This window comes from Ruminococcus gauvreauii (assembly GCF_025151995.1).
GTDB lineage: Bacteria > Bacillota > Clostridia > Lachnospirales > Lachnospiraceae > Ruminococcus_G > Ruminococcus_G gauvreauii.
In genome coordinates this window covers 3,229,000-3,690,372 of the sequence record NZ_CP102290.1, presented here as the reverse complement: position 1 = coordinate 3,690,372, position 461,373 = coordinate 3,229,000, and the positions used below count along the sequence as shown (strand labels likewise).

Genomic DNA, 461,373 nt, shown 5'->3' with positions numbered 1-461,373 from the left:
TCAAACATTTTCACCTGAATATCATTCTGATGGATTCTGACACTTCCTCCGCCGATCTCCGTGCCGTTCAGCACGATATCATATGCTTTGGCGCGCACAGCGCCCGGGTCGCTTTCCAGCAGATGCAGATCTTCATCCATCGGCATGGTGAACGGATGGTGCATTGCCATATAGCGGTTCTGTTCCTCCGACCATTCCAGCAACGGAAACTCCGTGATCCATACGAAACGGTATTCCTCTTTGTCAAGCAGATCCATCTGTTTCGCCAGCTCCAGGCGCAGTGCACCCAGCACATCCCAGACTACCTTATTCTTATCCGCGGCAAACAAAAGCAGGTCGCCCGGCTCCGCCTGCATGGCATCACACAGGGCCTTCAGCTCTTCCTCCCTCATAAATTTCGCAAAAGAAGATTTGTAGCTTCCGTCTTCGCCTATCGCCAGATAAGCCAGTCCCCGGGCGCCGTAATCTTTCGCAAAATCGACGAGTTTGTCAATTTTCTTTCTCGGCATCGCACCCTGTCCTTTGGCATTGATGCCGCGCACGCTTCCGCCGGCATCCAGTGCATTTTTAAATACCACGAATTCACAGTCTTTGACGGTCGTAGAGACGTCGTGTAATTCCATTCCGAAACGCAGATCCGGTTTGTCGGAACCGAAACGGTCCATGGCTTCCTGCCATGTCATCCTCTGAATCGGCAGCTGTACCTCGACTCCAAGCACCTCCTGAAACAGATGGGCAAGCAGCCGCTCATTGACGTCGATTACCTCATCGACATCTACGAATGCAAGCTCCATATCGATCTGCGTAAATTCCGGCTGACGGTCTGCACGCAGGTCCTCGTCGCGGAAACATTTCACGATCTGGATGTAACGGTCATAGCCCGAGCACATCAGCAGCTGTTTGAACAGCTGCGGAGACTGCGGCAGGGCGTAGAAGCTGCCCGGATGCACACGGCTCGGCACGAGGTAATCACGCGCGCCTTCCGGCGTACTCTTTGTGAGCATCGGCGTCTCGATCTCCAGAAAACCTTCCTTTTCCAGAAACACTCTGGTCAGCATCGCGACTTTAGATCGCATCATCAGATTCCTCTGAATATCAGGTCTGCGAAGATCCAGTGAACGGTATTTCAGCCGGAGCTCCTCCTTCGTTTTGCTGTTCTCCTCGATCGGGAACGGCGGTGTCTCTGATTCCGAAAGAATCCTGAGTGTATTCACGCGGATTTCGATATCACCCGTCTTCAGGTTCTCATTGACGGCTCCGGAACGCGCTTCCACTTTACCGACAACCGCAATGACAAATTCACTTCGCAGCCGTCCCGCTTTCTCAAATCCTTCCTCATCAATACTTCCATTTTCAAAAATCAGCTGAATCATGCCGCTTCTGTCGCGCAGATCGACAAATACGATACCGCCTTTATTTCTTCCCTTTTGTACCCAGCCCATCAGAGTGACTGTCTCTCCGATATTGGCACTCGTAATTTCCGTACAGCGATGGGACCGCTTCAGTCCCTTCATTGACTCTGCCATTTCATAATCCTCCGTCTGCTCTACATTTTATCGATAAAAAATTCCTGGAATGTCTCATATCCTTCTTCTGTCAGCTGTTCTTTCTGGAACTTTTTATTTTTTTTCATCACTGCGATCGTCACCTGTGTTCCGGCGCTCCTCAGCTTATCCGCCTCGTTCAGAACGACCAGCAGTTTATCGGCCGGCATCCCTTTTTCGATCAGCAGCGCTGTCTTCCCTGCAGTCCCGGGCACCTGGTATCCGCGTTCCAGCAGCAGCATGACAATACGCTCAAACCCGATAGAGAATCCGCAGGCGCTCGTGTCATTTCCCGTAAACTTACCGATCATCTCATCGTAACGGCCGCCGCCGCCGACAGACCCTCCGAACTCATCCATGGAAATCTCAAAGATCGGACCGGTATAATAAGACATGCCGCGCACCAGAGTCGGATCAAATGCAATCTTAAAGTCCGCATTTTTCACCGCATCCACACTCTTCATGATCATCTCAAGGTCGTCCGCATACTGCGCGTCCAGCACACCATCCAGTCTGTCCCTCAGATAACGCACACCTTCGATTCCTTCCGTGACCTCACGGAACATCGAAAGATATCTGTCGATGGATTCCTGTGCAAAGCCTTCCTTCGCAAGCTCCTGCGCGACACCGTCCATCCCGATCTTGTCCATCTTATCCAGAATGATAAATACCGTGTCAAATGTCTCGGGCGCAAATCCGCTGTACGCCGCCATCGCCTTTAAGATCCTTCGGTCATTGATGCGGATCGTAAAGTTTTTGAAATCCAGTTTCCCGAGCAGTGTCGTCGTTGCGAGGATCAGCTCGATCTCCGCCAGAATCGTCGGCTCTCCCAGAATATCGATATCGCACTGCATAAACTGACGGAAACGTCCGCGCTGCGGGCGGTCCGCCCTCCACACATTTCCCATCTGAAGCGCCTTGAACGGGCTGGGCAGCTCATTTGCATGATTCGCATAATAGCGGGACAGCGGAACGGTCAGATCATAACGCAGACCACCGTCCACAAGATCATTTTCTGTCCTTGCCTCATGGATTTTCAGCTTTTCTCCTCTCTTCAGGATCTTGAAGATCAGCTTTTCATTTTCCCCTCCCTGTTTGCTGCAGAGATTCTCAATATGTTCCACGCACGGCGTCTCCATTGACGAAAATCCAAATGTCGCATACGTCTCCTTGATCAGGCGGATCACATAATCGCGGATCGCCATCTCTGCCGGCAGGATATCCTTCATGCCCGTGACCGGTTTCTTCTTCAATGCCATAATGTTTCTCTCCTTTTATTCTACTAATGCCAGATCCTGGTAGTTTTTCTGATGAATGACACGCTGGAATGCCAGGAACACCTTGATATCAAAGTTCTTCACTTCCTCAATCATCAGTTCCAGCGCAGTATCCTGGTCAAATGATTTCCGATACGGACGGTCCGAGATCAATGCCGCAAATACATCGCAGACGCGGATGATACGTGCGCCGTACGGAATCTCCTCCCCGCGGAGGTTATCCGGGTAACCGCTCCCATCCATATTCTCATGGTGATGGAGCACTGACTGCAGAATGATATCCGGATAGCCGCGCTCCTTCAGTATCTCATACCCGAGTGTCGAATGCATACGCACGTATTTCATTTCTTCTACGATCAGCGGATTGCTCTCTTCCTCATAAATGTAGGCCCCGAGCTTTTCCTTTCCGATATCATGCAGGATGCCCGCATCAAAGAGGTACTGGCAGGTCTCTTCCGGAAGTCCCAGCTCCCTTGCCACCGAATACGAAAGGTTACTGACCAGCATGGCGTGCACGACCTGATCATCCAGTGTATATGTCAGAAGATGTTTTTCATTGATATACTTTTTCGTCTTATCTATTTCAACCACTTTTCTATCCCTGTTTTCTTTCGTTCAATCATCTCATCGATACGTGAAATATAATGGGTGACATCTTTCACATTTTCCACGCGTTCAATCCTGCGGCCGTGGTCAAAGACCAGTTTCGTTGAAGCTCCCGCTCCCACAGCCAGGATTGATTGTTTCTCTTCCATAATCAGTATATTGTAAATTCCCGCTTTGTCAACCTTTGCGTACCCTACATTTTCAAAATTTCCGGCAATATTCTTCTGACGGTACAGATAATAGGGATACATATCAAGGCTTCCTGCAGATTTTTCCGCCATTTCCATAATTTCCTGGCTGTTCTCGAAAGATATCTCCTCGTATTGATCCTTAAACAAATGCAGCCTGGTCGCCCTCTTCAGCGAGAGGGAATGTACGGTGATGCTGTCCGGATGCAGTGATTCGATCTCACGGAGCGTCTCCTTTACCTCAGCCTTCCCCTCACCCGGCAGCCCGATAATCAGATCCATATTGATATTGTCGAAGGACAGTTTCCTCGCGAGTACGAACGCGTCTCTGACCTGTTCCACCGTATGGCCTCTCCCGATAAGATCAAGCGTCTTTTGATGCATCGTCTGAGGATTGATGGAAATGCGGTTCACCGGAAACTCCCGAAGCACCATCAGTTTTTCCTCCGTGATACTGTCCGGACGCCCTGCCTCGACAGTAAACTCCTGCAGATCCTGAAGATCAAAACATTCTGTGATATGACGCAGCAGTCTTCTCATCTGTTCTGGTTCCAGCGTCGTCGGTGTTCCTCCCCCGATATATACGGTATTCAGCTTTTTATCGCAGAATTCCCGGCCCACAAAAGAGATCTCTCTCAACAGCGCATCCAGGTATTCCTCCATCCTGTCTCTCCATTTTGCAAGCGGATGGGAACCGAAGGAACAATACAGACAGATGCTCGGACAGAACGGAATTCCTACATACAGACTGTATCCATTCTCATAGTCAATATCCTTTAGAATCGCCCGTTCCCTGTTTGCGATCGCGATCGCCAGCGCCGTTTTTTCATTACCTGAGTAATACGTACTGCGCATGTATTCTGCGATCTGCGGATTTTTCCATCCTTCTTCCAGTAGATGCATGGGAATTTTCGTAGGCCGTATTCCCGTAAGCGTCCCCCAGGGGAGCGTCCGATTACTCACCTCTGATAACCCGCGGTAGACCAGCTGTTTCAGGCGGTTCTTTGTCTCAGGGCGGTTCTCATAAAAATCGACGTCTGTCTTACCGCAAAACTTTTCCTCTCCGCTCACGGAAATCCTGCAGTCAATCCCGTCGATGCGGTACCCAAGTGCAATCAGACATTCAAATTCCCCGGCCGGTTCCTCTTCTCCCGGCACGTACATCTGTACATTGCCCGCCGGGTAAAAGGCGCGGACCAGGGAATACACATCGTATTCAAAATTTCTTTCCGAGAATTGTATACCTATGTTAAGCAAAGGGATTATACCTCTTTTCGTGTCCGATCGTTGTGCTCTGCTCGTGTCCCGGCCAGACCTCAACATCTTCCGGGAGCTTCAGAAGCCGTTTGATGCTGGCGTTCATATCCGCCGCGCAGGACGTCGGAAAATCCATCCTTCCGACAGAGCCTGCAAACAGTGTGTCTCCGCTCACCAGTATCTTTTCTTCCTCCAGATAATAGCAGCAGCTGCCATGCGTATGCCCGGGCGTATAGAACACCGTGATCTCAAATCCCGCCAATGTAAGCTTCTCATTATCCTTCACGTATACATCTGCCTTCGTCGTAAACGCATGATCCCAGGCGGCTGAGAGATTCAGAAGCGAGTCCTCCAGTACATCCTGCTCCTTTTCATAAGCATAGACAGGTATTTCATAGAGATCCCGAAGATCATCCACCGCCAGAATATGGTCAAAATGTCCGTGCGTCAGCAGCACTGCTGCAGGATTACCGTTTAGTTTTGTCACCGCCTGGGAAATCGTGCCGGCACTGTCCGCGGGATCTACGATCAGCATCTCCCCGGTCTCACTGTTTTTTATCAGCAGGCAGTTCGTTCCTACCTGGCCCAGAATCAGATTCTGTATGACTGCTTTGTTCATGGTTTTTCCTCCACTAAGTTTCTTTAATATAGGTATCATCCCTCAACTAAGCTCACGCTTCGCCTGTGGCTCGCGTTCACTAAGTTGCATGAAATCGGATTCATCCCTCAACTAAGTTCGCGCTTACTGCGCTCTCTAAGGTTCGGGATGGGCCTCGCACTAAGTTCACGCTTCACCTGTGGCTCGCGTTCACTAAGTTGCTTTCGGCCTCATCCGGTTGTTCGTTCTATGTCAAGTACGCTTTCTACCTGCTGCAGTTTATTCACGAGCTGGTTCAGTTCCTCGATACTGTGTACGTCAAACGACATGGAAATAGTGGCAGTCCCCTGCTTGCTGGTCCTCACATTGATTGATGCAATATCGATCTTCCGCTCCGTGAACAGTTTCGAGATATCCACCAGAAGTCCCGTTCTGTTATTTGCATAGACATTGATCTCCGCCGTAAATAACTGATCCGGAATTTCACTGCCCTGCCACTCCGCATCGATCAGACGGATCCTCTCAGTCTCATCCATATGGATAATATTGACACAGTCTGTGCGGTGTACGGTAACGCCGCGGCCCCGCGTCACATAGCCGACGATCTCATCTCCCGGGATCGGATTACAGCACTTGGCGAAACGGACTGCCACATCGTGAATTCCCTTGACGATAATGCTGCCCTGCGGGGATTTTCCCACATGAAGCTTATCCTTTGCCTCCGCTTTTGCCTCAAGTATCGTCTTATCTGTAATCTCCGATTTATGTGCCTTGTCATAACTTTCTACCAGTTTATTCAGTACCTGGCCTTCTTTGAGGCCGCCGTGACCGATTGCTGCCAGTACAGAGTCCCAGTCGCGGAAACCGTACTTTCGCATCACCGGCTCCTGATACTCCATCTTCAGATAGCTGGACAGCGCCTTGTTCTTCTCCTTCGCATACTGCGCCAGCATTTCTTTTCCCTTGAGAATATTATCTTCCTTCAGTTCCTGGCGGAACCACTGATTGATCTTATTCTTCGCCTGTGTACTCTTGACAATCTTCAGCCAGTCGCGGCTGGGACCCTTTGAATTCTGTGAGGTGATGATCTCCACACGATCCCCGTTCTGGATCACATACTCGATCGGCATCAGCTTTCCGTTTACCCTTGCACCGACCATCTTATTGCCGACGGCGCTGTGCACACTGTATGCAAAATCAATTGGCGTGGAACCGGCGGGAAGCGTCTTGACATCACCGGCCGGACTGAAGCAGTAGACATTGTCCGCAAACAGATCCAAGTCACTCTTTAAAAGACTCAGAAACTCTTTATTATCCGACATATCCCGCTGCCACTCCAGGATCTGGCGCAGCCAGCTCAGCTTTTCTTCCTCTTTCTGAGCATCCGTCTTCTTGCCGTCAGACGCCTCTTTATATTTCCAGTGAGCGGCAATCCCGTATTCCGCCGTCTTATGCATCTCGAATGTACGGATCTGAATCTCGAACGGCTGTCCCTGAGGTCCGATCAGCGTCGTATGCAGAGACTGGTACATATTCGGCTTCGGCATTGCGATGTAATCCTTGAAACGCCCCGGAATCGGCTTATACATCTCGTGAATGATTCCGAGTGCCGCGTAGCAGTCTTTCACCGTATCTACGATGATACGGACCGCAAACAGATCGTATATCTGATCCAGCGTTTTCCCTTGATTGACCATTTTCTTGTAGATGCTGAAGAAATGCTTCACCCTTCCGTCCACTTCAGCCGTAATCTTTGCCTTTTCCATGTGGGACTGCACTTCCGATACGATCTTAGACACAAATGCCTCCCGCTCACTCTTGCGGACTGCAATCTTGTCAACGAGATCATAATAAACCTCCGGCTGGAGATACTTCAGCGACAGGTCATCCAGTTCTATTTTAATCTTTGATATACCCAGGCGCTGAGCGATGGGAGCATAGATATCCATCGTCTCCCGCGCCTTATCCTTCTGTTTCTTCTCCGGCATGTATTTCAGTGTCCGCATGTTGTGCAGCCGGTCAGCCAGTTTGATCAGTATCACACGAATATCCTTCGCCATGGCCAGAAACATTTTTCTGAGATTCTCCGCCTGTACCTCCAGCTTATCTTTTGAATAATTCAGCTGACCCAGCTTTGTAACGCCGTCTACGAGAAGTGCTACCTCCGAACCGAAGATTTCTTCCAGTTCTTTGTAAGTCATCACCGTATCTTCCAGCACGTCATGCAGGATCCCTGAAATGATTGTCTCCTTGTCAAGCTCCAGATCGGCCAGTATGATTGCAACACACAGCGGATGGATAATATAAGGTTCGCCTGATTTCCGGACCTGCCCGTCATGTGCCTTATCAGCGATCTGATAAGCTTTTTCAATCATGTGAACGCTGTCAGACGGATGATATTTTTTCACACTCGAAATAAGCTCTTCATAAAGTATTGAAGGGCTCGTAAAATCATCCATGGCTTTCACACTTTTTTCAACCTCACGGATGTTCTGTATGTTTGCATGTTCATCCTGAACCTGTGCGTTTTCTCCACCCATATCTATCCCTCTTTGCCTGTTATTTTCCATCATAGCAGATTATGGATTCCACATCGTATTCCTTCAGCCGTTCTCTGCCTTTTAACCCGGCCAGTTCCATCAGAAATACGATCTTTTCCACATGTCCGCCCAGCGATTCGATCATCCTGGCGCAAGCCTCCACCGTACCGCCCGTTGCGATCAGATCATCGATGATCACGACACGCTGTCCCGGCAGAATGGAATCCCTGTGCATCTCAATCACTGCGCTTCCATACTCCAGGTCATAGCTCTGCTCAATTGTTTCACATGGGAGCTTTCCCTTTTTCCGGATCGGAATGAACGGTTTATGCAGATTATACGCAATCGGCACTCCAAAGATAAAACCCCTGGACTCTGTGCCCGCTACAATATCAAAGTCAAGTCCGCTGATGCAATCCTGCATGGAATCGATCGCCAGGTGCAGTCCGTCAGCGTCCTGCAGTATGCTGGTGACATCCCGGAAAATGATTCCCGGTTCAGGAAAATCAGGTATATTTCGGACATAATCTTCTATTTTCTTCATTCTTGCGTTCCTCCATCCGCTATTTCTCGACATTTATGACAATAAGTATATCACCATTCCAATGCATTTGTAAATATATTCCGATGCATTCACTGGTAATGTGTGATCACAATCTGCAGGTTTTCCCTTCCGCGGTAAGAATTGACGGATGGATAATAAACGACGTTCAGTCTTCCTTTGTTCCTGACATCATTTACGAAGCCGTCTCCATCACCAAAATATACGCCGTCTATGGAATATCCCTGGTCATCCATCACCTTCATTTTGACCACATTTCTATTCTTGCCAAAAATCCGGCATTCCAACATCCTGACCTGTCTCAGTGCAAACAATGGCCTGGTATTTCCTTTCCCGAAAGGCTCCAGAAGCTCAAATTCCCGCACCAGGTCTTTGCGTATGTATCCGATCGGCATCGCGGCATCTATGACCACCTTTTCTGCCAGGTCTTCTTCCTGCAGGGTACAGAGCTCATTCAGCCGTTTCCGAAATTCCGGCACGTCTGCTTCCCCGAGCGAAAGACCGGCTGCCATCGGATGTCCTCCGAATTTCGTCAGCAGATCTTTTACCCTGACCAGTTCATCATACATGGAGTATGCCTCAATCGAGCGCCCGGAGCCCTTGACTCCCTCCTGAGTCCTTGTCAGCACGATCGAGGGCTTGTGGTACCGCTCACGCAGCCTCCCCGCAATGATGCCCGCCAGACTCTCATGGCATTCCGGCAGATAGATCACCAGTACCCGGTCCCTGCACAGCGAACTGTGCTCTACCATTTCGACTGCCCGGGCAACGCCCTGTTCCGTCATATCTTTTCGCTCATCATTGAGCGCCTTCAGATCTGCCGCCAGCCTCTCTGCCTCTTCCACGGTTTTGGCATTGAGAAGTGCCAGGGAGCGCCTGGCGGTGTCCAGTCTTCCACCCGCATTCAGACATGGTCCGATGACAAATCCGATATGATAAGGCGACAGCTGCTGCTGATCCAGCCCGTTTGCCGCAATCAGTGCCTGCAGGCCCCTGTTCATCGTGTGCCTCAGCCGCTCCATTCCTTCTTTTACCAGAATCCTGTTGTCCCCTGTCAGATCCATCACATCTCCGATCGTTGCGATCGCAGCAAACTCCAGGAATTCTTCCATCTCCCTCTCATCGATCCCGAAACTGTCGTACAGCCCGGACACCAGCTGCATCCCGACACAGGCTCCGCACAGCTGTTTGAACGGATAGTCACACCCTTCCTGCCGGGGATTGATGACCACATCGGCGGGCGGCAGGAGGAACACCTTTCCGTCCCCCTGTTCCATATACGGCACCTCATGATGGTCTGTGACAATCACTGTCAGTCCAAGTTCCTTCGCCGTCTGAATCTGCGCCGCAGCCGCGATGCCGTTGTCACATGTCACGATTGTATCAATACCGTCCTGAGCAGCGGCTGCGATCAGTGACTCATTAATGCCGTATCCGTCTGTGATCCGGTCCGGGATCATCACGTCCACGCGTGCTCCGACTCTCTCCAGTCCCTTCTGAAGAATGTAGGAGGCCGTCACGCCGTCGATATCATAGTCACCGATAATGCGCACCGGCCGCCGCATCCGGATCTTGTCCCTCAGGATATCGACCGCCTCCGCGACTCCCTTCATCGCCTTCCATGAGGGCAGTTCACTAAGGTCTCCGTGGAGATAGCGCCGGATCGCCTCGTCACCGGTCACATCCCGGTTTCTGATCAGCCTGGCAGTCACCTGATCGATATGAAATAATTCAGCTGTTCTCTTAAAATCTGCTTTCTTTGCAGCAATTACCCATCTTTCCATAAAAATCTCAAAAGGGACGCCGTACGGCATCCCCTTCACTCCTCTTGGTTTTATTGTTTTGATTTTCTGACACGTGATTTCATCACATACCACAGGGAACCTGTGATACATACGGAGGAATATGCTCCGCAGACGATGCCGACCATGATCGGAAGTGCAAAATCACGGATCGACGAAACTCCGAGGATGTAGAGTACTGCAACCATGATAAAGGTCGTCAGTGATGTATAGATACTCCTCGTCAACGTCTGTGTGATACTGCGGTTTACCACCTCTGCGAGCTCCTCATTCTTCTTCACACCCCGCATATTCTCACGGATACGGTCGAAGATAACGATCGTCGCATTGATCGAGTAACCCACAATCGTCAGCATGCATGCGATAAATGTGCTTCCCACCGATACACGGAACAGCGCATAGAATGCCAGAACCACCAGAACATCATGAATCAGTGCAAGCACCGCACTGGAAGCAAAACGGATATCCTTAAATCTCAGCCAGATATAGATCAGCATGAAGAACGTCGCAACCACAACGGCTATAAATGCATCCATACGCATCTCTTTGCTGACCGTCGATGAGATGGTCTCCGCGGAGATATGATTCTCCTCCACTCCGAATTCCTCATTCATCTTCTGATTGAAAGTCTCACGTTCATCGACATTCAGGCTGCGTGTCTTGATGATGACCTGGCTGCTGCCTACCACCTGCTGGAACTGAACGTTGCTGTCCCCTGTTACCTCTTCGATGACCGGTCTTATATTTTCTTCCAGTTCATTCAGTGTATATTCCTCATTGAACGTAACAGTCGTGGACGTACCTCCGATGAATTCAAGGCTGTAGTTCAGCGCTTTGCCGTCTTTGGCAGAGAAGATCCCCATACCGATCGGCGCCAGAAGCACCAGCACAATGGAGATCGCAAAAAACACTTTTTTCTTTCCCACAAAGTTGATGACCCTGCGCTCTTTCTGCTGGCCGTAAAGTTTTGGATTCTGAAGCCCTACCGAATACATCGCATTGATCAGCAGCCGCGAGATCACGAGTGCCGTGAACATGGACAGAACGATACCGAGTGCCAGCGTCATTGCGAATCCTTTGACGCTTCCGCTCCCCAGCAGTCCGAGAACCGCAGCAGCAATCAGTGTCGTGATATTACCGTCAAGGATTGCCGACAGTGCCTTCTGAAAACCGGATTTGATTGCATTCCTGACGCTTTTCCCTATCGCAATTTCCTCTCTGATACGGGCATAAATAATAACATTGGCGTCGACCGCCATACCGATGGAGAGTACAATACCGGCAATTCCCGGAAGTGTCAGAGTCAGGTCAAATGCATTGAGCATAACGAGCATCAGACCGGTGTAGATCAGCAGTGACAGCGCTGCAACCACACCCGGAAGCAGATACACGACGATCATGAACACCATGACGATCACCATGCCGATTGCCGCCGCTGTCAGACTCGTCTTGATTGCCTCCTGTCCAAGCTGTGCCCCAACCACGTTGGAACGCATTTCCTCAAGCTCCAGTGACAGGGATCCGATACGGATCGTCGATGCCAGCTCCCTCGCATCTTCAATAGAACTCATTCCTGTGATCTGAGCTTTTCCGTCTGATATCACAGACTGGACGGTCGGTGCGCTGATCGTCTCGCCGTCATAGACGATGGCGATCTGTTTTCCCAGGTTTGCCTCTGTCGCTTCTGCAAACTTCTTCGACCCTTCTGTTGTCAGCTGAAGGGATACCACATACTGGTTATTTCCCGTTTCGTCCTGAGTGATCCCGCCCTCAGCAGTTTCCACATCAGTACCGTCGAGTACGGTATTTCCCTCAGCATCTGTAAATTCCAGAGAACCCGGTTTACCCAGCTCTTCCAGAATCGCATTCGCATCCGACACACCCGGTATCTCTATGTTGATCCGGTTGCTGCCTTCCTGATACACCTGCGCTTCCTCGCTGTAGTTCTCCACACGTTTCTGAAGCTTGTAAATCGTATCCGACATATCCTCCGATGAAGGATTATCGTCCTTCGCCTGATACGTGATACTGACACCTCCTGCCAGATCCAGGCCTGTCTTGATGTTTTTAGCCGATCCTGTTCCCGTTGGTCCGAACCCGACCGCCGTTGTGAATATCAGCAGTCCGATCAGGACGGCCGCCAGGATAATGACGACAACGCCTTGCTTTTTCTTCATGTTTTTGTCCCCTTTGCAGTTTTTCGCTATTTTATTCTTCCGCCTGCGCCGCTTTGATCATCAGCGCGCATTCGACACGTTTTCTCTGCAGTTCGCAGCCAATCTCGTAGACGTCATCGATCCTGCCCGTGAAATTGAACGAATTCGCCGCACAGCCGCCGCTGCAGTAGAACCTTGCAAAACAATCCCGGCATTTCTCTTTTGCGTAGACGTTGCAGCCTTTGAATTCACTGCAGATCTCCTGCCGGGTAATCCCCTCATCCACATTTCCCATCAGGAATCTGTCTTCACCGACAAACTGATGGCATGGATAGAGATCTCCCCATGGCGTCACAGCCAGGTACTCCGTACCCGAACCGCAGCCAGAGAGTCTTTTATATACACAGGGACCGCCTGTCAGGTCGATCATAAAATGAAAGAAATTAAATCCCCGTCCCTCTTTTTCCCGTTTTATCATCTCTTTCGCCAGGATATCATACTGTTCGCATATCGTCGGGATATCCTCACTGCGCAGTGCATAATCCTCTCCGGGATCAGCGACCACCGGTTCCACGGAAATCTGTTTAAAGCCCAGATCAGCCAGATGCAGTACATCTGCGGCGAAATCCAGATTATGCCGGGTAAATGTTCCCCTGACGTAATACTTGTCCTGATTTCGGCTTTCAGCAAATTTCTGGAATTTCGGCACGATCAGGTCATAACTGCCCGCCCCTTTGCGGAACGGTCTCATGTGGTCATGCACCTCTTTCCTGCCGTCTATGCTCAGCACTACATTTCCCATCTCACGATTCGCAAACTCCATCACCTCATCGTCCAGGAGTACGCCGTTCGTCGTGAGTGTAAACCGGAAATTCTTATCGTGAATTTTCTCCTGCTCTCTGCCGTATGCCACCAGGTCTTTCACCACCTGCCAGTTCATCAGAGGCTCTCCTCCGAAGAAATCCACCTCCAGGTTTCTCCTGCTTCCTGAATTTGCAATCAGAAAGTCCAGCGCCTTTTTCCCCACCTCAAAGGACATCAGCGCCCTGCGCCCATGATATTCTCCCTCCTCCGCAAAGCAGTACCGACAGGCCAGATTGCAGTCATGGGCAATGTGCAGACATAGTGCTTTCACTACTGTCTGGCGGTCCTTAAAATGCTCAATGGCATCACGATAGATATCTTCGGTAAAAAGCATCCCCTGCTCTTCCAACTGTCTGCATTCCATAAGCGCTGACTCGATATCCTCCTGGACATACGTTTTGCCAAGCTCACGTTTGATGACCCCGGCATCCTTTTTTTCTGACAGCAGACTGATACAGTCATAGACGACGTCATCCACGACATGAACGGAACCGCTGTTGATATCCAGAACAATATTATATCCATTGTTCCTGTACTGATGTATCACTGATATTCTCCCTTCCGCCTTCTCTCTTTTGTGCTCATAGAGGGGCTGCTGCAAAGTAATCACTCACCTTGCAACAGCCCCTTCTACCTTGTACAGCTACCTCAAAAGGTAATTATTTTTCATTTTCACAGCTCTGATTTCCAACTGTACAGGAAGTCTTACAAGCTGACTGGCAGGAAGTCTGGCATTCACCACATCCGCCTTTTTTCATGGTGTTCTGAAGTCCTTTTGTATTTAAAGTTTTGATATGCTTCATGGTACTGTCCTCCTCTTTTATCACTATGCCACATTATAGCATAGAATCTGCAGTTTTTAAAGAGTTTTTTTCAGGACAGCATCCCGCCCAGCATTCCGCCTCCGACACAGAGCAGGACAGTCGTTACGATATAGTCGCCTCCTGTCATCGCGCCCGGTGACAGAATCGCCGATACTCCGAGCAGCATCAGAAAATAACAGGCCCCCACACAGAGACCCCACAGGAATTTTCTCTCCCTGATGCTTTTTCCAGCTGAAAAACCCCCTGCAAAACAGGAGATTATGTAGATAGCTGCGATGCCCGCCGTTACCATCCCCTCCTTCAGTTCCAGCTTATAGAGAAGCAGCGCCAGAAGAAGCAGCAGCAGTGCAGTGACTACAAATGAAATAATAAGTGCCTTCAGCATGGACATTATCTTCGGTGAGGATACTTCCGTCTTAACCATAAAACAACCCTCCCATATATTACTATATGGAAGGGTTGTACGTCCTATCACTTTTTACCGTTGTTTTTTTTGTTTTTTATTCTCCCTGCGATGATCAGTATGATGATCAGTACCGCAGCCACACCTGCCACTACAAAATAAGGAATCAGGTTCGTCGTATCACCCGTATTCACAGCTTTTTTCACCATGATCCTGCTGCTGTTCTGACTGGCCGCGGAAGAAGTTACTTTCTGTGAAGAACCTTCCTGTGAATAACTGCCGGAAGTTCCCAAGGAGCTGTTCCCGCTTCCCGAACTGCTGTCCGAGCCGCCGGAAGAATTATTTCCAGCAGCGCTTCCGCCTGACGCTGTATTATGATTGTAAACCGCATCCCCCGGGCCTACGATCACCTGACTTCCGGCTATATATCCTACAGCCTGTCCTGAGATAGTATAAGGGCTGAAGGATGAGGTCGTAAACCGGATGGCATTTCCCAGAATCTCCGGATATAACTCTTCATAAGATCCATCGCTGAAATAATGAAGGACAGAAACCTTTTCATAGTCCGCAGCATTTTTCACCGGGACTGTGACTGTTACACTTCTGCCATTCAGACTGTAAGGTGAATCATCCAGAAGGTTCCACAGCGACATCTCATAGGATCCCAAAAGTTCCCCAAGATCGAAGTTGGCAGCATCCGCAATGCTTCCTTTGGATACTCTGAACTGTACGTACCATGGAATATCGCCTTCCACTGTGATACCGCTGCTCGTGTGATTATAAAGCTTACATACGGTCTGCGCTTTTTTCAGACGGATCACGAGTTCACCCGGAACATTCATTTTCTCTTCTTCCGTACAGCCCTCGTACCAGCGGAATGCATCGATCACTGCATCCACATCAGCCTGATTCTCCACAGTCACTTTCAGATTCTGCAGTTTCGTCAGCATATCCTGATCTTTATCTGTACCGGTTATGTTTTCCGGTATATCTTTATCCGGCGTTTCCGGTTCTTTCGTAGGCTTTGCTTCTTCCGTCAGTTCCGGCTCCTTCGTCGGCTCCGGTGTCTCCGTCTCTTCCGGCTCCTTCGTCGGCTCCGGTGTCTCCGTCTCTTCCGGTTCCTTCGTCGGTTCCGGTGTAGCTGTCACTTCCGGCTCCTTCGTCGGTTCCGGTGTCTCTGTCACTTCCGGCTCCTTCGTCGGTTCCGGTGTAGCTGTCACTTCCGGCTCCTTCGTCGGTTCCGGTGTGGCTGTCACTTCCGGCTCCTTCGTCGGTTCCGGTGTCTCTGTTACTTCCGGTTCCTTTGTCGGTTCCGGTGTAGCTGTCACTTCCGGCTCCTTCGTCGGTTCCGGTGTCTCTGTTACTTCCGGTTCCTTTGTCGGCTCCGGTGTCTCTGTTGTTTCCGGTTCCTTCGTCGGCTCCGGTGTTGCCGTCTCTTCCGGCTCCTTCGTCGGTTCCGGATCTTTTTTATCGTTTTCTTTTCCGGCTATGGTGCCAGACCCGCTGATGTCAGAAGCAGATAAAGAAATATTATGCAGCGTCAGCGTACCGGAAATATTTACGATGGCTCCGGAAAATCCGGAAGCCCGCTTCAGGCTCACTCCGCCGGGCAGTGACCATGTCGTATCGCCTGACACGGAAACGGTTCCGCATACCAGGATTTCTCCGTCATTTCCCGCAAGTTCCTTTGCCTTTCCGAACGAACCAACTGCATCAGACTGGCTGGTGCCCCCCGCAGAATCACTTCCGCCGCTTCCGTTCAGATAAACACTCCTGCCGCCCGCTTCCGCATCCAGCGGCGGCTGTATTACCGCAGCCGATATTGCCAGTGTTGCCACGATCAAAAGGCTCAGCGCTTTAAAAAAACCATGTTTGATACGTTCGTTTTTTCTCTTTACTGCTCTCATAAATAAATCTCCTGTCTATGTAAAGCGGATCTACTTGTCCACCAGTTTACTACGGGTGTTATTATATCATAAGTCTTCTTTTTTCGACACCCCTAAACGCAGTTTTTTTACATTTTTTGTAATACTTGCATTTCTGCTCAAAATCATGTATATTTCATAGTAAAAATATACTGTTAAAACAAGAAGGAGTTGACTGTACTTGGATTCAAGTGACGCCATACAATTCGCAGTTCTGTTTATACTGCTCGGACTCTCCGCATTTTTTTCATCTGCTGAGACTGCCCTCACCACAGTGAACAAACTGCGCATCAAAACTTTACACGACGAAGGAAACCGAAGGGCCGGCAAGCTGCTGAAGGTGGTTGAAAACCCCGGTAAGCTGCTGAGTACTATATTAATTGGTAATAACATTGTAAATATATCCGCCTCCTCACTGGCAACCTCTCTTGCCATTCGCCTGTTTGGCAGTGCAGGCGTCGGAATCGCGACCGGAGCCATTACGCTGCTCGTACTGATCTTCGGAGAAATCACGCCAAAGACCATGGCCGCCCTGTATGCAGAGAAGCTGTCACTGTCCTATGCACCGATTATCTATCTGCTGATGATATTGCTGACACCTGTTATTTTCATTATAAACAAACTGTCTTACGGCATTCTGCTGCTGCTCCGCGTAGACCCGAACGGAAAGGCTCAGCCGATGACTGAGAATGAACTGCGCACCATCGTAGATGTCAGCCATGAGGACGGCGTCATCGAGACGGAGGAGCGTCAGATGATCTATAACGTATTTGATTTCGGTGATTCCGAGGCAAAGGATATTATGGTTCCCCGAATCGATATGACTTTTGTCCACGTGGACACTTCCTATGAAGATTTAATTCAGCTGTTTAAAGAAGAGACTTATACCCGGTACCCTGTATATGAAGAGACCACGGATTCTATTCTCGGAACCATCAACGTCAAGGATCTGATCGGCCTGGAAGACACAGAACATTTTTCCATCCGCAGCATTCTCAGGGAACCTTATTTCACGTACGAGCACAAGAGTACTTCTTCCCTGCTGCTGGAAATGCGCGAACAGTCGATCAACTTTGCAATCGTTCTGGACGAGTACGGAGCTACGGCAGGACTGATCACACTGGAAGATTTGCTGGAGGAGATCGTCGGAGAAATCCGCGATGAATACGACGAGGGCGAAGAAGAAATGCTGACCGCCATTATTCCCGATCAGGAATATACAGTGCTGGGTTCCGCCAAACTCGAGGATCTGGACGAGGCTCTCGGCCTTGACCTGGAGTCTGAAGAGTATGACTCCATCGGCGGATATATCATCGAACAGCTGGACCGAATCCCGGAACCGGGCGAAAGCATTCAGCTGGAAAACGGTATTCGCATGGTCGTCGATCAGCTGCAGAAAAACCGGATCGAACTGGTACACCTCTATCTGCCGGAGAAAGATATCACAGCATAACCATGTGGAATTTATCATCAGATACGGGCGGGACAGACTGATTTCAGTTCTGTCCCGCCCGCTTTTGACGCCGTCATGTTTTAATCGGCATCATCTCACGCAAAATTTCATGAAACTGGCTGCCGCAGCGCTCCATTTCTCCCAGCACCAGTCCTATGCCTGCCTCCGACAAATACCAGTTGTCCCTGCGGATCCCCTGAATCTCCACAGCACATATCTGAAAATCGGTCTCCGGGTACATCAGCTGATAATACATCAGACATCTCCTTGCATGGTAAGATTTGCAGCAGACGATGGCACTGCGCACATCAATCCCGGCGGCATCCGTGACCCTGCGCGAGAAAATGGCATTCTCGTAAGTAAACGTGGCCTGATCTTCCCTGAGGATTGCCCGCTCCGGCACCGCACATTTGCGCAGCACGTCATGCAGAAACTCCCATTCCGTATCGTATGCTTCGTCATACAATTCCCGCTTATCCTGTACGCCCTCGAAGATTCCGCTCAGCCTTCCATACTTTCCGGAAGGCAGGATCATCGGTGCATGTCCCTCATGGTACAGCTGTGCCGCCCGCTCTGCCATCTGCGGAAATCCATTTCCCGGGACCATGATCATGTCCGCCCTGCCCGGTATGTCATTCACAAAAATAAAATCCGTGATCTGATCCAGAAATCTCTGATTCATGTTATCCTCCGTAATTCTTTTCATCATCATACCACAAATCAGCGGCATTGCAAGCACCGTACCCTGCCCGGGGGCAGAATCATGGGCGCACATTCTTTTTTTCAAAGCTGTGTGCCCGCTCTGCCATCTGCGGTGCGTTTTCTACGTCGTGATCATCGTACTGTACCCGTCTTCGCGCAGCCTGCGCTCCATCGTGACCGCGTTGCCGAGCTGCTGATACGCTCCCACCTGCACTTTGAACAGTCCATCCTGATTCAGAATAAACGCCGGATATCCCTTATCCAAAAGTTCATACAGCTGATTATCCGCGTATTGACGCACACGGTATGCACCCACCTGCACACGGTAATATGTCGGGTCCGTCACAGTCTCCTCATTCAGCGTACCGAGGATCGCATCCGCGATCGCCTGCGCAATCTCATCAAACTTCGAGTCAAACAGCTCGTTGTCTGCATCGCTGTTGATGAATCCGACTTCCACCAGGACCGCCGGCATATTTGTCCTTCTAAGTACCACAAGCCCCGGCCGCTCTTTCACACCAAGGTCCTTGAATCCCACTTCACCGAGCGCCCCGTTGATATTTTCCGCCATCTGAAGTTTAATCCCGGACTTATCATAGATCAGACTTTCGACCCCTGAATACTGATTCGGCCGCGGACTGGAATTGCGGTGTATGGAGATAAAGAAATCCGCACCCGACTGGTTCGCGATCTGCGCCTTCTCAAAAGGCGTCTGATAGACGTCCGTCGTCCTCGTGTACTCAACGTCTACCCCATTATTCTCCAGAATCTGTCCGATTGCCAGTACGAGGCGGAGCGTGTCGTCCTTTTCGTTTCGTCCCTGGTAGGTGGCTCCCGGGTCTCCCCCGCCGTGCCCTGCATCCAGCATGATTTTATACGGCAAAAAAAACACCTCTTTTACATATCTTTCATAATTAAGATATGCAAAGAGGTGTCTCCCTGCCCCATGATTTTATGGTAAATGCCGTTCCTACAGTTTCCTCATCAGATAGACGATTCCTCCCAGGAGTCCGATAAATGCTCCGGAATATCCGGCAGCGCAGACCATCAGCACATTTCTTTCCTCACCGCCAAGACCCAGGGCCAGACAGATCAGAAAACCAATCATCCCCGCAAACAGCGTCCAGAAAATGGTGTTAATAAGCAAAAACAGATGTCCTCGGTTTCCCCTGCTCTGCTTTGTCAGCCGATTCGTAAAATTCCAGATCCACGTCATATCCATCGCCTCCTGTTCCATTTCTATTTCTTTATAAACAGAATAGTACAGCGATGTAAAATTGGTAACCGTATCCCTGTAAAACTTAGGTAAAATTATCCCGCTATTTCGTGAGCGGCTTGATATCCGCCGGGCTTCCCATCACCATCAGACTCTCGCCCTCCGAAAACACGTGGTCCGGATGCGGCAACGGATAAATCTTACCATTGCGTTTGGTCGCCAGGATACTGACATGGTATCTCGTCCGCACCGATTTCTCAACAATGCTCTTGCCCAGCCATGAATGCGGAACCTCAATCTCATAGATCGCATACTCGGGTGTCAGCTCAATATAGTCAAAGATATGCGGTGAACCGTATTTGATGGCGAGACGCTCTGCCATCTCGCGCTCCGCATACACCACATGGTCCGCCCCGTTTCTGAGCAGCAGCTTCTTATGGACATCCCGCGTCGCACGCGCCAGAACATATTTTGCCCCCATGTCTTTGAGCAGCACCGTCACTTCCAGCGCCGTCTGAAAATTATCGCCGATCGCAACCACGCAGAGATCAAAATTGGCGATTCCGAGGGACGAGATAAAATCTTCATTCGCAGCGTCTCCGATGCGGATATTCTGCACCAGATTCACCACGCTGTCCGCGCGCTCCTCACTTTTTTCTATCGCCAGCACACTGTTCCCGCACTCGATGAATTTCCTCGCGATGTGCCTTCCAAACCTTCCCAGTCCAACCACCAATATTGATTTTGCAGCCATTAGTAATCTCCTTTTCTCCTTCATTTATCCTATTTGTATCTCTTCCTTCGCCAGCTTCGATGCAATCGGCGTTCTGCCGGATGCAAACGCCAGCAGGATTGTGATGGATCCCACACGTCCGAACAACATCAGCAGTGTCAGCAGTATCTCAGAAACGACACCGAGTCCCGGCGTGACGCCGAATGACAGTCCGACGGTCGCGATCGCAGACACACTCTCAAAGAGGGCTGTCAGAATCGGAATGCTTTCCACACTCGATATCACCATTGCCACCGTGACCGACAGCAGCAGGTACAGCATGAACACACAGCTTGCCCTGCGCACCACGCCGTCCTCCAGCCTGCGTCCGAACACCTCAATGGATTTTCTTCTCCTGAACGTCGTAAAAATACTGATACACAGTACGGCAAATGTGGTCGTCTTGATGCCTCCTGCCGTAGAACCGGTCGAACCGCCGATCAGCATCAGGCAGACCATCAAAAACTGGCTCGGCTGTGTCATCGCTCCGATATCCACCGTGTTAAATCCTGCGGTCCTCACCGTCACCGACTGAAACATGGACGCGAGCACCTGGTCAGGCAGCGACTTCCCGCTGTACGCCTGTCCTCCCTGTTCAAACAGGAAAATAGCCGCTGTGCCAGCCAGGATCAAAGTCATGCTGATCGCGATCACAAGCTTGGAATGCACTCTCAGTTTTTTAAAATGAAATCTGTTGCGGAAAATATCGCTCCACACAAAGAAACCGAAACCGCCCACTACGATCAATGTCATAATAATGAAATTTACATACCAGTTTCCGGCAGCGCCTGTCAGCGATGAAAATTCTGCCTCCATCCCCATCAGGTCAAACCCTGCATTGCAAAAAGCGGAGACAGAATGAAATACGGAGTAGTAGATTCCCTTTCCCAGGCCCAGCTTCGGACAGAAATAAAATGCCAGCAGCAGAGCACCGGCGGTCTCCGTGAGTGCTGTTCCTATCAGGATTCCCCTCGTCATACGCACGATTCCGCCCATCTGCGGCGCCGCAATAGACTCCTGCATGATCATACGGCTTGCCAGTCCGATCTTACGTTTCGTCAGGCTGATCCCGTAGATGGCCACCGTCATAAATCCCATTCCGCCGATCTGTATCAGAGCCAGGATCACAATCTGGCCGAACGTCGACCAGTACGTATAAGTGTCGTACCGCACCAGCCCGGTCACGCAGGTGGCAGAGGTCGCTGTAAACAGTGCATCCAGAAACGGAGTCACTTTTCCCTCGCCTGTGGATGCAGGGAGCATGAGCAGCGCGCTGCCAGCCAGAATGATCAGACAGTATCCCCAAAATATGATCTTCATCGGTGAAAGCTGCAGCAGCTTTCGTTTTATCTCTTCAATCTCCATATTACTCCTATTATGAACTGCATGCCGACTCCTCATTCCTGGCTTCCTGCAGTGTTTTTTTCTTTTTTTCCGGTATCTGCGCCAGAATGATCGCACCGAACATCAGAACGCACCCGGACAGTTCACGCGCCGAGAGTTTCTCTCCGAGGATTATGAAGCCCGCCAGCACCGATATGCATGATTCCAGGCTCAGAATCAGCGAAGCGATCGTCGGACTGACATTTTTCTGTCCCAGGATCTGCAGCGTGTATGCGACCCCGCACGACAGCACACCGGCATACAGGATCGGCGCCCATGCCTGTAAGATATCGGAAACTTTCGGCGTTTCCAGCAGGAACATGGGAACGGATGACAGCAGTCCGCAGGTAAAGAACTGAATGCATGCCATACGGACACCATCCGCGCGCGGTGAAAAATGGTCAATCACCAGAATGTGCAGGGCAAAAAGTACCGCGCCCAGGAACAGATACACGTCCCCTTTTCCCACAGTGAATCTCTCCGTCATACACAGAAAGTAAAGTCCCGCAAGAGCAATCACGACAGCCGCCCAGACTCTCAGGCCGGTCTTCTTTTTCAGCAGAATACCGAGTACCGGAACGAGCACGATATAACACGCCGTGATAAATCCCGCCTTGCCCGCAGTTGTATACTGAATCCCGATCTGCTGCAGACTGCTGGCTGCAAACAGAAGTATTCCGCAGCACAGGCCGCCGAGCCACAGCGTCCGGCTTCGCGGCGCCTTTTTTCCATCTTCTTTTCTCACGGACAGCGCAATAAACGGCAGCAGCGTGATCCCTCCGATCAGACTGCGGACGGCATTAAACGTAAACGGACCCAGATAATCCATCCCGACACTCTGCGCCACAAAGGCAAATCCCCAGATCGCGGCTGTCAAAAGAAGCATACAAGCATTTTTCGTTTTCATATCACTTTTTCTCCCAGTCTCCCCTCATCAGTATCCACTATTGTACTCCCATACACGCCTGCGGGCAAGTAAAATTTTGCTGAATTCTGCCCTGTTTTTTATGGTATACTGATAAACAAAAACGACAGTGAGGTAATCCTATGAAAAGTTCTGAACAGTTAAAGCAGCTTTTGCTCTCCATCAACCACAGAAGCTATCCTGCCTATAAGGATACCAGAGGCAGCTACCGGTTTGACGGCTACCAGCTGAACATCGACCACGTGCAGGGTGACCCTTTTGCAGCCCCATCAAAAGTCAGTATCCTCGTGTCGGGCAGGCAGGCCGCCTTTCCGGAAAATTATTACGATCTGACTCATAAGCGCACAGCGCTTGAAGACCATCTGATACGGTTGTTTGCCCGTGAAGCGGAACAGTTCCAGTTCAAAGCCAGAGGTTCCGGAAAGAGCGGACTGCTCTCCGTCAGCCGCTGCGGCCAGGAGATCCTTTCGCGCACCGCCTGCACGATTTCTCCTGAATCAGGGGATGTCACCGTACGGATGGAAATCGGATTTCCCGCGAACGGACGCAGCATCAATTCCCCGGAACTCATCAAGATCCTCTTTGATTTTCTTCCGCTCTGCGTCAGGCGCACTCTTTACTGTAAATCCCTGGACGCCGGGAAGCTGGCATCCGTGATCGAACTTGCCGAAGATCAGCATGCAATCCGTAAACTGCTGCCTAAACTGGAACTTGTCGCCTTCATCGCGAACGGTTCCATTCTCCCGAGAGAAAGCGGAGTCTCCCAGAGACCGATGCGTGGCGCCACCCCGTTTCACTCGCCGGCTTCGATGGAAGTCACGCTCTCGCTTCCCAACAGGGGAAACATCACCGGCATGGGAATCCGCCGCGGCATAACACTGATCATCGGCGGCGGATATCACGGAAAATCCACACTCCTGAAAGCGCTGGAGCTCGGAGTATATAACCATATCGCCGGTGACGGCAGGGAATTTGTTATCACAGATGAAGCTGCGGTCAAAATCCGTGCCGAGGACGGAAGAAGTATCCGCAGCACAGATATCTCCATGTTCATCAATAACCTGCCAAATAAAAAGGACACCCGCCGTTTTAGTACAGAGGATGCCAGCGGCAGTACCTCGCAGGCTGCAGGCGTCATCGAAGCAATCGAGGCGGGTACTTCTCTGCTGCTCATCGACGAGGACACGTGTGCAACTAACTTCATGATCCGGGACGAGCTGATGCAGCGCGTCGTGCACAGGGACCAGGAACCCATCACACCGTTCATTGACCGGGTGCGGGATCTCTACGAACAGAGCGGGATCTCCTCTGTCATGGTAGCGGGAAGCTCCGGGTCTTATTTCCACGTGGCAGACCGGATCATCCAGATGGACTGCTATGTGCCGGCTGATATCACAGACTTTGCCCGGGAGCAGGCGGCAAAATTCCCAATCCAGGAGAATATGGCAGCATCTGCTTCGCTCCCGGATTTTTCACGTGTGCCGAAACCATCCCGGGATTTCCGGGCAGACGCCCGGATCAAGATGAAGACGCTCGGCCGCGATGCGTTCTCCATCAACCGTGAGACCGTTGACCTGCGCTACGTGGAGCAGCTGGCCGACATTGAGCAGACGACAGCGCTCTCCTATCTGCTCAGATACGCGATGACTCACCTTTGCGACGGAAAGAAGGATCTGCGCACCATCGTGAATGAACTCGTCTCACTGACAGAAAAACAGGGCCTCGCCGCTGCCTGCGACAGCTCATGGCTGCCCGCCGGTCTGGCGATGCCCCGTCCTCAGGAAATCTATGCGTGTTTCAACCGCTTCCGCGGGCTGACTCTGCAGTAATAATCTTCTTGCTGCCGGTGCGCGCTGTCTTCACTCGCCGGCAGTAAAGATCATCACACTTCGTCCGCCGATCGTGACCGCATCCGCCTTATTTAGAATTACCTCCCGGATACTGTCCTCACTCCCGGTATCGACATTCAGTTTCCAGCGAAATCTTCCAGCCGCCGGATACGGCAGCCAAAACTCAAGCGGCTCCCAGTAGGCATTGACCGCGACAAACACGAGATCATCCCTGCTGTCCGACTCGTCTCGTCCCGCATACAGCACACCCAGCAGCCTTGTATTGCCGTCAAACTGATCGTTCCACGGAATGCCCGAGTGAAAACTGACATCCGGAAGTCCGCACAGCGCACATTTCGTCTTCCTGCGCAGCACCGGGTGACGCATCCGAAACGCATTCATCCATGAGCAGAAGGTGAACATCTCCCGCTCGGTTTTCAGATTATTCCAGTCCAGCCAGGATATCTCGTTGTCCTGGCAGTACGCATTGTTGTTTCCGTACTGCGTATTCCCGAATTCATCCCCCGCACGCACCATCACAGCTCCCCTGCTGCACATCAGAACGGCGTACGCGTTTTTCCGCAGCCGTTTTCTCAGCCTGAGGATTTCCGGATCATCTGTCTCACCCTCAGCTCCGCAGTTCCAGCTGCGGTTATCCGCGTCACCGTCCGTATTATTCCAGCCGTTCTTCTCATTATGTTTTTCATTATATGCATAGAGATCATACAGCGTAAATCCGTCATGGCAGGTGATGAAATTGACCGAGGCCTGGTCTTCGCGCTCCAAAGAGCGGTAGAGGTCCGGGGAACCGATCATCCGCTGTGCCGCATTTGCAGCCATTCCCCCGTCTCCCTTTAAGAAGGAGCGAATATCATCCCTGTATTTTCCGTTCCACTCTGCCCAACGCCCGAATGACGGAAAGCTTCCGACCTGGTAAAGTCCCGCCGCATCCCAAGCCTCAGCGATCAGCTTCACCCTGCTCAGAATGGGATCGGCACTCAGGCTCTCCAGGAGGGGCGGCCGGCGAAGCGGTGTCCCGTCTTCGCTGCGGCCCAGAATGGAAGCCAGATCAAACCGGAATCCCGACACATGATATTCGATCACCCAGTACCGCAGACAGTCCAGGATCATCTGCTGCACCACCGGATGGTTGCAGTTGAGCGTATTGCCGCAGCCGCTGAAATTATAGTAATCCCCATCCGGCGTCAGCATGTAGTACACGTTATTATCGATGCCCTTCAGTGAGAAGCACGGTCCATCCTGGTTTCCCTCCGCCGTGTGATTGAACACAACATCCAGTATGACCTCGATGCCGTTCTCATTCAGTTCTCGGATCAGTGTTTTCAGTTCACTGCCTTCCCGGTTATATTCAACAGCCGAAGCATAGCTGGTGTTCGGCGCAAAGAAACAGACCGGATTATACCCCCAGTAATTATAAAGTATCTCCCCATCCACGACCCGCATTTCTTCCATCTCATCAAACTCAAAGACCGGCATCAGCTCCACGGCATTGACGCCGAGTTCCTTCAGATACGGAATCTTCTCCCGCAGCCCCTCAAAGGTACCGGGACATTTCACGCCGGATGAGGGATGTTTCGTAAATCCCCGCACATGCAGCTCATAGATGATCAGATCCGTAAACGGAATGTCCGGACTGGTCGATTTTCCCCACGAAAATCGTTCCTCCACGACACGTGCCCGGTACGTCAGATAGTTTTCCGTCTTCTCTCCCCATTTACTCTGTCCGACAACAGCCCGCGCATACGGATCGAGCAGATACCGCTCTTTATCAAACAGCAGTCCCTTCCCGGGATCGTACGGACCGTCAAAACGAAACGCATATTCGTTTTCCTCTATGTCCAGCCCGAACACGATCATAGAATATGTATCTCCGATACGGTACTCCTCAGGAAATGGTATGACCGTATACGGTTCCTTCTGTCCCCTGTGAAACAGCGCAAGTTCACACGAATATGCCCCCAGTGAGTGAATCGTGAAACTCACTCCGCCCGGCAGAGCCAGCGCCCCCTGAACCAGGTACATTCCGGGGCGGATACCGTATCCGCCCACATGATCAAGCGGTTTCAAAAGCCTTCTTATGCCCTCAACGCGTTTGTCAACCAGCTTCTCAACCATAATCTACTCCCCTTCCATTCTGTGTTCCCGCCTCAGTACATCATTTTTCAAAAATATATAAAGGACGGTCGTGACCGGCACACCGATCAGCATTCCGACAATGCCAAACATCCCGCCGCCCACCGTGATTCCAAGCAATACCCAAAGACCCGACAGGCCGATTTTATTTCCCACAACCCTGGGGTAGATCGCGCTGTTCTCGACCTGCTGAAGAATCACCAGAAAAACGAGAAAAACAAGCGCCTGTTTCGGCTCGACGAACAGCAGCAGCAATACTGCGACACCGCCTCCGATATAAGCCCCCCAGATGGGTACCAGAGCCGTTACGGCGATGATGATACTGATCAGGCCTGCATAATCAATCCTCAGGACAATCATCCCGATAAAACACAGGCTGCCCAGAATGAGCGCCTCTGTCAGCTGTCCCACAACATAGTTGTCAAAGACAACATTGATCGTACTGAAAACATTTTTGATTTTACGGCAGGTTTTATCCGGACAGTACGTCTGCAGCACTCTTTTACACTGGTCAAGCAGCTTTTCCTTTCCGCTCATCACATAGATGGAAAGCACCAGAGAAATGATAAGCTCTGCCAGACCGGAGATGGCGCTCGATGTGATTCTCCAGATCTGCGGCAGTGTCCCCTCAAGAACCTGATCCAGTTTTCCCAGATAGGCGTTGATGGAGGCGATCACTTCCGATATATCGATCTGACTGATCCCCATTCTGTCCATCACCTGGTTCAGATCTCTCTGGATCGCCGCGACATACTGGTCGGCGCTGCTCACAAATGTCGATATATTCTCCGCAATCTGCGGGAGCATAAAGCGCAGCAGCAGCACGATGCCGCCGATAACCGCCAGATAAACGGTCAGGATCGCAAGTGCCTTCGCCGCACCCGGACGGTTTCCCATCTTTTTTCCATAAAGTTCACGTAATTTTTCATATGGCCTGTTCAGCACAAACGCAATCGCGATGCCTGCAAACAATGGTTTCAGATAGCCGACGAACGTCCAGATACCCCTTAGGATATCACGAAAGTTGATCACAACCAGAACCAGTATCACTGCATACGTAATGACTAACATCCACTGCTTTACACGGGAATCTTCCAAATTCAGAAACACACTCCTTACATTTACTTACTGTATTATCAAGAGTATTCCTGTCACTGCACAGTTTATACAATAAAACCCGCAAATAAACTTATAAAGCAAGAAAAGATCCGGACTCTTTCGAATCCGAACCTTCCCGTATGTAATCATCTGTTAATTAAGCTGCTTTTCTTTTTTTGTAGTAAGTAACACCCATACCAAGAGCTGCAACTACAGCGATCAGACCAGCATATGCTGCTGTTGCTGTCTCACCGGTTTTCGGTGATGTGCTTGTTGTAACAGTTTTTGCTGCATCGCCATCCACTACGAATGCTACCGGTGACAGAGAGTCAAATGTTGCTTCAATTGTACCTGAACCAGCTTTAGATGTAACAACTTCCCATGCTTTCTTCTCTGTGTCATAGTGAAGAACAGCTACCTTAGAGTCGGCTTTTACACCAGATACGTTGAACGTAATCTTCAGCGGGAATTTTGCGCCTTCCGGAGCAACTACGTCTTTCACGTCTACAACCTGCATGCCTTCTACAAAAGCATCTCCCAGCAGTTCTTTGACTTTATCAATATTCTTGATCTCATCTGCTGCTGCCTTGTACTCTGCCGGAATGTCTTTGATCGTTACCTCAACTGCATTTCCGTCAGCGTCAGTTGCACTGTTTACCTTGGTCACAACGCCTGTCACGGACGGGCTTGGTGCTGCGAGTACGGTAGCCGCTGTTCCCAAAGTCATCAGCGCTGCACATACTACTGCAATTACTTTTTTCATCATAAAAAAGTCCTCCTGTTTCTTATTCTTTTTCAAGAATAGTTGTTATTTCATTTTCTCTTATTCTACCATTAATTCTTAAGTTTGTAAAATGTTTTTAACAGTAAATCGTATAAATTTTCCTCATCCACGTAAAATTCGTCATGTTCAGCGCCCTGACGGACCTCTCCCGGCAGATATTGCGTCTCCTCAGAGTTAAATTCATACGTTGCAAAGCTGTCAATCTGCTGTGCATTCATGTCAGTCACCATATAAGGTTTCAGGAACGATGAGAAGCGTTCGTAATAACTGCCCTCTGCACCGGCAGTACTCTTCAGTGCCTGTACCAGCGCCGTGATATACTGAACCTGGCGCTGCATCCTGCCGTTGTTGCTTCCGGTCACATTCGTGTCACGATAGCGGACATACTTCTCTGCCTGCTCACCGGTCATCGTGACCACAGCTCCCTGTACAAATGCAGGGTCAACCTCCGTATAATCCTCCGGTATCGTGAGCGTGACCCCTCCGACAGCATCATTCAGGATACTGATTGATTCAATATTCAGGGAAATATACGCATCGATGGGCAATTCATACAACAGCTCCGATACGGTCTTTTCCATCGCCCAGCAGCTGCTCTTCTCACCGTTTCCATACGCGTACTGTGTCGCGATCTGTGCCTCGACACTCGTATAGAAATTGCCGTTCACATCGTAGATGTCCACATCCGTCATGGTATCCCTGGAGATCTGCAGTATTTTTCCTGTCTGCGTCTTTTCATCCAGCGAAAGGATCATGATGCAGTCAGCCTGTCCCGCAGTACCGGGAGTGTCCTGGAGCGTGACCTCCTCTTTCTTGTCCACCCCCATAAACAGGATATTCGTCAGCTCTCTGTTGTATTCATATGTCTGTCCCTGGTAAGTCACCGTCTGTGCGGTGCTGCTCTGGGTGACCTGTTCTTCCTGTGCCTTGGCTTCCGCCACTTCCTGCCGGTGCTCCAGCAGCAGTTTGCCCGCCAGGACGCCAAGTACCGCGATGATCACCACGACACACAGTACGAGTATCATGCTGCTGATGCCTATCGCATGGCTTCGGTGCTTCTGTTTTTTTTCATTCTTCATCGATCAATACCGCCTCTACCAGAAAACGCTGTTCGCTGTTTCCGTTACATGTTGACAACGTGATGATACGGTCATCCACCGTTGCAGTTGTTTCCGAGCTGAAATGGCTGGCAATATTCCGCACCGACATCACAGAATCCAGAAATGCCTGAAACTGCGGTTCTTCGTTACAGTCATACTGCCCCAGAATATGCCGGTTGTCGTACGTGACAGCCGCAAATACTCGGTACGTATAAATGTGTTCCGGCGTATAAATGCGGATATCCGGATGCGCCTCCATGTACGCCGGGTCCACATACTGATGCAGCCCGCCGAACATCGATCCGTCATTCATGTTGTGTCCGTAGATCACTGTGTTTTTATCCGTAAAGTCGATACGGTTGAGATTTTCTGTGTAGATTGATCCCGGCAGTCCCTCGGCGCCGTCCACCGTATGATTCAGATAATACAGATTGTCTTCCGCGCTCTGCAGAATCGGATAGTCGACAACCGTATCCGGTATCTGGATCCACGCGTAAATGTCCGCATTTCTCTGCTGAAGTTTGTCAAAATCAATCGGAATCACGACTTCAGGCGTCGGTTCCGGTGTTGGTTCTTCCGTCGCTTCCGGCGTTTTCGCCGGTTCTGCTGAAGGCGTCTGTTCCGGTGTCGCCTTTACTTCCTCCGCCAGTTCCTCATACACCTGTTCCTTTTGCTTCTGCGTCGCATAATAGTAAACACAGAACCCTGCGGCGGCCAGAAAGACAATCAGAAATGCACCAAATAAAATTCGATATTTATTGTTTTTCATGATCTTTCTTCATCTCTTTGAGTTCTTTTCTCTTGTCCGGTTTTCCTTTTTCCAGCGGGATCACAGCGAGAGTGCTCAGTCCCAGATACTTCTCTACGTCTTCCTGCGTCTTGATGTTGTCGTTGCGGATAAACTGGATCACCAGGTACAGGCCAACCAGCAGGATACCCGCCAGGATACCGACCGCCGTATTCTTCGTAACACTCGGGCTGATCGGCTCCACTGCAACTTCAGCTTCCTCAACCGTAGTCGGAGGATCTGATTTCATAATATATGCCATCTGATCAGCCGTTTCCGAGGCCACTGCGTTCGCAACGATGCAGGCGCGCGTCGGGTCCGCATCCTGGGCTGTGATCACAAGGATTCGCGTATCAGATGTGTTCGAAACGGAAATCATCTCCTGAATCTCTTTTCGTGTCAGCGTGATTCCGTCCTCCTCCTGAATCTTTTCGATCGCACCGTCGATCACCGGCATACTCGTGGCAATCACCTCAAAATCGGCAGTCAGCCCTGAACTGAGCTGCAGATCTGCAAATGATGTAACACTTGTCGTCTTGGACAGGATGTACAGCATGGATTTCGACTCATACTGCGGCGTCAGCAGCACCAGCGTGACAATAATCGCGATCAGTCCTGCGATAATCCCGCCTGCAGCGAACATCCACCATTTGCGCAGCAGGGCCTGTATCAGGCTGCCCAGGTCTATTTCAATTTCATCGTTTTCATATCTTTCCATCGTTCACTCCTCTTTCACTTCCCTGTATGATTCTGAATCTGCTTACGCATCATAGCTGTAATAGCTGTCGTATCCGCCGTACCGTCTTCCATAGTAACTGCCGCGGCGGACATCAACTTTATTCAACACGACGCCCAGCAGATTGCTGTTGGCAGAACGGAGCTGTTCTGCTACCGTTTTCGCTACTCCGCGTGATGAATTGTCTGCCGCCAGAACCAAAAGCGAAGCGTCACACTCCTTTGCCACGACTGCCGCGTCGATCACGTTGGAGAGCGGCGGTGTATCGATCAGTACGTAATCAAACGTCTTCTTCAGAATCGGAAGCATCTGCGCAAAACGCTCATTGCCCAGGAGCTCTGTAGGATTCGTCGGAAACAGCCCGGATGGAAGCAGGAAAAGGTTCTTTCTGTTCGTCGAGCAGATCACGTCCCCGATGTTCTCCTGTCCCGACAGGTAATGGCTCAGTCCCTTAACCGAATCCTGAACCTGAAGCCGGTGAAACAGTACGGATTTTCTCAGATCCGCATCCACCAGCAGTGTTTTCTTTCCGCCATCCGCAAAAGCACATGCCAGATTATAAGAAACTGTCGTTTTTCCGTCATTCGGAGTACAGCTCGTGATCGCGATCGCCCGGTTTTCCACACCTGTGAACTCGATATTCGTCCGCAGTGTCCGGTAGACCTCCTTCTCACGGTTTGTCCGGCTGGACTCTTCCCCGATGGTTATTCTATTCATCTATGTATTCCCTCCTGATAATTTTCCTTGCGTTCTCCAGGCATACCTGCCTTCTATATGTTTTATCTGTTTTTTTCTCAATATATGCCGCGCACTTCTTCATCAATGGCCGCCTGTGTGCGCTGCCGTGCGCATCCGTTCCGATGAAATGGATGTACCGTTTCTTCAGCAGCTGCAGCAGGTATTTCTTGATATCCCGTCCGTCTCTTCCGATCACGCTCCCGGCGTTCACCTGAATATAGGCACCCATCCTGACCAGCTCTTCCACATTTTCTTCAATCAAAAGGGCGTCATACCGTTCGATATGAGCCAGGATCGGGAGATACCCGTTATACTGCAGCGTCTGCACTGCCTGCCGGATATACGTGAATTCCACATAGGTCGCAAACTCGATCAGCACATATTTACTGGCATTCAGGGTCCACACATCCCCCATCATCAGGTCTTCCACCGCCTCCTGGCTGTAATAAATCTCCGCTCCGGAGATAATATGCAAATCCGGTGAAATCTCTTTCGCCATCGCGACCGTGGATGCCAGTGCGGCTCTTCTTTTTTTCCAGACCTCCGGCTTCATACCGCCGTGATAGTGAGGCGTCGCAATGATGCAGCGAATCCCCTCATTATAGGCGATCCGCAGCATCTTCTCTGTCTCCTGTGTATCCTTTGCCCCGTCGTCCACACCGGGCAGTATATGGCAATGTATATCAATCAATTTTTTCTCTCCATTTCGACAAAACCTGTTCATGCCATACGACTGTTGCTAACCTCACCTTCGCCGTTTACGGCTCGGTTCGCTAAGCAACGCTGCATAGGTTCCAACTACGGTTCATCTGCGCCCTGCGGGCTTGATTCGCCTAGTTTCCACCCATATTCTACACGATATTTGTCCATTTGAAAAGTGTTAATTAACGGTAACCGTCAGAATCTCACGGTTCGAGCGGTTGCCGTCACTGTCCGCCGCATAATATGCAAGCTCGTACGTTCCCGGTTCATTTCTGTTCACATCGCCTTCCACGCGGATGTCACGGAACAGACGGGATCTGTCATCCTTGTCATCCGTAATGTCCTCCACCCAGGAAAGCTTGTTGAACTCTTCCCCCGCGCTGATCGTCACATAGTGCTGCTTCAGATAAAAGCGCGGTGCACCCGGGGACAGTGCCGCAATCGCCGCATCCCGCTGTGCCTGTGCCTGCTGCTCCAGCTCCTCCGGAGTCTGTGCCGCGGCGTCTGTCTCTGCAGCCTGTCCTTGTGCAGTATCTCCGTTCTCCGCACCTTCCTGCGTCTGATCTGCCGCTTCCGGCTGCTCTTCAGCCTGCGGTTCTGCTCCGCCGGAAGTATCCTCATCTGAGGCGGAGTACGTGACTTTCCTGGTCGCTTTCGTTACATTATGGCTGCTGTCCTTTGCCACATACGTCACCACCGCCTCGTCTCCAGTCGGCTGAGGCTTAATGGACTCTACGATCAGGGTATCCGTCACATCGCCGTCTTTATCGTCTACCGCAGTCACTCCCTGCAGCAGCTTGGTCTTCTCCATATCCGCCTGCCAGGTAATCTGCTGCGTCTCATCTATAGTAATCACCGGTCCCTCGCGGTCCTGTGTAACAACTACCCATACGGCTCCCGCAGCCAGCAGTATCCCGACGACTGCAACGCCTACAAGGTAAAGTTTTCTCATGGAATCTCCTCCTCTTTCTCGAAAAATCATATACATCTCATAATAGCACAATCTCCCCCCGCTGTTCAATCCTATAATTGGATATAATATGAAATAAATTTTTGTCACTTCCATATCATCAAAAAAAACCGGCGGTCATTGGCCGCCGGCTCGCAATTAGCAGAAGATTCACGCAACTTATGTTTCATTTCCCAATCAGTTCTGTACTGGATTAAAACTCAATTTCTTTCAGATACCGCGCCACCGCATCCTGCCACGCCGGCAGTCTCTCAAATCCGTTCTCCGTCAGTTTCTCTTTGCTCATCCGGCTGTTGGAAGGCCGTTTCGCCTTAGAAGGGTAATGATCGGCAGTGACCGGCTCCACCGTCAGATGTTCGGCGTCATACTCACTGCGCCCCATCGCTGCCGCCTGGCGGAAGATCTCACAGGCAAATTCATACCAGGAGCAGATTCCCTCGTTTGTCGCATGATAACGCCCGTACTTCTCTGTTTCGATCATATCGACCAGCAGCCGCGCGAGGTCATACGTATAGGTGGGGCTTCCGATCTGATCACAGACAACCGTCAGTTTATCGTGATTTTTTCCCAGATTCAGCATCGTCTTGATAAAATTCTTACCGTTTACACCGAATACCCAGGCGATGCGGACGATAAAATACTTGTCCAGCAGGTGTTCAATCGCGATCTCACCCTCATATTTCGTCTGTCCGTACACGTTGAGCGGCTGACGGTCCAGGTCGTCCGGCTCCCAGAAATCCGTTCCCGTTCCGCTGAATACATAGTCCGTACTGATATACATCATCTTAATATCCAGCTCCCGGCACAGCTTTGCCACATTCTCCGTGCCGACCGTATTCACCAGCCGCACTTGATCGATGCAGTCCTCCGCCGCATCGACTGCCGTCCACGCCGCACAGTGGACGACCGCATCCGGATTCACACTCTTTATCGTCTTCTCTACGGAAGCCAGATCGGTGATATCCATTTCTTCGATATCCACACCGACAGCCTCGTGCTGCCGTTTTGTGAGTTCGTCTACCACATCATGACCAAGCTGTCCCTTAACACCGGTTACTAATACTTTCATTCTAACTCCTTTCCGTCAGATACTAAAGCTGTCAGACCTATCGGTTCCCGTACATTGTCTCATAGTAATTCTGGTATTCCCCGGATATGATCGTCTCCCACCATTCCCTGTGTTCCAGATACCACCGGATCGTCTTTTTGATACCGTCTGCAAACATGGTTTCCGGCAGCCAGCCGAGTTCCGCATGAATCTTGGCCGGATCGATCGCATAGCGCATATCATGGCCCTTTCGGTCCGTCACATACGTGATCAGGCTTTCCGGTTTTCCAAGTTCTTTACAGATCATCTTCACGATATCAATATTTTTCATCTCATTGTGTCCGCCGATATTATAGACTTCGCCGATACGCCCTCTGTGGATGATCTGATCGATCGCCCTGCAGTGATCCTCGACATACAGCCAGTCGCGCACATTCTCGCCTTTGCCGTACACCGGCAGCGGACGGTCGTTCAGCGCGTTGGCAATCATCAGTGGGATCAGCTTTTCCGGGAAATGATACGGCCCGTAATTGTTGGAGCAGCGGCTGATGGTCACCGGCAGTCCATATGTGCGGTGATAGGCAAGCACCAGCAGATCCGCACCCGCCTTCGAGGAGCTGTACGGGCTGCTCGTGTGAATCGGCGTCTCCTCCGTAAAGAACAGATCCGGCCTGTCCAGGGGCAGATCACCGTACACTTCATCCGTGGAAACCTGATGATATCTCTGGATTCCGTATTTCCGGCATGCATCCATGAGCACCGCCGTTCCCTTGATATTGGTATCCAGAAACACTTCCGGGTTCTCGATCGAGCGGTCGACATGACTCTCTGCTGCAAAATTCACCACCATATCCGGGTGCTCTTCCTCAAACAGCCGATCTACCGCCTCCCTGTCCGTAATGCTCTCTTTCACAAAGCGGAAATTCGGATTTTCCATCACCGGAGCGAGAGTCGAGAGATTCCCGGCGTAAGTCAGGCAGTCCAGACATATGATCCGGTAATCAGGATACTTTGCGAGCATATGAAAAATAAAGTTACTTCCGATAAAACCGGCGCCGCCGGTCACGATAATCGTCATCATGATTTTCTTCCTTTTCTTAATATTATGCAGATACCAGGGTCAAAAGGTCGTGCGTTTCATGTTTGCATAAAAAAGCATGACTTTGGGACCCGCAAAACATGAGAAAGTAGCCCGAACAGGGCGGATTTCGAATGTTTTTAGGGTGCTGAGTGCCAGTGGCACTCGTTTAGCACCGACCGAAGCGAAGCGGAGATGTGGGAGCACATAGTGCGGAACAATCCGTGGTATCATGGGGCAAAAAAGCTTTTGCCTCAACATCATTATGCATTATGCGGGATCAGTTAATGCAGCACATCCAGATATTTTCCATCCAGAACGTCTTTCAGATACTGCCCATACTGATTTTTCTTCAGGACTTCGTAGACCTTCCAGACTTCTTCCTTCGTAATCCAGCCGTTCAGATAAGCGATCTCTTCCAGGCAGGCGACCTTGCGGTGCTGATGCTGTTCCACCGTCTTGACGAAATTCGTAGCCTCCACAAGACTCTCATGGGTACCCGTATCCAGCCAGGTAAAGCCCTGCCCGAGCAGTTCCACATTCAGGTTCCCGTTATCCAGATAGATACGGTTCAGATCCGTGATCTCCAGCTCTCCCCGGGCACTCGGCTTCAGCTCCTTCGCATATTTTACGACGTCGTTGTCATAGAAATACAGGCCGGTCACACAGTAGTTGCTTTTCGGATGTTCCGGCTTCTCTTCGATCGACACCGCTTTCCCCTCGCTGTTAAATTCCACGATCCCGAAACGCTCCGGGTCGTCCACGTAATATCCGAAAACGGTCGCCCCTTTCCCCTGTTCAGCGTTCTCCACCGCCGCGGTCAGCCGTTCTTTCAGGCCGTGCCCTGCGAAAATATTATCTCCCAGAACCATCGCCGCCGTATCATTTCCAATAAATTCACTTCCAATGATAAAAGCCTGCGCCAGTCCGTCCGGGCTGGGCTGAACAGCATAGGAGAGACTGACCCCGAACTGGTGTCCGTCGCCTAAGAGCCTCTCGAACTGCGGAGTATCCTGCGGAGTCGAAATAATCAGTATGTCACGGATTCCGGCATTCATCAACACGGACATGGGATAATAGATCATTGGCTTGTCGTAAATGGGCAACAGCTGTTTCGAAGTTACCATCGTCAGCGGATAAAGCCGTGTTCCGGAACCGCCTGCTAAAATAATTCCCTTCAAATGTAATGCCTCCTGTCTTTTGTTCTCATCAATATCAATGGTATCTATGGACATTATAAAAGGTGACCTAAGGTCACCTTCAAGTGTTTTTTGCTATTTCTTTATTTTGTAAAGAGCTTTGTGTAGTCACTCTGTGTATCTGCAATATGATAAATATAAACAATTTCACCGATCATCCTGTATATGGCAACATGCTTTTGACAGATGACCATGCGATATCCTCTTTTATTTAACCACTCATCGGGAGTCAATGATCCAGAATCAGGAAAGTCTTCCAGGCGTTCAAGGCTGTCAAGAATATGATCACCTACTTTAAATGCAGTGTCCACATCAAATGTGACCGCATAATGATCCTCAATTTTCTTTAAATCCTCCCATGCTGTAGGAAGTATTTCAATCTTATATTTCATTTAACCGTTCTCTCAATCCTTTTCGGGCATCTGCAATACTCATAGTTTTAATGCCGCTTAAACGCTCTTCCTCCGCCTGCAGTACTTTAGCCCGAAGTTCAAGTACCTGTTCTCTGCGTTCAAATGCCTCAATACTCATAAACACCGCATCACCTTCACCATTTTTTGTAATATATATAGGTTCTTCCATGTTTTTCGCAAGTTCTGAAATCAATGCATATTCATTTCTTAAGCTGGTAGACGCTTTAATAATCATTGTTTGGCCTCCTCTTTTATATCAATTTTATATCATAATTCTATCATATTATTACTATGTTTACAAGTCAATCCTGCACGAATAGTATCATAGATCTGTAAATCCAGTATCTCACGTAACACAGATAAAAATTCCCGCCTCTTTCGTGATATGAAAGCCCTTTCTTGTTTTTTTCTCCACAAACTGACGAAATTCCTTATAACGGTCCAGAATGTACTGATTCTGATTTCCATGGCAGGAAAGAATATACTCGATCAGCGGTTCCGGCACATCTACCAGCAGAGAGTCTTCATATATCACGGTCTGAACATCATCAAAATATGGCCGAAGCAGTTCCCCGCCGTTTTCCAGCCCGAACCGTTCATACAGCCTGTCTGCAGACAGCGTAATCCGGTCATCAAATGTGCGCACCAGTTCATTGATCTCTCTCATATGATTCGCGCTGTAAGTACTGCAGATCAGCCTGCCCCCCGGTTTCAGCACGCGCGCAATGCCGGCGCACACGTTTGGCACGTCATCGCAGTAGAAAAGCAGATGATTGGCGATGACCACGTCGAAACACGCGTCAGGATAAGGAATCTGCCGGCAGTCAACCACCTCGAAGGAAAAGCGTCCGTCCTCCGGACCAATCGCCCGCCTCGCGTCACGGATCATCCCCTCCGAGATGTCAGACATGATCACCCGGATGCCGTCCGGTATGGACGCCAGGTTCTCCGTCCACAGCGCTCCGTTCCCGCATCCGAGCTCGAGCACACGCATCCCCGAACGCAGACCGCACTGCTGATAGATCCAGGGGAACCACCCCTGCGTGTTCTGTGCGTACAGTGTATGCAGGTTGATCCTGGCAGATATATTTGTAGCGTTCTGATACTGGCTTTTCAGGCTTTTTTCCATGTTGGTCAGATGAATCAGTTCCAGCATCCGGCTCCAGTCGATGCAGTGATCCGTCTCGATCACAGAAGTCGTATCCTGTATCGCCTTTTCCACCATCTGCAGCTGCTCGATCCGGTCACGGATCAGTTTGAGCTGCAGGTTCAGGGAATTGATGAGCATATGAGTATCTGAATCATTGATCGTCATATTCCGGATATCGTCCAGTGAAAATCCAAGATATTTGAGCAGAAGGATCTGCTGAAGCCGCGCAAGATCCGAATCTGTATAGAAACGCTTTCCGTAATCATTGACGTACGAAGGCCTGAGTATGTTCTGCTTGTCATAAAAACGGATCGTCCGCACGGACACCCTCGCCATACGGGCGAACTCACCGGACGTATAGTATTTTGTTTGTTCCATATCCCGCCTTCCTCCTAATTCTTCCTGCACATCACGAAGCGGTATACTTTCCTGGCTATCACGTAACCGGCCACGCATCCCAGCGTATTGTGTATGATATCATCCCACTCAAACAGTCCCCGGTGAAACACAAGCTGGCATACTTCGATACACGAGGAGACCAGCAGTCCTGCCAGAACCGCAATCCATGCTCGCATCGGCCTGTGCAGCGCAAACGGCAGCAGCACCCCGAGCGGCAGCAGCAGTATACAATTGAGCAGAATCTCTTCCAGCATTCCCGCACTGCGGTTTTCGATCACATAGCGGTACGACCAGAACAGCTGCAGCTCGTAGTTCGGCTCCGGAGTCGGCACCCTGGTAAATACCGTCGACGCGAATACGACAAACAGAAAGATATAAATCAGTAAAACCGCTGCTCCCTGCACGGCCTTGATCTTCTTCTTTCTGACCAGTACAGTCACACTCATGAAGAACAGGCACAGGAAGACAGCAAAACAGACCGTCTCCCCGGATGACCATGGCGGATTCTGGTGTATAAAAATTTCATATAAATCCATACACATCTCCATACATTAAAGAGCAGACCCGATCGCGCTCACATCATCAAGTCTGCTCTCCTTTTTATTATTCCACCGTCACCGATTTTGCCAGGTTCCGTGGTTTATCCACATCCAGTCCCTTCGCCAGTGACACGTAATATGCCAGCAGCTGCAGCGGGATCACCGCCAGACTGTTTGCAAAACATTCGGCCGTCTTCGGCACGTAGATGGTAAAGTCTGCCGTATCTTCAATCGAATAATTCCCATAAGAAGTCAGCCCCATCACATAGGCACCGCGGCTCTTCACCTCGACCATGTTGCTGATTACCTTTTCAAATAATTCCGACTGGGTCGCAACGCCGACGACAAGCGTTCCGTTCTCGATCAGTGAGATCGTGCCGTGTTTCAGCTCGCCCGCCGCATAGGCCTCGGAGTGGATATAGGAAATCTCCTTCAGCTTCAAAGATCCCTCCATCGAGATCGCATAGTCCAGTCCGCGGCCAATGAAGAAAATATCATGGCTGTGGGAGAATTTATTCGCAAACCACTGAATCCGCTCCTTCTCATCCAGTATTCTTTTAATCTTATCCGGGAGTTTCTGAAGCTCTTTCAGATAAGCTGCATACTCATCCTCCGATACCACCCCGCGGACCTTTCCGAAATGAATGCCGATCAGGTACATGGCAGCCAGCTGCGTACTGTACGCCTTGGTCGTGGCCACCGATATCTCCGGGCCCGCCCATGTATAGAATACACTGTCCGCCTCCCTCGCGATGGAGCTGCCGACTACATTTACGATTCCCAGCACCTGAAACCCGCGTTTGCGGGCTTCCCGCAGCGCTGCCAGGGAATCTGCGGTCTCACCGGACTGGCTGACCACGATGACAAGCGTGTGTTCCTCCATCACCGGCTTGCGGTAGCGGAATTCACTTGCCAGATCCACATCCACTGCGATCTGCGTCATCTGCTCCAGAACGTATTTGGCGCTCATGCAGACGTGGTATGCCGATCCGCAGGCTACCATCTGAATCCGGCGGATATTTCTGATCTCCTCGTCCGTCATCTTCAGTTCCTCGATGACGATCTCGTTATCCTTAATCCTCGGGCTGATGGTGTCTGCGACGGCTTTCGGCTGCTCGTAGATCTCTTTGAGCATAAAATGCGCAAATCCGCCTTTTTCTGCGGCTTCCGCGTCCCATTCGATCCTGCTGAACTCTTTGCTGATCTCTTCCTGGTCAATATCGTAGAATTTCACGCCGTCCGCGGTCAGCTTTGCGATCTCCATGTTCTGGATAAAGCATACATCCTTCGTATATTTTAAGATCGCCGGCACATCAGAGGCGATAAAGTTCCCCTCCGCGCTGCTGCCGATGATCATCGGGCTGTCTTTTCTGACGGCATAGATCGTTCCCGGACAGTCCTGGAACAGGATGCCCAGTGCATAGGAGCCGCGGATACGTACCATCACCTTGGCGATCGCCTCCAGCGGATTTCCATCATAATAGTGATCCAGCAGATGGGCGAGAACCTCGGTATCTGTCTGGGAGATAAACTCATATCCCTTTTTCTCCAGACTTTCTCTCAGCTCCTGGTAGTTTTCGATAATCCCGTTATGCACGATAACGATCCGCTTATCTTTCGTAAAATGCGGATGCGCATTCACGACGGAAGGTTCCCCGTGTGTCGCCCATCTGGTATGCCCGATTCCGCAGGTTCCCTTTACCGCCTTGCCGTTGTCGGTCATTTCACACAGCGCCATCAGCGGACCCTTTGCCTTGATCACATCGATCACATGCTGATCCTGCTTCACACCGTCCACTGCGATTCCCGAGGAATCATAGCCGCGGTACTCCAGTTTCGACAGGCCATCCAACAGAATGGGAGCTGCCGCCTCGTTTCCCGTATATCCTACAATACCGCACATAGATTAATCCTCCCTGTAGCCGTTCATGATAATAACATCCAGCACCTGGTCTACAAGTCTCTCACACTGCTCATATTCCGGCGCCTCCACCATCACGCGGACTACCGGCTCTGTTCCGCTCTCGCGCACGAGGATGCGGCCGTCATCGCCGAGCTCATCAGCCGCACGCTTCACTGCAGCCTGCACCGCCATATCTCCCTGTGCCTTCGCCTTATCTGTCACCCGGATATTCTTCAGGACCTGAGGATAAATCGTAACCGGGGATGCCAGAACACTGAGCGGTTTTTTCTTCTCCAGAATCACTTCCATCATCTTGAGTGCCGTCAGGATGCCGTCACCCGTCGTCGCATATTTCCGGAAGATAATATGCCCGGACTGCTCTCCGCCGATACGGTATCCGTTTTCCGCCATATTCTCATATACGTATTTATCACCGACAGCCGTCTTTTCATATTCAATCCCAGCCTCATCAAGCGCCTTATAGAGTCCGAAGTTTGACATTACCGTTGTCACGACCTTGTTGCCCACCAGTTTTCCGCGTTCCTTCATATAACAGCCGTAGATATAGATGATCAGATCCCCGTCGACCACCTCACCGTTTTCATCCACGCAGAGGCAGCGGTCGGCATCCCCGTCGAATGCAAAGCCCACGTCCAGCTTCTTCTCTCTCACGAGCTGCTGCAGTCCTTCCATATGAGTCGATCCGCAGCCCATATTGATGTTGGTGCCGTCAGGTTCATTGTTGATCACATAAGTCTTGGCTCCAAGCGCATCAAAGACGCTCTTGGCGATCATCCACGCACTGCCGTTCGCACAGTCGAGTCCGACCCGCATGTTCTTATAGGAACGTGTCGCCAGAGAGATCAGATATCCTACATAACGGTTCCTGCCCGCGGAATAGTCCACGGTGCGTCCGATCTTCTCCTTCGTAGCCAGCGGAATCTCTCCCGCAATGCCGTCTATGTAAGCCTCGACTTTCAGTATGGTCCCCTCATCCATCTTCTCGCCGTTGCTGTTGATCAGCTTGATTCCATTGTCATAGTATGGGTTGTGGCTCGCCGAAATCATGATCCCGCAGTCAAAGTCTTCCGTCCGCGCCACATAAGAAACACTCGGCGTCGTCGTCACATGCAGCAGATACGCATCCGCGCCGGAAGCTGTCAGACCTGCCGCCAACGCATATTCAAACATATATGAGGATCTTCTTGTGTCCTTGCCGATCACCGCCTTGCAGCGCTCATCTTTTTTATTTCTGCCGTAGTACCAGCCGAGAAACCGGCCGATCTTGTATGCGTGCTCTACTGTCAAATTTACATTGGCCTCACCGCGGAAACCGTCTGTTCCGAAATATTTTCCCATCGTTATCCCCTTCTTTCAGTGTAAATAACCCTTGTCTCAAAGGTTTCTGACTTAGATTCGCGGATATATTCTTTCATTTTATCCACGTTACACTATAGTAGAAAATCCGCGGCATGTCAAGAAATGGGCGGATATTTTTGCAGATTGGGGTTTAATTATGCAGTATAAAATGTATGGTTACATTAATTAACTCTCACATAAATATTTCTCTGCTCTCAATTGCATTCGCCACCACCGGCATCTCCGGATAAAGCCAGATCACATTCAACCCGGCGTTCATAATCTCAAATGCAATCTCATCCGGATTACAGAGCTGGATTTTGTGAAGAAAATGGTTTCCCTTGTACATATATTCCATAGCGTCTAAAGGTAGATTCCTTTTTTCCTACATGATTCGGCTGAAAGCAGATTCTGCGAATCAGTGTAGAAATGTCATATGCATCATGAATGCGGCTGCTGCGCACAACCACGGCAAAGTCACCAGCAGTCAACAGGCGGTACATCTTCCATTGAATGTCTTTATTCCGTGCAAAATTCTCTGTGATGCAATCCTGCACCTTTTCCATACAACCGCTGCAGGAAATAACTGTGCTTTGGTCATCCATAAAATAATCCGCCTGATAAATATCCGGATTCATAAACACCTGAATCACCGTCAGCACAGGATACTGCTCGCTGGTTTCGAATATATCTTCCGTTCCATAATTTTTTTCTTCAAACAGACAATAACGCTGATGAGAAATGCCTGCCTTCTGACTGTTTGCACCAAATTTAATTCCCATGCATTCCGCTAATGTGATCTTTTCACTGTCCAGATCTTCTATTTTAATTCCGTCAAAATAATCCGTAACAAAATAATGAATATCCTGTTCTGTAATTTTATTAGTCGCCGAACTGCAGCGATATAAATTCAGCATCTTAATTTTTCCCACGTGTATCCTCCTTATTTAACCTTTGACAAAAAAAGAATCAGTTCTGCCAGGCAGAACTGATTCTATCATTTTTAATAAGGTAATTCCTTCATCTTATCTAAATGTTCAGGGGACAACAGGTAGGGGCGCTGATTCGATTTGGGATCGTAGTAATTTCTTCTGTCTATATATGATATTCTCATTTCTCTTCCAGGCAATGTGTCTATCACAACCGGCAGTACTACTCCTCCTAGCTTAGCCTTCTTTTGCATCTCAAATGCCTCCTATTGATTATTGGTATTTATTTTATAACATATTTTGAATAATTGCAATATTTTTGTTAACCATTTTAAGATTTAATCAATTACCGCTGTCAAAGCAGACGAATCATCTGCCGGAACAATGGCTCCCCTTTTATGTTCTAAAACAGAAACACGGGCGCTTATCCTTTTGGAGGTTATTGATTTTGTCCTTTATTTTAAACTGTCATCTCTGATACGCCTGACACTCCCGGCTATCCGCCGTCTTGCAAACAGAGCAAGAAATATCATATAGATTATCACGCAGACGATGACGGCAATCATGTCGCCCAGTGTCCCCTTCAGGAACCGCCTCATGAAAACAGCACCTGCGGCCATACAGCCTGTTGTCAGGCACGGTATCGGAAATGTCGCAAAAAATCTGCCGGGCGCTATCCCGATATACCGTTTCATAAAGATCACACTGATCACCATCTGCCACAGCACACACAGACACCTTGCATAAACCATGATCCAAAAACCATACCCGGCACTGACGATGCAGACGGGTATCAGTACGGCCAGGTAAAGCATTTGAAACAAAAATAATATCCGGGGTATTCCCCTGGATTTGTACAGCTCAGCCGGAAGACTGTAGAACGTCACACTGCACAGCATCATCAGCCCCCATGCACCCACGATATTGGCCGCCTCCGACCACTGGTTTCCGAACAGAAGAAGGGTCGCGGTCTCCCTGTATAAGAAAAGGCCCGCCCCCATCGGCAGCACAAGATAGAGTATCAGATGATAAATACTGAGAAACGCGTCGCAGTATTCTTTTTTTGAATTCTTCAGACGCGATAAAGCGGACAGCAGGACCGGACTCATGGACGCGGACAGCATTCCCATAATGGACTGTACCATATTCGTGGAATTCTTATAGAGCCCGAGCTGATATTCCGAAAACATACTCCCGACGATAAACGTATCCACCCAGAAGATCGCCCAATTCGCAAGCGCCTCACATAAGGACCAGAAACTGTAGTTAAACATCCTTTTCAGAATCCTGACTTCATAAAAAAACCCCGGTCTCCACTTCGAAAATGCTGTCAGCACGATCGCATTCACCAGTGCGCCGGAAATATTCCCGATGATCAATGCCCAGAAGGAGCGCAGCGCCAGTGCCAGCGGTACTGTAATCATTAAGGGGGCTGCCGCAGCCGAGATCCTAGCGGCAAATAATTTTTTAAACTCAAACTGTCTCCTGAAAAGCGCCGTTTGAATGCTGGAGACGGACGTGATCATCAATTGTACGCTGGCGATTGCTATCACATTGCCGTAATCTCTGTGCCCCAGAAATGAAGCGATCGGAAACCGAAACAGGATAATCAGCGCCGTCATCAGGGCAGAGATACCCAGATTGGTCCAAAATGACACGTCGGCATACCGTTCCTTCTCTTCTTCACTCTCAAAATCATGCTGTACCAGATACTTGCCGAAGCCGGCATCTGTGATTAAATCGACAAAACTGACGAGCATATTGCAGACTGCTACCACACCGAACGCGTCCGGTGTGAGCACCCTCGCCAGAATCATGTTCGTTATCGGGACCACAAACTTAACAGCCACCTCTGAAAAAAGAGACCACCCCATTGACTCTTGAATCGTTTTATCTTTTGCCATTCATGATACTCCTCGCCCCAGGTGCCAAACCGCCTGCTTTTTTACTGAACAGCAGCTGTGCCAGAACAAACACGAACACGACGGTAATTACTGTTGTCGGAGCGAAAAGCTGTGTGATAAATCCGGTGTAGCTGCCGCGAATCGCCCACAGCAGCTGTGTTATGATTATGAAACGAACTGCAGTGGTTAACACCCTCTCGTCTTTTTTCCTGTTTGCAATCCCCGCAATCAGAAGAGCATAGAGTACATTGCCCAGTACGATGCCCGCATAGCCGAAATCCTGATACAATTCCGCAATATAACAGCTTCCCGTCCCCCTTCCGGACAGATACGCATCTCCCATCACGGTGTAACCCAGCGCATGTGTAAAGCTCCCCCCGTGCAATGCATGTTCAACAGTGTTTCCATGATACACCCTGATTCCAAACAGCCGCGCAAAGATTCCGCTGTGCAAAAACTCCAGAATATATGTCTGATCCGACGGGATTTTATCCCTGTACATATAGGCTCTCTTCATAACATTGCTGGTAACACCCTGGTCATAAAAGAAGTTGATAAATCCATCCATAAATCTGATGCCGGATATCTCCCCTCCCTCACGCCAGATGCTATAACCTGACGCGAACACCGCCAGCAGCGGAACAGCCAGTACTCCGATTATCACCATCTTCCTCGTGATCCAGGCCTCGTCCGGATTCAGTCCCTCGCGATATACGAAATACACAAACAAAAACAGGATTCCCAGCATCGCCGTAGAACGCTGCCCGCTGCCCAATGATATCACGAGATAGCATACATAGAGGATGAGCGGCCGCCTGATCTGCTTTTTATCCGGGCGTGCTGCGAGATAGATATTCCATGCGACAGGCATAATCAGCTCTATTTTACTGATGACATATAATATGGTGTTTCCTGCCAGATACTCGGAGAAATCCGTATAATAGCCCGTAACCCCTCTTGCCGCTACAAAGCTTCCGGCGGCAATCTCGGAGACGACGGCAAAGACCCACGAAACATAATAAACATACAGGCTTATTCTTTTAATCAATGCAACCTTCCCGGCATGATTCACATAGTCTGAGTTTCTCCTTCTGCGTCTGTTTCCATATTTCGTGAACAGATGATAACATAACCCAAGCGTCAGTAACGATACAAAGTAAGATATGTATGCATGTGCCTGCACATCCCCCGGGAAACTCTCGGTTTTATAATTTACGAATTGCTGCAGAAAATCTCTCCCCAGCAGGAAGACAAAAAAAGCAATTAAAAAAGCAAACAGCATACTCCGGTCTTTGATATTATGACAGGCATAGAGCAGTAAATACAGCCATGCCGACAACACAAGCAGAAACCAGCCCCCGACACCTGTCAGCAAACCGGCTGTCAGCAGCACGGCTATTGCCAGCAATCCATATAACGATTTGATCTTCACACGCAAACCTTTCACCTCTTACTATCAATCTGTTACTCCCCTACCGGAATAATTCGCTGGTAAAACTCAAATAATTTTTTTCTGCGTTATACTTATCATCCCAAATCCGTCTCGCCTCTTTGCGGAATCTCAGATAGCGCTCCCTGTCCAGCCCGCAGAACCACGTGATCCGGTCCGCCAGTTCCCGGTCCGAGACATCCGCGCACAGGAGGAGGCCATTGACGCCATCAGAAATTATTTCTCCGGTCCCGCCGACATCCGTGGCGAGACACGGTATGCCCACGGAAGACGCTTCCATGATCGAGACAGGAATGCCCTCCGATGAACTGACGTTTACAAACAAATAATAATTTTCTGTGATGTAATCTTCAAGCAGCGCCGCATTATCAACATTTCCCTTAAAGACATATGTGACATTCCCGCCAAGCATCTTTTCCGCCAGCGCTTTGATATCCTCCATCAGCAGTCCGTCCCCGTAATGCGTCCATTTGATGTTCACATCCCTGATCAAAGACATCGCGCGGATTAACTTATCCAGCCGTTTTACTTTCACCACGTTGGAGCATGTCACAATCTCATACGGAGCATCCTTCCACTCGTACGCTTTCACGCCGCGGTCCAATGTCCCCAGTAATTTTGTGGCCACCTTGTTTTTATACTCCGGATAACCTTTTGTCAGATAAGCCGTACCGTCGTCCGAACAGGGATAAACGAAGTCAATTTCGTCGAGGATGCCTTTCCGCATCGGGATGTATGAGCCGCGGTGTTCTTCCTCATACAGATCATATCTGTGTGCCCTGGCAACAATCCTGCAGTCCAGGTTCCACTTTTTTCTCAGTATCACTGCCACGTAGGGCTGATACTCAAACCTGTAGGAATAGAAGACGACGTCTCCCTCCGGCTTTTGATTTTTCATTTTCTTTCTGATGATTCCCACTTCATAATGCGCCCGGCTGAAGAAAACAAACAGATTGATTACATTCGTTTTACTGAAACGCCTGCTTTTCACAAGCCGCAGGAATTCCTGATAAAAGTTGGGATCAAATACTGCCCGCACCGCGTTTATCAGATATGTGCATCTGGAGGCATACCATACCGGGATCACGCTCACATTTTTCCCCACAGCTCTCCTGACTTTTTGATGTTCACCGCGAGTCTGCAGCGCAAAGATCCATACTTGATCAAACGCATCATAAAATTTTATCTCTGTTTCCAGATAGGGTTCCCAGTTTCCATATGGAAAGGCATTCGTAAACAGGCATAATGTTTTCAATGATTTCTCTCCCTGAGACCGAACTCTGAACTCTGAATTCAGACATCGATCCTTATCTCTTCTGTCATCTCTTCTAACTTTCTTCTGCAGTCATCCAGTGTCCTGCCTTTCACGATCATCTGCCCTATGCAATCATTGGAATTTTCAAACACCCGGATTTCATCCCCCGGCTTCCTGAAAAAAGTAATCTCCACAATATCGCCGCTCATCCGTCCCGTGTAACGGATGTCCTTCAAAATCCCCTTCTGCTCAGTCGAGAACAGCATTTTTGCATATCCTGCGGTCCGCACAGGGGGTCTCATTTTCCAGTATTCCAGAGGGTCTGCTCCAACAGCCATCGCGGCAATCATCTTATAGTATTCAACACCGTAATTAATCTCGACAAGCTCCGGCAGACAGTTCGCACCCACACGTCCCGTAATCTCGATCACATATACTTTATTGTCCCTCAGGATCAGATCCGCGTTGACTGCACAGTTGTTCAGCCCGATTGCCCTTATCGCCTTCCTGAGCACCTCCTCTGTCTGCCGCTGTACATCCCGGCTGCACTCCAGCGGAACGTAGTGCCCGACCGGAACAGCCGTATGGCTCATGAACGTCTCATCCCCGTGCGGCATCACAAACAGCACTTCGCCCCGGTAAACAAATGCCTGTGCGCCAAATTCCCAGCCTTCTATGAATTCCTCGACGATACAGCAGGAACGTTTCGTCAGCTGCATCGCCATACGGAATCCCTCAAAAGCCGCTTCTTTTGTCCTGGCAATATAGATACCGCTGCTCCCCTGAAGATCTGTCGCCTTGATAATAACAGGAAGCGGAATGTTACCAAGAGCTTCCTCAAGTTCCTGTTCACTGGAGATTTCAAAATACTGCGCCGTGCTGACGCCGTGCTCCATAAAAGCCTTCTTCATCCTGGATTTATCATTGCACATGATCGCGGCATCTTCCCCGATTCCTGTCAGTTTTAAGGCATCACATATCCTTCCCAGGGCAGAGATACCGGTATCGAGACAGCAGGTCGCTGCTCCGTCCAACTCAAGATTCGCCGCTTTTTCTGCAACCTCATCCGGATCAGCGATATTCATATACCTGATTTCGTCAGCCAGAGAGATACCCGGCAGATTATCGCCCGGCATGGTTCCTGCTATGGCTCTGATTCCCATTTCCCGCGCCGCTTTATAAAGTCCCGCCTGACCGCGGCCTGCGCCCAGGATCAGCAGCCTCTTACCCGCTACATTCATACTCTTCTCCTTACATTCTCCGGTTCTTCATTTCATCCGCATTCGTATAAATATTTTTTCTAAGTAAAACCGTCCCGACCGTTTTGATTAGTATTTTCACATCTCCCCAAAACGTAACATGACCGGCATAGTCGGCGTCTTTTTGCAGCTTCTCTTCCTGAGAAACAGAATTTCTATAGTATGCCTGCGTATACCCCGTGATCCCCGGCCTGACGGTAAGTCTCACCCGTCTCTTCTCATCATAATCCGAAAGCGGTCTGTCCGTAGTCACCGGGCGCGGTCCGACAAGGCTCATATCGCCTTTCAGGACATTGAAAAACTGCGGTATCTCATCGATGGAAGTCTGCCGCAGAAATCTTCCTACTCTTGTTATTCGCGGGTCCTCCGGCGAATTGTAAGTGGAATTGTCCCTGTTTCGTATGTCCGGTGCGTTCATTTTCATAGACCTGAATTTATACATTACAAATATTCTGCCATTGAGCCCTCTTCTTCTTGCCCTGTAAAACACGCTTCCTCCGTCTTCCAGACAGATCAGCGGCGCCACGATAACCGTAATCCCACACACAATCGGAAACGCAGCGATGCCAATGACGACGTCAAACAGCCGCTTCAGATAACGCTGGTACACGTCAGCCTTCCTCCCTCACAATAAACCTGATTTTTTTCATCGCCTGATCACACAGAGATACCGCCTGTTCCGGGCCGTCCGCCTGAGCGATCACATAACCCGCCCGATCCAGACTGCTGGTCAGAGGAGGTATCCTGTCGCCAATAGTCTTCAGGCATTCAGCCTTCACGATGCCTGGAATCTTCAAGGCTTCGTCCATACCCTCGATGCCCCTGATGATTCCCTCCCCGGCAGGAATGAACCGAATCGCACTTGCCCTGCGGAATCTGGGCGTCACATCGGGTCTCTCCCCGCAGGCCGCCTGAATCACCGCCTTCACAAAATCAACTCCCGTAGCCAGGGGAACCAGGTCCGTGGTAATAAAGTCTCCGCCGAGCCGTGCTCCCAGCTCCACCACCTTTGGCCCCTTCGAGGTCACGATGATCTCGACATGTCCCGGCCCTTCTGCTGCCCCAACGGCAAGCATTGCCTGTTCTGCCAGTCTTTTGATCTTCTCTGTGACCTCAGCGCCGAGCCGTGACTGTTCGCTGTGTCCCATCTCAATAAAATGCGGCGCGCCTGTCGTCAGCTTATCCGTTACAGCCAGCACCTTTGCCTCCCCCGAAAGCATCATCACCTCGACGCTCACTTCAGGCCCCGTCATATATTCCTCGACGATGATCCTTCCGTTCCGGGAGTGGCTGCGCGCATACGCAATCGCCCCCGGAGCGTCTTCACCGTTCTCAGCAAGCGATACCCCTCTGCTCCCGGAATTGTCCGCCGGCTTCACGACACACGGATACGGTATCTTTTCCACTATGGATGCAGCCGTATCCTCGGGGGCAAACGCACAGAACCACGGGCTGCTCACGCCGGCCCTTTTGAACGCCTCCATCATCTTTTCCTTATCCGTTGCGTTCATTGCCGCCTGAGGGGATATTCCGGGTAAATGGAGTTCTCTGCAGGCCTCTGCCACAGCCCGCATTGGCATATCCGTCTGAACCGTGGTAATACCGTCCGGTTTATAATCTTTTGCCGCTCTCACGACCGCAGCCGCATCAATCGTACTTGCGCGGTAGAATTTATCTGCATAAGGAATACCGACGGCCCTGTCGTTGTAATCTACGACCGCCAGCTCATATCCCAGCTCCTTCACTTTTCTGATCATCGGCATCTGCCCCGCAGAAGCTCCGAGTATCATGATTCTCTTCATAGCGCCTTCACCTCTTAACACTTCTCACCGTCATAAACGCCTCAGCCGCTTCCATGGAGCACTGGTTCCCCCAAAAGTGTGCCGCATGCTCCAACGCTTTCGCAGACCTGGGATGCGGGTACGCTCTCACCTCGCTGTGATAACTCAGGAATGCCTCGATCTTTTTCTCCAGTGTATCCGTGATGTCAATCCAGGTGTCCGGCGTAAAGGTCCTGGGGAATCCCCACTCTGTGCTGCTCGCCGTATAAAAGGCGTAAACGTCCTCGATCCAGCCGTCCAGAGGCCGAAAGGCCACATTGGCCGCCTGAAAGAGCAGCTGATGATCCATATTAATGTCTCCGCCATACTGGCAATACACAATATTCGGCTTGAACTCATCGGAGATCTTTTCCAGCGGGGTAATGATCTCAGTCAGCGTAACGGTATCCAACCGCTGGTCGGGAAACCCGATCTGCCGTATCTCTTTGACGCCAAGGATCTCTCCCGCCTGGCTGATCGCCGTCTTCTGTCCCATGTCTTTTTTGTAGCGCAGGGACTCCCCCTCGCACATGATGACTGACATGACCTCGTCCCCCTGGCTGGCGTGCCTCGCAGCCGTCCCGCCGACTCCAAGCAGTTCATCGTCAGGATGAGCCGCAACCACTAAAACCCTTTTCATACCAGTATCCTCCAGTCCGCTCATCTCGCGGGATTGCCCTTGACAACGGCACCGTCCGGGACTGGTTTCACAACTACCGCGCCCATGCCCACCAGCGCTTTTTCTCCTACGCTTACACCGTCGCGCACACAGCAATTGCCGGAGATATATGCCTGTTTCCCCGTGGTGGCGCTTCCGAACACGATACTTTCCCCCACGACAAACGTGTCTTCACCCAGCATCACGTTATGAGAAATGAAACAACTGTTATCTATTTTGCTGCCTCTTTTGATCACGGTATCATCGATTGCACCTCTCGCAACCACTGTCAGCGCGCCGATCTGCACGTCATCCTCGATAACCACGCCGCCAAACTGCGGCATCGTAACTGCCCGTCCCTCTTCGTCCCGGTTCGTCGATAATCCGTCTGCGCCGATAACGGCATTTTCGCGAATGACAACTTTATTTCCCACTTTTATCCTGCCGACTAATTTTGCTCCGCTTCCCACATAAACGTCATTTCCTAATTGAACCTCACCGCCGATATAAGCCCCCGGAAAGATCCTGCACCCCGATCCGATCACGGCTTTTGGGGAAATACAGGCCCCATTCACCAGATTGTATTCTTCGGTTTCCGGATAATATGTAATTCCGTTGTCCCGGAAAAACCTGCAGTATTCGGTTCTCGGATCAGCACACGCTGCCACGGCATGTCTCTCACTTATCTTTACGGGTACCTCGGCTTCTTCCGGCCAGAAAACCAAGCAGTTCGTGCAGACTTCCAGCGCGTTTACATATCCCATGTATTCTCTCGTTACGAACATAACCGCATGGTCTTTCGGAAAATACAAAGACGCGGGCCGGAAAACGTCAAATGATCTGCCGGGAGCATATTTCTTTACATTTATCTCAAAATACTTCATTCCATTTCTCTCATTTCTTCTGTGCAAAACATGTTCATCTTCTACAGTAACTCCGCGGCAGCTCTCTTCACTGCCCATGCCAGATAGTCTATATCCTCATCGCTCAGGCGCGTATGCATCGGCAGCGTGATCTCATTCCTGAACTGCTCATACGCATTGGGGTAATCCCTGATATCGAATCCAAGCGCCTGATATCCCGTATGCATCGGCAGCGGTTTGTAATGAACATTCGCCGCCACACCCAGCTGCGCCATCCTGACGATAAAATCATTGCGGATTTCCGGTTCTATGGCAGCCTGCCCCTTAAAGAGACGCAGGACATAGAGATGCCCGGACGACTGCCATTCTTCCGTATAATGTTTCACAGGTTCTGCACCGATATCACAAAACGCTCTATCCAGTCTTTCGATCATGATCTTCCTCCGGTTCAGCATACTGTCATAGCGTTTCATCTGACCGAGGCCGATTCCGGCATGCACATCCGTCATATTACACTTAAACCAGAGTCCTGCGATGTCGTATTCCCATGAGCCCGGTTTCGTCTTTGCCAGCGCGTCTCTGCTTTGTCCGTGAAGGCTCATCAGCATATAGGTGTGATAGAGCTCCTCATGATCAATTCCCGGAATGTCTCTCCACACAACTGCACCGCCTTCCGCAGTCGTCAGATTTTTTACGGCATGGAATGAAAAGCAGGTGAAGTCTGCAAGACTTCCCGCAGGCCTTCCTTTGTATGCCGCACCAAAAGAATGGGCCGCATCCGCCATCACAACGATGCGTCCAACCGCCTGCTGGATCCTGTTGTCGGACGGTCGAAATAAGCGTCTCTTCCGCTCCACAATCTCACCGATCCTGTCATAGTCACAGGGAATCCCGAAGAGATCCACGGGGATAATCATTTTTGTCTTTTCCGTAATTGCATCCTCGAGCTTTTCATAATCCATCGTGAATTTTCCGGGTTCGCAGTCGATCATCACGATACTGGCTCCCACGTGATCCACCACAGATGCAGTAGCCGTGTACGTATAAGCCGGGACGATCACTTCGTCTCCCGGGCCAATGCCCAGGATACGAAGCGTCATCTCAGCGCAGGCCGTATTCGAATTCAGGCAGACCGCCCTGGATGTACCGCATCGTTTTGCCGTCAGTCTTTCTAATTCTTTCGTCTTCGGTCCTGTAGTTATCCACCCGGAACGAAGCGTATCCACCACCTCATTTATCTCATCCTCCGTAATATCCGGAGGACTAAACGGGATATCACGCTTTACAAACTCGTCTTTCATCGCAGTACTTTCCATTTTCTCGTCTTCTTGCTGTTTCTTTTTATCGCCTTAACTTTTATGGATGATTTCCAGACCTGCCCGCATCGTATTATTCACATAGTGCAGCGGAACTTCCAGCCGCGCCATCCGTTTATGGCGGTCGATTTTTCTGATATAACACTCCAATCCCCGAAGCGGTCCCTCATCGATATGTGTGATTCCATCACAAATATGTCCTCTGGATAACTTAAGGTGATGGGAAGCGCCGCACAGCGAACGCAAAAACCGCTCTTCCTCCGGCAGCACTCGGAACAGTGCATGTGCGCCGTCCTCAGTGTCTGCAAATTCCAGGCAGCTTTTCAATTCTTCAGACAGGAGGCTGTCGTCGTTTGCCTCCAGAAATATGTAATTGGGAAACATGAGTGCATTTTCTGTATGCCACTGTCCCTGATAACGCTTCATGCAGTCAAATGTGAAGGTAAATACGTCCTGTATCCTACCATTCGTTATGTACGTTTGACCGGACTGCAACATATCGGACACTTCGCCTTGGGAACACCTGAGCGCATACCACATGAACAACACCTCCGTTTTCGCAGAATACCGAATTCTATGAAATCTAAATCATTATACCTCAGATAAATTAAGAATGCAACAGTAATATTGCAAATGCCAAATTGTTAAATCATCACAAAATTTCTGAATTATTCCCTATATTTTTGCAAAAATGTATAATAATAAGAATAAAGCAGTAATATAACTGCCAAACGAATCAAAAACGAAAGGGGCATACAACTAGTTATGACGACAGAAGAAATTTATTTTAATGATGTGGTTCTTTACTGGCTTCAGAGCGTAAAGGACAGGAATGCTTTGTCCACATACGTGAAGTACAGGCAGCTGAGCCAGAATCACATTTTCCCGTTTTTTTCAGAGATCGGGATTACACACATGACACCCCGGATGTTGGAACGCTTTCGCCTTCATTTATTAAATGACGGATATACGCAGGGCCCGGCAGTTTCCCCGGGAAACCTCAGGTGCATCATTATGATCATGAATCATACGCTGCAGCTGGCGCACAGCAAGAATCTGATCCCCGTGCCGCTCACGCTGTCCCTGAGACTGGGAAAGGCAAAGAATGTAGCCAGGGTATTTCTTCAGGAGGAACAGGTCAAACTGGAGAGTTATATCAAACAAAACATGAATTTGTCGACGTTTGGCATCTATCTGTGCCTGTATACGGGGCTTCGGCTGGGGGAACTGTGTTCTCTGCGCTGGTGTGATATTGACCTCGAAGGCAGTTACATTCATATCCGGCACACGGTTCAGCGGCTGCCTCTGGAGAATCTGAGTTCCGAAAAGAAGACAAATCTGATCATCTCAGAGCCGAAGAGTGTGTTTTCCATAAGGATGATTCCCATACCGGAGTTTTTGTACGGATCTATACAGACGCTGGCGGAAAATTATACGGGACTCGATTACGTCCTCACCGGCAGCCAGTGTCCCATGGAACCGCGCACGATGCAGTACCGCTATAAAAAATGTCTGCAGGAGGCAGACATCAGATACCTGAATTTCCATACGCTGCGCCATACGTTCGCCACACGGTGCATCATGGCGGGGATGGATCCCAAAACATTGAGTGAGATTCTGGGGCATTCCGATATCAAAATAACGTTGGAATATTATTTTCATTCCTCGCTGGAATTTAAGAAAAAACAGATGAACCTACTGACTGCGCTTTCATAGAATTCGGTATTCTGCGAAAAAAATACTATTGGCGGAAAATAGATATGAGAATTGACAGAAAAACAAAAAAGGTCATAGAAACCAGCGGCGTAATGACGTGGTTTCTATGACCTCTTTGTTTTATTTGCATTTTCATGATATTGGAGTCAAGCGGTATTTTGCCCCAGTATAAATCCCAAGAGCTGCCCCAGTATCATGGGAATTTCAGAAAGAATAAGTTTTTCAACCGTCATTTCCCCTTCTGTGGCAAACGTATGACTTAGCAAATACCACAGCAGCACGCTTACTAATATTCCGAGGACCGCACAGGTCGCGTAGACAATCCACCTTTTGCGCACAAACATGATCAGGCGCATTCTCTTACTGATACGATACCCGGCTATCTTTTTCTCCAGCGCATCCGTATAATACTTCCAGCGAATATTTTTATTCTCCACCCTGCAGCCGCCGATCAGCACCTGGACACTGAAGTATAATCGTTCCATATTCTCCTGAGAAGCCTCCTCCTCAGCCCTGGCTGCGTTTTCCCTGACCTGCTGAATCTGAGTAGCAAAAACGTATGAGGCGTTATGTATCACATCCTGGAATCCATAATTCAGGCACTTCATATCGCTCAGCAGTCCCTGGTTATCCTCCGATTGCTCGTATTTATGCAGCGCATCCCTGAGAAAATCCTGTAGTCTTTCATTGACTTCCGTGGATACATCCTGAATCGGCTTTTCGGGTGACATTTCTCTCGTGGATTCTATGATGTCATTAAGAATCCGGAAACTTTTATTATAAGTTCGTTTCATATAGCTTGATGTATTATAATACTGTCCGAGGATATCGACGCGGAATGCCCTGTTGTCATGCTCAATCTGCGCAAGTTCTGTGGCAAGATACTGAAAAATCACCGTCACAAAGCCCACGTCCTTCAGCCCTTTTCCTCCGTCGCTCTGAAGAACAAATTTCTTCTTTTTCGACGACGTATTGCTGACGGCAAACAGCAGAGAACCCTTCCAGCCAGGATCCAATGTTGTCGATACGTGCCCAAAACCCTGGGATACGGTTCGGACTCTTGAGTGAAAGGTTCCCATGATCCGCTTGCTGATGGATACATACTCTTTGCTCAGAACCAATACCGTGTCGTTCGGCGGAACCATGACATACTTCTCACTGTTTGTCGTCATCACTTCCAGCAGGATTTTCTTCCCAGTTGAAAATATAAAGTCGCTGGGTGTCAGATTATATCCCAGATCTGTCAGATTTTCTTTCCGGAAAGGAAGAATCTGAATCTCATTATTGATCACCTCACGTTTGATGTCTATGCTGGAGAGACAGCCGTACAGTCGTTCATCACACATAATTTCTTCCCCCTTTTCTCAACCCGCTCCGTTAAATGCCTGTTTTTGTTTCCTGCCTTTCCTCCGGTCAGGCTGATCATGATGTTTTTGCTTTTTCGGTTTTTTAAATGATACATTTCTCATCTCCAACTCGTCCTTGATCGGAAAGATGGGTGAGTAAAGCTGTGTATACGCGCGATGGCACGCGCCGGTAAAGAGTTCAACCTCCATCTGACCCTCGTCTGGACTGTCTGCATCCGGAAATCCCAGCACATGCTTCTCCGTAATACCGAAATAAGGCTCAACGTACACCATTCTCTTTATTCCGTAGTGCAGCGCTTTCTTGGCGCACAACTCGCAGGAACAGGACGTGGTGTAAAGCGTCCCACCCTCTGTCAGTCTCTGGTTACTGCTTTCCAGGGCGATCTCCTCCGCATGCTGGGACCTGGTATGTACCTGGTTTCTCGAACCAATAAAATCACAGTACAGGTCTTTAAAACAATATGTCATCGGCAACCCCTGAAGCCGCTTCCTGTATTCTTTTATCACGTCTTTATAGACATCCTTCCCGTCAACGCTGAAACAGCTGCTCAGATATCCTCGAAATTCTTCGTCCTCTCTTTCCAGTTCGCTGTATGCCATCTGATCATTTTTATTATAACAATCCTCAAAATTGCGGTATAAACAGGGAACGACCTCATTACACCTGTTGGCGGAAGGCTGGTTCCATCCTATCGATAAGATGTTTGACCTGTCGTCACACACCACCGCCCCAACCTGTCTCGAAACACATCCGGAATTTACTTTGGCCGTCTGCGCAATCTGCATGCACCGCTCGTCATCCGTCGGCTGAACCAGTCCTGGATGCATCATCAGGCAAACGTATTTGACAATGTTTTTTGTCAGTTCTTCTTTATTTTTGTTATTATTGATAAAAATATCCGCATTCTGAATACATGCCTCCACATCCTGCATATTAAACGTGTAGGTGGCGTTATCATACGCGTCTTTCCAGACGCCGTAAGGATAACTGCCGCAGGTGATGTCCTCGAAAAAACTGTACAGAGCATCTCCTGCAGAGGTCTTAGGAGTCCTTCCTCTCAGTTTGCAGTGCTCCTGATAAGCTTTTCTTGCCTCACTCGGCCGCTCACAGTAATCGATGATCCGCAGCTCTGGTTTTTCCAGATCAAAGTCCTTTGCCTGGAGAAACTCCTGGCGCTTATTCTCACTGACAGAGATGGCAAACAGATAGAATGCTGAATACCTGTCCCGCAGATAAATCGCTTCAAACAGGTTTTTGATACTGTCGATCACGATCCTGACAGGAGACGAATGTATTTCCTGTTTCTTTTGTTCCTCCTCACTTAATAAGAACCAGTCCTTTTTCCGATACATCTTGATAATATAGTTGATGCGCCTGGCAACACAAAAAATGGCTCCGGGCTCCTGTATATCCCTGTTCCCCGATGTGTCCAGCTCTCCAAAAGTTCTCACTATGTTTCCCACATTCTGATATGTCCGCGTATACAAAAAGTTGTCTTCGGAAATCAACAGCCTGCGGATCATATTGCTGATTTCCGGCAATACCATCGCGACAAAGCAAAAATGCCTGCTTGTGATATTGCTGGTTTTTATAATGTGATGATTGTCCTCCATCTTCCTCCAGAGGTCAATGTTCAGTTCTATCATTTTTTCAAAAGAATATCCTTTTTGAAATACCTTTTTCACTCTGCGGGAATTATCGCTGTCCAGCCATTTGCAATACTCACTTTTCAGCTTTTGAATCAGGTCCCCCTGCCTTCCTCCCGTCAATCTGGCTACCAGATTTGCAAATCCACCCAGATTTTCCAGCACGAACGAAGTCAGAACATCTCTGACCTTCACAATATCAAATGCCTGCCAATGCCCGGCCATTGCATAACGCTCAATGATCCTCTCCTGCCTCTGCTGATTCTGAAACCCCCTGTCCTTCATATGAGGCACAGGTGCAGCATGCGGTAAATTCAGCGAACGCGCATCCTTTGCAAAAATTTCGCTGGCCGATGTACAGCCTGACCCGATTCGACCGGTGAGTCCCACCACCAGAAAACTCTCGCGTTCTCTGAAAACTTCTTCGATCGCCTGTTCGCTGTATGCCCTTTTTCCTTTTTTCATCGTTGATCTTCCTCTCACATTTCTGTGCCGTTTTAACATAAAACAGATTCCGCAGAAATTTCCTGTGTAATAAAAGAAGCCCGTTCCGGCGCCGCACCACCAGAAAACAGGCTTGTAATTAATACTATGATTGGTTGTCTCACTGCTTATGCCACTTCTCTCTCATGCTACAAACCACACGAATCATAAAACGGCTTTGTTAATATAAGGATAACTGTTTTTTTGCAAAATTTCAACTGCTATTTGTATATTTAAACAATTTATTGTAACAGTTCAGGACGGCGGGGAAATTGGTACAAAAGTAGCGTCAAGCTTGCTTGTAAGCCGCTTTTGGCACCAATTTCCACATCGGATGAACATCCGATGCTTCTTGACCGGTTTTCCGGTCAAGAAGATGCGCCACTCCTGAACAGTTACAATTTAGTATTCTTCATATTTTTCATCACCCAGTCATCCCAGAGTCAATTATCGTTCAATCTTATTTTGCGGATAAATTTTATAGATTTCCGTTCATGTTTTTGACAAATTTCTATTATTTCATGTGATATATTTTAATTATCAGATTTTTATGTTTTATGAAACCCACAAACACTATACAAAAATGAAAGAAGGGAAGCTTATGTTACATAATGGATTATCTCAGGAGGAGAGGGTACGTTTTATCGAAAATCTGGAGCTTTGTGACACGCCGGAAGCTCTGCGCTCTGTCTGTGAGGGCGCCGGTGATTCCTCCGCCAGCGTGGATGCCGGAACTGTCGCCTCCTTTGTCAACAACGTGAGCGGTCAGTCTAAATCTGACGTACTCAATTCCATGCTGCTGGCACAGTTGGCAGCCACCAAACAGCATGACCCCGAAAATGACCCTGTCAACTGGTATGCGTTCTACAAAACAGTGCTGGGCAATATCGGATGGGTCATTGAAAGCTTCGGTTTTAACAAATTTGAGGCAAGCTCTGCCACGATCGATCTCGGTGATGTCATCATCAACCTGGTGGCTGCCATCGCCACAGACAATGAACTGAAGGCAATCATGGCCGCCATCAAGGCGCTCCGCGCGCTCGCGCGCACATCCAGCCCCGGCAGGATCTTTGATACCTCCTCCCACTCCTCCTCCGCCGGAAATTTCCGCATAGCGGCATGTGCGGAGCATGCGGGCGGCGTGTCTACCACTATTTCCAGTTCCTATTTTTCATCCACGGAGACTGTGACCAGCATTTTCTGGTCAAAATTCAGCTCAAGTGACATGCAATTGTATTATTCCACGCAGACGATTCACCTGAACCAGGATATTTATAAGACGGTAAGGCAGCAGGTCATCAACAAATTGGGGGATCGTGCTTCTCAATACATTGCTGAACTGGAGATTTAAACTCTGTCTCAAAAGGAGCGTGATACCATGGAGCCATACCAATACCCAATCGTTCCCGGAAGCAGCCGCTGGAACCTTCTGAACACGCAGGAGGAGAAACTGCAGGCCTGCCAGATCCCACGGGAACAATTCACAGCATTTACTACTGAGGAACTGCTGGAAGCCGTGCTGGACTATCCGATGCTCCCCATTCTCTACGCGTACTCCAGCATCGGGGAAGGCATCTCCTATCTGCGAAAGAATTTTGATGCCCTGGAAGAGTTCTATCAGAGACCGGATGCCCCTTCAGCAGCTCTGGACAGATACCTGAAGCAGACGGAAACAAAAGCCGATCCACCCGACAGTGACACAGGGTGGAAGCGCAAAAGCCTTCTGGTCCTGCTCACCCACAGAGAACTTGCATCCCGTCTGACTCAGAAAGAACGCTCGATGCTTGCATCTGTGCTGGATGAAAAGCCTTCTGAGGCAGCTGTACCAAAGCTGTACACTCCGGGCGGCAACCTGGTCTATGACGTTTTCCAGCTTGGCGAAAGGCTTAGCCCACAGGAAAAAATCCAGTATAGATCTGACTATCAACGGATATATTCCAAGGCTATCTACCAATCCGAGGCAACCACGAATTATAACTGCCACTCCTATGGCTGGTATCGTCAGAATACCCAGATGAATCTATTCTGGCTGAATGAAGCAGACGAATATCTGGCGGATTTCGACGCCTATCAATCCGTTTCCAAAGCGAATCTGAGGGCAGGAGACATCGTGTATTACCATGACCCGCCGGACGGTCACCATACAGCACTTGTGGTATCAGCAGGTCCGCCCTTGATGCTCATCTCCAAATGGGGAAGGGCGCCGCTTTTTGAACATAGGTTGGAGGATTCTCCCTACAGCACCAGAGATCTGGAATACTACCGCCTGAAGCTGAAAACAGGAAGCTTCTGTTTTCGGAACCTCTGGGGCAGCCAGCTTGACAGCGTCACCCTCCGTCACCGGCGCGGAAACGAAGAAAAACTGACAAGCACGGTAAGCCTTACGGACGTCCCTGACACCTTTTCCATGAAGCATCTGGGAAACTTTTACTATCAGAATGGCCTGGGAGCAAGATGGGATTACTGGTGGGTGGAATTTACCTCCGGTGGCCGGCGCTACACTGTGAAAAATAATTTTTACTGCAACATTACCGACGAGGATGACGGCGATGTGTTTATCACTATTGACGGCACGGATCAGAAACTGCACGTCAGCTTCTCGCGCTCCAGCGGCGACAGCACCAGGATAACAGCGCAGACCACCGAAGAATCAAGTTGACATTTGCCGAATGCCGCATGTAAATCTGTGTTAAACAACACCTCTCTATTTCGTGTTAATCTAATCATTTTAATTTTACAGGCAGCATGATGTAAAAGCCTCATGCTGCCTGATCTATTTAATCCTTCCGCCACACCATCTTATTTACAACCCCAGTATAGCTCTGGATGAGAATCTTCAGGATGTGGCACCGAGAACGGAATACGTTTAGAAAATCCTGTACTTTGCGCACATAGGTACCGCGATATTGAGATGGCGTCTTGGAAAATCTGGCACTTACCTAATGTGGCTGTATATTAATTTTTCTATTTACACAAAACTTGAACTTCACTTATACTACTCAGAAACAATCTAAGTATAAAACAATTTAACTATTGCATTATTTTGGCTCTCATTGTTTTGAAAATTTTCCAAACAATTTCTTTATTATTAAAATATCCCCAAACACAGACCAAGATTAACACAAACAACATCAATATATGATTGTTAACAAAATAAACCACTCCAACGATAGCAAACATAACCAGTAATTGAAGTGTGAACCTTAATGGCAATCTGATTTTGATCATTCGTTCTGATACTTTCATTCGTGCGAAGAGTATTACCAAATATGATATAAGTGTGGAAACAGATGCCGCATATAAACCAATAACATTGATTAAACATAAATTTACAATTAAATTTACAACTGCTCCCAGAATTGTAGTAATACCCGTCGTTTTTGAATCCTTGAATCCAATAAACATTCCTCCATACATTGAGCACATAGAATTAACAAATACTGCAAGCAACAGGATAAAAATATGAGGATAGGCACCCCTGTAATTTATACCTATTAAAATTTCAAACAGTAATGACGAACAACAAATTATTCCCAATACAAGAAAAGAAAACAATCTGTATGATGATTCCATCATTCTATTTAAATAGCCATCTCTATCTTTATCTTTCATTGAAATAGTAACATTTTCTGTCCATGCCAAGTTGAAAATCGTATAAATAGTTGTATAAATTGCAGGCAACTTATTTGCAGCAGCATAAATACCATTAAATGTATTGCCAAGAAACACTAGTATTAAAACCCTGTCAGACATATTAGCAACCCACCATGAAACAGCAGTAGGTACAAGCGGAATTGAATAAGAAAGCATCTCCTTTAATTTGCAGATATCAACGGAGTTAAGCTGAATTTTTTTCCAGAGTTTCTCATATAAAAATACACTGATGCCACCAAAAAGATTCGAAACAAACAGCGCAATAAGGATAGCTTCTCCACCAAAATGAAATACTAAAATAAGCAAGATATTCGTAATTAATGCAACCACTGTTATTGCCGTGCTTACTACTGAATACATGCCGTTATGACCATATCCCCTAAGTACGTTAAGCATAATATTGGCAAACGAATTCACCCAATATGCGGCAATGAGCAATAAAACATGTGGTATTGGCCAAAATATATTTAAAATAACAATAGCAATAGTAAAAACTACAGATCCTGCCAAATAAACTAACATACCGGAGGACAAATATTCAATCTGTTTATTTTCAGAATTTCTATATTCAATTAAATACCGAAATATTGCAGCATCAATTTGCAATGTGACAATATATAGCGATAATGAAATTACTGTTTGTAAGACATCTATCGTTCCGTAGTCCTCGGGAAGCAAAACAGATGTATACAAAGGCAACAATAAAAATGTAAATAATTTAGCACTTAGTTTACCTATTGCCAATATACCCGTGTTTTTTACAAGTTCTTTTTCTCTACTCATTATATTAAAAATCTTTCTTCTTTTTGAAATAACAATACATTTTACGTAATTACCATTACCTATCTATGACGTAGTTTCCAAATTAAATTGTAAATAGGTATATATATTCCCAATTTGTAAAGTAAGCGTCTGATTTCGCCATGTGAAATCTCTGGCATATTTTCCGACAAATTTTCTGAAATATTCAAAGTGTACAAGGAGCTAAAAAAAAATTCACTTTTATTATTTCTTGAATGTTTTTCGACTAAAGGTGGATTCACTTTGATTACATTATCTAAATTCTCCAACTCCACCTTCAACAATGATTTTATATCCGAGAATATTTTTTCCCCCTTTATAGTCAATGGAATAATCACAGACGAACCCATGTTTTTACATTCCTTTATCATTTTTTTATTAATCCCCCAATGGTCTCCTATAATGATATCCGTATCTAAAGAATTAATTTTAAATGAGCATTCAAAACACGCCTCGCAAATTGTCAAACCCTTTACGTAATTTGCTCCATAAATATTTTGCATAAGAACTTCATGTATATTATTTCCATTTTGGAAATTATACTGCATATTAGCTACAAGCCAGCCCTTAGACTTACTACGATGATTAACATGTATTAGTTTACTTTTTTCTTTTTTTTCTAAATCCTCTTTATATAAACGCCAAACCTCCGGTGAAGGACATCCCCCGCATATTAGGGAAACGCTTAAAATATTATCTGTGTCTTTTATACATCTTTTCAATGCCGTAACCTGACAAGGCAGACCACAAAACAATACTTTTCTTGTTTTTGAAATCTTTTTAATTTCTTTAAAGCAATCTCCAAGATCACTTTGAACATATTTTGAGCCACGCATTTTCTCAACCATAGTTAGATCATCTGTACATATATGCCTTGCAACAAATTCATTGTCCCAAATACATCCGCAAACCACGCCGCCATTATGTATGATATTTTTTGCCAGCTCATAAAAAACACCGCCCGAGGTACTTTTTATCCTATTTGACTCTTCTAAAACATAGGTTGCATAGCATTTTAACTCAGATAATTCTCTCTCCATTGTCGGTTTATTTACAACTGGGCATACTTTTTCGCATAATCCACATTCTATACATTTTTCAGTGTCAATATATGAAATATAAAATCCTTTTTCAGATTGTTTCATTTGTACGGCTTCATGTGAACATGTTGAATAACATGCCGTACACCCCATACACAAGTTCTTATCAAAATCAAGCATAATCGTACTCCTACATTTTTATATTGCCATCACCCTATAATTGCATTTTTTAGCCACTGATACGATTTATCTCTAAGCTGCCGCATTCTGAAATTGACTTGATCATAATCTATCATATGCATTACCTCTTTCGGCTCAGCATCTATTAGTTGTTCCAACTCCATATTATTTAAAAGATTCTTTACTCTTTCTGGATTTTTCATATTAAGAATAGGGATAAAGTTTTTATTTAAATTCAAAGAAAAAGCAACTCCATGAAAAGAATTTGTAATAATAAGTTCTGCATTATCTATAAGCCTAAGAAACTCTCCAACTGTAGGGGCTTGAATTACTTGATCAACACCTTTTATCTTCTTAGAGTGAGCCTGAATATTCCAAATGGGCAAATTAAGTTCTTTTGCATATTTTTTAACATCCTCCATATACTTTGAAATGCCATTCCAAACAAAGAAACATAAAATATATTTCGGACCATCCTTTTTCTTACAACTAAGCTCATCAGGAAAACATGCTTCCCAATCAGCCCGGCTCAACAGTAATGTTGGATCACTGACAACTTGGATCTTTTTGTTCGTTAAACCTTGCAATTGCTTTTTAGCATGTTCCTCTCGAACACTAATTGCGGTAAAATTTTTTAAATAACCAGAGAAAAGAACCTTCTCTCTATCATTTATTTCATAGCTTCCCATGCTCGCGGCGTAGGATACTCTTCTTTTAGCCTTGCCGAAATCCAACAAGAAAAATGGATCTATTTCTCCCATAATTTCCGGATTCCAAATTTGATCGCTTCCGCATACCAAAACATCATAACGTAAGTCCCTCAATTCGAAAACAGAATAATACTTTTTTGTAACGCATCCGTATAAAGAATCTAATTTTGTCGAATCCCGATACGGATTTTTTTTCATGTTATATAGATACATTCTCGTATAAAAATTAGTATACTGCTTTATTTTTTTCAAAAATGAAACATTTTTTGTTTTCAATTCTGTTTGCTCATAAATGTTTTCATAATTTATTATTTTAACATCGTTACTAAAGTTTCGGCACAGCTTAACCATAGCCATCGCCTGAAGATATGCGCCATAACTGAATTTAGCATGATGAATCGTTGCTATACCTATCTTCATAATACATCTTCCTCCCACGTTTATCTTGCTTATATAACAACGTCAGTATGTCATTTGTCTCTCTGCATTTTTTATAAATATATCTACAAATTATCATTGGCATCCAAAATGTGGCACACTCATAACCATTAACAAAAATCAATGGCACAAAAAAGCAAATCATAAATCCGGCCATAAACACACCATTCCCCCTGTTCACTTTTCTGTGTTCCAAAAAAATCCACAGAACAATAAAAGCTCCGATCAAGCCCTGTCCAACTAAAATATCAATAAAACAGTTATGTGTTTTCCATCGAGTATCCAGCAGAGAATAATAAGACCCCGATTCAACCCCACTTCCAATGACCGGTTTTGCAAAAAATCCATTCATTGCATATGTCCATATCGTAACTCTGGAATTACTTGTATAATTATCAAAATCCATAGTTCTTGCAAAAATGGCACTTTTTGACACTATTACATAGAGAACTATCCCACCAATGATCAGCGCAGTAATAATTAATGGTTTGTTCATTTTATGCTCAGAATCAAAAACCATTTTAATAAATATAATACTCATGGTAAGCATCATTGCCATGAAACATGCTCGTGAACCAGCAATAAACATAGCAACAAAAATAATTGCTGCCTTCATTAATAAATTTCTGCGTCTTGCAAATAGTCCTACATACAAATGATAAGCGAATGTCGGGAGTATAAATGCAGATAAATAATTTACATCTTTTGCAATTCCAAAATACTGAATAGTAACTCTTATATTACTGGCATTAAACACCTGTATTCCTACAGAAAATATGTAATTAAAGATAAGTATCACGCATAATAAAAAACCGAAATTCACATAAAACTTCAGAATTGCATTAAACATGTCATGCGACAAAACAACACTAGAAATAATCACATAGGAAAGTATACAAAACTCTAAATTTATAAATGTTGATTGATTTAATTCAATTTTAGAAAGATATGTGGATAACGCAGCTGAAATCCCAAGAAAAACCACTAATAAATTTAGCTTTCCTTGCAAGTGCTTTTTCATAAAAAGACTTGCACCAAGCAAAAGGAAACTTGGAAACCAAACAAAGGAAAGTCCGGCTAAATATGTATTTCCATTAAATACCGTCATGATAATCATCAAATAAATACTTGCCAGAAACAATGTTTCATTTGCTTTTCTTCTTTTAATTGTTAACCATGCATGATTCATCCCCGTACTCCTAAACATTCATTTAAAACATTCTCATTGTGCATATAAATTATTTCAAACTTTCCAATTGCTTCTTAATCTGTGATGAGCAAATTCCTGGTGTTCTGGGCAGCCGAACAACTCCTTTTCCATTTTCCTCACACCATTTTACTGCGCGCTGGAATCCTGCATGGTTCTGATCTCCCCCAATCGCAAATATATCAAAGTCAGTCTCTGGTAATGTTTTATCAACTTCTTCATAAATCATTACCTCGTCCACTACTTTTAAAGCACTGACCATATGTAATCTCTGTTCCGTAGTATACAAAACATTAGCATCCGGTTTTGTCTTTAAAATACAACCTCCGTCCTGAACGGCAACAATCAGATAATCGCCAAGTTTTTTAGCATTCTCAAACACTCTGAGATGTCCAAGGTGAAAATAATCAAACACTCCCACGGTAATAACTTTTTTCATATTATTTTATTTCCTCTCACACATTTTTTTCCCGTGCTTCCTGTTATATATATTTCTGGAGAAGTTCATAAGACCATATAGTTTAAATTTCAACAGCCAAAATTTAATCTTACTATTTCTGTTTAAATCGCTGGATTTAATGTGCCTGTAAATATCTTTATATGGTGATTTTCCAAAGAAATCTATACTATCTTTCCAGCGTTTAAATAACCCATCCGGATTTTTGTCATTAAAGAATTTCTGGCTTACACATCTCTGCATTGCTATAAACACCCTTAAATACAGAGTATCTACAAATGATTCTTGCTTTTGATATTTTTTAGCAAACTGAAATATCTTTTTAACATATATATCCTGTTCTTGGTCAGCATTTTTTCTAAACCCGTTAACCATGCCTCCTTCTGTATCGCGGTAATGATATACTGACTGAGAAACATATTCAACTAAGTCAGCTTGTTCTACTGCGTATAGAAAATAAATACTGTCTTCACCATATGGAACAATAGTAAAATATAGATCATTTAAACGTATAAAATCTATATTAAATACCTTTGCCCATCCGGAACCAATAAAAAGTTGATCTCCATTGTTACGAGTTGGTACAAGACAGCACTCTTTCTGCAATTCTTCACGTTCACTATAGGAAACAAATCTTTTTCCGTCCTCATAATAGGGGGTACAGGCAACCTGTTGCTGCGCATAATTTCTATAGCCATTATAAATATAGAAATCCGCTAGCTCTTTCTGACTTTTAATTCTTCTCAAAAAAGATTCTACAAAGTTTTTATCAACCCAATCATCACCGTCTACATAAGTAATCCATTTAGACTGGCATGCTTTCGTTCCCGCATTTCTGGCATCAGATAAACCACCGTTCTTTTTGTGAATCACTTTTATTCGTTCATCCTTTAGAGCATTTTCATCGCACAGTTTCCCACAATCATCAGGTGAACCATCATCAACAAGAATAAGTTCAATATTTTTATGCGTCTGTCCGATAATACTGTCTATACAATTTTGAAGCAAATCATATGGTACCTTATATACCGGCACAACAAAGCAGAAATCCATCATTTTAATCTCCTCTTACTCACATTTAAATATCAACGATACCTTAATTTGATATACACTTTTATAAATATTCTTTTAAGATAAGACATTATATAAAGTGGATACTGGTATATAATCCTGGCACCATCATACCTCTGGGCAATAATGTTGACACTCACACCTGCTCTTTTCAGCCTCATATCAAGTGTGTTATCTTTTGTCCTTGAGAAAACTGTTATTCCATTTTTCGAAAAATTTACTATTTCCCCGGGATGCTTTAATGTACAGTACCAAGGATACGAAATAAATCGAATATTTTTTGACAACAGCTCCTGAGGTGTTACTGTAGTCTTATCATCCTCATTCTTTTCAAATCGCACACATGCTATGATATTGGCCCTCGCTGTTACATTTCGAATGCCCGTAACCATTTCCTTATTATACGATTCAATCAAAAGTCTATCCCAGATTTCCACATTATTTCCAATATAATGCGATAAATTTTCTACAAACATAGCTGTCTCTTCACTCGTAAAGAGTCCAAACAAATCCAGCATCACGACCATATCGTTATATTTAATTAGCAGTTCAATAATTAGTCTCAAAGATAATGGCTTTAATCCTTTTGTAGATATTGAAAATAACTTGTGTCCCATAAACCATTTAGAAGTACACTTCTCTGGCAAATCAAAAATTTCCAACCTTCGCAAATCTTTTCTGTTAAGGTGGTGGGCCAGAGCTACATACTCACTATCAGACGTCTTAGCCATATCAATCTCAAAAATACGGACACCTTTTCGGTACCAATAAATCAAGGCATCTTCTGTATTCGTCTGCCGAAGTCCTTTATATGCACCATTTCCGTGCATAGCATACTGATATGTATCTTTTATCTTTAATAAATTCATAGTCTAGTCTCTCTAGTTGTACCACTTTATACAACTATCAGGAGAATCCATCATATTAACAGGATGCTCCGGCTTTCTTTTTTCCTCTGGCAATAACTTAGTGTAGTCTCCATACATTTCTTTTAGAAATGTATCGGCATTCTTAATTGCCATTAACCTTTCACCACGAAAAAGTACATCTACATATCCGGAGTTATAACTTTCAATATTAAATCTTCTACTTGTTTCATACATCCTCGATGTATATCTAGTATACAATCCTGATGATTGATGATCCTTGATGGCTACAGTCCTATCATTTAATTCAAAAATATCTCGCTTTCCAATTACAAGTATTGCAATCACTCTTAAAACTGATTCCACAATTTGGCGTAATATTTTATAGAATCCGTTTAACTTATCATGCCTGACATTTCTAACATTACTATTATTAAAGTATGTACGTAGAAATTGCGTCTTAAACTTTTTCCACATAAATACAATAGAACTTTTAGGCATATCTTCATTGATGAACAAATCAATGTACACCTTTTTAATATCAAATCCTGGTGCGGTAATCCGATCTAAAAAATGAATCTTTAATAAGCGTACTGAGGAATCTTTTTGTATCGCTTTACGAATTTTATCATATTCCCCTCGAGTTACCATTACATCTGCATCGTCATCCCAAGGAATAAAATCTCCATGTCTGAAAGCTCCTAACAGAGTCCCATCAGCAAGAGAATAATAAATTTTATTTTTTCTGCAAAATGTATCAAAGATAAGCAATAATTCTAGCATTTCATCATGCGTTTCTTTTAACCTAAATTTTTCCTCATAATACCTCATTTCACTATAAGGGTGAGGAATATTTATATTAGCCACCGCAGACATTTCGTATTCTCCTCATTAATAAATTTAGTTCATATACTTTTTCTGAAATTCTTCCCATGCCTTTTCACAAGATGTGTATTTTCTGACCTTTTTCCGTTTTGCAACTAAATCATCAAAAGTTCCTATCATTTTTGCCGGACTTCCTGCAAAAACAGTTCCTCCCGGAATGTCCTTGGTAACCAGACTATTAGCCCCTATCACAACATTTGAACCTATTTTGACATTTCCAAGTATAATTGTTCCTGTGCCAATAAACACATTGTCCATAATCTCAATACAACCAAAATGTTCCGTGTACTCTTTACTCTCCTTAATTCCATGATATTTAAAATTCAATACCCCGTGAATGGCATCATGCACTACGAATTTAACACCGGATGCAACTTCAATATTATTATGAAACGAAATCAATTCTGCATGTAACGGTACAAGCATTGCAGGCAAACGTACATTTTTTCCCATATGATGAAATATTTTCTTTTTTCTGGCATAATTAGCTCTTTTCATTTGATCAAAAAACATAAAAAAACGTATTGATCTGACCATTCTGCTTATGTTCATTATATATACTCTCCCGCTGTTACCCTAAATGTACTTCCGGTCATCATTGCACTCGCATCACTTAACATATAAATAATGGCTTCTACATAATCATTTCTTTCACACATACGTCCCAATGGGAGGATAGCAGCTGCTCTTTTTCGCAGTTCTGCTTCACTTTCACCCAGTCTTTTTCGTAGCTCCACCTCCCCTTCTGTAGGCGTCCATCCCAACGTCAGGTAATTACACCTTATCTGCTCTACCGCATAATTATGAGCAATGTGTTCCATCAGTGTACGTAACACACCCTTCGAGCACGCATATGCCGCTCTGTCTTTTTGTCCTCCCCATGCATGCGCGGAACCGGTAAGAACGATGCTACCACCGCCAGTCTTTCTCATATATTTGATTGCCTGCTGACAACAGAAGAAACATGATTTAAAATTCACATCCATAATCCAGTCAAATGTTTCCTCACTGCAGGAATCCAAAGGACTAACTGGAGTTACCCCTGCATAGTTAAAAAAACCATCAATTTTCCCATATGTTTCATATGCTTTATCAAATAGCTTCATGCAATCTTCAACCTTCAATAAATCTGTATGTACAAAAATCCCTTCCGAACCGAAAATTTTTACATTTCTTAATGCCTCTTTTGCTGCCTTTTCGTCTCTTCCTCCTATAACAACCTTTGCGCCTTCTCTTCCACAAACCTCCGCCATTGTTTTTCCGACACCTTTTGTTCCGCCTGAGATCACAATAACCTTGTCCTTTAATCTATGCAATTCCATGATTTCTCCCTATGAATTATGCTTACTTCAATTCCAACGCAATATCTACATCAAAGCCATTAAGGACCATGTTGTTTCCGTTGACATCATAAACTTTCACTTTGTCCTGATACTCTTTTAAGCATTCTGCCAATTCTTCTTTCGTATCGCATACCAAATACATCCTGGTCAATACCTGCTTCTCGTTTCCAATCCATTCTGGGACAACGACATCTCCTGCGTGAAGTCTTTGAATATTTGCTACAACTCTCTTGTCACCCTTAATATTATCCAGACCTTCAATCTTTTCTATCTTTCCCTGCCTTAGCAGAAACCATAACGTGCCTGCCCATTTACCACGAAGTCTGGCCATATCATCTGTTTCCAGATCAATATTGCCTTCCGATCCGGTCAATGCAAAACGAATCAACATTTCTCTCTGGTCAAATCCATGAATTGCTTTCATGAGAAGATGCGGTGCTTCCCCCTGCAAACGAAATCCTGTATCATATACGTAAAACTCTCCGTTTTCATAAAATCCGGAAAGCATTAATACACCATTTTTAATTCCAATTTCTTTAAACATTCGAACTGCATTTTCATGCATACGTAAAAAATATTTTTCAAGATGTTTAGATGGATATGTACCTCCCAGGCACACACGACTCAATCCCGGCTGCTCATCTGTTGTGTATCGGTCATAAATACAGGAAGCACTGCAGTAACCGTCCTTAAACGTATAATACATTCCCATATCATCACAAAGCATATACTTTTCAACAATAAAACGCTTTTTGTTAGAGGCATCCAGAGCCTTTTTTACACCCTCTTTAAGTTCAGCTTCATTATATGCAACTGTCATCCCGACGCCCCCACCATTATCAACCGGCTTTATCATGACCGGATATCTGATTTTATCCAAATCCTCCCTTTTCATCTCTGCATCCAGATAATATTCCGGAATACCATGCACTCCATATCTTTCACAGGTTGTTTTAAATACATCTTTAAATGCAAACACATCCACAATTTGCTGTGTTGCATAGCATGGAAGTTCCAACGCATTACATACTTTGCAATAAGAAGGGACAAGCACGTCGGCAACACCTACAAGCACCCCATCTATCTGTTCATCTCTTGCCAGTGCAATCAGTCCCGGAACATCCATTCCATCCACATCATAGGATTTCCATGCTGCTTTTTTTGCCGGATCGGTATGTCTTCCACTAGATACGATTGTTTTGATTCCCATACTATTCGCTATTTCCACAAGAGGAGTTGTCTCCGGATTTCCTCCAAGAATTAATAGTTTTTTTCCTTCAAATGCTTTATCCATACCTCTCTTCTCCTTTAAATCTATATTTTCTAATTTTACGGCTTATATTTCAACGCATTCTCCTTGCATCATAATCAGAAATTTGTTTAGTGTATATTCTTCCTTCATAATGTTAAAAAACATTCCGGGATTCCCTCCGTGTGATGCAAACATTCCATAATGGCACGGAACCAAAAACTTCGGCTTTAAAATATCCGCAAGTTGAGCACATTCCCGCTCATTTAAGTTTCCAAAAGTACCGTTGATTGGAGCTATCATTACATCAAACGGCCCCTCACTAAGATACTCATCTTTTCTGTCAAGCCGCAAACAAGTATCTCCCACTTCCAGGATTTTTTTTCCATCAACCGAAACAACAACACCAACTGCATCCGGTACATCGACTCCGTGATCGCAATTTATAAAATGCAAAGAAAAATCTCCATTCACATAACTTTCACCCGATACCACGTACTGAATTCTTTCATCACTCATTTCTAATCTTCGGATATCTTTTTTACAATCTGCCGCTGCGTATAACTGTGTCCTTCTGTTTGCCATTAATAGTGGAATTGCATCAGAATCAAAATGATCTCTATGTGAATGCGTTGTGATAATAACATCAAACTCCAATTCTGATGGGAATAAAATCTTAGGAAGCATTCTTTTATACCCCATATGGCCTTCTACTCTTTCTACACAGTCTGTTAAGTACATATCAATTCCCAAAAGCTGCCCGCTACTGCTTTTCACAATATATCCTGCCTGTCCTACAGAAAAAAGCCATGTTTTTCCCAAAGCTGCTGCAGATATCCTTCCTGCAAATTCATTCATCTCTCTCACCATCAATCCTTTAAATACTGTTTTATCAGCTCTTCTCTCTCATTTTCAGGACATTCCACAGTGAGAATCCTTTTTCTGGAAATACCATAATCAAGCAATCGTTTTGCTATTTTTTCTCCAACAATGTTATCTACCGTTGCAATCAAAACATAATCAAACGACCTCTGCGTGATGCTCTCTACTGAATCCACATCCATACAGCAACGCCGGTATTCCCGGTAATCATCATCTATCCAACCGATGACATTACAGTGTTTACTCTCCTTAAAACGATTTACAAGCTGCTGTCCAAATGTACCTGCACTGTAAACAACAACATTTTTACCATAGTAAGTATTGTCATATGTAGAGAAAGCATCAATGCATCTTTCGACAGGAAGACCTCCGCCAGACCTCATAATACAGATTCCTAATACATAATCATTAATCTGTTCCTGTAATCTATAAACTTTATCATACTGGGCTGCAAAAGAACTCATAAATGCATATAAATGTTTCAGTTTCCGAGCCTCTGTCTCAAATCCCGCATTTTGTTTCAGCATGGAATCTTCTCTCTGACGGTAATGATACGCTACATTATCTGTGATACAGAGTCTTTCACATTTCATAAGAGCCGGATATGTCACTGCCGCGTCTTCACCTATTGATATTCTGTCGTCTACTTTCATCTGTACATCACATAAAATGTTTCGTTTGAATAGCTTGTTCCACACATATGTCATAATACCCGGTCTATAAAAATCACCATATGAAATCATTGTGTTTCTTACATCATCTAATCGGCTTCCTTCATAGACTCCAGCAGGAATACAATTATAAAAATGTTCGCTTTTTTCAAATAAATCCCTACTATGCCCCGCAGCTGTCAGATCCGCTTCTGATGCTATCATTTCCGTATATAGCATCTCATAAAAACCGGGACCTACCCAGTCATCTCCATCCACATAACCTATATATTCTCCAGTTGATGCTTCCAAACCAGCTTTTCTGGCAGATACTAAACCACCGTTCTCTTTGTGAACAACCTTTATACGCGAATCTTTTTTAGCATACAAATCGCATATTTCCGGACACCTGTCGCGCGAACCGTCATCCACCAAAATAATTTCGAGATTTTCATATGTTTGATCAATCAAGCTCTCTATACATCTGCCAATATATCTATCAATTTTGTATATTGGAACAATTACACTAATCAAGGATTCTTCTTTGTGCATTTTTACTCCTTACACCTCCACATTATTCTTCATGTGCTTTATCTTTACATAATCTGCAAAATCTTCCATGGTAGCTGAAGTAGCCGATGAAATTCCTTCGCGCTTCAACACAGTTTTCACTGTCTGAAAGATAATTTTCCAATCTCCTAAAAAAGAAATATTGTCAACATAATGTACATCCATATCAAATTTTTCTTCCCATGTAACCGCATTTCTACCATGCACCTGTGCATATCCAGTAAATCCAGGTTTTACTTCATGCCTTCTTGCCTGTAATGAATTATAATAAGGAAGATATTTTATCAAGAGTGGCCTCGGACCAACAACCGCCATGTCACCCTTGAGGATATTGATCAGTTCCGGCAGCTCATCAAGAGATGTGGAACGGAGCCATTTTCCAAAAGAAGTGAGTCTGACTTCGTCCGATCGCAGTTCGCCGCTTTCATCTCTATCATCCGTCATGGTACGGAACTTATATAAGGTAAAAATTTCTCCTTGCAGCCCCGGACGCTTTTGTCTGAAGATCACCGGAGACCCTAATTTAATGCGGACCAGCATTGCGGTAACTGCCATTACCGGTGACAGAATAAGTACAGCAAGTAATGCGCAGTAAAAATCCTGCGGCCGTTTTATGTGTTTTTCATAAAAGCTCTTTTTATGTGAGATCTCCTGCTCTTTCTTCTGTTTGTTTTTTGCGTTCTTTCTAATGAGATAAGCAACGCTTCCGACACCCGATCCAATAACAACAGCGATTGCTGCGCTTTTCTTATTCATATCATTACTCCAACACGGATTTTACTCAAAACAGCTCTTAACAATCTCAATCACCACATCCTGCTGCTCCGCCGTCATCTTATTATCACTCGGCAGACACAATCCCCTGTGGAAAATATCCATCCCCACATCCAGTGGCAAACCGTCACTTCCAACACTCCCACCACAGATATAGGCATTCGTTTTTGCCCGCCCGTCACCTTCCCGAGTTACAAATCCGTTGCTTCTGTAAATCGGCTGCATATGCATCGGTTTCCATACAGGCCTTCCCTCCGCGTTATATTTTGCCAGAGTCTCCAGAATCTCCGTTGGACAGCTCTTTCCCGGTTCGCTCACATAGAGTACCTCCTGTTCTCCACGCACCTGCTTACACATCGCTTCCGGGCTAATTAACAGACAGGACAGCCAATAATTAGGCTCCGAATTTTCATCATCAAATGGATTCATCATCACCGGTAAATCTCTGAATCCTTCCTTATATCGCTCATAAATCGCCTTTTTCTGCGCGATGTGTTCATCCAGATAAGGAAACTGTCCCCTCACCACCCCTGCGATCACATTGCTCATGCGGTAGTTATAACCCAGCTCCTCATGCTGGTACCACGGCGCCTGTTCCCTCGCCTGAGTGGACCATTTTCTGACCTTGTCCGCCGCCTCCTGATCATCGGTAAGCAGCATACCGCCGGCCGATCCCGTGATGATTTTATTTCCATTAAAAGAGATCGCGTTATAAGAGCCAAATGTCCCCGTCTGCACGCCTTTATAAGTAGCTCCCAGAGATTCCGCCGCATCTTCGATGATCACTGCATTATGTTTTGCACAAATGCCTCTGATCTCATCAACCTTGCCGGGCGTTCCATACAGATGGGCAAATACCACAACTTGCACATCCGGATAAAGTTCAAATGCCTTCTCCAAAGCATTCGGATCCATGTTCCAGGTATCATACTCAGTATCGATAAACACCGGAACCCCGCCCTCATACACCACCGGATTGACCGTGGCGTCAAACGTCATATCCGAGCAGAACACCATATCTCCCGGCTTCACGCCCACCAGCTTCACAGCCATATGCAGCGCAGCAGTTCCTGAAGATAACGCAACACTGTATTTACATCCTGTTTTTTCGCAGGCAATCCGTTCCAGTTCATTGATATTCGCGCCCACCGTAGACATCCAGTTCGTCTCATATGCCTCCGTAACATATTTGAGTTCCGGTCCATGCATAGTGGGTGAGCTGAGCCAAACTTTTTCCGAAAATCCAGCAAATTTCATCTGTTTATCCCCTTGTACTTATCACTTTATTTGTTAATGGCATATTCCGTTATCCCTTAACTTTTCAAAATAATCTCCAGGCCAGCCTTAATTTCCTTCTCATGATTGGACACTCCCGCACCCAGCCTGGCAATTCTCTTATGTCGGTCTATTTTCCGAATCATGTTTTCCCTGCCCATCAGAGGACCCTCCGTCACATAGGTGATGCCTTCCCTAATGACCCCTCTCGACATCGCAAGATGATGTTCCGGACCACACAACTGCTTCAGCAACTCTTCTTCCTCCGGTTTTAACACCATAAGCTCCGTTTCACTATCCAATCCTGCACATATATATGGATGATTTTCCATACATGAGATCAATTTTTTAGGCATATTGCTTTCCAGAAATACATATCCTGGAAATAGAGGCAGTCGTTCTATATGCCATTGTCCTTCATACTTTTTCAGACATTCATAAGAAAACACGAATACATCCTGTAAAATCGATTGATCGATATTTTTTCTGAGAAGACAGATGACTTCCTTCTGATCTTTCTCTGAACATAAAATACCTAGCCAGATAATGCCACCTTCTTTCTTAGAGTAGAGTACTCAAAGAAAAAGGGCCGGAAATACTGATTATCTCAGCACTTCCGGCCCTGTTCTGACCATTTTCCTGACGGAAAACAAAAATTTATAAATTTAGTTTTTTCATGTTTCTGCGTTTCTGTTCTAAAGATGTGTGTACATAACGGTTCAGCGTAATATTTACGCTTGAATGCCCCAGAATTTCACTCAAAGCTTTTATATCAAAGTTATTTTCAATGCACCTAGTCGCAAAAGTATGCCGAAGAACATGAAAATTCACATCGGGAATGTTTAAAATTTTCAATATATTTTTTAATTGATTACTCATGCAACGCGGCTCTACGTATTGTTCACTGCCTGTTAGAAAAAAGCAGCTCGGTGCGGGACCTGAAATATCTTTTATGTGTTTTTTCAAAAAATCGGGCAGCGGAATATCTCTGTTTGAACATTTGCTCTTAGGCGTAGAAATCAGAATTTTCGTTCTGGGCCCATCAGATTCCTTCTTATCCAAAGATTGTATCCTCTGCATCGTACAGCGTATTTGAATGATACCATCTTCACAGAGAATATTTCCCCATCTAAGAGCACACAGCTCCCCGATTCGTATGCCAGAATACAGGCTTAGTAAAATCCCATCACAAACACGGTTGTCCTGGCTCAAAAGATACCGTTCCAAGCGTTTTTGATCAGCCAAATTTAATATGGTAATATCCTTTACTTCGGACTTTATCCTGATATTCTGCACCTGGCACGGCAGATGACAGTTTCTTCTTATTCCAAACTCCTGCACCAGCTTCATCACCGCCAATATATCTTTTACAGATTTCGGAGCCATATTACCATGTCCGTTCTTTTTTCCATATTCAAACAGATATCTCACATAGTCTTCCAGTTTAGAATTTGTGATTTCTGTAACAGCGAGATCTCCCAAATCAGGACGTATGTGGTTTTTTATAATGTTGTAGTATTTAATATAAGAAGAGTCTTTTATCTGAGGCTTTATATTCAGCAACCACTGATCTAGCATTTCGCTGAAACGTATCTCTGTTATCATGTCCTCGTATTTGTTTTTTTCAGATATCACCGTATGTAACTTACTTTTTACTTCCATATAGGTTTTAGCATAAAGATACCCGTATCGTGCTTTTCCAGATAAATCATAATTTCTAATATATCTCCCTTCCCATCTCCCATCTTTGCGTTTGTAAATGTTTTCTCCTCTTCTCGGCATATGATTCTCCTTCTCTTTGACTAGGATTTGACGATGAATACAACTATTTTGTTCATCATAATTGAGAATATCATAATATAAAAATAAGTTTTTAGATAAATCGATCTGTTTTTGTTTGGATTTGCAAAAACCAAGATAGCAATTATATGAAATTAGTATTGAAATCTATTGAAAATAAGTTATAATAGATGAGTAGTATATATTAATCGACACTATTTTCATGTTTAGAGTACTCTACTCTAAGAATTATTTATATCATTAACGAAAAAAAAGACATTTATTTTGTACACCCGGCATCAGAGCCTGAGTTTTAAAATAAATGTCTTTTTGTAATGTAAACGCAAAATAGCAAGTACCTTTTCAAAATCATCATATGTGAGTACACGGTAAACCATAAGTACCAACTCATTTTATGACCGCCGTTTCCGGCGGCCGGTTTACACATTCGTTGTTTTTGTTTTGCTTCGGCAGATTTCCGGCAGCTGCTCAGACCAGGGAAGCAGTTCTTCCATAAAACGATAATCCGTATTCTCCTGATGATCTTTCATCACATTCAGGACGTGCTCCAGATAACGGAAGGGATTCAGGTTATTCGCCTTTGCTGTTTCCGTAATGCTGTAGATGACCGCACTGGATTTTGCTCCATCGATACTGTCCATCAACTTCCATGCATGTTTGTGCAGACAGAAGCTGCGCAGCGCCCCTTCCGTTGCGTTGTTATCAAGTGGAACTTCACCGTCATCCAGGAACACTTTTAATGCCTTTTCCTGGTTGATGCAGTAATTGAGCCCTTCCAGTGTTTTCCCTTTGGTAAGGCGGCCAGAAGTCTGGATCTCTTTTGCCCACGCAAAGAAAGCCTCCACCAGCGGTTTGAGGTTGATCTGACGCTGTTTTCTGCGCTCATCCGGTTTCAGATCAGCCAGCTGGTTATCCAGATGGCTGATCGCGCTGATCCGCTTGACTGCTTCACAGGCGGCCGTGGCTTTGGCTGCTGGATTCTCCTTTTTCAGCAGTGCCTTCAGAGCATCGGCCAAATATCTTCTCGCATGGGTCCAGCACCCGGCGAAAACAATCGACTCCGTTTCCCGGTCCAGCTTCCGGTAAGCGGAAAACCGTCACAGACAACGATGCCTTTGAAGCCTTTTAGGAATTCCCGCGGATGGTCCGCTTTCCGGGTCTTCTGGTATTCATACAGGATGATGGGGGTATCCCCATACCCCTTTCCAGTCCGGTAAACCCACATGTAACTTTACTGTTTTCCGGACGCCCATCCTTCGATACCCTGACCGGGGTTTCATCTGCCTGAAGCACATGGAAACGGTACATCCTGTTATGAAGGTAATCGTAAAGCGGCCCCAGATACCGGTCCGCACACTGGATCATCCAGTTCGCCATCACCTGCCGGGAGATGTGGATGTTATTTCTCAGAAATTCCTGGCTGATCCGGTATAAGGGAAGGCCGTTTACGTACTTGGCATTCATAATGCTTGCAGCAAGAGAAGGGGTCAGGATACTGTTACGGAGCAGTTCCTTTGGCCGGTCCGCTTTAACGATCGTCTGATTTTCCCTGCCGGCATACACGGCCACATGGTGTTCTTCGACCGTGTAGACTGCCGGCTGTACCCGGACTCTTTTATAGACTTCATCCGGGAGCTGTCTCCAGCCGGCACAGCCAAAGATTTCCTGCAGCTTTTCTTCCGGAAGAGTATGGGCGGTCACTTCCACGGGAAGATCCTTAAGATCCGCCTCGCGTTTTCCGTTCTTCTTCCAGCGCGTGACTTGGATCACATCCTCTTCTGCAGGCTCAACAACATAAAGCGTCTCGGTCAGGGCTTCCGCTTCGTTAAAGATGAGCTCCAGTTCCAACTGTCCGGCGATAACGTCCAGCTTTTCAGAAGAGCGCCCATAGCGTTGATTATTCGCAGATGTGAGCTGTTCGATCAGGCGTTCCATGTTTGTATTCAGCTGGGCGAGCTGATCCTGCATGGACAGGACCACTGCTGTGAGTGTTTCCTTGCTGAAACTGTTCAGTTCTTCCGGTGAGTAGATCTTCTGCATGTTCGGCGCTCCTTTGTTTTACTGGAACTATTGTACCGCAAATCAAAAGAAAAAGCGAACCGGGCAAAAAGAGAGTTCATCATTCCCACCAAAGGATAAACACTCTGAAAAGCCGAAAAAACTATTAGTTTTTCAGAGTACTTATCCACACAGCAGCCTGTGGTTGTAACATACGCTTAATTGAATGAATGGTATGAGACCCGGCTGTGGATATCTTCCGTCACGTCTGCAGCAGTGGATACGGAAAGGTTTTTTATTTTCTCCGTTTTGCACAATGCTTCACAGAAGATCACTGCGCTTAACTTCCTGGATCGGGTGTCTGGATACGATCTCCAGTCCCTGCATCAGCGCCCGGTATTGCTCCGGGGTGATCTCCAGTGCCTCTTCCTTTGTGCGGGCCAACTGAAACCGCCAAGTTCCAGCCTTTTGTAAAGGAGAAGGAATCCATCCCCTTCCCATAGGAGCCCCTTGATGCGATCGCTGCGACTGCCACATAACAGGAAGAGGGTATCCTTTTCGTATGGATCCAACTGGAAGTTAAATTTCACAATGGATGCCAACCCGTCAATCCCGCGCCGCAGATCCGTATAACCGGCGGCAATGTAAACCTTCTGAAAGCCGGATGCGTTATTCAGCATGAAGGATCCCTCCTACCCGGGAGAGTAATTCTGACGAGGCTGAATTCGAGATCTCCAGGACAAGATTCCCTTTCCGGATCACCAGATCCAGCCGGAAAACGGAAGACGCATCTGGTGACGCGGCAGGAAGCTTGATCTCAGCAAAAGAGACCGTCCTCTGAGCGGCAGACAACTGTTCCGTCTCTGCAACTACAGGTAATGATGGATTCTGAGAGGCATCACAGGCTTCCCTTCGCAGGATGCGCTGCCAGTAAAAGAACTGCTTCTCAGAGATCCCATTTGCCCGGCACCATACGGTTTTGGACATCCCACTGTTCCTACATTCATTCAGGATCCTGGTCAAGTGCTCTGCACAGACCTGATGTGTGATTTTATCCATGGCGATAACTCCTTAAAAAAACTTGTAGTTTTCTGGAGTCATTATCTCATGGAGCAAGGAAACTAGCACGGTACTAGTGATTTACCGTGTACTAAAAATCCATTGATGGTCCCGACAAAAGTCATTACATCACAATCTAGACTATCACACTGGTATTCATGGGTATTTACCAGGAGCCAGGTGGATTTTCCGAGGATTGGGAGATCCTGGACCTTTCTTTCGTAAGTTCCATGTGGATGCTTCGAATCTTTTCCGCATTTGGGACATGTACAGCTTTTAGAGCGGGCAAACATTATAATCCAAATTTCGTTATCCGTCTGATAGATATTTGCGGAAAAACCCAGTTTGAACGTGCAAGGTGTATTAGCTGACCGTTATATACAGGTTGTATAGGAAAATGATTTCTATACTCTTATCGCTTTAAAAATCGGTTGATTTTGCTCTTATTTTTCAATATTAAACACAACGCAAGAATGCAATACAATGTAATAGCTATGCAATGAATAATGACATTGTTATAACTCATGGTAATTATTATCATTGTAACAAATGCACCAACAAACGAACAGGCAACAAATCGATAGCTATAGACAATGCTTAGTTTCAACCTATAAACCAAGAACATGTGGATACAAAGCAAGTGCAGATATCCTACTAATGTCGTATATGCTGCTGCCAAATATCCATATCTAGGAATAAAAATCCAGTTCAATAATAAATTCACAGAAGCTGCAATTGCGCTCGCAATGGCCATTCCTATGGTTTTCTTTTTAAATTGTTCAACATTTACAAACAAAGTATATAGAAACTGACAAATACACCCCATAGACACCGGTGCCATAACATATATCGCCTCTAAATAGCTCTTTCCACCTAGTATTAACAATATCTCTGGCGCAATAATCATTACACCAATTGCCAGAAATAAAAATGCACAAATATATTTTTTCGAGAATTCACGGACTTCACTATATTTTTTTTCAGAAAGTTTTTCTCCCAACCAAGGAGAAAAGGCACTATTTAAGGATGTAAGAAACATGGTAACTAATGTTCCACAGTTGTACGCTAAACTATATAAAGCAGTTGCCTCGTCTCCGCACCAATGCTTTATCATTATTCGATCTGTTGAATTTAATAACGTCATTGATAATAGATGCGGAATATATGGGAGGCAAATTGGCAGAGCATATCTCCAATATTCAATTTTAATCTTTTTTCCTTTTCTAATGAAATAAAGATAAAATATTAGACCAATAATCACAGTTGGAATGACAGAGCCAATTATTCTTCCTGTTAACTTATCATCCATTGTAATTACAAGCAATACAGAAATAAAAGCTGTTCCAACAGCAAGAATCAAACTTGTAATAACAGTTTTCTTATACTCATAATAGTATCTTTCTCTTGCTTGAAATAGATTAATTGCAGGCAAAAACATCAAGTACAGCAACATCGCGTTTATATATGTTCTTTCTAACCCCAGAAAACTCTCTGTCTGATTAGAAAAAATATTCAAAAGAATAAACCAAGAGAAAGCTGACAAACAGCTTAATGCTAACACCGAAAGAATGTACTCATCAAACTTATCTTTATAGTCAAATCTAGCACTAATTAATGTGGATTCCAAATTTAAAGTAACAAATATTGTAATTATTGCTAACCAGGATGTGTAATTGTTATATGCTCCATACTCAGAATGAGTTAGTAATCTAGTGAAAATTGGTGTAGTTAAAAAACCAATGCTTCGAACAAAAAAGTTGGAAACAGTGTACCATAGACCAGATTTAAGTGCTTTTTTATTAGTTGATTCCATTTTATCACCCTGACTTTTTTGTCTTATATATCTAAAAAAAGCGACACGGAGATAAGCGACTATTGTTAAGCAACACTTATCTCCATAGTCTATTTTTATATCATATCCCAAGTAAGGATTGTATCCTCTTCTAAATCTCTAACCACTTTTCTGCCGACAACAATCTCGGCAAATTTAGGTGAAATGCCGGTGCCAGGACGTTTAGGAATCAAGTCTTCTTCTTTAATAACTTCGCCTGCCTTCATATCCCTGGTTAGAACAAGAGACCTCCTAGCTTCTCTTCTAGGAGTCAATTCACAATTAAGAACTGTCCTTTCAGGAGAACCTAATACCTGGTCAATCCATCTGAAGTTTGCAATAGCTTTCTTGAAATCCTCTGGGTCTCCTGAATGATAATGGTCGTTACCTGAAAGAGTCTTGTCCAAAGTAAAGTGCTTTTCAATTACTTCTGCACCAAGCATATAAGCCACAGCAAGAGTCATCATCGTATCATCCGGTGCAACATGGTCTGAGAAACCTACTTTCACATCAGGGAAATCTTTCTTCAATGTTTCAATAATTTTCAAATTTGCATCTTTTGGATCAGTAGGATAAGAAAGAACGCAATGAAGGATGGTAATATCGTTATTGCCCTCTCCCTGGATTGCTCTTATAGCTTCATCAACTTCTGAAAGATAAGCTGCACCCACAGATACAATCATCTTCTTGCCTTTTCTTGCAATATGGCGAATGAAAGGCAAATTAGACAAATCGGAGGAAGAAATCTTATAGAAATCAACCATATCCTCAAGATAATCAGCAGATGCATAATCAAATGGTGTGGATGTGAAATCTAATCCCTTTGTATGTGTATAATTACAAAGCTCTCTATAGTCTTCTTCATTAAATCCATCGTGTTTTTGGAAAAGAGCGTGCTGTGTCTTTGTAGGTTCCTTAGAGAGGTCCCAGTAAGCTGGGGAGTTCTTGGATACAATTGTATCTGCTTTATATGACTGGAATTTCGCACAATCACATCCAGCTTCAGCAGCTCCAACAATGTACATTTTAGCTGCTTCGAGTGGCGTAATATTTAACGCCTTTGCGGTATCATAAAAGTTAACACCCATTTCTGCAATAATGTAAGGTCTATTCATTTTTCTACTCCTTTTTTTTATAATTTTTTGATAACTGAATGCGCGGGGACTCCGACAACCGTATCATTTAAACCAACATCATGTAATACGATAGCGCCAGCTCCAATTTTTGCATTATCTCCAATAGATATAGATCCTAGAATAATTGCCTCGGCTCCTATGAAAACATTTTTTCCAATAATAGGTGCCCCTCCCCCTGGACTTAATTCGCCTATTATAACCCGATGCTGAATTATTCTATCTGAACCTATAATTTCTTTTGGATTTATCACAGTTCCAAATCAGCCATGACAAAAATACACATTATCAGATATATCTGCTTCAAACGAAATATCGCATTGATAGTAAATACGCATGAATCGTTTTAGCATTTTGGACATAATCCTATTTCCACATCTGGTATATTTTCTTCCTTTTACCAGTAGTTTCTGAAACTTTGTCATATTTTATTTCATCCATTAAAGGCCATTAATAAGTCCCATAACACGTTTTCTTCCACCACGAAGATCGTGGCTCAGTAGCATGTCCTGGTAATGCTGCCTTCCTTTCTGAGACATCTTCAAATACATATCGAGAGTTGCTTTAATAACTTCATCTTCTGGGTTTAGACCAATGTAGCTAAATCCATTTTCGTTACAAACAAATCCGTGTTTTTCTTCTCTATGATTTTGCGCCATCGATATCGACGGAATTCCAAGGATTGCAAGCTCATAACCTGTTCTTCCTCTTGATGTAACACCAATATCGCAGGAGCTCATAATTTCAGGCATGTTCGATACATCATATAGGACTTCAATGTTGTCATATTTGTTGTACTCCAATAAGGCATCCACATTGTACTTTGCCCTGCCAAGGACAACAACAAACTGATAATCCTTATATTCCTCCTTATAGATTATATCCAAGAGCCTATCAGAGTAATTTTGTGGGTCTGCACCACCAAAAGAAATAAATACTTTCTTTACTTTTTCCTTAATCTTTATTGGCTCATAGAACATAAATGTCTTGCCTGATATGTAGTATTTCTCTCCTGCTTTTACCTGTGGCAAATTGTTCTGATGATAAAGAGCATTAAATACTAAATCCGCTTTCAGGATCCCCTCACCATCATCTTCAAAGTTTACGATTTTAGCCTTTGGAAGAACGCTTCTAAGACCAATCATATAATCCAGCGATGTGGTGAGTATATCGTTAATGAAAACAGTGTATTCTTCTTTTTGACATCTATTGAACAAATCGTGAATGCCATTAACAGGAATCAGTGTATGAGTTGTAACGCCAAAAACCTTAGGATCTGTCTGGTTAATGTCATAATAAATATCCGGTTTAGAATAGAACTCATCCGCAAGCTCAAGGGCACGATAGATGTGTCCGATTCCCCTTTTGTTATTACCATTTACATAGATTGCAACTTTTTCTCTTTCAAGAGTTGCTGCTACACTTCTTAAATCTTCAAAGGTATCAACATCCTGCGATTCATCTTCCGGTATTTCGTATACATCAACTTTTTCGCCAATTCTTGTCTTCGGCGTTACAACCGATGCTTTTGAAATTACAAACGCACCAGTTTCCATATAACAAGGAGGTAAGTACTGCCTATTCAACCTTTCAACATAATTAGGTACTTTCTTACCATCTTTCTCTCCCCAGGATAAATGAGGAGCATTTATAGCGGATATCAGTGTGTCTAAATCATTATCAGTCGCATACTTGATTGCAGCATCTAATGTTTCCACTCTTAATGTTGGAGATGTTGGCTGCATTGTAATGATGTAGTCCCATTCACCTTCAGGTACTGCATCAGCAATAACTGCATCAAGAGTAACGGCATCACCGCAAAGTGAACTGTCTCTCCATTTCACTTTAGCACCCATTTGTTCACCAATGATTCTCACATGCTCAGAATCCGTGGAAATAATTACATCTGTAATGTAATGGGACGAAAGAGCATTTTTTATCGAATAATAGATAAGTGAATGCCCACTAATTATTCTAATATTCTTATTCGGAATTCCCTTTGAACCGGCACGGGCTGGAATAATTGCTAAAATTTTCATACAGTTCCTCCAAAATCATTTTTAGATTGTGCATAACATGTATAATGGCTGTCCTTTAAAGAATAGCTTTCAAAACTCTTATATTTGCTTGAATAATACAGCTCAAGTACGATAATAGAAAACCATAATTCCCATCTAACCATAGAAACAAACTGGTAAGCTACCCACATAGTTACAACTAATGCTGCAATGAATTTTCCGCCTAAATCATCAGTTTTTAAAATCTCAATTGATTTCTTAATGCTATTTACAAACAATGATATAAGGCAAATACACCCTATAATACCATTTTGAATTAAATGCCCGAAAAATATATTATGAGCGCTTATATAGTAACCAGATATACTTCCTACAATATTCGGATAATTTGAACCGTATCCTAAAAACAAATTTTTTAAACCTGAGTTCGACATAATAGTAACTATTGATTTCCACTGGATAATTCTTGCTTCTAAGCTACCATGCGTCTTTTTTTCTAATAAATTCCGAACATCGAATGAATTGACAAACTTTTCAGCATGCGAATATAGAACAACTATAGCTATTAAAGAGGCAATAACAAATACTATTTTCCCTAGCGTTATCTCTTTAAATATTTCCTTATTATATTTTGAAAGACTATATATCAATACTAATAATGCTATTGCTGCACCAAGTATTGCCCCTCGTGAAAATGTAAGTAGCAAGCAAACAAATGAAACAAGCGCAGAAATAACCAGAAAAATCTTTACAGTTTGTTTTTTGCTTTGAGAAAACAAATATAAAGAGAGAAAGACAGGAATTATCATGGTTAGTGCACTATAATTTTCATTGCTTTGCTGAGAATTGAAAATCTTATAATTATAGTAAACCGATGCTTCTGTTTCTGGAAAAATAAAGCCTCCTGTAACCATTTGATAAATACCAATAATCGGACCCGCAATCAAAAAAACAAAAAAAACAATTCTAATAACCGTGTAGGTATCGGATTTATTAAAAATATATTGTACAAATGTAACGATTAGGGCTATACATATTACAAGATTAACTATATCTGATGAACTTGATATTCCATTACTTACATCAGACAAAAAATACAAAAAATACAATAATGGAATTGTGTATAAGCTGTTTATTTGAAGTTTTCCCTTAAAAGCAATTAAGCTTATGCCCACCAGGCAGAGAAGGAGTAGAAGCATAATATTTATTCTTCCATTCGGATAGTTACCAGTAAAAGCCAAAAAAAGTATCAAGAATGCACACAATAAAAAATTTTTAATTGTTCTAATGCTAATCTTCATATTTACACCCACTCCCCAAGATTTGTTCAATTTTTTGAGGGAATCGAACAAAATAACTATATCGCCTCTTAAACTTGATTGCAGCTTTCAAATAACTGCTATCCGATTCCTTTTTAATTAAATCAACCACGGATATAGCAACGACCTTGTTTAATGCATTTGCTGTAATAAGCGCCGTACTTACTGCTCCTATAACAGCAATCGGCTTTTTAGGTAACATTTCCAAAAACGTTTCAATGGGTATGTTTGACTGCAGAATATTAAATCCCCTGTTCCTATAATTATCAATTGTTTCCTCAGTCTCACGTGGATGGGATTTTATATATACATCTACACCTTTTTGTGAAAGATATTCTTTAACCAAGTCAAACTCTCTATTGATTATATCCTTGCATACCACATCTTGTTTTATCTCAAATGGCTGAGTTAGAATTATTACATAATCCCTTGTCGTATCAATGCACGAATTATATTTTATATTTCTTCGATTTACTGCTCTTTGTATTGATTCTAAATACATATTTGCAATTTCGTTATTTAAAGAGAGTGAATCCTTTTCTTTTTTTAATAACGTAAAACTGCTAATATTTAATTTATATTTTGTTTTCAAATAAGAATTAAAACAACATGTAAGGGCAAAAAGTGCTCCGGCCTTTAAACTTCCTTTGGTTTTTTCCTGAAATAATTCATAATTCGATTTATATGTTCCGACGCCTTCTTCTAAGCAAACTAACACACATTTTCTTCCAGTTTCAATTTGATACTCAGCCCCAAATTTATAATCTGGTCTAAATGGCCTCAACATATAAATATTGTTATCGTTAGTTAATACAACCTGGTTTTTTGAAAAGAGCAATTTCTTTAAGTAATTTTTTTTATCCTCTCTATATGCGTCAATATTTTTAAAATATAGAACATCTACATTACTTTTGAAACTAAAGTCTTCCGGATGAACTATTGTATCTCTCCCAGGCTGGTTAGCCAAAAAAACTATTCCAGAAAGCTTTTGTTTTTTTTCTGACAAATTATTTACAAAAGACTGGATACCTATCGCATGCCACGGGGTATTACAGTATGCATAAAAATCCAACTCCCCATATTTATTTGAAAAAATATTCTTTTCCAGTTCGTGTCTTGTAATCTCAACTAATGTCATATCAAACCTTCTTTTCTTCACTTATAAAAGTGTCTATAAAAAAGTCTTCGTATTGCTTGATTAAAATATTCCAGTGATACTTTTGTGCAAGTTTACTTGCATGTTGGGAGCAGAACATATACATATCATTATTGTTAGCTAACAGATCAATCACCCTAATCATTGAATTAATATCAGATACCTCATAGCCATTTATTCCATTTTCAATATAGTCGATTTTGTAGTATTCATTAATATATACAGATGGAACGCCTTTAGAAGCTGCCTCAAGAACAACTTTTGGCAAACCCTCTCTCTCAGAAGTCATAACAAGCAGATCAGATTTCTTAAGCCACTCCAAAACACTGGAATTATCAATTTTTCCTGTAAAAAAAATATTAGTCATTTCTTTTGTCTTGCTTTTTATTTCTTCGAGCAGTTCCCCATCACCAACCAAAATAAAATTCAGATTACGAAAATGTTCTGCCAATTGAATCAATAGTTCTGGCCGTTTTCTTTGTACAACACTGCCTATCCAAATTATATTCTTCAATAATTTGCGATGAATATTTTCGTACTCTGCCGATACTCCTAGATACAATACTGGAACGGATTTTCCCCATTTATCGATGTTCAAATCATTTAAAAACCCGCTTATACAGAAATACCCAGAAATATATTCATTAAAAAACCTTTTATAGATTTCATCGGCATATACGGTCTGAATTTCCACTGATGAAGTAATGGTTTTTTTGCTTCGTTTAGCAAATAATATGTCCACCTTTTCCACACGCGGCAGGTAATACACATCAGCGTCAATCTTTTTCATGGTTAGGTATTTTTCGATATTCTTAAATACCCTTCCGTTACTGATAGAGTGGCATATTACGCTTGGTATGTTAACATTACCGCCATGCGTTAAAACATGTACTTCAAACTTATCTTTATCTATATATTTTGCAATATTGTAGCAGTTTATATCCTGGGCGTTCACTGAATCTATATAGGCACCCAACAGTAATTTTATTTTTTTCAAAACAATTCTCCTATCAGAGCTTTGCAATATCCGTCACCAAACAAATTTTTCTTTGCTCAAAAACGTAATCGGGAATCGATTCCTCCAGATTAAAAGCTTTATAAAGTACAATTCCATTTATATTTGGCAATCGACATAAATTCAAAACCGCAGATGAGTAATATGTATAAACAATTGTCTGATTGGTAGTATCTATTAATAGCTCAATTGGAATCTCAAAATTATTAATAACCCTTAATCCAAGATTACAATACTTTTCAATCTTTTCTCGTGGATGTGGCTTTATAACTATTTCTCTGCCCTTTTTCTGACTTATTGAAATAAGCTGTTGAATTCCATTCAAGTATTCCTTCTCTGACATAACACCATCTTCAACTAGTGGTTGCCCAATAAACCAATCCGTACCGCAGATTAGCTCTATTCCAATAGTTTTAGTAATCTTGTTATAATCAATCGAAGGCATCAGATTAATAGTTTTGGTCTTTTGAATATCTGACAGTTTTTCTGGCGAACTGCACATTATTGTTTTAACACAAGAACTCTCTCCAATCCGACGAACATTTTCAAAGGTTCCACCAAATAATATTTTCCCAGCAATCTTGAAAAGAGTCTCATATCTCTTTGTAGTGTTTCTGTAAAGACCAATTCCCTCTTCGATTAGGGAAACACCATTTTTATTAGAAGTGTTTTTAAGTATCCACTGAGTTACTGGGTCAACATCATTGAATGTATATATGGACAAGAAAGAATATTGATCGAGTTCAGTTTTCAAACAATGAACATTCTTCCTAAAACCAACCAAATTAATAGCGTTTTGTCTGTAGTAATAGAAGTTGTATGTTCTAAAAGTTCTATGTGCAAAAGTCTCATTTATTAGGTTTTGTAAAACATTACTAATCTTAAAGTCACCAACGCAGACCAGCACATCTCCCTTTTTCCATAGACTACAGGCTATAATCAAATGATAAGGAGTATTTACCACAAATAAATCAGCAGTCTTATTGTCTTCCTTGACTGATATACTCGTTCTGTATAGTTTTTTATAAATTGTTTTCCCAATTGATTTAGGAAAAAATCTTCCTGCTATTTGAACTGCAGCTACATACAGATAATCAGCTAAACCTATATATCCGATTTTATAATTGTTCTTTATAACTCTTATTACAGCATCTGAATCAGTTTTTGAAGTTCGCCTATCAAATTGGTCTGCCGCCGCTCTATATTTCAATAACGGTTCATCAATGTTGGCACATACACATCCTTCAAATACCATCTTTGTAAATAGTGCTATGTCCTCGCCTCTTTGACCTTCCTGATATACACCGTACTTCAAAACAGATGATCTTTTGTACATCACAGTAGGATGATTGAATGGATTTCTTCTCCTCGCATACTTGTTAATGTCTTCCTGAGATGCAGGCATTTTCTTTAATCCAGTGATATTATTTTCGTCATCTGAGAACTCATAGATATTAGTTCCAACGATTTCCAATTTCTGATTCTCATTGAAGAGATTAACTTCTTTCTCACAACGCTCTGGCAATGAAATGTCATCAGAATCCATGCGTGCAACAAGTTCATTGATACACCGTTTTAACCCATAGTTTAACGCAAATCCTAGCCCTCTGTTTTTTTCATACCCACAAATGTGTATAAAATCATATTTAGATGCATATTCTTCAAGTACTTTATCAAGTACTGCTGTAATCGGGCCATCTTTCACTATTACAAAATCATTTGTACAGATCGTTTGGTTTAAAATGCTTTCTATGCTACGTTTAAGATACTCTGGTTTTTCTTTTATATAAACAGACATCAAAACGCTATAATTCTCATAAACCATCATCTTCCCTCCATAGCAAAAACTCTATTAACCAATGTGTTCAATAATTTGCTCCACAATGCTCTTTGCATCAATACCATACTGCTGTCTTAAATACTTCTGATTACCAACTCTAACGCTATATTCATCGTTCAGTCCAATTCGAAGTAGCAAAGTCTTTTTATCTCTCATCTCGGCCATTACTTCTGCGACTGCACTCCCGAAACCACCGACAATATTGTGTTCCTCACAAGTAACTACCAGCTCAAATTCCCTACTCACCTTTTCTATTGTTTCTTTATCGATTGGCTTTACAGTCGGAAATGTATACACAGCAGGGTTATAACCTTTTTCTTTTAACTCCTCACATGCAGCGGTCACTTCTTCAAAGATTGCACCGGTTGAGAAGATAGCGACTTTCTCTCCATCATAAACCTTAATGGCCTTACCAATCTGGAAATTTTCAATCTTGTCATGGATTCTCTTCTCTCCACCTCTTCCTAATCTCAAATAAGCCGTTCCAGGGTACTTAGCCAAAGCTCTGGTACATTCTTCAGCTTCCACTAAGTCAGCAGGTGCCATGACAACAACATCCGGCAAAGCTCTAAGAATAGCTAAGTCCTCTGTAGCCTGGTGACTCATACCAAGAGAGCCATAAACAAATCCACCACCAACACAAACAACCTTCACATTTGCATTATGATATGCGCAATCGTTACGGATCTGCTCTAAACAACGAAGAGTTGGGAAGTTACCGATGCTATATGTAAAAACTGTCTTTCCTTCCAGCGCCATACCAGCCGCTACGGTTGTCATATTCTGCTCGGCAATACCTGCATTTGTAAACTGATCCGGCATCGTTTCATAGTAAGGTTTTAATACTCCGAATCCTAAGTCACCGGTAATCAACTCAATATTCTTATCCTGCTTTGCCAGTTCTACTAAAGTTCTAACAAATGTATCTCTCATCTATTTCACTCCTATCATAGTATTGCCCATCCAAGGTGCGTAATTAATGTGTAGTGGATGCGAATGACCGAAAATCACAAGCACAGTTGCCAAACCCTATAATATAGTTATAAAGTTCAATTCCTTCCGATTTCTCATATCCTCTCACCCCTCAAACCTTATGTTCTCTTTCACCACTACCAGATTGTGCATCTACACGACGCATTTGCTCTGGATATGTCGGGTTCCAGGTATAAGAAAAAGTATGGTCATTATTGATATCATCCTGATGAGTTGGCAGCACCGGATTCTCAATACCGTCTGGTGTGTACGGATCATCCACCCCTTCAGGCTTACTCTGATGTAATTCATTCACAGCACAGTCATATTCCCAGCCATCATGCGGGAAACGATAATGCCAAAGGATGTCATTTCTCATAAAGGAAACGCCATAACCTTTAATTGTATTCGCAATAATTACGGTCGGCTTATGACTTGGTTCCATGCTATTTTCTTCTGTTTTTTTGAATGCATCCTTTAGTTCCTGATGGTTATTTCCATTGATTCCAGTCACATTCCAGCCAAATGCCCTCCACTTGCTACCGAAGTCTTCAATCTCCAGGGTATTCTCCTGAAAGTCCATACTCTGCATATGGTTATGATCAACAATAGCTACAAGGTTATTCAAACGGAAATGGTTAGCAAAAAGGACTGCTTCCCATACAGAGCCCTCATCACACTCACCATCGCCAAGAACGACATATACCTTATGATTTTTGCCGTCTTTCTTTGCTGCATAAGCCATTCCTACTCCAGCAGAAAGACCATGACCAAGAGAGCCCGTAGAAAAATCAACTCCAGGAAGATGATGAGACACATGGCCAGACAAACGGCTTCCATTCTGGTAGTGAGTCTTCAATTCTTCAACCTCAAAGAATCCATTCTCGGCAAGAGCAGCATAAATAGCAGCTCCGGCATGGCCCTTACTAAGAATAAATCTATCCCTATCTTTCCACTTAGGTTCCTCTGATCTATAATTCAAAACATCTGTATATAAAACCGCAACAATATCCGCTACGGACATAATGGCACCAATATGGCTACCACCTGAAAGATGCGTCATTTCAACACCATGGCGGCGAATTTTCCACGCCAACTGTTCACTAGTCCATTTCGACATTTCACTTTACTCCTTGCTTATTTGCTCTGCTTCTTTTTCTACCTTATAATCGTCTACAATCTTCTGTATCTCGGTAGGAAGTTTTTGTGAATGAGTAACCACTTTATAAACAGTCCAAAGTATACATTTTATGTCAGAGAAAAAGCCGTGATGATACCTGTAATAAAGCTGCAGTCTTAATTTTAAAGGACGCACTTGTTCAAGATAAAACATGTCAGGATCGGCTGCCGCCGTAAAGCCTTTAAACTGTTCAAAATTTGTCATGGATGCCCAATCGGTAATACCTGGCTTCAAATCTAGAATCGCCTTTTCTTCTTCTGTATACATGTCTGTATAGTATTTAAGCTCAGGTCTGGGTCCTACTAACGACATATCGCCCTTCACCACATTAATTAGCTGTGGCAATTCATCCAATTTTGATTTTCTAAGAAAGTGTCCAACCTTGGTGATACGATTATCTTTATCACCCACATTCCATTTGCCTTTTCCTTCACATTCGGGAATCATACTCCTGAACTTAAAAATTCTAAACTCTTTCCCATGAAGCCCTACACGTGGCCCACGGAAAAACACCCCTCCCGGTGAGTCCCAGACAATCAAAATAGATAGTACCAAAAATACAGGCGACAAAATTATCAGGCCTAATAAGCTACACACTAAGTCAAATGCTCTCTTCATCCTCTTCTCCTATCACATGTTAGCGCCATCTACAGGAATGTTTGTTGCATGCATAAACGATGACTTTTCGCTTGCCATGAACAAAACTGTATTTGCAATTTCCTCTGGCGTTCCAAATCTATTTGCTGCCTGATGATGTCTAAGGAAATCATCTACACGTGGGTTTCCCTCTTTTACAAACTTGTCCCAGTAACTACCAGGGAAAGCAACAGCTCCAGGCATAACGGAACAAAGGAGAACACCTGTTGATGCTAATTGTCTGCCAACCGTAGTTACGTAAGCGTTAAGAAAAGCCTTCGCAGATGCGTACAGAGGGTTACCACGAAGCATAACAGCCGAAATAGAAGAAATATGAATTACTCTACCATTTCCCCGCTCAATCATTGTTGGGATAAGCACACTGTTCATATCAATAGCGGCTATGGCGTTAAACTTTAGAGCATAATTCCAATCCTCAGCACCTGCTAAATGGTTTCTACTAATTAACGAGCCACCAACATTATGAACAACAACATCAAACAAACCATATGTATCGATTAAATGCTGAGCATATTCTTTTGTATCGCAATCCATAATGTCGGCCACTTCATAATCAAAAGATTCTGCACCCTTTTCAATACATTCTTCTTTTACCTCTTTAAGAAGGTCTTCAGAACGTGCAATAGCCAAGATGCGACATCCTTCTGTAGCAAATCCTACTGCAATCCCACGGCCAATTCCTTTGCTTGCTCCTACAATGAGCACAAGTTTATTTTTCAATCCCAGATCCATGGTAATACTCCCTTTCTTTTATTACGGATGTTTGTCAAGAGCGCCAACCCCAAGAGCCGGTTTTCCATATACCTTTTCCCCTGCCAGTTTTGTTGCCAGATGAAGCGCTGCGGTCCCGACGCTTAATGCCACTGCATATTTCACACCGATAAATTCTGCAATCTGTTTTTCAATTTCATCCAGATTTTTACCAACGGTACTCATCCAGTTGGTGTTGTAAACCTCCATTATGTATTTGGCTTCATTGCCATGCATATTGGTGAACTAAGCCATATTTTTTCAGAGAAAGGCTTAATATCCGATGTATGATGAAACGCCATGTTCTTATCCTCCCATTTAAATAGTCCGCAGTCTCGTACTACTGCTCATATATTTAATCGAAGCTTTTTACTGATACGTTTCCTATTCATGAAACATACTGATTCACAATATCCTCCAACTCGTCAATACAGTTACGAATCTCCTGATCAGCATCATTCTCTTCCGGATACTCAAAAATGGCTTCATATTTGCAAAGAAATTCATCATATTGTGTAGAAGATGCTTCCAATCCTTTGGCATGAATATAGTCAACTACAAGAACAGCCGCCTGTATCGGATGACTCTCAAAATAATCTGCGTCTGCCATACCGGAAATCACGCCCCGATCACACTTATAGAGTCTTCTAACCTTGTCTTCCAATTCAATTGCTTCATTATGATTAATTCTAAACATGAATTTCTTGTTCTCTCTATCAACTTATTTCTCAATTCACTGATCTATCTTTTTATATGATCCTTCTAATCTATTCTCCTTTTATAACAGCAAAAGCTCACCATCTTCCAATCGAAATCTGGTGAGCCAAGCCCTAACCTCCTATTGAATGATTTCTACTCTGTATTGTGGGTCAATCCAAGAGTATCCAAGAAGCCATCTCAACCTCTTTGGGTACTCCAAATTTTCTCCAATCCTGAGAAATCTTCAATTCCGGAACTTGGCCATAACTCGTGAAACCCTTGGAAAATCAAGGTTTTTTCTTGGTTGTCCCTATTCTACAGCCAGCACCTTATCGCCCTGTTTAATACCTACAAGTTTCATCGAAAGGTGCAGTGCAGCCGTTCCACTAGAAAGAGCCACTGCATACTTTCGACCAATCATTTCTGCCGCTATCCGTTCCACTTCATTGATGTTCTTGCCGACTGTGGACATCCAATTGGTTTCAAAAGCTTCGGTCATATATTTCAATTCATCCCCATGCATAGTGGGAGAGCTGAGTCATACTTTGTTTTGAAATGCTGTAAACTCTCTTGTGATCATCGTCTGTTCCTCTCTCTAATGCTCCATAAATTTGAAACTACAGCTGCTTACTAATTCAAGTTCTGGCCCATGCATCGTAGGCGAACTGAGCCAGACTTTTGTTTTAAAAGGCTCAAACTTTCCACAATCCTGATAATTATTCATTTACCTGCTCCTTCTTCTCCACAATCTCCAACCCAACCTGAGTCTCCACCAGTCGTCCCATCATCTCAATCCCCAGATATGCGACTCGCTTATGCCGATCTATCTTTCTAATACATCCTTCCAGCCCCTGCAGCGGTCCCCTGGTAACCACCACGTTCCCGCCCTCGATCACGCCTTCCGATACCTCCACAACCTGCTCTTCGCAACCCAGTTGTTTCAGGAACTCAACTTCTTCCTGATTCAGCGGAACCACTTCACTTCCGGCGCCGATTATCTTCGTCAGACCGATTACATTTTTCAGTTCAAAATAAAGCTCCTCAATTTCGTCACTCACCATGAACACATATCCCGGAAATAAAATTTTCTTTTCTTTGTTCCATTTCCCCTGATACCGTTTCATCTGTTCGTAATAAGGAATAAAACACTTCTCAAGCACTGGAGGTGAAATCGTATTCTGGCACTGCTGCCTGATATTTTCTTCCGTACCGCCCCTGACCTGAATCACATACCACATAGTCCGGCACCTCCTGTCAATAAACATAATTACTTCTATATTAATTTTCTGCACGAAAAAAAGAGCCTGACCACTCAGACTCTTTTAAGCATTCCATATAACGTTCTTAAATAATATCTGCTTTATGCCGGATTTTATGCATTCTCGACTCAAATTTCCCGGCATAACCGCAAAAGGGTATGCTTCGCCATTTCACCCATATTTCGACCGCATATGACATCTCATATCCGGCGAAACTGCGTAAACAGCAACACAATATGACCTCCTGCATTTTTAAACGCGGCAATGCGACGATTTAAGCCTGCAATCGTTTTACTTCATTGATTTTAACACTAAATGTCTAATCTGTCTATTTTGTATTATAATTAATACGTAACGGTTTCTGACAGCGTCAGGTTTGACTGTAAGCAGACCTGAATCACACACTTTCAAACTTATAACTACGCTTCCCGATGATAAGTCGGCACAATCTCCGCCACGATCTCTTTCATATTATCGGCTTCCCGATAACTCGCTTCATCCAGCTGGCGCAGCTTTGTCCTGAACCACTCGTCATCCATATCGATTGGCTGGCCGATATGGATCAGCTTGTTTTCTGTCTCCTGAAGACCTTCTTCATCCATCAAAAGCTCCTCATAGAGCTTTTCGCCCGGCCGAAGGCCGGTATATTCAATCTTGATATCCACATCGGGAACGTATCCCGACAGGCGGATCAGATTCTTCGCCATATCATCGATTTTCACAGGGTCTCCCATGTCCAGAACGAAGATTTCTCCGCCTTTTGCGTAATAGGATGCCTGCAGCACCAGAGACACAGCCTCCGGTATTGTCATAAAGTACCGGATGATCCGTGGATCGGTGACGGTCACCGGACCGCCGTCGGCGATCTGCTTTTTGAACAGCGGAATCACGCTTCCGTTGCTGCCCAGCACGTTGCCGAAGCGAACCGCCACGAAGTCGGTCTGTTCAGTCTTCCGGTTCATCATCTGTACGACCATCTCGCACAGGCGCTTCGATGCCCCCATGATGTTCGTGGGGTTCACCGCCTTGTCTGTGGAAATCAGTACGAATTTCTTCACCCCGTAACGGGCGGCGGCGGTCGCCGTCTTGTATGTACCCAGCACATTGTTTTTGATCGCCTCGTTCGGACTGTCTTCCATCAGCGGCACGTGTTTGTGGGCTGCGGCGTGAAAGACGACATCCGGCCGGTATTTTTCCATCACGCTGTTGATCCGGTTGGAGTTTCTCACGGAACCGATCAGTGTGACCAGATGCAGCTGCGGATAGGTGCGCAGAAGCTCCTGCTGAATGTCGTAGGCGTTGTTCTCATAGATTTCGAAGATGATCAGCTGTTTTGGGTCCGCGGATGCGATCTGCCGGCATAATTCACTGCCGATGGAACCGCCTCCTCCCGTGACCAGGACGGTCCTGCCCCCGATGACATTCAGAATCTCATCGTTGTTGACTTTCAGCTGTTCTCTTCCGAGCAGGTCTGTGATCTCCACATTCCGCAGCTTGCTGACACTCACTTCCTCATTGACCAGCTGGTAGATGCCCGGCACCGTCTGCAGCTTGCAGCTGCACTCTTTACAGATATTCAGGATTTCTTTTCTGTCCTGAATACTGGCCGTCGGTATCGCGAAGATGATCCGGTCGATCTCGTGCTTTTTCACCAGATATGGGATATCCTGCCGGTCTCCCTCGATCAGGATGCCGTCGAGAATCTTTCCTCTCTTGTAAGGATTATCATCCACCACACAGCAGACTTTGGAGTGCAGCTGACTGCTGCTCTGCAGTTCCCGGATCAGAATCTGACCGGCAGCGCCGGCGCCGATGATCATGATGTGTTCCATACGGATGCCTTCGACCCTCTGTTTGTGTCTGCTGGTATAGCTTCTCAGAAAGCGGTAAGAAAATCGGATGCAGGTTGTCAGTCCATAGCTCAGCACACAGCCAATGAAGTAGTAAGACCGGGGCATGTGCAGGTTCATGATCAGCGACCCGATGACATAAAGCGGTATCAGGACCAGGTATGCCATCGTCATCCGGATCAGCTCCGAGATGCCTGCAAAGCTCCAGACGCTGTGATACAGCCGAAATGCATAGTAGATCACAACGGTAATGATAATCCAGTATGGCAGAGACCACACATAACCCTGGATATATTGTGCCGGTATATGAGAATATGAAAAGTCAAAGCGCAGCAGAAGGGCCATGAAATATGAGCCCGCTATCAGGATGACATCCAGAAGCGCCAGAATCAATGCCCTGGCCCACCACTGTGCCGCGATTTCTCTTTTTCTGGGTTTATGTTTTTCCATGTTTCGTTCCTTATCCTAGAAGTAGTCCCGGACGGTCGTCATGGCATGGGCAGATTTGCCTGCAGCTTCACATGGACCCCGGACGGGCAATGCAATCGTCTTTCATTTAAAGCGGTGACGCCGAAGGGCGTCAGATCCGTTTCGTTATGTATTCAAGATATCCGAATATGTTTTCCTGCCTTCCAGTTGCGCACCGCATACACCAGGATACCTGCCAGTGCGGCCGAAAGTGCCGCTGCGGCTGCCATCATCGGATTGACACTGTCAGCCGTCCTTGTCAGGCCGCTCGTCTGTTCAGCCATGAAAATTACAGCTGTGCAGGCTGCTGCACTCAAAAATGCCACTGTTATCAATGCTCGTTTTACTTGTTTTCTCATCTCTTTTTCCTCCCCGCACCTTTTGGAACATATCTCCATATTATAAGAAGTTTCTCTGTTGCCTTAAGCGTATAAAAAGACCAGCATTTGTTTCTTTACACGCCAGTCATTCTCCTTATCAGTTTACGATATGCAGTTTATATAATGTTAATTTGATCTTCTTCACTTTTTGCCCCTCTTAGTTCCTTATCTATGATACCATATTATCAGGTTATGTCAACACGATGCATCTCAAAAAGATGATTTTACAACATTTCCACAGTATTATGACATAATTTTCCAGTATAACAATGTTCATGAAATATCACAATTAATATAAGAACATTTTTGTTTATTTTCAGAACTTTTATTTCATCTTCTGACCCCTGTCAGTTCATTTCGACTTTTTCCGATACTTTGTATCATGTAGAATGGAGGTGTTATATAATGATAGACTTGGTTGAACTTGGAAATCGTATAAAGAAACAACGTGAATTGCTTGGTTACACGCGGGAGCATCTTGCCGAATTAGTAAATGTTACACCTCGGTTCTGCTATGACCTCGAACTCGGACTAAAAGGAATGTCACTGGAAACTTTATGCAACCTGAGCAGCGCTTTAAATATCTCGACCGATTACCTGCTCTTCGGTCCAAAAAAGGACGAAAATCTTACTTCGATCAATGCGTTGATTGCAACGTGTCCCCCTGATAAACGCTCGTTGCTGGACGGTATTGTCAGCAACTTCATTCAGGCAGTGCGATAAACTACAGGTTTGCACGTGTATATTTATACCATATTTTCGACACAAAAGCAACATCCAACAGGCAGCATTCACTACTTTAAATGCTGTCCTTTTGTTGTGAATGTATTTTTCTTTTCAAAAAAATACATATTCTGCAGTAAATCTGACATATCATGCCGTCTGTCTCACGACTTCAGACGGCATGTCGTCTTTCCGCGGATCGTTTCCGTCACCAGAATCTGTTCTTCGCACAGTTCCTGGATCAGCTGCAGGGCGCCGTCGGCCCTTATCATAAGCAGCTCTGCGATATCATCGGCAGTGGCCGTGACATGACGCGTTACGTAGTCGATGATCGCGTCTTTTCGCATCTTGCGCAGCGTCATTCTGCGTCTCCGGTCCCATTTCGGGGGATCAGGCTTCATATTCAGATTTTCCTCATCAAACGTAAGAATCAGCGTGATACGATCCGGATGGAAACTCTCGCGGATCACAGGCTGCGGCCATTCCTTCTTCTGCCACGTGCTGAAGATCCTGATCAGTCCGCCCCCGAGTCCCTCACACAGACCGATCAGTTTGAACATACGGTTCATGATCGTATTTCTCGGATCCGAGACCCCTGCCCCTCTGGCTTTCTCCACATCCATCCGAAAGCTGCCCGGATTGGAGAAAATGAATGCCGTCGGCCTCTTCATCACGACAATCCCGCCCTGACCGTTATAGTCGGCATTGACGATGCAGTTGGCGAGCGCTTCTTTCAGCGCCATTGCAACTTCCGCCTCCTCCGGTGTATGCCGAAACTGATACGTGAAATACTCCGACAGCCGGTAACAGACTTTAAAGTAAAAATCATAAATATTCCCGCTCCAGCTGCTATCCTCTGATGTGAAACGATAGGAAACCTCGTGCTCGTAATCCAGCTCCCGGTATTCCAGATGATAATCGGGAAACACGCTGCGGATCGCCTGTTCATTCCCGAACATTAACAGACCTGCCTCCGTGGGGTGCAGTTCTCCGTCCTCACCTGATTTCAGTGCGCCGGCCCTTGTCAGAAATTCATCGTCCTCCAGCTTTTCCCAGAGATGATTCGGGCGGCTGCACATCATCACAAACCGAAAGTGGTCGACGGAATCGCGTTCCATGACACTCGCCGGAAGGCTTTTGATGACCCGGCTGTCCGTATCCGTCTTTCCGGCGTCGCGCAGCATCCGCTCGATCTCTTCCCTCGTACAGTGATAGTCCCCTTCGCCGTCCCTGCGGTATGTACCCGTATACATATCCCCGTCTATGAATACCGGACGATCCCGGCGGTCCGCCCGGGGCACATCGATGGAAATGATTCGTTTGCCTTCTAACTTATGTATTACAATGTCTCTTCTTGACAGCACGTTGACACTCGCTTTGTTTCCATCGTTCACAAGTTTCCAGAACTCATGAATCAGCCTGTCGGGGTCCGGCAGGTCGATCGCCTTCAGACTTTTATCCGGCATCTCTTCCACGCCGAGCAGTATCATCCCGCCGATCGTATTGGCAAACGCAGAATACGTCTCCCAAATACTCTTCGGCAGGCCGCCCAGGGCGCGCTTGGCCTCTATTCTGTTGTTTTCCTGGTAATTTCCGAGATTTTTCAGGTCTATCATAGCTTTTCTTTCTCCACTTATCATTGACGACGCATGGTTGATATAAGCTTATCATATCACCAGACGGAAAATTATGCTATGTTTTCCTGTTGATAAAATTCTCTTCCATAATATACCATGTCATTTTCCTGCTTTTTTTCTTACAATATGAATGGTACCTGGGTCAAAAGGCAGGTATCATATGCAAATAAAATATCAGGAGGATCTGCTTATGACTTATGGATATATCCGTGTTTCCTCAAAAGACCAGAATGAAGAGCGGCAGCTGATTGCAATGCGGGAATTTGGCGTCCCTCCGGAGAATATTTTTCTGGACAAGCAATCCGGCAAAGACTTTAACCGTCCGCAGTATCAGCGTCTGCTGAATACTCTGGAGGCAGACGATCTTCTTGTGGTCAAGAGTATCGACCGTCTCGGCCGCAACTACGATGAAATCCTGCTGCAGTGGCGCATGATCACCAAAGAGAAAATGGTGTCGGTCGTCGTCCTCGATATGCCTCTTCTGGATACCAGAAGAGGACGTGATCTCACAGGCACACTGATCGCGGACATTGTGCTTCAGCTCCTCAGCTACATTGCCGAAACGGAGCGCGACAACATCCGCCAGCGCCAGGCCGAGGGCATTGCCGCCGCAAGGGCCAGGGGTGTTCACCTGGGGCGTCCGCGCATCGCAGTTCCGGACTCTTTTGGCATGGTAAAGCACGACTATCTCGCAGGAAAGATCACCTGCCGTCACGCCGCCAGACTGCTTGACACGTCACCTTCCACCTTTTTGCGCTGGCTGAAGAGATCTCTCTAGCCGGTTTCCATTTTGTTCCAGAACGTACACTTAAAAAAACAACTGCATATTGCTTAAAAGGCAAAAAAAATCCGCCTGAAGGCAGATTTTTGCTCGTATTTTGCTTGTACCAAAAGGTGTACCTTTTGGTACAACATAAAATTCTTTTTTATTATATACCATTTTCTGGTAAAATGCAAATTGTTATTCTTTCCTATTATAATAGGAAGAAAGACCTTTTACAGGTCAAATATCGACAGCTGTATCCCCGAATGTTTTTCCTCAAAGGTGTTCAGATATGTAAAGATCTGATCATTGTCATGAAGCATACCATTCTGCCGGCATGTCTCGTGATACAGGGCCATCAGCTTCCGGCTGTCCGGGCTCTCGGCCATATACCGGCCGCCGTATTTCTGAATATATCTTTCCTTCATCCCCGGGAAGCTCTTATCCAGTTGTCTGTAGAAATATTCTCTGTTTCCATCGCGCAGCGTCAGCCCCATGCCGAAGCAAATGACGCCGTATACCTCTGCCCTGGCACAGTAATCTAAGATCCCCAGAATATTTTCCTCCGTATCGTTGATAAACGGCAGGATGGGACTGAGCCACACAACCGCAGGTATCCCGGCATCCCTCAGCTCCTTCAGGACTTCAAAACGCTCCCGTGTCGTACTCACATTGGGCTCGATCTTCCGGCACAGCTCTTCGTCACAGGTCGTCATCGTCATCTGGACCACGCATTTGGTGGTGTCATTTATTTTCTTCAGCAGATCGATGTCCCTCAGAATACGGCTGGACTTTGTGATCACCGTAAGTCCATGGCCGTACTCATAGATCAGCGACATCGCCTTTCTGACATTTCCAAGTTCCATCTCCAGCGGAATATAGGGGTCTGTCATGGACCCCGTGCCGATCATACATTTCTTTCTTTTATGTCTCAGGGCAGCCTCCAGCAGTTCAACGGCGTTTTCCTTAATCTCAATATCCTCAAACTCGTGTTCCATATGGTAGCATTTACTTCTGGAATCACAGTAAACGCACCCGTGGGTACAGCCGCGGTAGAGGTTCATTCCATTTTTTGCCGACAGGATTCCTTTTGCTTTCACGTAATGCATGTTCTGTCTCCTCTCATTTTTATGAATGACACCATATGAACAAACAATTTTAAACATGCCAAACTTATAAATATTTTAACCAATAGAAAAAGCGGCATCAGCTTCACGCCAATGCCTCTCTTGACCTAATTGTTCTGTTATAAAACCCCTGCTTTTTTGAGGTGACCCACTGTGTCTTAGCAGACCGTTGTTCTCTCGTTCCCACCTCATGGCAATTATTCGAATACTCTATGCCATCCTGCAATATCTGATATTAAAAATAAAATGTATACCCCAAAAAATCAAGTAACGCTTTAGGCACTTTGCTTGTCTCCTTTTTCGCTTGCAATCTCCCAAATAAGGAAGCTGTTATTTTTTAAATATTCCTGCATCTGCATCAGCTCATCTTCGGAAAATCCATAAGTTTTATAAATCTGGTTTTCCGGCAAAACCCCCTCAGCAAAGTCAAAGCCATTATCATTAGTACGTTCAAAGCGAAATGTGATAGAGTCAAATCCATTTTTATCTTCTTCTACATCTGAAAATGTAAGTACAATATTGTCAATCGTGCTATAATAATTTTTCATATCATCTCACCGCCTTCTAAAAAGTATAATTACTATTTTATGAATATATTATATCATCAATTATTATGGTTGTCATGCAGTTTCTTTAGGGCAGCATTCCTATACAAAAGTGCAGGAAAGACCTCAAGCCAAAAGATATTTCTAATGACTCAAGGTCTGTCTCTTATTTACTCAATCTGCTCTGTTTGCTTCAAAATCACACAAAGGTTCGGCTACCTCTGTTTGATCGCAGCCTGCGCTGCCGCAAGCCGTGCGATCGGCACACGGTACGGGCTGCAGGACACGTAGTCCAGCCCTACCTTCTGGCAGAACTCCACCGAGCTCGGGTCCCCGCCGTGTTCCCCGCAGATGCCAAGCTTGATGCCCGGGCGCATCTTCCGCCCCTTCTCAGCCGCCATCTCCACCAGCTGGCCCACCCCGTTTAAGTCCAGGCGGGCGAACGGGTCAGACTCGTAGATCTTCGCCTTATAGTAGGCGTCCAGGAACTTCCCGGCGTCATCCCGCGAGAACCCGAACGTCATCTGCGTCAGGTCGTTCGTGCCGAACGAGAAGAACTCCGCTTCCTCCGCGATCTCGTCCGCCAGCAGCGCCGCACGCGGGATCTCGATCATCGTCCCGATATGGTACGCGATGTCCGAGCCCTTCTCCTCCTTTACTTTCTCCGCCGTCTCCACCACGATGTCCTTGACGAACTTCAGCTCTTTCTTCTCACCCACCAGCGGGATCATGATCTCCGGCACGATGTCATAGCCCTGTTCCGCCTTCACCTCGATGGCAGCCTCCATCACCGCGCGGGTCTGCATCCGTGCGATCTCCGGGTATGTCACCGGCAGGCGGCAGCCGCGGTGCCCCATCATCGGGTTGAACTCGTGCAGGTCGTCGCATTTCTCACGCACCTCATCTGCACTCAGGCCCATTTCTGCCGCCAGGGCCTCGATGTCCTCCGGCGATGTCGGCACAAACTCATGCAGCGGCGGGTCCAGGTAGCGCACCGTCATCGGGCGGCCCTCCAGCGCCTCGTACATCGCCTTGAAGTCGCCTTTCTGGAACGGGATCAGCTCCGAGAGCGCCGCTTCCCTCGCCTCCGGGGTGTCGGACAGGATCATCTTGCGGATCTTCGGGATCCGCTCCGGCTCGAAGAACATATGCTCCGTCCGGCACAGGCCGATCCCCTCCGCGCCCAGCTCCACGGCTTTTTTCGTATCCGCCGGGGTGTCCGCGTTCGTGCGCACCTGCATCCGGCGGTATTTGTCCGCCCAGTCCATGATCCGCTGGAAGTTCCCGCCGATCTCGGCCTCCTTCGTCCGGATATCGCCCAGGTAGATCCTGCCGGTCGTCCCGTCCAGGGAAATGTAATCGCCTTCTTTTACCGTCTCGCCGCCCAGCTCGAAGTACCGCTCGTCTTCATTCATCTTGATCTCCCCGCAGCCGGAGACACAGCAGGTGCCCATGCCCCTTGCAACCACCGCCGCGTGGGAGGTCATGCCGCCGCGTGCCGTCAGGATGCCTTCCGCCGCGTGCATCCCCTCGATGTCTTCCGGGGATGTCTCCAGGCGCACCAGGACCACGCGCTCGCCGCGCTCATGCGCCAGCTTCGCCTCATCCGCAGTGAAATATACTTTCCCCGCGGCCGCACCCGGGGATGCCGGCAGCGCGCTTCCGATCACCTTCCCGGCTTTCAGCGCCCCCGCGTCAAATGTCGGGTGCAGCAGCTGGTCGAGGGACTTCGCCTCGATGCGCAGCACCGCTTCCTCCTCCGTGATCTTCCCTTCGTCCACCAGCTCGCAGGCGATCCGCAGCGCCGCCGGCGCGGTCCGCTTCCCGTTCCTCGTCTGCAGGAAGTACAGCTTCCCTTCCTGGATCGTGAACTCCATATCCTGCATGTCACGGTAGTGCTCCTCCAGCTTCATCGCAAGCTCCATAAACTCGGCATAGCACTCCGGCATGTCTTCTTCCAGTTTCGTGATCGGCTGCGGCGTGCGCACCCCGGCCACCACGTCCTCTCCCTGTGCGTTGATCAGGTATTCCCCGTAGATGCCTTTTTCCCCCGTCGACGGGTTCCGCGTAAACGCCACGCCCGTGCCGGAGGTGTCGCCCATGTTTCCGAACACCATCGCCTGCACGTTCACCGCGGTCCCCCAGTCCCCCGGGATGTCGTTCATCCGGCGGTACACGATCGCACGCGGGTTGTCCCAGGAGCGGAACACCGCCTGCACCGCGCCCATCAGCTGCTCGCGCGGCTCCTGCGGGAACTCTTCCCCGCCCATCGCCTCTTTGTAGACCGCCTTGAACCTGCCGACCAGCACCTTCAGGTCCTCCACCGTCAGTTCCGTATCGTAATGGACGCCTTTTTCCTCCTTGACCTCGTCGATGATCTTCTCGAAGAAGGATTTCGGCACCTCCATCACCACGTCTGAATACATCTGGATGAACCGGCGGTAGGAATCGTAGGCAAAACGGGGGTTGCCCGTCTTCCTGGCGAATCCTTCCACCGCCTCATCATTCAGTCCCAGGTTCAGGATCGTGTCCATCATGCCCGGCATGGATGCGCGCGCGCCGGAGCGCACCGACACCAGCAGCGGGTCGCCGACGTCGCCGAAGGTCTTCCCCTGGAGCTGTTCCAGCTTTCCGAGCGCCGCAAAGATCTGCTGCCGGATCTCGTCCGAGACCTGCTCCCCGTTCTCATAGTAGTTGGTGCACGCTTCCGTCGTCACCGTGAACCCCTGCGGGATGGGAAGGCCGAGGTTCGTCATCTCCGCCAGGTTGGCACCCTTGCCGCCCAGCAGGTTCCTCATATCCGCATTTCCCTCCCTGAACATATAAACCCATTTTGCCATCGTATTACCTCCTACTACCTTTTTGGTGGTATTTCATATTCTAATCTTAACATATATGCCACTCGAGTCAAGAATATTTTTGGATTATTTGTGCAATATACACAATTTTTCCCATGCAGAAAAAAAACGCTTTCCGGCAATATCTGCCGAAAAGCGTCGGTATAACGAGTCTTATGCGTTTTTATGATGCACAGGCATCTGAAACAACATTATTTTCTGTAAGTAGATTTGTTTAACACAAGGTGTCTCGGAAGACCTTCCACCATCATCGGTGTCAGTTCGCCCATGATCAGAGGACGTGCATATTTCACGTATTCTTCGCTCACATCCGTGCCGTTGTTCACAATCCACTCAGCCGGTACCGGTCTCTCCACGTTTGCGATCGCATGAATGTCGTAGATGTTATAAGCAACCTCATACGGGTCACGGTTTACGACTTCGATCGTCACCATCATGCCTGTCTTGCCTTCATCAGCCGCCTTACATGCCAGGTATCCAACGGTGAATGCTTCGTTGATGTCTGTCAGGGAAGCCAGATGAGTAGCCGCTCTCTGCAGTGTGGAGTACTCGATCGCACGGGATTTCAGGCCCAGTTCGGACTGAATCTTATTGGTCAGCACGACTGCACATCCGGACAGCTGTTTGTGACCAAACGCATCCACGTAGTCGGAAGCGGAACCGAGTTCGCATACGAAACGTCCGTCAGCCAGCTTGATACCCTCGGATACAGCGATCACAACAGAACTCTTCTCTTCGGAGAGTTTTTTCACTCTTGCCATGAAATCGTCCATGTCAAAATCTGCTTCCGGAAGGTAGATCATATCAGGTCCTTCACAGTCCTCTCCTCTTGAAAGAGCAGCGGCTGCTGTCAGCCATCCTGCATGGCGTCCCATGATCTCAACTACAACTACGGTTGGTTTTTCGATACCGAAGCTGGAGTTGTCACGGATCACTTCTTTTAAGGACGCAGCGATATATTTTGCCGCGGAACCGTATCCCGGTGTATGGTCAGTGATCGGCAGATCGTTGTCGATCGTCTTCGGAACACCCATGAATCTCTGTTTTTTGCCTTTCAATTCCGCATAGTCGGACAGCATCTTGATCGTATCCATGGAATCATTTCCGCCAATGTAAAACAGACATTCAATCTCGTTCTTTTCCATGATCTCGAAGATCTTGTCATAGATCTCTTCGTTTCCTTCGATCTTCGGAAGTTTGAAACGGCAGGATCCGAGGAATGCGGAAGGTGTTCTCTTCAAAAGTTCAATGTCATTTTTATCTTTTACATATTCAGAGATATCAACCAGATCTTCGTTCAGGAACCCCTGGATTCCGTGATGCATACCATAGATTTTGTCATAGCCAAGATCTTTGGCAGCTGCAACTACACCTGCAAGACTGGAATTGATAACAGCAGTCGGTCCGCCGGACTGACCTACAACGATATTTCTCTGTGCCATAATAATTTCCTCCTAATTGTTAAAATCATCTATTTTCGATTATAGCAAAAACATTCGCCTTCGACAACTGTTTTTCGGCATTTCGCGAAAAGGCAGTATTAAAAACGGAACTTCTCCGCCATGTAGCGTTCCAGATCCTCGATCTTCACGCGTTCCTGCTCCATCGTATCACGGTCACGGACGGTTACCGCTCCGTCTTCTTCGGAGTCGAAATCGTACGTCACGCAGAACGGAGTTCCGATCTCATCCTGGCGGCGGTAGCGTTTTCCGATATTTCCGCGGTCATCGAATTCACAGTTATATTCTCTCGACAGCATCTCAAATACCTTCAGTGCGCCGTCATTTAACTTTTTGGACAGCGGGAGCACACCGATCTTCACAGGCGCCAGCGCCGGGTGGAAATGAAGCACCGTGCGCACGTCGTTTTTCTCAGCATCCAGAACTTCCTCATCGTACGCGCTGCAGAGGAAGGCCAGTACCATGCGGTCCGCGCCGAGCGACGGCTCGATCACGTACGGGACGTATTTGATCTTCTTCTCATCATCAAAGTACGTCATATCCTGTCCGGACGTGTTCTGATGCTGTGTCAGGTCATAGTCGGTACGGTCTGCGATTCCCCACAGTTCGCCCCAGCCGAACGGGAACATAAACTCCACGTCCGTCGTCGCCTTGCTGTAGAAGCTGAGCTCTTCCTTGTCATGGTCTCTGACGCGGATCTCCTCTTCTTTCAGCCCCAGCTCTTTCAGCCAGTCGAGGCAGAACTGTTTCCAGTAGGCGAACCATTCCAGATCGGTATCCGGCTCGCAGAAGAATTCCAGCTCCATCTGTTCAAACTCGCGGGTACGGAAGGTAAAGTTGCCCGGTGTGATCTCATTTCGGAAGGATTTTCCGATCTGGCCGATTCCGAACGGAATCTTCTTTCTCGAGGTGCGCTGTACATTTTTAAAGTTTACAAAGATGCCCTGCGCCGTCTCGGGTCTCAGATAAACGGTATTCTTGGCATCCTCCGTCACACCCTGAAACGTCTTGAACATCAGGTTGAACTGGCGGATGTCTGTGAAATTGTGCTTGCCGCATGTCGGGCATGGAATCTGGTGCTCGTCGATGAATGTGCGCATCTCCTCCTGTGACCACGCGTCAACGGAAGTCTTCAGCTCGATTCCGTGTTCGGCGCTGAAGTTCTCGATGATCTGGTCTGCACGGAAACGCTCGTGGCATTCACGGCAGTCCATCAGCGGATCAGAGAATCCGCCCAGATGTCCTGATGCCACCCATGTCTGCGGATTCATCAGGATCGCACAGTCAACACCGACATTGTATGGGTTTTCCATGATGAATTTTTTCCACCACGCCCGCTTCACATTGTTTTTCAGTTCCACACCGAGATTTCCATAATCCCAGGTATTGGCAAGTCCTCCATAGATCTCGGATCCCGGATAGACGAATCCTCTCGACTTTGCCAGAGCAACGATTTTGTCCATTGTTTTTTCCATCACATTTCTCCTCTTTATATTCATCATGTTTTGCGGGTCCCAAAGTCATGCTTTTTCATGCAAGCATGAAACGCACGACCTTTTGACCCTGGTATCTATTCATTGATAGATGATATAAGCATAGCCCGCTATACTGGTCTGTGCATTTTCATTATCCTGGTTTTCCCCAGCTTCAACCCGGGCTTTTTTCTCACCCAGAATCTTTACATTCTCACTGACGCACAGAATCTTCCCGCGTGTCACCACATCCACAGGCTCATTTGTCACGGTCACACGCGCATCGGGGTACCGGGCGCTGACTGCAGCGACCTCGTTTCCTCCCGCATCCAGGAACGTACCCTCAAAATCATATGTCTCCCCGGCCTGCGCCATCGTCCCGTCAAACAGTGTCACCTGGTTGAATGCCTCATAGTCGCCGCAGGAAGCGTACTCCATCTCCAGACGGATCTCCTGCTGCTTTTTGTCATACCTGCACTGTTTCATGGACACCTTCTTTGCATCCTGCCCTTTGTTGTAAGCGGCGGCGGCTTTTTCCACCGCGCTTTCCAGCTTCTCTGCATCGTAATAAGTCTTGTCAAAGCTGTCCACGATCACAGACGTCACTCTTCCCTTTTTGTCGATCGCGACCGTGCTGTTGTCTGCCGCAGCTCCGCAGCCAGTGAGCAATATGAACAGTACACCGGCCAAAAGCACTATGTATTTTTTCAACGTTTCTGCCTCCTGTGCCAGTTTTACTTCAAGTTTCAATTATAACCTCTGGTGCCCATATTTTCAACACATCATTTTCAGTATTTCAAGACTTTTAAACTTTTTATCCGTGTAGAGGCCGACATACCGGTCCATCAGCCGCTCGAACTCCCGCAGGACCTCATCCGTCACGGTAAAACTGTACATTTTCCCGATGGGCGAGGAGATCACATACTGCATCGTGTACAGGAGTGATGCGCTCACCGGTACGCCTGCCTTGTCTTCCCTGCAGCACTCCGTACAGAGCACGCCGCTCCTCCCCAGGCTGAATGTCACAAGTTCTTCCTTCCTGCCGCAGCGGACACACTCGAAGACCTGCGGATACTCGCCATTCAGAGTCATCAGCTTCAGCTCAAAGACCCGCCTAACCAGCGGGTTCGGTATCTTCGGATTTTCAATGCCGCGCAGCGCGGCGTACAGCAGATTCACCATATCGGAGGCGTCTACGCCCTCCCGGCCATAATAATCCAGAAATTCCAGAAAATAAAATCCGTAGTACACACCCGGCTGTTCCCTGGCCAGCTCCGTGAAATGGTGCGAAACCTCAGCCGCAACCAGGCTGTATGCACTGCGCCCCTCATATACGCGGAACGCGGCAAATACAAATGGATTGGCTGCTGCCAGAAGTGCACTGGTACTTTTCCGTGCCCCGCGTGCAAATGCCGTGATCTTTCCGCGTTCCCTGGTCAGCAGCACAACTCGCTTGTCATATTCCCCCACCGGCGCCGCCAGAAGGACAACGCCGTTCACAGTTACCGGTCCGCTCATGTCTGTTTATACTTCTTTCTATAATTCTTTTTTATCGTATCCGAAATTCTTCATCAGAAAATCGCTGTCGCGCCAGTCTTTTTTCACTTTCACCCACAGCTTCAGGTTGACTTTCCCTTCGAGCATCTGCTCGATCTCGTACCGTGCATTCGTACCGATCTTCTTGAGCATCGCCCCCTGCTTCCCGATGATGATCCCCTTGTGCGATTCACGTTCGCAGACGATCGTCGCCTCAATGTCCGTGATATTCCCTTTTCTGCGTTCTTTCATCAGATCGATGGAAACTGCGATTCCGTGCGGTATCTCCTCATCCAGCGCATGCAGCGCCTTCTCGCGGATGACTTCCGCCACAATCTGGCGCATCGGCTGGTCTGTCACCACGTCCTCGTCAAAATACTGCGGTCCATACGGCAGATATTTAAAGATACTGTCGATAATATCATCCGTGTTCTGTCCACGCAGCGCGGAAGCCGGTATGATCTCATCAAATTCATACAGCTTCCGGTAAGCATCGATGAACAGCAGCACCTCTTCCTTCGGCACCGTGTCCACCTTATTGATCACCAGGATCACCGGAAGGTTCAGACCCTCCAGCTGCCCGGCGATATGCTTTTCCCCTGCCCCGATGAACGTGGACGGCTCCACGAGCCAGAGGATCACATCCACCTCCTTCAGCGTGCGCTGTGCCACATTGACCATATATTCACCCAGTCTGTTCTTCGCCTTATGGATCCCCGGCGTGTCCAGAAACACGATCTGTCCCTGCTCGCAGCTGTAGACCGTCTGGATGCGGTTGCGGGTGGTCTGCGGCTTCTTGGACGTGATGGCGATCTTCTGTCCGATCAGCTGATTCATCAGCGTCGATTTGCCGACGTTCGGCCGCCCGATGATTGCGGCAAAGCCGGATTTATAGTTTTCGTTCATATACCCTCCCGTTTTTTCTCTTATCTCTCTTTAAGCCGTCTCCGGCGTATTATCCCCGATCAGATGCCTCGTCACAAAAAATTTGTCTTCATTTTCATCGATCGCGGCTTCGCTCCCGATCACACAGATATTGTTCTGTGAAACCACCGACTCTACGATATCCGCCAGATTCCGGATATCGCACGCTTCGGCACCCAGGATCTCATCTCTTTCTTTCTGCAGAGCTTCCTCTGTGATCCCGGAGAAGAACGCATTGAAGGACAGCATTCCCTTCCCCTGCGGAGTGAGCGGCGTATCCAGTCCGCTGATCGTTCCGATGATATATTTTGTCATCTCGTGTTCATCGGCGCTGAAATTCCTCAGGTACTCCGGCGTCCCGTCAAAGACGGCGAGCGTCTTGTCGAGATTCGGATCCCGGTAGGATACAAGGTAGCTTTCCCCCGTCCGCTTGAAAGCGCTCATACAGCCGTATGCCCCGCCTTTCACACGGATATTCGTCCAGAGGTAGTCATAGCTCAGGATCAGTTTCAGGATCTGCAGCGCACCCGTATAGGAGTACCCGTCTTTCCTGAAATTTCCACCCTTTGCCACATACTGCACCTGTCCGGAAGTCTTAAACCCTTCGTTGTTCCGGTGCGGGGTAAATACAGACGGATCTTCAGCGACCGGCTCCGTACACAGTATCTGCGCAAAGTCCGGTACGGACTGTTCGAGCATCCGATACCCCTCTTCATCCGCCGTATAATTGATCATCAGATTCTCCGGTCGGAACAGAAACTTCATCAGCTCCTTCAGGTTCGCGATAATGGCAGCTTTCTGCGTCTCGAACTGCTCTTCCAGTCCTTCGATAAATTTATAATATCCGATGCCGCTGATCTCCTCCTGCATGCAGCCGCTCGCCGAGTAATAGGAAGTCACTCTCGATACCGCTGATGCATGTCCGGAACTCGGAATCGACATCTGCATCCGCGATTTCTGCTGAGCGATGATCTCGTAAAGCCGTTTCTCATCATCCAGTTTCGACGAGGTCAGAATCTCCGCGATCATATCAAACACGAACCCCAGCTGTGAATAGAGGCATTTTGCCTTGACGCCGAACAGTCCGATGCAGGACTGTATATCATCCGCCTTTGTCAGGATATGAATTCCGCACATGATCCCGCCGGAGTTCGCGTTGATCTCATTGAATAATTCCGCATAGGAAAACCGCTTCGTATCGACATATCCCAGCACGGACTTCAGCAGCCCCATATAGGGAACGAGCCTGCGCGGAACGCTTTTTGTATCAAACAGCAGAGTAAGATAACCGATCTGGTTCGTCGGAAGATTATGAAACAGCACCGGCATATCGGAAAGGGTCCGCAGTTCATTATACAGCTTCGCCGCCTCACGCCCGATATCACCGCGTGTAAGCATCGGGATCGCAGCAAGCGCCTCCGGCGTCTCCTCCGCCGTCTGGTATTCCTCCAGCGCTTCTGTACGGCTGATCAGCTCCTGTATCTCCTGGGCGGACAGCGATGCCTTATGGGCAGCCAGCCTCTCAATCGTCCGCTGCTCCATCTCCTTCGCCAGTCCCTTTTTCGGCTCAACGACAACGATGGCAGTATGCGGATTCTCCAGAAGATATTCCTTCAGAAGACCTTCGAAATAACCGGTCTCTATCTTTTCCTTCAGAGATGCAAAGACGCTTAGCTGATGCAGATAGGCAAACGGTTTTTCATCATCATACAGCCAGCTGTCGAACACATCGAGGCCATACATCAGGCCTTTCGGATAGGACGCGTAGTCCGCCTCGCGAAAACGGAATTCAAAATAGTTGATCCCCGCCTCCAGCGCCCTGCGGTTGATCCCCTCATCCGCCAGCTGCCGAAGCGTCTCGTGGATGAGCTCAAGAAAACGATCGCGGTCTTTTGCTCTGGCGTTCTTCGCAACGACAGAGAAAAACGGCTGCAGGATCCCGTCCTCATAGGAGCCCATGATATCCTTCCCGATCTTCGCATCCAGCAGTGCCTGCCGAAGCGGCGCTCCCGGCGCCGAGAGCAGTGCATATTCAAGGATTTGAAACGCCATGTTCAGCTCCACATCCAGACTGTCACCAACCACGACATTCCATGTCAGGTAGGCATTCTCCTCCTCCGGTTCATGATCTGCGATCGGATAGTAAAGCCTGCGCTCCACGGGGGCGTCAAACGCCTTCTGGTACCGGACTTCCGAGTCCGGCACGGACGCCTCGAAACCGCTCAGATACTCCTTATCAAGCCATTCCAGGCGTTCTTTCATATCCATATTTCCGTACAGATAGATGTAGCTGTTTGACGGATGATAGTATTTTCTGTGGAAATCCAGAAACGCTTCATACGTCAGCTCCGGAATGTGTTCGGGATCCCCGCCGGATTCCACGCCGTAAGCCGTATCCGGAAACAGCGTGTTGAAGATCTCGCGGTCCATCATCTCCTCCGGAGAGGAAAACGCACCTTTCATCTCATTGTATACGACACCGTTATAGCACAGCGGGCTTTCTTCATCCCGCAGCTCATAGTGCCAGCCCTCCTGGCGAAAAATCTCTTCCTTCTTGTAAATGTTCGGATAAAAAACGGCATCCAGATACACGTGCATCAGGTTTTTGAAATCCTGATCATTGCAGCTGGCTACCGGGTACATCGTTTTGTCCGGATATGTCATGGCATTCAGAAAGGTATTCAAAGAGCCCTTGACCAGTTCGACAAACGGATCCTTCAGCGGAAACTGTCTCGATCCGCACAGTACGCTGTGTTCCAGAATGTGTGCCACGCCGGTGCTGTCTGCGGGAGGTGTGCGGAATGCAATATTAAATACTTTGTTCTCGTCGTCATTTTCAAGAAGCATCACCCGGGCACGGCTTTTCTTATGCAACAGCAGATAGCCCCTGGAGCCTATATCCTGAATGTCTTCCTCAGACAATACGGTATATGCCTTCAAATCCTCAAATTTCATATATGTCCTCCAATTCGTTCATGCGTATAAACGTAGTATATCACATTTTGTTTATTTTTTTCACAATTTCTTTAGTTGTACTGCGGATTTATATCTGCTACAATAAATAAAACGGATATTAGGGAATCCGGGGAAGGATGTAGAGAATGATGAGGAGAAAAAAATTATTATTGACCGTTTCACTCGCCGGTCTTCTGATGTTCGCAGCGTATGGCTGCAGTTCGGGAGAAAATGCGGACAAGGCGAAAGAACATACACCGACAGCAGAGGCAACCGGTGAAGCTGATAAGACAAAATCCCCCGAAAAAGAGGAAAAGGACGATGCTGCTGACCTGAAGGATACCGACAGCAGCTCCGATGCGGCGGACGCTCCCGGCGGGGATGATGTCGATCAGACGCCCGTCGAAGAAATACAGGGCGAGGGAATGACCGATACGACCGTTCCCGATCTGGATTCCATAGAATCCGCGCCGGCCGACAAGGAGTATGTCATTACCGGTCAGTCCGGTGCCGAACAGTACACACTGAAGATCGACGGTATCGTGGCAACTGACGAACGTGACTCCAACAACCCGAGCAATCCGGAAAACGTTGTCGTCATCGATTATACTTATAAAAACAACGCGCAGGAAGCCCTTCTGGTCGACGATATGAGTTTTAAATTAGTGGTCGGCGATACCGTATGTACCCCGTACTATTCCGGCTCGCTTGACTCCGCAGAGCTGATCAATGAAGGAGAATCCTGTTCGGCTCAGATGGCCTTCGAGGTCGGAAAAGATTTCAGGGAAGGTTCTCTGGTGTACACGGATGCTCAGACGCAGGAAGAGATACAGTTTGACGTTAAATTAAAATAGGGAAACACAGGACAGTGGAACGCAGACGAAATCAATCGTCCGCGTTCCACTGCTTCATTTTACATTCTCTGCCGGTCCGGCAGTCTCTCTGTGGATCAACTTTGTCCCCACTGTCACTTTCAATATCTCCTGCCGGTCCTGTCCCAGCATCATCTGCAGCCGCTCGACGGCCAGCTCGCCCATCCGTTCCAGATCCGCATGGATCGTCGTCAGGCCCGGGACGATCATATCGCAGATCCCGGAATTGTCGAATCCGATCACCGAGATATCCTGGGGAACGCGGTATCCGAAACGCTGAAAGATCCCGATCGCGGCGATCGCCATCACATCGTTGCAGGCCAAAAATGCCGTCGGCAGTTCCGACTGATTTTTGATATAGGATTCCAGGCTTTTTTCCGCCTCCTCCCGCAGCATGTTCAGATACACCACATACTCCGGTCTTACTTCCAGCCCCATCCGCTCCATGGCCTCGAAAAAGCTTCGCTTTCTGTGCTCCAGCGCTCCGGATTCCAGATCGCTTGTCAGGTATCCAATCCTTCGGTGTCCCAGCTGCATCAGGTAGCGGATCGCGGCGTGCAGGCTTCCAAGGTTGTCGATATTGACCGTATTGATCGGCTCCTCCTCGAAATAGCGGTCAATGCACACAAAGGGTACGTCTTTTGGAACCATGATCTTATCCGCACGGTGCGCGAACTCGGTTCCCAGGAAGATGATCCCGTCCGACTGCTCCCTTTTGATCTCCCCCAGCACCCTGCTCACATTGTCATAATTAGCGTTGATGATGGATATGGAACAATTGTATCTGGAGCATGCCCGCTCAACGCCGTCCAGGACTCTGATCAGAAAGTTATCTTTCCGGTTTGCGATCCAGTTTGTACTTTTGTAATAGACAAAACATATATTTCTCTTATCCAAAGAACGCTCCGGCTGATTCTTCAGTGTATATCCGTTTTCCAGCAGCAGATGTTCGATCTGTTTCCGCATTTCCATACGCACTCCCGGTTTACTGTTCAGTACCAGGGAGACGGATGACGGGGATGTGCCTGCCATTTTTGCAATGTCTCTTATCGTGACCTTCATCTTCTTCACCTCAGCAGTTATGATATGATGCCAGGGTCAAAAGGTCAAATACCGTTCATGCTTGCATGATAAGGCATTTGATCTTGGGACCCGCCAAACATGAGGAAGAAGCGATTTACGCAGTAAATCAGCGGATTCCGAATGTTTACAGGATTGCGGGAGCACGAAGTGCGGAGCAAGCCGTAGGCATCAGTTGGGGGCAAAAGACCTTTTGACCCCAACATCATGATATAAGAATAAATGATTTTCACTGCAATTGCAAGCGCCCCATACATCCAAAATCAATTTATACGATACCGTTCGGATAAATGATCACCCGGCACGCCTTCTGTTCGCGCAGAAGCTGTATGCCCGTCAGAATATCCTTTAACTCCAGCTTATGGCTTACGATCTCCTCCAGCCCCAGCCTATCGTCCTGAAGCAGATCGATCGCATACGGAAACGTATTGTGTGCACAGTACGTTCCCATCACGGTCAGCTCATTGCGCGTGATCACCGCGGGCGGCACCTGTGAGACCGCGTTCGCGTTCTGACCGAAGATCAGCATTTTTCCTCCGGCATTCAGAAGATTGACCGCCTCGCCGAAGACCGCACCGGCGCCCACCGCGTCGATCACGATGTCAAACATGCCGCCCCATTTCTTCATCACCGTCTCGCCGACCGGTTCCCCGGACGGGTCGATCACCAGATCGGCTCCGCATTTTTTTGCCCACGCCCTCCGGTCTTCTGCCATTTCGCAGACTGCCAGCTGTTTTACACCGTACAATTTCAATACTTTGATAAACGTCAGGCCGATCGGTCCCGCGCCGTACAGCAGCACGCGCTGCGACGGCATGGGATTTATTTTTCTCATGCCGTTCATGACACACGACAGCGGTTCGGTCTGCGCCGCCAGCTCCGGCCGCACCGATGCCGGCATGTGAAACAACTGAGCCTGTGGAATGACAGCATACTGCGCGAATCCTCCCGGCTTCGTCTGACCGTAAATCTCGGCATCCGGACACAGGTTGTCCATTCCCCGCCTGCAGTACTCACAGACATGACATTTCTCAATATTATCGACCACCACCGTGTCGCCCGCCGCAAACTGCGTGACTTCATCGCCGATGGCGTCCACGACTCCATAGAATTCATGCCCCATCACAGTCCCGGGCTTCGCGTACTGTGCCGGCGGAACATGCAGCACGTGCAGATCACTGCCGCAGATTCCGGCCGCCGTCACTTTCACTCGCACATCCGTGGGCCTTTCGATCTTTGGCACCTCACGTTTCTCCAGCTCAAGCACACCGTTCCCTTTAAATACCGCCGCCAACATTTTATCCATAGAGTCCTCCTTCATCACAATTCAAATATTCGTTTTACTATCTCCACATCTTTTTTTACAATCTCAAACTGATCCGCATCCAGCCGGCTCAAAGGCTCCTGGTTGTAGTAATTCTCCAGAAGCAGCCATTCGCTGCACGCCGTCTCCCGGATCACCTGTGCTGTTTCCATAAATCCGCTCTCACCGGTCCCGAGAAGCGCGCTGCTCAGCTTACGGTGGTACCCGTCTTTTAAGTGGATCTGCACCACATGGGGCGCCAGTTCCCTCAGATACTGTGCCGTGTCGGATGCCCCCGCGAGGAAATAATTCTGTGTGTCAAACATCAGCCCAAACCGGCCGCTGTTCACTTCCTCCATCATCCGAAGGCTGTCACCGATGGAGAGCGCGTTTTCTGTGGCAAGGACAACCCCCGCATCCTCAGCATATTCGCACAGCAGCCGGATCTTTTCGCACGTGTTCAGAAATCCCTCCTCGTCCAGGATCGCCCCGTCGTTGAAGCTGGGGAGCTGGACCACAGGAACCTCCATCTGTGCCGCCGCATCGATCGCGCGCCGGCACCCCTCCATGGCGATCATTCCCTTTCTGGTGTCCAGCGGATTGGTGAGTCCGTAGCGGTTCAGAAGCTCGACTGCGATCGACGTGATCGCAATCCCAAAATCCCGGCTCACCCTCCGATATTCATTCTGAATCCGTGAATTCGACAGCGGGTATCCGTTCTCATACGGCCCCAGATCGATCTCCGCGCCCGCAAATCCCATTTCCGCCGCCATCCGCACTCCGGTCGGTCCCTGCATAGGAAATCCCCACATGCAGATTCCCAGTTGAAATCCTCTCATCCTGCACACTCCTGTCACTGATCGCAGCCGGCGGCGGCCTACTGCCGCCGTCGCTTATTCGTATTCAGCCGCATTGTCTTTGTCAATGATCCACTGATCCGTATAGATAATCTTCGTTGCCTCATCATCATACTCCGGGGCCTCTCCGTCCAGATTTTTCAGGAACACCTCCACGGACCCCGAACCCATGCCGTACGGATCCTGTGCAACCGTGCCCAGCACCGTACCGTTCTTGATCGGCTCGAATACGTTGGTCTGCGCGTCATACCCGATGATATGTACATCATCCCCCGGTACGAGGCCTGCATCGGCGACCGCCTGCGATGCCGAGATCGCCATCGGGTCATTGCTGCAGAATACGACCTCCACATCCGGGTTTGCCGTGATGATGTCCTGCATGCAGGAGTATGCGATATCCGGTTCCGACTGTCCGGACAGCTCTGCCACTACCTGCCATCCTGCCGCTTCCACGGTGTCTTTGAATCCGTCACTCCGCACAATATTCGTGTTGGACGGGTCCACGGTGATCATCGCGGCTTTCTTAGAACCATCCGTATCCGCCAGTTTTTCCGCCGCATACTTTCCAGCCAGTACGCCTCCGTCATAATTGTCCGATTTCAGGCATGCCAGGTATCCCTGCGCCTCGGTACTGATATCCGCCAGCACGACAGGAATTCCCTTTTCCTCAGCGATCTTGTAAATATTTGCAGCCGCCTCGGGTTTGCAGGGAGTCAGCACAAGACATGCGATGTTCTGATTGAGAAGGTCCGTGCATCCCTGGATCATAATGCTCTGGTCACTCTGCTGGTCGTGCTCCACGTATTCATACCCGGCTGCCTCCGCCGCCTCCTTTACGCCCTTTGCCAGCGTCACGTAATATTCCCAGCTCATGTTGTAGCAGGAATACGCAATCACTCCCTTGGAATCCCCGGACGGTTTTTCTGCATCTTTTCCTGTATCTTCACCGTCCTCACCTTCATCCGTCTTTGCCGTATCAGCCGCCGCGCCGCCCGTCTGTTCCTCCTGTTTTGACGGGGAACCGCATCCGATGAGCCAAATCGCCAGGATCGTTATCAGGATTACCGCCAGCATTTTTTTAATTTTTTTCATATTCTTCTCCTTTGCTTGTCTTTCACTATGTTTTTGTCTCCATTTGTGTCATGCACTCTGTGCTGCCTTTTTCTGAGAGTTTTCCCGCAGTCTGCCGACCGTACGCTGGATGAAATCAAACGAGAATGCCAGCAGCAGGATGATTCCCATGCAGATTCTCTGCCATTTTGCATCCACGTGATACAGATTCAGGCAATTAGCCACACTCGCATACAGGATCGCTGCGATCACTGTGTTAAAAATACTACCCTCCCCTCCTGTCAGTTTCGTTCCTCCCAGTACCACAACAGTTATCGCATCAAAATGAAAATTGGTCGCCACATCCGGGCTGGCGCACGCCTGTCTCGCCGTCACGATCATCGTGGCCGCCGCTGTACAGAATCCCATCAGCATGAACGCCAGTGTCTTTACCCGCTTCGTGTTGATCCCGCTGATGCTGCACGCCTTCATCGAATTTCCCAGAGCACGGACATTTCTGCCGTATACCGTCCGGTTTAAGATCACCGCCCCGATCACCGCCAGCACCAGCAGCATGATAAACGGGATCGGTATGATACCTATGCTTCCGTTCCCGATCTGAAGAAACGCGGGTTCTGTGCACATGATGGTATTGGCATCATTCAGGATGTACGCCAGCGCACGGAAACTGTAGTACGTTCCCAGCGTCGTGATAAATGCCGGCACATTAAAATATGAGACGATCACTCCGTTGAGCAGCCCGCATATCACCCCGGCGATACAGACAAGAATGAGAGACGGGACCATCCCGGCAGAATTCATGGCGCCCGCCATCACGATGCCGAGAAAAGCCAGCATGGAACCGATGGACAGGTCAAAATCCCCCATGATAATGATAAATGTCATTCCAAGCGCCGCGATTCCCGTGGAAGACGCCTCCCTGAGAATACTTGCGAGATTATCGCCCATGCGGAAGTTCCCGTTCAGTGCAAACATGATGATCCAGAAAGCCGCCAGGATCAGCACTACGACGTGTTTTCCGACACTCACTTTTTTCATATCCTAACCCTCCCTCCTGATCTGTTTTTCGTTCTTCATTGTCTTGATCCCGTTTACCACCAGCGCAAAGATCAGGATGACGCCGATCACAAGCTGCTGATAATAGGAATTCACATTATTGATGTTCAGTCCGTTCTTGATCACCGCGATCAGTATCGAGGCGATCAGAGTCCCCGTCAGATTTCCTTTCCCGCCCGTGATGAGCGTCCCGCCGAGAATAACGGTCGTCATGACATCCAGTGCGAAATCTTCCCCGATCGTCGCCTTGCCGAACATGACCTGCGCGGTCTTTATGAGGCTCGAGAAGACAGCCGTCACTGCCGTCAGCACGAATGCCGCGACGATCATCCTGTTTGTCTTGATGCCTGAAATACGCGACGCGTCGGCGTTGGAACCGACACTGCGTATCTTCATCCCAAATGCCGTCGCATGGTAGATGAAGTAGGCACATGCATAGACGAGTATGGTCAGCAGTATCGGAAACGGAATTCCTGCGACACTTCCGGATGAGATGAATTTGACGCTCGTCATGGAATAGAGTGGAACATCCGCGCCGTTTGCCAGGAGCACCGCGATGCCCCTGATCAGGATCATCGTCACGAGCGTCGCCGCAAACGCCTGAATCTGCAGCTTCGTCACGATCAGGCCATTGATGATTCCGACCATCACGGCGATCGCAAATGCCGCCAGAATCGCCGGAAACAGTCCTGCCGCCGTGGCAACTCTGGCTACCACCACGCTCACCAGTGCCAGGATCGATCCGATGGACATATCAAATACGCCCGCCGTGTAGGCAAACGTCATGCCCGCAGCGGCAATAGCCGTCAGCGAGACCTGAACCAGAATATTTTTAATATTGAACGCCGTCATCATGTTCGGCTGCATCACGGAAAATACGGCGAACAGCACGATGATCACAGCTCCCAGGCTGATGTTTTCGCTATGTCTGGATATGATTTTTTTCATCTTCCCGCTCACGCCTCCTTTCCTGACGCAAACGTCAGAATCCGTTCTTTGTTAAATTCGTCTCTCGTCAGGCCTCCCGTCACCCGCCCGTCACAGAATACAATCACGCGGTCACAGACCTTGATGAGCTCATTCATATCAGAAAACACTGCGATGATCCCCATTCCGTTTCGTGCAAGCTCGGACAGCAGGTTGTAGATCTCTTCTTTAGCCCCGACGTCGATACCGCGGGTCGGCTCCAGCATGATGAAGACTCTGTTGTCCAGCAGCAGGTCTCGTCCCAGCAGCGCCTTCTGCTGATTGCCTCCGCTCAGATATGAGATCTTTTGCTTTGGATTCGCGTACTTGATCGCCATAAAGTCCGTCATTTTCTGAAGCTGCTCCTGCTCGCCTTTCGGGTCGATATAGAAGCCGAATTTCTTCTTCAGGCTGCGTATGGAGATCAGGGTCACATTCTCCTCGACCGACATCATCGGCAGGATTCCCTTGTCCTTGCGGTCGTCCGTCAGGAAACAGACGCCGTGTTCGATGGCATCCTGAGGATTCTTAAATCGCACTTCTCTCCCGTCCAGGAACACCTGCCCGCTGTCATACTGGAACAGTCCGTAAATCGCAGACAGTACTTCTTCCCTTCCGCACCCCATCAGGCCGGCTGCACCCAGTATTTCACCCTGATGGAGACAAAACGAGACGTCTTCAAATACATTTTTAAGAGTCAGTCCCCTGACTTCCATCAGTACATGATCCGTTGCATGGCAGGGGCGCACCGCACCATGATCGATCTCATGGCCTACCATCAGTTTGATGATGGCCGCCTCCGTCAGCTCGCTGATCGGTTTCGTATCCACATACTCGCCGTTTCGCAGCACAGTGACGGTATCCGCCATGTCAAACACCTCTTTCAGCCTGTGTGATATGTACAGGATCGTCTTGCCCTCATTCCTGAGCATACGCACGACCTCTTCCAGCTTTTCGACTTCCTCCTCATTCAGGGCTGCCGTCGGCTCGTCCATGATGATGATATCCGAATTCCTTGACAGCGATTTTGCAATCTCCACCATCTGCTTCTCCGACACCGAAAGGTCTTTCACGTATTCATCAGGGTCCACATTGATTTCCAGGAAATCCAGCAGCTCCTTTGCCTTTGCTGATCGCTTTTTCTTTTCCACAATCCCAAGAAAAGTCTTTTTCGGTATATCCGAGATAAAGATATTCTCCGCAACCGTCAGTTCAGGCACCAGATTAAATTCCTGGTAAATAACGCTGATTCCGCACTCATCCGCGTCCCTGACGTTTTTGATGTTCCGCTCTCTGCCGTCAATACTGATCGAACCGCCGTCCGCCTGGTATGCGCCGCCCAGAATCTTCATCAGCGTACTTTTCCCCGCGCCGTTCTCACCCATGATGGCGTGGACACTGCCCTGTTCAATATCAAAGCTGATATCCCTCAGTGCGTACACACCGTAAAACTGTTTGCAGACATTGCGGATCTGAATATATGCCCCCACGCTTCCCCCTCCTTTTGTTTTACATTTGTTTTATATTTTAATATTTGTTTTACTTTTTACATTATGCATTATTTTGCTTTTTCTGTCAATATTATCGGATTAATTTTTTATTTAACGTCATTTTCACTATATTTTAATTGTATTTTATATATATTTTTACTTTTCCCCAGATTTTATTTCAAAATTTTAACTAATTTTGTTTTATATTTAATAAAATATTTTTACTTGCACACAAAAAAATCCCGTCTATGATACGTAGTTCATACCATAGACGGGATTTTCTTATCATTTAAACGAAATTTCTGTTATCAGCAATTTTCACAGCGAAAGCTTCCGCACTCTGTCTCTTCACAGGAACAGGCGTTGGAGCCTTCGATTCCGATTTCTCTTGCTGTACATTTTTCATGGTCATTAAATGTACATTTACATGCCTCACAGCGGATATCGATGGTTGTACATCCGCAGCCCTCGTCCGCGCTGTTGCTCATGGAATCACTGCGCTCCACAAAGCTTGCACAGCAGGTGTCGTCCGGATGACGTGCGTCGTCACCTGCGACCTTGATTTCTCCTCTTGAGCAGAGTTCGTCTTTGTTGTAAATGCATGTTGTCGCTGCACAACTTAATACTGGCATACATACTACCTCCTTTTCATTTTGGGATAGTATGTGCGCTTCCTGGCTTTTTATACATGGTTAAACACCGTGTTTTTTTAATTTTCAACTTCAATTCTGCGGATTTCCTTTGTGCGGATTTCGCGGCAGATACCGTCAATAAAGGAATCCAAAGTCTTCTGCCCTTCATCCCCGAGATAGCGGCTCCTGACTGAGACTACCCCTTCTTCCTCTTCCTGTGCGCCCACGACCAGCATATAAGGAATCTTCTGAAGCCTGGCTTCCCGTATCTTATAACCGATCTTTTCACTTCGGTTGTCCGCGGAGCAGCGGATGCCGTTCTCTTTCAGCTGTGCCTCCACTTTTGCCGCATAATCCTGATACTTTTCAGAAATCGGAAGCACGCGCACCTGTTCCGGACATAACCACGTCGGGAACAGTCCGGCATATTTCTCGATCAGCCATGCCAGCGTTCTCTCATAGCATCCCATCGCTGTGCGGTGAATGATATACGGACGCTTCTTCTCTCCGTCCCGGTCAACAAAACTCATGTCAAAGCGTTCTGCCAGGAACATATCCAGCTGGATCGTGATCATGGTATCTTCTTTGCCGTATACGTTCTTCGCCTGAATATCCAGTTTCGGTCCGTAGAATGCCGCTTCCCCTTCTGCCTCCGTGAAATCAATGCCGATATGACCCAGGATCTGGCGCATCGTATCCTGCACTTCATTCCACATCTCTTCCGTTCCGAGATATTTCTCCTGATTACTGGGATCCCAGAGTGAGAGACGGTATGTCACATCGTCCTGGAGACCGAGCGTCGTCATGCAGTATTTTGCCAGATCCACGCAGCCTTTGAATTCTTCCTCGACCTGGTCGGGACGTATAATCAGATGGCCTTCTGAGATCGTAAACTGCCGGACACGCGTCAGGCCGTGCATCTCCCCGGAATCTTCATTTCGAAAGAGTGTGGATGTCTCACCGTAGCGCAGCGGCAGCTCACGGTAACTGTGCTGTTTTGCCTTGTATACATAGTACTGGAACGGGCATGTCATGGGACGGAGTGCATAGACTTCCTCATCCTTCTCTTCATCCCCCAGCACAAACATCCCTTCTTTATAGTGATTCCAGTGATCAGAAATCACATACAGGTCTTTTTTTGCCATCAGCGGAGTCTTCGTTCGGATATAGCCGCGTTTTTCTTCCTCGTCCTCGACCCAGCGCTGCAGCGTCTGAATGATCGTTACACCGTTCGGCATGATCAGCGGCAGCCCCTGTCCAACCACGTCAACTGTCGTAAAGATCTCCATCTCACGCCCCAGTTTGTTGTGATCTCGTTTTTTCGCCTCCTCCAGCTGCTCAAGATATACTTTCAGTTCATCCTTTTTCGCAAATGCCGTTCCATAGATACGGGTCAGCATCTTATTCTTCTCACTGCCTCTCCAGTACGCCCCTGATGAGGAGATCAGTTTGAACGCCCTGATGGATTTCGTGCTCATCAGGTGCGGTCCTGCACAGAGGTCGACAAAGTCTCCCTGTGAATAGAATGAGATCACCGCGTCCTCCGGGAGATCTTCGATCAGCTCGACTTTATACGGCTCATCCTTCTCCCGCATAAAAGCGATCGCTTCCGCTCTCGGCAGTGTGAAGCGCTCCAGCCTGGCTCCCTCTTTTATGATCTTCTTCATTTCCTTTTCGATTGCATCCAGATCTTCTCTGGTAAAAGACTGGCTGTCAAAATCATAGTAAAATCCGGTATCGATGGACGGTCCGATCGCCAGCTTCGCTTCCGGATACAGGCGCTTCACCGCTTCCGCCAGTACATGGGACGTCGTATGGCGAAGTGCCGCAAGACCTTCCGGGTCATTCGCCGTCAGGATGCTTAGCGTACAGTCCGAATCCACGACCGTCCTCAGGTCCACAACCTCACCATTCACAGCACCGGCCGTCGCCGCCCGTGCCAGACCCTCGCTGATATCAAGGGCTATGTCATAGACCGACAGCGCCTGCTCATATTCCTTCACCGTTCCATCTTTCAATGTAATCTGCATGATCATTCTCCTTTTTTTCATTGACTTTATTTCTGTTTCATAACATGGAATCCCGCATGCGGGATCCTCGCAGAGCATTTTTGCTTTACAGGACATATTTGCCTGTGAAAAAAGATTGCGCTCTCGCGCAATCTCCGCGCGCGAGCGGACTGCAAAGCAGTAGTTTCCTTTCCGCGAGCTGCGCATCTATGCACGAAGTGCATTTTGTTACATAGGAGATTCCGGAGGAATTTCCTATGTAACAAAAAAATCGTCCCGGTCTGCTCTCACAGACAGGGACGACGTATGCGCGGTTCCACCCTGATTGTACCGACTCTGCGGTCAGTACCACTCAGCTGATGATAACGGAATCACCGGACCGGATCAGGGTCACTCAGAGTTAGTTTTCGAATGCTTCCCCATAAGATGCTTCCAGCCTCTCACATCTCTCTCTGGATGGTTGCCACATTTTACTCTTCTCTTCAACGTGATGTTCATAATAGTAGTACTATTATAGCATCCTGCATGTTTTTGTCAACCTTTACTGGGCGATTTTTCTATTTCTTCCGCCACCCTTTCGAATGCCTCCGTCACACAGTCAGGGACCATGCCTTTCCTGAACGTATAATATGATGATTCCTTGTTTTTGCCGGCAACTGTCCGTTCTGTAACCACACTGATGTTATATCCCATCTCTTCGTATAAAGTGCTGTTTCTGTTCAGGATCGCACTCTCCATAATGTCCCGGATATCCTCCGCATCAGTGAACGTCAGCGAACCGTCCTCATTTACCGAACTGAATGCAGAGTAATCGGCCGTCCGCATTGAATAATCTTCCGTATAATTGTAAATGGTGATCTGCTCCACCTCCGACAATTCCGGTTTCCCCTGCATCTCGTATCCCAGTTGGCCAAGCAGACTGCGTGTCTCTGTAAAGTTTTCATATACACAGTATGCTGTGGCAAGCTCCTCATAGGAATCCTTATAAAAATCCAAAACCCCGATCACAGCTTCCGGCTTCAAGTCCTCAGAAGACGCCTCTTTGAGCTCATGCTGATACACCGACAGGAGTTTCTGTGCATCCTCCTTTGTGATATTCATGATCTCACTTGCATGATATCCATCGCTCAGCTCTACCTGTTTGATCGCCGGATTCTGGATATTCATATTCATGAGCGGATATTCGCCCTCTTTGAATCCCGGGGTATCGTACAGCGACGGGATCAGAGTTTCCAGCTCCTCGTCCTCAATATGGTAGCTGCGGTACTTCACGCCGCCTCCCTTCAGTACAAACTGTACGTTTACAAATGACCAGTTACTATCCTTGGAATCTTTATAACTCTGTGACTTCTCATTTTCAACACCCAGCTCGGCAAGCTTGTATGCCGTCTCGATATCTTTCATCTTTCCGTATTTAAACCGGTACTGATCCATCGTATAGGAATGAAGCTGACCATCCGTCTGTTCATAATAGTTCATGTAATCGTCCAGCCCGTTTACAGACACCGCCATCGACTCAATCTTATTCTCCCCGGGTATCCTCGTATCATAGCCAAAAATGTCAAAACGGAATACTGCCGCAAACAACAGCACGATGCCAAGCGAGATGAAAAATGTCATCTTCTGAGACAGGACTTTTTTAAATTCATAGGAATAGATCACTTCCACAATACAATGGAGAATGACGGTTCCGAATACGATGCCAAACGCCACCCAGAAATCCACCGCCTCCATTGCCATGCTCGCAAAAAACAGGCCGCATGCCGCAGAGAGAACCGTCAGCAGCAATACTTTGATCACCGGTTTTGACTTCGGGAATACCATGGAGTGAAGTGCCGCTTCCGACGGGCGCTTCTTGTACAGCCAAAGCGCGGCAGCCAGAAGAACCGCAGCAATCACAATGACGGCAGCCAGCATGAACCAGTTCTCCAGCAGAACAGAGATACTGTTCTGCTCATTTTCATAGAAGACTGTCATGTGGTTGATGTACATGGTAACCGGCGACAGATATCCCAGTATTTTGTGAAACAGGCTGTCACCGGACATATAAAACGTATCAAAATACATCTGATAATACCCGCATACGACTGCCTGCAGCGCAGGAGCATAGCCGAAGAATACGATAGTCCCGAACACGCCGACCAGAATTCTCCCGGTCATCACAATCGCAATAATCACCACATGATAAAACAGCAGAAAATAGAACAGCTGAATGAAAATACCGACAATGAAACTGTTCATCACTGCAGCTGTGCAGACCGTGCGTGTGATACATACGATCAGCATTAGCAGGATATTGACTCCGTACGGAATCAGAAAGATGAACAGTCCGCTGATATACTGTATCCCGAACAGAGTCTCCCGCTTCACGGGCATGCTGTGGAACAGGTCCAGTTTATTTTTCGACTGCAGGTAGGAAAAGCCTGTAAATGCAGCCAGCACAGCGCTCACTATGATTCCCGCCGCAACCAGATAGTTATCCGCACTGACATAGCGCGCCGTCATCTCAAACAGATCCGCAGCTTTGATCCCGCCGTCGGCCAGCATTCTCTGGTAATTTCCGACTTTCAGCATGCAGCCGAGAGGCAGTACGATAAAGAAGCCCAGAAACAGAAGCGCCATGACCCATATCCTTCGCTTCATATCACTGCGTACCATTTTAAAAAATGAGATTTTTGATGTCATATCCTGCCACCTCCGTTTCACTGATAAAGATTTCTTCCAACGTCAGAGGAAGTATCTCGCAGAACAGTGGATTTTTGGATTCCACCCGCTCCAGAATCTCACTTTTTGACCCTCTGGCAGTAATAGTCAACAGAGAACCGCTCCTTACGCACTGCAGCACCTCCAGTTCCTTGAGCAGCATCTCCTCGTCAGCCGTCACCGGAACGACGCACTGCACTTTATGGATCATGCATTTCATCTCTTCCAGGTCTCTAGAAAACAGGATTCCTCCCTGGTGAAGAAGCCCGACATGGTCACAGATATCTTCCAGCTCCCGAAGATTGTGGGACGCGATCACCGGTGTAAAATCCCTGCCCATGATCTCCGACACAAACATGCTTTTGACCGCCTGGCGCATGACCGGATCAAGTCCGTCAAACGTCTCGTCACACAGCAGATACTTCGTGTTGGCACATACCCCGAGCAGTACCGATACCTGCCGTTTCATCCCCTTCGAAAACGTATTGATCTTTCTTTCCATATCCAGCCCGAATTTTTCCAGATATTCTTTGAACTTCCTCCTGTCAAAGTCCTGATAGATCATCGCATAATAATCCATCATATCTTTCGCAGAAGCGTTCGGAAAATAATACTGATCGTCCGAGATGAAGAACAGCTTTTCTTTCGCAGCCGTGTTCTCATATACGGGCGTTCCATCGATCAGCACTTCTCCGGTATCCGGTTTTAAAATACCGCTGACAATTCTCAGAAATGTACTTTTCCCGGCACCGTTCGTTCCGACCAGTCCAAAAACTGCCCCCTCGCGAATGTCTGCGCTCATATCATGTATCGCCTGTACATCGCCGAACTGTTTGCGGATATTCTTAATTTCAATCATCGTCTCCCCTCCTTATAGATTGTATCTACATGAGAATACATGTCTGTCTTCTCAATTCCCAAATCATATCCCTGCTCAAGCAGCATATCCAGGTCATCAAAGAAGCAGCGTCTTCTCTCGGTAATAAAATTCTTCCTGGAAGAGACAAAGTTTCCCCGTCCTTTAATGGGATAGATATATCCCTGCTGCTCAAGAAGCCCATACGCCCTCTGGATAGTGTTCGGATTGATTGACAATTCCATGGCCAGATTTCTGACAGACGGCATCTGCTCGTTTTCCTTTAAAACCCCTTTAATAATCAACATCTGCAGTTTCTCGGTAATCTGTTCGTAAAGCGGCCTGCGATCCTGATAATCCAACACAATCATGAATGCCTCCTTCCACCACTTGTGTATCAAGTGTACTAATGGTATTAATACACTTATACTATATAAAAACCCTGACACGTTCGTCAAGGCTTTTATGCTTTTTTTATATTTACTTACCGCAGCATTTTTTGTATTTTTTACCGCTGCCGCACGGACATGGATCGTTTCTTCCGACTTTGTGTCCTTTTACGATCGTACCGGATTTCTTCTGTTCCAGGTACAGCTCTTTTAAATGCTCTTCCGTGAAGATTTCCTTCCATGCCGGGAGTTCATACAGCCAGTCAGCTTTCGCATCAACCATGTTTTTATACAGCAGTTCTTTATCAAATCCCAGATTGACGGTGGTATCCTCATCCATCTCTTCGATTGGATTCGCTTCCTTCAGGCTGTCATTGATACCGTCCAGGAAACCGACCATCGTCATCACATCGATCTCATATTTCTCCGCCAGCTCTTTTACTGTTCCGGTCACAACCTCGTCCGGCTCCGCAAGAAGCTGTTCGTAAATTCCTTTTTCAACCAGGAAATATTCTGCCCAGAATTTCTGGAGTTTCCCCTTATCTGCGTTCTGATCATACGCAATTTTTCTCCACTGTTCTAATAAACTCATTTATACGTCCCTTCTTTCACATCGTACTTCCATCACACCCGTGATGCTAACAGATATAGTATATATGATACAGACTTTTTTTTCAACTGCTTTTATTTTATCTGATTTTCATTATAATAAAGTATAGACACCCGACAGTACAGGAGGAAAATGATCATGAGAGACGTATTAGACGCACATACACACACCATCGTAAGCGGACACGCATACAACACCATGACAGAGATGATGCAGGCTGCAGCCGAAAAGAAGCTGGAACTGCTTGCGATCACCGACCACGCCCCGGCAATGCCCGGCAGCACCCATCCGTATTATTTCAGCAATTCCGATATGATCGACCGGGAATATTACCGGGAGAAATTCGGCGGCACCACCCGCTACCTGATCGGTGTTGAACTGAACATCCTGCCGGGCGGCGATATCGACCTCGGTCCGAAAGACCTGGCGAAAATGGACGTCGCCATCGCCAGCATCCACCCGCCGTGCTACCCGTGCCGTGATGCAGACGAGAATACACGCGTCTATCTGCGCGTCATGGAAAACCCCTGTATCCATATCATCGGTCATCCGGATGACGGCCGTTTTCCTGTGCACATGGAAGCACTGGTGGAGGGAGCAAAAAAAGCCGGCAAGGTTCTGGAGCTGAACAATCACTCTCTCGATCCGAGAACCACACGCCGCGGTGCCCGCGATATCGACCGCAGGATGCTGCAGCTCTGCAAGGAATACGGCCAGCCGGTCATCGTCAGCAGCGATGCCCATACGAATACCGAGATCGGCAATCACGCAGCCGCTTATCAGTTGCTTGAAGAAACCGGTTTTCCGGAAAATCTTGTATTAAACACCTCCGTCAGCCTTTTTCTGAAATACACCAATCTTCCGAACAAGGACGCATAACGCGATGATGACCAGCATGACGGGCAATGTCTGACCGACCGGCGTGTCAATTCTCATGAACATCCGGTAGATGAGAAACCCGATACCCCAGAGAACCAGGTTCACCCAGTCCGCACTGCAGGCATCACTTCTGCGTTTCAGGATGAAATAATCCGCGATCTGAATGGCGATCATCGGTGCAAAGACAGACCCGATCAGATAGAGGAAACCTTCAAAGCTCTGAATCGGGGTAAAGATGGACAGTAAAATACCGACAACCGCCACACCGATCGCCATCGGCTTTTCCTTCAGCCTCCGCGATATGCTCTCTGCGCTCACACCCGCTGAAAATGCATCAAGAAACGTTGTTGTCACCGTGGATACCACCAGGATGAGAACACCGGCGATTCCGAGCCCTGCCTGAAGCATGATGTTCGAGATCTGTGTTTCTCCGGTAAAGACGGCTGCTCCCATTCCAATGGCATACATCCAGCAGCTGCCCGCAAAATACACGAGCGTACTGACCACGGTGGCCTGGCACGGTTTCTTCGCATCCCGCGTGTAGTCCGAGATCAGCGGCAGCCAGGACAGCGGCATCGCCGCACTCAGTTCAACGGCCGCACCAAAACTGAGACTATTCTCCACGGACGCCGCAGGTGTGCCTTTGAATACGACCGTGCTTAAAATAATCGTCAGTATAAACAACGCACCCATAGCGATATAATTCAGTTTACCGATATTTTTAATGCCGATGGTGACCCATAAGATGATCAGCGCTCCGATCGCCAGACACCAGATCCATGTCTGGTCAATCCCCCACAGTTTTCCCGTTATCACAGTCGTCGCCTGTGCTCCGTTGATGATCATGATGGCAGTCCATCCCACCAGCTGCAGCACATTCAGAACAGCAAACAGCAGTGCGCCTTTGCTTCCGAATGACATTTTAACGGTCTCCATCGCGCTTTTCCCCGTCTGGCCTCCGATCAGCCCGGCCAGGCAGAACAGCAGGCATCCGATCAGATGCCCGAGCAGGATGGCAGCCATCCCTTTCTGCATGCCAAGCGGTGCAATATAGGTACCCGTCAGTATCTCAGCGATCGACACGGCGGCTCCGAACCAGATCAGTCCATTGCCCAGCGTCGATGTCTTCTTTGCTTCCACTTCACAATTCCCCCTTTCTGTCAGATCATAAACATGTGATTGAGCGGTCCGCTGCCATGCCCCAGATTGAGGTTAGCGCGCAGTGCCCCCGATATGTATGCTTTTGCAGATGTTACACTGTCCGTCAGCGTGTCACCCTTTGCCAGGCCGCACGCGATCGCAGAGGACAGCGTGCACCCGGTTCCGTGAGTGTTTGGATTGCTGATACGCTCACCGTTCAGCCAATTGAAACTGCCGTTTGCATACAGCAGGTCATTGGCATCATTCAGGTCATGGCCGCCCTTTATCAATACCGCTCCATTTGTGAAATCTGCGATCTTCACAGCCGCCTTCTCCATATCCGCCGCTGTTTTTATTTCCATCCCGCATAGCACCTCCGCCTCCGGTATATTCGGCGTGATCACCTCCGCGAGCGGGATCAGCGTATGAACGAGAGTCTCAGCGGCATCCTCGGCCAGCAGCCGGCTTCCGCTCGTCGATACCATCACGGGATCCGTCACGATATGCTGCGCCCCGTATTCTTTTAATTTATCAGCGATCACCTCAATCAGCGCCGCCGAAGATACCATTCCGATCTTTACAGCGTCCGGATATATATCTTTAAAAATGCAGTCGAGCTGGTTTGCCAGAAATTCCGGCGTCACCTCCATGATCCCATAGACTCCCGTGGTATTCTGTGCCGTCAGTGCCGTAACCGCACTCATCGCATACAGCCCGTGTGCCGTGACTGTCTTGATATCCGCCTGAATGCCGGCTCCTCCGCTCGAATCACTGCCCGCAATCGTCAATACTGTCTTCATCAGATATTATATTCTCCTTCCATCAATTCACCAAAGTCGTAGATATAGCGGTCGGCAAGTGCGATCATGGCTTCCTTTTCGTATTCTGAATACCGGTCGTAGACGCCGACCGCAAGAAAGCCGCCTGCCCTGGCTCCCTCGATTCCTTTTAAAATATCCTCAAATACCGCGCTCTCCTTTGGTTTCACCTGCATTCTGGCAGCTGCCTCCTCATAGATATCCGGATACCCTTTACCGCGTGTTACATCGCGGACTGTGACGATGTGTTCAAAGTACCCGTCAATACCATTATTGACAAGCGCCGGTTTAAACAGTTCCTCATCCGACGAGGTAGCCGCCGCAATCCGAACGCCTCTTTCCTTCAGCAGTCCGAGATATTCCCGGACATTCGGTTTCAGTGCAACGGTATTTCGATAGGCATCTTTCGCCATGGAATACCATTCCTGTATGATCGCTTCCGGATCTTCCTTCAGTCCAAAGCGCTTCACTGTATAGTCTGCCGCCGCCTCAAATCCCATCGGTGTGACCGCCTCAAGATAGTCTTCGGGCAGGTCAAGGTTCCGTTTCCCTAAAAATTCGATATCGACCGTTTCCCAGACTCCCATCGAATCCAGAAGTGTGCCGTCCAGGTCAAAGATTGCCGCTTTAAATTCTCTCATTCTCTACTCCCTGAATTTTGATACCATCTCTCTTGCCGCCTGTTCGATGTCCTCTGCTGCAATAACAGCGGATACGACCGCCAGGCCGTCGATTCCGGTATCCTTAAAATGATGCACTGTTTTCTGATTAATCCCCCCGATGACAACGATCGGTACGTCTGCGGCACTGCGGATCGCCCTCAGTTCTTCCATCGTAACGGGGCGCGCATCTGTCTTGGTATCCGTCGGAAACATCGCCCCGACTCCCAGATAGTCTGCACCGTCTTTCACCGCCTGCTCTGCCTCGGAGACCTTCGCGGCAGACACCCCTACGATCTTATCCTCTCCAATGATACTGCGCACCACACTGGCCGGAAGATCACTCTGTCCCACATGGACACCGTCCGCATCGATTGCAAGCGCGATATCCACGCGATCATTGATAATCAGCGGCACCTGGTATTTTCTTGTGATCTCACGGATGTTCACCGCCGCCTGATAAAATTCTCTCGAAGAACAATGCTTCTCCCTGAGCTGGACAACCGTACATCCGCCTTTGATCGCCTTCTCAACCGCCTCCTCCAGCGTTTCCGTACTCATCAGTTCCCTGTCCGTGCACAGGTACAACGTATAATCAATGTTTTGCTTCTTCAATTTTTCCCATCTCCTCTATCATCTGTTCATTCAGCATGGACAATGCATCCATCAGTGCCACGCGAAAACTGCCGGTTCCCATGTGTCCCGCCTTTTCATACGCAATTTCGCCGGCAATACCCATGGACATCACACCCGCGGCCGCCGCCGTGAATGCGTCCTGTTTCATTCCCGCATAGCCGCCCGTAACTGCGCTTGCCATGCATCCGGTTCCTGTAATCTTCGAGAGCATTGGATGTCCGTTGAATATCCTGACGGCACGGGCGCCGTCCGAGACCACATCGACAGCTCCTGTGACGGCGACTGTGCAGGAGAGCTTCTCCGCCGCCGTTTTTGCCACCGCAAGTGCATCTTTGTCACTGTCCTCCTCCGAGGTATCTACCCCCTTGGTGGACGCGGACAGGCCTGCCACATAAGACACCTCCGAGAGATTTCCCCGAAGAATGCTGATCTCAACCTGCTCCAGAATCCTCTGCGTAGTCTCGTTCCGGAGCTTTGACGCTCCCGCGCCCACCGGGTCAAAGACGACGGGAATCCCCAGCTCATTTGCTCTCTTCCCCGCCAGGATCATGGATTCTATGGTTCTCTGGTTTAACGTCCCGATATTGATGACCAGCGCAGAGGATATGGCAGTGATATCTGCCGCTTCCAACATGTCATCCGCCATGATAGGTGAAGCTCCGATCGCAAGTAGGGCGTTCGCACAGTCATTGACTGTCACGTAATTTGTTATGTTATGGACAAGAGGGACTGTATTTCTCATCCCGGTATTCAGTTTCGCTGCTTCCTGTTTTACACTCATACTTTTCTCTCCTTTTTCTTTAGAATTATAATTGCAAACGAAAAAAATGCCCGGGTGCAAATCCCCAGACATTCTACTTCCAACTGTGTTTGTTTGCTCCCTACGACGGTATTAACCGACAGGTTCAAAGGGTCAGGTGCGCCACGTGACGTGCGCCGCCTTCTCAACTGCATCAGTTCCCCTGCAATTATAAAATTGTAATAGTATTATAGCAACATTGACTTCTGTTTGCAAGCTTTGCAGAGCAGCCCTGTTAAATATTGCTGAAACACTTGATTTTTCATGAAAAACTGCTATAATAAAATACATGCAGATATAGTTTATCGGTAGAATGCTAGCTTCCCAAGCTGGAGAGGGGGGTTCGATTCCCCTTATCTGCTGTCGGTTTGAAAGCGGAATAGCTTTCCTTTTTGGAGGGCTATTCTTTTTTATGTTACGAATACGCAGACATCCAAAGAATCATAAGGAGGGAAGAATGGCAAAAGAAAAAAGCAGCAAAATCACATTTACGGAGGGCTCTGTTTTTCAGGCTATTGTACGGTTTGCCCTGCCTGTGCTGGGCGCCCTGGTGCTTCAGGCAGCATACGGAGCAGTCGATCTGCTGGTAGTCGGCCAGTTCGGTGATGCCAGCAGCATATCAGCGGTTGGAACCGGAAGCGCGTTTATGCAGATGGTAACTTTCATTATAACCAGCCTTGCCATGGGCGCAACGGTCGTCATAGGGCAGCATATCGGTGAAAAAAAGCCGGAGGAATCCGGTAATACGGTCGGCACCTCCATCGTACTGTTTGTAATCATCGGGATCATAGTGACGATACTGCTGGAGGTGTTTGCAGGAAACATCGCACATCTTCTGCAGGTACCGGCGGAATCTTTTGACAAGGCAGTCACTTATATCCGTATCTGTTCCGGCGGTATTCTGATCATCATCGCGTATAATGTAATCAGCAGTATCCTCCGCGGTGTCGGCAACGCCAATCTTCCGTTCCTGTTCGTCGGAATCGCATGCATTGTCAATATTGTCGGAGACCTGCTGCTTGTCGGGGTCTTTAAAATGGACGTAACCGGAGCCGCAATCGCTACCATCGCGGCACAGGGGGTGTCGGTGATCGCCTCTCTGCTGGTTCTGAGACGTCAGAATCTCCCCATCTCCTTTTCCCTTCAGCAATGCAGGATATTCGTCAGAGAACTGCGGCTGATCCTGAAAATAGGCGTACCGATCGCCCTGCAGGAGACCACGGTACAAATCTCCTTCCTGGTGATCAACTCCATCATCAACGGTATGGGCCTTCAGCCATCGGCGGGATACGGCGTTGCCCAAAAAATCGTCTCCTTTATCATGCTGGTGCCGGCCTCCGTCATGCAGAGTGTCTCAGCCTTCGTCGCACAGAATGTGGGGGCAGGCAAAATGGACCGCGCCAAAAAAGGATTCTACACTGCAATGTTCTCCGGCATAGCAGTCGGAATCGTGATGTTTGTGGCCGGCTTCTTCGGGGGTGCCGGGCTGTCCGCTGCATTCACGTCCGATCAGGCGGTGATCACGCAGAGTGCCAGCTATCTGAGGGGCTTTTCGGCAGACTGTATCCTCACCTGTGTATTATTCAGCAGCATCGGATATTTTAATGGCTGCGGCAAAAGCATTCCCGTCATGCTGCAGGGAATCACATCCGCATTCTGCATCCGTATCCCGGTATCAATACTGATGTCCCGGCTTCCTGGTGCATCTCTGATGCTGGTCGGTCTTGCCACGCCGATCACGACGGTATACGGCATTGTCTTTTTCCTGATTTGTTTCAGGCGGCTGAAACAAAAGTAGCTGTACATATCTGATAGTGCTGAAATAGAAAGTCCGATTTCCCCAGGGTGAGAATCCCTGTATCCGGAAATCGGACTTTTTTCAAAAAACTTATGACGCTTTCAGGAATATTACATCTGCGCTGCTCAGGCAACTCTGCACTTTAGCATTCTCATCTCATGCTCCAATACATTCAGCCTGATGTTCTGAAGTTCTTCTGTTGCCCTGATGTCATTTGAGACCCTGATCGTCTCATTCAGATTCCGGTACAGATCCAGGTGTCCCTCTGCAATGATTTTAATATTTCTGCAGATCTCATTCTCCAGCTTCAGCTCCATTCGATCCATCCGTCTCTCTATCCCCTCCAGCCGGCTATTGATCGGATCCAGCTTTGCGTCAAACTTTGTCTCAAGTCTCTCAAGTTTCTCGTCGAACTTCACATCCAGTCCCTCGAGTTTCTCGTCAAACTTCGCATCCAGTCTCTCAAGTTTCTCGTCGAACTTCGCATCCAGTCTCTCAAGTTTCTCGTCAAACTTCGCATCCAGTCTCTCAAGTTTCTCGTCAAACTTCGCATCCAGTCTCTCAAGTTTCTCGTCGAACTTCGCATCCAGTCCCTCAAGTTTTTCATCCAGCTTCACATTCAGTTTCTCGTCTAATTTTTCCTCCAGTGCCGAATCAACAATCTGTGCGATTGCCTGCAGATCTTCTTTTGTCAGTGACATGTGCATTCTCCTTTTGTTTGATATATGCACATTATATCATTGCATTTGAAATCTGTATAGTTTCATTTCGTTGCATCACTCGATCACCTTTCTCATGATCGCTGACCACTCGGTCAGCCGCTCCGGATGATAACAGACGGTGGAAATATCTTTCAACGTAAATTCGACAGGGCAATGATATTTTTCGGCCGCTTTCAGGCGGATTCTCAAATCCGCCTCCACTGTTTCCGGATTCCAGCCCGGCGCTCCCACAAAGGCGGGCGCCGGCTTGTTCGAGAATACGTATCTCCCTTCCATCGCCTCTGCCATGCGCTCGAAGTCCTTCACCCATGCGCTGACAGAGATCTTATGGATTCCCTTTATCTTTTTCACGTATTCCATCCGGTCATCCAGGGGTTCGCAGCATCCGTAATATCCCATTCCGAATTTGTCATACCATTCGCCTGCATACTGAAATTCGAACTCATTGTGCATCTCTGGTGACACGGTATAAAGGATCTGCGCCATCCCGTAAGTCCAGACATCTTTGAAGTCCGGGCTTTCCGGATTTTCCGGCAGAAGATCCGTCCACGCACCGGTGCAGTGAACCACCTGCTGCTGACGGTTCAGGCAGTCCAGCTCCCGGAGTCTGCCGATGATTCCCAGATGCACATCGAGGGTTCTTCGCATCAGCGCATGCACCCAGTCCTCATCGTAGAGCATCTTATCATAGAGCGTGTCGAGGTCAGACCACATCATAAAATAATCCCACGGGCTGTAACAAAATGCCGGACCGTCCATGACGACTTTCAGGATATCCCCCACCGCCTCTTTCGCCATATCCTCTCTGCGGTCAGTTTCCCTCTCATCCAGCCACAGATCCGGCACCTGAATCTTCTCAATATCCTCCCATTCCTGCAGCTGGCTCGTATAGGAATGAGCCTCCACCGCATTTCCATCGTCGCGGGTCAGTTTCTCCTCAACGACCTCCAGGCCGTAGTGAAACCCGTGAACCGCCTTTGGAATATAGAGGAACGGTTCATACACCCAGTCGTCCTGAATATGTTTATTTCTGTACAGGAGTCTTCTCAGAGCTGTCTCAATTTCCCGGTAAAACGAATCCTCACAGCGCAGTGTCAGTTCGTCGTCGATGTTCATCTCATTCCATGGAAATTCGCCCATCAAGAACATGGGCTTATCCGCCTTGCGGGCGTTCAGGCGATACCACTGTTGTTTTCTCTCCTGTTGAACCGGAAGCGCGGACAGCTGTGCCAGCTGATTTGCCAGGCCGCGCAGCACTTCGATATCCTTTTTCAGCATTTGTCTTCTCCATCTTTCATGTGCTGTTGATTCACTACATTGACAGGGGTTCCCTTCAGAAACTGCGCCAGATTATCGGCTGCGATGTCCATCAGCCTCTGGCGGCTTTCCCTCGGCGCCCACGATATATGCGGGGTAATCAGGCAGTTCTTTGCCTTCAGAAGCGGATTGTCACCGCGTATAGGTTCTGTGCTCACGACATCCAGACCCGCCGCATATACTTTTCCACAGTTCAGTGCATCGGCCAGATCCTGTTCGGCGATCAGCGGACCACGGCTGTTGTTCAGGATGATCACCCCATCCTTCATCCGTGCAATCGTATCTCTGTTGATGATCTCTCTCGTCTCCGGGAACAGCGGACAGTGAAGCGATATCACATCGGATGATTCCAGGAGCATATCAAATCCCGCATACGTTCCGATCTGCCGCCCGGTCTCATTCTCAAAACTGTCACAGGCAAGCACCTTCATCCCCAGCGCCCTGGCGATCCTTCCCGTCACCTGTCCGATCCGCCCAAAGCCTATGATGCCCATGGTCTTCCCGGCCAGCTCAATCAGCGGGTAATCCCAGAAACAAAAATCAGGGCAGCTCTCCCACCTTCCCTCCCGTACCGCCTGGCTGTGATGTCCGATATGATGGCAGATTTCCAGCAGCATCGAGATGGCAAACTGTCCTACCGCATCCGTGCCGTACGTCGGAATGTTCGTAACCGGTATGCCTCTTTCACCGGCATACTCATAATCAACCACATTATATCCCGTCGCCAGAACGCCGATATAACGGATCCCCGGACAGGCATCCAGAGTCTCCCGGGTGATGGGCGTCTTATTCGTATAGACGATCTGTGCATCACCGATTCGCTCCGCCTCCATCCCTGATGGCGTGCGTTCATACACTGTCAGGTCCCCGAGGGCAGTAAACCCTTCCCAGGACAGATCACCCGGGTTTTCTGTATAACCGTCAAGAACTACAATTTTCATATGCAAACTCCTCACTTACCTCACAAGATCGCTGACTTCCCTGTATGCAGCGGCGGCTCCCGACATCGCATAGGACACATCAGAGCCCACGAAGATATAATCAGCTCCCCGGTCAACCCACTGTTTCAGGCTCCCGCCTCCGGAACCGACATTGTATCCGGTGGATACGCCAAAGGGAACGCCCGCTTTCTTCGCAGCCTTCGCAACAGTATCAAAGCACTTCACAACCTCCGGATGATCTGTCTGTCCCAGAACTCCAAGAGACCCGGACAGATCGTTCGGACCCAGGACAATTCCGCTTAAATACTTTACCTTCAGAATCTCATCGATACAGCTGACGGCATCCACATGCTCAATCTGAACGACCCTGAATGTGTCTTCGATATAGCTGTCAAAATATTCCCGGTTTCCCATCATACCGTACCGGTTGGCGCGGACCGGACCGAATCCGCGGCATCCGCCGGGCGGATAAATGCAGCTTTCCATCGCCCGCTGCACATCCTCCGCGGAACGGACATACGGAAAAATGATGCCGTCCGCCCCCATCTCCAGTACCGGTTTTGCCAGCACCGGATCATTCCACGGGATTCTGACAATGGCAGCTGTGCCGTAACCATTCAGTGCGATGATACAGTTCAGAAGATCCTGTTTGTCGATCGCCGTGTGCTCCGTATCAATCCATACGGCGTCAAATCCCGCGATACCGAACATTTCCATAATCGGCTGGCTGCCCAACTGCGCATGTGTTCCGACAGCCATTTTTCCGCCTCTGATTTTCTCAAAAAATTTATTCATGTTATCCTCCATTCTGTCACGGCTTCACAAGAATCTTTACCACATCCTGATCACGCGCCTGCAGCATTTCGAAGCCTTTTTCTATATCTGCAAGCGCCATGGTATGCGTCACAAAACGCAAAGGATCAAGGTACCCGTTTTCCACCAGGCTGATGACTCTGCGGAACTGTTCAGATGTGACGCCGGCGACTCCCCGGATCGTCAGAACTTTTGTTACAAAATCGTTAAAATTAACCGGTACCGGTGTCTCTCCCGGTACTCCCTCCACAATGATGCGGCAGTTCTGGCCTGCAATCTCAAGCGCCAGCTCACACGCAGATACCGTAGTCGCACACATCAGCACCACCTGTGCACCCTTGCCGCCCGTCAGCTCCATAATGCGCGCTTTGGCATCCTCCTCACGGATATTGACAAGTGCATCCGCCGCGCCTTGTGCATATTTGAGTCTCTCCCGGCGCGTCCCCACCATGATGATCTGCCCTGGATTTTTAAGCCTGGCACACAGCATGGCATTCAGTCCGATCGGTCCCGGACCGATGATGACCACAGTGTCTGTCGGCCTTATTTGTGCCGCCTCCACGATCGCAAGACCGTTTCCCATCGGCTCTGTAAGCGCGGCCTGCTCCATCGTCATTTTTGTAAATCTGTGACAGTTTCGCGCCGGTACGGCACAGTATTCGGCAAATCCTCCGCCCTGCATAAAACCGAGTTCACTGTAGTTTTCACAGGACACATATCCCATGTCACACTCCGGACACTGGCGGCAGAGAATCATGCATTCACAGGCAACCGTATCCCCTTCCCGAAATCCCAGTACCCTGGACCCTGTTTTTACAACCGTTCCGGCAAATTCATGACCGGCAATATTCGGATATCTGACCAGATGCTTCCTGTTTCCCGTCAGCATATCGATGTCAGAATGGCAGATTGCCGCATATCCTACTTTAACAAGGACTTCCTCCTCGGAGATATCCGGCACGTCTGTTTCGATGATCCCATAGTCCCCCGGTTTTCTGATCTCAAATGCTTTCATTTTCGTTCACCCCCGTTCGCTTTCAGGCTGTCTCTTCCCTGTATATTTCCCAGCGTTCCTTGACCATATCGTAATTCCTTTGGCGGATCATGGGATCGTCATCCCACCAGAGACTGAAGATCATCCTCGCATCCGAGCGGATCAGCATGTCAATGGCCTCGATATCCGCCACGTCAGCGCGACAGTGAACGGGAAGGTCCGTTCCCCCGAAGGCTTCCGCGATTTTTTCAGGAATATTGGGGCTGGGATCCCATGGCAGGCTGATGGCAAGATCAATGATGGAACAGTATTTCATACTTTTAACCATCTCAAAATTAAAATGCCATTTTCCGCAGGAATGCATGCCGGCGCCGCCCAGCTCCCTGCCGATCTTTTCGTCATACGGTTTGGAGAATTCCTCATAGAAGTCCCTGCCGCACATCGCCATCATATCCGCCGAAAGGCTGATGCCGCTGACCGGAGAAGCCGACCACAGGGTATGTCCCGGTGTAGCCGGCCTGTCACAGAGGGCACGCTGTTTTTTTGTGAATTCTATAATCAGATCTGTGATCATGCCCATCACCCTGTGAAATTCCTCCGGATAATCCGTCGCCGCGAGAAGCAGCCAGTCCACATCGCAGATCAGGCTCATGGTATTGAGCGGTGACTGGGTATCTGTGGCAGCGATCGCAATCTGGCCTTTGGTCTGTTCATTAAAATATTCTGTCGTCTCCAGAACCATCTGCAGCATCCGTGAGTTTGCGATATCCGGCATTTCCAGACGCTTTAAATCTTCGATATCCCTGACGATCGTCCTCGTCCAGGGGGCATCGGTGTCATTAAACTCAAACGGACAGCCAAAAGCCTCTGCGAATACACCGATTCCATGCCACGGCTCCAGGTAAGGAAGGTGATCCGTCTTCGCCTCCATCGTTCTCGTGATGCCGTCCAGCTGTGCTTTCAGCATCCGCTCCCTGTCACGGCTGTTCACACCATAGATACCCTCACCCAGTGTCCAGCAGGTAACCGGGAGAAATTCTCCCCGCCTGAAACCCTTTGCGCGTTCCTCCACTTCCTCACATACCTTCAGATACTCGTCGTAATTAAATTGGTCTGCTCTCATATCGCTCCCTCAATCATCCTGTAATGTGTACGCTTCGCCGACAGCCAGAACCACCGGTTTTAAAGGCGGTTCCTTTTCAAGACACGCCGTGACAAAAGTCTGTGGATCGCCCCCGTGTTCCCGGAACATCCAGTAATGACACGGTATCACCAGCTTCGCTTCCAGCATGGACGCAATGTCCGCAGCCTGACTGGAATCCGGATTGCCGTATCTCCCGTTGATCGCCACAAGCAGCACGTCAAATCCCGTCTCGCCCATCGTCAGCTCCCGGTAATGATCGTGCCAGGTACCGTCGCCTGCAAAAAAGATACGTTTTCCTCCCATTTTAATGATAACGCCTATGGCATCCGGGGTCTCCTCCCCATGATCTGCCGTAACTGCCTGCAGGGAAAACGTTTCCTCCTGAAACATCTTTCCCCGGTCAAGCCTGATAAAGCGGCTTGTGTCAAGCCCCATATTCCCGGCAAATGTTATGACGGAAGAAGGACATATGACTTTCATCCTCCCGTTCATGTTCAGCATCTCAGGCACTGAGATCACATCAAAATGATCGCCGTGGTCATGTGTGCTGATCAGATAGTCAAGGTCAAGCTCCTGTGCCCTGCATGGCGCCAAAGTCAGCCGTTTAAAGGAACCGTCCGCTCCGTGGCAGGCATCTGACAGGTAGATATCGATTCCGATCCGCAGCCCGCCAAAGGTAATCAGGAATCCGGCTCCTCCCATCCAGGTAAGCCTGATCCGCTCATCAGCGGATCTTCTGTAAACATCCATCATTTACACCCTCCGTTTTTGTCTCCGCTGCATGGTGACCGGACATTGCCGGCCACCACAAAAAGGAGAAAGGTTATGGCTGTCAGTTGCTTTCAATCGCCTCCATGACAATGTCATTGACAGCCCTCCATGCATCGTAGTTGTCCATATTCACAATATCATTGGCCGTGATCTCAACATAATCCAGTGTGTCGAGCTTTCCGTCAAGCAGATAGTCGACCGCCTGATATGCCGCCACGTAGCCGGCTGAGTAGACTCCCTGTTCCAGAAGACATACGTTCGTGCCTTCTTCCAGACAGTCAAGATGTGTGCTGGTAGCGTCGATACCTGCGACAAACATATCATCCGTCACGCCGAATTCTTTAAATACAGTCGCTGCTGAAACACCCGCTTCCCCCGTGTAGGCGAGCCAGATATTCCATGACGGATCCGCCTGATATGCGTTGGAGATCGCCTCAATCTGAGTTGCGCTGTCTGTCGTCACGATAACCGTCTTTGCGTCTACTCCCATCTCATCACAGATCTTCGTCGTAGCGTCCACAATGATCGTCTCCACATCGGTGCTTCCCTGGGACATGATCACAACTTTCGGTTCTGCACCCTGTTCTTTCGCATGATTAATCATATATTCTGTGATTTTCGTACACTGCTGTACGGTATCATTGACACACCAGGCAGCGATCAGATCATCGTACTCTTCCAGATGGTCGCCCCACCACGCAAACATCGGCACATCCTTCGAGGCGGCGTACTCCCACGCACTCTTGACGGAAGATGCATTGTATCCCGGAGTCATGATTGCGTCATACCCCTCATTCACGCCCTGTTCGAGGATTCCATTCAGTTCCGCCGCATCTGTAACGGTCCCGGAGCCTGCCTTAAAGTCGATCGCAACATCGATGCCGTATTTCTCTTTGATCTCTTTCGCAGCGTAAAGCGCTCCCTGATAAAAAGTCACATGGAACTCGCCGAAGTTATCCTGAGCGGACAGAATCTTAAAGGACTGTCCGCCGCCTTTTACATCGCCCAGATTCTTCAGTCCGGCGAGCGGATTTTCAGAGGATGCTACGTCAGCTGTGGAGCCGCCGCTATTCCCGGTATCATCTGCCGCATCCTCCCGGACCTCGTCTTTGTCTTCCCCGCCAGCGGATTCTTTTTCCGCGGTGTCCTCCGCCTTGCTCTCAGAGGATGATTCTCCCCCGGATGAGCCGCCGCAGCCTGTGATGACCATCGATGCAATCACAAATACACTGATCATAGCTAGAAATCTTTTCTTCATACTTGTTCCTCCTTGTTTTTAAGGTGTTATATTGATACCTGCTGTATAATGCCTGCAGCAGATACAGTTCCCACATCTGCGCGTTTGGTCACCTGACCTGTGTCATGGTCACTCTGGTCCGCCAGTAGTCAAACACGATCGCAAAGATCATGCTGATTCCCATCCCCACATACTGCCAGTCACCGGCGAGTCCCAGCATAATCAGCACATTCAGCAGAATTCGCATATAGATGATCCCGAGCATCGCACCGACGATGGAACCGCGTCCGCCGTAATTGCTGGTGCCGCCGATCATGGCGGCTATCATCAGCTGCATGTCCCACTCACCTCCGGTACCGCTGGTCGCCTGCCCCGTTCTCGCCGAGAACAGCACCGCCGTCAGCGCAGCAAGCGTGGAGGTGAGAATGTGAGCAGTCCTGCGTATCTTTTTTACCTTCATTCCACAGAGCTCGGCAGTCCTGTCGTTCGTACCGATCATCAGCAGCTGATGTCCGGACACCGTCTTAGCCAGAAAGATGCAGCCGATAACGCCAACCGCCAAAAATACCATCATTTCAACCGTGATGAAATCGAAAAGTTTCCATGAGCCAATTCTTTGAAACCATTCCGGGAAACCGGTGATGGATACGCCCTCGACCAGCTGGGTGGCAATGCCCAGCAGTACAAACTGCATGCTCAGTGTCACAAGAAACGAGGGAATTCCGACATCCACGATCAAGAAACCATTGATCAATCCGATCAGCGCACCGTAGAGCATGATGATGACAAATGCCAGCGGCACAGGGATGTTCATTTTGCAGCACATGATGGCAAAAATAACGGAACTCGAGGCCACCACCTGGCCGACTGACAGATCCATACTTTTTGTCATCAGCAGGAATGCCACAGGTACAGCGACGATTCCCATAAAGCTGGCTGTCCTTAACAGCGCCCACCAGTTTGCCTTATTCATAAAGTTAGGATTGATCGCAATCCCGATGATCAGCAGTACGATAATCGGCACAACGGCGCTCATTTCCTTGAAATTCAGCAGCTTATACGCCAGCGAATCCCTGCTTAACACTCTGTTCTTCACTTTTCCTGACATGTTTCACCCTCCCTTCTCACTGCACCGCATACTGCATGATCGCCTCTTCCGAAGCTTCCTCGCGATTCATCTCTCCCTTGATCGTTCCCTCCGCGATAACCAGGAACCGGTCACAGATATTTAAGAGCTCCGGCAGCTCCGAGGATATCACGATGATGGAAATACCGGCGTCCGCCAGCTGATAGATCAGATGGTAGATCTGATTCTTGGTACCTACGTCAACACCGCGTGTCGGCTCATCCAGCAGCAGGATATCCGGTTCTGCCAGCAGCGATCTCCCGAGGGACACTTTCTGCTGATTTCCTCCGGAGAGGGAGGTGATACGGCTGTCCATGCTCTCCGCCTTGATCTGCAGCTCCGTCATCATTTTGCCGGAAGCTGCCGTTACTTTGGGTCCGGACAGAAATATGCCCTGCCTCAGCCGCGGCAGAATAGATGCCGTCAGATTATTCTTCACCGTCTTATCCTGCAGGAATAGTCCGCTCTCATGCCGGTCCTCGGAAAGCAGAGAGATGCCGTTTCTCATAGCGTCTCTTACGCTGTTGATAACCACCTCTTTTCCGTCGATAAAAAACGTTCCGGAGGTGCGTTTTAACGCCCCGTAGATTCCGTTGCAGATTTCACTTCTCCCTGCGCCCACCATTCCGGCGAGACCGAGAATCTCTCCCTTATTCAGCCTGAAAGATACGTTGTCGACCACATTTCTTCCCTTCACCCGCTTATGCGGAATGGTCAGATTCTCAATCCTCAGTTTTTCTCCTCCGATCTTCGGTGTCCGCTTCGGATACACGTCGCCGATATCCCTGCCCACCATCATGGAGATGATGGTGCCGAGACTGAATTCTTCTCTGGCCATGGTGCCGATACTTTTGCCGTCGCGAATCACGGTACATCTGTCTGCCAGCGCAAAGATCTCGTCCATCTTATGACTGATGTACAGGAAGGTGATGCCGTCTTTCTGGAGACTGCGCACCACTTCCATCATATGGTCTACTTCCATCTTGGTGATGGAAGATGTCGGTTCGTCCAGGATGATCAGCCGGGCGTTCTCCCTGACGGCCTTGGCAAACATCACAAGCTGCTGCTGGCTTGTATTCAGTTTTCCCATAAGCGTCCTCGGGTCAATGTCCAGACCGACAGCCTGAAACACCTTCTCACATTCCTTATGCATTGCCTTGTAATCCACAAGCCCCAGTTTGTTGTACATCATCTTTGAGGAGAAAATATTCTCCGAGACCGTCAGCGTGCCGAGGCAGTTGATCTCCTGATAAACCATGGCGATACCCGCCCTCTGTGAATCCGTAGTGTTGGCGGAACACAAAAGCTGTCCATCCATGCGGATCTCGCCCTCGTATGTACCATAGGGGTAATAGCCATGGAGAACCTTCATGAGAGTCGATTTTCCTGCCCCGTTTTCTCCGCATATGGCATGTATTTCTCCGCGTTTTACAGAAATGTTCATATCCTCAAGGGCGGTAAAATTGCCGAACCTCTTGGTAATATGCTTCATTTCCAGAATATAATCTTCTTTCATATGACTGCCTCCCCCGCTTACATCTTTTTCTTTTCTTTCACAGTATCGATCAGGATAACCAGGAGCAGTATGGCTCCCAGCACCGTATTCTGATAACCCGGCGCGACGCCGAGAGAACGCAGTGAAAACTGAACGATCGTCATCACCGCCGTACCGATCAGGGATCCGACGATCGATCCTTTTCCGCCGTAGACGCTGCATCCGCCGATGACTGTTCCGGCATTTACGTAAAACTCATATTTAGCGCCGGTGCTTGGCGGAATGGAACCGTATGTCAGCATAAAGCATACGGCACAGAGTCCGGCTACAAAGCCGAGGCAGGCAAACAAAATCACTTTTATCTTTGTATCGCTGATACCAACCTCTCTGGCAACCTCCAGATTGTTTCCGATTATGTAAGTGGATCGTCCGAATTTCGTATATTTCAGTACAATATGCCCGATGACCGCAAGAATGATCAGCACCCAGACGGAGGTCGGCAGACCCAGGACAGACCCCGGGATACCGGACGCCTTCACGGCTTCCCCGCATTCTACGGATGCCTGTTTTGACAGTACCCAGAATATACCTCTGTATACGTAACACGTTCCGAGAGTTGCCATAAACGCCTGTATCTTCAGGACCCCATGAAGAAAACCATTGATCAGACCCAGAAGCGTCCCCACTGCCAGTGCCACCAGTGCTCCGAGCCAGAAGGATACTCCAAAATCACGCATCAGGATCGCTGCGATGCAGCCCGACAGCGCCACTGTGTTTCCGAGTGACATATCGAATGCAAGGGACACCATCAGAAAAGTCAGCATGACGCCGCAGATGCCGTAGAAGGAATACTGTTTTAAAATAGAAATAAAGTTTCCCACCTGCAAAAAATCAGGACTCAGGACAGAGGTGACTGCAACCAGCACAACCATCACATACACGGTGATCATCTCTGACCGTAGAAGAAATTCCTTTACCGTGTCCTGCGACCTCCTGTGGACAGTTTTACTATCTACTCCACTCATATATTATTCTCCTTTCACTCGTTCCCAGCCAAACCGCCGGCTACCCCACATGCTTCTGCCCACTGATATGGCTGGCGTAATCAGGATTCAAGATATTTCTCGGCCTCCTCCCCTCAAACAGATCGATGATATTCTCAAGCGCCCTTCCTCCGGTCACAAGTTCGGACTGGTCATTCCATCCGGCATTATGAGGAATCAATATCACGTTGTCCATTTTCAGAAGAGGGCTGTCCTTGGGCAGCGGTTCTTCCTCAAACACATCCAGCCCTGCCCCGCAGATCACTCTGTTTTCCAGTGCCCAGATCAGGTCCCTTTCATTTACGATATCTCCGCGGCTGGTATTGATCAGAAAGGCGGTCGGCTTCATCATTGCTAACAGACGTTTATTCCACATCCCAACGGTCTCGGGCGTTTTTGGCGTGTGCAGACTGACAAAGTCTGATTCTGCTGCAATCTCCTCTATCGTCGCCTGCTCGACACCCAGCTTCCCTGCCGCCTCCCTGTCAAAACAAATGTCATACGCCAGGATACGGCAATGAAACCCCGAGAGATATTCCGCCAGTTTCTTCGCAATAGCTCCGAACCCTACCAACCCTACCGTTTTTCCATCGAGGCTGCCTTTCGCAGGTCCTGTAAACCATCCGTCTTCCCGCAGCTTTCTGTCGCAGAAGGCTATGCTTCTGGCTGTCGACAGAATCAGAGTCATCGTCAGTTCCGCTACCGGCATGGACATCGTTCCAGCCGTGTTCGTAACGGCGATCCCGAATTCACTTGCAGCTTCCAGGTCCACCTTGTCAAACCCGACACCAAACCTGGCGATAATCTTCAGTCTCCCGGCCTTTGCCAGTTCACTCAGAACATGCCGGTTATATTCGTCTCCTCCGGCAATCACTGCATCACAGTCTTTCAGCTTTTCAATCACCTCCCCGTCTGTCGAAAGGTGGTCATAAAAAACAGGCTCAAACCCGTGGTCACGAATCAGCTGTTGAAGTCTCAGCATCTCATAGCCCTCTCTCGCTTCCAGTGTCATCGCAATTTTGCGGCTCATACTTTTCCTCCTTCTTTCATTAAATCGTTTTTCTTACAAAGATAATACCTCTTAGGCACACCAAAGTCAACGTTAAATCGTTTTTCTTAATGTTTTTCTACAATTTGTTGAATTATTTTTATATTTTTTTGTTAAATACGACGGCTTTTTCCCTTGTTTTCTCCGAAAAAACACACTGTAATCGGAATCTCCTCATGGAATTGACGGTTTTTCTACAAAATGCAGAAGAATTAAATCGTTTCTCTTTTCGCACCAAAAGAAACGGCAGGTCCTGTGAAGGACTTGCCGCTACTTCTGTGATTACTGTTTTATTTTCTGACTCTCCCCGTGCTCTCACGCACGACAAAACGCGGTTCAATCTTAATATCACATTCAGGCTCACCGCGTTCACCGGCGTTTTCTTTCCCCTCAATGGCATCAATCAGCATCTTTGCCGCCAGTTCCCCCATATCCTTCATCCGGCTGTCGACCGTCGTCAGCCTCGGATATGTGTGTTCGGAAAGAATGGTATTGTCATGTCCTACCACTGATATATCGTCCGGTATGCGAAGACCCTTGTCCCGTATGGCACTCATGGCTCCGAAGGCCACGGTATCATTGAACGCGAACACTGCGGTAGGCGGATCTTCAAGCTCCAGCAGACGCATCATCGCATCATAACTGCCCTTCTCTGTCTGATCGGACTCCTGTACGTATTCCACCCGGTATGGGATTCCATTCTCATACAGGGCTTTTCGGTAACCTTCAAACCGCTTGAGTCCCGAACGCGAAAACAACTCGCCGGAGATGTGCGCAATCTTCTGATGACCCAATCCGATCAGATGCTCCATCACCATGGACACACCGGCCAGTTCATCCGCCAGCATCCCCATCACTCCGAATTCCCTGGAGCTTCTGCGCAGCATAACCATCGGCACACTGGAGTACCTGAGCTGCTGCAGAGTTTTTTCCTCGACATAAGAGGAAGCCAGAATCGCACCATCCATGCCGTATTCATACACGGTTTCGATACATTTGCTGCCTTTCTTTCTGTCTTCTTCCGTTGAAAAAACGGAGATGATATAACCTCTCTCCTCTGCAACCCATACGATTCCTTCCAGTATGGCGGTAAAGTAAAGGTCACTGAATTTTGATATCAGCACAGCGATCATCTTCGACTTCTTTGTGCGCAGCATCTTTGCCATCCTGTTCGGACGGTAATTCAGCTTGGCCGCCGCTTCCCATACCCGTTCTCTCGTCTCCTCGCGGACTTTCAGCGTCGAATCTTTATTGAGCACCCGTGAGACAACGGATGGATTCACATCCGCTTCCCGGGCGACATCCTTTATCGTTACTTTCGTCTTTGGCATACACCTAATTCCTTTTTTAATTTTACTCTGTATAATACCTGATCAGCGCCTGCGTACCCAGATCGCCAAGTCCATCCTCCTGCAGCTTCTCATAGCTGGCAAGTACCGTGCCAAGCATTTGCAGGTGCAGCCCCTTCTCCTCGGCCTGCTCCAGCGCGATCCTCATATCCTTGATAAAATGCTTCATATAAAATCCCGGCTGATAATCCTCCGCAAGAATCTTCTCGCCAAAGGCATTCAGCTGACTGCTTCCCGCCGCACCGGAGGACACCGATCTCAGCACGGTCTTCAGATCCAGGTCTCTGCTTTCGGCATACGCGAATGCCTCACAGATACCCGACATGGTTCCCGCGATCATAATCTGATTCACCATCTTCGCATGCTGTCCGCTCCCTGCCGGTCCGTGATAGTTGATATTCGTTCCCATCGCCTCGAAGACGGGACGACAGGTCTCGTAGTCCTCCTTATCGCCGCCCACGAGGATTGACAGTGTGCCGTTCTTCGCGCCGCTGTCACCTCCCGTGACCGGAGCATCCAGCACATGCAGACCCCTCATCTTTCCCTCACGGTAAATCTTCTCTGACAGCTGCGGACTCGTCGTTGTCATATCGATCAGATACATGTCCCTGACCGCACTGTCCATGATATTTCCCTGTTTGAAATAAACCTCTTCCACATCTGCCGGAAATCCAACCATCGTGATCAGAACCTCACCGGCAGCCACGCAGTCCGCTATTGATTCATGGAACACCGCCCCTTCCCGGATCACATCATCAGCCTTTGCTCTCACCCTTGCATAGACATGAAGCTCATATCCTGCTTTCATCAGATTTCTCACCATCGATTTTCCCATAATGCCAACACCGATAAAACTAATTCTTTTCATCATGCCACTTATTTCCTTTCCAGCTGTTATCCCCATTATAATGGATATTCCAGAAAAATTCCAGAAGAAAATCGATTTAATTTGGAAGAATCATTTTCCTGATAAATTAAAAAATGCCCTCATCTCATGGAAGACCAGCTGTTAAAAGAACTGGTACCCTGAGAATCGGGCTCTCTTTACACGATATAAAAAATAATTAATCCAATGACACTTCAGGGGGCGGTCCGGCAGAATCACGAATCACCAACTCCGGCTCAACAGAATAACGGGAAAGATCAACGCTTTCCTGCGAATAAATCATCTGCAGCAATGCATCCGCCGCCATTTTTCCATATTCCGTTCCCGGATGTGTCACCGTAGTAATGGCAACGCCAAGCTGAGAATATAGACTGTTGTCATAACCGACAACCGAGATATCTTCCGGTACACGAACCTGTTTTTTTCCAAGGTAACCAATCAGTTTACTTGCCACACGATCATCGTGACACATGATTGCGGTCACCTCTTTACGCATACGTTCCAGCGCAATGCATCCGTCCGCTTTAAAAAGATCGTTCATCCGCTCATGGAACATCCACACATTATCTCCCGGTATATGACGCATCCCATGTTCCCGCAGCGCATCCAGAAATCCTCTGTATCGGTTCTGTCCCGTGTATTCATCAAACGCATACACCGTTCCGATTCGTTTATGTCCCAGCGAAATCAAATAATTGGCAAGCATTCTGGACCCCTGCCGATCATTTAGTGCTATAAACGGGAAATGCGGTACGGAATCCATATGAATCATAAGTGCCGGAATCCTGGAAAATACTTCCCTGCAGAGCGAATCATTAACAGAAAGGAGTCCCGAACACACCGGTTCGAACAGCAGTCCTGCCGGAGGATTCTGCAGCATATTTTCCAGGATCATCCGTTCCTTATCATAGTCACCATCCGTGATCACGATATTCAGAATATAGCCGTTCGCCGTCAGAACCTCCGATATTCCCTGCATGATATCCAAAAAGACATAACTCTTCCCGTTCATCATCACCAGGGTAATCGTACGATTCTCCCCTTCTTCCGCCGGAACTCTCATCACATATTCCGGTGCATCTCTCCGAGGCTCGCCACCGTGGTTTTCTTCCCGTTCACAGACATACGTACCGCTTCCCTGAACCCGCCTCAGATATCCGGCCTCTTCCATCAGCGCTACCGCCTTGCGGAGCGTCTGTCTCCCCACATGGAACCGCTCACAGAGCTCAGGTTCTGTAGGAATTCGCTCACCGGGCTTAAATGTGCCTTCCCCAATGCAGACCCTCAGGTTATCTGCCACCTGTTTATATTTAAAATCAGCCATCCCGCTCCCTGCCCTTAGTTTTTTATTTATGCCGCCTGTCCGGCGTCCAAACTGCTACGTTAAATGTAACTGTTCAGGATGGCGCATCTTCTTGACCGGAAAATCCGGTCAAGAAGCATCGGATGTTCATCCGATGTGGTAATTAGTACAGAAAGCAACTTACAAGCAAGCTTGACGCTGCTTTCTGTACTAATTTCCCCGCCGTCCTGAACTGTTACCGTTAAATAATAAATGAAACCGTATCAAAAGTCAAGAAACCCGGGTGCAGCCAGATAACGGCAGCGATTAGTCGTAAAGATTAGGCGCAATCAGCGGATCGTCCATGTTCTCTGCGTTATACCAGTACGCGGGAATGGGCAGGTCGCCCGTCTCATCACCATTATTATTTGCTACCAGTGTTGCGATGGAGTAATATCCCATTGCATACGGCATCTGCGTCACACATCCGTACAGTGTACCATTGGCAACGTTCTCTTTGATCGTAGCGCCTGCGTCAAATCCCGTTCCGATGATGGATGTATCCGGGTCAGATCCCAACACCTGCAGGTTGTTGTTTGCCATGATGATTCCTTCTGTGACTGTCTGGTTCGTTCCGAATACTGCAGCCGTGTCTGTTTTGTTACAGACCGCAGACACTTCACTTGCACAAAAATCTACCAATGCCGTAGCAGGTACCCTGCACTCTACGATGATATCAGCCGTGCTCTCATCACCGACGTCAGAGCAATTCTTTGTAAACCATTCGTTTCCGATCACCGCGACACTGTATCCATCCGCTTTGCCAAGCTCAATGATACCGTCTACAAATCCCAGGCCCCGCAGCGTATTGCTTGCAGATGTACTGTCATTTGCCACCATACCGATACGGATCGGGCCATCGCTTACTTTATAAGAAACTGCGTTGTAGACGTTTTCTGCTCCGATTCGGCCTGCTGCCACACTGTCTGTTGCCACTGTTCCCAGAACAGACCCTTCCGGTGCATTTTCTACACCGCTGTCAAATAACACGACCGGAACACCTTTTTCTTTTGCCGTTTTCAGGGAGTCGAGAACCGCCGAGGCATCTGACGGTGCAATTGCAACACCATCCAGTCCGTTCAGGATTGCCGTGTTAAACATATTCACCTGATCCGCGATATCTGACTCTGTATTCGGTCCGTTGCAGGTCAGTTCAACACCCAGCTCTTCGGCCGCCGCTTCGGCTCCTTCTGCAACCGCCGTGAAAAAGCTCGCTGAAAAAGACTTTACAATCAGCTGATAACTGTATGCTTCATTTGCTGTCAATCCTTCAAACGGGGAACCCGCCAGCATATCGTCCATGTTCATTACCCAGGCCTCGGAGTCACCTACCGTGGTCACTTCGGACCCTGCCGTCTCATCCCTGCCTTCTTTTGTTGTTTCTTTTTCTGTTTCATCTGTTTTTTCTGCCGCGGCTATGTCTGTCGAAGCTGCTCCTTCTTCTTTTCCCCCGCATCCGAAAAGCGACAATGTCATAGCGAAGATAAGTCCCAGTGCCAATACTTTTTTTCTCATAAGATTTTTCCTCTCTCTTACCTGTTCCTCAGTGTCTTACGACTTTAAATGGTTTCTAAACGCTTCTGCCGCTGCTCCTTTGCTTTGCAATCTGTTCTTCCTGCTTCTCATCAAGTTCATCTATATACTTTCGCATAAAGTCGAGAAGCTCTTGCTTTTGCGGCTGCAAATCCACAAAAAAGGAAAAGGGCGTTGTGTTCGGTGCCGCAAAAATTGCGATCTCATGTTCCAGGCGTTCCAGCATCGTGATGAATTCCAATACGAGCTCCCGCTCTCCCGCTTCCTGGAAAATGCCGCTTTCACGGTCTTCGTACAATTTTGTCCCCCGCAGTATCGATACGGAATTCAAATACATCAGATACGGATTCAGCTGATTCAGCAGATGTGCCGTCTTTTTTGCAGATTCTTCACATTTTCCTCTGCCCGCCAGACCGCCCAGAAAAATCAGCCGATAATCAATCCCCGCTTCCTCTAATTTTTTACAGCCTGACAGGACATCCGCTGATGTGTATCCTTTATTTACGTATGCAAGCGCCTCATCATCGCCCGTCTCAAAGCCTACAACCAAATCCTCGAATCCACACGTTCTCAGCAGTCTCATCTCTTCCACACTCTTTCGTGTAAGATCCGTGACTCTGGCGTAAGCAGATATGCGGCTTTCCGGAAAATATGTTTTGATCAGCCTGCCGATTGTGGCCAGTCTTTCTGTGCCGAGCGCATATGGATTGCCTCCGTTGGCCCAGATTTTTTTCGCCGCGGGGTATCTTCGGCTCGCCTCGATCAAATCCTCTTCAATCTGCTGCATTGATGCGACAGAAAAGGGATATCCTTCATAAAAATTACAAAAACTGCATTGATTGTGAGTACAGCCTACGGTCACTTCAATAAAAATACTGTCTGCATCTGTCTGCGGCCGTACGATCGGTCCATTGTAATGCATAGCGTCTCCTCTTAGTTATAAAATTCCGGTTTTTCCGGAAGGACGATTTCCTTTGATGTTCCGCCTTCCTCGCGGCACTGTCCCAATATATTGGATGTCACACAGGCCACATAGCCGTCCCATGCGGAGGCGCCGACGAGCGGCTGCGCATTTTTCACGCGGTCAACCCAGTCCTGCATCTCAATGTTGTATGCCTCAACAAACCGTGTTTCCCATCCCGGCATGATGCCTGTCACGCGGCTGCAATCCGTCTTCGTGATCACTCCTGGCGGATCCGGCAGCTTTGCCGTCCCCAGATCACCCACAACTTCACACTGAATATCATATCCGTATCCGGAACTCTGACTGATCTCCACGTCAATACAGATCCCTTGCTTCGTTCTCAGCATCATGATCTGCGGATCCTGCAGTCCCTCTTTGGCCGAAATGCGGCTCTGCCGCGGAAGAACGACCTGCCCTGATACATACTCGTCATCCAGAAGCCAGCGCAGAACATCGATTTCATGAACGCCGGAGTTTTTGATGGACATCTCCGATGTCATCGTCGCCGCATGGGTCATATTTCTGTGACACGCATGGACGATCAGGGGCTGACCGATTTTTCCTTCCTCGATCGTTTTCTTCAGTTCCGTATAGCCCGGATCATAGCGGCGCATAAACCCGACCTGAACGATTTTTCTGCCGAATGCCTGCTCCGCCGCAAGAATCTTCTCACACTCTGCAGCCTCCGTTGCCAGCGGCTTCTCGCAGAACACATATTTGCCGGCCTTGATACTTGCCAGTACATACTGCGCATGAGCCGGATCCCATGTAGTGACCACCACCGCCTGAACTTCGGGGCTGTTGATCAGTTCTTCGCCGTCCGCATAAAATTTTGCGCCGTACTGCTCGGCAACCCTGCGTCCGACTTCCTGATTTACTTCGGAAACAGCAACCACTTTACAGCCGGTGATCCGTTCATGAAAACGTTTGACATGATCTCTGCCGATCGCGCCGAGTCCCACTACTCCAATTGCTAATTCCATATCTTCTCCTTTCCTGCTGTCCGTTACGATTCCCCGGGGAGTCCCCATGGATACAGTATGACTTCCAGCGCCGTTCCGTTTCGCATCGCTTCCAGTCCCTCGTCAAACTGATCAAATGTCAGTTTATGGGTAATCATATATTCGAAATCCAGCATTCCGCTGTTCAGTCCGTTGGCAACCGCCTGAAGAACGTTATTTCCGATGAAGCTGCCGATCACATTCACTCCCTTACGCGCGATGATGTGCTGGCTGATGCTCTGATACTCATTCTCGCTCAATCCTTCCACGAGCACCGTTCCTCCCGGCCTGCAGCAATCAACACACGGACCGATCATGGTGCCGACACACTCAATCACCAGGTCTGCACCGAGCGGCATCTCCTCATGCACCGCTGTCAGCAGGTCTTCTTCCCGTGTATTGATGATGCGGTGTGCACCGCTCATTTCCAGATACTTTCTGCGGGACGGGGATCTTCCGGTCACAAGAACCTTACCGGCTCCCATCTGCTTGCATAGCTTTACAAAATACATTCCGATCGGACCGCCGCCGACGATCACCACATTGTCCCCCGGCATCATCCTTACTTTCTTCAATCCGCCGAATGCCACATTCAGCGGCTCTGCAAAGATTGCCCGCTCAATGGGCACATCTTTGCTGATCTTTGCCAGGTTACTGTCCGGCGCCACACAGTACTGTGCGAACGTTCCGTCAATCTCCATACCGATAGACTTCATATTCGGACAGACATTGTAGTCTCCGAGCCTGCAGATCTCACACGTCCCACAGGCGATATTGTTGTCCATGATCACGCGGTCGCCAGCCCCAAATTCTGTCACTTCACTGCCGCATTCCACGACCTCGCCCACCATCTCGTGACCGATAATAGTTCCCAGCGTCGCCGGATACAGCGGCGGTGTTGCCAGAATATGTACGTCTGTACCGCAGATGCTTGTGGCAAGTATCCTGATCAGCACATCGTGATTCTTTTCAATTTTCGGAATCGGTCTTTCCACATGCGCATATTTGCCGGTGCCGATAAAAGCAATCCCTTTCATCATTCCTTCTTTCATGGTCATCTTCCTCTCCGATCAGTCATTCCCGGGCAGCCCGTTAGGATAGATCAATACACGGCACGCCTTCTTGTTCCTCATCAGCTCGATTCCTTTATGAATGTCTTCCAGTGTAAACCTGTGGGTGATAAATTTCTCAAGCCCGAGTTCTTCATTTTGAAGCAGTTCCAGAGCTCCCGGGAAATCCTTGCCCAGTGCACCGACGATCATGATCTCATCCAGTACGACTGCGCCCGGTGCGATTTCAGAACGGGCGTTGTTGTCCAGTCCAAAGAGAAGGATACGTCCCTGCGGGTTGATCAGTTTCATTGCCTCCGGAAGAACAGCGCCTCTCCCCACCGCATCGATAATCACGTCTGCCTTGAACGGCCAGTTTGCCTTTACAACATCCTCAATATTTTCTTTTTCTACATCCACAACGATATCGGCGCCGCATGCTTTTGCCTCAGCCACACGATCTTCACCTTTTGCCGTCATGATGAGATTTTTTACGCCGAATGCTTTCAGTGTGCGCAGGAATGTCAGGCCAATGGGACCCGCACCGTAGAGAATCACATAATCCATCGGTATCGGATTTACTTTTCTGAGCGAACTGACAACACATGCCAGCGGTTCTGTCTGTGCCGCAAGATCCGGGCTGACGCCGTCTGCCACATGATAGAGCTGCTTGGCGCTTGTCCGCGCATATTCTGCAAATCCGCCGTCCGCGAGCTGTCCGTAATGGTCTGAGTTGGAACAGAGATCACCTCTTCCATGGGTGCACTCATAGCAGCTCCCGCAGCGGACACGCGGGTTGACAGCCACTCTGTCGCCAACCGCAAACCCTGTTACCTCATCACCGACTTCGGCGACCACGCCGCTGAACTCATGTCCGTAAATGATGCCGGGCTTCATATACTGTCCCGGAGGCACTGCCAGTCCATGGATATCGCTGCCGCAGATGCTGGCCGCCTCCACTTTAATAATCACATCGTCCGGCTTTACGATCTTCGGCGCCGGAATATCCTTCACGGTAAGGACACCTTCGCCCTCAAATATTGCTGCTTTCATATCATATCCTCCTTAATATTCAAAAATTTCTGCCAGCTGATCAACGTAGCGGACGTCTTCTTCCTCTCCGCCCTTGATGCCGGTAACATCAATGAACTCAAAGTCAGCGCCCATGCAGCCGCCAAGCGTCCTGGTGATCAATCCGGTATCTCCCATCGCACAGATAATGATCGGCATATCCAGTTCCTCTTCTCTGAGCTTTTTCGTCACGACAGATGTCCGGACTGCATCGTCGTAATTCGTCGCCATCAAATAGAATTTCGGAAGATCTGCGCCTTTTTCCACACATTCTCTGAAAGTTGCCGCAATCTCCTCATTGCCCGGCGTCTCTGTCCATTTATGCTGCGATACAACAAATTTTGTATCTGATTTCACGCAGGCATCTTTGAGTGTGTTGATATAATCGATGTCATTGTCGATCTCACAGTCACAGTATTCAACCAATCCTGTACCTACCAGTGCGCAGGCCATTTTTAAACGAAGCGCATCCGGATACCATGTTTTTCCACCCTCTTTCTTGACACGGAATGTCATGAGCATCGGAACATCCGGCAGGATTTCTTTGATCTCTTTCAGAGTATTTTTCCAGTAGTCTTCTGTAAATTTGCTGCTGTCCATCGGCAGACAGTAATCCACGCGCCATTCGACCATCTCCGGGTTGTAACGCGCCACATTTCTTGCCGCTTCCAGAATATCGTTCTTCGTCCTCTCTTTCAGCATGAAACAACGGATGAAACGTTTGCCTCCCATGACGTGTTTCTCACCCATGTTGAACTGAACTTTGCTCTGTATTTTCTCGCAGCCGCCGTAAATCTCATGCATCGCCTGATACTGTGCATAGCTTTCGAACAGGCCGCTTTCCGGTTCGGCGAGATGATAGAAACCGAAGTTATTTCCGCATCGCTCCGACAAGATACGTGTCTGGAATCCGACTTCTCCCATCGGAAATATACAAGCCGGCACGCTGATAAGATTGTCCGCCGCGATTTTCTTTGCCGCATAGCCCAGCACGATCACATCGGGGTCATTTTTCGTCATATACGCAAGGTAAACCATGTCTGCACCTTTCGTCTCTGCTGCTTTTGCCGTATGTATGATCTCATCTTCCGACGCAATTCCGTCAAAATTGATATAAGAAAGCATCAATTTCACGCCGCTTTCAACCGTAATCTTCTTCATTGCCGCAACATATGTCTCAGATGCGAATGCCTCCGCACCGATGATATCAACGATACCTGCCTTTGCGGCTTCTTCTGCCGCTTTCAACTTCTCATCATCCGATGCTGCCGCGTCGCAGCCTGTTGTATCCAGGTTAAGGATCACCGCCTGCCCTGCCATGTCATCTTTACATTCTTTCAAAACAACAAGCGCGTCACTGATGTTTGCAAGATTTCCGACTTGAATCTCAATACCGGCTTCTCCCAACGCCGCCGCCTCTTTCATCTGACATCTCATGTCTTCAGCACTTGACGGTGCGATTGCTATAAATCTTGTGTAGTCACTACCACCTACCACTGCGTTTTTTACCCGTACCGTTTTCTTTGTCAAAATCATTTTTATGCTCCTTTCTGTTCGATTCATTCGGTAATCAAAATTTGATATCCGGATGAATTCATCCGAGAAATACATTATTCATTCTTATGTATTTCTCCATTTGTTTGGTTATAGTATGAATATACACCAATTCATTCTATTTTTCAAGTACATTTTTTACTTTCATGCGCTTTTTGTATTTTATACGCCGAAAATGATTCTATTTTGTGCAAAAGATTCTATTTTTACGTGAACGAATACCATGAAAACTAATATGCCTTTGCTGCTCTTCTCTGTTTCACGATATCGATCAATACCGCCGCCAGCAATACAAGCCCCGTAATGATCTGCTGCCAGTTTGCATTCAGACCGACAAATGGCAGACCTACCTTCAGCACCAGAATAACGCAGGTGCCGACGAATATACCGGGAATCGTCCCGTATCCGCCTGCCGCCGATACGCCGCCGACAATCGCGCCGCCGATGGCATCCATCTCCATACCGGCTCCCTGTCCCGGCTGAATGGTAGGCGTGGCAGCCGCGTACGCCAGAGCAGCAACACCGGTGAATAATCCGCAGACTGTATAGACCAATACATGGTAGAGCCTGACATTGACACCGGACAGCAGCGTTGCTTCCCGGTTGGATCCGATGGCAATCACATAACGTCCGAATTTTGTACTGTTCAGCACGTAGCGCAGAACAAGCACCAGAATCAAAATCCAGATAAACCCGATCGGAATCAGTGTACCGGCTTCTGTTTTGATTTTGAACATATTATGAAACCATCCGCCCGGCTGAGAAATCATCGGCCACGGAATCGCATAGTTGTTTGCAACAAGAGATCCTGCCCCGCGGGCAATCATGCTGGTACACAGCGTTACCAGAAACGGCGGCAGATTCATAACACCCACCATAATGCCATTGGCAAGACCGAAAATTCCCGCCGCAAGAAGCGTTACCAGCATCCCCTCGATCACCGGCGCCTCAAGAAACTTAATGACAGCGCCGCCGATCGCCGCGTATGCAACCAATCCGGTACCGATGGAAAGATCAACACCGCCTGTGATCAGCGTAAGGCCCACACCGAATGCCATCAGCATATAGAAACTCGCATAGTCAGACATGGTAACCAGCGTTGTATACCGTGCAAACTGCGGATTCAGGGCACTGAATCCCACATACAGCAAAATCAGTATGATAAATACGATAAATTCCTGGCTCGCCGCCAGTTTTTGAAATCTGCTTTTTTTGTTCATAACGCCCCTCCTAAGAAATATTTCTCGTCGCTTTGTCCATGATATTCTCCTGGGTAGCTTCAGAAATATCAATCTCTCCCTTGATCTCACCCTCACACATCACGACAATCCGGTCACTCATACGGAGAATCTCCGTCATTTCCGAGGAAATCATGATAATGGATTTCCCTTCCGCAGCCAGCTGATTCATCAGTTTATAGATCTCATTTTTTGCTCCTACGTCAATCCCCCTCGTCGGCTCGTCGAAAATAAGAATATCGCAGTCACGGGCCAGCCATTTCGCGATAACGACTTTCTGCTGATTGCCTCCGGAGAGATTCACGACCAGTTCCTCTGAATTCGGCGTTTTCGTCGCCAGTCTCTCAATATAATCATCGGAAGCTCTGTTTTCCGCTTTTTTATTAATCAAAAAACCATTCAGGTAGTTTTCAAGACATGCCATCGTTGTATTTTCCGCAACAGATCTTCCTACGACGACGCCGTAGCGCTTTCTGTCTTCCGAAAGATAACCGATTCCATGTCTGACGGCATCCTGCGGAGATTTAATCTCCACTTTTTCACCGCCTATATAAATGCTGCCGCTCTGTTTCGGATCTGCACCGAACAATGCCCGCGCCATCTCCGTGCGGCCCGCACCCATCAGCCCGGAAAATCCCAGTATTTCACCTTGATGCAGCTCAAAATTCACATTTTTTACCATCTTCCCGGCATTCAGATTCTCAACTTTCAGGACCACCGGTGCATCCGCCGGGCAGGCACTCTGCTGTTTCGGGTCTTCATAGATGATGCGCCCCACCATCATGTTGATGATGTCATCCTTCGTACTCTCCTTCGTAATCAGTGTTCCGACATATGTACCGTCACGCATCACCGTCACTCTGTCCGTAATGACCTTAATCTCATCCATGCGATGGGAGATATAGACGATGCCGAGCTGGTCCTTACGCAGATCACGAATAATAGCAAACAAATCTTCAATCTCTTTTTCCGTGAGCGCCGCAGACGGTTCATCAAAAATAATCACCTTCGCTTTATGGGAAATCGCCTTTGCAATTTCACACATCTGCTGTTTTCCCACGGTAAGATCACTCATTTTCGCCGCCGGATCAATGTCGATTTTCAAGCGTTCAAAAAGTTCTCTTGAGTCTTTAATCATCTTTCTGTCATCGACGCCGAATCCTTTTCTCGGTTCGCGGCCAAGAAAAATATTCTGAGCAACCGTCAGATCACCCACCATGTTAAGCTCCTGATGCACGATAATGACGCCTGCATTCTGTGCTTCTCTCGCGCTGCGAAATTCAATCTCTTTTCCTTCATACACGATAGAACCGGAATCTTTCGTATAAATTCCTGTCAGAACTTTCATCAGTGTTGATTTACCGGCTCCGTTTTCTCCCATCAGCGCATGCACCTCACCTCGTCTCACGTCGAAGTCAACATGATCCAGGGCATGAACACCGGGAAACGATTTGTCAATTTGTTTCATTTCCAAAATAATTTCGCCCATTCTCTTCTCCTTTACAGTTATCGGTCAATCAGTTCTTTCTGCGCCTTGCGGTAACATCAACGTAAACAGCCGTAATCACGATAATCGCCGTAATGATCAGCTGAATATCCTTGGTAAATTTCATTGCCAGAATGCCTTCCTGAATCAGTGCAATGATCAGCGCCCCGATGACCGTGCCTCCGATGGATGCCAGACCTCCGATCATGGATGTGCCGCCCATCACACATGCGGCAATTGCTTCGTTGTTATACTGGTCGCCGTATCCCGGCTGAACCGTCGAATACGCTGCCGCAAAGAAAATAGCTGCAATGCCTGCCAAAGTACCGCAGATAATAAATGCGATCATCTCCCATTTCTTTGTATTAACGCCCGAAAGGCGGACCGCTTCACGGTTGCTCCCCAGCCCGAGAATGTATCGCCCCGGTCTTGTGTTGTTCAGGATAACCGAACAAATCACCGCTGCAATCAGAAAGATCAGCAGTCCCACCGGGATATCTCCCACCTTCAAAAGGCTGCGGAACCATCCGCCCGGATCCGTACTCTGCGGCCAGCTCACAGTCGTTGTTTTTGTACAGACCGATGCAAGTCCTTTTGCAATGTTCATGGATGCCATAGAAATGATGAACGGGGGCACATCCCAATAAGCAACCATATAACCGTTAAATACACCAAACAGCATTCCTACGAGAATACACATGACCAACGCCCCCGCCATCGGCAGGCCATACTGATTCATCGCATAGCCGGAAACCAGTGCACAGCAGAACATCACGGGTCCGATGCTGAAATCAATACCTCCCGTTGCAATTACGAATGTGACACCCAATGCCAGAAACCCCAGAAAGCACGCATAATTAAGCATACTCATCACATGGGACGGGCCGAAGAAATTAGGAATCAATACACAAAAAACTGCGTATATCAAGACCATAACCAGAAATAACATGATTCTGTTGAACCCCAGCTTCTTAACAATTGGACTTTGTTTCATTTTCCCCATCGTTTAACCTCCTTGTACAATGCTTTTTAGAATGAATAAGAGTACTTTTTATTTTATATTCATTCTATATTTCCCCCGTTTTCAATATCTTCATAGCATGAATATATAACTATTCATACTTATTTTCAAGCAAACTTTGCACTTTTCATACCATTTCTACAAATCACACAATTAAATCCCATCTTTATTGTGCAAATGGTATGCTTTTGTTCATGTTGTATATTGCATCATATCATTTATTTATGGTATGATTTGCAATAATCATATGAGGAGGAATGTGCGAATGCAGAAAAAAACCTGGGAAACGGCATATTATCACGAAACAAGGCGCGTGAGCCGAAAAGAACTGTTAGATATCTGACAGCAGTTTGACAACACTTTGACAACACTTTTTCGGTACTTATTTTCTCAAAAACATTAAGAAACCCCCGAAAACTGCGGGTTTCCGCAGCCACGGGGGTTAAAGGGGAGGATAAGTATTTCTTTTTGTCTTTCGTCACTCACCATTGGAGGGGGATTCCAATGTGATTCCTGGTAATCTGCAAAGAAACGTCACGCCGTTGTGATCATCCCTCTGTAGATATTTATAGTATGACCGCAACGGCGTTTCTTATACACTTTATTTTCTTTTTTTTAAATTCTTTCTTTTTTGCCGGTATTTTGCCTTCGTATAGCGTACAGCCTCTTTCTCTTCCTGCTGCTGTACTCTTCTGGCACGCTTTCTTTTTTCGCGGATGTCCTGCCAGAATGTGAACAGAACGTAGAGCAAAACCAGGACTGCCTGCACGGCAAACACAATTTTCCCCGTCCATTTTTCAGGAATTCTCATATACTCATCCCTCTTTCATTCGCCGGCCATCAGCATGGGCGGCCGCAGCAGCAGTTGCAGAACAGATTGACGGCAAGACACTGCCAGCAGCAGTTACCCATTCCCGCCTGAGGGCGCTCATATCCGTAACCGGTGCCCATGTTCTCATACCACTGACTTCCGGACTGCAACTGATTGACCAGCATCTGATATTTCATGTTGTCAGGATCCCTGCGCAGGGCTTCCCTTGCATCTTCCAGCGCGCTCACGTTGTTTCCGAGCCCGGCGTTCGCAACGGCATGAAGGTAATACCAGTCGCCGCTGCGTCCCGCGATACCGTTCAGTACATTCATGGCTTCGCGAAAATGCTGGCTGTTGATGTAATTGGCCGCCGCCTGCATCTTGAGCGTCTCCTCATCGCTGCCATACGATGTCTTCTGCGTATCCCTGCCGTACCACGAGTCATAACCGCTGCTGCCTCGTTCCCGCTCATTAAGAATCTGATTGTACGCTTCCTGTACCTGTTTAAATTTTTCTTCCGCCTGTTCCTTGTTCGGATTATTTACATTGGCATCCGGATGATACATGCGGCTTAATTTTCGGTACGCTTTCTTTATATCATCCATGCTGGCATTCGACGGAACTCCCAGCACGCTATATGGATCTAACATCAATGATTCTCCTTGGCTTTTTTCTTCAACATATCATATTTTGTCCAAATACCAGAATACAGGATATTTCGTAAAATGTCCACATTTTCTACAATCGGAAGTTTTTCAAATTCTCTGGCGCATCCGCTCATCATCATGGTCAGGATCTGTTCACTCTCTGCGAGGAAGTCTTCTCGTTCACTCAGCCTGAACCACGGGTTATAATTTCCTGTCTTCTTATCCCTCTCCAAATCATCGTACGCATCCATGAGGTAAATAAACTTGCCCAGATAGAACCCGAGCCTGCGCAGTATCGGCGACCATATATCCTCTTCATATACCAGAATCTCACCGAATAACTCTCCGGTAAGTCCCGCCCCCAGATCCAGATTCTGACTGTTTTTCCGTTCGCATTCTCCCAGACACTTCATATAGCGGCGGACTGCCCGTGCCTGACGCGGATATTCGCTGCAGACTTTCCTGAATTCAGAACGTACCAGTTTTGCTACCGTATATGGAATCAGTTTTTTTTCATCCAGCCAGTCATCCATCAGATTATAATAGCAAAGCAGCAGATTCATATCCGCTGCATAGCTTGTATAGGCGCTGCGAAGACACCAGTGTCTTTTCACCGGATGCACGATACACCTGCACTGTTCATCTTTCATCGGCCCTTCATACAGCCCGGCGAGAAGCACTGACAGAAATGTCATATCATACGTCAGCGTAGACTGCGCCGCCATGCCGTGCCGGTCCTTCAGGTCCTGACAGACTCCGCAGTAGTACGCCTGGTATCTCTTCACATCTTTGATTTTCAATTCGTCTTTATTGATCGTGACATATCCAAACATCGTTTTCTTTTAATTTCCATTCTGTACTATGTACGTTTGATGAATTCCGCATGGCATTTCGGACAGCGGATGGAAATCTTTCCTTTCCCCTTCGGAACCCGGACTTTCTGTTTACAGGCCGGACATTTAAAATACCGGTGGTCCTTATCCTGACCCTGACTTTTAAATGCCGTGAACCTGCCGAGTATCTTATGCTGTAAATTCAGAAATTTTCGGTCTTCCTCATAACGTCTGGAAACATTTTTTGAAAATATCCGGAAGTACGCATAGATCAGAGCAGCGATAGCCAGAATGTATACAATCCGATACCGTATGAACATGGATAAGATCAGCAGGATCAGTGATGCATAGACCAACACCCTTCCCAGATGATCCACCCCATACCGTCCGACCATAAAGCGTGCAAATTTGTCTCGTAATTTTCCCATTCTTTCCTCCCATAATGCACTTACTTCATTCTAAATCAGGGATGGGTGAAAGCTTTCTCTCGATCCTTCACTCTTATCCTCCTAATATAGAATACTACTACTGTATTCCTTTTTATGTGTAATATCAACCGGATATTCTATAAATTTTTTATAAAAATCATGAACTTTTGGTGTTCTTTTCGTTTACGGTGATCACTGCCAGGATGACTGCCAGGCAGATCACTCCTACAGCAAGCCCTGCCCACCCGTTTCCTGCGATCCCGGCTGTCAGATAGCCTGCAAAGCAGCACGCTGCTACCAGAAGCGCGTACGGTATCTGCGTGGAAACGTGGTTGATGTGATTGCACTGAGCCCCCGCCGAGGCGAGTATCGTGGTATCTGAGATCGGCGAGATGTGGTCTCCGCAGACTGCCCCTGCCAGAATCGCTGCAACCGTGACAGACAGTGATGAGACATCACCTGTTCCCAGTATCGCAAGTGCGATCGGAATCAGAATACCAAAAGTCCCCCAGGAAGTTCCTGTGGAGAACGCAAGTCCCGTCGCGATCAGGAAGAACAGACACGGAAGCAGAATACCCACCAGCGAACTTCCCGCTACCAGATTCCCTACATATCCGCCGATATTCATGTAATCCGCACTGCAGACTCCCGACAGTGTCCACGCCAGACATAGGATCATGATCGGCGGCGTCATCGAACGGAACCCCTGGACGAAGCTCTCGCAGAATGCTTCAAATGTCAGGATTTTCCTTCCCAGATACAGGACAAAAGTAAAGACCAGTGCAAAGAAAGATCCCAGCACCAGGCTCAGTGATGAGTCACAGTTGGCGAAAGCTGTAACGACATCTGCCCCTTCCAGAATGCCGCCCGTGTAGAGCATCGCGCAGATGCACAGAACGACCAGTACCACGATCGGAAGGATCAGATCTTTCACCTTTCCTCTTCCCATTATCGGCAGCTCATCAGATCCGACTGTCGTCTCCTCTCCGTCAGTCAGTACCTTTTCGTTATATCTCTTCATCGCTGCAAAATCAACCTTCCGAATGATCAGAAACAGCATGAAGATGATCGTGAGCAGTGCATACAGGTTAAACGGTATCGTGCGCAGGAACAGGTTAAACCCGTCAATCCCGCTGTTTTCAGGAAGTGATGAACCTACCGCTGCCGCCCAGCTGGAGATCGGTGCGATGATGCAGATCGGTGCTGCGGTGGCATCGATGATATACGCAAGTTTTGCCCGGCTGATCTTGTATTTATCCGTCACCGGACGCATTACGGTACCAACTGTGAGGCAGTTAAAATAGTCATCCACAAAGATAAGCATCCCGAGAGCCGTAGTTGCAAGAAGCGCTCCGCGCTCTCCTTTTATCCTTGCAGTCGCCCATTCTCCATATGCTTTCGATGCACCTGATTTCGTGATCAATGCGACCAGGATCCCCAGAAGCACAAGGAATATCAGGATGTTGACATTGTCTCCGATCTTCATTCCCATGATTTCGACTGTTGTCTCCACCGCTGTCAGCACATGAAACTGTGTGAAAAGCAGTGAACCTGTCAGAATTCCAACCAGTAGCGAGAGGTAGACCTCTTTTGTGATAAGTGCGAGTGCTATTGCCACGATCGGCGGCAATAATGACCATATTGTTGCTGACATTTGTATCCCCCTTCATTTTTCTTATGTATCGTTCAGACGGCGCATGTTCCTGTCGTCCTAACTGTTGCTTTTTATTATAGCATACCCTGAAATGACTATGCAATTACATAAGAAAGATGTATAATAAGAATTATTGTAATAGTTCAGGACGGCGAGGAAATTGGTGCAAAAAGCTGCGTCAAGCTTGCTTGTAAGTCGCTTTTACGCACCAATTTCCACATCGGATGAACATCCGATGCTTCTTGACCGGATTTTTCGGTCAAGAAGATGCGCCGTCCTGAACAGTTACGAATTATTGTATTTTCTGAAGGAGGATAATCTGTATGAAACGAATTCTCGCGGTTATCGGAGTCGTCCTGATTCTGTCCATGTACGGGGCTACCATGTTCTTTGCAGTCACAGACAGTCCGGACTCTGCCGGATGGTTTAAGGCTTCTGTCTTCTGTACGGTCGCCGTTCCGGTACTGCTGTATGCGTATACCCTGGTCTACCGCTATCTGAAAAACAACAGAGACAGCTCTGATAAAAAGGAACACGGCGAATAACTGCTACCCGACGGCGGGGGTGAGGCTTCCGCCGCCTGGCAGCGTGATTGTACTGCCGTCCAGCCATTCATTTCCATCTGCCGACGCATCATAGTAAATCGTATGTCCGTTTGACTCAATATTGGATAATGACGTGTCGCCGTCTGTGATGACCGTCACATACGAATCACCCGCTACATTCCAGGTGCTTCCCGTATCCATGGAAATCTGTACATTCCCCGTATGATCAGCATCGATGCTTCCGGCGAATCTTGTACTGCCACTGAGTTTCATGCTGACCGTACTGATTTCATCACATAATACGCTCCCGTTCAGGACCTGATTCGCCGCCGTAAATGTCAGATTTCCGCCGTTGTTTCCCGGCGTTCCCCAGTTATTGGTCTCATTTCCGGACGCGCTGATCAATACACCTGAGCTGTAATTCAGACTCACATTGTTCAGGTCAACCCGCGCCTCGGTGTTAGTCACATAAAACATCGGACCGTCAGAGGTTGTCGTGATCGCACTGTCTTTTGCAGACAGCACACTGGTCCCCTCTGCCGCGTCTCCGGAAGTACTCTGGTAAAGCATCACGCCGTTCTCCCCTGCCCCGCTCAGATCACACCCCTCGATCGTTATGGAATTCTTTCCCTCGATCACCATCGTCTGCGCTCCGGCTGCCTTCCCGGTAATATTCTCTGCACTGATATCGCCCGTGGAATAGATACACGGAGAGCCCTCCCCTGATGTACTGACGGTTCCATTACTCGCCTTTATCGTTCCCTCACCCCGGTCTGTTGCCAGCGCTGCAGAGTGAGCGCCCTCCGTTGTGATATCGATATTCTCAGCAGTTACCGATCCTCCATATGTCGCATCCAGTCCCCTAGATGAATCCGCCGTTGTATGGATCGTTATGTGGTCGGCCCTGACCACCGCATTGCTGCCGGTCGCAAATACTGCATTGGCACCCTTCGCATCGGACGTGATCTCAGTATCACTGAGGGCGATCGCGCTGTCTGCCGTCGCCGCTGCCACAGCGTTGACGGCATAAAAATTGCTCTCATCCTCGCTTGTCGTATCTCCGGTTTTACCGAGCTTTGCTCCGCTCATCGTCAGGTTTCCGCCATTTGTCACAAGCACGGTGTTTTCGTTCGCATCTTCAGAGTCATACGTCTGATCCTCTGAGGACGCATCCTCACCGTCGACAGTATAGACGCCTGCCAGCGGAATGCTTCCCGTCGATGAACTGTTCAGCGCCTGGCCCATTCCCTGACCCAGATCATCTGAACGAACCGTGACCTTAACCGCATTGCCATCCGCGTCCAGAGTAATGGCAACCGTATCGCCCTCCCTGATATCCTCCCATGTAATTTCATCTTCGGGTTTTTCTCCTGCCGGGGGTTCTCCCGGAACTTCCCCATCGTTCGGTTTTTCTCCTGCATCATCCGGCATCCCATCTCCTTCTGGTTTTTCAGGTGCTGTTTTCTCATCCGCTTTGCCAGGTCCCTGGCTTCTCACGACCTGTGTATCTTCTGTGATCAAAACGGTCTTCTCTTCTCCGGAACCTTTTTCTTCTCCTGCAGACGATGGGTTCGTCAGTATAACCGTTATACTCTTTTCATCTGTCGATTTGACTTCACCCGTGATGCTCTCTTCCTGTGCATGTTCTTCCGTCTGAGCCGTCTGTTTTCCCTCTTCTGTATTATTTGAACATCCTGTCACTGCAATTCCCAGCATCATGCCGAGAATGAGCGCCGCATATTTTTTCTTCATCTTCCAATATCCTTTCCACATGATTCTATTCCTGATTATGGCAGGATATTGTGTTATTTATATGAATTTTCCATGGTAAATTTGTCAAATATCACTAACGTAAAACAGGGCCGACGCCGCACATCGAGTGATGTACAGCAGCAGCCCTGTAAAATTCAATTATTATTTTAACGGTAAATGATATCATTTCTTCCCGGTCCGTTGGAGATCATGGTAATCGGAAATTCGATTTTTTCTTCGACAAACTCAATATATTTCCGGCAGTTTTCCGGAAGATCCTCATATTTTCTGATGCCGCGGATATCACAGTTCCATCCCGGAAGTACTTCCATCACCGGTTTTGCCTTCTGAAGCTTAGAGGTCGTCGGGAAATCCATCGTTACTTCCCCGTCTATCTCATAGCCGACACATACCGGGATCTCCTCCAGGTATCCGAGAACATCAAGCACTGTGAAAGCCACATCCGTGGTACCCTGGATCCTGCAGCCATATTTGGATGCAACGCAGTCAAACCAGCCCATACGCCTCGGACGCCCTGTCGTAGCGCCGTACTCTCCGCCGTCGCCTCCCCGTCTTCTGAGTTCATCCGCCTCTTCCCCGAATATCTCGGAGACAAACGCACCTGCGCCTACAGCGCTTGAATATGCCTTGCAAACGGTAATAATCTTTTTGATCTCATAGGGGGGAATCCCTGCGCCGATCGCGCCGTACGCCGCGAGTGTGGAGGAAGATGTCACCATCGGATAGATGCCGTGGTCCGGATCTTTCAGTGAACCGAGCTGTCCTTCCAGCAGAATCTCTTTTCCCTCTTTGATCGCATTCCACAAAAATGCCGACACATCACAGACATACGGTGCGATCATCTCTTTATAGTTCATGAGCTCCTCAAAAATATCCTCCGGCCTGATCGGGTCCTTATGATACAGATGTTCCAGAACGACATTCTTGGTCTCGCAGATACGCTCCACCTTTTCCCGGAGTGCATTCTCGTCAAACAGTTCACTCACCTGAAACCCGATCTTCGCATATTTATCCGAATAGAACGGTGCGATCCCCGATTTCGTGGATCCGAAAGATTTCCCCGCCAGACGCTCTTCTTCGTACTGGTCAAACAGAATATGGTAGGACATCACCATCTGCACACGGTCAGAAACTTTGATTTTCGGCATCGGAACCCCCTGGTCCACAATCCCCTTGATCTCCTCCATCAATGTCGGAATATTCAATGCCACGCCGTTTCCGATGACGCTCGTTGTGTGATCATAGAATACCCCGGATGGCAAAGTATGCAGTGCAAATTTGCCGTAATCATTTACAATCGTATGACCTGCATTGGCTCCGCCCTGGAATCTTACGATAATATCAGCTTCTTTCCCCAGCATATCGGTGATCTTGCCTTTTCCCTCGTCACCCCAGTTTGCTCCAACGACAGCTTTAACCATATTCGTTCCCTCCTGAATCATTTCCATAGCTCGTATTTTAATCATTATATTTCCGCGGCAAACAACCGCTACCTTATTGAGTATACTACATTCTTTTTCATAAGTAAAACCTATATTTCTCTTAATTAGAAGAAATTTTTACATCCGTCTCCCTTTTTCGGAATAAAATGAAGAGCAGCGCGCTGACGGCCATCAGCACAGGGTAAAACATATAGGGAAGTATATCAAACGGCGTCAGCTGCGTGAGTGCGGCAGCCGACAAAAGCTGTGCCCCGTATGGGATCAGCCCCTGACCGACCGAAGCAAAGATATCCAGCAGCGATGCGCTTCTTCTCGGCGAGATTTGGTATTCCTGGCTGATTTCTTTGGCAATGGGACCCGTCATCACGATCGCCACCGTATTGTTGGCTGTACAGCAGTCCACCAGCAGCACCAGCAGTGCGATCCCGAGCTCCGCGCCCCGCTTGCCCCGTACACGCCGCCTGATCTTTGACAGGATGAATGTAATTCCGCCATTCGCCCTCACAAGCGCGACAATAAACGCGACGACAAGAGAGATCACGGTGATGTCATACATGGACGTCACTCCATCGCCCAGCACCTGAAAGATCGCAGAAAGCTCTATGGAGCCGGTCGTCACGCCGACGATCAGAGACAGCAGAATCCCTGTCAACAGCACCAGAAATACATTAAATCCTATGATCGCACCGATCAGAACCACAAGATAGGGCACCACTTTCAGCAGATTATAGTCCAGATTATCAAATGACGGAGCGGCGCCCCTGCCCGATACAAAAAAGAAAAGAACCGCGGTGATGATCGCCGCCGGAAGCACGATCAGGAAGTTTTCCCGAAACTTGTCTTTCATCTCACATCCCTGCGTGCGCACAGCAGCGATCGTCGTATCGGAGATCATCGACAGATTATCCCCGAACATGGCACCGCACATGACTGCGCCTACGCAGACCGGCAGCGCGATACCTGCCTTGGTACTGATCCCTGTTGCAATCGGCGCCATCGCCGCGATCGTCCCCATCGATGTTCCCATCGACACGGAGATGAAGCAGCTGATCACAAACAGTCCGACGACTGCCACATTCGCCGGCATGATGGATAGTCCGAGATGAACCGCACTCTCGGCGCCTCCCGCCATATCAACTGCCTTAGAAAACGCACCTGCGACGAGAAAGATCAGACACATCGTGACGATATTCTCATCCGCGATTCCGTCAGTGATCAGTTTGATCTTTTTCTGAAAATCCACCTTCCTGTTCTGAAGAAAGCCAACCAGCAGCGCAATCAGAAATCCCACGATTGCCGGCGTGCTGTAAAAATCCCCTGTGATACACCCGAAGCCCAGAAATATCAGCAAAAAAACTCCGATGGGCAGCAGCGCCCATACATTTCCCTGTTCCGTTTTCCTTTCCATCCCAAAAACCCCTCTCTTATACTGTAAAAGGGGATGAAGCGGCACCGCTCATCCCCTTTCTAACTGCATCATTCCCTGATTTCCGCCGTCTATTCCAAACTCAGACATGAATGTCTGCTTTTACGCCCAGCAGTTCTTCATTCTGCTCCAGTATCGGTCTGACAACCTTTGTAAGGAACGTGTCAACCTGCTCTTTTGCCCTCCCGGTATATTTGGCCGGATCCATCGTCTTCTGAAGATCTTCTAGCGACAGATTGAATGCCGGATCGGCTGCGATCAGTTCCAGCAGATTATTGTCTTTTCCTTCCACCTTCACATTCTTCCCTGCCTCCATGGAAAGCTCACGGATCCTCTCGTGAAGTTCCTGGCGGTCACCGCCGGCTTTCACTGCGTCCATCATAATGTTTTCAGTGGCCATGAACGGAAGTTCCGACATCAGACGCTTCTCGATGACTTTCGGATATACGACGAGTCCGTCTACAACGTTCAGGCAGAGGTCCAGAATGCCGTCGATGGAGAGAAAACCTTCCGGAATGCTCAGCCTCTTGTTAGCTGAATCGTCCAGCGTTCTCTCGAACCACTGCGTCGCGGATGTGATCGCCGGGTTGAGCGCGTCTGCCATGACAAATCTGGCGAGTGACGCGATACGTTCGCTTCTCATGGGATTTCTCTTATAAGCCATCGCAGAGGAACCGATCTGGCTCTTCTCAAACGGCTCTTCCACTTCCTTCAGATGCTGAAGCAGACGGATATCGTTAGAAAATTTATGCGCGCTCGCTGCAATCCCTGCCAGTACGTTGACGACTCTGGTGTCCACTTTACGCGAATATGTCTGTCCCGACACCGGATAACAGTCTTTGAAGCCCATTTTCTTCGCGATCATGGGATCGATCCGGTCGATTTTTTCATGGTCTCCGTCAAACAGCTCCAGAAAACTTGCCTGCGTGCCTGTCGTTCCTTTGGAACCGAGTAGCTTCATGCCGTTCAGCACGTAGTCAACATCTTCCAGATCCAGCAGGAATTCCTGCATCCACAGTGTTGCGCGTTTGCCGACCGTCGTCGGCTGTGCCGGCTGAAAATGTGTAAAAGCCAGCGTCGGCTGTGCTTTATATTCGTCCGCGAATTTTGCAAGCTCAGCGATCACATTCACCAGTTTTTTCTTTACCAGCTTCAGCCCCTCTGTCATCACGATAATATCCGTATTATCGCCCACATAGCAGGAAGTTGCACCCAGATGGATGATTCCCTTTGCCTTCGGGCACTGCACACCGTACGCATAGACGTGTGACATGACATCATGGCGGACTTCTTTCTCTCTCGCCCTGGCAACATCATAATTGATGTCCTCCGCATATTCTTTCAGCTCATCTATCTGTTCCTGCGTAATATTAAGACCAAGCTCTTTCTCCGTCTCAGCCAGTGCAATCCAGAGTTTTCTCCAGGTACGGAATTTCATGTCCGGTGAGAAGATATACTGCATTTCCTTGCTTGCATATCGTTCCGACAGCGGACTTTGGTATCTGTTTGTACTCATAAATTATAATCCTTTCTTGGCAGCACATGTTATCAGCGCTCGTATTCCCCGCGGATATCCTCCGCCGGAGGGTCCATCGGATATCTTCCGTTAAAACATCCCGTACAGATCGGCAGTCCTTCGGCGATTCCACTCAGTCGGTCCAGGCCGAGATATGCCAGGGAATCAGCCCCGATGATCTGACGGATTTCATCAATCGAACGGTTACAGGCGATCAGCTGTTCACGTGCCGGAACGTCTGTCCCAAAATAGCACGGCCATAAAAATGGCGGCGAACTGACCCTCATATGGACTTCCGTCGCCCCCGCCTCCTTCAGCATGCTGACGATACGGCCGCTCGTTGTTCCCCGCACGATCGAGTCATCGATCATGACCACGCGTTTTCCGCACACAGCTTCCTTCAGCACATTCAGCTTCACCCGGACGCTGGATTCCCTGCTGCTCTGCTTCGGCTTGATGAAGGTCCTTCCCACATATCCGTTCTTAACAAATGCAGTCCCGTATGGAATACCGGATTCCATGGAAAATCCGAGCGCAGCTGCATTTCCGGATTCCGGAACGCCAACCACCAGGTCGGCTTTGACCGGTGAATCCATCGCCAGAAACCTTCCGGCTTTAATGCGTGATCCATAGACGCTGACACCGTCAATATGACTGTCAGGCCTCGAAAAATATATATACTCAAAAACACATCTTGCCTGTTCATCTCTGGACAGGCACATGCTGGTATCAGACGTAATTCCGTCTTTTGTAATTGTAACGATTTCTCCCGGCTCCACATCCCGGACAAACTCCGCTCCTAAAGTCTCAAGCGCACATGTCTCAGAAGTGATCATATACGCATTGTCACGCCTGCCGATGCACAGCGGTTTGAATCCGTACGGATCTCTGGCCCCTATCAGCTTGCGCGGAGACATGACGATCAGTGAGTATGCGCCCTTCATTTTCTTCATCGCGTTGCCGACAGCCTCCTGAACAGTTGCTGTATTGACACGTTCCCGTGCAATATGGTAGGCGATGACTTCCGAGTCTATGGTCGTCTGAAAGATAGCTCCTGTGTATTCCAGTTCTTTTCTCAGCTCCAGCGCATTGATCAGGTTTCCGTTATGTGCGAGAGCCAGTGTTCCCTTGATGTAGTTTAATACGAGCGGCTGCGCATTCTCGCGCGTGCTCGCTCCGGCCGTCGAATAACGCACATGGCCGACCCCAATATCCCCATGCAGGTCATCCAGTGAACCGGGCAGAAAAACCTCATTGACAAGTCCCATCCCCTTGCAGGAGCTCACCTTGCCTTTCGGTCCGTTTGTATCGCTGACTGCAATACCGCAGCTCTCCTGGCCGCGGTGTTGCAGTGCAAATAACCCGTAATAAATAGAAGAGGCAACGTCACTGCCACTCAAGTCATAGATGCCAAATACCCCACATTCTTCCCTAAGCTTATCTGTTACTTCCGTCTGTTCGTGTATCATGCCTCGCATCATGAGCTTCGCCTCTTTCACTGACTAAAGTCCGAGACGGTTGAACACTTCGTTGTATGCTTCCTCTACATTTCCAAGATCCCTGCGGAAACGGTCTTTGTCCAGTTTTTCGTTGGTGTTGACATCCCACAGACGGCAGGTATCCGGTGACACCTCGTCAGCCAGAATGATCGTTCCGTCCGGAAGCTTACCGAATTCAATCTTGAAGTCGATCAGTTTCATCCCCGCATTCAGGAAATACTTTTTCATGATCTCATTGATCTTACGTGTGTATCCTTTGATCGTATCAATCTCTTCCTGTGTTGCCAGTCCCAGTGCCAGTGCATAGTCATCATTGATGAACGGGTCTCCCAGATCGTCATCTTTATAGCTGAATTCGATGATCGGGCAGAGCAGTTCCCTGCCTTCTTCAATACCCATTCTCTTTGAAAAGCTTCCCGCTGCCACGTTGCGCACGATAACCTCAAGCGGAACGATCTCAACTTTCTTTACTGCTGTCTCACGGTCGCTTAATTCTTCAACCAGATGTGTCGGAACCCCTTCCTCCTCCATCAGTTTAAACACTCGATTCGTCATGCGGTTATTGATCACGCCTTTTCCAACGATTGTTCCCTTTTTTTCGCCGTTGAACGCTGTCGCATCATCTTTATAGTCCACGATAACGATTCCATCAACATCCGTTGCAAAAACCTTCTTCGCTTTTCCTTCGTATAACTGTTCTAACTTTTTCATGAGTCTGACGCCTTTCCTTATCCACATAGTATTTTGCAAAGTTATCTGTGTAATCGGTTCAGACGGCTATGCTTCTCTCTGTATTTTTCCGCCGTCTGAACTGTTACGTCTAATTATATCTTACATGTTTTCCAAAAGCAATACCTTATCTCTGGTTGAATTTCCCCAGAAACTCTTTCATTCTCGTGTTCTCAGAGGAAAAAACATCCGCAGGAGTACCCTCGAGTGCGATCACGCCTTTATCCATAAACACGATGCGGTCTGAAATGTCCCTTGCGAACGCCATCTCGTGCGTGACGATTACCATCGTGATATCGAGATCTGCCAGTGAACGGATGACTTTTAATACCTCACCGGTCAGTTCCGGGTCCAGTGCGGAGGTCGGCTCATCGAAAAACAGAATTTTGGGATTCAGTGCGAGTGCCCTCGCAATTGCCACACGCTGGCACTGCCCGCCTGAGAGCTGGCAGGGATACGCATCCTCTTTATCGGACAGCCCCATTTTCGCGAGCAGCTCTCTCGCTTCCCGGCATACTTCGTCTTTATTCCGTTTCTGATTATTGATCGGAGCCTCCGTCAGATTCTTCATCACCGAATAATGCGGAAACAGATTAAAATTCTGAAACACAAGCCCAAAATAAGAGTGGATCCGCTTCATATCCTCTTTCTTCGGATGACATGCCTCTCCGGAGCTTCCAATCCAGGCAGCTTTCTCGCCGAGATAGGATATCTCCCCGCCATTGATCTCCTCCAGCATCGTCGCACACCTGAGCAGCGTCGATTTTCCGGAGCCGGAAGGTCCGATGATCGAAAGAATCTCCCCCTCCTTCACAGACAGGGAGATATCTTTAATCACCTCGAGATCATCAAATTTCTTATTAATATGGTTCATTTCCAACAGGTTCATTAAAAATCCTCCCTAGTGATAATAATTCAGCTTTTTCTCAAGACCTTCCATCACAACTGCCACCACCAGATTAAACACATAGTAGAAGACTGCCGCTACAATAAACGGAACAAACGTGGTGTTCGCCGCCGCTATCTGCTTTGCAATGGTAAACATCTCCATATAGGCAAGTGCAAATGCCAGGGAAGTATCCTTAACCAGCGTGATCACTTCGTTGGTAACCGCCGGCAGAATCCGCTTGATCACCTGCGGAAGAATAATCTTAACGAACGTCTGCTGTTTGCTGTATCCCAGCACCTTTGCCGCCTCGTACTGTCCCTTTGGCATCGATTCGATACCGGAGCGGTAAATCTCCGCAAAGTAGGCGGCATAGTTCAGTGAAAACCCGATGATGATCGCGATAAACCGATACGCCCCCCCAATCGACATCTGGAACAGGTAGAACGGTCCGAAATAAACCACCAGAAGCTGCAGCATCAGAGGCGTTCCGCGCATGAGTGAAATATATACCTTAAAAATTGTGCTGACCACTTTATTGCGTGACATTCTCCCAAAACAGATCAAAAGTCCCAGCGGCAGCGAAAACAACAGCGTCAGCACGAAAATCCCGATGGATTTGACCATTCCTCCGGCCAACTGTTGCAGCATCATTGAAAACTCCATATTTTTCTCTTCCTCCTGTAGTAAAAGCCAGGGAACCCCCGTGACCAGCCGCAAAAGCAGCAGATCCGGGGGTTATACGCTCCTGACTATTTTGCCTGCAGGCATACCATTTCTGACAGTTCGTATTTTTCTGCCAGTTCATCAAATGTACCGTCTGCCAGCAGTTTCTGAAGATCTGCGTTTACTTTATCTCTCAGCTCTTCGTTGCCTTTTTTGAATCCGATCGCATACTGCTCGGTATTCAGTTTTTCGTCCATGATCATGAAGCCTTCGCCTCTGGACTTGATCTGGTACTGAGCCACACCGATATCCATAGCGATCGCATCGATGGAACCTGCCTGCAGCTCAACGAATGCACTGTTGTAGTCCGCAAATTCCTGCAGCTGCCCAAATGTATCGGCCAGCTCCTTCTGTCCTTCCTCATCCTGGAGAAGCGTCAGCGCTGCGGATGCTGCCTGCACCCCGACGATTTTACCAGACAGGTCTGAGAGTGAGGCAATCCCTGCGCTCTCGGATACAACCATAACCTGGCTGTTGTCTACGTATGGATCGGACCAGGTATAATCGTCCTCGCGTCCGTTCATGGTAAAGCCATTCCAGATACAGTCGATAGATCCGGAATTCAGTTCCATGTCCTTGGAATCCCATGCGATCGGTGTCTTAACAAGTTCCCAGCCCTCCAGATCACAGACAGCCTGTGCGAGTTCCAGGTCAAATCCCGTATATTCACCGTTTTCATCCATATATCCGTACGGCGGGTATTCCGCGTCAAATCCTACCGTAAATGTCGTTTTATCACCGGATGCAGCCTTATCTTCCGCCGCGTCCCCGGCAGGTTCTTCTGCTGCATCTTTTGCAGCGCCGTCCTCCGCCGCATCCTCTGTCTTCGGCTCCTGGCTTTCCTGTGCTGCATCTTTCTTCGACCCGCAGCCTGCCAGCAATGTCACAGCCATTGCACAGGACAGCATCGTACATAACACTTTCTTTTTCACTTTTTCAATCCTCCTGATCTTTTTCGTTCATTAGCTCTGGTACACTGGCACTGTGTCAGTGTAATAACGCTCTACCATGCTAAAACCATACGCATAATACTAGCATATCTGCCAATCTGTGTCAACTGATTCGGCAGTTTCTAGAAACCGGTATTTTTATGATATTCCTCCGTCATCTCCTCCAGTATCTCATCCATTGTTCTGAGATAGGTTTCCATATCCAGGGAGTCCCTGCTTTCCATTGCTCTCGTAAAAGCTTCCTGCTTCCGGCCTTCTTTCGTTTTCTCCTCAGTGATCTCTGATTCAAACTCTTTTAAGGTCGCACTGTCCGCTCCGAGCGCTGCCCCTTTCTGCAAAAAGGCTTCTCTGGATTCACCGAGATAGACACAGCTGAGATAGCTTTTCAGTACTGCCTTCGTATGCATCATGGAGTATGCTTTTTCAAAACACTCCGACGCTTCATCCAGCTGAAACATCCTGGCATACGCACAGCCCAGATTATGCCACACACTGCCAGGGAACTGCTCCCCAAGCGATTTGTCCGGTTTCCCCGTCAACACTTTTTCATACACTTTGATCGCATTCCCATATTTTCCGTATGCGACCAGCGCATCCCCCTTTTTTTTCGCCAGCACCAATAACGGCTGCTCCTCCATGCGTTTCACCTGAACCAGAAGCTCCCTGCTCTCCGCCTGTGACAGGTAATGAATCTCTCTGAATACCGGCATAATCAGCTCACTGACAGGAGACTCATCCTGAAGCATTTTCAGAAACCGCTGCCCAAGCGCAGCAAGTCCCAGCTCTTTCACGAACCATTCCCCCAGCTCTTTATTCAAAATTGTCTCGTCCAGCAAATACAGATTATTGCTCATATAATAGCAGAGTTCTTCCATGGAGAAGACGCCGGTGCTGATGTTTTCAATATAGTACGGATGTTTTGCTTTTTTCAGCTGGCACAATCGATATCCCGCCATTTGTTTGCCTCCTTTATCCTGTCACCACTTCGTTCCATTCCAGTCCGCTTGCCGGAAACAGTTCGCCCAGTCCCAGGTCTGTCACTCGGATCGTGCACTGTTTTGGCGACTCATACTCCAGATGAAGCTGCAGCCTGGTTGCCTTTCTCGGCCTGTCCGGCAAGCCCGGAAGCTTCATACAGTAGCGCTTCATTTCATTAGTCTTCATCTTACCGACCAGAAAAATCAGCTCCCTGGCATCCTCCAGAAGAATCTCACAGTCCTTCACCGCTTCGTACCAGTGAATCCCCGGTTCCACAAGCGGATAATACGACTGCACTCCGGACACCAGTAGCTCCATTCCTATCCCGGTCAGCACGAGGTCCTCGCCCAGATAGAGATAATCCCTGAGTCTGCGCTCCTCCACCTTCTCCAGAGCCGCATAGCAGGCGCCCTTGCTGTACAGATTATTTCCATAGAACACATGCCGCTGGTTTTTGCAGAGCAGAGGGATCGACCGCACCGCCCAGTTCTTGTCAAATCCATTTCCGATCAGAAAGATACTGGAATAGATATCATTTCCAAGAGAATCCTGAATCAGTTCATAAAACTGCAGATCCCTCTGTTCAGGCACGGTATCGAGCTCGATCCGTTTTCCCCTCTGTATGGATGCCAGCGCCGGCTTCGGCTGCCTGTCGATGGACAGAGATTGAAAGTCAACCTCCTCCCTGTCGAAAGAAAACAGTCCCACCTTACGGCTCCAGAAATCCGGCTTCTGTGACAGCGCATAGTAATAAAAGCTCTCATCATAATCCTGAAGAAAGCAGCGCCCTTCCGGAAACCCCAGCATGGAGAAAGCAGTCCTCATGTTGTCAACAAATGCCTTGTTGAGCCGCGGAACAGTGACCATGATCCCGGAAATGTTCTTTACGGGATTGTTGATTCCCAGCATCGACAGCGCCTGCCTGAAAAATTCGGTCAGCAGGTTTGCCGGCTTCACCATCTGGTCGTCTACCTCAATCTCTTTCGTCAGAAGGCAGCACTCATACAGGTTTTGAATCAGTATCTCATCCTGATGCGAGGCAAAATACTCTGCCTCCATCCCATAATGATAACTCTCTTCCCCCGGTTTCTTGCTCAAATACGTCGGAAATGTATGCTGGCTGGTCCCCGCTTTTACGGCAAGTGACACCGGCTCTTTCTCACTCCGGTCATAATAGCAGAGCTGCGAAGCCGTTTCTCCAAGCTCAAATCCTACGATAATATTTCTGACTTCATTCATATATCCATGCCTCCACTCATTCCCCGGGGAATCATTCTATAATCGTAAACAGCTGACTGGTCTTTTGTTCCATCCGGAGATAATCCCTCATCACCCGTACCAGATCCTGATCCTTGCCGAGCTTTTTGTCTGCCAGCATCTGATTGATGCGTTCATACTTCGTCGCGCCATCGGTCGCAGGCGCTTCCGGCATCACGGTAACCGGTTCTGTCTGCCAGCTGTTTGGTCCCTCCTCAACCGTCAGATAATACGTCAGCCGTTCCCCGTAGAACAGCAGAAATTCTCTTGAAAAAACCCCGTGAAACCTGTTCTTCATCGGCTCGCTGTGGAACACAGGCTCTTCCTCATTCGCATTTTGAAGTGCGTAATACAATGTCACCTGTGCATCTGGCGATACCTGCGTTTCGACAAAGATCTTATCCTCCAGCTGATAACCCCTGATCAGTTCCGGCGGCAGCTCTTGAAAGAAGGCGAACCGCAGGCCTTTCTCCCGGCAGTGTTTCAGGATGCTGCGCACATTTTTCTGCTGATATCCGGTCAGCTTCTTACAGAAGCGGTAACGCTTCAGGAGTGCAAGTTCGCAGATGATGTCCAGTTCCCATCCTCTCTCATAGACACTCTCCAGTCCTTTGAATACGAACATATCAATTCTGTAATCCTGAAGAAAATATCCGTAAGACAGAAATGTAAACACCGCGGCTATCACAACTTCTTTCCCGTGACTGCGGATATAACTCTCCAGAACCTTTGACAGTTTCGGAATATTCGTCCGGGTATACATCGCGATGAGCAGGATTTCCTCCTCCAGTGTATAGGAATCCATCTGGAAACCGCGCAGCTTCTCCCATAGCTGAATCATCTCCGCTGCCGGTCCCATATAATTGTCTCTCAGGTATCCGAGAAGCACTTCATCGTATTTTCCCTGCTCTACCACGTACCAGGAGAGATAGATCAGTTCTTCATGCTCCGTAAATTCCATATCCAGGATCATGCGCCTGCAGAGTTTGAACAGGTTTGCCGTGCCAATCCCCTCATAGCCGTACTGGAGGATCAGCTCAAATGCCTCTTTATAGAATCCATGGCGGATCAGCACATCCTGCAGCAGCAGGTAATCCACTTTGTAAAACTCTTGATAATCCAGTCTGCCCAGATATTCGTTCAGGGTATCATCCCCTGCGTTCTGATCATAGTATTCCAACAGCCTGCGCCGGATCATGCACCGGTACGAATCCTCAAATGCATCGGAATCAGCAGCCAGCTGAAAACAGCCGAGATTTTTCACCGTCACACGTGAATTCAGCGGATCATCCCCGCACACATGCAAAAGCAGCCCCGGGTGCGCAATATTCATCGTCATACACTGGTACGCCAGCCCTTTTCCGTCAAGCAGTTTCTGCAGGTTATAATCGACGGTAGACAGATACCTTCTGCGTTTTGCATCCTCGAAAATGATCTGGGATTCCTTCGAATACAGGTTGATGTATGCCACCCCGTCGATACAGGGATAGACTTCTTCCTGTTTCAATGCACTGTGGCATACAACGACATTGCGTACTTTCGGATCGTCGCTGTAAAGCCGGTGTGTAAAAATCACATGAGCCGCAGCGTCTCCCTGTTTTTCATCTCTGATCTCCTCGATGAATTCCTGATACAGCACCGCATAGTCTTCGTTATTTTTTCCATCCATAAGACTTTGCTCCGCAAAGTCACGCATTGCATCCAGATACAGCCGGTAAGTGTCCGGATCCTGTTCCTTGTTATGGATAACCCTGGCATATATAAATGCTTTCCGGCTGTTGCTCAGTGTATTATTATAAGAAAAATACAGACGGACAGCTTTTGGAAGCATTTCCTGATAATTACGGCTCATCGTCTCTATATAAAATTCATACAGCCTGGTAATGCGGATATCCTGTTCTACTGCCAGCGCATACCATTTGAAATACTCTTTTCTGCCCGGCTGTCCCAGCATGATCATTTTGCAGACAGCCTCAAGCGCATCTTTTCCCGGATACACCTCATAGGCATCGCAGAGAAGCCGGTATACGCTGTTTCTGAACTCTTTCTCATGCCGCGCCAGATAAGCGATCCGCATCCCCAGCTCTTTTGTCAAAAGCTTTCGTTTTCCGGCAAATGCCAGCACCTGAATCATAAACGGAGACAGCTTTTTGAACTGATTCTCATCTTTCCGTATGATCTCATACGCCTCCAGATACAAAAACGGGCTTCTGCAGCCAAGTTCATACTGCTGTTCCATCAGATGCAGCTGCTTCACCGGAGAATTTTTGATCTCTTCATCCTCGTGCAGCAGAATTGTGAGAAGTACGAGGCTTTCCGGATTTCGGCGGTATAGTGACCGGATCCGTTCACTGATATTACTGAGTGCATCCGGGAGTAATCCCGTCTTCTTCATCAGATAGAGATGCATTCCCTCTTCCTGCGTCTCCTCAGCAGAAAACTTCCGGTCTTCCAGCACCTTAAGCGCCGCCCGTGCATGTCCGATATCGTCATCTTCCAGATAGATGCCCGCCTCAAATAACTGCATCATCGCATCATAATCACCGGCGTTCTTCAGTTCCTGCAGACTGCCGGCCGCCTTTTCCTTCCAGATCCGGTAATCCCAGACTCCGGTCCTTAAGTTCAGATACCCCTCCGCCAGATCCCGTTTCATCCGGCTCTCAAACGCGTGCATGCTGATCTGATAATCCCGTTCGGCTGATGCCAGAATTTCAAAGTTCAGTGTCCCGTATACGCTTTTGATCCGGATACGGCCTCTGTGCCTTCCGCTCCCAAGCCTGTCTCTCAGGATAATATATTCCAGCCCGTAAACACTGCCGATAAAGTCTTCTGAGGTGATGATCTTTTTGTCAACCTCCAGAAAGTCGCCTTCGACTTCCACCTCCATCCGGGTATATCCCCAGGTACTCCTGTAAATATAGACAGAATCTTTCATGGAGCCGCCCAGACGGAAGGCCTCTTTTCTCTCTTTATCGAGCGAGAGCTCCACGGGCTCCTTCTTGCCGGCTCCGATCAGGAATTCTTCCATGTTCTGATACGTCACCGGATTATGCGCCATGCCTTTGTATAACCCGATATATGCCTGTTTATCCTCTCCAAGGAAATCCAGGAATTTTTCACTCGTAAACATTCGGAATGCTTCCCGGTAGTCCGCTTTTGCAAGAGCTGCGAAATCTTCCAGATTGTGAAGTTCGCCAAGCGACGATTTCACCTGGCCTCTTTGTACCGCAAACTGAATCCTGATCCGGTATTCCCCCAGATTGCTCAGGATCATGATCTCGGCCGTCTCCTCATTTCCCGCCTTCAGGCCATTGGTATCAATCCCGTATGCGATATGTATGGTATCCCCCGCAAACCTGTCTTCCGATAACAGGACCCTGCGGTTGGAGGCCGTCAGCATGCCTTTGATTCTGCTGTTATCCTCCGCCGCGAAAAAGAACTCTCCGCGGTAAGCTTCACCCTCCTGCAGCTTAAGACTGACAGCAGTCTCAGACAGGATAAGTTTCGGTGCCTTATATTCAAATGTTCCGCTGACTAACTCTTCTACTCTTTTCTTCATTCTATCTACCTGTACTATTTCCTTGACTATTCTTTTGCAAACGCTATAATAAATATACGTAAACTGTTCAGTAGGGCGGGGTCAAAAAGTATTTTGACCTTTTGACCCTGCATCTTACAATTATACACTACCAGACAATCTGATGCAAGAAAGGCCGAAAAGAAACTGATATTCCGGCAGAAAGGAAACATATGTTAAAACACAAAGACCACTTTCACGGAAGTGACCTGGAAAAAATCGAGTCCATTTACCATATAAAAAGAGAGGATATCATAAGCTTCAGTGCCAATGTCAATCCTCTCGGAATCTCCTATCATCTGAAGAACACGCTCGCCAATCAGCTGGATGCTATCACGAGCTATCCCGACCGTGAGTATACACAGCTGCGCCGCTGTATCGCCGATTATGCAGACAGTCAGATGGAAAACATCATTGTCGGCAACGGTTCTACCGAACTGATTTCTCTGTTTATCCAGACTCAGCATCCAAAAAAAGCTATGATCCTGGGTCCTACTTATTCAGAATACGAACGTGAGATCACCCTCGGCGGCGGCACTACAAATTACTATCCGCTCAGAGAGAGCGACGGTTTCCGCCTGGACGCGGACGACTTCTGCTGTCACCTGAATGATTCCATCGACCTTCTGGTGCTGTGCAATCCCAACAATCCGACCTCCACCTCCATCAACAGAGACGAGATGCGCCTGATCCTGGACACCTGCCTCCAGTACGGAATTTTTGTAATGGTGGATGAGACGTATGTGGAATTTGCACCGAAAGAAGCACGCGTGACTGCAGTCCCGCTGACTAATTATTATAACAACCTGATCATTCTGCGGGGGACATCCAAATTTTTCGCGGCACCCGGACTGCGCCTCGGCTACGCCGTCACAGGCAATCAGGACGTCTGCAAAGCAATCAATACCAGAAAGAATCCCTGGACCATCAACTCGCTGGCTGAGATCGCCGGACGTCTGATGTTCTGTGATCACGAATATGTCCTCAAGACTCAACAGCTGATTTCATCTGAGCGTACGCGGCTGTTTCAGGAGCTGTCCTCCTGGGATACGGTAAAAGTCTATCGGCCATCAGCCAATTTCATGCTCATGCAGATTTTAAAGGATGATGTGACTTCCGATGAGCTATTTGACCACTGTATCCGCAAATGTATGATGATCCGGGACTGCTCCACTTTTCCGTTCCTGAATGACAAATATATCCGGTTCTGCATTATGCATCCCGAACAGAATGACCGTCTGCTCGATGCCTTCCGCGAAATTTTACAGTAATGAATTGCCGCACATTCCTCATTGCGAAAAATGTGCGGCAATTTTTATCAGCCCGTCTTAAAATCAAAAATGGATATCTGATTGGAATCCGGAATATCACCAAACAGGTTTAAGTCATCCATCAGGTCGATGACCGTCTTACTGACTTTCGTCCGGTTGCGGAAGTCATCCTTTGACAGGAACTTTCCGTCTCTCGCAGCCAGAACCACGGCATCTGCCGCCTTATCCCCCAGACCTTCGATCGTATCAAGTGCCGGCATCAGTCTGCCCTCCACGATCTGGAAACGGTGTGCCTGTGCCGTGTACAGATCAACCGGAATGAATTCAAATCCCCGTGCATACATTTCCTGCACGATCTTCATGTCCTTCACCGTATCCTGCTCTTTGTTGGACAGCGTATCGCTGCGTTTCTTATAGTCCGTCATATGGTATTCCAGCCGTTCCCTTCCCAGACACATCAGTTCATATGAAAATGCGGAAGCGCGGATGCTGAAGTATGCCGCATAATACGCGAGTGGATGGAAGATCTTATAGTACGCAATGCGGTAAGCCATCATAACATAAGCAGCGGCATGTGCCTTCGGGAACATATACTTGATCTTCTTGCAGGACCAGATATACCAGTCAGGCACATCATGTGCTTTCATATCCTCTTCCCACTCCGGCTTCAGGCCCTTTCCCTTACGCACGCTCTCCATGATCGTGAACGCCTGCTCACTCTCAACCCCCTGATGGATCAGATATGTCATGATATCATCCCGCGTACAGATGGCCGTTGAGATCGTCGCTTTACCCTCTTCGATCAGCGTCTGTGCATTTCCAAGCCATACGTCGGTGCCGTGTGACAAGCCCGAGATTCGGACCAGGTCGGAAAATGACTGCGGCTTCGTATCCTGAAGCATCTGGATGACGAACTCCGTTCCGAATTCCGGTATTCCAAGACACCCAAGCGGGCACCCTCCGATATCCTCCGGCGTGATACCAAGTTCCTGTGTTCCTTTAAACAGGCTCATGACCTCTTGATTATCCAGAGGGATCTCCTGCGCATCCAGTCCCGTCAGGTCTTCCAGCATCCGGATCATGGTCGGATCATCGTGTCCCAGTATATCGAGCTTCAGCAGGTTCTCATCGATGGAATGGTAGTCAAAATGTGTCGTCACAATGTCCGTCGTCATATCGTTCGCCGGATGCTGAACCGGCGTAAACGCATTGATGTCCTCCCCGATCGGAAGGACGATGATGCCCCCCGGATGCTGTCCCGTCGTTCTTCGGATTCCCGTACAGCCTTCCACAATACGCTCAATCTCACAGTTGCGTTTGTGAACGCCGTGCTCCTCATAATACTTCTTCACATATCCAAACGCCGTCTTTGCCGCCAGCGTACCGATCGTTCCGGCACGGAACGTCTGCCCCGCGCCGAAGATAACCTCTGTGTACTTATGCGCCTTTCCCTGATAATCCCCGGAAAAATTCAGGTCGATATCCGGCTCCTTGTTTCCCTTGAATCCAAGGAATGTTTCAAACGGAATATCAAATCCTTCTTTCCTGAGCGGGGCGCCGCATTTCGGACACACCGCATCCGGCATATCACATCCGGCCTTTCCGGCGTAGGCCCGCACGGCGTCGGAATCAAAATCGTAATAGTGACACTTTTCGCAGTAATAGTGCGGGCTTAACGGATTCACCTCCGTGATCCCCGCCATCGTCGCAACAAAGGACGAACCGACCGAACCGCGGGAACCCACGAGGTAGCCGTCCTCATTTGACTTCCATACCAGTTTCTGTGCGATGATATACATGACGGCATAACCGTTGGAAATAATAGAATTCAGCTCTCGTTCCAACCGTTCTTCAACGATCTTCGGAAGATTCTCTCCGTATATCTCGTGGGCGCGGTTATAACAGATCTGGCGCAGCGTCTCGTCAGATTTCTCAATGATCGGCGGAAATTTTCCGGCACGTATCGGCGAGATCTTTTCACACATATCGCAGATGAGCTGCGTATTCCTGATCACGACTTCCTCCGCCTTCTCACTGCCAAGATACGCGAATTCCGCGAGCATCTCCTCCGTTGTCCGCAGATAAAGCGGCGCCTGGTCATCCGCATCTGAGAATCCCTTCCCTGTCATGATGATCCGCCGGTATACCTCATCCTGAGGATCGATAAAATGTACGTCACACGTCGCCACGACAGGCTTTCTGAACTGTTCTCCCAGCTTTACGATCTTCCGGTTGATATTTTTCAGATCCTCCTCTGACCGTATGTCGTCACGGTCTTCCCTGAGCATAAATGCATTATTCCCGAGCGGCTGTATCTCCAGATAATCATAGAAGTTCACCAGACGGGCAATCTCATGTTCCGGGGCGCCTCCGAGCAGCGCCTGATAGAGCTCCCCTGCTTCACAGGCGGAACCGATGATCAGCCCCTCCTGATACTTCAGATAGAGACTCTTTGGCAGGCGCGGTCTCCTGTTGTAATACTCCAGGTGCGACTGAGAGATCAGGCGGTACAGGTTGACACGTCCGGTCTCATTTTTCGCCAGCACGATCGCATGGTATGTCGGCAGTTTCTTTAATGTATTCGGCGAGAGCTGCCCGCTCTCGTTCAGTGTGTTTAAGTCTCTGATCTCCTTCTCTTCCAGCATATCAAGAAACTTCAGAAAAATCTCGGCCGTACAGGCTGCGTCGTCCACTGCGCGGTGATGGTTCAGAAGCGGCACATGCAGTGCCTTCGCCACCGTGTCCAGCTTGAACCGGTTCAGTCCGGGCAGCAGAAAGCGTGCCATGCCAACCGTATCCACTGACGTGAATTCCCGCAAGATCCCCAGATTCTCACAGTTTTTTTCGATAAAACTCATGTCAAATCCGGCGTTATGCGCCACCATAACAGCCCCCTGGCAGAACTCCATGAATTCCGGGAGTACCGTTTCAATCGTCGGTGCATCGAAGACCATATTATCGCTTATTCCCGTCAGATTCTCGATGCGGAATGAGATCGGCACCTGCGGATTGACAAAGCTTGAAAAGCGTCCGGTTATCTTTCCATGTTCCACACGGACGGCTCCGATCTCAATGATCTTATTCGTGAGCGGACTGAAGCCGGTGGTCTCAAGGTCAAATACCACAAAATCTCCGTCCAGGCTCTGTCCCCCTGGGTTTGTGACCATTCCCTTCAGATCATCCACCAGATATGCCTCGACCCCGTAGATCACTTTGAAGGGGCTTACTATTTTTTTCAGATCCTGCTTTGACACATCCGGATGCTCTTTCGCATACTGGTCCCGGTAAGCCCTGTCAATGTCCTCCATGGCATGATTCGCCTCGGGAAACGCCTGCACCACACCGTGGTCTGTGATAGCGATCGCAGGATGCCCCCATGCATGCGCCCGTTTGACCAGCACTGCGGCATCCGTCACGCCGTCCATATCACTCATTTTCGTGTGGCAGTGCAGTTCCACCCGTTTCTCGGGGCTGGTGTCCATTCTCGAGGACGTGAAATCGGCGGTCTTTTTCACCCCGATTACAGAACCGATCGTCAGTTCATGGTCGAATTTGTCAACGATAGTGACTCCTTTGATCTTGATAAACGCGCCCTTTTTAATGTTCTGCATCACATCAGGCACCTGCTCGTTGTGAAGAAACATCTTAACCGTGATCGTATCCGTAAAGTCAGTTACATTGAACATGAGAATCGTCTTCTCATTCCGGATCTCCCGGGAATCCAGCGACAAAATCTTTCCGCGGATCACAACATCTCCCATCTCACCGGCTATGCCGTCGATGGTTACGGCATCCTCATCAAAATCCTTTCCATACAGTACGTCCGGATTATCCGACTTTTTAATTCCCGGCCGGTATTCCCGTTTCTGGAACTCCCGCTTCATCCGTCTGCCGTTTTCCTGTCGGGTATGCCTGCTGTCACCGGACGTTTTTTCTTTTCCGGAAGCACCGGGTTCTGCCGTTTCCTGAGCAGGTTCTTCGTGGTCAGGCTTTCCGGTATGCGCCAGCGCGGAGCGTTCCAATACATAACGGGCCTCTTCCTGTATCTTCTGCTCGCTGTTCCTGCGCGCCTTGCTCTCCCCCACCTCCACATAATCCGGTATGATCTGAAGGCGCAGTCCGCTGCGTTCACAGAAAATCTTGTCCAGGATATCCAGAAGCTCCGTGCCGCGTTCCTTTGAGATCACGTTGTCCGGCATTGTGATCTTAAGCACATCCTCCTGCGGAAAAACAAGTTTTGCGCTGACAAACAGGTTATACGTAAGCGCACTGTAGTTTTTTAATTCCAGCATGATACTCTCACGATAGACATCCAGAAATTTTTCCGGCGTATACTGCCGGGACAGTTCGAATTTTTCTATGATCTTTATCTCCATTGGCATCCCCGCAAAAAACTGCTCCTGGATGGCCTGTTCCAGAAAATAGATATGTTTTTTATGTATCCACTGTTCGCTGCGCAGATAGACGCGCAGCCTTGTCTTCTCAGGATTGGAAGACACCCGCATCACCCTGGCATCCTCGATGAGTTCCCGCAGCTCTTCCTCTATGAAAAGTTTTGGAAAGACTTCAAAAAACTTTTTTTCCATATTATGACTTCCAATTCTCCAATTCTTCCCTCAGACATGCCAGCAGCTCTGTCTCCGGTACTTTTCTTATGATCTCGCCCTTTCTGATCAGAAGGCCTTCCCCTTTTCCGCCGGCAATCCCGATATCCGCCTCTTTCGCCTCACCCGGACCGTTCACGACACATCCCATCACCGCTACTTTAATGTCCAGCGGAATATCCTGAACCATGTTCTCGACGTCGTTGGCAAGTCCGATCAGATCGATCTGCGTCCTTCCGCAGGTCGGACACGACACGACTTCGATCCCGCCTTTTCGAAGACCCAGCGTCTTGAGAATGCATTTTGCCGATTTAATCTCCTCCAGAGGGTCTCCTGTCAGTGAGACACGGACTGTATCCCCGATTCCCTTCGACAGGATGATCGCAAGCCCGGCTGCCGACTTGATATTGCCGGAAAACAGCGTGCCGGCCTCCGTGATCCCCACATGCAGCGGGTATCTCATCTTCTGGACGATCTGTTCATGGGCTCTTGCACACATCATCACATCGGACGATTTAATGCTCACCACAAGATTATCATATCCGAGGTCCTCTATCATATAAATCTTGTCAAGCGCACTCTCCACCAGTCCTTCAGCCGTCACGCCCTGATATTTGTCGACCAGCTCCTTTTCCAGGGAACCGCTGTTCACTCCCACTCTGATAGGGATACTGCGCTCTCTGGCGGCGTTCACGACTTCACGAATCTTATTTCTTCCTCCGATATTTCCCGGATTGATCCGGATCTTATCGGCACCGTTTTCTATCGCAGCGACCGCCAGTTTGTAATCGAAATGTATGTCCGCCACAAGTGGAATCTCGATTTCTTTTTTTATTTCCGCAAGGGCTTTTGCCGCCTCCATCGTCGGTACAGCACTGCGGATAATCTCACAGCCCGCCGCCGTCAGTGCCCGGATCTGTTCCACCGTCGCCTTCACATCCTCGGTCTTTGTGTTTGTCATGGACTGTATCAGGACCGTGTTTCCGCCGCCGATAAAACGGTTTCCGATCTGTATTATCTTCGTTCTCTGCCGATACATGTTCTTTACCTCCCGCTAAAACAAGAGGATGCCGCATCTACTGACAACATCCTCTTTTGTCCCCTACTGCCTGATTTCCAGCAGTTTGCTCTTCAACTGGTTTTCCATACTCTGGAGCTCGGCTTCCGCTGCTCTCCGTTTTTCTCTTCCCTCTGTCTGGATCTTCATCACCTCGTCCAGCGTCGAGATCAGAGATTCATTCGTATGTTTTAAAGTTTCGATATCCACGATGCCGCGCTCAGCCGCTTTTGCACTCTCGATCGTCGCCGTCTTCAGCGTATCTGCGTTCCGTCTCAGGAGTTCGTTCGTCATATCGGTCACTTCCTGCTGCGCTTTCGCCGCCTGTGTCGAGTGTGCCACACCGAGTGCGATCACCATCTGGCTTTTCCAAAGCGGGATCGTATTTACCACGGTCGACTGGATCTTCTCCACCATCACCGTATCGCTGCTCTGCACGAGCCGGATCTGGGGTGCTGTCTGAATGGATATCATACGTGTCAGCTCCAGATCGTGAATCTTTTTCTCAAAACGGCTGCACAGGGATTCCATATCCTTTGCCGCCTGTGCATCCTCCGGCAGCCCGCTCTGTTTTGCCTTCGCCATCAGCAGCGGCAGTTCTTCCCGCTGTACTTTCTGCAGCTTCTTTTTACCTGCCAGAATATACATGGAGAGTTCTTTAAAATATGTCAGATTAAGATCGTACATTTTGTCCAGGATCGCAATATCTTTCATCAGCTGAATCTGATGATCTTCCAGCACCTGGCAGATCTTATTGACATTGACCTCAGCCCTGTCATACTTCACCTTCATCGCAGAAATTTTATTGGAAGTCTTTTTGAACAGTCCCAGAAAGCCTTTTTCCTCCTCCTGCACATCAAAGCTCTTAAGCTCTGTCACAACATTGGTGAGAAGATCTCCCACATCACCCAGGTCCTTGGTCTTTACATTTTCCAGCGCCGTCTCAGAAAAATCCGCCATTTTCTTCTGGGTGGCCGCACCGTACTGGAGGACCGCGTTGGAATTATTCAGGTCGATCTTTTCTGAAAATTCCTCTACCATCTTCCGCTCTTCCTCTGTCAGAACACTGTCATCGAGCGGCTTCTCCTCCTGCGGCTGTACTGCCTGCACAGCAGGTTCCTGCTGATTCTCCGGCACGTCAAAAGTGAGTGTCGGCGTTGTTGTAAATTCTTTAAATTCATCACTCATCGCTGTTATTATTTCCTATCCTTTCGTCGAAGTCGGCATTTTCAGCCCCTCGTCAACCAGTCCTTCCTGTGCCAGCATGGACTTCATCACAGTGATATCCGATGAGATATCCCAGGCCGTATCCTGGAAAAAACGGTCGAGCAGTCTTTCAAATGCCTCGTTGATGGTGTCGAGTGTATCTTCAATTTCTTTTTTGGTCCCGGCAATATTGGCCCCTTCTACAGGCTGTTCATCCAGTTCCTGATAAGCATCGATCAGCTTTGTCGTCGTCGGGAGGTAATAGTTCATAAATTTATGCATCTCCGGCGCGATATCGGGGTCTTTCTCCACCTGCGAAAAGATTTTCGTCATGATCAGTTCCAGCCTTGACAGCTTTTCCGACATCATATCATCCAGGATCGCGTCATTTGCCTGATGGATACGCCGGATATACCGCTGTCCTTCTTCCAGGATCGTGTCACACTCTTCGGAGAGCTTCCTGTTTTCCGGTACCGACCTGCGCTCGGCGGCCGCCGTCTGGCGGCGCTCCAGCTCCTGCTGAGTCGCCAGATACTGCTCATAGTCCTGCTGTGTTACAATCAGGCATGTCTGCTGTTTATCAATGTGTCCCTGCAGGAACATCCCCCTCTGAATCATTGCCCTCACATCTTTTTTGACAAATTCCTTTGATTTTCCAACCGCAGAACTCAGCTCCTGGAAAGAACAGTATCCCCGGTCTCCCAGCTGACGGATATATTTCTTGAACCGCCGGACTCTTCCGTAAGCAGAAGCTCCCACGCTTCCGACGATCATTCCGGCAATCCCGAGTACCGTAAAGATGCCTCCGGTGAGTGTGATCCCAAACGCACCTGTAACGAGTCCCGTTGCCAGAAATGCGAGTGCCATCACGATAAAGATCCCGCCCAGTGAAAATCCCGTCGCCGCCATGACCGGCCCTGAGATCCGGCCCCTTGGTGAGCGCGTAAACAAAGCTGTATTGTAGGGTACGCCGCGTAAAAGCTGCGTACTGTAATTCGCATTTCGGAAGTTCCCCTTGATTTCTTTATTCGGATACCGCTCATAATTCCGGGAATTCTGCGCCTCGTACGCATCCGATGCCTTTCTCATTCCCTGTCTGACACCGTCAACCGCAGAATCCACCGCTTTGTTGATTGTGCTGCTGACTGTCTTATTCAGCTGGCTGAAGTCCTTGGAATCCACAGCAGACTGTACCATATCACGGATCTGCTCCCCCAGTTCTAACCATTCGTTGCTTTTCATGTCTTAGCCTCTCATCGTCTGTGCCTCAGACGGTTTCCTTTTTCCGTTCATATTTTACAAATGTAAATTCCAGATCAAAATACGTCTGTTCATCACTTGTAGCCGTAACTTCCCATTCCGGCATGTCATCCAGATTCGGAAAATGTGTGTCCGCCTCATATGCGAAATTGATTTTGGTCACATGCACGGTATCACAGTACGGAAGCATCATCCGGTAGATACTCTCTCCCCCGATCACATAAATCTCATCATCGCGGTATTGTTTCAGTTCCTCCATCAGTTCTTCATGACTGCGGACAACGACGGCTCCTTTCACCTGAAAATCCGGATTCTGTGTCAGCACAATATTCGTACGGTTCGCAAGCGGCATACCGTTCGGAAAGCTCTCCAGCGTCTTTCTGCCCATCACGACTACTTTTCCGGTCGTCTCCTCACGAAAAAACTTCATGTCAGAGGGAATCGAAACAAGAAGCTTATTGTTGCACCCGATTCCCCAGTTTAAGTCTGCCGACAATATCATATTCATAAGATTTCCCGTCCCTTTCTTTTTCTACACCGCTATCGGAATATTCTTTATCTGCGGTCCCGCTTCATAACCTTCCACGTGAAGATCTGCCACGGTAAAATCATAAAAGTCAGTAATTTCAGGATTCAGCCATACCTTCGGAGCCTCGTAAGCCGGACGTGCGATCAATTCCTTTACAAGCGGTATGTGGCGGTCATATATGTGTGCGTCCGCGATCACATGCAGCAGTTCCCCCGCTTTCATGCCGCAGACCTGTGCGATCATCATAAGAAGCAGTGAATACTGGCATACATTCCAGTTGTTGGCAGCCAGCACATCCTGTGAACGTTGGTTCAGGACTGCGTTCAGCGTCAGCCTGCTGCTCTCTTTTTCCTGCGTCACATTGAACGTCATCGAATATGCGCACGGATAGAGGTTCATCTCATGCAGATCCTGATGCACATAGATATTCGTCATAATGCGCCGGCTGAACGGATTGCTTTTCAGGTCGAACAGGACACGATCCACCTGATCCATCCAGCCTTCTTTATATTCATGCTTTACGCCGAGCTGATATCCGTACGCTTTCCCGATGGAACCGTCTTCATCCGCCCAGCTGTCCCAGATATGACTGTTCAGATCTCTGATATTGTTTGATTTTTTCTGCCAGATCCACAGAATCTCATCAAACGCACTCTTCAATGCCGTCTTCCGCAGCGTGAGCGCCGGAAACTCTTTCGACAAATCGTACCTGTTCACCACGCCAAATCGTTTGATGGTGTATGCCGAAGTTCCGTCCTCCCAGACGGGGCGCACTTTTTCCCCCTCTGTACTGAAACCATTCTCTATAATATCCGTACACATGTCTGTGAATAAATGATCTGCTAAACTCATCATACCGTCCTTTCTGTGTTCCAACTCTTCTTTGATTATAATATACCCCCTGCCCGAATTCAAGTAAAAGGAATCTAAATGAATTTTTGACAGATTTTTGACATCCGGCCGCAGTCGTGCTATAGTGAATGGCATAATTTTGGAGGAATGGAATTTATGAAACGTTTTATAATATTTTTATTGAAGCCCCTTTCTTTTCTCCCCGCCATTATCATGATGTATATCATTTTTACTTTTTCTGCAATGCCGGGGGAAGAGTCCAGCCAGCTCAGCTATAAAGTGAGCTATCAGATCGTAACAGTCGGGGCAAAGATTCTGGATAAGGACCTTTCTGTCAATGGTGTGGACTATTATATTGATAAGATTCACGTTTATGTTCGAAAGCTCGCACATATGGCAGTTTATTTCTGTCTGGCTGTCGCGATTTCCTTTCCGCTGTACGTGTATGGACTGCGGGGATTTCCGCTGCTTATTGTGGCAGGCCTTATCTGTTTCGGCTTCGCATGCACCGACGAGTATCACCAGAGCCTGGTAGCGGGCAGAGGTCCGTCAAAACGGGATGTCGCCATCGACTGTGTCGGCGCATTCTTCGGAATCACGCTGGTCCGTATCGTCTGTTACACTGCGCTGCTGGGCAGCAGTGACGGCAAAAAGAAAAAACACCGGAAAAAGAAGAAGCGCTGACCGATTTACTCTTGACGTTCCTTTTATTCTCTGTCAAAATGTTACTAGTACATATATTTAGTACCAATCATATTTTAAGGAAAGGGAGGTATACATAATGTATATTTCAAAAGATCCTGTACGTGGTTATAATGAATATCTGCGTCTCGACGAAGGCGAAGGAATCAAGGCAATGATGGATGTAGCTCTCCTGCTTATGGAAGAGGGCGATACCTACACATTCCAGGAAACAGAAAAGGAAATGGCATGGATTATGTTTGAGGGAAAAGCCAAAGTTGAATTTGGCGGCAAGACGGTAGAGATGGACCGTCCGAACCCATTCGATTACAATCCTTACTGCCTGCATCTCTGCAAAGGCGATACCTGTACGATCACTGCTCATGCCAGCAGCGTATTCTATGTACAGAAAACATTAAATGACCGCACATTCGAAGCTAAAATGTACATGCCGGAAGATACGGACACCTGGGCACGCGGTGTGGATGAACTCCAGGGAACAACAAGAAGAAATGTAAGAACCTGCTTTGACTATGAAAACGCTCCGTACTCCAACATGGTGCTCGGAGAAGTTGTGAACCTGCCCGGACGCTGGTCAAGCTATCCGCCTCACTGGCATCCGCAACCGGAAGTATACTTCTTCCGTTTCGACAAACCGCAGGGCTACGGCGCCGGATGGGTAAACGGCGATGTTGTGGAGATCGGCCACAACGGACTTGCTGTCATCACAGAAAAACCGCATCCAATGGTTGCATGCCCCGGCTATGCACTGTGCTACACATGGGGAATCCGCCATATCGACGGCGATCCGTGGGTAAAAACACGTATCGACGACGAGACACATGCATGGATGCTCGACCCGAATGCCGAGATCTGGGACGGATCTAATATGTAATTCGATGGTTAAAACGGCTTTTTCGGACAGGAAGATGCACAGTAAATAATACAGCCGCAGCACATAACTGTTCCCGGTTATGCCGCTGCGGCTCTTTTATTACAAAAACACATAAATGATTATTCGGTTTTTTCTCCGTCCTGTGCCGTCTGCTCTTCCTGGTTTTCAGCTGCCGAATCTTCCAGCGCTTCTGCCGTCTGCTCCTCAAGAGTTTCCACAGTCTCTTCTTCCTGGACTTCTTCTGCCTGGGCAGCCTCTTCGGCCTGCTGCTTACTGACCATCTTCATGCCGCGGACACCCCACACCATCAGGATTACACCAATTATGATAAAAGCGACTGCGCAAACTGACACCAGTACGCTGTGCCCCCCTGTTTCTCCATTCATTACGGCGCGCAGAATGCTGTAAGACAGGTAACACAGATATGCCCCCGCCACCGTACGCAGAATGTACGAAAACTTTTCATTTCCACCTTGCATAATGTACCTTCCTTTGTAATTAGTCGATGGTAATCATTATACCTGTTTTTCTGAAGTTTGTAAATCTCTATTTGCGCAGGTGTGACATGTTTAAATCTGTCTAAATCAGATCCAGAAGTTCTTCCAGATGCAGGATCACCTGATCGGCACCGGCCGCCAGAAATGTCTCTCTGACTTTGTCTTCGCGCTGCCTGCGCTCCTCTGAATCCAACGTCTCATACTCCTGCCGTGTAAGCCCCATCTCAGAACTGCCGCTGATTACGCCAACCGTCCAAACGCCGGCATGCTTTCCCTCTCTGATATCGGATACCGTATCTCCGGCCTTTACGACATTTCTGACGTCTGTGAGACCGAGCGCCTCCATATTTCGAAAGATCATATAGGGGTATGGCCGTCCTTTCTGACCTGTGGAATCCGGAGTAAACCACACATCCGGCTCGTATCCCCTGCTCTTGGCAGCCGGTGCGACCACCCTCATCATCTCATCCGTGTAGCCTGTGGTAGAACCGATGGCGATCCCTCTCGCACGCAGCTCCTCCGTCAGCTGTGTGACGCCCGGTTTCGGCACTGCAAAATCCTGCAGGATTCCAAACAGTTTTTCCTCAAACAGCCCATACATGGCCTGTGCATGCTCATCACCGGGAGCGTCCCCGTGCTTCAAAACCCACTCCTGTCTGATCCTCGGCATCGCGAGCATCGTGCGTATATGATCGATCTTCAGCATGCCCATTGGCTGACGTACCTCATCCATTGTCGGATCTACTCCGTAATGCCTGAACACTTCCACGAATGCCTGGACAGGTGCAAAACACCCGTAGTCAACCGTCGTTCCAGCCCAGTCAAAAATTATCCCTTCCAGTCTACCGTTCATTCTCTTTCACCTCCAGAAATTCTCTTATAATGCTGCACAGGCTGTCGATATCAGCTCTGTAAATCTCGCCGATATTTCCGATCCGGAATGTATCCGCCTCTGTCACCTTGCCCGGGTAAATGGCATACCCCCGTTCTTTTACGTACTGATACATTTCTGAGAAAGAAAAGTTACAGTCTTCAGGATAGAGAAATGTGGTGATGATTGGTCCCTGATACTTGTTTCTGATATACGGTTCGAATCCCATCTCCTCCATTTTTTCAATGAGCAGCCGGTTATTGTCTGCATACCGCCTGCTTCTGGCGGGTATTCCGCCTTCCGCTTCCAGCTCTTCCATCGCCTTCGCAAAAGCCAGCACCGTATGTGTCGGTGAAGTAAATCTCCATTTCCCGTCCACATTCATTGTCTTCCACTGGTCATACAGATCAAGTGAAAGACTCCTGGCCTTTCCTGCACTTTCTTCCAGCAGGTCCTTCCTTGCTATGATAAATGAAAATCCCGGCACGCCCTGGATACATTTATTCGCGCTGCTGATCAAAAAGTCGATTCCCCAGTCTTCCACCGGAATATCCACTCCGCCGAAGCTGCTCATGGCGTCTGCGATCATGACTTTTCCCGCGTCTTTTACGACTTTTGCGACCTCCTCGATATCATTCAGGATCCCTGACGTCGTCTCACTGTGCACCATGGCCACGTGCGTCAGCTCAGGATGATCCGCTAGGATCTTTCTGACTTTGCCTGCATCCGGAATACGGTTATAATCTTCCATATAGACTTCATGCCGGATGCCTGCGTGTGATGCAATCTCTATCATGCGTTCCCCGTATGCACCGTTGGTCACAATCAGCAGTTCTTCGTCTGCTCCAATGACACTTGTAAGCACAGATTCCACGCCAAAACTTCCGCTTCCCTGCATCAGCACCGCCGTATACGTCTCCGGCGAAACGTGGGCCAGCCTTAACAGTCCGCTTCTGATCTTCTGTGTAATCTGTTTATAGTCGTCATCCCAGGTACAATGATCAAACATCATTTCTTTTTTTACGGTCTCCGTTGTTGTCAGCGGTCCCGGTGTCAGTAACTTGTAATTTTTCATCATTTTTCTCCCCGTATTGTCTATTTGCAGCTCTCGGACAATTCCTGATGCTCTTTCAGCAGATCAACTGTCAGCGTTTCGTCAAATACTTTCGGATTGCCGGATTTATTCCGGCTGTCTGTCGTCTCACCTTCATAAATAGCGATCGGATAATATGTGAGCAGTTCTTCTCTGGCATTTTTAATGATGCACTCCGCCATCTCCATCGCTTTTGGATTCGTCTTATCGCCTTTGTCCACGACAGCCACCGACTCTGTCAGTGAAAAGTTTCCTTCTTTGGGGTCTGCAAAATCGATCGGAAGCCCTTCTTCTTTGTCGGCAACCGCCTGCTGTCTCAGACCGAAACCAATCGCCACTTCCCCCGCACGTACTTTTTTCAGCGGTCCTGACCCGGATTCCTCGATATGCGGACCGGCGTTGTCGTAAATTCCTGTCAGCACCTCTTTTGCTCCGTCCTCCCCGTACTCCGATACCAGTGCCTGGATCAGCAGCCAGGCTGTCGATGATGATGAAATATCTGTTACAGAGATCATATCCTTATATTCCGGGTTGGCAAGGTCCCTGATCGACTCCGGCGCCGCAAGGTTATTCTCCTCCATCATCTCCGTGTTGAGAATGATCGTGCCCTCCTGCGCAGTGATCGGAGCACAGTATGCCGGATATTCCTCCAGTGTCTCCACATCAAAGGCCAGGTCCATAAACATCTGATTCTGCTCACTTGCACTGTCAACGTAAAATGTACTCATGGTCACGAGATCAGACTCGATGTCTGTCCCCTCCGCCAGCAGTTTTCCGCCCAGCTCTGAGGTCCCGAATGTCTGCAGGATGTACTGTCCCTCATAACCATTTTCATCCAGCGCGTGTTTCATACACTCTACTGCTTCATCGTCTGCATTGGAATAGATGACTACCTGATCGTCCGCGGACTTCCCGCAGCCCGTCATAGAAAGTACCGATACGCCAAGTGTCAGTGTGAGCATTCCCGTCATAACCTTTTTCGGTTTCGTGAATTTAAACATTCTCAGATTCTCCTTGTTTTCTGTTAATTTTGCAAGTCTGCCGAACAGCCATTTGCCGACGGCATTTGTCACCAGTATCAGCAGCGACAGCACAAATATCTCGTTAAATTTGTTATAATACTGCAGTTCTTTGATTTTCGTTGTGATGACCATGGTTCTGGCTCCCGCGATAAAGATTACGGCACTGATCGTCACCATGGCATTGACAAAGTAATAACTGAAGACTTCCAGCAGCGTAGACAGGGCATTCGGCGTCACCACTCTCACGACTGTTTTGGTCCAGCTGTCCCCCATCAGCATCGCTGTCGTCTCCCAGGATGCATTCATTTTGACCAGGGAATTCTTCATCATCAGGTACGGCGTCGAGAAAAAATGTACGACGTTGCAGACAACGATAATTCCGAACGTATTCTGTATAAAGCTTCCTGAAAAGCTGAACAGATAGGCGAGGCCGAGCACCATGCCCGGAATGGTGTTTGTCACCAGTGCGATACCCTCTATGATGCTTTTCATCCTTTTCCCCAGCGTACTTCTGGCCGTGATAAGCGCCGCTCCGTAAGCGATCAGTGTCCCCGCTGCCGCAGTGACCAAAGCCACCGCGACGGAGTTCGTATAAACACCGGACAGCGCACTGTCGGAGAATACCGCCTTAAAGTGTTCCAGCGTAAAGTTCGTATCATACGGCCAGTCTCCCACGAACGGTATCACAAAGATAACCGCAAAGATTGACATGACACTGAGCATGATAACCCCACTTACAACTGCGAAGAACGTATCTCTGCTCCTGTTTCGTTTCAGTTCGACTTCGGATATCCTGTTATAACGGATATTATACTTTTCAAGGAAACGAAGCACCGCAATGCTCACGGCGGAAGGTATCAGCATCACCAGTGCAACCACGGCACCTCTGCCAAAATCCGGCACGCTTCCCAGCATCTCACTGTACAGCACACTTGAAATTACCTGGAATTCGCCGCCGACCGACGCTGGTATTCCGAAATCCGTAAAGCACAGGAAAAAAGTCTGAATAAAGGATGCCGCCAGTGTCCCGAGCAAGGGCCGAAGGACGGTTACACGAAACATCCGAAACGCAGAGTCGTTCATGATCCTGGAAACGACCATAAATTTTTTATCGATATAGCCCATCGTATTGTTCAGAAGCATGAAGGAAATCGGCAGCGTATAGATAACGTAACCGAGGAGCAGTCCGTTGAACCCGTATATCTCGAACAGCTGTCTTCCGAACAGGCGGCTTAACAGCCCCTGCCTGCCGAAAGAATAAATGATGGCAAAACCATACGTGATGGTCGGCAGCAGCATCGGAAGCACCGCAGTCCGCTCGATCAGTTTCTTGTAACGCCTGCCCAGGTTGGTATAATGCACGGTGTAAGCAAGGATAAATGCCAGACACGTTGTCAGCACCGCACTCACAGAAGATACCAGAAAACTGTTTCCGAGCGCAGTCATAAAACCTTTCTTCATCAATACCGACTGATAATTGCTGACCCCGGCTCCCGCATCCGTCAGAAATGATTTCAGCAGCAGCCTTGCGATCGGCACTGCCAGAAAGATCAGAAAGATCACAGTCAGCACCGTAAAAATAATTTTCAGTTCCCGTCTCTTTGTTTTCTGCATGACGTTCCCCCGCTAAAAAGCCTGCGCAGGATTACTCCGGACAGAAAACAGGGAATAGATATTATTTTTTTTGATCTCCAGCTGATTCAGGATAAACGTCTTTACAAAACTGTTCTTCGGCTCTGCGATGATTTCTTCCGGTTTTCCGTACTGGGAGATAGCCCCGTCATTGACGATCATCACACGGTCGGACAGTGTCAGAGCTTCCTCCGGGTCATGAGTCACGATAATAGTCGTCAAGTCAAATTCCCTGGCAATCATCCTGATCCTGTCCTTGATTGACTCCTTGATCACACCGTCCAGTGCGCTCAAGGGTTCATCCATCAGCAGAATCTTCGGCTTCATCACCATCGTCCGGGCGAGTGCCACCCTCTGCTTCTGTCCGCCCGACAGCTGATCAATCCGTTTTTCCAGATGTCCCCCAAGCTCCAGCAGGGAAATCAGTTCATCTACCTCCTCCTTCGTAGAAACGTTCGGTTTGTTTCTCAGTCCGTATGTAATGTTTTTGTATACATTGTAATTCGGAAACAATGCATAATCCTGAAATACAATATTGAATCCGCGCTGCTCCATGGGAACATCCGTGATATCCTCTCCGTTAAACAGAATCGTTCCTTCATCTGCATCCGTGATCCCTAGAATCAGATTTAACAGTGTCGTCTTTCCGCACCCTGAAGGTCCCAGAATTGACACGATCTCACCGTCTGCGACCTCCATGCTGATATCTTCCAATATGGTAACCTTATCATAAGATTTTTTTACATGTTTTAATTCAAGCATACCTGATCCATTCTCCTTTTCTTTCCAATCGTTTTTCAACTGCAATGCCGTCATTATATCAGCCTGAATTTTTGCAGGCTATCAAGTACAGCTCAATTCTTTGTAAAAAAAATGTAAACAAAAAAAGCTGTGCAGTATTTTAAAAGTCACTGCACAGCTTTTTATCGTTTCAGGAGACCGCGAACTGACTCCTGTACAGTTTCGCGTAACTCCCGTCCTTCTCCAGCAGAGTCTCATGATCTCCCGTCTCGATGATCTTACCATCTTTCATCACGAGTATCATGTCTGCCGTCCTGATCGTGGACAGCCTGTGTGCCACGATAAAACTAGTACGTCCCTTCATCAGCTCCTCAAACGCCTTCTGGATTCGGATCTCCGTCATGGTATCAATCGATGAAGTCGCCTCATCCAGAATCAGCATGGTCGGATCCATCAGCATGACCCGCGCGATACAAAGCAGCTGCTTCTGCCCCTGTGAGATACTGCCGCCCTCCTCCGTCACATACGTCTCATACCCGTCTTTCATCCTTTTGATGAAGCTGTGGGCATGCGCCCGTTTCGCAGCCGCAATCACCTCATCCCTCGTCGCCTCGGGTTTTCCGTATGCGATATTTTCCAGAATCGTACCGGACTTCAGCCAGGTATCCTGAAGCACCATTCCAAAGTTGCTGCGCAGGCTGCTGCGGGTGATCTTATCGATCGGATAACCGCTGACTCTGATCTCCCCGCTCTGAATATCATAAAAGCGCATCAGCAGATTAATCAGTGTCGTCTTTCCGCATCCAGTCGGACCGACGATGGCGATCCGCTGCCCCGGACGTACAGACAGGTTCAAGTCCGTGATCAGAGGCACATCCGGCCGGTAAGAGAAAGCCGCATGTTCGAATGCAACCGTACCGTCTGCCGGATCAAGCACCGCGGCGTCCGGCGCATCCGGCTTCTCGGATGACTCATCCAGCAGTTCAAAGATCCGCCGCGCCGATGCGAGTGCGTTCTGAAGCTCTGTGATCACACCGGAAATCTCATTGAACGGCTTCGTATACTGGTTGGCATAGTTCAGAAAACAGGACAGCTGTCCGACGGACAGATTTCCTTTGATCGCAGAGAGCGCGCCGAAGATACCAACTCCCGTATAGACAAGGCTGTTGATAAATCTGGTGGAAGGATTCGTGATGGATGAAAAAAAGGTAGCTCTCACGCCGCACCGGTTCAGATGCTGATTAATCTCGTCAAATCGTTCCCCCGCGCGTTCTTCATAGGAAAACGCCTTAACAACCTTCTGATTGCCGACCATCTCTTCCACGAGTGACGTGAGTGTTCCCCGCGCCTCTGACTGTTCTCGGAACATTGCAAATGTCCGTTTTGCGATGAAATTCGCCACAAAAATGGAGAGCGGCGTGATCACAACGACAACGAATGTTATCTTAACATTGATCGAGAGCATAAAGCCAAAAGTCGCGACGATCGTCATAATCCCAGTGAACAGCTGTGTAAATCCCATCAGGAGTCCGTCTGCAAACTGGTCTACATCTGTGGAGATACGGCTGATCATATCTCCGGGCTGATTCCGGTCGAGATATGCCAGCGGGAGTTTCTGCATATGGTCGAATGCATTATCGCGGAGACTCTGGACGATCTCATACGTAATATGATTCGTCACCAGTCCCATCAGCCACTGAGACAGTGCCGTCACTCCCACGATGACGGCCAGTTTCACCACGATGGCTGTCAGCCCGGAAAACACCACATTTTCCTTTCCGATCAGATAATCCACACCATTTCCGATCAGCACAGGCGCATAGAGCGTTGTCATAACCGTCACGGTAGCCAGGGTCAGGGTCAGGAGTATCCAGGCGCCATACGGCCGGATCAGTCTCAGGACCCTTTTCGCTGTTTCTCTGCTCGTCATAACCCCGCCACCTCCTCTTTCGAAAACTGGGACAGGCAGATCTCCCGGTAAACCTCACACGTCTTCAGCAGCTCCTGGTGTGTCCCTTTTCCAACCATTCTCCCGTCATCCAACACGAGAATACAGTCCGCGTTTTTAACGGTGGCAGCTCTCTGCGATACCAAAAAAACGGTGGCATCCCCCGTATCCCGGCGGATAGCCGCCCGAAGCGCTGCATCCGTAGCAAAGTCAAGTGCCGATGCGCTGTCATCCAGTATCAGAATGTCCGGCTTTCCGACGAATGCCCTTGCAATCGTAAGCCGCTGCCTCTGACCGCCGGAAAAATTTTTGCCCCCCGCTGCCACCACAGTATCGAGTCCCTCCGGCTTTTCGCTGACAAATTCTTTTGCCTGTGCCGTCGTCAGGGCCTCATCCATCTCCTGCTGTGTGGCATCATCTTTTCCCCATCTCAGATTCTCCCGGATCGTCCCTGCAAACAGCATGGTTTTCTGGGGTACGATACCGATTTTTTTGCGGAGCTGTGAAAACGGATACCGCTTCACATCGACACCGTCCACCAGAACTCTTCCTTCTCCACAGTCATAAAATCTCGGAATCAGCTGAACCAGCGTCGATTTCCCGGAGCCCGTTCCTCCGATGATACCGATAGTCTCGCCCCGCCCCGCTGCAAATGAGATATCTGTAAGCGACGGCTCTTTCGCGTGATGATACGTAAAAGTCACGTGATCAAAGACGACCCGCGGGCTGTCCTTTTTTCCGGTCTGTTCTTCATTCCCCGTATCCGTCATGGTCGTCCTGCAGGCAAACACCTCATTCACGCGTACAGCGCTCGCAGTTGCCCTCATCACGGTTACAATCAGGTTTGCCAGTGCCACAAGAGCCAGCAGGATCTGCATCATATAATTCACCAGTGCGATCACTTCGCCCTGTGTGATAACTCCCTCGTACACCTGGCGGCTTCCGGCGAGCAGAATACAGATGATCGCAAGATTGACCAGCACATACGTGGCAGGGTTCATCATTGCCGAGATGCGCCCTGCCGCAAGCTGGGTTTTTTTCAGGTACTCTGTCGTCTCCTGAAACTGCCGGATTTCCTCATCCTGTCTTGAAAACGCCCGCACCACACGTGAACCCACATAGTTTTCCCGCGTCAGGAGCACAACACGATCCAGTATATTCTGTGCCTTTCGGTATATCGGAACCGTCAGCCTGACCGCCAGAAAAATGGCCAGTCCGATCAGAGGAATCGCCGCCAGAAAAATCAGAGTCAGGCGCGGGCTGATCGTAAATGCCATAACGACCGCGCCGATCACAATAAACGGTGCACGTGAAAACAGACGCAGAAGCAGGTTTACCCCATTCTGCACCTGATTCACATCACTCGTCATCCTGGTGATCAGAGTCGAGGTTCCGATCGTATCCAGTTCCTGATAGGAAAAGCGGTTGATATGAGCATACAGATCTGTGCGCAGTTCTGTTGCAAATCCAAGCGCCGCCTTCGCCGCAAAATACTGTGCCGTCAGGGAACAGGTCAGTCCCAGCACTCCCAGCCCTACCAGCACCAGACACATCTTCCAGATATATCCCTGATCTCCGGTTTTGATGCCGATGTCAATGATATTTGCCATCACAATCGGCACGATCAGCTCAAAACTGGCCTCCAGCATCTTAAAAAGCGGGCCTACGATCGCCTGCAGTTTATAATGCCTCAGGTATTTTACTAACTTTCCCATAGCTTTTTCCCTATTCTTTAAAGTCTACCGTATACGGCACTGATGCCGCGGATCCTGTCAGCCAGTTCATCTGTGAACTGCCCTTTCTGCAGTCTCCACTTCCAGTTGTTTCCAAGCGTGGACGGCACATTAATCCGTGCCTCTGTTCCCAGGCAGAGATAATCCTGCATCGGAATGACTGCTCTTTCGGCAACACTGCCGAGTGCCAGACGAATCAGTGCCCAGACCATCTTTTCCATATCATCTTCTTCCAGATCGAGATACGCCTTCGTATAATTTCTGGTATGCTCTCCCATGGACTCGATCCATCCAACAAGCGTGTCATTATCATGTGTTCCCGTATACACGATGCTATTCTGTACAAAATTATGCGGCAGATAAAGACAGTCTGCTCCGTCATCAAATGCAAACTCCAGCACCTTCATTCCGGGGTATCCGGTATCCTTGACAAGCTGAAGGACACTGTCTGTCAGAAAACCCAGGTCTTCAGCGATGACGCTCAGATTGTCCACTTTTTCTTTGAGTGCATGAAACAGTTCCAGACCCGGTCCTTTTTCCCAGTGTCCGAATTCCGCAGTCTCGTTTCCGAAGGGTACCGAATAGTACTCGTCAAATCCACGGAAATGGTCGACGCGGACCACATCGTACAGGCGCAGACTGTGCTGCATCCTCTGTACCCACCAGCTGTATCCGGTTTCCCTGTGATACTCCCAGCTATACAGCGGATTACCCCAGAGCTGTCCCTTTGGCGCAAAATAGTCCGGCGGACAGCCCGCCACGGCAACCGGCTGATTGTGTTCATCAAACTGGAACAGCAGGGGATTGGCCCATGCGTCTGAGCTGTCAAAGGCCACATAGATCGGCATATCCCCAATGATCTGAATGCCTTTATCGTTCGCATATCGTTTTAGCTTATCCCATTGAGTATAGAATTTATACTGTTTAAACCTGTAATACTGTATTTCAGATGCAAGCTCTTCACGAATCGCCTGAACCGCGCTTGGCTGCCGGTCTCTCAGTTCTTCCTCCCACTCTGTCCAGCTCCTGCCTTCGCGGCTGTCCTTGATCGCCATGTACAGTGCATAATCCTCCAGCCAATATCCGTTGCTTCGCGTAAATTCCCCAAAATCATCGTCCGGAACAAACCTCTCGTACGCTTTTCTCAGCAGAACATTGCGCGCATCAAACACCTTGTCATAGTCTATATATGCGGGATGGGTTCCATACGTAAACGCATCACACTCCGCTTCCGTCAGAAGCCCCTCCTCGATCAGTGTCTCGAGGTTGATGAAATACGGGTTGCCGGCATACGTGGAAAAAGACTGGTACGGAGAATCGCCGTACCCGGTCGGGCCCAGCGGCAGGATCTGCCAGATTTTCTGTCCCGCCCTATCAAGCTGATCTACGAATTCATACGCTTCCTTTGAAAAACTGCCGATACCGTATTTCGACGGCAGCGATGCAACCGGCAGCAAAATACCACTACTTCTCATCTGTTCTCTCCATTTTCCAACTGTTTTTTCATATATTTGCAGACGTCCGAAAAGACTTTCCGCTTATCTCTCTCATTTAAAATTTCATGGCGCATCCCCGGATATAATTTTCCCTTTACGTTCCGGTAACCCGCCAGCCGCATCGATATCAGCGCTTTCTTAAATTTCCTGACACTCCCGATACACGGATCGTCTCCTCCTCCGATAAATAATACGGGCAGATCGGGCCTGCTGCACTTCCAGCCCTTTTCAGAATATACTTCGCTCATCAGTTCAAACAGCGCAAGGTACGCGTCATCCGTAAATACAAATCCACATTCCGGTGAACGTTCATATTCCAGATAAACATCCCTGTCAGAACAGATCCAGGCATACCGGTTCTTTTCCCCGGCAAACCGTCCGGCAAATCCCCCGAAGGAAAGAAATTCGATCAGACGGCTTTTGTGGCGGTCCCCAAATATAAATTTTTCCAAATGAGCCACACATTTTCCCAGTCCCAGCATCGGATTTTCTGAAGGTGATCCTGAGAGGATCAGCATATCCAGTCCGCTGTCATACTGTTTGGTGTATGCGCGTGCAATCAGTGAACCCATGCTGTGGCCAAACAGAATAAACGGAAGATCCGGGAATCGTTTTTTGCAGAGCATCGTGATCTGATACGTATCTTCAACCAGCGCCCGGCCTCCGCCTCCATACATATAGCCGAGGTCCCCTTTCTTCTTCACGCTGTTTCCGTGTCCGCGATGGTCATGTATCACCGCAGCAAATCCCTGAAGATTCAGATATTCCATAAAAGGCAGATACCGCTCCTTGTGTTCACTCATTCCATGGCATATCTGCACGACCCCGCGCGGTATCCCCGCCGGCACCCCGATTATCACATCCAGCAGCAGCCCGTCTGTCCCGGACCGCACTTTCTGTACTTCCATTCCCATGAGTCATTCCCCTTTCGTTATCTTCATCATCCCAGACGCTCCAGCACTGTGCGTACCAGCTTCTGAAAGGTATCGGTAACACGCGCTGATACTTCCTGTACCTCCTCGTGTGAAAGAGGTCTGTCTGTCATGCCGCACGCCAGATTCGTGATGCAGGAAATTCCGCAGATTTTCATGCCCATATGGTTGGCCGCGACAGCCTCGCATGCCGTACTCATTCCGACTGCATCAGCGCCCAGTATCCGGCACATCTTCACCTCGTGAGGTGACTCGTAATTCGGTCCGGGGAGCTGAATGTAAACCCCTTCCTTCAATGCGATCCCCAGTTCATCTGCACATGCTTTCACCAGATTTCTAAGCGTACGGTCATATATTTCACTCATATCCGGAAAACGTTCTCCGAGTTCTTCCATGTTTTCTCCACGCAGCACAGACGGCACAAAGGATGCGATCTGATCCGTGATCAGCATCAGGTTTCCACCCGCAAACTCCGTATTCAGACCGCCCGCCGCATTCGTGAGCAGCAGCGTATCCGCACCGAGAAGTTTCATCACACGGATGGGTAATACCACATCCTGAATCGTATACCCTTCATAATAGTGTACCCGGCCCTGCATCACGACCACCGGAAGGCTTCCCACATATCCGAACACAAACTGTCCCGCATGTCCCGGCACGCTGGAAATCGGAAAACCGGGAATCTCCCGGTACGGCAAAACTGCCTTTACATCGATGTTCCGCGCGAAATCACCGAGGCCGCTCCCCAGCACAACCGCTGCTCTCGGTATGAAATCCACCCGTCTCTGAATTACATCCACACATCGTCTGATACGTTCAAATTCCTTCTGCATAGTTTCGTTTCCTCCTGTTTACATTGATTCCCACAGGCTGCGGGACTTTGACTTACGGAGATAAAATCAGGGACAGAGGAAATTTACTTTCCTTCCATCCCCAGATTCTATTATCCATTATTCTTAAAAAATTTAACCAGAATGATCATAGAAATTACGATAACTACGATATAAATGATGCCGGCAATCGCTGAATTGCCGAAAAACAACAGCAGGAATTCCGCCAGAAGCCAGATTCCGGTCACATAACTGAGCTGTCTGCCCAGCTTTTTCTCTTCCTCCGGAGTCCTGGTTTTCGTTGAGTTCTTGGACTTCAGCATAAAAGATCCATTTCCTGTAAACAGCAAAACCGTGATCACTGCAAGTGCCACTATCAGGAAGATCTCAAAAGACCTGCTGAATAATATTGAAGTTGCTACCATCGTACGTCTCCTTTGTAATGAATACTATATTTTTTGATACCAGGGTCAAAAAGCATGACTTGGGGACCCGCAAAACATGAGAAAGTAGCCCGAGCAGGGCGGATTTCGAATGTTTTCAGAATTGTGGCAGCACATTGTGCGGAACAATCCGTGGTATCATGGGGTCAAAGAAACTTTTGACCCCAACATTATTATTTTTTAAATATAGCACAATTTCATTTTTCTGTCTACTGCATATAATCCTTGCAGATGTATGCCGTTGAGCCCTGATAAGAGATCTGATACCAGTTTCTGATCTCTCCTGTAATAGTTACGGTGTCACCCTGCTCCAGGCTGCCCAGAATCGAGCTTGCTGTATTCGGACCGCTTCTCACATATGCGGGTGAACTGCACACACCGTCCCTGTTCAGCGATGTCACATCCTCCGGTGCGACAGGTGCCGGTTCCGGGGTGGCTTCCGGTGTCGGTTCAGGCGTGGCTTCCGGTGTCGGCTCAGGCGTTGCTTCCGGTGTCGGCTCAGGCGTTGCCTCGGGCGTCAGCTCAGGCGTGGCTTCCGGTGTTGGAAAAGAGGTCACCTCCGGTGTCACAATCTCATCATCTGCCGCTTTTGTCTCCTCAGGCTGCAGCACTTCATCCGGTGTCCACTCGAAACCGTATACCGACTTTTTGATTCCCTCAAGCGTCTGCTGATCGTCACTGAGCACCATCGCACTCGCAAGATAAACATCATCGCCCAGTATCGTTCCGTATAACACGCCGTACGTATACGTAGATTTCTTATCCGTATAACGGATGACCGCCTTATATGATTTCATGGAAGAGATCTGATTTTTTTCAAATTCCTCCACCTCGTATCCTTCACTTATATACCCTTCCGCATCCAGGATTTTTTCCAGGTCCTTTTCCTCCTCCGGGAACATCTCCTCCCCCGCGTTTGCCGTATGTGAAATCATGATCAGCCCGTCCACGGAAGTAAAAATATGCAGGTCATTGCTCTCCTCGTCTGTCGACCAGGTATCATCCGGCAGATAGATCACCATATTTTCATCTTTGGATACGTACTTCTGGGGTTCAGCCGCTGAAACGGATGCTGTCCCTTCCCCTTTATCCTTACATCCGGTAACGATTGCTGCCATGCAACCAACCATCAGAGCAGCCAACACAACCTTCCTGCTTCGTCTCATCATAAATACTCTCCTCTCCACTGCTGTAATCAGGAAACACTGTTCCCGTATCATAAAAACAAAAAGCCCTGAAATCCGCAACCTGCGTATTCCAAGACTCTCAAACGTAAGAGCGCGAGACGGGACTCGAACCCGCGGCCTCGACCTTGGCAAGGTCGCGCTCCACCAACTGAGCCACTCGCGCCTGTCATTTACTGACCGATTTATAATATACTATAAATCCCATCACTTGTCAACACCTTTATGCCCTTAAAATTACGCTTAATACGTACTGACTGTTCGGAAATGTTTTCTGGCTGATCCCTTCCAGTCGGATCAGATCGACATCGAGCCACAGCTCCTCCGCCACCGCCATCATGTTGCTGAACAGAATGCCAAAATTAAGCTCCGTATATTTTCCCAGCTGATTGGACTTATGCCGTTTGGAGAAGACGTGAATTCTGTTGTCATACACAACAAACCTCCACGGCTGGGAATTCATACTGGACGGTGCCAGCCTCCCCGCCTCCAGGAGCTGGTTCATCCAAAGCCTCGGCTTCTCCTTATACACACAGAGTTCTTTCAGGTCCATTCTTTTCGCCTCTGATATTTTACGTGTATATCCCCCTTTGCTTTTGCCGAATGCCACAAGACATACAAGCGTCTTGTCATTTCTCTTTCTCATGGACGGCTTCATCACTTTCATGCCGACGTAGCAGCTTCCCAGCCCATGGCTGCAGAGATAGAGGACCATCTGCTGCATGATATATCCGGCATTCATCATGCATTTCTCCTGCTCAGTTGTATATAAAGCAAGATAGTAGGGGGCCCTGACACTCGCCAGGCCGATACCGCATTTGTTGTCTTTCCGCTTATCTACGATAACCAGATCGGTCTCGATACCGGTGAATAAACCCTCTACTTCCTGATAAAACTTTTTGATTCCATCAAGCACTTTCACGCTGACTACATCCTGTGCGAAGCTGCGCACAGATTTCCTGGCATACACTGCCTCATATAAATTCATAATATCACCCTTATTTTTTTGTAATATTATTGTAACATATCTTTCATTTATTTCAAGATGATAATTATGAATTTTTTCACAACAAACAATAAAATTTATGATTCAACACGGATGACCATACTGAACTCCTGGTCTCCCAGACAGCCATTTTCCCTCAAAACTCTTTTTATCTTCTGGTATAGCTCTCTGTTTTTCTCATCTGTTTCCCCATGATTAAATATAATGGAAACAGATTCCTTCTCCTCCTCCACCATCTGATAGCTTCTCCGGTCGACTGCACCGATCTCTTCCAACACATTCAGCATCCTGTAAACAGTCGCCATGCCAATGTTCTGTCCCTGTCGAACGGCCTCATAGTAAATTTCCTTGCTGGAAGTCCAGTCTGTTTCCAGAATAATCTCAATCAGTTCCCGCCGCTGCTGTGTTACCCGTTTACCTCTTCTACGCAGTTCCTGAATGATTTCCTCCTGTGTCCACATCGTCTTCCCGCCTTTCCGCCTTACCTGACTTTTTTATCCGAATGACATATCGATGCGCCCGAGCACCCTCCGCAGCCGCCCCCGCAGCTGCCGCAGGATTTCCCTGCTTTTTTATCTCTGCGCATACTGCGCACCACCAGCAGGATAATGCCCAATAAGATAAGTCCGATGATTATCGTTGCCAGGTTGTCAGTAATCAATCCGAGCATAATACCCCTTCCTTCTTATATTCAGGCTTTTGCCTTCTTCATGCCTTTCACTGATACATTTAATGTCTTACTCTCTTTATACGGTCTGAAAAGCAGATAGATGAATCCGATCACGAGCAGGAGCGCGACTGCCGTCCCGATGGTAAATCCTCCTCCTGCAATACAGTTCCAGATCTGGTATACGCACAGGGATACCGCATAGGCGAAGACCGTCTGGTAGCCGATCGCAAACCAGGTCCATTTCATACTGTTCATCTCCCGTTTGATCGCTCCGATCGCCGCAAAACAGGGTGCACACAGAAGATTGAACACCAGGAAAGAGTACGCTGCCGCTGCAGTAAAGCTTGCTGAGAGTGTCCCCCAGACTTCCGCACCGTCCTCGGCAACCTCTGCAAAACCGTACAGAATGCCAAACGTACCGACAACATTCTCCTTGGCAACAAGACCCGTGATTGCTGCTACAGCTGCCTGCCAGTTCCCCCAGCCCAGAGGTTTGAACAGCCATGCGAGTGCAGATCCGATCGCAGCCAGAAGACCGTCACTTAAATCTTCTACCATTCCGAATTTTCCATCCACAAATCCAAAATTCGATGTAAACCAGATAAAGATGGTCGATAACAGAATGATTGTACCCGCCTTTTTAATGAAGGACCATCCGCGCTCCCACATGCTGCGCAGTACATTTCCGACAGTCGGCAGGTGATATGCAGGAAGCTCCATAACGAACGGTGCCGGATCGCCCACAAACATCTTCGTCTTTTTTAAAATAATTCCTGAACAGATAATCGCCGCGATTCCGACAAAGTAAGCACTCGGCGCCACCCAGGAAGCTCCTCCGAATAATGCACCCGCGATCAATGCGATAATCGGCAGCTTCGCGCCGCACGGGATAAATGTCGTCGTCATGATCGTCATCTTTCTGTCGCGGTCATTTTCAATCGTTCTGGAAGCCATGACTCCGGGAACCCCGCAGCCGGTGCCGATGAGCATCGGAATAAATGACTTTCCGGAAAGTCCGAATCTGCGGAAAATCCGGTCCATGATAAATGCAATACGCGCCATGTAACCGCATGCCTCCAGAAATGCCAGAAAGATAAACAGCACCAGCATCTGAGGAACAAACCCAAGCACAGCCCCGACGCCTCCGATGATTCCATCCACAATCAGTCCCTGCAGCCAGTCCGCGCAGCCAATGGAAGTCAGCAGATCACTCACAACTCCGGGAATGCCCGGAATCTGAAGTCCAAACAGGCTCCATCCTTCACCAAATACGCCGTCATTTGCCCAGTCAGTCGCCCAGGTTCCAACCGTCGTAACAGACACAAAGTAAACGAGATACATGACCACCGCAAAAATCGGAATCGCCAGGAAACGATTTGTCACAATACGGTCGATCTTATCCGACATCGTAAGCTTCTCTCTGTTCTTTTTCACATAGCATTTTTTTATGACGGATGCAATATATATGTAGCGTTCATTCGTAATAATGCTCTCCGCATCGTCCTCCATCACGCGTTCCGTATCAAGGATAATGTTCTCGACGTCCGGCACATTTGACATCTGTTCCGTAATCTTATCATCCCGTTCAAACAGCTTTACTGCGTAAAACCGTTTCTGTTCCGCAGGAATCTCAGCGCCGATCCGGGTCTGAATCTCTTCCAGCGCCGTCTCTGTTTCTTCTCCAAACGTATGAACGGGCGGCCTGGCGCTTTTATTCTGTGCAATGCGCACTGCCTTTTCCGCCGCATTTTTCACACCGTCACCTTTCAGCGCAGAGATCTCTACGACCTCACATCCCAGTTCTTTCGAAAGTTTCCGGATATCGATCTGATCTCCCTTTTTTCGCACCAGATCGATCATATTGATCGCCATGATTACCGGTATTCCCAGTTCCATCAGCTGTGTTGTGAGATAGAGATTTCTCTCCAGATTCGTTCCATCCACAATATTCAATATTGCATCCGGACGCTCCCCGATCAGATAGTTTCTTGCAACCACTTCTTCCAGCGTATACGGCGACAGGGAGTAGATTCCCGGAAGGTCCATGATCACAACATCTTTCTGACCTTTTAATTTTCCTTCCTTTTTCTCTACTGTTACGCCAGGCCAGTTTCCTACGAATTGATTCGATCCGGTCAACGCATTAAACAGTGTTGTCTTACCGCTGTTTGGGTTTCCCGCAAGCGCTATTTTAACTGACATATGCTGTTCTCCTCCTTAATATTTATTAGTCTTCCCTAACTGTTCACTGCACTTCAATCATCTGTGCATCCGCTTTCCGCAATGACAGCTCATAACCGCGCACATTTACTTCCACCGGGTCACCCAGCGGCGCAACTTTACGAACAAACACCTCTGTTCCTTTTGTAATACCCATATCCATGATCCGGCGTTTGACAGCGCCTTCACCATGAAGCTTCACAACAGAAACTGTCTGCCCGCACTTTACATCTTTTAACGTGTTCATAACTTATGATGTCTCCTTTCCCCTCGTTTTATATCATAATCTTATTTGCCATTTCCCGGCTGATCGCGACACGGGACTCTTTCACATTAACAATCACATTCCCGTTATTCTCCGACACAACAGTTACAGAACTGCCTGCTACGAATCCCAGATTCTCAAGAAAACGTCTTACCTCGTCTTTTCCGCCAATCCGCTTGATGGAATTAATTTCACCTGTTCTCGCCAATGTTAAAGGCATCATCTTCACTCCTTTTCCTAACGTTATTACGATTCATGCATGTCAGGAAAGCTTCTCAGTAAGCCGAGAAACTTTCTTGATAGTTAGCTTTTTCTAACCACTTAAAGATTAGCATCAACTAACCGGAATGTCAATACCTTATTTCCAACTTTTTCTTTTTTTAAAGGGCAATCACCTGCTTATCCTTTGATATTTTTTTATTTCTATGTTATGCTGTATACATCTGTAATGAAAGACCATAATTCAATTATTAGTAAGCCAGCAAGGAGAGATTGAAGTGAAAATACAGGAATCTGCAGAGAATTATCTGGAAACAATTTATATGCTTAGCAGACAGAAACCGGAAGTGCGTTCGATCGACATCGTAAATGAGCTTCATTATTCAAAACCCAGCATCAGTGTCGCCATGAAAAACCTGCGGGAAAATGGCTATATTGAAATGGATAAGGATGGTTTTATCACACTGACTGATGCCGGACGTGAAATTGCCACCACAATGTATGAACGACATACCATGCTGTCAGACTGGCTGGTACACCTTGGCGTAAATAAAGAGACCGCAATCGATGATGCCTGCCGTATCGAGCATGTGATCAGCGCAGAGAGTTTTGAAGCTATCAAGACTCATGCGATACACGGTTTAAAAAAAGGGGACTGATCCCCTTTTTTCTTTTTTATACGCACTGTTTTTCCAGAATGTCTGTCAGTGCTGCTTTACTGCTTGTGTGACAGCGAACGACCGGAATTTCATTTCTTTTCGCCTCCTCCATCGCACACTTCACCATCTTATGCGATACCGTATTCGTAAACAGTACCAGCAGATCCGGTGTACCGATCTTTTTATTCAGATCTGCCGGCATCTGCGTAAATACTTTTGCTTTGCACCGATACTGTTTACAGATTTTTTTATAATAGCAGACCATGCGGTCATGGCCGCCCACGATCACAACACTCATAGTAATTCCCCCTGTTTTATGCCGCCTTTCCCACGAGACCGGCGAGCTGTCTTCCCAAATTCAGGCACATCTCTTTTGCCTGGTCATCCGGCGCCTCCACACAGATTGCATTTTCTCCTCCGAATACCGATGCTCCTGCATTCTCCATCCGTGTTACCCAATTGCGCATCCATTCGCCATCGCCCCATCCGTAAGAACCAAACAGTGCAATTTTTTTGCCTCCCGCAAATCTTTCTACTTCCTCTACAAAAGGTTCCATGATGGTTTCTTCCAGTTCCTCTGCGCCCATCGACGGGCAGCCAAGTGCAAAGGCCTGGTATTCTTTCAAATCCGCGGCCTTCATCTCATCCACCGGTATCACGCTCACGGACTGTCCTGCATCCCGCACGCCCTGTCCGATCAGCTCTGCCATCTCCTGTGTGTTCCCCGAACCGCTCCAATACGTTACAACTACCTGATTCATAATCTGATTCCTCCTTATTTTTCTCAAACTTATACTGCTATTACGGCATGATTCGGTATCATTTGCCATACATGTTTTCCCTGATACAGTTCCTTCAGCATCTGCTGTTTTACACTCGTATATACAGAAAACAGTTTACGTGCCTCTGCTTCATTTTCGTAGACCTTCCAGTACCCGCAGTACAGAAAATCCCTGCCGCGATGCCGGATAAAACCTTTGACATCACCAAGCGGATATCCCAGGAAGATTCCCATCTCATGCGGAAATTCCATGCTTTTTTGTTTGTAGGACTGAAACCGGCGCCCGAGCAGCCAAAGCGCTTCCTCTACATCCCGGTATCGATATCCGAAGCACCTCAGAAATTCCATCTTTGGTTTATCTGACAATATCTTCTCCAGACTTTCTCTCCGATACAAAAGCCATACAGAATTTCCTGCACCGTCTGACAACAGTCGGCAGCCAACCGGTGTTCCTTCCAGCATGCGGGCGATCTCTGCAATATTTCCATCTTTCAGAATCAAAATATTGGATGGTTTCACCCCTGCCAGAACCGGAGCACACTGCCTGGCAATCTGAATCTCAATACTCTCCTGCATCCAGTTATGCATGTTATGTTACCTCCTGGCAATTCCAATAGTTAGTTCCAACTAACTTACAGTTATCATAACCGCTTATGTAACATATGTCAATATTTCTTATTGATAAAAAACACCGCATAGCGATTGCCAGTCCGAGCAAAGTGTGCTATGTTAATCCTTAGATGTCAGAATTGCACAGGATGCGAAGCAGAGGAGCAATCCGAGGCATCATCCCTTTAGTAAAAACTGCAGCACTAATATTATGGAGGAATCAATGAAATCTTTAGTCATAGCTGAAAAACCTTCGGTAGCAAGAGACATCGCACATGTCCTTCACTGCCAGAAAAAGTTAAATGGAGCGCTGGAAGGCCCGCAGTATATCGTCACCTGGGCTCTCGGGCATCTGGTCACGCTCGCTGACCCGGAGGATTATGATAAGAAATATAAGGAATGGAAGCTGGACGTGCTTCCCATGATGCCGGATAAAATGGAACTGGTTGTCATCAGACAGACTGCCAAACAGTACAACGCCGTGAAATCCCAGCTGTTCCGCCAGGATGTGAATGATATTATCATCGCCACGGACGCCGGGAGGGAGGGGGAACTTGTCGCCAGATGGATTCTGGAAAAATCCGGATGCCGCAAGCCCATCAGGCGGCTCTGGATTTCCTCAGTCACCGACAAGGCGATCAGAGACGGATTCGCTCACTTAAAAGACGGGCGGGAGTATGACAACCTGTACGCTGCTGCTGTCAGCCGTGCAGAGGCCGACTGGCTCGTAGGGATCAACGCCACCAGGGCACTTACCTGCAAGTATAACGCCCAGCTCTCCTGCGGCCGTGTCCAGACCCCTACCCTCGCAATGATCGCAAAGCGTGAGGAGGAAATACGCAGCTTCAGGCCTGAGGAGTACTATGGTCTCAGCCTGCTGTCCGGCAAGGTGAAATGGGCCTGGCAGGATATAAAGAGCGGAAGTTTCCGTACTTTCTCAAGAGAGCATATTGATATGATAGCCAGAAAAATGGATTCGGGAAGCCTGACCGTGACTTCCGTTGAAAAATCCGCCAAAAAAACGTATGCCCCTGGTCTGTATGATCTGACAGAACTGCAGCGGGACGCCAACCGGCAGTTCGGCTTCTCCGCCAAAGAGACTCTGAACATCATGCAGCGCCTGTATGAAAACCATAAGGTACTGACATATCCCCGGACTGATTCCCGCTATATCGGCAGCGATGTTGTCGGTACCCTGAAAGACCGCCTGCGCGCATGTTCTGTAGGACCGTACAAAAAACTCGCCGGCAGTCTGATCATGAAACCCCTCGCCGCGAATGCCTCCTTTGTCAACGACAAGAAGGTCAGCGACCATCACGCCATCATACCGACGGAACAGTTTGTTCAGATGGAGCACATGACGAATGAAGAAAAGAAAATCTATAACCTTGTAGTGCGCCGCTTCCTGGCAGTACTATACCCGCCCTTTGAATACGAACAGACAACGCTGCACGCCGAGGCATGCGGGGAACATTTCACAGCAAAAGGAAAAGTCGTAACGTCATCCGGATGGAAGGAAGTCTACGAAAATCAGCTGCATGAGGATGACGAGGATGAGATAGCAGAATCCGCTTTAAAAGATCAGACGCTCCCCTGTCTTTCCAAAGGGGAAACGTATCCCATCCAGAATGTTTCTGTGACTTCCGGAAAGACGAAGCCCCCTGCGCCGTTCAATGAAGCCACTCTGCTTTCCGCAATGGAAAACCCGGTGAAATATATGGAGAGCAGGGATGCAAAAGCGGCCAGAACACTCGGAGAGACAGGAGGGCTCGGCACAGTAGCCACCCGTGCCGACATCATCGACAAACTGTTCAACAGTTTCCTGATGGAAAAGAGAGGTAAAGATATCTTTGTCACCTCCAAGGCGAGACAGCTGCTGAAACTGGTACCGGAAGATCTGAAAAAGCCTGAACTGACAGCTGACTGGGAGATGCGCCTCTCCCAAATCGCCAAAGGCACTCTGAAGAAAGAAACATTTCTGAAAGACATCAGTACTTACACGACAGATATCATTCAGGAAATCAAAACTGCCGATGGAACTTTCCGGCATGACAACCTGACGAACACGAAATGCCCTGAATGCGGAAAACGCATGCTGTCCGTCAACGGCAAGAACAGCCGGATGCTGGTCTGTCAGGACAGGGAATGCGGTCACCGTGAAACGATTTCACGCACCAGCAATGCCCGCTGTCCCAAATGCCATAAGAAGATGGAGCTCTACGTAAAGGGCGGTGAGGACACCTTCATCTGCCCGTGCGGCTACAGGGAAAAGCTTTCCGCCTTCAAAAAACGCAGGGAAAAAGAAGGCGCCGGCGTCAACAAAAAAGACGTCCAGCGCTATCTGAAACAACAGCAAAAGGAAGCGGAAACTCCGATCAACAATCCGTTCGCATCCGCTTTTGCTAACCTGAAGATTGATAAGTAATAATTATGCCTTCGTGATTTTAGTCGGGAACTCTTTGTTCCCGACTTTTCTTCTTTCCGGCAGCTTTATACCAGTTCAGAAAATTCGTTCAGATATCTTTCAAACACCTTCAACGCCTCTTCCACCGGCTGCGGGCTGGTCATATCTACACCGCAGATCTTCAGCAGATCGATCGGGTCTTTTGAGCTGCCGCCGCTTAAAAACTCCTTATATTTTTCCACAATACCGGGTTCACCGTTTAAGATCCTGCTGCTGATGGCGATGGCGGCTGAAAATCCCGTCGCATACTGATAGACATAAAACGGTGTATAGAAATGTGGAATTCTCGCCCATTCCATGGCAATCTCCGGATCGACCACCATCTCCTCCCCAAAATACCGGCGGTTCAGACCGAGATAAATTTCACACAGCACATCTGCTGTCAGGCTCTGACCCTCCTGTCCCATCTGATGAACCTTCTGCTCGAATTCTGCAAACATGGTCTGGCGGTAAAGAGTACTCTTAAACTGATCCAGAAAATAGTTGATCAGATATCTCTTCTCCTGTACATCAGCAGCATGCTCCAGCAGATCATGAATCAACAGGGCTTCGTTGCAGGTGGAAGCCACTTCCGCGACAAAAATACGGTATCCGGCATATGGGTACGGCTGTACCTGATCGGAGTAATGGCTGTGGATCGCGTGACCCATCTCATGCGCCAGCGTAAACACATGATTCAGGCTGCCGTTGTAATTCAGCAGCACATACGGGTGTGTTCCGTACGCGCCCCAGGAATACGCACCGCTCCTCTTTCCCTGATTTTCGTACACATCAATCCAGCCCTGTCCGAATCCTTCATCCAAAAGCCTCAGATAATCTTCTCCGAGCGGCGCAAGTCCCCTGCGCACGATCTGTTTTGCCTCCTCAAAAGAGTAACGGTTATCCTTCTGCATCACCAGCGGTACATGAAGATCATACATATGCAGCTCATCCACACCCAGCACCCGTCTGCGCAGTGCCACATACCGATGCATAAGATCCATGTGGCTGTGTACCGCCTCGATCAGCCTCTGATACACAGAAACCGGGATATTGCCCCCGTCGAGTTCCATTTCCATTGAGGAACCGTAATTTCGCATTTCAGCAAAAAAGCGTTCCTGCTGTACGTTTGCATCAAATGCTGCGGCCAGTGTGTTTTTAAACTGTTTATAAGCCGCATACACTTTCTCAAATGCCTCTCTTCTCACGCGCACATTCTGACTTTCCAGAAACGGTATATAACGACCGTGTGTCAGCTGAACCGTCTTCCCGTCCTCATCTGTCACAGTACCAAAATCCAGATCAGCATTGTTGAATACCTGAAAAATATTCTGAGGGGCATTTCCCATATTTGCCGCCTTCGCAAGTACGCTTTCCATCTCCTTTGAGAGAATATGCTCCCGCATCCTGCGCTTTTCCTGCAGGTATCGCCTGTAAAGGTTCAGCGGTTCATACCCGGCAAGATAACGCTCCATCACCTCATCCGAAATCCCCAGAATCTCCGGTTCCATAAATGAAAGTGCTTCCCCGACGCGGCTCATTAGTACCTGTGCACGCATCACAAGCTGCTGATACCTGCTGTCTCCCATATCCTCATGATTCTTCTGCCCGGCATAGACGTAGACTCTCTCCATAAGCATGGAAATCTCGTCCTGCTCCCTGAGCGCCGTGTACAGCTGCTGTGCACTCCCGGCAAGTGTTCCCGCAAATCTTCCAAACTCAGAAGCCAGTCTTTCCAGTTTTGAAAAATCTGCCTCCCAGTCATCATCTGACGCATACAGATCCTCTATCCTCCACTTATCCTGCAAAGCAACTTCATCACGCTTCGGCAGCCGTTTTGTTTCCGGCATATTATCTTCCTCTCTTTCCTTTTAATCAGATCAGAGAGCCGTTGTAGATACAACAGCTCTCTGATAGTTTGCTCCTATTAGTGGTGGAATAAACGGATTCCGGTAAATGCCATCACCATCTGATATTTGTTGCAGCACTCGATCACCAGATCGTCCCTCACAGAGCCTCCCGGCTGTGCCACGTATTTTACCCCGCTCTTTTTCGCGCGTTCAATATTATCTGCGAACGGGAAGAACGCATCTGAACCGAGTGTTACCCCGTTCATCTGATCCAGCCATGCACGCTTCTCTTCACGTGTGAATACCTCGGGTTTTACTTTGAAGATCTTCTCCCATGTGCCGTCCGCCAGCACATCCATATATTCATCGCCAATATAGACATCGATCGCATTGTCGCGTTCCGGTCGGCTGATCGTTTCTACAAACTGAAGATTCAAAACATTCGGACTCTGACGAAGCAGCCAGTTATCCGCCTTCTGGCCGGCAAGCCGTGTGCAGTGCACGCGTGACTGCTGTCCCGCACCGATCCCGATCGCCTGTCCGCCTTTCACGTAACACACGGAATTAGACTGTGTATACTTAAGCGTAATCAGAGCAATCTTCATGTCCCTCAGTGCATCTTCCGGTATCTCTTTGTTTTCCGTTACAATGTTGGAGAGAAGTTTATCATCGATCGGAAGTTCCTGACGTCCCTGTTCAAACGTAATGCCGTACACTTCTTTATGTTCCAGCGGAGCCGGACAGTAATCTGTATCGATCTGGATGACATTGTAATTTCCTTTTTTCTTTTCTTTCAGGATAGACAGCGCCTCGTCCGTATACCCGGGTGCAATCACACCGTCAGAGACTTCATGACGGATCAGTCCCGCCGTCTCTTTGTCACAGATATCAGACAATGCGATAAAATCGCCGAATGAGGACATTCTGTCTGCACCCCTGGCTCTCGCATAGGCACACGCAAGCGGTGTGAGCTCGTCTTTGTTTTCAACCCAGTAAATCGCCGCCATCGTATCGTCCAGCGGGAGACCGACCGCTGCACCTGCCGGTGATACGTGTTTAAAGGAGGTTGCCGCCGGAAGTCCTGTCGCTTCCTTCAGCTCTTTTACCAGCTGCCATCCGTTAAACGCATCCAGAAAGTTAATATATCCCGGTTTGCCGTTCAGCACGGTGATCGGAAGCTCGGAACCATCTGCCATATAGATTTTAGACGGTTTCTGATTCGGGTTACATCCATATTTTAATTCTAATTCTTTCATCTTCCACTCTCTCCTGTATCGACTACTGATTCTTATTCATGATTTTCGTTTCATACGTTCCCGCTGCGATATCAATATAGCGCACAAACAGCGATACCTTGTTGTCCTCGTTCAGGCTGTTCCAGAGCATGTCAGTAAACGCATCCATATCATCCTGGATCTCTACAGTCTTTGGCTCCCCTTCAAAACTCGGGAGAGGATCACCGTCACACATGTAAGTGTGAATAAAATGCCCTTCGCCGGCTGCCGGATTTTCATATGAAAAAGTAAATCTGCTGCAGCTGTCCGGACATCCGTTATTGCTTTTCAGGATCGACATTTCATAGCTGTAGTTTCCGTCTTTTACATACATCACACCGGAAATACGAGGGGTATAGTTCGGCGCATCCGGTTCAAACTCCCTGCATCTTAAGGACTGTTCGAATGTCAGTCCCCTTTCCATTCCCTCATAGACTGTATCCGTCTGATCTCCGTTAGTCACGATCGTCTTGTCGTCCAGCACGCGTACCGGTGCATAAATGATCAGACTCGGATCAGTCAGTTTTGACGGGTCAAATGCCTGCGTCCGGATCCCTTTTCCCTCTTCAGCAAAGATACGGTTCCTGCTGTTTTCACTTCTTCCCATGATAAAATAAGCCGTGACAGCTTTCGTTCCGTCTTTTGATCTTCCGATGACAATTCCCCTGCCGGGATATGCATTTCCTTTTAATTCCTTCTCCAAAGATATCGTCTGCATGTTTTTATCCTTTCTCCCTTGTGATCAATGCTCTGTAATATTCAAGTACGCTCTGGCGGACCTCAGATAACTTTTCTGCATAATTCACCATTTTTCAACTAATAATCTTATGTTACAGCAAAAATAGCCTTTTTGCAATCATATTACTCAAAAACAGAATTCATTACCTATTTTCTTAACCCTCTACAATTTTCACATAGAATTTGCGGTATCTGGGACCATCGTACTCACAGAAATAGATATCCTGCCATGTACCGAGTATCAGTTTTCCTTCTTCCACAATGACCGTGGCAGACGCTCCCATTGCAGATGATTTCATATGAGCATGGCTGTTTCCTTCAAAGTGACGGTAATTTCCATCCTGTGTCGGGAAAACTTTTTCGTACCCATACAGCAGATCTCTCTGGACATCGGGATCTGCGTTTTCATTGATCGTGATTCCCGCGGTCGTATGAGGACAAAAAATCACTGCGATGCCCGATGCCACGCCCGATTTTTTGAGATCCTCACGCACATATTTTGTGATCTTCACCATCGTCTGCGGTGAGGCCACGTTAATCTCATGTTTAAACAGATTCATGTTTCCTGCTCTCCTCCACATCTTTTTGGAATTGTTTCCACGCATCTTCATTTTCAACAAAGTATTTCGGACAGTCTTTGCCCGTCACATCATAGTGACGAATGACCTCATCCGCCGGCACATCAAAGCGGCTGCACAGCCAGGCAGTCAGCTTCACCAGAGAATCATACGTTTTGTCTGTAAATTTTCCGGTCTCGTCCGGATGGCAGCACTCGATAGACAGTGTGTCACCATTGCGGTCATTTGATGCATAAGATATCTCCGTACTCGGAATACACTGGATGATCTCCCCATCCAGTCCTATGACAAAATGGCTGCTGGCCTTTGTCGTGTGCTCATCCTTCAGACCCTCAAAGTAATTGCGGTTGGCCTGCGCCGTACTGCCGGGATTTGCCGTATAGTGAATCACAATCCCCTTCACCTTTTCAAGAGGTATCCCGGGTCTTGAGTATTCATTGACGGTGAGGAGCTGCACATCCAGAGGAGGTGCACCCTCCCAGTCTTCCCCGCCAAGAACATCAGCCGATGCCCCACGTGTGTCACTTTTCTTTGAAAATAGCAGCCGATAGCCTGCCGCAACCACAATAATGACCGCCAGCGCTGAAAGAATCAGCAGTAAGATTGCTCTGTTCCTCTGCCGTATTCTCTGCTGTCTCGTCATTCTCCGCCCCTGATTTGTATACCCTCGTCCTTTGCCCATGCGCTTTCCTCTTAATGTCTGTCAAGTAAAATGGCGACAACAATCTTTTCTTCAGATTCCCGTCGCCATTTTTATTCCGTAATTGAAACTGTTCAGTACGGCTCGCCGTCCTGAACTGTTACCCTTAATTATTCATCTACACTGTAGTTCGGAGCCTCTTTCGTAATATGAATATCATGCGGATGAGATTCTTTCAATGAAGCTGCTGAAATCTTAATAAATTTGCCTGTCTCGATCATTGCCTGAATGGTCGGAGCTCCGCAGTAGCCCATACCGGAGCGCAGTCCGCCGATCAGCTGGAACACGGTATCTTCCACATGTCCTTTATAGGCAACTCTTCCCTCGACACCTTCCGGTACCAGTTTCTTTGCGTCTGTCTGGAAATAGCGGTCTTTGCTTCCGTTTTCCATCGCCGCAATCGATCCCATGCCGCGGTATACTTTATATTTTCTTCCCTGATAAAGTTCAAATTCTCCGGGGCTTTCATCACAGCCTGCAAAAATACTTCCCATCATACAGACGTTCGCACCTGCCGCAATCGCTTTTGTAATGTCACCTGAGTACTTGATACCTCCGTCAGCGATGATCGGAATCCCGAACTCAGAGGCAGCTTTGTAACAATCCATCACAGCTGTGATCTGAGGAACACCGATTCCTGCAACCACACGAGTCGTACAGATGGATCCCGGTCCGATTCCCACTTTCACACCGTCGACGCCAGCCTTGATCAGATCTCTTGTCGCCTCTTCCGTAGCTACATTTCCTGCAATCACCTGAAGCTCCGGATATTTTTCCTTGATCTCGCGCACCGTCTTCAGAATATTCGCAGAATGCCCGTGCGCAGAATCGATCACGATCACATCAACTCTGGCATTCACCAGTGCATCCACCCGGTCCATAAAGTTGGATGTGATCCCGACTGCCGCTCCGCACAGAAGACGTCCCTGCTCATCTTTGGCTGACAGCGGATATTTGATCTGTTTTTCAATGTCCTTGATCGTAATAAGGCCTTTCAGGTTGAAATCTTTATCTACGATCGGAAGTTTCTCTTTTCTCGCTTTGGCAAGAATTCTCTTTGCCTCATCCAGCGTGATGCCTTCCGGAGCTGTAATCAGCCCGTCAGATGTCATGGATTCTTTGATCTTCTTTGAAAAATCTTCTTCAAATTTAAGATCACGGTTCGTAATAATTCCAACAAGTTTGCGGCCTTCCGTGATCGGAACACCGGAAATTCTGAATTTCGCCATCAGATTGTTGGCATCCTCCAGTGTATGTTCGGGTGAAAGGAAAAATGGGTCTGTGATTACTCCGTTCTCAGAACGTTTTACTTTGTCTACCTCGTCTGCCTGCTGCTCTATGGACATATTCTTATGAATAATTCCAATACCGCCCTGCCGCGCCATTGCGATCGCCATACGATGCTCGGTAACGGTGTCCATACCCGCACTCATCATCGGAATATTCAGCTTTACTTTTTTTGTCAGCCAGGTTGATAAATCTACCAGATTAGGAGTCACTTCTGAATATGCCGGCACCAGCAGCACGTCATCAAAAGTAATTCCTTCCCCAATAATCTTTCCCATTTTTCATTCCTCCGTTTCTTACTTGTTCACTCGTGTTTTTACTGATTGTTCCTTAGTGTAACAAAAATCGAGTCCTGTGTCAATTGCCTTTCTATGCAGTATACCACAAAAAGCGCAAAGAATAAACCAGGACTCAAAAATCCTGTACCGGAACGCCAAACATGGCTGATTCCAGTACAGGATTCTATTATAAGACTTCTTTTGCTGCGTCAGGGATTACATCATACCCATTCCCTGTCCGCCGCCTGCCGGCATCGGAGGAACATCCTCTTTAATGATCGATACCACAGATTCTGTTGTCAGCAGAGTAGCTGCAACGCTCGTTGCATTCTGCAGGGCACTTCTTGTAACTTTTACAGGATCCAGGATTCCGGCTTTCACCATATCCACATACTCTTCGTTGTATGCGTCAAAACCGATACCTGCTTCTGCCTCTTTTACCTTGTTAACGATGACAGATCCATCAAGTCCTGCATTTGCCGCAATGTGATACAGCGGAGATGTCAGTGCTTTTACGATGATCATAGCACCAGTCTTCTCGTCTCCATCCAGCTCTTCCGCCAGTTTTGTAACTTCAGCTGTTGCGTGTACATAAGCAGAACCGCCGCCTGCGATGATACCTTCCTCTACAGCTGCTCTTGTAGCTGCCAGAGCATCTTCCATGCGCAGTTTCGCTTCTTTCATCTCTGTCTCGGTAGCAGCTCCTACGCGGATTACCGCAACACCGCCTGCCAGTTTCGCAAGACGTTCCTGTAATTTCTCTTTATCAAAGGAAGAAGTTGTTGTCTCGATCTCGCTCTTGATCTGATTAACTCTTGCCTTGATCGCATCTTTATCGCCGGCACCGTCAACGATAATGGTGCTTTCTTTCTTAACTTTCACAGATTTTGCCTGTCCCAGATCATCCATGGTGATTTCTTTCAGATCCAGTCCGAGTTCTTCAGAGATCACTTTACCGCCTGTCAGAATCGCAATATCTTCAAGCATTGCTTTTCTTCTGTCACCGTAACCCGGAGCTTTCACTGCAGCCACTGCGAAAGTACCTCTCAGTTTGTTGACGATCAGAGTTGTCAGAGCCTCGCCTTCCACGTCTTCTGCGATAATCAGCAGTTTGTTTCCGGATTTAACGATCTGTTCCAGAATCGGAAGCAGGTCCTGAATGTTGGAGATTTTCTTATCTGTAATCAGGATGTATGGATTATCCAGTACAGCTTCCATCTTATCCATATCTGTTGACATATATGCGGACAGATAACCTCTGTCAAACTGCATACCTTCTACGAGATCCAGCTCTGTCTGCATGGTTTTGGATTCTTCGATCGTGATAACACCGTCGTTTGATACTTTTTCCATTGCATCAGATACAAGTTCTCCAACCTGGTCATCGCCGGAAGAAACAGCTGCTACTCTTGCGATCTGTTTTTTACCGTCAACTTTTTTACCCATGGCAGCGATCACTTCCACTGCCTTATCTGTTGCTTTTTTCATACCTTTTCTCAAAACGATCGGGTTTGCGCCTGCTGCCAGGTTTTTGATTCCCTCGTTGATCATCGCCTGTGCGAGTACAGTTGCAGTTGTTGTACCATCACCTGCTACATCGTTTGTTTTCGATGCAACTTCGCGGATGAGCTGTGCACCCATGTTTTCAAAGCCGTCTTCCAGTTCGATTTCTTTTGCGATCGTAACACCGTCGTTTGTGATCAGCGGATTGCCATAGGATTTATCAAGTACTACATTTCTTCCTTTCGGTCCCAGTGTCACCCTTACTGTATTTGCTAACTGGTTAACACCGCTTTCCAGTGCCGCTCTCGCTTCTGCTCCGAATTTAATTGCTTTTGCCATAATTCTCTGTTCCTCCAGTCTTCTTATTTAACTACAGCCAGGATATCCTGCTGTTTAATGATAATCAGTTCTTCTCCGTCGATTTTCACTTCAGTTCCTGCATATTTAGAAAATACAACCTGGTCGTCAACGGCAACTTCCATTTTCACATCTTCAGTTCCAGGTCCCACTGCTATCACAGATGCCATCTGCGGTTTTTCCTGTGCCTGTCCCGGAAGTACAATTCCTGATGCTGTGGTCTCTTCTGCTACTAACTGTTTTAATACAACTCTGTCTCCTAATGGTACTAATTTCATTCTATATTGCCTCCTTTTTTAAATCTTTTCATTTTATTAGCACTCACTTGATTTGAGTGCTACTTGATAAATCATATATTAGTGAACCTGCGGAATTTTAGCAACTTTGTCTTTTGTCATTAATCAGGTATTATTCTTTAATTAGCTCTTATATACTCTTTTTTTCTTACGTTTTCTCACTTTTACATTTTTTACGTTTTTTTCGGGAACATTCTATAGTATGAGCACTTTTTCTAAAAAAGAATACCGCCTCCGTAAAACTTTGTTACGGAGGCGGTATTCTGCCGGTTAATCTCAGATCGTTTTTTCTCCCTGTTTTCCGTTTTTGCTGTTCTTAAGTTCTTCCAGCTCATCGAAAATCACGTCGTTCAGGACCTTAATGTAAGTACCCTTCATTCCGCTGGACCTGGACTCAATCACACCGGCACTTTCGAATTTGCGAAGTGCATTGACGATGACAGACCGGGTGATCCCAACCCTGTCGGCAATCTTGCTTGCGACCAGAATTCCCTCATTTCCATCCAGCTCATCAAAGATATGGATAATTGCTTCCATCTCGGAAAAGGACAGTGTGTTAAACGCTGATTTGACAACCTGTACTTTTCTGGCTTCCTCAGCATTCTCTTCGTTGACAGAACGCATCATCTCCAGACCCACGACAGTTGTGCCGTATTCACTTACGATAATGTCTTCAATATCATAAGGTGCGTTGCTGCGGTACATAAACACAGTTCCCAGGCGTTCGCCTGCGATATCGATCGGCGTGATGATCGCCTGATAGCGGCTGACATTGTTGCTGATAAATCCAAGTGTCTCGAGATTGACATTCTCCTTGGTCGACAGAACACTTAAAAATCTGTCATTCAGCAGCGAGTCGACATACCCGCCCACACTGTCATCGATCAGCTCCGTAATCTCCTCCACTCCAGGGCAAAGGCTGACCCCCAGCACCTTTCCTTTCCGGCTGATAACCAGAATATTGGAATCCAGGGTTTCCATCATCACCTTACAGATATCGTTAAAGACTACTTTAGTAGAGTTGTTATTGTGTAATAGCTTATTAATTTTTCGAGTTTTATCTAGTAATTGTACACTCATTAGCGCTCCTTTCCTGCACCAGCATCTTATATTATTTATACTTTATCACATATTAAATGTAAAATCAATAATATTTCTTATATATTTTCATATTATTAAGTAATTTCTGACAATTGATATTGCATGTATGATATCGGCTGTTTTTAGACAAATCGGCAGTCTCCATCGCAGAAAGAGCCGCCAGGCGACAGCTCTGACGGCTCTTTTTTATTTTTTCGTCACATAGCCACACTGTTCATTATGGCACACCAGCTTATTGCCCTTTTCAACCATATAACCGCCGCATTCCGGACACGGCTGATCGGACGGCTTCTGCCAGGACATGAATTCACATTCCGGATTATCCTCACAACCGTAATACTTTCTTCCTTTTTTTGTTTTGCGCAGAACTACTTCCTTACCGCAGACCGGACATTTTACGCCGATCTTTTCCAGATACGGCTTCGTATTGCGGCATTCCGGAAATCCCGGACATGCCAGAAATCTTCCGTGAGGACCGTACTTGATCACCATGTTGCGTCCGCACTCCTCGCAGATGACATCCGTCACCTCGTCCTCTATTTTATATTCCTCCAGCTCCTTTTCCGCCTCGGCAACCGCCTGTGCAAGGTCCGGATAAAAATTCCTGACAATTGTCTTCCAGAAGATGCTCCCATCCTCTACCCCGTCAAGAAGAGCTTCCATATTTGCTGTAAAGTTAACGTCCACAATACTCGGGAACGCTTCCTTCATCATATTGTTGACCACTTCTCCGAGCTCTGTCATATAGAGGTTCTTATTCTCTTTGACCAGATATCTCCTGCCCAGCAGTGTCGTGATCGTCGGTGCGTACGTACTTGGCCTTCCGATACCAAGTTCCTCCATCACCTTGACAAGCGACGCCTCCGTGTAGTGGGCCGGGGGCTGAGTAAAATGCTGCTGGCTTATGAATTCTTCGAATTTCAACTCTGTATTTTCTTCAATACTGCGCACCAGAGCATTGTTCTCTTCTTTTTCTTCATCACTCTGTACGTAGACGGACATAAAACCATCAAATTTAATTCTGGATGCGGCAACCGTAAAATAATACTCACCGCCTGCAATCTTAACAGAAACCGTCTCGTAGACTGCCGGGGTCATCCGGCTGGCGGTAAAACGTTTCCATATTAGCTGATAGAGGCGAAACTGGTCTCTTGTAAGAGACTCTTTCAGCATGGCGGGAAGTCTTGTGACATCTGTCGGCCTGATCGCCTCATGTGCATCCTGCACATTGCTCTTTTCCTTCTGTGCCTGCTGACCGGCATCCGCCGCGTATTCTTCCCCGTACTGTTCCCTGATATACTCATAAGCCGTGACCTTCGCCTCCTCAGAAACCCTTGTGGAATCGGTACGCAGATAGGAGATGACGCCGACGGTTCCGTTCCCCTTGATGTCAATCCCTTCATATAACTGCTGTGCAAGCCTCATCGTCTTCTGAGTAGAGAAATTAAGCGTTTTTGCCGCTTCCTGCTGCAGTGTACTCGTGGTAAACGGCAGCGGAGCCTTTTTGACGCGCTCGCCCTTTTTAACCTCGGCCACACGATACGATACATCTTTGAGCTGTCTCTGGATCTCTTCCAGTTCCTCTTTCGAGTTAATCGCAATTTTCTCTTTTTCTTTTCCATAAAACCTGGCTGTCAATGGTTTTTTAGCGCCGGCGACCTGAAACTGGGCGTCCATGCTCCAGTACTCCTGAGGGATGAACACATTGATCTCATCTTCACGGTCCCCGATAATACGCAGTGCAACAGACTGGACACGGCCCGCACTCAGTCCGCGTTTGATCTTTGCCCAGAGCAGCGGACTGATACGATACCCCACCATGCGGTCGAGCACACGTCTCGCCTGCTGCGCATCCACAAGTTTCATATCGATATCTCTCGCATGTTTGATGGACTCTTTAACAGCTGACTTTGTTATCTCATTAAAAGTGATCCTGCGCATTTTCTGATCTTCCAGCTTCAATGCCTTGGACAGATGCCAGGAGATAGCTTCCCCCTCGCGGTCGGGGTCAGTCGCCAGATATACTTTATCGGCTTTTTTCGCTGCCTTGCGAAGACCGGCAAGAAGCTCCCCTTTTCCTCTGATCGTAATATATTTCGGTTCGTAATCATTTTCTATATCAATACCGAGCTGACTCTTCGGTAAATCTCTTACATGTCCAAATGAAGCAGCGACTTCATAATTCTGTCCCAGGAACTTCTTCACTGTTTTTACTTTCGCTGGTGATTCTACAATCACAAGATATTTTGCCACAACAGCCTCCTATATCATATATTTACTGTGAAAGTCCCGCCAAGCGGCGATTGCGGTAGTCCGAAGGACGGAGCAATCGACTTTCATTTATGGTGATGACGCCGTCAGCGGACATCACCGTTTACTTTGACATACCAATTTCGGAATGGCTCGGATATTCTCCCCGCGAGCTGCAGTTCCAACAAAATTCCCATCGTTTTTTCTGCTGAAAACGGCACTTCCTCTAAAATTGTATGCAAATCTTTCGGTTGTAAATCTACACAACTATACACCAAATCCAAATCTCTTGCAAGTCCTAATACTGTATTTTTCTCAGTACGCATGCGGTTTTCCTGCAAAACTCCAAATTGCTCAAGCAGCGTCCAGGGGCTGCAGGCAATGCCCGCTCCCTGTGCGATCAGTCTGTTACATCCGGCGCTTAAGGCGTCTGTGACTCTTCCGGGAACCGCGAATACATCCTTGCCCTGTTCCAGTGCAAAATCAGCCGTGATAAGGGAACCGCTCTTTTCCTTTGCCTCTATCACCAGTACAATATCCGCCAGGGCGCTGATAATCCGGTTTCTCATGGGGAAGTGTCTCCGAAGGGGTTTTGTACCCTGCGGGAATTCCGATATCAGTCCCCCTGTCTTCGGTATCGTTTCATATATGTGCCGATTGCAGGCCGGATAACAGATATCGATTCCGCATCCAAGCACGGCGTAAGTTGGTCCGCCCGCTTCCAGCGCTCCGCCGTGTGCACTCCCGTCCACCCCCTGCGCCATTCCGCTGATAACAGACACTCCATGAGCGGACAGCACACGCGCGAACTCCTGTGCCTGAATCCTACCATACTGGCTGCACATCCTTGCCCCCACAATCGCCACAGCCGGCTCGCGGCCCGGAAGCTCCCCTCTTACAAAAAGTTCCCTGGGCATCCCGCTGTATTCCGTCAGTCTTTCGGGATACCCCGGCTTTCCTCTTTGCACACGGCGAACCTCATCTTTCACTTTCGTATCCTCCTGACTTTTCATCCAGACTCCGGTAACAGACAGCCTCACTGATATGCTTTTTTCTTATAACCCCGCTTTCCTCGAGGTCAGCCGCAGTTCTCGCTACCTTTATAATTTGATGATATGCTCTTACACTCAGCCTCATACATTGAAATGCCTGTCCCAGAAGTATTTCTGCCTCCTCATCCACGGGACAGAACCGGCGGATCCCCTCCGCATCCAGCTGTGCGTTGAACCGGATCTTACTGTTCTGATACCGCTTTTTCTGGATCTCATGGACGCGCATGACTTCCCGGCGCATCCCGGCAGAGCCAAGGCATGACCCGTCCCCCTTCAGATCGCGGTACGATACCAGCGGCACTTCCGCACACAGATCAATCCGTTCCATCAGCGGCTTGCTGATCCTGCTTCTGTATCTGTGAATCTCCGATTCCGTACAGCTGCAGCGGTTCAAGTCCGGATAGCAGCCGCACGGACAGGGATTCATCGCTGCAAGCAGAAGAAAGGACGCCGGGAACCGGAAGGTTCCATTCAGCCTGGCGATCGTGATCTCCCGCTCCTCGAGGGGCTGACGCAGAATTTCAATGCTTTTTCTCGGCATTTCCGCCAGCTCATCGAGAAACAGCACGCCGTGATGTGCAAGCGTCACTTCCCCCGGAGTCGGAATCCTTCCGCCCCCCGCGAGGGCCTGTGGGGATACCGTATGATGCGGCGCCCGAAACGGACGCTTCTGCACGATCCCTCCCTCGGGCAGGGTGCCTGCAATGCTGTGAATCTTCATCACCTCCAGACTCTCCTCCCTGCTCATCGGAGGAAGTATGGACGGCATCCTTTTTGCGATCATCGTTTTACCGGAACCGGGCTGTCCGCAGAGGAGCAGATTATGAAAGCCGGATGCCGCCAGCAGAACAGCTCGTTTCACCTCTTCCTGACCGCTGATCTGCGCATAATCGAGTTCCTCGTATGGCTCCTCCTGCATTTCCCGGAAGTTTTTGCCCTGTGCAGGCAAGGTCCCGTAACAGGCAAATGCGAGAAATTCCTCCAGACTGGAAAGCCCGATGACCCGGATACCCTCCACGATGCTTCCCTCCGCCTGATTCACAGCCGGAACAAGGCAGGTATGGCATCCCTCTTTTTTTGCGCTGAGCACCGCGGGCAGAATCCCGTTCGCCCCCCGGATACAGCCATCCAGTCCCAGTTCGCCCATCACCAAAACTCCCTGCATCGAATCCGGGGGGATTCTTCCGACGGCAAGCAATATTGCAGCTGCCACCGGCAGATCAAAGCCATTCCCTTCTTTTCTCAAATCTGCCGGTGCGAGATTGATCGTGACACGCTTCGGCGGGATCATGAGGCCTGCATTTCTAAGCGCCGTGCGGACTCGTTCCTGCGCCTCTTTGACCTGTGCAGTTGCGTATCCTACAATGGAAAAGCAAGGAAGCCCGCTGCTGACATCAGCCTCCACATATACTTTCCGAGCCTCCACGCCCCAGATCGCAGCCGATATTACGCTACTGAACATAGACGTTCCTCCTAAATTGTAACATGTAATGGGATCATCATGCCGGAACCGGCAGATTCAGAATTATTGATAGTTGGATTTTATCATACTGCCTGTCAAATTGCAACCGAAAACAGGTGGAAAAGCACGAAAAGCCTTTTCGCGACATAAGATAAAATAAATCCTTTCGAGGTGCTGTTTTTGAAAACATTTCAAAAGCCACTGACTATTGAGGAGGAACGACAATATTTCCAAAAATACAAACAGGGCGACATGGATGCTAAAAACATCCTGATCGAGCGCAACCTGCGGCTGGTTGCACATATTGTCAAAAAATACCAGGGAACAGACACCGACACGGATGATCTGATCTCCATCGGTACGATTGGCCTGATCAAAGCCATTTCCACGTTCGACAGCGATAAGGGGAACCGGCTTGCTACATACGCAGCACGTTGTATAGAAAATGAGCTTCTCATGATGTTCAGGGGCAAAAAAAAGACCTCCAGGGAGGTCTCTCTTTATGAACCGATCGGTACTGACAAGGAGGGGAATGAAATTCATCTCCTCGACATTATAGAAAGCGGCAGCGCTGACGCAGCCGATACCTGCGCATTGAAAGAAGATATCGCAAAACTCTATGCACTGATGGAATCAGCCCTGTCCGAGCAGGAATACTTTGTCCTGAAACTCCGCTACGGTCTGTACGGTGAGTCGGAATACACACAGAAAAAGATAGCAGAGAAGATGGGAATCAGCCGCTCTTATGTTTCCCGCATCGAAAAAAATGCCCTGCTAAAGCTCAGACGCTGCTTCCTGTCTCCTTAGGATATCGTAGCGTTCAAGCCCGCTTCCGACATCGATCCATAAGCTTTGCTGAGGATGGGGTGCACTTTCCATCGCATTGCCCTCCTCATCAAAGATGCCCCGGACCGTTACCCGCAGATTCCTGCCATCCGGCTTCATCACCTCTATCATTTCACCGACCGAAAATTTATTCCGCTGGGAAATGTGGAACTGTCCGCATTCATTCTGATCCCCGATGATTCCCAGGTAAGTGTATTCTTTTACATAAGTATTGTTGTCATAAATCTGAGCGGACTCATCCGGCTTACCGAAGAAAAAACCGGTGGTAAACTGCCGGTAAGTGCAGCTTACGATCTGATCCCGGTACCCGTCCATATTCGATTCATATAATCCGGGGTCCTTCAGATAATCGTCGATTGCCCTGCGGTATGTCCGCGCCACAGTGGCAACATACAGCGCAGTCTTCATCCTGCCCTCTATTTTGAAACTGTCGATACCCGATTCGATCAGTTCAGGAATATGTTCAATCATACATAGGTCCCTGGAATTAAAAATATACGTTCCGCGTTCATTTTCGTAGACGGGCAGATATTCTCCCGGCCGCTGCTCTTCCACCACATAGTATTTCCACCGGCAGGGGTGTGTGCATGCTCCCTGATTCGCATCTCTGCCGGTAAAATAATTGCTGAGCAGGCAGCGCCCTGAGTAGGAGATGCACATCGCTCCGTGTACAAAAGTCTCAATCTCCATATCTTCCGGAATATTCCCGCGGATTTCCCTGATCTCCTCAAGCGACAGCTCGCGGGCGGATACGACGCGCTTCGCACCGAGTTCATGCCAGAACCGGTATGTCCCGTAATTCGTATTATTCGCCTGTGTACTGATATGACGCTCAATTTCCGGACAAACCTCTTTTGCAATCATAAAAACGGCTGGATCTGCAATGATCAAACCGTCCGGCGCAAGTTCTTTCAGTTCTTCAAAATACCTGCGCACACCCGGCAGGTCCTCATTATGTGCAAGGATATTTGCAGTCACATAGATTTTTACGCCATGCTCATGCGCAAATGCAATTCCTTCCCGCATATCCTCCATGGAAAAATTCCTGGCTTTCGCCCGAAGGCCGAAGGCCTCACCGCCGATATAAACGGCGTCGGCCCCGAATACCACAGCCACTTTTAATACCTCAAGGCTGCTGGCAGGCACCAGCAATTCCGGTTTTCTCATCATCGGTCCCCTTTCGCACACTGACTGTCACACCATCTCCCAGCGGCAGTACAGCAGTCGACAGCTCTGCCCGGTGTTTCAACTCATACAGATATTCTCTCATACGTTTATGAATGGTACGGTTGCGTCTCTCGACTGCAAAACGTGATTCGATAATATCGCCATCCTGCAGTACATTATCCGAGACAAGCAGCGCTCCCGGCGCCATCAGACGCAGGATCTGCGGCAGGAAATGAAGATACTGGCCCTTTGCCGCATCCATGAAGATGAAGTCAAAAGGGCCATCCAGTGTCTCTAAAATCTCTGCTGCATCCCCCGGTATCAGGGTGATGCAGTCCTCCCGCCCGGCGCGCAGAAAATTTTCACGCGCCAGCGGAATTCTTTTTTCATAGTTTTCAATCGTTGTGATATGGCATCTTACCGGATTATACTCGCACATCAACAGCGCAGAAAATCCGACGGCAGTCCCCACTTCAAGGATCCGTGCAGGTCTCTTCAGGGCGAGCAGCACTTTCAGGAAACTCTGCATCTCCCTTCTGACCACAGGCACCAGGTCCAGGCGCGCCTGACGCTCCAGCATTTCCAGAAAAGGGGTGTTGCCGGTATCCAGCGAATTGATATATGTCGTCATTCTCTCATCCACGATCATTCTTCGCTTTCCTCCTCTTCTGCAGACATGATCTCAATCATCTCATCCGGTGTCTGCGCAGTACTGAGCGTATACCGGCCTGTCTTTATCTTACCGCGGTAATCCGAAAGCTGCTCCTGCACCCAGAAGATCACCGGATCTTCGATCAGTCCCTTGCTCTCCAGGAGTTTCCCGATCTGATATACGGACATACCCTCCTGAACAATGACTTCCACCTCTTTTGCCCTCGCCTCGGATGTCATAGGCTCCTGGTCAAAGACAGCGTATCCGAAACTGTATGCAGTTTTCCCGAGCAGAGCGATTGCTACAAACACAAGTACCCAGATCAAAACACGGATCGTTTTTCCTGCTTTTTTGACCGCAGACTGAGGTCCTGCATTTTGCTTCTTCTTTTTTGCCATGCCTTCTCCTGTCTCCTGGATTCTACAGCTCTGGGATCTGTACATCGATCGCCATATTGATCATATCCTCTGTTGATTTCAGAAGCTTGCACAGCTCGTACTCTGCATCCAGAAAGGCATTGACTTCCGGAATTCTTCGAAGTTCTCTGTGCTCTCTTTCTATTTTATCTGTTTCATCATACAAATCCACTTCATCCAATTCATTATACATACGGAACGTACGTGCGCGAAATTCGTCAAGCCTTCCCTTTACCTCCGGCTGCCGCACAACTTTCTCCAGGCTGTCCTCAAACGTCTTATAATATTCGCTGTCTTTGATTGTCTGAATCAATTCATATGTTTTCTGCTCGATCGCATTCATGGTACTTTACGCCTCCATTATTATCGGAAGAATCATCGGACGTCTCTTTGTTCTCTTCCATACAAATTCACTCAACCCGTCTTTAATGACAGTTTTTATTTTTCCCCAGTCAGAGACCTGTTTCGCGAGGCAGCCATCCAGTGCGTCCTCCACTACAACTCTGGCTTCGCCCATCAGGTCTTCCGACTCCCGTACATATACAAATCCGCGTGATACAATGTCCGGACCGGCCAGCAGCTGGTTGCTGAATTTCTCCAGCGTAAGCACTACGATGATGATCCCGTCCTCCGCCAGGTGCTGGCGGTCACGAAGCACGATGTTCCCGACGTCCCCTACACCGAGCCCGTCTACGAGAATTGCACCCGTATGCACTTTTCCCACAATCTGTGCCTGCTCCTGACCCATCTCCATGACTTCACCGGATCTCATAATAAATACATTTTCTTTGGGCAGTCCAATGTTACGGGCTATCTGTGCATGTGCCTTCAGATGCCGATATTCACCATGCACCGGAATCGCGTATTTGGGCCTTACGAGGGAATAGATCAGTTTAATCTCCTCCTGACAGGCATGCCCGGATACGTGCGCATCCTGGAATATAACGTCAGCCCCTTTCGCAGAAAGCTCATTGATCACCTTTGACACCGCTTTTTCATTTCCCGGAATCGGGTTGGAGCTGAAAATAATTGTATCGTTCGGTTTGATTGTAACTTTTCTGTGAATATCCGCCGCCATTCTGGAGAGAGCCGCCATGGACTCACCCTGGCTTCCCGTCGTTATGAGCACCATCTGTTCATCCGGATAGTTCTTCATCTTGTCAATATCAATTAAGGTTTTATCCGGGATATTCAGATATCCCAGTTCCGAGGCGGTCGAGATGACATTTACCATGCTCCGCCCTTCCACAACAACCTTGCGTCCGTATTTATATGCAGAGTTGATGATCTGCTGTACACGGTCAACATTTGAAGCAAATGTTGCAATGATAATCCGCGTATTTTTGTGTTCGGCAAATATATTATCAAATGTTTTTCCAACGGTGCGTTCTGACATGGTAAACCCGGGGCGTTCCGCGTTCGTACTGTCGCACATCAGGGCCAGCACACCCTTTTTTCCAATCTCCGCAAAGCGCTGAAGATCGATTGCATCGCCGAAAACAGGCGTATAATCCACTTTAAAGTCTCCTGTATGAATAACGATTCCTGCCGGTGAATAGATAGCCAGGGCAGAAGCGTCTGCAATACTGTGGTTTGTTTTAATAAATTCGATACGGAAGCAGCCAAGGTTGATTGACTGGCCATGTTTTACGGTTTTTCTTTTGGTAGTTCGAAGAAGATTGTGTTCCTTTAGTTTATTTTCAATTAATCCCTGCGTCAGTTTCGTCGCATAGATCGGTGCATTTAATTGTTTCAGCACATAAGGAAGCGCACCGATATGGTCCTCATGTCCATGTGTGATGACAAAGCCTTTTACTTTGTCCGCGTTGTCTTTCAGATAAGTCACATCCGGGATCACCAGGTCAATGCCCAGCATATCGTCTTCCGGAAATGACAGCCCGCAGTCCACGACAACAATACTGTCTTCACACTCAAAGGCAGTAATATTCATTCCAATCTGCTCCAGGCCGCCCAGCGGAATGATTTTCAATTTTGAATTATTAATTTTTTTCAAGAGTACCTCCACTCACTAATTTATATTTCTTATTCCAATTCGATGTCCACGTCCTCTAACATGTCCGCAAACAGACGTGATATCGTCTCCAGTTCCAGATCGTCTTCTACCATCACATATCTGGAATCCTGATCTGTATCTTCGGATAGGTCTTTCAGAATATAAGCACATGCCTCATCATCCAGAGATTCTGTCACCAGCAGGTAATTACATCCGTTCATCCTTGTCTGTTCTTCTACGTAAAATTCTGTTTCCGTTCCGTCTTCTTCTAAAAATATAATTTTTTCCATACCGTTTACCTTTTCCAAATGAATTACAGACTGTCGAGATAGTTCTGAAGAATCAGAACCGCAGCCAGTTCATCCACGCGTTCCTTGCGGTGCTCCCGCCGTACGCCTCCTTCCATCAGTACGCGCTCTGCCGCAACTGTCGTCAGCCGTTCATCCCACATGACAACGTCCAGACCTGTCCGTCTTTTTAAAGTCTGCTGAAACTCCAAAGACATGGCAGCCCTGTCCCCTATCGTGTTATTCATATTTTTGGGGAAACCAAGCACGATTTTTTCAACCTGGTATTCCCTTATCAGTTCCTCAATCCGTGCCAGTGTCTGACGCAGTTTGTTCTCAGATTTCCGCCAGATCGTCTCAACGCCCTGCGCAGTGATTCCGAGAGGATCGCTGACAGCCACCCCTACAGTTTTGGATCCATAATCAAGTCCCATTATACGCATGAAATCAGTCTCTCTTCCAGGATTGATTCTCGATATAGGCTTTTAACAGCTCTTCTACCAGTTCATCCCGTTCTACTTTCATGATCATGCTTCGCGCGCCTTTATAACTCGTAATGTAAGTCGGATCGCCGGACATGATATAGCCCACAATCTGATTGACCGGGTTATATCCCTTTTCAGCCATCGCGTTATACACGAGATCAAGCACGTCCTTTACCTGTATTTCCGGTTCTGTTTTCACTTTAAAATACTGTGTATTACTAATATTTGCCATTTTTTCACGCCCTTAATTTTGATATCTATCTTATTTTAATACAAAATCTCCAAAAATACAATGAAGAATTTATGAAGATTTCTCACGACACGGAAACAGCCAGCAGTATCTCATCTTCCAGCAGCCGGCAGATCCTTACCAAAACCAACGTGTTTCTCGGGTTTCCCGGAAGCCTGACTGCCGCCTTCAGGTATTGCGGTGTGTAGCCCACCCAGTAGCTTTCCCCATCGATCGCAGCCTGTTCTTCTATCAGGATTTCCAATGTCTGTCCCAGAAACTGTTCCATGTAAGCCTTCTTTTTCTCTTTGCCCATCTGAATCATAATATTGCTGCGAAGCGTTTTGTCCGCGTCAGAAACCTGATGTTCCATATCAGCCGCCTTTGTGCCTTCCCGTCTGGAATATTTGAAAATATGCGTCTCGTAAAATGAGATGCCCTCCACAAATTTTCGGGATTCCTCAAATTCCTCAGGCGTTTCACCCGGAAATCCTACGATCACATCCGTCGTCAGCGCGGGGGCCCTGAAATGTCTGCGCAGCAAGGCACATTTTCTCTGGTATTCTTTGGCGTCGTATCTTCTGTTCATCCTCTTTAATGTCCCGTCACACCCGCTCTGCAGAGACAGATGGAAATGCGGACAGACTTTTGGCAGAGCGGCAAGTGCCGCTGCAAATTCTTCTGTGACGATCCCCGGTTCCAGCGAACCCAGACGTATGCGCTCGATACCGCTTATTCGATGAACCGCCTGGATCAGATCAGGCAGACCGCCCTCCTGAAGGTCGGCGCCGTAAGAGCTCAGGTGAATGCCTGTCAGTACAATCTCCCTGCAGCCGGCTTCCGCAAGGCGCCGCACTTCACTCAGGACATCTTCTTTATGACGGCTTCTGACTCTGCCTCTTGCATAAGGGATAATACAGTACGTACAGAATTGATTGCAGCCGTCCTGAACCTTGATATAGGCCCTCGTATGTTCCGTCATGTGCGATACGTAAAGTTCCTCATATTCTTTTGTATGATTGATATCGATCACACTATTCCTGTTTTCCAGTTTTTTCTCATGTTCTTTTAGAATATTAATCAGGTCTTTCTTCTTATTATTCCCAATTATAATATCAATCGACGCATCTTTTTCTATTTTTTCTTTTCCCGCCTGAACGTAACAGCCGGCCGCGACAACCAGCGCATCAGGATTCATCTTTTTGGCTTTGTGAATCATCTGGCGGGATTTCCTGTCTGCGATATTTGTCACCGTGCAGGTATTGATGATGTAGATATCCGCACCCGGTGCAAAATCTACGATTTCATACCCGTTCTCCTGCAGAAGCTGCTGCATTGCCTCCGTCTCATACGCATTCACTTTACAGCCCAGGTTATGCAGTGCCGCTTTTTTACCCACGTTTTACCTCCGTTTTATGTGTTTGCCCTTGACTTTCCCATCCATAAAATGTAAGATGTTCATATCATCATTAATAAATTAAGGGAGGGAACATTATTATGAAAAAAGTTCAGATTTCTTTAAACTCCATCGATAAAGTAAAATCCTTTGTAAATGAAATCTCCAAATTTGATTTTGACTTCGATCTCGTCTCCGGAAGGTATGTCATCGACGCAAAATCCATCATGGGAATCTTCAGCCTGGATCTTGCAAAACCGATCAACCTGAACATCCACGCCGAAGGCGACGCTCTGGAAGAAGTATTAAAGAGCCTGGAACCATATATTCTCTAAGATCATCAAAGGCTTCGCATTCAGCAAAGCCTTTTCTTTTTTGCTGTCTCAGGAGACTGTTACCGCATCCGCGGTGTTAACCGCCGTCTCCAGCATTTCCTCTATTTTTTCCTGCAGTTTTACTTCAGATCGTTTGATCGCATTCAGATTCGGTTTCGTCACCGGATGCTTTGCCACAAATATCGTGCAGCAGTCCTCGAACGGCTGAATCGATGTCTCATACGTATCAATCTTCAGAGCCACATCCACGATCTCCTGTTTATCAAATCCGATCACAGGCCGAAATACCGGCATCGTACATACTTCATTGGTGGCTGCCAGGCTCTGAATGGTCTGGCTGGCAACCTGTCCGATGCTCTCACCTGTGATCAGGCCCAGACATCCCGTCTCTTTCCCGATACGCTCTGCAATCTTCATCATATAGCGGCGCATAATGATCGTAAGTTCATCGTGCGGACACTGATCATAGATATACAGCTGTATTTCCGTGAAATTGACGATATGCAGCCGGATGGGTCCGCTGTAGCGCGACACCAGTCTCGCGAGATCGATAACCTTCTGTTTCGCGCGCTCACTCGTATACGGCGGAGCATGAAAATAGACGGCCTCAATCTGAACCCCCCGCTTTGCTATCATATATCCTGCGACAGGGCTGTCAATTCCCCCGGAGAGAAGCAGCATCGCTTTTCCGTTCGTCCCAACCGGCATTCCTCCGGGTCCCGGAATGATATCAGAATAGATATAAATCCTGTTTCGTATCTCCACATTGAGCATGATATCCGGCTTGTGTACATCCACTTTCAGTTCCGGAAATGCATCCAGCAGTCTTCCGCCAAGCTCGCTGTTTGCTTCCATGGAACTCATGGGATATGATTTCTTCGCGCGTCTGACATTCACTTTAAATGTCCGGTTCTTATCCGGATACTGACAGTCCATGTACGCGGTGACATCCTGTGCCAGTTTTTCGAACCCTTCATCCTCTGCGATGACGACCGGACATATGCCGGAGATCCCGAACACACGCTTCAGCGCCCCCACAGTCTCATCGAAATCAAACGCGCTCCCGGCAATGACATAGATCCTGCCCTGCTCCCTCGTCACATCAAATTCCCCTTCGACGGGCTTTAAGGCAAACCGAATCTGCCTCACCAGCGCATCCTCGAACAGATATCTGTTCTTTCCTTTAATCCCGATCTCGGCATATTTTATCAAAAATGCTGTAAACATACTATTTTCTCCTTCTAACGTCTCATATACCGCCGCAGCATCGGCAGCAGCCCTTCGAGAACTTCCAGTGTATATGTGATCTCCTCCGGTGTCGTCTCCTCTGAAAAGCTGAAGCGAACCGCAGACTCCATTTCCCCCGCACCGGCGCCGATAGCTGACAGCGTCGGGCTCTTGCTCTTTTTATGCGTGGAGCACGCCGACCCAGCCGACACATAGATTCCTTTTTCTTCGAGTGCGTGCAGAAGTACTTCACTGCGCACGCCCATAAAAGATGCGTTGACAATATGCGGAGCCCCGTCATATACAGCCATTCCATGTATCACGACATCTTCCATGCCGTTCAGGCCATCCGTGAGCTGATGCTTCAGGCGGTACATATATTCCGCATGCTCTTCGAGTTCACGGCAGCACATCTCTGCCGCACATCCCAATCCGGCGATCCCCGGCACATTATCTGTCCCGGAACGCATGCCATTCTGCTGGCCGCCTCCGTGGATAACCGGATGAAGTTTTACCTTGTTTCTCACATACAGAAACCCGACGCCCTTCGGACCGTGAATCTTATGACCGCTGACCGACAGCAGATCGATTCCCATACGTTCCGGCCAGATCCGGTATTTCCCGTACGCCTGAATCGCATCCACGTGATAGGCTACCTCGGGATACTGTTCTTTCAGGAATGCCCCGATGGCCTCCACCGGCTGTACGGAACCGATCTCATTATTGACGTACATGGTGGACACAAGAATCGTATCCTCCCGCACTGCCTCCCTGAGATCATCCATTGATATACAGCCATGACTGTCTGACGGCAGTCTTGTCACCTCATACCCCTGGTCCTCGAGAAATGATGCCGGAGCCGAGACCGCCGGATGCTCGATATCCGTTATGATGATATGCCTGCCGCGTCTCTTATTGGCTTCTGCCGTTCCGATCAGCGCCCAGTTATCTGATTCTGTCCCGCCTGACGTAAAATAAATTTCCTTCTCAGACACCTTCAATGTCGCTGCGATCTGTGATGCCGCCTCTTTGACGTACCGCTCCGCCTCCATACCCTTTAAATGCATGGAAGACGGATTGCCAAAATCCTCATACATTGTGCGGCTGACAATCTCACACACTTCGCGGTAACACCGCGTGGTCGCCGAATTATCCAAATAAGCTTCCATCTTCTATCTCTATTCCTCCAATAAAAACATCAGGATTGACAGAGTTGTCATTCCCGCTGTCTCCGTTCTTAAAATTCTCTTTCCCAGCGTGATGAGCTCCATCCCGCTCTTGCGGGCAAGCTCTGCCTCTTCCCCGGCAAATCCTCCCTCAGGTCCGATAAAGACCGCGACAGACTGCCCTTTTCGGATACCCGCCAGCAGTTCTTTGGTCTCCTTCATGCCGCCTGCCATCTCATACGGCATTAATCTGACGTCACAGTCCGCTGCATATGCAACAGCCTCCTCAAACGTCATCACCGGTCTTACCTCCGGAACGATCATCCGTCCCGCCTGCTTTGCGGCGCTCTCCGAAATGCTGTTCCAGCGCTTTCTTCTGTTCTCCTCTTTCTTCTGGTCCAGCCTGACCACGCAGCGCTTCATTGCCACAGGAATAATCTGATAAACCCCGAGTTCAACAGCCTTCTGGACGATGGTATCCATCTTGTCACTTTTGGGGAGTCCCTGAAAGAGGTAGATGCGCGATCCAAGCTCCAGGTTTTCCTCCTGCAAATACTGTACTTCGAGCAGCACCTCGCCCTCAGGAAACTCCAGAATACCGCAGTGATATTCCACCTTTCCCCCGTCAGAGACACATACCTCATCTCCCGGTTTCAGCCGCAGTACATTCCTGATATGGTTCACATCCCCGCCGGTGATATGAACTTTATGATCTCTGATCTGATTCTCATTCACAAAAAACCGATACATATCCGCTCCTACCGTTTCCGCGCTGTCACAGACACCCACTCTCCCTGATACGTCACTTCCTCCACGGTAAGTCCCGCATGCGACACTGCATCTCTGACAACACTTTCCTTTTCAGCAAGGATCCCCGATGTAATATAGATTCCGCCCGGTTTCATCTGCTTCACGATCACAGGTGTCAGCATAACCAGCACATCCGCCAGGATATTGGCTACCACAATATCATATTTCTCATAACCGACCGCATCCTGCGTCTCTTTGTTGTCAATGATGTTTCCGATCATCATGGTGAATGCGTCCCTGTCGATATCATTTGCCGCCTTGTTCTCCTCAACCGCCGGAACGGCGCAGACATCCAGATCCGTCCCTACCGCATGGCGTGCACCCAGTTTCAGCGCCACGATCGACAGAATCCCGCTGCCGGTTCCTACATCCAGCAATTCTGTTGTCGGAGTCACATATTTTTTCAGCTGGCGGATACAGAGCTGAGTTGTCTCATGCATGCCGGTGCCGAACGCCGTGCCCGGGTCAATGTGGATGATCATTTTCCCCTTATCCTCTTCCTTTACCTCTTCCCAGGACGGGATGATCAGGATATCATCCACATAAAACTGGCGAAAGTACTCTTTCCAGTTATTGATCCAGTCCTTGTCCTCTGTCTGGGATTCCACAATCGTCGCCTCGCCGATATCCATAAACAGCCGCAGCTCGTCGAGCGCCTCCCTGACATCTGCCAGGATACTCTCCTTATCTTCCTCTTCATCCAGATAGAAATTCAGATATGCAATCCCGTCATCCGCCGGCATGTCCGGCAGGATATCCACAAACATCTGCTGTTTGTCCGACTCGGTAAGCGGCTGCCTGTCCTCAATTTCTACGCCCTGAATCCCAACCTCCGCCAGAGTTGAAATAACGATATCTTCCGCTTCCGTCCTCGTCTTCAGTGTGAATTTATTCCATCTCATACTCTATTCTCCTTTTTCGATGATATGGTTGCTCAGATAAAGCCGGCAGAGAGTGTCACGCTGAAAATCGACAGCAGCGTAGTCAGAATGATCCCTCTCGCCAGTAGTTTTGTGTCCGCATTATATTCCTGTGCCAGCATCAGAGGCATGTTTGCCACCGGAAATGCCAGACAGAATACTGTGATTTCCCGTATCAGATCATTTGCGATCAGCGGTTTCAGCGCCACAGCCGCGGCAGCCGGAATCAGAAAAAACCGGATGGCAGCAAAAAGGTACAGCTTTTTGTCCCCAAATACTTCTTTTGCCGACATGTTCGCAATCGATCCCCCCAAAACCAGCATTGACAAAAATGTGGTGCAGCCTCCGATATAGGAAACGCTGTCGGAAATCACCTGATGAACCGGAGGGTCCAGCAGGAAAATAATCACCGTCAGCATACCCGATATGGTACCGACATTGATCATGCGCCTCCACTGGAATCCACCGCCCTGAACATCCGATGTTATCAGCTGCATTCCATGCGTATAGATCAGAATATTAAACATCAGAATAAACACCGACAGGTAGATGAGGGCGGAACTGCCCAGAACCGCAGACACAAGCGGAATTCCGATAAAGCCGATGTTGCCGTAAACTGTCATCATACTGTAAAACTTCTGTTCCGGTTTTGAGACCCGCAAAATGCGCGGCAGAAGCCATCCCAGCACCAGAAGAACCGCATACATGACCACTGCAGCCAAGACGGCCGTCAGAAGGTCCTGGCCGGTTGTTCCCGCATGATCACCAAATGCACTGCCGATCATGATCGCGGGGTTACACACATTGGTGATCAATCCCGAGAGATCCTTCGAAGCCGTATGCGAAAAGCGGCCGGAGCGGAACATGAAAAAACCGACCGCAATCAAAATAAAAACAACCAGCATCTGCTGGAACACAATCCATGTACTCATCATAAGCTTTGCTCCTGTCACTTACCATATCATACACGAAAAGAAAAAAAACCGCAATACCGTTATGAAACACAGATTTGTCCAAAACGGAATTGCAGTTTTTCAATTGGCTGTCAGTCCTCAAATGTCTCTTTGAGTTTATCCATAAAGCTTTTCTTCTTTTCTGTATTTTTGGCATGTGCCGGAGCCGGAGAATTACCGCACGCCGCATCAAACTGGCGCAGCGCCTCTTTGGCCTCCTCGTTCAGTTTGGTCGGCACCTGTACGACCAGAGTCACATAATGATCCCCTCGAATGCTCTTATTGCGCAGGGAAGGAACGCCTTTTCCCTTCAGCCGTATCTTCGTATCCGTCTGTGTCCCGGGCTTCACCGTATACATCACGTCACCGTCCACAGTACTGATCTTCACATCGCCGCCCAGCGCCGCCTGTGCATATGTGATCGGCGCAGTGGAGAATATATTCATGTCCTGCCTCTGGAAGATCGGATGCCGTGCAACCTGAACCTCTACCAGCAGATCTCCGCGCGGACCGCCGTTTTTCCCCGGTTCGCCCTTTTCGCGGATGCGGATACTCTGTCCGTCATCAATGCCGGCCGGCACGGTAACTTTGATCTTCTTGCGGTTCGTGTTATACCCTGTACCGCGGCAGGAGGTACATTTCTCCTTGATCACCTTACCGGTTCCGTTACATTCCGGACATGTCTGCACATTTCTCACCATTCCAAACATGGACTGCTGCGTATACACGACCTGACCCTCACCATTACATTTCGGACATGTCTGCGGCTCTGTTCCGGGTTTGGCACCCGTACCATGGCACGTGTCACATTCATCTTTCAGATTGATCTCCAGCTCTTTTTCACATCCAAACACTGCCTCCTGGAATGTGATATGGATAACGGCGCGCAGATTCGCCCCCTTCATCGGGCCATTGTTTGCTCTCCTTCTGGAACCGCCTCCAAACAGATCCCCGAACAGATCCCCGAAAATATCTCCCATATCCTGACCGCTGAAATCAAAGCCGCCAAACCCGCCGAATCCGCCTCCTCCGGCGCCGCCTTCGAATGCTGCATGGCCGAACTGATCATACTGCTTCCTCTTCTCAGGATCGCTCAATACTCCATACGCTTCCGTCGCTTCCTTGAATTTCTTCTCAGCAGCCTCATCCCCCGGGTTCATATCCGGATGATACTGTTTTGCGAGTTTTCTATATGCTTTTTTTAAAGTGGCATCATCTGCACCACGGTCTACGCCCAGAACCTCATAGTAATCTCTCTTTTCTGCCATGATGTTCACCTTTCATTTTCGATTTTTAAGTACGCGTAACTGCAACTCACGAATACCTGCCGTATCCGTGAGTTGCCTTCGTCACTTACGCTTTTATTTTACACTTCTTTGTAATCAGCATCAACAACGTCATCCGAATCATATCCGGCTTCAGAACCCGCACCGGCTCCGGCACCGCCCATATTCGGGTCTGCACCTGCTGCTCCCTGTGTCTGCTCATACATTTTTGCAAACAGCTTCTGTGCACTCTGCATCAGTTTTTCCTGTGCCGCTTTGATTTCTGCAACCTGCGCTTCCGTGGTCTCTTCCGGTGTGGATTTAGCAAGAATTTCCTTCAGTGCTGCCAAATCAGCTTCCACCGCCGTCTTATCATTTGCATCGATCTTATCGCCTGCTTCTTCCAGTGCTTTTTCAGTCTGGAATACGAACGCATCCGCGTCATTGCGCGCATCAATCGCCTCTTTACGCTTTTTATCCTGTGCCTCGAATTCAGCTGCCTCTCTCACTGCCTTTTCAATATCGTCATCCGACATATTGGAACCTGCGGTGATCGTGATGTGCTGCTCCTTACCTGTTCCGAGGTCCTTAGCGGAAACATTTACGATACCGTTGGCATCGATGTCGAACGTAACTTCAATCTGCGGCACACCTCTTCTTGCAGGCGGGATTCCGTCCAGTCGGAACTGTCCAAGAGACTTATTGTCTTTCGCAAACTGTCTCTCTCCCTGAACCACGTTGATGTCAACGGCCGTCTGGTTATCTGCCGCCGTAGAGAAAATCTGGCTCTTTTTGGTCGGAATCGTTGTATTTCTTTCAATCAGCCTCGTTGCCACGCCGCCCATGGTCTCAATTGACAGGGAAAGCGGTGTTACATCCAGAAGAAGAATGTCGCCTGCGCCCGCATCACCTGCAAGTTTTCCGCCCTGTACGGAAGCACCCAGTGCCACACATTCATCCGGGTTCAGAGTCTTGCTCGGCTCATGTCCCGTCAGCTGTTTTACTTTATCCTGAACAGCCGGAATACGTGTGGAGCCGCCTACCAGAAGAACTTTACCCAGTTCGGATGCTGAGATGCCCGCATCTGAGAGTGCACGTTTTACCGGCTCTGCTGTTTTCTCTACCAGATCATGTGTCAGTTCATCAAATTTAGCCTTGGTCAGATTCATGTCAAAATGTTTCGGGCCATCAGCTGTTGCCGTGATGAACGGCAGGTTGATGTTCGTTGTCGTCGCGGAAGAAAGTTCTTTTTTCGCCTTCTCTGCTGCCTCTTTCAGTCTCTGCAACGCCATCTTATCATTTGACAGATCGACGCCTTCCTGTTTCTTAAATTCTGCGAGCATGTAGTCTGTGATCTTTGCGTCAAAGTCATCCCCGCCCAGTTTGTTGTTTCCGGCTGTAGAGAGAACCTCGATGACGCCGTCGCCGATCTCAATGATGGAAACATCGAAGGTACCGCCGCCAAGGTCATAAACCATGATTTTCTGCTCTTTTTCGTTATCCAGACCGTATGCCAGTGCTGCAGCTGTCGGCTCGTTGATGATACGTTTTACTTCGAGTCCTGCAATCTTTCCGGCATCTTTTGTTGCCTGGCGCTGAGCATCGTTAAAGTAAGCCGGCACCGTGATCACAGCTTCTGTCACTTTTTCACCAAGGTATGCCTCTGCGTCCGCTTTCATTTTCTGCAGGATCATAGCTGAAATTTCCTGCGGAGAATATTTTTTACCATCAATCGTCACACGGTAATCGCTTCCCATATGTCTTTTGATAGATGAAATTGTTTTGTCTGCATTTGTTACAGCCTGACGCTTTGCTGGTTCTCCGACCAGTCTCTCTCCGGTCTTTGTAAATGCCACAACAGATGGTGTTGTTCTTGCGCCTTCTGTATTCGCGATGACGGTCGGCTGACCGCCTTCCATTACAGCTACACAGCTGTTTGTTGTTCCAAGGTCAATACCAATAATTTTACTCATAATAATCTACCTCCTGGTTATGATTTCTATTTTATAGTTTTTGTGTTGTTTATTTAACATCCCTCAGCTAACTTCGCGTTCACTAAGCTGCTTTCGGCCGGTCAGTTTGCCACTTTTACCATGCTGTGTCTGACCACAAAGTCTTTATACAGATAACCCTTCTGGAATTCCTCGACGATGATGTTCTCACCGGCATCTTCGTCCTCCACATGCATCACTGCGTTGTGCAGGTCCGGGTTGAATTCCTGCCCGACTGCCTCGATCACCTTAACGCCCATCTCCTCCAGCGCCGTCATCAGCTGTCTGTAGATCTTATCCATGCCATCTACAAAGGGGTCTTCCTTCTGTTCATCCGGCACACTTGCGAGTCCGCGTTCAAAATTATCCACGATCGGAAGAATCTTTTCCACGATTTCTTTGGCTCCGATCACATACATGCTCGCTTTCTCTTTCTCCGTGCGTTTCCGGTAGTTATCGAATTCCGCCATCTGACGTTTCAGCTGATCTGTCAGCTCCTCGATTTTCTCATCCTTTTTGTCTTTCTTATCTTTCTTTTTCCCGAAGCGCTTCTTTGGCTCCGTCTCCTGCTGCTCTTTTTCGGCAGGTGCGCCGTCATCAGCCGCTTTCCCAGCCTCATCCTCTGAAGCTGCGTCCGCTTCCCGGGATTCTGCATCCTGTGTTTCTTCGTTCAGTGTTTCCTGGTTCTGCGCATCAGCCGTTTCTTCGGCATCCAGCGTTTCTTCCTTCTTTATATCTTCTGCCATTCTCATTCCACCCTTCTGACAGCCATGCTGCCGGCTGCTACTCTTTCTTAAATATCGAATCCAGCTGCGCTTTCAGCGTTTTCAGATTGTCTACTACGTTTTCATAATCCATCCGTTTCGGCCCGATAATACCTATCGTGCCCTTCATGCCTTCTCCCAATTCATACGTGGCCGTCACGACACTGCAGTCCTTCATCGTCTGAACGGGTGACTCGCTTCCTATATATACCTGAATTCCAGTATTCTCCATATCCTCATCTCCCACTGTCTCTTTGAGCATCTCAACCAGCTGTTCTTTCTCCTCAAATGCAGAGATCAGTTCACTGGCTTTGCTGCTGTCAGAAAGCTCCGGATATCTGAAGATATTGGTTGCCCCGCTGGTAAAAACCGGGAACTCCTCATCGGTACTGGAGATCGTTTCCTCAAGTCCATCCAGCACGCCGCTCACCACTGCGCTGTGAATGCCCGCCTGCTCTTTGAGCGTCTTGATCATACCAAGGCTGATCTCCTCGATCGTCAGGCCATTGAGCTGCGTGTTCAGCAGAAGATTCAGTTTGAGAATCGTCTCATCATCCATCGGTTCTTCCAGATTAATAATCTGATTTTTGACCATATTGCCTTCCACAACGATCACGGCCAGAATCTGATCCTCCCGCAATTTCGAAAGCTGAATAAATTTTACCTTCGTCCTGTGATAGGAAGGTCCGGTTATCAGAGTCGCATAGTTCGTATTGGTAGCGAGCATCTTCACCACCTGCTTCAGTACTTTTTCCATGCGGTCCGTCTTCTCGATCATGAGTTCTTTAATCTCTGATACTTCCTGATCTTTTTCTTTCATCATTTCATCGACATAAAGACGGTATCCTTTATCAGAAGGAATTCTCCCTGCCGATGTATGCGGTTGAACAATATATCCCAGGTCTTCCAGGTCAGACATTTCATTACGAATCGTCGCCGAGCTCAGATTTAAATCGGTATATTTTGAAATCGTCCGGGAGCCTACTGGTTCGCCTGTTTCCAGGTATGTCTGGATTATTGCTTTCAAAATCTTTTGTTTTCGTTCATCCAAACGTTCTTCCATACATAGCTCCTTTCTGATTTTTTGTTAGCACTCGTTTAGGTGGAGTGCTAACATCTAACGCTAATATACACCCAGCCTCTGCCTTTGTCAAGAGTCTGGGTGTACTTTTTTTGATTTTTTTGTTACTATTCACAGCTGATATGGAATTATTTTTTACCGTTCGGATACAGGATGACTTCCAGCGCGCTGCCGTTCTTCATCGCCTCATATCCGACCGCGAAGTCTTCCAGCGCCAGCCGGTGAGTAATCATCTTTTCCAGCTGCATATGGTCATGTTCCAGCAGCCTGATCGTATCATGCCACGAATAGCTTCCTATATAACTTCCGGTCACGGTAAGTTCTTTTCTGGTGATCATGCTCTGGCAGATCTCCTGCGTTCTGGCAAAATTCTGTCCGAACAGCAGAACTCTCCCTGAACACCGGACCCAGTCAAGCGCATCTTTGATGCAGCTGCCCACTGCGTCCACAACGATGTCCGCTCCAATAGCAGCAATCTGCGGAAGTTTCTCTGCCTCAGCCGGCAATACTACGATGTCTGCCCCTGCCTCTTTCGCCATCTTCCTGCGAAATTCACTCGGCTCAACCGCAATAACAGTCCCGGCTCCATTTTTCTTCAGCAGCTGAATGAAATACAGGCCGATCGGTCCCGCGCCGATCACCGCCACGGTCTCGCCCGGGATCATTCTCAGTTTATCCATGGCTCCCATCACGCAGTTCAGCGGCTCCGCAAAGATCGCGATGTCAAGCGGGAGTTCCGGGCCGATTACATACGCGGAATCATCCGGAATCACTGCATACTGGGCAAAAAACCCGTCGCCGTTCACGCCAAGACACCTCACGTGCTCACACATGTTGGCATGGCCGCTGCGGCAGTAATAACAATGCCCGCAGGGAATGTTATTGTCACACACGATCCTGTCTCCAACCGCAAATGACGTCACCTCACTGCCCGTACTGACAATCGTTCCCACCATCTCGTGTCCGAGCGTCGTACCCGGCGCCGCCGGATATCCCGGAGGATCACTTAAGATATGCATATCTGATCCGCAGATGCTGCAGGCATCTATTTTCACCAGCAGCTCATTCCCTCTCCTTATTTCAGGAACAGGTTTTTCCACAATCGCATACTTTCCGATTTCTTCTAATATAATGGCCTTCATATCTCAATACCTTTCTCCCCGGCTGTGCCCGGTCATCTAAGTTTGGTCTCCTCCGGCTGCACTGCATTATGCGTTTTCACTGCTGGCCTGTGCAAGACGGCGTTTCTTCTCGCTACTCTGCGTTCTGGTCACATCCACGAGTACTGCCAGGATAATCACGATACCGAGCACTACTTTCTGAACATCCTGAGAAGCTCCCAGCAGGTTCAGACCATTGTTGACAACCGCAATGATCAATGCGCCTACCAGTGTTCCTCCGACCGTTCCTTTTCCGCCGCTGAAGGATGCACCGCCGATTACGCACGCCGCAACCGCATCCATCTCATAGCCTTCACCTGCGAGCGGATAGGTGGATCCCACACGGCCTACCAGCACGATGGCTGCCAGCCCGCACATCAGTCCCGAAAGTGCATAAGTAGTCGTCAGTGTGAAGTCAACTTTGATCCCCGCAAGACGTGCCGCTTCCAGGTTGCCGCCCACCGAATAGATCTGACGCCCCATTGGTGTCTTATTTAAAAAGATACTGACAACCGCCACCACGGCAATGACCAGCAGAAAGCATACCGGGATACGGAAAATCGATGCGGAACCAACCCAGAGCACTGGTTTTGCGAATCCGGATACGGGCTTGGACTGTGTGATGATCAGCGTCACTCCGCGCAGCACCTGCATCATACCCAGTGTCGATACAAATGGATGCGGGAGATGTAATTTCGTGAATACGAGTCCGTTGATCAGACCGCACAGCGTACCCACCGCGATGGGCAGCACGATCATCAGAAACGAATTTTCAATTCCATGTAAATATAAAAATGTGATGATCCCCATGGAAAAACCGACGATCGAGCCCTGCGACAGATCAATTCCTCCTGTCAGCAGCACGAACAGCATGCCGAATGCAACCAGTGAGTTTACCGAAGTCTGCCTCATGATATTCAGGATATTGTTCATCGTCAGAAACTTGCTGGTCACAATGGACAGTACCACCGACAGCAGGATAACTGCCAGTATTGGTCCCCAGAGTGTGGAATGTTTCTTTTGTTTTTTATTCTTTGCAATGCTTTTACTCATGCTTGATCTTCCCTCCCCATGCGGCTTTCATAATATCTTCCTGATTAAAATACGTTTCTTTCCGATCGATCTCACCCATCACGCTTCCCGTCCTCATCACGATCACGCGGTCACACATGCCCAGTATCTCCGGCAGTTCCGATGAGATCATGATCACGCAGTTGCCTTCCCTGGCCAGCCGGTTCATCACATGGTACACCTCCAGCTTCGCCCCTACGTCAATTCCGCGGGTAGGCTCATCAAAGATAAAGATATGAGAGTCTGTGTTCAGCCATTTCCCGATGACTACCTTCTGCTGATTCCCCCCTGATAGATTGATGACCTGCGCTTCGATGGAAGGCGTCTTGATCTTCAGAGCATCCACCGTCGTCTCCGCCTGCTCCTTCACACCCCTGTCATTGATCAGCAGGTTCTTTGCAAACTTTCTCAGATTCACCAGGGATAAATTGCGGGACACCGACTCCTCCAGCACCAGTCCCTGGCCTTTGCGGTCTTCCGATACGTACGCCATCCCCAGTCCGATGGCATCGCGTGTGCCGCGGATATGTGCTTTCCTGCCGTTTACATAGATTTCCCCGCTGTCCGGCGGGTCAACACCGAACACACAGCGGAACACTTCCGTTCTGCCCGCTCCGACCAGACCGGAGAAACCCAGGATTTCACCCTTTTTAGCCGTAAAGCTTACGTCTTCAAAGGAACCGTAACGTGTCAGATTCCTGACTTCCAGCGCCACCTCCCCGGGGGTTGAAGTCTTCTCCGGATATATGTTGCTCATTGTCCTGCCGACCATATGCATGATCAGAGTATCTTTTGTCATCTCCGGTATCGGTGCCGTGATGATGTGCTCCGCATCCCGCATCACCGTCACCACATCACAGAGTTCAAACAGTTCCTCCAGCTTATGTGATACGAAAAGTATCGCAATTCCCTTTTTCTTCAGCACCCGGATCGTCTTAAAAAGCTCCTGCACCTCTTTCTCTCCCAGGCTTGACGTCGGTTCATCCAGTATCAGAACCTGAGCATCCAGCAGGATAGCCTTGCCGATCTCAATCATCTGCCTCTGTCCCATACCAAGCTCCGCACAGATCGTCTCCGGATCCACATCCTGGTTCATATCCTGCATAATCTCACGCACTCTTTTGTCCATATAAGCGTAATCCAGAAAGCGCTTTCCTTTTGTCACATAATTCCCCATGAACATGTTGTCTGTGACGGACAGCTCTGAGACGATATTTAATTCCTGATATACACAGGAAATTCCTTTTGCTTTAGCCTCATTCGGATTCTGAAATTTCACAGTCTCACCGCCGACTATGATCTCCCCTCCGTCAGGCTTATAGACACCGGTCAGCACCTTTATCAGCGTCGATTTTCCAGCGCCGTTTTCTCCAATCAGTCCATGTACTTCTCCCTTTTTCAGCTGAATGCTCATATTTTTGAGCGCCGTCACACCGGGAAAAAATTTCCTGATATCCTTCAATTCAACAACAACATCACTCACTGCAGATTTCACCCTCTCTCCCGGACCGTCATGACCGCAGCGGAGAAAAGGAAGCGGTTCAGAACTATCTCCATTCTTCCGCGCCTCCTCTTTCCTTTTTATCTTGTTTCCATCAACAGTCCTATATTAAAATCGTATATAGTTTTCATCAGAAGCCTTTAAAATCCTTGTAGTTTTCTGTCGTAATAAGGTCTGTGCCGACGTCGATAAAATGTTCTTTCGGCTCTTCCCCTTTTGTCAGGATATTCACTGCATTCTCTACCGCCTGATATCCGCAGTCATACGGGTGCATGCCCACAGTCATTGACATTTTTCCGTCTGCTATTGCGTCCAGTGCCACCTGGAATCCTCCGTATCCCATCATCTTCACGTTATCGATCATTCCGGCCTGCTCCAGCGCTGTGATAGCCCCAAGTCCCATGTCATCGGACGGAACCAGAACACCTTTAATATCATCTCCCTTAGAAGTGATAAAGTCTTCCATCGCTGCTGTCGTCTTTGCCGCCGTCCAGTCTGTGTACTGTGTGCCGAGCACTTCCATTCCATTTGCCTCACACGCCTCTGTCATGCCTTTCAGACGGTTTTCACCGTTTGCATCGCCCTGATTTCCGGCAATGATGATAACCCCGTCCCCTTTTTCCAGATAATCCTGGCAGAATTTCTCAGCGCCCTCATAGGATGCCGTATATTCATCCAACCCGATGGAACAGTCCGTGACATCATTCAGACCGCCGACTGAATCCACATCGATCACCACAACGCCCTCGTCCTTTGCATTCTGCAGCGCCTGTTTCACAACATCTGCTGAAATCGGATCGATAATGATAACATCCGCACCAAGAGACATAAAATCTTCAATCGCCTGCACCTGAGACTCCGCATTCTCCTGTGAATCTGCATAGACAACCGTCGGATCCGGCAGCCCGAGATCTTTACACGCCTCTTTCACGCCAATACTCTGCTGCTCCAGCCATGCATTCTGTCCTTTATTCGAGAAACAGACGACAATGTCTTCCGCCTTCATCAGCCCCCCGGATCCCCCGCCGGCAGCAGAATCTGCCTCCGCACCGTCTTTTGCGGCGGCGTCTCCGCCGTCAGCCGCCTCCGTGCCGGAGGTCTCCTTGCTATCCGCCGTGTCGCCGCCTCCGCAGCCAATCAGAGAAACTACCATCATGATTCCAACCAACAGTCCCAACACTCTTTTCTTCATACTTTCCTTCCTTTCTTCTTGCTTGCTTTTTATCTTGCACCAGTCACAGCTGTCACGCCGTGTACTGAATACTTTCGTCCTTTAACAGGTCTACATTTTAATTTACATTTTCAGTTGCATCACATTTGTATTTTCTTCGCTTTGTTTAGGCTTATTTTATGATTATGTGTTCATTTTGTCAATAAACTGCCATATATCCAATTTTTCTTTATATATTCTGCCATATTTTTTATTGCGTTCTCGTGAACACTCGTTTTGCTTCTGTGTATTTTTACGTTCATTTGAACGAAAACGAAATCAACGTTACATTTTATGTTGACATTTATTTCTTTTGCCTATACAATCACAATAGGAGGTTAACATTCTTATTTTTTGTCAAATTAAAGGGGGATTTTATGAAGATTACCACACAGGCCATCGCCGATCTTGCAGGTGTATCCCGGGCAACCGTGGACAAAGTCATCCACAACCGCCCCGGCGTCAGCGACGCTGTACGCGAAAAGATCAAGGCAATCATTATCGAGACCAATTATCAGCCCGTTCACCTCAGAAAATACATGCGGGAAGAAAAGAAACAGATACGAATTGCAGTTATTATTCCGGAACTGCAGGATGATTTTATGAATTCTCTTAAAGCAGGCATGGATACCAGTTATCTGGAATTCCAGCCTTACGGGCTTCATGTAGATTATTATCACTGTGCCAACTACGAGCCGCAGCAGCTGATTGCTATTCTGAAACATTTTAAGGAACTCCCCATAGACGGCATTGCACTGCGGGGGCTTCGGAATAAACATATCACCGAACTCATATCCGACTTTGCCGATATGAACATTCCTGTTTTTACTTATGATGCTGACCTTCCCAACAGCCGGCGCGTCAGCTTTATCGGTGAAGACCTGTACCGGACCGGACAGATTTCTGCTTCCCTGCTGTGTAAATCCATCGGATATGAAGGGGAAATCGCGCTGCTTACCGGCTCCATGAACGTCAATTCATGCATACAGAGGATCGAGGGCTTTACTGCATATCTGAAGGAGCATGCCCCTGCAGTGCGCATTGTTGCGATTGAAGAAACTTTGAGCCAGCATGTGATTACTTATCAGAAAACCGCTGCCATACTGAAGTCTTATCCAAACCTGAAAGGTATGTGGAACTGCGTTTGTTTCTCGGAAGATATGGCACAGGCAGTCATCGACGCCGGAAAACAGAAAAAAGTAAAACTGGTTTCTCTGATCTTTGCACCTAAGGTCATGCACTATGTGAAAGAAGGTGTTATCGATTACACCATCGGATTAACGCCCTATAAGCTTGGAAAAATCGTGATCAAATCTCTTTATGAATACCTGATATCTAATATTGCGCCGCCTCCCGTCAATATCAGGACACCAATTTATATCGGAACCGATGCCAATATTGATATGTTTGAAAATGAGCACTTAAAGGATTTTTAATTACAAAAACAGCAGCTTTCTCTTTAATAATTACTGAGAAATCTGCTGTTCATTTTGCACCTCCGGTTTACCGGCTCCGTATCACATTCTGCTGGCGGTCGATCATGCGCCCGAGTTCATCAAGATCCCTGCTGATCAGCTCATGCGTCAGGTACTCCGGTGCAATGTACTGAACCAAATCCAGCACACCCGGATCATAAAATGCCTGATGCTGATCCATCTGAAAAACATGAGCAAACACCTGACACCATCGATCCCAGTAGGTTTCCGCGAGAGCGGGTTCTTTCCCCCGTATTTCTTCCACGTATTCTCCCGAAAGGGAGGCGTTGAGATGCACTCCGCGGATATAGGGAAGAATATCTTCCTGCATCTTCAGAATCCGGAAAATGTACTGCACAGCCTCCTCCTGCGTGCGCAGACCCGTATTGCAGTTCATCAGATGCCCGGTATCCAGCATCAGTCCCTTCTTTTCATACCTTACGCCTTCCAGCAGGCGTTTTACCATATCCGGACGCTGATAATTCAGACCCGGCCACCAGAGATTTTCCATCAGAAATTCATAGGAAGGCTCTCTGTCTTCCATCAGCATATTGATCAGATCACAGGAGGCATCGATCACCTCTTCGTCCGTATAGGCAAACCTCCGGTGGTATGACTGCGGAATCGTAATCTCTGATACGTGGAAGACTACATATTTTGCCCCCAGCTCAGATGCCAGATTCAGTTCCCGGTTCAGTTTCCTGATGATTGCCTCCCGCGATATGCCGCCGTAGTATTCTTCCACGGTCTTCATATCACCGAACTCTGCCAGCAGTCCGTGCTCATTTCCGGCCCACAGATCCATCCAGTTATTCCAGAAGGACAGATGGATCCCCTGCACCAGCTCTCCATCCAGCCACCCTTTCGCCGGGTCCTGGTATATCTGAAGTTCAATCCCGGAACAGCCATGCGCCTCCGCGAACTGTCTCATCTGCTCAGCTCCGCCGAAACGCGCAAGTTCATCGTCTACGTTGGTAAAATTAAATGAGTGTATCATAAACTCCCTCTCTGCCTGTCATCACAACGCAAAAAGCGGCCGCTATGACTTTTAAAAATCACAGGCGGCCGCCCTTTTATTGTTTTACGTCTTTACTTTTCACTTCCGTACAGAGTTGTCAGCTTCTTGAGATAATCATATCTTTCTTTTGCTTCTTCCTCTGATTTCGCAAACAGTTTTGCTGCTTTTTCCGGATTTGCACGTTTCAGTGAATTATAACGCACCTCTCCGTCCAGGAAGTCCTGATAGCTTTCTGTCGGCTCTTTGGAATCCAGGATAAATGCGTCTTTACCTTCCGCCTTAAGTGCCGGATTGAAACGGAAGTTATGCCAGTAGCCGGATTTCACTGCCAGCTCTTCTTCTGTCTGAGCTTTGCTCATCCCCTTCTTAATACCATGGTTGATACATGGAGCATAGGCGATGATCAGGGATGGTCCCGGGTATGCTTCTGCTTCTGCGATCGCTTTTACAGTCTGATTGAAGTCTGCTCCCATGGAGATCTGTGCTACATATACATAGCCATAGCTCATTGCAATGCTCGCCATATCTTTTTTCTTCACGTCTTTACCGCCGGCAGCAAACTGTGCAATCGCACCTGTCGGAGTGGATTTCGATGCCTGTCCGCCGGTATTTGAGTATACTTCTGTGTCAAATACCATGACGTTGATATCTTTGCCGCTTGCCAGAACATGGTCAACACCGCCGAATCCGATATCATAAGCCCATCCGTCACCGCCGAAGATCCACTGAGATTTCTTAGCCATGAAATCTTTCTTCTTCAGCAGTTCTTTTGAGGTATCACATCCGCATGCTTCCAGGGCAGCGATCAGTTTGTCTGTAGCCGCTCCGTTGGCTGCACCGCAGCTGTATGTCTCCAGCCATTCTTTTCCGGCTGCTTTCACATCTTCGTTCTGTCCGTTCTCAACGATATCCTCAATCTTTGTCCTGATGCCTTCACGGATCGCATTCTGTGCCAGCAGCATACCGTATCCAAACTCAGCATTATCTTCAAACAGAGAGTTTGACCATGCCGGGCCTTTTCCTGCCGCATTTACCGTGTAAGGTGTGGACGGTGAAGAGTTACCCCAGATTGATGAACATCCGGTCGCGTTTGCGATGTACATTCTGTCACCAAACAGCTGTGTGATCAGTTTTGCATACGGTGTCTCACCACATCCCGCACAGGCTCCGGAGAACTCAAGCAGAGGAGTCTTAAACTGGCTTCCCTTGACAGTAGCCTCTTTAAATTTCGCAATTACATCTTCTTTTTCCGGAAGTGTTACTGTGTAATCGAAGTATTTCTGTACTCCCGCATTTGCTTCCATATTTTCCATGGCAAGTGCCTTCGCACCTTTTTTGCCCGGGCATACATTCACACAGGAACCGCATCCTGTACAGTCCAGAGCAGAGACTGACATCGTAAAGCTGTATCCGTCCATACCGGTAAGAGGCAGTGTCTGGATTCCTTCCGGAGCATTTGCAACTTCTTCTGCCGTCATGGCAGCCGGACGGATAACTGCGTGCGGACATACATAAGCACAGCGGTTACACTGAATACAGTTTTCCGGATTCCACATCGGGATATCAACTGCGATACCACGTTTTTCATACGCCGAAGAACCGGAAGGGGTCGTACCATCCACATAGTCCTTAAATGCGGATACAGGCAGAGAGTTACCTTCCTGAGCATTTACTTTCGCCTGGATATTGTTAACGAAATCGACGACGTCTTTTCTTCCGCCTTCTGCGTGTGTCATGGCAAGTCCTTCGTCAGCTGCATTCTTCCAGCTTTCCGGAACCTGGATCTCTACCACCTGTTTTGCGCCGGCGTCGATCGCATCGTAGTTCATCTGTACGATTGCGTCACCTTTTCTTCCGTAAGTAGCTTTTGCAGCTGCTTTCATCAGGCTGATCGCCTCTTCTTCCGGAATGATGTTCGCAAGTTTAAAGAACGCTGACTGAAGCACCGTGTTGATACGTCCGCCAAGTCCGATCTCTTTACCGATCTTGATACCGTCGATCACGTAGAACTTGATATTATGGTTCGCCATATAGCTCTTAACCTGTCCTGGCAGATGCTTCTCAATTCCTTCCATATCCCATGGACAGTTCAGAAGGAACGTACCGCCGTCAACCAGTTCCTGAACCATATTGTATTTATCAATATAAGACGGATTGTGACATGCAACAAAGTTTGCCTGTCTGATCAGGTATGTAGACTTGATCGCCTTTTTACCAAAACGCAGATGGGACATCGTAACACCGCCGGATTTCTTTGAATCATAGTCAAAGTATGCCTGTGCGTACATATCTGTGTTATCACCGATGATCTTGATGGAGTTTTTATTTGCGCCTACCGTACCGTCTGCACCGAGTCCCCAGAACTTACAGTTGATCGTTCCTTCCGGAGTGGTGACAAGCGGAGCGCCCAGTTTCAGCGACAGGTTTGTCACATCATCTTCGATACCGATTGTAAATATTTTCTTTTCTGTATTTTCAAATACTGCAACGATCTGTGCAGGAGTCGTATCTTTGGAACCGAGTCCGTAACGTCCGGACAGTATCGGTACTGCGTCGAATTTCGATCCTTTCAGTGCTGCAACAACATCCAGATAAAGCGGCTCGCCAAGTGCACCCGGCTCTTTTGTTCTGTCAAGAACAGAGATCTGTTTTACAGAATCCGGAATCGCATCGATCAGCGCCTGTGCGCTAAACGGTCTGTAAAGACGTACTTTTACGACACCGACTTTTTTGCCTGCTGCCAGCATATAGTCAATCGTCTCTTCGATCGTATCGCAGGCAGATCCCATTGCAACGATCACGTGTTCAGCATCAGCCGCACCGTAGTAGTTGAACAGTTTATAGTCTGTACCGATCTTTTCATTTACTTTATCCATGTATTCCTGTACGATCGCCGGAAGGGCATCGTAATACGGATTACATGCTTCTCTTGCCTGGAAGAAAATGTCAGGGTTCTGCGCAGAACCTCTCTGACATGGATGATTTGGATTCAGCGCATTCATGCGGAATGCGTCGATCGCATCCATATCTACCATATCTTTCAGATCCTCATAATCCCATGTCTCAATTTTCTGAATCTCATGGGAGGTACGGAAACCGTCGAAGAAGTTAATAAACGGAACTTTCCCCTTCAGTGCCGCACAGTGTGCAACCGGAGTCAGGTCCATAACTTCCTGTACGCTGGACTCGCAAAGCATTGCACAGCCTGTCTGACGGCACGCGTATACATCGGAATGATCTCCGAAAATAGACAGTGCATGGCTTGCAAGCGCACGAGCGGATACGTTAAACACACCCGGAAGCTGCTCGCCTGCAATTTTATAAAGGTTCGGAATCATCAGCAGTAATCCCTGTGATGCCGTATATGTAGTCGTCAGGGCACCTGCCGCCAGAGAGCCGTGTACTGCACCTGCCGCGCCTGCTTCAGACTGCATTTCTGTAACCTGTACTTCCTGTCCGAAAATGTTCTTTCTTCCCTGGGTTGCCCATTCGTCTGTCGCTTCAGCCATAACAGATGATGGTGTGATCGGGTAAATTGCTGCCACGTCGGAATACGCATAGGATGCATGAGCGGCTGCATGATTACCATCCATGGTTTTCATCTTTCTTGCCATTGCTTATATTTCCTCCTTATTTGGTATGAACAGACTGTAATTGCCTGCCATAGTCACTTTGTGCTTTATTATACCACCAAATATTCGCAATGTCCATTTGCTTGGGCAATTTATTCGTCATGTTTCCTGAAAAAAACAAACCTCACTTTGTATTCTTATTCAATATGCCTCTGCCCTCCGGCTGTTCCCGGAATCCCGCCTGATACAGCCCTTTTCTCAGCAGCCCTGACACAGCGTATGCGCCCGCCACCGACAGGAGGTCCTTGACCAGATACGGGGCACTGACCAGCAGAAAAGACTCCGGTATCCCCTGCTTCATGAGAAATGCGAACCAGAATACCCCTAAGATATGGCAGACGGCAAGACCCGCCAGTCCGACTGCCGCGCAGGCTGTTTTCTTTCTGTACAGCAATGCGGCTCCGCACAGAGCTGCCAGTCCGAGAAAACCGATAATAAATCCTCCCGTAGGTCCCAGCAGCACGCCAAACCCGCCCTTCATCCCGGAAAAAACGGGTACCCCGGAAAGCCCCAGAATGATATAGAGCAGAATGACCATAACGCCCCGCTTCGTTCCCAGTACATATCCCGAGAGTGCGACGACAAACGTCTGAAGCGTAAACGGTACACCTGACGGCGCCGGTATCTGCAGCACAGACAGCACTGCAAGGATCGCCGTAAACATTCCGATCATGATCATATCTCTCGTCGACAATATCTTTTTTTTCATTGATTGTACACTCCTTTTATTTGTTAACTATTTTATATTATCAGTTTACAATCAACTTGTCAACTTACCATCTATGTAGGTTTACATTTTATTCAGTTCTTCTTTAAAGGTACGAATATATGTTTTCACCGTGTCCGTATCGTATTGACTCTCTTCCAGAAGCCTGATAAAATGCGAACCGACGATTGCCCCGTCGATCGTGTCCGCAACCATCTTCACATCGGATGCTTCCCGAATCCCGAATCCCATCATCACCGGAATCCAGGATACGCGTTTCACTTCTTTTAAGTACGCTGCGACTTCCGAATAAAACGCTGCTTCCTGGCCAGTCACTCCCATTGACGAAACGCAGTACACGAACCCCCGCGCCTCTTCCAGAATCATGGGAATCCTCTGCCTGGACAGCGGTGATACGAGCTGGATAATCACCGGAGCTCCTTCCACCTTCATCAGTGCACTTTTCAGCGGTTCCTGTTCCTCATACGGAAGATCCGGGATGATCAGGCCGTCCACCCCGATTTGGGCACACCGTCCGGCAAACTTCTCCAGTCCGTAATGCAGGATGGTATTATAATACATCATAAATACGATCGGTACGCCAAGCCCTTCCTCACGTGCCTCACCGACAGCCTGAAATACCGAGTTCAGGTTCGTCCCTTTCAGAATCGATCTGTACGAAGCCTCCTGAATCACCGGACCGTCTGCGACAGGGTCGGAAAACGGAATGCCCAGTTCGATAATATCAACGCCGGCCTCTTCCTGCGCCCGCATGATATCTTTCATCCCCTGCATATCAGGGAGGCCCGCCGTCATATATGTGATAAACGCTTTCTCGCCTTTTTCGTTCAGTCTCTGTAAATGGTTTTCTATTCTGTTCATCGCTGACCTCCTCAGTATAAATAATCTTTTCCTTCCAGATAATCCGAAATCGTGTGGACATCCTTATCTCCCCGCCCTGACAGACACACGATGATGCTTTCATCCTTCGACATGTTCTTTGACACCTTACATACATGGGCAAGCGCGTGTGCGCTCTCGATCGCCGGAATGATCCCCTCCAGCCTGCACAGCTCCATCAGCGCATCCATCGCCTCCTGGTCGGTCACAGACACATATTCCACTCTTTTCGTATCTTTGAGATATGCATGCTCAGGACCGACACCCGGATAATCAAGGCCTGCAGAAATAGAATGTGCAAGCTGCACGTTCCCATTCTCATCCTGAAGAAGATACGACAGCATCCCATGCAGCGTCCCGGGCTTCCCCAGCGCCATCGCACTCGCATGCTTGCCCGTCTCGATACCGAGTCCCGCTGCTTCCACCCCGATCAGTTTCACTTCCGGATCTTCGAGAAATTCGGCGAACATGCCGATGGAGTTGGATCCCCCTCCGACACATGCTATAACCACATCCGGGAGTTTGCCTTCTTTTTCCAGAAACTGCCGTCTGGCCTCACGGCTGATGACACTCTGAAATGTTTTCACCATCCTCGGATACGGGTGCGGTCCGACCGCTGATCCGATCACATAAAAGGTATCTTCTGCCAGTCTGGCCCAGCTGCGGATCGCCTCATTCGTAGCATCTTTGAGTGTATTGCTCCCGGACGTCACACTGACCACTCTGGCACCCAGCATTTCCATGCGAAGCACATTCAATTTCTGGCGTTCGATATCCTCCGCCCCCATATAAACCGTGCACTCCATGCCGAACAGCGCCGCACCGGTAGCAGTCGCCACACCATGCTGACCCGCTCCCGTCTCAGCGATCACCTTCGTCTTTCCCATACGTCTTGCGAGGAGGATCTGGCCGATCACATTGTTGATCTTGTGTGCTCCCGTATGGTTCAGATCTTCCCGCTTCAGGTATATTCTGGGTCCGTATTTTTCTGTCAGACGCTGCGCAAAATACAGCGGTGTCTCTCTCCCCACATACTCTTTCAGATAATACTCATATTCTCTCAGAAATGCCGGATCACCGATCGCCTCCTCAAACGCCTGCTCAAGTTCCGCAAGCGTATTCATCAATGTCTCAGATACAAACTGTCCACCGTATTGTCCGTAATATTTATCCATTCTCCCGTACCCTTTCCACAAATTTCCTGATCTTATCTTCGTCTTTTCCTTCTCCGCTTTTTCGTTCTACGTAAGAACTGACATCCACAATGTCCGGAGCCATCACTCTGATCCCCTCTCTGACATTGTCTGCGGTAAGTCCGCCTGCGAGCACCAGTTTTTTCCCGTCTCTGTCAAAGCTTTTCATGTCATTCCATTCAAACTTCTCACCGCTCCCGGCTACCGCCCCATCCAGTACATAGGCGATAATCTTATCGCTGCGCTCCGGCTGCACCTCATCCGAACCCCCGACATTATACGCACGAAATACGGGGAGACTTGTCGCGCTCAGAACATCCCGGCCAAGTTCGCCGTGCACCTGAAGGATATCATACCCCATGTGCTCGATCATCTGTACCTGCTCTCTGGTCGGCGATTCACAGACCGCAACCTTCTGGATCTGACTGCCGAGGGAGGCTGCCAGTTTCCAGGCATTTTCCATCGTATTATTCCTCCTGCTCTTTTCACAGAACATCACCACGCCGGCATACTCCGCTTTATATTTCAACACCAGCCGCACATCTTTCATCGTTGTCAGTCCGCATATTTTAATTTCCGGTATCTTCATGTGTCAGCAAACAACTCCTTCCATCTTCTTCCCAGCTCCTTCGGACGCTCAGACTCCATGAAAGCCCTCCCGATCAGCAATGCATCCACCCGGCAGTCCTTCAGATACAGAATATCCGACTCGCCCGTCACTCCGCTCTCTGAGACCAGGATTCTGTCCCGCGGCACCATATCTGTCAGTCGTTTTGTCGTCTCCAGCCGGATCGTAAAGTCTTTCAGATCCCTGTTATTAACACCCAGTATTCTGGCACCCAGATTCAGAGCTCTCTGCATTTCATGTTCATCGTGAACTTCCAGCAGAACATCAAGCGCGAGGCTTTCCGCCAGTTCATACAGCTCTCTCATGGTCTCATCATCCAGTATCGCAGCGATCAGCAGTACGGCGTCCGCACCGATGACTTTCGCCTCATATACCTGATACGGTTCAATGATAAAGTCTTTCCGGATCATCGGCAGTTCACTCATCGATCTGACCTTCTGAAAAATCTCTGCACTGCCGTGAAAAAAATCCTCCTCCGTCAGACAGGAGATCGCATCCATCGCATCATTATACTGATCGATCCTATCCAGCAGTTCAATCTTATGATCGATGACCCCCATACTCGGAGAAGCCTTCTTAAACTCCCCGATGATGGAAAGTCCCGGTTTGGCGAGTGCCTGGTAAAAGAGATGTCCGTTTCGCTCTCCCTCATCCGCCAGCTTATACGCCGTCCGCCGCATTGTTTCCTCATCCGTTTCCCGCTTATGTTGTTTTAGCCGCTGCCGCTTCGCAGCTATAATTTCATCCAGTATCATCAGATCACCCCATTAACAAAATTTTCAATCAGCCGTTTTCCATGTTCCGTATAAATTGATTCCGGGTGGAACTGCAGACCCACCACAGGATGTTCTCTGTGCTTCATCGCCATGACTTCCCCGTCTTCTGTCTCAGCCAGTATCTTCAGACAGTCCGGAAGATCTTCTCTCTGCACCGCAAGCGAGTGATACCGCGCCACTCTGACCGGTGAGTTGATTCCGGTAAAGATGCTGCTCCCGTCATGCGTGACCAGAGACTGCTTTCCATGAAACAGCTTTTTGGCATAGGAGACCGTCCCGCCGAGTGCCTCACCAATGCACTGATGTCCCAGGCAGATACCGAGGATCGGTTTCCTGCCCGTATATTCTCTGACCACGTCCATACAGATTCCCGCCTCTTTCGGGTTCTTGGGCCCCGGCGAAAGAACGATTTTCGCGGGATCCGCAGACGCGATTTCCTGCATAGTGATTTTATCATTTCTGACAACTTTAATATCCGGCGTAAAGATTCCCATATACTGATACAGATTATACGTAAATGAGTCATAATTATCAATCAGCAGTATCATAGATGTTCCTCCTTAACCAATGTCTTTGCGAGTGCCATCACCTTATTACAGCATTCCGTATACTCTGATTCCGCAACAGAATCCGCCACGATCCCTGCCCCCGCCTGAAGATATACTTTTTTCCCCTTTTTTATCATCGTCCGGATCGTAATACAGAAATCCATATTTCCGTTAAAATCAATGTAACCGACAGCACCTCCGTATAGACCGCGCCGGAAATCTTCCAGCTCATCGATGATCTCCATCGCCCGGATCTTAGGCGCACCGCTCAAAGTACCTGCCGGAAGGAACGAAGCCGTCAGATCAAGCGGATGGTATGTTCCGTTTTTCCTGCCTTCAACCAGTGAAACCATATGCATCACATGTGAATAGTTCTGCACTTCCATAAACTGGGTCACCTTTACGGTTCCGAACTGGGAGATCCGTCCCATATCATTTCTTGCCAGATCCACCAGCATCACATGCTCCGCCTTTTCCTTCTCATCTGAGAGCAGGTCTTTTTTCAGCCGCTCATCCTCAGCCTTATCTCTTCCTCTGGGACGCGTACCGGCAATCGGACAGGTATACACCCTGTTATCCGTCTGCTTTACCAGCATCTCCGGAGAACTCCCGATGATCTCAAATTCACCAAAATTAAAATAGTACAGATACGGGGACGGGTTCAGGATGCGCAGTTCTTTATAGAGATCCAGTCCGCTCCGCTTCGTCTCGATCGTCCACCGCTGTGAAAGCACCGTCTGAAAGATATGTCCCTCGCGAATGTATTCTTTGATCTTTTCTACTTTTTCAGAATACTGTTCCCGTGTATCCGATTTTTCTTTCAGAATTCCGCCGTGGTCATACGTGCACGGCGCCTCCTTCATCTTCGCTCTTGCATCCGCTACGAGCTGCTCTGCTTCGCGTTCTCCCTCTGCGCGTCCCCTGTCCGTATCCTCTCTCAGGCAGACCCCTGTCAGAGTTTCCGCCACATGGTCAATCACAATATATTTCGTAGTCACCATGAACTGTACGGTCTCAATCCCGATCTCATCCGGATTTTTATCCGGCAGATCTTCTGAGTATCTCACGAAGTCATACCCCAGCGCGCCCACAAATCCCCCGGTAAATGGCAGTTCTCCGTCATCCTTCGTGACCTGAAACTGATCATAATATGCCTTCAGAAGCTCCAGAGGATTTCCCTGCTGTGCCCTTACACTTCCGTCCCTGTATTCAATGACAATGCCGTTACTGTCCGAATGAATGATTTCTTCCGGATCCACCCCCATAAATGTATACCTGTCATAGTTTTTGTCATAGCTTTCAAGCAAAAACGCCTTTTTCCCTGCTGAAAGTCCCTCAAACAGCGCGACGCTGGATTCATTTACAATGCTGACTGTTTTTCTGTATGCTCTCAATACTCGTTTCATTCTTTACTTCCTCCTGTTTTTAACATTCGGTCCGGGGTGTTGCTGCGGGATGTCCCTGTATACATAAGACGAAAAAGAGTGTGCATCCCCCCGGATGGTTTTTATCGTATAGGGAACAAAGTTTCCTACACGATAAAAACGCCCCTGGCAAAAGCCAGGGACGACATATGCAAATATGCGTGGTACCACCCTAATTCAAGAATCCCTCGCCATTCGGCAACAGACTCTCCTCTGATTCAGATACGGAAGTCTCCTTCGATATCCTTCCCCTGTAACGTGAGGACACGGCGTCAGCTACTGTAATTCACCTTGCATCTCCCAAACCCATTCCAAACACTTCCCCATACCGGCTTCCACCACCACCGGCTCTCTGTGATGCTTCTGTTGTCTGTACTCTCTTTGTTCCTTGATTTTAACTCTTAATTTATTTTAGTTTAGCACTTTGCAGTAATACTGTCAATAGTTCTTTTGCAAATCGTAACGGTTCAGGCGGGGCATCGTCTTTCACGGACATACAATCACCCGCGTGGCCTCCCTGCTGCGCATCAGTGCGATCCCCTTGTCGATTTCCCGGAGCGGAACCCGGTGACTCACCAGTTCTTCCAGGTTCAGTCTTCCTTCTGACAGCAACGAAAGCGCTGCAGGAAAGTCTTTGCTTCTTGATCCCACCACCTGCAGCTCTTTCACGCAGAAATCTGCGGGCGCGATCTCAGATCTTGCCGATTTATTAAATCCAAACAGAAGGATACGGCCTCCGCTGTTGATCAGGTTGACCGCCTCCGGAAATATGGCACCCGCACCGACAGCATCAATTACAACATCCGGCTGCTGTCTCCACTTCTCCATCAGGGTCTCCCGTATGCTTCCCTGCACAGAATCGATTACGATTTCCGCCCCGAACCTCGCGGCTTCCTGCTTACGTTTTTCTCCTTTTGCACAGACCGCAAGATGTCTGATACCCAGAGCCCTCAAAACCTTGATATACATCAGTCCAATCGGACCAGCGCCGTACAGCAGGACATGTTCGTCCGGTTTCGGCTGAAGTTTCGTGATTCCTCCCATGATGCATGCCAGCGGTTCTGTCTGAGCCGCGGCATCCGCCGCAACACCGTCAGGAACTTTATAAAGCTGGCTGCTCTCCACCGCAAGGTATTCCGCAAAACCTCCGTCACATGTCTGTCCGTAATGAGTGTTGTGGTCGCAGATTTCTTCGTGCCCGTGTGTACACTCAAAACATCTCCCGCACGGTATGGCGGGATTGACTACGACTCGGTCTCCCGGTACGAATCCGCCTGCATTTTCACCGCATGCCTCAATTACACCGAAAAATTCATGCCCCATCACGATTCCTTCCGGCAGGTGTTGAGCCGGGGGTACCATGAGTCCGTGAAGATCGCTGCCGCAGATACTCGCCGCCCTGATCTTCAGCAGAACCTGTGTCGGACGTTTGATGACCGGGAAGGGGAGGTCCTCTACACTCAGTATCCCATTCCCCTTGAATACCGCCGCCTGCATTGTTTTCATGTCATGTTTCCTCCCGTTTTCTTTTCATTATAGCACATCACATGTCATTTTTCTTTTGATATCATGTCCAATGCCGGACACATAAAAAACAGACGGACAGGATCAGATATCTTCCGATCCCGGCCGTCTGCCAGTTCTATTCCTGTCCTCTCAGTCATCCGTCAGTTAAATGCCGTCATAAAGTCCGCTCTCCTCAAGCTTTCGAATTGCCTCCACTACAACGGGCTTATCCTCTTTATAAGTGACCCCGTACCATTTATCCGGTGACTTCAGCACCTGAACGGTTGCGGCCCCTTCCTTCAGCAGCTCACCGACCACTGACGGCAGAAAATATTCACCCTTCATCGGATTTTCTTTCAATGCCTTCCCCAGGAACTTCGGAAAACGCCTGCGCAGCTCAATCAGAAAACTCTCAGTAAAGCCCCAGAGATTCATGGATACTGTCGCATCATTCGCAAGGTATGTCCAGGTTTCCCCGTCATCCTCCGTATACGCCGCACCATCCCCGCGTTTCTCAATCCTGGTCCGTTCCTGAATGCCGCTGAGAAATCCACTCTCGTCCATCTCACATACCCCGCGCGCCACATGACCGTTTTCGGTCAGGGTGTTCTCCAGATGGTAACCAACCATGGCATACCGGTATGTCCCGTTGTCATCATGCGTCGTCAGATATTTATAGATCATGGAGAACGCTTTGCTCCCGTAATAGTCATCGGCATTGATCACAGCAAACGGACCGTTGATCTCATTTGCGGCGCTCAAAACTGCATGTCCGGTTCCCCACGGCTTCACACGCCCCTCCGGAACCTGTATCCCATCCGGAAGATTCGTCAGCTCCTGGTAAACGTATGCCACTTTCATCTTCTTTGCCACACGGTCACCGATCGTCTCTCTGAAATCAGCTTCATTCTCTTTTTTTATAATAAAAATCACTTTCTCAAATCCGGCTTTTCTCGCATCGTGAATCGAAAAATCCATAATGATATGTCCCTGGTCGTCGACCGGATCAATCTGTTTCAGCCCGCCGTAACGGCTGCCCATCCCGGCTGCCATAATTACCAGTACCGGTTTCTTCATACGTCTATCCTCCGAAAATTTAATTATCCTCTTCCTGCATCGTGTAAACCTGACGTTTTCTTGCCATCTCGTCACTTGCAAGATATTCATCGTAAGTCGTGATCTTATCGATCAGAACGCCTCCCGGCACAATCTCCATGATACGGTTTGCCGTCGTCTCCACGAACTGATGGTCATGAGATGCAAAAAGGATAACACCCGGGAACTTGATCAGACCGTTGTTCAATGCCGTGATCGCCTCCATATCCAGGTGGTTCGTCGGCTCATCCAGGATCAGCACATTCGATCCTGAGATCATCATTTTCGAAAGCAGGCATCTGACTTTCTCGCCTCCGGACAACACCTTTACTTTTTTCACGCCGTCTTCGCCCGCGAACAGCATACGTCCGAGAAAGCCACGCACATACGTTGCATCCTTGATCTCCGAATATTGTGTCAGCCAGTCAGCGATCGTCAGATCATTATCAAATTCCTGTGTGCTGTCTTTCGGAAAATACGCCTGGCTGGTGGTGACACCCCATTTGTAGGTCCCCTCATCCGGCTCAATCTCACCCATCAGGATGCGGAACAATGTTGTCTTAGCCAGCTCATTGCCGCCGACAAATGCCACTTTGTCATTATGTCCCAGCGTAAACGTGATATTGTCCAGTATCTTTTCTCCGTCGATTGTCTTTGACAGTCCCTCTACCATAAGGACCTCATTTCCGATCTCACGATTCGGACGAAAGTCAATATACGGGTATTTGCGGCTGGACGGGCGGATATCATCCAGCTGGATTTTTTCCAGCGCACGTTTACGTGAAGTCGCCTGTTTTGATTTTGATGCGTTTGCAGAGAACCTGGAGATAAATTCCTGCAGCTCCTTAATCTTCTCTTCCTTCTTCTTGTTGGCTTCCTTCATCTGTTTTACCAGCAGCTGGCTGGATTCAAACCAGAAATCATAGTTGCCGGCATACAGCTGGATCTTGCCGTAATCAATGTCTGCCGTGTGTGTGCAGACCTTATTCAGGAAATAACGGTCATGGGAAACCACGATCACCGTGTTGTTGAAGTTGATTAAAAACTCCTCCAGCCATGCGATGGCATCCAGGTCCAGATGGTTCGTAGGCTCATCGAGCAGCAGGATGTCCGGATTGCCGAATAACGCCTGTGCAAGCAGTACCTTGACCTTCTGGCTTCCCGTCAGATCTGCCATCATCGTGTAGTGCAGCTCTGTCTCGATGCCAAGCCCGTTCAGCAGCTGAGCCGCATCGGATTCGGCCTCCCAGCCGTCCATCTCCGCAAACTCACCCTCCAGCTCGCTGGCACGGATTCCATCCTCGTCGGTGAAATCCTCCTTGGCATAGATCGCTTCTTTCTCTTTCATGATTTCATACAGGCGGGCATTTCCCATGATGACGGTATCCAGTACGGAATAGGCGTCATATTTGAAATGGTCCTGCTGCAGGAAAGAGAGACGCTGGCCAGGCGTGATGCTGATGTCACCCTTTGTCGTCTCCAGCTGACCGGACAGAATCTTCAGAAATGTTGATTTTCCCGCACCGTTCGCGCCGATCAGTCCATAGCAGTTGCCTTCTGTGAACTTGATATTAACGTCTTCAAAGAGCGCCTTCTTTCCTATTCTAAGAGTTACATTACTTGCTGCTATCATGTTCGTATTTACCTCATTTTTCTATACTGACTAAATTTTTCCCAATGAGTGTATTCTGACACAGCAAAAACAGGTTGTCAAGCATTAGGCAACCTGCTTTGCTTATATTTTTATTTGGGTGGGTCCGATATTATTCCGGAGTCATCTCCGGACGGTTGATTTCTACCCAGATATTTCCCTTTTTATCGCTTTCCACACATGCCTCAACAAACCGAAGTCCCTCCGCTCCATCCTCCACATCGGCAAACGTGTATCGGGGGTCCGCCTCTTCCCCCATATATCTGGCGATCAGCGTCTGGCAGTACCCGCGGTACATATTTGCAAACGCCTCATAATAACCTTCGATCACGCCCGCGCAGATTCTGGATTGTGCCTGCGCCGAGTCATACAGAAAGCTCCTCTGTGTCGTGTACAGCTGCGGCGGTTCATCCAGCTTCGTCACCCGTAGTGTGGAGGGCATATCATGATTCCATTCGATTGATCCTTTATCTCCGTAAATCCTTATCAGCACTGCACACTCACGCCCGATTGCTATCTGCGACGTCCAGAAAAATCCTTTTACACCGTTTTCATACTCCAGCATAATCTGCGAGTCATTGTCGATCTGCATCGTCTCCGGTATCTTGTTCAGCCGTGCAAGCACTTTTTGAATCTTCAGCCCGGTCATTTTATACACCGCATATTCCAGATGTGAACCGATGTCCGCTGTGGCGCCCGAGATGCCGGAGATTTTCGGATCCGTCCGCCACATCGCCTGGTCGGAATCTTCGCCGGCGAGCGCCACAGCCAGCCAGTCCTGCGGATACTCCGCCATGATCAGTTTCACACCACCGATCTCACCATTTGCTATCATCTGTCTCGCCTGTTCGATGATCGTATAATACCCATAGGTGAACGTCACGCCAAACTGAAGATTCTTTTCCCGCGCCAGACGCTTTAATTCCTGTCCCTCCTGCGAACTCATCGCAAGCGGCTTGTCGCACATCACATGGAATCCATGTTCCAGAAAACATTTTGCAATCGCATAATGTGTATTGTTCGGCGTCGCAATCGTGACGAAATCAATCCGGTCTTCCCGTCTGCTCTCTTCCTCCGCCATCGTCAGGTAATCCGGATAAATCCTGTCCCGGCTGACGCCCCATTTTTGCCCGCATTTTCTGTTTTCACTCTCGTTTCTGGTGAAGCAGCCAGCCTTCAATTCGGCCAGATCATCAAACTCGGCGCCGTGGCGGTGCACGTCACCGATAAAGGCTCCGTTCCCGCCGCCGATTATTCCAAATTTCAGTTTCATTGCACACCCCTTTTCCTCCTCTTACCGTTCAAAGTCTACCCACGCGTTATTGTTTTCATTGCTCTTAACACATGCCTCGATAAACCTCATGCTGAGCAATCCGTCTTCGATCGTCGGAAAATGCAGTTTCTCCGGTCTTCTGCCTTCTTTTAACAACTTCAAATCTCCGCAGAAGTTTCGGAAAATATTTGCAAACGCCTCGTAAAATCCCTCCGGATGTCCTGCCGGAAGCCTGGCAAGTCTTCCCGCCTCTTCTCCCAGATAATTCCTTCCGCAGACTAACGTCTGCGACGGCTGGTTCAGAGGGTGGTAAATCAAACGGCTCGGATTCAAATGGCTCCACTCCAGAGACCCTCTGCTGCCAAACACCCGCAGTGCGATTCCGCAGTCGTTCCCTGCCGCCGCGATCGATGCCCACATCAGCCCCTGGATCTGATTTTCATAGTCGATCATCACCTGTGACTCCGTCTCCAGCGGAAGATTTCTCGGATACGTCTGAAAGCGTGCCAGTATCCTGCGCGGCTTCGCGCCCGTCACATACCGCATCAGATATTCCAGGTGTGTGCCAATATGTGCCGTACATCCCGCTTTCCCTGTTTTTTCCGGGTCCATCAGCCAGTCACTCATCACATCCGTGTCATCCGGCGTCAGGATCCAGTCCTGGGGATATTCTGCAACAATACTGAAGAGTTCTCCCAGCATACCCACCCTGATCATTCTCCTTGCCTCCTGCAGAATGGCATAGTTTGCATACGTATAGCAGACACCGAACAGCAGTCCCCGTTCTTCCGCCAGACTGCAGAGTTCCTCCGCCTGTACGCTGTCCAGTGCCACAGGTTTATCACAGATCACATGAATGCCATGTTCCAGAAATGTCTTCGCAATCTCGTAATGGATGAAATTCGGCGTCGCGATGGATATAAAATCCACACCGTCCTCTCGATTTCCTTCTACCTCCGCCATCTCCTGGAAAGATGAATACGTCCGTTCCGGCGTCACCCCCCACAGGGTGCCCGTCTGCAGATTGGCTTCCTGTTTCCTGGAAAAACATCCGGCACTCAGTTCGCAGGCAAAATCAAAGTCTGCCGCCCTTCTGTGTACCCCGCCGATAAATCCTCCGTTCCCTCCACCGACCAGTCCATATCTAAGCTTCATTTTTCACTCCTTTATTCCGGATAGACAATGATTTTCGTCGCCTCTTTTCTCCTCATCATGCCGATCCCTTTTTCTATATCCGTAAGACAGATCTCATGCGAGATAATATCTTCCAGTTTCAGCGCCGGATGCTTCATCAGCTCAAGCGCCGGCGGAAAACTGTTTTTTGTACTCAGAGTCGCATAGACCGTCAGTTCTTTCTGATTGATATCGCCAGGCCGGATCGTGGATCTCTGTGTCATATTCTGCCCAAAGACAAGAATTCTCCCGCCGCATTTCATGATATCCACTGCCTGTTCCAGCACTGCACCGGCTCCCACCGCATCCACCGCCAGATCACAGTACTCCCCCCAGTGTTCCGTCATCCAGTCACTTACGGACACTTCAGCGGGGTTCAGCACATGATCTGCTCCGCACTTTATCGCCTCTCTCTGTCGGTTTTGATCCATCTCACAGACTGCAACATTCATGACCCCAAAACACTTCAGCAGTTTGATAAAGATCAGTCCGATCGCACCGGCGCCGAACACCATCACCTTTTCATGCGGCATCGGATTTGCGCGCATCATGCCGTTCATCACGCAGGCAAGCGGCTCGGCGAGTGCCGCCACCCGGTCCGGTATTCCTTTTGGCACCGCGTGCAGCTGACCCTGCGGGACGACACAGTATTCGGCAAATCCGCCGTCCCTCCACTGCCCCATATTCTGGGCGTTCCTGCAGAGATTCTCCCTCCCGCTCCTGCATTCCGGACAGATGCCACAGCGGATATTAGGTTCGATCACGACGCGCATCCCCACCGGAAACTGTGTGACAGCCTCACCCGTTTTCACAATTTCCGCCACGAACTCATGTCCCATGATTGTGCCCGGATCGCCCCGCTGTCCGGGAGGCACACTCAAAATATGCAGGTCACTTCCGCAGATGCTTGCCGCCTTCACTCTCACCAGAACCTCATCCGGATATCTGATCTTCGGGGTCTGTACCTCCTCCACGGACAAGATTCCATTACCCTTAAAAACTGCAGCTTTCATAGCCTGTTCTCCCCTTAACTTATGTATTTTCGAATGCCGGTTACCACAACTGATCAGTTATAGAATTCCGGTTTTTCAATCAAATCAATCCTGACAGTGCCCTCTGTCAGCCGTGCCTTTGTACACGCCTCCGCGACAACCGCTGTGACGTAACCATCCCACGCCGTCGGGCATTCGCTCAGGTCATCCTTCAGCACACACTTTACCCATTCTTTCATCTCCGTCTCGTACGCTTCCTCGAAGCGTTTCGCCCAGCCGGAATAAATCTCATAGGTACGTCCGCCGTCCTTTCGGAAAATGGCGTTCGCCGGATCCGGCAGACGGACAGTTCCCTCCTCACCGACCACTTCACACTGAATATCATACCCGTACCGGCAGTTCATATAAATTTCCAGATCGATATGAATTCCGGACTTTGTCCTTAAAATCACCATCTGCGGATCGATCAGATCCTCATCCGCATTTTTTGTACTCTTCGGACAGATCAGCTGCGCAGTCTCGTACTCATCGTTCACCAGCCATCTCGTAATGTCAAATTCATGTACCAGCGCACCATTTACCGACATTTCTGTCGTATGTTTTTCGCCGGTCGGCGCCGCATTGCGGTGCTGCGCATGGACCAGCAGCGGTTCTCCGAGTTTTTGTGCTTCAATCGCCGCTTTCATCTGCCGGTACCCTTTGTCATACCTTCTCATGAAGCCGACCATCAGCAGCCTTTTGCCGCCGGCAATTTCCGCATCCATGATATTTCTGCATCCCTGAGAGGTATTTGACAGCGGTTTTTCACAAAACACATGTTTCCCTTCCCTGATCGCGGACACCACAAATTCCTCGTGTGTCCTGTCCCATGTCGTCACAATGACGGCGTCCACATCTTCCGCACCGATCAGCGCATGCGGGTCCTTCTCGCAGCGTATCCCGTACTGCCCGGCCACCGCAAGCGCTGACTCTTCTGAAATATCGTTGACGGCAACCACCTTTGCATCCGGGATGCAGGTCGCTATCCTCTCCACATGCGCCCGGCCGATTCCGCCGGTGCCTATCACTCCAACTCTGAGCATGATGTCATCTCCTTCTTTTTTATCCCAGTGTATTTGCCAGGATTCTCTCCTGCGTCATCATTTCTTTCTGCGTGATCTCAAGGGTAACGCTTCCCTTTCTCATAACATAGATCCGGTCACTCATTCCGATCAGCTCCGGCAGCTCCGATGAGATCATCAGGATTGCCACACCCTGTCTGGCGATATTATCGATGATCTGATAGATCTCCGCTTTCGCATTGACATCGATTCCCCTGGTCGGTTCATCCAGCATCAGGAGATCCGGTTTGCTGGTCAGCCACTTGGAAAACAGCACTTTCTGCTGATTGCCGCCGCTCAATGTGCTCACAAGCTGATCCATGCTGCGGCAGATGACATTCAGTTCTTTAATCCCGGCAGCTGCAATCTCTTTTTCTTTCTTCACATTGATAACATGATTTTTGAAAAGCCGCGGCAGCGATGCCAGCGTGATATTTTCCTTAATATTCTTATCAACGATCAGTCCGTCGATCTTCCGGTCCTCCGACAGATATGCCATCCCCATCGCAATTGATCTGGACGGCGAAGCATTCGTATAGTCTCTGCCCTTATAGATGACACGGCCGCCGAATACCGGACGGTCCCCAAATACACTCCTCGCCAGTTCACTTCTTCCCGATCCTACCAGGCCGCCAAGACCTACGATCTCCCCGCGGTTCACGACCAGATCCACCGGTTTGGTATTTGGAGAAATTTTTACGCCTTCAAGCCTCAGGACTTCCTGGTCCGTCACCTGATGAGTACAGTCAAACATATTTCCAATTGTTCTTCCGACCATAAGTTTTACAATGCTGTCATAGTCAAAGTCATCCATGGAGAGCGTCGTGATAGACTTGCCGTCACGCAGCACCGTGATGCGGTTCCCGATTTCCCTCAGCTCATCAAAGCGATGTGAGATATAGATGATGCTGATTCCGTCTCTCTTCATCTGCCTGATCAGTTTAAACAGATGGTCGATCTCTTTCTGTGTCAGACTGGCTGTCGGCTCATCCATGATGATGATCTTCGATTTATAAGACATCGCCTTGACGATCTCAACCACCTGCTGACGCGCCGTCGACAGATCCCGGATCATGGTCCTCGGGTCGATGTCTTCGTAGCCAAAGAAATCCAGGTACTCCCTGCTCTTCTGATAAATCGTCTGATGATCAACGAAACCATTTTTTACGGGTTCTCTCCCCAGGAAAATGTTATGCGCGATATCCAAATTGAGACAGAGGTTCAGCTCCTGATGAATAAACGCGACCCCTTTCTCCCGTGCCTCCTTCGGTCCCTTCACTTCATACGTTTCATCATTCAGCGTGACGGTGCCCTCATCCGGCGGAATGATGCCCCCGAGCACCTTCATCAGTGTCGACTTCCCGGCGCCATTTTCTCCGACGATCACATGTACCTCGCCTTCCTGCAGATCGAAGTTTACATCCTCCAGAATTTTAACCGATGTATTCCGGATTGCTTTTCCATATTCATCGAAGATATATTTCGTAATGCCTTCCATCTTCAAAATTGTTTTTCCCATATTTCCTCCTATGCCGTACTTGCTGCGGCTCAAATCAGGGATGGGTGAAAGTTCACTTTCAACCTTTCCTCCTATGCCGCACTTGCTGCGGCTCAGTCTCCCTACTGCAGAATCCGGTTCTTCAGGTTTTCAAAAACAATTGCCGCAAGGATGATAATACTCAGGATCGCCGTATACATATAGTAATTGACTCCCAGCAGACCCAGGCAGTTTTCTATGATATAGATGGTCATCACGCCGAGTACGGACCCCCACGCGCTTCCCACTCCTCCGAACAGACTTGCTCCCCCCAGAATCGCCGCCGTTATCACCTGGAAAGTGAATTCCGTTCCTCCAAGTGTCGGAACACAGTTGTTCACCCTGGTCGCCATCAGTACCGCCGCGAGTGCCGAACAGACCCCGCAAGTGACATAAGCCATCACTGTCACATATCCTGCCCTGACTCCGCTTAAACGGCTCGCTTTGATATTCAGCCCAACCGACATCAGCGTACGTCCGTAGGTAGACTTATGTAATACAAACCAGCAGATCAGTACGACTGCTGCTGCGATGTAAACCATACTGGATATTCCCAGAAATTTCGCCCTGGCGATGGCCAGTACATGCTCCGGCAGGTTTGTGATCGCACTGCCGTTGCTGACGATCTGTGCAATGCCAAAAATAATATATCCCGTTCCGAGTGTCACGATAAACGCCGGGATCTTTACGATCTGAACCAGCAGCCCATTCACCAGCCCGCAGATCCCCCCAATGATCAGCGTCAGTATAAGAGCCGCAATGAGGGGAAGCTCCATCCTGATCGCAAACATCCCGAACATATAGCTGCAGAATCCCAGGGTATATCCGACCGAAAGGTCGATGCCGCCCGTCATCAGTACAAACGTCATACCGAGGCAGGAGATCGCCGGAATCGCTGATTGTGTCACGATGTTCAGGTTGTTGTCCAGATTTGCAAAATTCTTTACAAAGATCATGCCGGCCAGCCAGATGAACAAAAAGATGATCACATTCCCTCTGTGTTTCACAAATTCTCTGATGATTTTCTTTTTCTCAGGTGCAGCGTCTGCACCACGAACTGTATCGGTCATATGATGTCACCTCCTGTTTAAAATACTTTCGCCGCTTCGAGTTCCCTGTTGCGGTTATAGACACTGATCCCCACTACGATGATGATCGCCGCACCGATTGCCAGGTTCTGAAAATACGGATGGATTCCCAGCATATCCAGCGCGTTTCTGAGGAAACCGATGATCAGCGCTCCCAGCACCGACATCCAGGCTTTCCCCTCACCGCCCAGCATGCTGACACCGCCGATCACAGATGCGGCAACCGCGTCCAGCTGATAAGTAGATCCCTGCGTAGGATGTACGGTGTTCATCTGAGCGCTCAGCAGGATACCCGCAAGCGCCGCATACAGACCGCAGAGCGCGAACGCAAAAACCTTGACCTTGTCCACGTTGACGCCTTCCATTTTCAGTGTCGTCTCATTGCCGCCCAGCGCATAGATATGTTTTCCCATTCTGGTACGTCTGAGGATTACGGTTGTGATAACCAGAAACACAAGCATGATCCAGGTATTGACCGGTATCCCGATAAACAGTGTGTTTCCGATCGCCTGATAAGAGGCCGGCATACCGCTGATGGAACGTCCCTGTCCGATCACCAGTGCCATTCCGAGAGTGATCTGTCCTGTCACATAGGTGGCAATAAACGCCGGAATATTGATCTTCGAAACCAACAGCCCGTTCAGTACACCGATGACCAGTCCGACTGCCATTCCGATCAGTATCGCCGGCAGAATAGGAAGGCCCGATAGCATCAGCATTCCACTGATCATAGCACAGAATGCCATAACTCCTCCCGTACCCAGGTCTATCCCCTTGATGATTAAAACCAGCGTCATTGCCAGTGCACAGATTGCGATAGTTGAGCTCTGCCGCGTCACATTCATGATATTATTGAAGGTAAAATAGTTTGGAATAAAGCTTCCTGCAATCATAAACGCCGCCAGCACAGCCAGAATAAACATATACTTTTTCTTAAACCTTATTTTCTTCACGGGTAGCCTCCTGACTTTTCTGATGTCAATGCCTTTGAAAGCGTTCGAGCCATAGAAACTATGGCCCGAAATATGATACATCCAATCCTGGTATCAATGCATTAATAAGCAATCTCTCTGGATTCTTCAATATTATCAGGATTCATAAAGAAGTAACCGGAGTCAATAAATTTCTCAAGGGTATCCGGATCCGTCTCTTTGCTCAATATTCCAAGCAGTGTTTCCGCAGATTTCTGACCGATCACGCCCGGATACTGCGCTACAACGCCGTAGCATGTTCCGGCTTCAATTGCATCAAGAGCAGAGATATTGCCGTCTACAGAAATCACACAGACATCATCCCCTGTTTTGCCTTTGTTCTGGTATGCGCTGATCACACCCGAGAGCATACCGTCCGAACACAGAAAGATTCCTTTGGTATCCGGGTTTGCTGTCAGCATGTTTTCCGTCACCTGCATCGCCACATCACTCTGCCACTCGCCACTCTGCTCATTGACCAGTTTTACCGGGCTTCCTTCCAGACCATCCGTGAATCCCTGCGCACGAAGCTCTCCACCCATTGCACCGGATGCACCCCGCACCATCACAACTTCACCTTCACCGATCTTATCGATCATCTGTTTCGCCGCTTCCTGTCCGATCTTATAGTTGTCGGAACCGACGTATGTCGCATACAGGTCCTCATGTCCCTCATCGATCGCCGCATCTGCGATAATAACAGGAATTCCCGCAGTTTTTGCCTTTTCCAGCGCCGGAATCACCGCACTTCCGTCCATCGGCGCCACGATCAGGCCATCGACATTTTTATTAATCGCATTTTCAATGTTTTCCACCTGTTTGGCAACCGCAAGTTCATCCCCGGAAAGGATCAGTTCAAAATTATAGCCCGCCGCCTCTACAACCTTCTGTGCCTCTTCCGCCATAACCCGCTGAAACTCGTTATTGGTGATCGTCTTCGTACTGAATACGATTGTACCTTTGGAGCCTCCGGTATCATCGGATTCCTTCGAGGCATCATCCGCTTTTGCATCAGCCTCCGGTTCTTCTGCACTGCTGTCAGAACCTCCGGAGCTGCTGTCACCCGCCGGCGCACTCTGCTGTGTCGTACATGCCATCAATCCAACTGCCATAACCCCCGCCATTAAAACCGCCAACATCTTCTTCATTTTCAAATCTCCTTTCTCTCCTGTTTTTGTTTTATCTTCATTAAATAATGAACAGGTTCTTAGTCTCTGCCTTTGGCACAGTTGATTGCGTTCAACATCGCAATAATATTCTCAACCGGTACGTTCGGCATCAGTTCCTGAGACGGTGCAATGATCAGCCCGCCGTCCTTCCCCAGGGTATCAATAACACGAAGCGTCTCGTCATACACTTTCTCCGGCTTTTCGAACGTCAGCAGCTGCTGTGTATCAATCCCACCGTAGAAACAGAGATCCTTTCCGTATTCTCTCTGCAGAAATTGAAAATCCATACATGCCTGTACCGGCTCCAGCACATCCAGTCCGATATCAATCAGATCCGGTATGTAGTCTGTTACATTACCGCAGGTATGCATCTGGATCGGAAGTCCTGCGTCCTTGTAAACAGCAAACAACCGTTTCAGGTGTGGTTTGATCAGCTTTTGGAACATGGGAACAGACAAAAACGTCGTGATCTGCGTACCCAGATCATCTCCGTGGTGTGCCATCGGAAATCCGCGCCTGATACACTCCCTGGCGATCTCAACCTTGTAATCTGTGATTTTTTCCATCAGAGCACAGGCAAGGTCCGGTTCCGTCACGAGCAGCGCCATAAAATCCTCAAATCCCACCAGATTAAAAGCTCGTTCAAATATTCCGCAGTATCCATTTACAAATACGAGATACTCCTCACCGTACTGTTCTTTTTCTTCCATCGCAAACCCGAACAGATTGTCCATATCGTCAAGACTCGGAGGATTCCACTTATCCAGCATCTCTTTGTCCAGATCCGCCAGGGGATGTCCATAATTGAAAAATCCGCTCGGTGCATAGACATCAAATTCCATCTCCCACCGGTCCCAGACACGGTTCGTCCCCCAGTCGATTCTGGCACATCCGTGTTTCTCCGCCAGTCTGGTTTTCTCCACATCTCCGCAGTACCAGCAAACGACATCGTCCATCTGACACGTCATATGGTAATGATTATCAAGATATTCATCAAATTCATCCCATGGCATCCACGACCTTCTGTTTTCCCGTTCCTGTCGCAAAGGCTATCTGACTTGGCAGATAAGAGGTATCTTTTCTTGTAATCACATCGAGAGTCCGCTCCGCTTTCGTTCTCATCTTTGTTTCCCCCTGTCAGTGAATAAAATTTGTATGTTTTTTTAATTTGTACTCTTTATTGTTTGATTTAATTTATCTGTCTATTTTTTCTTGTTTTTAATTGTATTTTATTTGTATATTATTGTCAACGTTTTTATCTGTTTTTTTCTTTTTTTGTATATGTTATATAAGCCCAATTTTATATTTTTGTATATTATTTTGTATTTTTTAGTTATTATTTGATTTATGGTCCGATTTTTTGTATTTATAAATTTTACGCCGCATTTAATTTGTATTTATTTTGTACGCTTATTGATTTTTTTACATACCAATTGTATAATAAGGTGAAAACAAACGTATATAAATAAGAACAGAGGTGTGTGATGGCAAAATATTTACAGGTATCGGAATGGATCTTATCCAATATTGCCGAAAACAATTTAAAACAAGGAGATAATATTCCCCCGGAGCTTCAGCTCTCGCAGACGCTTCATGTCAGCCGCCAGACTGTGCGGAAGGCCATAGAACATCTGGTTTCCAGGGGTATACTGACAACGATCCAGGGAAGCGGGACTTATGTGGCACATCCGCCGAAGCTCCGTGCAGCTCCCGTCTCCTCACAGAATATCGCAGTCATCACAACGTACCTGGATTCCTATATCTTTCCTCAGAAAATCAGCGCTATCTATGATGCTCTCGCCAGGTCCGGATTCCTTATGAACCTCCTGGGCACTAACAACAGTGCGGAGACTGAACATTATGTTCTCTCTTCACTGCTGGACAAGGACTTTGCGGGAATCATCCTGGAGCCCAGCAGATCGACTCTGCCGAGGATCCAGCCGGAATTATACCGGCAGCTGAAGGAGACCTTTCCTATCGTATTGATCGACTGTAATTACAGCGACATCAGTCTGCCGCGCATCGCATTGGACGACAGGGAGGGCGGGTATCTTGCCACAAAACATTTGCTTGAACACGGACACCGTGATATTATGCATATAGGAAAACTCGATGATCTTCAGGGAATTTACCGTTATCAGGGTTATCTGCGTGCACTGCAGGAATATCAGATTATTCCCCGGGAGACCGATGTACTCTGGTATACCAACGAAACTTCTCCTTCCATGTTTCTTGATGTTCAGGAGGAGAGGGTCCTGGCATGCCTGGAAAACCACTCGGCCGTCTACTGCTATAACGACCTTATGGCTTCAGCACTGCTGGCCTTTCTGACAGATCACGGCATCCGGGTTCCGGATGACTTATCGGTTGTCGGATACGATGACTCCCCGCTGGCGAGGCAGGGGATGGGGCTTACCACCGTCGTGCATCCGAGCGTGGATATCGGGCTGAAAACGGCAGAAAATCTTGTGAAATTGATACATGATCCTACATTTGACGCGAATTATACGTTTACCCCAAAACTGGTGGAACGCGATACCGTAAAAGACCATACTTAAACTGGAGGCGATACCATGAAACCTATCGGAGAAGCCGGAATCCTGGACCCATCGGATCTTTATATTAATTTTCCATCAGCATTTGCCAGAAAAAATCTCTTTTTCCTGGACAGATGCGGGCATTATTTTTTAAACAGGCACTATCTCATTTCGCGCAGCGCCCCGACAGAGATTCGTTTTCTCATACTCTACGTTGTAAAAGGCAGCCTGTCCCTGATCGTCGGCTCCAAAGACTACACGATCACGGAAAATGAAATTGCAGTTGTCGACACTCGGAAATACCATATCTATGCATCCAATGAACTTACGGAAATGTACTGGATCGGATTTGACGGCTGCTCCTCCGACGAACTGGTGACAGAAATCTGCCGATACGGGCATGTCTATGTCCCCATTAATCTGACACGTACCTATGACCTGCTTCGAGAGATTCTGAGTGGTTTTCGGGATCAGGCTCCCCTGTGCGAGGAACTGACCTCCAGCTATATTCACATGATACTGTCCGATATCCTGATGCGGACGAAAATGAAAAAAAATGCCAGGGAGTCCATTATCAGTGAAATCATGAATTATATTCAGATCCACTATCAGGAACCCCTGACACTGACCGGGCTGGCCGACATCGCCTGCCTGAATCCCAGTTATTTTTCCACAAAATTCAAGGAGGAGACCGGAATCTCCCCCAAAGAATACATCCTGAACACCCGCATGAATGCAGCTAAGATCCTGTTGTCGGACACCGGTCTCACGATCCGCCAGATAGCAGTCAGTACCGGGTTTCAAAATGACGCTTATTTTTCCTATTATTTTCGCAAGAAACTCGGAGTGTCTCCCAGCGAATACCGTCAGGCGCACTGAGCATTATGCGGCGCAGAGCATCGATATCCCCTGCATGATTCCAGTCAGTCCAAGGCTGTATAAAAAGATGGAGAGCGGCTTTCCCAAAAGTATGATGAGGACAAATTTGCCAAGTCTCATCTCTGTCAGCCCCGCCAGATAACAGAGCAGATCATCCGGGGCCACCGGGAAGAAGATAGCTGCCGCAAATGCCTTATCGAACTTCTTTCCTTTTTCAAGCCACCCGATGTATTTATCATACGTTTTTTCTTTAAAGACCGTCATGACTATCGGTTTCCCATATCGTTTCGACAGCAGGAAGACAATGATGGAGCCGATGCAGATCCCCGTATAATTATAGACAAAACCCCAGAAAGGACCAAAAATGAGTACACCTCCCAGGCATCCGATCGCTCCCGGAAGAATCGGCACTACCACCTGAACGATCTGTATTGCCGTAAATATCACCGGCGCAAAGATTCCAAATCCATCCAGAAACATCTGCAGTGACTCCCTGGATGTGAAAATCTGCCTGTTCATGCCGTATATGATAAATGCAGCGGTCCCGGCCAGTCCCAGGACCGTAACTGTGTTCATGCAGAATGCCGTATATTTTTTTTCCATCGTTTTCCTCCTCGTCCGCCTTCAGTTTTCCGCCGCTTTTTTCTCCGTCTTCCCGGCAACAAGGCTCAGATAATACTGCCTCCACAACTGTGCCACATGCTCTCTGCTGTAGAATTTGTGCCCGGCAAACGACTGGTGAGCAGCCTCCATGTAAAAGCCCGTCTCCATGCTCAGACGTTTTAACAAAATTTTAAACTCTCTGTCAGTATTTCCTTTTAACACATAATCAAACAGAATCGGCTGATAAATTTCCAGATCTCTCACCACGATCGGAAGACCGCAGTTCATAGCCTCCAGAATCGTCATCGGAAACAGTTCCTCATAGGAAGCCAGGAACATAACGTCTGCCATATTGTAAATATCGTTCATGCGCTCCCTCTCCACCATACCGAGAAAACGGACGTTATCAGGCAAATCTTTCAACGCCTGCCTGATCTCATCATACCCGTCTGAAATTTTTCCGAATGAAAAGCCTCCTGCCCAGACAAACTGGATTTCCGGCATACTCTGCGCAATGCGGATGAAGTCCATGACGCCTTTTCGTTTCTGGAGCTGTCCAACACTCAAGACCGTGAACTTTTCTTCCTCCAGTCCATATTCTTTACGCACCTTTCTTCGCCGCTGCATCGGCAGCGGACAAAATCTCTCCTCCGACACTACATTCGGTATATAAGTAATCTTTTCCCTCGGCACGCCATACTTTTGCAGTGCATCGATAAAATACGGGTTGACCGTCACCAGGTGGTCCATCCGCTTATAAAACGCGATCATATACCAATAGAACAGTTTTCTGGCAAGTCCCGGAAGGCGGATACTGTTTTCCACGGTCTCAGGAAGAAAATGAACGTATCCCACGGTTGTCCCTTTCTTCTTATGAAAGGGAACTCCCGCCAGAAATTCCGGATTGATAGAATGATAATGCGTAATATCGCTTGTCCCTCTCGCATTTTCCATAACCTCAAAGCTGTCTCCCAGCATATCCCTTACCAGAGCTACCTGTTCATCGTGTGCGGACAGTACGCCGTGTCCTTTTGCCGCATCCGCCTTTGACATCATATTGATTTTGTACATCTTCCTCCTCCTCTCAAAGCTCTGCACATCGCCACACGGTATAATTCCCCGCCCAGCCCTGCTGCCGGCCGTCCTGCGATACTCCTGTAAATCCGTTCCATGCTCTCACCAAAGTTTTCTGCCGAATAACGCCTGGCGGACTCCGCCGCACAGAAAGCCATTTCTTTTCGATACTCGTCATCATCCAGAAGACGCCCAAGATATTTCTGAAATTCTTCATAATTCTGATACTGATACCCATTGCAGCCATTTTCTATCACCTGCGCCAGGCATTCATCTTTTCTGCAGAGTGCGGGAAGTGCATTGGCAAGCGCCTCAATATACGTAAGACCCTGTGTCTCACTGTTGGAGGCACTGACAAAAACGTCGCCCAGCCGGTAATAATCGCCCACCTCCTGAGGTTTCACCATACCAGCGAATACCACCTGCCCCTGCAACCCGAGGCGTGCCGACTCCTGCTCCAGTTCCGCGCGGCAGGGTCCGTCGCCCACGATAAGATACGTCACATCACTGCGGCCTGTGTGTTTGATGTACTGCAGGATTTCCGTAATGTTTTTTTCACGTGCAAGCCGTCCGACACTCACGATCACCTTGTTCTCTTTGGGTATCCCAAGCTGTTTTTTCAGCTGTTCCCGCCGCGTTTCATCCGGCACCGCCTGATATTTCCTGATGTCAATCCCCGTCGGAACAACCGAGACCGGCGCTTCCACTCCATACGTCTTCAACAGGCTGCGCACTTTTTCGGTCGGCGCCACTACCGCGTCCACCTTCGATAGCAGCCGCCTGCTCCATACGGAAACTACCTTTCTGCCCACCGTCACTGACGGTGAAAAATAATGCGTGTAATCTTCATACACCGTATGATAGGTGTGAACAATCGGGCACCTGCAGTTTCTGGAAATCTTCAGGGCGCATAAAAATGTCGTGAACTCACACTGTGAATGAATGATATCCGGTTTCCACTGAATCAGTTCCTTTAAATACGAATTCCTCGATGATATGGATGCTCTCGCATCAGGATATATCTTTCCAATCCCAAATGATCTCAGATAATATACGCTGCCGTCCCTGCGCTGCTTTCCGTCTTCTGCCAGCGTCAGTACCCGTACCTCATGCCCTCTCTCTTCCATCTCCTTCTTCAGATTTAAAACGGAAGTCACAACTCCGTTCACTGCCGGTGCATACCAGTCTGTCGTAATCAGTATCTTCATCGGATTCCCTCCTGTCCGTATCTTTCTCTTCGTGTGATATCTAAAGTCTAACATCTCTCTGTATTGCCAGCCATCGATTTACCTGACATTAATCTTACAATTTTGTAATATCATCGTGTTATTCTTCTCTTTCAGGATAATATGGCGCACTTAAGAAATCATACCGAAATTTCTTAAGTTTTCTTTAAAACGATTATCTGTTAGAATGAAGTATCAGAACAAGAAGGAGTGAAGAATTCTATGAAAAAACTACTGATCGTTGTCGATATGCAAAATGATTTTATCAACGGTTCTCTCGGAACTTCCGAGGCAGAAGCGGTCGTACCCGCCGTTCAGAAAAAGATCGAACGCTGCCAGGCAGAAAATGCCGCCATCGTTCTGACGATGGACACGCACGCCGATGATTACCTGGATACTCTGGAAGGCAGAAATCTCCCTGTCAGGCATTGTATCAAAGACACACCGGGCTGGAAGCTGCACAGCGGTATCGCCAGTCTCATCTCCGGCTATCCTCATACCATCTACGAGAAAATAACCTTTGGCTCCTCCGCATTCGCCGCAGACTTATCGTGCGGAAAGTATCAGGATTATACGGACATTGAACTGGTCGGTCTTTGCACCGACATCTGCGTGATCTCAAACGCTCTGCTGGTGAAAACATTCCTGCCGGAGGCTCACATCCTCGTGGACGCTTCCTGCTGTGCCGGCGTGACGCCTGAAAGTCATGAGAATGCATTAAATGCCATGAAGATGTGCCAGATAGAAATCATATGAAAATGTACCGGCTGTCTTTTCGGGCAGCCGGTACCTTTTTATATGTTGAGAATTAGAATCTGAATCTGTAAATTGTCGTCGAATCGTAATTCTGCCCCTTTTTCAAAACCGGACTTTCGAACGCGGGCTCATTCACCGAATTCGGAAAATACTGAGTCTCCAGACAGAGCCCCTGCCTCGGATGATACGGTATCTGACCTTTGCCTGCAGGCCCTTTGATAAAGTTGCCGATGTAAAACTGAATGCCCGGCGTGTCAGTCAGGACCTCCATGGATATCCCGCTCTTCGGGCTGCTCACCTTTGCGGCGGGACGGACTTTTTTGTCATATTGGTTCAGCACATAATTGTGGTCATAACCGCCCGTGAATTTCAGCTGTTCAAACTCTATGTCCATATTGGCCGCGATCTCTTTTGTCTCCGTAAAATCCATCGGCGTTCCTTTTACCGGCTGGATGATTCCGTTTGGAATCGCTTTCTCATCCTTCACCGGTGTAAAACGCTCTGCATTGATCCATACCATATGGTCCATAATGGATGGGTCGTCATGACCGCTCAGGTTAAAGTACGAATGGTTTGTCATATTGACAACCGTATCATCATCTGCAATGCCGGTGTAATGCAGAATCACCTCATTCTCATCGGTAAGTTCATATGTCACGGAAATTTCCAGATTTCCCGGAAACCCCTGATCCATCGCCGGACTCTGCAGTGTAAATGTCACATACTGCCCGGCGCTCCCGGTCACCTGCCACATACGGTGTTCGTACAGATCCGGACCGCTGTGAAGATTATTTCCGTTGTTATTTTTCCCCAGCTGATACACGGTGCCATTCAGCCGAAAGATTCCGTGCTCAATACGGTTTGCGCCGCGTCCGATCACCGCTCCGAAATGAGGTGGATTTTCCTCATATTCCTTTACGCTGTCATATCCGAGTACTACATCTTTCATATTTCCGTTACCATCCGGAATCAGAACAGAAACCAGTATCGCTCCGTAGTCGATGAGCTGTATGGTCATGCCATTCTTATTACAGATTTCATACCGGGTGACGGTTTCCCCCGATGTTGTTTTTCCAAAAACACTCTGTTTCATAGCCATGGTCCTTTCTAATGAATCTGTTATCATGTGTCGCTACCATGATTATAACTGATTTTTTTCATATCCGCATCAGAATTTTAAATCAGAGGTTCACCGCACCTTTTATAATCTTGACAAGCTGAATCAATACCGTCGGAACGACCGCCAGCAGATATACAATGCCAATCTGATGTCCTGTCAGTGTCGCAACAGAGAATATTCTCTTCAGAAATGGCACGAACATAACCAGGCTCAGCAGGGCAACTCCTGCAGCGAATGCCCCGAGACTGTACCAGTTCCTCCTGAATCCGATCTTAAATATCGACTGGTCACTCCTGCAGTTAAAACCGTGGAACAGCCGGGCCAGCGTCAGTGTACAGAATGCCATTGTACTGGCTACCGCGGCATCTCCGCCTCTTAAACCTACGGTAAAAGCCGCCATTGTACAGACCGCGATCAATCCGCCCTGAACCAGAAGAGACAGCATAAAGTCTTTCGTCAGTATTCCAGTCTTCGGATCCCTCGGCTTTTGTGACAGCAGATTTTTTTCCGCGGGCTCCATTCCGATTGCAATCGCCGGCATGGAATCCGTCAGCAGGTTAATGAACAGCAGGTGAACCGGTGCAAACGGTACCGGTAATCCCATAATGGATGTGTACAGCACAGACAGAATGCCTGCCATATTCCCGGAGAGCAGAAATTTTATCGCATTTTTGATGTTGCGGTATACATTTCTGCCGTTTGCAACTGCTTTGATGATCGTCGCAAAATTATCGTCCGTCAGCACCATAGATGCCGCGTCTTTTGAGACCTCAGTACCGGTGATTCCCATAGCCACACCGATATCCGCCTTCTTCAGGGCGGGAGCATCGTTCACACCGTCTCCCGTCATCGAAACGATATTGCCTCTGCGCTGCCATGCATCCACAATCCGTATCTTATTCTCCGGGGATACCCTGGCATACACCGATATTTTTTGAATATCACGGTCCAGCTCTTCTTCCGTCATTGCATCCAGTTCCGTTCCGGTAACGGCCAGGTCACCTTGTTCAAAGATTCCAATTTGTCTGGCAATGGCCGCCGCTGTCACTTTGTGGTCTCCGGTTATCATGACCGTCCGGATCCCCGCACGTTTCGCATCTGCAACTGCACGGATGGACTCTGTTCTCGGAGGGTCTACCATGGCAATCAGACCCAGGAACGTGTAGCCGTTTTCTGATTCCAGGCTGAGCACATGGTCTTCTTCCACCTCCTTGTATCCGAAAGCCAGCACACGCAGTCCCTGTGAGGAGAATTCCATGTTCTGTTCTGTGATCCTGCTGCGGTCGGCATCCGTCATCTCGAAAATACCGTCCGTCGTTCTGATATGTGTTGTCCTCGGCAGAAGTACGTCGACAGCCCCCTTCGTCAGGACAGTCGGAACTCCGTGAAGCGCATACTTGGTACTCATCAGCTTTCGCTCAGAATCAAACGGGATCTCTTCCATTCGCTTCATCATCTCCCGCATGATCTCATCATCCACACTCGTCTTTCTGGCCATCTCAAGCAGTGCAAACTCTGTTGGATCCCCGATTCCCTTGCCGTCAACGATGGCGGAGTCATTCGTCAGGATGGCATTGTACAGGATATAACGGTGCAGCTGATTGTGCAGATCCAGTTGTTCCGGGTTCAGAATCTGACCGTCGATAAAAATCTTCTGAACAGTCATCTTATTCTGCGTCAGGGTACCTGTCTTGTCTGAGCAGATGACAGACACGCATCCCAGGCTTTCCACCGCTTTCAGCTCTTTAATGACTGCGTTTTCCCTTGCCATCTTCTGTGTTCCCATCGCCTGTACGATCGTGACGATAGAACTTAAAGCCTCCGGAATCGCAGCTACCGCGAGCGCTACCGCGAACATCAGGGAATCCAGGATGGGCATCCTCCGGTAAAGGCTCAGTGCAAATACCACTCCACAGATAATCATGATGACAATGGCAAGTTTGCTGCTGAAATTGTCAAGGCTCACCTGCAGCGGTGTCTTTTTCTCCTGCGTAGCGTTCATGAGACTGGCGATTTTCCCCATTTCGGTCTGCATTCCGGTTTCTGTCACAACCGCCTCCGCACGTCCGTACGTGACAAGACTCCCTGAATAGACCATATTAACCCTGTCACCCAGGGGAAGCTCACCTTTCAGGATCTCCTCCGACTTCTCAACATTGGTTGATTCCCCGGTCAGCGAACTTTCGTTAACCTGCAGCGAATAATTGTGCAGAATGCGCCCATCCGCCACCACCATATCTCCGGCTTCAAGCAGAAGAAGATCACCGGGTACGACTTCCCTGGAATCAATCTCGATCTTCTGCCCGTCCCGGATGACTTTCGCACTCGGCGAAGACAGTGACTTCAGGCTTTCCAGTGATTTCTGCGCTTTTTCATGCTGCACTGTTCCCAGGATGGCATTGAGTATGATGACCGCTACTATGACGATCGTGCTTTCGACATTTCCCGAAAACATGGAGATGATTGCTGCTGCGATCAGGATCACTACCAGCAGGTCTTTAAACTGTTCAAAAAACACCTGGACGGCACTTTTTTTCCTGCCTTCCAAAAGGACATTCTCGCCCTTTTCTTTCAGAACTTCTGACGCCTTCGCGGCAGTCAGCCCTTCGTCTGATACCCCCAGCTCCTTCAGCACCTGATCTCCTTTTTTCTGGTACCACATCATAATTCTTTCCTCCATTCATTTGATCTGCCTTGCCGTGCGATCCCGCGGAGCACTTTTGCCGCACAGGGAATGATGTTTCTTATGCAATAAAAAAGACTCTTAATGTACTTGTGGAATTTCGCATATTCCATAAGTACACTAAAAGTCTTGTAACCCATCAATCAAGGCATGCATCACCAGACTGCATCCTGCAGCCGCGTTTGTTGACAATGCATTTAAACTACTCCCTCTTAATGCAATTCGATTGTTATCAAGTATAGCTCCTTTCCGTCTCAGTGTCAACCGCTTTTTTTGATATATCGGTTCAAATGCTCATAGCAAGCTGGACAGCAAATACTACTGCACACGCTCCTGCCGCTACCGGGAGCAGGCCTTTCCCCTTATACGCCAGGAACAGCGCTGCAGCAAACCCACAGGCAGCCGAGACCATATCGCCGGTCGCATACAGAATGGCCGGAAATGTCATCGCAGCCAGCGTCGCATAGGGAACATAGTATAAAAACGACTGGATATACCGGTTTGTGATTTTTTTGCGTATCAATGTCAGAGGCAGCGCACGGACTGCATATGTCACTGCCGCCATGACCAGTATGTAAATATAGATATTACCCTGCATTTTCCGTCTCCTTTCGCGGGAACAGCCATGCCGCCGCCCCTGCAACGATCAGTATGATCATGATGATCTGCATGCCGGAAGAGATTTCCCGAAGACCGGGGGTATAGCGCATAACACATCCCAGTATCATCGCACAGACCACGACTCCCGCCACTACTCTGTCCTTTTTCGCGGCCGGCAGGATGACCGCCAGAAACATACCGTAAATTGCGATGCCAAGGGCGTTAATGATACTAACCGGGAGCACATTTCCGCAGATAACACCGACCAGTGTTCCAAGCCCCCATCCGGGAACTGCTGCCGACATCAGGCCGTAGGAATACCATGGGCTTAAGGTCCCGGGCCTGCACACGCTCACCCCAAAGATCTCATCCGTCACTCCGTATGCCATGAAAAACCTGTGGATCGGATTCATCTCTGACGATAATTTCTGTGACAGTGAACATGACATCAGAAAATACCTCATATTGATCACCAGCTGCAAAAATGCCATCTCAAAATATGTGGCGGATGCCGCGATTGTATCAAGCGACGCAAACTGTCCGGCTGATGTAAGATTTGTCACCGACATGAGCACCGCCTGAAACGCAGTCATGCCGACCGCGCGAGCCTGTATGCCAAACGCAAAAGATACTGCAAAATATCCAAAACAAATGGGAAGTCCGTCCCGCACTCCCCGCTGCCATTCTCTCATCTACCGTTCCCCCTGCTGCAAAATGTAAGCCCATCGTCATCCCGAACGGCTCGGAGCGTCAATGGACCCTTTCAAATACGTGAATATTCTACCACAGTTTTTTTTATTTCTCAATTACAGAATCTTTTTTATGAACTTTTTCATGAAGAAACTTGCAACCATCCCTGGAATAACATAAAATGATGGAAAGGTCATAAGAGAAAGGAGTTCCCGTTGTATGCCCGATTATTTTAACGATATAAAAAAAATTCAGGAAGTACTGCACGAAGGGCGGACAGGCCTGTGGGTCATTGAACTGGAGGAAAGCGAAAGACCCCGGATGTATGCAGACGGTGCAATGCAGGAATTATTGGGACTTCAAGAAGAACTCCCTCCCGAAGAATGCTATCAGTACTGGTATGATAGAATCGATCCGGACTACTATCCGCTCGTACAGTCCGCCGTGCAAAAACTTTGTGCAAATGAACGTTCCGAAGTGCAGTACCCATGGCTTCACCCGCAGCATGGTCGTGTTTATATCCGCTGCGGAGGTATTCGCGATTGGAACTACACAGGTGGAGTCTGTCTGCGCGGGTATCATCAGAATATTACCGACACCACTGTGATGAAACATGAATTCGATACTGTTATCCAGACCCTGGGCGAGAATTATATCGGTATCCTGCTGTGCAATGTCACTGATCAGAGCTTCAAGGTTATTAAACTTCCGGAAAAATTTCTGCAGCTGTCCGCAGACTATTCGGATTTCCACACATTTTTTCAGAATTACGTGGATGCAGAAGCAGCACCGGAGTACAGGGAACTGCTGCTTGAACTCACCAATGCCGACCATATTCTTCAGCACCTTGGCCGGGGAGAAACCCGCTTTGAAACCCTCTATCGGAACAGTGCCGGAAACTGGCGCCGGGTCCTGATCGTTCCTTCTTTACATTATTCTCCCGAATACCCCTGGGTGATCGCAGCATTCGATGAACAGGACCGGGAAATCGAACGGCGGATTGACGACGCGGCGTCTCAGACAGCATTTTCCCAGATCTATAAGCTGGCACTCAACATCAATACGGAAAAAGCGGAATACCACTGTATCCACTATTCCGGCAGCCTTCTGCGGCTGTCCCAATACGGAAGATTCGATGATTTTTACCGGCAGCTCCTGCCCTTGCTGCCGCTGGAAGACCGGCAGGAATTTGATCGTATATTAAGCCCCTCCAGCTATCAGAACTGTGGTTATAAGGAAGGCACCCTGCGTCTGTATGCTGAAAACGGCGGTCTTCATTACTACCGATATTATTCCTCCCGTATTCTCCAGGATATGGAGGAACGGATTCTTTTAACTATCAGAAATGCCGACGACAGACAGGAAGCCGAACAGCGGGAAAATGTACTTTCAAATTTGTGTCAGTGCTACTATTCCATCTATATCTTCGATCTGGTCAACGATACGGAAAAACCGATCTGGCAGGAGCTGGCTATTCATGAGCAGAATGCATTTCCCATGGGCAGCCTCTCTTCCTATTACGAGAAATTTATACAGCAGCATGTTTTCCCGGATGATCAGGAAAAAATGCGTAGAGCCGGCAGCCCGGAGTTTCTCCGGCAGGTTCTCACGCCGGAACAGCCGGTATATGATATTGATTTCAGACGAGTTTATTCCCACGGCATTGAATGGGTGCGTTCGCGTTTCAGCATTTCTGAAATGATCAACGGTCAGGTGACCAAGGTCATATTTGCCAATATGAATATAAATGAACAAAAACTCGAGGAACTGGAAGAGGAGCGCCGAAAGAAACTCTACTTTGAATACCAGAATATCATCAAAGGGCTTTCCTCATTCTATCACTCTGTCTTTTATGTTGATCTTGAAAACGATACCTTTCAGTCATTCGCACTTTCAGAGGACCTGAAAGAATATATCGGTTCATCAGACAGTTATACTTTTTTAAAAGATGTTTATACCCGGCGTGCCATCCACAGGGATGACCAGCAGCAATTTGCACATTCTCTGTCCGCAGCGGAAATCATACGCAGAATCAGTTCCGGCGACACCATCTATGCACTGGAATTCAGGCGAAACTACGGCGGTTATTTCGGTTGGATGAGAGTACATATCATTCTGGCTGAGAGCCGCAGCGGCATTCCAACCAAAATCATCCTGGCAGCACACAGCGTGGAGGAAGAAAAAGAACAGGAAGAGCAGAACCGCAGAGCATTGCTGGCAGCATATGAAACAGCCAAGCAGGCAAATGAAGCAAAAAGCAGTTTTCTGGCTCAGATGTCCCATGACATCCGTACACCATTGAACGCCATCATCGGCATGACTTCCATCGCCTCCTCACAGGCGGATGATCCTGATAAAGTAAAAGAGTGTCTGGATAAAATACAGTTTTCCAGCCGGCACCTCCTGCACCTGATCAATGAGATCCTGGATATGTCCAAGATCGAAAAGGGGAAGCTTGAGCTGATGGAGGAACCGTTTTCCCTAACTGAACTGATTGAGGAAGTTTATTCTATCATACGCACTGACGCCGTCAGCAAAAAGCAGCACATTACGTTTGATATCCTGGACGTCATCCATGACCGTCTGCTCGGGGACAGCAGCCGTATCCGTCAGCTTCTGATCAATCTCGGAGACAATGCGGTCAAATATACCCCGGAGGGCGGACGGATCAACATTACCGTTCAGGAGGTTTCCAGCCAGTCACAATCCGCAGGTTGTTTTGTCTTTACCGTTGAGGATAACGGAATTGGAATAGACAGGGAATTTCTGAACTATATTTTCGCACCCTTTTCCCGCGCTGAAAACGCAAAGCTTCAACATATTCAGGGGACCGGTCTCGGAATGTCCATCGCACAGGGGATCGTCTCTGCGATGCAGGGGGATATCCGGGTCGAAAGCGAACTGGGCGCCGGAAGCCGCTTTGTCGTTACTTTAAATCTGAATATCGCTCAGCCGGAAGCCTTCTCCTTCGCAGAGCCGGAATATTCCGATCCTCCCGGAGAGTCTGCCACAGTGCCGGCGGACTCCATCCTGACCGGCAGGAGTGTCCTGCTGGTGGAGGATAACCCACTGAATATGGAGATCGCCCAGACCATACTTTCACAGGCCGGTCTGATCGTATCCACAGCCGAAAATGGTCTTGAGGCGCTGCATATGTTTACCGCATCTGAACCGGGAACCTATCATGCAATCCTGATGGACCTGCAGATGCCCGTCATGGACGGCTACACGGCGGCACGCAGAATCCGAAGCAGTGCCCACCCGCAGGCGGCCGATATACCGATCATCGCACTGACTGCCAATGCCTTTCCCGAGGACATTAACAAGTCCCTGGCAGCCGGCATGAATGACCATATATCAAAACCAATCGATTATCAGAAGCTTCTGGACAGACTTGGGAAGGCTTTCCGGAGACTATAAAAGAAAACCAGAGAAAAACTCTGTACAGAGCAGAGTTTTTCTCTTTTTACTTATCTTTTTCCTCAACCAGCTCTCCATTTTCGAACATAACGATCTTATCTGAGAATTCGATCGTCCACCTGCAGGGATCATCTTCCGGCCCAATCTCTTCTTCCCATCCCATGCTGCCTTTTCCCATCCCCAAAGATTTCTCTACGGATAACACTTTCAAATACGAATTTGCTCCGGTAAACACAATGTCATATCCCGGCTTCGTCTCCATCGTCAGATACGCGACATCGCCTCTTGTCCCATATGTCAGCGTAACATCTTCATACCTTGCCTTACTGTATGTCCTTGGCTGCATCAGCGTCAGAACCATGATCAGTGCAGCGGCAGTGATGATCCCTCCCGCGATTCCGATTCGGCGCCTTCTCTTCTTTATCTTTTTCAGCAGCTCCACATCATGGATCTCTTCATCGCTGATAACCACCGGCTCATCGATTTCTCCCTTCATCTCCTGGCAGCATTCGCTGCACTCTTTACATGTCTTCAGATGTTTTTCTATTTCCTTATTGCTCTCCTCACTCGTCAGGCCATCAATATATAACGGCAGCAAATCCTGAATCACCTTACACTTCATGGCGGCTCTCCTTTCGTATTCTCTGTTTACCACGATAAAATGTCACTCTCGCCCAATTCTCATCCTTATCCAGAATCTCTCCAATTTCTTTAAAACTGAAGTTGCCCGTCAGCCGAAGATACATGACTTCCCTCAAGGGTTCCTCCAGTGCATGCAGCAGCTTATACAGCTCAAGAACCTCAATTTTCTCTATGGCAGACCGTTCCGGCTCCGGTCCTGCATCCGGAATTTCTTCCGTCAACTCAGACCGCTTTTCTTTTGACTTTTTCCTTAATTCTCTGCACCACAGATTCCTGGCGATCTGGCACAGCCATACGTAAAGTTTGCAGTCCCCCCGGAAACTGTCAATCGACTTCATTGCCTGAAAAAAAGTCTCCTGAGTCAGCTCCTCGGTCAGATGAGTATCATGGCAGAGACTGAACAGATACTTGTATACCTGCGGCATATATTTCTCATAAATCTGCTCCATATCCTGCATGATTTCCCTCCTTTGTATATAAGTGTCCGCAGTGTCAGTTTCGTTACAACATTCGGACATTATTTTACTCACAGCAAAAAAGAGTCACCGTTCCATGAGGATACACTCACGTTGCAATGACTCTTCTTTCATTCTTTTTAAAACGGTGTGCCGTACAGATCAAACGGCGTACTCTGATACACGTAGTAGTTCAGCCAGTTCGTATACAGGTTGTTGGCCGTCGCCCGCCACTTGAGGTCCGGTTTATTGTCCGGATTATCGTTCTCATAATAATTCTTCGGAATATCGATCGGAAGGCCTTTGGACAGATCTCTCTTGTACTCTGTATCGAGCGTTACCCTGTCATACTCCGGGTGTCCCATCACAAAAATCTGGCGTCCTTCCCGGGCCATCGCCAGGAAGATTCCGGCTTCTTCAGACTCCGCCAGAACCGTCAGCTCCTCACACGCACGAATCTTTTCGATCGGCACATCCGTATGTCTGGAATGCGGCGCTAAAAACACGTCGTCAAATCCCCGCACCAGCGGTATTTTTCTGTTTTTCACCCGGTGCCAGAACAGCCCGAACAGCTTTTTATCCAGCTGGACCTTCGGCAGACCGTAAAAATAATACAGCGCAGCCTGCGCTCCCCAGCAGAGGAAGAGCGTCGAAGTAACATTCTTCTGGCTCCAGTCCATGATCTGTGTCATCTCATCCCAGTAATCCACCTCTTCAAACTCCATCTTCTCAACGGGCGCCCCCGTCACGATCATACCGTCAAATTTCTGATCCTTCAGCTCATCAAAAGTCTGATAAAACTTGTTCAGATGACTCAGCGACGTGTTCTTTGACTCATGCGAACTCACCTTCATAAACGTCACGTCCACCTGCAGCGGAGTATTGGACAGAGAACGCAGCAGCTGCAGCTCTGTCTCCTCCTTCAGCGGCATCAGATTCAGTATCAGTATCTGAATCGGACGAATGTCCTGATGCATGGCGCGATGCTCATCCATCACAAATATGTTTTCCTTCTCCAGTATTTCCTTTACCGGCAAGTCACTCTGTATTTTAATCGGCATATCTGTTACCCTCTTTCCTTTCAATTAAGAATATCCCGGCTTACATCAGCGGAGCAAACAGTCTCAGTATTCTGCCCGCCGCCTTCACGCTCAGTTTTTCCCGTCTGCAGTCTTCAACTGTGATTCTCTGGCATTTTTCCAGAGTCTCCTGGTAGTCCCTCTCAATATCGGCAATGCACGGCACCTTATACATGTACGCGGCACATTCGAAATGAAGATAAAGACTTCTAAAATCCAGGTTGATCGTCCCCACAACCGCCTGTTCATCATCGGTCACAAAGCTTTTTGCATGGATAAAGCCAGGTGTGTACTCGTATATCTTAACCCCTGTCTTTAAGAGCTCCTGATAATACGTCTTGGCGACAACAAACGCATACCATTTATCCGGGATATGCGGCATGATGATCTTCACATCCACACCGCGCTTAGCCGCGAACTGAAAAGCCTGCAGTGTCTCATGGTCCAGTATCAGATATGGAGTCATAATATGCAGATAGTCCTTTGCGCCATAGATCATATCCAGATAGACCTGCTGTCCTACCGGTTCATTGTCCAGCGGGCTGTCCCCGTACGGAATCACAAAACCCGGTGCACCGTATGCCGGCATATATCTCGGAACGTCCAGATACCGGGAGTAATTTTCTTTCTTCACGTCGATGTCCCACATCTGCAGGAACATCAGGGTAAAACTGCGGACCGCATCTCCCTGGATCATGATTCCGGTATCTTTCCAATGCCCGAAACGAACTTTTCTATTGATATATTCATCTGCCAGATTGATACCGCCGGTAAACGCCGTCTCGCCGTCGATGACCAGTATCTTTCTGTGGTCCCGGTTATTCTGCGATGTCGATAGTGCAGGCCGGATCGGCGCAAATACCTTACATTTGATGCCAAGCTCCTCCATCTGTTTCGGATATTGGGACGGAAGCAGTGCAAGTGTACAGGTACCGTCATACATCAGACGTACCTCAACACCTTCCTGCACCTTCTCCTTTAAAATATCCAGAACTGTATCCCACATCAGTCCTTCCTGAATAATAAAATATTCCAGAAAGATAAATTGTTTCGCTCGCTTTAACTGTATTTTCAGCTCTTCGAACTTATCCTCTCCAAGCGGAAAATATTTGACCGTCGTATTCCGGTACACCGGAAAGGAGGCAGTCTCACTCAGATACCTGGCCAGACTTACTACCTGACGGTGCTCATCTTCCAGATGAAGCATCGTCTCCATATCCTGTTTTGAATATACTTTTGTCTCCTCTGCCAGTTTGTACAGCCGCTTATTGAGCATCCTGCTGCCAAGCTGTAATTTGATAAAAACGTAAAACAATGCCCCTGATACCGGAAGCACCAGGATAGGCACAATCCACGCCAGCTTGAATGCAGGGTTACCCTGCTGATTGATGATCCACAGGACCAGCACCGCCATAAACACCTGGTAAATGGCATAGAAGTAGACCATGTCTATATACTGCCGCAGATACTGAAACCCAACAAACAGAACCAAAAGCTGAATCAGCAGCAGCACAATGATGATCGCCGTCCTGCCGAAGATCACCTTCAGCACGCCGCGTTTTCCCCGTTCCACTGACAGTTTCTTCTCTGTCAGCTGTATTTCTTCATTTTCCAAACGTCATTCCTCATTTCGTATCCCAGTCTTTCACTCTTCATGTTAAGAGCAATTGTAACCAAGATAAGAAAAAATGTCAATCTGTTCCTATTTCTGCAGCATTTTAAGAAATTCTTCCTCGGTGATCACCATAACCCCCAGCTGTGCCGCTTTCTTATTCTTCGAAGACGCGGAACCGGCATCATTGTTGATCAGATAATCCGTCTTGGAGGACACGCTTCCGGTCACCCTGCCGCCCCGCTTCTCAATCTCTTCCTTCAGTTCGCTTCGGTTTGCAAAATGTACAACGCTTCCTGTTATCACAAAGTTCCTGCCCTCAAATATCTGTGCTTCCTCTTCCTGCTGTTCCTCAAGTTCCACGTGCGCCAGCAGATGATCGAGTTTCTTCTGATTCTCTTCTTTTCGGAAATACTCTGCGAAAGCCCGCGCGATCACGGCACCCACTCCCTCGATATCCTGCAGTTCTTCTTCGGTCGCACTGCGGATCTTCTCGAGATTATTCTGAAAGCTTCTGCATATCATCTTTGCGTTTGCCACACCGATATTGGGAATGCCCAGCGCATACAGAAGACGCGGAAGCGTCGTGTGTCTCGCCCTGTCAATGCTCTGTATCAGATTTTCATATGACTTTTCCCCAAATCCTTCCATGGTTGTGATTTCTTCCCGATATCTGCTGATCTCAAAGATATCCCCAAAATCTTTCAAAAAACCTCTGGCTATCCACTTTTCCAGAGTCGCTTCCGACAATCCTTCAATATTCATCGCATCGCGGCTGACAAACAGCGTAAATGCCTTGATCGCTTTCGCCGGACATTCTGAATTGGTACACATCAGTACCTCAACGTCACTGTCCTGCTGTACGTGTGTTTCTTCCCCGCATGCCGGGCACTTCTCCGGCATATCTTTAAATCCGCTTTTGGTCAGATTTTCCGCAATCTGAGGAATGATCATATTTGCCTTATAGACGGTGATCTCATCTCCTTCCCCCAGCTCCAGGGCTTTCAGTATGCTGAGATTGTGTACGCTTGCACGGCTGACCGTCGTTCCTTCAAGTTCCACCGGTTCAAATACAGCGATTGGATTGATCAGGCCTGTCCGCGACGGACTCCACTCGATCTTTACGAGATGCGTCTGTCTCGTCTCATCCGCCCATTTAAACGCGCAGGAATTCCTTGGAAACTTTGCCGTGCTCCCCAGCGATTCTCCATATGCAATGTCATCATAGACAGCGACCAGTCCGTCTGATGGGAAATCATTTTTCCCGATATGATTCGAAAACCATTCGATTTCCTTCTCCACGTTATCTGCGTCCACCATACGGTATTCCACTGTCTCAAATCCCTGTTCTTTCAGCCATTCCATCTGCGACTCACGCGAATTGTGGAAGTCAACGTCCTCCGCCCTCACAAGCCCAAACGCAAAAAAGCGGACATTCCGCCTGGCTGTTATACGGTTATCCAGCTGACGTACGGAACCGCTGCAAAGATTTCTGGGATTCTTATAACGCGCATCCACATCCGGTATCAGCCGGTTGATCTTTTCGAAATCCGAATACGTGATGATGGCTTCGCCTCTTAAGACCAGCTCTCCCGGATACGGAATCTTAAGCGGAATGTTCTGAAATACTTTTGCATTGTTGGTGATCACCTCGCCGATCACACCGTTTCCTCTTGTGACAGCCTTGTGCAATTCACCGTCCCGGTATGTGAGAACAATCGTGAGTCCGTCCAGCTTCCATGACAGCAGCGTCCTATTTGCGCCGATGAACTTTTTGAGTGCCTCTGCGTCCTTCGTCTTGTCCAGCGACAGCATCGGACGTTCATGCTCTTCCTTCGGAAGTTCGTCGAGTGATTCATATCCGACAGACACTGTCGGACTGTTCGCCAGAACGACTCCCGTCTCTTCCTCGAGTTTCTCCAGCTCATCATAGAGTCTGTCATATTCAAAATTGCTCATCACTTCTCTGTTTTCCTGATAATAAGCCCTGGAAGCCTCATTCAGCTTCCCGACAAGTTCCTTCATATATTCCTGCTGGTTCATAATCTCTCCTTCCAAGACAGCGATGTGGAATCTTTTAAAAGTTCCTGCAGTTCTCTGTACTCCTGATCCGTAATCCTGCGGTATGCTCCCGTTTCTATGCCGTTCAGTCTGAGGTTCATGATACGGACGCGTACCAGTCTTTTCACCTGATATCCGAGATATTCACACATTCGTCTGATCTGTCGGTTCAGTCCCTGCGTCAATATAATACTAAACGTATTTTTCCCCGTTTTTCTCACTTTACACGGCCGCGTCACCGTATTCAGAATCGGGACGCCGCCGCTCATCTTTTTGATGAATTCCTGGTCAATGGGCCTGTCCACCCAAACGCGGTACTCTTTCTCGTGAAAATTGCCCGCCCGCATGATCCGATTCACCAGATCCCCGTTATTCGTCAGCAGCAGCAGGCCTTCTGACTCCTTATCAAGCCGGCCGACCGGATAGACCCTCACCGGATAATTCAGATATTCTATGATATTTGGTTTTTCCCTGGTCTGCGCCGTACAGATGAGGCCTCTTGGTTTATTCATCAGCAGAAGAACCATCTCTTCCTTTTTCCTGATCTTCTTTCCTTTGACGAGCACGGTATCTTCCTCCGAGACCCGCATGCCCGTCACGGCAGGTTCGCCGTTAACCGTCACCGCACCTGCCTCGATCAACCGGTCCGCCTCTCTTCTGGAGCATACGCCCGCCTCACTTAAAAATTTATTCAAACGTTCTTTTTCCTGCATGTTCTTCCCACCATTTTTTTGACATACTGCTATTCTACCACATACCCCAAAAACAGTTCAAACCCTTTGAAAAAAAAGTCCGGTTTCCGTATATGGGACGTTAAAGTCCCCGGAAACCGGACTTTCATATCAGGGTTCTCAGCTTTTAGCAGTCTGTCCCCTGTACTTATCCAGCATCACTGCGATGCACAGAAACGCCGCGGCAAACGCCAGCTGTATTCCCACGCCTTTTAAAATATCCGTTTTCATACCCTCGTTCAGCACAGCATGTGAACTTATAACCTGATGGATATATTCATACCAGTAAACCGGAAGAAACTGTGCCACACGCCGGACCTGTACCCCAATGACTTCCAGCGGTACGAATACACCGCACAGAAAACTCATTCCCAGCGCCGCTACATTCACGACAGCATTGACTGTAATATCACTCTTGCAGCATATGCCCAGAAGATATGCCATCGACAGGGCAACCAGCATCATAAGGAAGCTGTTCAGCATATACAGCAGGGCGTGGCCGTCCTGCAGAAAATCCATGCCGTTTAATGCCAGTGTCATCAGAAGGCACAACACCCAGAAAACAATCCCAAACAGAGCCGTCCCCAATATCATCTGCATATTCTGGCTGCGGACACTGACCGCTGAACAGAGCATTCTGCTGCGGACTTCTTTTTTGCGGAATGCGATCAGAACATAACTCATACAGTAACAAAGCACCGCCAGCATGATATAAGGCATATACTGAAACATGAAGACATACGGCGGCTTCTGTCCGCCGTGTCCATCCTGATCAAGCATGGTCACCTGCACTTTCTCGCCGGAGATCCTCAGAATCTCATCCGCTGCCTCCCCTGCGCTGAAACCGGAATCTGTCATTACCCGCATGTCATTCAAAAACGTATTGATCTGCTGATCTGCGTAAAACGCCTTGTTTGAGTCCGGCAGCCTGATCGTCTCCACAGGTCCCTGCTGCCCCAAACACGCCTCCTCAAAGTTCTCCGGTATGACCGCGACATAGTCGAGATTTCGGTTAAACATCTCTTCCTGAATCATATCCCTGTCATCCGGAACCTCTTTCACATCGTGGTACAGCGCCAGAAATTCTTTAAACTTACCTGCAACGATGCCCCCGTCTTTATCGATCACTGCCACATCAAGCCTTGACGCCTCAAAGCCTTCCTGCTCAGTTTCCCCCAGAAACTTCTGTGACATAACAGAGATGGTCATAAAGATCACGATATACATGATAATGATGTGCCGATTACTCTTAATGATCTTCAGAAAACCTTTAAATACTGTCATAGCGCTCCCTCCTGATTCCAAGAAATGCAATTGTTACAAACAATACGGCCATGATTACCATCGTTATGATATTCCGCAGGAAACGTTCCGGACTATCATACACCGCCATACAGTAAAATGCATCGGACAGGACTGCCGCCGGATTCAGACGGTTCACAACAGGACAGCTGCGCTCTATGATATCTTTCATATTGCCCACCATCATGCCAGCCAGGAAACTGAAGAACAGGCTGCTGCCTACCACAATCCCTATTTTTACTCCTTTGTCGACCTTCTTCAGACATCCGATCATAATACCGTAAGCCACTCCGATCATACTTCCCAGCAGACACACGCCCAGCAAGGCCGCGATGTTATCACCCAGATTGATCTTCAACACAAATCTCAGATAGGCAACGACCAGAAGGATATTGATATAATGAATCACGAACACCACGATCAGATCACACAGGATCAGCTTCAGGCGGTGTGTCGGTGTAATGCTCTGTCTCGCCCCGAGCGCCGAGAGATTCGGCTTCATGTCATAGATCGACTGAAGACCCAGAAATGCTCCGAACAGACACGCCATACCAATCAGAGCAAAAAAATACATTACATTATTATCATGCGTCTTTCCGCCCGGAGATACCGCCGTCGTCATTGTCCGGTATTCGCTGAGAGACTGCAGCGCATCCTGCATGCGCTCCGGATACTCTTCGGCAATCCGTTCCATCATGGCGGCATTTTTCTGATACGTATCAAGCAGGGATTTCAGGATGCTCTCGCTGATTCCTGACGAACCGACTGTCAGAGAAAGAGTATCACCTGCATGGAAAATCCCTGTAACTTTTCCGCCTTTAAGAGCAGCCTGCGCCCTATCCTCCGTCATCTCACTTACCTTCAGGATGTCGCCGTCCATTTCATCCAGAAATGTCATAAAAGCGTGGTCTTCTGCCTCCCGGACAACTGCGACCGGTATCGCCTCCATATCCTCCCCCATGTCCCCGCTTCCGAATGAGAAGTAAAAGAACGTTCCCAGCACAATGGGAAACATCAGCGCCCAGAACATATTTTCTTTTTCCCGGACAGTCTGTATCAACAGATATTTCAATAAATGCATCATTGTTCTTCCCCCCTAATCCCGAAGCTGTTTTCCGGTGATCTCAAGAAATACATCGTTCAATGTAGGAAGTTCCGAGAACACTCTTCCAAATGCAATGTCCTGTTCCTGCAGGTAATTCAGAACACGTATCAGGTTATGTTTCCCCCTGCTGCATCGTATCTTCAGAATCTGTTCCTCATAGTGTACGTCAAACACATGCGGTAGCTGCCGCAGCATTTCAACCTGTGTTTCCTGTAAGATCACCGCTTCGATCGTGATCGTCTCCCCCGTCTTGATCATACTCTTCAGAGACTCCTTCGTACCTGTCGCGAGTACTCTTCCGTGATCGATGATGGCGATTCGGGAACAGATCTGTTCCACCTCTTCCATGTAATGCGATGTGTAAATGATCGTAGATCCCTGACGGTTCAGTTCCATGATCCCTTCCAGAATCTTATTACGGCTCTGAGGGTCAACCGCAACGGTAGGCTCATCCATGAAAATCAGCTTTGGTTTATGCGCGATGCCGCATGCGATGTTCAGTCTTCGCAGCAGACCTCCGGAAAGTTTTTTCGGTCTCATCTTCACAAAGTCTTCCAGTCCTACAAAAGCAATGGCCTCTTCCACCAGCTGTTTCCTCTTGCTTTTGTCGGAAACATACAGCCCGCAGAAATAATCAATGTTTTCGTACACCGTCATCTGCTCAAATACTGCTACGTTCTGGAGAACGACCCCGATCTCTTTCTTGATCTCATAACTGTCAGGCTTCATCTCCTGCCCCCGGATACGGATCATCCCCTTATCATACTTTAAAAGAGCCAGCATACAGTTGATCGCCGTCGTTTTTCCGGACCCGTTCGGCCCCAGAAGGCCGAATATCTCACCCTCCTTAATCTCCAGATTCAAATGATCCAGCGCCAGCAGATCACCATATCGTTTCACCAGATTTTCTATCGTAATCATCATACAATCCTCCTGCCATTCTTTATGATGACGCAAGGGTCAAAGGGTAATCCCAAACAAGACCCCGGTATCTTATGATTACAGTATACCGGATGCGGCAGCCCCTGCGTAGTGAACTGCGTCAGAACAGAGTATGACAAATGTCATGAATTTCTGCTGCAGTTGCCAACCAATCATCTGTGAGATATAATCTAACCAGAAGGAGGGACTGCCCATGAGATCGATTGCCAGTATTTTTCTGCTGTTTGCCTACAGTCTGTTTACGGTGCAGCTTACAGAAATCACACCTGTTTTTATACTGTCATTTTTGATCTGTATCTCCATTGTCTGCTCCTGCTCTTTTATGGGAAGAAGGTACCGTCTGGCGATTCTACTGATTTACAGCGCAGCATCCTGGATTATGCCGCAGCTGCTGTTGTTTCTGCCGGCTGTCACCTATGCCCTGGCTGGTGCGCGGCATTATGCTGCCGCTTCCTTGTGTGTCTTTTCTCTGCTCTGTTACTGCATTCCCGGTCAGGTCGTTCTCTTACTCTTCATTCTTCTGGGATGTCTGATCGCTGTACTTTTGTTTTCGCTGAATCACGCATACCGGAATCTGGATCTGCAGTATAAGCGTACCAGAGACGATACCACCGAGTTAAATCTGCTGCTGCAGCAGAAAAACCAGTCGCTGCGTGACAAGCAGGATTACGAAATCTACGCCGCAACCTTAAGAGAACGAAACAGGATTGCACGGGAGATCCATGACAACGTGGGTCACCTGCTGACACGTTCCATCCTGATGACCGGCGCATTGAAAGCAGTCAGCCGGGAGCCTGTGCTCATGCCCTCCCTGAACCAGCTGGAAGATACCCTGTCCTCCGCCATGGACAACATCCGTTCCAGCGTTCATGACCTCCATGATGAATCCATTAATATGGAAGAGGCCGTCAAAAGCCTGATTGCAGAATTTTCCTTCTGCCCGGTCAGACTGGACTATGATATCACCGATGCTGTTCCCAGAGGCATCAAATACGGTTTTATTTCCATTTTGAAGGAGGCGCTGGCCAATATCATGAAGCACAGCAACGCAACATCCGTCCACATCATTCTGCGGGAGCACCCTGCACTGTATCAGCTTCTGATCGAGGATAACGGAACATCCGGAAAGCCTCTGACAGAATCCGGCATCGGACTCATTAATATGAGAGACCGCATATGGAGTTTAAACGGCAACATACAGATCAGCAGCGATCATGGCTTCCGTATTTTTATCACGGTTCCCAAACAGATGGAAAGGAGAACAACGACATGAAGATTGTGATCATAGACGACGACTGTCTCGTCTCCGGAGCTTTAAAAAGCATTCTGGAAACTGACCCGGAAATAAACGTCGCAGCCATCGGAACAGACGGCGCCGAGGCGCTTCCCCTCTACGAAAAATTTCGGCCGGATGTACTGCTGATGGATATCCGGATGCAGAATACAGACGGACTGGACGGCGCAGTGCAGATCCTGTCAAAACATTCCGAAGCCAAGATCCTGCTGCTGACCACTTTTTCCGACGATGAATATATCGTCAAAGCCCTGAAGTCGGGTGTCAGGGGGTATCTGCTCAAGCAGGATTACCAGAGTATCATTCCAGCCATAAAGTCGGTACACACCGGTCAGACCGTGTTCGGTGATACGATCACCGCAAAATTACCAGATCTTCTTCAGACCTCCTCAGACTTCGACTATGCGTCGCATAATATCAGCAGCCGTGAGTATGAGGTGATAAAACTGGTAGCCGACGGAAAGAGCAACAGAGAAATCGCAGAGTACCTGTTTCTGAGCGAAGGTACCGTAAGAAACTACCTCAGTCTGATACTGGAAAAGCTGTCCCTGAGAGACCGGACGCAGCTCGCTATCTTTTATTACCAGCATCTGTAGAACCTTGCGGTCAGGATTTTTCTTGCAAATTATGTCGAATCCGCTTATCATATAGACATGGGAAAATATGATTAAGGGGAGTTTTTTATGAAAAAGCTGAAGATAACAGCCATTTTTATCGGAATTCTGTTCATCGTAACCTGCCTGCTGTTCGGCCGGGAGATTATGGCATATGTGCAGGAGGAGATCGCTCTCGCAAAATGGGAACCAACTCCTTCCGAAGGTTCGGACAAGCCGCTCTCCCACTGGGAACTCGATGAAAAAGGCTGGCAGTATATTGAAAATACCGGTTCTCCCGTCAAAGACACCTGGTTCTCCATCGATGGAAACTCTTATTTCTTTGACGAAGACGGTTACATGAAAACGGGATGGATCGAACAAAGTGATACCTGGTATTACCTTGATTATGCCGGAGAACGTGAAACCGGCTGGCTGGAAGACCAGGGAAAGCACTATTATCTGGATGACGACGGCGCCATGGTAACCGGATGGTATACGATCGAGGGCACCAAATATCATTTTGATGACAGCGGAAGCCTGTCGACAGGATGGATCCTGACTGATGATCAGTACTATTATATCGACGAGGATGGTACCCGTCATACCGGATGGCTGATCGATAAAGACAAATATTACTTTCTGAATGAAGATGGAATCATGCAGACCGGATGGCTGAAAGACAGCGATGTATGGTACTATCTGGGAAGTGACGGAGCCATGGTGAATGGATGGCAGACGATCAACGACAAAACATACTTCTTTGAAGAAGCCGGATCTATGAAAACCGGGTGGCTGGATACCGGGGATGCCTGGTATTATTTCAGCACAGACGGAGATATGCAGACCGGATGGCTGGAACTGGCAGACGGCACATATTACCTGAACGGTGACGGAAAGATGCACACAGGGTGGCTGGTGGACAATCAGAAAGCCCGCTACTTCGGCAGTGACGGACGTTATAACCCGGATGCCGGCAAGGTTGCTGCCGGAACAAAGATCGCTCTCACCTTCGATGACGGACCGGGTCCCTACACAGACCGGCTGCTCGACTGCCTGAACGCCAATGATGCATCCGCTACTTTCTTCCTGCTCGGCAATCAGGTGGACAGTTACGGAGATACCATCAAACGGATGTTTGATATGAAATGCCAGGTCGGAAACCACTCTTACGACCACTCCACACTGACATCGCTGGAGAAAAAAGATGCCAGGGAGCAGATCACCTCAACTGCCAAAAAAATCCGGGAGATTACAGGAAAAGACCCTTCATGGGTGGTACGCCCGCCCGGAGGAAATTATGACGAGGAAACTGCCAAAACTATTAGCCAGCCGTTGATCCTCTGGTCTGTCGACACGCTTGACTGGAAGACCAAAGATGTACAGACAACCGTTGAAACAGTGCTGAACAGCATACAGGCGGGAGATATCGTGCTGATGCATGATATCCACAGGACCTCAGTGGAAGCCGCCGAAGTGTTGATTCCGACACTCAAGTCTCTGGGCTATGATCTGGTAACCGTTAACGAGCTTGCTGCTGCAAACGGTGTTAATCTGAAAGGCGGCAAAGCATACGCTTCATTCAAATAACCAGTTCCGGCGTACAGGCTCATAACCAGATGGGACCCCTGTGACAGACAGTAAACCGTTTGTCACAGGGGTCCCGTTTTGTACTGCTTACAGCACATATTCATCCATATACCCGGTCAATTTTCTCTCTCATTATCTCATGTCTTTTTCCAGCCCGGATCCTGCTTATTTGGAAAATACACACGAATCTCCGTTCCGGCTCCGTATTCACTCTCCAGCTCCATCCTTGCATGATGCTGTGCCACGATGTGTTTGACGATGGCAAGCCCCAGCCCCGTCCCTCCCGTAGACTTCGAGCGGCTCTTATCCACACGGTAAAATCTTTCGAACACCCGCTCCTGATGCTGTATCGGGATTCCGATTCCGGTATCTTTAACGGACAGCATCGTCTCTTCCTTATCTTTTTTCAACCTGACAACCACACTCCCGCCAGGGTTGTTATACCGAATGGCATTGTCACACAGGTTATAGATCAGTTCATCCAGCATCTGGCGGTTGGCGCAGATCGTACACGGACCCCCTTCGAGTTTCAGGGTAACATCATGCTGCTCCGCATTCAGCTGAAGCATACCGATACACGCCTCTGCCAGCTGATAGAGATTTACCATGGTAAATGCAACACTCATATCCTCGACATCCAGCTCCGACAATCGGATAATATCATTGATCAGAGTCAAAAGCCGTGACGAATTGCGGTGAATCTCTCTCGCAAAGCGTCTTACGTCTTCTTCGGACGCCATACCGGTCTCGATCAGTTCCGAATATCCGGAGATTGAAGTCAGCGGCGTTTTCAGCTCGTGTGAAACATTAGCCGTGAATTCCTGGCGCATCTTGGCATTCTTCATGATATCTTTGTGCTGGCTATGTATCATGGCGATAAACGGCGTCAGCTCAGGATACGTTTTGATCTCATCCATGTTTTCTATATCATCCGCCATCTGCTCGATCGGTCTCACCAAACTTTTTGTCAGGACACGGGCAAGAACCACACAGATGGCAAAGATCAGCAGCGCAATCATGGCGATCACAGGAAGCGCGCTCCAGAAAATACTCCAGATACTTCCTGCCTCCTTGGCTACCCGAAGGACCTGCCCGGTCTGCAGTTTTACCGCATAATAAAATGTGTTTTTATCAAGCGTCTCCGACTTACGTATCGCCTCACCGATCCCATCTTTAAAAGCCTCTGTGACTTCCGGTCTTCCGCCATGATTTTCCATCGCATGTGTGTCTGCATTGCTGTCAAACTCCACGGAGCCATCCGGGTTGATCAGGGTGATACGCATATCATCGATTTCATATGCGACTGCCTCTTTATCGATTTCCTGCTGTGTCATAATGCCCCTCAGGACATTGGCGTAAGATTTCAGATCTTCCAGCACCTGTTTCTGAAACAGATCATAAAACACCGCAACCGATAAGATGAGTGTCGCTGTTATGGCAATCGCAGCAATTCCTATGAACTGGACATGAATCTTTTTCTTCAAAATCTGCCCCCTCACTCATTGCTCATAATGTAACCGACATTTCTCACAGTCTTGATGTATTTTCCTGCCGTCTTCAGTTTCTGCCGCAGCGTTTTAATGTGCATATCCAGTGTTCTGGATTCTCCTTCAAAATCTGTTCCCCATACCCTGTCCAGAATGGTATCTCTCGGTGTGACGATTCCGGCATTCAGCAGCAGGAGCTTTAGCAGCTCATACTCCTTATATGTCAGATCACACGGCTCATCATCCACGAATACCATACGCCGCTCATTGTCGAGGAACAGATTTCCCATAGACAGGAATTTATCCTCCTCCACATCCATACTGCGGCGCAGCAGGGCTTTCACCCGTGAGATCAGTTCCATGACGCCAAATGGCTTCGTCATATAATCATCGGCTCCCATATCCAGGCCTTTGACTTTGTCTATCTCCGTCGTCTTGGCCGTCACCATGATAATGGGAATTTTCCTGGTCTCCGAACGCGACCGAAGATTCTTCAGAATCGTAAGTCCGTCCTCATCCGGCAGCATAATATCGAGTATTATCAAGGTCGGCGTCCTGTGCTGCAGCCGCTCATAAAAGGTCTTTGCACAGTCAAAATCCTCCACATCATATCCGACATTCTTCAGCGCAAACGTCTCTATTTCCCGAATATTCAGATCATCTTCCACAATATATATTGCTGCCATTCGTTACCTCCGTTCTCTGTATCCATCTATTTTACGGCAAAGCATATTTTTTTGCAAACTGTACCACCTGTTTTTTAAAGTTTTCATCCTCTGACTGACGCAGTACATCCAGATATTCATGTACATCCATTCCATCATCCTGCAGCTCCAGGAGACAGACGCCGATGTTGGAGCAGTGGTCCGCCACTCGCTCAAAGTTCGTCGTGAGATCAGCCAGGACAAATCCCATCTCAATTGTACAGGTGCCTTTCCGAAGCCGTTTGATATGACGCTTTTTCAGCTCCTCCTGCATGCCGTCAATGACTTCTTCAAGAGGTTCGATATTTTCCGCCATCTCCTGATCTTCCGCTCTGAATACCTGAATCGCCGTATCCACGATTTCACACACGGCGTTCATGTAGATATTCAGCTCATGCTCCGCCTTCTCGGAAAAGAACAGCTCCTTCTCATGCATCTCTTTTGCCGCTTCCATGATATTTACCGCATGGTCTGAGATTCTTTCAAAATCCCCGATGCAGTGAAGCAGGAGTGACAACGTATGACTGTCTTTCTGTGACAGGTCACGGCTGCTGAGTTTTACGAGATACGTTCCCAGCTGGTCCTCATAGTGATCCACATTATTTTCCAGCGCGACCACCATGTCTGCCTTTTCCTTCTGATAATTATTGATCAAAGTCATCGCCGTGTAAAGGCCCTTCTGTGCCATTTCAGCCATATGAATGGCAACCGTCTTGCACTGTCCGATCGCAAATGCCGGCTGATCCAAGAACCTGGCATCCAGAAACTGAAGATCCGCCGTCTCCTCTGCGGGAAGCTCGGTCTCCTCGTCCGCCTTGATCGTGAGGTAAGCCAGTTTCTCGAGACCTTTTGAAAATGGCAGCAGGACAGCCGTTGCAGATATGTTGAAAATGCTGTGAATCACAGCGATGCCTGCAGGATTGGCGGCATCTCCCAGGAACGCAAAGCCAATGGCGGCATTCAGTACATAAAACGCAACCATAAAGATTACGGTTCCGATGATATTAAAATAGAGGTGGACAAGTGCTGCCCTTCTTGCATTTTTGCTTGCTCCAATACCGGAAATCATCGCTGTCACGCAGGTGCCGATATTCTGTCCCATGATAATAGGAAGCGCCGCACCGTATGTCACCGAACCAGTCACACACAATGCCTGCAGAATACCGATCGATGCCGACGAGCTCTGAATGACCGCCGTCAGAACTGCCCCTGCGACAACACCCAGAACCGGATTCGAGAACATCAGCAGGATATTCGTAAATTCCGGAACATCTGCAAGCGGTTTAACCGCTGAACTCATCGTATCCATCCCAAACATCAGGATAGCAAATCCTACCAGAATCATCGCAACATTTTTCTTCTTCTCACTCTTCGAGAACATGAAAATAGCCACACCGATGACCGCCATGATCGGTGAAAACGAAGTGGGTTTTAACAGCTGAATAAAAAAATTACCGCTTTCAATTCCTGTCAGGCTTAAGATCCATGACGTAACCGTCGTACCAATATTCGCTCCCATGATAATTCCCACTGCCTGTGAGAGTTTCATAATACCAGAGTTTACAAATCCTACAACCATCACCGTTGTCGCCGATGACGACTGGATCACAGCGGTCACGCCCGCCCCGAGCAGGACCGCCTTGATCGGATTTGAAGTCAGTTTCTCCAGGATTTTTTCCATTCTGCCGCCTGACGCTTTTGAAAGGCCGTCCCCCAGAAGGGACATTCCATACAGGAATAACGCAAGTCCCCCGACCATTGTCAATACATCAAATAAATCCATACTTTTCTCCTTATTTTCTCTTATCGTTTTTCCGGGATCACACGCAGAGACCCCAGTATCAGTTTTTATTCTAAACGATCCAGGTAAATTTCATAGGCATGGATATGTAAAATCTGTGTAAAATTTTCTATACATTGCATTTAACAGATGACAATAAACCAGATAACCAATACGAGGGCAGGTGCGATTCATACAAATCACACCTGCCCCCCTGCATATTTTCTATAAAGCAGATAGATGGCATCTGACTTCTCTTCTCTGATCTTTTCTTATCTCAGGCATTTCTTCCCCGCATATTACTCACATCCCGCTGATCACACAGGCTTTCTATTCCAATGCCAGATCAATATTTGTGCCTTTCAGCCCTACGGCTGCGCCGCCGCGGGCTTCATCGGAGTCGGGATGAGCCAAAAGCCATTTGTTTACTGCAGCGAGGTAGTGGTCTTCCTTGTTGCCGATGCGGCGTGCCGGAAGATCAAGGTTAGTGCCCTTGGGGAGGGCGACCATCATGTGGAAGCCTTTTGCCGGATCTGCGTGGCAGGGAGCGTAGTGAAGGGTGGTAGCGTAGATTTCCACGAGGACGCCCTTGGGGACGAGGAAGGCTTTCACGGATGCGGTGTCGAGCATCATGTCTTCGATGTCGGTCTGCTTGGCCAGGAGGAGTATGAGGTCCTCGGCCGGAAGATTGAATTCGCTGTCACGATGGTATTCGAGACAGTTCAAGCGGGTGTTGTGGCCATTGCACCAGCCGAATTCTACCGGGAGGCCGCCGTAGAGGGTCGGCGCGATGTTCCTGGAGGCTTCCAGGTTCTGGAGGATGGGATCTTCAGGTACATATTCTACCCCATCAGAGAGTGGCGTGGAGGCAAGAAGCGCATCCACGATGGGCTGTACGTCGTAGCCGTCGACGATCTTTCCGTATATCCGAAATTCAGGATCTGTCACTTTATATATTTTCATAATTAAACCCCGTATTTTCTTCTTAAAAGTTGTTCTCAGGCAACCAATCTAATATCTGCACTGAGCCACTATTATTTCTCCAGGTTCACTCCTGTCTCTTTATCAAATAAGTGTGCCAACGCACCATCAAACGTAAAAGATACCTTGGAGCCATTGCTGATGCCCCCCTTGTCCTTCAGCTCGGTGGTCTGTACGATGATGATGGTATCGTGACCGTCTGCGTTGGCATGAAGGTGGATCTCACTTCCCATCATCTCAGATACTTCGATCTTCGCTCTGATGGCCGGATGAGCGTCTGTGACGAGCTCGATATGGTCCGGACGTACGCCGAGGGTGATGTCCTGGGATTTGACGCTGTTCGCCGCGAGGTTTCTCTGCTTCTCATCGGAGAGCTCTACTGTGAGTCCCTGTACGGAAACGCTGTACTTGCCGTTGTTTTCGATGAGTTTCGCTTCGAACATGTTCATCTGTGGCATGCCGATGAAGCCTGCTACGAAGAGGTTCGCCGGATGATCGAAGACATCCTGCGGGGTGCCGACCTGCTGTACGACGCCGTCTTTCATGATGACGATGCGGTCGCCGAGGGTCATAGCCTCTGTCTGGTCGTGGGTGACGTAGATGAAGGTAGAGTTGATTCTCTGGCGGAGTTTGATAATCTCAGCACGCATCTGGTTACGAAGCTTCGCATCGAGGTTGGAGAGCGGCTCGTCCATCAGAAGGACTTTCGGTTCTCTGACGATAGCACGGCCGATAGCTACACGCTGGCGCTGGCCGCCGGAGAGGGCTTTCGGCTTACGCTCGAGGTATTCGGTGATGCCGAGGATCTCAGCGGCATCGTCGACTCTCCTGCGCATCTCAGCTTTGTCCATCTTTCTGAGTTTCAGTGGAAATTCCATGTTTTCTCGGACTGTCATATGTGGGTACAAAGCGTAGCTTTGAAATACCATGGCGATATCTCTATCCTTCGGCTCTACATCATTGACCTTCTTGTCATCGATCAGGAGCTCACCGCCGCTGATGCTCTCGAGTCCTGCCACCATACGGAGGGTGGTGGATTTGCCGCAGCCGGAAGGTCCTACCAGAACGATAAATTCGTTGTCAGCGATTTCGAGGCTGAAATCCTGCACTGCCAGCACGCCTTCATCGGTGATGGTGAGGTTAGTCTTCTTCCTGGGTTCGTCTTTTTTCTTTCTGCTCTTCTTCTCTTCGATGTTCGGGTACACTTTTTTGATATGTTTTAAAATAACTTTTGCCATATTCATGGACATTAATGACACTGGCTCCCCAATGTGTCATCTCGCGACCGGCGTCTTCATCCGCATCGCATTACGACAGGTCTCCACACTGCCGCACCACATGCCCGGCGGTTCTTCTCCTTTTCTTTTATCCGGACCAGCCATATAGTGGAGTGATCTGATCCCGGATGAAATATTAAGATTTTAATACAGGTCAAAACAATTTTATACTGGTTTCGCTATCGCAAAAATTTCCGAATAAACGCTCTTACTTCTTCCGCCATCGGAATCGACGGCGCCGCCCCCGGTCTCGACACCGCTATCGCCGATGCGGCTGACGCTTCTTCCAGGCATTTAGCGATGTCCCTGCCCCCGCAGATCCCTGCGAGAAAATACCCGCAGAAGGTATCGCCTGCTGCCGTGGTATCTACCGCCCGCACCGGGTAGATGTCGTGCTGATAGGTCTTGCCCCCGCCCCTGCACAGGACGCCGGCGGACCCGAGGGTCAGTACGATGACAGAGGAAGGATATTTTTCGGACAAGATCTGCAGCACCGCGTTGTAATCAGAGGGCTCCTCCATACCGGCAATAGCTGCGCCTTCCACTTCATTCACGATAAAATAGTCCACGCATTCGAGGGGCAGTCCGTCCAGATCCGATGGGATCGGGGAAGGATTGAAAGCCACCTTAAGACCTGCTGCCTGCGCGTTTCTGATGATGTAAGGAATCAGGTTCGTCTCGTTCTGCAGGAGGACGATGTCGCCTGCCTCTCCGTGGGCCCGCAGCACTTCGTCCACGTAACCTTCAGTCAGCTCCCGATTGGTTCCGCCAAATACGATGATGCAGTTATGTCCTTTGGGATCTACCTGTATGATCGCGTGGCCGCTCTGGCCCGGCAGGGTCAGTATGGAAGAGATGTCGATACCCGCGTCCGCGAGCGTCTCCGTCAGGATCGCTCCGTCTGTTCCGACCGCGCCTGCATGGAACACGGTGGCTCCGGCACGGGAAGCTGCCACCGACTGGTTCAGTCCTTTGCCGCCCACATTTTGCTGGAATCCGGTCGCGTGAATCGTCTCACCCATCCGTACAAAATGCTCTACCTGATATACTTTGTCGACGTTCATCGACCCAAATGATAATATTTTCATATGTTCATCCTCTGTCTCTCCTCACTGCACCGTTACGTCCCAGGAAAATGCATACTCACCGGAACCGAGCACCAGCAAAAGACCATTCTGCTTTTCGTGGATCTGCGCGAGACCGTTCAGAGCATTCACATCTTCGTTGTCTGCTTTCGTTGTATCGATGGAAGCGCCCTCTAAAAACACCTCCGCGGTCGTGTTCGCCGGAATCCGGATTTTCAGATCCCGCGTCGCTCCTGTGTGATCCCAGCGGCAGGCAATCTCGCCCTGCTCGGACCGATAGGAAGCCTCTACATAATCCAGTCTGTCTGTGTAATTCGGATGGATCCGTATGGTGGTGAAGCCCGGCTGTGCAGCACTGATGCCGGCCATACCTTCCATCATCCAGTTACCGATCGAGCAATATGCCGGCTGAATGAAGGAACACATCGCGATATCGCCGTTCGGCTGGAGTCCTTCCATAGATTCCCACACGCCTGTGGCACCCTGATCCACCTCATATAGCCAGGATGGTTTGTTCTCATTCAGCAGGAAGTCATACATTTTTTCAATATTGCCATTCTCACAAAGCTGCTGCGGCAGTACGAGGGAGGAGGAAAATCCGGTGTTCATCCCTTTCTCCTCCAGTTGTTCCAGAATCCGCCGCATGAGGCGGTCCTTCCCGCCCTCCCGGTAAAATCCCATGTGCAGAGCCAGAATCTGGGCACCTACGTATCTGGATTCATAGATTTTGCCGGTGTCATAAAATTCGTGAATCGCTGCCTGCCTGATTTTCTCATAGAGTGCATGGTACATGGCTGCGTCCTCTTCCTGCTGAAGCAGGGTTGCAATCTGCTCCAGCAGTACGGTCGAGTAGGCAAAATAATAAGTACCCATCAGCCAGCAGAGGCACATCGCACCGATCCGGACCTCGCCGGTCTTCTCGTCGACGCTGGCGCTCGGTGTCATCCAGTCTCCGAAATTCCAGTCAGCGTTCCAGAGATACTGCAGGTCTTCGGCCCGCTTGGGGGTGATTTCCCCGATCCACGGCGGATTGGCATCGGCCGCTCTGCTCTTCTCGAGATCGAGCCATCTTTGCATCATCGTATAATTCTCTTTCAGGATGCGGATGTCGCCGTATTTCCGGTAGAGATGCCAGGGCAGGTGGATCACCACATCGCCCCAGCCGGCCGTGGAGTCTGTCGCGATCGAATTTGCGATCCGCCAGTTCGGGATGATTGCCGGAATCTCGCCGCCTGCGCCCTGCTCATGTCTGCAATACACAAGCCAGCGTCTCAGTATCGCCTGCGCATCGACGTTATAGCAGATCGCGGGTCCGACCATCTGCACATCTCCGGTCCAGCCGGAGCGCTCTCTGTCGGGGTTGTCCGTCGGGATGGAAAGCATGTTGGAACGGATCGTCCATTCGATATTTTCCTGCAGTTTGTTCAGCTTCGGGTTCGATGTGACAATTCGGGCGGTCACATCGATATCTGACGCCAGGAGTCTGGCATGGCACTGGGTCGCAGTCACTGCGCCCCGCTCTGTCGTGATTGCGATGTATCGAAAGCCATGCAGGGTAAAGAGTGGATCGTAATCGGCCTGACCATTTTGGTCCAAGATCACCGTATCGGTCATCTGGGAATTCTCGCCCATGGTCTCATAGTAGTAGTTGCCTTCTCTGTCAGTCACCTGGAAATAACGGAGTACTACGACACTCCCCGGCTCACCGGTGAGATGCATGGCCGCGGTGCCCGCCATCAGCTGTCCAAAATCCAGGATCAGGTCGCCCTGCAAAGATACATAGCTCTCTGCCAGCGGCCGCTCCTCCAGATAGCGCATCGGCTGCGCGTTCTGCCCTCTCAGATTGGAGAGGTCGTAGGACTTCTCCATCACCGCCGTCCAGCCGCTGTCGTCGTAGCCGGACTCAGACCATCCGGCGAGGATACAGTTCGCGTCGTATTTTTCTCCTATACTCAGATCCGCGTATCTGCGGGGACCCTCCAGGGTGGAGACGAAGCCTGCGTCTGAGCCGATGGTCTCGATATGTCCGTCCGCGAAATAAAGTTCAATCTGTAATAACAGTCCCAGGGTGTCTCCGTACCGGACGGATTCTCCGGTACACCCCAGCCTGCCGGCCCACCAGCCGTCTGCCAGTGTGATGCCGATGGTATTTTCCCCTTCCCTGATCAGGTCCTGCAGATCATAGGTCTGCACCTGCAGGTAATCGAAGTAGGAGGAGGATTCCGGCGCCAGCATGAGGTCTCCGACTCTCTGTCCGTTCAGCTCGGCAGCATAGATGCCATGGGCCGTAGCGTACATCCTCGCCCGAACGACCTCGCCGGAGATGGTAAAACATCTGCGCAGCATGGGGCAGGGATACAGAATGTCTTCGCGGATCTCGTGGGATTGTGCCGTGGTCTCTTCGGCCGGGACATCCCCGCTCTCATCGACGATCCATCTGCGTCTTCCTTCATCGAAAGTCTGCAGATCTGCGATATATTCCTCTGTGGGGATTTCTTCTCTATAGACCGGATGCTGCCGTGGCTCGATCCATCTCGCGGACCAGTCCTTCTCCTGCAGCAGTCCCATCTCGAACCAGGCATTTTCCTGGCTAAGTGCGGTCTCGCCGTAGTTGTCTGTCACCTGTACCGTCCAGTCGTATCGGCTGCGGCTGCGGATCAGCTCCTCGGGAAGGACCAGCGCGGTATCACGGCTTACGATCTCACCGCTGGAAAAAATCTGCTCTCGTCTCAGAGTGCCATTGTCCAATACCTCTTCCCAGACTGTCACGAGGAAGGACTGCTGCCAGACGCTGCGTCTGTCGGATGTCAGGTTCCAGGTGAGCCGCGGGGATGTGATCGAGATACCGAGGGGATTGGTCATGGACTCACATCTTAAATTACATACTCTCATTGATATACCTCATGTCTCTATATTTTGTAGTAGGAAAATCCTACCGATCCGTAACCCTTACCCCTTCACAGCGCCTCCGGTGAGACCCTCAACGATCTGTGAGGAGAAGAGGAAATACAGAATGACGATCGGCAGGAGTGTGATTACTACAGCCGCCATGGATTCGCCCATGTATGTCGTGAACTGTGTCAGGTAACGGTAGATTGCCAGTGTCAGGGTGGTCGTCTTCTGCCCATTCAGGAAGAGCATCGGGATATAGAAATCATTCCAGAACTGGATTGCCATGATCAGGGTCTCGGTGAACAGGACCGGCTTACTGATCGGAAGAATGATCTGCACAAACACACGGAAATCGGAGCAGCCGTCGAGTCTCGCGGACTCTTCGAGCGCCGCCGGGATCGTCATGAAAAACTTCTGGAAGACCAGACATGACATCGAGATCATGGAGAAGTAAATCAGCAGGACGCCCACCAGTGAGTCGGTCAGGCCGACATTTCTCAGAATGAGAAGGATCGGCAGAATCATGACCTGGATCGGAACCATGGAGCCGATCAGGGTGTAGCTGGCCAAAAGCTCTCTTCCCTTGAATTTGTATCTTGCGATACCGTAAGCCACCATCATGGAGAGGAAGATACATCCCGCTGTTCCGATGACGGTGAGGATCAGGCTGTTTCTAAAGTATAAGGAGAAATTGCCTGTCTTGATAAATGAAATATAATTATCTAATGTGAGCTTGGTAGGAAGACCCGTCAGGTTCGTCACGATATCGATCTTGGTCTTGAACGAATCCATGACCGTGATCAGAATGACAACTACCGTAATCATACAGTAGCAGCACAGGATTGCGGAGATCATGCCACGGACGACTTTTTCCTTTGTCGAGTATACCTGCCTGCTGCCGGATACACTATCTTTATTCTTTTTTCTCACGGCTCCTCCTTTCTAGTTCTCGTAATCAAACTTAGCCAGAGTCCTGTTCAGTACAAAGGTAACTGCAAGCAGGAACACAAATACAACAATACAGATCGAAGCGCCAAATCCCATATCAGATTTTCCACTCAGGCCACTTCCGAAGGTATAGCGGTAAAATACCATGTTTGCGAAGTCGAGTGTGCCGTTGACACCTCCGGTGCCGCTGGTCAGCATGAATGGAAGATCGAAGATACCGAGTGCCCAGATGGTACTCATCGTGATGACGGACGCGCAGGACGGCAGGGACATCGGGAACAGTATGCGGAAGAACATCTGCCAGGTCGTGCAGCCATCGATGCGGGATGCTTCGATGACATCTGCAGATACATTCAGGAAATTGGAATACAGGATCATGATTCCAGGTCCTGAACTCGCCCAGATGATGATCAGTACCAGCAGGAAAAATGCAATCTCCGGATTGCCGAACCAACTGTTAGTCGCCATGCCCAGCGCTTTCAGGATGCTGTTGGCCGCGCCAAAGTTCGGGTTGAAAATCAGCATGCCGAAGAAAGCGACTATGGTGGAACTGATAACGAATGGCATGAAAATCATGAACTGAATGAATTTTCTGCAAGGTACTTTTATGTAGAGTAAAAATGCGATTAGATATTGGTATGGTGTGATGATCGCCCATACAATGATCAGGTATTTAATATTGTTTTTTATGGCGTTAAAAAACGTAGGGGCAAATCTGCTGTCAGTAAATAACGTAACAAAGTTCTTGATTCCTACAAAATTGATCTCGCCCAGTCCGGACCAGTCTGTAAAAGACAGGAAAATAACATAGAATACCGGGATTACGGCGAATATCGTATACAGAATCAATCCGGGTGTTACGAATAGCAGGTAGTTCCTGTTTTTCTTCATATAACATCCCTCCATTTTCAAATTGGCACCTGCCAGAGTTCCCTGACAGGTGCGATGCTCGCTTATTAGTTCGCTTCCATCTCGGCGCCAATCATATCCATGTACTCATCCACGGTAATTTCATGGGTAAATACCTTAGTCAGATTGTCGATGAATACTGTAGTTGCGATAGCGTCTTCAGAATGTGCAGAAAGAACACTCTGCCATGCTTCGTATACTTCGCCGTTGCTGGTTTCTACCATCTCTTTGGCGATCTCGTTTGTTGAGTCGATGTCTGGGGAACCGGATACTGCTTCACTCTGCTGAATCCAGATCTCCTGAGCGTCTTTGGATGCGCAGAAGTTCGCGAATGCGATGGCTGCATCTGGGTTCCCGGTGTCTTTGTTGATCGAGAAGCCTGTGGAGTAGGTCCCTACGAGCCCTACAGGACCGCTTTCGTCATTTCCGATTGTAACAGCACCAAAATTCAGGTCTGGATTGTTGTCCTTGATGATGGAGTTATCCCACGAACCGGTGATCATCATTGCACATGTTCCGCTTGCGAAAGCGAGAACCATAGCATCCTCAGTCTGAACACCTGTCCAGTCATCGCCGAAGTAACCGGCGTCTGCCCAGTCAACGAGCATCTGGAGCGTCTCTTTGGCAGGCTCGTCTGTTACAGATACGCTGTAATCTGCGAGTTTTGCGGAGTATTCCGGGTCATAAGCTGCGAGCATTGGCTCGTAGATGAACTCAAGATACCAGGCGGATAATGCCTGGGACAGAGGAATGATATCTGTGGTCTCCTTGATCTCCTTGCAGAGTGCTTCGAGCTCACTTACTGTAGTAGGCACTTCCCAGCCGTTCTCTTCGAAGAGGTCGATGTTGTAATAACAGGTTCTGGTATCGAGTGTCAGCCATGGAATAGAATAAATACCATCATCTACTGTACAGATATCCATCGCGCTGCCTTCGCAGAAGCTGAAATCTACTGCATCTGTCATATCCATCAGGCAATCGTTGGCTGCCAGGTCAGGCATCAGTGTGTCTTTGTTTCCGTGTGTCCAGAGCAGGTCAGGACCGGTACCGGCCTGGAAAGCTGTCTTAACAACGCTGGTGTAGTCGTTGTCGTTCTTGATCTCGTAGGTTATGTTGACGTTCGGATACTGCTCGTTGAATTTGGCGATCAGGGCATCCAGCTCGTCTGCATACTGATAGGTGTTGTACCATAGGGTCAGGTCACCGCTCAGGTCTGTGTCGGCGTCTGCGGATTCTGATGAAGAATCCTCTGTGTTTGCGTCTGCGGATTCTGATGTCTTTTCGGGACTGTTGCCACATGCGGTCATACCAAATACAGATGTTGCAGCGAGAACCGATGCTGCCACGATACTTGTGATTTTTTTTAAGTTCATAGTTCTCCTCCTTTTCATTACTTGTAGAACTCTTTCTTTATTTGTTGTACTCATTTTATGACTAAATTCTATTTAATTCAACGCAACTTATTTCACGGTTTGTTCACAATCTTAAATAATGGGAGAATGAGATATTCACGATTTTTTCCAAAATTCACAGTTTTATCGGGGGGTATCTGATTGTAAAATGATTAGATTCATAATTTTCTACAAGATTCACGATTTTATCAGGAACGGATATCTGATTGTAAAATAGTGAGATTCACAGAATTTTGCGATAGTCTTATGAACATGAATATAATTTAAGAGAACCGTTCCTGGAAGAACGGTTCTGCATGCTGCCTATCTGTTATTTTAACTGATTGAGAAATGCTTCCGATACTCGCTGATGGTCTGGTTCGTAATTCTCTTAAACACGCGTACCAGATAGTTGGTACTTGTGAATCCGGTCAGCTCCGCCACGTCGTCCAGGGAATACTTCGGATTGCTGAGGTAGATTTTCGCCTTCTCAATCCGCCTCACATTCAGATATTGCACCAGTGTCAGCCCGGTGCGGTCCTTAAATTTCTTGCAGAATGTGGACGTACTCATATAGCTGAGGCTCGTCAGATCCTCGATGGTGATGCGGTCGCACAGATGATCATCGATATAGCAAAATACCTCTGCCAGATCATCGTGATTCCATACGGCGTCCAGCTGCTGCTGGAAACTGCTGATCTGCTGCTGGATGGTATTTCGAAGCTGTGCCGCTGTAGCGGCCTGGTGGATGGGCACCGAATTGAGTCGGAGATTCCCCTGCTCTGCTATTTTGCTCTCAGAAATCCCATAGTAGTCCAATATATGAAGCAAAATGCGCTGGATGCTGTGGACCAGCTGGGTCTTCAGATGATCGGCGAGGATATTGCGCCGCTTCGCTTCCTGGAGGTAGCAGTCCAGTTCTGCCGTGAAGGTTTCCTCCCAGCCCGCCTCAAGCATATTATAGGTGGGCATGGAGAAATCCGGAGTCTTGGCGTCGGCAGAGCGATGATAATAGTAGACATCCCGGTCCGCCCCGTAAAACCCCTGATTCAGAGCGTACATGGCCTCGTCATATTTTGCGTTGGTTTCGGTCAGGTCTGTGTAGAAGGAACTGACGCCCAGGACCATCTTCTCGGCGATATAATTCTGGATGCTGGAGTAGATGAAATCCAGGCTCTCCTCCCGCTCTTTCTGGCGAGCCTCCTCGGTGAGAGTCTTGTCCTGCTGAAACATGAGAAAGACGTTTTTATCGTGAGGCGCAAATACAGTATAGAGCCTGTGTTCCTCCGCGATATTTTCCAGCAGATGCAGAAACATGATCTGATCCGTCTGGTCCGTCAGTCCGGCGGCACTCTCCGCGGCGGCATTGTGCCACTTAATCGTGCAGACGGAGTAGATCTTGTCCGACTGGACGCCGGACGCCTCGACGGGAGATTTCCTTGTCTCCGTTCTGCGCTTCGACGTACCTCTGGTCTCGCGGTACACCTTCAGGACCTCCTGAATCAGGACATCCTCCGTGATGCTGTGCTTGATCATGTAGCTATTGATTCCCTTCTGGATCGCTTCCTGCGCATAGGAGAAACTCTCGTGACAGCTCAGGATGATGATGCCGTCGGCCAGCTGCTCCTGACGAATCAGGCCGATGAATTCGAGACCGTCCATCTCACACATCTCGATGTCCGTGATAACGACATCCACCGGCGTCCCCTGCATGAATTCGAGAGCTTCCTCGGCGGAACCGAATACACCGACCACCTCGATATCTTCCTTCCTGTCGATGAAGGATTGGATACCGATACGGGAAAGGATTTCATCATCTACGATAATTGTTCGTATCATGTGTAACCTCCAGATGCTGTGATATTCATACTGCTGATGAAGCAGTATGATAGTATTATAGTATATTTTGTATTTTATAATGCTTCATGGTCTGTTTTATGATTCGGCTTTTGAGCTGTGGATTACTGGCAGCAGATATCGTACTATCGTCCCCATACCCGGTTCGCTCTCGATTTCAAGACAATACGGCGCGCCGTATTCCATCCGAATCAGCTGCTCCACATGGTTAATGCCGATATTGGTATGACTGCGCCGCACCATGCCGGAAGCTCTCCATTCATCCACATCAAATCCCACGCCGAAATCCTGCACCTCAATATGCAGATTCTCATCCACCCAGATGTGGATCAGAATCTCCGTCTTTTTGACCTTTCCTCGCTCAATTCCGTGCACAATGGCATTTTCCACGATTGGCTGCAGCAGCAATTTCCGGATATGACAGTCCTCCGCCTCCGGACATCCCTCGATATTCAGATCAAAATTCATGAAGCGCACCTGCTGGATGACAGCGTAGTTTTCCACCAGCTTAATCTCATCCGCCAGCGTATAATTTTCATCCTCCGTCTTGGTCGCACTCATGAAAATATAGATGAGCGACTCCGTCACCATCTGGATCTTCTCCTGATGGTTCAGCACTGCCAGCCATTTCAACACGTTCAGGGAATTATAGATAAAATGCGGCGTCAGCTGAGAGGCCATCATCGTCATCTGCAGGCGGTTCTTCTCCTTCGTCTCCTTCTTGTACTGCTCCATCAGGCTGTCGTTACGGCGGATCATATTGTTAAAATGCCTCGACAGACTCCGAAACTCGCCTGTTCCGATCTCCTCCATCTCCACCGTCTGGCGATTGGTTACGGCATACGTATCCATATTTTCCCCAAGGATCGCCAGCGGTTGGAAGATATACTTCTGCAGGAAGCGGATCATCACCGACAAGAACAGGATATACAGGACCACGATCAATAAAAACGGCAGCAGCATCTTATCAAGACTCCGGATCAGATCGTCCAGGGCGATCAGACTGACACAATACCAGTCATAGGATGACAGCTTCTGCGTGACATAGAGATAGCGTCTCCCGTCCAAAAGGACCGTCTGCGATCCAAGCGCAGTGTTTTCCTCCAGAAATGACAGGTCGACATTGGTGGAATCCGGCATGAAGGATGCGTCAGACGCATAGAATACAGCACCTTCCCCGTCCGTGAGAAAATTGCACTGGTAAGAGTCGTCCAGCTGTTCAAAGACGTCCGTGATGGCATCCTCATAGAAATAATAGTAGATCTCCGCCACATTCTTATGTGTCCTGGAATTCAGGGAGCGGCCCATGACATATGCCCTGATACTGGTATAATGCGTATTGTCGGGGCCGAACCAGAAGCATTTTCCATTGCCGGTCGAGACGACTTTCGAATAATCGTCCAGCTTCTGGCTCAAATAGAACCCACTGAACATAATACTGCCATCAGGCAGCTTGAGCACGACAGTGCAGACTGTGGGATCTGTCTGGGCAATGGAATCCAGCATATTCTGAATCTGCTGTTTTTCCGCCACAGTCATCTCATGCGCCGGATCCATCCATTCAATATAGTCTCCATAATAGAGCTCTATGGACTGCTGCTCGCAATCCTTGAGCGTATTCGAGAGCTGCGTCCCGACAACATGCAATGTGTCGGCGGTGGCTTTGCTCTGATTATTGATCACATATTTTTGGAACGCCAGAAAACTGATGCCAGAGAATACAAGAAACGGCACAAAGACCAGAATGATAAAAGCGCTTATGATTCTGGATTTTATGCCACTTTTTTGAAATTGGTCTTTAAATTTTGTCATAACGCACAATCCTATTCTGTGAATATGAGTTCAAGTACGCCTCTTCGTACTTGCTGCGGGCAGCTCGTCAGCTTGCTGACAAACCACATCTGAGCCGCTCTGCAATCCGTCGGAGGCACAATATTTCAGCCGGGGAGTTTCCCCTGATGAAATGTTGTATGATGCTGCAATTTATTCTTCAATATCTTTCAGCAGTGTTTTCACTGTCAGATTGGCTGGAATCGAAAATCCGAACGCGCATAGCAGTAACACTGCCAACGGCAGATACTGTGACAGAAACAGCAGTCCGAAAAGCATCCCTGCCCATACCACAAACAGCACCAACGTTGTCGGGAGCTTGCCAAGCGCGTACCCGAACGCGTACTCCAGATATCCCCGGCAGGAATTCTCATACAGCGCCATCGTCGGGAACACATACATCCACGCCACAGCCCACATGATCAGAATCAGGTTCAGCACAACCCTTCCGGCCGTCGCGAACGTCCCATCGAACGAATACAGGACCACGAAATTGATCACCAGCGTAACAAGTACAAGCAACATACCACCCCATATAATCGTGGCTTTTTTGAAGTTTTCCCTGAAGGCTGTGAAGAACGTATGCAGAATCAGCGGCTCCTTATGCTGCTGATACCGCGCCAGCACCGTATACATCGCCGTCGCAGACGCCCCCACCGTGATAATGGGCAGACTGCAGAGGAGAAACAGCAGGTTGGCAGCAGATACATACATTATCGATCTGCAGGCGTTCATAATGCCTCCGTCATAGTTGAACAGTGTCTTCATAATATCATTCTTCCTTTCTCTTCTCATATCTATTGCGTGATCATCTGTCATCTTCTGTATATACATATTGTAGCAGGCAACAGGTTCACAGGCAAAGAAGAATCTTGGGAGAATGATTCACAATATTGCGGCATATGACAATATGATGTTGGGGCCAAACAGTTTCAGGCAAATTCGCTGTCTTATCCATGCGGGTATTCCGGACTGCTTTCTGCTGATTAAGCCACGTCCAGAAAGCCTCCGGAATCTTTCTAAAAAGCAGACAGATGGCATCTGATTTCTCTCCCCTGATCTTTCCTGATCTCAGGCATTTCGTCACCGCATATACTCACCGCCCTGCTGCAGAACTCAAAATACTCACATCCCGCTGATCCCGGTTCACGCAGACGTTCCACCGAAGGAAACTGACAGGAACCGCCTGCGGTAAGGGGCAGCACGGATGCCAGCAGCTGTTTGGTGTAGGGATGTGCAGGATCGTTAAGAATCTCTTTTGCCGCCCCCATTTCTACAATTCTGCCTGCATACATCACCGCTATGCGGTCACAGACCGATGCAGTCAATGCCAGGTCATGAGTGATAAACAGGAACGAAACGTTCCGCTCCTGCTTTAAACGATGCAGCAGCTGTATTACCTGCGCCTGTATCGAGACATCCAGGGCACTGGTAGCCTCATCGAAAATGATGAGTTTGGGATCACAGAGCAGCGCCCGGGCAATGGCTGCCCTCTGGCACTCGCCGCCGCTCAGATTTATAACCGGAACATCGGCATACGCGGTTTTCAGTCCTACAAATTCGATCAGCTCCAGTGACTTTTTTTCAAGCTCCTTTCTTCCCCAGAGGTGATAGGAATCCGCCCCCATCATCACCGACTGAAGCACTGTATACCTGGGATCAAAGGAATCCTTCGGCGACTGAAAAACCATCTGAAGATCCCTTCCGGCACATGTCAGCCTTCTTCCCGCATTCATCCTTTTTCCGTTGAAATAAATCTCGCCCTCATCCTCGCGTATCAGGCGGGCGATCATATTGGCAGTCGTGCTCTTTCCGCATCCGCTTTCCCCGACCAGGCCCAGGCACTCACCCTCGGCGATTGAAAAATCAATCCCCTTCACCGCCGGAAAAACAGTTTTCTTTTCGACAAAGCTCTTCTTCAGTCCTTTTACTTCCAGTAGATTCATCACACGCCCTCTTTTGTCACATTGCAGGCCGTCCAATGCGTTTCGGAAAACTTTTGCATCCCGGGCATCGTATCCCGGCAGGAAGCCCTGGCCCGGCAGCATCTGTCGGCGAAAACGCAGCCCTTTATTTTCTTTCCGAACTCAGGCGGCATGCCTGCAATACCTTTCGGTAACGTTCCGTCCATCCTGGGAACTGCCCTCAGCAGTGCCTGTGTATACGGATGGGCCGGATTTTCCATGACATCAGCCGTTGTCCCGAATTCTACGATCCTCCCTCCATACATCACGGCAACTTTATCGGTCAGCTGTGCGACCACACCCATGTTATGTGTTACGATCAGCATGGAGGTCCCGAAATCGTCCCGTAAAAGACGCATCAGACGGATCACTTCCGCCTGTGCCGTTACATCCAGGGCGCTGGTGGGCTCATCCGCAAGGATTAGTTTCGGGTGGTTCATCATTGCAGCAGCAATCGCGATCCTCTGACACATTCCCCCCGACATTTCAAAGGGATAGGACTTCAGTATCCTTCCGGTATCCTGCAGCCGCATTCGCTCCATCAGGCTTTTCGCCTGCGCAAAACAGGCATCCTTCTTCATTTCCGGATGGTGCATGTACACAGTCTCATAAAACAGATGACCGATCGTCTTCATCGGATCCATAGACATCGCCGCATTCTGAAAGATCATTGCGATATCATTTCCTCTGACAGTTCGCAGTTCCTTCTTTTCCATGACTGTTATATCTTTTCCCTCAAAGATAATGCTCCCGCCTGTAACCGATGCAGCAGGGTCCAGGCGCAGAACGGACGCAAGAGCGGTGCTTTTTCCGCTCCCGCTCTCTCCGACGATTCCCACGATCTCTCCTTTTTTCACTTCCAGGCTGACATCCTGTACGACCGTAACATCTCCGTATGAAACATATAGATTTTCTAATGATAGCACGCAGTAATCCTCTTATGATTCTTCAATCGTTGTGTTGGCATCCAGCAGATAGTATTCCGAGGGGTTTGTCTTAAGGCCTTTAACAGAATTTCCCATGACATAGATATATTTAGAGTGTCCCACGACAATGTATCCCGCATCCTCAAGAATCAGTCTCTGCACTTCTTTTGCAAGCTCCACCCGTTTGTCAGCATCAAATTCCCGGTTCATCTGTTCGATCACAGCATCAACCCCGGCATTTGAGTAATGTCCATAGTTGCTGCTTCCGTCAGTCTTAAAGGCAATATTTGCAAAATACAATGGATCACCGGTCGGTGTCATGGTAAAGCTGATCATCATCAGATCAAAATCTCCATTCTCCTGCTGTTCCGCAACTGACTCATAGATTTCCACCTGCAGGTCAATGCCGATTTCTTTCAGTTTGGACGCCATTTCTTCACAGTACATGCCGAGTTCCGCCTTGGTGCTGTAGGTAACGATCCGAAGAGAAAGCGGTTTCCCGTCTTTTTCCAGAATCCCGTCCCCGTCGGTATCCCTGTATCCGGCTTCATCCAGCAGCTTCCCGGCGCCCTCCAGGTCATAGTCATAGCCTTCTCCGTCATCCGCACCAAAAGCCATAAAATCAGGATACAGTCCTCTGGTGGGAACAGAAGCTCCCTTATTCAACACACTTGCATAGCTCTCTTTATCAATACTCATACTCAGTGCCTTACGGACATTGATGTCTTTGAGAAACTCATTTTCATAGTTCATGAAAATGACTTGTCCCCGTGACCCAGGCACCCCGTCCACATGATACCTGGACGTATCGGAAAACAGCTCCAGGCTCGTCCCGGGAATGCTGACTGACAGATCACTCTCTCCCGTCTGCTGCGCCATTGCCAGTGAATTCGTATCGGCGATCACATTGAATGTCACTTCCTTAAGCTTTGGTTCACCACCCCAGTATCCATCGTATCGCTCCACCTTCGCCTGTTTCTTCACTTCATAACTCACTGCCTTGAAAGGTCCCGTGCCTATCGGCTGCTGTGCGATGGTATCCGGTTCGGTGACATCATAGATGCCGGTCAACGGTTCCGAAAGTCCATTTACAAATGCCGGAACCGGCTCCGACGTCGTGACTGTCAGAATCTGACCATCCGCCGTCATGGACTCAATGAAGAGCAATTCATTCATACGGGCATTTACATCCATGGTCCTTTCCCAGCATGCTTTGACGGACTTGGCCGTCACAGGCTCTCCGTTCTGGTACGTTACATCATCCCGAAGCGTGATCACCCAGGTGGTTTCATCTTTCATTTCGCATGAATTTGCAAGAAAAGGCTGCGCTTCCAGATTTTCATCCAGCTTATACAGAGTCTCTGTGATACCATATCTGGAAGTATACCAGCTGTTCCAGCTCTCTGCAGGATCCAGACTGGTCGGGCACTGGGTATCTGCAAATACCGCACTCTCCCGGTCCTCTTCGGTGTCTGCCTGGGATTTTTCAACCGCATTTGTATTATGATTCCCACATCCCGCCAGCATCATGACTCCCATGACCGCTGCCAATACTCTCACTGTACCTTTTTTCATCATCTTCTCCTCATGTTCTTTCTTTTGTTATTATCAAAGCAACCTATTTCATCACACTCCTGTCGAACGGTCCAGTATATCTCTCTGTTTGTCCCCAAACAGATTAAACAGCACCGCCGTCAGGAAGATCGCTGCTCCCGGGATCAGTACCAGGCTGATATTTGTCTGCATATAATCCTTGCCGGTATTCATCATGGCACCCCATTCCGCCATCGGTGATTTCACCCCGACGCCCATATACGACAGGGCCGCCACTTCCATGATCATCGCCGAGATGCCGAGGCTGGCGTTGACAATCAGCGGCGGGATAATGTTGGGAATGATATGCCGGACCATGATCCTCATCCTGCCTTCTCCACATACCCTTGCCGCCCGGATATAGGTCCGTCCCCTGACGCTCAGTGTCAGACTGCGGGCCAGTCTGGCATACTCCGCCCACTCAACCAGGCATAACGCAAGAATCGTATTCCGGATGCCGATCCCCAGCACTCCTGCGATGGCAATCGCCAGAATGAATTTGGGAAACGCCTGCATGATCGTGATGATCTTGGTCAGAATCCGGTCCGCGATCCCTCCCGTATATCCGGAAACCACACCGATCGCCGTGCCGATTACAAATACGATGCCAATGATACACAGACTGCTGAAAATAGAAACTCTCGCCCCGTATAAGATTCTGGACAGCATGCAGCGCCCCATCGGATCCGTTCCCAGCGGATACTGACGGCTCGGTCCCTGCAGCGCATCACTTAATTCTGTGTGATACGGATCGTTCGGTGCGAGCACAGGCGCCGCAAGCGCAATCACAAAAAGAAGCAGGATCAAAACTGTCATCGCATAAAAAGAAGCAGGATACCGCCTGCTTTTCTCTCTTCTTTTCATCGCGCTCCCCCTTTTATCCTGGGATCAATGACCGCACTGAGCAGATCCACCACAAAATTCACGAGTAAAAATATCACAGCCACCCATAATACAAATCCCTGGATCATAAAGTAATCCAGCCGGCTCACCGATTCGATGGCAAGCTTTCCGATCCCGTCCCATGAAAAGATCGTTTCAATGACGGCTGCCCCTCCCAGCATGACTCCAAAATAAATACTGCACCACGTCAAAATCGGGACCAGCGCATTTTTCAGCACATGGGAAAATAAAATCGTCCTTTCGTCCACACCGCGGGCAGCCGCCCCTTTTACATAGTCCTGATTCAGCTGTTCCAGGACAACCGCCCTCACCTGCCGCGTCAGCTTGGAGGAACACTGGATCACCAGCACCGCAGCCGGCAGGACCATCCCCTTCCAGTCATTCGAAGCTATGACAGGAAAAACCTGCAGCTTCAGGCAGAAAATCCACAGCAGAACCAGTGAGATAAAAAAGGAGGGCATGGATATTCCCAGAAATGAGAATATTCGGACAATATTGTCCAGCAGCCGGTCCCTGTAAACCGCACAGTAGACCCCCAGCGGAACGGATATCAGTACAGTCAAAACAAGTGATGCCAGCGTCAGGCTCAGTGTCGGAACGATATGTTTCGCCAGTTCTCCGGCGACCGGTGCCGACGTCGTCATGGACTTGCCCAGATCCCCCTGAAAAACCCTGATAAGCCATGTCCCGTACTGTACGAGAAACGGCTTATCAAGCCCCATCTTTTCCTCCTGCTCTCTGATCGCCTCCTCGGAAATCTGTCCCACGTTGGCATCGCCTCCCGTCAGCCAGATCTCAGCCGGGTTGCCGGGAGCCAGGTACAGTATCAGAAATGTTACAATTGTAATGCCTGTCAGCACCAGAATCGTCTGCAGAAGACTGGATATCACTTTCTTACCTGTATTTTTCCATTTATTCATCGAATTCCCTTTTCTACTTCTGAACACATACCAGGAACTCCGGTGTTTTCGCATACTGCAGCTGTTCGATCTCTGAATATACGATCGGATTCAGTTCCGTCTTACAGGACACCTGTCTTGGGTTCAGTGATTTCCAGAACTCTCCGTCCCATTTTGGACGTTCCTGATATGTAAGCGGAAATTCTGCCGCAAGGCGTTCCATCTCATTCGCTTTTTCATATACAAATCCGGACTGTTCTTTCACATACCGGCGGAATGACCGATACTCCTGTGCCTGTCTCTCATCTCTCAGATAACCATACCACTCCGCATCAAAATAAAGCAGGCATCCGTCCTTTTTCAATATCCGATACCAGGATTCCAGCACCTTTTCCGGTTCCAGCTGCATCCACGTCACATCCCTGGCGACGATCATATCCATGCTGCCGTCCGCGAACGGAAGCTCATCCCCCGTCTGCAGAAAACAGATATCAACTCCGGCCTGTCTGGCATTTTCCTGGGCACACCGCAGCATCTCGGCATTCTGGTCCACTGCAGTCACCTGATATCCCTCTTTCGCGAGCAAGATCGCAAAAAATCCAGGTCCCGTGCCAACATCCAGAATCTTTGTATTCTTTCTGTCGGGTGCATACTGCAAAAGCAGGGATTTCCATTTGTCATAACAGCTGGTGAGCTGAAACTGATTCTGCTGACTGTAGCTCTCGGCCCTGTCGCTCCAGTAATCGGTAATTTTTTCTTTTATGTACATACTTTTTCACACTCTCTTCTACAAAATATGACAGCTTTCTGTTTTATCTTACAAAAAAGAGGAGTCCCCCACAAGCCCCGTGGGGGGTTCCTCTTTCATCTTTTTTTCCATGTCAGCAGAACTGCTGAATTTAAAATGACTGCCACTGAGCCTGCATTGTGTACCAGCGCTCCGACAACCGGATTCAATATCCCGGTGATCGCCAGGACGATCGCAATAAAGTTTAAAGACAATGAGAAGGCAAGGTTACACTTGATCGTAATCATCATCCGTTTTGCCAGATAAAATAAATATGGGATTTCTCTGATATCATCGTTGACAAGTACAATATCAGCCGCATCCACCGCGATGTCACTTCCCACACCGCCCATGGCGATTCCGACACACGCTTTCTTCAGAGCCGGCGCATCATTGATGCCATCCCCGATCATACACACCTGCTTTTCCTGTTTTTGATAACTGTCTATCCATATCAGCTTATCTTCCGGCAGGCAGTTCGCCCTGATTTCATCAATATGCAGCTGGCCTCCTATGTGTCTTGCAGCATTTTCATTATCCCCGGTCAGGAGAACCGGTGTTACTCCCGCCTGCTTCACGCCCAGAATAGTCCGCGCAGCACTATCGCGCAGTGTGTCCGCCAGTGCAATAAAACCTGCTGGCTCCTCATCGACCGCTAGCATGATCACGGTGCATCCCTCATCCAGATACTGCTTTATGTTATCCCCCGCAGATTCCGGTACCGGAATCTGATTTTCCGACAGTAATTCCAGATTTCCGGCAATGACGTGTGTCCCGCTTAGCATTGCCTTTACACCGCGCCCGGGCAGCATCGAAAACTGCTCCGGCTCCGGAATTTCCGGTTTTATATTTTCCTTAAAGCAGCGTACGACTGCTTTCCCAAGCGGATGCTCAGAACGCAGTTCAGCAGATGCCGCGTAAGTATAAAGCTCATGTTCCGTAAGTTCATCTTTGAAGCTGTGAACAGCTACCACCTGAGGTGTTCCGTACGTCAGTGTCCCCGTCTTATCAAACGTGATATATCCCGCCGACGCGAGACGCTCTAACGCATCTCCTTCCCGCACAAGGAAACCGTGCCGCGTAGCATTTCCGATAGCCGCCATAATGGCTGTTGGTGTTGCAAGAACCATCGCGCACGGGCAAAACACAACAAGGATCGTTACCGCACGGATCAATTCACCTGATATCATCCAGGTAAGAGCCGCGGCAGTCAGGGCAATCACCACAATCCAGGTCGCCCAGCGGTCCGCAATCCCGACGATCCTTGCCTTTCCCGCATCCGCTGACCGGACCAGCCGGATCATACGCTGAATTGAACTGTCTTCTTCTGCTTTTGTCGCCTCCATATCAAAAGAGCCAAACTGATTGACAGTGCCGCTGGCCACCTCGTCACCGGCCGTTTTATCAACCGGCAGTGATTCGCCGGTCATGACCGCCTGATTGACAGAAGTCTGACCTGCTTTGATTATACCGTCAACCGGAACCGTCTCACCCGGCAGTACCCGCAGGATATCACCCACCTGCACCTCTTCCGCAGGAATGATAGTTTCCTGTGTTCCCTGTATCCTTCTGGCTGTCCGGGGAGTCAAATGTACAAGCTTTTCAATGCCCGCGCGGGCTCTGGCTACTGTCAAATCCTCCAGCAGAGCTCCGAGCTGCATAATAAAGGCGATCTCACCTGCTGCGAAATCTTCCCCGATGATCATCGAAGCGATCAGCGCAATGGATACCAGGACATCAGCCCGGATATCAAAGGCGGTCACGAGACCGATTACCGCTTCTAAAATAATGGGAACACCGCATAAGATAACTGCCACCCACGCCATATCAAAAGAAAATGGGTCCAACTTAAAGATACTTGCCAGTAATGCCGCGGCAGAAATCAGAAGAAAAATGATATCCTTCTTGATTCCTCCCCATTCCAGTAATTCCTCCAGTTTTTTCATGATATCCCCTCCCACCATACCCCTACAGGTATATGCACATTATACCCATAGGGGTATAGTTATGTCAAGAGAATACTGAAAAACTGATTTGTTATCCCAGACGCGTTCCTTCCTGCCTGAGAATTCTCAGCTCATCAGAACATGCCTCATAGTATTTTGGCTCAAGTAATACATACGCGGGAACATAACCTCCAAACCGTCCGATCTGACGGATACGATTGCGAAGCTCACAGCGAATGTCCTCTTCCGTCGTGGCCGGAACGTTGAGCGCCTGGGCATTCAGCCCGCCGCTAAACGAGAAATACCTTCCATGCTTTTCCACGATCTGATCCAGATCATTACAGACCATGCACGGCTCCCATCCGTCAAATCCGCACTCCACGAAATCATCCATCAGGGTATCTACTTTGCCGCAGCTGTGCATAATGGCGATACATCCTTTTGCATGGATGCTGTCCGCAATCCGTTCCAGCCTGGGTTTGAAAAGCTTTCGGAATATCTCCGGTGAGATAAACGTACTGATCTGCGTGCCAAAATCATCACTGTGGGCAATGGCATCAGCCCCCATATAATCAATAAGTTTGCCGTACAGCTTGATTTTATAACAGGTTAAAGCCTCCACCAGTTCCTCATAAGCCTCCGGCTCCTCATACAGCGCTATCAAAGCCTGTTCAAATCCCATCAAAGCATGCGTGCGTTCAAATATGCCCTGTGGTATCAGATAGTAATTGGCAATCTTATCACGGTCTTTGAGAACTCCCCATTTATCAGCGATGGCATTCCAGTCCACGGCATCTAAATCAGGAAATTTCACTGTCTCGCGCCATTTGGTGATGTCCCCAAGCAGTGCCCGGCCGGGAGTGGGCGCCGGCATGCCGGGACCATCGTCAGAGGATGTCCAGTGGACACCGAACCAGTCATAATCGTTTTCCACCATCTCCCCGATTTCAGCCTGTCCGATTAAATACCGGAAATCCTTCAGCATATCCGGTACCCATTCAGGCTGGTTAACGGTCAGCGTGCGAAGCAGGTTTTCTTTTGCGTTCATAAATTTTCCTCCTTAACATTAATTGTATTTATTTTTATTTATTGTAGATTTTTTAATAGAAGAATACTATCCGCAAAACAGAGACGGTTTTTTATACTGACACTTCAGTTTGTCGGGTGAGGTTAAGCTGATTCAGTTGAATCTCTGAAAAAAGGAACGTATAATAGACTTAGCCGAACATGACCATAGTTCCTATATGAAATTGGGGAGGACAGATGAGAGTAAGTGCGTGTCTGATAAGAGATGAATTGGATGACAGAATCACCGTATGCAGGGAAGGACTTGGATATGAAGAGCCTGTATATTCTGCACTGCGAATTTACCAGGGCGATGCCTGTATGACATCGGAATATGTATATCTTGTTACGGAAGAATCTCTGACAGGGAATCCGGAAATCGAATCAGGCTCCTGCCTGATCATAACAGGAGGCTGCAAAACTGTACCTGACTGGGCAAAGCATACGGGCTGTACCATCCTTGTGATGAAGGACTGTACATTGGAGACAGCGCTGAATTGCATGATTGAAATATTTGACAGATATAACCGTTGGGCAGAGACTCTGCAGGACTGTATCAATAATCACGGGGCTGTCCAGGATATGATAGACGCGAGTGAAGACATTTTCAAAAATCCTCTGTTTCTCTGTGACCAGGATTACCGTTATCTGGCAATGACACGGTCAGGCGGTGACCGGGCGAGCAAAGATGAAATGATAAATCAGGAAGTCATGTGCAGCTTTCGGTTTGAACCGGAATTTCAAAAGCTCTGGAACAGTTCTTCAGCATTCTTATATACCAGTCAGTTCCTTCCATACAGAAATCTTAGTTATCGTGTAAGATGCGAGGGAAACATTACCCTCGGACTGAATTTACAGGAAAGCCTGCAGACCTTCAGGCGAAGTGACAACAGTCTGTTGGAATGTCTCGGGAAATATATCTGTATGTATTATAACCAGAATTACTGGCTGCTCTGCCAAAACCACGAAGAGAAGGACTCTGTTTTTAAGGATATTCTGGAGGGGGCGCCCGTTGAAGCGGGAAGGCTTTACAGAGTACTGCACTCGCTGAACTGGAAATCAGATCAGGATTATCGGATATATTGCCTGGAAATTACAGAGCAGGAGAAGAATTACCGTTTTGTCCAGATTCAATGCCATCAGATAGAAACTGTCTTTCATTTTGCCTTCGCCTGGGAGTATAAGAGCCATATTGTTGTTATTGTAAATGATTCACTCCTTGGGAATTCCGACAGGCAGGAAGATGCTGCTCTGCGAATCTTTATCCGGGAAAACTATATGAAAACAGGAGCCGGAAGACTTGCCGAAGGAATCCGGGCCATCAGAAATTCCTACCTGCAGGCGGTCTCCGCACTGGAAGCAGGGAAAAGAAAACATCCGTCCAGGTGGTATTACGAATTTTCCGAATATTGCCTTGCTTATATGCTGTATCACTGTATCGGTGATCTTCCCCCGGAAGCACTTGTGCCGAAAGGACTCCTGCAGATGCGGGAATATGACCGGCAGAATAAAACCAGTTATCTGCTGACTCTCGAAACTTATTACCATGAAAAGTGTAATGTCAGCAAAGTAGCAGACGTATTGTACGTTCACCGGACCACCTGCCTGGAGCGTCTGAGAAGAATCAAACAATTTCTGAAAATGGAGTTAGACGATCCCCAGAACAGAATCTATCTGATACTGTCCATCGAAATTTTAAAAGACCGGACAGATGAAGAACAGCTTCAGACACCCTGATAACAGCCGCGCATGAGTCAATTGTCTATCATGCGCGGCTGTCTTCATTTTATGACTGGGCAAGGATCTCTTTCAGATCTTCTTCCGGAGTCGTGATCGGGGCAATATTGTAATTCTCCACCAGGAAGTTCAAGACATTCGGCGATACAAACGCCGGCAGAGTCGGTCCCAGTTTGATATTTTTGATCCCCAGGTGAAGCAGTGTCAGCAGAATACAGACTGCTTTCTGCTCATACCATGAGAGTACCATAGACAATGGAAGTTCATTGACTCCGCAATCAAATGCTTCCGCAAGTGCGGCAGCTACTTTGATCGCACTGTATGCGTCATTGCACTGTCCCATATCCATAAGCCGCGGCAGGCCTCCAATAGTGCCCAGATCCAGATCGTTGAAACGGTATTTTCCGCACGCCAGTGTCAACACAACCGTATCCGCGGGTGTCTGACGAACAAATTCCGTATAATAATTCCGGCCGGCACGGGCTCCGTCACAGCCCCCAACCAGGAAGAAATGTTTGATCGCTCCGCCTTTTACTGCCTCGATCACCTGATCAGCAGCTTGCAGGACAGTACCATGGCCAAATCCGGTCATGACCGTTTTCCCGCCGTTGATGCCGGTAAACTCTTTATCTTCAACAAATCCCCCCAGTTCCAGTGCCTTTTCAATCACAGGGGTAAAGTCTTTGTCTTCTCCGATGTGAACCATCTCCGGATAAGACACCATCTCTGTCGTGAACACCCGGTCGGCATAACTGTCTTTCACCGGCATCAGGCAGTTTGTTGTAAACAGGATCGGTGCCGGCAGGTCTGCAAATTCTTTCTGCTGATTCTGCCATGCAGTACCAAAGTTGCCTTTGAGATGAGCATACTTCTTAAGCTCCGGATAAGCATGCGCGGGCAGCATCTCACCATGCGTATACACATTGATCCCCTTGCCTTCCGTCTGCTCAAGCAGCAGCTTCAGATCATACAGATCATGGCCGGTGATCACGATGAACGGTCCCTTCTCCACGGATAACGACACTTCAGCCGGAGCCGGCGTTCCAAATGTCTCAGTATTTGCGCGGTCAAGCAGCTCCATACAGCTTAAATTCACTTTTCCTGTTTCCATCACCAAAGGAAGCAGTTCTTCCATTCCCCAGTCCTCTGCGATGGCTGAGAGCGCCTTGTAAAAAAAGTTGTTGACTTCTTCATCTGTGTAGCCCAGAACCGCTGCGTGATAGGCATATGCAGCGACGCCTCGTATGCCGAACAGAATCAGTGATTTCAGGGAACGGATGTCCTCCTGGTCACTCCACAGTTTCTCCATATCATAATTTTCCGTATCTTTGCACGGGGAGCCGCATGCGCTGCAACCCGGCACAACGATCGTCTTCTCACCATTTACGCGGCCGATAAGGCTGCGAAGAGTCTCATCATTAAAATTAACATTGGTAAGGGTTGCAAACAATCCGTCGATGATGATCTGATCTGTATTCTCTGTTTTGGGATTGCCGGCGCAGGCACGGGCCAGTCCGATCAACGCCCCTGTCAGCTCATCCTGCAGTCTCGCCGTACCTGCGGATTTACCGCAGACGCCCGCATTACCTGTACAGCCGGAACACCCTGCTGTCTGTTCACACTGAAAACAAAACATTTTTTGACTCATAATAGAATCTCCTCTCTTCTTCTCATATTGTAATTCTTATTTATCCTAAGACACGCCCATCTTTAGAAATGGTAACCGTCTGCCATGGAATACGTTTTCCGCTGTTTTCAAGCGCTGTCACCGCAGCATGTTCGATACCGGAACAGCACGGAACTTCCATCCGGACCACCGTCACGCTTCTGATTTGGTTCTGACTGATGATTTCCGTCAGCTTATCACTGTAATCGGTTTCATCAAGCTTTGGACATCCGACCAGCGTTACTCTGCCGCGCATAAATTCCCGGTGAAAATCCCCGTATGCATATGCTGTACAGTCAGCTGCGATCAACAGGTCTGCTCCCGCAAGAAAAGGAGCATTTGCGGCCACCAGCTTTATCTGCACCGGCCATTGTCCAAGCTCGGACGCCGCCGCGGGCACGGGCTGTCGGACCGCCATCTTTTGCTTCTGGTTGGCAGCGACAGCCTCCTTGTCGTAATCGGCCGCCTCACGCTCTGTGAAATGTATCGCATCGACCGGACAGGCGGGAAGACAATCGCCCAGACCGTCACAGTAGTCATCCCGCAGCAGCCTCGCTTTTCCATCCGTGATCCCTATCGCACCCTCGTGACAGGCATCCGCACACAGGCCGCATCCATTACATTTTTCTTCATCTATCTGGATAATTCTTCGAACCATTTTGTTTTCCTCCCGTCTGTTATCTTGACTTTATGGGTACAGTATAATAGAATCATTCCAACAAGTATGTTGTTAAAACAACAAAGGAGTGAAAAATGGATTATATTTTTTTATCAAAGACTTTACTGTTTCGAGGGGATTCTCCTGAAGAGATCAAGATTATATTAGACTGTCTGGGCTGTGAACAAAAAACGTTTAAAAGAGGTGAAGCCATCTACCGCTCCGGTGACGTTGTTCAGTCTCTCGGCATCGTGCTGTCAGGCCGGGTGCAGATTGAAAATGATGATCTGTGGGGAAATAAAAGTATTCTGGACAGCGTTGGGCCAGGCCAGGTATTTGCAGAGACGTATGCCTGTGTCCCGGGTGAACCGCTGATGGTGAGTGTGATTGCCGCCGAAGCATCTGAAATCTTATTTTTAAATATCGGACGTGTGCTGAAGACCTGTCCCAACGCCTGTCAGCACCACAGCAGGCTGGTCAGCAACCTGCTCACCATCTCTGCCCGGAAAAATCTGAACCTGTCACGCCGTATTTTCCACACATCATCGAAATCCATCCGGGGCAGACTGATGTCCTATCTGTCATTTCAGGCTGCCCGCCACGGATGTTTTGAATTTACCATACCGTTTAACCGTCAGCAGCTTGCGGACTATCTGAGTGTCGACCGCAGTGCCATGTCCAATGAACTGAGTAAAATGCAGAGAGAGGGACTCCTGACTGCTGACAAGAATCGTTTCTGTCTCAAAGAAGACATCGTGAATAGTTTTTAAAACAAAAATTATTGATTAATTGATCGCCATCTCTTTTACCCGTGCCAGGGCTTTGCTGACAGACGGAATCAGCAGGATCACGATTGTCAGTATCCCCTCTGCAAATATGTATGCGGCATTATATACCAGTGAATACGACAGTGCACCCCATCCTGCCCACGCATATTCCCCGAAAAACAGCCATCCGGAGAGAACCGAGAATACATAGCGTCCCAGGATACCGATGAGATACCCCTTCAGCAGCCCCCGCCTGGACTTTGCAAAGAGTCCGGAGAGTCCAAATGCACCGAAAGCAAGCAGATAGTCGACAATGATCTGTATCGGAAACAGAATATAGGGTCCCAGCAGAAACTGCAGCACGCCATAGGCTGTCGCGCTTAAAAGCCCGGCCCCCAGACCGTAAAAATATCCCGGCAGGCAGATAAACAGCATGCTGCAAAGCGTCACCGCACCGCCGAACGGGAATTCATAGACCTTCAGCATGGACAACACGGATGCCAGAGCAACCGACATGGCACAGAACACCAGCTGACGTGCATTCATGTGTTTTCTTTTTCCTCTGCCAGCAATAACCGAAGCCAGGATCAGCAAAGCAGCCAGCAGTATCCCTACAGCCGCGTATCCCCCTGACGTGAGCGTATATCCATCCTCTGAAGCATTAACAAAAAATGACATCAAAAAAACCTCCTTAGACAGAATTCAGGAGGGTTCTACTGATTATTACACTGCTTCCTTACGCCGGTATGGTCCGGATCAAGTAGTGAGGGTCAACACGTATGGTTCTCTCAGCCCGAAGGCTCCCCTAGCTGAATACTGTATGTTATTCTTTTCTGATTATAGCATCTGACCTGAGAATGTCAATAGAAGATGCATCTTTTCATTTCGCAGCATGTGCCGTGATAATGGTATAACTATATGCGTTTACCGTGATGATGTAGCCGTCCGTTCTCACATACCAGTTTTTCCCGTTTCTTGTGATAACAGCATTGGGAGAATTGATTTTTATTTTGCACCATTCGACCACATTCTCTGTATCTAAAGACAGATTCCTTTTTATTCTCGCCACACCCAATTCTGTTGTGTGCAGTCTGTCCAGCTTTTTCAGCAATTCATAATCTTCATTCATTCTTAATCTACCACCATTCCTTTGTCCAAACTCTGTTTTTCTTTGCTGTCTCACCGTTCACACGAGGCCCTAAGGCTATCGGCGGTCAGCGTGTTTGCGTTTCTCACCATATCGATCGGGGTTCCTGCAAATACCACCTCGCCCCCATTTTTGCCTCCGTCCGGTCCGATGTCGATAATCCAATCCGCCTGTTTCATCACGTCAAGATTGTGTTCGATCACCACCAGGGTGTTATCACGGGACACGATCATATCGAACAGCTCCATCAGATTCTGGATATCAGACATGTGCAGGCCGGTGGTTGGCTCGTCCATCACAATAATTTTGCCCCTCTTCCCCAGTTTCTTCGCCAGCTTGATCCTCTGGCGTTCGCCGCCGGACAGCGTGCCAAGCGGCTGTCCCAGTGTCAGATAGGATAGACCCACCTGCTTCATCACCTTCAGCCGTCTTCTGATTCCGGCATCCTCGAACACTTCCAGCGCCTGTGAAGCAGTCAGGCTCAAAAGCTCCACAATATTTTTTCCTTTGTAGGTACAGGCGAGTGCCTCCTGATTATAACGCAGTCCCCCGCAGGTCTCGCACTCTGTCACAATCGGGTCCATGAAAGCAAGTTCTGTCACGATAACCCCCTTGCCGCCGCACACCGGGCATGCACCTGTGGAATTGAAGCTGAACAGGCCGTCCGGCTTTCCGCTCTCCCGCGCCAGCAGTTTCCGTATTTCATCAAAAAAGCCGAGGTAGGATGCAGGCGTGGAGCGGTTTGTCGCCGTGATGGGGCCCTGGTCCACCATCACAATATCGCTTTCATACTGGCTGGCAAACACTTCGGAGATCAGCGTGCTCTTTCCCGAACCGGCCACGCCGGTCACAACGGTCATAATCCCAAGTGGGATGTCCACGTCTACATGTTTCAGGTTATGGAGGCAGGCATTTCGGACGGGCAGCATGCCCGCCGGCTGTCGGGGATTTGGCTTCAGCGGCATTTTCTGCCGCATTGCCCTGCCTGTAAGGGTATCGGCTTTCAGCAGCTTTTGATAACTGCCCGCAAACACGATCTCCCCGCCGCTCTGCCCCGCCAGAGGCCCCACATCAATTACATAGTCCGCGATAGAGATGACATCTTTGTCGTGCTCCACCACAAGTACCGTATTGCCCTTGTCACGAAGCTGTCTTAGCAGATGATTCATGCGGTAGACATCACGTGGATGCATACCGGCGCTGGGTTCATCAAAGATATAGGTCAGCCCCGTCAAACTGCTGCCCATGTACCGGACCAGCTTCAGACGCTGTGCCTCACCGCCGGACAGTGAAGGAGTTTCCCGGTTCAGATGCAGGTACGGCAGGCCGATCTCTATCATCCTGTCCAACCCCTCTATCATCGTCTGTATCAGAACCCCCACCGTCTGATCTGATATCTGTGACAGAACTTCACGAAGCTGCGTCAGCTCCATCCCGCACATATCCGCGATGGAATATCCCCCAATCCTGCAGTTCAGCACCGTATCATTCAGGCGCTTTCCGCGGCAGTCGGTACACTCGACCTCTGAAATCAGATTTTGTGACCTATCCTGAGTATGCCTGCTCTTGCTGCTGATATCACGGTTCAGAAGAGTCTTTGTATATTTATGAAACAGACCGGTCACTTTCGGATTTTCCGGCTCACCCCTGCCGTCACGCGAACCATACAGAAGCAGATTGTATTCCTCCCCGGTATACTCCCGGACCGGCTTGTCCAGGTCGAACAGCCCGGATCCGGCATACTGCTTCCAGTACCAGGAGCCGGGCCGGAACAGGGAATCCTTCACGCAGCCTTCCTTCCAGGACTTATCCGGTTCTATGATGGCTTCCACGTCAACTTTAACAATCTTCCCAAGACCGGAACATGTTTTGCACATCCCTGCCGGGTCATTAAAGGAAAAGCAGGATGCCGTCCCCACATACGGCTTTCCGATTCTGGAAAACAAAAGCCGCAGGCTCGAATACAGACCGCTGATCGTTCCCACTGTGGAACGGGAGTTGCCTCCCAGAGGAGACTGGTCCACCACGACGGACGCCGTCAGATTGTCAATACGCTCGGCGGCGGGCTTAGGATATTTGGGCAGCCTGGCCCGTACGAACGCCGGATAGGTGGCGTTCATCTGCCGCTGTGACTCGGCGGCGATGGTATCAAATACAATACTGGATTTGCCGGAACCCGACACGCCGGTAAACACTGTTATTTTTTCCCTGGGGATCCTGAAACTGACGTGCTTTAAATTATTTTGAGTCAGCCCCTGCACTAGAATATCTGCCATCTGTTTATACCTCATTTCGTTTGCTGTTCCTATCATACCACATGCTGATATGCCATTCATGATAGTTTTTGCTTTTTTTGGATATAGAGATATAAAATGCACTATGGTATAACGTGAGAACCGCAAAGACGCTGCGTGGGGGAAGATATGCCGTTTTCACTCACCGCGGCACCTTGGCAAATCTGTTCAAAACTTATCAGTACATTTAAAGTAGCATCTTTTGCTGCCCCGGCCAATGAAGTTGAAATTTATATTCCGGTAAAGTAAAGATCGCGAAATAATAACAAAGGTGTAAATCCCATACTTCAACATTGAGATTTGTAGCTTTGTTGATTGTTCCTTCAATATCACTTGCAATTAATTCATAATATGGCGTATCCGCTGATCAATCAGCGATCCGCCAGAATTTCCATAATTGTTCCGTCCATAATGATAAACGCAAATTTCAGATCCGGACCAAAGTCTGTCGGCGGAAAGATTACCTCATCTGCATCATTCAGATATTTATCCATATCATCCACCTTATAAGCAATATGTGGATTTCTGTGCATTACTTCCGGGAACGGCGTCCCTTCCTCAAATTTAAGATATTCGATCTTGAAATCGTGACAATTGATGTCTGTCATCCATAGTTTCAGTTCATTATTATAGATCATATCTGGTTTTTTGTTCGTTACGGGAATTCCCACGTGTAAGTATTCTGCTGCCATAAATCATACCTCCAATATTTTTATATGTATTTGCCTGACCGGGTCTGCTCCCCCTGTTTACAGTAACGTGTAACCTCCGTCAACGACGATCTCTGCTCCCGTCACATAGGAAGAGGCATCGCTGCCCAGATAAATGATCGTTCCCGCCAGCTCATAAGGATCTGCAAAACGGCCCATCGGCACTCTTTCAAGCCAGATTGGATGACAGTCTACCCACTGTTTTGCCATTTCTGTCATGTGGTATCCCGGACTCACACAGTTCACACGCACGTTATGAGGAGCCAGCTCACACGCCAGTGCTTTGGTAAAGGAGAGTACGGCACCTTTCGATGCAGCATAGTGTGTGACTTTCTGCGGCACATTATAGATGTGCGCGGACATCGAACACATGTTGATGATGGAGCCTTTTCCTTTTGTAATCATGAGCTTTGCAGCCTCCTGACAGCAATAGATGACTCCGTTTGTATTCACATTCATGATCTCCTGAATCTGTTCCGGTGTCAATTCCACACAGTCTGTGGCAATGTTTGCAATCCCGGCATTATTGAACAGGATATCCAGTGTACCGAATTTCTCGTCAACCGCTGCAAATAAAGCCTTCACTTCATCCGGATTCTCCACGTGGCATGCCAGTCCCAGTGTCACTGCACCTGTTTCCTGTGCTGCTTCCCTGGCAGCTTTTTCTGCTGATTCCAGCGTTGTTGCCGTATAGACTACCGTTGCCCCCGCTTCACACAGACCTTTTGCCACCGCATTTCCGATGCCTCTCGATGAACCGGTCACCATTGCAATTTTTCCGCTTAAATTAAATCTGTCTAAATACCCCATGTTTTCCTCCTTTTGACGGATTACTTCCGACTGTTTGATGTTTTTATGCTACTCACCCATAACCAGCACATGGCAGTTGCGGGTTCTTACACGGTTCTGATCCCAGTCAATAAAGTATATATAGCCGACCGTACCTGTTTTCAGCTTTCCGTTTTCCAGGATAAAAGACTCACTGGCTCCAAATAAAGAGCCGCGGATATGAGCATCTCCATTTAAGATCGTTCTGGGATCCTTCGGATAGTTGGGATCTTCCAGGTTCATCAGAAAGTCCAGATGTTTCGGACCCGGATAACGGTAATCCGTATCTTCCGTCAGTTCCCTTGGAATGATCCGATCCAATATCCTGTTCAGATCGACCTGTAAAAATTCATCTCCGTTAAAGTCGGTATCGTGTACAAATTCTTCGAAAATAACAGAGCAGGTGGTGTGCTGGGACTGCACAACACATAAGCCATTCTGAACGCCGCTTTTTTCTATGATTTCATTTACTTCTTTTCTGATATTATGATATGAGGGACGCATCCCGTTAGATGTCACATGAATGGTATCCATAAATATGTTCAAATCGTTTTCCTCCCGATATCTTCTTTGGCTTTTCCCATTGCCTCCATCATTTCCGCCAGGGCTGCAAAAGGATCTTTCGCTGCCACGATGCCGCTGGTCGCCCCGGTTCCGTCAGCTCCCAATACAATCGCCCGATATACATCTTTTGCCGTACTGATTCCTGCTGCCTGCAAAACCAGCGTGTCGGGGGACAGTGCTTTCACTGCCTCATTTGTGTCTTTCATAAATTTTTCGTCGCTTACCTGCCCCGTTCCGATAAGACTGGTCGGCTCACAGACCATGATATCAGGGTGCAGTTTTGCAATCGCCATAGCCTCTTCCACGGTATCCGCACATACGATCGTCAATATCCCCAATTCATCGCCGCGTGCCATAGCCTTCGCCAGCTGGCTGAGTGTAAGGGGGCATTCTGCATGGTTTAAGAACACGGCCTGTATCCCTGCGTTCACCAGTGCATCCGGCAGCACATGGCCCATTCCTCTTCCCGGAAGCAGTCCATCCATATGCTGTGCGGTCACGATCAGCCGCTTTGTCTCTTTCCTGACCAGGGCAAGATCCACGAGCTGTCCCGTAAAAAACACATCAATATCATATTGCCCGGCCAGTTCGTCTGCATATTTTGCAAGCGCCAGACTCTCCTGACCATATAAATATGATTTTGGATTTACCACAAAAAATGGTGTCCTTACCTTTCTTTTCTTTTCCATAGATTCCTCCAGACTGATATTAAACAGTTACTTATCCCCTGAAAATATATGATAATAGTGTTCCAGCACACTTCCCATCTTTGCATTTACCGCCTTCTTCAAAGCCAGGTAGTCCTTTGGCTGCTCTTCCCGGATTCCGTCCATACCTGCCAGCAGGAAATCCGTGAAAATATTGATCTTGGAGATTCCCTCTGCTGCACATCGGTGCAGATTATCATCCCCTGATCCTGATCCTCCATGCAGTACAAGCGGAATCGGCAGTTTATCCGAGATTTCATGAAGGCGTTCGAAATTCAGCACCGGACTCACATCTTTATAGACCCCATGAGCAGTCCCGATCGATACGGCCAGAGAATCCACTCCTGTTTGTTCTGCAAACGCCATTGCTTCCTCTGCTGTTGTATAGACAGAGTCCGAATGCTCGTAATCCTTATAGTTGCTGCCCTGTCCCACGTGTCCGATCTCCGCCTCCACTGTGACATTTCTTTCATGGGCATATATGGCGACTTCTTTCGTGATGCGGACATTCTCTTCGAAGCTGCATTGCGAAGCGTCTATCATGACCGACGTAAACCCTGCGTCAACGGCCCTTTTCACATACTCCACATCTTCCCCATGATCCAGATGCAGTACTACCGGTACTTCTGCATTCTCTGCGAGCAGTTTGCCGATCACCGCCGCTTCCTCCAGGGAAATGATATCCTTCAATACCTGCGCAAAAGAAAGAATGACCGGACGTTTCATTTTCTGTGCCACCTGAACGAAGACTCTTGCAGAATCCAGATCCACAAAGTTTGGTCCCGGAACGGCATACCGCCCTTTTTTTGCCTCCTGCAGGATTTCTTTAGAATTTACTAACATTTTAATACCTCCCGTACTCTCTTCCTACCTCATACATCCTGAAAAAGTTCTCGATGGGAACATCTGTCTGAAAGTGATTGGAGGGCGACAGGTAGTATCCGCCGTTTTTGCCAAAGGCATCGATTCTCTTCTTCACATCTGCCTCAACATCTGCCAGCGTTCCTGTCATAGCATATTGGATATCTACACCTCCATGGAAGATTATTTTATCTCCGAATTCCTTTTTCAGTTCAGCCGAATCCATTCCTTTGGCCGCAGGCTGAAGTGCACTTTGAACATCCACCCCCATCTCCACGAAATACGGCATCAGCTGTTTCACGCTGCCGCAGCTGTGTAAAAATATTTTTATATGAGGATATTTTTCTTTTATGGCACCAAACAGTCGTTTATGAGGCTCCAGCATAAATTCACGGAAGATTTCAGGAGAGATAAAAGGTGCAGTCTGTGTTCCAAAATCCGAGGAAAATTCCAGCCACTCAATATACGGTGCGATCGGTTCCAGATAGTACAGATTCAGCTCCAACAGTTTATCCGTTACTTTCCCGATCAGCTTCTGTGCAAATTCCGGCTCCATATAGAAATCCATCAGGAATTCCTCTGTTCCTCTCAAGTACTGACACAGCTCGAAGATCGTCCCTGAAGTTGCAGAAGTTGCCGTAATCGCGTAATCCGTATTGTTGTACCAGTCCTCTGCCCGTTCCTTCAGTCCTCTTATCCTGCCCTCATCCGGTATCACCGGCCAGGGATAGCTGTCCAGATCCTCAATCTCTGCCTCGGCAAGCGGATGATAGTTGAGCATGGCATATCCATCAATCACCTTCCTCCCGACACCCCATTCATCGATGATATTTTCATTTTCATCTTTATAGCTTTTGTAATAATCCGGCTTACCAATATTAATATGCCGAAAATCAGAACCGATCATATCACTGATCCTGTAATCTTCATATTCGGATGTGGACCCCGGACGGATTCTTTCTCCCAATTCCTCAAAATTCAGATGCTTTGCCAGGTTTAAATAAAATTCTGTGGTGAGTCTGCTGTCCGTTCCCCACAGATCCATGGGAACTCTGTCGGGTATCTCTCCGTTTAATACCGCACGCACTCGTTCTCTGCTGGTCATTTTCTATTCCTCCTTTAATTATGATCTCTATTTTTTTCTTACTGTAATCATAATGGAAAGTTGAACATTTTTCAATATATTTTCATTATTATATTGCACATTTGTTCATTTTCTTGTATAATAATCATAAATTAAATGGAAGGGGGACCGAGTCGTGGATCAGGGACAGAAACGTAAAGATATCACAAAGGTTGCCAAATTATACTACTATGGAAATATGACGCAGGATGAGATAGCACAAATGATGGGAATTTCACGCCCCAAGGTATCACGCATGCTGGCTGCCGCTCATCAATACAATATTGTGCACATCGAGATCAGAGACCCGCTGTTTTCCAACACAGAAGTGGCCGAGAAGATCCGCAGTCATTTTGATCTGAAAAAAGTTGTCGTAGTACCGACGGGACAAAATCCCAGTGATGCCAAAGATAATATCGGTAAAGCCGCTTCCGAGTACCTGAATTCCTGTATTGTCAACGGTATGAAGATCGGTATATCATGGGGAACAACACTGAATGCTTTTGTTAATCGTTTCCAGTGCGCAAAAGCATTTCCCGATGCCAATGTCATCCAGCTCGTCGGCGCCTCCTACAGCCAGAGCATGCACATGGACGGCAGGGAACTGGTAAAAACACTGGCAAGAAAGCTGAACTGCCAGTACAGCCTGCTCCAGGCCCCCATGCTTGTACACAACCCAACCCTGTTGGAGCTCTTTATGGAGGAGCCAGAGACCATCGATCACTTTAATCTGCTGAAAAAGCTGGATATCGCTTTCGTAGGCCTCGGATCCTCCAATTATAAAAACAGCGTTGTATACAAAGCAAAATACCTGGATGCATCTGAAGCCAAAAAGCTTTCACAGATGGAATTATGCGATATCTGCGGCCATCAGATCGATATTGACGGAAAGGAACCGGAAACAATACTCTCCAACCGCCTGATCAGCATTCCGCTGAACAGCCTCGCACAGATTCCCATGGTGATGGGGCTGTGTGCAGGCAATGACAAAACACGTTCCATCATCTCCGCTATCCACGGCGGATATCTGAATGGTCTGATCATTGATGAGATCGCCGCCATCTCTTTACTGGAAGCTGAAAAACTCTGATCGGATTTATCAATAAGAATACGGGGCGGACCTGTCAGTGGTCCGCCCCGTATTCTTATTTCTGCATTGCGTCGATATGACGGAAGACTCCTCCTTCATCCAACGCCTGATAAGCCCTGCAGTAAGCCGCGTAGAGCTCTTCGTACTTTAATCCATTTTCCTTATCCGGCTCATAGCGTTTATTCACTTTGACCATGCGCTGCACGCCGTCCTGGAATGACCGGAAGATTCCGGATCCAACCCCTGCACAGATGGCAGCCCCCAATGCGGCCGCATCATTTACCTTCAGTGTTTCACAGGGCACCTGATACATATCTGCCTGAATCTGGTTCCAGACTTCGGACTTTGTAGCGCCCCCTACGATTCGCACCACCTTAAATTCAATATCGTCCGTCTGTATGCTTTTTATAATATCCTTTTGCTCTAACGTGATACCTTCCACACACGCCCTTGCCATACAACTGCGGTCGTGGCCAAGCGTCAGGCCCAGAAAGCACCCTTTTGCCTCATTATTCCATCTCGGTGCCGCACTGCCTGCAAAATACGGCAGCATCAATAATCCTTTTGCTCCGACCGGTGTTTCCTGGATCATTTTGTTCAGTACCTCATACACCTGATCTCCTGCCTGAAAATGTTCGTACGCCGCAATTTCATCCCGAAACCAGCGAAAAACACCTGCAGCGGCATTTTGCAGGCCCTCAAAGGTCCACTTTCCGTGAACCGCATGGTGGGTCACCATCGCCTGTCCTTTCGGATCCCGGTAGCAGGTGTCGAGCAATGCCGTCGCCAGTCCTCCCGTTCCGATGGAAACCGACATCATACCCTTTTCCACGATTCCGGCTCCGATGGCCGCACTGTTCTGATCCCCAAGGCCCACACAGATCTTCACGCCCTCCGGAAGTCCGGTACGCATGCTGACTGCCTTTGTGATCTCTCCGGCCAAAGTACCGGAAGGCTTTACCTCCGGCAGCATCCGTATATCGATGTCAAATGCCTCCAGAAGTTCTTCGCTGTATCGAAAATACCGGTTATCCCACACGCCCCAGAAACCTGCCTCTGATTCGTCACTGTAATATTCATCGACACCCAGTGCCCTCAAAACAACATCCTGCAGCTGAGCGATTTTTTTGGTTTTTTCCCATACGTCCCTGTCATTTTTCCGTATATACAAAATTTTCGGAAGGATCCATGTGGCACAAAGCGGAAGCCCTGTTATCTCATAGAATCTTTCTTTGCCTGCTTTCTGCTCGATCTCTTCCACTTCCCTGACCGCACGGTTATCCTGCCACGATATCATTTTAATCGGTTTTCCCTGCTCGTCCAGAAATACGACACTGCTTCTCTGGGCAGAAACACTGACACCGGATATCTCATATTTCGTCGTGTCAATGCCTGCAGCAGATTTTTGGCAGCAGTAATAGACAGCCTCGATCAGTTCACTGCAGTCCTGTTCCACCCAGTTCGGATGCGGATAGCTGCACTCATATTCCCGGTATGCACTCGCTAAAATATTTCCCTGCAGATCAAATACGATAACCTTGGTACCGGTAGTCCCTACATCAATTCCCATCAAGCATTTTTCCATAGACGTTATCCCTCGCTAAATCCGCTTTCTATCAGGCAGACCAGTGAATCCACTGCCTGCTGCTCATCTTCGCCGTCTCCTGTGATCTCAACCTGTGTGTCTTTTGTCAGTGCCAGGGCCAGCAGCATAATAATAGATTTTGCATTTGCTGATTTCCCCGTGCTTGTGTTTTTAATATGCAAGTCACACTTAAACTTTGATGCTGCTCCGATAAATTCCGAAGCCGGTCTGGCATGCAGACCCGTTTGATTGACGATCGTCACTGTTTTTGAATACATGGCAACCTCCCTTACCTTCTGTCATTATAATTTCTGGATTTTTTTAAATACTGTTCTGCATCCTGAGCAGTTGTAAATTTCACGATCTGCTCTCCCTGCTTTTTACACTCACTCATTTCAAGACCAGAGATCAGTTTCTTGACTTCTCCCAATACTGCCATTCCCATACTTATCTTTTGAATCCCAAGACCCAGCAGAACTGGAACCGCAAGCATGTCTCCGCCCAGTTCACCGCATACGCTCACATCTTTTCCTTCTCGCCTGAACGCCTCCGCCACATGCCCGATCAGCCGGAACATCGCCGGATGATACGTCTGGTAATACGCAGCCACATCGGGATTCAGCCGGTCAACAGCCATAAGATACTGGCAAAGATCGTTGGTACCGATGCTTGCAAAATCCACCTCTTTTGCAGCCTCCGCCGCCATAATGGCAATCGACGGTATCTCAACCATAATGCCGATCCTCACATCCTGTGAATACGGCAGTTTTTCTTCGTCCAGTTCTCTTTTTACTTCCGCTGCCACCGCTTTGGCCCTTCGGATATCATCTAAACCTGCGACCATCGGAAACATGATACTTAGTTTACCATGAATGGAAGCCCGATAGGCAGCCTTTAACTGAGTTTTGAATAATTCTTGTCTGGAGAAGCACAGCCGGATAGCCCGAAGCCCGAGAAATGGATTCTCTTCCTTCGGCATCTCCACGCATGAAGCCTGCTTGTCGCCTCCGATATCCAGAGTGCGCAGGATGACCTCTTTTCCGCTGAATGCTGAAAGTACTTTCTTATAAACCTGATATTGTTCCTCTTCACCGGGCATCTGTTCCCGGTCCATATACAGAAATTCAGTGCGGAACAGACCCACACCGTCTGTAAATGCCGCGTTTCCCAGTTCTTCATCATTTGCAGAACCAATATTCAGTCCGACTTTGATTCGCTCACCGTCCTTCGTCTTCGGTATCATCGTCCTGTACGTTTTCATTTCCTCCAGCGTACACTGATACTTTTCACGCTCCTCGCGATACAGGCTGACCTCTTCGTCAGACGGCTGTGTTATGATCACGCCATTTGCTGCATCCACAATGACTGTTTCCGTTTCGTTTACCTGTTCCATAAGCTCCGTCACCCCAAGAACTGCAGGTATTCCATAGCTCCTGGCAAGTATTGCAGAATGTGATGTGGCTCCCCCGGCTTCCGTTGCGATGGCCAGTACCATCTCTCTGTCTAAAGATGCCGTATCAGACGGCAATAAATCTTTCGCACACAGGATTACCGGACTTTTAAGTTCTGAAAGACTGGTCTGCGCCTTGCCCTGTGAGATCCTCAGCAGCCTGTTCTTTACGTCCTGGATATCTTTGCAGCGCTCTTTCATGAGCTCATCTTCAATCTGCGATAAGATCTCAGAATACTTATCGTAAATCCGGCAGACTGCATGATCCAGATTACTGTACTCCCTGGAAATCAGATTCTCAATTTCCTCTTCCATTGCTATATCATATAAAATGTCCTTATGGGCATCAAATATTTTCTTTTTTTCCTCCTGCTCCTCTCCCATACGCTCCTGGAGCAGCTGCAGTTCTCCTCTGGCAGTCTCCCTGCAGGCATGATATTTCTGTATTGTTTCCTCCACCTGCTCCGGTGATATATAAGTCTCGTCTATCCGAAGCTCCAACGGCTTGTATAAAAAAACCTCGCCTACGGCAATCCCTTTTGATACGCCCTTCCCCTTCAGCAGCATAACAGCACCTCTTTCACATATTTATCCTTGTTTCTCTGTCAGTTTTTTAATAATGCTTTTTACCTTTTCGCAGATCGTTTCCATCTCTTTGTCAGTCATTTGGGAGCTGAGGGAAATTCGGATACATCCCCTTTCAAAAGACGGGGCTATCCCCATCTCCCTCAGCACATAGGAGGGCTCTATACTTTTCGTGTTGCAGGCTGCTCCCATAGATGTCAGTATCCCTTCTCTGCTCAGATAAAAAATGATCGCTTCCGCCTCCATATTCCGAAACCCAAGATTGCATATGGACGGCACACTGTATGCAGGAAGGCTGTTGATGATCACGTCAGCTCTGTCTTCGAATTCTTTTAATAGTGTTTCTTTCAGTCGTTCCATATGAAGAATATCTTTTTCGAGATTCTTATTCAATATTTCAAATGCCTTTCCCATGCCGAGAATGGCGGGCACATTTTCCGTACCCCCTCTTTGGAATTCCTCCTGTTGTCCGCCGCTGTTTACAGAGATCAGCCGTATCCCTTTTTTACAGTACAGACCTCCGCATCCCTTCGGCCCATAAAATTTGTGCGCTGAAAAGCTCAGCAGATCAACCCCTGATTCCTTAACATTTACAGGCAGTGCTGCCATCGCCTGCACCGCGTCCGTGTGAAAGAGTGCGCCATGCGCATGAGCCGCTCTGGCAAGCTCTTTTATGTCCTGTAAGGTCCCGGTTTCATTGTTCACCCACATTACGGATACCAGGCAGGTGTCTGGCCTCATGGCATTTTCCAGCGCATCCGGAGATACTCTTCCATGAGAGTCTACCGTCAGATAAGTGATCTCATATCCCATTTTTTCCAGAAATCTGCACGATTCCAGCACTGCATGATGCTCGGTCACCGACGTCACCATATGCTTCTTTTCATTGGATGGATGCAGCATAACACCTTTTATCGCAAGATTATCACTCTCGGTCCCTCCGCTGGTGAAAATAATCTCCTCCGCCTCAGCTTTCATATACCGCGCGATCTGCTCCCTGCACTCTTCTAATCGGCTCGCCACCGCCTTTGCTTCCGGGTAGATGGAAGACGGATTAAAAAACTGTTCTGTATAATATTTCTCCATCGTCTTTACGACCTCCGGATGCACCGGTGTTGTCGCCGCATAATCTGCATATATCATACCGCAGCTCCTTTTTCATACAATATATCCCTTATCTCTTCTATCAGTTTCTTTTCGCCGATATGATTGATAAACGGTTTCCCGCTTATGACCGGGCAATCCGCATCTTCAAAATAGGGGAACATCTCTATGATAAGATCATAGTTCGGTTCTACATAGCCGGTTTCCCACAGATTTTGTATTTTTACAGAAATCCCCTGATTTTCCTTGCTGCAACGCTGTTTGATTTTATCCGAGGCGATCAGCATGGTAGCACCGCATAAGCCTCCCGCGATCAACACCTTCTTCGCCCGTTCCCCCATAATATATCATTCCTCTTCCGTATAACTGTCACAGTCTGCAAAAATATCCGCAAATTCCTGTGTTGTCTGTGCATTCATCAAATCCAGCAGCAGTCTTTTCTTAGAGAATACAGACATCAATTCCTGCAGATCGTTGATGTGGGCGTCTTCTCCTCCCGCATTCGCCATAACGAAAATAAGTTCTACCGGCAGCTCCTCCTGTTTATCCGCCATATTATGGAATATGACCGGGCTCACAAGCCGCGCAATACCCACTCCCGTCTTCTTTACGGTATCAGAAAACGCGTGAGGCACGGCTGTCCTGACCCCTTCGCTCGGCAGACCTGTGGGATAATCTTTTTCCCGTTCTATGACGGCCACATAGTATTCATGTTCAACATATCCATGCTCCGCCATCTTTTTGACTACTTTAGCTATAGCTGCCTCTTTTGTATCTGCCTGTAATCCAATCAGGACAATATCCTTATCAATCGTAATCATTTCAGACCTCCCGGTATCTTAATTATTGAAAAAGCTGGAAGATGTATACCAGTGCTGCGCCCAGCGGGTCGCCTCCCATATCAAAGCTCGAGTTACTGATCGCCGGATCCGCCAGTCCGAGCAATCCCATAGTTTCAGTATGGATCGGTGCCATGGCAGACGCAATATAGAATATCGGAATCGCCCAGATCAGCACAAACAGTACAATACGAAATACATTTCCCTTAAGCTGTGCCGCTACCGCACCGCACCAGTACGGAATGACAGCCAGTGAGGCGATCGGCAGCATAGCATTGCCCGGCAGCAGTACTGCAAGGATGACAATCAGCGGATATAACAAAACCGCAGATGCCATTACCGACGGATGTCCTAATAAAGCTGCACAGTCCACGCCCACATATACTTCTCTTCCCTCAAATCTTTCCTGTACGAATTCAGTAATGGCATTCGCGATCGGAATAATACCTTCACATAATACAGACACTGTTTTAGGCAGAAAAACCATTAAAACTCCGATCTGCACGCCCAGATTCACTACTGCTGTGTAATGATAGCCTGCCAGGATCCCGATTACGATACCTATGACCGTACCCATAACCCCAAGTTCGCCAAAGATGCCCATCTTTTTGCGGATATTTTCAGGCGAACCGTTGATATTTTTAACACCCGGTATCTTCTCCATCAGCATGTTGAATGGTTTGGCAAAAAGCGCCAGAAAAGAAGTCGTACACGGAACGGCGATACCCGGCATATCATTAAATTCCTGATAATCTTTCGCCGTACGGTCTGCTATGATGGATCCGATGACAAGGAAGATAACGCCGCTCAAAACCCCAAGCGTCACATTCCCGCCGGTAGCCGCCCAGACGAATCCGCCGACTACATTTCCGTGCCAGATGCTCCAGATATCGGTCCACATGGTCTTCGTAAGCTTCAGTAAGATCATCAATGCATTCACAACCAGAATCCCGAGAATGACCAGGCCAAGACCCGGCCACGAAAATGCGATTCCCGAAGACCCCCAGCCAAGATCCGTAACTGTTAAATTGGTGTTAAAGTTCTCTGAAAATGCCTGAATCGCCGGTGTCAGCTGGTCTGTTGCCGCATTGATGATAATATTCAGTCCTGCAAGACCGATACCGGCGTAAATTCCGCCTCTGATACTATTGCTGATACCCGCCCTGAAAACCAGGCCTAACAGACACATAACAAGCGCAACCAATACCGGTCCGCCTAAACCGCCTAATACTGTTGAAATACTCGCTGCTATCCCTTCCATACTGTTCCTCCTTATGTTTTTCTGTAATTTTAGTTTTCACAAATCTCGTCTAATTTTGCAATGATCTGCTTCGCCAGCTCCGCCTTCGCCTTTTTGGTTCCGATCACAAATGGCAGTCCTTTAAATCCTGGTGCTTCAAAGGATTCATTCATCTGCGTCATCCATACTACGACCATATTCTTCCTTCCGTTGTAAGGATTAATATCCCCGATCATTGCATGAACCACCTGAATATCCCCTCTGCCCTCTGCCTCAAGATAACTCGTAATCTGATTCTTAGCGTTTAACGATGTGTTGATTCCAGCTCCGCATACGCACAATACTAATTTGTTCTCTGCCATATCGATCCCTCTTTTCGTTTTTTTTTATTATAAATTGCACGTTACATTTTTTCAATAATGCAAGCGGTATTAAGTGAACATTTGATCACTTTTATTGTTTGAATTTTCATTTTGCAGTATAATCATTTTACTTTTTTGTGCAATCTGTATACTTTTTGAAAACAAATAAAAAGCTGCAAAGCCCTGTGTGTGTTTATGGGCTTTGCAGCTATATACTTTTTAAACTGATCCTGTGCCGACATCCAGGTATGCCTCAAATTACTTTTCTCACTGCTCCGTTTGAAGGAACAGGCTGACTCAAAACTACTTTTGCGGCAGTCCCTGAGTCAAAACAATAACTGCAATACCCTTTCTGGACATTTCCATGATCATCTCAACCGCATTTTTCTCAAGATACACGTCCACGCTCTTAAACGGTTCCACACAGACAACAATCTCCGGCGAATACAGCAACCACCGGAGATAGAGTAATTTCTGTGCTTCTATCATGGTTAGCTCGGATACTTTTTTATGGATCAGATCTTCTCCCATGTGTTTACCGCAATATTTCCGAATGCTGTTTTTTATTGATTTGTCATACCAGAAGCCGCGCATCCTCAGTCCGCGACTGATACACAAGTTGTCATAAAAACTCAAATTAGAAAGAAGCTGACTTTTTGCCGGCTGTTCAATGACAACCATCGAGTACCGCTGCAGCATCCGATTCTTTTTCATCGGTTTATATTTTCTCTGGTTAATATAAATTTCTCCCTTATACGGACGCAGCTCTCCCTTTAGAATCATTTCGATCTCCTTAACAGTGCTCCACTGATCGGATGATATAGTGACAACCTCACCTGCATGAACTGCGAAATTCAGTCCCTCAAAACTTCCTGCAAATACATCTGAAAACCTGAGCACTTCTTTCACACCGCCGCGTGTATCCTTCTTATTCAGCGAATCAAGATTAAGGCTGAAGTCCTTTTCTATTTCCAGATATCTGTTCTCAGATTTATCAGTTTCAATCAACACCTTCCCGTCAGACATGAAAACCAGTTTGTCCGCCAAGTCAGTAATCCTGTTGGGCTGGTTAGCGAAAATTACAACCGCACAGTCTCCTGAATCTCCCAATAGTCTAAGAAACTGATACAGTTCTTTTTTCTCCGGAACAGACAGATAAAGATTTCTCATATCTATCATAAAGATTTTTTTTCCGTGGATTTTTGCCTTCAGCATCTCTATCTGAATTCTCTGTATTACATTCAGCTTTTTTACAGGAGTGTCAACTGACAGTTTTATGTGAAATGCATCCATCATTTTTCTCAGTTCAAATTCCGAATTCTTTTTTTTAAAAAAGAATGGTGTTGTCTCCTGCAGGGCGAATACATTTTCGGCAAGCGTCAAAGTCTTAATAAATGAAGAATGATCATTGATCAACGTATAATTAGACTTAAATGCCCCTGTTCTTCCACTGTTGCTGATCATTCGTCCCTCATAATACAGGAATCCTGAATCAAAATCCAGTTGTCCGCACAGACATTTCAAAAGATACTCAATCACATAGCTCCTGTCAGATGTGATTCCTACAATATCCCCGCAAAAAACACGAATAAAAACGGAGTATAAAATTGCATGCTTATTTTGAAGAACCATCCCATTCTCTATTCGCAGTAACTCCTTCTTCATTCAATTGATTCCTTTCCACCAGCGGTATATTGATCTGTACCGTAGTTCCTATGTTTTTACACGAGAATACAGTGACACCATATTCAGCGCCAAATATAAGCTTAATCCTGCTGTTGATATTAGCCAGCGCTATTCCTCCCCGTCCTTCTTTCCTCATATTACAGGCGTTGGAGTTGTGCAGCGTCCCGTTGATACTGTCAACTTCACTTCTCTCCATCCCGATACCGTCATCAATCACTTTGATGATCAGCTCATACTGCGAACGCACTATATGGATACTTACCGTTCCTTTTTTCTCTTTACACTCCAGTCCATGCGAGATAGCATTTTCCACAAGCGGCTGCAGCGTCATTCTGGGTATACAATATCGGAAAGCAGTGGAAAATTCCTCCTCACTGTCTATCTCAAGTTTCAGATTTTTACCAAACCTAAACTGCTGAATTTTGAAATATTCTTTAACATTCTCCAATTCCTGAGTCAGCGTTGTCAAATGATCGAGATCCGAAATGGAATAATAGAAAAAAGAGGCTAACGCCTCTGTTATGGATGCTATTTCATTCAAACCGGCGTCCAGCGCATCTCCTCTTATCGCATCCAGCGTATTGTACAGAAAGTGTGGATTAATCTGATTTTGCAAAGCAATCAGTTTTGCCTGTTCAACAGAGTATTTCAGCATTTCCTTCTTATTATCTGTTAACATCAAATATTGTAAAAACCTGTCACAGGCCGGGGTAATTGGGCGCTCCTCACATAGTTGTTCCAGTCCGATTCTTCCTGAAACATAGTCATCCATCGCTTTTTCTGTCTTTCCAAGCGGTCTGATCACATAGAACTTAACAACGAACGCCGCCGCTGCCAAGAAGCCTGCCCGGAATAAAATAAAAGCCATCATATATATGAGATTTTTCCTTGCGGGGAACAGCAGAATACTGTCCAGGATATAAAAGAACAAAACAAAAAGCAGTATTTTATTCATTCTGTTACTGATCGTATTCATAAAACTCCTCAGCCGTATAACTTTCTGTATTTAGCACATGTAATACCGGCTTCTCTTTTAAAGACTTTCATAAAGTATTTCTCATCCTGATAGCCTACCTTCCACGCGATCTCAGATATATTATAATCCGATTCAATTAACAGCTTTTTAGCGTGCTCAAGACGAACCTCCGTGAGATATTCCACAAAGTTTTTTCCCGTCTCTCTTTTAAACATCGTTGAAAAATAAACAGAATTCAACTTTACGACTGTACTTATATTTTCTAAGGACAGATTTTCACTGTAATGTTCATTGATATATGTAATCGCTGTTCGTATTGGCTTTTTCTCTAAGTTCTCCTCCAGCTTTTTAATTCTAAACAGTATTTCTTCTATCACTGTCCCGATGAATCTTATCATCTCAGAGCGTTCAGCGCACATCCGCAATTCCAGAAGTTTACCTTCTGCATATTCCGTGAGTTCCTTCTTCGAGTCAACTTTCTTCAGGATACCCACTATATTTTCCAGAAGTGTTCTGTACGCATCATAGATCTGCCATCCTGAAATATTATGATTATTATTTTTAAAACCGTCTTCAAGTCTTGTCACAATCTCCATGATCCCACTGTAATTCAGGCTTTCGACGCAGCTTTTCAGCGAAGTTCTAAGATCATCAGAAAAAATAATGTTTTCTTCATTTTCTCTTCCATGATAAACCAGAATCTTTTTATTCCCTCCGGATAACTTATCCCAAACGGCATATTGCGCCTGATCCATAAGTACACTTAATTCTGATATATCCCCTGTTCCACCGATTCCAATGCAGGAACTTACTTTAATTACTTTATCTTCTACCAGCCTGATTTCCTTAAGTATTTTTTTCAGACTCTCAAAAAACACCTGATGTTCCAGGACATCTGACTCAATAATTACCGGAATCATATCATGATATATCGCAGCATAAACGGCGTATCCTTCTTTCTCCATCTGTTGAATCAAAAGGTGCAGAACATGCTCTGCAATTACATTTAAATTTTCACCTATCTTGATGTTCCCATGTAAATCAATTTTTAAAATAAAAACAGTTACTTCATTGCATTTAATATTTAAATTATAATGGCAGTTAATATCCTGGCAGGAGTGACAGACTTCCACCTTTTCAGGGGACTGCATGAGATCGTAGATAATCTCTTTCTGTTTGTACTCTCGGTTCTCCGATTCTAATTTGAGTGTTTTATTTTTCTTCTCCACGATTCTTTTCAATGCGTTATTAATATCATTCTGCTTGATCGGCTTTACAATGTAGTCGTCTGCCCCGTTTTTCAACGCTCCATATGCATAGTCAAAAACTCTGTAACCGCTGATTACCAGAAAACTTGTTTCCTTATTGAGGCGCTTCACTTCTTTGATCAAATCGATACCGCTCAGAGCCGGCATACGTATGTCTGTAATGATAATATCCGGCTGCAGCTCCCTGTATGCCTCCAGCGCCGCATTTCCGGAATGTACCACAGAAACAAGCCGAAGTCCTAATTCTTCCCACTTGATAAGCTTTTCGATCAACTTACAAACGTGTTCTTCATCATCCGCGATCAATACTTTCAACATCAAACTACCTCCCCCCGATAGTTTATTTTGAATCGGGTCCTTTTCTCATCTGTGTTTTAATAACCTTCTCCAATTCCTCTGCATTTTCTGCATAAAAGGTCTTTTTTCTGTCAGTTTTCAGTATAACTTGTCCTTTCAAAGCATTGCAACTGAGAATTTTTTCATATAAAAACCGTCCTTCCATCGTTTCAAAATACCCATTATACAAGTGAATCCAGTTCTGACTGTCCCTTTTTATTTTAATCAGATAATAAATCAGCATAATAATAAATGCACATAAAATCATGATTTGTATCGGATTAAAAATGTGGCTGAAAAAAACAATCGCTTGAAAGACCAACACAACCATCGCTGTGACAGCCAGTGACAGATATATCCTTCTGACATTTCCCTTTTCTGATTTGCACAGCAGCCGGGATTCCTTTATTTTTTCCATTCTCCGTGACCCTCCTCGCATATTCAACAAACCGGACAGCAGTTAATACTGTCCGGTCTTCCCATCTGAATCCCGGTAATAACCGGAAAAAAACTCTTCCCATATCCGGAACGACATTTCCGGCATCGTCGCATGAGGGAGATGTCTGATCCATGTATAACGTACAAGGTCGCATACTCCCTTTTTGAAACAATAGTCATGCCACAGCTGATTGTGAATCTGACTTTCTGCAAACTCCCCGGGGACCGACTCATAATCGTTCAGCCGGCACCAGAAGCGAATCGATTCGGCGGTTATATTATGCTCCGCAGGTACCGCGGGCAACAGCCATTCTTCTCTCTCACCGCCGAACATCCACACCGGCATTTCAACGTCCGGCCGTTCCCTGAAATAGTCCTGCATCTGAAAATGATCCAGCGCATCTAAAAACAACACGCCTGAGCAGGGAGCTACCGCTGCAAACCAATGAGGTCTGGCAATCGCCAGCATCTGCACCATCAACGAACCCATCGAATGCCCTGTCGCATAGACACGCCCCTCGTCGATACAATAGGTATGCATCAAATCATCCAGCAGATATTCAAAAAATATAAGCTCATCGGGAAACTCCGGATTTGAGTAGATATTCCACGCCGGCAGAACCGTGATATCCTTGCTTATGGCACGATTTTCCTCCTTCACCGCAAAACAGCCGTGAACTGCTGATGGAAATACCACAATAAATCCATATTCGTCAGCAACCTGATGCCAGCCTGAATTTCCGCTGTAGATTTCACCCGAACACGTATATCCATGCATAGCCAGGACAAGCGGTACTTTCCTGTCTGGATTTGCCTTTACGCTTTCCGGCACATAGACATACCATTCACGCATCCATCCGTCAACTTCCCTGTAATAATACTCCATATGCAAATCATCAATCAACGCACACGTCATCCGCAGATCTCCGCCTGGCTGCGACATCCATCTGCGCACCGGATATAAAAATTTCTTCCAGATACGCCGATTCAGGAGGTTTCCATGATCCTTTGCAGGATTCTCAATCCTGCTCACCCATAGCCGATAGGCCTCTTTATGTTGATTAAGAGGCGACAGCGTCTCTTTTGTCCGGATATGCTGTACCGTATCCGGATAAAGCATACTGCATTTGTCAGCTGCAAGCGCCCTTTTCCAATACGCTGTTTCACTATCATATGTATCATCACAGTTCCTGTCCAGAATGATCCACACGGGAACTGGAATTTCCCCTTTTTTCATTCCCAATCCTGTATCATCCTCAAATCCATTCAAACGGAAACAAACTTGTGCGCCTGCTTCTTTCATAAATTGTTCCGGTACAGGTTTTGGTGAGACGGCGGCAATGCCGGCATATACCGCGGGGTCATACATAGCCGCCATCTGTGCAATCGTTGCCCCGCTCCCGTAACCTGCCATATAGAATTTAGATTCATGAACGCAGAACAGATCCCGGCGGGCAAAACGATCATATGCCATTTTCACATACTCCACATCTCCGCCGTCTTCCCCGTATGGTTCCTTAATATTCCAATGTCCATGCCGCGGCTCCAGAAACATCAATGTTACTTTTTCTTTTTCTTCCTCTGTATCGGCTATCTCACGCCAGTTGCTCTTTTCCAGCATCTCCGCCGCAGATATCCCGTCGTCCGGCAGTATCATGATACCGGCATTGGACGCTCGCGCCCCTTCAGGAATATACATGATCACGCGGCGCATCACACCGCTGACCTCGATCTCATCCTCAAAAACGCCCACATGACTGGGCAGATAGGGATCTAACGGATCAATTTTTTGCCTGATTTTGCTCATAATTCACTGACCTCCGTGATGTCATCCAAGATATTCAACAGAACCATCTCTTTTTCGTTTAAATTTACAAAAGTACTCGTCCCAGGTCATCCAGGCATTCTCCGGCGTATAAGCATGCGGAAAACCTTTCAGGGCACTGAATCTGACAACAGGTACTCTCTGTTTATCATACCACACATAGTTTTTATAGATACCATTCTGGTAAATTTTCGGTGACCGGTAATCAGCTCCGTTCTGCTCACAGAGCCTGCCGAGTACACATGCATTTGCTGATCCATCCGTCAGATCTGCCTTGCTTCCAATATCTCTGTCTCCTTTAAACAGCCACGTTGGGCACACAACAGAATGCTCATATGAATTTAACCTGCATTCATCCGCGATATCGCCCTCCGCGTATCCGTTTGGTCCGAATGCCGCAAAATATTCAGGCATTTTTTCGATTAATCTCTGTGTCATCGCGGAACCATTGGAGTGTCCGGCCACATAGATGCGCTCACTGTCAATCATATACTCTTCGCACATCTTTTCAATCATTGCCTTAAAAAATGGCAGGTCATCATGACCGTCAGGCAGCGGCATCCCCGATCCCGACCACGCAGGTGTCGCGCACATACACGCTCCGTATATATGCATGTACGCCGTTGGGTATACCATAATAAAATCTCTGGCTTCCGCCACACGATGCCACTCGGTGTTCTGCGCCCAGAACTCCCCGGTTCCGCACAATCCGTGCAATCCGATCACCATCGGCAGCTTCTGCATCTTGTCCCTTCTGTATGCGGAGGGTTCATAGACATACCAGTATCGTTTTTTTCCGTCAACAATTATCTCCTTTTTGACAAGACCGATATCATCAGCTGTTATCGTTCTTCTCAGCTTACGGTTTCCCGTTCCTGCCCATCTTTTGAAACGAAGAAGAAATCTGGCGGCCTCGTCAAAAAAGCATTCGCTCTTCCAGCCGGCAGTCTCCTCCGGTGTACTGACCCATACCTCAGCGACCGCCTGCTCATCAACCAGGCTTAAGACAGGATCTGGTTTCGGCATATACTTCCTGGCAAAGTTTCCAACGCTGTATCCTTCTTCGGTACGGCATGCGCTGCGATAGTATCTGACGGACCTTTCATCCTCTCCAATCAGCCAGACCGGAATCGGATTGTCAGATTTTCGTATATCCCTGTTTCCATCAGACGGCAGTATTTTCACGATGTCAAGAAACTCCTCCGAGACGGAAGAATCCCCGCGCAGCACTGACGCGGCAAGAATGCTGCTGTACATCATGGTAAATACGTTTGCCGCATAGGCGCCGTCTTCCATTCCTAATACATAATAAGACGCCTCATTCCAGGTATAGAGATCCCTCAGGCTCATGTCCAGAAAGGCGCTTCTGGCATACGCAAGAATGTTTTCAACGCTTCTTTCTTTCCATAAAGTATCGGGGGACTGCAGGATAAGAAGAACCATGCAGTGTTCATCCGCCATTTTCCGGATACCGCTATGCTGTATATAATCTTCTGCTGATATTTTTCCAGGTGCAAACACAAAGATTCCATCCCCGAATGGCGGAAAGTCTTCCGGTATATAGACCGCGTACGTTTCCTTTTTATCACCGGTCTCAATACACCGCTCAAATATTCCGATGTGTGAGGACCTGTAGGGATCTGCCGGATCTACGGGCTTCTGAACAATATCACTCTTTCCGGATATACATAAAATATCAACATCCGTCCTGTCAAAATCAGGATCAAACTCACGGCCAGAATAATTTCCCATATGTTTTCCTCCTATTTCCCAAAAGCGGGCTGCCCTCTAGCATGACATCCCGCTTTTGACCCTCGTTTATTATTTTACAAATTCAGCCACATTGTCTGAAGTAATTGTCTGGACAGGTGTCTCAATCACAGGTTCAACTTCTTTCCCGTCAAACGTATCGCAGATCGCCTGATACAGCGCCTCTGCCTGGGCATCCGGGTCCTGGCGGACAGTCATCGACATCTCACCGCTTGAGATGTAATTGAGCGCATCGTCAATCGCGTCAATCCCACAGACCATCACACCATCCAGCCGATTGGCGGCCTTCAGTGCCTCAATGGCTCCGCAGGCTCCCTGGTCATTAACCGTGACCACACAGTCGAAGTCATCATATGCCTGAATATAGTCTTCCATAATCGTCATGCCCTCTTCACGTGTATACATATATTCCTGCTGAGCGATTATTTCAACATCCCCGCCATTCTCGGCAAGACGGTCACCCAAGCCGTCTTTCAGACCATTTTCCCTGTCAATGGAAATCTGATATCCCATATTTCCGGCAAGATAGATGATTTTTGCATTTTCGGGAAGGTTTTCACGCAGCCATTCTCCCTGACAATATCCACAGTCGTAATTAGAAACGCCTACGTACACCTGATCACCGCCGGAAGCCTGCGTTGAAAATGTAAATACCGGTATTCCTGATTTGTTGGCCTGCTCAATCTGAGGCACAAGGCTTTCCTGATCATTCGGGCACAACACAAGGGCATCCACGTCCATCACAAGAAAATTGTCAACCTGCTCCACCTGTTTCTGGCTGTCATTATTGGCATCTGCCAGTACTACTTCAAATCGTCCGTCCGCCTCACATGCGGCTACAAACTTGTCCTCCAGTGTTTTTAAAAACACATCGGATGCCAGGCGGTTTGTAAAACCGATCGTGTAAGTCTCTTTCTCCTCACTGTCAGCACTGCTCTGTGAATCTTCTTTGTTCCCCGCATCATCGGAGGCTCCGCCCCCAGATGAACAACCTGTTATCACTGTACACACCATCGCAAACCCGGCAATCAATGCCATCATCTTTTTCAATTTACCTCGTTTCATATCGTTTCTCCTTTTTTCGTGTATTCTAAAAGCATTTATTGCCTTTAGTTTCGGATTTTCACTAAGCTGCCTTCTCCGTTCTGTCAGCCATCGCATTCTTGATTGCATTTGCGGAGGCACGTTTCGTCATGACATCCATCAGCACTGCCAGAAGGATGACAATGCCGGAAACGATATTCTGCCAATAACTGGTGACATTCAGAAGATTCATCAGATTATTGAGAATACCCACGATGGCAGCTCCGACAATTGTTCCTATCACATTACCGGAACCCCCGTAGATCGAAACACCGCCTACGACAACAGCTGTAATTGCATCAAATGCATACCCCACGCCTGCGGACGGCTGACCGGAAGAAAGCCGTGACATAAAGATAATCGCCGCGATGGCCGTCATGATGCCATCGTATATGTAAACTAATATAATGACTCTGTCCACATTGATGCCGGAGGCAATCGCCGCCTGTTTATTTCCGCCGACCGCCATAACCTGCCTTCCAAAGCAAGTCATATTGAGCAAAACGTAGCTTACGACCAAAACACCAAACATAATGATAACAGAGATCGGTACGAATCCTATGTACCCCTGCCCGATCACTGTAAATTTTCCCAGACCGGAAATCGGATTTCCGTTCGTCGCCAGAAGGATGGCTCCCGACGCTATCGTATCGATCGCCAGACCGACAATAAATCCAGGCATTGACAATTTCGCAACGCAAAATCCATAAAACAATCCGATCACTGCCCCCAGTGCGATTCCGACAATCACTGCCAGAAAGACGCTGCCTGTATGAATCATCACCAGACATGACGTACATCCTACACAGGCGATCAGTGAGTCATAGGCGATATTAATCTGTGCGGTGATCAACACAAAACAGGCTCCGCATCCAATCACGGTAACAACCACGATCTGCCGCAAAACATTTGTAAGGTTAGCCGGTTTCAGGAAGTTTCCCGAAAGCAAAGACGCAATCACAAATACCACGATCAGAATGGTGACAACGCCAAATTTACTGTAAAATTCCGCAAAACTAAATTTCTTTTTTGTTTTCCTCATCTTTTCGATACCTCTCTTTTTCTAATCAGGTTGCTAATTTCATAATCGCTTCCTGCGATGCCTCTTCGCGTGTAAGTTCAGCTGCTATCCGCCCTTCCCTCATGACCATAACCCGGTCACTCATACCCAGGATCTCCGGCAGCTCAGAAGATATCATGATAATTGCAATTCCTTTCTTCGCATAATCGCACATAAGCTTATGAATCTCTGCCTTGGATCCAACATCGATTCCTCTCGTCGGCTCATCCAGAATCAGGACTTTAATATCCCCCAGAAGCCATTTCGCGAGAATTGCCTTTTGCTGATTTCCTCCGGAAAGTGTCCGTATTTCCTGTTCTGGATTGGAAACCTTAATGTTGAAGGTATCAATCATATTATTGACCGCTTTTTTCTCTTCTTTTTTATTAACAATTTTTGCCTGCCTTTTAAATTGCCGGATAAAAGCCAGAGAAATATTTTCTCTCACTGATCTCACCGGAACAATCCCCTCCGCCCGGCGGTCCTCCGATGCCATTGCAATCCCGTTGGCAATGGCATCTTCCGTACTTTTTATTTTCAGCTCTCTGCCATTCAGCATAATCTCTCCGGATTCATAAGGATCCAATCCAAAAATGGCGCGCATCACTTCGGAACGTCCAGCGCCAACCAGACCTGAGAATCCCAGGATCTCTCCTGCACGGACCTTGAAATCAATATCTCTGAAGACTCCTCTGCTGGTCAGGCCTTTCACTTCCATCACAACATCACCGATCAGTACTTCTTCTTTTGGGAAAATGTTTGAGATTTTCCGTCCTACCATGAGTGATATAATATCATCCTCTTTATATTCTTCAATTGGACCGGAGCTCACCCATGACCCGTCCCGGATGATCGTAATTTCATCCGCGATCCTCCTGATTTCGTCCATTTTATGAGTAATATAAATGATCGCAACGCCTTTCTCTTTTAATCTTTGAATCTGTCTGAACAACATATTGACTTCTGTGTCTGATATTGCCGAAGTAGGTTCATCCATGATAATGACAGATGCGTTTGTACTCATTGCTTTTGCAATCTCTATCTGCTGCTGTGCCGCAATACTCATCGTCTCCAGCTTCTGGGTCGCCTTATAGGGAATTTCCAGCTCCTGAAGAAGCTGATTTGTCCTGTCATTTAATATTTTAAAATCCACAAATCCCTTTACTTTCTGCGGTTCCCGGCCCAGATAAATGTTCTCCGCAACAGTCATCTGTCTGATTGGGTTCATTTCCTGTCTGATCATGGAAATTCCCATTTGGATCGTCTCCATAATCGTCCTTTTGCCAAGCTTTTGCCCCTTATAGATGACTTCACCTTCTTCAGCAACGTAATCTCCGTTTATGACCTTCATAAGCGTTGATTTTCCGGCTCCGTTTTCTCCGGCTATCACATGGACTTTGCCCGGTCGGATTTTCAGGTTCATCCCATCCAGTGCGCGTACGCCCGGAAAGAGTTTCACGATATTCTTCATTTCGAGAATATATTCACCCGTGTATTCCATCCTTTATCTCGCCTCCTCTTTTTTATCATGTTAATTTTTTTTGACTTTTCTGTAAACTGACAAATTAAAGAAAAGGTGCATTATATTAATTTCATTGTGTATTTTATACACATTGCATGAATTCTCATTCTATATTTTGTTGATTTTAGTTAACTACTGTATTCAAGAACTGATTTCAAGTACTTTCCTGTCTATGAAAGATTATTGTCGTCTATAACGGGAGTACTCTATGAATGACTGGAAATGTTTATTTCGAGCACACATATTAGAACGCGGATGGAATTATCACGAGATGGGGGCAGTCACATCCCTGGATAAAGCAGAAGACGAATACAGGACTGTTGTCGAGGGCAGAGAGGATTATGAGGTTCAGATTATCGTTCAGGATGGGTAGGCTTCCGCGAACGGCTGTTAACTTCCCTAAATACATATTCAGTTAAATATGATTTTCTGAAAGAGGAGAAATTGTTTGAACGGCTTTTATTTGAAATAGAGAACAGCGGATCTGTATATCAGGTATGTGCAGTCTGAGGCAGCCAGTGCTTCTCAGCGAAATACCTACTATCATCTGATAAAATACCTGAAAAAGATAACAAAATACCCACAGTGGAAAGAAAAAGCACAGCAAATCGCCGCACAGTGGAAGACGGATTATAAAAGAAGAAGTGCGATGATGGATGAACTAAAAAAAGCAGGATTCTGACAGTCTTTAAAACACCTTACATGTGAATCCAATCTAGAACAGATGCATTCGCATGTAAGGTGTTTTCATTTTTACAGCAGCTCCCTCAGATAGACCGTCCGTTCCTCCCGAATAGACTTGTAGCATGCCTCCACACATGCCATGGTGACGAGATTATCCTCTACGCTGATCACGGGCTCCCTGTCTTCTTCCAACGCGCACATCAGGTCTGCCATCGTTCCCGTGAAGGCGTCCGGAAACCAGGCAGTCTTCCAGGATGGTGTCAGCCACTTATCCGGAATTCTTGTACTCGCCAACTTGAATGTACTGGGAGTGATCTCGGGAAATCTGTGCCAACCGATGGTGCCCAAAGCAATTCCCCCGGTACCCTCCACTCTCCAGTTGATATACCGCTCACTGGCACACGGCTCATCCGGTCCCGCGTACCCATCGTCAATGCTGTTGGCGATCAGACCGTTTTTGTACTGCAGGATATATTCTGAAAGGCCGTCTCTGTGCTCAAATGGAGTTCTCGGATCAGGTCTGCAGACGGCGGTCACTTTTTCAGGATCGCCGAACAGATAACGGAAGCAGTCCAGGTGATGGATCGCCAGATCCAGAATCTCAAATTTTCCATATTCTCTGAAGAAAGGCTGAACACCCGCAAGTGCCCGCAGGTCAATGGATGCAAGCACCGGATCACCCAGGTATCCCTCTTCCAGTGCATATTTCAGCGCCCGGATTGACTGATCATAGCGCATGTTCTGATTCACCGCCACTTTAATGCCCGCATTTTTACACATCCTCGAAATTTCTTTTACATCATTCAGATTGACCGCCAGGGGTTTTTGGCACAGAATCCCCCTGATATGATCCTGCTCACAGCAGAGCCGTACGATATCCTTCTGCACATGCGGAGGCAGCGCAATGTCAACGATCTCAATCTCCGTATCTGCGATCAATTCTTCGATCGTCTGATAAACATTTGGAATTTGATACCGCTCCCCAACTTTTTTTGCATTCCCATAAGTCCTCGAAGCAATTCCATATACACAGAATCCACTTTTTCTGTAAGCGCTCAGCTGGCATTCCGCCATGATAAAACCGGAACCGATGCAGCCGATTTTCATTGTTTTATTCTTCGGCAGCCTGGGGAGTGTGGCCTGTGTAAATTTTTCGCATAAGTTTTCCATGTTGTGTCCTTTCCATACTTATAAATCGATACAATAGTTTCTGTTACACTATTTTTCATATCTTCATTATAGAAGAAAGCGCATGTATATTCAATCATATTGCTGTGATATCCATCCCCCCATTACATTTTGCATTTTCTTTTTATCTGTGCTATCTTTAGATTGAGGAGGAAATTCATCATGAGAATACCAGCGCGCGGCCTGGAACCCGGAGTTCTTCCAAATTCCAGGAATTTTTTCTTCGCATCGCCACTTACCGAACAGGAATGCAATCTGTTCTATTATATTCCCTGGTGCGGTCATTTTTTCTGCACGGAAAAATATTTTCATAAACGTGATTACTTTCCTTACTGTTTATTGATGTATGTACAGCAGGGATTGTTTCATATCGAATATCGAGGAAATGTCTTTGACGCCCAGGCAGGAGACGTTATTTTACTGGATCTGACAGAACCACATTTTTATTCTGCCTATGACGGTCTGGAATTTTTGTATTTTTGCTTTAATGGTTCCAATTCCCATGAACTATGTCAATATTACCTGAAAAACGACGGACCTTTGATCCGTATCGATAAAAATTTTCTGATTCGCAACTATCTCGCTAACACGATTGCTTTTTATGATACAAACCCCTACGAAAGCATACCGGATACATCCATGCGGGTCTATAAATGTATCAACCTGCTGTTTACTCAAGAACATGAGTATTCTATTTCCAGTGATAATGCAATCGAACACGCACTCCGCCATATTCATGAAAACATTCATAAGAAATTGACACTGCAGGAGCTTGCTGGTCTGGTGCATTTAAACCCCTGCTATTTTTCACACCTGTTCAAACGAAAGACTGGTCTTTCTCCCATAGAATACGTGATCAATGTCCGCATGAATCAGGCGAAACTGATGTTGATAACAACCGATAAAGCCATCATCGACATCGCCTACGAGGTAGGATATTCCAGCGGTACCAGTTTTACCAATGTTTTCACGGACAGAATCGGCTGTTCTCCAAGACAGTTTCGAAAGCTTATGCGCTAAGCGCTTATTTATTACAATGAATTATGCTATGTTTGAGTTACATAAATAATTAATCATTATACAAGGTAGTTTAAAAGGTGATATTATGAGAATACCAGCGCGCGGCCTGGAGCCCGGAGTTCTTCCCCAGTCCAAAAACTTTTTCTTTGCCTCTCCGCTCACCGAGCAGGAATGCAGATTATTCTATTATATTCCCTGGTGCGGCCATTTTTTCTGCACGGAAAAATATTATCACAAGAGGGATCAGTATCCCTATTGCATTCTAATGTACATTCAACAGGGTTTATTTCATATTGAATACCGCGGCGTTACGTTTGATGCGCAGGCCGGGGATGTTATTTTGCTGGATTTATCAGAACCTCACTGCTATTCCGCTTACGACGGACTGGAATTTCTGTACCTGCATTTCAGCGGAGCCAACGCCCGCGAGCTATGCCAGTATTACCTGAGCAAGTCTCCGCCTTTGATCCGCTCCAAGAAAAATCAGCTGATTCGGAATTTTCTTGTGAATACGATCGCATTCTACGATATGAATAAGTATGAAAGTATCATTGATACTTCAATGCGCGTGTACAAATGTATTCAGCTGCTGTTTGCCAATGATGAGATGTATACCTCAGAAAACAACCCCTCTGTGGAAACAGCTCTCCTTTATATCCATGAACATATGACGGAAAAGCTGGCACTTCAGGATCTCGCTGACCTGCTGCATTTAAGTCCCTATTATTTCTCTCATCTGTTCAAAAAAGAAACCGGATTATCTCCGATTGAATATGTGATCAATGTTCGAATGAACCAGGCCAAACTTCTGCTGATCACGACGAACAAGTCCGTATCTGACATTGCTTTTGAAGTCGGGTATTCCAGCGGCGCCAGCTTCACCAATGTCTTTACCGATAAGATCGGCTGTTCACCAAAACAATTTCGGAAACTTATGCAATAGACATACAGAGCCGGGAATACTGGTAACGTACTCCCGGCTCTGCCGGCCTTTTTTACATTTCTGATATTATTCCAGAGTATCCACATTATCAGGAGTGATAACCTGTACTTCCGTGTATACATTCTCTTCCACTGTCTCGCCTTTCACAAGCGAGAGTGCCGTATCAAATGCCAGCGCCGCCCATTCCTGCGTAGGATAACGCAGTGTCGCACACAGCTTGCCGTCTTTAATGGCCTGTACATCATCCGCCTCGCAGTCAAAGTCATAGACATCAATTTTGTCTGCCATGCCCATATCCTCGATTGCCTGAATGGCGCCCATACCCATGGTGCTGCTGACCGCCCAGACGATGGAAATGTCCGGATTTGCCGTCAGGATATTCTGCATAACATCGTATGCCTGGTTCTTATCCCAGTCCGCCGGCTGTGATGCCACAACTTCAAATTCATCCGTCAGAGCCGACTTAAACCCTTCCACACGTTCCGTAGATGCCACAATTCCAGACATTCCCTCGATGATAGCGACTTTGCCCGGTTCGGAATTCTCAACACAGTATTCGCCCACCTGCTTTGCTGCCTCCGTGGAGTTCAGTCCTACGTAAGAATCAATATGTCCGCCCAGCGCTTCCAGGTCATCCATATCAACCGTATCATTGAACAATACAACCGGTATTCCCGCATCGTTCGCTTTCTTAATGGAAGAGTTCAGCGCTGCATTGTCGGAACAGTCGATAATGATTGCATCCACGCCCTTGATAATACTGTCTTCCATCAGCTGTACTTCTCCCTCGATATCAGCCTGACCACCGGCGGGTGCCAGATAGTTGATATTCACGCCGAGTTCCTCTGCTCTCGCTTCTGCTCCTTCTTTGGCATCCGTAAAGAACTGGTTTTCCAGAGACTTTACGATAAAAGCGATCGTGATATCACCGTCATCTTTTGCCGCTGCTTTTTCTCCTGCCGCATCATCGCTGCTGCCTGCGTCGGTGCTTTTGGTGTCAGCGTCCGCCTTGCCGCCGGAAGTCTCACCCGACTCTTGGCCCCCGCATCCGGCCATTGATACCAGCATCCCCATTGCCAACAAAACCGCCAATACTTTTTTCATCCTTTTCTCCTTTCATTTCACTCTCACTTTTTTCTATCACTAACGGTCTTCATCCGTTACATGATCACTGTTTTCTCTTACTTCCGATCGCCTTGTTCTTAAACGTGTCAACCAGTACCGCCACGATCACGATGATGCCGGTCACCACCTGCTGCAGATATGATGAGACGTTTAACAGGTTTAATCCGTTTTTAATGACGCCGATGATCATGGCGCCCATCAATGTCCCCCAGATGCTTCCCACACCGCCGGTGAGACTGATGCCTCCAATAACACTGGATGCGACGGCGTCGAGCTCATATCCTTCCCCCGCTGTCGGAACTGCAGAGTTCAGTTTTGCCGTCATGACAATGGCAGCAATCGCAGCTGTGACACCCGACAATACATATGCCAGTATCTTATAACGATCCACATTGACACCGGACAGTCTTGTCGCCTCCTCATTTCCGCCGATGGAATAGATGAATCTTCCAAACTTCCGATACCGCAGCAGATAGAAAACCAATATGTACAGGCCGATCATCAGCACGATCTGAATCGGTATCGTTGTACCGGGAACTGTGGCAACGCCTATGCTCCTGAAAAACGGCTTGAATCCGCTGACGGTTCTGCCCTGTGCGATCGTCAGGTCAAGGCCTCTGGCCACCTGCATAATTCCCAGAGTTGCAATCATCGGCTGAAGCTTGCATTTTGCGATCAGAAAACCGTTGACCGCTCCGCACACTGCACCGATTAAAATTCCGGCAGCGATCGCAAGTCCTGAATTCATATTTCCTTCCACCATCATCTTCGCCATCACGATGCCGGACAGTGCAATAATAGAACCGACCGACAGGTCAATGCCTCCTGTCAGGATGACCACGGTCATACCAATGGCGACGATCGCATTTACCGTTACCTGCTGCATCACGTTGATGAGATTCGCCGACTTTAAAAACGCGGGCGACAGAATGGACAGTACAATCAGCAGCACGAGCAGTACGATGAATGTCGCGATATTATTCATGTTGACTTTGAACTTCTTCATTTCGTTTCTCCCTCCTTCATGCCGGCAGCAGAGCCCGTCGCATATTTGATGATGTCTTCTTCCGTCACCCCGCGTATCTCCTCCGTTCCAATACAGCCGGTGATCTTTCCTTCATGCATCACATAGAGACGGTCGCTGATGCCCATACATTCGGTCAGCTCCGATGACACCATGATCACTGCCTTGCCCTCCTGTTTTAAAGCGTTCATGATCTTATAGATCTCCACCTTGGATCCGACATCGATCCCTCTTGTCGGCTCATCAAATATGATAACGGAGGACTCTGAATTCAGCCATTTTGCGATGACTACCTTCTGCTGATTGCCGCCGCTTAAGTTTTTTACCACCTGCCTGAGGGAAGGCGTCTTTACATTGACACGCTCCACCAGCTCCTGATTATTCTTTATCTCCCGTTTCCGGCTGATTCCGAACCCATTCATGATCTTCGGCAGGTTGGTGATCGAGATATTGGCATTTAAATCGAAATCGAGGATCAGCCCCTGGTGCTTCCTGTCTTCTGTGAGAAGCGCGATCCCGCAGCTCTTTGCCTGTCTGCAGCTGTGTATCCTTCTTTGCTGTCCGTCAACGTAGATCTCCCCGCTGTCGATGGGGTCTGCTCCGAATACCGCACGCATAAGCTCCGTCCGGCCAGCTCCCATCAGACCATAGAATCCGGTGATCTCTCCGGCTCTTGCGTAAAACGACAGGTCCTTTAACACAGTTCCCTGACTGACTGACTTTACTTCCAGGCGTTTTTCACCGGGCGCCATATCGATTCTGGGATAATAATCCTGAAGTTCACGCCCGACCATCAACGCAATGATTTCCTCAATCGAAGTCTCTTCCCTCTTTTTCGTAGTGATATATTTTCCGTCACGGAATACGGTGATCCTGTCACTGATCTTCATGATTTCTTCCATCCTGTGTGAAATATAGACGATCGCCACATCTTTTTTCTTCAGTCCGTCTATGATCGCAAACAGATTGTCAACCTCTTTTTCTGTCAGCGCAGAAGTCGGTTCATCCATGATAATGATGTCAGACTCAAAAGACAACGCCTTTGCGATCTCTACCATCTGCATCTGTCCAACACTCAATGTGCTGACAAGTGCTTTTTCCGAAATGTCCGCACCTATGGAATCCAGAAGGCCTCTCGCCTCCCTCATCATCCTTTTCCAGTCCACGTTTCCCGCTTTCGTAACCGGGCGCTGTGACATGAAAATATTTTCAGCCACCGACAGGTTCCCGAGAAGGTTCATTTCCTGGAAGATCATGCTGATTCCCCGCTTTTTCTGTTCCTGAATATCACAGCATGTAATTTTCTCTCCCTTGTAGACGACCTTGCCGGAATAGTCGGTATTGATGCCGGCAAGGATTTTCATGATGGTTGATTTCCCGGCTCCATTTTCCCCCAGCAGAACGTGCACTTCTCCCCGGTCCAGATCAAACCGTGCATGATCCAGCGCCAATACTCCGGGAAACTGGATGGAGATATCTTCCATTTCCAAAATACGTTTCTGCATTCCACTCTCATCTCCTTTTTTGGTCTATGCCTCTCCTCTTGCTTCTTTTACCGCTTTCATAAAGGCCAGTACATTTTCCACCGGCACATTATTCATGACCTCCTGCGACGGCGCAATGATCAGACCGCCGTCTTTTCCCAGGATATCGATCGTCCGGAGTGTTTCATGATACACATTTTCCGCGGTATCAAACGTCAGAAGCTGCTGCGTATCCACACCCCCGTAGAACGTCAGGTCTTTGCCAAACTCATTTTTCAGGTACCGGATATCCATACAGGTCTGTACCGGCTCCAGCACATCCAGCCCCGCATCGATCAGATGCGGAATAAACGGTGTGATCTTACCGCAGGAATGCATCTGTACCGGAAGCCCCGCATCCTTGAATACGCGGAAGACTTTCCGTATCCTCGGCAGGAAGTAATTGACAAACATCTCCTCCGACACGAAGGTACTGATCTGGGTACCCAGGTCATCGCCGTAATGTCCAATCGGGAAGCCGCGCTTCACTGTCTCTCTGGCGATCTCTACTTTATATTCGCAGATCACATCCATCAGATAACACGCTTTCTCCGGTTCCACTGCCAGCAGATACATGAACTGCTCGATCTCCGTCAGCTGATACGCCTTCTCCCAGATTCCGTTGTAACCGCTTAGTTCTACCAGAAAATCATCGCCGTATTTCTTTAAATCCTCCTCGGCGATTGAAAACAACATATCCATATCTGAAATGTCAGGAGCCCTGTAATCATAAATCAGCGCGTCATCGTCGTCGCATCCCTGCAGCGGATGACAGTAATTAAAATAGCCTCCGTCATTGACGTTGTACTGCATTCCCCAGAGGTCATAGATCATGCCCTCCTCGCCCGGCACATCCAGATAACGCCCGGCATCCCTGGCCGCTTTCATCCTGTGTGGATCCAGTTTATCGATCTGAACGATATCATCCAGCACTCCCGTGAATTTGATATGGTTGCCCAGAAACACATCCACTTCCTCCTCTGTCAGTCCCAGATATCCGGCAACCTCCATTTTTTTTGCTCTGGATGCAAAGGTACACTGGCTCGGCAGATACGTTGTGTTCTTTTTGCTGATGACATCCAGTACCAGCTGTGATCTTGTCATGTTATGATCTCCTTTCACACTTTTTCATATTAATTGCTGTGTCATGCACGCTAAGTTTTCCAAATATTTTATTAATTTTTAGTATTTTTATAAATATTTGGTCTCTTATTTTATTTTTTTACATTTTATCATTCATTGCGCAAAAATGACCATACACATTTTTGCTTTAAACTTCATCTATATTGCTGTGTTCATATTACTTTGTAGGCGGTATGCCACAGAGAATATCATTGACGAGGTTTCACGGTGACACAGCAATGCGAAACGCCGCCACACTCCTTGACAGGAGTATGACGGCGTTTCGCATTTCATTGCTTTCTGTTATTTAGTTGTCATCTTCGTCCTGGACCTCTACCCACACATTTCCGTTTCTATTACTCTCGACGCAGGCTTTCACAAACCGAAGCCCTTTCACACCATCCTCTACCGTCGGATACGTATAAGTTTCCGGTTCACGCTCTTCAAGGCGTGCCATCAGATGCTCACAGAACGCATGGTACAGATTTCCGAACGCCTCAAAATACCCTTCCGGATGTCCTGCAGGGATCCGGCTGATTCGCTGGCTCTCAGGATACATGTAGTCCCTGTTCGCCGACATGATCTGGGTCGGCTGATTCACCTTCGTATATTTCAGGATTCCCGGTGCTTCATGACACCACTCCAGCGAACCTTTCGTTCCGAACACACGGATCTTAACGCCGCATTCGTAGCCGATGGCTATCTGGGAGGCCCAGAGTGTTCCGGTGATCTGATCTCCGAAATCCAGCATGATCGTGGTATTCGTCTCCAGCGGAAGATCTCTCGGATACGTGTCAAATCGTGCCAGCACCCGTTTTATTTCCAGACCTGTCATCTGGACGATCAGCTGCTCCAGATGTGTCCCGATATCCGCCGTACACAGGGACTCCCCCGCGATCTCGGGATCCAGGCGCCACATTGCCTGATCGGAACTGTCACTGTTAACCGCAGAGATCAGCCAGTCCTGCGGATACTCCGTCACAACGTGAAGGATGTCTCCGATCTCACCATGCTTAATCATCTCTCTCGCCTGGCGGATCACCGCATACGCCGTATATGTATAGGTCAGGCCAAAGAGCATGTTGCGCTCTTTCGCAATCTTCTCAAGCTCGATTCCCTGCTCCAGGTTAAACGCCAGCGGCTTATCACACATCACATGGATCCCGTGTTCCATAAAGCACTTTGCGATCTCATAATGGCTGACATTCGGTGTCGTGATCGCCACAAACTGAATGCCGTCCTCGCGTTTCGATTCGGACTCGGCCATCTCTCTGTAATCTTTATAGATTCTGTTCTCATCATAAATGTGCCATTTTCTTCCCGTTGCCAGGTTCTTTTCCGGGTTTCTGGAAAAACAGCCGCATTTGAGCACTGCCATATCATCCATCAGCGCCCCGTGCCGATGCACATCTCCTATAAAAGCTCCAATTGCGCCTCCAACAATACCAAATCTAAGTTCCATTCCTCTTCTCCTCTCCGCTACACTGTAACTTTCTCAACCTTTTCCAATTTTCCGCTTTTTGCAGATTTCGCCGCCGCCTCCGCGATCAGCACGGACTGCAGTCCGTCGATTCCGGACACTGCGGGCTGCCTGCGCTCCAGAACCGCCTGCACAAATTCGCGAAGCTCTGTAAAATAAGCTCCCTCATACCGCTCGATAAAATGCCACGGCAGCTTGTCCCCGCAGTAACCGTCATTGTGATAATAAACGACGTTAGACTCCGGTTCGTTGCTGTCCATCAGGCATCCCTTTGATCCCAGTATCTCTATGCGCTGGTCATGTCCGAAACCGGAGCGCCTGCTGTTGTCGATCACCCCGATCGCACCGTTTTCAAATTTCAGGGTCACGACGGCACTGTCAACATCTCCGAATTCCTCAATTTCCGGATTACAGAGGGCGGCTCCTGCGGCAAAGACTTCTGTCACCTCACTGCCCACGACAAAGCGCGCCATGTCAAAATCGTGAATCATCATATCCACATAGATTCCGCCGGAATCCCTGATATAATTCATCGGAGGCAGGTCTGGATCACGCGACGTGATCTTAAGCATCTCCACGTCTCCGATCCTGCCTTCCGCAACCATTCGCTGAAGCTTACCGTGATTTCTGTCAAACCGCCGCATAAACCCCACCTGAAGAATCACACCTGCATCCCGGACTGTACGAAGTGCTTCCAGAATGCGTTCCACATTGTGATCGATCGGTTTTTCACAGAAGATATCTTTCCCGGCTTTTGCTGCACGGATGATAAAATCTGAATGTGTCTCAGTAATAGAGCAGATCACCACTGCGTCAATATCCGGATCTGCAAACACATCTTCCGGATCCTTTGAGCACTTCGGCACCCCAATCTCTTTCATCTCCTGCTCCAGGCCTTCCGTCAGAAATGGATCAACCCCCACGACCACTTCAAACTCTTTCATTGTCAGGATATTTCTCGCATGCATCTTTCCAATGCGGCCCAGTCCCAGGATACCTACGCGTATCTTTTTTGCCATTTTAGCCCTCCTGTCATCATATTCGTTTTTGCTGTTGTGAGTATAGATACTGCACAACCTAACTATACCTGTATTTCCTGGCAATGTAAATAATCATTCTTTCTCATTTTTTTATCATTCTTGCTTATTATTTTAGGCGCTGCATCTGTCTGTTTTCAGACAAAAAAAGACCATATGCAAAAAATCCAGCCAGCATATGGTCTTACACGTTTACATCTATATATTTCAGTACGGATTAATAATTCTCGGCTCTCAACTGGAAATAAGCCTTAGGATGAGCACATACCGGACAGACTTCCGGCGCTTCTTTTCCAAAATGGATATGTCCGCAGTTTGAGCAGTGCCACATCATATCGCCGTCTCTTGAGAAGACAATGCCCCCGTCAATATTGGCGAGAAGTTTACGGTATCTCTCCTCATGCTCTTTTTCAACTGCAGCTACGCCTTCAAACAGTGCAGCGATCTGGTCGAATCCCTCTTCTTTTGCCTCTTTGGCAAATGTCGCATACATATCAGTCCATTCGTAGTTTTCTCCTGCAGCCGCATCCTTCAAATTCTCTGTTGTTGGTCCGACTTTACCGCCATGAAGCAGCTTAAACCAGATTTTTGCGTGCTCTTTTTCATTATTTGCGGTTTCTTCGAAGATTGATGCAATCTGTACATAACCGTCCTTTTTAGCCTGTGACGCATAGTATCTGTACTTGTTGGTCGCCTGTGATTCTCCTGCAAATGCCGTCTGCAGATTTGCCTCTGTTTTGCTTCCTTTTAATTCAGCCATAATATGTAATACTCCTTTCATATGTTAAAATCTGCTGGTGCGGGTTGAAAACCGCACCAGCTGTTTATGTTACCTTTTTAAATTTATCCGCCCCGACTTTACATACCGGACAAATATAATCATCCGGCAGGCTTTCGCCCTCATAGATATAACCGCACACTTCACAGACATATCTGGATACCTGTTTATCTTCGGACTCCTGCTCGTTTTCCTGCAGATAAGTCGGTGCATTCTTCGGACTCTTTCCTTTGATCACATTGTGGTAATATGCATAGGACATCGCCTTGCGTCCCTCTCCCAGCGTATCCGCATCCACTACTTCTCCAAGAAAAACCGTGTGGGTTGAAGTCTCCATCCTGTCAATCACTTTGCAGACAACATAACCGCAGGAATCTGAAACAACGGGAGCGCCTTCTTTCATTTCATACGAAATATCCTGAAACTTGTCAGTATCCCTGCCGGAATGAAATCCGAATGTTCCGATAATAGACGGTTCTGAATCCTCCGCCAGAATTGAAAAAGAAAAAACACCGCTTTTTTCTATGCACTGCTGTGAATAGTTGTCATGATTCATGCTGACAGCAACCGTCGCCGGAGACGCTGTGATCTGCATCACGCTGTTGGCAATACATCCTGTGGGACGTTCCCCATCCATTGTTCCAACGACGTAAACACCATAGGACATATCCCTGAAAATATTAGTATTCAATTTTATTTCTCCTCTTTTTTAACACTTCTTAGATTTTCAACCTTAGATTTCCGACATCCATAGTATACCATTTTATTCCACTTAACGCAATGTCTTTTTCTTATCTTTCCACAGTTCTTGAAATTTATGCGATATTCTTATAACAAAAATGAGCCGTACCGTCCTGTGGCACACCCACGGACGGTACAGCCCTTCCGATCAGATTTCGGTGAGACCGCGACGCTGCATATACGCGATCACATCTTTCACCTGATGCAGCTGCCAGACATCTCTGTTTGGGATCTCTGTGTCGAAATAATCCTCAAACGCACAGACGATATTCATAATGTCAAAAGAATTCAGTCCCAAATCCTGCACGAAATCGGTATCATATGTAAGTTTGTCCTTTCCCGTCACCTGAAACACAATATTCCTTATAAATTCCAGCATCTTTTTCACTCCTTAAACCAGATGCCTCTTGATTTTCTGAGATGCAGTTTTCGAAAATTCCTGTTCACGGATATTTACCATCTGTATCTGCTGATAAAGAGGAAGCTTGGCATTGATTTTATTGATTTCATCCTGAAGCTGTTCCAGTATTTCATACGATGACATACCCTCCGACCTGCCCGGTTCCGGATAGATACTGGCTGCCAGCTTCACATCATCCGCCGAGGCACCGCTGACGGCACCATAGACGAGCACGTCTTTTACCAGAGGAATATTTCCGATTTTCTCCTCCAGTTTCTCAGGAGATACTTTCTTTCCATTTTTAAAAACTACCAGATTCTTCTTACGGCCTGTAATATAGAGAAATCCCTCTTTGTCGAGATAGCCCATATCCCCCGTTTTGAACCATTCTCCTTCCATGACCTCATCCGTAAGTTCCTTCGATTTGTAATAGCCGTTCATAACGCCCACTCCACGGACCCAGATCTCCTCATCCACGGTCTTTACCTCTGTCTCCGGAAGGACGTAACCGACCGAATCCAGCTGACATGAGTAATTGCTGTTGACTGATACCAGCGGTGAACACTCTGTGATCCCGTATCCCTGCAGGACCGTGACACCGAGGAGCTGAAATTCTTCCGCTATCTCTTTACTCAGATGGGCTCCTCCGCAGATGATAATGTGCAGGCTTCCCACACACTTTTCACGTATTTCATCCAGGATCTTATTCTGCTTCGTGATACCAAGTTTTCTGCAGATGCTCTGTATTTTCATCAGTTTCTTCAGTCCTTTTGCTTTCCCTTCTTTTTCCGCATTCAGCCAGAGCTGGTTGTGGATAGCCTCCACCATAAGGGGTACGGTCAGCATGGAGTCGGGCCGCGCAAGATGAAGATCCCGCATTGCAGTCCTCAGATTTCCGTTGATAAACAGGTGCGCTCCGCGCACCAACGTTGCCAGCACCGCACACGTCATCCCATACGTATGATAAAACGGAAGGGAAGTAAAGACACGTTCTTCCGCCGATACATAGACACTCGATGAGCTTGCATTGTGAAGAAGCGCCTGATGACTGAGCATCACCGGTTTCGATATGCTGGTCGTTCCCGATGTGAACACGATCGCTGCTGTCTGGCGGGGCGTGATAGAGGCGTACTTTCCCTCCGGAAGTTTCATCCCTTCCTGACATAGCTCCTGCACATGTTCCGTCTGGCCGCTGCTCTTATCACTGAGAAGTACATAGAGTCTGATTATAGATTTTTCCTTCGGCATTGCCCTGCAGATCGGCATACACGGCTCTGATGCAAAAACGGCTTCAATATCCGCCATCTCAAGCATTTGCCAGATGCTCTCATCGGACTGCTCGGCATCAATGCATACGGCGGTTCCGCCGCACGATGCAACCGCCAGATAAGTCACGATCCAGCTGTAGTTGTTTTCTCCGACAATCGCTATATGACTGCCGGCAAATCCTCTGGCACACAACACGTTACGTAGCGCCGTCACATCCCGGGTAAGCTCTCTGAAGGTCTTATTTTTTTCCTCCTGTTTCCTGGTAAACCACGTGACAGCCGGAAGATCGCTGAAGTTCTCCGCTATACCGGTTATAAATGCATCAAAAGTATCATAATACGTTCTCTCATTTAATGGGAATTTTTTCATATTCTATAACCTCTCCTCCTTCACTGCATACATGTCGCAGAACCTGTCCTGTCCGCACTCCTCGCACAGCTGTAAAAACGCTTCCACCACCTCCGGCGCAAACTGTGTTCCGCTGCCATTTTTCAATTCCTCTATCGCCTGTCCCAGTGTCATATTACTCCGGTACTGACGATTGGAAGTCATGGCGTCGAATGAATCAGCCACAGCGATAATCTTCGATTCAGCCGGGATCTCATCTCCTTTCAGTCCATCGGGATATCCCTTTCCGTCGATGCGCTCATGATGTGCATGCACGATGGGAACGATATCAGAAAACAGCGTGATAGCGGCAAGGATCTTAGCTCCCTTATCAGAATGTTTTTTGATATCCGCATACTCTTCAAAAGTGAGCTTTTCCGGCTTCAGCAAAATACGGTCAGAAATCCCAACCTTTCCAATGTCATGGAACAGCCCCGCCAGCTTAACCCGTTCAATGAATTTCTTATCTTTTCCCATCTGCCGTGCAAGCGCCTCTGCCAGGCAGGATACCCGGTCTGAATGACCCCTTGTATAGATGTCCCGCTCATCAACGATCGTACGCATCGCACCGATAATCTCCATATAGCTCTCATTCAGCTGCGCATACGCCCTCGTCAGTTCCTGATTCTGTTCACTGACAAGCAAGTGTAGCTGATTGTTATGAAGAGCAGAAGAAATCTGTCTTGCAAATATTTCCATCAGCTGCACCTGCACATATTCTGTTTTATTTTTAAGACCAATGCCCAGAATGCCAATCGCCTGATGTCTCTCATTCTCAATCGCTGCGAGAAGATAATTTCCCTTCTGCTCTGTGAGTCTTTCACCAAACTCAACATCCCGGATAATTTCCGCGATCTCGGCATCTGAGATTGTCCCAGTCGTTTTCTGTATGTTTGCCTCCATGAATTTGTACGGCATCTCATTTAAAACAATAAAACTGCTCTCCGCCTTGAAGATCCGCATCGCTGCTTCCAGAATACTGCCGCACACAGACTGCGTGGCATCCAGATCATAAATCTGAGGAAGTACATCCATCATCAGTGAGAGCCCGTTTTTATAGTTCTGTATCGTTCTCATCTGCAAAATGGATTTAACGCAGGACTCCACAAGAAGCTCCAGCTGGTCGAACCGGTCACTTTTTTCATAATATCCCTGAATTTCAAGTTCACGGATCGTCTTAAGCGGCGGCGCCATACTTTTGTGCCCTGTCAGAAGAATAATGTAAATATCCCGGTTAAACGACCGTATCTGTTCCACAACCTGGTCACCGCATACAGGTGACATCAGAAAATCCAAAAGGAGAATATCATACTTCCCGTTTTTCACCCTTTCGATCGCACGGTACGGATCATTTTCCACATCCACATCATACCCTGAGCGCTGGAAATAAGCCTGCAGAGTGGATGTCATGATCGCATCATCATCCAGCGTTAAAATTGAAATGTTTTTGTGTACGGTGTCCCTACTGCGTCTCATGTCTCATGCCCCCTTTTGTATCCTTAACATCGCTGTCTTCCTTCATTTCAAACGGTATGGTAAAACCTACGACTGCTCCGCCTTCCGGATTATCTTCTACCCAGACGGAACCTCCAAACTTCCCGCGAACCACCGCATCAGATATATATAAACCAAGTCCAGTCCCATGGGCCCCTTTGCTTGTCACCATCTCCTTAAACAGCCGTCTTCTGATACCTGACGCAAAGCCGGGTCCGGTATCCTTTACAAAAACCTTCAGCAGCTCTTTGTCTGCCTCCACTCCAATCGTAATATCACCGCCGCCGACCTGTTTCTGTGCATACACAGCATTGGACAACAGATTATTCAGAACCTGTACCAGGTTGTTGATATCTCCGCGAATCAAATATGCACGGTCACTGTTCTCGAACACAACCCGGCAGCTGCTGGAGGTCAGCTCATGCCGCATCAGCAGCATGCTTCTTTTGATCAGGTCTTCCGTCGTAAACGAAGCCTCCTCAGATGTATTGACACTGGCCGCCTGCCCTTTAATCGCTGTTATGATATCAGACATATACGAGGAAGATTCTCTCATTTTGTCAAACCATTCTGACATTTCCCCGTAAATCTCCCTGTAGTCCTCCTCAGTTACCCCCGGATCATCCAGGCTCTCCAAACATTCCTCCACCAGTGTTTCCACCGCCGATATACACCCTGAGATACTCATGATCGGAGTCTTAAGGTTATGTGCCAGACCCCCGATCATCTGTCCCAGAGAAGCCAGCCGTTCCTGTTCCATCATCCTCGCCTGGCTGTCCTGTACCTGCTGCATGCTCTTTTTCAGCTGTGTAACATCTTTAAAAATGGCGACAAACCCAGACAGTTTTTCCTTGATATACAGCGCTGTCACGTCCACAACATAATAGATCTTATGCACTCCCGAATCACGTTTCACTGTCATCGCCTGTTCATAGGAGATATTGGAACCGCCGTTCCTGCACGATTCGATGGCTGTCATCAGATTATAAATGGCCGTCTTCTTAAAAACATCTTCTTCTTTCACGCAGTCTCTCAGATAGCTGTTTTCAACGATCCCGTAACGCGAAGCCAGAATGCGTTCAAACGGCTGGTTATAACTGATGACCACGCCCTTATCACTCAGCACGAGATAACAGTCAGATATCCAGTCGAGTACTCTCTGTGCAGCAATTGGTTTAATGTCCAGTATATGAAGCTGGTATATGGCAATCCCGTTCAGCATGATGGTCGGTATAAAACTGAGCGGAGTCGCGGCAATCGACATGTTTGATGTTGTCGTGGCCAGAATGCTCACGAGCAGCGGACATGCGCATCCGCATGAGAACATCAGACACTGCATCAGGTACAGTCTGCTGCGGTTGCGGAATGCAAAACTGATCATAAATACCAGAGAGACAACCTGACACATCCAGCTGTAAAGTCCTGTGACCACAATATACGGTCCGAAGATGATCTCACTGCGTATCACGGAAAACACCTGATACTGCAGGTGGTGGAGAGGATTGGTACACACGATAATGCTGGTGAGCGTCGGTACAGCAAACAGCCACCATGCACGCCGGGGCATCTGTTCCCACCCTTTTACAAAGATCAATGCAATACACAGACAGAACACAGGCATGAAAGCCCCCATGATATTCGTCCATGCATCCCAGAAGATAAGCGCCGGTTTATTATCCGGGGCTGTCATCTTCATGCCGATCAGTGCGATCACACACAATCCGTAAGAACCTGCCAGCATCAGATAAAACTTATGGATCAGCTGAAGATTTCTTACCTGATAACTCCATATGAAGAATATGATAATGGCTATCAGAGCCGTTATGAAAATTGTCGCTGAAAAATCTGATATCATGTTCCTGACCCCTCAAAATTAATCGTCAAAATTTGCAGTTAATCCAATGAGCAGTTTTTCATATTCCGGTATTCTTTCCGTGAATCCGGCATCTGCCAGTTCTCTCTGAGTTTCCGTACACACCACACGTATTGTGCTCTTTGACCGCTTCATACGGTTCCAGAAATCCAGCAGCGGTGCCAGTATTTCACGGTTTGTCTCATTCATTCTGTCTGACAGAACCAGGTCAAACTGCCCGTCCGGTATAACCGACAGTTCGGGTACCAGGATCTGTGCAACCTGAATCATCGCAGGCGGACTGCTGTTCAGAAGGTGGCACGTAGTTCGTTTCATCCGGTGCAGCGCAAGTACTGCCCTTGCACACCAGTCTACCGGAGTCAGATCGACCGGTATATCCTGCATGGATACCGGTATACAGCCTAGTTTTCTCACTGCCCGCATCAGCAGAAATGCCGCGTTACTCTGCGGGTTTCGCTGAAAAACACCGTCCGATGAACGGTTTATGATTCTGCCAAGTCTGTAAACTCTTGCCTGAAGCCCTTCTTCCACTGCCCTGTATACTTCAGCCTCCGCCAGAAACTTGCTTTTGAGATAGATATTGTCTTCCCAGTTCTGTCCAATATAAAAATCCTGCTCCGAAAAGACTGCTGTCATATCCGGCTGCCCTTTCAGGTATTCTCCTCCGATACTTGCCGTAGACATATGGTGAAGCACGGCATTGGAATATCTGGCGAGCTCAATAACCGTTCTGGTTCCGCCTACGTTTCTCTCCAGAAACTCTGCTTCATCGGCGGCATAATGGCGTACATCCGCAGCACAGTGATAAATCACATCGATATAACCCGCCAGATTTCGAAACGCATCTTCTGACATTCCAAACCGCGGCTGTTCCAAATCACCGAAAACAACCCGTATCCGGTCACCCGCACGTGAAACAAATCCAGCGCCGAAATACCATGTCAGTGCATCTGACAGCCTTTTTTTATCGGCTCCTCTTAGCAGGCACAGAACCTGAGGTACTCCGCTGCTGATCAGTTCGTATAAAAGATGAGCCCCGAAAAAACCGGTTGCGCCTGTCACAAAGACTGCTTTCTGTCCGGGTGTTGACAGTATCCGGGCTTCTGGAACCACAGCAGGATAGCATACTGCATCTCTCCGCCCCGATACGTGTTCCTCTCCTCCAAACAATGCTGCCTGCCCGCGTGCAGTCGGATTCTCATAGAACTGAGCCATGGTCATTTCCAGTCCCTCGTTGAAAAAGCGGCTCAGCACATTTAAAGCTCCAAGTGAAGTTCCCCCCTGCTCAAAAAATGACTGGTCTGCAGACAGTCCGCTGCATCCCAGAACTTCGCTCCAGATATTCAGGACCTTTTCCGTGATCCGATCATCTTCTTTTGGCTGTTCCATGTCGGTTAGACGTACCGTTTCTTCTTTCAGGCGCTGTCTCAGCGTCAGAATATCTATTTTCCCATTGTCTGTGACAGGAAGTACATCGGCAGTATGAATTCTGGCAGGAACCATATAGGCAGGCAAAGACGCACGGAGCCAGTTTTCCATCCTCACTTCTGAGTGTTCTGCACCTGCTGCCGGAACATAATATGCGCACAGCTGTGATGACCCGTCCGGCTTCTCTGACGGAAATACCACTGCTGACTCCGTAAGTTTAGATTCCAGCATGACATTCATAATTTCCGTAAGCTCCACTCTCTGTCCGTTGATTTTCACCTGATCGTCCTGTCTGCCCAGAAACTCAATACTTCCATCCGCCCGAAGCCGGCCCATATCACCGCTTTTATACATTTTCTGGTCGGTAAAATAAAGGTCGGTAAAAAACGCCTGTTCTGTCAGTTCCGGATGTCCGGCGTAACCCTCTGAAATTCCCTCTCCGGCAAGATATAACTCACCGTATGCTGTCGGCAGTACCGGCTGCCGTTCCTCATCCAGCACATAAACCCGGTAGTTCGGGAGCGGTCTGCCTATGGTTATCGCTTCTCCCGGATGAATCTCCGCCATCGTTGTACACACGGTCGCCTCCGTCGGGCCGTACATATTGACCAGTCTGCCAGCTGAACATTCCCGAAATGTTTCCGCGAACCCCGGATGCAGGCTCTCTCCGCCCGCGATTACCAGTCTCAGTTCCTGTGCCGCTTCACGGAAAGCCTTGTTTCCAAAACACAGTGCCAGTCTGGAGGCAGTCATCTGAAGAAATTGCACCTGAGTGCATTTCACGAGATCTGCCAGTCTCCATGGAAGCAGCATCTCCTCTTCATCCGCCAGCACGACTTGATTTCCCATCGCAAGCGGAAACAAACTCTCCACTATGAAAATGTCGAACATCACATTCGCCGTACACAGAACTGCGCCGTCAATATCTCTCATCACATGTTTCATATCCTGGTACAGGTTCGAGACACTGCGATGTCGGATCATGACACCTTTGGGACGTCCGGTGGAGCCTGAGGTAAAGAGCACATGGATCAGGTCCTCTCCTGTCACCTGCACATACGTCTCCTGCGGGTTCTCTTCAAAAGCATCTGCATCGAGGCATATGATCCCCGGTATCCCTGCAATCATTTCTCTGCTTTTTTTGTCGCACAGAATCTTCCGTACTCCTGCAGTTTCCGCCATATAACAGATTCTTTTCTGCGGAAGTGAAGCCTGCATCGGAACGTACGCGCCCCCCGCCATCAGAATACCCAGCATCCCCGAAAACAGTGCCGGCGTTCTGGCAAATGCAAGACCGATGCGTTCTCCTTTTTCTGCACCGGCTGCCACCAGGCCCGCCGCGATCCGGGCGGCCTGATTCATCAGCTGCTCATATGTCGTCGTTTTTCCGTGCCAGATCACTGCGGTATGGTCCGGCTGAATCTTTGCAATTCTCTGAATCATCTGATGAATCGGCAGATTTGCAAACGGCTGGAACTGATAATTCGGCAGTTCCAGCAGTGAGATTCTGTCATTTACCATCAGATACGGCAGTTCACTGATCTTCTCTGTCTTTCCTTTTATAAGCCCTTCGACGATGCTCTCCATGCATCTGCCGTACAGGGCGATCGTTTCTTCCAGAAAATAAGAAGAAGCATATTCAAAATGAAGCTCGTATTGTTCCTGCTCTTTTACCAGCTCAATAAAAAGCTCTGTCTTCGTCGTTTGCGTATGAACAGGAAGATATGTTGCCTCTCCCCCCGCCAGGACCAGCTGACCGGCATCAAACGGCCGCATGGAAAATGCCGCCTGATAGAGTGGATTCCCCGAAAAGGTTCTGGGAAGTTTCAGCGCTGAAATGATGTCCTCGAGTGAACAGTTCTGATGTTCCAGCATATGATTTACTTCTTCTTTCACCGCCTGGAGATACCCTGATGGCTCCATCGCTTTGCACGGCTTCAGACGCAGCGGCAGTGTGTTGATAAACGGCCCGCAGATCTCCTTCAGCTGTCGGTGCAGCCTCATGGAAACCGGCGTTCCGATTATCATATCCTGTTTTCCGGAAACCGCCGAAAGCAGTATGCCGTATGCCGCCAGGAACAGCATGTAAGGCGAGATTCCCTGTTCTGCACAGAACTCACTGCATTTTCTGGAGAGTCCGCTCTGGATTCGATGAACATAATAATCCCCTCTGAAATCAAAAGTCTTCAATCGCGGAAAATCAGTCGGCAGCATGAGCTGCTGTGGCAGAGGAGTCAGGTGTTCCTCCCAGTACGCTCTATCCGTTTCCCGGTTACTGTCTGTCTTAGCAGAGACAGCGTATGCAAAATCGAGATAGCTTAATTCACATATCTTCTGCCTGGCGCCCTGATAATACCGTTCCAGCCGCGACATCATAAGAGGCGTACTCATCCCATCTCCGATGATATGGTGGACATCGATCAGTAAGATGTTCTCCCCCGCATCGTCTTTCAGGATCCCGGCCCTCAGAAGCGGCGCCCTTGCCAGGTCAAACGGAACTACAAATGAGCTGCTTACCTCAGACAGATCTGTGCCCCTCAGTATCTGCAGTGAAAATTCCACCTGTTCTCTGACACGCGCAAAAATCCCTTCCTGTTCCTGTACAAATTCTGTGCGAAACAGCGGGTCCTCTGCGATCAGCTGCCTGAACGCGCCTTCCAGTCTCCCTGTATCAACATCTTCCCGGAGACGAAAAGCACCCGGCATATGATAGGACAGTCCCCCCTCATCCATACGCGACTGCACATAGATGCCCTGTTGTATCGGCGACAGCGGATAACGTTCCATAGCGGGAGCAGGTTTCAGGTGTTCCTGCTGCGCACGGGACGGGCTTCCCGCTTTTTCTTCTTTGCATATAAACTGTGCCAGCCTTCGTGCAGTTCTGCAGGCATATAAATCTGACACGCGGACCAACTGTCCGGTCTGCTCTTCAAGCTCGCCCAGCACTTCCATGGCATTCAGGGAATTTCCTCCATACAGGAAATAATCACTGTCTGCTTTGATCTCCGGCTGTTTTAATACCCTGCAAAACACGGATGTGATCTGCCTGACCAGCGCGCTGTCCTGTTCACTCTCAATGTTGTTTCCCATAACCGGCGGCGGAAGCCGGCTTTCATCTGTCTTTCCACTTGAAAGCAGCGGCAGCTTTTCCATTCTGATAACAGCAGCGGGTATCATATATCTCGGCAGATAGGAAGCTGCAAATGTCAAAAGTTCAACCTCAGGAATTTCCTCATCCGCACAATAATAAGCTGCCAGCACCATCTGTCCATTCAGCTCACATACTTTTGCAGCCGCCTCTTTGACCCCCGGGTAGGATGCGATGCAGTCTGCAATTTCCTGGGGCTCCACTCTGAGCCCGCGCAGTTTGACCTGACGGTCAAATCGGCCGGCCAGAAGGATTTCTCCATCCTGAGTCCAGCAGGCAGCATCTCCCGTTGCGTACATGATCTCCCCTGTCTCAAAAGGATTCTCTGTAAATTTCTCTTTTGTCAGCTGTTCATCCCCCCGGTATCCTCTGCCGACGCAGAGGCCGCTGATGTACAGCTCACCATATACCCCTGCAGGCAGTGGGTTCATCCACGGATCAAGTACATACATCCTGCAGTTTTGCATCGGTTTTCCGATCGTGATCGCCGATGCGTCTCCAAGCTCCTTAACTGTCACGCCCACTGTCGTCTCCGACGGTCCGTATTGATTATAGATACGGGCGCAGGTACAGGTCTTGAGCTGTTTTAAAAGTTCTCCCGGGAAGGCCTCGCCGCCGCACACAATGCTTTCCATCATCCGCATCGCACGGCAAAATACCGGTTCCTTTAAGAACGCGGTCAACCGGGACGGTGTAATGGAAAGAAATCCGACTGCATATCCCCGGATCAGTTCGGCGAGCCTGCGGGGGGATTCCTGTTCCATATCTTTGGGAAGGACTACCGTCCGTCCGTTCAGCAGTGCTGCCGTGCTTTCAATCGTAAATGCGTCAAATCCCGTATTGCATACGGAAAGTACTGCTCCCCTCCCGTAGACCGGTGTCATGGCACGGCAGAAATTCAACAGGTTCTTCTGTGTGATCTCCACCCCTTTCGGCTCGCCTGTACTCCCGGATGTATAAACAAGATACGCAAGATCATCCATCGCAGCTCTCCTGCTGTCGGCAGGGGAATTGGATGCATATACCTCATCCGCAAAAATCACCGGAGTCTGTACTTCGTCTCTTATCAGCTGTTCATATATGTCGCGCTGTGTGACCAGAACCCCCGCACCGCTTTTCTCCAGAATCAATCGTATCCGTCCTGCCGGAAGTTCAGGAGACAACATCAAATATGCATTTCCTGAATGCAGTACTCCTGTCAGTGCCGTAAAGAGTGAGAAATCCCTCGGAAGCAGCAGCGCTGCAACGCCCGCATCCTCTCCAAGAATTCCCTGCAGCCGCGCGGAAAGAACTGCACCTCGCTGATCCAGTTCCTCATAAGTCATCCTTTCGCCGCCGCAGATGGCAGCTACCCGATTCGGATGTTCCCTGACCTTTTCACGAAATACATCGTACAGGCACTTTTCTTCCAGCGTCCTGGCTGTATGGTTGAAGGTATAAAGTACACGCTCTCTCTCTTCTTTCGAGAGGACTGCAAGCTGGTAGATCGGTTTTGACGGGCTTCCGAGTGCCTCCTGAAGAATATTCTCCAGATTCCCATGAAGCCGGTAAATCTCATCCTCTGAAAACAGCTGTGTCAGGTAATCATAGTCAACGGAATACTGCCTGTGATCCTCCATATTGCTCAGATGAATACAGAGCTGCTCCGCCTGATATCCGCTGTAATGCCATCTCCCCTGAAAAGTAACGGATGCATCCGGACTTTCATATACCTTACTGTCCTGATAAGACAGCGCGATATGGAACAGCCTGCTGTCTTCCCTGCCATAATTGTCCGCAAGCTGTACAATATGCGAAAATGGAAATCTCTGATGGCGGAGCAGCTCATACCACTGATCCATCAATGCTTCGTTGAACTGATCAAGACTCCAGTCATCGTCGATCTCATTATAAAAAGGTAAGGTATTCACAAACATTCCGGTGCTTTGTTTTTCGATAAAATTAGTCCGGTTTACGATTGGTGTACCGACCGTAAACCGGACTGCTCCTCCGATTCTCCTGAAATATATCGCCAGAGCCATATAAAATACTGCAAATGGCGCGACACGATTTTTTATACAGTATGAGTAGATTGCATGATTGAGTGTCTGCGGCAATTGAAAACTCAGCCTGCGTCCTACGGGACTGACAGCTGCGCTTTTTACCGACTTGATGACCGACGGCTCTCCCGACTGTCTGACAACCTGTTCCCAGTATTCCCGGTCGCGGCTGTACGTCCTGGAGTTCAGATATCTTTCCTCTTCCTCCACATGCTGCCGGTAATCCGGGGCAGCTTCGATCTGCGGTTCTCTTCCCGCCAGAAGCTCCAGGTAGTACCGGGCGATGCGGTTACACAGCAGCATCTGCGCCCAGCCATCTGATATGATATGGTGAACCTTAATAAAGACACCGCCCTCGTTTTCTCCCGAGCGGAATAAAACGAAGCGATACAAAGGCATGTCAAGCAGAGGAAGTACCTCACGGCTCACGGTCGCCTCCCAGCTTTCAATCCCTCTGTCGTTTGTATGTGTAAAATCATATACTTCAAAAGCCTGTTCCCTGTATGGAACGTGATACTGCATCGGCACATCGTCCTGCATCGTCAGCTGCGTACGGAGTGAGATATCCGCTTCCAGAACCATCTGAATGCTCTTCTGCAGAAGCACAAAGTCTATCCGTCCGTGGATACGGATGGTGGTACTGATATTGTTTATCGATGTCCCCGCAAATGTTCGCTCCAGATTCCATATGTTCTGCTGACTTTGAGATAGTGGAAATACCAGAATCTTTTTTTCACTCACTGATTGTCCCGCCCTTTTTCTGTCTGAAATAATATGTCCTGTTAAGTATACCCATGTATTATAGTTATACCTTCTTTTCAAGCTAAAATCAATAAAATTGTCAGAATCTGTCGTTGTTTTTCATAATACAGCATTCAACTGTCTTTTTTATGTCTTTTCAAGCAATTTTGCGTTCAATATCAGCATCTCACGATTTTTTTATATCCCATCCGTTCAGCTCTCAATCCCCTCACGGTTCATAAAGTTATCATCCGGAGTACTCCATGAAAAAACGGATCAGCAGCACCGTATGGCAAGCCAAAAGTACCGGAATGAGTAATGTAAACTTTTTATGCTTTGTCTTATGCCGGAAACCATAGATTCCCAGGAGCGCCCCGGCTGAACCTCCGATCACTGCCAGCAGCAGAAGGGTGCGTTCCTTTACCCGCCACTTTCCAAGCCGTGCGCGGCGTTTGTCCATTCCGTAAGCAAAAAGTGTTATCAGATTTATCATAAGCAGATAGCCTGCCATATATTGCAGCATAGTGTCATCCTTTCATTTTATAATTAATTCACTTGTCGATTATAACAGCAGCTGTTAAAATACTTAAAGAGGAGGGATACGCCTTGTACTATTTTATCATTAATCCAAAATCCCGTTCGGACCTGGGCGCCAAAATATGGAGTCAGGTAGAACAGGAGCTACAGAAACGCCGGGTCGTCTACCAGGCATTTCTGACAAAATACCGTGGTCATGCAAAGAAGCTGGCCCGAATGCTCTCCGACACACTGACGCAGGAGGATATTCTGGCTGCCATCGGCGGAGACGGAACGCTCAACGAGATTGTGAGCGGACTGACCCACCCGGAACAGATAACTCTGGGGTACATTCCCACCGGTTCAGGCAATGATTTTGCACGCGGTGTCGGTTTGGCAAAAGACGTACCCACCGCACTGCAGGCAATCCTGAAACCACAGGTCATCCGAAAAATAGATATTGGAGTCTGCCATGCATCAGGCAGGGAGCGCCGTTTCGTGATCAGCAGCGGCATTGGGTTTGATGCAGGTATCTGTCATGAGGCGCTGGCTTCCCCGATCAAAGATTTTCTGAACAGATTCGGACTCGGCAAACTGACCTATGCATCCATTGCGCTCAGACATCTGCTGTTCTTTAAACGGTTTGATCTGCGCCTTTCCATGGACGGCGGCCGCAGTGCCTCTTTTTGCAACGTCTGGTTTGCAGCTGCGATGAATCTGAAGTATGAGGGCGGTGGATTTAAGTTTTGTCCTTCTGCAAATTCAGCTGACGGCTTTCTGGATCTCATGGTTGTATCCGGTATCTCAAGACTGAAGGTGCTGCTCATGCTGCCTGCCGCATTTTTCGGAAAACATACGCACCTGCGGGGAGTCCTCTTTCTGAGATGCCGCAGTGTACATATCAGCACCAGCATCAAACGGCCGGTGCATCTGGACGGTGAATCCGGAGGAAGCCTGGACAGCCTTACTATCAGTTGTCTCCGTAAACAGCTGAGTGTCATCATCAAATAATCGGGAGGCCATATTCTCATGTTTCTATCTTTGTTTCTGCTGTTGTTGGTATTATCTGTGCTGGTGCTTCTGCTGCTGGCTTTGATGCCCCGTACCGCCATGCAGCAGCAGTGCAGTGATTTTTGCGGCCTGATGTTTGCTCACCGCGGGTTATGGTCCGGGGAGGAGATTCCTGAAAACTCGATAGCAGCTTTCCAGCGTGCTGTGAACCGGGGTTTTGCCATTGAACTGGACGTACAGCTCACAAAGGATAACGAGGCTGTCATCTTTCATGACAACTCTCTGCGGCGCATGTGCGGCACCGATGGCAGAATCAGCGACCTTACACGCGAACAGCTGAGAGCGCTGCGCCTGAACGGCAGTGCCGAGGCCATTCCCAGCTTAAGTGAAGTACTCACTCTGGTGTCTGGCCGGGTCCCTCTGCTTATAGAGCTGAAATCTCATCATACCGATACAAAAATCTGCAGCGTCGTTACGGATCTTCTGCAGAACTACAGCGGAAAATACTGCATCGAATCATTCAGCCCCTTTGTTCTGCACTGGTATAAAAAGAACCGGCCGGATGTCGTGCGCGGTCAGCTTTCCTGCCGCTTCGATCCCGTCGAAGATCCTCCCAGACCCCTGCTGTTTCTGAGTGAGCACCTGATGTTCAACTGGTACGGGCGTCCGGACTTTATCGCTTATGAATATGACCGCGGCTCCCGCCTGCTTGTCCTGAAATTTCTGCGCAAATGCTTTGGCACTCCGGCATTTGCCTGGACGATCCACTCAGAAAGTGCGCTCATGAAAAGTCGGAAATATTTTGACTCCGTCATTTTTGACCGCTTCACCCCGGACTGCCCTACAAAAAACTAACGACTAAGGAGTGATTTTCTTGCGTCTGATACGCAAATACAAACACGGCTTTACCATATTGATCTTTGGCATTATTTATATGTTTTGTTTTGCCCTGCTGGAAGACAGGTCGGTAGAGAATCTTCATATTATCTCCGCCCCTCTGAACGATGTGATTCCTTTCTGTGAATACTTTGTCGTCCCATATGTTTTCTGGTTTGTATATATGTTTGTGGCCATTTTATTTTTCATTTTTATCAATCCGGACAAACGGGAATACTATCAGATGTTTTTCAGTCTTGCCAGCGGCATGACGCTGTTTCTGATCGTCTCTTACGTTTATCCAAACGGTCTGAATATCAGACCTGTAGAATTTGCCAATGACAATATTTTCACCGACGTTGTGCAGCTTCTCTACAGACATGATACCCCCACAAATGTGCTGCCGAGTATCCATGTCTTCAACTCGCTGTGCATTCATCTGGCTCTTGCAAATTCAAAAATGCTGCGGCAGGACCGCTGGCTGAAATGGGCATCTCTGATTCTGACGCTCGCCATCATCGCCTCAACGCTATTCCTGAAACAGCATTCTCTCATTGATGTGATCACGGGAATAATCCTGTGTATGATCACATACTTTATATTCTACAAGAGCAGTCTTGTATCACGGCTTCCTAGTTGAAGCCGTAGATACGCTGCACGATCTTATAAGCCGTGATCGAAAACTTACGGCCTCCCTTGCCTGGAAGATTCATTGTCCTCCCGAGCAGTCCATACCGCAGTTTCAAATATGTCTTGCCATCCGCGGCCTTCAAATATCTCCACAGCTCACTTTTCTTAGCCAGATTCTCATCCGTTCCGGACCGCAGTAAAATGACGGACGAAACCGTCATAATGATGGACAGTGCATGCATCATATAACTCCGCGCATGCTTGTTCAGCGATTTCTGCTGTGCCATGCAGTCGATCATCATCCGGTTGACCATCAGCTGCTGATCTACTCTTCTGATCATCACTGACTCATTCACCGACTGGTCCACTCTCCCAATATAGTAACGATAGAAATTCACATCGGCATAATACATGTGTTTCACGTAGGGGAAGGGTATGAATGCGACGAGATTGTCCACATAAAATGTGTGCTTCGGCAGCTTTAATCCACATTCACGCAGCAGTTCCGTACGGTAGATCAGCGAATGCATCAGCAGATAATGGCTCTTGCCCAGCGGCTTCACCTCATCCCAGCCAAAGATCCTGCCCTGGGGCAGGGCGTTCGGATAGCGCATCACCCGCTTATGCCTGGCGCCGACCTTTTCGTAGACGTAATTGCTGATCAGCATATCCAGTGTTTCCGGTCCGCCAAGACACTTCTTTAATATTTCCAGAATCGCCTTATACGCAGATTCACTCACCCAGTCGTCACTGTCCACCACTTTAAAGTACAGCCCCCCTGCATTGGCAAGGCCTGTATTGACAGCCTCACCGTGACCCCCATTTTCCTGATGGATCACTTTTATGATCGAGGGATATTTTCTGGCATATTCATCTGCAATTTTCGGTGTGTCGTCTGTGGATCCGTCGTCCACAATGACGATCTCTACCTCATCTCCTCCTTTCAGCAACGATTCTATGCAGGTGCTCATGTACTCCTGTGAATTATAACAGGGCACTGTCACTGTCAACAGTTTCATAGTTCTCCTCCTGTATATTTTTCCTGTCCCAGGCGCATATTCAGATAAGCCGCGTAGGCACCGAATGCGGCGGGTACAGGATATTTTTCTTCAGCATGACGGATATCTACAAACATCATGTCAAGATGTTGGCTGCCCTCCAACGCGGCAACTTTTACAACGTATCCGATCATCCTCCATTCCACATGCGAAAAAATGTGTTTGGATTGTTCTATCGGAAAGATACGGAGTGTCGTCAGCTGATATCCCTTCATTCTCTCCAGGACTTCGTTCTCACTCAGATGTCCGTCAAAATTCACGAGTTCATACAGCCCCGCTAAAAGTCCCTCGGACGGGCGCCTGCGTATCGCAACTTTCTCTCCGTCCTGGATGATCAAAACGGTCTTTTCTTCGATACGGCGTTCCTTTGCCTTTTTCCTGACCGGAATCTCATCCAGTCGGTCATGGAGCTTCGCACCGCACATCTCTGCAAGCGGGCATTCCCCACACTTTGCCGACCCATTCGGCACACATACTGTCGCCCCCAGTTCCATCAATGCCTGATTGAACTCCCCGGGCGCCCCCGCCGGCATAATCTCCGAAAGCTGCGACCGGATCCGCTTTCTGACTCTCTGTTTCAGAATATCCTCTTCATTTTCGGTCAGCCTTGATATCACCCGAAGGACGTTGCCATCCACGGCCGGAACCGGTATCTGATATGCAATCGATGCAACCGCTCCCGCCGTATAATCACCGATCCCGGGAAGTCCCAGCAATGCATCATAGTCTGCAGGCAGTTTCCCGTCATAGAGCTCTACGACCTTCTGTGCGGCTTTCTGTATGTTTCGTACCCGGTTATAGTATCCCAGTCCTTCCCACAATTTCAACAGCTCTGACTCATCACAGCGTGCAACATCCTCCACGGTCGGAAGCGCCGTGATAAACCGCTGAAAATACGGCTTAACTGCCTCTACTCTGGTCTGCTGCAGCATGATTTCCGATATCCAAATATAGTACGGATTTTTCTGTTCCCTCCATGGAAGCACCCGTTTATGATCCTGATACCACCCGATCAGCGGCTCAACAATGCACCTCAGTTTTTCAGTGTTTTCATATTCTTTCACAACTGTTCTCCGTCTTCTTTTGATCCAAACACTTTGCGTTCTCATTATAACATGGACATTATAAAAAGGAAAGTCAAGGCTGGCTCGCTGCCCGCAGAAATAAAGATTGCATTTTCCAGGGATTCTCTATAAAATAAAGTCCAGAATGGGAGGATAAAACTTATGACTGACAGTATAATATTCGATGTAGACGGAACACTCTGGGATTCCACGGAAATAGTCGCCAGGGCATGGACGGAGGTGCTGGCAGCAAAAACATCTCTGAATCTCACGATCACCCCCGGCCTTCTGAAATCTGTGTTTGGCAGAACACTGCCGGATATCGCCAGCATTTTATTTTCAGACGAAACACCCGACAGGCAGCTCGAACTGATCGACCTGTGCTGCGAACACGAACATGAACTGCTCAGAAAATATGGTGCGCCGCTGTATCCAGCCTGGTCACAGGTCTTTGAGATACTGTCCGGGCGCTACCCGCTGTTTCTTGTCAGCAACTGCGAAGCCGGTTATATCGAGACTTTTCTGGAATGCACCGGTTTCGGCTGCTATATCAAAGACCATTTATGTCCGGGCGATACTGGAAACGCCAAAGCTGACAATATCCTTGAGATTATCCGCAGGCATGACTTAAAGTCCCCCGCCTATGTCGGCGACACGGCCGGGGATTACAGAGCGGTAAAAGAGGCGGGGCCTCAGATACCATTCGTATTTGCCTCCTATGGATTTGGTGAAGTTGAAAATCCGGATTATATCATCCACAGTCCACTGGATTTAACAAACCTTTTTTGACAGCACAGGAGGAGGAAAGGCTATGTCGCGGTATCATCTGATATAAAGAAAAAAATCCCTTCACCGGGATTTTTTCTTATGCTTCGCCTATCCTCTCGCCCATCTTTACGATTGTCTCATAACCTTTTTCGGTATTATGTATCAAGCGATCATCAATGCTTACCGCTCCATCCTGGAACAGAAGAACCACCGTAGAGCCCCCAAACTCAAACCTTCCTTTTTCCTGGCCCCGCTTCACGGGGCACGCCCCGTGGTAATTGGTGATGCGTCCCACCATCAGAGCTCCTACCTCCATCATGACAACCGTTTTAAAATGCCGGCTTTTAAGAAGAGAATATTCTCTGGTGTTCTCCTTGTAGATCGGCAGCACATCGCCTGCTGCTGGGTTAACCGTATGAAAGACACCCGGGATCCGATGATTCTTTGACTTTTTTCCGTCATCAATATAGCAGTAACGGTGATAGTCGTCCACCGTCAGACGAAATACGCAGGCCCATCCTCCCTCATACCGTTCAGCCAGTTTATCTGACTGCAGAAGAGAACTTACCGTATAAAAAGTATTTTTAATGCAGAAGCTGCTCTCTGTGCCTCCCTTTTGCGAGATCGGATACACACTCAGCTTTCCGTCACACGGACATACCAGTGTTTTTTCGCTTCCTTCCCAGGGACGGTACTGCGGTTTTATTTTCCTGGTAAAAAAATCATTGTAAGAACGGTATTCCTGTTCCTGGTAACACGTCATATCAATCTGATTTTTCCTGACAAAGGGTGCGATCAAAACCTTAGACCACGGCCGTTCAAGAAACCATCCGCCTGCCTTTGATAATCCCGGACGCACCAGAAATTTCAGCATTTCTCTTCCAATACGGTGAGAATAGAGCCAGCTGAGCATCCTGTCCTGTGTTGTCTCTTCACTCTTCACCCTGCCGTTTCTGTCAATATATTTCATATAGAATACCTCTCATCTCTGCTACGCAGGGTACTTCCTGCACAGCCATGGCCAGCCCGCATGAAGCCTGACCCGATAGTTCGTAAAAATAATCATGATCAGCACCGCGATCCCTACCACCGACACCAGAATTGCCAGAGTGCTGTTCTTAGGTTTCCTGAGCCTGAAGTTCACGACAAACAGCACCCCGACACCGAGGAGCGCCAGATGCAGGCATATCCTGAAGACCCAGTCCGGTACAAAAAACTGGATCATAAATACCAGAGGAAGAACTACCGCCATAGAAGTAATGGGCAGACCCCGGTAAAATTTTTCTCCATCAGCCGTCACCAGCGCATCCCTCATTTCCATGACATTAAAATATGCAAGCCTGATCACGGAATTCACACAGTACAGTATGATAACTGCAATACCAAGCGGTCCCCGAACTCCCAGCAGATAACAGATCAATGCCGGGAATGCGCCAAAGCAGACGACATCACACAGTGAATCAATCTGTATGCCAAACGCCTTTTCATCTTCTGTCCGGTCTTTCTTGGTACGGGCAATCTTCCCGTCAAACATGTCACACAGTCCGGAAATCGCCAGACAGAGAATCGCCGTCTTAAACCGCCCATGAATGGCCTGCGTCATTCCAAATACAGATGATGCGAGGCTTATGTATGTTAAAACCACTGTATAATTATAAAATCCTATCATTTTTCTCTTTTCCCCAATCACGTTTTATCTAAAGTCTCCCGCCCAATCGTCAAATGGGCAAATAAAGTCATACCTGCGCTGAGCAGCAGCTGCACATAAAATGCGATTCCCCTGCTCAAAACCATTCCCGGAAGCAGCAGCCCTGCCGCAAAAATGGTCTTGAAAATAATCAGAAACAGGTTTTCACTGATCCCCATCCCGCCTGGCAAAGGCAGCATATCAACCGAGACCGATATCACAGCTTGGAGCATCACAACATCATAAATGTGTGCTCCGTGAAGTCCCAGTGCCTTGTATACAAACCATGTGACAAAAAACAAGGCAAACCGCTGCAGAAAAGTTATCGCCAGTACATTGACAATCACTCTCATATGGCTTCTCAGATACGATGCCGTCGCATTATACTGATCCATGGATGCTTCCATTTTCTGAGCACGCTCCGGCCTGTGTTTAAGAATGTGAATACGCTCCAGCATACCCAGACATTTCATCACGATGAATTTTGCCAGGACCGGATGAAACGCCAGGACCGACATGGCAATACAGCAGATCACATTCAGAAACACTCCCAGATAAAAAACCGGCAGAATTCCTTCCAGATACCGGCTTACAAACCCCCGCTGAAAAAATGCCACAAAAAGCCCTACGCCCACCAGAACCAGTTTATAGGTTATCGTAACAATCATCAGCACCAGCGTGGAAACAGGAACCGGTATTTTATGCTTTCGCATATAATAGATCTGCATGGGTTGTCCCCCGCTCGCAGACGGCGTTATGGCGCTGAAAAAGAATCCCACACATGAATACAGAAAACAGGTCCATTTTTTCTCATGAATATCCAGCGTTCCAAACAGGTAATGAATAATAATGGACTCACCCCAGATAAAAAACACAACACCGAACACTCCCGGAAGCAGATACCATGGATTCACCCGCATGATCTCCCGTACCACTTCATGCAGATCCTCACCCCTGAATACACTGTAAACCGTCAGTAAAAACACAAGCAGGAGAAATACAGTGTTTACGATCTTTTTCTTTCTGCTTGTCACGATTCACCTTCCTTCCCCCAGGATCTTCTCTGTCTGTACAAAAGCTTTTGACTGGCCGCGTCAAATAACCTTTCCGGATATCTGTAAAGCTGCGTATGGATTGCCAGCCAATAAGTTCCCTCCGCCACTAAAATCCCTCCGAATACATCCACGATATAGTGCTGTTTGGTCATCTGCGTAGAGACACAGACTAAAATCGCAAACAGACAGGAAAATATCCGGTAGCCTCTGTGTACGTTCGATCGACCGCGTATCCCGATATAGCAAAACCAGCTCACCAGGCAGTGGATCGACGGGAAAAGTCTGGTCGGCTGATCCGCCTGGTATATCATCTGAAGAACCGTTACCCATAATCCGTCCCCCGCCAAAACCGGTCTGACATTCGTCGTCGGAAGCACCAGATAGATAAGCCCGCATATGATTCTGGACATCATATCTGCGGTTACAAACCGCATGCAATGCTCTTTTCCCTGTTTCGCGATCAGGAGGTAATTCACAATCCAAAATATGTAACATCCCAGGTAAATCGCAGCAAATTCCGGCACCACCGGCACGGCTCTGTCCACCGGAAGTGTCAGGTCATAGTGTTTTCGTCCCTCTGTCAGCCAGCTGACTCCCAGATAAACCGTAAAATTCACCGCCACGCAGGACAACAGCGGTAAAATGGCATATGACGGCAGTATTGATTTTTTTGTCTTGATATTCTCCATGATGACTTCCCCTTAGCTGTTTATGGACTATTATAGCAAACTTTTTATCAATTGTACGGTTTATCCCAGTTTCTTAATGAAATCCTAATAATTTCTTTAGTATTAAACCATATCCTGCAAGATTTTCTGAATCTTCCCAATCCGTAATTTTGCGCTCAATTAAAAACCGGTCCTCATTATGAGAACCGGTTCCTTACACTCTGTGCCTATCTTAATGAATACTGTTCTGTATAAAAACATATGATCGGCACATCTTTCGTTATGATATTGTATATCGCCTGTGCCTTGGAATACGGAAGGTTAATACAGCCGTGTGATCCCCCGTTCTTATAGATTGTACCTCCGAACGAGCCTCTCCATGACGCATCGTGGAGACCGATTCCTCCATTGAACGGCATCCAGTAATTGACAGGCGACTCATACGAATAGCTTCCATCCGGCAGTTTGTCTCCGCGGAGAACCCTGTCTTTCTGTTTATAAGTCAGGGTAAAGATTCCCGGTGGTGTGTATCTGTCTCTCGTCATCTTCCCGGAAACAAACGAACTCTGAACAACGATCTGACCGTCCTGATAATAATACAGTTCCTGATCTGTCAGATTCAGTTCGATATAAGTATTGCCAAATCCGTTGTTTTCTGTAGAAACTTCACGGCTTGTATAAACAGGTTCTCTGGCAATCTGATCATTATTCGCTATATTTCTCGTCAGCTCGGCAATTTCCTCAGACTGATTAATCTTCCAGCCGTAATCTCCCCCTCCTACCGTAATCTCAAGACCACTGGTGGTTGTAAACGGACGGTCCTTTCCGGCAGTATCGACCCGGGATGCCATATCTGCGACATATTCCGCAATCTTCTGCTGCATAACTGCCTCATCTTTATAATAGTGACCATTTTCATCGATAGAAAGCCAGTCACGGATCGTATTTCCATTCAGCACTTCTTCTCCCGTCGGAAGCTGATAAATTATGCTGGCTGTCGTAAGCGAGTTAAGCTCTTCCACCTGCCTGTTGAGTGTCTCATCACTGCTTCGGACTGCAGGCTGTGCATAGACCCCCTGTTCTTCCGCAGAAAGCTCTGCCACACTTTGGGATACCGCCTTTTTCACGGCATCAAAAAATGCCTCGGTATCGATCGTGGTTCCCTCTACTTCCGGAACGATCTCAAAATGTCCGTTCTGAAATGCTATATATGCATCAGCCGGGGCCTGCATCGCTTCAGGCTGCATACAATCCAGAGCCATCACCTGTTCCCTGAGTGCATTTTCGTCATATGTGATATTTTCTGCCACCTCATAATGGGCCGGTTCAAAATAGCCTTTAATCCACAGCAGCGGATTCTGTTCTTTTTGGGCCTTTTCAACGCTTCCGTCCGGCGCATAGGAATAAGCTATGGTCTGGCCCTCAAAGTTCTTAATCTCATTCCCTCTGAACTTCAGATCAATACGGTAATCTTCTACTTTTTTCTTTATAAGAGCTTCTGCCTGGTCCGCAGTCAGCCCTTCACAGTCAATATTATTGATCGTCGTTCCCGGAAAGAATTTGTCGCTGTAATTATGAGCATAATACCCATAAACACCGATTCCCGACAGCAGCGCTAATACAAAGAGAACAAGAATGATCTTTCCGGCAATTCCTTTTTTCTTCTCAGGCATATCTACCTCTTCCTCAGGCGGTCCCAAAGTGTCAGCATACACCGGAGGCGCTTTTAATACCGGTTTTACTTCCATTTTCTTTGGTTCTTTCACCTTTGGCTCTTTTTTATTCTTCTTTTTTGTATCCGGGTTATCTATCTGTTCCGACACCGGAATATGGCCAATTGTATCCTGAATGATCTTGTCCATCGCCAAATCAATTCTGGATTCCAGGTCGGGTGATGTGTTTTTATCTTCTGTTTCGTTCATCGACATTTTTACTCCAATTTCTCTAAAATTCAACAGGTTTTATTATAACATATAATCTTCATTACTTAAGCACGAATACAAATTCTTTATAATAATTTATATTTCTGTAAAAAATATCCCTATGTCTTACACTTATTAGAGGTCAGACTCGTTCATTTGGTTGCATTTTTTATAAAATACCTGGAATAACTGGAATTTTTTATTTTCTCATACTATAATAGAATTATATCATCAATACAGAAATGAGGTTCATTATGGATTACACAAAAGTTTATGATTACAAATGTCCAACCGATGCCAGTAAAGTGACTCATACAGTGACTTTTACCAAAAGTACCTGCGATCGCTTTGACGACTCTGTGACCCGATTTAAATGCAGCCGCGACTCCAAATGTGCTAAATGTGCAGAAAACTACCGTTAAAGTCTCTTACTAATATTTCCTGTTGGTTTCTTCTGTATACATTTTGGCCCGCTCATTTTCTTAGCAGAGACCATCGATGTTCTTATTATACATAGAAACGTTCATGCGTACAATTGTTCTGCCTGACTTCATATAATTTTCATATTTCATTTTGTTCTTGACTTCTTTTTATTTTCATGTTATAGTAAAGAAGTATTTTTAATAAGTTTTGATTTCGCATATTTTTGTAAGTCATTATTCTATTAATGATTTACAGGTTTATGCGTTTTTTTATTTAGTGAAAAATGCAATTATAATTAAGGAGGTATCTTTCATGAATAAGGGTACAGTAAAATGGTTTAACGCAGACAAAGGTTATGGTTTTATCACAGGAGAAGACGGATCTGACGTATTTGTTCATTTTTCCGGTCTTGCAATGGATGGCTACAAAACATTAGAAGACGGCCAGTCAGTTGTTTTCGAAACCACACAGGGAAATCGCGGTTTACAGGCTGTCAATGTACAGGTTGCATAACGCTTGAAATAGTACCGTTTGAATAGCCTTGTGCCATACAGGCAGAGTCTATGAAATAGAATATGCTCCCTATATAGAAAACAGATTACATCAAATCTGTTCTATATAGAGAGCATATTTTATTCCCATTTTGTTCGTTTAAAAGAATATGTCTGTAACCTCATCCATTAAGGGATTTTCCCCTGATGTATCCATGATATACCGCACCAGCAGAGGATTATCTGTAACGATACCATCAACATCGCATCCGAGTACCTTTTCAATGGTGTCATCACTGCTGGCTGTCCATCCGTACACCAGTTTTCCCTGAGCATGTGCCGAAAACACAAGTTCTCTCGATAAGAACGTTGTCTCCACACTATAACAGTCAATCTGCTGCAGATCATAGGACCTGGATACAAGCAAAACCGAGATATACGTTGCTTCTAATCCAGGCTTCAATGATTTTACCTGACGCAGCAAATCCAGATCCATCGATGCGATATTACACTGCTGTTCCATATCATATTTCTCAATAAGCGCAAGTGTATCCTCAACAAGGCTTTTCTCATGCCCTGTCGTCTTGAGCTCTATCATAAGGTCAATCTTTCCTTTGGCAGCCCTCAGCATCTCTTCCAGCAAAGGCACCGGTTCCCGGGCATATTGGGGAGAATAATATCTTCCTGCGTCCAGCTCTTTTACCTGTCCGTATTCGGTATTCCAGGTATTCAAGTCCACACCCGTGGTTCTTTTAAAATTCGTATCATGCAGAACTACAAGCGTACCGTCTTTTAGCTGCTGAACATCAATTTCTGCCATATCTGCCCCGTCTTCAATTGCCTCATTTAATGCAGCCACTGTGTTTTCCGGTGCAAAAGCTGCACCGGCACGGTGCGCGATCACTGCTGCCCCCGAACTGTCTGAGCTGAAAAACTGCCTGCCCAATTCAGTATCCCCCATAAAAATAAGCGTAACAATCACAGTGAATACTACAGCCGAGCGAATTATCACCCTCTTCACCGTCCAGGTCTTCTTTACTGCTCCGGGACGTATTTCTCCCCTGTAACAGTGATATAAAACAATTGTAATGGCACAAAAGAACACGGAGAGAACTGCACCTGTCACAAGATTCCAGACACCTGTAAAGGTATTGAAGGACATTCCAAAATACCATCGACCTTCATTCGCCCCATGCAAGAACTTGGAAAACCCGGCGATGATGCTTACCGCAATGATCCACACAACACTAAGTACCGTCAAAAACACAAGAATATAAGAAAAAAGTTTTCCTATCGTACGTATCTTTCTTCCTTTTAACAGATTCATACTTACTTTCCATGAATCACGAAAGGAGTAATCCGTCAGAAGAAGTGTCGGATATCCAAACAAATAAAGAAAAAACATATAATTAACAAAAATAATTACCGCTGCCAGCAAACAAACAGATAGCCTGTTGTCTGTAATTGCAGTCATGATAAACTCAGGAATCTTGAATTTTCGTAAAAAAGCACTGGCAGTCCCGAAAAAGGTAAGAGGCATAAAGAATAACAGAAGAAAAGATGCAACGCGCCTGATGTTAAACATGCCAAGAATTTTTATGAATGACATGCGAACCAGTTTCCACGCAGTTATCTTTTCTCTATTCCAGCTTTTTTCGCAATATAGCGTTAATGCAATAATTTCTACATACAGATACGCTCCCAACATGACGCCAACGCACAACAGTACCAAAATCGCAGCGGGACTGCTGAATAACCTGACAATGTTTTCCTGACTGAGATGACTCTCATTGATCAGGTCAGGCAGATAGTTCGTTACAGAACCAAGAGACGGAAAAAATAAGCTGATTCCCACTATTTTATAGATCAGTTCAAAAGATATCAGTGCACTCCAGTTTTGTATAATAACAGAAAAGGCCGTCCGAACTTCCATACCTTTAATTTTATTTTTTGTCATTTCCAGCCCCCTGACTATCGTATTAAGAAGAGTATTCCTTCATTTTATGCTTATCATACTGTCTAAGATATATCTTTGATAACCATTATACCACGGTTCGCCAAGAGTATCTTGATCTTTCTCCCGCCTGGGATTATACTGACGTTGGCAGCACTGCTCCGGGTGCGGGAAAAATGTACAATTAACCAGCCGGCCCGTCCAGTGCAGAGAAATAACTGTTAATAAAATGACACTTGTGAGAAGGGAAAGGTGAGTATATGAATTCTCGTAAGGATTGGGACAACTCAGAGAAGGGTGCGGATATGAAATCCAGTGAGAAAATATATCTTACATTATTGCCGCCGACCGAAGAAGACCCGAGGAGTGATCAGTTGAGGATCTTAGACGCATTGTCGGCTCTTGGGTATTCTCCCGCAGAAATCCCGCTTGCGGTGCTTCAGCAGCTTCACCGCTCATGTATGAAGGAGAATTACCGAATTACCGTGAGTCTGGTTTACCGTGAAAAGGACTGGGTGGTCACTGCCGTTGAGCCTGGTGATACCCGGGATACTCATTATGGAATTGCTGTGGATTACGGTTCCACCACCATTGTTATGCAGATGATTGATTTGAATACCGGCAAGGTGGCCGCGCAGGCCAGTGAAATGAACGGGCAGATTCAATATGGAACGGATATCTTAACACGTATCACTTATACGATGGAATCTTCTTCCCATGCAGAGGACATGCATCGTGCAACAGCCGAAACATTCCGGCGTCTGCTCCTTTGTTTGACACAGGAAACAGGAATTCCGGCAGAATGCTGTACTCTGATGATTATTTCCGGCAATACCACCATGATTCATTTCCTGTTGAAGCTGGATGCCAGTACCGTATTCTTCGCACCGTACACCCCGGTTGCTCTGACCCCCGGATGGTTTTTCGGAAAGGAAATCGGGCTTGATTTTTCCGGTATCGTATACATTATTCCGGCGGCGTCCAATTATATCGGAGGTGATATCGTCAGTGGACTTTTGAATCTGGACTTTTGTCAAAGTGATGAAGTTAAGCTGTTCTTTGATATTGGCACAAATGGAGAATTGGTGATTGGCAACCGCGAATGGCTCCTGGCCGGAGCAGGAGCGGCCGGACCCGCTCTGGAGGGTTATATCAGCCGCTTTGGTATCCGGGCCCAGAACGGCGCGGTAGATTCTGTGAAAATCCAGGATGGGGAACTTTCTGTGACAACGATCGGCAATCAGAAGCCTGTGGGAATCTGCGGTTCCGGCATCATTGACTTGCTGGCACAGATGAGAATTCACGGATGGATTAATATCGCCGGCACATTCAATCCCGATGCCTCCTCAAGAATCACTTACTTGCCGGAAGAAAGTCAGTATGTCGTTATCTATGCCGATGCCAGGGAATCTGCCCTGGGTGAACCGCTGTATTTTTCCCAAACAGACCTCAGCCAATACCTTGATACAAAGGCGGCTGCTCATACGATGATTGATTGTATTCTGGAATATGCCGGATGCAGTGAAGCGGAGATTACCCGCTGTTATCTTTCAGGGGCTTTTGCTGCACATTCAGACCTGAACTCGGCAATAACCATCGGAATGTTCCCGGATTTGCCTCGTGAGAGATACGTCTGCATCGCCAATGCCTCTCTGGATGGTGCCCGTACTCTGTTGCTGGACCGCTCGCGTTTGAAAGACATAAACTATTTTACAGAAACACTTTATTGCATACAGTTTGCTTCCATACCGGATTTTATAGTGCGCATGCAGGCAGCAAAATTTATTCCACACACGGATCTGAAAAGGTATCCATCGGTTCTGTTTTTAGAGTAGTGTGTTTTCTAATTAGCAGATACATCCTATGATATCGCAGATTTGCCAGCATTCCCTGATACCTATCATAGTTCCAAAACAACGAAAAGACCACCCGCATGGGTGGTCTTAAATTTTCATATTTGCCTCATAAAAGACCGCCGGTAGGAAAGGGCCACATAGCGTATCATACCAAGTTTGCAATTATAATCTAGTCTTATGCTGCATATACTGACTCGCAATACGGCGTTCCTTCGGAGGCCGCTACTGACATTCTTTGCTTCTTTTACTGTTTTTCTTTGGTAATAAATATGAGCAATACCGTAACGTTTATCTTAAAGAAAAAGAGTGATATATATTAGATATATCCAACGCTGCACACACTATCCCTATAATCACTACTGCTTCGAAAAAACAATTGATTTTTTTCATTTTAATAAGTTCCTTCATAAGCTCCAATATTAGGTATATCAAACGAGGCTCCTGAAAATTCCATTTCAGCAGGTCGTATATTAGGAGGTGCGGCAGGTATAGTTAACATAGGCGTATCTGTGAGTTCCCAAGCATCAAAACTCAAGCAAAAACTAAACTTATATCAGCAGTTATACCTCTAGGCTTCTATTGACTATATCCTCATATTCTGTTTTTATGTATTTTCATCGCTTTCTTCGTAAACCACTCCTGCAAAATCTTTTAGTACAGCTGTCCCGTCACCATTATCTACGCAACCTGCACCTATTAATGTGACCCCCTGATAAAGCAACTCATAGGTTTGTTTAGGGCAGCGCATGGTGATACTGCTCTCAGGCATTTTTTCCATACCTGTATAATGCTTAAACACCACCATATATTTTCCGTCCTCGATATATTTCTCGGATGTCGTTACTTTATAGAAAATCCGATAGGAAAAACTGTTACAATAAAATGTAAAAGCCAATATCCCCAAATATATAATGATTAATAACCAATGTTTTCTCAAACAAGTACAGTTTCTGGTTACTATCGCTTCTCGAATCAACAATAAAGGTATGATCAATAATGCAGCGAAACTAAGTATATATAATCCTCTTAAAGCATTAGTTACTATTTGACTGTTTAATATCTCGAAATACAAAATCCACTTTGCTAAAATGTATATGATTGCAGATATTAAACAAATTACTTTTTTCATATTGGTAATTCTTCCCATAACGAGCATAATTAGCATGAAACTGTGTTTTGTGAGCGTTGCTTCCCAGTTACCACACACCTCCCACATAAACAAAAAATCACCCAAATTCACAGACTGGCGCATTGCCATTAGCATTCTGACTTAGGAAGTGTATGCCTTCCAATACAGAGCTGTCGTTCCGGATTCTCACCGGATTGCCGTAAATTTGAGTGATTCATATTTTGTATTTATATTGCATTTTTATTATATCATTTTACCATTACAATATATATAATTATGTTTTAATGCTCAAATGTTTTTTTGCAAATATATTTATATTCGGGTCATTCGCTTTCAATCTGCAATAGAAAATACGAGTATATTTATTTATGATTACATTTAAAAATATATATTTCAATTGGACCAAAAAAGGCTGCCACCGGCAGCAATCAGGGACGACAAAGACGAAAGAAAAATTGTAGACGAAACTACAACTAACTACATCTACACGGTTGTACAGCCTCAAAAGGAAATACGTCTTATACCAATAAGCTGAAACTAATTAGCCCGACAGATTGGAATTTGTAACATAACTTTACTCGACAAGTAATAACCCAAAGTAATTTTGTACTTCTTCCTTTTCTCGCAATGTATGAATTTCCAGTCCATTTGTACGGACAGTGGCAAAAACATCTATTCCGCAGGCTTCCATTGAGGGGACTGTTTTATTCGGAAAATTACAATGGTCTGGATTGCATTTGTGACACCTTTCACATGACCCGCTGCCAAATGCAATTACCTTGTAGTAATCATCTAAAAACAGTTCTTTTGCTACTTTAACAGCAAGCGGCGTCACTATGCTTATTTCATGACAGCGAAATAAAATCCCATATTGAAAACAATTTATCATTTCCTGCGTTTCTTTCCATGTAGGACAACTAGGCGGACAGCAATGATTCTTACCATAACTATTACACCCAAACTTGCAACGATAAATCGTCCATGCTGCGGTTTTGATTGTATCTGCATTAATTTTTAATGTTAAATCTGCACCGCCATCTTCTAATAAACTAAAATATTTTTCCATTTTCTCCATTATGTATTCCTCCAAACTCTAATTAGCCAAATACGCCTTCTCCACCTAAGGCAAATAAGCGCATAAACCGCCTTTCATTCTAATATTAGCGCATATAAATGTCAACCAGCTCTTTTCGTGTCGTATCTTCAGACTACTCTGCACAAACCTTTTCGTTAATTCCGGATCCAATTTACCCTTTTGCTGTCATAGATTATCATGATTTTTATTCATCTGGTCCCAAGCAGCCACTAAAACAATCTGTTTTTCACCTTAGCATCTTTCCAAAAGATCTATCAGCTCCATTTTCTCCCCTCCGCACATTTCTTTATTAATTATATATCCTGATGTGTGAACAGATGAAACGCAAAAAACAGTCACCTGTGGGAAGTCCGAGGGCACATAGCGCAGCCTGCATGTATCTTGCAATCTGCATCTGAAATTGTTATAATATCTTCGCAGAGGAGCTGTGACAATCTGCCCTCCTTTGTTTAGCTTGAGCCCGATCGGCTCTTTTTTTATGCTGTTTTCTTTTCCAGCTCGTCAATTTTTTGTAAGTTCTTCGATCTATTTTTCCAATTTTCTGCTCTACCAACCTTTCCAAGAGTAAAATGGTTCCCGGATAGCGCCAATAGAACAACCAAGAGTATGAATAGTAGCATGAAGAAATAAAACGAAATGAGCTGATTGACAATGCTATGCGATAATATTAGAATAAACAAAGATAGTCATGTGTTTGTTCCCCTTGAGCAAGATACATTTGACAAAATGAAATTTCTGGAGGGCTTAAAATGAAAATCATTGAAATAAAGAACAGAAATCCGTTGTTGATAGAACAGCTATTAAATGTGTGGGAAAGTTCTGTAAAAGCAACACATCTATTTTTATCAGAGAATGACGTAGAAGGTATCAAAAAATATGTCCCTCAAGCATTAAATGAAATACCTCATTTAATTATTGTAGAAAACGAAAATCAAGTTCCTGTGGGTTTTATGGGAATAGTAGGACAACACCTTGAAATGCTGTTTATCTCCAGTGAGGAAAGGGGAAAAGGATTAGGCAAGGAATTGCTTAGATATGGAATAGAAAAATATTCAATTAATGATTTAGCGGTTAATGAACAAAATCCTCTTGCTAAAGGTTTTTATGAACATATGGGCTTTAATGTTTACAAAAGAACTGCAAATGATGAACAGGGAAATCCTTATCCTCTTTTATACATGAGCAGACAGTAATCCCCGTTTATCGGACTAATCTAACATTGCCCGATTGGAAATAAAGTGTACTGCCGCTTTATCTGTTCTTAATAGCGTCAAAACTCAAGAGAAGATTTCAAATACGCATAATAGCAAAAAACCCCGTAAATGTTGAATTTACAGGGTTTTTCTTAACAGGGGATGAGGGATTCGAACCCCCATCGACGGTTTTGGAGACCGGTGCTCTACCATTGAACTAATCCCCTATAACCATATATGTTTTGATATACCTTCAAAACCGCATACACTATTACATCCATCCACGCTTCTACCGTCTTCTTTCGGATCATTCGATTTCGCTTTGCTTCTCTTTCTTCCATTCTTTCCTGTCTCATCCTGTTGTCTTTGGAAGTTCGATTTCCGTTTCGCATGCGTATCGCTACACCTGCATTGGAAGTTCGATTTCCGCTTCGCTCCTATCGAACGACCTTCGCACGCTTCGCGTGCTCAGGTCAAACCCTCGACCGATTAGTAGCAGTCAGCTCCATACATTACTGCACTTCCACCTCTGCCCTATCTACCTCGTCGTCTTCAAGGGGTCTTACTACTTACGTATGGGATATCTCATCTTGAGGGGGGCTTCACGCTTAGATGCCTTCAGCGTTTATCCCTTCCCGACTTGGCTACCCGGCCATGCTCCTGGCGGAACAACCGGTACACCAGTGGTCAGTCCAACCCGGTCCTCTCGTACTAAGGTCAGCTCCTCTCAAATATCCTACGCCCACGCCGGATAGGGACCGAACTGTCTCACGACGTTCTGAACCCAGCTCGCGTACCGCTTTAATGGGCGAACAGCCCAACCCTTGGGACCTACTACAGCCCCAGGATGCGATGAGCCGACATCGAGGTGCCAAACCACTCCGTCGATGTGAACTCTTGGGAGTGATAAGCCTGTTATCCCCAGGGTAGCTTTTATCCGTTGAGCGATGGCATTCCCACTTAAAACCACCGGATCACTAAGTCCTACTTTCGTACCTGCTCCACCCGTCGGTGTCGCAGTCAAGCTCCCTTCTGCCTTTGCACTCTGCGAATGGTTTCCAACCATTCTGAGGGAACCTTTGAGCGCCTCCGATACCCTTTCGGAGGCGACCGCCCCAGTCAAACTCCCCACCTGACATTGTCCCACAGCCGGGTCACGGCTGCTGGTTAGAAATCCAATACTGCAAGGGTGGTATCCCAACAGCGACTCCACACCAACTGGCGTTAGTGTTTCCTCGTCTCCCACCTATCCTGTACATGCAATACCGAATCCCAGTATCAAGCTGGAGTAAAGCTCCATGGGGTCTTTCCGTCCTGGCGCAGGTAACCAGCATCTTCACTGGTACTTCAATTTCACCGGATGCATTGTCGAGACAGTGCTCAAATCATTACGCCTTTCGTGCGGGTCGGAACTTACCCGACAAGGAATTTCGCTACCTTAGGACCGTTATAGTTACGGCCGCCGTTTACTGGGGCTTAAATTCAAAGCTTCGCCTTGCGGCTAACCTCTCCTCTTAACCTTCCAGCACCGGGCAGGCGTCAGCCCATATACCTCACCTTTCGGTTTTGCATAGACCTGTGTTTTTGCTAAACAGTTGCTTGAGCCTATTCTCTGCGGCCTCCTTACAGAGGCACCCCTTCTCCCGAAGTTACGGGGTCATTTTGCCGAGTTCCTTAACAATGCTTCTTCCGTCGGCCTTAGGATTCTCTCCTCATCCACCTGTGTCGGTTTACGGTACGGGTACAAGATAAACAATAGCGGCTTTTCTTGATACATGGCTCATGCACTTCCCTACTATACTTCGGTCCGCATCACGCCTTCGGATTGTAAAGCGGATTTGCCTGCCTTACTCCTACCTCGCTTGCCCCTGGATTCCATTCCAGGGATGCACTTTCCACATATGTCCCCACAGTTCTGTTACCTTGCAGTACAGGAATCTCAACCTGTTGTCCATCGACTACGGCTTTCGCCCTCGCCTTAGGCCCCGACTTACCCAGAGCAGATCAGCTTTACTCTGGAAACCTTGGATATTCGGCCGAGAGGATTCTCACCTCTCTCTCGCTACTCATTCCGGCATTCTCTCTTCAAGACGCTCCACGGCTCCTTACGGTACCGCTTCTTCGTGTCTTCAATGCTCCTCTACCGATGGTATTGCTACCATCCCACGGCTTCGGTGTTGTGTTTCAGCCCCGGACATTTTCGGCGCAGGACCTCTCGACTAGTGAGCTATTACGCACTCTTTGAATGTATGGCTGCTTCTGAGCCAACATCCTAGTTGTCTTCGAAATCCCACATCCTTTTCCACTTAACACACACTTTGGGACCTTAGCCGGTGGTCTGGGCTCTTTCCCTTTTGACTATCCAACTTATCTCGTATAGTCTGACTCCCATGAATCATCTTACTGGCATTCGGAGTTTGATATTCTTCGGTAAGCTTTGACGCCCCCTAGGAAATTCAGTGCTCTACCTCCAAAAGACTCTCATGAGGCTAGCCCTAAAGCTATTTCGAGGAGAACCAGCTATCTCCGGGTTCGATTGGAATTTCTCCCCTATCCACACCTCATCGCCACCCTTTTCAACGGATGTGCGTTCGGTCCTCCATTGCCTTTTACGGCAACTTCAACCTGGACATGGATAGATCACCCGGTTTCGGGTCTACTCTGACTGACTACGGCGCCCTATTAAGACTTGGTTTCCCTTCGGCTCCGCACCTTGAGTGCTTAACCTTGCCAGCCAGCGTAACTCGCCGGACCGTTCTACAAAAAGTACGCGGTTCCACATATAAAGTGGTTCCACAGTTTGTAAACACAGGGTTTCAGGTTCTCTTTCACTCCCCTCCCGGGGTCCTTTTCACCTTTCCTTCACAGTACTATGCGCTATCGGTCACTAAGGAGTATTTAGCCTTGGGGGGTGGTCCCCCCGACTTCCCGCAAGGTTTCTCGTGTCTCGCGGTACTTTGGATCCTGCTCGCTCTCGCCTGCTTTCGTATACGGGGCTTTCACCCTCTTTGGCTGGCTTTCCCAAAACCATTCTACTAGCATTGAAGTCACTTTTTGCAGTCCGTAACCCCAGCATGCACGCATGCTGGTTTAGGCTCCTTCCATTTCGCTCGCCGCTACTTTGGAAATCGATGTTTCTTTCTTTTCCTCCGGGTACTTAGATGTTTCAGTTCCCCGGGTTCCCCTCCATACGTTATGAATTGGCGTATGGATACATACCGTTTGGGTATGCAGGTTTCCCCATTCAGAGATCTCCGGATCTAAGGATATTTGCTCCTCCCCGAAGCTTTTCGCAGCTTATCACGTCTTTCATCGGCTCTTAGTGCCAAGGCATCCACCCTGCGCTCTTTCTTGTTTGACCTTCCTGCTCCAATAGCGTTTGGAACAGTCGGTATCACGATGCGTTTGCATCGAGCGTTTCGTTTCATTGCGTTTACAATGTTTGATTCACCACAAGCATTTCTGCCTATGGTTCCTCGGATGTCTTTTCCTATCTCTAACGTTAATCGTTATCAATATAGATATTTTCGTATATGCGGTTTTCAAGGTACATACGCGAAACACTTCCCAGATGGGAGCACAGGAAAGAAGGTTTGTGCGGCCAGGCTCGCCTGTCCGTGCAAAGATTATTTCATGTATTGGCATGTAATGCCGCGGCTGAGGGATCTTTGATCCCGATGTCCGCTCACATCGTCCGCCTTTGTCTCGCCGGCTGTTTTATCAGCCATCAGAAACAACAAACTTCTTTGTTCTCTCTGATCACTGGTAAAACCAGTTATGTAGAACAGCACTTCCCTGCTGTTGTAGGTTGGCACACTTCTATGGGTGCCTGTTCTATCTCAAAAAGCGTTTCCCACACTTTTTAAAGGGTTCTGGCAGCCACCTACTCTCCCACACCGTCACCAGTGCAGTACCATCGGCCGCTTAAGTCTTAACCATCGTGTTCGGGATGGGTACGGGTGTTTCCCCTAAGCGCATCGCCACCAGAAGCATTGAACACTTAGCGAGGTCCTTTCGAGCTTAGTGTGAAAGCTGTTCTGCGTTTTGCAGAACCTCCCCGGCCAACAGGATGACTCCCCTGCCTCTTGCTCTTTTTCCTCACCAGTGCGTTATCTTCGGAAGTTCGCACTAAACTCATGCTTCCCTTCGGTCGCATTCCTTAAGTGCTCTACTTAAGATAACTCAACAGTAAAACACATCTCCCTACTTCTTCTTCCTTAGAAAGGAGGTGATCCAGCCGCACCTTCCGATACGGCTACCTTGTTACGACTTCACCCCAGTTATCGGCTCCACCTTCGACTGCTCCCTCCTTTCGGTTGGGTCACAGGCTTCGGGCATATCCGACTCCCATGGTGTGACGGGCGGTGTGTACAAGACCCGGGAACGTATTCACCGCGACATTCTGATTCGCGATTACTAGCGATTCCAGCTTCATGTAGTCGAGTTGCAGACTACAATCCGAACTGAGACGTTATTTTTGGGATTTGCTTCACCTCACGGCTTCGCCTCCCTTTGTTTACGCCATTGTAGCACGTGTGTAGCCCAAATCATAAGGGGCATGATGATTTGACGTCATCCCCACCTTCCTCCAGGTTATCCCTGGCAGTCTCCCTAGAGTGCCCAACTTCACTTGCTGGCTACTAAGGATAAGGGTTGCGCTCGTTGCGGGACTTAACCCAACATCTCACGACACGAGCTGACGACAACCATGCACCACCTGTCTCTCCTGCCCCGAAGGGAAGGCCCCGTTACGGACCGGTCAGAAGGATGTCAAGACTTGGTAAGGTTCTTCGCGTTGCTTCGAATTAAACCACATGCTCCACCGCTTGTGCGGGTCCCCGTCAATTCCTTTGAGTTTCATTCTTGCGAACGTACTCCCCAGGTGGTATACTTATTGCGTTTGCTGCGGCACCGAAGGGCTTTGCCCCCCGACACCTAGTATACATCGTTTACGGCGTGGACTACCAGGGTATCTAATCCTGTTTGCTCCCCACGCTTTCGAGCCTCAACGTCAGTGATCGTCCAGTAAGCCGCCTTCGCCACTGGTGTTCCTCCTAATATCTACGCATTTCACCGCTACACTAGGAATTCCACTTACCTCTCCGACACTCCAGCTTAATAGTTTCCAATGCAGTCCAGGGGTTGAGCCCCCGCCTTTCACATCAGACTTACTATGCCGTCTACGCTCCCTTTACACCCAGTAAATCCGGATAACGCTTGCCCCCTACGTATTACCGCGGCTGCTGGCACGTAGTTAGCCGGGGCTTCTTAGTCAGGTACCGTCATTTTCTTCCCTGCTGATAGAGCTTTACATACCGAAATACTTCTTCGCTCACGCGGCGTCGCTGCATCAGGGTTTCCCCCATTGTGCAATATTCCCCACTGCTGCCTCCCGTAGGAGTTTGGGCCGTGTCTCAGTCCCAATGTGGCCGGTCACCCTCTCAGGTCGGCTACTGATCGCGGGCTTGGTGGGCCGTTACCCCGCCAACTACCTAATCAGACGCGGGTCCATCGTATACCACCGGAGTTTTTCACACCGAGTCATGCGACTCTGTGCGCTTATGCGGTATTAGCAGTCATTTCTAACTGTTATCCCCCTGTATACGGCAGGTTACCCACGCGTTACTCACCCGTCCGCCACTCAGTCACATAAAACTTCTTTCCGAAGATGTCCGTTTTATGTGCTTCGTTCGACTTGCATGTGTTAAGCACGCCGCCAGCGTTCATCCTGAGCCAGGATCAAACTCTCAAATTAAGTGTTCGTTCCAGTTCAAGATAACTCTTGGCTATCTTATCCCTTTTACTGTTGGTTTTGACTTTTCGTCAATGAAATGAAAATCTTGTTTAGAATTTTCAAGGATGTGTTTTACTGTTCAGTTATCAAAGTTCATTGTTTGCTGTGCTTGTCTGTATCAGCGACAGCTATATTAGAATAGCACGGGTCCCCCTATAAGTCAACTCTTTTTTCCATTTTTTTTATTTATTTTTTAAATACGACAAATGTATCCGTAATTTCCCGTTGGCATACCCCTTTATATTCCTGGTTTTTTAACAATTCTTTATACCGGATTCGCGCACAGTTATCATGTTTCCAACGTGTTTCCCAGAAGAAAACGCTACTAAAATCATATCCTCTTCTCTCTCCGGCGTCATTTGGAAGAGAAAAAAGTCAGCGTGCAAGAATTCCCTTACCAGCTGACTTTTGAACCCATGTTATACTGTTTGTCCATAGTAGGCATTCTGTCCATGCTTACGCAAGTAGTGCCGATCCAGCAGCTCTTTTTGAATTGGTCGTACCGTATTGTTGGAAACCAGCAGGTCCTGCCAGGCCATTCCTGCACATTCTTCCAGAACAACTGCATGTTCCACCGCTTTTTGAGGAGTATCTCCCCATGTAAAGGGACCATGACTGTGAACCACCACCGCAGGAATCGTCTGTGGATCAAGATCCCGGAATGTTTCAATAATTACTTTACCGGTTTCTTTTTCATACTCCCCGTTTATTTCCTCAGATGTCATGGTACGCGTACAGGGAATTGCTCCATAAAAATAGTCACTGTGCGTCGTTCCAAGCGGAGGGATTTCCAGACCTGCCTGCGCAAATGTCGTTGCCCATCTCGAATGTGTATGGACCACTCCGCCGATACCGGAGAAATTCTTATACAGTTCCAGGTGGGTCGGCGTATCTGAGGAAGGTTTCCATTTTCCTTCTACGACTGTGCCTTCAAGGTCGACAACAACCATGTCCTCCGGCCTCATGTGCTCATATGCCACACCGGATGGTTTAATTATAACCAGTCCCCTGCACCGGTCAATTCCGGAAACATTACCCCATGTAAACGTGATCAGCGCATATTTCGGCAAAAACATATTCGCTTCCCATACTTTTTCTTTCAGTTCTTCCAGCATATCCAATCTCCTTAACTGCTGAAAACTACCGGTGCGCCTCATGCAGTTCTTCTATGGCCACCCGCTCTATGTTCAGCAGATTATCGTATTGTTTCATGTAAATGTCAAAGCGTCTCTGTTCCTCTTCCTTTGCACAGATGGTTGTCCGGTGTGTATCACGAAAAACACATTGACTCAGGAAATCATCCAGGGTGCCATCCATTCCCTGCCTGAGACGATAAGCCGCCAGAAGCGCGATGCCCCACGCACCGCCCTCTCCCGCATGATCCATTGTACACACGGGAACCTTCAATGCTTCCGATAAAATTCTCTGTCCCACTTCAGGTGTTTTAAACAGTCCGCCGTGTCCGGTAAGATAGTCGATACGGATCCCTTCATTTCTGATGATATCAAATCCGATCTTCAGCGTTGCCACCGCTGCATACAGCTGAGCCCTCATGAAATTCCCCAGGCTCAGATGCCCATCTGCCCGATGTATGAGCATTGGCAGTCCTTCTTCCATCTTCGCAATCGGCTCACCGGAATGATAGTTGCAGCATAACACACCGCCGCAGTCACCGTCGCTGATGGCAGCACTTTCAAACAGAAGCTGATACAGTTGGGCGTCTGTTTTTTCCACACCCATCCCCCGCAGCAATTCCTGAAATAAAGACACCCATTGGTTGATCTCAGACGTACAGTTATTACAGTGTACCATCGCTACCTGTGATCCCTCCGGCGTCGTGACAATGTCAATCTCCGGATGCACCTCCGCAAGCGGTTTTTCCAAGACGACCATGGCAAAGATGGACGTGCCCGCGGAGACATTTCCGGTGCAGGGGCGCACGGCATTTGCCGCAACCATACCGGTTCCCGCATCTCCCTCCGGAGGACACAATACACTGCCAGCCTTCAGATTCCCTGTCACGTCCAGCATCCCTGCCCCCTCCTCGGTCAAATGCCCTGCATCCTCACCTGCTTTGCAGACATCAGGGAGAATGTCCCTGCATCTCCACGGGAACTTCTCATCTGCTATGCGCTCATCAAAAGCTGCGAGCATCGCCTCGTCATAGGTTGCGGTTTCTCTGTTAATTGGAAACATTCCAGACGCATCTCCTACTCCGAGAACCCTTTTTCCCGTTAGTTTCCAGTGCACATAACCTGACAAAGTCGTCATGTAGCGCACTGCTTTCACATGTGGTTCCTGATTCAGGATTGCCTGGTATAGATGTGCAATGCTCCATCGCTGCGGAACAGGAAAGGAAAACAGTTTCGTCAGTTCATCTGCCGCCTGCCCGGTATTCGTATTCCGCCATGTACGAAACGGCGTCAGCAGTTTTCCCGCTTCGTCAAAAACGAGATAACCGTGCATCATGCCGCTGAGACCGATGGCCGAAATTTCCGTCAGTGCTTCTCCAAACTTGCGTTCGTAATCTTCTGCCATGTTTTTATAGCAGCACTGCAGTCCCTCCCATATTTCCGCCTCTGCGTATGTCCACATGCCATTTTCATAATGATTTTCCCATTGATGGCTTCCGGAAGCAATCTCCTGATAGTTCACATCCGTCAGCAATGCCTTTATACGGGTGGATCCAAGCTCGATCCCCAATATATGTTCGTGTTTCATTTTCTCCTCTCATGCCGCACTTGCTGCGGCTCAAATCAGGGATGGGTGAAACTTTTCTTTCAACCTTATCTCTCATCAGTGGCAGATCGCCAGTTGCGTATCTTTGTCAAACACATGAATCTTGTCCGCTTTCACCGCCAGCGTACATTCTGTTTCCTCTTTTACCTGATATTCTCCCGGCATGCGGACCACCATCTTCTTCTCATTGCACTGCAGATACAGGTTCATCTCTGCACCCATCGGTTCCACCAGATCCACATATGCGGTAATCGTCCCCGCCTCTTTGCCGCCCGCCGGCAGGAAATCCTCGGGGCGAATGCCTAAAATTACTGTCTTCCCAATATACTCCTGCAGCTTTTCTGATTTTTCCCGGGTCATTGGCAGTGCCGTTCCTGCAAACTTTGCATAGAGTTTCCCGTTTTCTTCCGCGACCTGTGCTTCCATAAAATTCATTTGCGGAGACCCGATAAATCCGGCAACAAACAGGTTACACGGTGCGCTATACAGCACCTGCGGTATGTCAAACTGCTGAATGATACCATCCTTCATCACACAGATACGGTCTCCCATCGTCATTGCCTCTGTCTGATCGTGAGTGACATACACAAAAGTCGTGTCTAACCGCTTATGCAGTTTGCTGATTTCGGATCGCATGGAAGTACGCAATTTTGCATCCAGGTTTGAAAGCGGTTCATCCAGCAAAAATACAGAAGGCTTGCGAACCATTGCGCGCCCCAGTGCTACCCTCTGCCGCTGTCCGCCCGAGAGTGCTTTCGGCTTACGGTTCAGCAACGGCTCCAGATCCAGAATCTTAGCCACTTCATGTACTTTCTGATCAATCTCCTCTTTTGGTGTCTTCCTCAGTTTCAGACCAAAAGCAATATTTTTATATACCGTCATGTGCGGATACAGCGCATAATTCTGAAATACCATCGCGATATCCCTGTTCTTCGGCGGAACGTTATTCACCACGCGGTCACCGATATACAGCTCGCCGTCTGTGATCTCCTCCAGCCCTGCGATCATCCGCAGTGTTGTCGACTTTCCGCATCCTGACGGCCCGACAAGCACGATAAACTCCTTGTCTTTAATCTCCAGATTCAGATCCGGGACAACCGCCACGTTACCCGGATACACTTTTTTCACGTGTTTAAATGTTATACCTGCCATATTTACCTCCTGTCACCTTCTGTGAATCCATATCAGCATTTCACCGGTTCCCCGGTTGTTCCACAGGCAATATGGAATCGCGCGAATCCTGCAGGATATCGTCTCATCCTCTGTACATTGCTGATACAGCCTGTCTTCCCATACGTCTTCGCGGATGCGCCTGGCGTTAGCCGTAATTGTCATCACACCATCAAATAAATCCGGCAAATATTCCAGATTCAATTCTGCATTACCGGAAATCACAATTGCCCCCAGGTTATCTCCGTTGTCAGTTTCTTCCAGACAATATACCAGCGGCCCTCTCACAATCGCGGCCTTTCCCACATTCTGGCGCACCCGGGGATGCGCCTGAACCAGCATGGGCTTCATATCCAGCCCGATTTGGATGACGCTCTGGTCCAAAATCTGTTCTTCCACGAAGCAAAATCCCTTTTCCAATCGAGTTTTTTGCTCCCTGCCATTTTGAGTAATTGAGATGTCCTTACTCCAGCCGGGCTTGCGTATGGCCAGTTTAAACCGGGCGTTATCCGGATTCTTCACCCGGATAACAACGGTATCCCCATAGGGATAGGCCGTCTCCATGGCAATCGTCACCCGTTTTCTGCCAAAGGTAAACTGTACTTCATTTGAAATAAACATCTGAATATAGACTGTTTCCTCGTCAGCACCGTAGATATATTGTCCCAGTGACATCAGCGTTCTCGCAATATTGGGCGGACAGCATGCCACTCCCAGCCACGGACGCCGCTTTGGCAGTACATGACGCAGCGTACGGTTGGTGCGCAGATGCTCCGGCACTGCCTCCTGCGGATTCACATAAAAAAACTCCTTACCACTCAGTGCCATTCCGCTGAGAACGGTATTATACAAAGCCCTTTCAACAGTATCCGCATATTTCCCGTCCCGCTCGATCTGCAGCATCCTCAGCGAAAACATGGCAAGCCCGATTGATGCACATGTCTCTGAATAATTGTAATTATTCGGCAGATCATAGTCGCAGGTAAAGCATTCTCCATCCGCCGCTGCCCCGATGGAACCTGTCAGGAACATCTGTCTGTTTGTGATATTGTCATACAACGTCCGGCAAGCCTCAAGCAGACTCGGATCGTCGCATTCACAGCCCAGATCTGCCATTGCAGCATACAGGTAGACGGCCCGGACGGCATGTCCATCCGCAGTTTTTTGCTTACGAACCGGAAGATGCGCCTGTGCATTGTTATATCCCAGGTGTTCAAATTCCGGGAAGATATGATGGAACCCGGGACTCTTTGCTTCCCGGTCAAAACAGTTGGGGGAACCGCAGCGCGCATCCACAAAGTATTTTGCCAGCTTCAGATAACGTGGTTCATCTGTCACGTGATACAGCCTGATGAGCGCAAGTTCGATCTCCGGATGTCCCGGAAATCCGTCGATCTTCCCTTCCTCTTTTCCGAAAACCTCATCGATCAAATCCGCCGTCCTGCACATGATCCTAAGAAACTTTTGTTTCCCTGTCGCCTGATAATACGCGACGGCCGCCTCGATCAGATGACCTGCCGTATAGAGCTCATGACCCTCCCGCAGGTTCGTCCAGCGCATCCCCGGTTCTTTAATCGTATAATAGGTATCGAGATATCCATCCTCCTGCTGCGCCCTGCCGATCAAATCGATCGCCGAATCTGCCAGCCTTTCCAGTTCTTCATCCGGCCGAAGTGCCAGGCTGTATGCCACCGCCTCCAGCCACTTTGCCAGATCTGTATCCTGAAAGACAGCCCCGTAATATTCCCCTTCGCTCTCACCTGCCGCTATTCTAAAATTCTCTATGCAGTGGCTCGGCGCCGCATGTTCAACCTGATCATTCAATATTTTCCACTGATATGGAATCATAATGTCCCGTACACGTGAAATATAAGGAGACCAGAAATCATCTGCTATTTTCACCTCCGCCGGGCGTGGAGCCTTTAGTCTGTTCTTCATCCTCTATCACCTGCTCTTCCTGATTGTCGTCATTTCTAAGCCTTTATCACTTCATACAGACCGGAACCTTTTCTCAGGAAACACGGTATGACAGAGAGAGGTGTCTGACAGCAGATCGTCTGTCCGCCCTCATATTCGTCTCCTGAATAATAGTCAATCCAGCAGTCTCCCTTCGGCAGATACACTTCCCGTTCACGCATCCCTTCATACAGGACCGGTGCTGCCAGCAGATCAGAACCCAGCATCAGCTGATCCTCGATTTCCCAGCATGTTTCATCCTGCGGATAATTGTAGAACAGAGTCCGCAGAGCCGGGGAGCCATTCAGAGATGCTTCCTCCATTAAGCCCTCCACATAAGGGCGTAGTCTTTCTCTTAAATACAGAAGCTCTTTTAAGATTTCATAATTCTCTTCACCATAACTCCAGATCTCATTTGGACCGCATGTCGTAAAATCAAACATGCCGCTGTCTTCGATTTCCGGCAGTGTACCGGATGGCTTCCTGTGACCATGCAAACGGCATACCGGCGAAAACACACCGAACTGGAACCAGCGGACCAGTAATTCCCGGAACGCAGGATCTTTCGGATCGCCGCCCCAGAACCCGCCGATATCACTCGTCCACCAGGGAATACCGGAAAGTCCGGCATTTAATCCGGCCTTCATCTGCATGCGGAAGGAGCGAAAGGAGGAATAGATATCTCCCGACCAGACAAGCGCGTTATACCTCTGACTCCCCGCCCATGCACTGCGTGTCAGATTGATCGGTCCCTCGACACCGTCTTTCACCTGTCCGTCGTAAAGAGCCCTTATATAGCAGATCGGATAAATACCGGCGACCTCCTGTGCCGCTCCCATCCGAAAACGGTAATTATCAAAATCATAATGCTGAAATTCCGGCTCTGCTTCATCCAGCCAGAATACCTCGATCCCATACTGACCATAATTTTTCTTCAGCTTTTCATACATATAGTTCTGCGCTTCCTCCGTCGTCGGATCATAGAAGACCTGCGCTCCCAGACAGTGATACTGTGTTCTGACGCCGCGGTTGACCTGTGTGAGATACCCCTTTTGTTTCATCTCGGCATAATTTTCACTGTATGGATCAACCGTCGGCCACACGGATACCATCAGTTTAATGCCCATGCGTTCCAGTTCTTCCACCATTGCCTTCGGATCCGGAAAATACTCGGGATCAAAACTCCAGTCCCCCTGGTGCTTCCAGTGGAAAAAGTCTATGACGATCACTGAAATCGGGAGTCCGCGTCTTTTATACTCCCGTGCTGCTTCCAGTACCTGTTCCTGTGTCCGGTAGCGAAGCTTGGACTGCCAGAAACCGGAAGCAAAATGCGGAAAATGACCGGAGCGGCCGGTGACTTCCGTATAGTTTTCGATCAGTTTCGCCGGAGTTTCTCCTGCGGTCACCCAGTAATCAATCGTTTTGGTTGCTTTTGCCGTCCACCTGGTCAGGTTCTTAGCAAAACTTACCGTTCCCACGGCAGGGTTGTTCCACAAAAAACCGTATCCTTTATTTGAAATATAAAAGGGAATGGATGACTGTGAATTCTTATGGCACAGTTCCAGCTCTGCACCCTTTAATTCCAGAAATGAGAGCTGCCGCTGTCCCATACCAAAAATCTTTTCCTCCTCGTTTGCCTCGAAGGTCATGGCTGCTTCCGGTATGGATCCCCCAAAGCTCTTCATAACTCTCGCATAATTATCCGTCGCCATCATATCAACGTCCACTGCACGGTCTTCCCAGCGTTCCTTCAACAGAACTTCCCCTTTTTCATTGGTAAAGGTCAGCCTTCCCAAGTCATCGCATACAGCGGTAATGTTTCCATTCGTTATCGTCGCGGCATCTTCTGTAATTTCAATAACCGCCTCCGTCTCTTTCACGGACAGCAGCGCCCAGTCCTGCCCGGGCATCTCGTAGAGATGCGTCACGCGCACCCGCAGGCTGTCTCTTCCCCACGGTTCAATCCAGAGCCTCTCATCATCATATTTCCAAACGAGTCGGTTTCCTTCCCGATATACAATACCTTTCATTCTATTCGTCTCCTGTTTTGTTTTTTAGCCTTTTACGGCTCCTCCTGCCAGTCCCCCTACGATATGCTTCTGCAGGAAAATAAAAATAACTACAATTGGCAATACTGTGACCACACCGTATGCCATGATCATATTCCACTGTGTGCCATAGGCATCCATGAACTGATAAATGCCGGAAGTCATCGGCAGCAGCTCTGCTTTGTTATTAAAGGTGATGGAATAGATCAGATCATTCCATGCAAAGATAAAGGAAAATGCCGCGGCCGTGATGATCCCGCTCTTGCAGACCGGCAGTGTTACACGCAGAAAAGCCGTGAAATGATTGCAGCCGTCAATACGCGCAGCCTCCTCTATTTCATATGGGCATGCGAGGAATATCGGTCGCAGCACCATGATGACAAACGGAATCGATATGGTCGAAGTAGCCAGAATCGGCCCCAGATAGGAATTCAGAATTCCTATTTTGCTGAATATCAGAAACAGCGGCGTCAGTATCAGTGAGGCAGGCAGCATCTGCGTAACGAGAAACATCATCAGCATCACCTTTTTCCCCGGCAGGCGAAACCTTGAGAGACCATAACTCGCAGGTATCGAGAGCACCAGAGAGATCACCATCGAACTAAGTGCAATGATCCAGCTGTTTTTAAACTGCGTCATGATATTTGCCGTACCGGTCTTATTCTGGAACTGGTTCACATAGTTTTCCAGATGCATTTCCCTGGGCCACCACGTCTGAGCATTTGCAAATATTTCCGCATCACTTTTTAAAGAGGAAATGAAAATCCAGTAGATCGGAAAAAGAAATATCATGGCAATTACAATCGCAATCAACGTATTCACCATGTTGCGTGTTCGTTCTTTCCTCATCAATTTAATTCACCTCTTCCTTTCCAATCACTTTCAGATAGATCAGCGCCACCACAAACAGGCATATAAACAGCACATTGGCTACCGCAGCACCCTGTCCAAAATAATAGGTCTTAAATGACAAATTATAGGAATACGTGGACAAGACTTCCGAGGCATCGACCGGGCCTCCGCCTGTCGCCACATACACAAGGTCAAACACCTTGAACGTATAGACAAATCCCAGCAGCAGTACTGAGAAAATTGACTGCTTAATCATTGGTATGGTAATGTAGAAAAACCTCTGGATGGGATTCGCTCCGTCTATATTGGCGCTTTCATAGATCTCTTCCGGCACATTATCGAGTCCAGTCGAGAGCAGCAGCATATTAAACGGAATACCGACCCATGTATTCACAATGATCAGCCCCCACATTACCGTGCTGCCGTCCATCAGCCACTCGAGAGGCTGCCCGATGATATGTAAATTCACTAAAATGGTATTGATAATACCGTTCGACGGACTGAGCATAAATTTCCAAAGTAACGCCACAACCGTCATCGGCATCATATAGCCGATCACCAGCAGACCTTTTATATATCTCGCCGCCTTAAATTTCTGACTGAAGAAAACCGCAAATGCGAATCCGATGACAAACTGGAAAAAAATACAGCACACGGTAAAGAAAAACGTGTTGAACAGTGCTTTTTTCATCGTTGGATCCTGAAAAATCCTGATGTAATTCTCAAGACCGATAAAGGCCGAATGCCCCTGTCCTACGCTCTGCGCTGTCATGTCAAAAAAACTGATATAAATATTATAAAAAATAGGATACCCGATCAGGGCAATCATAAAAATCAACGCGGGCAGTATATAGCAGTTTCCGAAGAGAATTCCTCTTTTCCGCTCGTCGAGGCATAATCTTCTTTTTTTCATGTATCTCACACCCTTTCTCTTTAAAAAACCTGTCACAAACTTTTTGAAAAGATATGTGACAGGTTTTTACTGCTATTGTAACGTTTCGTCAATTGCTTTAATGGCCGCCGCAGCATCCTTTCCTGCCTGTTCCGCTGTCTTGGAACCTGTCAGAACACTCTGGCACGCTTCAATGATCGCATTGTCAACCTCTGTCCATTTTGGATAAGGCCCGCGCGGTCTTGTATATTCAAGCCCGTCTGCAAACACTTTCATCTCCGCATCGTCTCCCCACTCCGTCTCATTATCAATGTCCGCACGCGGAGAGAATTTTGTGATGCTCTTGGCAAATCCCGGATTCACTTCCGGTCCTACGAAATACTCGATAAATTCCATGCATGCCTCTGCATCGGCATCCTTGGTGATACAGATCGCTTCACCGCCCAGACAGGAAGCATTGACTTTGTCAACCGGAATCGGCACGACGCCCCAGTTTACATCGGCATAATCATTGCGCAGTGTACCGACATTCCAGGATCCATTGATCATCATCGCACAGTTGCCGGAGCCGAACTGCTTACATACGTCTGCCTGTGACCAGTTCAAAACTTCTTTATTGGTGTATCCTTCTTTCACAAAATTTGCGTAATAGTCCAGTGCGCGGATACTGTTTTCCGAATCCATCTCGGTCCAGTCGCCTTCTGCCGACCATAGGAACGGCATGAACTGGAAGGTGCACTCGGCATTTTTAATCGCGGAATATGCCAGACCGTATACATTATCTTTTGTCGTCGCTTTTGCCGCTTCCACAAGCTCATCCCATGTTGTCGGCGGCTCTACGCCGGCTTCTGCCAGCATGTCTTTATTGTAGAACAACGCCAGGTTGTTGCAGATGTACGGCACTCCATACATCTTTCCGTCATATACACAGGAGTTTTGAATCAGATCCAGCAGCTGATTGTCTTCCCATTCATCGTACAGTCCGCTGATATCCTGGAAGACACCCATCTCCCCATAGTTGATAACCTCCGGGTTATCGACGTAAACCATGTCCGGAAGCTCTCCCGCCATATTGCCGATCGTGAGCTGTTTCGTCTGTTCTTCCCGCGGAACCCATTCAGTCACTACTTCCACGGTGTCACTCTGCGCGTTAAATTCCGCCAGCATTTTCTCGAAAGGTTCCACCTCCGGTGAGACGTTGCTGTGCCATAGAACAACCTGTTTCTTCTCTGTGGCGCCTTCTGTTTCTGTCTCTGCCGGTTCACTCTCTGTCGTCTGATCCGTGCCGCCATCCTGAGGCTTGGTGTCTTCGGTTTTGCCGCAGCCCGCCAAACCGGTAACAACCATTGAAAATGCCAATACGCCTGCTGCTACTTTTTTCTTCATTCGTTACCTCCTTCTTGCACTTATGTGCTTTCGATAATTGTATTATAGTTTCTTATTTCACAGCATAAAATATGACTTTTTTAAGAAAGGTGGAGATTTTTACAATAAAAAACGGAGTGCTCATTTGTCACTCCGTCATTCTGCTATTTATGACATTGCCTTACATATTCTTTTGGAGATATGCCGGTTGTATTTTTAAATATACGGCAAAAATACTTCACGTCCGGATATCCCACTTCAAATGCGATTTCATATATTTTCTTTTTACTGGTGCACAACAGCTCTTTTGCATGTGCCATACGTATTTCTTTCAGATATCGAACAAAGGTACATCCGATCTGCCTGGAAAACAGGGAGCTTAGATACTCCGGCGTGACCGCATAAGTATGTGCGAATTCTTCCAGGGTCAGCTTTTCCCCGTAATGTTTTTTCATCTCACTGACAATCTCCCGGATCATCGGCGTATACGATACTTCTTCTGTCTCCTCCTCCACACTGTCACCCGGTTCGCTGATTTCCCTCTCTATCTTTTCCAGCAGTTCTCTCATCGCAGAGATGGTTATTGGCTTCAGCAGATAATCGATGACGCCAAGCCTGATTCCCTGTTGTGCATATTCAAAATCTGCGTAACCCGAAATGATAACGAAACGATAATCTTTACCGGTGCCCTGCAGATTCCGGATCATATCCAGTCCGCTGACCCTGGGCATCTGAATATCAGCAAAGATTACATCCGGTTTTAAATCCCGTGCGAGCAGCATGCCCTCATACCCGTTTTCGGCACTCCCCAGCACCCTGTAATGCTCCCCCAGATTCTCGATCATTTTCACCAATCCGGTACGTGCTCTGTACTCATCTTCCACCACAATAGCGCTTATCATACCTTATGTTTCCTCCCGAATCGCCGGAATCTTAAGCGTAACAATCGTACCCCCGCCCGGATTTTTTTCAAATTGTATACTGGCACGGGTATCGTAATAACTTTTAAGCCTGTCCCTGACATTTCCTATTCCGATATGGGATCTGCCGTCATTTTTCTGTCCCCCGTCATCTGTGTGATCGATTCCAACGCCATTGTCAATAACCTGAATCGTCAAAATTTCTCCTTCCAGAGAGAATGTGATCTCGATATGGCCTTCCTTCACACCGGCAACGCCATGAATGATCGCATTCTCCACGATCGGCTGCAGAATCATTTTTCTGAGCAGCAGGTCTTCCACCTCCTGCGGTATCGTAATCCTGTATGAAAAGCTGCTGTTAAACCGCTGCTGCTGCAAAAATAAATACTTTTCCAGCCATTCCGCCTCAGCCCATACAGGAACCACCATGTCAATATGGGAGATGCTGTATCGGAAAATACTGGCCAGGCTGGACAGCATCTCGCTGATCTTATACTGTTCATTCTCGATTGCGATCCAGTTGATCGCATCCAGTGTATTATACAGAAAGTGGGGATTGATCTGCATTTCGACCGCACGCAGCTCCGCTTTCCTCTGCCTTCCGATTGCATCAATCGTCTTTTCTTCCTGCAGTTTCCGCTCTTCCAGCAGATGCTGGATGCTCGTACTCATCTCGTTAAACTGAACAACAACCGGATAAAATTCGTCTTCGATGGCCGACGGCAGCTGCATTCCGATCTTGCCTTCCCCAAACTGCTTCAGTCCGGCTGCCAGCATTTTCAGATTCTTTGTAAAATAGCGGCTGACCATATAGCCTCCCGCTACAGAGAGCACCATGCTGATCACCAGCAGACCGATTACAAGCAGCATAAATCGGTCGATGTCATTCATTACAAGCTTTCGGTCGATCACGGAACAGAGATGCCATGGCATGGTCGACAACTCCCTCGTATTGATCAAGGTGTTCTTCGCCGTGTCATTCTTTTCCTCCATCCACTCATCATACTGACAATCTATGGCCGATTCGTCGTTGGAATATATGATATGCCCGCTTGAATCGATGACTCCTATCGTCCCGTCGAACAGTGCATCCCACTTGCTTCCTTTTTCCAGGCATTCAAAAAAGTTCTGGTTGAGTCCCAGTGCCAGTACGCCGATGTCTTCATCCGCCACATAGTCACGCAGGGTGATCGTGATATAATAGATGCGGGGCCCTATATTTCCGATCTTTTTTTCAAAATTCACCGGTACAAACTGCATTTCATACTGGTCCAGGCTGTTCTGTAAAATATAGGTCCTGAACGTATCATCCGCCCATACAGATTCTCCCTGCGCCGCATTGTAAGTCTCGTATGTATAGAACTCATCGTGCATTCCGATATACGTGGCGCTTATCAGATAGTTGTCCATCTGGACAAAGGATAAGAAGCGTTCCCGCATATTACTTTTCGCCAGCTCCACATCATGCTGATTATACATCGCATCACAGCTGCGGAGCAGCTGTTTGTCCGTCACCATATGATACAAAATGTCGTAGATATTATCCAGCTGGTTTTCCAGAAACACTGAGCTCTCTTCCAGCTTATACTCCACCAGTGTTTCTGTCTGCTCCTGCATGTTATTCATCGCCATATTTGTCAATATGACTGTCAGAGCAAGAAATGGAATCAAAATCACACATATCAGAATCAAAGTAGTTCTGGCAACCCAGCTTAATCTTTTCCCGCCTGTATTCCTGCGCATACTATGTCTCCCATCCTGAATCGCATAACTATTTACTGAATTTTTCCTAAGTATATAATATCAGAAAAAAATAGTATTGCAAATCAAACATGAAATTCCCTATTCCCATTGAAAGAATCTGATCGACAGCAAAACACATATGAAAGCAATCGCTGATGTTACTGCAATAGAAGGCAGTACTCTCTCAATCTCCTGCCCCAGCGAAGCGGCTTTCAGCAGTTTGATTCCCTGTGTCAGAGGCATAATTCCGGCTACTTTTTGCAATGCAGCCGGCATAATCTCATAAGGCAGCGTTGCACCCGAAAAGATCAACATGGGAAAATATAAAATACTGGCAATCACGCCTGCTGTTTTCGTGTTTGGTGCGATCCCCCCAACCAGCATGCCGATGCTGAACATGGAAACCATCACGAGAGCAAACCCGCCAAGAAACTGCGGCACACTTCCCCGGATCTGATATCCGAATAAGACAGATGCGATGATATACAGCAGCAGTAGCGACACCACTGCATATATCGTGTATACCGCAGTCTGGACGAATAAAATCATGACTGGACTGACCGGTGTCACTTTAAAACGTTTTAATATATGTCTGCTCCTGTAATCCGATACGACAAGCGGCAGTCCCATGACACCGCCTGCGCAGATTGAGATTGTTGTCAATGCGGCGAACGACTGTTCCAGAAAGGAATAATCCGCCCCCTCAAATGCCGGTTTGTTTCCATAAATAAATCCCAGAATCAACAATACGACGACCGGCATGCAAATCGCAAATATAATCATATCCATTCCCCGGAGTGAAAGTTTCAATTCTGTTTTCAGTATTGCTTTAAAGGTTTTCATCTGCTGTTCCCTCCCTGTCAGTGTACCAAAGATATGCGTCCTCAAGGTTGTCGCAGGGACTGTTTTCAATCGCATCCTCGACGGTTCCATAGAATACAGTTTCTCCCTGCTTTAAAATACAGATCTCATCACACAGCGCTTCTACCTCATCCATAAAATGAGAAGTCATCAGAATCGTCAACCCCTTATCTTTCAGTTGTGAAAGCGTTTTCCAGACGGCTCTCCGTGCTTTCGTATCCAGACCCGTTGTCAGTTCATCCAGGAAGACTACTTCCGGCTCAGGCAGAAGGGCGAGTACGACAGACAATCTCTGTTTTTGTCCGCCTGACAATTCTTCCACCGGGCTTTTCAGCTTATCGAGAATTTCAAATTTCTCCAGTAGATACTCTGGTTCTGCTGTTTTCAGGTATAGCGATGCTGTGACTTCACATAGTTCTGACACGGTAATCTTCTCCTGGTAATGACTCTCCTGAAACTGAACACCCACTTTTTCAAACAGCGTTTTGCGGTCAGCTGCGGGGTTATAACCCAACACTGATACCTTTCCGCTGTCAGCTTTTTTCGTTCCCAGAATACATTCAATCGCAGTACTCTTTCCTGCGCCGTTCTCACCGAGCAGGGCAAATGCAGATCCACGTTTTACAGACAGATTCAAATTGTTCACCGCATTTTTGGGTCCGTACGTTTTTGTCAGTTTCTCAACCGTAATGATTTCTTCCATGTAAATCCTCCTTTATCATCTTTTACAAAAGAATACCACCGCTGAAAACATTGGTGGTAAAGTGGAGGGTTTTACAAAAACCTGGCTTTCATTTTCTGAAGTTTACAGATCACTTTCTGCGCATTTAGATCAGCCTCCTGCAGAGAAGTGATCAATTTATCGCATACGGCAATGATGTCGGTATCTTCCTGCGGTGTATCCAAAACCCGTTTTATATCGACATTCGGGTTTTCCGACATTTGATTCAGCATACGAAGAATTGCCTCCAGAGAGTAATTCGCACATCTGAGAGAGCGAATGATCTTCAGGCGCCTCACATCGTCCTCCGTATAGATGCGGTATCCATTCTGTCTTCGTTTGACTGTCAGCAGTCCGTTCATCTCCCAGTTGCGCAGTGCATCCATTGAAATATTCAGATAATCGGAAACCTCTTTACGTTTGAATACGTGTTGGCTTTCCTGCCCGGCGCCGGATAAGATCTCAGTTACGATCTTAATTGCCTCTTCCGCATTCTTCTGTTCCTGCCTAAGTTGTTTCAAATATTCCTTTGCAAGTGCAATCGCCGCATCAAAGTCTCCTGCTGCGGACACTTTTACCATCTCGACCATCTTCCTGCGCAGTCCATTTTGTAAGACTTCAATCTGAAATGCAAGGCGAACAAGCCGTAGCTGTTCGATATGGAGTTCTGTAAATATGCGGTATCCATTTTCCGTTCTCTCAGGTTTTGGTATCAGTTTTAATTCTTCATATAAGCGGACAGTATTGGGGTGAATACCTATTATGTCCGCAGCCTCTGAAGTCTTATATGTCCTCATAAAGTCACCTCTTTGTTCTTATCATAACACATCGATAAAGTCTGGTGTTATAGTGGAGGGTTATTCTATCTCAACGTTATATCCGAAAAAAACAAAGGATTCCCAGGACACCAAATACCGGCGACCTGTGAACCCTTTTGTAAAAAAAATCTGAGTTATGTATATTTAATTTTTAGCTGCTGCCGCTGCCGCCGCCAGACGACGTGATCTTGCAGCCATTTGTTCACGCATAACATCGAGAAGTACCGCCAGTATAATAACAAGGCCCAGTACCATATTCTGGATGGCCGAATCGATGGAAAGCAGTGTAAATCCGTTACGAAGTGTTGAGATGATCAGCGCACCGATCATTGTTCCGATCATCGTACCTTTTCCGCCCATGAAAGATGCTCCGCCGAGTACACAGGAGGCAATGGCATCGGTATCGTATGGCTGGATGGCGTTCGTACCGTTACAGATACCGGAACGTCCAATGGAGACAATTCCTGCAAGTGCAGCCATAAAGCCAGAAAGCACATAGCAGGCTGTCAGCACATTTGCTGAGTTGATACCGGAGAGACGTGTGGCCTCCATATTCCCGCCGGCACAGTATACAGAACGCCCGAATGCAGTACGTGTCAAAACTATGTGCAGTACGATGTAAAGAATGACTACAACGATAAAGCTGACAGGGAATCCGCCAACCGTCGCAGATCCGAGAGCCATAACTCCCTTTGGGAATCCTCCGATCATCTGAGATCCCGTGACAAGGAGTGCTGCGCCCCAGAGAAAGTTTTTCATACCAAGTGTTGATACAAAAGGGTGCGGCAGATGCAGACGTGTCAGTAAAGTACCGTTGATAAGGCCGATCACGGTTCCTGCTGCAAGTCCTGCGATAATCAAAATTAAAGAGTTTGTAACTCCCTTCTGAACCAGCATACCCATAAGGCAGGCACAGAAGGTGGCATTTGCACCGACTGAAAGGTCAATACCCGCTGTGATCAGACAGAATAACATACCAATCGCCAGCAACGCATTAAACGGTGTCTGTTTCAAAATTGACATAAAGTTAGAATAACTTACAAACTTATCACTCGCAATGGCCAGAATCACACACAAGATAAGGAATGCGGCTATAATGCCGACCATTGATCCCAAACCACCAGATTTTTTTGCTTTCATCAGATCTTACCTCCCCAAGCCGCTTTCATCAGGCTTTCTTGATTAAAGTTATCTGTATCACGTTCAACTTCACCCATAATTTTCCCGCCGCGCATAACGATCACGCGATCGCTCATGCCCAGGATTTCCGGAAGTTCCGATGATACCATGATTACACATTTACCTTCTTTCACAAGACGGTTCATGACGTTATACACTTCGATTTTCGCACCAACATCGATACCACGGGTCGGTTCATCAAAAATGAAAATGTCTGCATCCGTATTAACCCACTTACCGATGACAACTTTCTGCTGGTTACCGCCGGAAAGCTGACCGACAATCTCGTCCGGGGAAGGGGTTTTAATACGCAGAGAATCAATATTTTTCTGGCTGGATTCCTCAATCTTTTTCTTGTTAAGGAACAGGCCGGAGGTAAAACCTTTCAGGTTAGCGAGAATCAGGTTATTTTTAATCGCTTCCTGCAGTACCAGTCCCTGTCCTTTACGATCCTCTGTCAGAAATGCAATACCCGCTTTGATTGCCTGTGACGGACTCTTAATTTTCACTTCTTTTCCGTGAACATATACCTGTCCGCCATCGATCGGGTCTGCACCGAAGATTGCCCGCATCGTCTCCGTACGGCCAGCACCGACAAGGCCGGCAAATCCCAGCACTTCACCATTGTACGCCTTGAAGCTTACATCATGTAAAATGCCGCCTTCTTCCAGATTCTTAACTTCCAGCGCAATATCGCCTTTCGTTCCGAATTCTTTCGGAAACAGATTATCCAGGGTACGTCCTACCATAGCAGCGATCAGAGAATCATTATCCCATGCCCCGATATCACGGGTATCAATATACTGTCCATCGCGGATAACCGTTACACGGTCACATAATTCAAACAACTCTTCCAGCTTATGTGATACGAAAACGATGCCGATGCCGCGTGCTCTCAGCTCGCGGCACGTTTTCATAAGCTGTGCTACTTCCTTTTCGCCGAGGGATGAGGTCGGCTCATCCATAATGATCATCTTGGCATCAATCAAAACTGCTTTTGCGATTTCAATCATCTGCTGAACACCCATACCAAACGTCCCTGCCGGTTTTTCCGGGTCAATATCCTGACCCAGGGAAGCCATAACTTCCTTCGCCTTTTTATGCATGGTCTTATAATCCAGCAAGCCGCCCGGACCTTTGATCCATTTGTTGATAAAAATATTATCTGTGATACTTAATAACTTCTCGATATTCAGCTCCTGGTAAACACAGGCAATGCCGGCTGCAGCAGATTCATTTGGATTTCGGAATGTCTTCTGGTCTCCATTTACATAAATCTCACCTTTATCCGGTTTGTGAACTCCGGTCAGTACTTTAATCAGTGTTGACTTTCCCGCACCATTCTCGCCAATCAGGCCGAGAATCTCTCCGGGCTTCACTGCAAGCTGCATTTCGTCGAGAGCTATTACACCCGGGAATGTTTTGGTACAGTCCCTTAACTCTACAACATATTCACTCATAGACATTTCACCTTTTCTCCGAGAGAATTTCCGATGGCTAAAGACACATCATTCATGATCCTGTTCTCGGTACAAAATCATTACAACCGAAAGAAAATACCCTTACCGCTATGAAATACATCAGGTCGCCGATAAGGGTATTTAACTTTTTATTCAGCTATCAGGCCTTAAACGACTACTCTCCAAGATATCCTTTCAGAGTATCCAGACGTTCCTGTGCATTGTCTTTTGTGACAACATCGCATCCAGAATCTGTAAATTCTTCAAGTTCTTCACCATTCAGAGCCTTTACTGCCTCTTCCACTGCCATGTATCCCATATTATACGCTTCCTGTGCTACAGACATGGTAAGTTCATCATTCAGAATTGCTTCACATGCAGTCTTATCGCCGTTGAATCCTAAAAAGATGGTATCTTTATATGCTTCATTTGCAGCTGCCGCACGTGCTGCCGCTACTGCCATGTCATCATTATTACAGCAGATAATCGCAACGCCTTCCGGATGGTTCTGCATGATCGCTTCCATACTGTTAACAGCCTTGTCTGCTACTGCATCAGCGTACTGTGTTTCATCTGCAAGATATGTACCGCCTGCTTCTTCGATACCTTTCTGGTAACCAGTCATACGTGCCGTTGCCGTAGAATCGCCCTGAACACCCGTGATACAGATTGCATTAACCTCTTCCCATCCTGCTGCTTTTGCTGCTTCAACGGCTGCTTTTCCACCCATTGCTGCGGCATTTTCATTACCGGTCCCAACAAATGTTCTGATTTCCGGAGCTTCAATCAATGTATCAAGCGCGATGACTGGTTTTTCTTCACCTGCAATCAACGTTGTAACCATATCAGCCTGAAGCGGTGAAATAACAAATGCATCATACGCGCCGGAGCTCAAATCTGTCTCGATCATATTCTGCTGTTCGTCAAATGCGGTCTCGGATGTAGGCCCCTTTACATCAACTGTTATGCCAGGATTCTCTGCCGCATAAGCATCGCATCCGGCTTTTACAAAGTTCCAGTACTCTGCAGATAATGTTTTCAGAATAACACTGATGTTATATTCTCCTGAAGCACTATCCCCCCCGGCGTCCTTAGCATCCGCATCTGCGCCATCAGTGCTGGCTGTCTCGCTGTCCGTGCTGGCCGGTTCACTCGTACTGCCGCTGTCACTGCCGCCGCCACAGGCCATTAAAGACATTGCCATCATCGCACCCATTACAACTGCCAAAACTCGTTTCTTCATTTCTTTTACCTCCCTTTGGTTATCCGGGACACGGTCATCGTCATTTTTAACAATTACCCGCTTTATTTCCCCGAATTTATGTAAACATTTTACCATCTGGGTTTCTGCCATTTAATAAGAAATCTTATCATGTGCATGTGATTTTTTACTGTTTCATTGCTTTTTTCCTTGAAAATACGCGTTTCACCTGTGTGCAGGTGCACACTGCAATTGCAAAAAACTGCCCTGCATATACCAAAACGGTATCCAATGCAGGGCAGCTCTTAAGTTGATCACTACCATTTATATTTTCGAAAATTAATCGGTGATATGCCGATTCGCTGTGTAAAAGAATTGCAGAAATTAGATTCACTGTGGTACCCTACTTCATATGCAATTTCCTTGATTTGCATGTCCGTAGTTTTAAGCAGATGTTTCGCCTTGTTAATCCGAACAAGAATAATATATTCATAGGGGGAATAACTTGTTTCTTTCTTGAATATTCTGGAAAAGTGGCTGGCACTTAAGCCCACATGATTGGCTACAATATCGAGTGTCAGGCCTTCCTTTATATTTTCACGAATATACTCTTTTGCCTTGTTTATAACGTTGCCGCTCGCTTCAGGCTCATGATCTTCCGCCTCGGAAAACAACAGTATGCACAGACATTCATATATATTTCTGGAATTTTCCTCTTCTTTTATAGTCAAATCGTTCTGATAACAAGATATGATGGATGACATGCTTTTATAGATTTGTTCCGCCGAACTTCCCCGAAATACAATTCCTTTTTTCTTATCCCTATACTGCAGATAGAATTCTCTGGTGTTGGAACCGTCAAAATGAATCCAGGAAAATGCCACGAATCCTTTGGCATAATATGTATGATGGACGTGACAATTAAAGAATGCCGCCTGGCCTTCCTGAATCAGATAGGTGCTTCCCTCCGCAGAAACTGCCAGCACCCCTCTTGTAACATACAGCAGCATATAGTTTCCGTAATTTTCGCGCTCTATCCGATATCCATATTCGCAAAAATATATACCACAGTCGGTAACATAATATAAAAGCTTCTCCGCCATCTCCGAAATATCAGGATGAAACGCTTCTGATCCGCTGATGATCCCTTTGCCCTGTACGAGCATGCTGACAACTCCTTTATTTTTTCAGGTTTCCCTGAAAAACAATAATATGGTGGAAATATACCATATTATGTCAACATACTCCATACAAAATCCTATCATCTTTATGCTAATTTATGTCATTTTCTTGCTGAATCTTACTATAAAAAACATTTGAGCTCTCATACGTTATAGAAAATAACAGCCACCATATCGTTTTCTCGCGCTTATATTCGGCAAAATCACAGCGCTGCAGAATACACTGCGAGGCAAAGCCGTCAAGATCAGTTTCTGCTATGATGTGGGTTACGCTTTTTTGTTCCATCGCCCACTCGCACAAAACTTGTACCGCTTCCGTCATGTAGCCGTTGTGCTCAAACTCTTTCCCCAGCCCGTAACCAATCTCGACCTCCTGTTTCGTACCTGAAACATCCTTAAAAACGACAGAGCCAACGACAATCCGATCGGTTTTGCGAATAAGGAACCAAAAGGTATACCATAAATAGTCATCCGGATTTTTTTCTGCCATTTTTAGTTGTCCTTTTATTATTTCGCAAAAGAGCCCCTCCAGCGGTTCCGCCTGATAAGAACATCTCAACTGTTTCTCAAGCAGCAGACTGTCCTCAATCCATAATCTCAATTGCCCCGGGAGTAACGGCTTCAGTTCAAGTCGTTTTGTCTCCAATGTCATTTATTTAACCCCAGCTTTCTTTCTGACAATCCACATTACCGTTTCCTTCGTCAGTTACAACGCAGATACTTTTTAAACCTTCATCATAAAGTGTAAAAAGTATTCCTCTGTCTAAATATTTGTCATCAATTTGTTATCAGTAAAATGTTACCACTCTTTATTCTACCACCATCAATTCTGCTTTATCACCTCTTAATCAACAAACCGGAATTTGTAATGCCATTCATTATTTTGATATACTTTCAAGAATTGATATATCGTGCTTGTCTTTATCTCTTAGTTGATAACCTGAATGAAAAATTTTTTGTCCTTTTAAAGAAATACATGGAATTGTCTTTCCCTCAAAAACAGCATTGCCAAAATAGTCTTTTTCAAACTCATACCAACCACCGTCTAAATCAGCTTGTTTTGAAGTGCCGTCTTCATTCAAAACAAATGGGTGAATATCTAAATAACCATATTTATCACTATACAACTCGATTCTAACAGGTTTCCAATCCATATCTACTTGATATCCATATTCCAAAAGTATATTTAATAATTTTTCTATATGTTGAGCGTCAAAATTTATATCAATATCTCTATGAACTCTTGTTTGTTTACCTGCCAATATATCAACGCCCCAACCACCGTCAATCCAATATATTATTCCTGCATTTTCCAATAGTGCGATGACACTCAACAAATCTTCTTTTGTTGTGGCTTCTTTTCTACCCATGCAATTTCTCCTTTACAAATTCAAATTTGTCACAACTACATTATACTATTGTCCTTTTTTTTGTAAAGGAAAACCGCATATGATAACATCATTAACAACACCAATTATATCCCCCTGCATACTACAGGTAAGCGTATACGACACCCCATCCACCATAACCTCAATCATCATACCATCCTGTTCCATCATACAAAACATATCAAACGCCAACCGCTCCATGTTCTTTACCATCGGAGCCTGTACATTCATACGTTTTTGGTACTTATCTGCCTGCTTCTGCGCTTTCTCCGCTTCTCGACGGGGTTACTCTAAATCCCTCCGTAATGAATAAATTTCTTCATCAATCCGTGTCAACTGTTCCCGAAGAGTTTCATTGATTTCCTCAATAGCAGCATTTTCTTCCTGCTACTCCGCTACTTCCTTTGCCTGCTCCCTTTTCTCAAAATCACTGACAGACAAATGCTTGGTTTCAGTGATACACAGACAGATGTCCGCATTGCCCAATATGAAAAGGGCAGCCGCAGTCCGAAAGAAAAATATCTGAACGCATTAGCTGAAATTTTTGAGGTATCCCCTCATGCACTGGCTGTTCCCGACATAGACAGCTATGTCGGACTTATGCACACGCTTTTTGCCATAGAAGACCTTTTCTATGTTCGATATGTTTCAGGCATGGCAGAAGCAGGCTGCTAAACTAGATGTCGGCGAGATAACCAAGGAGGAGTGTGACGAGTGGCGTTATACCTATCCTCAAAAAGAAGCAGCGGAATTAAAATAAGAAAGCCAGAAAACAAGAAAATGATGAGTAACCAAAAACTTCATTCCGTCGATGTAAAATAGGTCTTGCCAAATTGATATCACTCAATTCAGCAAGACCTTTTCCGTTGGTTTAAATATCTTTTACTGCTGCTTTAAGTTGTTCCAAACGTTTAACAGATGTGCTAATAAGAATAAATAAGCCAGGCTGAAAATTTATTTTCGATGTCCGGTTTTTGTGAAGTCTTTATTTGATCGAATCTCTGTAGGAATGATCGTAAGCGCCATAATGGCAATTTGAGTAAAAACCCAATAGGTAACTAATGTCTCAAAATTTGAGTAATTTCTACTATATATATTAAAATTACAAAAGTAGCAATCATGAGTACTCTGCCAATAACAAAGCACATCTTTCCCCAATATTTATGTGCATAGGACCAGGTGTCTTGATTTATCCTTGCCATAGCAGTGCGGTAACCAGAAATCCCCTGTATATCTTTCGGCGGTTTTTTGCTCCATCTCCCGCCTAATAAAGTCATAGACATTGGAACTAACAATGAACATATAAATAGAAATACAAACATCTGCATACCTCCCTGTTTACAAAAAGAATAGCATCTGACCGCTGATCTGACAAGCTGTTTTATGTTTGACTTTCCCTAAGCTGCTTTCAATCAAAAAAAGCAATAGCTAACATCTGTTTCCAGACTTTGCTATTGCCTTTATTCTTTAGGTTTTGATATACCTTCAAAACCGCATACACTATTACATCCATCCACGCTTCTACCGTCTTCTTTCGGATCATTCGATTTCGCTTTGCTTCTCTTCCTTCCATTCTTTCCTGTCTCATCCTGTTGTCTTTGGAAGTTCGATTCCCGCTTCGCATGCGTATCGCTACACCTGCATTGGAAGTTCGATTTCCGCTTCGCTCCTATCGAACGACCTTCGCACGCTTCGCGTGCTCAGGTCAAACCCTCGACCGATTAGTAGCAGTCAGCTCCATACATTGCTGCACTTCCACCTCTGCCCTATCTACCTCGTCGTCTTCAAGGGGTCTTACTACTTACGTATGGGATATCTCATCTTGAGGGGGGCTTCACGCTTAGATGCCTTCAGCGTTTATCCCTTCCCGACTTGGCTACCCGGCCATGCTCCTGGCGGAACAACCGGTACACCAGTGGTCAGTCCAACCCGGTCCTCTCGTACTAAGGTCAGCTCCTCTCAAATATCCTACGCCCACGCCGGATAGGGACCGAACTGTCTCACGACGTTCTGAACCCAGCTCGCGTACCGCTTTAATGGGCGAACAGCCCAACCCTTGGGACCTACTACAGCCCCAGGATGCGATGAGCCGACATCGAGGTGCCAAACCACTCCGTCGATGTGAACTCTTGGGAGTGATAAGCCTGTTATCCCCAGGGTAGCTTTTATCCGTTGAGCGATGGCATTCCCACTTAAAACCACCGGATCACTAAGTCCTACTTTCGTACCTGCTCCACCCGTCGGTGTCGCAGTCAAGCTCCCTTCTGCCTTTGCACTCTGCGAATGGTTTCCAACCATTCTGAGGGAACCTTTGAGCGCCTCCGATACCCTTTCGGAGGCGACCGCCCCAGTCAAACTCCCCACCTGACATTGTCCCACAGCCGGGTCACGGCTGCTGGTTAGAAATCCAATACTGCAAGGGTGGTATCCCAACAGCGACTCCACACCAACTGGCGTTAGTGTTTCCTCGTCTCCCACCTATCCTGTACATGCAATACCGAATCCCAGTATCAAGCTGGAGTAAAGCTCCATGGGGTCTTTCCGTCCTGGCGCAGGTAACCAGCATCTTCACTGGTACTTCAATTTCACCGGATGCATTGTCGAGACAGTGCTCAAATCATTACGCCTTTCGTGCGGGTCGGAACTTACCCGACAAGGAATTTCGCTACCTTAGGACCGTTATAGTTACGGCCGCCGTTTACTGGGGCTTAAATTCAAAGCTTCGCCTTGCGGCTAACCTCTCCTCTTAACCTTCCAGCACCGGGCAGGCGTCAGCCCATATACCTCACCTTTCGGTTTTGCATAGACCTGTGTTTTTGCTAAACAGTTGCTTGAGCCTATTCTCTGCGGCCTCCTTACAGAGGCACCCCTTCTCCCGAAGTTACGGGGTCATTTTGCCGAGTTCCTTAACAATGCTTCTTCCGTCGGCCTTAGGATTCTCTCCTCATCCACCTGTGTCGGTTTACGGTACGGGTACAAGATAAACAATAGCGGCTTTTCTTGATACATGGCTCATGCACTTCCCTACTATACTTCGGTCCGCATCACGCCTTCGGATTGTAAAGCGGATTTGCCTGCCTTACTCCTACCTCGCTTGCCCCTGGATTCCATTCCAGGGATGCACTTTCCACATATGTCCCCACAGTTCTGTTACCTTGCAGTACAGGAATCTCAACCTGTTGTCCATCGACTACGGCTTTCGCCCTCGCCTTAGGCCCCGACTTACCCAGAGCAGATCAGCTTTACTCTGGAAACCTTGGATATTCGGCCGAGAGGATTCTCACCTCTCTCTCGCTACTCATTCCGGCATTCTCTCTTCAAGACGCTCCACGGCTCCTTACGGTACCGCTTCTTCGTGTCTTCAATGCTCCTCTACCGATGGTATTGCTACCATCCCACGGCTTCGGTGTTGTGTTTCAGCCCCGGACATTTTCGGCGCAGGACCTCTCGACTAGTGAGCTATTACGCACTCTTTGAATGTATGGCTGCTTCTGAGCCAACATCCTAGTTGTCTTCGAAATCCCACATCCTTTTCCACTTAACACACACTTTGGGACCTTAGCCGGTGGTCTGGGCTCTTTCCCTTTTGACTATCCAACTTATCTCGTATAGTCTGACTCCCATGAATCATCTTACTGGCATTCGGAGTTTGATATTCTTCGGTAAGCTTTGACGCCCCCTAGGAAATTCAGTGCTCTACCTCCAAAAGACTCTCATGAGGCTAGCCCTAAAGCTATTTCGAGGAGAACCAGCTATCTCCGGGTTCGATTGGAATTTCTCCCCTATCCACACCTCATCGCCACCCTTTTCAACGGATGTGCGTTCGGTCCTCCATTGCCTTTTACGGCAACTTCAACCTGGACATGGATAGATCACCCGGTTTCGGGTCTACTCTGACTGACTACGGCGCCCTATTAAGACTTGGTTTCCCTTCGGCTCCGCACCTTGAGTGCTTAACCTTGCCAGCCAGCGTAACTCGCCGGACCGTTCTACAAAAAGTACGCGGTTCCACATATAAAGTGGTTCCACAGTTTGTAAACACAGGGTTTCAGGTTCTCTTTCACTCCCCTCCCGGGGTCCTTTTCACCTTTCCTTCACAGTACTATGCGCTATCGGTCACTAAGGAGTATTTAGCCTTGGGGGGTGGTCCCCCCGACTTCCCGCAAGGTTTCTCGTGTCTCGCGGTACTTTGGATCCTGCTCGCTCTCGCCTGCTTTCGTATACGGGGCTTTCACCCTCTTTGGCTGGCTTTCCCAAAACCATTCTACTAGCATTGAAGTCACTTTTTGCAGTCCGTAACCCCAGCATGCACGCATGCTGGTTTAGGCTCCTTCCATTTCGCTCGCCGCTACTTTGGAAATCGATGTTTCTTTCTTTTCCTCCGGGTACTTAGATGTTTCAGTTCCCCGGGTTCCCCTCCATACGTTATGAATTGGCGTATGGATACATACCGTTTGGGTATGCAGGTTTCCCCATTCAGAGATCTCCGGATCTAAGGATATTTGCTCCTCCCCGAAGCTTTTCGCAGCTTATCACGTCTTTCATCGGCTCTTAGTGCCAAGGCATCCACCCTGCGCTCTTTCTTGTTTGACCTTCCTGCTCCAATAGCGTTTGGAACAGTCGGTATTACGATGCATTCGCATCGAGCGTTTCGTTTCATTGCGTTTACAATGTTTGATTCACCACAAGCATCTCTGCCCATGGTTCCTCGGATGTCTTTTCCTATCTCTAACGTTAATCGTTATCAATATAGATATTTTCGTATATGCGGTTTTCAAGGTACATACGCGAAACACTTCCCAGATGGGAGCACAGGAAAGAAGGTTTGTGCGGCCAGGCTCGCCTGTCCGTGCAAAGATTATTTCATGTATTGGCATGTAATGCCGCGGCTGAGGGATCTATGATCCCGATGTCCGCTCACATCGTCCGCCTTCGTCTCGCCGGCTGTTTTATCAGCCATCAGAAACAACAAACTCCTTTGTTCTCTCTGATCACTGGTAAAACCAGTTATGTAGAACAGCACTTCCCTGCTGTTGTAGGTTGGCACACTTCTATGGGTGCCTGTTCTATCTCAAAAAGCGTTTCCCACACTTTTTAAAGGGTTCTGGCAGCCACCTACTCTCCCACACCGTCACCAGTGCAGTACCATCGGCCGCTTAAGTCTTAACCATCGTGTTCGGGATGGGTACGGGTGTTTCCCCTAAGCGCATCGCCACCAGAAGCATTGAACACTTAGCGAGGTCCTTTCGAGCTTAGTGTGAAAGCTGTTCTGCGTTTAGCAGAACCTCCCCGGCCAACAGGATGACTCCCCTGCCTCTTGCTCTTTTTCCTCACCAGTGCGTTATCTTCGGAAGTTCGCACTAAACTCATGCTTCCCTTCGGTCGCATTCCTTAAGTGCTCTACTTAAGATAACTCAACAGTAAAACACATCTCTTCACCATGGTCACTAACCTCATGCTTCGCTTCCGCTCGCATTCGCTAAGTGTCCAGGTGGGCTTTCGCACTAGATTCGACCTTCGCCTTACGGCTCGCCCTCTTCAAATGCTCAATGCCTACTTCTTCTTCCTTAGAAAGGAGGTGATCCAGCCGCACCTTCCGATACGGCTACCTTGTTACGACTTCACCCCAGTTATCGGCTCCACCTTCGACTGCTCCCTCCTTTCGGTTGGGTCACAGGCTTCGGGCATATCCGACTCCCATGGTGTGACGGGCGGTGTGTACAAGACCCGGGAACGTATTCACCGCGACATTCTGATTCGCGATTACTAGCGATTCCAGCTTCATGTAGTCGAGTTGCAGACTACAATCCGAACTGAGACGTTATTTTTGGGATTTGCTTCACCTCACGGCTTCGCCTCCCTTTGTTTACGCCATTGTAGCACGTGTGTAGCCCAAATCATAAGGGGCATGATGATTTGACGTCATCCCCACCTTCCTCCAGGTTATCCCTGGCAGTCTCCCTAGAGTGCCCAACTTCACTTGCTGGCTACTAAGGATAAGGGTTGCGCTCGTTGCGGGACTTAACCCAACATCTCACGACACGAGCTGACGACAACCATGCACCACCTGTCTCTCCTGCCCCGAAGGGAAGGCCCCGTTACGGACCGGTCAGAAGGATGTCAAGACTTGGTAAGGTTCTTCGCGTTGCTTCGAATTAAACCACATGCTCCACCGCTTGTGCGGGTCCCCGTCAATTCCTTTGAGTTTCATTCTTGCGAACGTACTCCCCAGGTGGTATACTTATTGCGTTTGCTGCGGCACCGAAGGGCTTTGCCCCCCGACACCTAGTATACATCGTTTACGGCGTGGACTACCAGGGTATCTAATCCTGTTTGCTCCCCACGCTTTCGAGCCTCAACGTCAGTGATCGTCCAGTAAGCCGCCTTCGCCACTGGTGTTCCTCCTAATATCTACGCATTTCACCGCTACACTAGGAATTCCACTTACCTCTCCGACACTCCAGCTTAATAGTTTCCAATGCAGTCCAGGGGTTGAGCCCCCGCCTTTCACATCAGACTTACTATGCCGTCTACGCTCCCTTTACACCCAGTAAATCCGGATAACGCTTGCCCCCTACGTATTACCGCGGCTGCTGGCACGTAGTTAGCCGGGGCTTCTTAGTCAGGTACCGTCATTTTCTTCCCTGCTGATAGAGCTTTACATACCGAAATACTTCTTCGCTCACGCGGCGTCGCTGCATCAGGGTTTCCCCCATTGTGCAATATTCCCCACTGCTGCCTCCCGTAGGAGTTTGGGCCGTGTCTCAGTCCCAATGTGGCCGGTCACCCTCTCAGGTCGGCTACTGATCGCGGGCTTGGTGGGCCGTTACCCCGCCAACTACCTAATCAGACGCGGGTCCATCGTATACCACCGAAGTTTTTCACACCGAGTCATGCGACTCTGTGCGCTTATGCGGTATTAGCAGTCATTTCTAACTGTTATCCCCCTGTATACGGCAGGTTACCCACGCGTTACTCACCCGTCCGCCACTCAGTCACATAATACTTCCTTCCGAAGATGTCCGTTTTATGTGCTTCGTTCGACTTGCATGTGTTAAGCACGCCGCCAGCGTTCATCCTGAGCCAGGATCAAACTCTCAAATTAAGTGTTCGTTCCAGTTCAAGATAACTCTTGGCTATCTTATCCCTTTTACTGTTGGTTTTGACTTTTCGTCAATGAAATGAAAATCTTGTTTAGAATTTTCAAGGATGTGTTTTACTGTTCAGTTATCAAAGTTCATTGTTTGCTGTGCTTGTCTGTATCAGCGACAGCTATATTAGAATAGCACGGGTCCCCCCATAAGTCAACAATTTTTTCAAACTTTTTTAATTTTCGAAAATTTATCAACAATTTAATTATTTAAACACAATTCAAACTTGTAAATGCTTCAAAGAGATTTCCAGTGATTTTGCCGGATAAGCACAAATACCACGGACCGGCAAGGACCGTTAAAGCCCCTGTCAATCCGCGGTATTTATTATGATGCATAGCTGCTCATCCGGACAAACTTTGCATCAAGTAAATCACTTTCATTCAATGGACGCTTTACAACGCCGCAGTTACACGCCGTACCTGTTTCATGCTGATTACATTCAAGCTTTGCTGTACACACCGCCGGACCCCCGCATTCCGAGGCAACTACCATATCATTTCCGAGGTACAACAGAATATGCTGATACTTCCCATTGCCATAAACGCAGCAGATAGCATCACCCGGTCTGAGCTCTTCTCTGCTGATCTCCTGTCCATAGGAAGCAAACTTGTCTGCGCTCAGATCCGCCCCAAAATCATAGCCATTTTGGGTATAGGCGTACATCAGAAGTCCGGAGCAGTCCACACCGCCGTCTTCCGGCCCGTTGCCCCCCCAGATATACTGTCCCCCGAGCAAAGAGAGCGCACTCTGACATACCGGTTCGTCATACACGGTCACACTGCACCGCTCAACTTTCTGCCCAACGCGTGCAGTGATCACCGCCGTTCCCTCTGCATGTGCAGTCACTTTCCCTTTAGACACTGTTGCTACAGCAGGGTCGGAGCTCTTCCAGCCGATAAGCTTGGAGTCTGTCGTATCAGCCGGACTGCAGGTGACATACAGATTCGCAGTGCTGTCTTTTAGCAGTACCAGCTCTGTTTTCGAGAGACTAATAGAATTTATGGGATTCTTCTTGCTAGATTTAACGGATACATCTTTTTTCCCCGTTTTATCAACCCAGGCATTCCCCGCCCAGGTTGCTGCAAGCATCCTCCCGTCAGATCCCACATAGTATTCATCCACCCAGGTATTGGTCTTCATGCTGCCGTCATTATCTTTTCCAAAATAATACCAGCCTCCGTCTATCTGCTGCCAGCCTGATACACGATATCCTTCACCATTAAAATAGTACCATTTATCTTCAACCTCTCTCCACTCGTTTTCAGGCCATGTGCTGTTCTCGTTTTGATACCACCATCCTGCATCATTCTGCTGCCAGCCTGCACCCTGCACTGGAATCCATGCAGTCACTGCCGCAGTAAAACTCAGCATTAAAGTCAGCATCACGGTTCTTGCTCGTTTTCCCATGCATCATTCTCCTTTTCTTTTGCGTCTATCATCTCACGATTTCCAGGAAAACGCAAGGCTAATGCCTGCTCTTTCTGCCAATCGTCAAAAGCATACATCAACTGACAAAAGAGCAAAAACGTCTGCCCATGCAGTCGTATTTGCTCTTTTATTTTATAAGTATGATGCTGGGGTCAAAAGGTCTTTTGACCCCAACTGATGCCTACGTCAGGATCCATAAATGTATTGTCCGTCTTCCAGCACACCATAGAAATCCGCAAAATCAAGCTGGAAGACATCTTTCCCTTCCGGAAGCAGAACCTCATTTTTAATTAAATACTGGTACACGCCAGAATAGTCAATATTTCCCTGCAGCAAAATACTTTTCAGTCTGCGGTCACGGATAATGGCTTTCTTATACCCTTTACTGTCCTCACAGACCAGAACCTCGTCGCCGTCCTCAGCGATACCATTGCCGACAGACAGCGTAACCAGCCCGAAGAAGTTCATCGTATTTTTCATCGCATACCGATCCACATAATAAGTCGTCCGTCCACACATATTATACGCCGCTGTCTGTCCCTGTTTCATGGCATTTGGCCAGATACCGGAAAGACCTGCCACATCACCGGCTGCATAAATATCGCTGCACGAGGTTCTCAGACATCCATCGACTGTGACCGCTCTTTCTGCCTGAATTCCACTGCCTTCCAGAAATCCGACTGCCGCGCGGACGCCTGCCGCCACAATTACCAGATCACAGCCTATTTCCGTTCCATCATCCAGCAGCACACTGGTAATACGGCCGCTTCCATCCATCTTTGTCTCTGATGCCTTTCTGCCCAGAATAAAACGGCATCCTGCCGACTCAAACAACTCCCGATAAGCATTTCCGGCAGTCTCATCCAGCTGGAGCGGCAAAATCCGCTCTGCCATCTCTACCACAGTTACCTTCTTCCCCTGCTCTAAAAATGCATAGGCTGCGTCCATTCCCACAAGCCCGGAACCAACGATCAGGATTTCTTTTGCTCCTCTGGCGCAATTGTCAATCTCCTGCGCATCTCTTAAATCCCTGAGCCCAAAAACATTCGAAGCATTGCGGAAGTCTCCGACCGGCGGAATAAAACTCTTTGCCCCCGTCGCAATCAGCAGGCGGTCATAGGATACCCGGCCGCCGCTGCCGAGATAAAGCGTCTTGCATTCCGGTACAATTTTCTCCACACTGCATCCCCTGACCCACGTAATATCTCTGCTCTCAAAAAAATCCGGGTCTGTAAAGTTCAGCGTGTCTTCGTCACGTTCATGACTCAGATACTTATGCAGCATGCATCTGGAATGTACATGATCATCCTCCGAGATTACGACGATCTCCGCATCCGCTTCACATTCACGTATTGTCCTGGCCGCTGTCATTCCTGCGGCCCCTGCGCCGATTATTACATGTCTCATTCTTCCACCTCCCTGACAAAGATCGCCTGTGTCGGGCAGGCATTTACACAACTGGGTTCCTCCCCATGCTCTGTGCAAAAATCACATTTCAATATCCTTGATCTCGTTTTCGTATCCGGTTTCAGAACTCCATATGGACAGTTCATAACACACATAAAGCATGAGCCACACCTTTGTTCATCATATTGTACATGGCCGCTCTTAGGATCTTTAGAAAGCGCTCCGCTCATACATGACATTACGCATTCGGGCTGATCACAGTGCCGGCAGAAGATCGGTTTATATTTGCCGGTCTCCTCCATCACGATATGATTGCGGGATTCATTTTCCACATCGGTGAGTTTCAGGTCATAAACGGTTCCTGAGTCTTTTCGATGTGCCTGCATACATGCTGTCGTACAATTCAGGCATCCGTCGCACTTATCCGCATCAATAAAAATCCTTCTCATAACCGTCCCCTCCTAGATGTTCAGGGCAGCACGTCTCTCCTGAATGATCCCGTCCAGGATGTCTGCACTCTGTGCCGCATCAGAATTGATGATCACCTGTCCGCCGGTCAGCTGCTTCATATCCTCTGTCAAAACTTTCACCGCCACTTCACTTCCTGTAACAAACGGAGGCAGCCCCAGATGGAGCGGCAGACCGAGGGCAAGACCGAATGAACCATCTGCCAGTGCCTGCTCTTCCAGCCACTGCGGTGCTGATAGTACGAGCGGAAGCTGCGGAAGATCCACACCAAGTTCGGCAGCGATCTCAGTCGCAACGATCTCAAGGCGCCCTATTGCCAGACATGGACCAAAATTGAGAACCGGCGGAATCCCGAGTTTCTTACAGACTGCTTTCAGCTTCGGTCCTGCAAGTTCGGCTGCTTCCGGTGTCATCAGGCCACAGTTTTCGATCCCTCCCGATGAACATCCTGCAGTCAGGACGATAATATCTTTGGCAATCAATTCTTTCGTGAGTTCCACACTCAGTACATCGTGACCGCCAGCTGTCAGATTCGAGCATCCCACAACGCCTGCGATCCCTTTAATATCTCCAGATACAAT

General features: G+C 47.9%; 399 protein-coding genes, 3 tRNA genes, 6 rRNA genes, 2 pseudogenes, 2 riboswitches and 1 other annotated feature (2 of these 413 cut by a window edge). Of the genes and pseudogenes, 41 read left to right on the top strand and 369 right to left on the bottom strand.

What is annotated here, in order from left to right:
• The 13 genes from aspS to NQ502_RS17290 form a co-directional block, all read right to left on the bottom strand.
• Nucleotides 1-1,526 carry the 5' portion of an aspartate--tRNA ligase gene (aspS, locus tag NQ502_RS17350; protein WP_028528709.1) on the bottom strand. It extends 280 nt beyond the left edge of the window, so 1,526 of the gene's 1,806 nt are visible here — the first part of the coding sequence; the start codon lies at nucleotides 1,524-1,526; its stop codon lies off the left edge, out of view.
• A gap of 20 nt (nucleotides 1,527-1,546) precedes the next feature.
• Nucleotides 1,547-2,803 carry a histidine--tRNA ligase gene (gene hisS / locus NQ502_RS17345; RefSeq protein WP_028528708.1) on the bottom strand — a complete coding sequence of 419 codons (1,257 nt, stop codon included), beginning with the start codon at nucleotides 2,801-2,803 and terminating at the stop codon, nucleotides 1,547-1,549.
• A 15-nt stretch (nucleotides 2,804-2,818) separates the two neighbouring features.
• Nucleotides 2,819-3,412: an HD-GYP domain-containing protein gene (locus NQ502_RS17340; protein ID WP_242830265.1), complete on the bottom strand. Its 594-nt coding sequence runs from the start codon at nucleotides 3,410-3,412 to the stop codon at nucleotides 2,819-2,821.
• A complete protein-coding gene (gene hemZ, locus NQ502_RS17335) occupies nucleotides 3,400-4,872 on the bottom strand; it encodes a coproporphyrinogen dehydrogenase HemZ (RefSeq protein ID WP_242830264.1) in 1,473 nt (490 codons plus the stop codon). Before hemZ ends, NQ502_RS17340 begins: the two co-directional genes overlap by 13 nt.
• Complete coding sequence (locus tag NQ502_RS17330) at nucleotides 4,865-5,491, bottom strand: MBL fold metallo-hydrolase (RefSeq protein WP_028528706.1); 627 nt, start codon at nucleotides 5,489-5,491, stop codon at nucleotides 4,865-4,867. Before NQ502_RS17330 ends, hemZ begins: the two co-directional genes overlap by 8 nt.
• A gap of 209 nt (nucleotides 5,492-5,700) precedes the next feature.
• On the bottom strand, nucleotides 5,701-8,010 hold the full coding sequence (locus tag NQ502_RS17325; RefSeq protein ID WP_028528705.1) for a RelA/SpoT family protein: 2,310 nt from the start codon (nucleotides 8,008-8,010) through the stop codon (nucleotides 5,701-5,703).
• Between the two features lie 19 nt (nucleotides 8,011-8,029).
• Nucleotides 8,030-8,554 (bottom strand): adenine phosphoribosyltransferase, encoded by a 525-nt coding sequence (locus tag NQ502_RS17320; protein ID WP_028528704.1) that lies wholly within the window; start codon nucleotides 8,552-8,554, stop codon nucleotides 8,030-8,032.
• 89 nt (nucleotides 8,555-8,643) lie between these two features.
• Nucleotides 8,644-10,356, bottom strand: a complete 1,713-nt coding sequence (gene recJ / locus NQ502_RS17315; RefSeq protein ID WP_028528703.1) for a single-stranded-DNA-specific exonuclease RecJ — start codon at nucleotides 10,354-10,356, stop codon at nucleotides 8,644-8,646.
• Between the two features lie 50 nt (nucleotides 10,357-10,406).
• On the bottom strand, nucleotides 10,407-12,551 hold the full coding sequence (locus tag NQ502_RS17310) for a protein translocase subunit SecDF (RefSeq protein WP_028528702.1): 2,145 nt from the start codon (nucleotides 12,549-12,551) through the stop codon (nucleotides 10,407-10,409).
• Between the two features lie 31 nt (nucleotides 12,552-12,582).
• Complete coding sequence (gene scfB / locus NQ502_RS17305) at nucleotides 12,583-13,941, bottom strand: thioether cross-link-forming SCIFF peptide maturase (RefSeq protein ID WP_028528701.1); 1,359 nt, start codon at nucleotides 13,939-13,941, stop codon at nucleotides 12,583-12,585.
• A 112-nt stretch (nucleotides 13,942-14,053) separates the two neighbouring features.
• Complete coding sequence (gene scfA / locus NQ502_RS17300) at nucleotides 14,054-14,197, bottom strand: six-cysteine ranthipeptide SCIFF (RefSeq protein WP_044983263.1); 144 nt, start codon at nucleotides 14,195-14,197, stop codon at nucleotides 14,054-14,056.
• Nucleotides 14,198-14,267: 70 nt separating this feature from the next.
• Nucleotides 14,268-14,642: a TIGR04086 family membrane protein gene (locus NQ502_RS17295; protein ID WP_028528700.1), complete on the bottom strand. Its 375-nt coding sequence runs from the start codon at nucleotides 14,640-14,642 to the stop codon at nucleotides 14,268-14,270.
• Nucleotides 14,643-14,689: 47 nt separating this feature from the next.
• Nucleotides 14,690-16,528, bottom strand: coding sequence for a hypothetical protein (locus tag NQ502_RS17290; protein WP_260046574.1), 1,839 nt, complete (start codon nucleotides 16,526-16,528; stop codon nucleotides 14,690-14,692).
• A 199-nt stretch (nucleotides 16,529-16,727) separates the two neighbouring features.
• On the opposite strand from NQ502_RS17290, the gene NQ502_RS17285 reads away from it, so the two are divergent.
• Nucleotides 16,728-17,999, top strand: a complete 1,272-nt coding sequence (locus NQ502_RS17285) for an HlyC/CorC family transporter (RefSeq protein ID WP_028529984.1) — start codon at nucleotides 16,728-16,730, stop codon at nucleotides 17,997-17,999.
• 73 nt (nucleotides 18,000-18,072) lie between these two features.
• On the opposite strand, the gene NQ502_RS17280 is transcribed toward NQ502_RS17285, so the two are convergent.
• The 6 genes from NQ502_RS17280 to NQ502_RS17255 all read right to left on the bottom strand — a co-directional run bounded on the left by NQ502_RS17280 (nucleotide 18,073) and on the right by NQ502_RS17255 (nucleotide 22,979).
• Nucleotides 18,073-18,786, bottom strand: coding sequence for a YdcF family protein (locus tag NQ502_RS17280; protein ID WP_327240949.1), 714 nt, complete (start codon nucleotides 18,784-18,786; stop codon nucleotides 18,073-18,075).
• Nucleotides 18,787-18,822: 36 nt separating this feature from the next.
• Complete coding sequence (locus NQ502_RS17275) at nucleotides 18,823-19,593, bottom strand: N-acetylmuramoyl-L-alanine amidase (RefSeq protein WP_341349437.1); 771 nt, start codon at nucleotides 19,591-19,593, stop codon at nucleotides 18,823-18,825.
• A 78-nt stretch (nucleotides 19,594-19,671) separates the two neighbouring features.
• The gene (locus NQ502_RS17270; RefSeq protein WP_028529981.1) at nucleotides 19,672-19,917 is read right to left on the bottom strand and encodes a hypothetical protein; all 246 of its coding nucleotides are present in this window, start codon (nucleotides 19,915-19,917) and stop codon (nucleotides 19,672-19,674) included.
• A 103-nt stretch (nucleotides 19,918-20,020) separates the two neighbouring features.
• A complete protein-coding gene (locus NQ502_RS17265; protein WP_044983567.1) occupies nucleotides 20,021-20,671 on the bottom strand; it encodes a potassium channel family protein in 651 nt (216 codons plus the stop codon).
• Nucleotides 20,672-20,695: 24 nt separating this feature from the next.
• Complete coding sequence (locus NQ502_RS17260) at nucleotides 20,696-22,054, bottom strand: TrkH family potassium uptake protein (protein ID WP_242830299.1); 1,359 nt, start codon at nucleotides 22,052-22,054, stop codon at nucleotides 20,696-20,698.
• 10 nt (nucleotides 22,055-22,064) lie between these two features.
• A complete protein-coding gene (locus NQ502_RS17255) occupies nucleotides 22,065-22,979 on the bottom strand; it encodes a DMT family transporter (protein WP_028529978.1) in 915 nt (304 codons plus the stop codon).
• A 140-nt stretch (nucleotides 22,980-23,119) separates the two neighbouring features.
• Between NQ502_RS17255 and NQ502_RS17250 the strand changes: the two genes are divergently transcribed.
• Nucleotides 23,120-24,826: an ABC-ATPase domain-containing protein gene (locus NQ502_RS17250; protein ID WP_028529977.1), complete on the top strand. Its 1,707-nt coding sequence runs from the start codon at nucleotides 23,120-23,122 to the stop codon at nucleotides 24,824-24,826.
• A gap of 30 nt (nucleotides 24,827-24,856) precedes the next feature.
• Here the strand turns inward: NQ502_RS17250 and glgX are convergent, their stop codons facing one another.
• The 30 genes from glgX to NQ502_RS17100 all read right to left on the bottom strand — a co-directional run bounded on the left by glgX (nucleotide 24,857) and on the right by NQ502_RS17100 (nucleotide 54,935).
• Entirely contained in the window at nucleotides 24,857-26,962 is a 2,106-nt protein-coding gene (gene glgX / locus NQ502_RS17245; protein WP_028529976.1) for a glycogen debranching protein GlgX, read from the bottom strand.
• A 3-nt stretch (nucleotides 26,963-26,965) separates the two neighbouring features.
• Entirely contained in the window at nucleotides 26,966-28,090 is a 1,125-nt protein-coding gene (locus NQ502_RS17240; protein WP_049898433.1) for an AI-2E family transporter, read from the bottom strand.
• Nucleotides 28,091-28,235: 145 nt separating this feature from the next.
• Complete coding sequence (locus tag NQ502_RS17235) at nucleotides 28,236-28,844, bottom strand: LPXTG cell wall anchor domain-containing protein (RefSeq protein WP_028529974.1); 609 nt, start codon at nucleotides 28,842-28,844, stop codon at nucleotides 28,236-28,238.
• Between the two features lie 68 nt (nucleotides 28,845-28,912).
• Nucleotides 28,913-29,941, bottom strand: coding sequence for an LCP family protein (locus NQ502_RS17230; RefSeq protein ID WP_044983566.1), 1,029 nt, complete (start codon nucleotides 29,939-29,941; stop codon nucleotides 28,913-28,915).
• Complete coding sequence (gene srtB / locus NQ502_RS17225; RefSeq protein ID WP_028529972.1) at nucleotides 29,931-30,731, bottom strand: class B sortase; 801 nt, start codon at nucleotides 30,729-30,731, stop codon at nucleotides 29,931-29,933. The genes NQ502_RS17230 and srtB overlap by 11 nt, the downstream gene beginning before the upstream one ends.
• Nucleotides 30,718-31,467, bottom strand: coding sequence for a YveK family protein (locus NQ502_RS17220; RefSeq protein ID WP_028529971.1), 750 nt, complete (start codon nucleotides 31,465-31,467; stop codon nucleotides 30,718-30,720). Before NQ502_RS17220 ends, srtB begins: the two co-directional genes overlap by 14 nt.
• 42 nt (nucleotides 31,468-31,509) lie before the next feature.
• Nucleotides 31,510-32,202 (bottom strand): CpsD/CapB family tyrosine-protein kinase, encoded by a 693-nt coding sequence (locus NQ502_RS17215; RefSeq protein ID WP_028529970.1) that lies wholly within the window; start codon nucleotides 32,200-32,202, stop codon nucleotides 31,510-31,512.
• Nucleotides 32,195-32,914: a CpsB/CapC family capsule biosynthesis tyrosine phosphatase gene (locus NQ502_RS17210; RefSeq protein ID WP_028529969.1), complete on the bottom strand. Its 720-nt coding sequence runs from the start codon at nucleotides 32,912-32,914 to the stop codon at nucleotides 32,195-32,197. The genes NQ502_RS17215 and NQ502_RS17210 overlap by 8 nt, the downstream gene beginning before the upstream one ends.
• Before the next feature lie 189 nt (nucleotides 32,915-33,103).
• Nucleotides 33,104-33,877: an immunoglobulin-like domain-containing protein gene (locus NQ502_RS17205; RefSeq protein ID WP_028529968.1), complete on the bottom strand. Its 774-nt coding sequence runs from the start codon at nucleotides 33,875-33,877 to the stop codon at nucleotides 33,104-33,106.
• Between the two features lie 211 nt (nucleotides 33,878-34,088).
• Complete coding sequence (rfbD, locus tag NQ502_RS17200; protein WP_028529967.1) at nucleotides 34,089-34,964, bottom strand: dTDP-4-dehydrorhamnose reductase; 876 nt, start codon at nucleotides 34,962-34,964, stop codon at nucleotides 34,089-34,091.
• A 37-nt stretch (nucleotides 34,965-35,001) separates the two neighbouring features.
• The gene (gene rfbB / locus NQ502_RS17195; RefSeq protein WP_028529966.1) at nucleotides 35,002-36,021 is read right to left on the bottom strand and encodes a dTDP-glucose 4,6-dehydratase; all 1,020 of its coding nucleotides are present in this window, start codon (nucleotides 36,019-36,021) and stop codon (nucleotides 35,002-35,004) included.
• A 284-nt stretch (nucleotides 36,022-36,305) separates the two neighbouring features.
• Complete coding sequence (rfbA, locus tag NQ502_RS17190; protein ID WP_028529965.1) at nucleotides 36,306-37,202, bottom strand: glucose-1-phosphate thymidylyltransferase RfbA; 897 nt, start codon at nucleotides 37,200-37,202, stop codon at nucleotides 36,306-36,308.
• Between the two features lie 101 nt (nucleotides 37,203-37,303).
• Nucleotides 37,304-37,612: a type II toxin-antitoxin system RelE/ParE family toxin gene (locus NQ502_RS17185; RefSeq protein ID WP_028529964.1), complete on the bottom strand. Its 309-nt coding sequence runs from the start codon at nucleotides 37,610-37,612 to the stop codon at nucleotides 37,304-37,306.
• Nucleotides 37,602-37,868 carry a type II toxin-antitoxin system prevent-host-death family antitoxin gene (locus NQ502_RS17180; protein ID WP_028529963.1) on the bottom strand — a complete coding sequence of 89 codons (267 nt, stop codon included), beginning with the start codon at nucleotides 37,866-37,868 and terminating at the stop codon, nucleotides 37,602-37,604. The genes NQ502_RS17185 and NQ502_RS17180 overlap by 11 nt, the downstream gene beginning before the upstream one ends.
• Before the next feature lie 111 nt (nucleotides 37,869-37,979).
• Nucleotides 37,980-39,161, bottom strand: coding sequence for a MerR family transcriptional regulator (locus NQ502_RS17175; protein WP_028529962.1), 1,182 nt, complete (start codon nucleotides 39,159-39,161; stop codon nucleotides 37,980-37,982).
• A gap of 14 nt (nucleotides 39,162-39,175) precedes the next feature.
• Entirely contained in the window at nucleotides 39,176-39,718 is a 543-nt protein-coding gene (locus NQ502_RS17170; RefSeq protein WP_028529961.1) for a VanZ family protein, read from the bottom strand.
• A gap of 67 nt (nucleotides 39,719-39,785) precedes the next feature.
• Nucleotides 39,786-41,624, bottom strand: coding sequence for a glutamine--fructose-6-phosphate transaminase (isomerizing) (glmS, locus tag NQ502_RS17165; RefSeq protein WP_028529960.1), 1,839 nt, complete (start codon nucleotides 41,622-41,624; stop codon nucleotides 39,786-39,788).
• 3 nt (nucleotides 41,625-41,627) lie between these two features.
• Nucleotides 41,628-42,983, bottom strand: coding sequence for a phosphoglucosamine mutase (gene glmM / locus NQ502_RS17160; protein ID WP_028529959.1), 1,356 nt, complete (start codon nucleotides 42,981-42,983; stop codon nucleotides 41,628-41,630).
• A 305-nt stretch (nucleotides 42,984-43,288) separates the two neighbouring features.
• Nucleotides 43,289-43,915: a hypothetical protein gene (locus NQ502_RS17155; protein WP_028529958.1), complete on the bottom strand. Its 627-nt coding sequence runs from the start codon at nucleotides 43,913-43,915 to the stop codon at nucleotides 43,289-43,291.
• Nucleotides 43,916-43,986: 71 nt separating this feature from the next.
• On the bottom strand, nucleotides 43,987-44,166 hold the full coding sequence (locus tag NQ502_RS17150; protein WP_028529957.1) for a hypothetical protein: 180 nt from the start codon (nucleotides 44,164-44,166) through the stop codon (nucleotides 43,987-43,989).
• A 201-nt stretch (nucleotides 44,167-44,367) separates the two neighbouring features.
• Nucleotides 44,368-45,816 (bottom strand): lipopolysaccharide biosynthesis protein, encoded by a 1,449-nt coding sequence (locus tag NQ502_RS17145; RefSeq protein WP_044983564.1) that lies wholly within the window; start codon nucleotides 45,814-45,816, stop codon nucleotides 44,368-44,370.
• The gene (locus NQ502_RS17140) at nucleotides 45,803-47,248 is read right to left on the bottom strand and encodes an O-antigen polysaccharide polymerase Wzy family protein (protein ID WP_242830300.1); all 1,446 of its coding nucleotides are present in this window, start codon (nucleotides 47,246-47,248) and stop codon (nucleotides 45,803-45,805) included. Before NQ502_RS17140 ends, NQ502_RS17145 begins: the two co-directional genes overlap by 14 nt.
• Before the next feature lie 40 nt (nucleotides 47,249-47,288).
• Entirely contained in the window at nucleotides 47,289-48,521 is a 1,233-nt protein-coding gene (locus tag NQ502_RS17135; protein WP_028529955.1) for a glycosyltransferase, read from the bottom strand.
• A gap of 38 nt (nucleotides 48,522-48,559) precedes the next feature.
• Nucleotides 48,560-49,762 (bottom strand): ATP-grasp domain-containing protein, encoded by a 1,203-nt coding sequence (locus NQ502_RS17130; protein WP_028529954.1) that lies wholly within the window; start codon nucleotides 49,760-49,762, stop codon nucleotides 48,560-48,562.
• Nucleotides 49,763-49,772: 10 nt separating this feature from the next.
• Complete coding sequence (locus NQ502_RS17125) at nucleotides 49,773-50,390, bottom strand: sugar transferase (protein WP_028529953.1); 618 nt, start codon at nucleotides 50,388-50,390, stop codon at nucleotides 49,773-49,775.
• A 1-nt stretch (nucleotide 50,391) separates the two neighbouring features.
• Nucleotides 50,392-51,582 (bottom strand): ATP-grasp domain-containing protein, encoded by a 1,191-nt coding sequence (locus NQ502_RS17120; RefSeq protein WP_028529952.1) that lies wholly within the window; start codon nucleotides 51,580-51,582, stop codon nucleotides 50,392-50,394.
• A gap of 7 nt (nucleotides 51,583-51,589) precedes the next feature.
• On the bottom strand, nucleotides 51,590-52,240 hold the full coding sequence (locus NQ502_RS17115; RefSeq protein WP_028529951.1) for a PIG-L deacetylase family protein: 651 nt from the start codon (nucleotides 52,238-52,240) through the stop codon (nucleotides 51,590-51,592).
• 20 nt (nucleotides 52,241-52,260) lie between these two features.
• Nucleotides 52,261-53,142 carry a UDP-3-O-(3-hydroxymyristoyl)glucosamine N-acyltransferase gene (locus tag NQ502_RS17110; RefSeq protein ID WP_169579933.1) on the bottom strand — a complete coding sequence of 294 codons (882 nt, stop codon included), beginning with the start codon at nucleotides 53,140-53,142 and terminating at the stop codon, nucleotides 52,261-52,263.
• Nucleotides 53,143-53,183: 41 nt separating this feature from the next.
• Entirely contained in the window at nucleotides 53,184-54,437 is a 1,254-nt protein-coding gene (locus tag NQ502_RS17105) for a DegT/DnrJ/EryC1/StrS family aminotransferase (RefSeq protein WP_242830298.1), read from the bottom strand.
• Nucleotides 54,438-54,470: 33 nt separating this feature from the next.
• Nucleotides 54,471-54,935, bottom strand: a complete 465-nt coding sequence (locus NQ502_RS17100; protein WP_148511971.1) for a hypothetical protein — start codon at nucleotides 54,933-54,935, stop codon at nucleotides 54,471-54,473.
• Nucleotides 54,936-55,202: 267 nt separating this feature from the next.
• Between NQ502_RS17100 and NQ502_RS17095 the strand changes: the two genes are divergently transcribed.
• Nucleotides 55,203-56,153, top strand: a complete 951-nt coding sequence (locus tag NQ502_RS17095) for a tyrosine-type recombinase/integrase (protein ID WP_049898526.1) — start codon at nucleotides 55,203-55,205, stop codon at nucleotides 56,151-56,153.
• Nucleotides 56,154-56,299: 146 nt separating this feature from the next.
• Here NQ502_RS17095 and NQ502_RS17090 read toward each other — a convergent pair whose 3' ends face one another.
• Together NQ502_RS17090 and NQ502_RS17085 are read right to left on the bottom strand one after the other, a co-directional pair.
• Nucleotides 56,300-57,499 (bottom strand): dCTP deaminase domain-containing protein, encoded by a 1,200-nt coding sequence (locus tag NQ502_RS17090; protein ID WP_028530172.1) that lies wholly within the window; start codon nucleotides 57,497-57,499, stop codon nucleotides 56,300-56,302.
• An 18-nt stretch (nucleotides 57,500-57,517) separates the two neighbouring features.
• Nucleotides 57,518-59,632: a cytidine/deoxycytidylate deaminase family protein gene (locus NQ502_RS17085; protein WP_049898481.1), complete on the bottom strand. Its 2,115-nt coding sequence runs from the start codon at nucleotides 59,630-59,632 to the stop codon at nucleotides 57,518-57,520.
• A 619-nt stretch (nucleotides 59,633-60,251) separates the two neighbouring features.
• Between NQ502_RS17085 and NQ502_RS17080 the strand changes: the two genes are divergently transcribed.
• Together NQ502_RS17080 and NQ502_RS17075 are read left to right on the top strand one after the other, a co-directional pair.
• The gene (locus NQ502_RS17080; protein WP_028530171.1) at nucleotides 60,252-61,001 is read left to right on the top strand and encodes a hypothetical protein; all 750 of its coding nucleotides are present in this window, start codon (nucleotides 60,252-60,254) and stop codon (nucleotides 60,999-61,001) included.
• Nucleotides 61,002-61,028: 27 nt separating this feature from the next.
• Nucleotides 61,029-62,309: a hypothetical protein gene (locus NQ502_RS17075; protein WP_028530170.1), complete on the top strand. Its 1,281-nt coding sequence runs from the start codon at nucleotides 61,029-61,031 to the stop codon at nucleotides 62,307-62,309.
• 371 nt (nucleotides 62,310-62,680) lie between these two features.
• Here NQ502_RS17075 and NQ502_RS17070 read toward each other — a convergent pair whose 3' ends face one another.
• The 43 genes and pseudogenes from NQ502_RS17070 to NQ502_RS16875 all read right to left on the bottom strand — a co-directional run bounded on the left by NQ502_RS17070 (nucleotide 62,681) and on the right by NQ502_RS16875 (nucleotide 101,065).
• The gene (locus NQ502_RS17070) at nucleotides 62,681-64,087 is read right to left on the bottom strand and encodes an oligosaccharide flippase family protein (RefSeq protein ID WP_028530169.1); all 1,407 of its coding nucleotides are present in this window, start codon (nucleotides 64,085-64,087) and stop codon (nucleotides 62,681-62,683) included.
• Between the two features lie 59 nt (nucleotides 64,088-64,146).
• Nucleotides 64,147-65,325, bottom strand: coding sequence for a Coenzyme F420 hydrogenase/dehydrogenase, beta subunit C-terminal domain (locus tag NQ502_RS17065; RefSeq protein ID WP_028530168.1), 1,179 nt, complete (start codon nucleotides 65,323-65,325; stop codon nucleotides 64,147-64,149).
• 29 nt (nucleotides 65,326-65,354) lie between these two features.
• On the bottom strand, nucleotides 65,355-66,455 hold the full coding sequence (locus NQ502_RS17060) for a polysaccharide pyruvyl transferase family protein (protein ID WP_049898479.1): 1,101 nt from the start codon (nucleotides 66,453-66,455) through the stop codon (nucleotides 65,355-65,357).
• Nucleotides 66,421-67,662, bottom strand: coding sequence for an O-antigen ligase family protein (locus NQ502_RS17055; RefSeq protein WP_028530167.1), 1,242 nt, complete (start codon nucleotides 67,660-67,662; stop codon nucleotides 66,421-66,423). Before NQ502_RS17055 ends, NQ502_RS17060 begins: the two co-directional genes overlap by 35 nt.
• Nucleotides 67,663-67,711: 49 nt before the next feature.
• The gene (locus NQ502_RS17050; RefSeq protein ID WP_028530166.1) at nucleotides 67,712-68,119 is read right to left on the bottom strand and encodes an adenylyltransferase/cytidyltransferase family protein; all 408 of its coding nucleotides are present in this window, start codon (nucleotides 68,117-68,119) and stop codon (nucleotides 67,712-67,714) included.
• 6 nt (nucleotides 68,120-68,125) lie between these two features.
• Entirely contained in the window at nucleotides 68,126-69,193 is a 1,068-nt protein-coding gene (locus NQ502_RS17045; RefSeq protein WP_083963516.1) for a glycosyltransferase family 2 protein, read from the bottom strand.
• Nucleotides 69,194-69,222: 29 nt separating this feature from the next.
• On the bottom strand, nucleotides 69,223-70,077 hold the full coding sequence (locus tag NQ502_RS17040) for a PI-PLC domain-containing protein (protein ID WP_028530165.1): 855 nt from the start codon (nucleotides 70,075-70,077) through the stop codon (nucleotides 69,223-69,225).
• A 12-nt stretch (nucleotides 70,078-70,089) separates the two neighbouring features.
• Nucleotides 70,090-70,950 carry a LicD family protein gene (locus NQ502_RS17035; RefSeq protein WP_028530164.1) on the bottom strand — a complete coding sequence of 287 codons (861 nt, stop codon included), beginning with the start codon at nucleotides 70,948-70,950 and terminating at the stop codon, nucleotides 70,090-70,092.
• Nucleotides 70,951-70,974: 24 nt separating this feature from the next.
• Complete coding sequence (locus NQ502_RS17030) at nucleotides 70,975-71,511, bottom strand: acyltransferase (protein WP_044983618.1); 537 nt, start codon at nucleotides 71,509-71,511, stop codon at nucleotides 70,975-70,977.
• A complete protein-coding gene (locus NQ502_RS17025; protein WP_044983617.1) occupies nucleotides 71,511-72,281 on the bottom strand; it encodes an SDR family NAD(P)-dependent oxidoreductase in 771 nt (256 codons plus the stop codon). Before NQ502_RS17025 ends, NQ502_RS17030 begins: the two co-directional genes overlap by 1 nt.
• 22 nt (nucleotides 72,282-72,303) lie before the next feature.
• Entirely contained in the window at nucleotides 72,304-73,596 is a 1,293-nt protein-coding gene (locus NQ502_RS17020; RefSeq protein ID WP_028530162.1) for an ATP-grasp domain-containing protein, read from the bottom strand.
• A gap of 42 nt (nucleotides 73,597-73,638) precedes the next feature.
• Entirely contained in the window at nucleotides 73,639-74,409 is a 771-nt protein-coding gene (locus tag NQ502_RS17015; protein WP_169579935.1) for an MBL fold metallo-hydrolase, read from the bottom strand.
• An 11-nt stretch (nucleotides 74,410-74,420) separates the two neighbouring features.
• The gene (locus NQ502_RS17010; RefSeq protein ID WP_028530160.1) at nucleotides 74,421-75,635 is read right to left on the bottom strand and encodes a glycosyltransferase family 2 protein; all 1,215 of its coding nucleotides are present in this window, start codon (nucleotides 75,633-75,635) and stop codon (nucleotides 74,421-74,423) included.
• A gap of 9 nt (nucleotides 75,636-75,644) precedes the next feature.
• Nucleotides 75,645-76,409, bottom strand: a complete 765-nt coding sequence (locus tag NQ502_RS17005) for a sugar transferase (protein WP_083963515.1) — start codon at nucleotides 76,407-76,409, stop codon at nucleotides 75,645-75,647.
• A 21-nt stretch (nucleotides 76,410-76,430) separates the two neighbouring features.
• Nucleotides 76,431-77,684: a DegT/DnrJ/EryC1/StrS family aminotransferase gene (locus NQ502_RS17000; protein ID WP_028530158.1), complete on the bottom strand. Its 1,254-nt coding sequence runs from the start codon at nucleotides 77,682-77,684 to the stop codon at nucleotides 76,431-76,433.
• 56 nt (nucleotides 77,685-77,740) lie between these two features.
• Nucleotides 77,741-77,956 carry a hypothetical protein gene (locus tag NQ502_RS16995; RefSeq protein WP_242830309.1) on the bottom strand — a complete coding sequence of 72 codons (216 nt, stop codon included), beginning with the start codon at nucleotides 77,954-77,956 and terminating at the stop codon, nucleotides 77,741-77,743.
• A gap of 18 nt (nucleotides 77,957-77,974) precedes the next feature.
• Nucleotides 77,975-78,235: pseudogene (locus tag NQ502_RS19540) on the bottom strand (transcription termination/antitermination NusG family protein); the annotation flags it as partial.
• A 124-nt stretch (nucleotides 78,236-78,359) separates the two neighbouring features.
• Nucleotides 78,360-79,484: a tyrosine-type recombinase/integrase gene (locus NQ502_RS16990; RefSeq protein WP_028530328.1), complete on the bottom strand. Its 1,125-nt coding sequence runs from the start codon at nucleotides 79,482-79,484 to the stop codon at nucleotides 78,360-78,362.
• Nucleotides 79,485-79,921: 437 nt separating this feature from the next.
• Complete coding sequence (locus NQ502_RS16985; protein ID WP_260046768.1) at nucleotides 79,922-80,143, bottom strand: transposase domain-containing protein; 222 nt, start codon at nucleotides 80,141-80,143, stop codon at nucleotides 79,922-79,924.
• 36 nt (nucleotides 80,144-80,179) lie between these two features.
• A pseudogene (locus NQ502_RS16980) lies at nucleotides 80,180-80,727 on the bottom strand (IS66 family transposase); the annotation flags it as partial.
• A complete protein-coding gene (locus NQ502_RS16975) occupies nucleotides 80,628-81,542 on the bottom strand; it encodes an IS66 family transposase (RefSeq protein WP_260046573.1) in 915 nt (304 codons plus the stop codon). The pseudogene NQ502_RS16980 and the gene NQ502_RS16975, both read right to left, overlap by 100 nt.
• A 279-nt stretch (nucleotides 81,543-81,821) precedes the next feature.
• Nucleotides 81,822-81,944 (bottom strand): transposase, encoded by a 123-nt coding sequence (locus tag NQ502_RS16970; RefSeq protein ID WP_148511981.1) that lies wholly within the window; start codon nucleotides 81,942-81,944, stop codon nucleotides 81,822-81,824.
• Nucleotides 81,887-82,180, bottom strand: coding sequence for an IS66 family insertion sequence element accessory protein TnpB (gene tnpB / locus NQ502_RS19535; RefSeq protein ID WP_083963505.1), 294 nt, complete (start codon nucleotides 82,178-82,180; stop codon nucleotides 81,887-81,889). Before tnpB ends, NQ502_RS16970 begins: the two co-directional genes overlap by 58 nt.
• Nucleotides 82,170-82,559, bottom strand: a complete 390-nt coding sequence (gene tnpA, locus NQ502_RS16965) for an IS66 family insertion sequence element accessory protein TnpA (protein WP_028530099.1) — start codon at nucleotides 82,557-82,559, stop codon at nucleotides 82,170-82,172. Before tnpA ends, tnpB begins: the two co-directional genes overlap by 11 nt.
• 62 nt (nucleotides 82,560-82,621) lie before the next feature.
• Nucleotides 82,622-82,852 carry a transposase family protein gene (locus NQ502_RS19530; RefSeq protein ID WP_083963506.1) on the bottom strand — a complete coding sequence of 77 codons (231 nt, stop codon included), beginning with the start codon at nucleotides 82,850-82,852 and terminating at the stop codon, nucleotides 82,622-82,624.
• 119 nt (nucleotides 82,853-82,971) lie between these two features.
• Nucleotides 82,972-84,483 (bottom strand): lipopolysaccharide biosynthesis protein, encoded by a 1,512-nt coding sequence (locus NQ502_RS16960; RefSeq protein WP_028530100.1) that lies wholly within the window; start codon nucleotides 84,481-84,483, stop codon nucleotides 82,972-82,974.
• Entirely contained in the window at nucleotides 84,468-85,505 is a 1,038-nt protein-coding gene (locus tag NQ502_RS16955; protein ID WP_028530101.1) for an N-acetylneuraminate synthase family protein, read from the bottom strand. Before NQ502_RS16955 ends, NQ502_RS16960 begins: the two co-directional genes overlap by 16 nt.
• A gap of 17 nt (nucleotides 85,506-85,522) precedes the next feature.
• On the bottom strand, nucleotides 85,523-85,777 hold the full coding sequence (locus tag NQ502_RS16950) for a DapH/DapD/GlmU-related protein (RefSeq protein WP_083963507.1): 255 nt from the start codon (nucleotides 85,775-85,777) through the stop codon (nucleotides 85,523-85,525).
• A 186-nt stretch (nucleotides 85,778-85,963) separates the two neighbouring features.
• Entirely contained in the window at nucleotides 85,964-87,562 is a 1,599-nt protein-coding gene (locus NQ502_RS16945) for a cytidylyltransferase domain-containing protein (RefSeq protein WP_028530102.1), read from the bottom strand.
• Nucleotides 87,559-88,842, bottom strand: a complete 1,284-nt coding sequence (locus NQ502_RS16940) for an O-antigen ligase family protein (protein ID WP_028530103.1) — start codon at nucleotides 88,840-88,842, stop codon at nucleotides 87,559-87,561. Before NQ502_RS16940 ends, NQ502_RS16945 begins: the two co-directional genes overlap by 4 nt.
• Nucleotides 88,832-89,998 (bottom strand): polysialyltransferase family glycosyltransferase, encoded by a 1,167-nt coding sequence (locus tag NQ502_RS16935; protein WP_028530104.1) that lies wholly within the window; start codon nucleotides 89,996-89,998, stop codon nucleotides 88,832-88,834. Before NQ502_RS16935 ends, NQ502_RS16940 begins: the two co-directional genes overlap by 11 nt.
• A gap of 1 nt (nucleotide 89,999) precedes the next feature.
• Complete coding sequence (locus NQ502_RS16930) at nucleotides 90,000-91,013, bottom strand: glycosyltransferase family 4 protein (protein WP_028530105.1); 1,014 nt, start codon at nucleotides 91,011-91,013, stop codon at nucleotides 90,000-90,002.
• A 13-nt stretch (nucleotides 91,014-91,026) separates the two neighbouring features.
• Nucleotides 91,027-92,859, bottom strand: coding sequence for a glycosyltransferase family 52 (locus NQ502_RS16925; RefSeq protein WP_148511982.1), 1,833 nt, complete (start codon nucleotides 92,857-92,859; stop codon nucleotides 91,027-91,029).
• Nucleotides 92,860-92,883: 24 nt separating this feature from the next.
• The gene (locus NQ502_RS16920; protein ID WP_028530106.1) at nucleotides 92,884-93,804 is read right to left on the bottom strand and encodes a transketolase family protein; all 921 of its coding nucleotides are present in this window, start codon (nucleotides 93,802-93,804) and stop codon (nucleotides 92,884-92,886) included.
• 151 nt (nucleotides 93,805-93,955) lie between these two features.
• On the bottom strand, nucleotides 93,956-94,963 hold the full coding sequence (locus NQ502_RS16915; protein WP_028530107.1) for a transketolase: 1,008 nt from the start codon (nucleotides 94,961-94,963) through the stop codon (nucleotides 93,956-93,958).
• 6 nt (nucleotides 94,964-94,969) lie between these two features.
• The gene (locus NQ502_RS16910; RefSeq protein WP_028530108.1) at nucleotides 94,970-95,641 is read right to left on the bottom strand and encodes a sugar transferase; all 672 of its coding nucleotides are present in this window, start codon (nucleotides 95,639-95,641) and stop codon (nucleotides 94,970-94,972) included.
• 12 nt (nucleotides 95,642-95,653) lie between these two features.
• On the bottom strand, nucleotides 95,654-96,412 hold the full coding sequence (locus tag NQ502_RS16905; RefSeq protein ID WP_028530109.1) for an SDR family NAD(P)-dependent oxidoreductase: 759 nt from the start codon (nucleotides 96,410-96,412) through the stop codon (nucleotides 95,654-95,656).
• A gap of 21 nt (nucleotides 96,413-96,433) precedes the next feature.
• Nucleotides 96,434-96,640, bottom strand: coding sequence for a DegT/DnrJ/EryC1/StrS family aminotransferase (locus NQ502_RS16900; RefSeq protein ID WP_341349441.1), 207 nt, complete (start codon nucleotides 96,638-96,640; stop codon nucleotides 96,434-96,436).
• 178 nt (nucleotides 96,641-96,818) lie between these two features.
• The gene (locus tag NQ502_RS16895) at nucleotides 96,819-97,127 is read right to left on the bottom strand and encodes a hypothetical protein (protein WP_028530111.1); all 309 of its coding nucleotides are present in this window, start codon (nucleotides 97,125-97,127) and stop codon (nucleotides 96,819-96,821) included.
• A 312-nt stretch (nucleotides 97,128-97,439) separates the two neighbouring features.
• The gene (locus tag NQ502_RS16890; protein WP_083963510.1) at nucleotides 97,440-97,652 is read right to left on the bottom strand and encodes a DegT/DnrJ/EryC1/StrS family aminotransferase; all 213 of its coding nucleotides are present in this window, start codon (nucleotides 97,650-97,652) and stop codon (nucleotides 97,440-97,442) included.
• A 193-nt stretch (nucleotides 97,653-97,845) separates the two neighbouring features.
• The gene (gene loaP / locus NQ502_RS16885; protein WP_028530113.1) at nucleotides 97,846-98,367 is read right to left on the bottom strand and encodes an antiterminator LoaP; all 522 of its coding nucleotides are present in this window, start codon (nucleotides 98,365-98,367) and stop codon (nucleotides 97,846-97,848) included.
• Nucleotides 98,368-98,807: 440 nt separating this feature from the next.
• Nucleotides 98,808-100,688, bottom strand: coding sequence for a polysaccharide biosynthesis protein (locus NQ502_RS16880; RefSeq protein ID WP_044983599.1), 1,881 nt, complete (start codon nucleotides 100,686-100,688; stop codon nucleotides 98,808-98,810).
• Nucleotides 100,689-100,840: 152 nt separating this feature from the next.
• Entirely contained in the window at nucleotides 100,841-101,065 is a 225-nt protein-coding gene (locus tag NQ502_RS16875) for a hypothetical protein (RefSeq protein WP_028530115.1), read from the bottom strand.
• Nucleotides 101,066-101,491: 426 nt separating this feature from the next.
• Here NQ502_RS16875 and NQ502_RS16870 point away from each other — a divergent pair, with 426 nt between their 5' ends.
• On the top strand, nucleotides 101,492-101,809 hold the full coding sequence (locus tag NQ502_RS16870) for a helix-turn-helix domain-containing protein (RefSeq protein ID WP_049898462.1): 318 nt from the start codon (nucleotides 101,492-101,494) through the stop codon (nucleotides 101,807-101,809).
• A gap of 164 nt (nucleotides 101,810-101,973) precedes the next feature.
• On the opposite strand, the gene NQ502_RS16865 is transcribed toward NQ502_RS16870, so the two are convergent.
• Nucleotides 101,974-103,425, bottom strand: a complete 1,452-nt coding sequence (locus NQ502_RS16865; RefSeq protein ID WP_049898464.1) for an AlbA family DNA-binding domain-containing protein — start codon at nucleotides 103,423-103,425, stop codon at nucleotides 101,974-101,976.
• 211 nt (nucleotides 103,426-103,636) lie between these two features.
• Between NQ502_RS16865 and NQ502_RS16860 the strand changes: the two genes are divergently transcribed.
• Nucleotides 103,637-104,224 carry a recombinase family protein gene (locus NQ502_RS16860; protein ID WP_044983600.1) on the top strand — a complete coding sequence of 196 codons (588 nt, stop codon included), beginning with the start codon at nucleotides 103,637-103,639 and terminating at the stop codon, nucleotides 104,222-104,224.
• A 218-nt stretch (nucleotides 104,225-104,442) separates the two neighbouring features.
• Here the strand turns inward: NQ502_RS16860 and NQ502_RS16855 are convergent, their stop codons facing one another.
• From NQ502_RS16855 to NQ502_RS16815, 9 genes are all read right to left on the bottom strand, one after another.
• On the bottom strand, nucleotides 104,443-105,318 hold the full coding sequence (locus tag NQ502_RS16855) for an SPL family radical SAM protein (RefSeq protein WP_028530117.1): 876 nt from the start codon (nucleotides 105,316-105,318) through the stop codon (nucleotides 104,443-104,445).
• 293 nt (nucleotides 105,319-105,611) lie between these two features.
• A complete protein-coding gene (locus tag NQ502_RS16850; protein ID WP_028530118.1) occupies nucleotides 105,612-105,884 on the bottom strand; it encodes a hypothetical protein in 273 nt (90 codons plus the stop codon).
• A gap of 212 nt (nucleotides 105,885-106,096) precedes the next feature.
• Nucleotides 106,097-108,721: a pyruvate, phosphate dikinase gene (gene ppdK, locus NQ502_RS16845; protein WP_260046572.1), complete on the bottom strand. Its 2,625-nt coding sequence runs from the start codon at nucleotides 108,719-108,721 to the stop codon at nucleotides 106,097-106,099.
• A gap of 209 nt (nucleotides 108,722-108,930) precedes the next feature.
• Nucleotides 108,931-110,181 carry a 6-phosphofructokinase gene (locus tag NQ502_RS16840; RefSeq protein ID WP_028530297.1) on the bottom strand — a complete coding sequence of 417 codons (1,251 nt, stop codon included), beginning with the start codon at nucleotides 110,179-110,181 and terminating at the stop codon, nucleotides 108,931-108,933.
• 98 nt (nucleotides 110,182-110,279) lie between these two features.
• Nucleotides 110,280-111,674, bottom strand: a complete 1,395-nt coding sequence (locus NQ502_RS16835) for a glycine--tRNA ligase (RefSeq protein ID WP_028530298.1) — start codon at nucleotides 111,672-111,674, stop codon at nucleotides 110,280-110,282.
• A gap of 99 nt (nucleotides 111,675-111,773) precedes the next feature.
• The gene (locus tag NQ502_RS16830) at nucleotides 111,774-112,382 is read right to left on the bottom strand and encodes a hypothetical protein (RefSeq protein ID WP_148511996.1); all 609 of its coding nucleotides are present in this window, start codon (nucleotides 112,380-112,382) and stop codon (nucleotides 111,774-111,776) included.
• A 63-nt stretch (nucleotides 112,383-112,445) separates the two neighbouring features.
• Entirely contained in the window at nucleotides 112,446-113,189 is a 744-nt protein-coding gene (recO, locus tag NQ502_RS16825) for a DNA repair protein RecO (protein WP_028530300.1), read from the bottom strand.
• Between the two features lie 18 nt (nucleotides 113,190-113,207).
• Nucleotides 113,208-114,113: a GTPase Era gene (gene era, locus NQ502_RS16820; RefSeq protein WP_028530301.1), complete on the bottom strand. Its 906-nt coding sequence runs from the start codon at nucleotides 114,111-114,113 to the stop codon at nucleotides 113,208-113,210.
• 30 nt (nucleotides 114,114-114,143) lie between these two features.
• Nucleotides 114,144-117,086, bottom strand: a complete 2,943-nt coding sequence (locus NQ502_RS16815; protein ID WP_028530302.1) for an insulinase family protein — start codon at nucleotides 117,084-117,086, stop codon at nucleotides 114,144-114,146.
• 146 nt (nucleotides 117,087-117,232) lie between these two features.
• Between NQ502_RS16815 and NQ502_RS16810 the strand changes: the two genes are divergently transcribed.
• A complete protein-coding gene (locus NQ502_RS16810; RefSeq protein WP_028530303.1) occupies nucleotides 117,233-117,940 on the top strand; it encodes a DUF4352 domain-containing protein in 708 nt (235 codons plus the stop codon).
• A 54-nt stretch (nucleotides 117,941-117,994) separates the two neighbouring features.
• Here NQ502_RS16810 and NQ502_RS16805 read toward each other — a convergent pair whose 3' ends face one another.
• The 13 genes from NQ502_RS16805 to NQ502_RS16745 form a co-directional block, all read right to left on the bottom strand.
• Complete coding sequence (locus NQ502_RS16805) at nucleotides 117,995-119,020, bottom strand: LacI family DNA-binding transcriptional regulator (protein ID WP_028530304.1); 1,026 nt, start codon at nucleotides 119,018-119,020, stop codon at nucleotides 117,995-117,997.
• A 286-nt stretch (nucleotides 119,021-119,306) separates the two neighbouring features.
• A complete protein-coding gene (locus NQ502_RS16800) occupies nucleotides 119,307-120,344 on the bottom strand; it encodes a zinc-dependent alcohol dehydrogenase (protein WP_044983623.1) in 1,038 nt (345 codons plus the stop codon).
• A gap of 14 nt (nucleotides 120,345-120,358) precedes the next feature.
• Nucleotides 120,359-121,180 carry a sugar phosphate isomerase/epimerase family protein gene (locus NQ502_RS16795; protein ID WP_028530190.1) on the bottom strand — a complete coding sequence of 274 codons (822 nt, stop codon included), beginning with the start codon at nucleotides 121,178-121,180 and terminating at the stop codon, nucleotides 120,359-120,361.
• 54 nt (nucleotides 121,181-121,234) lie between these two features.
• Nucleotides 121,235-122,290: a substrate-binding domain-containing protein gene (locus tag NQ502_RS16790; RefSeq protein WP_028530189.1), complete on the bottom strand. Its 1,056-nt coding sequence runs from the start codon at nucleotides 122,288-122,290 to the stop codon at nucleotides 121,235-121,237.
• A gap of 48 nt (nucleotides 122,291-122,338) precedes the next feature.
• A complete protein-coding gene (locus tag NQ502_RS16785; RefSeq protein WP_049898486.1) occupies nucleotides 122,339-123,307 on the bottom strand; it encodes an ABC transporter permease in 969 nt (322 codons plus the stop codon).
• Between the two features lie 3 nt (nucleotides 123,308-123,310).
• Nucleotides 123,311-124,273, bottom strand: a complete 963-nt coding sequence (locus tag NQ502_RS16780; RefSeq protein ID WP_028530188.1) for an ABC transporter permease — start codon at nucleotides 124,271-124,273, stop codon at nucleotides 123,311-123,313.
• An 8-nt stretch (nucleotides 124,274-124,281) separates the two neighbouring features.
• Nucleotides 124,282-125,781, bottom strand: coding sequence for a sugar ABC transporter ATP-binding protein (locus tag NQ502_RS16775; RefSeq protein ID WP_049898484.1), 1,500 nt, complete (start codon nucleotides 125,779-125,781; stop codon nucleotides 124,282-124,284).
• A 308-nt stretch (nucleotides 125,782-126,089) separates the two neighbouring features.
• Complete coding sequence (locus NQ502_RS16770; RefSeq protein WP_028530186.1) at nucleotides 126,090-126,413, bottom strand: DUF1540 domain-containing protein; 324 nt, start codon at nucleotides 126,411-126,413, stop codon at nucleotides 126,090-126,092.
• Between the two features lie 77 nt (nucleotides 126,414-126,490).
• Complete coding sequence (gene thrS, locus NQ502_RS16765) at nucleotides 126,491-128,446, bottom strand: threonine--tRNA ligase (protein ID WP_407691162.1); 1,956 nt, start codon at nucleotides 128,444-128,446, stop codon at nucleotides 126,491-126,493.
• Nucleotides 128,447-128,956: 510 nt separating this feature from the next.
• The gene (locus tag NQ502_RS16760; RefSeq protein WP_028530184.1) at nucleotides 128,957-131,107 is read right to left on the bottom strand and encodes a DUF6449 domain-containing protein; all 2,151 of its coding nucleotides are present in this window, start codon (nucleotides 131,105-131,107) and stop codon (nucleotides 128,957-128,959) included.
• The gene (locus NQ502_RS16755) at nucleotides 131,082-131,984 is read right to left on the bottom strand and encodes an ABC transporter ATP-binding protein (protein ID WP_028530183.1); all 903 of its coding nucleotides are present in this window, start codon (nucleotides 131,982-131,984) and stop codon (nucleotides 131,082-131,084) included. Before NQ502_RS16755 ends, NQ502_RS16760 begins: the two co-directional genes overlap by 26 nt.
• A complete protein-coding gene (locus tag NQ502_RS16750; protein WP_028530182.1) occupies nucleotides 131,981-132,352 on the bottom strand; it encodes a GntR family transcriptional regulator in 372 nt (123 codons plus the stop codon). Before NQ502_RS16750 ends, NQ502_RS16755 begins: the two co-directional genes overlap by 4 nt.
• A gap of 109 nt (nucleotides 132,353-132,461) precedes the next feature.
• Nucleotides 132,462-132,962: an SEC-C metal-binding domain-containing protein gene (locus NQ502_RS16745; protein ID WP_028530181.1), complete on the bottom strand. Its 501-nt coding sequence runs from the start codon at nucleotides 132,960-132,962 to the stop codon at nucleotides 132,462-132,464.
• A gap of 156 nt (nucleotides 132,963-133,118) precedes the next feature.
• Here NQ502_RS16745 and NQ502_RS16740 point away from each other — a divergent pair, with 156 nt between their 5' ends.
• A complete protein-coding gene (locus NQ502_RS16740; RefSeq protein ID WP_028530180.1) occupies nucleotides 133,119-133,859 on the top strand; it encodes a phosphatase in 741 nt (246 codons plus the stop codon).
• Here the strand turns inward: NQ502_RS16740 and cytX are convergent.
• Genes cytX through thiM form a run of 5 tightly spaced genes read right to left on the bottom strand, consistent with a single transcriptional unit; the run spans nucleotide 133,800 to nucleotide 137,893 of the window.
• The gene (gene cytX, locus NQ502_RS16735) at nucleotides 133,800-134,999 is read right to left on the bottom strand and encodes a putative hydroxymethylpyrimidine transporter CytX (protein WP_028530179.1); all 1,200 of its coding nucleotides are present in this window, start codon (nucleotides 134,997-134,999) and stop codon (nucleotides 133,800-133,802) included. The genes NQ502_RS16740 and cytX overlap by 60 nt on opposite strands.
• Nucleotides 135,000-135,019: 20 nt before the next feature.
• Nucleotides 135,020-135,799, bottom strand: coding sequence for a bifunctional hydroxymethylpyrimidine kinase/phosphomethylpyrimidine kinase (gene thiD / locus NQ502_RS16730; RefSeq protein WP_028530178.1), 780 nt, complete (start codon nucleotides 135,797-135,799; stop codon nucleotides 135,020-135,022).
• The gene (locus NQ502_RS16725) at nucleotides 135,799-136,458 is read right to left on the bottom strand and encodes an HAD family hydrolase (protein WP_028530177.1); all 660 of its coding nucleotides are present in this window, start codon (nucleotides 136,456-136,458) and stop codon (nucleotides 135,799-135,801) included. Before NQ502_RS16725 ends, thiD begins: the two co-directional genes overlap by 1 nt.
• 3 nt (nucleotides 136,459-136,461) lie before the next feature.
• The gene (gene thiE / locus NQ502_RS16720) at nucleotides 136,462-137,091 is read right to left on the bottom strand and encodes a thiamine phosphate synthase (RefSeq protein ID WP_028530176.1); all 630 of its coding nucleotides are present in this window, start codon (nucleotides 137,089-137,091) and stop codon (nucleotides 136,462-136,464) included.
• Nucleotides 137,072-137,893 carry a hydroxyethylthiazole kinase gene (thiM, locus tag NQ502_RS16715; protein WP_044983622.1) on the bottom strand — a complete coding sequence of 274 codons (822 nt, stop codon included), beginning with the start codon at nucleotides 137,891-137,893 and terminating at the stop codon, nucleotides 137,072-137,074. The genes thiE and thiM overlap by 20 nt, the downstream gene beginning before the upstream one ends.
• A gap of 80 nt (nucleotides 137,894-137,973) precedes the next feature.
• Nucleotides 137,974-138,086, bottom strand: a riboswitch (TPP riboswitch).
• A gap of 116 nt (nucleotides 138,087-138,202) precedes the next feature.
• Between thiM and NQ502_RS16710 the strand changes: the two genes are divergently transcribed.
• A tRNA-Gly gene (locus tag NQ502_RS16710) sits at nucleotides 138,203-138,273 on the top strand.
• Nucleotides 138,274-138,368: 95 nt separating this feature from the next.
• Nucleotides 138,369-139,709 carry an MATE family efflux transporter gene (locus NQ502_RS16705; protein WP_028530174.1) on the top strand — a complete coding sequence of 447 codons (1,341 nt, stop codon included), beginning with the start codon at nucleotides 138,369-138,371 and terminating at the stop codon, nucleotides 139,707-139,709.
• 125 nt (nucleotides 139,710-139,834) lie between these two features.
• Here the strand turns inward: NQ502_RS16705 and NQ502_RS16700 are convergent, their stop codons facing one another.
• From NQ502_RS16700 to NQ502_RS16560, 29 genes are all read right to left on the bottom strand, one after another.
• Nucleotides 139,835-140,410, bottom strand: coding sequence for an apolipoprotein A1/A4/E family protein (locus NQ502_RS16700; RefSeq protein WP_260046571.1), 576 nt, complete (start codon nucleotides 140,408-140,410; stop codon nucleotides 139,835-139,837).
• A gap of 75 nt (nucleotides 140,411-140,485) precedes the next feature.
• Nucleotides 140,486-141,709, bottom strand: coding sequence for a hypothetical protein (locus tag NQ502_RS16695; protein ID WP_028527262.1), 1,224 nt, complete (start codon nucleotides 141,707-141,709; stop codon nucleotides 140,486-140,488).
• Nucleotides 141,703-142,689, bottom strand: coding sequence for a D-2-hydroxyacid dehydrogenase (locus tag NQ502_RS16690; protein ID WP_028527263.1), 987 nt, complete (start codon nucleotides 142,687-142,689; stop codon nucleotides 141,703-141,705). Before NQ502_RS16690 ends, NQ502_RS16695 begins: the two co-directional genes overlap by 7 nt.
• A gap of 15 nt (nucleotides 142,690-142,704) precedes the next feature.
• Complete coding sequence (locus tag NQ502_RS16685) at nucleotides 142,705-143,484, bottom strand: HpcH/HpaI aldolase family protein (RefSeq protein ID WP_049898006.1); 780 nt, start codon at nucleotides 143,482-143,484, stop codon at nucleotides 142,705-142,707.
• A gap of 16 nt (nucleotides 143,485-143,500) precedes the next feature.
• Entirely contained in the window at nucleotides 143,501-144,517 is a 1,017-nt protein-coding gene (locus NQ502_RS16680) for a zinc-dependent alcohol dehydrogenase (RefSeq protein ID WP_028527264.1), read from the bottom strand.
• 22 nt (nucleotides 144,518-144,539) lie between these two features.
• Nucleotides 144,540-145,619 (bottom strand): uroporphyrinogen decarboxylase family protein, encoded by a 1,080-nt coding sequence (locus tag NQ502_RS16675; protein WP_028527265.1) that lies wholly within the window; start codon nucleotides 145,617-145,619, stop codon nucleotides 144,540-144,542.
• 9 nt (nucleotides 145,620-145,628) lie between these two features.
• A complete protein-coding gene (locus NQ502_RS16670; RefSeq protein ID WP_028527266.1) occupies nucleotides 145,629-146,393 on the bottom strand; it encodes an MBL fold metallo-hydrolase in 765 nt (254 codons plus the stop codon).
• Between the two features lie 79 nt (nucleotides 146,394-146,472).
• Nucleotides 146,473-147,669 (bottom strand): sugar ABC transporter substrate-binding protein, encoded by a 1,197-nt coding sequence (locus NQ502_RS16665; protein WP_028527267.1) that lies wholly within the window; start codon nucleotides 147,667-147,669, stop codon nucleotides 146,473-146,475.
• Nucleotides 147,670-147,757: 88 nt separating this feature from the next.
• Complete coding sequence (locus NQ502_RS16660) at nucleotides 147,758-148,756, bottom strand: ABC transporter permease (protein ID WP_028527268.1); 999 nt, start codon at nucleotides 148,754-148,756, stop codon at nucleotides 147,758-147,760.
• A 16-nt stretch (nucleotides 148,757-148,772) separates the two neighbouring features.
• Nucleotides 148,773-150,290: a sugar ABC transporter ATP-binding protein gene (locus tag NQ502_RS16655; RefSeq protein WP_028527269.1), complete on the bottom strand. Its 1,518-nt coding sequence runs from the start codon at nucleotides 150,288-150,290 to the stop codon at nucleotides 148,773-148,775.
• Nucleotides 150,291-150,307: 17 nt separating this feature from the next.
• On the bottom strand, nucleotides 150,308-151,294 hold the full coding sequence (locus NQ502_RS16650) for an ABC transporter permease (protein WP_028527270.1): 987 nt from the start codon (nucleotides 151,292-151,294) through the stop codon (nucleotides 150,308-150,310).
• 40 nt (nucleotides 151,295-151,334) lie between these two features.
• A complete protein-coding gene (locus tag NQ502_RS16645; protein WP_049898007.1) occupies nucleotides 151,335-152,342 on the bottom strand; it encodes a phosphoglycerate dehydrogenase in 1,008 nt (335 codons plus the stop codon).
• 308 nt (nucleotides 152,343-152,650) lie between these two features.
• Complete coding sequence (locus NQ502_RS16640; protein WP_028527271.1) at nucleotides 152,651-153,691, bottom strand: LacI family DNA-binding transcriptional regulator; 1,041 nt, start codon at nucleotides 153,689-153,691, stop codon at nucleotides 152,651-152,653.
• Between the two features lie 22 nt (nucleotides 153,692-153,713).
• Nucleotides 153,714-154,577 carry an NAD(P)-dependent oxidoreductase gene (locus tag NQ502_RS16635; RefSeq protein WP_028527272.1) on the bottom strand — a complete coding sequence of 288 codons (864 nt, stop codon included), beginning with the start codon at nucleotides 154,575-154,577 and terminating at the stop codon, nucleotides 153,714-153,716.
• A gap of 196 nt (nucleotides 154,578-154,773) precedes the next feature.
• Nucleotides 154,774-155,919 carry a GntR family transcriptional regulator gene (locus tag NQ502_RS16630; RefSeq protein ID WP_028527273.1) on the bottom strand — a complete coding sequence of 382 codons (1,146 nt, stop codon included), beginning with the start codon at nucleotides 155,917-155,919 and terminating at the stop codon, nucleotides 154,774-154,776.
• A 285-nt stretch (nucleotides 155,920-156,204) separates the two neighbouring features.
• Nucleotides 156,205-157,452, bottom strand: a complete 1,248-nt coding sequence (locus NQ502_RS16625) for a substrate-binding domain-containing protein (RefSeq protein WP_028527274.1) — start codon at nucleotides 157,450-157,452, stop codon at nucleotides 156,205-156,207.
• A gap of 55 nt (nucleotides 157,453-157,507) precedes the next feature.
• Nucleotides 157,508-158,392, bottom strand: coding sequence for a radical SAM protein (locus NQ502_RS16620; protein WP_049898008.1), 885 nt, complete (start codon nucleotides 158,390-158,392; stop codon nucleotides 157,508-157,510).
• A gap of 11 nt (nucleotides 158,393-158,403) precedes the next feature.
• Nucleotides 158,404-159,417: a Gfo/Idh/MocA family protein gene (locus NQ502_RS16615; protein WP_028527275.1), complete on the bottom strand. Its 1,014-nt coding sequence runs from the start codon at nucleotides 159,415-159,417 to the stop codon at nucleotides 158,404-158,406.
• 23 nt (nucleotides 159,418-159,440) lie between these two features.
• Nucleotides 159,441-160,487: a zinc-dependent alcohol dehydrogenase gene (locus tag NQ502_RS16610; protein ID WP_028527276.1), complete on the bottom strand. Its 1,047-nt coding sequence runs from the start codon at nucleotides 160,485-160,487 to the stop codon at nucleotides 159,441-159,443.
• 18 nt (nucleotides 160,488-160,505) lie between these two features.
• Nucleotides 160,506-161,537: a zinc-dependent alcohol dehydrogenase gene (locus NQ502_RS16605; RefSeq protein ID WP_028527277.1), complete on the bottom strand. Its 1,032-nt coding sequence runs from the start codon at nucleotides 161,535-161,537 to the stop codon at nucleotides 160,506-160,508.
• A gap of 12 nt (nucleotides 161,538-161,549) precedes the next feature.
• A complete protein-coding gene (locus NQ502_RS16600; protein WP_169579902.1) occupies nucleotides 161,550-163,091 on the bottom strand; it encodes a type I 3-dehydroquinate dehydratase in 1,542 nt (513 codons plus the stop codon).
• 248 nt (nucleotides 163,092-163,339) lie between these two features.
• Nucleotides 163,340-164,329 carry an ABC transporter permease gene (locus tag NQ502_RS16595; protein WP_028527279.1) on the bottom strand — a complete coding sequence of 330 codons (990 nt, stop codon included), beginning with the start codon at nucleotides 164,327-164,329 and terminating at the stop codon, nucleotides 163,340-163,342.
• A gap of 10 nt (nucleotides 164,330-164,339) precedes the next feature.
• A complete protein-coding gene (locus tag NQ502_RS16590; RefSeq protein ID WP_028527280.1) occupies nucleotides 164,340-165,836 on the bottom strand; it encodes a sugar ABC transporter ATP-binding protein in 1,497 nt (498 codons plus the stop codon).
• Nucleotides 165,837-165,864: 28 nt separating this feature from the next.
• Nucleotides 165,865-166,836, bottom strand: coding sequence for an ABC transporter permease (locus NQ502_RS16585; protein ID WP_028527281.1), 972 nt, complete (start codon nucleotides 166,834-166,836; stop codon nucleotides 165,865-165,867).
• Nucleotides 166,837-167,455: 619 nt separating this feature from the next.
• Nucleotides 167,456-167,665, bottom strand: coding sequence for a hypothetical protein (locus NQ502_RS16580; protein WP_028527282.1), 210 nt, complete (start codon nucleotides 167,663-167,665; stop codon nucleotides 167,456-167,458).
• Between the two features lie 29 nt (nucleotides 167,666-167,694).
• On the bottom strand, nucleotides 167,695-168,315 hold the full coding sequence (locus NQ502_RS16575) for a J domain-containing protein (protein ID WP_028527283.1): 621 nt from the start codon (nucleotides 168,313-168,315) through the stop codon (nucleotides 167,695-167,697).
• A complete protein-coding gene (locus tag NQ502_RS16570) occupies nucleotides 168,315-169,145 on the bottom strand; it encodes a DUF5685 family protein (RefSeq protein ID WP_028527284.1) in 831 nt (276 codons plus the stop codon). The genes NQ502_RS16575 and NQ502_RS16570 overlap by 1 nt, the downstream gene beginning before the upstream one ends.
• A gap of 26 nt (nucleotides 169,146-169,171) precedes the next feature.
• Nucleotides 169,172-169,573, bottom strand: coding sequence for a hypothetical protein (locus NQ502_RS16565; RefSeq protein ID WP_028527285.1), 402 nt, complete (start codon nucleotides 169,571-169,573; stop codon nucleotides 169,172-169,174).
• A gap of 157 nt (nucleotides 169,574-169,730) precedes the next feature.
• Nucleotides 169,731-171,227, bottom strand: a complete 1,497-nt coding sequence (locus tag NQ502_RS16560; RefSeq protein ID WP_028527286.1) for a Na+/H+ antiporter NhaC family protein — start codon at nucleotides 171,225-171,227, stop codon at nucleotides 169,731-169,733.
• 323 nt (nucleotides 171,228-171,550) lie between these two features.
• Between NQ502_RS16560 and NQ502_RS16555 the strand changes: the two genes are divergently transcribed.
• Complete coding sequence (locus tag NQ502_RS16555; protein WP_044982922.1) at nucleotides 171,551-171,772, top strand: hypothetical protein; 222 nt, start codon at nucleotides 171,551-171,553, stop codon at nucleotides 171,770-171,772.
• Between the two features lie 3 nt (nucleotides 171,773-171,775).
• Here the strand turns inward: NQ502_RS16555 and NQ502_RS16550 are convergent, their stop codons facing one another.
• The 12 genes from NQ502_RS16550 to NQ502_RS16495 form a co-directional block, all read right to left on the bottom strand.
• Entirely contained in the window at nucleotides 171,776-173,524 is a 1,749-nt protein-coding gene (locus tag NQ502_RS16550) for an ICP22 family protein (protein WP_044982948.1), read from the bottom strand.
• Between the two features lie 167 nt (nucleotides 173,525-173,691).
• Entirely contained in the window at nucleotides 173,692-174,966 is a 1,275-nt protein-coding gene (locus NQ502_RS16545; protein WP_028527288.1) for an adenylosuccinate synthase, read from the bottom strand.
• Between the two features lie 121 nt (nucleotides 174,967-175,087).
• Nucleotides 175,088-176,395, bottom strand: a complete 1,308-nt coding sequence (locus NQ502_RS16540; protein ID WP_028527289.1) for a Na+/H+ antiporter NhaC family protein — start codon at nucleotides 176,393-176,395, stop codon at nucleotides 175,088-175,090.
• Nucleotides 176,396-176,495: 100 nt separating this feature from the next.
• Nucleotides 176,496-177,929: an adenylosuccinate lyase gene (gene purB, locus NQ502_RS16535; RefSeq protein WP_028527290.1), complete on the bottom strand. Its 1,434-nt coding sequence runs from the start codon at nucleotides 177,927-177,929 to the stop codon at nucleotides 176,496-176,498.
• 32 nt (nucleotides 177,930-177,961) lie between these two features.
• Nucleotides 177,962-179,410, bottom strand: coding sequence for an amidophosphoribosyltransferase (purF, locus tag NQ502_RS16530; RefSeq protein ID WP_044982923.1), 1,449 nt, complete (start codon nucleotides 179,408-179,410; stop codon nucleotides 177,962-177,964).
• A gap of 21 nt (nucleotides 179,411-179,431) precedes the next feature.
• Entirely contained in the window at nucleotides 179,432-180,139 is a 708-nt protein-coding gene (purC, locus tag NQ502_RS16525; protein WP_028527292.1) for a phosphoribosylaminoimidazolesuccinocarboxamide synthase, read from the bottom strand.
• Nucleotides 180,140-180,284: 145 nt separating this feature from the next.
• Nucleotides 180,285-181,046 carry an amino acid ABC transporter ATP-binding protein gene (locus tag NQ502_RS16520; protein WP_028527293.1) on the bottom strand — a complete coding sequence of 254 codons (762 nt, stop codon included), beginning with the start codon at nucleotides 181,044-181,046 and terminating at the stop codon, nucleotides 180,285-180,287.
• Nucleotides 181,047-181,058: 12 nt separating this feature from the next.
• A complete protein-coding gene (locus tag NQ502_RS16515; RefSeq protein WP_028527294.1) occupies nucleotides 181,059-181,709 on the bottom strand; it encodes an amino acid ABC transporter permease in 651 nt (216 codons plus the stop codon).
• Between the two features lie 86 nt (nucleotides 181,710-181,795).
• Nucleotides 181,796-182,701 (bottom strand): amino acid ABC transporter substrate-binding protein, encoded by a 906-nt coding sequence (locus tag NQ502_RS16510; protein WP_028527295.1) that lies wholly within the window; start codon nucleotides 182,699-182,701, stop codon nucleotides 181,796-181,798.
• 140 nt (nucleotides 182,702-182,841) lie between these two features.
• Nucleotides 182,842-183,675, bottom strand: coding sequence for a tetratricopeptide repeat protein (locus NQ502_RS16505; protein ID WP_028527296.1), 834 nt, complete (start codon nucleotides 183,673-183,675; stop codon nucleotides 182,842-182,844).
• Between the two features lie 13 nt (nucleotides 183,676-183,688).
• A complete protein-coding gene (locus NQ502_RS16500) occupies nucleotides 183,689-184,936 on the bottom strand; it encodes a DUF5716 family protein (RefSeq protein WP_028527297.1) in 1,248 nt (415 codons plus the stop codon).
• 31 nt (nucleotides 184,937-184,967) lie between these two features.
• The gene (locus NQ502_RS16495; protein ID WP_028527298.1) at nucleotides 184,968-188,513 is read right to left on the bottom strand and encodes a DUF5717 family protein; all 3,546 of its coding nucleotides are present in this window, start codon (nucleotides 188,511-188,513) and stop codon (nucleotides 184,968-184,970) included.
• Nucleotides 188,514-188,704: 191 nt separating this feature from the next.
• On the opposite strand from NQ502_RS16495, the gene NQ502_RS16490 reads away from it, so the two are divergent.
• On the top strand, nucleotides 188,705-189,802 hold the full coding sequence (locus NQ502_RS16490) for a pyridoxal phosphate-dependent aminotransferase (RefSeq protein ID WP_028527299.1): 1,098 nt from the start codon (nucleotides 188,705-188,707) through the stop codon (nucleotides 189,800-189,802).
• A 47-nt stretch (nucleotides 189,803-189,849) separates the two neighbouring features.
• Here NQ502_RS16490 and NQ502_RS16485 read toward each other — a convergent pair whose 3' ends face one another.
• The 6 genes from NQ502_RS16485 to thyA all read right to left on the bottom strand — a co-directional run bounded on the left by NQ502_RS16485 (nucleotide 189,850) and on the right by thyA (nucleotide 199,310).
• Nucleotides 189,850-194,388 (bottom strand): PolC-type DNA polymerase III, encoded by a 4,539-nt coding sequence (locus tag NQ502_RS16485; RefSeq protein ID WP_028527300.1) that lies wholly within the window; start codon nucleotides 194,386-194,388, stop codon nucleotides 189,850-189,852.
• Nucleotide 194,389: 1 nt separating this feature from the next.
• Nucleotides 194,390-195,445, bottom strand: coding sequence for a flavodoxin-dependent (E)-4-hydroxy-3-methylbut-2-enyl-diphosphate synthase (gene ispG / locus NQ502_RS16480; RefSeq protein ID WP_028527301.1), 1,056 nt, complete (start codon nucleotides 195,443-195,445; stop codon nucleotides 194,390-194,392).
• Between the two features lie 63 nt (nucleotides 195,446-195,508).
• Nucleotides 195,509-196,651: a toxic anion resistance protein gene (locus tag NQ502_RS16475; protein ID WP_028527302.1), complete on the bottom strand. Its 1,143-nt coding sequence runs from the start codon at nucleotides 196,649-196,651 to the stop codon at nucleotides 195,509-195,511.
• A gap of 15 nt (nucleotides 196,652-196,666) precedes the next feature.
• On the bottom strand, nucleotides 196,667-197,911 hold the full coding sequence (locus tag NQ502_RS16470) for a 5-bromo-4-chloroindolyl phosphate hydrolysis family protein (RefSeq protein WP_028527303.1): 1,245 nt from the start codon (nucleotides 197,909-197,911) through the stop codon (nucleotides 196,667-196,669).
• 25 nt (nucleotides 197,912-197,936) lie between these two features.
• Entirely contained in the window at nucleotides 197,937-198,437 is a 501-nt protein-coding gene (locus NQ502_RS16465) for a dihydrofolate reductase (RefSeq protein WP_028527304.1), read from the bottom strand.
• A gap of 24 nt (nucleotides 198,438-198,461) precedes the next feature.
• The gene (thyA, locus tag NQ502_RS16460; protein ID WP_028527305.1) at nucleotides 198,462-199,310 is read right to left on the bottom strand and encodes a thymidylate synthase; all 849 of its coding nucleotides are present in this window, start codon (nucleotides 199,308-199,310) and stop codon (nucleotides 198,462-198,464) included.
• Between the two features lie 156 nt (nucleotides 199,311-199,466).
• Here thyA and NQ502_RS16455 point away from each other — a divergent pair, with 156 nt between their 5' ends.
• Both NQ502_RS16455 and NQ502_RS16450 read left to right on the top strand, forming a co-directional pair.
• Nucleotides 199,467-199,994, top strand: coding sequence for a VanZ family protein (locus tag NQ502_RS16455; RefSeq protein WP_044982925.1), 528 nt, complete (start codon nucleotides 199,467-199,469; stop codon nucleotides 199,992-199,994).
• A gap of 97 nt (nucleotides 199,995-200,091) precedes the next feature.
• Nucleotides 200,092-200,886, top strand: a complete 795-nt coding sequence (locus NQ502_RS16450) for a 5-deoxy-glucuronate isomerase (protein WP_028527307.1) — start codon at nucleotides 200,092-200,094, stop codon at nucleotides 200,884-200,886.
• Between the two features lie 119 nt (nucleotides 200,887-201,005).
• On the opposite strand, the gene NQ502_RS16445 is transcribed toward NQ502_RS16450, so the two are convergent.
• The 19 genes from NQ502_RS16445 to NQ502_RS16355 all read right to left on the bottom strand — a co-directional run bounded on the left by NQ502_RS16445 (nucleotide 201,006) and on the right by NQ502_RS16355 (nucleotide 219,692).
• Nucleotides 201,006-201,365 (bottom strand): hypothetical protein, encoded by a 360-nt coding sequence (locus tag NQ502_RS16445; RefSeq protein ID WP_028527308.1) that lies wholly within the window; start codon nucleotides 201,363-201,365, stop codon nucleotides 201,006-201,008.
• 100 nt (nucleotides 201,366-201,465) lie between these two features.
• The gene (gene phnX / locus NQ502_RS16440) at nucleotides 201,466-202,236 is read right to left on the bottom strand and encodes a phosphonoacetaldehyde hydrolase (protein WP_028527309.1); all 771 of its coding nucleotides are present in this window, start codon (nucleotides 202,234-202,236) and stop codon (nucleotides 201,466-201,468) included.
• The gene (phnW, locus tag NQ502_RS16435) at nucleotides 202,226-203,329 is read right to left on the bottom strand and encodes a 2-aminoethylphosphonate--pyruvate transaminase (RefSeq protein ID WP_028527310.1); all 1,104 of its coding nucleotides are present in this window, start codon (nucleotides 203,327-203,329) and stop codon (nucleotides 202,226-202,228) included. Before phnW ends, phnX begins: the two co-directional genes overlap by 11 nt.
• 20 nt (nucleotides 203,330-203,349) lie before the next feature.
• Nucleotides 203,350-205,983 carry an extracellular solute-binding protein gene (locus tag NQ502_RS16430; RefSeq protein ID WP_028527311.1) on the bottom strand — a complete coding sequence of 878 codons (2,634 nt, stop codon included), beginning with the start codon at nucleotides 205,981-205,983 and terminating at the stop codon, nucleotides 203,350-203,352.
• 12 nt (nucleotides 205,984-205,995) lie between these two features.
• Nucleotides 205,996-206,763 (bottom strand): ABC transporter ATP-binding protein, encoded by a 768-nt coding sequence (locus NQ502_RS16425; RefSeq protein ID WP_028527312.1) that lies wholly within the window; start codon nucleotides 206,761-206,763, stop codon nucleotides 205,996-205,998.
• A 169-nt stretch (nucleotides 206,764-206,932) separates the two neighbouring features.
• The gene (locus tag NQ502_RS16420) at nucleotides 206,933-208,672 is read right to left on the bottom strand and encodes an ABC transporter ATP-binding protein (protein ID WP_028527313.1); all 1,740 of its coding nucleotides are present in this window, start codon (nucleotides 208,670-208,672) and stop codon (nucleotides 206,933-206,935) included.
• A complete protein-coding gene (locus NQ502_RS16415; RefSeq protein WP_028527314.1) occupies nucleotides 208,669-210,405 on the bottom strand; it encodes an ABC transporter ATP-binding protein in 1,737 nt (578 codons plus the stop codon). Before NQ502_RS16415 ends, NQ502_RS16420 begins: the two co-directional genes overlap by 4 nt.
• 17 nt (nucleotides 210,406-210,422) lie before the next feature.
• On the bottom strand, nucleotides 210,423-211,898 hold the full coding sequence (gene malQ, locus NQ502_RS16410) for a 4-alpha-glucanotransferase (RefSeq protein WP_028527315.1): 1,476 nt from the start codon (nucleotides 211,896-211,898) through the stop codon (nucleotides 210,423-210,425).
• Complete coding sequence (locus NQ502_RS16405; protein WP_028527316.1) at nucleotides 211,895-212,833, bottom strand: alpha/beta fold hydrolase; 939 nt, start codon at nucleotides 212,831-212,833, stop codon at nucleotides 211,895-211,897. The genes malQ and NQ502_RS16405 overlap by 4 nt, the downstream gene beginning before the upstream one ends.
• A gap of 26 nt (nucleotides 212,834-212,859) precedes the next feature.
• Nucleotides 212,860-213,684: a purine-nucleoside phosphorylase gene (locus NQ502_RS16400; protein ID WP_028527317.1), complete on the bottom strand. Its 825-nt coding sequence runs from the start codon at nucleotides 213,682-213,684 to the stop codon at nucleotides 212,860-212,862.
• Nucleotides 213,685-213,794: 110 nt separating this feature from the next.
• Nucleotides 213,795-214,106 carry a hypothetical protein gene (locus NQ502_RS16395; RefSeq protein ID WP_028527318.1) on the bottom strand — a complete coding sequence of 104 codons (312 nt, stop codon included), beginning with the start codon at nucleotides 214,104-214,106 and terminating at the stop codon, nucleotides 213,795-213,797.
• Nucleotides 214,107-214,333: 227 nt separating this feature from the next.
• Nucleotides 214,334-215,293, bottom strand: a complete 960-nt coding sequence (locus tag NQ502_RS16390; protein WP_028527319.1) for an SH3 domain-containing protein — start codon at nucleotides 215,291-215,293, stop codon at nucleotides 214,334-214,336.
• Between the two features lie 108 nt (nucleotides 215,294-215,401).
• Nucleotides 215,402-215,474: transfer RNA gene (locus NQ502_RS16385), tRNA-Gly, on the bottom strand.
• Between the two features lie 57 nt (nucleotides 215,475-215,531).
• Nucleotides 215,532-216,296, bottom strand: coding sequence for a nitroreductase family protein (locus tag NQ502_RS16380; RefSeq protein ID WP_028527320.1), 765 nt, complete (start codon nucleotides 216,294-216,296; stop codon nucleotides 215,532-215,534).
• A gap of 95 nt (nucleotides 216,297-216,391) precedes the next feature.
• The gene (locus tag NQ502_RS16375) at nucleotides 216,392-216,775 is read right to left on the bottom strand and encodes a Fur family transcriptional regulator (protein ID WP_083963122.1); all 384 of its coding nucleotides are present in this window, start codon (nucleotides 216,773-216,775) and stop codon (nucleotides 216,392-216,394) included.
• A gap of 20 nt (nucleotides 216,776-216,795) precedes the next feature.
• Nucleotides 216,796-216,984, bottom strand: coding sequence for a FeoB-associated Cys-rich membrane protein (locus NQ502_RS16370; RefSeq protein ID WP_044982927.1), 189 nt, complete (start codon nucleotides 216,982-216,984; stop codon nucleotides 216,796-216,798).
• 21 nt (nucleotides 216,985-217,005) lie between these two features.
• A complete protein-coding gene (gene feoB / locus NQ502_RS16365; RefSeq protein ID WP_028527322.1) occupies nucleotides 217,006-219,186 on the bottom strand; it encodes a ferrous iron transport protein B in 2,181 nt (726 codons plus the stop codon).
• 43 nt (nucleotides 219,187-219,229) lie between these two features.
• Entirely contained in the window at nucleotides 219,230-219,451 is a 222-nt protein-coding gene (locus tag NQ502_RS16360) for a FeoA family protein (RefSeq protein WP_028527323.1), read from the bottom strand.
• Nucleotides 219,452-219,479: 28 nt separating this feature from the next.
• Nucleotides 219,480-219,692 (bottom strand): FeoA family protein, encoded by a 213-nt coding sequence (locus NQ502_RS16355; protein ID WP_341349383.1) that lies wholly within the window; start codon nucleotides 219,690-219,692, stop codon nucleotides 219,480-219,482.
• Nucleotides 219,693-219,966: 274 nt separating this feature from the next.
• On the opposite strand from NQ502_RS16355, the gene NQ502_RS16350 reads away from it, so the two are divergent.
• Nucleotides 219,967-220,347, top strand: a complete 381-nt coding sequence (locus NQ502_RS16350; protein WP_028527325.1) for a metal-dependent transcriptional regulator — start codon at nucleotides 219,967-219,969, stop codon at nucleotides 220,345-220,347.
• 16 nt (nucleotides 220,348-220,363) lie between these two features.
• On the opposite strand, the gene NQ502_RS16345 is transcribed toward NQ502_RS16350, so the two are convergent.
• The 3 genes from NQ502_RS16345 to NQ502_RS16335 are packed head-to-tail and all read right to left on the bottom strand — an operon-like array spanning nucleotide 220,364 to nucleotide 221,716.
• Nucleotides 220,364-220,645 carry a DUF2325 domain-containing protein gene (locus NQ502_RS16345; RefSeq protein WP_028527326.1) on the bottom strand — a complete coding sequence of 94 codons (282 nt, stop codon included), beginning with the start codon at nucleotides 220,643-220,645 and terminating at the stop codon, nucleotides 220,364-220,366.
• Nucleotides 220,646-220,661: 16 nt separating this feature from the next.
• Nucleotides 220,662-221,108, bottom strand: a complete 447-nt coding sequence (locus NQ502_RS16340) for a flavodoxin (protein WP_028527327.1) — start codon at nucleotides 221,106-221,108, stop codon at nucleotides 220,662-220,664.
• 29 nt (nucleotides 221,109-221,137) lie between these two features.
• Nucleotides 221,138-221,716: a DUF3793 family protein gene (locus tag NQ502_RS16335; RefSeq protein ID WP_028527328.1), complete on the bottom strand. Its 579-nt coding sequence runs from the start codon at nucleotides 221,714-221,716 to the stop codon at nucleotides 221,138-221,140.
• A 244-nt stretch (nucleotides 221,717-221,960) separates the two neighbouring features.
• On the opposite strand from NQ502_RS16335, the gene NQ502_RS16330 reads away from it, so the two are divergent.
• Nucleotides 221,961-224,162, top strand: a complete 2,202-nt coding sequence (locus tag NQ502_RS16330; RefSeq protein ID WP_028527329.1) for a DNA topoisomerase III — start codon at nucleotides 221,961-221,963, stop codon at nucleotides 224,160-224,162.
• A 65-nt stretch (nucleotides 224,163-224,227) separates the two neighbouring features.
• Here NQ502_RS16330 and pepF read toward each other — a convergent pair whose 3' ends face one another.
• The 12 genes from pepF to NQ502_RS16270 form a co-directional block, all read right to left on the bottom strand.
• Nucleotides 224,228-226,030: an oligoendopeptidase F gene (gene pepF, locus NQ502_RS16325; protein ID WP_044982928.1), complete on the bottom strand. Its 1,803-nt coding sequence runs from the start codon at nucleotides 226,028-226,030 to the stop codon at nucleotides 224,228-224,230.
• Between the two features lie 77 nt (nucleotides 226,031-226,107).
• Entirely contained in the window at nucleotides 226,108-227,286 is a 1,179-nt protein-coding gene (locus NQ502_RS16320) for a phosphoribosylaminoimidazolecarboxamide formyltransferase (protein ID WP_028527331.1), read from the bottom strand.
• 22 nt (nucleotides 227,287-227,308) lie between these two features.
• On the bottom strand, nucleotides 227,309-228,022 hold the full coding sequence (locus tag NQ502_RS16315) for an IMP cyclohydrolase (protein ID WP_028527332.1): 714 nt from the start codon (nucleotides 228,020-228,022) through the stop codon (nucleotides 227,309-227,311).
• A 175-nt stretch (nucleotides 228,023-228,197) separates the two neighbouring features.
• A complete protein-coding gene (locus NQ502_RS16310; protein ID WP_028527333.1) occupies nucleotides 228,198-228,602 on the bottom strand; it encodes a secondary thiamine-phosphate synthase enzyme YjbQ in 405 nt (134 codons plus the stop codon).
• The gene (locus NQ502_RS16305) at nucleotides 228,589-229,302 is read right to left on the bottom strand and encodes a peptidoglycan recognition protein family protein (RefSeq protein ID WP_028527334.1); all 714 of its coding nucleotides are present in this window, start codon (nucleotides 229,300-229,302) and stop codon (nucleotides 228,589-228,591) included. The genes NQ502_RS16310 and NQ502_RS16305 overlap by 14 nt, the downstream gene beginning before the upstream one ends.
• A 128-nt stretch (nucleotides 229,303-229,430) precedes the next feature.
• Nucleotides 229,431-230,885, bottom strand: a complete 1,455-nt coding sequence (gene guaB, locus NQ502_RS16300) for an IMP dehydrogenase (RefSeq protein WP_028527335.1) — start codon at nucleotides 230,883-230,885, stop codon at nucleotides 229,431-229,433.
• Nucleotides 230,886-231,101: 216 nt separating this feature from the next.
• Nucleotides 231,102-232,727: a chaperonin GroEL gene (groL, locus tag NQ502_RS16295; RefSeq protein ID WP_028527336.1), complete on the bottom strand. Its 1,626-nt coding sequence runs from the start codon at nucleotides 232,725-232,727 to the stop codon at nucleotides 231,102-231,104.
• Between the two features lie 23 nt (nucleotides 232,728-232,750).
• On the bottom strand, nucleotides 232,751-233,023 hold the full coding sequence (locus tag NQ502_RS16290) for a co-chaperone GroES (RefSeq protein ID WP_028527337.1): 273 nt from the start codon (nucleotides 233,021-233,023) through the stop codon (nucleotides 232,751-232,753).
• A gap of 294 nt (nucleotides 233,024-233,317) precedes the next feature.
• Nucleotides 233,318-234,121 (bottom strand): GTP-sensing pleiotropic transcriptional regulator CodY, encoded by an 804-nt coding sequence (gene codY / locus NQ502_RS16285; RefSeq protein ID WP_028527338.1) that lies wholly within the window; start codon nucleotides 234,119-234,121, stop codon nucleotides 233,318-233,320.
• Between the two features lie 207 nt (nucleotides 234,122-234,328).
• A complete protein-coding gene (topA, locus tag NQ502_RS16280) occupies nucleotides 234,329-236,395 on the bottom strand; it encodes a type I DNA topoisomerase (protein WP_028527339.1) in 2,067 nt (688 codons plus the stop codon).
• 104 nt (nucleotides 236,396-236,499) lie between these two features.
• Nucleotides 236,500-237,381 (bottom strand): DNA-processing protein DprA, encoded by an 882-nt coding sequence (gene dprA / locus NQ502_RS16275; RefSeq protein ID WP_044982929.1) that lies wholly within the window; start codon nucleotides 237,379-237,381, stop codon nucleotides 236,500-236,502.
• The gene (locus NQ502_RS16270) at nucleotides 237,371-238,906 is read right to left on the bottom strand and encodes a YifB family Mg chelatase-like AAA ATPase (protein WP_028527341.1); all 1,536 of its coding nucleotides are present in this window, start codon (nucleotides 238,904-238,906) and stop codon (nucleotides 237,371-237,373) included. The genes dprA and NQ502_RS16270 overlap by 11 nt, the downstream gene beginning before the upstream one ends.
• A 171-nt stretch (nucleotides 238,907-239,077) precedes the next feature.
• Here NQ502_RS16270 and sigK point away from each other — a divergent pair, with 171 nt between their 5' ends.
• The gene (sigK, locus tag NQ502_RS16265; RefSeq protein WP_423219143.1) at nucleotides 239,078-239,713 is read left to right on the top strand and encodes an RNA polymerase sporulation sigma factor SigK; all 636 of its coding nucleotides are present in this window, start codon (nucleotides 239,078-239,080) and stop codon (nucleotides 239,711-239,713) included.
• Here sigK and NQ502_RS16260 read toward each other — a convergent pair.
• The 9 genes from NQ502_RS16260 to mtaB form a co-directional block, all read right to left on the bottom strand.
• Nucleotides 239,681-240,919, bottom strand: coding sequence for a peptidase U32 family protein (locus NQ502_RS16260; protein WP_044982930.1), 1,239 nt, complete (start codon nucleotides 240,917-240,919; stop codon nucleotides 239,681-239,683). The genes sigK and NQ502_RS16260 overlap by 33 nt on opposite strands.
• Nucleotides 240,879-241,568 (bottom strand): O-methyltransferase, encoded by a 690-nt coding sequence (locus tag NQ502_RS16255; protein ID WP_028527344.1) that lies wholly within the window; start codon nucleotides 241,566-241,568, stop codon nucleotides 240,879-240,881. Before NQ502_RS16255 ends, NQ502_RS16260 begins: the two co-directional genes overlap by 41 nt.
• Nucleotides 241,565-241,969: an endolytic transglycosylase MltG gene (locus NQ502_RS16250; RefSeq protein ID WP_028527345.1), complete on the bottom strand. Its 405-nt coding sequence runs from the start codon at nucleotides 241,967-241,969 to the stop codon at nucleotides 241,565-241,567. The genes NQ502_RS16255 and NQ502_RS16250 overlap by 4 nt, the downstream gene beginning before the upstream one ends.
• Nucleotides 241,970-241,991: 22 nt before the next feature.
• Complete coding sequence (locus tag NQ502_RS16245) at nucleotides 241,992-242,330, bottom strand: YlbF family regulator (RefSeq protein ID WP_028527346.1); 339 nt, start codon at nucleotides 242,328-242,330, stop codon at nucleotides 241,992-241,994.
• 6 nt (nucleotides 242,331-242,336) lie between these two features.
• Nucleotides 242,337-244,001: a ribonuclease J gene (locus NQ502_RS16240; RefSeq protein WP_028527347.1), complete on the bottom strand. Its 1,665-nt coding sequence runs from the start codon at nucleotides 243,999-244,001 to the stop codon at nucleotides 242,337-242,339.
• Nucleotides 244,002-244,030: 29 nt separating this feature from the next.
• Nucleotides 244,031-244,291: a DUF1292 domain-containing protein gene (locus tag NQ502_RS16235; RefSeq protein ID WP_028527348.1), complete on the bottom strand. Its 261-nt coding sequence runs from the start codon at nucleotides 244,289-244,291 to the stop codon at nucleotides 244,031-244,033.
• Nucleotides 244,292-244,314: 23 nt separating this feature from the next.
• Nucleotides 244,315-244,731 (bottom strand): Holliday junction resolvase RuvX, encoded by a 417-nt coding sequence (gene ruvX, locus NQ502_RS16230; RefSeq protein ID WP_028527349.1) that lies wholly within the window; start codon nucleotides 244,729-244,731, stop codon nucleotides 244,315-244,317.
• A 4-nt stretch (nucleotides 244,732-244,735) separates the two neighbouring features.
• The gene (locus NQ502_RS16225) at nucleotides 244,736-245,005 is read right to left on the bottom strand and encodes an IreB family regulatory phosphoprotein (protein WP_028527350.1); all 270 of its coding nucleotides are present in this window, start codon (nucleotides 245,003-245,005) and stop codon (nucleotides 244,736-244,738) included.
• An 82-nt stretch (nucleotides 245,006-245,087) separates the two neighbouring features.
• Nucleotides 245,088-246,401 (bottom strand): tRNA (N(6)-L-threonylcarbamoyladenosine(37)-C(2))-methylthiotransferase MtaB, encoded by a 1,314-nt coding sequence (mtaB, locus tag NQ502_RS16220; protein ID WP_028527351.1) that lies wholly within the window; start codon nucleotides 246,399-246,401, stop codon nucleotides 245,088-245,090.
• A gap of 98 nt (nucleotides 246,402-246,499) precedes the next feature.
• Between mtaB and NQ502_RS16215 the strand changes: the two genes are divergently transcribed.
• On the top strand, nucleotides 246,500-246,733 hold the full coding sequence (locus NQ502_RS16215) for an HPr family phosphocarrier protein (protein ID WP_028527352.1): 234 nt from the start codon (nucleotides 246,500-246,502) through the stop codon (nucleotides 246,731-246,733).
• A gap of 48 nt (nucleotides 246,734-246,781) precedes the next feature.
• Here NQ502_RS16215 and thiI read toward each other — a convergent pair whose 3' ends face one another.
• The 13 genes from thiI to NQ502_RS16150 all read right to left on the bottom strand — a co-directional run bounded on the left by thiI (nucleotide 246,782) and on the right by NQ502_RS16150 (nucleotide 261,834).
• Nucleotides 246,782-247,960 (bottom strand): tRNA uracil 4-sulfurtransferase ThiI, encoded by a 1,179-nt coding sequence (gene thiI, locus NQ502_RS16210; protein ID WP_028527353.1) that lies wholly within the window; start codon nucleotides 247,958-247,960, stop codon nucleotides 246,782-246,784.
• A 14-nt stretch (nucleotides 247,961-247,974) separates the two neighbouring features.
• On the bottom strand, nucleotides 247,975-249,129 hold the full coding sequence (locus NQ502_RS16205; protein WP_028527354.1) for a cysteine desulfurase family protein: 1,155 nt from the start codon (nucleotides 249,127-249,129) through the stop codon (nucleotides 247,975-247,977).
• Nucleotides 249,130-249,138: 9 nt separating this feature from the next.
• The gene (locus NQ502_RS16200; protein ID WP_028527355.1) at nucleotides 249,139-249,876 is read right to left on the bottom strand and encodes a 16S rRNA (uracil(1498)-N(3))-methyltransferase; all 738 of its coding nucleotides are present in this window, start codon (nucleotides 249,874-249,876) and stop codon (nucleotides 249,139-249,141) included.
• 8 nt (nucleotides 249,877-249,884) lie between these two features.
• Nucleotides 249,885-250,838, bottom strand: coding sequence for a 50S ribosomal protein L11 methyltransferase (gene prmA / locus NQ502_RS16195; protein ID WP_028527356.1), 954 nt, complete (start codon nucleotides 250,836-250,838; stop codon nucleotides 249,885-249,887).
• Between the two features lie 32 nt (nucleotides 250,839-250,870).
• On the bottom strand, nucleotides 250,871-251,791 hold the full coding sequence (locus tag NQ502_RS16190) for an AEC family transporter (protein WP_028527357.1): 921 nt from the start codon (nucleotides 251,789-251,791) through the stop codon (nucleotides 250,871-250,873).
• Between the two features lie 110 nt (nucleotides 251,792-251,901).
• Nucleotides 251,902-253,077 carry a molecular chaperone DnaJ gene (dnaJ, locus tag NQ502_RS16185; protein ID WP_028527358.1) on the bottom strand — a complete coding sequence of 392 codons (1,176 nt, stop codon included), beginning with the start codon at nucleotides 253,075-253,077 and terminating at the stop codon, nucleotides 251,902-251,904.
• 98 nt (nucleotides 253,078-253,175) lie between these two features.
• On the bottom strand, nucleotides 253,176-255,047 hold the full coding sequence (dnaK, locus tag NQ502_RS16180; protein ID WP_028527359.1) for a molecular chaperone DnaK: 1,872 nt from the start codon (nucleotides 255,045-255,047) through the stop codon (nucleotides 253,176-253,178).
• Nucleotides 255,048-255,148: 101 nt separating this feature from the next.
• Nucleotides 255,149-255,811 carry a nucleotide exchange factor GrpE gene (gene grpE, locus NQ502_RS16175; RefSeq protein WP_028527360.1) on the bottom strand — a complete coding sequence of 221 codons (663 nt, stop codon included), beginning with the start codon at nucleotides 255,809-255,811 and terminating at the stop codon, nucleotides 255,149-255,151.
• 37 nt (nucleotides 255,812-255,848) lie between these two features.
• Nucleotides 255,849-256,892, bottom strand: coding sequence for a heat-inducible transcriptional repressor HrcA (gene hrcA / locus NQ502_RS16170; RefSeq protein WP_028527361.1), 1,044 nt, complete (start codon nucleotides 256,890-256,892; stop codon nucleotides 255,849-255,851).
• 146 nt (nucleotides 256,893-257,038) lie between these two features.
• Complete coding sequence (locus NQ502_RS16165; RefSeq protein WP_028527362.1) at nucleotides 257,039-258,052, bottom strand: alcohol dehydrogenase catalytic domain-containing protein; 1,014 nt, start codon at nucleotides 258,050-258,052, stop codon at nucleotides 257,039-257,041.
• A gap of 66 nt (nucleotides 258,053-258,118) precedes the next feature.
• Nucleotides 258,119-259,123, bottom strand: a complete 1,005-nt coding sequence (locus NQ502_RS16160; protein WP_028527363.1) for an ABC transporter permease — start codon at nucleotides 259,121-259,123, stop codon at nucleotides 258,119-258,121.
• A complete protein-coding gene (locus NQ502_RS16155; RefSeq protein WP_242830201.1) occupies nucleotides 259,116-260,636 on the bottom strand; it encodes a sugar ABC transporter ATP-binding protein in 1,521 nt (506 codons plus the stop codon). Before NQ502_RS16155 ends, NQ502_RS16160 begins: the two co-directional genes overlap by 8 nt.
• A gap of 136 nt (nucleotides 260,637-260,772) precedes the next feature.
• The gene (locus tag NQ502_RS16150) at nucleotides 260,773-261,834 is read right to left on the bottom strand and encodes a sugar ABC transporter substrate-binding protein (RefSeq protein WP_028527365.1); all 1,062 of its coding nucleotides are present in this window, start codon (nucleotides 261,832-261,834) and stop codon (nucleotides 260,773-260,775) included.
• A 395-nt stretch (nucleotides 261,835-262,229) separates the two neighbouring features.
• On the opposite strand from NQ502_RS16150, the gene NQ502_RS16145 reads away from it, so the two are divergent.
• The gene (locus tag NQ502_RS16145) at nucleotides 262,230-263,288 is read left to right on the top strand and encodes a LacI family DNA-binding transcriptional regulator (protein ID WP_028527366.1); all 1,059 of its coding nucleotides are present in this window, start codon (nucleotides 262,230-262,232) and stop codon (nucleotides 263,286-263,288) included.
• Nucleotides 263,289-263,355: 67 nt separating this feature from the next.
• Here NQ502_RS16145 and NQ502_RS16140 read toward each other — a convergent pair whose 3' ends face one another.
• The 22 genes from NQ502_RS16140 to NQ502_RS16035 all read right to left on the bottom strand — a co-directional run bounded on the left by NQ502_RS16140 (nucleotide 263,356) and on the right by NQ502_RS16035 (nucleotide 288,829).
• Nucleotides 263,356-264,324 carry a TIM barrel protein gene (locus tag NQ502_RS16140; protein ID WP_049898010.1) on the bottom strand — a complete coding sequence of 323 codons (969 nt, stop codon included), beginning with the start codon at nucleotides 264,322-264,324 and terminating at the stop codon, nucleotides 263,356-263,358.
• A 92-nt stretch (nucleotides 264,325-264,416) separates the two neighbouring features.
• Entirely contained in the window at nucleotides 264,417-267,959 is a 3,543-nt protein-coding gene (gene nifJ / locus NQ502_RS16135; RefSeq protein ID WP_028527367.1) for a pyruvate:ferredoxin (flavodoxin) oxidoreductase, read from the bottom strand.
• A gap of 142 nt (nucleotides 267,960-268,101) precedes the next feature.
• A complete protein-coding gene (locus NQ502_RS16130; protein WP_044982932.1) occupies nucleotides 268,102-268,686 on the bottom strand; it encodes a biotin transporter BioY in 585 nt (194 codons plus the stop codon).
• 81 nt (nucleotides 268,687-268,767) lie between these two features.
• Entirely contained in the window at nucleotides 268,768-269,565 is a 798-nt protein-coding gene (trpA, locus tag NQ502_RS16125) for a tryptophan synthase subunit alpha (RefSeq protein WP_028527368.1), read from the bottom strand.
• An 11-nt stretch (nucleotides 269,566-269,576) separates the two neighbouring features.
• The gene (gene trpB, locus NQ502_RS16120; RefSeq protein ID WP_028527369.1) at nucleotides 269,577-270,758 is read right to left on the bottom strand and encodes a tryptophan synthase subunit beta; all 1,182 of its coding nucleotides are present in this window, start codon (nucleotides 270,756-270,758) and stop codon (nucleotides 269,577-269,579) included.
• On the bottom strand, nucleotides 270,751-271,365 hold the full coding sequence (locus NQ502_RS16115; protein WP_028527370.1) for a phosphoribosylanthranilate isomerase: 615 nt from the start codon (nucleotides 271,363-271,365) through the stop codon (nucleotides 270,751-270,753). The genes trpB and NQ502_RS16115 overlap by 8 nt, the downstream gene beginning before the upstream one ends.
• Nucleotides 271,362-272,159 (bottom strand): indole-3-glycerol phosphate synthase TrpC, encoded by a 798-nt coding sequence (trpC, locus tag NQ502_RS16110; protein ID WP_028527371.1) that lies wholly within the window; start codon nucleotides 272,157-272,159, stop codon nucleotides 271,362-271,364. The genes NQ502_RS16115 and trpC overlap by 4 nt, the downstream gene beginning before the upstream one ends.
• Nucleotides 272,159-272,728, bottom strand: coding sequence for an anthranilate synthase component II (locus NQ502_RS16105; RefSeq protein WP_028527372.1), 570 nt, complete (start codon nucleotides 272,726-272,728; stop codon nucleotides 272,159-272,161). The genes trpC and NQ502_RS16105 overlap by 1 nt, the downstream gene beginning before the upstream one ends.
• Nucleotides 272,725-274,134: an anthranilate synthase component I gene (gene trpE, locus NQ502_RS16100; protein ID WP_028527373.1), complete on the bottom strand. Its 1,410-nt coding sequence runs from the start codon at nucleotides 274,132-274,134 to the stop codon at nucleotides 272,725-272,727. The genes NQ502_RS16105 and trpE overlap by 4 nt, the downstream gene beginning before the upstream one ends.
• Nucleotides 274,135-274,287: 153 nt before the next feature.
• Nucleotides 274,288-274,550: a binding site (T-box leader), on the bottom strand.
• Between the two features lie 88 nt (nucleotides 274,551-274,638).
• Nucleotides 274,639-275,658, bottom strand: a complete 1,020-nt coding sequence (locus NQ502_RS16095) for a zinc-dependent alcohol dehydrogenase (protein ID WP_028527374.1) — start codon at nucleotides 275,656-275,658, stop codon at nucleotides 274,639-274,641.
• 165 nt (nucleotides 275,659-275,823) lie between these two features.
• Complete coding sequence (locus tag NQ502_RS16090) at nucleotides 275,824-276,735, bottom strand: sugar phosphate nucleotidyltransferase (RefSeq protein ID WP_028527375.1); 912 nt, start codon at nucleotides 276,733-276,735, stop codon at nucleotides 275,824-275,826.
• A 19-nt stretch (nucleotides 276,736-276,754) separates the two neighbouring features.
• Nucleotides 276,755-278,386: an ABC-F family ATP-binding cassette domain-containing protein gene (locus tag NQ502_RS16085; protein WP_028527376.1), complete on the bottom strand. Its 1,632-nt coding sequence runs from the start codon at nucleotides 278,384-278,386 to the stop codon at nucleotides 276,755-276,757.
• A gap of 130 nt (nucleotides 278,387-278,516) precedes the next feature.
• Entirely contained in the window at nucleotides 278,517-279,677 is a 1,161-nt protein-coding gene (locus tag NQ502_RS16080) for a Gfo/Idh/MocA family protein (RefSeq protein ID WP_028527377.1), read from the bottom strand.
• A gap of 21 nt (nucleotides 279,678-279,698) precedes the next feature.
• Nucleotides 279,699-280,832, bottom strand: coding sequence for a Gfo/Idh/MocA family protein (locus NQ502_RS16075; RefSeq protein ID WP_028527378.1), 1,134 nt, complete (start codon nucleotides 280,830-280,832; stop codon nucleotides 279,699-279,701).
• Nucleotides 280,833-280,843: 11 nt separating this feature from the next.
• Nucleotides 280,844-281,863 (bottom strand): zinc-dependent alcohol dehydrogenase, encoded by a 1,020-nt coding sequence (locus NQ502_RS16070; RefSeq protein WP_044982934.1) that lies wholly within the window; start codon nucleotides 281,861-281,863, stop codon nucleotides 280,844-280,846.
• Between the two features lie 53 nt (nucleotides 281,864-281,916).
• A complete protein-coding gene (locus tag NQ502_RS16065; protein ID WP_207637649.1) occupies nucleotides 281,917-282,924 on the bottom strand; it encodes a Gfo/Idh/MocA family oxidoreductase in 1,008 nt (335 codons plus the stop codon).
• Between the two features lie 19 nt (nucleotides 282,925-282,943).
• The gene (locus NQ502_RS16060) at nucleotides 282,944-284,461 is read right to left on the bottom strand and encodes a sugar ABC transporter ATP-binding protein (protein ID WP_028527381.1); all 1,518 of its coding nucleotides are present in this window, start codon (nucleotides 284,459-284,461) and stop codon (nucleotides 282,944-282,946) included.
• Between the two features lie 101 nt (nucleotides 284,462-284,562).
• Nucleotides 284,563-285,549: an ABC transporter permease gene (locus NQ502_RS16055; protein ID WP_028527382.1), complete on the bottom strand. Its 987-nt coding sequence runs from the start codon at nucleotides 285,547-285,549 to the stop codon at nucleotides 284,563-284,565.
• A gap of 17 nt (nucleotides 285,550-285,566) precedes the next feature.
• Complete coding sequence (locus NQ502_RS16050; protein ID WP_049898011.1) at nucleotides 285,567-286,520, bottom strand: ABC transporter permease; 954 nt, start codon at nucleotides 286,518-286,520, stop codon at nucleotides 285,567-285,569.
• A 101-nt stretch (nucleotides 286,521-286,621) separates the two neighbouring features.
• The gene (locus tag NQ502_RS16045; RefSeq protein ID WP_028527384.1) at nucleotides 286,622-287,686 is read right to left on the bottom strand and encodes a sugar ABC transporter substrate-binding protein; all 1,065 of its coding nucleotides are present in this window, start codon (nucleotides 287,684-287,686) and stop codon (nucleotides 286,622-286,624) included.
• A gap of 59 nt (nucleotides 287,687-287,745) precedes the next feature.
• Nucleotides 287,746-288,720 (bottom strand): uroporphyrinogen decarboxylase family protein, encoded by a 975-nt coding sequence (locus NQ502_RS16040; RefSeq protein ID WP_028527385.1) that lies wholly within the window; start codon nucleotides 288,718-288,720, stop codon nucleotides 287,746-287,748.
• Complete coding sequence (locus NQ502_RS16035) at nucleotides 288,707-288,829, bottom strand: hypothetical protein (RefSeq protein ID WP_260046570.1); 123 nt, start codon at nucleotides 288,827-288,829, stop codon at nucleotides 288,707-288,709. Before NQ502_RS16035 ends, NQ502_RS16040 begins: the two co-directional genes overlap by 14 nt.
• Before the next feature lie 362 nt (nucleotides 288,830-289,191).
• Here NQ502_RS16035 and NQ502_RS16030 point away from each other — a divergent pair, with 362 nt between their 5' ends.
• On the top strand, nucleotides 289,192-290,265 hold the full coding sequence (locus tag NQ502_RS16030) for a GntR family transcriptional regulator (RefSeq protein ID WP_028527386.1): 1,074 nt from the start codon (nucleotides 289,192-289,194) through the stop codon (nucleotides 290,263-290,265).
• A 15-nt stretch (nucleotides 290,266-290,280) separates the two neighbouring features.
• Nucleotides 290,281-291,123, top strand: coding sequence for an AraC family transcriptional regulator (locus NQ502_RS16025; protein WP_049898012.1), 843 nt, complete (start codon nucleotides 290,281-290,283; stop codon nucleotides 291,121-291,123).
• A gap of 3 nt (nucleotides 291,124-291,126) precedes the next feature.
• Here the strand turns inward: NQ502_RS16025 and NQ502_RS16020 are convergent, their stop codons facing one another.
• Genes NQ502_RS16020 through NQ502_RS16010 form a run of 3 tightly spaced genes read right to left on the bottom strand, consistent with a single transcriptional unit; the run spans nucleotide 291,127 to nucleotide 294,008 of the window.
• Complete coding sequence (locus NQ502_RS16020; RefSeq protein ID WP_028527387.1) at nucleotides 291,127-291,726, bottom strand: TVP38/TMEM64 family protein; 600 nt, start codon at nucleotides 291,724-291,726, stop codon at nucleotides 291,127-291,129.
• A 21-nt stretch (nucleotides 291,727-291,747) separates the two neighbouring features.
• The gene (locus NQ502_RS16015) at nucleotides 291,748-292,797 is read right to left on the bottom strand and encodes a glycosyltransferase family 4 protein (protein ID WP_028527388.1); all 1,050 of its coding nucleotides are present in this window, start codon (nucleotides 292,795-292,797) and stop codon (nucleotides 291,748-291,750) included.
• On the bottom strand, nucleotides 292,779-294,008 hold the full coding sequence (locus NQ502_RS16010; protein ID WP_083963124.1) for a glycosyltransferase family 4 protein: 1,230 nt from the start codon (nucleotides 294,006-294,008) through the stop codon (nucleotides 292,779-292,781). The genes NQ502_RS16015 and NQ502_RS16010 overlap by 19 nt, the downstream gene beginning before the upstream one ends.
• 240 nt (nucleotides 294,009-294,248) lie before the next feature.
• Between NQ502_RS16010 and NQ502_RS16005 the strand changes: the two genes are divergently transcribed.
• Complete coding sequence (locus NQ502_RS16005; RefSeq protein ID WP_028527389.1) at nucleotides 294,249-294,782, top strand: cysteine hydrolase family protein; 534 nt, start codon at nucleotides 294,249-294,251, stop codon at nucleotides 294,780-294,782.
• Between the two features lie 52 nt (nucleotides 294,783-294,834).
• Here the strand turns inward: NQ502_RS16005 and NQ502_RS16000 are convergent, their stop codons facing one another.
• From NQ502_RS16000 to NQ502_RS15985, 4 genes are all read right to left on the bottom strand, one after another.
• Nucleotides 294,835-295,875 (bottom strand): aldose epimerase family protein, encoded by a 1,041-nt coding sequence (locus tag NQ502_RS16000; protein ID WP_341349384.1) that lies wholly within the window; start codon nucleotides 295,873-295,875, stop codon nucleotides 294,835-294,837.
• Between the two features lie 88 nt (nucleotides 295,876-295,963).
• Complete coding sequence (locus NQ502_RS15995) at nucleotides 295,964-298,567, bottom strand: cation-translocating P-type ATPase (RefSeq protein WP_407691146.1); 2,604 nt, start codon at nucleotides 298,565-298,567, stop codon at nucleotides 295,964-295,966.
• A gap of 304 nt (nucleotides 298,568-298,871) precedes the next feature.
• On the bottom strand, nucleotides 298,872-299,183 hold the full coding sequence (locus NQ502_RS15990) for an AzlD domain-containing protein (RefSeq protein ID WP_028527392.1): 312 nt from the start codon (nucleotides 299,181-299,183) through the stop codon (nucleotides 298,872-298,874).
• The gene (locus tag NQ502_RS15985) at nucleotides 299,173-299,877 is read right to left on the bottom strand and encodes an AzlC family ABC transporter permease (protein ID WP_028527393.1); all 705 of its coding nucleotides are present in this window, start codon (nucleotides 299,875-299,877) and stop codon (nucleotides 299,173-299,175) included. Before NQ502_RS15985 ends, NQ502_RS15990 begins: the two co-directional genes overlap by 11 nt.
• A gap of 217 nt (nucleotides 299,878-300,094) precedes the next feature.
• Here NQ502_RS15985 and NQ502_RS15980 point away from each other — a divergent pair, with 217 nt between their 5' ends.
• Nucleotides 300,095-303,295: an ATP-binding protein gene (locus NQ502_RS15980; protein WP_044982936.1), complete on the top strand. Its 3,201-nt coding sequence runs from the start codon at nucleotides 300,095-300,097 to the stop codon at nucleotides 303,293-303,295.
• A 46-nt stretch (nucleotides 303,296-303,341) separates the two neighbouring features.
• Here the strand turns inward: NQ502_RS15980 and NQ502_RS15975 are convergent, their stop codons facing one another.
• From NQ502_RS15975 to NQ502_RS15935, 9 genes are all read right to left on the bottom strand, one after another.
• Nucleotides 303,342-303,917, bottom strand: coding sequence for a zf-HC2 domain-containing protein (locus NQ502_RS15975; RefSeq protein WP_028527394.1), 576 nt, complete (start codon nucleotides 303,915-303,917; stop codon nucleotides 303,342-303,344).
• A complete protein-coding gene (locus NQ502_RS15970; protein ID WP_028527395.1) occupies nucleotides 303,907-304,395 on the bottom strand; it encodes an RNA polymerase sigma factor in 489 nt (162 codons plus the stop codon). The genes NQ502_RS15975 and NQ502_RS15970 overlap by 11 nt, the downstream gene beginning before the upstream one ends.
• A gap of 137 nt (nucleotides 304,396-304,532) precedes the next feature.
• Complete coding sequence (metA, locus tag NQ502_RS15965; protein ID WP_028527396.1) at nucleotides 304,533-305,453, bottom strand: homoserine O-acetyltransferase MetA; 921 nt, start codon at nucleotides 305,451-305,453, stop codon at nucleotides 304,533-304,535.
• Nucleotides 305,454-305,493: 40 nt separating this feature from the next.
• The gene (gene cls / locus NQ502_RS15960) at nucleotides 305,494-307,086 is read right to left on the bottom strand and encodes a cardiolipin synthase (RefSeq protein ID WP_242830202.1); all 1,593 of its coding nucleotides are present in this window, start codon (nucleotides 307,084-307,086) and stop codon (nucleotides 305,494-305,496) included.
• A gap of 87 nt (nucleotides 307,087-307,173) precedes the next feature.
• Nucleotides 307,174-309,126: an NAD-dependent DNA ligase LigA gene (gene ligA / locus NQ502_RS15955; protein WP_028527398.1), complete on the bottom strand. Its 1,953-nt coding sequence runs from the start codon at nucleotides 309,124-309,126 to the stop codon at nucleotides 307,174-307,176.
• A complete protein-coding gene (locus NQ502_RS15950) occupies nucleotides 309,123-309,857 on the bottom strand; it encodes a pseudouridine synthase (RefSeq protein ID WP_028527399.1) in 735 nt (244 codons plus the stop codon). The genes ligA and NQ502_RS15950 overlap by 4 nt, the downstream gene beginning before the upstream one ends.
• Before the next feature lie 138 nt (nucleotides 309,858-309,995).
• Entirely contained in the window at nucleotides 309,996-311,159 is a 1,164-nt protein-coding gene (locus NQ502_RS15945) for an ABC transporter permease (RefSeq protein WP_028527400.1), read from the bottom strand.
• Entirely contained in the window at nucleotides 311,146-312,261 is a 1,116-nt protein-coding gene (locus tag NQ502_RS15940; protein WP_028527401.1) for an ABC transporter permease, read from the bottom strand. The genes NQ502_RS15945 and NQ502_RS15940 overlap by 14 nt, the downstream gene beginning before the upstream one ends.
• Nucleotides 312,262-312,273: 12 nt before the next feature.
• Entirely contained in the window at nucleotides 312,274-313,206 is a 933-nt protein-coding gene (locus NQ502_RS15935; RefSeq protein WP_341349385.1) for an ABC transporter ATP-binding protein, read from the bottom strand.
• 211 nt (nucleotides 313,207-313,417) lie between these two features.
• On the opposite strand from NQ502_RS15935, the gene NQ502_RS15930 reads away from it, so the two are divergent.
• The 3 genes from NQ502_RS15930 (at nucleotide 313,418) to NQ502_RS15920 (ending at nucleotide 316,701) form a co-directional block, all read left to right on the top strand.
• The gene (locus NQ502_RS15930; RefSeq protein WP_028527403.1) at nucleotides 313,418-314,497 is read left to right on the top strand and encodes a sensor histidine kinase; all 1,080 of its coding nucleotides are present in this window, start codon (nucleotides 313,418-313,420) and stop codon (nucleotides 314,495-314,497) included.
• Nucleotides 314,494-315,114: a response regulator gene (locus NQ502_RS15925; RefSeq protein WP_028527404.1), complete on the top strand. Its 621-nt coding sequence runs from the start codon at nucleotides 314,494-314,496 to the stop codon at nucleotides 315,112-315,114. Before NQ502_RS15930 ends, NQ502_RS15925 begins: the two co-directional genes overlap by 4 nt.
• A gap of 87 nt (nucleotides 315,115-315,201) precedes the next feature.
• Nucleotides 315,202-316,701: a polysaccharide deacetylase family protein gene (locus NQ502_RS15920; protein ID WP_049898013.1), complete on the top strand. Its 1,500-nt coding sequence runs from the start codon at nucleotides 315,202-315,204 to the stop codon at nucleotides 316,699-316,701.
• A 137-nt stretch (nucleotides 316,702-316,838) separates the two neighbouring features.
• Here NQ502_RS15920 and NQ502_RS15915 read toward each other — a convergent pair whose 3' ends face one another.
• The 21 genes from NQ502_RS15915 to NQ502_RS15815 form a co-directional block, all read right to left on the bottom strand.
• Nucleotides 316,839-318,185 carry a sensor histidine kinase gene (locus tag NQ502_RS15915; protein ID WP_028527405.1) on the bottom strand — a complete coding sequence of 449 codons (1,347 nt, stop codon included), beginning with the start codon at nucleotides 318,183-318,185 and terminating at the stop codon, nucleotides 316,839-316,841.
• 11 nt (nucleotides 318,186-318,196) lie between these two features.
• Nucleotides 318,197-318,874, bottom strand: coding sequence for a response regulator transcription factor (locus NQ502_RS15910; RefSeq protein WP_028527406.1), 678 nt, complete (start codon nucleotides 318,872-318,874; stop codon nucleotides 318,197-318,199).
• 31 nt (nucleotides 318,875-318,905) lie between these two features.
• Complete coding sequence (locus NQ502_RS15905; RefSeq protein ID WP_028527407.1) at nucleotides 318,906-320,675, bottom strand: Na/Pi cotransporter family protein; 1,770 nt, start codon at nucleotides 320,673-320,675, stop codon at nucleotides 318,906-318,908.
• Between the two features lie 327 nt (nucleotides 320,676-321,002).
• Complete coding sequence (locus tag NQ502_RS15900) at nucleotides 321,003-321,635, bottom strand: DUF4867 family protein (RefSeq protein WP_028527408.1); 633 nt, start codon at nucleotides 321,633-321,635, stop codon at nucleotides 321,003-321,005.
• 71 nt (nucleotides 321,636-321,706) lie between these two features.
• Nucleotides 321,707-322,891 (bottom strand): ABC transporter ATP-binding protein, encoded by a 1,185-nt coding sequence (locus tag NQ502_RS15895; RefSeq protein WP_028527409.1) that lies wholly within the window; start codon nucleotides 322,889-322,891, stop codon nucleotides 321,707-321,709.
• A 218-nt stretch (nucleotides 322,892-323,109) separates the two neighbouring features.
• Entirely contained in the window at nucleotides 323,110-324,018 is a 909-nt protein-coding gene (locus tag NQ502_RS15890; RefSeq protein WP_028527410.1) for a ribokinase, read from the bottom strand.
• 21 nt (nucleotides 324,019-324,039) lie between these two features.
• Nucleotides 324,040-326,907, bottom strand: coding sequence for a family 78 glycoside hydrolase catalytic domain (locus tag NQ502_RS15885; protein WP_028527411.1), 2,868 nt, complete (start codon nucleotides 326,905-326,907; stop codon nucleotides 324,040-324,042).
• A gap of 57 nt (nucleotides 326,908-326,964) precedes the next feature.
• Complete coding sequence (locus tag NQ502_RS15880) at nucleotides 326,965-327,837, bottom strand: carbohydrate ABC transporter permease (RefSeq protein ID WP_028527412.1); 873 nt, start codon at nucleotides 327,835-327,837, stop codon at nucleotides 326,965-326,967.
• 12 nt (nucleotides 327,838-327,849) lie between these two features.
• On the bottom strand, nucleotides 327,850-328,746 hold the full coding sequence (locus NQ502_RS15875) for a carbohydrate ABC transporter permease (RefSeq protein ID WP_028527413.1): 897 nt from the start codon (nucleotides 328,744-328,746) through the stop codon (nucleotides 327,850-327,852).
• Nucleotides 328,747-328,811: 65 nt separating this feature from the next.
• Complete coding sequence (locus tag NQ502_RS15870) at nucleotides 328,812-330,137, bottom strand: ABC transporter substrate-binding protein (protein ID WP_028527414.1); 1,326 nt, start codon at nucleotides 330,135-330,137, stop codon at nucleotides 328,812-328,814.
• A 354-nt stretch (nucleotides 330,138-330,491) separates the two neighbouring features.
• A complete protein-coding gene (locus NQ502_RS15865; protein ID WP_028527415.1) occupies nucleotides 330,492-331,994 on the bottom strand; it encodes a response regulator transcription factor in 1,503 nt (500 codons plus the stop codon).
• A 96-nt stretch (nucleotides 331,995-332,090) separates the two neighbouring features.
• Complete coding sequence (locus NQ502_RS15860) at nucleotides 332,091-333,824, bottom strand: sensor histidine kinase (protein ID WP_028527416.1); 1,734 nt, start codon at nucleotides 333,822-333,824, stop codon at nucleotides 332,091-332,093.
• A 171-nt stretch (nucleotides 333,825-333,995) separates the two neighbouring features.
• Entirely contained in the window at nucleotides 333,996-334,610 is a 615-nt protein-coding gene (locus NQ502_RS15855) for a YesL family protein (RefSeq protein WP_028527417.1), read from the bottom strand.
• Nucleotides 334,611-334,861: 251 nt separating this feature from the next.
• Nucleotides 334,862-335,788, bottom strand: coding sequence for an ABC transporter ATP-binding protein (locus NQ502_RS15850; protein WP_028527418.1), 927 nt, complete (start codon nucleotides 335,786-335,788; stop codon nucleotides 334,862-334,864).
• On the bottom strand, nucleotides 335,788-336,732 hold the full coding sequence (locus tag NQ502_RS15845) for an ABC transporter ATP-binding protein (protein ID WP_028527419.1): 945 nt from the start codon (nucleotides 336,730-336,732) through the stop codon (nucleotides 335,788-335,790). The genes NQ502_RS15850 and NQ502_RS15845 overlap by 1 nt, the downstream gene beginning before the upstream one ends.
• Before the next feature lie 12 nt (nucleotides 336,733-336,744).
• Nucleotides 336,745-338,307, bottom strand: coding sequence for an ABC transporter substrate-binding protein (locus tag NQ502_RS15840; protein ID WP_028527420.1), 1,563 nt, complete (start codon nucleotides 338,305-338,307; stop codon nucleotides 336,745-336,747).
• 51 nt (nucleotides 338,308-338,358) lie between these two features.
• Entirely contained in the window at nucleotides 338,359-339,189 is an 831-nt protein-coding gene (locus NQ502_RS15835; protein WP_028527421.1) for an ABC transporter permease, read from the bottom strand.
• Nucleotides 339,186-340,148, bottom strand: coding sequence for an ABC transporter permease (locus NQ502_RS15830; RefSeq protein WP_028527422.1), 963 nt, complete (start codon nucleotides 340,146-340,148; stop codon nucleotides 339,186-339,188). Before NQ502_RS15830 ends, NQ502_RS15835 begins: the two co-directional genes overlap by 4 nt.
• Nucleotides 340,149-340,161: 13 nt before the next feature.
• Nucleotides 340,162-340,896, bottom strand: coding sequence for a class I SAM-dependent methyltransferase (locus NQ502_RS15825; RefSeq protein WP_028527423.1), 735 nt, complete (start codon nucleotides 340,894-340,896; stop codon nucleotides 340,162-340,164).
• A 95-nt stretch (nucleotides 340,897-340,991) separates the two neighbouring features.
• Entirely contained in the window at nucleotides 340,992-342,860 is a 1,869-nt protein-coding gene (locus tag NQ502_RS15820) for a heavy metal translocating P-type ATPase (protein WP_028527424.1), read from the bottom strand.
• Nucleotides 342,861-342,951: 91 nt separating this feature from the next.
• The gene (locus NQ502_RS15815; RefSeq protein WP_028527425.1) at nucleotides 342,952-343,908 is read right to left on the bottom strand and encodes a uroporphyrinogen decarboxylase family protein; all 957 of its coding nucleotides are present in this window, start codon (nucleotides 343,906-343,908) and stop codon (nucleotides 342,952-342,954) included.
• Between the two features lie 215 nt (nucleotides 343,909-344,123).
• Here NQ502_RS15815 and NQ502_RS15810 point away from each other — a divergent pair, with 215 nt between their 5' ends.
• On the top strand, nucleotides 344,124-345,662 hold the full coding sequence (locus NQ502_RS15810; protein ID WP_028527426.1) for a PucR family transcriptional regulator: 1,539 nt from the start codon (nucleotides 344,124-344,126) through the stop codon (nucleotides 345,660-345,662).
• A gap of 49 nt (nucleotides 345,663-345,711) precedes the next feature.
• Here the strand turns inward: NQ502_RS15810 and hcp are convergent, their stop codons facing one another.
• Together hcp and NQ502_RS15800 are read right to left on the bottom strand one after the other, a co-directional pair.
• Entirely contained in the window at nucleotides 345,712-347,310 is a 1,599-nt protein-coding gene (hcp, locus tag NQ502_RS15805; RefSeq protein ID WP_028527427.1) for a hydroxylamine reductase, read from the bottom strand.
• 40 nt (nucleotides 347,311-347,350) lie between these two features.
• Nucleotides 347,351-347,986 (bottom strand): ATP-binding protein, encoded by a 636-nt coding sequence (locus tag NQ502_RS15800; RefSeq protein WP_028527428.1) that lies wholly within the window; start codon nucleotides 347,984-347,986, stop codon nucleotides 347,351-347,353.
• 95 nt (nucleotides 347,987-348,081) lie between these two features.
• Between NQ502_RS15800 and NQ502_RS15795 the strand changes: the two genes are divergently transcribed.
• Nucleotides 348,082-348,756, top strand: coding sequence for a Crp/Fnr family transcriptional regulator (locus tag NQ502_RS15795; RefSeq protein ID WP_028527429.1), 675 nt, complete (start codon nucleotides 348,082-348,084; stop codon nucleotides 348,754-348,756).
• 15 nt (nucleotides 348,757-348,771) lie between these two features.
• Here NQ502_RS15795 and NQ502_RS15790 read toward each other — a convergent pair whose 3' ends face one another.
• From NQ502_RS15790 to NQ502_RS15750, 9 genes are all read right to left on the bottom strand, one after another.
• On the bottom strand, nucleotides 348,772-349,431 hold the full coding sequence (locus NQ502_RS15790; RefSeq protein ID WP_028527430.1) for an energy-coupled thiamine transporter ThiT: 660 nt from the start codon (nucleotides 349,429-349,431) through the stop codon (nucleotides 348,772-348,774).
• A gap of 38 nt (nucleotides 349,432-349,469) precedes the next feature.
• Nucleotides 349,470-349,570, bottom strand: a riboswitch (TPP riboswitch).
• 63 nt (nucleotides 349,571-349,633) lie between these two features.
• Nucleotides 349,634-349,882: a DUF3781 domain-containing protein gene (locus tag NQ502_RS15785; protein ID WP_028527431.1), complete on the bottom strand. Its 249-nt coding sequence runs from the start codon at nucleotides 349,880-349,882 to the stop codon at nucleotides 349,634-349,636.
• 50 nt (nucleotides 349,883-349,932) lie between these two features.
• Nucleotides 349,933-352,176, bottom strand: coding sequence for an ATP-binding cassette domain-containing protein (locus NQ502_RS15780; RefSeq protein ID WP_028527432.1), 2,244 nt, complete (start codon nucleotides 352,174-352,176; stop codon nucleotides 349,933-349,935).
• A gap of 389 nt (nucleotides 352,177-352,565) precedes the next feature.
• Complete coding sequence (locus NQ502_RS15775; RefSeq protein ID WP_028527433.1) at nucleotides 352,566-352,886, bottom strand: hypothetical protein; 321 nt, start codon at nucleotides 352,884-352,886, stop codon at nucleotides 352,566-352,568.
• A 57-nt stretch (nucleotides 352,887-352,943) separates the two neighbouring features.
• On the bottom strand, nucleotides 352,944-353,714 hold the full coding sequence (locus NQ502_RS15770; RefSeq protein ID WP_028527434.1) for an SDR family NAD(P)-dependent oxidoreductase: 771 nt from the start codon (nucleotides 353,712-353,714) through the stop codon (nucleotides 352,944-352,946).
• A gap of 48 nt (nucleotides 353,715-353,762) precedes the next feature.
• Nucleotides 353,763-354,278: a YjbQ family protein gene (locus NQ502_RS15765; RefSeq protein WP_028527435.1), complete on the bottom strand. Its 516-nt coding sequence runs from the start codon at nucleotides 354,276-354,278 to the stop codon at nucleotides 353,763-353,765.
• Entirely contained in the window at nucleotides 354,275-354,985 is a 711-nt protein-coding gene (locus NQ502_RS15760; protein WP_028527436.1) for a triose-phosphate isomerase, read from the bottom strand. The genes NQ502_RS15765 and NQ502_RS15760 overlap by 4 nt, the downstream gene beginning before the upstream one ends.
• Nucleotides 354,986-355,012: 27 nt before the next feature.
• A complete protein-coding gene (locus NQ502_RS15755) occupies nucleotides 355,013-355,846 on the bottom strand; it encodes a class II fructose-bisphosphate aldolase (protein WP_028527437.1) in 834 nt (277 codons plus the stop codon).
• A 1-nt stretch (nucleotide 355,847) separates the two neighbouring features.
• Complete coding sequence (locus NQ502_RS15750) at nucleotides 355,848-356,969, bottom strand: uroporphyrinogen decarboxylase family protein (protein ID WP_028527438.1); 1,122 nt, start codon at nucleotides 356,967-356,969, stop codon at nucleotides 355,848-355,850.
• A 154-nt stretch (nucleotides 356,970-357,123) separates the two neighbouring features.
• On the opposite strand from NQ502_RS15750, the gene NQ502_RS15745 reads away from it, so the two are divergent.
• Nucleotides 357,124-358,077: a sugar-binding transcriptional regulator gene (locus NQ502_RS15745; protein WP_028527439.1), complete on the top strand. Its 954-nt coding sequence runs from the start codon at nucleotides 357,124-357,126 to the stop codon at nucleotides 358,075-358,077.
• Nucleotides 358,078-358,132: 55 nt separating this feature from the next.
• On the opposite strand, the gene NQ502_RS15740 is transcribed toward NQ502_RS15745, so the two are convergent.
• The 17 genes from NQ502_RS15740 to NQ502_RS15660 all read right to left on the bottom strand — a co-directional run bounded on the left by NQ502_RS15740 (nucleotide 358,133) and on the right by NQ502_RS15660 (nucleotide 377,185).
• A complete protein-coding gene (locus NQ502_RS15740) occupies nucleotides 358,133-359,662 on the bottom strand; it encodes an FGGY-family carbohydrate kinase (protein ID WP_028527440.1) in 1,530 nt (509 codons plus the stop codon).
• 5 nt (nucleotides 359,663-359,667) lie between these two features.
• The gene (locus NQ502_RS15735) at nucleotides 359,668-359,940 is read right to left on the bottom strand and encodes an HPr family phosphocarrier protein (RefSeq protein WP_028527441.1); all 273 of its coding nucleotides are present in this window, start codon (nucleotides 359,938-359,940) and stop codon (nucleotides 359,668-359,670) included.
• Nucleotides 359,941-359,951: 11 nt separating this feature from the next.
• On the bottom strand, nucleotides 359,952-361,679 hold the full coding sequence (gene ptsP / locus NQ502_RS15730; protein WP_049898014.1) for a phosphoenolpyruvate--protein phosphotransferase: 1,728 nt from the start codon (nucleotides 361,677-361,679) through the stop codon (nucleotides 359,952-359,954).
• 21 nt (nucleotides 361,680-361,700) lie between these two features.
• Complete coding sequence (locus tag NQ502_RS15725) at nucleotides 361,701-362,840, bottom strand: cysteine desulfurase family protein (RefSeq protein ID WP_028527443.1); 1,140 nt, start codon at nucleotides 362,838-362,840, stop codon at nucleotides 361,701-361,703.
• Nucleotides 362,837-363,142: a PTS sugar transporter subunit IIB gene (locus NQ502_RS15720; protein WP_028527444.1), complete on the bottom strand. Its 306-nt coding sequence runs from the start codon at nucleotides 363,140-363,142 to the stop codon at nucleotides 362,837-362,839. Before NQ502_RS15720 ends, NQ502_RS15725 begins: the two co-directional genes overlap by 4 nt.
• 6 nt (nucleotides 363,143-363,148) lie before the next feature.
• Entirely contained in the window at nucleotides 363,149-363,622 is a 474-nt protein-coding gene (locus NQ502_RS15715; protein ID WP_028527445.1) for a PTS sugar transporter subunit IIA, read from the bottom strand.
• Nucleotides 363,623-363,644: 22 nt separating this feature from the next.
• A complete protein-coding gene (locus NQ502_RS15710; RefSeq protein WP_044982938.1) occupies nucleotides 363,645-364,901 on the bottom strand; it encodes a PTS transporter subunit IIC in 1,257 nt (418 codons plus the stop codon).
• Between the two features lie 29 nt (nucleotides 364,902-364,930).
• Nucleotides 364,931-365,242 (bottom strand): PTS sugar transporter subunit IIB, encoded by a 312-nt coding sequence (locus tag NQ502_RS15705; protein ID WP_044982939.1) that lies wholly within the window; start codon nucleotides 365,240-365,242, stop codon nucleotides 364,931-364,933.
• A gap of 303 nt (nucleotides 365,243-365,545) precedes the next feature.
• Nucleotides 365,546-366,907 carry a sugar ABC transporter ATP-binding protein gene (locus NQ502_RS15700; RefSeq protein ID WP_148511873.1) on the bottom strand — a complete coding sequence of 454 codons (1,362 nt, stop codon included), beginning with the start codon at nucleotides 366,905-366,907 and terminating at the stop codon, nucleotides 365,546-365,548.
• Complete coding sequence (locus NQ502_RS15695) at nucleotides 366,858-367,904, bottom strand: sensor histidine kinase (protein WP_049898015.1); 1,047 nt, start codon at nucleotides 367,902-367,904, stop codon at nucleotides 366,858-366,860. Before NQ502_RS15695 ends, NQ502_RS15700 begins: the two co-directional genes overlap by 50 nt.
• A gap of 8 nt (nucleotides 367,905-367,912) precedes the next feature.
• On the bottom strand, nucleotides 367,913-369,490 hold the full coding sequence (locus NQ502_RS15690) for a response regulator transcription factor (protein ID WP_028527448.1): 1,578 nt from the start codon (nucleotides 369,488-369,490) through the stop codon (nucleotides 367,913-367,915).
• Nucleotides 369,491-369,512: 22 nt separating this feature from the next.
• Complete coding sequence (locus NQ502_RS15685; protein WP_028527449.1) at nucleotides 369,513-369,926, bottom strand: hypothetical protein; 414 nt, start codon at nucleotides 369,924-369,926, stop codon at nucleotides 369,513-369,515.
• A gap of 42 nt (nucleotides 369,927-369,968) precedes the next feature.
• Nucleotides 369,969-371,753, bottom strand: a complete 1,785-nt coding sequence (locus tag NQ502_RS15680) for an alpha/beta hydrolase family esterase (protein ID WP_028527450.1) — start codon at nucleotides 371,751-371,753, stop codon at nucleotides 369,969-369,971.
• A gap of 21 nt (nucleotides 371,754-371,774) precedes the next feature.
• Complete coding sequence (locus NQ502_RS15675) at nucleotides 371,775-373,523, bottom strand: alpha/beta hydrolase family esterase (RefSeq protein ID WP_028527451.1); 1,749 nt, start codon at nucleotides 373,521-373,523, stop codon at nucleotides 371,775-371,777.
• Between the two features lie 69 nt (nucleotides 373,524-373,592).
• Nucleotides 373,593-374,606, bottom strand: coding sequence for a sugar ABC transporter substrate-binding protein (locus NQ502_RS15670; protein ID WP_049898016.1), 1,014 nt, complete (start codon nucleotides 374,604-374,606; stop codon nucleotides 373,593-373,595).
• A 61-nt stretch (nucleotides 374,607-374,667) separates the two neighbouring features.
• Nucleotides 374,668-375,666: an ABC transporter permease gene (locus tag NQ502_RS15665; RefSeq protein ID WP_044982940.1), complete on the bottom strand. Its 999-nt coding sequence runs from the start codon at nucleotides 375,664-375,666 to the stop codon at nucleotides 374,668-374,670.
• Nucleotides 375,667-375,691: 25 nt separating this feature from the next.
• The gene (locus tag NQ502_RS15660) at nucleotides 375,692-377,185 is read right to left on the bottom strand and encodes a sugar ABC transporter ATP-binding protein (RefSeq protein ID WP_028527452.1); all 1,494 of its coding nucleotides are present in this window, start codon (nucleotides 377,183-377,185) and stop codon (nucleotides 375,692-375,694) included.
• A gap of 229 nt (nucleotides 377,186-377,414) precedes the next feature.
• On the opposite strand from NQ502_RS15660, the gene NQ502_RS15655 reads away from it, so the two are divergent.
• A complete protein-coding gene (locus NQ502_RS15655) occupies nucleotides 377,415-377,579 on the top strand; it encodes a hypothetical protein (RefSeq protein ID WP_156887898.1) in 165 nt (54 codons plus the stop codon).
• Nucleotides 377,580-377,959: 380 nt separating this feature from the next.
• Here the strand turns inward: NQ502_RS15655 and NQ502_RS15650 are convergent, their stop codons facing one another.
• On the bottom strand, nucleotides 377,960-379,060 hold the full coding sequence (locus tag NQ502_RS15650) for a Gfo/Idh/MocA family protein (RefSeq protein ID WP_028527454.1): 1,101 nt from the start codon (nucleotides 379,058-379,060) through the stop codon (nucleotides 377,960-377,962).
• Between the two features lie 180 nt (nucleotides 379,061-379,240).
• Between NQ502_RS15650 and NQ502_RS15645 the strand changes: the two genes are divergently transcribed.
• Both NQ502_RS15645 and NQ502_RS15640 read left to right on the top strand, forming a co-directional pair.
• Nucleotides 379,241-380,098: an AraC family transcriptional regulator gene (locus NQ502_RS15645; RefSeq protein WP_028527455.1), complete on the top strand. Its 858-nt coding sequence runs from the start codon at nucleotides 379,241-379,243 to the stop codon at nucleotides 380,096-380,098.
• A gap of 85 nt (nucleotides 380,099-380,183) precedes the next feature.
• The gene (locus NQ502_RS15640; RefSeq protein ID WP_028527456.1) at nucleotides 380,184-381,041 is read left to right on the top strand and encodes an AraC family transcriptional regulator; all 858 of its coding nucleotides are present in this window, start codon (nucleotides 380,184-380,186) and stop codon (nucleotides 381,039-381,041) included.
• A gap of 66 nt (nucleotides 381,042-381,107) precedes the next feature.
• Here NQ502_RS15640 and NQ502_RS15635 read toward each other — a convergent pair whose 3' ends face one another.
• The 14 genes from NQ502_RS15635 to NQ502_RS15570 form a co-directional block, all read right to left on the bottom strand.
• Nucleotides 381,108-382,145, bottom strand: coding sequence for a sugar ABC transporter substrate-binding protein (locus NQ502_RS15635; RefSeq protein WP_028527457.1), 1,038 nt, complete (start codon nucleotides 382,143-382,145; stop codon nucleotides 381,108-381,110).
• 64 nt (nucleotides 382,146-382,209) lie between these two features.
• The gene (locus NQ502_RS15630) at nucleotides 382,210-383,172 is read right to left on the bottom strand and encodes an ABC transporter permease (protein WP_028527458.1); all 963 of its coding nucleotides are present in this window, start codon (nucleotides 383,170-383,172) and stop codon (nucleotides 382,210-382,212) included.
• On the bottom strand, nucleotides 383,169-384,695 hold the full coding sequence (locus tag NQ502_RS15625) for a sugar ABC transporter ATP-binding protein (RefSeq protein WP_028527459.1): 1,527 nt from the start codon (nucleotides 384,693-384,695) through the stop codon (nucleotides 383,169-383,171). Before NQ502_RS15625 ends, NQ502_RS15630 begins: the two co-directional genes overlap by 4 nt.
• Before the next feature lie 24 nt (nucleotides 384,696-384,719).
• Nucleotides 384,720-385,817: a uroporphyrinogen decarboxylase family protein gene (locus tag NQ502_RS15620; RefSeq protein WP_049898018.1), complete on the bottom strand. Its 1,098-nt coding sequence runs from the start codon at nucleotides 385,815-385,817 to the stop codon at nucleotides 384,720-384,722.
• A gap of 325 nt (nucleotides 385,818-386,142) precedes the next feature.
• Nucleotides 386,143-387,297 carry a Gfo/Idh/MocA family protein gene (locus NQ502_RS15615; protein WP_028527460.1) on the bottom strand — a complete coding sequence of 385 codons (1,155 nt, stop codon included), beginning with the start codon at nucleotides 387,295-387,297 and terminating at the stop codon, nucleotides 386,143-386,145.
• A 17-nt stretch (nucleotides 387,298-387,314) separates the two neighbouring features.
• A complete protein-coding gene (iolG, locus tag NQ502_RS15610) occupies nucleotides 387,315-388,334 on the bottom strand; it encodes an inositol 2-dehydrogenase (RefSeq protein WP_028527461.1) in 1,020 nt (339 codons plus the stop codon).
• A gap of 235 nt (nucleotides 388,335-388,569) precedes the next feature.
• Nucleotides 388,570-389,112 (bottom strand): rubrerythrin, encoded by a 543-nt coding sequence (rbr, locus tag NQ502_RS15605; RefSeq protein WP_028527462.1) that lies wholly within the window; start codon nucleotides 389,110-389,112, stop codon nucleotides 388,570-388,572.
• A gap of 64 nt (nucleotides 389,113-389,176) precedes the next feature.
• Complete coding sequence (locus NQ502_RS15600; protein ID WP_028527463.1) at nucleotides 389,177-389,821, bottom strand: flavin reductase; 645 nt, start codon at nucleotides 389,819-389,821, stop codon at nucleotides 389,177-389,179.
• Between the two features lie 198 nt (nucleotides 389,822-390,019).
• Nucleotides 390,020-390,250: an acyl carrier protein gene (locus NQ502_RS15595; RefSeq protein ID WP_028527464.1), complete on the bottom strand. Its 231-nt coding sequence runs from the start codon at nucleotides 390,248-390,250 to the stop codon at nucleotides 390,020-390,022.
• A 12-nt stretch (nucleotides 390,251-390,262) separates the two neighbouring features.
• The gene (locus NQ502_RS15590; RefSeq protein WP_049898019.1) at nucleotides 390,263-391,909 is read right to left on the bottom strand and encodes an AMP-binding protein; all 1,647 of its coding nucleotides are present in this window, start codon (nucleotides 391,907-391,909) and stop codon (nucleotides 390,263-390,265) included.
• A 3-nt stretch (nucleotides 391,910-391,912) separates the two neighbouring features.
• Entirely contained in the window at nucleotides 391,913-393,403 is a 1,491-nt protein-coding gene (locus NQ502_RS15585) for an HD domain-containing response regulator (protein WP_044982941.1), read from the bottom strand.
• Entirely contained in the window at nucleotides 393,390-395,276 is a 1,887-nt protein-coding gene (locus tag NQ502_RS15580) for a histidine kinase N-terminal 7TM domain-containing protein (RefSeq protein WP_049898020.1), read from the bottom strand. The genes NQ502_RS15585 and NQ502_RS15580 overlap by 14 nt, the downstream gene beginning before the upstream one ends.
• Nucleotides 395,277-395,294: 18 nt before the next feature.
• Nucleotides 395,295-402,650 carry a non-ribosomal peptide synthetase gene (locus NQ502_RS15575; RefSeq protein ID WP_049898021.1) on the bottom strand — a complete coding sequence of 2,452 codons (7,356 nt, stop codon included), beginning with the start codon at nucleotides 402,648-402,650 and terminating at the stop codon, nucleotides 395,295-395,297.
• Nucleotides 402,651-402,897: 247 nt separating this feature from the next.
• A complete protein-coding gene (locus tag NQ502_RS15570; RefSeq protein ID WP_028527465.1) occupies nucleotides 402,898-403,173 on the bottom strand; it encodes a DUF1294 domain-containing protein in 276 nt (91 codons plus the stop codon).
• Nucleotides 403,174-403,256: 83 nt separating this feature from the next.
• On the opposite strand from NQ502_RS15570, the gene NQ502_RS15565 reads away from it, so the two are divergent.
• The 3 genes from NQ502_RS15565 to NQ502_RS15555 are packed head-to-tail and all read left to right on the top strand — an operon-like array spanning nucleotide 403,257 to nucleotide 405,693.
• Nucleotides 403,257-404,177 (top strand): diacylglycerol/lipid kinase family protein, encoded by a 921-nt coding sequence (locus NQ502_RS15565; RefSeq protein WP_028527466.1) that lies wholly within the window; start codon nucleotides 403,257-403,259, stop codon nucleotides 404,175-404,177.
• 18 nt (nucleotides 404,178-404,195) lie between these two features.
• Nucleotides 404,196-405,032, top strand: coding sequence for a glycerophosphodiester phosphodiesterase family protein (locus tag NQ502_RS15560; RefSeq protein ID WP_044982942.1), 837 nt, complete (start codon nucleotides 404,196-404,198; stop codon nucleotides 405,030-405,032).
• A gap of 19 nt (nucleotides 405,033-405,051) precedes the next feature.
• On the top strand, nucleotides 405,052-405,693 hold the full coding sequence (locus NQ502_RS15555) for a phosphatase PAP2 family protein (RefSeq protein ID WP_044982943.1): 642 nt from the start codon (nucleotides 405,052-405,054) through the stop codon (nucleotides 405,691-405,693).
• Here NQ502_RS15555 and NQ502_RS15550 read toward each other — a convergent pair.
• Both NQ502_RS15550 and mutY read right to left on the bottom strand, forming a co-directional pair.
• Nucleotides 405,686-406,702, bottom strand: coding sequence for a glycosyltransferase family 2 protein (locus NQ502_RS15550; RefSeq protein WP_028527469.1), 1,017 nt, complete (start codon nucleotides 406,700-406,702; stop codon nucleotides 405,686-405,688). The two genes, NQ502_RS15555 and NQ502_RS15550, sit on opposite strands and share 8 nt — an antisense overlap.
• Complete coding sequence (mutY, locus tag NQ502_RS15545; protein ID WP_242830204.1) at nucleotides 406,699-407,805, bottom strand: A/G-specific adenine glycosylase; 1,107 nt, start codon at nucleotides 407,803-407,805, stop codon at nucleotides 406,699-406,701. Before mutY ends, NQ502_RS15550 begins: the two co-directional genes overlap by 4 nt.
• 162 nt (nucleotides 407,806-407,967) lie before the next feature.
• On the opposite strand from mutY, the gene NQ502_RS15540 reads away from it, so the two are divergent.
• Complete coding sequence (locus NQ502_RS15540) at nucleotides 407,968-408,594, top strand: HAD family hydrolase (RefSeq protein WP_044982944.1); 627 nt, start codon at nucleotides 407,968-407,970, stop codon at nucleotides 408,592-408,594.
• Nucleotides 408,595-408,670: 76 nt separating this feature from the next.
• Here the strand turns inward: NQ502_RS15540 and NQ502_RS15535 are convergent, their stop codons facing one another.
• The 5 genes from NQ502_RS15535 to NQ502_RS15515 form a co-directional block, all read right to left on the bottom strand.
• Nucleotides 408,671-409,543 (bottom strand): phosphatidylserine decarboxylase, encoded by an 873-nt coding sequence (locus NQ502_RS15535; RefSeq protein ID WP_028527472.1) that lies wholly within the window; start codon nucleotides 409,541-409,543, stop codon nucleotides 408,671-408,673.
• Between the two features lie 21 nt (nucleotides 409,544-409,564).
• Complete coding sequence (locus tag NQ502_RS15530; RefSeq protein WP_028527473.1) at nucleotides 409,565-410,242, bottom strand: CDP-alcohol phosphatidyltransferase family protein; 678 nt, start codon at nucleotides 410,240-410,242, stop codon at nucleotides 409,565-409,567.
• Between the two features lie 17 nt (nucleotides 410,243-410,259).
• A complete protein-coding gene (locus tag NQ502_RS15525) occupies nucleotides 410,260-411,294 on the bottom strand; it encodes a lysylphosphatidylglycerol synthase transmembrane domain-containing protein (RefSeq protein WP_028527474.1) in 1,035 nt (344 codons plus the stop codon).
• The gene (locus NQ502_RS15520) at nucleotides 411,291-412,004 is read right to left on the bottom strand and encodes a phosphatase PAP2 family protein (RefSeq protein ID WP_028527475.1); all 714 of its coding nucleotides are present in this window, start codon (nucleotides 412,002-412,004) and stop codon (nucleotides 411,291-411,293) included. The genes NQ502_RS15525 and NQ502_RS15520 overlap by 4 nt, the downstream gene beginning before the upstream one ends.
• Nucleotides 412,005-412,210: 206 nt before the next feature.
• Complete coding sequence (locus NQ502_RS15515) at nucleotides 412,211-413,905, bottom strand: L,D-transpeptidase family protein (protein WP_049898023.1); 1,695 nt, start codon at nucleotides 413,903-413,905, stop codon at nucleotides 412,211-412,213.
• A 735-nt stretch (nucleotides 413,906-414,640) separates the two neighbouring features.
• Here NQ502_RS15515 and NQ502_RS15510 point away from each other — a divergent pair.
• Nucleotides 414,641-414,841 carry a cold-shock protein gene (locus NQ502_RS15510; protein WP_028527477.1) on the top strand — a complete coding sequence of 67 codons (201 nt, stop codon included), beginning with the start codon at nucleotides 414,641-414,643 and terminating at the stop codon, nucleotides 414,839-414,841.
• Nucleotides 414,842-414,979: 138 nt separating this feature from the next.
• Here the strand turns inward: NQ502_RS15510 and NQ502_RS15505 are convergent, their stop codons facing one another.
• Complete coding sequence (locus NQ502_RS15505; protein ID WP_028527478.1) at nucleotides 414,980-416,776, bottom strand: glycerophosphodiester phosphodiesterase family protein; 1,797 nt, start codon at nucleotides 416,774-416,776, stop codon at nucleotides 414,980-414,982.
• 302 nt (nucleotides 416,777-417,078) lie between these two features.
• Here NQ502_RS15505 and NQ502_RS15500 point away from each other — a divergent pair, with 302 nt between their 5' ends.
• Nucleotides 417,079-418,608, top strand: a complete 1,530-nt coding sequence (locus tag NQ502_RS15500; protein WP_028527479.1) for an ASKHA domain-containing protein — start codon at nucleotides 417,079-417,081, stop codon at nucleotides 418,606-418,608.
• A gap of 625 nt (nucleotides 418,609-419,233) precedes the next feature.
• On the opposite strand, the gene NQ502_RS15495 is transcribed toward NQ502_RS15500, so the two are convergent.
• Together NQ502_RS15495 and NQ502_RS15490 are read right to left on the bottom strand one after the other, a co-directional pair.
• Nucleotides 419,234-419,758 (bottom strand): hypothetical protein, encoded by a 525-nt coding sequence (locus NQ502_RS15495; RefSeq protein ID WP_148511874.1) that lies wholly within the window; start codon nucleotides 419,756-419,758, stop codon nucleotides 419,234-419,236.
• Nucleotides 419,759-420,332: 574 nt separating this feature from the next.
• Complete coding sequence (locus NQ502_RS15490) at nucleotides 420,333-420,833, bottom strand: DUF2284 domain-containing protein (RefSeq protein WP_049898024.1); 501 nt, start codon at nucleotides 420,831-420,833, stop codon at nucleotides 420,333-420,335.
• 770 nt (nucleotides 420,834-421,603) lie between these two features.
• Here NQ502_RS15490 and NQ502_RS15485 point away from each other — a divergent pair.
• The gene (locus NQ502_RS15485) at nucleotides 421,604-422,047 is read left to right on the top strand and encodes a GNAT family N-acetyltransferase (protein WP_028527482.1); all 444 of its coding nucleotides are present in this window, start codon (nucleotides 421,604-421,606) and stop codon (nucleotides 422,045-422,047) included.
• A gap of 156 nt (nucleotides 422,048-422,203) precedes the next feature.
• Here NQ502_RS15485 and NQ502_RS15480 read toward each other — a convergent pair.
• The 23 genes from NQ502_RS15480 to NQ502_RS15370 form a co-directional block, all read right to left on the bottom strand.
• A tRNA-Trp gene (locus NQ502_RS15480) sits at nucleotides 422,204-422,274 on the bottom strand.
• A 242-nt stretch (nucleotides 422,275-422,516) separates the two neighbouring features.
• Nucleotides 422,517-425,408 (bottom strand): 23S ribosomal RNA (locus tag NQ502_RS15475).
• Between the two features lie 509 nt (nucleotides 425,409-425,917).
• Nucleotides 425,918-426,035: ribosomal RNA gene (gene rrf, locus NQ502_RS15470) — 5S ribosomal RNA — on the bottom strand.
• Nucleotides 426,036-426,268: 233 nt separating this feature from the next.
• Nucleotides 426,269-427,802 (bottom strand): 16S ribosomal RNA (locus tag NQ502_RS15465).
• The 16S, 23S and 5S rRNA genes sit together here with 1 tRNA gene alongside, the layout of an rRNA operon.
• Before the next feature lie 458 nt (nucleotides 427,803-428,260).
• Complete coding sequence (araD, locus tag NQ502_RS15460; RefSeq protein ID WP_028530156.1) at nucleotides 428,261-428,956, bottom strand: L-ribulose-5-phosphate 4-epimerase; 696 nt, start codon at nucleotides 428,954-428,956, stop codon at nucleotides 428,261-428,263.
• 25 nt (nucleotides 428,957-428,981) lie between these two features.
• Nucleotides 428,982-430,562: a xylulokinase gene (locus NQ502_RS15455; RefSeq protein ID WP_028530155.1), complete on the bottom strand. Its 1,581-nt coding sequence runs from the start codon at nucleotides 430,560-430,562 to the stop codon at nucleotides 428,982-428,984.
• Between the two features lie 75 nt (nucleotides 430,563-430,637).
• Complete coding sequence (locus NQ502_RS15450) at nucleotides 430,638-431,732, bottom strand: ABC transporter ATP-binding protein (protein ID WP_028530154.1); 1,095 nt, start codon at nucleotides 431,730-431,732, stop codon at nucleotides 430,638-430,640.
• Nucleotides 431,733-431,744: 12 nt separating this feature from the next.
• A complete protein-coding gene (locus NQ502_RS15445) occupies nucleotides 431,745-433,688 on the bottom strand; it encodes a glycoside hydrolase family 127 protein (protein ID WP_028530153.1) in 1,944 nt (647 codons plus the stop codon).
• 35 nt (nucleotides 433,689-433,723) lie between these two features.
• On the bottom strand, nucleotides 433,724-435,736 hold the full coding sequence (locus NQ502_RS15440) for a glycoside hydrolase family 31 protein (RefSeq protein ID WP_028530152.1): 2,013 nt from the start codon (nucleotides 435,734-435,736) through the stop codon (nucleotides 433,724-433,726).
• Between the two features lie 24 nt (nucleotides 435,737-435,760).
• The gene (locus NQ502_RS15435) at nucleotides 435,761-436,603 is read right to left on the bottom strand and encodes a carbohydrate ABC transporter permease (protein WP_028530151.1); all 843 of its coding nucleotides are present in this window, start codon (nucleotides 436,601-436,603) and stop codon (nucleotides 435,761-435,763) included.
• A gap of 4 nt (nucleotides 436,604-436,607) precedes the next feature.
• The gene (locus NQ502_RS15430; RefSeq protein WP_028530150.1) at nucleotides 436,608-437,519 is read right to left on the bottom strand and encodes a carbohydrate ABC transporter permease; all 912 of its coding nucleotides are present in this window, start codon (nucleotides 437,517-437,519) and stop codon (nucleotides 436,608-436,610) included.
• 72 nt (nucleotides 437,520-437,591) lie between these two features.
• Nucleotides 437,592-438,884: an ABC transporter substrate-binding protein gene (locus tag NQ502_RS15425; RefSeq protein WP_028530149.1), complete on the bottom strand. Its 1,293-nt coding sequence runs from the start codon at nucleotides 438,882-438,884 to the stop codon at nucleotides 437,592-437,594.
• Between the two features lie 143 nt (nucleotides 438,885-439,027).
• Nucleotides 439,028-439,765: a response regulator transcription factor gene (locus tag NQ502_RS15420; protein WP_028530148.1), complete on the bottom strand. Its 738-nt coding sequence runs from the start codon at nucleotides 439,763-439,765 to the stop codon at nucleotides 439,028-439,030.
• Nucleotides 439,766-439,768: 3 nt separating this feature from the next.
• A complete protein-coding gene (locus NQ502_RS15415) occupies nucleotides 439,769-441,526 on the bottom strand; it encodes a sensor histidine kinase (protein ID WP_028530147.1) in 1,758 nt (585 codons plus the stop codon).
• A 99-nt stretch (nucleotides 441,527-441,625) separates the two neighbouring features.
• Entirely contained in the window at nucleotides 441,626-442,369 is a 744-nt protein-coding gene (locus NQ502_RS15410; protein ID WP_028530146.1) for an ABC transporter permease, read from the bottom strand.
• On the bottom strand, nucleotides 442,356-443,090 hold the full coding sequence (locus NQ502_RS15405; RefSeq protein ID WP_028530145.1) for an ABC transporter ATP-binding protein: 735 nt from the start codon (nucleotides 443,088-443,090) through the stop codon (nucleotides 442,356-442,358). Before NQ502_RS15405 ends, NQ502_RS15410 begins: the two co-directional genes overlap by 14 nt.
• Nucleotides 443,091-443,161: 71 nt before the next feature.
• Nucleotides 443,162-443,905 carry a MerR family transcriptional regulator gene (locus NQ502_RS15400; RefSeq protein WP_028530144.1) on the bottom strand — a complete coding sequence of 248 codons (744 nt, stop codon included), beginning with the start codon at nucleotides 443,903-443,905 and terminating at the stop codon, nucleotides 443,162-443,164.
• Between the two features lie 165 nt (nucleotides 443,906-444,070).
• On the bottom strand, nucleotides 444,071-445,066 hold the full coding sequence (locus NQ502_RS15395) for an ABC transporter permease (protein WP_044983612.1): 996 nt from the start codon (nucleotides 445,064-445,066) through the stop codon (nucleotides 444,071-444,073).
• Nucleotides 445,066-446,565 carry a sugar ABC transporter ATP-binding protein gene (locus NQ502_RS15390; protein ID WP_028530142.1) on the bottom strand — a complete coding sequence of 500 codons (1,500 nt, stop codon included), beginning with the start codon at nucleotides 446,563-446,565 and terminating at the stop codon, nucleotides 445,066-445,068. The genes NQ502_RS15395 and NQ502_RS15390 overlap by 1 nt, the downstream gene beginning before the upstream one ends.
• Before the next feature lie 175 nt (nucleotides 446,566-446,740).
• Nucleotides 446,741-447,808, bottom strand: coding sequence for a sugar ABC transporter substrate-binding protein (locus NQ502_RS15385; RefSeq protein ID WP_028530141.1), 1,068 nt, complete (start codon nucleotides 447,806-447,808; stop codon nucleotides 446,741-446,743).
• A gap of 275 nt (nucleotides 447,809-448,083) precedes the next feature.
• Entirely contained in the window at nucleotides 448,084-448,932 is an 849-nt protein-coding gene (locus NQ502_RS15380) for an AraC family transcriptional regulator (RefSeq protein WP_028530140.1), read from the bottom strand.
• A gap of 106 nt (nucleotides 448,933-449,038) precedes the next feature.
• Nucleotides 449,039-449,599 carry a GNAT family N-acetyltransferase gene (locus NQ502_RS15375; protein ID WP_083963514.1) on the bottom strand — a complete coding sequence of 187 codons (561 nt, stop codon included), beginning with the start codon at nucleotides 449,597-449,599 and terminating at the stop codon, nucleotides 449,039-449,041.
• A 226-nt stretch (nucleotides 449,600-449,825) separates the two neighbouring features.
• A complete protein-coding gene (locus tag NQ502_RS15370) occupies nucleotides 449,826-450,317 on the bottom strand; it encodes a nucleotidyltransferase domain-containing protein (RefSeq protein WP_028530139.1) in 492 nt (163 codons plus the stop codon).
• Nucleotides 450,318-450,776: 459 nt separating this feature from the next.
• Here NQ502_RS15370 and NQ502_RS15365 point away from each other — a divergent pair, with 459 nt between their 5' ends.
• A complete protein-coding gene (locus NQ502_RS15365; protein ID WP_341349442.1) occupies nucleotides 450,777-451,010 on the top strand; it encodes a helix-turn-helix transcriptional regulator in 234 nt (77 codons plus the stop codon).
• Nucleotides 451,011-451,393: 383 nt separating this feature from the next.
• On the opposite strand, the gene NQ502_RS15360 is transcribed toward NQ502_RS15365, so the two are convergent.
• From NQ502_RS15360 to cooS, 9 genes are all read right to left on the bottom strand, one after another.
• On the bottom strand, nucleotides 451,394-451,657 hold the full coding sequence (locus NQ502_RS15360; protein WP_260046569.1) for an SdpI family protein: 264 nt from the start codon (nucleotides 451,655-451,657) through the stop codon (nucleotides 451,394-451,396).
• Between the two features lie 86 nt (nucleotides 451,658-451,743).
• Nucleotides 451,744-451,908 (bottom strand): hypothetical protein, encoded by a 165-nt coding sequence (locus NQ502_RS15355; protein WP_156887915.1) that lies wholly within the window; start codon nucleotides 451,906-451,908, stop codon nucleotides 451,744-451,746.
• A 128-nt stretch (nucleotides 451,909-452,036) separates the two neighbouring features.
• A 23S ribosomal RNA gene (locus NQ502_RS15350) occupies nucleotides 452,037-454,928 on the bottom strand.
• A gap of 509 nt (nucleotides 454,929-455,437) precedes the next feature.
• Nucleotides 455,438-455,555 (bottom strand): 5S ribosomal RNA (gene rrf, locus NQ502_RS15345).
• Between the two features lie 351 nt (nucleotides 455,556-455,906).
• A 16S ribosomal RNA gene (locus tag NQ502_RS15340) occupies nucleotides 455,907-457,440 on the bottom strand.
• A gap of 373 nt (nucleotides 457,441-457,813) precedes the next feature.
• Nucleotides 457,814-458,896, bottom strand: a complete 1,083-nt coding sequence (locus NQ502_RS15335) for an NlpC/P60 family protein (RefSeq protein WP_028530312.1) — start codon at nucleotides 458,894-458,896, stop codon at nucleotides 457,814-457,816.
• A gap of 207 nt (nucleotides 458,897-459,103) precedes the next feature.
• On the bottom strand, nucleotides 459,104-460,324 hold the full coding sequence (locus tag NQ502_RS15330) for an NAD(P)/FAD-dependent oxidoreductase (RefSeq protein ID WP_028530311.1): 1,221 nt from the start codon (nucleotides 460,322-460,324) through the stop codon (nucleotides 459,104-459,106).
• On the bottom strand, nucleotides 460,321-460,773 hold the full coding sequence (locus NQ502_RS15325) for a 4Fe-4S dicluster domain-containing protein (RefSeq protein ID WP_028530310.1): 453 nt from the start codon (nucleotides 460,771-460,773) through the stop codon (nucleotides 460,321-460,323). Before NQ502_RS15325 ends, NQ502_RS15330 begins: the two co-directional genes overlap by 4 nt.
• A 12-nt stretch (nucleotides 460,774-460,785) precedes the next feature.
• Nucleotides 460,786-461,373, bottom strand: partial view of an anaerobic carbon-monoxide dehydrogenase catalytic subunit gene (cooS, locus tag NQ502_RS15320; protein ID WP_028530309.1) — the 3' end only. 1,296 nt of this gene lie beyond the right edge of the window; 588 of the gene's 1,884 nt are visible here — the last part of the coding sequence; its start codon lies off the right edge, out of view; it ends in the stop codon at nucleotides 460,786-460,788.

Excerpts from the sequence above, each read along its gene's own strand:
- hisS (WP_028528708.1), bottom strand. The coding sequence starts at position 2,803 with ATGGCATTGAAGAAGAAACCGGTCACGGGCATGAAGGATATCCTGCCG.
- NQ502_RS17330 (WP_028528706.1), bottom strand. The coding sequence starts at position 5,491 with ATGAACAAAGCAGTCATACAGAATCTGATTCTGGGCCAGGTAGGAACG.
- NQ502_RS17325 (WP_028528705.1), bottom strand. The coding sequence starts at position 8,010 with ATGGGTGGAGAAAACGCACAGGTTCAGGATGAACATGCAAACATACAG.
- NQ502_RS17320 (WP_028528704.1), bottom strand. The coding sequence starts at position 8,554 with ATGAAGAAAATAGAAGATTATGTCCGAAATATACCTGATTTTCCTGAA.
- recJ (WP_028528703.1), bottom strand. The coding sequence starts at position 10,356 with ATGGAAAGATGGGTAATTGCTGCAAAGAAAGCAGATTTTAAGAGAACA.
- NQ502_RS17310 (WP_028528702.1), bottom strand. The coding sequence starts at position 12,551 with ATGAAGAAAAAGCAAGGCGTTGTCGTCATTATCCTGGCGGCCGTCCTG.
- scfA (WP_044983263.1), bottom strand. The coding sequence starts at position 14,197 with ATGAAGCATATCAAAACTTTAAATACAAAAGGACTTCAGAACACCATG.
- NQ502_RS17295 (WP_028528700.1), bottom strand. The coding sequence starts at position 14,642 with ATGGTTAAGACGGAAGTATCCTCACCGAAGATAATGTCCATGCTGAAG.
- NQ502_RS17290 (WP_260046574.1), bottom strand. The coding sequence starts at position 16,528 with ATGAGAGCAGTAAAGAGAAAAAACGAACGTATCAAACATGGTTTTTTT.
- NQ502_RS17270 (WP_028529981.1), bottom strand. The coding sequence starts at position 19,917 with ATGACGTGGATCTGGAATTTTACGAATCGGCTGACAAAGCAGAGCAGG.
- NQ502_RS17265 (WP_044983567.1), bottom strand. The coding sequence starts at position 20,671 with ATGGCTGCAAAATCAATATTGGTGGTTGGACTGGGAAGGTTTGGAAGG.
- NQ502_RS17260 (WP_242830299.1), bottom strand. The coding sequence starts at position 22,054 with ATGGAGATTGAAGAGATAAAACGAAAGCTGCTGCAGCTTTCACCGATG.
- NQ502_RS17255 (WP_028529978.1), bottom strand. The coding sequence starts at position 22,979 with ATGAAAACGAAAAATGCTTGTATGCTTCTTTTGACAGCCGCGATCTGG.
- NQ502_RS17250 (WP_028529977.1), top strand. The coding sequence starts at position 23,120 with ATGAAAAGTTCTGAACAGTTAAAGCAGCTTTTGCTCTCCATCAACCAC.
- glgX (WP_028529976.1), bottom strand. The coding sequence starts at position 26,962 with ATGGTTGAGAAGCTGGTTGACAAACGCGTTGAGGGCATAAGAAGGCTT.
- NQ502_RS17235 (WP_028529974.1), bottom strand. The coding sequence starts at position 28,844 with ATGATGAAAAAAGTAATTGCAGTAGTATGTGCAGCGCTGATGACTTTG.
- NQ502_RS17230 (WP_044983566.1), bottom strand. The coding sequence starts at position 29,941 with ATGAAGAATGAAAAAAAACAGAAGCACCGAAGCCATGCGATAGGCATC.
- srtB (WP_028529972.1), bottom strand. The coding sequence starts at position 30,731 with ATGAAAAACAATAAATATCGAATTTTATTTGGTGCATTTCTGATTGTC.
- NQ502_RS17220 (WP_028529971.1), bottom strand. The coding sequence starts at position 31,467 with ATGGAAAGATATGAAAACGATGAAATTGAAATAGACCTGGGCAGCCTG.
- NQ502_RS17215 (WP_028529970.1), bottom strand. The coding sequence starts at position 32,202 with ATGAATAGAATAACCATCGGGGAAGAGTCCAGCCGGACAAACCGTGAG.
- NQ502_RS17205 (WP_028529968.1), bottom strand. The coding sequence starts at position 33,877 with ATGAGAAAACTTTACCTTGTAGGCGTTGCAGTCGTCGGGATACTGCTG.
- rfbD (WP_028529967.1), bottom strand. The coding sequence starts at position 34,964 with ATGAAAGTATTAGTAACCGGTGTTAAGGGACAGCTTGGTCATGATGTG.
- rfbB (WP_028529966.1), bottom strand. The coding sequence starts at position 36,021 with ATGACGATTATCGTGACCGGCGGCGCCGGTTTTATCGGAAGTAACTTT.
- NQ502_RS17185 (WP_028529964.1), bottom strand. The coding sequence starts at position 37,612 with ATGAAATATAAGATTGAAATACTTCCTACAGCATGGGAGGATTTAAAG.
- NQ502_RS17180 (WP_028529963.1), bottom strand. The coding sequence starts at position 37,868 with ATGATTATTAAAGCGTCTACCAGCTTAAGAAATGAATATGCATTGATT.
- NQ502_RS17175 (WP_028529962.1), bottom strand. The coding sequence starts at position 39,161 with ATGGAACAAACAAAATACTATACGTCCGGTGAGTTCGCCCGTATGGCG.
- NQ502_RS17170 (WP_028529961.1), bottom strand. The coding sequence starts at position 39,718 with ATGGATTTATATGAAATTTTTATACACCAGAATCCGCCATGGTCATCC.
- glmS (WP_028529960.1), bottom strand. The coding sequence starts at position 41,624 with ATGTGCGGTATTGTAGGATATACGGGAAACGAGGCGGCAGCTCCCATT.
- glmM (WP_028529959.1), bottom strand. The coding sequence starts at position 42,983 with ATGGGAAAATATTTCGGAACAGACGGTTTCCGCGGTGAGGCCAATGTA.
- NQ502_RS17150 (WP_028529957.1), bottom strand. The coding sequence starts at position 44,166 with ATGCAAAAGAAGGCTAAGCTAGGAGGAGTAGTACTGCCGGTTGTGATA.
- NQ502_RS17145 (WP_044983564.1), bottom strand. The coding sequence starts at position 45,816 with ATGGCAAAAGATAAAACGATTCAAGAGTCAATGGGGTGGTCTCTTTTT.
- NQ502_RS17130 (WP_028529954.1), bottom strand. The coding sequence starts at position 49,762 with ATGAATGTAGCGGGTAAGAGGCTGCTGATCCTGGGCGCAGGCCGCGGT.
- NQ502_RS17120 (WP_028529952.1), bottom strand. The coding sequence starts at position 51,582 with ATGAAGAGAATCATGATACTCGGAGCTTCTGCGGGGCAGATGCCGATG.
- NQ502_RS17115 (WP_028529951.1), bottom strand. The coding sequence starts at position 52,240 with ATGAAAAGGGTTTTAGTGGTTGCGGCTCATCCTGACGATGAACTGCTT.
- NQ502_RS17110 (WP_169579933.1), bottom strand. The coding sequence starts at position 53,142 with ATGAAGTATTTTGAGATAAATGTAAAGAAATATGCTCCCGGCAGATCA.
- NQ502_RS17105 (WP_242830298.1), bottom strand. The coding sequence starts at position 54,437 with ATGGAAAGTACTGCGATGAAAGACGAGTTTGTAAAGCGTGATATCCCG.
- NQ502_RS17100 (WP_148511971.1), bottom strand. The coding sequence starts at position 54,935 with ATGTTGCAGTCCGGTCAAACGTACATAACGAATGGTAGGATACAGGAC.
- NQ502_RS17095 (WP_049898526.1), top strand. The coding sequence starts at position 55,203 with ATGACGACAGAAGAAATTTATTTTAATGATGTGGTTCTTTACTGGCTT.
- NQ502_RS17090 (WP_028530172.1), bottom strand. The coding sequence starts at position 57,499 with ATGTGTGATGAACGACTGTACGGCTGTCTCTCCAGCATAGACATCAAA.
- NQ502_RS17085 (WP_049898481.1), bottom strand. The coding sequence starts at position 59,632 with ATGAAAAAAGGAAAAAGGGCATACAGCGAACAGGCGATCGAAGAAGTT.
- NQ502_RS17080 (WP_028530171.1), top strand. The coding sequence starts at position 60,252 with ATGTTACATAATGGATTATCTCAGGAGGAGAGGGTACGTTTTATCGAA.
- NQ502_RS17075 (WP_028530170.1), top strand. The coding sequence starts at position 61,029 with ATGGAGCCATACCAATACCCAATCGTTCCCGGAAGCAGCCGCTGGAAC.
- NQ502_RS17070 (WP_028530169.1), bottom strand. The coding sequence starts at position 64,087 with ATGAGTAGAGAAAAAGAACTTGTAAAAAACACGGGTATATTGGCAATA.
- NQ502_RS17065 (WP_028530168.1), bottom strand. The coding sequence starts at position 65,325 with ATGCTTGATTTTGATAAGAACTTGTGTATGGGGTGTACGGCATGTTAT.
- NQ502_RS17060 (WP_049898479.1), bottom strand. The coding sequence starts at position 66,455 with ATGAAGATAGGTATAGCAACGATTCATCATGCTAAATTCAGTTATGGC.
- NQ502_RS17055 (WP_028530167.1), bottom strand. The coding sequence starts at position 67,662 with ATGAATCATGCATGGTTAACAATTAAAAGAAGAAAAGCAAATGAAACA.
- NQ502_RS17050 (WP_028530166.1), bottom strand. The coding sequence starts at position 68,119 with ATGAAAAAAGTTATTACCGTGGGAGTGTTTGATTATTTTCACCTTGGA.
- NQ502_RS17045 (WP_083963516.1), bottom strand. The coding sequence starts at position 69,193 with ATGATGGATTTCTGCTTTGTTGTGCCGGTATATAAGGTACCATATGAT.
- NQ502_RS17040 (WP_028530165.1), bottom strand. The coding sequence starts at position 70,077 with ATGAATTTATTAAAGATAAAAGATACATATCAGTATGCTATGCACGGA.
- NQ502_RS17035 (WP_028530164.1), bottom strand. The coding sequence starts at position 70,950 with ATGTCTGCGGTGGCTAATATAAATATTCCTCACCCTTATAGTGAAATG.
- NQ502_RS17030 (WP_044983618.1), bottom strand. The coding sequence starts at position 71,511 with ATGAACATAAGCAGAATGGTCAGATCAATACGTTTTTTTATGTTTTTT.
- NQ502_RS17025 (WP_044983617.1), bottom strand. The coding sequence starts at position 72,281 with ATGGAATTGCATAGATTAAAGGACAAGGTTATTGTGATCTCAGGCGGA.
- NQ502_RS17020 (WP_028530162.1), bottom strand. The coding sequence starts at position 73,596 with ATGGATAAAGCATTTGAAGGAAAAAAACTATTAATTCTTGGAGGAAAT.
- NQ502_RS17015 (WP_169579935.1), bottom strand. The coding sequence starts at position 74,409 with ATGAATGAATTTGCAGGAAGGATATCTGCAGCAGCTTTGGGAAAAACA.
- NQ502_RS17010 (WP_028530160.1), bottom strand. The coding sequence starts at position 75,635 with ATGCACAAAGAAGAATCCTTGATTAGTGTAATTGTTCCAATATACAAA.
- NQ502_RS17005 (WP_083963515.1), bottom strand. The coding sequence starts at position 76,409 with ATGAATAAGAAAAGCGCAGCAATCGCTGTTGTTATTGGATCGGGTGTC.
- NQ502_RS17000 (WP_028530158.1), bottom strand. The coding sequence starts at position 77,684 with ATGAAATTTGCTGGATTTTCGGAAAAAGTTTGGCTCAGCTCACCCACT.
- NQ502_RS16990 (WP_028530328.1), bottom strand. The coding sequence starts at position 79,484 with ATGCCGAGAAGAGGAGAAAACATTTACAAACGCAAAGATGGGAGATGG.
- NQ502_RS16985 (WP_260046768.1), bottom strand. The coding sequence starts at position 80,143 with ATGGACAGTATCGATGGAGCAAAATCCAGTGCGGTCATCTACAGCATT.
- NQ502_RS16975 (WP_260046573.1), bottom strand. The coding sequence starts at position 81,542 with ATGCAGAAGATCTACTCACCGGAAGAACTGAACAGTTTCAGCAAGGAA.
- tnpB (WP_083963505.1), bottom strand. The coding sequence starts at position 82,180 with ATGCTGAATAACGCATCCGGCTTTCAGAAGGTTTACATTGCCGCCGGT.
- tnpA (WP_028530099.1), bottom strand. The coding sequence starts at position 82,559 with ATGGATAAAATCACACATCAGGTCTGTGCAGAGCACTTGACCAGGATC.
- NQ502_RS19530 (WP_083963506.1), bottom strand. The coding sequence starts at position 82,852 with ATGTTTGCCCGCTCTAAAAGCTGTACATGTCCCAAATGCGGAAAAGAT.
- NQ502_RS16955 (WP_028530101.1), bottom strand. The coding sequence starts at position 85,505 with ATGAATAGACCTTACATTATTGCAGAAATGGGTGTTAACTTTTATGAT.
- NQ502_RS16945 (WP_028530102.1), bottom strand. The coding sequence starts at position 87,562 with ATGAAAATTTTAGCAATTATTCCAGCCCGTGCCGGTTCAAAGGGAATT.
- NQ502_RS16940 (WP_028530103.1), bottom strand. The coding sequence starts at position 88,842 with ATGAAGATTAGCATTAGAACAATTAAAAATTTTTTATTGTGTGCATTC.
- NQ502_RS16935 (WP_028530104.1), bottom strand. The coding sequence starts at position 89,998 with ATGACATTAGTTGAGATTACAAGACACGAACTGGAAAAGAATATTTTT.
- NQ502_RS16925 (WP_148511982.1), bottom strand. The coding sequence starts at position 92,859 with ATGATGGTTTATGAGAATTATAGCGTTTTGATGTCTGTTTATATAAAA.
- NQ502_RS16920 (WP_028530106.1), bottom strand. The coding sequence starts at position 93,804 with ATGAGAGATACATTTGTTAGAACTTTAGTAGAACTGGCAAAGCAGGAT.
- NQ502_RS16915 (WP_028530107.1), bottom strand. The coding sequence starts at position 94,963 with ATGTCGAAATGGACTAGTGAACAGTTGGCGTGGAAAATTCGCCGCCAT.
- NQ502_RS16910 (WP_028530108.1), bottom strand. The coding sequence starts at position 95,641 with ATGAAGAGAGCATTTGACTTAGTGTGTAGCTTATTAGGCCTGATAATT.
- NQ502_RS16905 (WP_028530109.1), bottom strand. The coding sequence starts at position 96,412 with ATGGATCTGGGATTGAAAAATAAACTTGTGCTCATTGTAGGAGCAAGC.
- NQ502_RS16900 (WP_341349441.1), bottom strand. The coding sequence starts at position 96,640 with ATGGAGGTTTACAACACCAACTGGATGAGTACCGTTGGTAAAAATCTG.
- NQ502_RS16895 (WP_028530111.1), bottom strand. The coding sequence starts at position 97,127 with ATGTTTAGAATTAATCATAATGAAGCAATTGAATTGGAAGACAAGGTT.
- NQ502_RS16890 (WP_083963510.1), bottom strand. The coding sequence starts at position 97,652 with ATGCATGGGGATGAATTGAAATATATGACCGAAGCTTTTGAAACCAAT.
- loaP (WP_028530113.1), bottom strand. The coding sequence starts at position 98,367 with ATGTGGTATGTGATTCAGGTCAGGGGCGGTACGGAAGAAAATATCAGG.
- NQ502_RS16880 (WP_044983599.1), bottom strand. The coding sequence starts at position 100,688 with ATGGAAAAACATAAACCCAGAAAAAGAGAAATCGCGGCACAGTGGTGG.
- NQ502_RS16875 (WP_028530115.1), bottom strand. The coding sequence starts at position 101,065 with ATGAGAAAACAAGTAAAACGAGCATTGATAACAGTGGCATTTTTGAGT.
- NQ502_RS16870 (WP_049898462.1), top strand. The coding sequence starts at position 101,492 with ATGATAGACTTGGTTGAACTTGGAAATCGTATAAAGAAACAACGTGAA.
- NQ502_RS16865 (WP_049898464.1), bottom strand. The coding sequence starts at position 103,425 with ATGATAGACCTGAAAAATCTCGGAAATTACCAGGAAAACAACAGAATA.
- NQ502_RS16860 (WP_044983600.1), top strand. The coding sequence starts at position 103,637 with ATGACTTATGGATATATCCGTGTTTCCTCAAAAGACCAGAATGAAGAG.
- NQ502_RS16855 (WP_028530117.1), bottom strand. The coding sequence starts at position 105,318 with ATGCATTACGTGAAAGCAAAAGGAATCCTGTCGGCAAAAAATGGAATG.
- NQ502_RS16850 (WP_028530118.1), bottom strand. The coding sequence starts at position 105,884 with ATGAAAAATTATTATAGCACGATTGACAATATTGTACTTACATTTTCA.
- ppdK (WP_260046572.1), bottom strand. The coding sequence starts at position 108,721 with ATGGCAAAATGGGTTTATATGTTCAGGGAGGGAAATGCGGATATGAGG.
- NQ502_RS16840 (WP_028530297.1), bottom strand. The coding sequence starts at position 110,181 with ATGGCACAGAGAAATATCGTTGTAGGTCAGTCCGGCGGACCGACTGCT.
- NQ502_RS16835 (WP_028530298.1), bottom strand. The coding sequence starts at position 111,674 with ATGGAAAAAACAATGGACAAAATCGTTGCTCTGGCAAAGTCGAGAGGA.
- recO (WP_028530300.1), bottom strand. The coding sequence starts at position 113,189 with ATGAGCGGACCGGTAACTGTGAACGGCGTTGTCCTTCTGGCGGCGCCG.
- era (WP_028530301.1), bottom strand. The coding sequence starts at position 114,113 with ATGAACGAAAACTATAAATCCGGCTTTGCCGCAATCATCGGGCGGCCG.
- NQ502_RS16815 (WP_028530302.1), bottom strand. The coding sequence starts at position 117,086 with ATGAAATTTGAGGATTTGAAGGCATATACCGTATTGTCTGAGGAAGAC.
- NQ502_RS16810 (WP_028530303.1), top strand. The coding sequence starts at position 117,233 with ATGATGAGGAGAAAAAAATTATTATTGACCGTTTCACTCGCCGGTCTT.
- NQ502_RS16805 (WP_028530304.1), bottom strand. The coding sequence starts at position 119,020 with ATGAAGGTCACGATAAGAGACATTGCAAAAATGGCAGGCACATCCCCG.
- NQ502_RS16800 (WP_044983623.1), bottom strand. The coding sequence starts at position 120,344 with ATGGATAAAATGTTGGCGGCGGTATTTAAAGGGAACGGTGTGCTTGAG.
- NQ502_RS16795 (WP_028530190.1), bottom strand. The coding sequence starts at position 121,180 with ATGAGAGGATTTCAACTGGGAATCTGCATGTGGGGATTTCCTATGCAG.
- NQ502_RS16790 (WP_028530189.1), bottom strand. The coding sequence starts at position 122,290 with ATGAAAAAAATTAAAAAAATGCTGGCGGTAATCCTGATAACGATCCTG.
- NQ502_RS16785 (WP_049898486.1), bottom strand. The coding sequence starts at position 123,307 with ATGAAAAAAGTGAGTGTCGGAAAACACGTCGTAGTGCTGATCCTGGCG.
- NQ502_RS16780 (WP_028530188.1), bottom strand. The coding sequence starts at position 124,273 with ATGAAAAAAATCATATCCAGACATAGCGAAAACATCAGCCTGGGAGCT.
- NQ502_RS16770 (WP_028530186.1), bottom strand. The coding sequence starts at position 126,413 with ATGCCAGTATTAAGTTGTGCAGCGACAACATGCATTTACAACAAAGAC.
- NQ502_RS16760 (WP_028530184.1), bottom strand. The coding sequence starts at position 131,107 with ATGACATCAAAAATCTCATTTTTTAAAATGGTACGCAGTGATATGAAG.
- NQ502_RS16755 (WP_028530183.1), bottom strand. The coding sequence starts at position 131,984 with ATGATTGAAATTAAGAATATCCGCAAACAGTTCGGCGATGTACAGGCG.
- NQ502_RS16750 (WP_028530182.1), bottom strand. The coding sequence starts at position 132,352 with ATGATTGTGTTGGATTATCAGGATCGCAGGCCGCTTTACGAACAGATT.
- NQ502_RS16745 (WP_028530181.1), bottom strand. The coding sequence starts at position 132,962 with ATGAGTTTATTAGAACAGTGGAGAAAAATTGCGTATGATCAGAACGCA.
- NQ502_RS16740 (WP_028530180.1), top strand. The coding sequence starts at position 133,119 with ATGAGAGACGTATTAGACGCACATACACACACCATCGTAAGCGGACAC.
- thiD (WP_028530178.1), bottom strand. The coding sequence starts at position 135,799 with ATGAAGACAGTATTGACGATTGCGGGCAGTGATTCGAGCGGAGGAGCC.
- NQ502_RS16725 (WP_028530177.1), bottom strand. The coding sequence starts at position 136,458 with ATGAGAGAATTTAAAGCGGCAATCTTTGACCTGGACGGCACACTTCTG.
- thiM (WP_044983622.1), bottom strand. The coding sequence starts at position 137,893 with ATGAGTGTAAAACAGGAAGCAGCGAAACTGAATACCGGGATGAGAAAT.
- NQ502_RS16705 (WP_028530174.1), top strand. The coding sequence starts at position 138,369 with ATGGCAAAAGAAAAAAGCAGCAAAATCACATTTACGGAGGGCTCTGTT.
- NQ502_RS16700 (WP_260046571.1), bottom strand. The coding sequence starts at position 140,410 with ATGTCACTGACAAAAGAAGATCTGCAGGCAATCGCACAGATTGTTGAT.
- NQ502_RS16695 (WP_028527262.1), bottom strand. The coding sequence starts at position 141,709 with ATGCTGAAAAAGGATATCGAAGTGCTGCGCGGCCTGGCAAATCAGCTG.
- NQ502_RS16690 (WP_028527263.1), bottom strand. The coding sequence starts at position 142,689 with ATGAAAATTGTAGTTCTTGACGGTTATACAGAAAACCCGGGTGATCTG.
- NQ502_RS16685 (WP_049898006.1), bottom strand. The coding sequence starts at position 143,484 with ATGAATAAATTTTTTGAGAAAATCAGAGGCGGAAAAATGGCTGTCGGA.
- NQ502_RS16680 (WP_028527264.1), bottom strand. The coding sequence starts at position 144,517 with ATGAAAGCATTTGAGATCAGAAAACCGGGGGACTATGGGATCATCGAA.
- NQ502_RS16675 (WP_028527265.1), bottom strand. The coding sequence starts at position 145,619 with ATGAGAGCAGACCAATTTAATTACGACGAGTATCTGAAGGTATGTGAG.
- NQ502_RS16670 (WP_028527266.1), bottom strand. The coding sequence starts at position 146,393 with ATGATGGATGTTTACAGAAGATCCGCTGATGAGCGGATCAGGCTTACC.
- NQ502_RS16665 (WP_028527267.1), bottom strand. The coding sequence starts at position 147,669 with ATGAAGAAAAGATTTCTAGCTATGATCAGTGTATTTGTGATTGCATCG.
- NQ502_RS16660 (WP_028527268.1), bottom strand. The coding sequence starts at position 148,756 with ATGTCAGGAAAAGTGAAGAACAGAGTGTTAAGCAGGGATTCGCTGGCG.
- NQ502_RS16655 (WP_028527269.1), bottom strand. The coding sequence starts at position 150,290 with ATGAAAGAAGATTATATTCTGGAAATGAAGCATATTACCAAGAGGTTC.
- NQ502_RS16650 (WP_028527270.1), bottom strand. The coding sequence starts at position 151,294 with ATGAGTGGAGTAGATAGTAAAACTGTCCACAGGAGGTCGCAGGACACG.
- NQ502_RS16645 (WP_049898007.1), bottom strand. The coding sequence starts at position 152,342 with ATGAGCCGCAAAATTGCGATGACACTGGAAGCGAGAGAGGGCTATGAG.
- NQ502_RS16640 (WP_028527271.1), bottom strand. The coding sequence starts at position 153,691 with ATGCCAAAGACGAAAGTAACGATAAAGGATGTCGCCCGGGAAGCGGAT.
- NQ502_RS16635 (WP_028527272.1), bottom strand. The coding sequence starts at position 154,577 with ATGAAAAGAATTAGTTTTATCGGTGTTGGCATTATGGGAAAATCGATG.
- NQ502_RS16630 (WP_028527273.1), bottom strand. The coding sequence starts at position 155,919 with ATGGCTGATTTTAAATATAAACAGGTGGCAGATAACCTGAGGGTCTGC.
- NQ502_RS16625 (WP_028527274.1), bottom strand. The coding sequence starts at position 157,452 with ATGAGAAAAAAAGTATTGGCACTGGGACTTATCTTCGCTATGACATTG.
- NQ502_RS16620 (WP_049898008.1), bottom strand. The coding sequence starts at position 158,392 with ATGCATTACAATGGACCGATCGTACGGCCGCAGACAGATGCAGACAGT.
- NQ502_RS16615 (WP_028527275.1), bottom strand. The coding sequence starts at position 159,417 with ATGGAATTAGCAATTGGAGTAGTGGGACTCGGCGCGATCGGCAGAGAT.
- NQ502_RS16610 (WP_028527276.1), bottom strand. The coding sequence starts at position 160,487 with ATGAAAGAAGGAATGATGAAAGGGATTGCTTTTATCGGCACCGGCAAA.
- NQ502_RS16605 (WP_028527277.1), bottom strand. The coding sequence starts at position 161,537 with ATGAAAGCAGCAATATTTGAGGGCGAAGGTGTCCTTACCGTGAAGGAT.
- NQ502_RS16600 (WP_169579902.1), bottom strand. The coding sequence starts at position 163,091 with ATGATTTTGACAAAGAAAACGGTACGGGTAAAAAACGCAGTGGTAGGT.
- NQ502_RS16595 (WP_028527279.1), bottom strand. The coding sequence starts at position 164,329 with ATGAACAAAAAAAGCAGATTTCAAAAACTGGCGGCGAGCCAGGAATTT.
- NQ502_RS16590 (WP_028527280.1), bottom strand. The coding sequence starts at position 165,836 with ATGGGCGAAATTATTTTGGAAATGAAACAAATTGACAAATCGTTTCCC.
- NQ502_RS16585 (WP_028527281.1), bottom strand. The coding sequence starts at position 166,836 with ATGGGGAAAATGAAACAAAGTCCAATTGTTAAGAAGCTGGGGTTCAAC.
- NQ502_RS16580 (WP_028527282.1), bottom strand. The coding sequence starts at position 167,665 with ATGAGAATTCCTGAAAAATGGACGGGGAAAATTGTGTTTGCCGTGCAG.
- NQ502_RS16575 (WP_028527283.1), bottom strand. The coding sequence starts at position 168,315 with ATGTTAGATCCATATAGCGTGCTGGGAGTTCCGTCGAATGCCAGCATG.
- NQ502_RS16570 (WP_028527284.1), bottom strand. The coding sequence starts at position 169,145 with ATGTTTGGATATGTCACGATCAATAAAGACGAATTGAAAATCAAAGAT.
- NQ502_RS16565 (WP_028527285.1), bottom strand. The coding sequence starts at position 169,573 with ATGGGAAAATTACGAGACAAATTTGCACGCTTTATGGTCGGACGGTAT.
- NQ502_RS16560 (WP_028527286.1), bottom strand. The coding sequence starts at position 171,227 with ATGTCAGCAACAATATGGTCATTATTGCCGCCGATCGTGGCAATAGCA.
- NQ502_RS16555 (WP_044982922.1), top strand. The coding sequence starts at position 171,551 with ATGAAACGAATTCTCGCGGTTATCGGAGTCGTCCTGATTCTGTCCATG.
- NQ502_RS16550 (WP_044982948.1), bottom strand. The coding sequence starts at position 173,524 with ATGAAGAAAAAATATGCGGCGCTCATTCTCGGCATGATGCTGGGAATT.
- NQ502_RS16545 (WP_028527288.1), bottom strand. The coding sequence starts at position 174,966 with ATGGTTAAAGCTGTCGTTGGAGCAAACTGGGGTGACGAGGGAAAAGGC.
- NQ502_RS16540 (WP_028527289.1), bottom strand. The coding sequence starts at position 176,395 with ATGGAAAGGAAAACGGAACAGGGAAATGTATGGGCGCTGCTGCCCATC.
- purB (WP_028527290.1), bottom strand. The coding sequence starts at position 177,929 with ATGAGTACAAACAGATACCAAAGTCCGCTGTCGGAACGATATGCAAGC.
- purF (WP_044982923.1), bottom strand. The coding sequence starts at position 179,410 with ATGATGCGAGGCATGATACACGAACAGACGGAAGTAACAGATAAGCTT.
- purC (WP_028527292.1), bottom strand. The coding sequence starts at position 180,139 with ATGAAAAAGTTAGAACAGTTATACGAAGGAAAAGCGAAGAAGGTTTTT.
- NQ502_RS16520 (WP_028527293.1), bottom strand. The coding sequence starts at position 181,046 with ATGAACCTGTTGGAAATGAACCATATTAATAAGAAATTTGATGATCTC.
- NQ502_RS16515 (WP_028527294.1), bottom strand. The coding sequence starts at position 181,709 with ATGGAGTTTTCAATGATGCTGCAACAGTTGGCCGGAGGAATGGTCAAA.
- NQ502_RS16505 (WP_028527296.1), bottom strand. The coding sequence starts at position 183,675 with ATGGCGGGATATCGATTGTGCCAGCTGAAAAAAGCAAAACATCCGTAC.
- NQ502_RS16500 (WP_028527297.1), bottom strand. The coding sequence starts at position 184,936 with ATGAATGAAGTCAGAAATATTATCGTAGGATTTGAGCTTGGAGAAACG.
- NQ502_RS16495 (WP_028527298.1), bottom strand. The coding sequence starts at position 188,513 with ATGAAGAAAAGAGTAGAAGAGTTAGTCAGCGGAACATTTGAATATAAG.
- NQ502_RS16490 (WP_028527299.1), top strand. The coding sequence starts at position 188,705 with ATGTTAAAACACAAAGACCACTTTCACGGAAGTGACCTGGAAAAAATC.
- NQ502_RS16485 (WP_028527300.1), bottom strand. The coding sequence starts at position 194,388 with ATGGAAAAAAAGTTTTTTGAAGTCTTTCCAAAACTTTTCATAGAGGAA.
- ispG (WP_028527301.1), bottom strand. The coding sequence starts at position 195,445 with ATGTATCGGCAGAGAACGAAGATAATACAGATCGGAAACCGTTTTATC.
- NQ502_RS16475 (WP_028527302.1), bottom strand. The coding sequence starts at position 196,651 with ATGAGTGATGAATTTAAAGAATTTACAACAACGCCGACACTCACTTTT.
- NQ502_RS16470 (WP_028527303.1), bottom strand. The coding sequence starts at position 197,911 with ATGAAAAGCAACGAATGGTTAGAACTGGGGGAGCAGATCCGTGATATG.
- NQ502_RS16465 (WP_028527304.1), bottom strand. The coding sequence starts at position 198,437 with ATGAATATGATATTGTCGGCAGACTTAAACTGGGGAATCGGGTGCAAC.
- thyA (WP_028527305.1), bottom strand. The coding sequence starts at position 199,310 with ATGAGTTTAGCAGATCATTTATTCACAGACATGTGTACGGATATTATA.
- NQ502_RS16455 (WP_044982925.1), top strand. The coding sequence starts at position 199,467 with ATGAAACGTTTTATAATATTTTTATTGAAGCCCCTTTCTTTTCTCCCC.
- NQ502_RS16450 (WP_028527307.1), top strand. The coding sequence starts at position 200,092 with ATGTATATTTCAAAAGATCCTGTACGTGGTTATAATGAATATCTGCGT.
- NQ502_RS16445 (WP_028527308.1), bottom strand. The coding sequence starts at position 201,365 with ATGCAAGGTGGAAATGAAAAGTTTTCGTACATTCTGCGTACGGTGGCG.
- phnX (WP_028527309.1), bottom strand. The coding sequence starts at position 202,236 with ATGAACGGTAGACTGGAAGGGATAATTTTTGACTGGGCTGGAACGACG.
- phnW (WP_028527310.1), bottom strand. The coding sequence starts at position 203,329 with ATGAAAAATTACAAGTTACTGACACCGGGACCGCTGACAACAACGGAG.
- NQ502_RS16430 (WP_028527311.1), bottom strand. The coding sequence starts at position 205,983 with ATGCAGAAAACAAAGAGACGGGAACTGAAAATTATTTTTACGGTGCTG.
- NQ502_RS16425 (WP_028527312.1), bottom strand. The coding sequence starts at position 206,763 with ATGCTTGAATTAAAACATGTAAAAAAATCTTATGATAAGGTTACCATA.
- NQ502_RS16420 (WP_028527313.1), bottom strand. The coding sequence starts at position 208,672 with ATGACGAGCAGAGAAACAGCGAAAAGGGTCCTGAGACTGATCCGGCCG.
- NQ502_RS16415 (WP_028527314.1), bottom strand. The coding sequence starts at position 210,405 with ATGGGAAAGTTAGTAAAATACCTGAGGCATTATAAACTGCAGGCGATC.
- malQ (WP_028527315.1), bottom strand. The coding sequence starts at position 211,898 with ATGAGAAGTAGTGGTATTTTGCTGCCGGTTGCATCGCTGCCGTCGAAA.
- NQ502_RS16405 (WP_028527316.1), bottom strand. The coding sequence starts at position 212,833 with ATGGGAATGGAAGTACAGAAAGTGCGGTCCGGGACAGACGGGCTGCTG.
- NQ502_RS16400 (WP_028527317.1), bottom strand. The coding sequence starts at position 213,684 with ATGCAGAAGGAATTTGAACGTATCAGACGATGTGTGGATGTAATTCAG.
- NQ502_RS16395 (WP_028527318.1), bottom strand. The coding sequence starts at position 214,106 with ATGGTAGCAACTTCAATATTATTCAGCAGGTCTTTTGAGATCTTCCTG.
- NQ502_RS16390 (WP_028527319.1), bottom strand. The coding sequence starts at position 215,293 with ATGATGAGACGAAGCAGGAAGGTTGTGTTGGCTGCTCTGATGGTTGGT.
- NQ502_RS16380 (WP_028527320.1), bottom strand. The coding sequence starts at position 216,296 with ATGAATTTATATGAGGCAGTGTATGCCAGGAAATCTGTGCGCAGCTTC.
- NQ502_RS16375 (WP_083963122.1), bottom strand. The coding sequence starts at position 216,775 with ATGTGGACACAGGAGGAAATCATTCAGGAACTGCGTAGAAGAGGTAAA.
- NQ502_RS16370 (WP_044982927.1), bottom strand. The coding sequence starts at position 216,984 with ATGCTCGGATTGATTACTGACAACCTGGCAACGATAATCATCGGACTT.
- feoB (WP_028527322.1), bottom strand. The coding sequence starts at position 219,186 with ATGTCAGTTAAAATAGCGCTTGCGGGAAACCCAAACAGCGGTAAGACA.
- NQ502_RS16360 (WP_028527323.1), bottom strand. The coding sequence starts at position 219,451 with ATGAACACGTTAAAAGATGTAAAGTGCGGGCAGACAGTTTCTGTTGTG.
- NQ502_RS16355 (WP_341349383.1), bottom strand. The coding sequence starts at position 219,692 with ATGATGCCTTTAACATTGGCGAGAACAGGTGAAATTAATTCCATCAAG.
- NQ502_RS16345 (WP_028527326.1), bottom strand. The coding sequence starts at position 220,645 with ATGAGTGTTGTGATCGTGGGCGGCCATGACCGCATGGTCTGCTATTAT.
- NQ502_RS16340 (WP_028527327.1), bottom strand. The coding sequence starts at position 221,108 with ATGAATCAGGTAGTTGTAACGTATTGGAGCGGTTCGGGGAACACACAG.
- NQ502_RS16335 (WP_028527328.1), bottom strand. The coding sequence starts at position 221,716 with ATGCATAACTGGATGCAGGAGAGTATTGAGATTCAGATTGCCAGGCAG.
- NQ502_RS16330 (WP_028527329.1), top strand. The coding sequence starts at position 221,961 with ATGAAATCTTTAGTCATAGCTGAAAAACCTTCGGTAGCAAGAGACATC.
- pepF (WP_044982928.1), bottom strand. The coding sequence starts at position 226,030 with ATGCCGGAAACAAAACGGCTGCCGAAGCGTGATGAAGTTGCTTTGCAG.
- NQ502_RS16320 (WP_028527331.1), bottom strand. The coding sequence starts at position 227,286 with ATGAAAGAATTAGAATTAAAATATGGATGTAACCCGAATCAGAAACCG.
- NQ502_RS16315 (WP_028527332.1), bottom strand. The coding sequence starts at position 228,022 with ATGCAGACGATATCTTTGGAGAAGGAATTAAAAGGAAATGCATATCCC.
- NQ502_RS16310 (WP_028527333.1), bottom strand. The coding sequence starts at position 228,602 with ATGAATCTGTTTAAACATGAGATTAACGTGGCCTCACCGCAGACGATG.
- NQ502_RS16305 (WP_028527334.1), bottom strand. The coding sequence starts at position 229,302 with ATGGGCAAAGGACGAGGGTATACAAATCAGGGGCGGAGAATGACGAGA.
- guaB (WP_028527335.1), bottom strand. The coding sequence starts at position 230,885 with ATGGGAAAGATTATTGGGGAAGGAATTACTTTTGATGACGTGCTGCTG.
- groL (WP_028527336.1), bottom strand. The coding sequence starts at position 232,727 with ATGGCAAAAGCAATTAAATTCGGAGCAGAAGCGAGAGCGGCACTGGAA.
- NQ502_RS16290 (WP_028527337.1), bottom strand. The coding sequence starts at position 233,023 with ATGAAATTAGTACCATTAGGAGACAGAGTTGTATTAAAACAGTTAGTA.
- codY (WP_028527338.1), bottom strand. The coding sequence starts at position 234,121 with ATGAGTGTACAATTACTAGATAAAACTCGAAAAATTAATAAGCTATTA.
- NQ502_RS16270 (WP_028527341.1), bottom strand. The coding sequence starts at position 238,906 with ATGTTCAGTAGCGTAATATCGGCTGCGATCTGGGGCGTGGAGGCTCGG.
- NQ502_RS16260 (WP_044982930.1), bottom strand. The coding sequence starts at position 240,919 with ATGAGAAAACCGGAATTGCTGGTGCCTGCCAGCAGCCTTGAGGTATTA.
- NQ502_RS16255 (WP_028527344.1), bottom strand. The coding sequence starts at position 241,568 with ATGATCGTGGATGAGAGAATGACGACATATATCAATTCGCTGGATACC.
- NQ502_RS16250 (WP_028527345.1), bottom strand. The coding sequence starts at position 241,969 with ATGGCAAAAAAGAAGAAGCAAAATGCAGGACCTCAGTCTGCGGTCAAA.
- NQ502_RS16245 (WP_028527346.1), bottom strand. The coding sequence starts at position 242,330 with ATGAATGCGATCGAGCAGAAAACATATGAATTGATTCAGACAATCAAA.
- NQ502_RS16235 (WP_028527348.1), bottom strand. The coding sequence starts at position 244,291 with ATGGAAAAAATTATATTTTTAGAAGAAGACGGAACGGAAACAGAATTT.
- ruvX (WP_028527349.1), bottom strand. The coding sequence starts at position 244,731 with ATGCGTATAATGGGACTTGATTATGGATCCAAAACTGTAGGGGTGGCT.
- NQ502_RS16225 (WP_028527350.1), bottom strand. The coding sequence starts at position 245,005 with ATGGCAAATATTAGTAATACACAGTATTTTAAAGTGAAAACAGAACCG.
- NQ502_RS16215 (WP_028527352.1), top strand. The coding sequence starts at position 246,500 with ATGAAAAAAGTTCAGATTTCTTTAAACTCCATCGATAAAGTAAAATCC.
- thiI (WP_028527353.1), bottom strand. The coding sequence starts at position 247,960 with ATGTTTACAGCATTTTTGATAAAATATGCCGAGATCGGGATTAAAGGA.
- NQ502_RS16205 (WP_028527354.1), bottom strand. The coding sequence starts at position 249,129 with ATGGAAGCTTATTTGGATAATTCGGCGACCACGCGGTGTTACCGCGAA.
- NQ502_RS16200 (WP_028527355.1), bottom strand. The coding sequence starts at position 249,876 with ATGTATCGGTTTTTTGTGAATGAGAATCAGATCAGAGATCATAAAGTT.
- prmA (WP_028527356.1), bottom strand. The coding sequence starts at position 250,838 with ATGAGATGGAATAAATTCACACTGAAGACGAGGACGGAAGCGGAAGAT.
- NQ502_RS16190 (WP_028527357.1), bottom strand. The coding sequence starts at position 251,791 with ATGATGAGTACATGGATTGTGTTCCAGCAGATGCTGGTTGTTTTTATT.
- dnaJ (WP_028527358.1), bottom strand. The coding sequence starts at position 253,077 with ATGGCAGAAAAGAGAGATTACTATGAGGTTCTGGGCGTAGACCGTGGT.
- dnaK (WP_028527359.1), bottom strand. The coding sequence starts at position 255,047 with ATGAGTAAAATTATTGGTATTGACCTTGGAACAACAAACAGCTGTGTA.
- grpE (WP_028527360.1), bottom strand. The coding sequence starts at position 255,811 with ATGGCAGAAGATATAAAGAAGGAAGAAACGCTGGATGCCGAAGAAACG.
- hrcA (WP_028527361.1), bottom strand. The coding sequence starts at position 256,892 with ATGGAAGAACGTTTGGATGAACGAAAACAAAAGATTTTGAAAGCAATA.
- NQ502_RS16165 (WP_028527362.1), bottom strand. The coding sequence starts at position 258,052 with ATGAAGGCCATTATATTAGAAGAAATCGGAAAGTATGCGATTGTGGAA.
- NQ502_RS16160 (WP_028527363.1), bottom strand. The coding sequence starts at position 259,123 with ATGAGTAAAAGCATTGCAAAGAATAAAAAACAAAAGAAACATTCCACA.
- NQ502_RS16150 (WP_028527365.1), bottom strand. The coding sequence starts at position 261,834 with ATGAAGAAAAGAGTGTTGGGACTGTTGGTTGGAATCATGATGGTAGTT.
- NQ502_RS16145 (WP_028527366.1), top strand. The coding sequence starts at position 262,230 with ATGAAGATTACCACACAGGCCATCGCCGATCTTGCAGGTGTATCCCGG.
- NQ502_RS16140 (WP_049898010.1), bottom strand. The coding sequence starts at position 264,324 with ATGATACACTCATTTAATTTTACCAACGTAGACGATGAACTTGCGCGT.
- nifJ (WP_028527367.1), bottom strand. The coding sequence starts at position 267,959 with ATGGCAAGAAAGATGAAAACCATGGATGGTAATCATGCAGCCGCTCAT.
- NQ502_RS16130 (WP_044982932.1), bottom strand. The coding sequence starts at position 268,686 with ATGAAAAAAAAGATATTGTCGACGAGAGATATGATCATGATCGGAATG.
- trpA (WP_028527368.1), bottom strand. The coding sequence starts at position 269,565 with ATGAACAGAATAGAAAACCATTTACAGAGACTGAACGAAAAAGGCGAG.
- trpB (WP_028527369.1), bottom strand. The coding sequence starts at position 270,758 with ATGGATAAATATTACGGACAATACGGTGGACAGTTTGTATCTGAGACA.
- NQ502_RS16115 (WP_028527370.1), bottom strand. The coding sequence starts at position 271,365 with ATGAAGATACCGGAAATTAAAATATGCGGACTGACAACGATGAAAGAT.
- trpC (WP_028527371.1), bottom strand. The coding sequence starts at position 272,159 with ATGATACTGGATGAAATTATAGCTGCGAAGCGGCAGCGGCTAAAACAA.
- NQ502_RS16105 (WP_028527372.1), bottom strand. The coding sequence starts at position 272,728 with ATGATACTGCTGATTGATAATTATGACTCATTTACGTATAATCTGTAT.
- trpE (WP_028527373.1), bottom strand. The coding sequence starts at position 274,134 with ATGAAACGAGTATTGAGAGCATACAGAAAAACAGTCAGCATTGTAAAT.
- NQ502_RS16095 (WP_028527374.1), bottom strand. The coding sequence starts at position 275,658 with ATGAAAACAATGCAGGCGGCGGTATTCAAGGGGAATGGGATACTGAGT.
- NQ502_RS16090 (WP_028527375.1), bottom strand. The coding sequence starts at position 276,735 with ATGAAGAAACCGGTACTGGTAATTATGGCAGCCGGGATGGGCAGCCGT.
- NQ502_RS16085 (WP_028527376.1), bottom strand. The coding sequence starts at position 278,386 with ATGATAGCAGCAAGTAATGTAACTCTTAGAATAGGAAAGAAGGCGCTC.
- NQ502_RS16080 (WP_028527377.1), bottom strand. The coding sequence starts at position 279,677 with ATGAAACTGAAATTTGGAATAATCGGCGGCGGGAACGGAGCCTTTATC.
- NQ502_RS16075 (WP_028527378.1), bottom strand. The coding sequence starts at position 280,832 with ATGAAGCTTAGATATGGACTGGTCGGTGGAGGGAACGGAGGATTTATC.
- NQ502_RS16070 (WP_044982934.1), bottom strand. The coding sequence starts at position 281,863 with ATGAAAGCTGCAGTTTTTAAGGGTAATGGAATCTTGTCCGTGGAGGAG.
- NQ502_RS16065 (WP_207637649.1), bottom strand. The coding sequence starts at position 282,924 with ATGCTCAGAGTTGGAGTGATAGGCACCGGCGGAATCGGCCGGGCGCAT.
- NQ502_RS16060 (WP_028527381.1), bottom strand. The coding sequence starts at position 284,461 with ATGGGAAAAACAATTTTGAAGATGGAAGGCATTACGAAATATATCTTC.
- NQ502_RS16055 (WP_028527382.1), bottom strand. The coding sequence starts at position 285,549 with ATGACCGATACAGTTCGTGGTGCAGACGCTGCACCTGAGAAAAAGAAA.
- NQ502_RS16045 (WP_028527384.1), bottom strand. The coding sequence starts at position 287,686 with ATGAAGAAGATGTTGGCGGTTTTAATGGCGGGGGTTATGGCAGTTGGA.
- NQ502_RS16040 (WP_028527385.1), bottom strand. The coding sequence starts at position 288,720 with ATGCCATGGGATGAATTTGATGAATATCTTGATAATCATTACCATATG.
- NQ502_RS16035 (WP_260046570.1), bottom strand. The coding sequence starts at position 288,829 with ATGAGAACGAAAGCGGAGCGGACTCTCGATGTGATTACAAGAAAAGAT.
- NQ502_RS16030 (WP_028527386.1), top strand. The coding sequence starts at position 289,192 with ATGGCAAAATATTTACAGGTATCGGAATGGATCTTATCCAATATTGCC.
- NQ502_RS16025 (WP_049898012.1), top strand. The coding sequence starts at position 290,281 with ATGAAACCTATCGGAGAAGCCGGAATCCTGGACCCATCGGATCTTTAT.
- NQ502_RS16020 (WP_028527387.1), bottom strand. The coding sequence starts at position 291,726 with ATGGAAAAAAAATATACGGCATTCTGCATGAACACAGTTACGGTCCTG.
- NQ502_RS16015 (WP_028527388.1), bottom strand. The coding sequence starts at position 292,797 with ATGTACAAAATCAATATGATGTCAAAGGCGGATGCGGCAAAAGGACAC.
- NQ502_RS16010 (WP_083963124.1), bottom strand. The coding sequence starts at position 294,008 with ATGAAGATACTGATTACGACAGACTGGTATGCACCGGCAGTGAACGGA.
- NQ502_RS16005 (WP_028527389.1), top strand. The coding sequence starts at position 294,249 with ATGAAAAAACTACTGATCGTTGTCGATATGCAAAATGATTTTATCAAC.
- NQ502_RS16000 (WP_341349384.1), bottom strand. The coding sequence starts at position 295,875 with ATGAAACAGAGTGTTTTTGGAAAAACAACATCGGGGGAAACCGTCACC.
- NQ502_RS15995 (WP_407691146.1), bottom strand. The coding sequence starts at position 298,567 with ATGATGTGGTACCAGAAAAAAGGAGATCAGGTGCTGAAGGAGCTGGGG.
- NQ502_RS15990 (WP_028527392.1), bottom strand. The coding sequence starts at position 299,183 with ATGCAGGGTAATATCTATATTTACATACTGGTCATGGCGGCAGTGACA.
- NQ502_RS15985 (WP_028527393.1), bottom strand. The coding sequence starts at position 299,877 with ATGAGAGAATGGCAGCGGGGAGTGCGGGACGGACTTCCCATTTGTTTT.
- NQ502_RS15980 (WP_044982936.1), top strand. The coding sequence starts at position 300,095 with ATGCCCGATTATTTTAACGATATAAAAAAAATTCAGGAAGTACTGCAC.
- NQ502_RS15975 (WP_028527394.1), bottom strand. The coding sequence starts at position 303,917 with ATGAAGTGTAAGGTGATTCAGGATTTGCTGCCGTTATATATTGATGGC.
- NQ502_RS15970 (WP_028527395.1), bottom strand. The coding sequence starts at position 304,395 with ATGCAGGATATGGAGCAGATTTATGAGAAATATATGCCGCAGGTATAC.
- metA (WP_028527396.1), bottom strand. The coding sequence starts at position 305,453 with ATGCCGATTAAAATACAGAGTGACTTGCCGGTAAAGGAAATACTGGAG.
- ligA (WP_028527398.1), bottom strand. The coding sequence starts at position 309,126 with ATGAACCAGCAGGAATATATGAAGGAACTTGTCGGGAAGCTGAATGAG.
- NQ502_RS15950 (WP_028527399.1), bottom strand. The coding sequence starts at position 309,857 with ATGCAGGAAAAAGAACGTTTGAATAAATTTTTAAGTGAGGCGGGCGTA.
- NQ502_RS15945 (WP_028527400.1), bottom strand. The coding sequence starts at position 311,159 with ATGACAGTATTTAAAGGTTTTCTGAAGATCATTAAGAGTAATCGGCAC.
- NQ502_RS15940 (WP_028527401.1), bottom strand. The coding sequence starts at position 312,261 with ATGATGCATTTATTGAAATATCTGTTGATACAGACTGTCCGGGAAAAA.
- NQ502_RS15935 (WP_341349385.1), bottom strand. The coding sequence starts at position 313,206 with ATGATGATTACGATAGAAAATCTGGTGAAACGATATGGTGATCTGCTG.
- NQ502_RS15930 (WP_028527403.1), top strand. The coding sequence starts at position 313,418 with ATGAGATCGATTGCCAGTATTTTTCTGCTGTTTGCCTACAGTCTGTTT.
- NQ502_RS15925 (WP_028527404.1), top strand. The coding sequence starts at position 314,494 with ATGAAGATTGTGATCATAGACGACGACTGTCTCGTCTCCGGAGCTTTA.
- NQ502_RS15920 (WP_049898013.1), top strand. The coding sequence starts at position 315,202 with ATGAAAAAGCTGAAGATAACAGCCATTTTTATCGGAATTCTGTTCATC.
- NQ502_RS15910 (WP_028527406.1), bottom strand. The coding sequence starts at position 318,874 with ATGGCAGCAATATATATTGTGGAAGATGATCTGAATATTCGGGAAATA.
- NQ502_RS15905 (WP_028527407.1), bottom strand. The coding sequence starts at position 320,675 with ATGGATTTATTTGATGTATTGACAATGGTCGGGGGACTTGCGTTATTC.
- NQ502_RS15900 (WP_028527408.1), bottom strand. The coding sequence starts at position 321,635 with ATGAAAATATATAAAGTGACAGATCCTGAATTTCGGATATACGGAAAG.
- NQ502_RS15895 (WP_028527409.1), bottom strand. The coding sequence starts at position 322,891 with ATGGCAAAAGTTATTTTAAAACATATCAAAAAAGTGTACCCGAACATC.
- NQ502_RS15890 (WP_028527410.1), bottom strand. The coding sequence starts at position 324,018 with ATGAAAATATTATCATTTGGGTCGATGAACGTCGACAAAGTATATCAG.
- NQ502_RS15885 (WP_028527411.1), bottom strand. The coding sequence starts at position 326,907 with ATGAGAGTATGTAATTTAAGATGTGAGTCCATGACCAATCCCCTCGGT.
- NQ502_RS15875 (WP_028527413.1), bottom strand. The coding sequence starts at position 328,746 with ATGAAGAAAAACAGGAACTACCTGCTATTCGTAACACCCGGATTGATT.
- NQ502_RS15870 (WP_028527414.1), bottom strand. The coding sequence starts at position 330,137 with ATGAACTTAAAAAAAATCACAAGTATCGTGGCAGCATCGGTTCTCGCT.
- NQ502_RS15865 (WP_028527415.1), bottom strand. The coding sequence starts at position 331,994 with ATGATACGAACAATTATCGTAGATGATGAAATCCTTTCCCGTATCGGT.
- NQ502_RS15860 (WP_028527416.1), bottom strand. The coding sequence starts at position 333,824 with ATGACAAAATTTAAAGACCAATTTCAAAAAAGTGGCATAAAATCCAGA.
- NQ502_RS15855 (WP_028527417.1), bottom strand. The coding sequence starts at position 334,610 with ATGAAGACACTGTTCAACTATGACGGAGGCATTATGAACGCCTGCAGA.
- NQ502_RS15850 (WP_028527418.1), bottom strand. The coding sequence starts at position 335,788 with ATGAATCTACTGGAAGTAAAAGGACTGAAGAAGAGCTTTGTCGAAAAG.
- NQ502_RS15840 (WP_028527420.1), bottom strand. The coding sequence starts at position 338,307 with ATGAAAAAAGGTACAGTGAGAGTATTGGCAGCGGTCATGGGAGTCATG.
- NQ502_RS15835 (WP_028527421.1), bottom strand. The coding sequence starts at position 339,189 with ATGAAAAGAAGAGAGAAAAGCAGGCGGTATCCTGCTTCTTTTTATGCG.
- NQ502_RS15830 (WP_028527422.1), bottom strand. The coding sequence starts at position 340,148 with ATGAATAAATGGAAAAATACAGGTAAGAAAGTGATATCCAGTCTTCTG.
- NQ502_RS15825 (WP_028527423.1), bottom strand. The coding sequence starts at position 340,896 with ATGTACATAAAAGAAAAAATTACCGATTACTGGAGCGACAGGGCCGAG.
- NQ502_RS15820 (WP_028527424.1), bottom strand. The coding sequence starts at position 342,860 with ATGAAAAAACTGGAGGAATTACTGGAATGGGGAGGAATCAAGAAGGAT.
- NQ502_RS15815 (WP_028527425.1), bottom strand. The coding sequence starts at position 343,908 with ATGAACGCAAAAGAAAACCTGCTTCGCACGCTGACCGTTAACCAGCCT.
- NQ502_RS15810 (WP_028527426.1), top strand. The coding sequence starts at position 344,124 with ATGAGAGTAAGTGCGTGTCTGATAAGAGATGAATTGGATGACAGAATC.
- hcp (WP_028527427.1), bottom strand. The coding sequence starts at position 347,310 with ATGAGTCAAAAAATGTTTTGTTTTCAGTGTGAACAGACAGCAGGGTGT.
- NQ502_RS15800 (WP_028527428.1), bottom strand. The coding sequence starts at position 347,986 with ATGGTTCGAAGAATTATCCAGATAGATGAAGAAAAATGTAATGGATGC.
- NQ502_RS15795 (WP_028527429.1), top strand. The coding sequence starts at position 348,082 with ATGGATTATATTTTTTTATCAAAGACTTTACTGTTTCGAGGGGATTCT.
- NQ502_RS15790 (WP_028527430.1), bottom strand. The coding sequence starts at position 349,431 with ATGTCATTTTTTGTTAATGCTTCAGAGGATGGATATACGCTCACGTCA.
- NQ502_RS15785 (WP_028527431.1), bottom strand. The coding sequence starts at position 349,882 with ATGAATGAAGATTATGAATTGCTGAAAAAGCTGGACAGACTGCACACA.
- NQ502_RS15780 (WP_028527432.1), bottom strand. The coding sequence starts at position 352,176 with ATGGCAGATATTCTAGTGCAGGGGCTGACTCAAAATAATTTAAAGCAC.
- NQ502_RS15775 (WP_028527433.1), bottom strand. The coding sequence starts at position 352,886 with ATGGCAGCAGAATACTTACACGTGGGAATTCCCGTAACGAACAAAAAA.
- NQ502_RS15770 (WP_028527434.1), bottom strand. The coding sequence starts at position 353,714 with ATGGGGTATTTAGACAGATTTAATTTAAGCGGAAAAATTGCAATGGTG.
- NQ502_RS15760 (WP_028527436.1), bottom strand. The coding sequence starts at position 354,985 with ATGGAAAAGAAAAGAAAGGTAAGGACACCATTTTTTGTGGTAAATCCA.
- NQ502_RS15755 (WP_028527437.1), bottom strand. The coding sequence starts at position 355,846 with ATGTTAGTAAATTCTAAAGAAATCCTGCAGGAGGCAAAAAAAGGGCGG.
- NQ502_RS15750 (WP_028527438.1), bottom strand. The coding sequence starts at position 356,969 with ATGACCAGCAGAGAACGAGTGCGTGCGGTATTAAACGGAGAGATACCC.
- NQ502_RS15740 (WP_028527440.1), bottom strand. The coding sequence starts at position 359,662 with ATGGAAAAATGCTTGATGGGAATTGATGTAGGGACTACCGGTACCAAG.
- NQ502_RS15735 (WP_028527441.1), bottom strand. The coding sequence starts at position 359,940 with ATGTATTCAAAAACAGTGACGATCGTCAATCAAACGGGTCTGCATGCC.
- ptsP (WP_049898014.1), bottom strand. The coding sequence starts at position 361,679 with ATGCTGCTGAAGGGGAAGGGCGTATCAAAAGGGATTGCCGTAGGCGAG.
- NQ502_RS15725 (WP_028527443.1), bottom strand. The coding sequence starts at position 362,840 with ATGATATATGCAGATTATGCGGCGACAACACCGGTGCATCCGGAGGTC.
- NQ502_RS15720 (WP_028527444.1), bottom strand. The coding sequence starts at position 363,142 with ATGGGGGAACGGGCGAAGAAGGTGTTGATCGCGGGAGGCTTATGCGGT.
- NQ502_RS15715 (WP_028527445.1), bottom strand. The coding sequence starts at position 363,622 with ATGATTACGATTGATAAGGATATTGTCCTGATTGGATTACAGGCAGAT.
- NQ502_RS15710 (WP_044982938.1), bottom strand. The coding sequence starts at position 364,901 with ATGGAAGGGATAGCAGCGAGTATTTCAACAGTATTAGGCGGTTTAGGC.
- NQ502_RS15705 (WP_044982939.1), bottom strand. The coding sequence starts at position 365,242 with ATGGCAGAGAACAAATTAGTATTGTGCGTATGCGGAGCTGGAATCAAC.
- NQ502_RS15700 (WP_148511873.1), bottom strand. The coding sequence starts at position 366,907 with ATGAAGAAGGAGTTACTGCGAATAGAGAATGGGATGGTTCTTCAAAAT.
- NQ502_RS15695 (WP_049898015.1), bottom strand. The coding sequence starts at position 367,904 with ATGAATACGATCAGTAACAGAATGAATAAAATACTGCTTTTTGTTTTG.
- NQ502_RS15690 (WP_028527448.1), bottom strand. The coding sequence starts at position 369,490 with ATGTTGAAAGTATTGATCGCGGATGATGAAGAACACGTTTGTAAGTTG.
- NQ502_RS15685 (WP_028527449.1), bottom strand. The coding sequence starts at position 369,926 with ATGGAAAAAATAAAGGAATCCCGGCTGCTGTGCAAATCAGAAAAGGGA.
- NQ502_RS15680 (WP_028527450.1), bottom strand. The coding sequence starts at position 371,753 with ATGAGCAAAATCAGGCAAAAAATTGATCCGTTAGATCCCTATCTGCCC.
- NQ502_RS15675 (WP_028527451.1), bottom strand. The coding sequence starts at position 373,523 with ATGGGAAATTATTCTGGCCGTGAGTTTGATCCTGATTTTGACAGGACG.
- NQ502_RS15670 (WP_049898016.1), bottom strand. The coding sequence starts at position 374,606 with ATGAAACGAGGTAAATTGAAAAAGATGATGGCATTGATTGCCGGGTTT.
- NQ502_RS15665 (WP_044982940.1), bottom strand. The coding sequence starts at position 375,666 with ATGAGGAAAACAAAAAAGAAATTTAGTTTTGCGGAATTTTACAGTAAA.
- NQ502_RS15660 (WP_028527452.1), bottom strand. The coding sequence starts at position 377,185 with ATGGAATACACGGGTGAATATATTCTCGAAATGAAGAATATCGTGAAA.
- NQ502_RS15655 (WP_156887898.1), top strand. The coding sequence starts at position 377,415 with ATGAATGACTGGAAATGTTTATTTCGAGCACACATATTAGAACGCGGA.
- NQ502_RS15650 (WP_028527454.1), bottom strand. The coding sequence starts at position 379,060 with ATGGAAAACTTATGCGAAAAATTTACACAGGCCACACTCCCCAGGCTG.
- NQ502_RS15645 (WP_028527455.1), top strand. The coding sequence starts at position 379,241 with ATGAGAATACCAGCGCGCGGCCTGGAACCCGGAGTTCTTCCAAATTCC.
- NQ502_RS15640 (WP_028527456.1), top strand. The coding sequence starts at position 380,184 with ATGAGAATACCAGCGCGCGGCCTGGAGCCCGGAGTTCTTCCCCAGTCC.
- NQ502_RS15635 (WP_028527457.1), bottom strand. The coding sequence starts at position 382,145 with ATGAAAAAAGTATTGGCGGTTTTGTTGGCAATGGGGATGCTGGTATCA.
- NQ502_RS15630 (WP_028527458.1), bottom strand. The coding sequence starts at position 383,172 with ATGAAGAAGTTCAAAGTCAACATGAATAATATCGCGACATTCATCGTA.
- NQ502_RS15625 (WP_028527459.1), bottom strand. The coding sequence starts at position 384,695 with ATGCAGAAACGTATTTTGGAAATGGAAGATATCTCCATCCAGTTTCCC.
- NQ502_RS15620 (WP_049898018.1), bottom strand. The coding sequence starts at position 385,817 with ATGACAAGATCACAGCTGGTACTGGATGTCATCAGCAAAAAGAACACA.
- NQ502_RS15615 (WP_028527460.1), bottom strand. The coding sequence starts at position 387,297 with ATGGAACTTAGATTTGGTATTGTTGGAGGCGCAATTGGAGCTTTTATA.
- iolG (WP_028527461.1), bottom strand. The coding sequence starts at position 388,334 with ATGGCAAAAAAGATACGCGTAGGTATCCTGGGACTGGGCCGCATTGGA.
- rbr (WP_028527462.1), bottom strand. The coding sequence starts at position 389,112 with ATGGCTGAATTAAAAGGAAGCAAAACAGAGGCAAATCTGCAGACGGCA.
- NQ502_RS15595 (WP_028527464.1), bottom strand. The coding sequence starts at position 390,250 with ATGCTGGAATTTATAAGGAATATTGTGTTTCAGGTGACGGGAAAGGAC.
- NQ502_RS15590 (WP_049898019.1), bottom strand. The coding sequence starts at position 391,909 with ATGAAAAAATTCCCATTAAATGAGAGAACGTATTATGATACTTTTGAT.
- NQ502_RS15585 (WP_044982941.1), bottom strand. The coding sequence starts at position 393,403 with ATGAGACGCAGTAGGGACACCGTACACAAAAACATTTCAATTTTAACG.
- NQ502_RS15580 (WP_049898020.1), bottom strand. The coding sequence starts at position 395,276 with ATGATATCAGATTTTTCAGCGACAATTTTCATAACGGCTCTGATAGCC.
- NQ502_RS15570 (WP_028527465.1), bottom strand. The coding sequence starts at position 403,173 with ATGCTGCAATATATGGCAGGCTATCTGCTTATGATAAATCTGATAACA.
- NQ502_RS15560 (WP_044982942.1), top strand. The coding sequence starts at position 404,196 with ATGTTTCTATCTTTGTTTCTGCTGTTGTTGGTATTATCTGTGCTGGTG.
- NQ502_RS15550 (WP_028527469.1), bottom strand. The coding sequence starts at position 406,702 with ATGAAACTGTTGACAGTGACAGTGCCCTGTTATAATTCACAGGAGTAC.
- NQ502_RS15540 (WP_044982944.1), top strand. The coding sequence starts at position 407,968 with ATGACTGACAGTATAATATTCGATGTAGACGGAACACTCTGGGATTCC.
- NQ502_RS15535 (WP_028527472.1), bottom strand. The coding sequence starts at position 409,543 with ATGAAATATATTGACAGAAACGGCAGGGTGAAGAGTGAAGAGACAACA.
- NQ502_RS15530 (WP_028527473.1), bottom strand. The coding sequence starts at position 410,242 with ATGATAGGATTTTATAATTATACAGTGGTTTTAACATACATAAGCCTC.
- NQ502_RS15520 (WP_028527475.1), bottom strand. The coding sequence starts at position 412,004 with ATGGAGAATATCAAGACAAAAAAATCAATACTGCCGTCATATGCCATT.
- NQ502_RS15515 (WP_049898023.1), bottom strand. The coding sequence starts at position 413,905 with ATGAACGAAACAGAAGATAAAAACACATCACCCGACCTGGAATCCAGA.
- NQ502_RS15510 (WP_028527477.1), top strand. The coding sequence starts at position 414,641 with ATGAATAAGGGTACAGTAAAATGGTTTAACGCAGACAAAGGTTATGGT.
- NQ502_RS15505 (WP_028527478.1), bottom strand. The coding sequence starts at position 416,776 with ATGACAAAAAATAAAATTAAAGGTATGGAAGTTCGGACGGCCTTTTCT.
- NQ502_RS15500 (WP_028527479.1), top strand. The coding sequence starts at position 417,079 with ATGAAATCCAGTGAGAAAATATATCTTACATTATTGCCGCCGACCGAA.
- NQ502_RS15495 (WP_148511874.1), bottom strand. The coding sequence starts at position 419,758 with ATGAAAAAAGTAATTTGTTTAATATCTGCAATCATATACATTTTAGCA.
- NQ502_RS15490 (WP_049898024.1), bottom strand. The coding sequence starts at position 420,833 with ATGGAGAAAATGGAAAAATATTTTAGTTTATTAGAAGATGGCGGTGCA.
- NQ502_RS15485 (WP_028527482.1), top strand. The coding sequence starts at position 421,604 with ATGAAAATCATTGAAATAAAGAACAGAAATCCGTTGTTGATAGAACAG.
- araD (WP_028530156.1), bottom strand. The coding sequence starts at position 428,956 with ATGCTGGAAGAACTGAAAGAAAAAGTATGGGAAGCGAATATGTTTTTG.
- NQ502_RS15455 (WP_028530155.1), bottom strand. The coding sequence starts at position 430,562 with ATGAAACACGAACATATATTGGGGATCGAGCTTGGATCCACCCGTATA.
- NQ502_RS15450 (WP_028530154.1), bottom strand. The coding sequence starts at position 431,732 with ATGGCAGGTATAACATTTAAACACGTGAAAAAAGTGTATCCGGGTAAC.
- NQ502_RS15445 (WP_028530153.1), bottom strand. The coding sequence starts at position 433,688 with ATGAAGAACAGACTAAAGGCTCCACGCCCGGCGGAGGTGAAAATAGCA.
- NQ502_RS15440 (WP_028530152.1), bottom strand. The coding sequence starts at position 435,736 with ATGAAAGGTATTGTATATCGGGAAGGAAACCGACTCGTTTGGAAATAT.
- NQ502_RS15435 (WP_028530151.1), bottom strand. The coding sequence starts at position 436,603 with ATGAGGAAAGAACGAACACGCAACATGGTGAATACGTTGATTGCGATT.
- NQ502_RS15430 (WP_028530150.1), bottom strand. The coding sequence starts at position 437,519 with ATGAAAAAAAGAAGATTATGCCTCGACGAGCGGAAAAGAGGAATTCTC.
- NQ502_RS15425 (WP_028530149.1), bottom strand. The coding sequence starts at position 438,884 with ATGAAGAAAAAAGTAGCAGCAGGCGTATTGGCATTTTCAATGGTTGTT.
- NQ502_RS15420 (WP_028530148.1), bottom strand. The coding sequence starts at position 439,765 with ATGATAAGCGCTATTGTGGTGGAAGATGAGTACAGAGCACGTACCGGA.
- NQ502_RS15415 (WP_028530147.1), bottom strand. The coding sequence starts at position 441,526 with ATGCGCAGGAATACAGGCGGGAAAAGATTAAGCTGGGTTGCCAGAACT.
- NQ502_RS15410 (WP_028530146.1), bottom strand. The coding sequence starts at position 442,369 with ATGAAAACCTTTAAAGCAATACTGAAAACAGAATTGAAACTTTCACTC.
- NQ502_RS15405 (WP_028530145.1), bottom strand. The coding sequence starts at position 443,090 with ATGGAAGAAATCATTACGGTTGAGAAACTGACAAAAACGTACGGACCC.
- NQ502_RS15400 (WP_028530144.1), bottom strand. The coding sequence starts at position 443,905 with ATGAGGACATATAAGACTTCAGAGGCTGCGGACATAATAGGTATTCAC.
- NQ502_RS15395 (WP_044983612.1), bottom strand. The coding sequence starts at position 445,066 with ATGAAAGCAAAAAAATCTGGTGGTTTGGGATCAATGGTCGGCATTATA.
- NQ502_RS15390 (WP_028530142.1), bottom strand. The coding sequence starts at position 446,565 with ATGAGTGAATATGTTGTAGAGTTAAGGGACTGTACCAAAACATTCCCG.
- NQ502_RS15385 (WP_028530141.1), bottom strand. The coding sequence starts at position 447,808 with ATGAAGAAACGAGTTTTGGCAGTTGTAATGGGTGCGATGATGGCAATG.
- NQ502_RS15380 (WP_028530140.1), bottom strand. The coding sequence starts at position 448,932 with ATGCTCGTACAGGGCAAAGGGATCATCAGCGGATCAGAAGCGTTTCAT.
- NQ502_RS15375 (WP_083963514.1), bottom strand. The coding sequence starts at position 449,599 with ATGACATTGGAGACAAAACGACTTGAACTGAAGCCGTTACTCCCGGGG.
- NQ502_RS15370 (WP_028530139.1), bottom strand. The coding sequence starts at position 450,317 with ATGGGTAGAAAAGAAGCCACAACAAAAGAAGATTTGTTGAGTGTCATC.
- NQ502_RS15365 (WP_341349442.1), top strand. The coding sequence starts at position 450,777 with ATGCTTGGTTTCAGTGATACACAGACAGATGTCCGCATTGCCCAATAT.
- NQ502_RS15360 (WP_260046569.1), bottom strand. The coding sequence starts at position 451,657 with ATGTTTGTATTTCTATTTATATGTTCATTGTTAGTTCCAATGTCTATG.
- NQ502_RS15355 (WP_156887915.1), bottom strand. The coding sequence starts at position 451,908 with ATGGAAGGAAGAGAAGCAAAGCGAAATCGAATGATCCGAAAGAAGACG.
- NQ502_RS15335 (WP_028530312.1), bottom strand. The coding sequence starts at position 458,896 with ATGGGAAAACGAGCAAGAACCGTGATGCTGACTTTAATGCTGAGTTTT.
- NQ502_RS15330 (WP_028530311.1), bottom strand. The coding sequence starts at position 460,324 with ATGAGACATGTAATAATCGGCGCAGGGGCCGCAGGAATGACAGCGGCC.
- NQ502_RS15325 (WP_028530310.1), bottom strand. The coding sequence starts at position 460,773 with ATGAGAAGGATTTTTATTGATGCGGATAAGTGCGACGGATGCCTGAAT.